The organism is Flavobacterium subsaxonicum WB 4.1-42 = DSM 21790 (assembly GCF_000422725.1).
GTDB lineage: Bacteria > Bacteroidota > Bacteroidia > Flavobacteriales > Flavobacteriaceae > Flavobacterium > Flavobacterium subsaxonicum.
Genome location: NZ_KE383909.1, coordinates 600,849 through 1,062,221, shown reverse-complemented (window position 1 = coordinate 1,062,221; position 461,373 = coordinate 600,849). Strand labels below are relative to the sequence as shown.

The 461,373-nt window shown below is 40.8% G+C and carries 407 protein-coding genes, 2 tRNA genes, 1 other RNA gene and 2 pseudogenes (2 of these 412 running past the window's edge); 206 read left to right on the top strand and 206 right to left on the bottom strand.

What is annotated here, in order from left to right:
- From G509_RS0115200 to G509_RS0115180, 5 genes are all read left to right on the top strand, one after another.
- Positions 1 to 1,372 carry the 3' portion of a carbohydrate porin gene (locus tag G509_RS0115200; protein WP_026992324.1) on the top strand. The gene continues 32 nt to the left of window position 1, outside the view, so 1,372 of the gene's 1,404 nt are visible here — the last part of the coding sequence; its start codon lies off the left edge, out of view; its stop codon occupies positions 1,370 to 1,372.
- A gap of 19 nt (positions 1,373 to 1,391) precedes the next feature.
- The gene (locus tag G509_RS0115195) at positions 1,392 to 2,231 is read left to right on the top strand and encodes a sugar phosphate isomerase/epimerase family protein (RefSeq protein WP_026992323.1); all 840 of its coding nucleotides are present in this window, start codon (positions 1,392 to 1,394) and stop codon (positions 2,229 to 2,231) included.
- A gap of 323 nt (positions 2,232 to 2,554) precedes the next feature.
- The gene (locus G509_RS0115190) at positions 2,555 to 3,394 is read left to right on the top strand and encodes an alpha/beta fold hydrolase (RefSeq protein WP_026992322.1); all 840 of its coding nucleotides are present in this window, start codon (positions 2,555 to 2,557) and stop codon (positions 3,392 to 3,394) included.
- A 7-nt stretch (positions 3,395 to 3,401) separates the two neighbouring features.
- Positions 3,402 to 3,863, top strand: coding sequence for a peroxiredoxin (locus G509_RS0115185; protein WP_035739014.1), 462 nt, complete (start codon positions 3,402 to 3,404; stop codon positions 3,861 to 3,863).
- 54 nt (positions 3,864 to 3,917) lie between these two features.
- Entirely contained in the window at positions 3,918 to 4,499 is a 582-nt protein-coding gene (locus G509_RS0115180) for a Crp/Fnr family transcriptional regulator (RefSeq protein WP_026992320.1), read from the top strand.
- A 2-nt stretch (positions 4,500 to 4,501) separates the two neighbouring features.
- On the opposite strand, the gene G509_RS0115175 is transcribed toward G509_RS0115180, so the two are convergent.
- Positions 4,502 to 6,745, bottom strand: coding sequence for a patatin-like phospholipase family protein (locus G509_RS0115175; RefSeq protein ID WP_026992319.1), 2,244 nt, complete (start codon positions 6,743 to 6,745; stop codon positions 4,502 to 4,504).
- Between the two features lie 81 nt (positions 6,746 to 6,826).
- Entirely contained in the window at positions 6,827 to 7,807 is a 981-nt protein-coding gene (locus G509_RS0115170) for a DUF6268 family outer membrane beta-barrel protein (protein WP_026992318.1), read from the bottom strand.
- Positions 7,808 to 8,078: 271 nt separating this feature from the next.
- On the opposite strand from G509_RS0115170, the gene G509_RS0115165 reads away from it, so the two are divergent.
- Together G509_RS0115165 and G509_RS0115160 are read left to right on the top strand one after the other, a co-directional pair.
- Positions 8,079 to 8,465 (top strand): hypothetical protein, encoded by a 387-nt coding sequence (locus G509_RS0115165; RefSeq protein WP_131450689.1) that lies wholly within the window; start codon positions 8,079 to 8,081, stop codon positions 8,463 to 8,465.
- 77 nt (positions 8,466 to 8,542) lie between these two features.
- Positions 8,543 to 9,685 carry a methionine aminotransferase gene (locus G509_RS0115160; protein WP_026992316.1) on the top strand — a complete coding sequence of 381 codons (1,143 nt, stop codon included), beginning with the start codon at positions 8,543 to 8,545 and terminating at the stop codon, positions 9,683 to 9,685.
- A gap of 119 nt (positions 9,686 to 9,804) precedes the next feature.
- Here the strand turns inward: G509_RS0115160 and G509_RS0115155 are convergent, their stop codons facing one another.
- The 5 genes from G509_RS0115155 to G509_RS22215 form a co-directional block, all read right to left on the bottom strand.
- Positions 9,805 to 10,422 carry a trimeric intracellular cation channel family protein gene (locus G509_RS0115155; protein WP_026992315.1) on the bottom strand — a complete coding sequence of 206 codons (618 nt, stop codon included), beginning with the start codon at positions 10,420 to 10,422 and terminating at the stop codon, positions 9,805 to 9,807.
- Between the two features lie 14 nt (positions 10,423 to 10,436).
- On the bottom strand, positions 10,437 to 11,441 hold the full coding sequence (locus G509_RS22220) for an EamA family transporter (RefSeq protein WP_051200247.1): 1,005 nt from the start codon (positions 11,439 to 11,441) through the stop codon (positions 10,437 to 10,439).
- A 175-nt stretch (positions 11,442 to 11,616) separates the two neighbouring features.
- Positions 11,617 to 12,360, bottom strand: a complete 744-nt coding sequence (locus G509_RS0115145) for an alpha/beta fold hydrolase (protein WP_026992314.1) — start codon at positions 12,358 to 12,360, stop codon at positions 11,617 to 11,619.
- 291 nt (positions 12,361 to 12,651) lie between these two features.
- A complete protein-coding gene (locus G509_RS0115140; protein WP_026992313.1) occupies positions 12,652 to 14,244 on the bottom strand; it encodes a RagB/SusD family nutrient uptake outer membrane protein in 1,593 nt (530 codons plus the stop codon).
- Positions 14,245 to 14,262: 18 nt separating this feature from the next.
- The gene (locus G509_RS22215) at positions 14,263 to 17,277 is read right to left on the bottom strand and encodes a SusC/RagA family TonB-linked outer membrane protein (protein ID WP_207382683.1); all 3,015 of its coding nucleotides are present in this window, start codon (positions 17,275 to 17,277) and stop codon (positions 14,263 to 14,265) included.
- A gap of 599 nt (positions 17,278 to 17,876) precedes the next feature.
- Between G509_RS22215 and G509_RS0115130 the strand changes: the two genes are divergently transcribed.
- Entirely contained in the window at positions 17,877 to 21,845 is a 3,969-nt protein-coding gene (locus G509_RS0115130; protein ID WP_131450688.1) for an ATP-binding protein, read from the top strand.
- A 221-nt stretch (positions 21,846 to 22,066) separates the two neighbouring features.
- Positions 22,067 to 24,466 carry a glycoside hydrolase family 31 protein gene (locus tag G509_RS0115125; RefSeq protein ID WP_026992311.1) on the top strand — a complete coding sequence of 800 codons (2,400 nt, stop codon included), beginning with the start codon at positions 22,067 to 22,069 and terminating at the stop codon, positions 24,464 to 24,466.
- 229 nt (positions 24,467 to 24,695) lie between these two features.
- Here G509_RS0115125 and G509_RS0115120 read toward each other — a convergent pair whose 3' ends face one another.
- Together G509_RS0115120 and G509_RS0115115 are read right to left on the bottom strand one after the other, a co-directional pair.
- Positions 24,696 to 25,373, bottom strand: a complete 678-nt coding sequence (locus G509_RS0115120) for a YceI family protein (protein WP_026992310.1) — start codon at positions 25,371 to 25,373, stop codon at positions 24,696 to 24,698.
- 296 nt (positions 25,374 to 25,669) lie between these two features.
- Positions 25,670 to 27,070 (bottom strand): FAD-binding oxidoreductase, encoded by a 1,401-nt coding sequence (locus G509_RS0115115; RefSeq protein ID WP_026992309.1) that lies wholly within the window; start codon positions 27,068 to 27,070, stop codon positions 25,670 to 25,672.
- 271 nt (positions 27,071 to 27,341) lie between these two features.
- On the opposite strand from G509_RS0115115, the gene G509_RS0115110 reads away from it, so the two are divergent.
- From G509_RS0115110 to G509_RS0115075, 7 genes are all read left to right on the top strand, one after another.
- Positions 27,342 to 27,743 (top strand): hypothetical protein, encoded by a 402-nt coding sequence (locus G509_RS0115110; RefSeq protein ID WP_026992308.1) that lies wholly within the window; start codon positions 27,342 to 27,344, stop codon positions 27,741 to 27,743.
- A 113-nt stretch (positions 27,744 to 27,856) separates the two neighbouring features.
- Complete coding sequence (locus tag G509_RS0115105; protein WP_026992307.1) at positions 27,857 to 29,512, top strand: peptidase domain-containing ABC transporter; 1,656 nt, start codon at positions 27,857 to 27,859, stop codon at positions 29,510 to 29,512.
- A 4-nt stretch (positions 29,513 to 29,516) separates the two neighbouring features.
- On the top strand, positions 29,517 to 30,869 hold the full coding sequence (locus G509_RS0115100; RefSeq protein WP_026992306.1) for an HlyD family secretion protein: 1,353 nt from the start codon (positions 29,517 to 29,519) through the stop codon (positions 30,867 to 30,869).
- Positions 30,870 to 30,871: 2 nt separating this feature from the next.
- Complete coding sequence (locus tag G509_RS0115095; protein ID WP_394363562.1) at positions 30,872 to 32,266, top strand: TolC family protein; 1,395 nt, start codon at positions 30,872 to 30,874, stop codon at positions 32,264 to 32,266.
- Positions 32,267 to 32,725: 459 nt separating this feature from the next.
- The gene (locus G509_RS0115085) at positions 32,726 to 33,622 is read left to right on the top strand and encodes an aldo/keto reductase (RefSeq protein ID WP_026992304.1); all 897 of its coding nucleotides are present in this window, start codon (positions 32,726 to 32,728) and stop codon (positions 33,620 to 33,622) included.
- Between the two features lie 31 nt (positions 33,623 to 33,653).
- Positions 33,654 to 34,898, top strand: coding sequence for an NAD(P)/FAD-dependent oxidoreductase (locus G509_RS0115080; RefSeq protein ID WP_026992303.1), 1,245 nt, complete (start codon positions 33,654 to 33,656; stop codon positions 34,896 to 34,898).
- A 17-nt stretch (positions 34,899 to 34,915) separates the two neighbouring features.
- Positions 34,916 to 35,188 (top strand): UBP-type zinc finger domain-containing protein, encoded by a 273-nt coding sequence (locus G509_RS0115075; protein ID WP_026992302.1) that lies wholly within the window; start codon positions 34,916 to 34,918, stop codon positions 35,186 to 35,188.
- A gap of 56 nt (positions 35,189 to 35,244) precedes the next feature.
- Here G509_RS0115075 and G509_RS22960 read toward each other — a convergent pair whose 3' ends face one another.
- Together G509_RS22960 and G509_RS0115060 are read right to left on the bottom strand one after the other, a co-directional pair.
- Complete coding sequence (locus tag G509_RS22960; RefSeq protein WP_081663320.1) at positions 35,245 to 37,320, bottom strand: CotH kinase family protein; 2,076 nt, start codon at positions 37,318 to 37,320, stop codon at positions 35,245 to 35,247.
- Positions 37,321 to 37,447: 127 nt separating this feature from the next.
- On the bottom strand, positions 37,448 to 38,467 hold the full coding sequence (locus G509_RS0115060) for an LLM class flavin-dependent oxidoreductase (RefSeq protein WP_026992301.1): 1,020 nt from the start codon (positions 38,465 to 38,467) through the stop codon (positions 37,448 to 37,450).
- Between the two features lie 204 nt (positions 38,468 to 38,671).
- Between G509_RS0115060 and kduI the strand changes: the two genes are divergently transcribed.
- From kduI to G509_RS0115035, 5 genes are all read left to right on the top strand, one after another.
- Positions 38,672 to 39,508 carry a 5-dehydro-4-deoxy-D-glucuronate isomerase gene (gene kduI, locus G509_RS0115055; protein WP_026992300.1) on the top strand — a complete coding sequence of 279 codons (837 nt, stop codon included), beginning with the start codon at positions 38,672 to 38,674 and terminating at the stop codon, positions 39,506 to 39,508.
- 57 nt (positions 39,509 to 39,565) lie between these two features.
- Entirely contained in the window at positions 39,566 to 40,348 is a 783-nt protein-coding gene (locus G509_RS0115050; protein WP_026992299.1) for a gluconate 5-dehydrogenase, read from the top strand.
- A gap of 27 nt (positions 40,349 to 40,375) precedes the next feature.
- The gene (locus G509_RS0115045; RefSeq protein ID WP_026992298.1) at positions 40,376 to 41,380 is read left to right on the top strand and encodes a sugar kinase; all 1,005 of its coding nucleotides are present in this window, start codon (positions 40,376 to 40,378) and stop codon (positions 41,378 to 41,380) included.
- Positions 41,381 to 41,390: 10 nt separating this feature from the next.
- Positions 41,391 to 42,068, top strand: coding sequence for a bifunctional 4-hydroxy-2-oxoglutarate aldolase/2-dehydro-3-deoxy-phosphogluconate aldolase (locus G509_RS0115040; RefSeq protein WP_026992297.1), 678 nt, complete (start codon positions 41,391 to 41,393; stop codon positions 42,066 to 42,068).
- 136 nt (positions 42,069 to 42,204) lie between these two features.
- Positions 42,205 to 43,047 (top strand): aldo/keto reductase, encoded by an 843-nt coding sequence (locus tag G509_RS0115035; protein ID WP_026992296.1) that lies wholly within the window; start codon positions 42,205 to 42,207, stop codon positions 43,045 to 43,047.
- 144 nt (positions 43,048 to 43,191) lie between these two features.
- On the opposite strand, the gene G509_RS0115030 is transcribed toward G509_RS0115035, so the two are convergent.
- Positions 43,192 to 45,489 carry a GH92 family glycosyl hydrolase gene (locus tag G509_RS0115030; RefSeq protein ID WP_026992295.1) on the bottom strand — a complete coding sequence of 766 codons (2,298 nt, stop codon included), beginning with the start codon at positions 45,487 to 45,489 and terminating at the stop codon, positions 43,192 to 43,194.
- Between the two features lie 147 nt (positions 45,490 to 45,636).
- On the opposite strand from G509_RS0115030, the gene G509_RS0115020 reads away from it, so the two are divergent.
- The gene (locus G509_RS0115020; protein ID WP_026992294.1) at positions 45,637 to 46,173 is read left to right on the top strand and encodes a pyridoxamine 5'-phosphate oxidase family protein; all 537 of its coding nucleotides are present in this window, start codon (positions 45,637 to 45,639) and stop codon (positions 46,171 to 46,173) included.
- A gap of 71 nt (positions 46,174 to 46,244) precedes the next feature.
- On the opposite strand, the gene G509_RS0115015 is transcribed toward G509_RS0115020, so the two are convergent.
- The 4 genes from G509_RS0115015 to G509_RS0115000 form a co-directional block, all read right to left on the bottom strand.
- Complete coding sequence (locus G509_RS0115015; protein ID WP_026992293.1) at positions 46,245 to 47,471, bottom strand: multidrug effflux MFS transporter; 1,227 nt, start codon at positions 47,469 to 47,471, stop codon at positions 46,245 to 46,247.
- 38 nt (positions 47,472 to 47,509) lie between these two features.
- Positions 47,510 to 48,454, bottom strand: coding sequence for an alpha/beta fold hydrolase (locus G509_RS0115010; protein ID WP_026992292.1), 945 nt, complete (start codon positions 48,452 to 48,454; stop codon positions 47,510 to 47,512).
- A gap of 240 nt (positions 48,455 to 48,694) precedes the next feature.
- Entirely contained in the window at positions 48,695 to 50,827 is a 2,133-nt protein-coding gene (locus G509_RS0115005) for a glycoside hydrolase family 97 protein (protein ID WP_035739009.1), read from the bottom strand.
- A 235-nt stretch (positions 50,828 to 51,062) separates the two neighbouring features.
- Positions 51,063 to 54,467 carry a T9SS C-terminal target domain-containing protein gene (locus G509_RS0115000; RefSeq protein WP_026992290.1) on the bottom strand — a complete coding sequence of 1,135 codons (3,405 nt, stop codon included), beginning with the start codon at positions 54,465 to 54,467 and terminating at the stop codon, positions 51,063 to 51,065.
- A 543-nt stretch (positions 54,468 to 55,010) separates the two neighbouring features.
- Between G509_RS0115000 and G509_RS0114995 the strand changes: the two genes are divergently transcribed.
- From G509_RS0114995 to G509_RS0114985, 3 genes are all read left to right on the top strand, one after another.
- Positions 55,011 to 55,439 carry a response regulator gene (locus G509_RS0114995; protein WP_026992289.1) on the top strand — a complete coding sequence of 143 codons (429 nt, stop codon included), beginning with the start codon at positions 55,011 to 55,013 and terminating at the stop codon, positions 55,437 to 55,439.
- Positions 55,440 to 55,639: 200 nt separating this feature from the next.
- On the top strand, positions 55,640 to 55,921 hold the full coding sequence (locus tag G509_RS0114990) for a hypothetical protein (protein ID WP_026992288.1): 282 nt from the start codon (positions 55,640 to 55,642) through the stop codon (positions 55,919 to 55,921).
- 169 nt (positions 55,922 to 56,090) lie between these two features.
- Positions 56,091 to 56,408 (top strand): hypothetical protein, encoded by a 318-nt coding sequence (locus G509_RS0114985; protein ID WP_026992287.1) that lies wholly within the window; start codon positions 56,091 to 56,093, stop codon positions 56,406 to 56,408.
- On the opposite strand, the gene G509_RS0114980 is transcribed toward G509_RS0114985, so the two are convergent.
- The 5 genes from G509_RS0114980 to nudK form a co-directional block, all read right to left on the bottom strand.
- The gene (locus G509_RS0114980; protein WP_026992286.1) at positions 56,400 to 56,855 is read right to left on the bottom strand and encodes a hypothetical protein; all 456 of its coding nucleotides are present in this window, start codon (positions 56,853 to 56,855) and stop codon (positions 56,400 to 56,402) included. The genes G509_RS0114985 and G509_RS0114980 overlap by 9 nt on opposite strands.
- A 148-nt stretch (positions 56,856 to 57,003) precedes the next feature.
- On the bottom strand, positions 57,004 to 58,875 hold the full coding sequence (locus G509_RS0114975) for a WG repeat-containing protein (protein WP_026992285.1): 1,872 nt from the start codon (positions 58,873 to 58,875) through the stop codon (positions 57,004 to 57,006).
- A gap of 483 nt (positions 58,876 to 59,358) precedes the next feature.
- The gene (locus tag G509_RS0114970) at positions 59,359 to 60,366 is read right to left on the bottom strand and encodes an LLM class flavin-dependent oxidoreductase (protein ID WP_026992284.1); all 1,008 of its coding nucleotides are present in this window, start codon (positions 60,364 to 60,366) and stop codon (positions 59,359 to 59,361) included.
- Positions 60,367 to 60,427: 61 nt separating this feature from the next.
- Positions 60,428 to 62,734, bottom strand: a complete 2,307-nt coding sequence (locus tag G509_RS0114965; protein ID WP_026992283.1) for an acyl-CoA dehydrogenase family protein — start codon at positions 62,732 to 62,734, stop codon at positions 60,428 to 60,430.
- A 240-nt stretch (positions 62,735 to 62,974) separates the two neighbouring features.
- Positions 62,975 to 63,556 carry a GDP-mannose pyrophosphatase NudK gene (gene nudK / locus G509_RS0114960; RefSeq protein ID WP_026992282.1) on the bottom strand — a complete coding sequence of 194 codons (582 nt, stop codon included), beginning with the start codon at positions 63,554 to 63,556 and terminating at the stop codon, positions 62,975 to 62,977.
- A gap of 138 nt (positions 63,557 to 63,694) precedes the next feature.
- Between nudK and G509_RS0114955 the strand changes: the two genes are divergently transcribed.
- The gene (locus G509_RS0114955) at positions 63,695 to 65,473 is read left to right on the top strand and encodes a T9SS type A sorting domain-containing protein (protein ID WP_161627182.1); all 1,779 of its coding nucleotides are present in this window, start codon (positions 63,695 to 63,697) and stop codon (positions 65,471 to 65,473) included.
- A gap of 171 nt (positions 65,474 to 65,644) precedes the next feature.
- The gene (locus G509_RS0114950; protein ID WP_026992280.1) at positions 65,645 to 66,055 is read left to right on the top strand and encodes a hypothetical protein; all 411 of its coding nucleotides are present in this window, start codon (positions 65,645 to 65,647) and stop codon (positions 66,053 to 66,055) included.
- A 59-nt stretch (positions 66,056 to 66,114) separates the two neighbouring features.
- Here the strand turns inward: G509_RS0114950 and G509_RS0114945 are convergent, their stop codons facing one another.
- The gene (locus G509_RS0114945) at positions 66,115 to 67,161 is read right to left on the bottom strand and encodes a glycoside hydrolase family 130 protein (protein WP_026992279.1); all 1,047 of its coding nucleotides are present in this window, start codon (positions 67,159 to 67,161) and stop codon (positions 66,115 to 66,117) included.
- A 142-nt stretch (positions 67,162 to 67,303) separates the two neighbouring features.
- Entirely contained in the window at positions 67,304 to 69,076 is a 1,773-nt protein-coding gene (locus tag G509_RS0114940; RefSeq protein WP_026992278.1) for a mechanosensitive ion channel family protein, read from the bottom strand.
- A gap of 156 nt (positions 69,077 to 69,232) precedes the next feature.
- Here G509_RS0114940 and G509_RS0114935 point away from each other — a divergent pair, with 156 nt between their 5' ends.
- On the top strand, positions 69,233 to 71,320 hold the full coding sequence (locus tag G509_RS0114935; RefSeq protein WP_026992277.1) for a M1 family metallopeptidase: 2,088 nt from the start codon (positions 69,233 to 69,235) through the stop codon (positions 71,318 to 71,320).
- 52 nt (positions 71,321 to 71,372) lie between these two features.
- Positions 71,373 to 72,050 carry an acyltransferase gene (locus tag G509_RS0114930; RefSeq protein WP_051200241.1) on the top strand — a complete coding sequence of 226 codons (678 nt, stop codon included), beginning with the start codon at positions 71,373 to 71,375 and terminating at the stop codon, positions 72,048 to 72,050.
- Here the strand turns inward: G509_RS0114930 and G509_RS0114925 are convergent, their stop codons facing one another.
- The 5 genes from G509_RS0114925 to G509_RS0114910 all read right to left on the bottom strand — a co-directional run bounded on the left by G509_RS0114925 (position 72,051) and on the right by G509_RS0114910 (position 75,302).
- Entirely contained in the window at positions 72,051 to 72,791 is a 741-nt protein-coding gene (locus tag G509_RS0114925; protein ID WP_026992275.1) for a lipocalin family protein, read from the bottom strand.
- Between the two features lie 119 nt (positions 72,792 to 72,910).
- Positions 72,911 to 73,081: a phosphodiester glycosidase family protein gene (locus tag G509_RS23785; RefSeq protein WP_242604841.1), complete on the bottom strand. Its 171-nt coding sequence runs from the start codon at positions 73,079 to 73,081 to the stop codon at positions 72,911 to 72,913.
- Entirely contained in the window at positions 73,078 to 73,632 is a 555-nt protein-coding gene (locus G509_RS22205) for a phosphodiester glycosidase family protein (RefSeq protein ID WP_242604840.1), read from the bottom strand. Before G509_RS22205 ends, G509_RS23785 begins: the two co-directional genes overlap by 4 nt.
- 41 nt (positions 73,633 to 73,673) lie before the next feature.
- Positions 73,674 to 74,663, bottom strand: coding sequence for an acyltransferase family protein (locus G509_RS0114915; RefSeq protein WP_026992274.1), 990 nt, complete (start codon positions 74,661 to 74,663; stop codon positions 73,674 to 73,676).
- Between the two features lie 111 nt (positions 74,664 to 74,774).
- Positions 74,775 to 75,302 carry a DUF7935 family protein gene (locus tag G509_RS0114910; RefSeq protein ID WP_026992273.1) on the bottom strand — a complete coding sequence of 176 codons (528 nt, stop codon included), beginning with the start codon at positions 75,300 to 75,302 and terminating at the stop codon, positions 74,775 to 74,777.
- A 139-nt stretch (positions 75,303 to 75,441) separates the two neighbouring features.
- On the opposite strand from G509_RS0114910, the gene G509_RS0114905 reads away from it, so the two are divergent.
- Positions 75,442 to 75,837 (top strand): ribosomal maturation YjgA family protein, encoded by a 396-nt coding sequence (locus G509_RS0114905; RefSeq protein WP_035739005.1) that lies wholly within the window; start codon positions 75,442 to 75,444, stop codon positions 75,835 to 75,837.
- Between the two features lie 48 nt (positions 75,838 to 75,885).
- Positions 75,886 to 78,219, top strand: a complete 2,334-nt coding sequence (locus G509_RS0114900) for an ATP-dependent helicase (protein WP_026992271.1) — start codon at positions 75,886 to 75,888, stop codon at positions 78,217 to 78,219.
- Positions 78,220 to 78,284: 65 nt separating this feature from the next.
- On the opposite strand, the gene G509_RS0114895 is transcribed toward G509_RS0114900, so the two are convergent.
- From G509_RS0114895 to nfi, 3 genes are all read right to left on the bottom strand, one after another.
- On the bottom strand, positions 78,285 to 78,632 hold the full coding sequence (locus G509_RS0114895; RefSeq protein WP_026992270.1) for an iron chaperone: 348 nt from the start codon (positions 78,630 to 78,632) through the stop codon (positions 78,285 to 78,287).
- Between the two features lie 152 nt (positions 78,633 to 78,784).
- Positions 78,785 to 79,084, bottom strand: coding sequence for a GIY-YIG nuclease family protein (locus tag G509_RS0114890; protein WP_026992269.1), 300 nt, complete (start codon positions 79,082 to 79,084; stop codon positions 78,785 to 78,787).
- A gap of 316 nt (positions 79,085 to 79,400) precedes the next feature.
- On the bottom strand, positions 79,401 to 80,120 hold the full coding sequence (gene nfi / locus G509_RS0114885; RefSeq protein ID WP_026992268.1) for a deoxyribonuclease V: 720 nt from the start codon (positions 80,118 to 80,120) through the stop codon (positions 79,401 to 79,403).
- A 163-nt stretch (positions 80,121 to 80,283) separates the two neighbouring features.
- Between nfi and G509_RS0114880 the strand changes: the two genes are divergently transcribed.
- Positions 80,284 to 81,837 (top strand): DEAD/DEAH box helicase, encoded by a 1,554-nt coding sequence (locus G509_RS0114880; protein WP_026992267.1) that lies wholly within the window; start codon positions 80,284 to 80,286, stop codon positions 81,835 to 81,837.
- Here the strand turns inward: G509_RS0114880 and G509_RS0114875 are convergent.
- The 4 genes from G509_RS0114875 to G509_RS0114860 all read right to left on the bottom strand — a co-directional run bounded on the left by G509_RS0114875 (position 81,823) and on the right by G509_RS0114860 (position 84,670).
- The gene (locus G509_RS0114875; protein ID WP_026992266.1) at positions 81,823 to 83,040 is read right to left on the bottom strand and encodes a DUF763 domain-containing protein; all 1,218 of its coding nucleotides are present in this window, start codon (positions 83,038 to 83,040) and stop codon (positions 81,823 to 81,825) included. The genes G509_RS0114880 and G509_RS0114875 overlap by 15 nt on opposite strands.
- Positions 83,041 to 83,238: 198 nt before the next feature.
- Positions 83,239 to 83,685: a hypothetical protein gene (locus G509_RS0114870; protein ID WP_026992265.1), complete on the bottom strand. Its 447-nt coding sequence runs from the start codon at positions 83,683 to 83,685 to the stop codon at positions 83,239 to 83,241.
- 4 nt (positions 83,686 to 83,689) lie between these two features.
- Entirely contained in the window at positions 83,690 to 84,097 is a 408-nt protein-coding gene (locus G509_RS0114865; protein ID WP_026992264.1) for a hypothetical protein, read from the bottom strand.
- A 30-nt stretch (positions 84,098 to 84,127) separates the two neighbouring features.
- The gene (locus tag G509_RS0114860; RefSeq protein ID WP_026992263.1) at positions 84,128 to 84,670 is read right to left on the bottom strand and encodes an RNA polymerase sigma factor; all 543 of its coding nucleotides are present in this window, start codon (positions 84,668 to 84,670) and stop codon (positions 84,128 to 84,130) included.
- A gap of 174 nt (positions 84,671 to 84,844) precedes the next feature.
- Here G509_RS0114860 and G509_RS0114855 point away from each other — a divergent pair, with 174 nt between their 5' ends.
- From G509_RS0114855 to G509_RS0114845, 3 genes are all read left to right on the top strand, one after another.
- Positions 84,845 to 85,501 (top strand): HAD family hydrolase, encoded by a 657-nt coding sequence (locus G509_RS0114855; RefSeq protein ID WP_026992262.1) that lies wholly within the window; start codon positions 84,845 to 84,847, stop codon positions 85,499 to 85,501.
- Positions 85,502 to 85,576: 75 nt separating this feature from the next.
- The gene (locus G509_RS0114850; RefSeq protein ID WP_026992261.1) at positions 85,577 to 86,233 is read left to right on the top strand and encodes an HAD family hydrolase; all 657 of its coding nucleotides are present in this window, start codon (positions 85,577 to 85,579) and stop codon (positions 86,231 to 86,233) included.
- A 119-nt stretch (positions 86,234 to 86,352) separates the two neighbouring features.
- Positions 86,353 to 87,009, top strand: a complete 657-nt coding sequence (locus G509_RS0114845; RefSeq protein WP_026992260.1) for an HAD family hydrolase — start codon at positions 86,353 to 86,355, stop codon at positions 87,007 to 87,009.
- 71 nt (positions 87,010 to 87,080) lie between these two features.
- Here the strand turns inward: G509_RS0114845 and G509_RS0114840 are convergent, their stop codons facing one another.
- Both G509_RS0114840 and G509_RS0114835 read right to left on the bottom strand, forming a co-directional pair.
- Positions 87,081 to 88,364: a cryptochrome/photolyase family protein gene (locus tag G509_RS0114840; RefSeq protein ID WP_026992259.1), complete on the bottom strand. Its 1,284-nt coding sequence runs from the start codon at positions 88,362 to 88,364 to the stop codon at positions 87,081 to 87,083.
- Positions 88,361 to 88,834 (bottom strand): SRPBCC family protein, encoded by a 474-nt coding sequence (locus G509_RS0114835; RefSeq protein WP_026992258.1) that lies wholly within the window; start codon positions 88,832 to 88,834, stop codon positions 88,361 to 88,363. The genes G509_RS0114840 and G509_RS0114835 overlap by 4 nt, the downstream gene beginning before the upstream one ends.
- A 140-nt stretch (positions 88,835 to 88,974) precedes the next feature.
- Between G509_RS0114835 and G509_RS0114830 the strand changes: the two genes are divergently transcribed.
- Entirely contained in the window at positions 88,975 to 89,832 is an 858-nt protein-coding gene (locus G509_RS0114830; RefSeq protein ID WP_026992257.1) for a DUF2911 domain-containing protein, read from the top strand.
- A gap of 66 nt (positions 89,833 to 89,898) precedes the next feature.
- Here the strand turns inward: G509_RS0114830 and G509_RS0114825 are convergent, their stop codons facing one another.
- From G509_RS0114825 to G509_RS0114785, 9 genes are all read right to left on the bottom strand, one after another.
- Positions 89,899 to 91,599 carry a sodium:solute symporter family protein gene (locus G509_RS0114825; RefSeq protein WP_026992256.1) on the bottom strand — a complete coding sequence of 567 codons (1,701 nt, stop codon included), beginning with the start codon at positions 91,597 to 91,599 and terminating at the stop codon, positions 89,899 to 89,901.
- 264 nt (positions 91,600 to 91,863) lie between these two features.
- On the bottom strand, positions 91,864 to 94,350 hold the full coding sequence (locus tag G509_RS0114820; protein ID WP_026992255.1) for a PIG-L family deacetylase: 2,487 nt from the start codon (positions 94,348 to 94,350) through the stop codon (positions 91,864 to 91,866).
- Positions 94,351 to 94,376: 26 nt separating this feature from the next.
- On the bottom strand, positions 94,377 to 94,904 hold the full coding sequence (locus tag G509_RS0114815) for a mechanosensitive ion channel domain-containing protein (RefSeq protein WP_026992254.1): 528 nt from the start codon (positions 94,902 to 94,904) through the stop codon (positions 94,377 to 94,379).
- Between the two features lie 10 nt (positions 94,905 to 94,914).
- On the bottom strand, positions 94,915 to 95,499 hold the full coding sequence (locus tag G509_RS0114810; RefSeq protein ID WP_026992581.1) for a Maf-like protein: 585 nt from the start codon (positions 95,497 to 95,499) through the stop codon (positions 94,915 to 94,917).
- Positions 95,486 to 96,388, bottom strand: coding sequence for a UbiA family prenyltransferase (locus G509_RS23150; RefSeq protein ID WP_026992253.1), 903 nt, complete (start codon positions 96,386 to 96,388; stop codon positions 95,486 to 95,488). Before G509_RS23150 ends, G509_RS0114810 begins: the two co-directional genes overlap by 14 nt.
- A 52-nt stretch (positions 96,389 to 96,440) precedes the next feature.
- Positions 96,441 to 96,968, bottom strand: coding sequence for a KdsC family phosphatase (locus G509_RS0114800; RefSeq protein WP_026992252.1), 528 nt, complete (start codon positions 96,966 to 96,968; stop codon positions 96,441 to 96,443).
- Positions 96,952 to 97,716 (bottom strand): Rossmann-like and DUF2520 domain-containing protein, encoded by a 765-nt coding sequence (locus G509_RS0114795; RefSeq protein WP_026992251.1) that lies wholly within the window; start codon positions 97,714 to 97,716, stop codon positions 96,952 to 96,954. Before G509_RS0114795 ends, G509_RS0114800 begins: the two co-directional genes overlap by 17 nt.
- A 112-nt stretch (positions 97,717 to 97,828) precedes the next feature.
- A complete protein-coding gene (locus G509_RS0114790; protein WP_026992250.1) occupies positions 97,829 to 99,748 on the bottom strand; it encodes a M1 family metallopeptidase in 1,920 nt (639 codons plus the stop codon).
- Positions 99,749 to 99,760: 12 nt separating this feature from the next.
- The gene (locus G509_RS0114785; protein WP_026992249.1) at positions 99,761 to 100,357 is read right to left on the bottom strand and encodes a hypothetical protein; all 597 of its coding nucleotides are present in this window, start codon (positions 100,355 to 100,357) and stop codon (positions 99,761 to 99,763) included.
- Between the two features lie 248 nt (positions 100,358 to 100,605).
- Between G509_RS0114785 and G509_RS0114780 the strand changes: the two genes are divergently transcribed.
- The 4 genes from G509_RS0114780 (at position 100,606) to menD (ending at position 106,918) form a co-directional block, all read left to right on the top strand.
- Positions 100,606 to 103,833, top strand: coding sequence for a cytochrome c biogenesis protein (locus G509_RS0114780; RefSeq protein WP_026992248.1), 3,228 nt, complete (start codon positions 100,606 to 100,608; stop codon positions 103,831 to 103,833).
- Positions 103,834 to 103,860: 27 nt separating this feature from the next.
- Entirely contained in the window at positions 103,861 to 104,451 is a 591-nt protein-coding gene (locus G509_RS0114775) for a glutathione peroxidase (RefSeq protein ID WP_026992247.1), read from the top strand.
- A gap of 85 nt (positions 104,452 to 104,536) precedes the next feature.
- Positions 104,537 to 105,118: an LOG family protein gene (locus tag G509_RS0114770; RefSeq protein ID WP_026992246.1), complete on the top strand. Its 582-nt coding sequence runs from the start codon at positions 104,537 to 104,539 to the stop codon at positions 105,116 to 105,118.
- Positions 105,119 to 105,259: 141 nt separating this feature from the next.
- Positions 105,260 to 106,918 carry a 2-succinyl-5-enolpyruvyl-6-hydroxy-3-cyclohexene-1-carboxylic-acid synthase gene (gene menD, locus G509_RS0114765; RefSeq protein WP_026992245.1) on the top strand — a complete coding sequence of 553 codons (1,659 nt, stop codon included), beginning with the start codon at positions 105,260 to 105,262 and terminating at the stop codon, positions 106,916 to 106,918.
- A gap of 8 nt (positions 106,919 to 106,926) precedes the next feature.
- Here the strand turns inward: menD and G509_RS22955 are convergent, their stop codons facing one another.
- The gene (locus tag G509_RS22955) at positions 106,927 to 108,414 is read right to left on the bottom strand and encodes a rhomboid family intramembrane serine protease (protein WP_051200239.1); all 1,488 of its coding nucleotides are present in this window, start codon (positions 108,412 to 108,414) and stop codon (positions 106,927 to 106,929) included.
- Positions 108,415 to 108,529: 115 nt separating this feature from the next.
- On the opposite strand from G509_RS22955, the gene G509_RS0114755 reads away from it, so the two are divergent.
- The 3 genes from G509_RS0114755 (at position 108,530) to ettA (ending at position 111,338) form a co-directional block, all read left to right on the top strand.
- Positions 108,530 to 109,363 carry a CvfB family protein gene (locus tag G509_RS0114755; protein WP_026992244.1) on the top strand — a complete coding sequence of 278 codons (834 nt, stop codon included), beginning with the start codon at positions 108,530 to 108,532 and terminating at the stop codon, positions 109,361 to 109,363.
- A 66-nt stretch (positions 109,364 to 109,429) separates the two neighbouring features.
- Entirely contained in the window at positions 109,430 to 109,606 is a 177-nt protein-coding gene (locus tag G509_RS23570; RefSeq protein ID WP_242604850.1) for a CAL67264 family membrane protein, read from the top strand.
- Between the two features lie 37 nt (positions 109,607 to 109,643).
- Complete coding sequence (gene ettA / locus G509_RS0114745) at positions 109,644 to 111,338, top strand: energy-dependent translational throttle protein EttA (protein ID WP_026992243.1); 1,695 nt, start codon at positions 109,644 to 109,646, stop codon at positions 111,336 to 111,338.
- A gap of 40 nt (positions 111,339 to 111,378) precedes the next feature.
- Here the strand turns inward: ettA and G509_RS0114740 are convergent, their stop codons facing one another.
- From G509_RS0114740 to G509_RS0114725, 4 genes are all read right to left on the bottom strand, one after another.
- Positions 111,379 to 111,792 carry a hypothetical protein gene (locus G509_RS0114740; protein WP_026992242.1) on the bottom strand — a complete coding sequence of 138 codons (414 nt, stop codon included), beginning with the start codon at positions 111,790 to 111,792 and terminating at the stop codon, positions 111,379 to 111,381.
- 81 nt (positions 111,793 to 111,873) lie between these two features.
- Entirely contained in the window at positions 111,874 to 112,380 is a 507-nt protein-coding gene (locus G509_RS0114735) for a hypothetical protein (protein ID WP_026992241.1), read from the bottom strand.
- A 101-nt stretch (positions 112,381 to 112,481) separates the two neighbouring features.
- Complete coding sequence (locus tag G509_RS0114730; protein ID WP_026992240.1) at positions 112,482 to 113,264, bottom strand: hypothetical protein; 783 nt, start codon at positions 113,262 to 113,264, stop codon at positions 112,482 to 112,484.
- Positions 113,265 to 113,315: 51 nt separating this feature from the next.
- Positions 113,316 to 114,149: a UDP-2,3-diacylglucosamine diphosphatase gene (locus tag G509_RS0114725; RefSeq protein ID WP_026992239.1), complete on the bottom strand. Its 834-nt coding sequence runs from the start codon at positions 114,147 to 114,149 to the stop codon at positions 113,316 to 113,318.
- Between the two features lie 153 nt (positions 114,150 to 114,302).
- Here G509_RS0114725 and aroC point away from each other — a divergent pair, with 153 nt between their 5' ends.
- The 4 genes from aroC to G509_RS0114700 all read left to right on the top strand — a co-directional run bounded on the left by aroC (position 114,303) and on the right by G509_RS0114700 (position 118,542).
- A complete protein-coding gene (gene aroC / locus G509_RS0114720) occupies positions 114,303 to 115,364 on the top strand; it encodes a chorismate synthase (protein WP_026992238.1) in 1,062 nt (353 codons plus the stop codon).
- Between the two features lie 168 nt (positions 115,365 to 115,532).
- A complete protein-coding gene (locus tag G509_RS0114715; RefSeq protein WP_026992237.1) occupies positions 115,533 to 116,324 on the top strand; it encodes a T9SS type A sorting domain-containing protein in 792 nt (263 codons plus the stop codon).
- A gap of 112 nt (positions 116,325 to 116,436) precedes the next feature.
- Entirely contained in the window at positions 116,437 to 117,351 is a 915-nt protein-coding gene (locus G509_RS0114710) for a T9SS-dependent choice-of-anchor J family protein (RefSeq protein ID WP_026992236.1), read from the top strand.
- Positions 117,352 to 117,462: 111 nt separating this feature from the next.
- Positions 117,463 to 118,542: a T9SS type A sorting domain-containing protein gene (locus tag G509_RS0114700; RefSeq protein WP_026992235.1), complete on the top strand. Its 1,080-nt coding sequence runs from the start codon at positions 117,463 to 117,465 to the stop codon at positions 118,540 to 118,542.
- 84 nt (positions 118,543 to 118,626) lie between these two features.
- Here G509_RS0114700 and G509_RS0114695 read toward each other — a convergent pair whose 3' ends face one another.
- On the bottom strand, positions 118,627 to 119,040 hold the full coding sequence (locus G509_RS0114695) for a thiol-disulfide oxidoreductase DCC family protein (protein WP_026992234.1): 414 nt from the start codon (positions 119,038 to 119,040) through the stop codon (positions 118,627 to 118,629).
- A gap of 34 nt (positions 119,041 to 119,074) precedes the next feature.
- Entirely contained in the window at positions 119,075 to 121,243 is a 2,169-nt protein-coding gene (locus tag G509_RS0114690) for an endonuclease MutS2 (RefSeq protein ID WP_026992233.1), read from the bottom strand.
- 132 nt (positions 121,244 to 121,375) lie between these two features.
- Between G509_RS0114690 and ung the strand changes: the two genes are divergently transcribed.
- Positions 121,376 to 122,041 carry a uracil-DNA glycosylase gene (gene ung / locus G509_RS0114685; RefSeq protein WP_026992232.1) on the top strand — a complete coding sequence of 222 codons (666 nt, stop codon included), beginning with the start codon at positions 121,376 to 121,378 and terminating at the stop codon, positions 122,039 to 122,041.
- A 137-nt stretch (positions 122,042 to 122,178) separates the two neighbouring features.
- On the opposite strand, the gene G509_RS0114680 is transcribed toward ung, so the two are convergent.
- The 9 genes from G509_RS0114680 to G509_RS0114640 form a co-directional block, all read right to left on the bottom strand.
- Positions 122,179 to 123,111: a transglutaminase domain-containing protein gene (locus tag G509_RS0114680; protein ID WP_026992231.1), complete on the bottom strand. Its 933-nt coding sequence runs from the start codon at positions 123,109 to 123,111 to the stop codon at positions 122,179 to 122,181.
- A 16-nt stretch (positions 123,112 to 123,127) separates the two neighbouring features.
- Entirely contained in the window at positions 123,128 to 123,973 is an 846-nt protein-coding gene (locus G509_RS0114675) for a substrate-binding domain-containing protein (RefSeq protein ID WP_026992230.1), read from the bottom strand.
- Positions 123,974 to 123,984: 11 nt separating this feature from the next.
- Positions 123,985 to 124,335 carry a translation initiation factor gene (locus G509_RS0114670; protein ID WP_026992229.1) on the bottom strand — a complete coding sequence of 117 codons (351 nt, stop codon included), beginning with the start codon at positions 124,333 to 124,335 and terminating at the stop codon, positions 123,985 to 123,987.
- 55 nt (positions 124,336 to 124,390) lie between these two features.
- Positions 124,391 to 124,765: a GxxExxY protein gene (locus G509_RS0114665; RefSeq protein ID WP_026992228.1), complete on the bottom strand. Its 375-nt coding sequence runs from the start codon at positions 124,763 to 124,765 to the stop codon at positions 124,391 to 124,393.
- Positions 124,766 to 124,837: 72 nt separating this feature from the next.
- On the bottom strand, positions 124,838 to 125,788 hold the full coding sequence (locus G509_RS0114660; protein ID WP_026992227.1) for an isopenicillin N synthase family dioxygenase: 951 nt from the start codon (positions 125,786 to 125,788) through the stop codon (positions 124,838 to 124,840).
- Positions 125,789 to 125,989: 201 nt separating this feature from the next.
- Positions 125,990 to 126,571, bottom strand: coding sequence for a PhnA domain-containing protein (locus G509_RS0114655; protein WP_026992226.1), 582 nt, complete (start codon positions 126,569 to 126,571; stop codon positions 125,990 to 125,992).
- A 30-nt stretch (positions 126,572 to 126,601) separates the two neighbouring features.
- Entirely contained in the window at positions 126,602 to 126,943 is a 342-nt protein-coding gene (locus G509_RS0114650; protein ID WP_035739001.1) for a nuclear transport factor 2 family protein, read from the bottom strand.
- Between the two features lie 69 nt (positions 126,944 to 127,012).
- Positions 127,013 to 127,738 carry a hypothetical protein gene (locus G509_RS0114645; RefSeq protein ID WP_026992224.1) on the bottom strand — a complete coding sequence of 242 codons (726 nt, stop codon included), beginning with the start codon at positions 127,736 to 127,738 and terminating at the stop codon, positions 127,013 to 127,015.
- Positions 127,735 to 129,327 (bottom strand): RNA-directed DNA polymerase, encoded by a 1,593-nt coding sequence (locus G509_RS0114640; protein ID WP_035738998.1) that lies wholly within the window; start codon positions 129,325 to 129,327, stop codon positions 127,735 to 127,737. Before G509_RS0114640 ends, G509_RS0114645 begins: the two co-directional genes overlap by 4 nt.
- A gap of 141 nt (positions 129,328 to 129,468) precedes the next feature.
- Between G509_RS0114640 and G509_RS0114635 the strand changes: the two genes are divergently transcribed.
- Complete coding sequence (locus tag G509_RS0114635) at positions 129,469 to 131,445, top strand: alpha-ketoacid dehydrogenase subunit alpha/beta (protein ID WP_026992222.1); 1,977 nt, start codon at positions 129,469 to 129,471, stop codon at positions 131,443 to 131,445.
- A 331-nt stretch (positions 131,446 to 131,776) separates the two neighbouring features.
- Entirely contained in the window at positions 131,777 to 132,607 is an 831-nt protein-coding gene (gene ygiD, locus G509_RS0114625; RefSeq protein ID WP_026992221.1) for a 4,5-DOPA-extradiol-dioxygenase, read from the top strand.
- A gap of 12 nt (positions 132,608 to 132,619) precedes the next feature.
- Here ygiD and G509_RS0114620 read toward each other — a convergent pair whose 3' ends face one another.
- From G509_RS0114620 to G509_RS0114610, 3 genes are all read right to left on the bottom strand, one after another.
- Complete coding sequence (locus G509_RS0114620) at positions 132,620 to 132,922, bottom strand: hypothetical protein (protein WP_026992220.1); 303 nt, start codon at positions 132,920 to 132,922, stop codon at positions 132,620 to 132,622.
- A 21-nt stretch (positions 132,923 to 132,943) separates the two neighbouring features.
- Positions 132,944 to 134,158: a sterol desaturase family protein gene (locus G509_RS0114615; protein WP_026992219.1), complete on the bottom strand. Its 1,215-nt coding sequence runs from the start codon at positions 134,156 to 134,158 to the stop codon at positions 132,944 to 132,946.
- Positions 134,159 to 134,295: 137 nt separating this feature from the next.
- On the bottom strand, positions 134,296 to 135,492 hold the full coding sequence (locus G509_RS0114610) for a serine hydrolase domain-containing protein (protein WP_026992218.1): 1,197 nt from the start codon (positions 135,490 to 135,492) through the stop codon (positions 134,296 to 134,298).
- A gap of 205 nt (positions 135,493 to 135,697) precedes the next feature.
- On the opposite strand from G509_RS0114610, the gene G509_RS0114605 reads away from it, so the two are divergent.
- The 7 genes from G509_RS0114605 to G509_RS0114575 all read left to right on the top strand — a co-directional run bounded on the left by G509_RS0114605 (position 135,698) and on the right by G509_RS0114575 (position 141,755).
- The gene (locus tag G509_RS0114605) at positions 135,698 to 136,540 is read left to right on the top strand and encodes a 1,4-dihydroxy-2-naphthoyl-CoA synthase (RefSeq protein ID WP_026992217.1); all 843 of its coding nucleotides are present in this window, start codon (positions 135,698 to 135,700) and stop codon (positions 136,538 to 136,540) included.
- 69 nt (positions 136,541 to 136,609) lie between these two features.
- Positions 136,610 to 137,137: a PH domain-containing protein gene (locus G509_RS0114600; RefSeq protein WP_026992216.1), complete on the top strand. Its 528-nt coding sequence runs from the start codon at positions 136,610 to 136,612 to the stop codon at positions 137,135 to 137,137.
- Positions 137,121 to 138,635, top strand: a complete 1,515-nt coding sequence (locus tag G509_RS0114595; protein WP_026992215.1) for a PH domain-containing protein — start codon at positions 137,121 to 137,123, stop codon at positions 138,633 to 138,635. The genes G509_RS0114600 and G509_RS0114595 overlap by 17 nt, the downstream gene beginning before the upstream one ends.
- A gap of 64 nt (positions 138,636 to 138,699) precedes the next feature.
- A complete protein-coding gene (gene menA / locus G509_RS0114590) occupies positions 138,700 to 139,599 on the top strand; it encodes a 1,4-dihydroxy-2-naphthoate octaprenyltransferase (protein WP_026992214.1) in 900 nt (299 codons plus the stop codon).
- 38 nt (positions 139,600 to 139,637) lie between these two features.
- The gene (locus G509_RS0114585; protein ID WP_026992213.1) at positions 139,638 to 140,312 is read left to right on the top strand and encodes a metal-dependent hydrolase; all 675 of its coding nucleotides are present in this window, start codon (positions 139,638 to 139,640) and stop codon (positions 140,310 to 140,312) included.
- A gap of 35 nt (positions 140,313 to 140,347) precedes the next feature.
- Positions 140,348 to 140,701 (top strand): four helix bundle protein, encoded by a 354-nt coding sequence (locus tag G509_RS0114580; protein WP_026992212.1) that lies wholly within the window; start codon positions 140,348 to 140,350, stop codon positions 140,699 to 140,701.
- A gap of 19 nt (positions 140,702 to 140,720) precedes the next feature.
- Positions 140,721 to 141,755, top strand: coding sequence for an o-succinylbenzoate synthase (locus G509_RS0114575; protein WP_026992211.1), 1,035 nt, complete (start codon positions 140,721 to 140,723; stop codon positions 141,753 to 141,755).
- 3 nt (positions 141,756 to 141,758) lie between these two features.
- Here the strand turns inward: G509_RS0114575 and G509_RS0114570 are convergent, their stop codons facing one another.
- Together G509_RS0114570 and G509_RS22195 are read right to left on the bottom strand one after the other, a co-directional pair.
- Positions 141,759 to 142,415: a DUF6766 family protein gene (locus tag G509_RS0114570; RefSeq protein ID WP_026992210.1), complete on the bottom strand. Its 657-nt coding sequence runs from the start codon at positions 142,413 to 142,415 to the stop codon at positions 141,759 to 141,761.
- Positions 142,416 to 142,499: 84 nt separating this feature from the next.
- Entirely contained in the window at positions 142,500 to 143,165 is a 666-nt protein-coding gene (locus G509_RS22195) for a YciE/YciF ferroxidase family protein (RefSeq protein ID WP_026992209.1), read from the bottom strand.
- Between the two features lie 202 nt (positions 143,166 to 143,367).
- Between G509_RS22195 and G509_RS0114560 the strand changes: the two genes are divergently transcribed.
- A complete protein-coding gene (locus G509_RS0114560) occupies positions 143,368 to 143,856 on the top strand; it encodes a DNA-deoxyinosine glycosylase (protein ID WP_026992208.1) in 489 nt (162 codons plus the stop codon).
- A 140-nt stretch (positions 143,857 to 143,996) separates the two neighbouring features.
- Positions 143,997 to 144,488: a hypothetical protein gene (locus G509_RS0114555; RefSeq protein WP_026992207.1), complete on the top strand. Its 492-nt coding sequence runs from the start codon at positions 143,997 to 143,999 to the stop codon at positions 144,486 to 144,488.
- Between the two features lie 476 nt (positions 144,489 to 144,964).
- On the opposite strand, the gene G509_RS0114545 is transcribed toward G509_RS0114555, so the two are convergent.
- From G509_RS0114545 to G509_RS0114535, 3 genes are all read right to left on the bottom strand, one after another.
- Positions 144,965 to 145,807: an OmpA/MotB family protein gene (locus G509_RS0114545; protein WP_026992205.1), complete on the bottom strand. Its 843-nt coding sequence runs from the start codon at positions 145,805 to 145,807 to the stop codon at positions 144,965 to 144,967.
- 62 nt (positions 145,808 to 145,869) lie between these two features.
- On the bottom strand, positions 145,870 to 146,877 hold the full coding sequence (locus G509_RS0114540) for a glycosyltransferase family 2 protein (RefSeq protein WP_026992204.1): 1,008 nt from the start codon (positions 146,875 to 146,877) through the stop codon (positions 145,870 to 145,872).
- Positions 146,874 to 147,326, bottom strand: a complete 453-nt coding sequence (locus G509_RS0114535) for a type I restriction enzyme HsdR N-terminal domain-containing protein (protein ID WP_026992203.1) — start codon at positions 147,324 to 147,326, stop codon at positions 146,874 to 146,876. The genes G509_RS0114540 and G509_RS0114535 overlap by 4 nt, the downstream gene beginning before the upstream one ends.
- A gap of 136 nt (positions 147,327 to 147,462) precedes the next feature.
- Between G509_RS0114535 and holA the strand changes: the two genes are divergently transcribed.
- The 3 genes from holA to G509_RS0114520 are packed head-to-tail and all read left to right on the top strand — an operon-like array spanning position 147,463 to position 149,282.
- Positions 147,463 to 148,467, top strand: coding sequence for a DNA polymerase III subunit delta (gene holA / locus G509_RS0114530; protein WP_026992202.1), 1,005 nt, complete (start codon positions 147,463 to 147,465; stop codon positions 148,465 to 148,467).
- Positions 148,468 to 148,473: 6 nt separating this feature from the next.
- Positions 148,474 to 148,893, top strand: coding sequence for an NUDIX domain-containing protein (locus G509_RS0114525; protein ID WP_026992201.1), 420 nt, complete (start codon positions 148,474 to 148,476; stop codon positions 148,891 to 148,893).
- Positions 148,890 to 149,282 (top strand): acyl-CoA thioesterase, encoded by a 393-nt coding sequence (locus tag G509_RS0114520; RefSeq protein WP_026992200.1) that lies wholly within the window; start codon positions 148,890 to 148,892, stop codon positions 149,280 to 149,282. Before G509_RS0114525 ends, G509_RS0114520 begins: the two co-directional genes overlap by 4 nt.
- Here the strand turns inward: G509_RS0114520 and G509_RS0114515 are convergent.
- The 3 genes from G509_RS0114515 to G509_RS0114505 all read right to left on the bottom strand — a co-directional run bounded on the left by G509_RS0114515 (position 149,279) and on the right by G509_RS0114505 (position 151,317).
- Positions 149,279 to 150,529, bottom strand: a complete 1,251-nt coding sequence (locus tag G509_RS0114515; protein ID WP_026992199.1) for a mechanosensitive ion channel family protein — start codon at positions 150,527 to 150,529, stop codon at positions 149,279 to 149,281. The two genes, G509_RS0114520 and G509_RS0114515, sit on opposite strands and share 4 nt — an antisense overlap.
- The gene (locus G509_RS0114510) at positions 150,530 to 150,817 is read right to left on the bottom strand and encodes a DUF3817 domain-containing protein (RefSeq protein WP_026992198.1); all 288 of its coding nucleotides are present in this window, start codon (positions 150,815 to 150,817) and stop codon (positions 150,530 to 150,532) included. It lies immediately after the preceding gene.
- A gap of 131 nt (positions 150,818 to 150,948) precedes the next feature.
- Positions 150,949 to 151,317 carry a hypothetical protein gene (locus G509_RS0114505; RefSeq protein WP_026992197.1) on the bottom strand — a complete coding sequence of 123 codons (369 nt, stop codon included), beginning with the start codon at positions 151,315 to 151,317 and terminating at the stop codon, positions 150,949 to 150,951.
- A gap of 129 nt (positions 151,318 to 151,446) precedes the next feature.
- Here G509_RS0114505 and G509_RS0114500 point away from each other — a divergent pair, with 129 nt between their 5' ends.
- Together G509_RS0114500 and G509_RS0114495 are read left to right on the top strand one after the other, a co-directional pair.
- Positions 151,447 to 151,959, top strand: a complete 513-nt coding sequence (locus tag G509_RS0114500; RefSeq protein WP_026992196.1) for a DUF6155 family protein — start codon at positions 151,447 to 151,449, stop codon at positions 151,957 to 151,959.
- 129 nt (positions 151,960 to 152,088) lie between these two features.
- On the top strand, positions 152,089 to 152,709 hold the full coding sequence (locus tag G509_RS0114495) for an L-threonylcarbamoyladenylate synthase (protein WP_026992195.1): 621 nt from the start codon (positions 152,089 to 152,091) through the stop codon (positions 152,707 to 152,709).
- Positions 152,710 to 152,918: 209 nt separating this feature from the next.
- Here the strand turns inward: G509_RS0114495 and G509_RS0114490 are convergent, their stop codons facing one another.
- The 4 genes from G509_RS0114490 to G509_RS0114475 all read right to left on the bottom strand — a co-directional run bounded on the left by G509_RS0114490 (position 152,919) and on the right by G509_RS0114475 (position 156,812).
- Positions 152,919 to 153,461 (bottom strand): hypothetical protein, encoded by a 543-nt coding sequence (locus G509_RS0114490; protein ID WP_131450686.1) that lies wholly within the window; start codon positions 153,459 to 153,461, stop codon positions 152,919 to 152,921.
- 61 nt (positions 153,462 to 153,522) lie between these two features.
- Complete coding sequence (locus G509_RS0114485) at positions 153,523 to 154,485, bottom strand: D-2-hydroxyacid dehydrogenase (RefSeq protein WP_026992193.1); 963 nt, start codon at positions 154,483 to 154,485, stop codon at positions 153,523 to 153,525.
- Positions 154,486 to 154,596: 111 nt separating this feature from the next.
- A complete protein-coding gene (serC, locus tag G509_RS0114480) occupies positions 154,597 to 155,670 on the bottom strand; it encodes a 3-phosphoserine/phosphohydroxythreonine transaminase (RefSeq protein WP_026992192.1) in 1,074 nt (357 codons plus the stop codon).
- Between the two features lie 83 nt (positions 155,671 to 155,753).
- The gene (locus G509_RS0114475) at positions 155,754 to 156,812 is read right to left on the bottom strand and encodes an acyl-CoA reductase (RefSeq protein ID WP_026992191.1); all 1,059 of its coding nucleotides are present in this window, start codon (positions 156,810 to 156,812) and stop codon (positions 155,754 to 155,756) included.
- Positions 156,813 to 156,883: 71 nt separating this feature from the next.
- Here G509_RS0114475 and G509_RS0114470 point away from each other — a divergent pair, with 71 nt between their 5' ends.
- Entirely contained in the window at positions 156,884 to 157,237 is a 354-nt protein-coding gene (locus G509_RS0114470) for a 4Fe-4S dicluster domain-containing protein (RefSeq protein WP_026992190.1), read from the top strand.
- Positions 157,238 to 157,343: 106 nt separating this feature from the next.
- Here G509_RS0114470 and G509_RS0114465 read toward each other — a convergent pair whose 3' ends face one another.
- A complete protein-coding gene (locus G509_RS0114465) occupies positions 157,344 to 157,880 on the bottom strand; it encodes a hypothetical protein (protein ID WP_026992189.1) in 537 nt (178 codons plus the stop codon).
- A gap of 272 nt (positions 157,881 to 158,152) precedes the next feature.
- On the opposite strand from G509_RS0114465, the gene ychF reads away from it, so the two are divergent.
- Positions 158,153 to 159,247 (top strand): redox-regulated ATPase YchF, encoded by a 1,095-nt coding sequence (gene ychF, locus G509_RS0114460; protein ID WP_026992188.1) that lies wholly within the window; start codon positions 158,153 to 158,155, stop codon positions 159,245 to 159,247.
- A 73-nt stretch (positions 159,248 to 159,320) separates the two neighbouring features.
- On the opposite strand, the gene G509_RS0114455 is transcribed toward ychF, so the two are convergent.
- Genes G509_RS0114455 through G509_RS0114440 form a run of 4 tightly spaced genes read right to left on the bottom strand, consistent with a single transcriptional unit; the run spans position 159,321 to position 160,749 of the window.
- Complete coding sequence (locus G509_RS0114455) at positions 159,321 to 159,605, bottom strand: hypothetical protein (RefSeq protein ID WP_026992187.1); 285 nt, start codon at positions 159,603 to 159,605, stop codon at positions 159,321 to 159,323.
- A 2-nt stretch (positions 159,606 to 159,607) separates the two neighbouring features.
- Positions 159,608 to 159,946: a HepT-like ribonuclease domain-containing protein gene (locus G509_RS0114450; RefSeq protein ID WP_026992186.1), complete on the bottom strand. Its 339-nt coding sequence runs from the start codon at positions 159,944 to 159,946 to the stop codon at positions 159,608 to 159,610.
- On the bottom strand, positions 159,927 to 160,250 hold the full coding sequence (locus tag G509_RS0114445) for a nucleotidyltransferase family protein (protein ID WP_026992185.1): 324 nt from the start codon (positions 160,248 to 160,250) through the stop codon (positions 159,927 to 159,929). Before G509_RS0114445 ends, G509_RS0114450 begins: the two co-directional genes overlap by 20 nt.
- 52 nt (positions 160,251 to 160,302) lie before the next feature.
- On the bottom strand, positions 160,303 to 160,749 hold the full coding sequence (locus G509_RS0114440; RefSeq protein WP_026992184.1) for a GNAT family N-acetyltransferase: 447 nt from the start codon (positions 160,747 to 160,749) through the stop codon (positions 160,303 to 160,305).
- A gap of 127 nt (positions 160,750 to 160,876) precedes the next feature.
- Here G509_RS0114440 and G509_RS0114435 point away from each other — a divergent pair, with 127 nt between their 5' ends.
- From G509_RS0114435 to G509_RS0114410, 5 genes are all read left to right on the top strand, one after another.
- The gene (locus G509_RS0114435) at positions 160,877 to 161,416 is read left to right on the top strand and encodes an NADPH-dependent FMN reductase (RefSeq protein ID WP_026992183.1); all 540 of its coding nucleotides are present in this window, start codon (positions 160,877 to 160,879) and stop codon (positions 161,414 to 161,416) included.
- Complete coding sequence (locus G509_RS0114430) at positions 161,400 to 162,083, top strand: TIGR02117 family protein (RefSeq protein WP_026992182.1); 684 nt, start codon at positions 161,400 to 161,402, stop codon at positions 162,081 to 162,083. Before G509_RS0114435 ends, G509_RS0114430 begins: the two co-directional genes overlap by 17 nt.
- Before the next feature lie 352 nt (positions 162,084 to 162,435).
- Positions 162,436 to 163,407 carry a transglutaminase domain-containing protein gene (locus G509_RS0114420; RefSeq protein ID WP_026992180.1) on the top strand — a complete coding sequence of 324 codons (972 nt, stop codon included), beginning with the start codon at positions 162,436 to 162,438 and terminating at the stop codon, positions 163,405 to 163,407.
- 116 nt (positions 163,408 to 163,523) lie between these two features.
- Positions 163,524 to 165,377: a DNA topoisomerase IV subunit B gene (locus tag G509_RS0114415; RefSeq protein WP_026992179.1), complete on the top strand. Its 1,854-nt coding sequence runs from the start codon at positions 163,524 to 163,526 to the stop codon at positions 165,375 to 165,377.
- Between the two features lie 193 nt (positions 165,378 to 165,570).
- The gene (locus G509_RS0114410) at positions 165,571 to 168,210 is read left to right on the top strand and encodes a DNA gyrase/topoisomerase IV subunit A (RefSeq protein WP_026992178.1); all 2,640 of its coding nucleotides are present in this window, start codon (positions 165,571 to 165,573) and stop codon (positions 168,208 to 168,210) included.
- Between the two features lie 41 nt (positions 168,211 to 168,251).
- Here G509_RS0114410 and G509_RS0114405 read toward each other — a convergent pair whose 3' ends face one another.
- The 7 genes from G509_RS0114405 to G509_RS0114375 form a co-directional block, all read right to left on the bottom strand.
- Positions 168,252 to 168,884: a hypothetical protein gene (locus G509_RS0114405; protein WP_026992177.1), complete on the bottom strand. Its 633-nt coding sequence runs from the start codon at positions 168,882 to 168,884 to the stop codon at positions 168,252 to 168,254.
- Positions 168,885 to 168,966: 82 nt separating this feature from the next.
- Entirely contained in the window at positions 168,967 to 169,746 is a 780-nt protein-coding gene (locus G509_RS0114400) for a TerC family protein (RefSeq protein ID WP_035738993.1), read from the bottom strand.
- A gap of 13 nt (positions 169,747 to 169,759) precedes the next feature.
- Positions 169,760 to 170,134 carry a hypothetical protein gene (locus G509_RS0114395; RefSeq protein WP_026992175.1) on the bottom strand — a complete coding sequence of 125 codons (375 nt, stop codon included), beginning with the start codon at positions 170,132 to 170,134 and terminating at the stop codon, positions 169,760 to 169,762.
- Between the two features lie 52 nt (positions 170,135 to 170,186).
- A complete protein-coding gene (locus G509_RS0114390; protein WP_026992174.1) occupies positions 170,187 to 170,402 on the bottom strand; it encodes a DUF6095 family protein in 216 nt (71 codons plus the stop codon).
- Positions 170,389 to 171,204, bottom strand: a complete 816-nt coding sequence (gene murQ / locus G509_RS0114385) for an N-acetylmuramic acid 6-phosphate etherase (protein WP_026992173.1) — start codon at positions 171,202 to 171,204, stop codon at positions 170,389 to 170,391. Before murQ ends, G509_RS0114390 begins: the two co-directional genes overlap by 14 nt.
- A 21-nt stretch (positions 171,205 to 171,225) precedes the next feature.
- Entirely contained in the window at positions 171,226 to 171,948 is a 723-nt protein-coding gene (locus tag G509_RS0114380) for a ZIP family metal transporter (protein WP_026992172.1), read from the bottom strand.
- Between the two features lies 1 nt (position 171,949).
- The gene (locus G509_RS0114375) at positions 171,950 to 172,681 is read right to left on the bottom strand and encodes an SAM-dependent methyltransferase (protein ID WP_026992171.1); all 732 of its coding nucleotides are present in this window, start codon (positions 172,679 to 172,681) and stop codon (positions 171,950 to 171,952) included.
- Between the two features lie 58 nt (positions 172,682 to 172,739).
- Here G509_RS0114375 and G509_RS0114370 point away from each other — a divergent pair, with 58 nt between their 5' ends.
- Together G509_RS0114370 and G509_RS0114365 are read left to right on the top strand one after the other, a co-directional pair.
- Entirely contained in the window at positions 172,740 to 173,933 is a 1,194-nt protein-coding gene (locus tag G509_RS0114370) for a THUMP domain-containing class I SAM-dependent RNA methyltransferase (RefSeq protein WP_026992170.1), read from the top strand.
- 10 nt (positions 173,934 to 173,943) lie between these two features.
- A complete protein-coding gene (locus G509_RS0114365; protein ID WP_026992169.1) occupies positions 173,944 to 174,177 on the top strand; it encodes a hypothetical protein in 234 nt (77 codons plus the stop codon).
- 31 nt (positions 174,178 to 174,208) lie between these two features.
- Here G509_RS0114365 and G509_RS0114360 read toward each other — a convergent pair whose 3' ends face one another.
- Positions 174,209 to 174,619 carry a hypothetical protein gene (locus G509_RS0114360; protein WP_026992168.1) on the bottom strand — a complete coding sequence of 137 codons (411 nt, stop codon included), beginning with the start codon at positions 174,617 to 174,619 and terminating at the stop codon, positions 174,209 to 174,211.
- 706 nt (positions 174,620 to 175,325) lie between these two features.
- Positions 175,326 to 177,500 carry a S9 family peptidase gene (locus G509_RS0114350; RefSeq protein WP_026992166.1) on the bottom strand — a complete coding sequence of 725 codons (2,175 nt, stop codon included), beginning with the start codon at positions 177,498 to 177,500 and terminating at the stop codon, positions 175,326 to 175,328.
- A gap of 154 nt (positions 177,501 to 177,654) precedes the next feature.
- On the opposite strand from G509_RS0114350, the gene G509_RS0114345 reads away from it, so the two are divergent.
- From G509_RS0114345 to G509_RS0114335, 3 genes are all read left to right on the top strand, one after another.
- Positions 177,655 to 179,100 (top strand): circularly permuted type 2 ATP-grasp protein, encoded by a 1,446-nt coding sequence (locus G509_RS0114345; protein ID WP_026992165.1) that lies wholly within the window; start codon positions 177,655 to 177,657, stop codon positions 179,098 to 179,100.
- Between the two features lie 20 nt (positions 179,101 to 179,120).
- The gene (locus G509_RS0114340; RefSeq protein ID WP_081663318.1) at positions 179,121 to 180,047 is read left to right on the top strand and encodes an alpha-E domain-containing protein; all 927 of its coding nucleotides are present in this window, start codon (positions 179,121 to 179,123) and stop codon (positions 180,045 to 180,047) included.
- A gap of 71 nt (positions 180,048 to 180,118) precedes the next feature.
- A complete protein-coding gene (locus G509_RS0114335; RefSeq protein ID WP_026992163.1) occupies positions 180,119 to 181,087 on the top strand; it encodes a transglutaminase family protein in 969 nt (322 codons plus the stop codon).
- Positions 181,088 to 181,173: 86 nt separating this feature from the next.
- Here G509_RS0114335 and G509_RS0114330 read toward each other — a convergent pair whose 3' ends face one another.
- The gene (locus tag G509_RS0114330; RefSeq protein ID WP_026992162.1) at positions 181,174 to 182,397 is read right to left on the bottom strand and encodes an aminotransferase class I/II-fold pyridoxal phosphate-dependent enzyme; all 1,224 of its coding nucleotides are present in this window, start codon (positions 182,395 to 182,397) and stop codon (positions 181,174 to 181,176) included.
- A gap of 162 nt (positions 182,398 to 182,559) precedes the next feature.
- Here G509_RS0114330 and G509_RS0114325 point away from each other — a divergent pair, with 162 nt between their 5' ends.
- The 7 genes from G509_RS0114325 (at position 182,560) to G509_RS0114295 (ending at position 191,447) form a co-directional block, all read left to right on the top strand.
- The gene (locus G509_RS0114325; RefSeq protein WP_026992161.1) at positions 182,560 to 183,018 is read left to right on the top strand and encodes an Lrp/AsnC family transcriptional regulator; all 459 of its coding nucleotides are present in this window, start codon (positions 182,560 to 182,562) and stop codon (positions 183,016 to 183,018) included.
- 60 nt (positions 183,019 to 183,078) lie between these two features.
- Positions 183,079 to 184,716: a carboxylesterase/lipase family protein gene (locus G509_RS0114320; RefSeq protein WP_026992160.1), complete on the top strand. Its 1,638-nt coding sequence runs from the start codon at positions 183,079 to 183,081 to the stop codon at positions 184,714 to 184,716.
- 217 nt (positions 184,717 to 184,933) lie between these two features.
- Positions 184,934 to 186,340 carry a dihydrolipoyl dehydrogenase gene (gene lpdA / locus G509_RS0114315; RefSeq protein ID WP_026992159.1) on the top strand — a complete coding sequence of 469 codons (1,407 nt, stop codon included), beginning with the start codon at positions 184,934 to 184,936 and terminating at the stop codon, positions 186,338 to 186,340.
- 158 nt (positions 186,341 to 186,498) lie between these two features.
- Positions 186,499 to 186,657 (top strand): hypothetical protein, encoded by a 159-nt coding sequence (locus tag G509_RS23405; RefSeq protein ID WP_154657777.1) that lies wholly within the window; start codon positions 186,499 to 186,501, stop codon positions 186,655 to 186,657.
- Between the two features lie 54 nt (positions 186,658 to 186,711).
- Positions 186,712 to 188,016 (top strand): anthranilate synthase component I family protein, encoded by a 1,305-nt coding sequence (locus G509_RS0114305; protein WP_026992158.1) that lies wholly within the window; start codon positions 186,712 to 186,714, stop codon positions 188,014 to 188,016.
- A gap of 28 nt (positions 188,017 to 188,044) precedes the next feature.
- Entirely contained in the window at positions 188,045 to 189,370 is a 1,326-nt protein-coding gene (tilS, locus tag G509_RS0114300) for a tRNA lysidine(34) synthetase TilS (RefSeq protein WP_026992157.1), read from the top strand.
- Positions 189,357 to 191,447, top strand: coding sequence for a protein-disulfide reductase DsbD family protein (locus G509_RS0114295; protein ID WP_026992156.1), 2,091 nt, complete (start codon positions 189,357 to 189,359; stop codon positions 191,445 to 191,447). Before tilS ends, G509_RS0114295 begins: the two co-directional genes overlap by 14 nt.
- A 245-nt stretch (positions 191,448 to 191,692) precedes the next feature.
- Here G509_RS0114295 and G509_RS0114290 read toward each other — a convergent pair whose 3' ends face one another.
- Positions 191,693 to 192,103 carry a hypothetical protein gene (locus G509_RS0114290; RefSeq protein ID WP_026992155.1) on the bottom strand — a complete coding sequence of 137 codons (411 nt, stop codon included), beginning with the start codon at positions 192,101 to 192,103 and terminating at the stop codon, positions 191,693 to 191,695.
- Between the two features lie 365 nt (positions 192,104 to 192,468).
- Here G509_RS0114290 and G509_RS0114285 point away from each other — a divergent pair, with 365 nt between their 5' ends.
- From G509_RS0114285 to G509_RS0114235, 11 genes are all read left to right on the top strand, one after another.
- Positions 192,469 to 193,080: a flavin reductase family protein gene (locus G509_RS0114285; protein WP_026992154.1), complete on the top strand. Its 612-nt coding sequence runs from the start codon at positions 192,469 to 192,471 to the stop codon at positions 193,078 to 193,080.
- A gap of 5 nt (positions 193,081 to 193,085) precedes the next feature.
- Positions 193,086 to 195,386, top strand: a complete 2,301-nt coding sequence (locus tag G509_RS0114280; protein WP_026992153.1) for an oxidoreductase — start codon at positions 193,086 to 193,088, stop codon at positions 195,384 to 195,386.
- A gap of 14 nt (positions 195,387 to 195,400) precedes the next feature.
- Positions 195,401 to 197,017, top strand: coding sequence for an AMP-binding protein (locus G509_RS0114275; RefSeq protein WP_026992152.1), 1,617 nt, complete (start codon positions 195,401 to 195,403; stop codon positions 197,015 to 197,017).
- Entirely contained in the window at positions 197,017 to 197,439 is a 423-nt protein-coding gene (locus G509_RS22950) for an acyl-CoA thioesterase (protein ID WP_051200236.1), read from the top strand. The genes G509_RS0114275 and G509_RS22950 overlap by 1 nt, the downstream gene beginning before the upstream one ends.
- A gap of 86 nt (positions 197,440 to 197,525) precedes the next feature.
- Positions 197,526 to 198,512, top strand: coding sequence for a carbon-nitrogen hydrolase family protein (locus G509_RS0114265; protein WP_026992151.1), 987 nt, complete (start codon positions 197,526 to 197,528; stop codon positions 198,510 to 198,512).
- Positions 198,513 to 198,529: 17 nt separating this feature from the next.
- Positions 198,530 to 199,633: a cupin domain-containing protein gene (locus tag G509_RS0114260; RefSeq protein WP_035738989.1), complete on the top strand. Its 1,104-nt coding sequence runs from the start codon at positions 198,530 to 198,532 to the stop codon at positions 199,631 to 199,633.
- A gap of 25 nt (positions 199,634 to 199,658) precedes the next feature.
- Positions 199,659 to 200,582 (top strand): fumarylacetoacetate hydrolase family protein, encoded by a 924-nt coding sequence (locus G509_RS0114255; RefSeq protein ID WP_026992149.1) that lies wholly within the window; start codon positions 199,659 to 199,661, stop codon positions 200,580 to 200,582.
- 85 nt (positions 200,583 to 200,667) lie between these two features.
- Positions 200,668 to 201,420 (top strand): maleate cis-trans isomerase family protein, encoded by a 753-nt coding sequence (locus tag G509_RS0114250; protein ID WP_026992148.1) that lies wholly within the window; start codon positions 200,668 to 200,670, stop codon positions 201,418 to 201,420.
- A gap of 71 nt (positions 201,421 to 201,491) precedes the next feature.
- Positions 201,492 to 202,562: a tyrosine-protein phosphatase gene (locus tag G509_RS0114245; RefSeq protein WP_026992147.1), complete on the top strand. Its 1,071-nt coding sequence runs from the start codon at positions 201,492 to 201,494 to the stop codon at positions 202,560 to 202,562.
- Positions 202,563 to 202,609: 47 nt separating this feature from the next.
- Entirely contained in the window at positions 202,610 to 203,521 is a 912-nt protein-coding gene (locus G509_RS0114240) for a UbiA prenyltransferase family protein (protein ID WP_026992146.1), read from the top strand.
- Positions 203,522 to 203,524: 3 nt separating this feature from the next.
- Positions 203,525 to 204,148 (top strand): class I SAM-dependent methyltransferase, encoded by a 624-nt coding sequence (locus tag G509_RS0114235; protein WP_026992145.1) that lies wholly within the window; start codon positions 203,525 to 203,527, stop codon positions 204,146 to 204,148.
- 50 nt (positions 204,149 to 204,198) lie between these two features.
- Here the strand turns inward: G509_RS0114235 and G509_RS0114230 are convergent, their stop codons facing one another.
- The gene (locus G509_RS0114230) at positions 204,199 to 205,371 is read right to left on the bottom strand and encodes a proline dehydrogenase family protein (protein WP_026992144.1); all 1,173 of its coding nucleotides are present in this window, start codon (positions 205,369 to 205,371) and stop codon (positions 204,199 to 204,201) included.
- Between the two features lie 90 nt (positions 205,372 to 205,461).
- Here G509_RS0114230 and aroB point away from each other — a divergent pair, with 90 nt between their 5' ends.
- The 5 genes from aroB (at position 205,462) to G509_RS0114205 (ending at position 210,229) form a co-directional block, all read left to right on the top strand.
- Complete coding sequence (aroB, locus tag G509_RS0114225) at positions 205,462 to 206,529, top strand: 3-dehydroquinate synthase (protein ID WP_026992143.1); 1,068 nt, start codon at positions 205,462 to 205,464, stop codon at positions 206,527 to 206,529.
- A 292-nt stretch (positions 206,530 to 206,821) separates the two neighbouring features.
- Positions 206,822 to 208,240: an arginine decarboxylase gene (locus G509_RS0114220; RefSeq protein ID WP_026992142.1), complete on the top strand. Its 1,419-nt coding sequence runs from the start codon at positions 206,822 to 206,824 to the stop codon at positions 208,238 to 208,240.
- Between the two features lie 45 nt (positions 208,241 to 208,285).
- Positions 208,286 to 209,257, top strand: a complete 972-nt coding sequence (locus G509_RS0114215) for a deoxyhypusine synthase family protein (protein ID WP_026992141.1) — start codon at positions 208,286 to 208,288, stop codon at positions 209,255 to 209,257.
- A 7-nt stretch (positions 209,258 to 209,264) separates the two neighbouring features.
- Positions 209,265 to 209,678, top strand: coding sequence for a hypothetical protein (locus tag G509_RS0114210; RefSeq protein ID WP_026992140.1), 414 nt, complete (start codon positions 209,265 to 209,267; stop codon positions 209,676 to 209,678).
- 89 nt (positions 209,679 to 209,767) lie between these two features.
- Positions 209,768 to 210,229, top strand: a complete 462-nt coding sequence (locus tag G509_RS0114205; RefSeq protein ID WP_026992139.1) for a hypothetical protein — start codon at positions 209,768 to 209,770, stop codon at positions 210,227 to 210,229.
- An 86-nt stretch (positions 210,230 to 210,315) separates the two neighbouring features.
- Here the strand turns inward: G509_RS0114205 and G509_RS0114200 are convergent, their stop codons facing one another.
- From G509_RS0114200 to G509_RS0114185, 4 genes are all read right to left on the bottom strand, one after another.
- Positions 210,316 to 210,837, bottom strand: a complete 522-nt coding sequence (locus G509_RS0114200) for a DinB family protein (RefSeq protein ID WP_026992138.1) — start codon at positions 210,835 to 210,837, stop codon at positions 210,316 to 210,318.
- A gap of 3 nt (positions 210,838 to 210,840) precedes the next feature.
- Positions 210,841 to 213,417, bottom strand: coding sequence for a phosphoenolpyruvate carboxylase (locus G509_RS0114195; protein ID WP_026992137.1), 2,577 nt, complete (start codon positions 213,415 to 213,417; stop codon positions 210,841 to 210,843).
- Positions 213,418 to 213,496: 79 nt separating this feature from the next.
- Entirely contained in the window at positions 213,497 to 213,976 is a 480-nt protein-coding gene (locus tag G509_RS0114190) for an Lrp/AsnC family transcriptional regulator (RefSeq protein ID WP_026300077.1), read from the bottom strand.
- A gap of 71 nt (positions 213,977 to 214,047) precedes the next feature.
- Positions 214,048 to 215,205 carry a M14 family metallopeptidase gene (locus G509_RS0114185; protein ID WP_026992136.1) on the bottom strand — a complete coding sequence of 386 codons (1,158 nt, stop codon included), beginning with the start codon at positions 215,203 to 215,205 and terminating at the stop codon, positions 214,048 to 214,050.
- 279 nt (positions 215,206 to 215,484) lie between these two features.
- Here G509_RS0114185 and G509_RS0114180 point away from each other — a divergent pair, with 279 nt between their 5' ends.
- The 3 genes from G509_RS0114180 to G509_RS0114170 all read left to right on the top strand — a co-directional run bounded on the left by G509_RS0114180 (position 215,485) and on the right by G509_RS0114170 (position 217,663).
- The gene (locus tag G509_RS0114180) at positions 215,485 to 215,946 is read left to right on the top strand and encodes a helix-turn-helix domain-containing protein (protein WP_026992135.1); all 462 of its coding nucleotides are present in this window, start codon (positions 215,485 to 215,487) and stop codon (positions 215,944 to 215,946) included.
- Positions 215,947 to 216,273: 327 nt separating this feature from the next.
- Complete coding sequence (locus G509_RS0114175) at positions 216,274 to 216,936, top strand: spermidine synthase (RefSeq protein ID WP_026992134.1); 663 nt, start codon at positions 216,274 to 216,276, stop codon at positions 216,934 to 216,936.
- A gap of 10 nt (positions 216,937 to 216,946) precedes the next feature.
- On the top strand, positions 216,947 to 217,663 hold the full coding sequence (locus tag G509_RS0114170) for a phytanoyl-CoA dioxygenase family protein (protein WP_026992133.1): 717 nt from the start codon (positions 216,947 to 216,949) through the stop codon (positions 217,661 to 217,663).
- Between the two features lie 2 nt (positions 217,664 to 217,665).
- Here the strand turns inward: G509_RS0114170 and kdsB are convergent, their stop codons facing one another.
- Positions 217,666 to 218,397 carry a 3-deoxy-manno-octulosonate cytidylyltransferase gene (gene kdsB, locus G509_RS0114165; RefSeq protein ID WP_026992132.1) on the bottom strand — a complete coding sequence of 244 codons (732 nt, stop codon included), beginning with the start codon at positions 218,395 to 218,397 and terminating at the stop codon, positions 217,666 to 217,668.
- A 138-nt stretch (positions 218,398 to 218,535) separates the two neighbouring features.
- On the bottom strand, positions 218,536 to 219,957 hold the full coding sequence (locus G509_RS0114160; RefSeq protein WP_026992131.1) for an ATP-dependent DNA helicase: 1,422 nt from the start codon (positions 219,955 to 219,957) through the stop codon (positions 218,536 to 218,538).
- A gap of 273 nt (positions 219,958 to 220,230) precedes the next feature.
- Here G509_RS0114160 and G509_RS0114155 point away from each other — a divergent pair, with 273 nt between their 5' ends.
- The 3 genes from G509_RS0114155 to G509_RS0114145 are packed head-to-tail and all read left to right on the top strand — an operon-like array spanning position 220,231 to position 222,375.
- Positions 220,231 to 221,037: a DUF3822 family protein gene (locus tag G509_RS0114155; protein ID WP_026992130.1), complete on the top strand. Its 807-nt coding sequence runs from the start codon at positions 220,231 to 220,233 to the stop codon at positions 221,035 to 221,037.
- On the top strand, positions 221,034 to 221,612 hold the full coding sequence (rsmD, locus tag G509_RS0114150) for a 16S rRNA (guanine(966)-N(2))-methyltransferase RsmD (protein WP_026992129.1): 579 nt from the start codon (positions 221,034 to 221,036) through the stop codon (positions 221,610 to 221,612). Before G509_RS0114155 ends, rsmD begins: the two co-directional genes overlap by 4 nt.
- 22 nt (positions 221,613 to 221,634) lie before the next feature.
- The gene (locus G509_RS0114145; RefSeq protein WP_026992128.1) at positions 221,635 to 222,375 is read left to right on the top strand and encodes a CPBP family intramembrane glutamic endopeptidase; all 741 of its coding nucleotides are present in this window, start codon (positions 221,635 to 221,637) and stop codon (positions 222,373 to 222,375) included.
- 40 nt (positions 222,376 to 222,415) lie between these two features.
- Here G509_RS0114145 and G509_RS0114140 read toward each other — a convergent pair whose 3' ends face one another.
- Positions 222,416 to 224,734, bottom strand: coding sequence for an outer membrane beta-barrel family protein (locus G509_RS0114140; protein WP_242604838.1), 2,319 nt, complete (start codon positions 224,732 to 224,734; stop codon positions 222,416 to 222,418).
- Between the two features lie 127 nt (positions 224,735 to 224,861).
- Here G509_RS0114140 and G509_RS0114135 point away from each other — a divergent pair, with 127 nt between their 5' ends.
- Complete coding sequence (locus tag G509_RS0114135; protein WP_026992126.1) at positions 224,862 to 226,223, top strand: sensor histidine kinase; 1,362 nt, start codon at positions 224,862 to 224,864, stop codon at positions 226,221 to 226,223.
- On the top strand, positions 226,223 to 226,918 hold the full coding sequence (locus tag G509_RS0114130) for a response regulator transcription factor (protein WP_026992125.1): 696 nt from the start codon (positions 226,223 to 226,225) through the stop codon (positions 226,916 to 226,918). Before G509_RS0114135 ends, G509_RS0114130 begins: the two co-directional genes overlap by 1 nt.
- A 22-nt stretch (positions 226,919 to 226,940) precedes the next feature.
- Here the strand turns inward: G509_RS0114130 and rnpB are convergent.
- Both rnpB and G509_RS0114125 read right to left on the bottom strand, forming a co-directional pair.
- Positions 226,941 to 227,256: RNase P RNA component class A (gene rnpB / locus G509_RS22990), an RNA gene on the bottom strand.
- A gap of 151 nt (positions 227,257 to 227,407) precedes the next feature.
- On the bottom strand, positions 227,408 to 227,848 hold the full coding sequence (locus tag G509_RS0114125) for a 3-methyl-2-oxobutanoate hydroxymethyltransferase (protein WP_026992124.1): 441 nt from the start codon (positions 227,846 to 227,848) through the stop codon (positions 227,408 to 227,410).
- A gap of 126 nt (positions 227,849 to 227,974) precedes the next feature.
- On the opposite strand from G509_RS0114125, the gene panB reads away from it, so the two are divergent.
- From panB to ypfJ, 6 genes are all read left to right on the top strand, one after another.
- Positions 227,975 to 228,793, top strand: a complete 819-nt coding sequence (gene panB, locus G509_RS0114120) for a 3-methyl-2-oxobutanoate hydroxymethyltransferase (protein WP_026992123.1) — start codon at positions 227,975 to 227,977, stop codon at positions 228,791 to 228,793.
- Positions 228,794 to 228,865: 72 nt separating this feature from the next.
- A complete protein-coding gene (locus G509_RS23145) occupies positions 228,866 to 229,216 on the top strand; it encodes a four helix bundle protein (RefSeq protein WP_081663317.1) in 351 nt (116 codons plus the stop codon).
- Between the two features lie 55 nt (positions 229,217 to 229,271).
- Positions 229,272 to 229,961: an RluA family pseudouridine synthase gene (locus tag G509_RS0114115; protein ID WP_026992122.1), complete on the top strand. Its 690-nt coding sequence runs from the start codon at positions 229,272 to 229,274 to the stop codon at positions 229,959 to 229,961.
- Positions 229,962 to 230,078: 117 nt separating this feature from the next.
- Positions 230,079 to 231,422, top strand: coding sequence for a hypothetical protein (locus tag G509_RS0114110; protein ID WP_026992121.1), 1,344 nt, complete (start codon positions 230,079 to 230,081; stop codon positions 231,420 to 231,422).
- A gap of 24 nt (positions 231,423 to 231,446) precedes the next feature.
- On the top strand, positions 231,447 to 232,334 hold the full coding sequence (locus tag G509_RS0114105) for a hypothetical protein (protein ID WP_026992120.1): 888 nt from the start codon (positions 231,447 to 231,449) through the stop codon (positions 232,332 to 232,334).
- A 78-nt stretch (positions 232,335 to 232,412) separates the two neighbouring features.
- Positions 232,413 to 233,270, top strand: coding sequence for a KPN_02809 family neutral zinc metallopeptidase (gene ypfJ, locus G509_RS0114100; protein ID WP_026992119.1), 858 nt, complete (start codon positions 232,413 to 232,415; stop codon positions 233,268 to 233,270).
- A gap of 389 nt (positions 233,271 to 233,659) precedes the next feature.
- Here ypfJ and G509_RS0114090 read toward each other — a convergent pair whose 3' ends face one another.
- The 5 genes from G509_RS0114090 to G509_RS0114070 form a co-directional block, all read right to left on the bottom strand.
- The gene (locus tag G509_RS0114090) at positions 233,660 to 234,118 is read right to left on the bottom strand and encodes a hypothetical protein (RefSeq protein WP_026992117.1); all 459 of its coding nucleotides are present in this window, start codon (positions 234,116 to 234,118) and stop codon (positions 233,660 to 233,662) included.
- 43 nt (positions 234,119 to 234,161) lie between these two features.
- Positions 234,162 to 234,728, bottom strand: a complete 567-nt coding sequence (locus G509_RS0114085) for a hypothetical protein (protein ID WP_026992116.1) — start codon at positions 234,726 to 234,728, stop codon at positions 234,162 to 234,164.
- A 57-nt stretch (positions 234,729 to 234,785) separates the two neighbouring features.
- Positions 234,786 to 235,016 (bottom strand): hypothetical protein, encoded by a 231-nt coding sequence (locus G509_RS0114080; protein WP_026992115.1) that lies wholly within the window; start codon positions 235,014 to 235,016, stop codon positions 234,786 to 234,788.
- 271 nt (positions 235,017 to 235,287) lie between these two features.
- Positions 235,288 to 236,823, bottom strand: coding sequence for a YifB family Mg chelatase-like AAA ATPase (locus tag G509_RS0114075; RefSeq protein ID WP_026992114.1), 1,536 nt, complete (start codon positions 236,821 to 236,823; stop codon positions 235,288 to 235,290).
- Positions 236,824 to 236,874: 51 nt separating this feature from the next.
- Entirely contained in the window at positions 236,875 to 237,354 is a 480-nt protein-coding gene (locus G509_RS0114070) for a hypothetical protein (RefSeq protein ID WP_026992113.1), read from the bottom strand.
- Positions 237,355 to 237,526: 172 nt separating this feature from the next.
- On the opposite strand from G509_RS0114070, the gene G509_RS0114065 reads away from it, so the two are divergent.
- From G509_RS0114065 to G509_RS0114050, 4 genes are all read left to right on the top strand, one after another.
- Positions 237,527 to 238,051: a hypothetical protein gene (locus G509_RS0114065; protein ID WP_026992112.1), complete on the top strand. Its 525-nt coding sequence runs from the start codon at positions 237,527 to 237,529 to the stop codon at positions 238,049 to 238,051.
- A 109-nt stretch (positions 238,052 to 238,160) separates the two neighbouring features.
- On the top strand, positions 238,161 to 238,535 hold the full coding sequence (locus G509_RS0114060) for a PH domain-containing protein (protein ID WP_026992111.1): 375 nt from the start codon (positions 238,161 to 238,163) through the stop codon (positions 238,533 to 238,535).
- A gap of 72 nt (positions 238,536 to 238,607) precedes the next feature.
- On the top strand, positions 238,608 to 239,861 hold the full coding sequence (locus tag G509_RS22185; RefSeq protein WP_051200234.1) for a cation:proton antiporter: 1,254 nt from the start codon (positions 238,608 to 238,610) through the stop codon (positions 239,859 to 239,861).
- Between the two features lie 5 nt (positions 239,862 to 239,866).
- Positions 239,867 to 241,225, top strand: coding sequence for an FAD-dependent oxidoreductase (locus G509_RS0114050; RefSeq protein ID WP_026992110.1), 1,359 nt, complete (start codon positions 239,867 to 239,869; stop codon positions 241,223 to 241,225).
- Positions 241,226 to 241,357: 132 nt separating this feature from the next.
- Here G509_RS0114050 and G509_RS0114045 read toward each other — a convergent pair whose 3' ends face one another.
- Complete coding sequence (locus G509_RS0114045; RefSeq protein ID WP_026992109.1) at positions 241,358 to 241,870, bottom strand: DUF2911 domain-containing protein; 513 nt, start codon at positions 241,868 to 241,870, stop codon at positions 241,358 to 241,360.
- Positions 241,871 to 242,012: 142 nt separating this feature from the next.
- Here G509_RS0114045 and G509_RS0114040 point away from each other — a divergent pair, with 142 nt between their 5' ends.
- Positions 242,013 to 243,932 (top strand): DUF294 nucleotidyltransferase-like domain-containing protein, encoded by a 1,920-nt coding sequence (locus G509_RS0114040; protein WP_026992108.1) that lies wholly within the window; start codon positions 242,013 to 242,015, stop codon positions 243,930 to 243,932.
- A gap of 2 nt (positions 243,933 to 243,934) precedes the next feature.
- Positions 243,935 to 244,537: a 3'-5' exonuclease gene (locus G509_RS0114035; protein ID WP_026992107.1), complete on the top strand. Its 603-nt coding sequence runs from the start codon at positions 243,935 to 243,937 to the stop codon at positions 244,535 to 244,537.
- Here G509_RS0114035 and G509_RS0114030 read toward each other — a convergent pair whose 3' ends face one another.
- The 20 genes from G509_RS0114030 to G509_RS0113935 form a co-directional block, all read right to left on the bottom strand.
- Entirely contained in the window at positions 244,538 to 245,095 is a 558-nt protein-coding gene (locus G509_RS0114030; protein WP_026992106.1) for a hypothetical protein, read from the bottom strand.
- Positions 245,096 to 245,165: 70 nt separating this feature from the next.
- Entirely contained in the window at positions 245,166 to 247,883 is a 2,718-nt protein-coding gene (locus G509_RS22180; RefSeq protein WP_051200232.1) for a PAS domain S-box protein, read from the bottom strand.
- A 95-nt stretch (positions 247,884 to 247,978) separates the two neighbouring features.
- Complete coding sequence (locus tag G509_RS0114020) at positions 247,979 to 248,650, bottom strand: hypothetical protein (RefSeq protein WP_026992105.1); 672 nt, start codon at positions 248,648 to 248,650, stop codon at positions 247,979 to 247,981.
- Between the two features lies 1 nt (position 248,651).
- Complete coding sequence (locus G509_RS0114015) at positions 248,652 to 249,152, bottom strand: 4'-phosphopantetheinyl transferase family protein (RefSeq protein WP_026992104.1); 501 nt, start codon at positions 249,150 to 249,152, stop codon at positions 248,652 to 248,654.
- Entirely contained in the window at positions 249,149 to 249,403 is a 255-nt protein-coding gene (locus tag G509_RS0114010) for an acyl carrier protein (RefSeq protein WP_026992103.1), read from the bottom strand. The genes G509_RS0114015 and G509_RS0114010 overlap by 4 nt, the downstream gene beginning before the upstream one ends.
- 4 nt (positions 249,404 to 249,407) lie before the next feature.
- Positions 249,408 to 250,682, bottom strand: coding sequence for a beta-ketoacyl-[acyl-carrier-protein] synthase family protein (locus tag G509_RS0114005; protein WP_026992102.1), 1,275 nt, complete (start codon positions 250,680 to 250,682; stop codon positions 249,408 to 249,410).
- Positions 250,679 to 251,116 carry a 3-hydroxyacyl-ACP dehydratase FabZ family protein gene (locus G509_RS0114000; RefSeq protein WP_026992101.1) on the bottom strand — a complete coding sequence of 146 codons (438 nt, stop codon included), beginning with the start codon at positions 251,114 to 251,116 and terminating at the stop codon, positions 250,679 to 250,681. The genes G509_RS0114005 and G509_RS0114000 overlap by 4 nt, the downstream gene beginning before the upstream one ends.
- 106 nt (positions 251,117 to 251,222) lie before the next feature.
- Positions 251,223 to 252,275, bottom strand: coding sequence for a type III polyketide synthase (locus G509_RS0113995; protein ID WP_026992100.1), 1,053 nt, complete (start codon positions 252,273 to 252,275; stop codon positions 251,223 to 251,225).
- Complete coding sequence (locus tag G509_RS0113990; protein WP_026992099.1) at positions 252,272 to 252,985, bottom strand: methyltransferase domain-containing protein; 714 nt, start codon at positions 252,983 to 252,985, stop codon at positions 252,272 to 252,274. Before G509_RS0113990 ends, G509_RS0113995 begins: the two co-directional genes overlap by 4 nt.
- Entirely contained in the window at positions 252,985 to 254,112 is a 1,128-nt protein-coding gene (locus G509_RS0113985) for an NAD(P)/FAD-dependent oxidoreductase (RefSeq protein ID WP_026992098.1), read from the bottom strand. Before G509_RS0113985 ends, G509_RS0113990 begins: the two co-directional genes overlap by 1 nt.
- 105 nt (positions 254,113 to 254,217) lie before the next feature.
- Positions 254,218 to 255,453 carry a tetratricopeptide repeat protein gene (locus G509_RS0113980; RefSeq protein ID WP_026992097.1) on the bottom strand — a complete coding sequence of 412 codons (1,236 nt, stop codon included), beginning with the start codon at positions 255,451 to 255,453 and terminating at the stop codon, positions 254,218 to 254,220.
- The gene (locus G509_RS0113975; protein WP_026992096.1) at positions 255,453 to 256,760 is read right to left on the bottom strand and encodes an ATP-binding protein; all 1,308 of its coding nucleotides are present in this window, start codon (positions 256,758 to 256,760) and stop codon (positions 255,453 to 255,455) included. Before G509_RS0113975 ends, G509_RS0113980 begins: the two co-directional genes overlap by 1 nt.
- A gap of 103 nt (positions 256,761 to 256,863) precedes the next feature.
- Entirely contained in the window at positions 256,864 to 258,771 is a 1,908-nt protein-coding gene (acs, locus tag G509_RS0113970) for an acetate--CoA ligase (protein ID WP_026992095.1), read from the bottom strand.
- Between the two features lie 191 nt (positions 258,772 to 258,962).
- Positions 258,963 to 259,328, bottom strand: a complete 366-nt coding sequence (locus G509_RS0113965; protein WP_026992094.1) for a response regulator transcription factor — start codon at positions 259,326 to 259,328, stop codon at positions 258,963 to 258,965.
- Positions 259,329 to 259,360: 32 nt separating this feature from the next.
- The gene (locus tag G509_RS0113960; RefSeq protein WP_026992093.1) at positions 259,361 to 262,045 is read right to left on the bottom strand and encodes a sensor histidine kinase; all 2,685 of its coding nucleotides are present in this window, start codon (positions 262,043 to 262,045) and stop codon (positions 259,361 to 259,363) included.
- Positions 262,038 to 262,232, bottom strand: coding sequence for a hypothetical protein (locus tag G509_RS0113955; protein ID WP_026992092.1), 195 nt, complete (start codon positions 262,230 to 262,232; stop codon positions 262,038 to 262,040). The genes G509_RS0113960 and G509_RS0113955 overlap by 8 nt, the downstream gene beginning before the upstream one ends.
- Before the next feature lie 67 nt (positions 262,233 to 262,299).
- The gene (locus G509_RS0113950) at positions 262,300 to 262,521 is read right to left on the bottom strand and encodes a DUF6814 family protein (protein WP_026992091.1); all 222 of its coding nucleotides are present in this window, start codon (positions 262,519 to 262,521) and stop codon (positions 262,300 to 262,302) included.
- A gap of 10 nt (positions 262,522 to 262,531) precedes the next feature.
- Positions 262,532 to 264,070, bottom strand: coding sequence for an MFS transporter (locus tag G509_RS0113945; protein ID WP_026992090.1), 1,539 nt, complete (start codon positions 264,068 to 264,070; stop codon positions 262,532 to 262,534).
- 19 nt (positions 264,071 to 264,089) lie between these two features.
- Positions 264,090 to 265,460: a hypothetical protein gene (locus G509_RS0113940; RefSeq protein WP_026992089.1), complete on the bottom strand. Its 1,371-nt coding sequence runs from the start codon at positions 265,458 to 265,460 to the stop codon at positions 264,090 to 264,092.
- 102 nt (positions 265,461 to 265,562) lie between these two features.
- Positions 265,563 to 265,982: an IS1/IS1595 family N-terminal zinc-binding domain-containing protein gene (locus tag G509_RS0113935; protein ID WP_026992088.1), complete on the bottom strand. Its 420-nt coding sequence runs from the start codon at positions 265,980 to 265,982 to the stop codon at positions 265,563 to 265,565.
- A 345-nt stretch (positions 265,983 to 266,327) separates the two neighbouring features.
- Between G509_RS0113935 and ku the strand changes: the two genes are divergently transcribed.
- Genes ku through G509_RS0113920 form a run of 3 tightly spaced genes read left to right on the top strand, consistent with a single transcriptional unit; the run spans position 266,328 to position 271,062 of the window.
- Positions 266,328 to 267,116 carry a non-homologous end joining protein Ku gene (ku, locus tag G509_RS0113930; protein ID WP_026992087.1) on the top strand — a complete coding sequence of 263 codons (789 nt, stop codon included), beginning with the start codon at positions 266,328 to 266,330 and terminating at the stop codon, positions 267,114 to 267,116.
- A gap of 5 nt (positions 267,117 to 267,121) precedes the next feature.
- Positions 267,122 to 269,821 carry a DNA ligase D gene (gene ligD / locus G509_RS0113925; protein WP_035738979.1) on the top strand — a complete coding sequence of 900 codons (2,700 nt, stop codon included), beginning with the start codon at positions 267,122 to 267,124 and terminating at the stop codon, positions 269,819 to 269,821.
- 41 nt (positions 269,822 to 269,862) lie between these two features.
- Positions 269,863 to 271,062 (top strand): S41 family peptidase, encoded by a 1,200-nt coding sequence (locus G509_RS0113920; protein WP_051200230.1) that lies wholly within the window; start codon positions 269,863 to 269,865, stop codon positions 271,060 to 271,062.
- Between the two features lie 44 nt (positions 271,063 to 271,106).
- Here G509_RS0113920 and sucD read toward each other — a convergent pair whose 3' ends face one another.
- The 8 genes from sucD to G509_RS0113880 all read right to left on the bottom strand — a co-directional run bounded on the left by sucD (position 271,107) and on the right by G509_RS0113880 (position 278,629).
- On the bottom strand, positions 271,107 to 271,979 hold the full coding sequence (gene sucD, locus G509_RS0113915; RefSeq protein ID WP_026992084.1) for a succinate--CoA ligase subunit alpha: 873 nt from the start codon (positions 271,977 to 271,979) through the stop codon (positions 271,107 to 271,109).
- Positions 271,980 to 272,105: 126 nt separating this feature from the next.
- On the bottom strand, positions 272,106 to 272,468 hold the full coding sequence (locus G509_RS0113910) for a nuclear transport factor 2 family protein (RefSeq protein WP_026992083.1): 363 nt from the start codon (positions 272,466 to 272,468) through the stop codon (positions 272,106 to 272,108).
- Positions 272,469 to 272,474: 6 nt separating this feature from the next.
- Positions 272,475 to 273,404 (bottom strand): UDP-3-O-(3-hydroxymyristoyl)glucosamine N-acyltransferase, encoded by a 930-nt coding sequence (locus G509_RS0113905; protein WP_026992082.1) that lies wholly within the window; start codon positions 273,402 to 273,404, stop codon positions 272,475 to 272,477.
- A gap of 118 nt (positions 273,405 to 273,522) precedes the next feature.
- On the bottom strand, positions 273,523 to 274,089 hold the full coding sequence (gene efp / locus G509_RS0113900) for an elongation factor P (protein WP_026992081.1): 567 nt from the start codon (positions 274,087 to 274,089) through the stop codon (positions 273,523 to 273,525).
- A 44-nt stretch (positions 274,090 to 274,133) separates the two neighbouring features.
- Complete coding sequence (lpxA, locus tag G509_RS0113895; RefSeq protein ID WP_026992080.1) at positions 274,134 to 274,916, bottom strand: acyl-ACP--UDP-N-acetylglucosamine O-acyltransferase; 783 nt, start codon at positions 274,914 to 274,916, stop codon at positions 274,134 to 274,136.
- Positions 274,917 to 274,929: 13 nt separating this feature from the next.
- Positions 274,930 to 276,315 carry a bifunctional UDP-3-O-[3-hydroxymyristoyl] N-acetylglucosamine deacetylase/3-hydroxyacyl-ACP dehydratase gene (locus tag G509_RS0113890; RefSeq protein ID WP_026992079.1) on the bottom strand — a complete coding sequence of 462 codons (1,386 nt, stop codon included), beginning with the start codon at positions 276,313 to 276,315 and terminating at the stop codon, positions 274,930 to 274,932.
- Between the two features lie 11 nt (positions 276,316 to 276,326).
- Entirely contained in the window at positions 276,327 to 277,361 is a 1,035-nt protein-coding gene (gene lpxD, locus G509_RS0113885) for a UDP-3-O-(3-hydroxymyristoyl)glucosamine N-acyltransferase (protein ID WP_026992078.1), read from the bottom strand.
- A gap of 23 nt (positions 277,362 to 277,384) precedes the next feature.
- The gene (locus tag G509_RS0113880; protein ID WP_026992077.1) at positions 277,385 to 278,629 is read right to left on the bottom strand and encodes an HD domain-containing protein; all 1,245 of its coding nucleotides are present in this window, start codon (positions 278,627 to 278,629) and stop codon (positions 277,385 to 277,387) included.
- Positions 278,630 to 278,819: 190 nt separating this feature from the next.
- Here G509_RS0113880 and G509_RS0113870 point away from each other — a divergent pair, with 190 nt between their 5' ends.
- Positions 278,820 to 279,095: a hypothetical protein gene (locus G509_RS0113870; RefSeq protein ID WP_026992076.1), complete on the top strand. Its 276-nt coding sequence runs from the start codon at positions 278,820 to 278,822 to the stop codon at positions 279,093 to 279,095.
- A gap of 72 nt (positions 279,096 to 279,167) precedes the next feature.
- Here G509_RS0113870 and G509_RS22945 read toward each other — a convergent pair whose 3' ends face one another.
- Positions 279,168 to 279,629 carry a hypothetical protein gene (locus G509_RS22945; protein ID WP_026992075.1) on the bottom strand — a complete coding sequence of 154 codons (462 nt, stop codon included), beginning with the start codon at positions 279,627 to 279,629 and terminating at the stop codon, positions 279,168 to 279,170.
- 129 nt (positions 279,630 to 279,758) lie between these two features.
- On the opposite strand from G509_RS22945, the gene porX reads away from it, so the two are divergent.
- The 7 genes from porX to G509_RS0113830 all read left to right on the top strand — a co-directional run bounded on the left by porX (position 279,759) and on the right by G509_RS0113830 (position 285,079).
- Positions 279,759 to 281,312 carry a T9SS response regulator signal transducer PorX gene (porX, locus tag G509_RS0113860; protein ID WP_026992074.1) on the top strand — a complete coding sequence of 518 codons (1,554 nt, stop codon included), beginning with the start codon at positions 279,759 to 279,761 and terminating at the stop codon, positions 281,310 to 281,312.
- 15 nt (positions 281,313 to 281,327) lie between these two features.
- Entirely contained in the window at positions 281,328 to 281,735 is a 408-nt protein-coding gene (tsaE, locus tag G509_RS0113855) for a tRNA (adenosine(37)-N6)-threonylcarbamoyltransferase complex ATPase subunit type 1 TsaE (RefSeq protein ID WP_026992073.1), read from the top strand.
- Between the two features lie 52 nt (positions 281,736 to 281,787).
- Positions 281,788 to 282,981: an alanine dehydrogenase gene (locus tag G509_RS0113850; RefSeq protein WP_026992072.1), complete on the top strand. Its 1,194-nt coding sequence runs from the start codon at positions 281,788 to 281,790 to the stop codon at positions 282,979 to 282,981.
- A gap of 30 nt (positions 282,982 to 283,011) precedes the next feature.
- Positions 283,012 to 283,485, top strand: a complete 474-nt coding sequence (locus G509_RS0113845; protein ID WP_026992071.1) for a DinB family protein — start codon at positions 283,012 to 283,014, stop codon at positions 283,483 to 283,485.
- A gap of 169 nt (positions 283,486 to 283,654) precedes the next feature.
- Positions 283,655 to 284,482: a sulfite exporter TauE/SafE family protein gene (locus G509_RS0113840; RefSeq protein ID WP_026992070.1), complete on the top strand. Its 828-nt coding sequence runs from the start codon at positions 283,655 to 283,657 to the stop codon at positions 284,480 to 284,482.
- Between the two features lie 61 nt (positions 284,483 to 284,543).
- On the top strand, positions 284,544 to 284,921 hold the full coding sequence (locus G509_RS0113835; protein WP_026992069.1) for a DUF4258 domain-containing protein: 378 nt from the start codon (positions 284,544 to 284,546) through the stop codon (positions 284,919 to 284,921).
- Positions 284,922 to 285,004: 83 nt separating this feature from the next.
- Positions 285,005 to 285,079, top strand: a tRNA-Val gene (locus G509_RS0113830).
- On the opposite strand, the gene G509_RS23140 is transcribed toward G509_RS0113830, so the two are convergent.
- The 3 genes from G509_RS23140 to G509_RS23395 all read right to left on the bottom strand — a co-directional run bounded on the left by G509_RS23140 (position 285,070) and on the right by G509_RS23395 (position 287,294).
- Positions 285,070 to 286,593, bottom strand: a complete 1,524-nt coding sequence (locus tag G509_RS23140) for a recombinase family protein (RefSeq protein WP_026992068.1) — start codon at positions 286,591 to 286,593, stop codon at positions 285,070 to 285,072. The genes G509_RS0113830 and G509_RS23140 overlap by 10 nt on opposite strands.
- The gene (locus G509_RS23400; protein WP_154657776.1) at positions 286,577 to 286,732 is read right to left on the bottom strand and encodes a hypothetical protein; all 156 of its coding nucleotides are present in this window, start codon (positions 286,730 to 286,732) and stop codon (positions 286,577 to 286,579) included. The genes G509_RS23140 and G509_RS23400 overlap by 17 nt, the downstream gene beginning before the upstream one ends.
- Before the next feature lie 397 nt (positions 286,733 to 287,129).
- Positions 287,130 to 287,294: a hypothetical protein gene (locus tag G509_RS23395; protein ID WP_154657775.1), complete on the bottom strand. Its 165-nt coding sequence runs from the start codon at positions 287,292 to 287,294 to the stop codon at positions 287,130 to 287,132.
- A gap of 22 nt (positions 287,295 to 287,316) precedes the next feature.
- On the opposite strand from G509_RS23395, the gene G509_RS22170 reads away from it, so the two are divergent.
- The 8 genes from G509_RS22170 (at position 287,317) to G509_RS23870 (ending at position 298,869) form a co-directional block, all read left to right on the top strand.
- On the top strand, positions 287,317 to 288,162 hold the full coding sequence (locus tag G509_RS22170) for a TraM recognition domain-containing protein (protein WP_081663334.1): 846 nt from the start codon (positions 287,317 to 287,319) through the stop codon (positions 288,160 to 288,162).
- 56 nt (positions 288,163 to 288,218) lie between these two features.
- Positions 288,219 to 289,226: a PDDEXK nuclease domain-containing protein gene (locus tag G509_RS0113805; protein ID WP_035738974.1), complete on the top strand. Its 1,008-nt coding sequence runs from the start codon at positions 288,219 to 288,221 to the stop codon at positions 289,224 to 289,226.
- 612 nt (positions 289,227 to 289,838) lie between these two features.
- Complete coding sequence (gene hsdR, locus G509_RS0113795; RefSeq protein WP_035738972.1) at positions 289,839 to 292,187, top strand: EcoAI/FtnUII family type I restriction enzme subunit R; 2,349 nt, start codon at positions 289,839 to 289,841, stop codon at positions 292,185 to 292,187.
- Positions 292,184 to 293,653, top strand: a complete 1,470-nt coding sequence (locus tag G509_RS0113790) for a type I restriction-modification system subunit M (protein WP_026992065.1) — start codon at positions 292,184 to 292,186, stop codon at positions 293,651 to 293,653. Before hsdR ends, G509_RS0113790 begins: the two co-directional genes overlap by 4 nt.
- A 10-nt stretch (positions 293,654 to 293,663) precedes the next feature.
- Positions 293,664 to 295,421: a restriction endonuclease subunit S gene (locus G509_RS0113785; RefSeq protein ID WP_035738970.1), complete on the top strand. Its 1,758-nt coding sequence runs from the start codon at positions 293,664 to 293,666 to the stop codon at positions 295,419 to 295,421.
- Entirely contained in the window at positions 295,418 to 296,704 is a 1,287-nt protein-coding gene (locus tag G509_RS22165; protein ID WP_051200228.1) for an SIR2 family protein, read from the top strand. Before G509_RS0113785 ends, G509_RS22165 begins: the two co-directional genes overlap by 4 nt.
- A 24-nt stretch (positions 296,705 to 296,728) precedes the next feature.
- Positions 296,729 to 298,060 (top strand): phospholipase D-like domain-containing protein, encoded by a 1,332-nt coding sequence (locus G509_RS0113775; protein ID WP_026992063.1) that lies wholly within the window; start codon positions 296,729 to 296,731, stop codon positions 298,058 to 298,060.
- Positions 298,061 to 298,374: 314 nt separating this feature from the next.
- Positions 298,375 to 298,869, top strand: coding sequence for a YobI family P-loop NTPase (locus tag G509_RS23870; RefSeq protein ID WP_026992062.1), 495 nt, complete (start codon positions 298,375 to 298,377; stop codon positions 298,867 to 298,869).
- 89 nt (positions 298,870 to 298,958) lie between these two features.
- On the opposite strand, the gene G509_RS0113765 is transcribed toward G509_RS23870, so the two are convergent.
- The 4 genes from G509_RS0113765 to G509_RS0113750 are packed head-to-tail and all read right to left on the bottom strand — an operon-like array spanning position 298,959 to position 302,414.
- Positions 298,959 to 299,885, bottom strand: a complete 927-nt coding sequence (locus G509_RS0113765; RefSeq protein WP_026992061.1) for a DNA/RNA non-specific endonuclease — start codon at positions 299,883 to 299,885, stop codon at positions 298,959 to 298,961.
- Positions 299,886 to 299,889: 4 nt separating this feature from the next.
- Positions 299,890 to 300,921, bottom strand: a complete 1,032-nt coding sequence (locus G509_RS0113760) for a S1 family peptidase (protein ID WP_026992060.1) — start codon at positions 300,919 to 300,921, stop codon at positions 299,890 to 299,892.
- A gap of 2 nt (positions 300,922 to 300,923) precedes the next feature.
- On the bottom strand, positions 300,924 to 302,069 hold the full coding sequence (locus G509_RS0113755) for a hypothetical protein (protein ID WP_026992059.1): 1,146 nt from the start codon (positions 302,067 to 302,069) through the stop codon (positions 300,924 to 300,926).
- Positions 302,070 to 302,075: 6 nt separating this feature from the next.
- On the bottom strand, positions 302,076 to 302,414 hold the full coding sequence (locus G509_RS0113750) for an effector-associated domain EAD1-containing protein (protein ID WP_026992058.1): 339 nt from the start codon (positions 302,412 to 302,414) through the stop codon (positions 302,076 to 302,078).
- A gap of 847 nt (positions 302,415 to 303,261) precedes the next feature.
- Here G509_RS0113750 and G509_RS0113745 point away from each other — a divergent pair.
- Both G509_RS0113745 and G509_RS0113740 read left to right on the top strand, forming a co-directional pair.
- Entirely contained in the window at positions 303,262 to 304,119 is an 858-nt protein-coding gene (locus G509_RS0113745) for an AraC family transcriptional regulator (RefSeq protein WP_026992057.1), read from the top strand.
- 78 nt (positions 304,120 to 304,197) lie between these two features.
- A complete protein-coding gene (locus G509_RS0113740) occupies positions 304,198 to 305,382 on the top strand; it encodes an FAD-dependent oxidoreductase (RefSeq protein ID WP_035738968.1) in 1,185 nt (394 codons plus the stop codon).
- 560 nt (positions 305,383 to 305,942) lie between these two features.
- Here G509_RS0113740 and G509_RS0113735 read toward each other — a convergent pair.
- Positions 305,943 to 308,327, bottom strand: coding sequence for an outer membrane beta-barrel protein (locus G509_RS0113735; protein WP_026992055.1), 2,385 nt, complete (start codon positions 308,325 to 308,327; stop codon positions 305,943 to 305,945).
- A 434-nt stretch (positions 308,328 to 308,761) separates the two neighbouring features.
- On the opposite strand from G509_RS0113735, the gene G509_RS0113730 reads away from it, so the two are divergent.
- The 3 genes and pseudogenes from G509_RS0113730 to G509_RS23775 all read left to right on the top strand — a co-directional run bounded on the left by G509_RS0113730 (position 308,762) and on the right by G509_RS23775 (position 311,508).
- Positions 308,762 to 309,562 (top strand): sensor histidine kinase, encoded by an 801-nt coding sequence (locus tag G509_RS0113730; RefSeq protein WP_161627181.1) that lies wholly within the window; start codon positions 308,762 to 308,764, stop codon positions 309,560 to 309,562.
- Positions 309,559 to 310,284 carry a LytR/AlgR family response regulator transcription factor gene (locus G509_RS0113725; RefSeq protein ID WP_026992053.1) on the top strand — a complete coding sequence of 242 codons (726 nt, stop codon included), beginning with the start codon at positions 309,559 to 309,561 and terminating at the stop codon, positions 310,282 to 310,284. The genes G509_RS0113730 and G509_RS0113725 overlap by 4 nt, the downstream gene beginning before the upstream one ends.
- Before the next feature lie 778 nt (positions 310,285 to 311,062).
- Positions 311,063 to 311,508, top strand: a pseudogene (locus tag G509_RS23775) (ISAs1 family transposase).
- 311 nt (positions 311,509 to 311,819) lie between these two features.
- On the opposite strand, the gene G509_RS23125 reads toward G509_RS23775, so the two are convergent.
- The 7 genes and pseudogenes from G509_RS23125 to G509_RS0113690 form a co-directional block, all read right to left on the bottom strand.
- Positions 311,820 to 312,113 carry an SDR family oxidoreductase gene (locus G509_RS23125; protein WP_242604849.1) on the bottom strand — a complete coding sequence of 98 codons (294 nt, stop codon included), beginning with the start codon at positions 312,111 to 312,113 and terminating at the stop codon, positions 311,820 to 311,822.
- Positions 312,114 to 312,182: 69 nt separating this feature from the next.
- Positions 312,183 to 313,012, bottom strand: a pseudogene (locus tag G509_RS23865) (IS982 family transposase).
- Between the two features lie 70 nt (positions 313,013 to 313,082).
- Positions 313,083 to 313,517, bottom strand: a complete 435-nt coding sequence (locus tag G509_RS22150; RefSeq protein WP_051200226.1) for an SDR family NAD(P)-dependent oxidoreductase — start codon at positions 313,515 to 313,517, stop codon at positions 313,083 to 313,085.
- Positions 313,518 to 313,575: 58 nt separating this feature from the next.
- Positions 313,576 to 314,595: a hypothetical protein gene (locus G509_RS0113705; RefSeq protein ID WP_026992051.1), complete on the bottom strand. Its 1,020-nt coding sequence runs from the start codon at positions 314,593 to 314,595 to the stop codon at positions 313,576 to 313,578.
- 4 nt (positions 314,596 to 314,599) lie between these two features.
- Positions 314,600 to 315,298, bottom strand: a complete 699-nt coding sequence (locus G509_RS22145; protein ID WP_051200224.1) for a peroxiredoxin-like family protein — start codon at positions 315,296 to 315,298, stop codon at positions 314,600 to 314,602.
- A gap of 70 nt (positions 315,299 to 315,368) precedes the next feature.
- Positions 315,369 to 315,917, bottom strand: a complete 549-nt coding sequence (locus G509_RS0113695) for a carboxymuconolactone decarboxylase family protein (RefSeq protein ID WP_026992050.1) — start codon at positions 315,915 to 315,917, stop codon at positions 315,369 to 315,371.
- 107 nt (positions 315,918 to 316,024) lie between these two features.
- Complete coding sequence (locus G509_RS0113690) at positions 316,025 to 316,615, bottom strand: Crp/Fnr family transcriptional regulator (protein WP_026992049.1); 591 nt, start codon at positions 316,613 to 316,615, stop codon at positions 316,025 to 316,027.
- A gap of 1,031 nt (positions 316,616 to 317,646) precedes the next feature.
- Between G509_RS0113690 and G509_RS22140 the strand changes: the two genes are divergently transcribed.
- From G509_RS22140 to G509_RS0113670, 3 genes are all read left to right on the top strand, one after another.
- Positions 317,647 to 318,999 carry a site-specific integrase gene (locus G509_RS22140; RefSeq protein ID WP_035738965.1) on the top strand — a complete coding sequence of 451 codons (1,353 nt, stop codon included), beginning with the start codon at positions 317,647 to 317,649 and terminating at the stop codon, positions 318,997 to 318,999.
- Positions 319,000 to 319,102: 103 nt separating this feature from the next.
- Complete coding sequence (locus G509_RS0113675; RefSeq protein WP_026992048.1) at positions 319,103 to 319,420, top strand: type II toxin-antitoxin system HigB family toxin; 318 nt, start codon at positions 319,103 to 319,105, stop codon at positions 319,418 to 319,420.
- The gene (locus G509_RS0113670; RefSeq protein WP_026992047.1) at positions 319,398 to 319,757 is read left to right on the top strand and encodes a helix-turn-helix domain-containing protein; all 360 of its coding nucleotides are present in this window, start codon (positions 319,398 to 319,400) and stop codon (positions 319,755 to 319,757) included. The genes G509_RS0113675 and G509_RS0113670 overlap by 23 nt, the downstream gene beginning before the upstream one ends.
- Positions 319,758 to 319,901: 144 nt before the next feature.
- Here the strand turns inward: G509_RS0113670 and G509_RS0113665 are convergent, their stop codons facing one another.
- The 5 genes from G509_RS0113665 to G509_RS0113645 form a co-directional block, all read right to left on the bottom strand.
- Complete coding sequence (locus G509_RS0113665; protein ID WP_026992046.1) at positions 319,902 to 321,380, bottom strand: serine hydrolase domain-containing protein; 1,479 nt, start codon at positions 321,378 to 321,380, stop codon at positions 319,902 to 319,904.
- Between the two features lie 86 nt (positions 321,381 to 321,466).
- The gene (locus G509_RS0113660; RefSeq protein ID WP_026992045.1) at positions 321,467 to 322,039 is read right to left on the bottom strand and encodes a helix-turn-helix domain-containing protein; all 573 of its coding nucleotides are present in this window, start codon (positions 322,037 to 322,039) and stop codon (positions 321,467 to 321,469) included.
- A gap of 452 nt (positions 322,040 to 322,491) precedes the next feature.
- The gene (locus G509_RS0113655) at positions 322,492 to 324,057 is read right to left on the bottom strand and encodes a T9SS type A sorting domain-containing protein (RefSeq protein ID WP_081663313.1); all 1,566 of its coding nucleotides are present in this window, start codon (positions 324,055 to 324,057) and stop codon (positions 322,492 to 322,494) included.
- Between the two features lie 185 nt (positions 324,058 to 324,242).
- Positions 324,243 to 324,494 (bottom strand): hypothetical protein, encoded by a 252-nt coding sequence (locus G509_RS0113650; protein ID WP_026992043.1) that lies wholly within the window; start codon positions 324,492 to 324,494, stop codon positions 324,243 to 324,245.
- Positions 324,495 to 324,602: 108 nt separating this feature from the next.
- A complete protein-coding gene (locus G509_RS0113645) occupies positions 324,603 to 325,490 on the bottom strand; it encodes a CPBP family intramembrane glutamic endopeptidase (RefSeq protein ID WP_207382682.1) in 888 nt (295 codons plus the stop codon).
- A 54-nt stretch (positions 325,491 to 325,544) separates the two neighbouring features.
- Between G509_RS0113645 and G509_RS22135 the strand changes: the two genes are divergently transcribed.
- Together G509_RS22135 and G509_RS0113635 are read left to right on the top strand one after the other, a co-directional pair.
- The gene (locus G509_RS22135) at positions 325,545 to 326,939 is read left to right on the top strand and encodes a hypothetical protein (RefSeq protein ID WP_051200221.1); all 1,395 of its coding nucleotides are present in this window, start codon (positions 325,545 to 325,547) and stop codon (positions 326,937 to 326,939) included.
- An 80-nt stretch (positions 326,940 to 327,019) separates the two neighbouring features.
- The gene (locus G509_RS0113635) at positions 327,020 to 328,306 is read left to right on the top strand and encodes a T9SS type A sorting domain-containing protein (protein ID WP_161627180.1); all 1,287 of its coding nucleotides are present in this window, start codon (positions 327,020 to 327,022) and stop codon (positions 328,304 to 328,306) included.
- A gap of 47 nt (positions 328,307 to 328,353) precedes the next feature.
- On the opposite strand, the gene G509_RS0113630 is transcribed toward G509_RS0113635, so the two are convergent.
- The 4 genes from G509_RS0113630 to G509_RS0113615 all read right to left on the bottom strand — a co-directional run bounded on the left by G509_RS0113630 (position 328,354) and on the right by G509_RS0113615 (position 330,664).
- Complete coding sequence (locus G509_RS0113630; protein ID WP_026992040.1) at positions 328,354 to 328,983, bottom strand: TetR/AcrR family transcriptional regulator; 630 nt, start codon at positions 328,981 to 328,983, stop codon at positions 328,354 to 328,356.
- Positions 328,984 to 329,211: 228 nt separating this feature from the next.
- Positions 329,212 to 329,649 (bottom strand): outer membrane beta-barrel protein, encoded by a 438-nt coding sequence (locus G509_RS0113625; protein WP_026992039.1) that lies wholly within the window; start codon positions 329,647 to 329,649, stop codon positions 329,212 to 329,214.
- A complete protein-coding gene (locus tag G509_RS0113620) occupies positions 329,639 to 330,160 on the bottom strand; it encodes a hypothetical protein (RefSeq protein WP_026992038.1) in 522 nt (173 codons plus the stop codon). The genes G509_RS0113625 and G509_RS0113620 overlap by 11 nt, the downstream gene beginning before the upstream one ends.
- Positions 330,161 to 330,576: 416 nt before the next feature.
- Positions 330,577 to 330,664 (bottom strand) — tRNA-Ser (locus G509_RS0113615).
- A 372-nt stretch (positions 330,665 to 331,036) separates the two neighbouring features.
- Here G509_RS0113615 and G509_RS0113605 point away from each other — a divergent pair.
- The 10 genes from G509_RS0113605 (at position 331,037) to G509_RS0113560 (ending at position 345,967) form a co-directional block, all read left to right on the top strand.
- Positions 331,037 to 333,388 (top strand): mechanosensitive ion channel family protein, encoded by a 2,352-nt coding sequence (locus tag G509_RS0113605; protein WP_026992037.1) that lies wholly within the window; start codon positions 331,037 to 331,039, stop codon positions 333,386 to 333,388.
- Between the two features lie 111 nt (positions 333,389 to 333,499).
- On the top strand, positions 333,500 to 334,855 hold the full coding sequence (locus G509_RS0113600; protein WP_026992036.1) for a sigma-54-dependent transcriptional regulator: 1,356 nt from the start codon (positions 333,500 to 333,502) through the stop codon (positions 334,853 to 334,855).
- A gap of 222 nt (positions 334,856 to 335,077) precedes the next feature.
- Positions 335,078 to 335,359, top strand: coding sequence for a DUF7674 family protein (locus tag G509_RS0113595; protein WP_026992035.1), 282 nt, complete (start codon positions 335,078 to 335,080; stop codon positions 335,357 to 335,359).
- A 265-nt stretch (positions 335,360 to 335,624) separates the two neighbouring features.
- On the top strand, positions 335,625 to 337,316 hold the full coding sequence (kdpA, locus tag G509_RS0113590) for a potassium-transporting ATPase subunit KdpA (protein WP_026992034.1): 1,692 nt from the start codon (positions 335,625 to 335,627) through the stop codon (positions 337,314 to 337,316).
- Between the two features lie 9 nt (positions 337,317 to 337,325).
- The gene (gene kdpB / locus G509_RS0113585; RefSeq protein WP_026992033.1) at positions 337,326 to 339,365 is read left to right on the top strand and encodes a potassium-transporting ATPase subunit KdpB; all 2,040 of its coding nucleotides are present in this window, start codon (positions 337,326 to 337,328) and stop codon (positions 339,363 to 339,365) included.
- A 12-nt stretch (positions 339,366 to 339,377) separates the two neighbouring features.
- Complete coding sequence (locus G509_RS0113580) at positions 339,378 to 339,938, top strand: K(+)-transporting ATPase subunit C (RefSeq protein WP_026992032.1); 561 nt, start codon at positions 339,378 to 339,380, stop codon at positions 339,936 to 339,938.
- Positions 339,939 to 340,349: 411 nt separating this feature from the next.
- Entirely contained in the window at positions 340,350 to 341,729 is a 1,380-nt protein-coding gene (locus G509_RS0113575) for an outer membrane beta-barrel protein (RefSeq protein WP_131450685.1), read from the top strand.
- A 3-nt stretch (positions 341,730 to 341,732) separates the two neighbouring features.
- Positions 341,733 to 342,860, top strand: a complete 1,128-nt coding sequence (locus G509_RS0113570) for a histidine kinase (protein WP_026992030.1) — start codon at positions 341,733 to 341,735, stop codon at positions 342,858 to 342,860.
- A 3-nt stretch (positions 342,861 to 342,863) separates the two neighbouring features.
- On the top strand, positions 342,864 to 344,588 hold the full coding sequence (locus tag G509_RS0113565; RefSeq protein ID WP_026992029.1) for a sensor histidine kinase: 1,725 nt from the start codon (positions 342,864 to 342,866) through the stop codon (positions 344,586 to 344,588).
- Positions 344,589 to 344,698: 110 nt separating this feature from the next.
- Complete coding sequence (locus G509_RS0113560) at positions 344,699 to 345,967, top strand: Glu/Leu/Phe/Val family dehydrogenase (protein ID WP_026992028.1); 1,269 nt, start codon at positions 344,699 to 344,701, stop codon at positions 345,965 to 345,967.
- Between the two features lie 87 nt (positions 345,968 to 346,054).
- Here the strand turns inward: G509_RS0113560 and lodB are convergent, their stop codons facing one another.
- Together lodB and lodA are read right to left on the bottom strand one after the other, a co-directional pair.
- On the bottom strand, positions 346,055 to 347,194 hold the full coding sequence (gene lodB / locus G509_RS22130) for a lysine-epsilon-oxidase maturase LodB (protein ID WP_035738961.1): 1,140 nt from the start codon (positions 347,192 to 347,194) through the stop codon (positions 346,055 to 346,057).
- 2 nt (positions 347,195 to 347,196) lie between these two features.
- The gene (lodA, locus tag G509_RS0113550; RefSeq protein WP_026992027.1) at positions 347,197 to 349,236 is read right to left on the bottom strand and encodes a CTQ-dependent lysine 6-oxidase LodA; all 2,040 of its coding nucleotides are present in this window, start codon (positions 349,234 to 349,236) and stop codon (positions 347,197 to 347,199) included.
- A gap of 322 nt (positions 349,237 to 349,558) precedes the next feature.
- Between lodA and acnA the strand changes: the two genes are divergently transcribed.
- The 4 genes from acnA (at position 349,559) to G509_RS23115 (ending at position 355,233) form a co-directional block, all read left to right on the top strand.
- Positions 349,559 to 352,336 (top strand): aconitate hydratase AcnA, encoded by a 2,778-nt coding sequence (acnA, locus tag G509_RS0113545; protein WP_026992026.1) that lies wholly within the window; start codon positions 349,559 to 349,561, stop codon positions 352,334 to 352,336.
- A 204-nt stretch (positions 352,337 to 352,540) separates the two neighbouring features.
- Entirely contained in the window at positions 352,541 to 353,917 is a 1,377-nt protein-coding gene (locus tag G509_RS0113540) for a DUF2252 domain-containing protein (RefSeq protein ID WP_026992025.1), read from the top strand.
- A 32-nt stretch (positions 353,918 to 353,949) separates the two neighbouring features.
- Complete coding sequence (locus G509_RS0113535; protein WP_026992024.1) at positions 353,950 to 354,786, top strand: alpha/beta hydrolase; 837 nt, start codon at positions 353,950 to 353,952, stop codon at positions 354,784 to 354,786.
- Between the two features lie 135 nt (positions 354,787 to 354,921).
- Entirely contained in the window at positions 354,922 to 355,233 is a 312-nt protein-coding gene (locus G509_RS23115) for a SemiSWEET family sugar transporter (protein ID WP_081663312.1), read from the top strand.
- 343 nt (positions 355,234 to 355,576) lie between these two features.
- Here the strand turns inward: G509_RS23115 and G509_RS0113525 are convergent, their stop codons facing one another.
- Positions 355,577 to 357,307, bottom strand: coding sequence for an FAD/NAD(P)-binding protein (locus G509_RS0113525; protein WP_026992022.1), 1,731 nt, complete (start codon positions 357,305 to 357,307; stop codon positions 355,577 to 355,579).
- A 200-nt stretch (positions 357,308 to 357,507) separates the two neighbouring features.
- On the opposite strand from G509_RS0113525, the gene G509_RS0113520 reads away from it, so the two are divergent.
- A complete protein-coding gene (locus G509_RS0113520) occupies positions 357,508 to 357,987 on the top strand; it encodes an ankyrin repeat domain-containing protein (protein WP_026992021.1) in 480 nt (159 codons plus the stop codon).
- A 73-nt stretch (positions 357,988 to 358,060) separates the two neighbouring features.
- On the opposite strand, the gene G509_RS0113515 is transcribed toward G509_RS0113520, so the two are convergent.
- The 8 genes from G509_RS0113515 to G509_RS22125 all read right to left on the bottom strand — a co-directional run bounded on the left by G509_RS0113515 (position 358,061) and on the right by G509_RS22125 (position 371,731).
- The gene (locus G509_RS0113515; protein WP_242604835.1) at positions 358,061 to 359,164 is read right to left on the bottom strand and encodes a DUF4861 family protein; all 1,104 of its coding nucleotides are present in this window, start codon (positions 359,162 to 359,164) and stop codon (positions 358,061 to 358,063) included.
- Positions 359,165 to 359,287: 123 nt separating this feature from the next.
- Positions 359,288 to 361,225 carry a glycoside hydrolase family 43 protein gene (locus G509_RS0113510; RefSeq protein ID WP_026992019.1) on the bottom strand — a complete coding sequence of 646 codons (1,938 nt, stop codon included), beginning with the start codon at positions 361,223 to 361,225 and terminating at the stop codon, positions 359,288 to 359,290.
- Between the two features lie 7 nt (positions 361,226 to 361,232).
- Entirely contained in the window at positions 361,233 to 363,806 is a 2,574-nt protein-coding gene (locus G509_RS0113505) for an alpha-L-arabinofuranosidase C-terminal domain-containing protein (protein WP_026992018.1), read from the bottom strand.
- 1 nt (position 363,807) lies between these two features.
- Positions 363,808 to 365,175: a glycoside hydrolase family 27 protein gene (locus tag G509_RS0113500; RefSeq protein ID WP_026992017.1), complete on the bottom strand. Its 1,368-nt coding sequence runs from the start codon at positions 365,173 to 365,175 to the stop codon at positions 363,808 to 363,810.
- 66 nt (positions 365,176 to 365,241) lie between these two features.
- The gene (locus G509_RS0113495; RefSeq protein WP_026992016.1) at positions 365,242 to 367,107 is read right to left on the bottom strand and encodes a glycoside hydrolase family 2 protein; all 1,866 of its coding nucleotides are present in this window, start codon (positions 367,105 to 367,107) and stop codon (positions 365,242 to 365,244) included.
- Between the two features lie 55 nt (positions 367,108 to 367,162).
- Positions 367,163 to 368,374: a glycoside hydrolase family 88 protein gene (locus G509_RS0113490; RefSeq protein WP_026992015.1), complete on the bottom strand. Its 1,212-nt coding sequence runs from the start codon at positions 368,372 to 368,374 to the stop codon at positions 367,163 to 367,165.
- Between the two features lie 34 nt (positions 368,375 to 368,408).
- Positions 368,409 to 369,713 carry a BNR repeat-containing protein gene (locus G509_RS0113485; RefSeq protein WP_026992014.1) on the bottom strand — a complete coding sequence of 435 codons (1,305 nt, stop codon included), beginning with the start codon at positions 369,711 to 369,713 and terminating at the stop codon, positions 368,409 to 368,411.
- Complete coding sequence (locus G509_RS22125) at positions 369,710 to 371,731, bottom strand: DUF2264 domain-containing protein (protein ID WP_081663310.1); 2,022 nt, start codon at positions 371,729 to 371,731, stop codon at positions 369,710 to 369,712. Before G509_RS22125 ends, G509_RS0113485 begins: the two co-directional genes overlap by 4 nt.
- Before the next feature lie 244 nt (positions 371,732 to 371,975).
- On the opposite strand from G509_RS22125, the gene G509_RS0113475 reads away from it, so the two are divergent.
- Both G509_RS0113475 and G509_RS0113470 read left to right on the top strand, forming a co-directional pair.
- On the top strand, positions 371,976 to 372,974 hold the full coding sequence (locus tag G509_RS0113475; protein ID WP_026992013.1) for a substrate-binding domain-containing protein: 999 nt from the start codon (positions 371,976 to 371,978) through the stop codon (positions 372,972 to 372,974).
- A gap of 122 nt (positions 372,975 to 373,096) precedes the next feature.
- Entirely contained in the window at positions 373,097 to 374,671 is a 1,575-nt protein-coding gene (locus G509_RS0113470) for a T9SS type A sorting domain-containing protein (protein ID WP_026992012.1), read from the top strand.
- A 97-nt stretch (positions 374,672 to 374,768) separates the two neighbouring features.
- Here G509_RS0113470 and msrA read toward each other — a convergent pair whose 3' ends face one another.
- Positions 374,769 to 375,260, bottom strand: a complete 492-nt coding sequence (gene msrA, locus G509_RS0113465) for a peptide-methionine (S)-S-oxide reductase MsrA (protein WP_026992011.1) — start codon at positions 375,258 to 375,260, stop codon at positions 374,769 to 374,771.
- Positions 375,261 to 375,533: 273 nt separating this feature from the next.
- On the opposite strand from msrA, the gene G509_RS0113460 reads away from it, so the two are divergent.
- Positions 375,534 to 377,087: an SDR family oxidoreductase gene (locus tag G509_RS0113460; protein WP_117590862.1), complete on the top strand. Its 1,554-nt coding sequence runs from the start codon at positions 375,534 to 375,536 to the stop codon at positions 377,085 to 377,087.
- Between the two features lie 18 nt (positions 377,088 to 377,105).
- Here the strand turns inward: G509_RS0113460 and G509_RS0113455 are convergent, their stop codons facing one another.
- Positions 377,106 to 378,482 carry an exonuclease domain-containing protein gene (locus G509_RS0113455; protein WP_026992009.1) on the bottom strand — a complete coding sequence of 459 codons (1,377 nt, stop codon included), beginning with the start codon at positions 378,480 to 378,482 and terminating at the stop codon, positions 377,106 to 377,108.
- A gap of 464 nt (positions 378,483 to 378,946) precedes the next feature.
- On the opposite strand from G509_RS0113455, the gene G509_RS0113450 reads away from it, so the two are divergent.
- The 6 genes from G509_RS0113450 to pgl all read left to right on the top strand — a co-directional run bounded on the left by G509_RS0113450 (position 378,947) and on the right by pgl (position 385,019).
- Positions 378,947 to 379,834, top strand: a complete 888-nt coding sequence (locus G509_RS0113450) for an AraC family transcriptional regulator (RefSeq protein ID WP_026992008.1) — start codon at positions 378,947 to 378,949, stop codon at positions 379,832 to 379,834.
- A 200-nt stretch (positions 379,835 to 380,034) separates the two neighbouring features.
- Positions 380,035 to 380,601, top strand: a complete 567-nt coding sequence (gene hxlB / locus G509_RS0113445; RefSeq protein WP_026992007.1) for a 6-phospho-3-hexuloisomerase — start codon at positions 380,035 to 380,037, stop codon at positions 380,599 to 380,601.
- Positions 380,602 to 380,634: 33 nt separating this feature from the next.
- Complete coding sequence (gene hxlA / locus G509_RS0113440) at positions 380,635 to 381,276, top strand: 3-hexulose-6-phosphate synthase (protein ID WP_026992006.1); 642 nt, start codon at positions 380,635 to 380,637, stop codon at positions 381,274 to 381,276.
- Positions 381,277 to 381,356: 80 nt separating this feature from the next.
- A complete protein-coding gene (gene gndA / locus G509_RS0113435) occupies positions 381,357 to 382,763 on the top strand; it encodes an NADP-dependent phosphogluconate dehydrogenase (protein WP_026992005.1) in 1,407 nt (468 codons plus the stop codon).
- Positions 382,764 to 382,780: 17 nt separating this feature from the next.
- A complete protein-coding gene (gene zwf, locus G509_RS0113430; protein WP_026992004.1) occupies positions 382,781 to 384,316 on the top strand; it encodes a glucose-6-phosphate dehydrogenase in 1,536 nt (511 codons plus the stop codon).
- Positions 384,300 to 385,019 (top strand): 6-phosphogluconolactonase, encoded by a 720-nt coding sequence (pgl, locus tag G509_RS0113425; RefSeq protein ID WP_026992003.1) that lies wholly within the window; start codon positions 384,300 to 384,302, stop codon positions 385,017 to 385,019. Before zwf ends, pgl begins: the two co-directional genes overlap by 17 nt.
- A 483-nt stretch (positions 385,020 to 385,502) precedes the next feature.
- Here pgl and mnmE read toward each other — a convergent pair whose 3' ends face one another.
- Positions 385,503 to 386,891 carry a tRNA uridine-5-carboxymethylaminomethyl(34) synthesis GTPase MnmE gene (gene mnmE / locus G509_RS0113420; RefSeq protein WP_026992002.1) on the bottom strand — a complete coding sequence of 463 codons (1,389 nt, stop codon included), beginning with the start codon at positions 386,889 to 386,891 and terminating at the stop codon, positions 385,503 to 385,505.
- 178 nt (positions 386,892 to 387,069) lie between these two features.
- Between mnmE and G509_RS0113415 the strand changes: the two genes are divergently transcribed.
- From G509_RS0113415 to G509_RS0113405, 3 genes are all read left to right on the top strand, one after another.
- On the top strand, positions 387,070 to 387,951 hold the full coding sequence (locus G509_RS0113415) for a universal stress protein (RefSeq protein WP_051200219.1): 882 nt from the start codon (positions 387,070 to 387,072) through the stop codon (positions 387,949 to 387,951).
- 81 nt (positions 387,952 to 388,032) lie between these two features.
- Positions 388,033 to 389,805, top strand: a complete 1,773-nt coding sequence (locus G509_RS0113410) for a MutS-related protein (protein ID WP_026992000.1) — start codon at positions 388,033 to 388,035, stop codon at positions 389,803 to 389,805.
- Positions 389,806 to 390,054: 249 nt separating this feature from the next.
- Positions 390,055 to 390,903 (top strand): alpha/beta fold hydrolase, encoded by an 849-nt coding sequence (locus G509_RS0113405; protein WP_026991999.1) that lies wholly within the window; start codon positions 390,055 to 390,057, stop codon positions 390,901 to 390,903.
- A gap of 76 nt (positions 390,904 to 390,979) precedes the next feature.
- Here the strand turns inward: G509_RS0113405 and lacZ are convergent, their stop codons facing one another.
- Together lacZ and G509_RS0113395 are read right to left on the bottom strand one after the other, a co-directional pair.
- The gene (gene lacZ, locus G509_RS0113400) at positions 390,980 to 394,102 is read right to left on the bottom strand and encodes a beta-galactosidase, LacZ type (RefSeq protein WP_035738958.1); all 3,123 of its coding nucleotides are present in this window, start codon (positions 394,100 to 394,102) and stop codon (positions 390,980 to 390,982) included.
- Positions 394,103 to 394,150: 48 nt separating this feature from the next.
- Positions 394,151 to 396,481, bottom strand: a complete 2,331-nt coding sequence (locus G509_RS0113395) for a glycoside hydrolase family 2 TIM barrel-domain containing protein (RefSeq protein WP_026991997.1) — start codon at positions 396,479 to 396,481, stop codon at positions 394,151 to 394,153.
- 768 nt (positions 396,482 to 397,249) lie between these two features.
- Between G509_RS0113395 and G509_RS22120 the strand changes: the two genes are divergently transcribed.
- The 6 genes from G509_RS22120 (at position 397,250) to G509_RS22935 (ending at position 404,839) form a co-directional block, all read left to right on the top strand.
- Positions 397,250 to 400,354 (top strand): SusC/RagA family TonB-linked outer membrane protein, encoded by a 3,105-nt coding sequence (locus tag G509_RS22120; protein ID WP_051200216.1) that lies wholly within the window; start codon positions 397,250 to 397,252, stop codon positions 400,352 to 400,354.
- 19 nt (positions 400,355 to 400,373) lie between these two features.
- On the top strand, positions 400,374 to 401,885 hold the full coding sequence (locus G509_RS0113380; protein ID WP_026991995.1) for a RagB/SusD family nutrient uptake outer membrane protein: 1,512 nt from the start codon (positions 400,374 to 400,376) through the stop codon (positions 401,883 to 401,885).
- A gap of 219 nt (positions 401,886 to 402,104) precedes the next feature.
- A complete protein-coding gene (locus tag G509_RS0113375) occupies positions 402,105 to 402,479 on the top strand; it encodes a hypothetical protein (protein WP_026991994.1) in 375 nt (124 codons plus the stop codon).
- 58 nt (positions 402,480 to 402,537) lie between these two features.
- Positions 402,538 to 403,425 (top strand): RHS repeat domain-containing protein, encoded by an 888-nt coding sequence (locus tag G509_RS0113370; RefSeq protein WP_262486776.1) that lies wholly within the window; start codon positions 402,538 to 402,540, stop codon positions 403,423 to 403,425.
- 153 nt (positions 403,426 to 403,578) lie between these two features.
- Positions 403,579 to 403,890: a hypothetical protein gene (locus G509_RS0113365; RefSeq protein WP_026991992.1), complete on the top strand. Its 312-nt coding sequence runs from the start codon at positions 403,579 to 403,581 to the stop codon at positions 403,888 to 403,890.
- Positions 403,891 to 404,101: 211 nt separating this feature from the next.
- Complete coding sequence (locus G509_RS22935; RefSeq protein ID WP_052111481.1) at positions 404,102 to 404,839, top strand: RHS repeat-associated core domain-containing protein; 738 nt, start codon at positions 404,102 to 404,104, stop codon at positions 404,837 to 404,839.
- 855 nt (positions 404,840 to 405,694) lie between these two features.
- On the opposite strand, the gene G509_RS23385 is transcribed toward G509_RS22935, so the two are convergent.
- Positions 405,695 to 405,871, bottom strand: coding sequence for a hypothetical protein (locus tag G509_RS23385; protein ID WP_154657774.1), 177 nt, complete (start codon positions 405,869 to 405,871; stop codon positions 405,695 to 405,697).
- Between the two features lie 76 nt (positions 405,872 to 405,947).
- Here G509_RS23385 and G509_RS0113340 point away from each other — a divergent pair, with 76 nt between their 5' ends.
- Positions 405,948 to 406,208: an RHS repeat-associated core domain-containing protein gene (locus G509_RS0113340; protein ID WP_026991990.1), complete on the top strand. Its 261-nt coding sequence runs from the start codon at positions 405,948 to 405,950 to the stop codon at positions 406,206 to 406,208.
- A gap of 285 nt (positions 406,209 to 406,493) precedes the next feature.
- On the opposite strand, the gene G509_RS23380 is transcribed toward G509_RS0113340, so the two are convergent.
- The 3 genes from G509_RS23380 to G509_RS0113330 form a co-directional block, all read right to left on the bottom strand.
- Complete coding sequence (locus G509_RS23380; protein ID WP_131450684.1) at positions 406,494 to 406,703, bottom strand: hypothetical protein; 210 nt, start codon at positions 406,701 to 406,703, stop codon at positions 406,494 to 406,496.
- 144 nt (positions 406,704 to 406,847) lie between these two features.
- Complete coding sequence (locus G509_RS0113335) at positions 406,848 to 410,279, bottom strand: methylmalonyl-CoA mutase family protein (protein ID WP_026991989.1); 3,432 nt, start codon at positions 410,277 to 410,279, stop codon at positions 406,848 to 406,850.
- Between the two features lie 89 nt (positions 410,280 to 410,368).
- Positions 410,369 to 411,019: a VOC family protein gene (locus G509_RS0113330; RefSeq protein WP_026991988.1), complete on the bottom strand. Its 651-nt coding sequence runs from the start codon at positions 411,017 to 411,019 to the stop codon at positions 410,369 to 410,371.
- Between the two features lie 257 nt (positions 411,020 to 411,276).
- Between G509_RS0113330 and G509_RS0113325 the strand changes: the two genes are divergently transcribed.
- A complete protein-coding gene (locus G509_RS0113325; RefSeq protein ID WP_026991987.1) occupies positions 411,277 to 412,179 on the top strand; it encodes an EamA family transporter in 903 nt (300 codons plus the stop codon).
- Positions 412,180 to 412,318: 139 nt separating this feature from the next.
- On the opposite strand, the gene G509_RS0113320 is transcribed toward G509_RS0113325, so the two are convergent.
- The 3 genes from G509_RS0113320 to G509_RS0113310 all read right to left on the bottom strand — a co-directional run bounded on the left by G509_RS0113320 (position 412,319) and on the right by G509_RS0113310 (position 418,318).
- Positions 412,319 to 413,497, bottom strand: coding sequence for an AIR synthase related protein (locus G509_RS0113320; protein WP_026991986.1), 1,179 nt, complete (start codon positions 413,495 to 413,497; stop codon positions 412,319 to 412,321).
- A gap of 227 nt (positions 413,498 to 413,724) precedes the next feature.
- Positions 413,725 to 414,330, bottom strand: a complete 606-nt coding sequence (locus tag G509_RS0113315) for an FMN-dependent NADH-azoreductase (RefSeq protein WP_051200214.1) — start codon at positions 414,328 to 414,330, stop codon at positions 413,725 to 413,727.
- A 169-nt stretch (positions 414,331 to 414,499) separates the two neighbouring features.
- Positions 414,500 to 418,318: a glycosyl hydrolase gene (locus tag G509_RS0113310; RefSeq protein WP_026991984.1), complete on the bottom strand. Its 3,819-nt coding sequence runs from the start codon at positions 418,316 to 418,318 to the stop codon at positions 414,500 to 414,502.
- Positions 418,319 to 418,891: 573 nt separating this feature from the next.
- Between G509_RS0113310 and G509_RS0113305 the strand changes: the two genes are divergently transcribed.
- Complete coding sequence (locus tag G509_RS0113305; protein WP_026991983.1) at positions 418,892 to 420,190, top strand: GAF domain-containing sensor histidine kinase; 1,299 nt, start codon at positions 418,892 to 418,894, stop codon at positions 420,188 to 420,190.
- Here the strand turns inward: G509_RS0113305 and G509_RS0113300 are convergent.
- The 3 genes from G509_RS0113300 to G509_RS0113290 all read right to left on the bottom strand — a co-directional run bounded on the left by G509_RS0113300 (position 420,187) and on the right by G509_RS0113290 (position 421,868).
- On the bottom strand, positions 420,187 to 421,128 hold the full coding sequence (locus G509_RS0113300) for a cation diffusion facilitator family transporter (RefSeq protein WP_026991982.1): 942 nt from the start codon (positions 421,126 to 421,128) through the stop codon (positions 420,187 to 420,189). The two genes, G509_RS0113305 and G509_RS0113300, sit on opposite strands and share 4 nt — an antisense overlap.
- A gap of 70 nt (positions 421,129 to 421,198) precedes the next feature.
- Positions 421,199 to 421,618, bottom strand: coding sequence for a hypothetical protein (locus G509_RS0113295; RefSeq protein ID WP_026991981.1), 420 nt, complete (start codon positions 421,616 to 421,618; stop codon positions 421,199 to 421,201).
- A gap of 46 nt (positions 421,619 to 421,664) precedes the next feature.
- Positions 421,665 to 421,868 carry a hypothetical protein gene (locus G509_RS0113290; protein WP_026991980.1) on the bottom strand — a complete coding sequence of 68 codons (204 nt, stop codon included), beginning with the start codon at positions 421,866 to 421,868 and terminating at the stop codon, positions 421,665 to 421,667.
- 292 nt (positions 421,869 to 422,160) lie between these two features.
- Between G509_RS0113290 and G509_RS0113285 the strand changes: the two genes are divergently transcribed.
- Complete coding sequence (locus tag G509_RS0113285) at positions 422,161 to 422,679, top strand: PPC domain-containing DNA-binding protein (RefSeq protein ID WP_026991979.1); 519 nt, start codon at positions 422,161 to 422,163, stop codon at positions 422,677 to 422,679.
- Between the two features lie 95 nt (positions 422,680 to 422,774).
- Here G509_RS0113285 and G509_RS0113280 read toward each other — a convergent pair whose 3' ends face one another.
- Complete coding sequence (locus tag G509_RS0113280; RefSeq protein ID WP_026991978.1) at positions 422,775 to 423,830, bottom strand: beta propeller repeat protein; 1,056 nt, start codon at positions 423,828 to 423,830, stop codon at positions 422,775 to 422,777.
- Between the two features lie 93 nt (positions 423,831 to 423,923).
- On the opposite strand from G509_RS0113280, the gene G509_RS0113275 reads away from it, so the two are divergent.
- Positions 423,924 to 424,544, top strand: coding sequence for an NUDIX hydrolase (locus tag G509_RS0113275; protein ID WP_026991977.1), 621 nt, complete (start codon positions 423,924 to 423,926; stop codon positions 424,542 to 424,544).
- Between the two features lie 48 nt (positions 424,545 to 424,592).
- Here G509_RS0113275 and G509_RS0113270 read toward each other — a convergent pair whose 3' ends face one another.
- Positions 424,593 to 424,952, bottom strand: a complete 360-nt coding sequence (locus tag G509_RS0113270) for a DUF983 domain-containing protein (protein WP_026991976.1) — start codon at positions 424,950 to 424,952, stop codon at positions 424,593 to 424,595.
- A gap of 191 nt (positions 424,953 to 425,143) precedes the next feature.
- On the opposite strand from G509_RS0113270, the gene G509_RS0113260 reads away from it, so the two are divergent.
- The 10 genes from G509_RS0113260 (at position 425,144) to G509_RS23560 (ending at position 435,771) form a co-directional block, all read left to right on the top strand.
- Positions 425,144 to 426,022, top strand: coding sequence for an AraC family transcriptional regulator (locus tag G509_RS0113260; protein WP_026991974.1), 879 nt, complete (start codon positions 425,144 to 425,146; stop codon positions 426,020 to 426,022).
- Positions 426,023 to 426,133: 111 nt separating this feature from the next.
- Positions 426,134 to 427,351, top strand: coding sequence for an RsmB/NOP family class I SAM-dependent RNA methyltransferase (locus tag G509_RS0113250; protein WP_026991973.1), 1,218 nt, complete (start codon positions 426,134 to 426,136; stop codon positions 427,349 to 427,351).
- A gap of 111 nt (positions 427,352 to 427,462) precedes the next feature.
- On the top strand, positions 427,463 to 428,095 hold the full coding sequence (locus tag G509_RS0113245; protein ID WP_026991972.1) for a GldM family protein: 633 nt from the start codon (positions 427,463 to 427,465) through the stop codon (positions 428,093 to 428,095).
- Positions 428,096 to 428,235: 140 nt separating this feature from the next.
- On the top strand, positions 428,236 to 429,660 hold the full coding sequence (locus tag G509_RS0113240; protein ID WP_026991971.1) for an L-serine ammonia-lyase: 1,425 nt from the start codon (positions 428,236 to 428,238) through the stop codon (positions 429,658 to 429,660).
- A 225-nt stretch (positions 429,661 to 429,885) separates the two neighbouring features.
- Positions 429,886 to 430,191, top strand: a complete 306-nt coding sequence (locus G509_RS0113235) for a hypothetical protein (RefSeq protein ID WP_026991970.1) — start codon at positions 429,886 to 429,888, stop codon at positions 430,189 to 430,191.
- A 3-nt stretch (positions 430,192 to 430,194) separates the two neighbouring features.
- The gene (locus tag G509_RS0113230; RefSeq protein WP_026991969.1) at positions 430,195 to 431,277 is read left to right on the top strand and encodes a DNA topoisomerase IB; all 1,083 of its coding nucleotides are present in this window, start codon (positions 430,195 to 430,197) and stop codon (positions 431,275 to 431,277) included.
- Positions 431,278 to 431,375: 98 nt separating this feature from the next.
- The gene (locus G509_RS0113225) at positions 431,376 to 432,629 is read left to right on the top strand and encodes a Na+/H+ antiporter (protein WP_026991968.1); all 1,254 of its coding nucleotides are present in this window, start codon (positions 431,376 to 431,378) and stop codon (positions 432,627 to 432,629) included.
- A gap of 46 nt (positions 432,630 to 432,675) precedes the next feature.
- On the top strand, positions 432,676 to 433,947 hold the full coding sequence (locus G509_RS22110; protein ID WP_051200212.1) for a T9SS type A sorting domain-containing protein: 1,272 nt from the start codon (positions 432,676 to 432,678) through the stop codon (positions 433,945 to 433,947).
- Positions 433,948 to 434,002: 55 nt separating this feature from the next.
- Positions 434,003 to 435,088 (top strand): DNA polymerase III subunit gamma/tau, encoded by a 1,086-nt coding sequence (gene dnaX, locus G509_RS0113215; protein WP_026991967.1) that lies wholly within the window; start codon positions 434,003 to 434,005, stop codon positions 435,086 to 435,088.
- Between the two features lie 56 nt (positions 435,089 to 435,144).
- A complete protein-coding gene (locus tag G509_RS23560; protein ID WP_242604833.1) occupies positions 435,145 to 435,771 on the top strand; it encodes a DNA polymerase III subunit gamma/tau in 627 nt (208 codons plus the stop codon).
- Here G509_RS23560 and G509_RS22105 read toward each other — a convergent pair whose 3' ends face one another.
- The 3 genes from G509_RS22105 to G509_RS0113195 form a co-directional block, all read right to left on the bottom strand.
- Positions 435,772 to 436,197: a MepB family protein gene (locus G509_RS22105; protein ID WP_242604832.1), complete on the bottom strand. Its 426-nt coding sequence runs from the start codon at positions 436,195 to 436,197 to the stop codon at positions 435,772 to 435,774.
- Positions 436,198 to 436,286: 89 nt separating this feature from the next.
- Positions 436,287 to 437,567: a glycosyltransferase family 4 protein gene (locus G509_RS0113200; protein WP_026991965.1), complete on the bottom strand. Its 1,281-nt coding sequence runs from the start codon at positions 437,565 to 437,567 to the stop codon at positions 436,287 to 436,289.
- A 60-nt stretch (positions 437,568 to 437,627) separates the two neighbouring features.
- Entirely contained in the window at positions 437,628 to 440,120 is a 2,493-nt protein-coding gene (locus tag G509_RS0113195; RefSeq protein ID WP_026991964.1) for a YfhO family protein, read from the bottom strand.
- Between the two features lie 179 nt (positions 440,121 to 440,299).
- Between G509_RS0113195 and G509_RS0113190 the strand changes: the two genes are divergently transcribed.
- Entirely contained in the window at positions 440,300 to 440,797 is a 498-nt protein-coding gene (locus tag G509_RS0113190; protein ID WP_026991963.1) for a GNAT family N-acetyltransferase, read from the top strand.
- Positions 440,798 to 440,839: 42 nt separating this feature from the next.
- On the opposite strand, the gene G509_RS0113185 is transcribed toward G509_RS0113190, so the two are convergent.
- Entirely contained in the window at positions 440,840 to 441,538 is a 699-nt protein-coding gene (locus G509_RS0113185) for a DUF1003 domain-containing protein (protein WP_026991962.1), read from the bottom strand.
- Positions 441,539 to 441,558: 20 nt separating this feature from the next.
- Positions 441,559 to 442,641, bottom strand: a complete 1,083-nt coding sequence (corA, locus tag G509_RS0113180) for a magnesium/cobalt transporter CorA (protein ID WP_026991961.1) — start codon at positions 442,639 to 442,641, stop codon at positions 441,559 to 441,561.
- A 75-nt stretch (positions 442,642 to 442,716) separates the two neighbouring features.
- Between corA and hutI the strand changes: the two genes are divergently transcribed.
- Complete coding sequence (gene hutI, locus G509_RS0113175; protein ID WP_026991960.1) at positions 442,717 to 443,952, top strand: imidazolonepropionase; 1,236 nt, start codon at positions 442,717 to 442,719, stop codon at positions 443,950 to 443,952.
- A 46-nt stretch (positions 443,953 to 443,998) separates the two neighbouring features.
- Here hutI and G509_RS0113170 read toward each other — a convergent pair whose 3' ends face one another.
- A complete protein-coding gene (locus G509_RS0113170; RefSeq protein WP_316931073.1) occupies positions 443,999 to 444,784 on the bottom strand; it encodes a hypothetical protein in 786 nt (261 codons plus the stop codon).
- 192 nt (positions 444,785 to 444,976) lie between these two features.
- Between G509_RS0113170 and G509_RS0113165 the strand changes: the two genes are divergently transcribed.
- The 7 genes from G509_RS0113165 to G509_RS0113135 all read left to right on the top strand — a co-directional run bounded on the left by G509_RS0113165 (position 444,977) and on the right by G509_RS0113135 (position 449,904).
- Complete coding sequence (locus tag G509_RS0113165; RefSeq protein WP_026991958.1) at positions 444,977 to 446,017, top strand: formimidoylglutamase; 1,041 nt, start codon at positions 444,977 to 444,979, stop codon at positions 446,015 to 446,017.
- Positions 446,018 to 446,114: 97 nt separating this feature from the next.
- The gene (locus G509_RS0113160; RefSeq protein WP_026991957.1) at positions 446,115 to 447,392 is read left to right on the top strand and encodes a DEAD/DEAH box helicase; all 1,278 of its coding nucleotides are present in this window, start codon (positions 446,115 to 446,117) and stop codon (positions 447,390 to 447,392) included.
- A 49-nt stretch (positions 447,393 to 447,441) separates the two neighbouring features.
- Positions 447,442 to 447,756 (top strand): hypothetical protein, encoded by a 315-nt coding sequence (locus G509_RS0113155; RefSeq protein WP_026991956.1) that lies wholly within the window; start codon positions 447,442 to 447,444, stop codon positions 447,754 to 447,756.
- Positions 447,757 to 447,759: 3 nt separating this feature from the next.
- A complete protein-coding gene (locus tag G509_RS0113150; RefSeq protein WP_026991955.1) occupies positions 447,760 to 448,032 on the top strand; it encodes a hypothetical protein in 273 nt (90 codons plus the stop codon).
- The gene (locus G509_RS0113145) at positions 448,029 to 448,703 is read left to right on the top strand and encodes an ATP-binding cassette domain-containing protein (protein ID WP_026991954.1); all 675 of its coding nucleotides are present in this window, start codon (positions 448,029 to 448,031) and stop codon (positions 448,701 to 448,703) included. Before G509_RS0113150 ends, G509_RS0113145 begins: the two co-directional genes overlap by 4 nt.
- Positions 448,704 to 449,540 carry an endonuclease/exonuclease/phosphatase family protein gene (locus G509_RS0113140; RefSeq protein ID WP_026991953.1) on the top strand — a complete coding sequence of 279 codons (837 nt, stop codon included), beginning with the start codon at positions 448,704 to 448,706 and terminating at the stop codon, positions 449,538 to 449,540. It abuts the gene before it with no gap.
- A gap of 4 nt (positions 449,541 to 449,544) precedes the next feature.
- Complete coding sequence (locus tag G509_RS0113135; RefSeq protein ID WP_026991952.1) at positions 449,545 to 449,904, top strand: hypothetical protein; 360 nt, start codon at positions 449,545 to 449,547, stop codon at positions 449,902 to 449,904.
- Positions 449,905 to 449,954: 50 nt separating this feature from the next.
- On the opposite strand, the gene G509_RS0113130 is transcribed toward G509_RS0113135, so the two are convergent.
- The 10 genes from G509_RS0113130 to G509_RS0113085 form a co-directional block, all read right to left on the bottom strand.
- Complete coding sequence (locus G509_RS0113130) at positions 449,955 to 450,389, bottom strand: protease complex subunit PrcB family protein (protein ID WP_026991951.1); 435 nt, start codon at positions 450,387 to 450,389, stop codon at positions 449,955 to 449,957.
- Positions 450,386 to 451,519, bottom strand: a complete 1,134-nt coding sequence (gene bshA / locus G509_RS0113125; RefSeq protein WP_026991950.1) for an N-acetyl-alpha-D-glucosaminyl L-malate synthase BshA — start codon at positions 451,517 to 451,519, stop codon at positions 450,386 to 450,388. Before bshA ends, G509_RS0113130 begins: the two co-directional genes overlap by 4 nt.
- 94 nt (positions 451,520 to 451,613) lie before the next feature.
- The gene (locus G509_RS0113120; protein WP_026991949.1) at positions 451,614 to 452,072 is read right to left on the bottom strand and encodes a DUF1801 domain-containing protein; all 459 of its coding nucleotides are present in this window, start codon (positions 452,070 to 452,072) and stop codon (positions 451,614 to 451,616) included.
- Positions 452,073 to 452,159: 87 nt separating this feature from the next.
- Positions 452,160 to 455,063: a serine hydrolase domain-containing protein gene (locus G509_RS0113115; protein WP_026991948.1), complete on the bottom strand. Its 2,904-nt coding sequence runs from the start codon at positions 455,061 to 455,063 to the stop codon at positions 452,160 to 452,162.
- An 85-nt stretch (positions 455,064 to 455,148) separates the two neighbouring features.
- Positions 455,149 to 455,631, bottom strand: coding sequence for a hypothetical protein (locus G509_RS0113110; protein ID WP_026991947.1), 483 nt, complete (start codon positions 455,629 to 455,631; stop codon positions 455,149 to 455,151).
- An 11-nt stretch (positions 455,632 to 455,642) separates the two neighbouring features.
- The gene (locus G509_RS0113105) at positions 455,643 to 456,437 is read right to left on the bottom strand and encodes a (Fe-S)-binding protein (protein WP_026991946.1); all 795 of its coding nucleotides are present in this window, start codon (positions 456,435 to 456,437) and stop codon (positions 455,643 to 455,645) included.
- Between the two features lie 3 nt (positions 456,438 to 456,440).
- Positions 456,441 to 456,893, bottom strand: coding sequence for an LNS2 domain-containing protein (locus G509_RS0113100; protein WP_026991945.1), 453 nt, complete (start codon positions 456,891 to 456,893; stop codon positions 456,441 to 456,443).
- Positions 456,894 to 456,921: 28 nt separating this feature from the next.
- Entirely contained in the window at positions 456,922 to 458,253 is a 1,332-nt protein-coding gene (locus G509_RS0113095) for a 4Fe-4S dicluster domain-containing protein (protein WP_026991944.1), read from the bottom strand.
- A 49-nt stretch (positions 458,254 to 458,302) separates the two neighbouring features.
- The gene (locus G509_RS0113090) at positions 458,303 to 459,295 is read right to left on the bottom strand and encodes an MlaD family protein (RefSeq protein ID WP_026991943.1); all 993 of its coding nucleotides are present in this window, start codon (positions 459,293 to 459,295) and stop codon (positions 458,303 to 458,305) included.
- Between the two features lie 59 nt (positions 459,296 to 459,354).
- Positions 459,355 to 460,533: an N-acetylmuramoyl-L-alanine amidase gene (locus G509_RS0113085; RefSeq protein WP_026991942.1), complete on the bottom strand. Its 1,179-nt coding sequence runs from the start codon at positions 460,531 to 460,533 to the stop codon at positions 459,355 to 459,357.
- A 123-nt stretch (positions 460,534 to 460,656) separates the two neighbouring features.
- On the opposite strand from G509_RS0113085, the gene G509_RS0113080 reads away from it, so the two are divergent.
- Positions 460,657 to 461,373, top strand: the start of a protein-coding gene (locus tag G509_RS0113080; protein ID WP_035739168.1) for a putative LPS assembly protein LptD. Its footprint extends 1,983 nt past the window's final position; 717 of the gene's 2,700 nt are visible here — the first part of the coding sequence; the start codon lies at positions 460,657 to 460,659; its stop codon lies beyond the right edge, outside the window.

The following is a 461,373-nucleotide window of genomic DNA, read 5'->3' as shown; positions in this document are numbered from 1 at the left end:
TATAAGTGTTTTATTAATTGGTACATCGGGCAAGAGCCAGATAGTCATCACAAACAAAAATTTTTCCTTTGGCACTACCGGGCGAATTGGGTTTGGGTATTCGCCGGATATTGAGGGGCACACGGGCCGCCAGCTTAACCTCTTGGGACAGGGATCGTTGGGCGGACGGATGGATCAGGGCGATTATGTAGACCTGCTTCCGGCCTTTCATTTCATGCCGGTACATGCCAATAAGGATAGCACTGCAATAGATTTTCAGGTGCGGCTGGCTTTTTATTCGTCTAATGGTACATTTTTGGGTAATGTACATTCGGGTTCGATAAATGGCATGATTGTAAGCCTGCCTGAAGCTTTTGTAGAAGCGCGCAATATAGTAGGGAGCCCCTGGACGGTTTGGGCAGGGGCCCGCTACATGCGTTATGATGATGTACACATTGCCGATTACTTTTATTTTGACGACCACTCATCTCAGGGTTTTGGGGTAAAATATAATAAAACATCATTTTCGATGTTCTTTCCGGCGGCTATAGATACTACGTCATCTAACGTAACGCCGTATTCGTATGCCAATATAATATCGGGTAGCAAAGTACTGGCGTACAGGCAGCGCGAGGTTATGGTGGCCGAACACAGCTTTACTATTACAAAACAGCATTCGGTTAAGCTTTTAGCCGAATACCATTACGTATCGGCAGTGCGCAAAAATGCCGACCCTACCTATCCGTCCGATTACGGATTTGTAGCAGGGGCTAAACTAAGCTCGCAGCTCAACACTAAAAAAACAGGGTCGTTTAACCAGTTTGCCGTGCGCTACGGTACCGGCATTGCCAATGGTGGCGATAGCGGCAGCACGCAAACCTGGCGCACCTTTGGTGCCCCTAATGTAGAGGGTAAATACAAAGGGGCGTACTCTTTTACGGCGGTTGAGCATTTAATGCTGAATTTGTCTGACAGGATAAGCCTTAATCCCTATGCGGTGTACACCCAAAGCAGGGGAGGTGCCGCCACTAACGGCAAGGCCATAGATTTTTACGACAGGGAAATTTACAATAAGAAAACAGACCTTGCCGTGGGCGGGCGCTTAATTTATTATGTTACCAATTGGTTCCACATGATAACAGAACTGCATTATACAAGCAGAAAAGAGGGGTATAACCCGGAGGCACAAATGGTAAAACTGGCATTGGCACCCACTATTGTACCTACCGCCGAACGCAGCCCCTGGGCACGCCCGCACCTGCGTTTTATTGCCGAAGTTGCCCGCTATAACAATTATGCTAAAAATGCCATGTACTCGCCATTTTTAGAACAGGCCGGCCACAAAAGGCTGGGAACTTATTTTGGTATCCGGTCAGAATGGTGGGTATTTTAAACTTAATACTATAACAAAAATGAAAATAAAATTTGGGGCTTCGTTACTATCCTGGATCACACCCTTATGGACCGCCGAAGCAGGGCACTACGCCATACAAAAAACAGCACAAGCCGGTTTTGATATGATAGAAATACTGTTACCCAACAGTATGGATTTTGATGCCGCTGCGGTTAAAAAACAACTCAGAGAAAACAATTTGGATGTTGCCTGTTCGCTTAATCTGCCAAAGGAAGCGCACATACCTTTTTATCCTAAAGAGGCATTAGCGCTTATGCAGAAGGGTTTAGATAAAGCAGCGGGTGTAGAGGCTACCTTTTTAGGGGGTGTACTGCATGGGGGCATCGGTGTGTTTAGCGGCAACCCGCTTACCGATGCCGAGAAAGGTATTATTACAGATGTATGGGGTCAGGCTGCTGCTTACGCCGATAAGCTGGGCATAACCATTGGCATAGAACCCATAAACCGGTACGAAAGCTATGTATGCAACACTGCTGCCAATGTTATAGAGCTGATAGCCAAAACGGGCGCAGCCAACCTTGCGGTGCATTTAGATACCTTCCACATGAATATTGAGGAGAACAATTTTTACGACCCTGTTATACAGTCGGGGGCATTGCTAAAGCACATCCACATTACCGAAAGCAATCGCGGCATGCCCGGCGAAGGCACCGTTAACTGGGATGAACTTTTCAGGGGACTTGAAGCCATCAATTTTGAAGGCAATTTGGTGCTGGAAAACTTCTCGTCATCCGTACCGGGAATGCAGCAGGCGGTTTCGTTATGGCAAACATCGCCGCACAACGCGCAGGATCTGGCTGTTGGCAGCCTGAATTTCTTAAAACAAAAGTTAGCGTAATAGTTTACATATAACACACAATGGCAAAGCCTGTAGATATTCTGCAGGCTTTTTTATTTAAGTAGGTTGCTTGCCACTTTTTTTCCGAATGGAATTCTTAAAAAACGATTGCGTACTGCATATTCTAAGTTATACCTGCCGAATTCTAAATAAAGCTACCCGCCACTATAGTTTACTATACTTTTACGATCTTGAAAGTGTCAGGCTATATAACTATCAGATTTACAATGTATTTTAATTGTAATTTTTTAGCATTAATTAACCTAAGTTAATTTGGACAACTTTTTTTCGGATGAAATTTGCACTATAAAATTATATATATCATGAAATCAATTAAAGAAACGTTGAAACAAAACTTTTTAAAAGTTTTAGTACTTAGCCTGGTGTTTACATCGGCTTTTGCCCGCAACAATTTTAACAACGATGCACCAAAACACAAAACCTTTGTCTTAGTACACGGTGCCTGGCAGGCCGCCTTTGTTTGGGATGAGGTTAAGGCACAATTAGAAAAACAGGGCCACCATGTAATTGCCGTAGAGTTGCAGGGGCATGGCAAAGACCAGTCGGCGCTGGCAGATGCTACCCTCGATAACTACGTAGCAAAAGTAACAGCAGCCATAAATAGTGTAGACGGAAAAGTTATCCTGGTGGGGCATAGCCTTGGTGGTGCCATTATTACGCAAACTGCTACAAAAGTGCCCGGCAAAATAGAAAAACTGGTGTATATTGCCGGTTTTGTACCGCCAACAGGCAAATCGCTTAACGACCTTGCAAAACAAGACCCAAACCCGGGCATTACGCCAGAACTGCTTGTTCTTCCTCCGGATTATTCGACTGTAACTTTTGCTAACCCCGAGGTTAATATTCCTGAACTATTTTTAAAAGACGGGTCTAAACAGCAAAAAGAATTAATGGTCAAAAACTTAAAGCCTGAACCAACCGCACCTATGGGCACCCCGTTACAGTACGACCCTAAAGTTTTTGCCGGCCTGGATAAATACTATGTTTACACCACGCAAGACCGCGCCATAAGCTACACTGCCCAGCAGCAAATGGTTAAAGCGGCAGGCATAACCAAAACCTTTACTATAGAGGCAAGCCACAGTCCATTTGTTTCTAAGCCAGCCGAAGTTGTTACCATTTTACTTAACCTTACTAAATAAAAACATCATGTCTAAAACATTGGAAATAGGCGATAAAGTACCATTTTTTGTGTTACGCGACCAGGACGGAAAAAATTTTAATAGCGAAACTGATTTAAGAGGCAAAACCACCGTAGTGTACTTTTATCCTAAAGACGAAAGCGCTGTTTGTACTAAAGAGGCTTGTGCTTTTCGGGATAGTTACCAGGAATTTACAGATGCCGGTATACAGGTTGTTGGTATTAACAATGCCGATGTAGAGAGCCACAGGCGTTTTGCCGAAAAAAACAGATTGCCGTTTAAGCTGCTAAGCGACCCGGGCAACAAAGTCATCAAACAGTTTGGCGTTAAAAATGCCCTGTTCTTAACCGGCAGGGAAACGTTTATAATTGACGATAAGGGCATTGTAGTATACAAATTTAGGGATTTCTTTAAAGGGGCTGCCCATGCTAAAGAGGTATTGCAGTTTTTAAGCCCTGTAAATCAGTAATCAATTAGTTAAATTTGAGCCCGGTGCTACTGCCGGGCTTTATTATGTAATAGTATGGACGATAAAAAAAAATTATTTGATTTTTTACATAATTTCTCAAAGCTTTCTGAACCTGATTTCGATAAAGGCAGCCAGCACTGGTATACAAAGACCATTAAAAAAGGGGAGTTTTTTAATATGCAGAATTTTGTATGTTCCGATCTTGGTTTTATTCGCAGCGGGCTTTTCAGGATCTATTATTTTGATGAAGAAGCTATGGAAGACCGCAATATGTTCTTTTTTTCCGAAGGGCAGTTTATAGTGTCTTTTAAAAGTTTTATCTACCAATATCCATGCATTTATTTTATTGAGGCGTTGGAAGATACAGAGCTTTATGCTATTAAATATAAAGACCTCCAGAATTTGTATAGCGTTAACACAGGTTGGTCTAACACGGGCAGGCTTTTAGCCGAATTGTTTTTTACCTACGCCCAGTCGCGCATGGAAACCCTGCTGTTTAATACCGTAGAGCAACGCTATTTAAAAATTCAGAACGAAGAACCCGAAATGCTAAAGCGCATACCGCTTTACCACATAGCATCTTATCTGGGTATTACAAGCCAGTCGTTAAGCAGGATTAGAAAAAGGCTGGGTTAATTCTATATGTTTAATATATAGCCAATATTAAAATAGGGCAGTATTTTTTTGTTCAGGTCGCTGTACATAAGGCTGGCCTCTATAGGGCCTAAAAAGGTTTTGTAGCCAGCACTAAACGCGCAGCCTAAGCCTCTGGAGTCGGCACTAAACCTAAAGTTGCTTTTTATAAAATCGTACCATAGCCCGTTTACTTTTGTGGTTAAAAATAAGTTATTGGTAAGCGAATACTGGTAGCCAACTTCGGCAGTAACAACACTGGCCGTAAATATGGATGCTTCGGGCAAACCCGCAAAAGTAACTTGGTTGCGTATAACGTTATTAAGGCCTCCCACCACAAAATCGTTTACAAGGGCCTGCTTGTAATTAAAGTTTAAACCCGATTGTACTTTAAAAAATATGGCATTGCTGCGCTGCGGTATGTATTGCTCTAACGCTACTTTTATCTGGGTGTACGCACGCGAATTAAAAAACGGCGAATCTTCGGTGGCTATAATATCTTCGTCCTGGTAAATTTTAAAGTCGGTTATCTGGCTGTGTATCATACCACCTTTAAGGTATATATAGCGGCCTTTGTTAGGGTACAGAGGTGTATTTAGTGTGTTGTGCTGTAAAAGTAAAAACGAATTTACATAAGCCACATTACCCTCTACCTGAAGGTTCGATGTAATTTTAGGATCGTACGCCACGTTAGACAGTGTTGTGCCAATACCTAACGTCCAGTTGTTTTTAGGTTGCCATAGCAATTGCAGGTCGCAATTTTGGCTGGCCTGGTTGTAAAGCCCGCTTTCTAAAAAATCCTGGTCGTATGTGGTAATGTCCACGGTTTCAAAACTGGTTTCGGCTTGTAGTATCAGCTTTCTGTCTTTGGTAAAATAGTACATAATTGTTCCTTTTCCCCTTGGGTTTTCTCCAAGAGACAACATTACAGAGGCCGCAGAGAACGGATTTAAAAACCCCCTCATCAACAGGCCCGTTTTTAAGGCAATACCTGTGGTTGTGTTGTAATGAAACCCAATTTGCAAAACGGTAGATGGCGGCTTTTCTACATCAAAAATTATTTTTGCATTGCCCAGTTTATCCGGAACCAGAGAGTAATTTATCTTACTGTAAACTCGTGTTGCAAAGGCTTTTCGTACCGATGCACTCAGGTCTTTAGCAGTATAATCTGCATTGGGCGAGAACTTTACCAAATCTAAAAAAAAAGGAATTTCTTCTTTAGGTACGCCGTTTACCTGGTATTCGGATATATAAACGTTATCGCGTTTTTTTACAATACGCTCTGTTTTTTCTTCGCCATAAATATTGTCCAGCGAATCTTTAAGCCGCTTAAGGGTAGGGTAGAGTAGTTTGCCCCGTTCCAGTCCAATTTGCATAATTTGTTCTGCCGATGCAAAACTCGCAGTGCCGTAGTTATCCAACGGATAGTCTATATATACATCTACCAGTTTTTTTTGCTCTTCAAGGTCAGATACCGCATTAAAAAAAGGCAGGCGGCTAATAATATCCAAAGGCGATTTAACCTGGTCTATAGGGTTCAGGCTGCCCGAAACATCGCTGCCAATAACAATATCAGCGCCCATTTCTCTAACATTAGAAACCGGAAAATTACGTACAATACCGCCATCAACAAGTACTTTACCATCAATTTCCATAGGTGTAAAAACCGATGGTATGGCCATACTGGCGCGTATTGCCTTAACAATATTGCCCTTTTTTAAAACCACCATCTTACCAGTGCCCACATCGGTAGCAATGCACTGAAAGCCTTTATCAAAATTGCTAAAATCGGTAATTTCGTAATAAGGATAGAACAATTCGGCAAGGGCCAGCCACAGCTCGTTAGATTCTATAAAACCACGCTTAAGCGATATTTTGCCCTTTGCTAACGGCAACTCAATATAATGGTTTAAGTCTTCCTTTTCTTTTAGGTTAAAAGTGTTTAAGGGCGGATCGTTAGACAGTAAAACGCTCCAGTCTAAAGTTTTGGCAATAGCATATAAATCGTTACCGGAATAACCGGCTGCATACAGGCCACCTACTACGCTACCCATGCTGGTACCGGTAACATAGTCTACCTTAAGCCCAACCGAATCTATTGCTTTAAGCAGGCCAATGTGGGCTATGCCCTTAGCACCGCCACCACTTAGGGTAATGCCTATTTTTGGGCGTTTGCCCTGTGCCGATGCATTATGAATAAGTAGATTAGCTAAAATTATAACCTTTATTATAATAAGGGCTTTGCGCATTAGTAGTTTTTTTATCAAATATACACGCTATTAAAATAGCCTATGTAAAGTAAGCTTAAAAAATATCTCAGAAAGTTTATCCTAAAACGGATTGTATGATACCCCTAAATTAAAATAAAATTGGGCATCCTGTTTACTCTCAATTACATATTTGCTTGTTTTTTTGCCCCTTTCGGTCACGCGCGATGTTATTACCGTGTCTACGCCGGTTTTTAGTGTGCCAATGAAATTTTTAAAGAAACTGTACTCATACGTTAACCCCGATTTTAATTCAAGCTGGTTAAGCTCGTACATGCCGTTAAGGTTTTTGGTATCAAAATCGATATAAAAATTTTCGCTGTTTAATTCGGTACCTAACGATAAGCGGCCGTTTTCGAGCAATTTACGCTTAATGAGTATGCGCTGCGGAATTATAATATCCAGTTTCCAGGGCGAATCTTTAAACTGGTGTTCATACGTAAATACCGGTGCAAACGGAATTATAGACGATGGGTCTAATAGCGCCACAGCACCCAGCGTCATGGTGGTGCTGGCCGTTCTTTTTAATACCAGTGTTGCCGAGAATAGCCCTTTTACACGCTGTGGTGCTTTCTCGTTACCATCTACGGTTACAGAGGCATTATAAATAACAGGCTTTTTAAAAAGCTGCGAAAAATAGGTAGCGCTAACCGTTTCGCCCAGATAATGAAATTCCTGATTGGGCCTGCTGTAGTTGGCGTTGGCTGTTACATTGTATACATTTCCAAAATCGTACCCTTCACGTTTATAGCGTAACGAATTGGTTATAAAAAACCGCTGCGATTTTGCCCTGTACAAAGGTATGTTGGCGGCTATTTTTAAGCGCGAATGGCTCTTTACAGTAGCTTTTTCTACATCGTCGCCAAAAACCTCGGTATCATAATTTGCAGATCCTAACTGTTCGTACTGCACATCAAAGACCCGTGTGGTAGGGAATTTATCTGTAATACTTTCGCCGGCTTTTTTGGACTCCGGTTCATTTTCCTGAGACAGGGCAGGCAGAGTTACGAACAGTAATAAATACGAGATTTTTCTGATTTTCATAAATAGCATATTATGGTCCGAAAGCAATTATTTCCGGCTTTCAAACAAAGATACATTTGTACCATCACTGTAGTTATAATTTTTATACAAATGCTACATAAATTACACCAATGGCGTTTGTATAAATATATAAATTTGGGCAGCACAGAAAGTGGAGAATTTTCACGAAACTTTAACAAACCCAGTGTTTATGCCTGTTCCCGACTTATATTTTTGTTAAATATAATTTCTTAATTGGATGATATGCTTACTTTTATTCAAAATAGCTGCTATGTATACCTACACAATGACATTTGTTTCATGCGATAATATTGGCCTTCCGGCCGATGATATTTTTTCGGGAAACATAGTTTCGGGTATTGTAACCGAGAAACTTAATAAGCACGAACTGGAACTGGCCGATTTTAACTGGTCGGGCGCTTATAGTTATGATAACAGCCTTTCGTATTTAATGTCGCCCTATAAATTTAATTTTGTGGTAGAAGTACGCGTAAAATTAGATGTTACAACAATACAAAACAGGCAGGCCATTTACGACCGTTGCCTCGAAGCTCTTAAAAAAGACGAAGTATTGTTAAAGCGTGTAGAATGCCTGCGAGACGATGATAGCCACAAAGAGCAGTGCGTTTTATGTTTTGATATTAAATCAGCCGCATAATAGCTACGTTTAAATGCCTGTAAATTTTTAATTATCCCGAAATTTTTTCGGTTTTTTGTGTACTTAAAAATTTCAGTATGCAGTTTAAATCCAAGCTACCTTATATACATTCCCACATATTTTCGTACATGACGGGCCTTGCCAATCAGTACAATGCCATAAATTTGTCTCAGGGTTTCCCTAATTTTGAGCCGGCACAGCAGTTAAAAGATCTGGTTGCCCAATGCCTTAACCAAAATACCAGCCAGTATGCACCTATGGCCGGTTTGCCTGCGTTGCGCAATCAGGTAGCCATCAAGATACAAAAGTGCATGAATGTTGGTGTTGATGCCGATACCGAAGTTACCATTGGCTGTGGTGCTACCGAAATGATTTTTAATACTATTGCCGCTTTTGTTTGGCCCGGCGATGAGGTTATTATAATAGAACCCGGTTACGATTGCTACCGCCCGGCTATAGATGTAGTAGGGGGCAAGCCGATAGTTTATAAAATGCAGGCACCCGATTTTAAAATTGACTGGGTAAAATTTGCCACCTATATTACCCCAAAAACACGCATGATAATTACTAGCACCCCCAATAACCCAACGGGTGTATTAATGACTAATAACGATATGCTGCAACTTGCCCAACTGGTTAAAGGCACCGATATTATTATACTGAGTGATGAAGTGTACGAGCACATGGTTTTTGATGGTGCAGCCCACCATAGCCCGTTGCAATATCCTGAGCTTAGGGAGCGAACTGTTGCCGTATTTTCGTTCGGGAAGACACTGCACATTACCGGATGGCGCATAGGCTATGCCATTGCCTCGCCTGACCTGACAATCGAACTTAGAAAAGTACACCAAAATACGGTATTTAGTGCCAGCCATCCGCTGCAAAAAGCTATTGCGCTTTATTTAGCTGAAACTGATGAGTACTTAAACTTGCCTGCTTTTTACCAACAAAAGAGGGATATATTTCTTAACGCTATGTCAGGCACCAGGTTTAAGCCGTTGCATTGCCAGGGATCTTACTTTCAGTTGTTTGATTATTCGGATATTTCTAACGAAGGCGACTTGGCTTTTTGCGAACGCCTGATAAAAGACTACGGTGTGGCTGCAATACCGGTATCGCGAATGTACTCAGATAATCACGATGATAAGCTATTACGCTTTTGCTTTGCCAAAACAGACGACCTGCTTATTGCTGCCGGTAGTAAATTGACTGCCTTATAAGTTTAGATGAGTAGTAATGAAAGAAGCAGGCTTTTGCCTGCTTCCAATTTTATTATTGTTGCTAAAATCTTTAGCTGCACTATGAGAAGCAGAATTATTGGTAATATATGATTACAGAATTAAACAGTTTGCCTCCTGAATTTTGGGAGGCTTAAATTGTAGCGCACCGCCAGTATCCTGATAGCCACTATGAGGCTGCCCGATAACCAAAAATTAATATTTCGGCTTATGCCAAAATAATGCAGCATTAGGTAAAGCAGGGCACCGGCAAGGCATGCCGTGGCATATATCTCTTTATGAAAAATAATCGGCACTTCCTGCGTAAGCATGTCTCTTAAAACACCACCCATTACTGCGCTAAACATGCCCATCATAGCGGCGGTTTCGGGTCCCGCGCCAAGGCTAAGTGCCTTTTCTGTACCTACTATAGTAAAGAGGGCAATACCCAGGGTGTCGAATAAAAAAAGGGTTTTGCGCAGCTTGTGCAGTGTTTTGTAAAAAATACTGGCAAGTACGGTACCCACCAGTATAGCATAAATAAAATAAACGTCTTTAACCCAAACAATAGGGTAAGAGCCTAATAACACATCGCGCAGGCTACCGCCGCCAATGGCCGTTATAAACCCAATAAACGTAACCCCAAACCAGTCGGGTGTTGATTTTTTATTTGCGGCCAGCGCCCCTGAAATCGCAAAAAAAGCTGTGCCCAAAACTTCGAACAGATATTGAACTGTCATTATTGTTTCAAAAATTAATAGTGTGTAATATGGCGGTAGGGGCTAAACACCCTGTTTAACACCCTGAGTATAGGCCTAAAGCGCACTTTTGTACGCTTACTAACGCTATAGCTTGTACTGTTGGTTAAAATTACACCAAAAAGTATTATGGCCAAACCCCAGGATTGCGTGGCAGAGATTTTTTCATTCGCAATAAGCCATCCAAAAAGCACAGCCACTACAGGGTTAACATAGGTGTGCGTACTTACCAGTGCCGGCGGCCTTACTGATAACAGCCAGATAAATGATAAGTAGGCAGCAATTGACCCAAAAATAATAAGGTACAACAGCCCGCCCCACGCTTTAGTTGGTATGGCTGTCCATTGTAAAGTAGTCCATTCTCCGGCAGCGGTGGCAATGCCAAAACTTAGTATGCCGCCCACAATAAGCTGCTGTGCCACATTCATAAAAATAGAGTGCGATGACGCCCTGTTTTTAGAAAAAAGCGACCCAACTACCCATATTACAGAGCTTATAAAAAGTACACCAATAGCGGTAAACCTCAGCCCGCCATAATTGTTGTGCGCTCCGTTAAAAAGGCTGTCTTTTACAAATAACAACAGCCCGCCAATACCTATTAGCAATCCGGAAACTACTAACGGACTCGAAAAATATTTCGACCAATTTTTGCGGTCCAGTAGTATAAACCAAAAAGGCTCTGTAGCCATTATAATGGCAGCCTCTGTAGAGGTTACATATTGCTCTCCCCAAGCCACCAGGCCCACGCCGGCGGCAAGTATAAACAAGCCGGGTATAAAGTTTTTATACCAGTTGGTTAGCGAGTTGGGTTTTTCGCCCCTGGCACAAAGCCACCCCAGTATTATAGAACCCGCGATTAAAAAGCGCAGGCCCGAGAGTATAAAAGGAGGGAAGCCTTTTAGCCCATAAGTTATGGCAAGGTAGGTAGTACCCCAAATAATATAGATACCGGCAAAGGCCAATATAAGCCTGAATTTAAAGTTATTGATAATAGAATTCATGATAATTAAAATTGATTGATGAACAAAAAAAAGCCCTTTTACATGGTTGTAAAAGGGCTTAGGCAGTATTATAATTTCTGGTATAATTAAGCATAAGTACATTTACAACATCGCCGGTTTGGCATGCAGCAGCACATCATAATAAAATGGGTGGTAGTGTGTAAAGTAGTCATGACTAAGTATTTAAAAATTCTTCTAATTTTCTATTAAACTCTTCCGGATGCTCCATCATAGGGGCATGCCCGCATTGGTTAATAAGGTGCAGGTGCGCATTAGGCAGCAGGAAAAAGAATTCTTCGGCCACGCTAATCGGCGTTACAATATCCTGCATGCCCCATATAAGCAAAACGGGCAGTGTAATGGTATACAAAGTGTCTTTAAGGTTTTGGCTACGGGCAGCCTTGGCGGTGCGCACTACAGAGAGCGCCTTTTCCCTATCCTGTATGGTGGCGTATACATTTTCTATAAGCGCATCAGAAATAGCTTCCTGGTTATAAAAAACTTCTTTAACCTTATCCGATATAAATTCAAAATCGTTAATACGCGGAAAAGAAATATCCAGAGAACTTTCGTAAAGCCCGGAGCTGCCTGTAAGCACAAGCTTATCAACTTCTGTAGGATATTCCAACGCATAGAGTAGTGCTATATGCCCACCCAGTGAGTTACCTATTAATATAGGATTATCAATATTGTTAATTTGAATGTAATCTCTTAAAAATGCCACATAATGATTAAGGTTGGCTTCTTTAGAGTTCTTTTTATAGAGGGGTAATTCGGGAATATAAACGTTGTGTATGTCTTCAAACTTTTCCTTTACAGCCTGCCAGTTACTAAGGTTTCCAAAAAGGCCATGTAAAAATATAAGGTCTTTTTTTTGCGTTTTTACCTTATGCTGCGCTGTTAATACTGTGTTACTCATAATTGGTCTGGTTTGATAATTATGCCACAAATGTAATATAACTTTATTAGTCTACCAATTTAGTAGGATAATAAAATTGTATTAATTTTTTTACCTGATGTATTTACAATCATACAACAGTTTCAATTAGATAACACACTACTTTAAGCAATAATAAATAACTCGAGATAGAGGATATAGTAAAATAAAAAAGTGTGAGAACTATGTCCTCACACTTTTAATTGACCCAAATATAAAACTAACCCAAATTTTATTATAATGGAATTGTACTTAATGGCATTTTATTAGCCATTAATAACCCGGATTTTGCACAAGGTTTGAATTTGTTAGCATTGCATCGTTAGGGATAGGGAAGATGTTGCGGCTGGCATTATTATTAGCATCATGCGAGAACCACGATTTTGTAGTAAATACACCAAACCTAATAAGATCCTGACGACGGCGCCCCTCTTGTGTAAACTCCCAGCCTAACTCGTCCAGAAACCTGCCCATTGCAATATCGCTTCCGCCCTCAAAAGTTTGAGAATTGGTATCGCGGCGGCCATAGTCGTAGCTACTGCCTAACATCAATTCGGCATCGGTTACCGTAGCTAATGCAGGGTTGGCTGCAAACGCCCTTGTACGCACTTGTGTTACCAATGCACCTGCACCTGCCTGCCCAGACCTTAATAAAGCTTCAGCTTTCATAAGAAGTATATCGGCATACCTAAACATTGGCCAGTCGTTACTTAAACGGTTGGTGGCACCAATAGCATATTCAAATTTACCCCAACGAAGACCATCATCTTTATCAGACTCGTCTATAGATGGTACAGCATTTTCGTAATTAAGCGATAATGCTTCGCCTGTAAGAGCGTACTGCTGACCCGCAATAAAGTTTTCTTTTAAACGCACGTCTGCCGCGTTGTACGAGTTAATAAACTGCGGCGTAGCGCAAACGCCACCCCACGGCGAGTTAGTAAACTGGTATGTTCTTTGGTTATCGCTTGCCAGGGTATACATGTGGAAATCGAAAGCATTCCAGTCTTTTACATATTTTTCGTCAAAAGGCAGTGCAAAAATTATTTCGTTAGAATTTTCATTCTCTGTAATAAATACATTTTTTTGATTGGCCTCTAAAGAGTAGTTTCCGGATGCTATTACATTATCGCAAGCGGTAATACATTCTGCCCACATAGGCTGGCCGCGCCACACCTGGGCGTTAAGGTACATTTTAGCCAGTATGGTATTGGCAACCCATTTGTTCATACGGCCGTAATAAAGGCCTCTTGGCGCTTCAGATAATGAGCCTATATTATCGTTGATTTCTTTAACTATAAAATCAAATACCTCGGCTCTTGTAGCTTGTTGCGGCAGGCTTGCATCGCTAAAATCGGTAACAATTGGCACATTACCAAACAGGTCTACAAGCAGGTAATAGTAAGAGGCGCGAAGTACTTTAAGTTCAGCTAACAGCTCGATTTTTCTTTCATCACTAACCGTAATTACACCACTTTCAATCTGGTATATAATTCGGTTGCAGGTATTAATACCTTCATAGGTACGGCTCCAGGGCTGTAAAACGCCATCATCGCTCGATGTCCAGGTGTGTTCGTGCATTCTTTTATACACGTAACCGTCTACCCAGCCAATACCGGTACGTGCCGGCAGCACATCCTGATCGGCCGGCAGTTCCTGCGCCCTTACAACGCCGTTCCATAAAAGCATGGTTTTTCTCCACGGTATGTAAGCAGCGTTTACTAAGGCACTAATATCTGTCTCGGTACTTGGTGTATAATTTTCTGATATAACAGATCCGTAGCTGTCATCGGCCAGTTCGGTACACGAAATGGTACTGAATAGCATGATAATGCCTGTTGCTAAAAATATTTTATTTGTTTTCATTGTAATTTTATTTTGAAATTAGAATTGAGCCTGCACTCCAAAAGTAAATGATGTTATGGTTGGATACCTGTTCCTGCTGTCTACACCAGGGTTTAGGCCAGATGTATTAACCTCAGGGTCTATACCATTGTAACCTGTAATTGTTAATACATTCATTACAGTACCATAAAGCCTTATTGATTTAAAGTAAGACGATTTAATTTTTTTGAACGAGTAGCCAAGTGTAATGTTATCTATCTTAACATAATCTCCATCTTCCACATAGTAGCTGTTAAACTCAGGCGCTATTGATGTGTTTAGTAATGTTTTTCCAAAAACCGGGTCTTTTACAGAGGCAAGGCGGTTATCGGCATAACCGTTCTGGGTACCTTCATAATTCATACGCGCTTCGTTAACAACCTGGAAACCAAAAGCACCACGAACGTTAATGCTTAAATCGAAATTTTTATACCTAACCGTATTAATCCAGCTGGCATACCATTTTGGCAAACCATTGCCTAATACCTGCCTGTCGGTAGGGTCGTGTGTAAAATCGTCATAGTTTACACGCTCTCCGTTTTTATTAAGGTATACCCATTTACCATCAGCATCTACATCTACCACTTTAAAGCCGTAAAAGTTACCAACCGGCTGGCCTACCTGAACCCTGTGCGATGACGTTGTCATACCTTCGTAATAAACATTACCGGTATCAAAATAATCGTACTGCGTCTGGAAAGCGCCATCTAAGCTTTTAAGCTTGTTTCTGTTAGTAGAGTAGGTACCCGTGGTAGTCCACTCAAAATCGTCAGTCTGCACCGGTACACCCGATACTAATACCTCAAGACCCCTGTTTTGCATGGTACCACCATTAGCAACTATTGTAGGGTACAAGTTTGGAGGTGTAGGTACGCTATAAGAATATAACAAACCATCTACGTTACGGTTGTACACATCTATAGATCCTGAAAGGCGGCCTTTTAACATGGCAAAATCAACACCTATATTGGTTTCTTTCTTTTCTTCCCACCTTAAGTTAGGGTTAGGGTTAGAGGCAGGGGTAATGGTTCTTACCCACTGGCCGTTAACAAGGGCAAAGTCGCCATATTGCAATAACGCTACACCCAGGAATGAGCCCGATGGCTGCGAACCTGTAACACCGTAACCGGCACGAAGTTTAATTTCTTCAAACAACGTTTGGTTTTTCATAAAGTTCTCGTTGGTAATTTTCCAACCCACAGACACCGCCGGGAAAGTACCCCATGCATTGTTTGTGCCATACAGCTGGCTTGCACCCTCGTGGCGCAAACTTGCCATCAAAAGGTATTTATCATCATAAGCATACGTTAAACGGCCAAAGAAACTTATTAAGTTAGCGTGGTTTTTAGAGCTGCCCATAGTGGCAAGGCCCAATGGAAGTGCCGAACCTGCGCCTATGTTATGCCATCCGCCAAAATAATCGTCCTGAAAGCCGTAGTTAGACATGTTAGACCTTTCTATATCCGATTCTATGTAGCTGTAACCACCCAGTACGCTAAACTTATTTTTATCGATAGTTTTATCGTATTTAGCGGTAAGCTCTGTTTGTTTTTCCATACGGTTAAATCCTGAAATAGACGAATATCCAGGAAAACCGTATACTGTTGCCGATGAGTGCTGCAGTGTTTCTGAGTACCCTGTGGCGCGGTTTTCTTTTACATACGAGAAAAGTGCATTAAGGGTAAGGTCTTTTATAGGATTATAGGTTAAGGTACTGTTGTAACGCACCTCAGATGTTTTAACATTACCATCGGCTTCATTTAAAAGTGCAATTGGACTAACATAATCCAGCTTATCTTTGTTTTGGTAGTAGGTGCCGTCGGCATTATAAATTGGATCCGTTGGGTTTCTTCTTAGTGCCTGCCAGTAAGCTCCAGAATTAAAGCTGCCTGCATCTGTGGTTGAGGTATATTTATTCTCTCTGCCTAAAACAGAGAATTTTACCATTAACTTATCATCAAACATACGGTGGTTAACCTCTACGCGGCCCCTAAAAGTAACATTGTCTGATTTTAGCATAATACCCTGCTGGCTGTTGTAGTTAATGTTAGCTGCATAGCTTGTTTTACTGCTACCGCCTCTTAACGAAAGGTTGTGTACGTGCGTAACCGGTTTACGGCTAATTTCTTTAAGCCAGTCTACATTATTGCCGTTATCGTACTGTGGATATAACTCCCTAAATTCCTGGCTCGAAAGCATATCCAGCTTGCTTGCAATGCGCGATGTACTTACATAGCCAGTATACTGCACATCATCAATTTCGCCACCTTTGGCTTTTTTGGTTGTAATTAAAACTACACCATTGGTACCACGTGTACCGTAAATTGCCGCAGCCGATCCGTCTTTAAGTACATCGATACTTTCAATATCCTCTGGTGCAACGGTATTAAGTGACCCGGGAATACCATCGATAAGTACTAACGGGTCTGAATATGCGCCGTTAAGCGTATTATTACCCCTAAGTTTAATAGAAGTTACGGCAGTAGGGTCGCCACTGGTGTTGGTTATGGCAAGACCTGCTACTTTACCCTGTATAAGCTGGCCGGCATCTTTTACCTGTCCCTGGTTAAAGTTTTCGGCCTTAACGGTAGCTACTGCACTGGTAACGTCGCCTTTTCGCTGCGTACCGTAGCCCACAACAACAACTTCGTCAAGCTGTGCCACATCTTCTTCAAGCGTAATACTAATGTCGGTTTGTCCGGCAACAGGTATCTCCTGTGTTTTAAAGCCCATAAAGCTAATAACCAGTACAGCATTAGGATCTGATACAGTTATGGAAAACTTACCATCTATATCTGTAGTTGTATTTTGTTGTGTGCCTTTTACCATAATGGTTGCACCGGGTAGGCCGAGGCCATCTGATTTAGAAGTAATTGTACCCGTAATAGGCGACTGAAAAGCTGCTGCTTTATTACTGCCAGCAGCGAATGTTGTACAGGAAAAGAATAATACACAAAACCAAAAGAGCATAGTACTTTTGGCTTCAGGCAATTTTAAATTGTAAATGTTTGTCATAAATGGTTTAATTAAGGATTTGGTTACGAAAACGATTTAGTGAAACATGCATAGTTTTCTATCAACAAATAGTTTTGGAAAACATTTTAAATGTTAAAAATACACTTAATCGTTGTAGTTCACAAAGTAATGGGCAAGTAAAAAAACAGAAGGGGGGTAAAATCGTAAAAAAAGAGGGGTAAAATGGTAAATTAGTATTTTTATTCCACTAAAAATATCTAATTTATAAATTTATAAGAATACGATGTCATTTTAAGGTTGCGCTTGTCCACAGTTTAGTAAAGAGCGGTACACAGTAATGCAATGATAAATTATTAGGATGCTGATACAATTTTGTCGCTGTAATTATATGGTGAAATTGCTAAAATAATACAATTATAAATAGTTGTCTATTTTAGATAATCTCAAATTTCATTACCGACTGCAAATTTATAATTCACACCATTATTTCACAACCTATTTTGTTTTTTATTAACGTCTTTTTTATTTGATAATATACCATATTACTATCAAATCTTTATTTATCATTGGTAAAATACATCGTTATAGTTATTATTGTTATTTTTACACTTAAAGTTATTTCTATCAAACAAAACAACGTGAAATTTTTTTTCTTCAGTTTGGCCATTCTTTGCCATAATATAGGTTTTGCCCAGCAATTTAACGCCTTTACGCCGGTAGAAAGTAAAAATACGCTTTCGGAAAACGCCGTACGTGGTATTAACCAGCTGCCGGATGGCCGCATGGTAATTGTAACTGACGGTATGGTTAATATTTATAATGGTGCTTCCTTTCAGTACGTACATTTAGATGCCCAAAAAATTTACCCTTTGTCTGGTTATTCTGGATTTACGCATACGTATGTAGAAAGCAATGGCCGTTTCTGGATAAAGAATAATGGAAAGCTAATGCTTATAAATATGTTTACAGAGCAATTTGAAGAGCATACCGATAGCGTTTTTGCAAGCATGGGTGTAAGCGAGCCGCTATCTGATTTTTTTATGGACTCAGATAAGAATTTGTGGATGCTAACCCGCAGCGGTAGGTTGCTTTATCGTAATAATAAGCAAAAAACAACAAGAACTTTTCTGAAAGGCGTTGCCACTACCACTGGCTCTAATCTGCTTTATGATATTGCGGTACTTAACAACCAGGTATTTTTATTTTATAAATCAGGTTTAATGGTTTGTTATAATTTGCAATCGGGTAAAGAGGTATACAGAGATAATTCGTTAGCGGGGCAGCTGCCCAGTGCCTACAGCCGTACTTTATTTGTTTTGCCTGTAAACAATAACATATATATGTTGCGTAATGGTAGTAAGGGGCTTATGCTTGCCTATAACACCAAATCGCGCCCGTGGAGTACCATACTTAAAACAGATTATTGGCTTAATTATCTTTCTATAGATACAAAAGGAAACATTCTTTTAAGTTGCAAAATGGGTTTGTGGGTTTTTAGTCCCGATTTGCAAAAGCGGCAGTTTATACCAACCCTGCGTATGGCAGATGGCAGGTCTATAGATACAGAGGTTAGTACTATTTATAACGACCTACAGGGTGGGCTGTGGGTGGGCACGCTAAATCGCGGCCTGCTGTATTATCACCCGGATCGTTTTAGGTTTAAAAATATCGGGAAAACTTTTTTTTCTGCCTTGCCTAACCAGGATTTAGCAGTTACCTGCTTTGTGCAGGACGGCAGCGGTAAAATTTTAACAGGCACCACAAAAGGACTTTTTTACAGTTTGCCCGGGATAGAAAAATTGGTGCCGTTTTCAGGCCAATTTTCTAAAATACAATGCAACGCCCTATTAAAAGACAGTGCGAAACACCTATGGCTTTGTACACCAAATGGCTTGTATTTTATTGAAGGAGATAAGATTAAACATTATCCTGTAGGTAATGTTACCTCTATAACACAGGCATCTAAAAATATTTTTTACTTGTGTACAGCTAATGGCCTTCTGCAATTTAATTCGGCTACAGGAGGCACACAAAAAATTAATGTTACTTCAATTAAAGGGCAGCAGATAAGCTCGGCATCGCAGGTTATTGTATGGAAAGACAACCTTTTAGGTATTTCAGACAAAGGGTTGTTTATATATAATGTTATTGACGAAACATCTGTTTTATCTAAAGCGGGAGATGATACCGCCGCTATGTTAAGGCATAATAACCAGCAATACAATTGCTTGTTTACTGATAGCAGGGGGCTACTATGGTTTGGCACACAAGATGGCTTAAATGTTTGGAATGAGGGTACAAAACAACTGCAAAGCTTTCATAATGCGGAGGGATTGGTTAATAACACCATAAAATCGGTTATAGAAGATCCGGATAATACTATGTGGGTTACAACAGCAAATGGCGTTTCTCATGTAAAAGTTAAACAACAGGAGGGTAAATACAGCTATGAGTTTAATAACTTTAATACGTATGATGGCGTTATTGGTAACGAATTTATAGAAAGGTCATCTTATATTACTCAAAATGGGCATTTGCTATTAGGGGGTATAGATGGTTATAATGAACTCGATCTTACCCATAGCCCTATCAACTCAAAAAAATTAAAACCTGTTTTTACAAGCTTTCAGCTTTTTGGTAAAGAGATTACTCAAAACGAAGTGCACCAGGGTAACCGTATACTAACCAATGCTATTGCCGTTACCAATAAAATTACGCTTAAGCACAACCAAAACTTTTTTAGCATAGGGTTTTCGGCGCTTAATTTTGTTAACCCCTCTCAAACCTATTACCAGTATTTTCTTGATGGGGTAGATAGCCGCTGGCAAAATACCAATGCAGCAGATGGTATTGCACGTGCTACATATACCAATCTTTCTCCCGGCACTTATACTTTTAAAGTTAGGGCTGCAGATAGTAACAGGCAGTGGATCGGCCCAATAACTACGCTGCAAATTACCATAAATGCCCCCTGGTTTAAAACACCTTTTGCGTTAGTATTGTACGTGGCTCTATTTTTTGGATTGGTGTTTATAGCCTTCAGAACATATTACAGCAGGTTAAAAAATAAACAACTAAGAGCCCAGCAGGAAGAGCTTAACCAGCTTAAGATGAGCTTTGTTACTAATATGAGCCATGAGCTGCGCACACCATTAACTTTAATACTGACACCTTTAGATGTGTTATTAAAAAAAGTTGACGATACCCAACTTAAACCCCAGCTTACCGGCATTTATCATAATGCCTTAAATTTATTAGGCCTTGTTAACCAGCTACTGGATTTTAGGAGGTTGGAGTCCGGTGAAGAAAACCTGCATTTAAGTTATTGCGATATTGGAGATTACATTGGGCAATTGTGCCAGCCCTTTACAGAGGCCGCAAATAGTAAAGAAATAGCGTTTAACTGTCAGTTTAAGTTTGAGAACCTCTGGCTGTATGTAGATAAAGATAAACTGGCCAAAATTATTAATAACCTTCTGTCCAATGCATTTAAATTTACCCCTAAAGGAGGCACTATAAATCTTACAGCCGAAAATATTTTTTTTGCTGAAAATGGCGAACCTGCAATTGCAATAACTGTGGCCGATACCGGTTATGGCATTGCTAAAAAAGATATTTCCCAAATTTTTAACCGTTTTTATCAGGCCGATAACCAGGTGCAGGGCAATACCGGCAGCGGCATTGGCCTGCATCTTGTAAAAGAATATATGCAAGTACATAAAGGCTATGTAGAGGTAGAGAGCGAAGTAGGTAAGGGGTCGGTATTCTCTTTATACCTGCCTGCCAATTTACAACCCGAAGGGTTCAAAGATGAGACACCTGCCTACACGACTAATAAACCAGGCCAGTTAAAAATTTTAATAGTAGAGGATAACCGCGAGTTTCGTGAGTTTATGGCTAACCATCTTAGCAGCCTGTATACTATAATTACAGCCGTAAATGGCAAAGAAGGTTTAGATAAGGTATTTAAAGAAATGCCCGACATTATTATAAGCGATATTATGATGCCCGAAATGAGCGGTGTAGAGATGTGCCTTGAATTAAAGAAAGATATCCGCATATCGCACATACCGGTTTTGTTGTTAACGGCGCGCTCATCTGATGAGGCCGAGCTGGAGGGTTACAAAGCGGGTGCCGATGCCTATATTGCGAAACCTTTTAACATGGATATTTTGCTGCTTAGGGTACACAATCTTATAGAGCAGCAGGAACTCCGAAAAACCCTGTTTAAAAAGGCTATAGTTGTGCAGCCCGAAACAGTAACTGTAACGGATATTGATGAAAAGCTTATTCAGAAAGCACTGCTTTGTGTAGAAAAAAATATATCAGACACCACTTATTCTGTAGAGCAGTTTAGCAAAGATATGAACATGGACCGTACCGGCCTGTACCGTAAACTGGTTGCTACAGTTGGGCAAACACCATCAGATTTTATAAGATCCATCCGATTAAAAAATGCTGCCCGCCTTTTATTACAGCGCGAGCATACCATTACCGAAATTGCAACGCTTGTAGGGTTTAATAACGCCGCCTATTTTAGCAAATGCTTTCAGGATGAGTACGGTACAAAACCATCTCAGTATTATAAGTGGGTAAACACTAAGTAAACAGTTGCTCTAAACTACCTGTATTTTTCAACCAGATTGGTATTCTTTTCAACATACGTATAGGCATTTTTTGCGCATAGCAAACTATATTTGACTTTTACTAAAACGTAATAGTTGTATTGTAGTTTAAACAAATATCAATCTATTAATTTATAACCAATAATTAAAATCCAATCGGCACGCAAGCAGTCTACTTACTCGCGTTGCCTAAAAGTACAATTATGAAGAATTTTATTTTCTCTTTACTATTTCTCTTTACGGTTTTCCAGGCCTTTGCGCAAAACCATCAAAAGACCAATCTTGGGGTTAAAGTCCATGCACAAAACATCGATCTGGAAGTTCAGTTCTACAGTCCCGAAACGGTTCGTATTATAAAATCACCACAAGGAAAAACATTCAAAAAAGAAAGCCTTACCATAATAAAAAAGCCGGCAAAAGCAGCCTTTACAGTTACAGAGGCTAATAATACTGTTACTGTAAAGAGTAGTGCAATACAGGTGGCAGTTAATACACTAACCGGAAAAATTTCTTATTCAGATACTGCAGGAAAACAACTGCTTACCGAAAAAGATTATGGTGCCCAGTTTACCCCAACCACAGATGCCGGCGAAAAAACATTTATTATACGCCAGGCCTTTATGCTGGAGCCGGAAGAAGCCGTATATGGCCTTGGTATCTATCAAAGGGGTAAGATGTCGCAGCGTGGGCAAAAGCTGCTGCTTAGGCAGGATAACCTCGAAGATACGTCACCTGTATTACAATCTGTAAAAGGGTATGGCATTTATTGGGATAATTATTCGCCAACTTATTACACGGATAATTTAGCGGAAACTTCTTTTGAAAGCGAAGTAGGCGATGGCATAGATTATTATTTTATGTATGGCAAAAATGCCGATGGTGTTATTGCTCAAATGCGCGATTTGAGCGGGCAGGCACCAATGTTTCCGTTATGGACTTTTGGTTACTGGCAAAGTAAAGAACGTTACGAAAGCCAGGCAGAATTGGTAGATGTGGTAAAAAAATACCGCGACTTAAAGGTTCCCCTGGATGGTATTATACAAGACTGGCAGTACTGGGGCGATAATTATCAGTGGAACTCGATGGAATTTTTAAACCCGGAGTTTCCTAACCCAAAAAAAATGGTAGATGATGTGCATGGTATGAATGCACACATGATAATTTCTATATGGGCATCTTTTGGGCCGCAAACAAAACCCTTCGGCATTATGAAAGATAAAGGTATGCTTATGGATTTTGTTACCTGGCCACCGCGTGCCGTTAATACCTGGCCGGCTAAACCTACAGACCCGCCATCGGGTGTAAAGGTGTACGACCCTTACAATCCGGAAGCGCGTAAAATTTACTGGGATTACCTAAATAAAGGTATCTTTTCGTTAGGTATGGACGGCTGGTGGATGGATTCTACCGATCCTGACCACCTGGATATTAAAGACTCCGACTTTGATAATAAAACGTACCTGGGTTCTTTTAGAAAAGTGCGAAATGCTTTCCCTTTAATGACGGTTGGTGGTGTGTATGATAACCAACGTAAAACATCGTCAGACAAGCGTGTGTTTATCCTTACGCGTTCGGCATTTGCAGGGCAGCAGCGTTACGGTGCAAATACCTGGAGCGGCGATATTACATCGAGCTGGGAGACGTTGGCAAAGCAGATACCGGCAGGGGTTAATTTTTCTTTAACAGGTATACCGTACTGGAACAGCGATATAGGCGGATTCTTTTCGGGTAAGTACCAAGGCGGGCACGATAACCCCGAGTTTAAAGAATTGTACCTGCGTTGGTTAGAGTTTGGTACGTTTTGCCCAATGATGCGTTCTCACGGTACCGATACTGCCCGCGAAATTTACCGGTTTGGCGCTAAAGGCAGCTGGGCTTATGATGGTATAGAAAAGTATATCAACTTAAGATATAGCCTGTTACCCTACATTTACTCAACCGCGTGGGATGTAACATCATCGTCAGGATCTATGATGCGTGGCCTTGTAATGGATTTTCCTGAAGATAAAAATGTGTACGACCTAAATAGCGAATACCTGTTTGGTAAATCGATCTTAGTTGCCCCGGTTACAACATCTATGTATTATGACAACAATAAAAAGGCAAACACTTTTGATAAAACAGGGTCGCAAAAGGTTTACCTGCCAAAAGGTACAAAATGGGTTGATTTCTGGACTGGGCAAACTTTTGAGGGCGGACAGACTGTAGATAAAGAAGTTCCGGTAGATATTATCCCGCTATATGTAAAGACAGGTACAATACTTCCGCTTGGCCCTAAAGTACAATATGCTACAGAGAAAAAATGGGATGAACTGGAAGTAAGGATCTACGCCGGTGCCGATGGAGAGTTTACCCTGTATGAAGATGAAAACGACAATTATAATTACGAAAAAGGCGCATTTTCTACCATAAAATTTAATTGGAATGATAAAGCTAAAGTACTTACCATAGGTGCTGCAACCGGCAAATTTACAGGCATGCTAAAATCACGTAAGTTTAATGTTGTGTTGGTAACGCCTCAAAATGGTACAGGTGCCAATAAATCTAACAAAACAGATAAAACTGTAGCCTACAAAGGCATGATGCAAACCATTAAGTTTTAATTTTTAAAAGCTTGCCTTTATAAACAATTGTTTGGATAGGCTAAGCTATAAAAAATAAGTTTGGAGTTCAATTATTGTTCGTTTTGTGTTTTTACACAAGTATGCCGGGGTGGTTCCCGGCATATTTTTTTGTATTAGATATGTCTACTGTAATTTGTGCATTACATTAATTTATGCCCTTACTCAGGCAGCAAAAAGCTACTACGTAAGGGCATAATTTTAACGTATCTTATTTTTTTGCAGCATTTACATCAATACCAATTTCAATGTCTTTGCTTATCATCCATTCTGCAGGGTCAGATTCTGTAGTTCCAAATTTAATATCCCAATCAGAGCGGTTAACAGTAAATTTAGCCTGTATGGTTACAGCGCCATTTACTACCGTAACTTTTGCCGGAAAAGTAACATTTAGGGCTTTGCCTTTAAGTGTTAAGTTACCGCTTACAGTTTTATTAGCACCCGTAGCATCATCTTTTGCCGGGGCGTCTAAATTAGCCACTTTAGTTATTTTAAAATCGGCCGTAGGATTTTTTTCAACATCAAAAAAGTCAGCACTTTTTAGGTGGCCTTCCAATTCAGAATATTTTTTATCTTTTTCGGTTACCGATGCAGGATCTACCTTAAGAGCTTGCATATCTATTATAAAATCGCCGGCGGTAAGCTCACCACTTTCTAAGGATACTTCTCCAGACTTAATAGCAAGCGTGCCCCAACGTGGCGCAAAACCCCCTTTATGAAATGCTTTCCACTCTACTTTAGATGATTCTACGTTTACGGTATAAACTTCTCCCTGTTTTTCTGCAACTTGTTGTTCTTCAACAGTTGTGGTTTCCTCAGAAGATTTTCCGCCACATGCCGTTAAAAATAAAGTAACTGCCGCCAATGTTAGTACATTAAATTTTTTCATTGTTAAATAATTTTAATTTATAAGTTGTTGTTAATTGTGTATTGTGCACACCAACTTTTTTTAATAAAAATAAAATTACAAAAAAATATTAAATTACTCTTGCAAGAAAAAGCTTTAAGACAACCCAAATACAAGTACATAACAGAACTCTTTTGCATAACAACAAAATAAAAGCCTTTAAATCTTTTAATTAGATAAACAACACCATTTACTTTAAAATACCTTGTAACCCTTAAAACAAATTACTTTTATGGAGTTAGTAGTTTAATGAACATAAAATGTAGCTTTAAATAATGCTAAGGGTAATACTTATCCCATAGCTTATTGGTAAACTTGTTTGTGGGGTCGAGTTTCTTTTTCAGTTCAAAAAACAAAGGGCTATCCGGGTATGCTTGTGCAAACTGCACTTGTGTAGCGTGCAATTGGTAGGGCAGGTAGTAGGTGCCGCCACAGGAAATTGAAGCATCTATAAGTTGTTGTGTCCACTTAGCTACAGCATCCTTATCTTTTTGTTCAGTGCCTTGTTTGTAATACAATACAAATGCAAAAACCTCTGTTTTTGCCCAGGCCAGTAAAGAGCCCGGGTCTTTATTGGCATGGCGTATAGAAATGTTTATAACGTTTACATTATTGTTTTTAAGTATGGTAGCCATTAAAGGATAAAACGAATCAAACTGCCCAACAGGTACAAAATATTCCTGCAACACATAAGTTGATTTTATTCTGGATTCCGGTTCCAGTTCTAACACATCGTAACTGGCTTCATAATTGCGCCACTCTACAGGGTTACCGGCATATAGGGCAGGGTCTAATAAATATTGCCGCATCCATTTGCCAAAAGAACTTGCCGAAATTACCTTAAAAGCATATTTATTTACATTGTATTTTTCGTCCAGCGGTTTAAGCCTGTCGGTTATTGTAACCTCTTTAGATGTTTGCCTGTACGATACCTCGCGTACTTTGTTGTAATTATTAGGGTAGATATTGGCGTTATGAAAAATTACAGTGGAATCGTTTTTAATGTTATCAAAAAAATACTCTTTATAGTCTTTAATGGCAAGCAGCTTATCGGTACGCTCCACCTTTACGTTATCGGCCAATTGCAATGTAACCTCTGTAATTACACCCAGGCCGCCATATCCGCCAATGGCGCCATAAAACACCTCCTTATTTTGTAGTGGGGTAGCGGTTACAATAGTACCGTTGGCCAACACAACCTCTATTTTTTTTACCGATAGTATAACAGGCCCCTTACCAATGTATCGCCCATGTACATTAACGCTTAACGACCCGCCTACGGTAAAGTTGGCGTAGCTTTGCATAATGCTAACAGATAGGTTATACGGGTCTATAAATTCCTGTATTTTTCGCCAGGTAATGCCTGCCTGTACGGTAATTTCTTTATCAGTCTCAGAAAAGTGAACAATGCTGTCAAAGCTTCGCATATCTATATGCAGAGCGCGTTCGGTAGCCGTTTGGCCTCCCATACTATAACGACCGCCACCAATACTAATAGGGCCATCGTGTGTTTTTACAGCACTAACTATTTGTTTTGTAGTGGTAGGCGCAATTATCTGGCTTACCGTAATGGGGTTTAGCTGGGTAACATCGTTAACAATGTTTAAGGAGTCCTGCGCTATGGCAGGGCCAAAGCAAAACAGTGCCAGCATTACTATTAAAATGTACGATTTATGCATAGAGTTAATCATTTTATATAGTAATTTTTTTTGGCTGAGTTGCTAATAATCAAATGTATACTATTTTTTGACTCTTACACATAAATTCTATAATCAGATTGCTGAAATTCAATCTATAGCAGTAGTTAGTATTTATCTTAAATATTTACTAACTAACTCAATATCAATATTAGAAATTCTAATATTGCACATTAAATGCTCTAATTTTCTTTGTTATTGCTACTAAAATTACGTTATTTGGCACAATCGTTGTTTTGTATCAATAAAAGTTATGTTAGAAAGTGTTAGAAATAGTGTGTTTGGTAAGTGCCTTCAGGTGCTGCTAATCGGCTATTTTTTAATCAGCAGCCTTAATGCATCCAATACGGTTACAGAGCTGCTAACGCAAAACACGCACATAACATCTGCTAAAGGTATTATATCCAACATCTTAAAAAAGATTTTTAAGTGCGATGGCTGTACCGAAGAATACGAAGAACTCGACGCCAAAAACAAGGCCGAAAAAGCCAACAAGGCTGCCGTAATCTTAGATTACTTACTACCAGATAACGCTTGTATTGCTGCTAATTACCTGCAAGCCACTATAAAAGATAAAGCTTTTATAGCCAACCCGGTATTTATATTTGGCTTTTACAGCAAAATATACCTGCCTCCTCCAGAATTTATAGCATAAGTATATCCCTCAAAATTTTTGTTCAGGATTTATAGAAATTACGTTCTATAGTCTTGTGCATGGGCATTTTGCCTATCTGCCTTATCTATTAATTTTCTGTACTATTACTATATATGACGCCTTTACAACGTTTTTATAATTTACTGCGCCTTGATAAGCGCGATGTATATCAAATACTATTTTATGCAGCGTTTGCCGGTTTGGTAAACCTGTCGTTGCCCCTGGGAGTCCAGGCAATTATTAACTTTATACAAAGTGGGCAGTTTAGCGTATCGTGGATTATACTTGTAATCCTGGTTACCCTGGCTGTAGGCTTTGGTGGGGTGCTAAATATAATGCAGCTGCGTATAGTAGAGAACCTGCAACAGCGCATTTTTGTGCGTTCGTCTTTTGAGTTTGCCTATCGCATGCCCTTAATTAAGTTTAAAGAAATGCACCTTAACTACGCCCCCGAAAAAGCCAACCGCTTTTTTGATACGCTTATGGTGCAAAAAGGCACGGCCAAGCTACTGCTGGATTTTTCTACAGCCTTTTTGCAAATTAGTTTTGGTATTATATTGCTATCCTTATACCATTCCTTCTTTATGGTTATAGGCCTGCTTTTTATTGCTATTTTGTACATCATCTTTAAATTTTCGTATAAAGATGGTCTGGAAACCAGCCTTAAAGAATCGAAATTTAAATACAAGGTAGCGGCATGGCTGCAGGAAATTGCCCGTAACCGCGACAGTTTCAGAAAAAAAAGGGAGTTTGAATATGCCCTTGACCGAAACGACAAGTATGTTAGCGAGTATGTAAGCTTTCGCGAAAAGCACTTTGGTGTTATGAAAAAACAGTACATACAGCTTGTTGTTTTTAAGGTTATTGTTACGGCAGCCCTATTATCTATTGGTGGGTTTCTGGTAATGAACCATCAAATGAATATTGGCCAGTTTGTGGCCGCAGAAATTGTAATTGTATTGCTTATCAACTCGGTAGAAAAAGTAATTTTTGGGCTGGAGTCGTTTTATGATGTGCTTACCTCGGTAGAAAAAATTGGCCAGGTTACCGATATGGAAACCCACGGCATACCTACCACCCACGATGTTAACAAGGGGGGCATTACTATTGAGACCGAAAGCATGGGGTATTTTTATCCGGGTGCCGAAAAGAAATCACTTAAAAATATCGACCTTAAAATTTCTCAGGGAGAAAAAATCCTGGTAACAGGGGCAAACGGAGCGGGTAAGAGTACCCTGCTGCGCCTGCTATCGGGCATACTGGAGCCCGAGAGCGGTGCCATGTATGTTACCGATGATTACATGAACAGGATGGACGAAGATACCTACAGGGCACAAAGTGGCACACTGTTGCAGGGCGAAACCCTTTTTGACGGTACCATTCGCAACAACATTTTGTTTGGCAACAACGCCATTGATAATGATGATTTAAAATGGGCACTGGATAAGGTAGAGCTCTCTCCGTATATTAAAACTTTTCCTAATGGGTTGGAAACTCACATTCACCCCAGTGGCAGCGAACTTTCGGCATCAGATATCCAAAAAATATTGCTGGCGCGCAGCATTGTGCACAAGCCTAACATTTTGTTTTTAGAAGAGCCTACCAGTATGATGGACGAGGCAACTTCGGATAAAATTATAGATTTCCTGTTATCTGCCGAAAATAAATGGACCGTTATTGTGGCTTCTAAAAACAACATTTATAAAGATAAATGTAACCGTATGATAGCTATTGGCGATGGTAAAATTATTAACGACATAAAGCTATAACATTATGCTCAACATATCTAAAGATAACAATATACTTATTACCCCGGGCAAATATGCCTCTATTACCAGCGTTGCCAGGAGGCCGCATTACAAACTGCTTAACAGGATTATTGTTGGTTTCCTGGTGTTTTTAGTGGCCTGCCTGTTTTTACCGTGGACACAGAATATAGATGGCCGTGGTGCCGTTACTACCCTTAAGCCCGACCACAGGCCGCAAACCGTGCATAACGCAATTGCAGGCCGAATTGAAAAATGGTTTGTGCAGGAGGGCGATTATGTAAACAAAGGCGATACCATACTATTTATATCGGAAATTAAAGAAGATTATTTTGACCCTAACCTTATATCCAATACCAAGCAGCAGGTAGATGCCAAGAAAATGGCGTACGATTCGTATGGCGAAAAGGTGGGTTCGCTGGAGGTTCAGGCAAAATCGTTACTTACAGAGCGTCAGCTTAAACTGGAGCAGGGCCGCAACAAAATTAAACAGGCACTGCTAAAAATAAAAAGCGACAGTATGGATCTGGAGGCGGTTAAAACGCAACTGCGCATTGCCAACACCCAGTTTGACCGTTCTACCGCGCTTAATAAAGAGGGCTTAAAACCTCTTACCGATGTAGAGCAAAAAAGGCTAAAGCTACAGGAAGCCCAGGCTTACATTATTACGCAGGAAAATAAATTGCTAAGCAGCAAGAACGAGCTTATTAACGCCCGTGTAGAGATTAACCGTATTACGGCAGAGTATGCCGAAAAGATATCTAAATCGCACAGCGATAAGTTTACGGCACTAAGCACCCAGTACGATACCGGTGCGCAGGTAAACAAGTTAGAAAACCAGTTTGTAAACTACAGTGTTAGAAACGGCCTGTATTACATTACCGCCCCACAAAGCGGCTATGTAAACCGTGCCTTGCTGGCCGGTATTGGCGAAACCATTAAAGAAGGTACCGGCATTGTTAGCATTATGCCTGCCGGTTACGATATTGCTGTAGAAACGTATGTAGACCCTATAGATTTGCCCCTGGTGCACCGTGGTGCCAAGGTAAGGGTTTGGTTTGACGGCTGGCCGCGCATAGTATTTTCGGGTTGGCCGGGCCTTTCTTACGGTACGTTTGGCGGCCGTGTGGTGGCTATAGAAAATTTTATTAGCACTAACGGCAAATACAGGATACTTGTATCGCCGGATAAAGACGAAGAAAAATGGCCTAAACAGTTGAGTATAGGTGCCGGTGCCGAGAGTATTGCCCTGTTGGATACCGTGCCTATATGGTACGAAATATGGCGTAACCTTAATGGTTTCCCACCAAATTTTTATAAGCCGGATGGGCAGGATAGTAATAGTAAGGATAAAAAATAATGATGCATTTTGTAAAGATATATCTCCTGCTGCTGGTATTTTGTTTACCCAATGTACACGCGCAGGAGTTTGATAAAGAACAGTTAAGCTATACCGAATTTTTGGGGTATGTAAAAAAATACCACCCTATGGTTAAACAGGCTAACTTAGAAATTAGCAACGCCCAGGCCGCGCTTATGGCTGCCCGTGGTGGTTTCGACCCCAAAATAGAGGTAGACTATAATAATAAAGAATTTAAGGGTACCGAGTATTATTCGCTATTAAACAGCAGCTTTAAGATACCTACCTGGTATGGTATAGAAATTAAGGCCGGTTTTGATGATACATCGGGCCAGTATTTTAACCCCCAAAACCGCACGCCCGAGGCAGGGCTTACATCGTTAGGCATAAGCGTGCCGTTAGGGCAGGGGCTGTTTATAAACCAGCGCATGGCCGATGTTAGAGAGGGCAGGCTGCAAATACAGCTTAGCGAGGCACAGCGTAAGCTAAGGGCTATAGAGGTGTTGTACAGCGCAAGCGCCGCTTATTTTGAGTGGAAACAAACCTATGCCGAAGCAGAGCTTTACAAGAGTTACCTGGGCTTTGCCAGTACCCGTTTTAAGGGGGTAAAGCAACTTATAGAGTATGGCGATTCGCCTGCTATAGATAGTGTAGAGGCGGGCATAACCGTGCGCAACAGGCAGCTTAATTTAGAGAGCGCCAGCCTAAAGCTGGCTAAGGCAAGGCTAAAATTGTCTAACTATTTATGGATTGAAGATGTGCCTGTAGAGCTTGATACCACTGTTGTTCCTGAAAGTAACCTGATGGAAACGTTGCAGGAAACACTGCGTACCGATGTTGCCTTTGTAAACGTAAACGAGCTCGAAGGCCACCCTAAAATACAGTCGTTGCAAACCAAACTATCTATATTAGAAGTTAACAGGCAGCTTAAGGCCAATTTGCTGCTGCCCAAAGTTAATGTGGGTTACAATTACATATCTGAACCCGCTTATTTTGACAGTTTTAATACCGATGATTATAAGTTTAACGTGCAGTTTAGTATGCCTATTTTTTTAAGGAAGGAACGTGGTAACCTAAAACTGGCCAAGAATAAAATTCAGGATGCGCAGTACAAGCTTGGTCAGCAAAGGCTGGAACTTAAAAACAAGATAACGGCGCAGCAAACCGAAATTGAGTCGCTTAAAAGGCAAAAAGCGGTAATAGACAACCTTGTAAGAGATTATACTACAATGCTTAATTCTGAAGAAAAATTGTTTTCGTTTGGCGAGAGTTCGATATTCCTGATCAACTCCCGCGAAAATAACCTTGTTAATGCAAAGCTTTCGCAAATAAGCATCGAGAACCAATATTATAACTCGAATGCCGAACTGTACCGAACTTTTGCCAACCCTGATTAAATAGCAACAATCAATAAAACAAAAACCTTTATGTCGCCCCGATGTAAAGGTTTTTTGCTTTACGGGATTCTTAAAGATAACCTCCCCACCGGTTAACGTTTTCTCCCTCTATTATGGCGGTACAAAATTACAACGCATATCTCATTCATGTACTGAAGTGGTTCTTTCAGTAAACTGAAAAGGGCATTTTGAGAGGTAAAATTATAGGACTGTAAAGTATATACATGGCTGTTTTTACACAATTTAAAAAAAATGCAAAAAAAAGGCACATTCCAAAATCCGAAAGTGAAATATCAAAAATTAAAATATTGATAATCAGTTAAAATTAGTTTTGAGTTTCACACAAAATCTGAAATTAATTTTAGCTGCTAAATTTGTATATATTGTAAGTTTTTACATCAATTTATTTGTTTTTTGCTGTTGCATAAATGCCTATATTTGTTATTTACACCTACAATTATGCAATACAATATACTAAAAAAATCGGGCTTAAAGGTTAGCCAGGTAAGCTTCGGATGCATGTCTCTTAAAGCGGATAGTGTTGATAATGATGTTATTATAAGCAAAGCTATAGAGGGCGGCATCAACCTTTTTGATACGGCCGACCTGTACGAAAAAGGCGCTAACGAAGCCCTTTTGGGAGCCGCTTTAAAGGGCAGGAGAAATGATGTTTTGATCTCAACTAAAGTTGGAAACCGTTGGAAACCAGATGGTTCAGGTTGGGACTGGTGCCCTACAAAGAAGCACATCCTGACTGCCGTTGATGATAGCCTGAGGCGTTTGCAGACCGATCATATCGACCTGTATTTGCTGCACGGCGGCACCATAGAAGACCCTGTAGATGAGGCTATTGAAGCTTTTGAACGCCTCGCAGACCTCGGAAAGATAAGGAGTTATGGGTTGTCGTCCATCCGCCCCAACGTAATTAGGGAGTACGTAAGCCGGTCGAACATCTCGGCTGTAATGACGCAGTACAGCCTCCTGGACCGCCGCCCTGAAGAAGCTACCATTAAACTACTGTCAAATAACGAGATAGGAGTACTGGCGCGTGGTGCAGTAGCTTCAGGATTGCTGGTTGATAAGCCTGCAAAAGAGTACCTTGATATGACTAAAGAGCAGGTAACCAGTATTTTAAAAGACTTTAGCAACGCATTGCCGGAAGGTAAATCGCAGGCTGAAACTGCTCTACGCTATGTTGTTGATAACCAAGCTATAACTTCAGCAGTTGTAGGCATCAGGACACTGCAACAATTGCAGGATGCATTGGCGGGAGCTAACACAACACCTTTAAATACAGCACAATGGCAGGCGTTACAGGAGCTTTGGGAGGGCAATTTTTACAAAGAACACAGGTAATTTAGTATTGATAATTTGCTATCTTTAAGATATGGACAAGCTTAAACTTTTTGGCAGGCGCGATTCGGCGGTGGTATACCCTATACGCGAGTTTTTAAGGCGCAGTGTAGTTGATTTTGAGTGGATTGAGGTAAATAACGATAACCGGATTGTTGATGATGGGATGGTTTCGCCATTGCTGTCTAAAGATGCCTGTGCTATACAATTCCCTGATGATGAACTGGTTGTAAACCCAACCGTAGAACAGATAGCACGACACCTTGGCTGGATAAACAAGCCTACCCAGGCCGTGTATGACCTCTCTATTTACGGGGCAGGCCCGGCAGGGCTAAGTGCTGCGGTATATGCTGCCTCTGAAGGACTTAAGACCATATTGGTAGAGAAAGTAGCCATGGGCGGCCAGGCGGGAACAAGCTCGCTGATAGAGAATTACATGGGCTTCCCAAAAGGTATTTCGGGTGCAGAACTCGCCGAACGTGCTCGGCAACAGGCTCTTAAGTTTGGTGTAGAGATACTGCTTTTAGGCGAGGGCATTAAAGGCGACTTTAGCAACAACCGCATTAATGTAGACCTTGCCAGCGGCGATAAACTGGTGGCTAAGGCCAATATATGCGCCACCGGCGTTGAGTATGCGTCGCTTAACCTGCACAACGAGAGGGACTTCTTTAACAAAGGTGTGTACTATGGCGCAGGTGCAGGGGAGGCCTGTTTTTGCACAGGTGAAGATGTATTTATTGTTGGCGGTGGCAACTCGGCGGGGCAGGCGGCATCGTATTTTTCGGGGTTTGCCAAAACGGTTTATATGGTTATCAGAAAGAGTAACCTTGCCGAAACCCTTAGCGATTATCTTGTAAAACGTGTTACCCATAATCCTAATATTGTAATTTTATATAATTCTGAAGTTAAGGAGCTTGAAGGCGATAACCTGTTGCAACGCATTAAGATATTTAATTCTGAAACAGGAGAGGAAACATGGCACGAAACCGGTAAACTGTTTATATGCATTGGCGGAAAACCCAATACCCATTGGGCCGATGCAACCCCTATTATACAAGACCGCAATGGATACCTGATTACGGGCAGCGACCTTTTGAGCCATACGGATTTTAAGGGTTGCTGGACTAAAGACCGGCTGCCTTATCATCTGGAAACCAGCGTTCCCGGGTCTTTTGCGGCGGGCGATGTAAGGTTTAATTCGGTTAAGCGGGTAGCGTCTGCCGTAGGCGAAGGTGCTATGGCGGTTACTATGGTACATAAATATTTAGCTGAATTATAATTGTAAATCAATTACTTATGGAAGAAAACGGATTTTGCAGCCACTTAAATGCCATTACGAGCGTTACCATTGGCGATGGTGGCGTTTGCGAAGAATGCATTAAAACCAACGATACCTGGGTGCACCTGCGCACCTGCCAGCAATGTGGCGTAACACTGTGTTGCGATGCGTCGCCTAACCAGCACGCTACCAAGCACTACCATGCTGTTGGGCATCCGGTTATAGCTTCAGCAGAGCCTGAAGAACGTTGGCTTTGGTGCTATCCTCACGGACAGATCATGGAGTTTTAAAACACAAAAAGGCCCGATCGTCAGACCGGGCCTCTCTAAGTATAAGTATCAGACTATTAATGTAGTACTGCTATTTTTATGGTTTGAGATGCACCATTGCCTGTGGTTATTTTGCACATATAGATGCCATTGGCTAAGGCAGATACGTTTATTGTGCCACCGTTTGCAACCGTAGTTGTAAGCACTGATTTTCCTGCAACATCAAACAATTCGGCTTGCTGTGGTTTATCGTTATTAGAGGTGGTAATATGCAACAGGCTGTTTGCCGGGTTAGGGTATGCCAACAGCTTGTTTATCTGGTTTTTATCTACACCGGCGGTTTGTTCGCAATTTTCTGCAACACCCGGAATGTTGGCATCCAGCCACTCTAAGCGCAGGGCTATCCAGTTTTTAAACTGGGCAATCTGTCCGGCAAATGTGGCAGGATCTTGCTCCACTTCGGGCGTTCCGGTATTAATGCCAAGGTTGCCCCACTTATCAAAATGGCGTGCCTGCGCTTCATTAAGTTGTGCTGCAACACCATCAATATATTGGTTAAGAGCAGCTTCGCTCATAAAAGTGCTTCGGTAGGTTTCCCAACGGCAGCGCAGCCTTTTGGTAAATGCAGGGTCTTGCAAAAGCTTAATGTACCAGCCCGGCGAGTTAACATCGGGGTTGCAATCGTTAATAAGGTGTGCCCATCCGGAACCATCGGTAGCCTCAAAAATAGAACAGCTCCAGATGTCTTTCCACGCCCAGTCAAAATCCCAGACAGGTCCTGCCTTTAGCTTAGATATTTCTGTCGCGCTAACATCTTTATCCTTATTAAAAAAGTAGCTTTTCCTAAAGCCATCGATATTTCTTGATAGCTCATTTACAATAAAATAGTCCACAAATGAGTCCGTATCAAGGTACTTATTATAACCCGTTACAGGGTTGGTAAAATCATCGCTGTAAAGGGCGGTTTCCATTTGGTTGATAAAACCCTGAATGTACTGCTTCTGGTCGTATGTAATGTCTTCAGGTTTAGGGTATTCGTACACCAAACGCACATCAAGATCAGGATGATCTATAGGGCTATATTCCAGTTCCCAGCTGTCTTCCCAAGTCCAGTAATCGCACTTTAAAATATAGCCGCCGGTAACGTCAAGACCCTCATTTTCATCATCTTCCAGTTTGGCAATATCCACACGGTCGTTATCGCGCTTAATTTTTTCCATAAGCAGGTACACGCCCTGGTAGTTGCCATTAAGCACCACCTCGCAATACTGGCTGCGGGCGGCATAATTACCCATTTGGGTAAACAAGCTGTAAGCCAGCTTGTTTCGCATAAAAACCTTGTCGTTATAATTGGCTATCAGGCACCAGTCGTGCTCTTCGGGCATGCCCAAAAGCGATACGTTAACGTCTTCGCCATCGGCATCGCGGGTTTCAAAATTATACGGCTTTTGCGGAAGCCCCTGCGAGTAGTTGCCGCGCAGCTCTATGCCCACATTGCCATCATATTCGGTAGGAGTATCGGTAACATAGTTTATCTGGCCCTCACCATTATTGATGATGCTCATAATGGCATCAATCTTAGGCTCATCGGGTATGGCAACACCGTTGGTATTGATAAGCACAATGGGTAGGTTAGATGACGTAAACACAAACGGAACCGCAGCACCTTGACCAAACTCCAGGCTCCAGCTGTTTACAGTGCCGGTATCGGCAGCGGGGTAGGTATCAACTATTTGCAGGGTCCAGGTGCCGTTGCCAGCCTGGCTATTATTCAGGTTGCCAAGTGTTTCCTGAGGTTTATAAGTACCGGTAAAAGGCGCGGCAACAGCATTAATAGTAATAGTGGCGCTCTGGCTAAGGCAGGTGCCGGTAAAATTATCTTCGCCGCCGCCAAGGGCAGAGAATAGATTAATAGTTATGCCTGTGGGCGATATAAGGTGCACATTTAGGTCGGAATCATACGTATGCGAAATGTCCACACACACCGTTATCAGCCCGTACTCCGCGCCAAGCGGAGCCGTTAAGCCCGACACGCTTGCGGTGTAATTATTAATAGCACCGTCGTCGGTAATGGCACCGGTGGTTCCGTTAAAAGTTTGCGACCACAATGCCGCTGTAAACAGTAAACAGGCCAATAATGTAATTTTTTTCATAAATATGGGAGTTAATGGTGCGGTAACCTAATAATAACCAAATGTTAATATTTTCCCAAATATATGTAAAAAACCATTGCATTATTTTTAAAATGCAACGGCTTAGTTATAAAATTACACGGTGTTTTTATTGGTTTACAAGCGGGATAACCTTACTGCCAATCAGCTCTATAGCATTCATTAACTGGCTGTGCGAAAGGCCCGCGTTATCCATCTGGAACGTAAGGCGCGATATGCCTCCTAAAGCCTCGCTGTGGCGCAGTATTTTCTCTGCAATCTCCTCTGGGCCGCCAACAAGCAGCGCACCACGTAGCCCGGCCTGGGCATCAAAATGCTGGCGTGTAACAGGCGGCCAGCCACGCTCGCGACCAATTTTTGTAAAGGTTTCGGCATAACCGGGGTAAAACTCGTTAACTGCCTCCTGGCTGTTGCGGCCCACATAGCCTAACGAGTGCAGGCCAACAGTAAGCTTTTCGGGCGCATGCCCCGCTTCTTTACCGGCCTCGCGATATAGGTCGACTAACGGCCTGAAACGGTGGGTTTCGCCACCAATAACAGCCACCATAAGCGGCAGCCCCAGCACACCGGCACGCACAAACGATTCGGGCGTGCCGCCAACGCCAATCCATATAGGCAGTTGCTCCCGGTAGGGCCTTGGGTAAACGGCCTGGTTGTTAAGCGCCGGCCTAAACTTGCCCTGCCAGTTAACCACCTCGTTTTTATTGATGTTTAAAAGCAGGTCGAGTTTTTCGGTAAATAACTCATTGTAATCCTGAAGGTTAAATCCAAAAAGGGGAAAGGATTCTGTAAACGACCCGCGGCCTACCACCATCTCTGCACGGCCGCGGCTAATAAGGTCGAGTGTGGCCGCGTTTTGATATACACGAACCGGATCGGCAGCACTTAGCACCGTTACGGCGCTTGTAAGCTTAATATTTTTGGTGCGTGCCGCAGCAGCAGCCAGTATTACGGCAGGTGCCGAATCTAAAAACTCTTTACGGTGGTGCTCGCCAATGCCAAAAACGTGCAGCCCGCAGCGGTCGGCCTGCTCAATGCGTTCTAAAAGCTGTGCAAGGGCATCGGCACTATTAACTGCGCCATTGGCCTGGTTATGGGCGGCGGCAAAACTATCTATTCCTATTTCCATGTGTTGTATTGTTGTTGTTACGAAGATACGGAAATTAGGGCTGGATTTTTAGCCAGCTATACTACGGAGTAGCGTGCTTGCGTAATAGTTTCGATAACGTTATCGTTTTATATCATTCAAATCCTGACACATTCTCCTTTTATTTTTTTAGTTTTGATAATCCAAAGATTACAGAAGCCATACATATAGAAATCACGACTTATAATGACAAAATCAGAATTTAGGTACGCACACCATCCGGATGATGCTAAACGATACACTACCAAAGAATTAAGAGAACATTTTTTGATTCCGAACCTTTTTGAAGATGATACTATTAAGCTTACCTACACCATGTACGACCGTTATATTGTTGGTGGCGTACTACCCGTAAACAAACCCCTGAAATTGGAAACAATTGACGAGTTGAAGTCGGAGCATTTTTTGGATAGAAGGGAGCTGGGCATTATAAACGTTGGAGGTAAAGGCAAGGTTACGGTAGATGGTACTGTGTATGAGCTTAATAAAAAAGAAGCCCTGTACATAGGCAAAGGGAATAAAGAGGTTGTTTTTGAAAGGATTGGCGATGAGCAACCGTATTTTTATATTAATTCGGCACCGGCACACCATGCGTATCCTACTAAAAAAGTGGGCAAGGAGGATGCCGAAGTTATCGAACTGGGCGATACCAAATATGCTAACAGGCGCACCCTTAATAAGTTAATCGTAAATAGTATTGTGGAAACCTGTCAACTGCAAATGGGGCTTACCGAACTGCATGAAGGCAACGTTTGGAACACCATGCCGGCACACACCCACACCCGCCGTATGGAGGCTTATTTTTATTTTGACCTGGAAGCAGGCCAAACCATTAGCCACTTTATGGGCCAGCCCGATGAAACCCGCCATATATTTATGCAGAGCCACCAGGCAGTTATATCGCCCGAGTGGTCGATACACTCAGGTGCAGGTACTTCAAACTATTCGTTTATATGGGGAATGGCCGGCGAGAATTTAGATTATAGCGATATGGATGGAGTAACACCGGATGGTTTAAGGTAAATTTTCAAAAACCAATAACCAAATCAAAAATCAAAAATTTCAATCTAGCAACCAAAAATGAATCTATTCAGCTTACAAGGTAAAACAGCGCTTATAACCGGCGGTACGCACGGACTGGGAATGGCTATGGCCGAAGGGCTTGCGCAAGCAGGTGCAGCGCTGCTAATAACCAGCACTACGCCCTCTAAATTAGATGAAGCTATACAACGCTACCAAAGTCAGGGTTTTACTGCTACAGGCTATATTTTTGATGTTACCGATGAACACGAAGCCGAAAAGCAGGTGGCCGCAATGGAGGCCTGGCATGGCAAAATAGATATCCTTGTCAATAATGCGGGCATTATAAAACGTGTAATGGCAGTGGATATGTCGGTGGAAGATTTCAGGAAGGTTATCGATGTAGACCTTGTTGGCGCATTTATTATGTCTAAACTGGTTGCCAGGAGCATGATAGCCCGAAAATCAGGCAAGATAATCAACATCTGCTCGATGATGAGCGAACTGGGCAGAGATAATGTTAGCGCCTATGCATCGGCAAAGGGCGGACTTAAAATGCTTACTAAAAACCTTGCTACCGAGTGGGCCAGGCACAACATACAGGTTAACGGCATTGGGCCCGGCTATTTTGCCACCACTCAAACGGAACCCATCCGCGTAGACGGAAACCCCTTTAACGAATTTATTATAAGCCGCACACCCGCAGGCCATTGGGGCGACCCTAAAGACCTGGCAGGCACGGCGATATTTTTAGCTTCAGATGCCAGTAAATTCATAAACGGGCAAATTATATATGTAGATGGCGGCATCCTGGCTACCATTGGCAAACCGGCAAACGAATAAGCAAACTACCAAATTGTATATTTAACCATGAATAAAATAGTAACATTTGGCGAAGTCTTAATGCGGTTATCGCCACCGGGTTATCGTAAAATACAACAGTCCAGTCAACTGGATTTTTATTTTGGCGGTACCGAGATGAATGTGGGCGCATCGCTTTCGCAATTTGGGCTGGTGGTGCAGCACATCAGTACGGTTTCTAACGATATTGTGGGCGAAGCAGCCCTTGCATCGTTACGGCAATATGGTATAGATGTGTCTCACATCAAAAAAGTAAACCACCCGTTAGGGCTTTATTTTATGGAAGTTGGGGCGTCTATGCGGTCGAGCCAAATAGCTTACAATAGGCTGCAGGGGTCTTTTGCGCACATTAGTCCCGATCTGGTGGATTGGGATGCTGTTTTAGACGGCTGCACCTGGCTGCACTGGACGGGTATTTCTCCGGCAATATCCGAAGGTGCCTATCAGACCCTTAAAGCCGGTTTGCAAAAAGCTATGGCAAAAGGCATAACCATTACTGCCGACCCTGCCTACCGCAGCAACCTGTGGCAATACGGCAGGAACGGGCACGAAGTACTGGCCGAACTGATAGGTTTATCCACCATTTTTATTGGCGGCGTTAACGAGATAAACGAAATTTTAAAGGTAGATTTTACTTTAGATAAAGAGGGCTTTATAGCTGCTTCACAAAAACTTAGGGAGGTTTATCCGCAAATAACAAAGGTGTTTGATAAAGTGCGAACGGGGCTTAGTGCCTCGCACCAAAAAATATACGGCAGGGCATGGGTAAATAACCAATATATAGAAACCCCAGAGATTGAAATTACCGATGTGGCAGACCGTATTGGTACCGGCGATGCTTATGCGGCAGGGCTGATTTACGGTTTACATAATTACAACGACCAGGAGGCGCTTAACTTTGCCAATGCAGCATGCGGCTTAAAGCATACGGTTTTAGGCGATGTTAATTTAGTATCGGTGGCAGAGGTGCTGGAAGTGGCTAACGGTAATGTAAGCGGAAGGCTAAAACGATAAAACACATACAATGGCAAAATATACAAGAATAGAGGTAGTGCAACAAATGTACACAACGGGTATAGTTCCGGTTTTTTACCATAGCGATATTGAGGTATGCAAAGCACTGCTAAAAGCGTGTTACGATGCAGGTGTACGGGTATTTGAGTTTACCAACAGGGGAGACTATGCCCACGAGGTTTTTGCATCACTCAACAAATATCTGCAGGAAAATTTACCGGGCATGATACTGGGTATAGGCTCTGTTATAGATGCCGGTACCGCATCGTTATACCTGCAATTGGGCGCTAATTTTATAGTGGCACCCATTGTAAATGCTGAAACGGCTAAAGTCTGCAACCGCCGCAAGGTAGCCTGGATGCCGGGCTGCGGGTCGGTTACAGAGATATCGTATGCCGAAGAGCTGGGGGCAGAGGTGGTTAAGATTTTTCCTGCCACACAGGTGGGTGGGCCGGAGTTTATTAAGGCGGTAAAAGGCCCGTTACCGTGGAGCAGCATTATGCCAACAGGGGGCGTAGAGCCTACAGAGCAAAGCTTAACGGACTGGTTTACTGCCGGTTCGCATTGCGTAGGGCTGGGCTCTCAGGTATTTGTAAAGTCGGCTGATGGTGGTTATGATTATGCTGCAATTACAGGTAAACTGGCCGATGCCCTTGGTATTGTACAAAAAATAAGGGGCACCGTTTAATTATAAATTTGCCAAAAAAGCAGAGTGCTGAATGTGGATAGTTAATTTATTTGTAGTATTTTTAAGAAGTGTAACAAAGCACAAAGGCTTTAGTACACGTTACAAATTATAACTAACCTTTATACATTGTAGTACTATGAGTGAATATAAAAAAGAATTTAGTATAGGCGGAGACCTTACCGTTAACAGATTAGGATACGGCGCCATGCGCATTACCGGCGAAGGCATCTGGGGGCCGCCAAACGACAGGGCCGAGGCACTAAGGGTTTTATCGCGTGCGGTAGAGCTTGGCGTAAACTTTATAGATACGGCCGATAGTTATGGCCCCAATGTATCGGAAGAATTAATTGCCGAGGCCTTGCACCCTTATAAAGATAAGCTTGTAATTGCTACCAAGGGCGGTTTGCTGCGCACAGGGCCTAATCAGTGGCCGGTAGACGCAAGCCCTGCCCACCTTAAAGAAGCGCTGGAAGGCAGCCTTAAAAGGCTTAAAACCGATGTTATAGATGTGTACCAGCTGCACCGCATTGACCCCAAGGTGGAGGCTTCTAAAACTTTTGAGTTTTTACAGAAGGCCCAGCAGGAGGGTAAGATAAAGCACATTGGCTTATCTGAAGTTAGTGTGGATGATATTAAAAAGGCACAGGACTATTTTGAGGTGGTATCTGTACAAAATATGTACAGTGTAGACAGCCGCAAGTGGGAGGCTGTGCTGCAATACACCGCTAAGAATAATATTGCGTTTATACCGTGGTTTCCGCTAAATGCGGGTAACGTTGCGGCTGTAAATGCATTGCAGGTTGTGGCCAATAAACATAACGCTACCGTGCATCAGGTGGCGCTGGCCTGGCTCCTGTACCATTCCGATAATATACTGCTTATCCCAGGCACGTCTAAAGTGTCTCACTTAGAACAGAATATGAAAACTGCCGATGTACAACTTACTGACGATGACATCCAGGCTTTGAGTAATTTGTAATAGGTAATAAGCGATAAGCAATTGACAACAAGCAATAAGCAATATGCGATAGGCAATTGACAATAAGCAATAGGCAATATGCGATAGACAAAATGACAATAAGCAATAGACAAAAAATCCTGCCGTTATCACGGCAGGATTTTTTTATTTAGCGGGTTTGCTGCTCATATAAAACAATAGTGTGCCACCCTTCATAATTTCGTCGTGGGTAAGGTACAGCCTGTCTAACACTTTGCCGTTTAATTCGGCTTTAGCCACATATACATTTTTTGCCGACTGGTTTTTAGCCGTTATGGTAAACGTTTTGCCGTTTTCCAGGCTCAGGGTTGCTTCTTTAACTTTAGGGCTTCCCAGAGCATAATGATCGCTTCCCGGGGCAACCGGATAAAAGCCCAGCGCCGTAAAAATGTACCAGGCACTCATCTGGCCGGTATCATCGTTTCCGCCAAGGCCATCGGGGGTAGGTTTGTACATGGCATCAATAATCATGCGCACGCGCTGTTGGGTCTTGTACGGTTGGCCGGTCCAGTTATATAAATATGCCACATGGTGCGATGGCTCGTTGCCATGCACATAGTTGCCAATTATACCGTCTCGGGTAATGTCTTCCGTCTGTTCAAAATACTTATCAGGCAGTGTCATTGTAAAAAGTGAGTCCAAATGCGTCGCAAATTTTTCCTTACCACCGTTCAGGGCAATCAGCGCTTCAGGGTCTTGCGGTACGTACAGGCTGTAGTTCCATGCATTACCCTCTATAAAGCCCTGCCCGTGGGTATCAAGCGCATCAAACTCTTTCTTAAAAGTGCCATCGCTTAATTTGGGGCGCATAAAACCTACCGATGCATCAAACACATTTTTGTAATTCTGTGCGCGTTTGGTGTATTCGGCATACACATCATCTCGGCCTAATTTTTTAGCCATTTGGGCAATGCACCAGTCATCATAAGCATATTCTAATGTTTTGGATACCGATGAGCCGTTCTTATCCTCTGGTACATAACCGTATTTAAGGTAGGAGTCTATCCCATCGTAATAGCGCAGGTTAGACGAGTTAATGCAGGCCTCCAAAGCCAGTTTGGTATCAAAATCAGCGTTGTCTTTTATAACGGCATCGGCAATAACCGAAACCGAATGGTAGCCTATCATGCACCAGTTTTCGTTAGCCGAATTAGACCATACGGGCAACGCTTTGTGCACACTCTGGCTGTAATGCGCCAGCATACTTTGTACCATATCGCGGTTGCGCTTGGGCTGCACTATATTAAACAACGGATGCAGCGCCCTGTAAGTATCCCACAACGAAAAGGTGGTATAGTTGGTAAAGCCATCGACCTTGTGTAAGTTCTGATCCAGGCCTTTATAGCTGCCATCGGCATCCATATAAACGGTTGGGTTAATAAACGCGTGGTAGAGTGCGGTATAAAAATTGACCTTATCACTCTCGGTCAGGGTTTCTACTTTTACCTTGTTCAGTTCGTTTTCCCACAGCTGCTGTCCGTCGGCTTTAGCCTTTTCAAAGTCCCAGTGGGGTATCTCAATTTTCATGTTAACCAATGCCCCGGCAGTGCTTACGGGCGAAAGCGCAAACTTAATTTTAATCTTCTCATTCTGTTCGGTATCAAAATTAAAATACATGCGCAGGTTTCTGCCTGCCGCTTCGGGAAAGTTCTTCGTCTGGTCGAATTTGCGCCAAAAGCCATTGTAAATATTGCCTTCGTCGTACTTTTTAACGCCGTATTCTTTAATAGGTTTAGAAAAAGCCATGGCAAAATATACGGTGCGCGTTCTTGCCCAGCCCTGCGTTTGCATGTATCCGGTTACAAGGGTGTCGTTCTCAATGCGTATAAACGTGTATACATTCTTTTCTTTATGATTATAGATGCCGCTCATTAAATCGAGGATAATGTGGGCATCGGTAGTTTTTGGGAAGGTATACTGGTGGAACCCCACGCGCTGGCTGGTGGTAAGTTCGGCAGTAATGTTGCTTTCATCAAGTTTTACTTTGTAGTAATTGGCCTGGGCCACCTCGTTAGCATGCGAGTAAGCCGACCTGTACCCACTTTGCGGATTGGCCGCCGTACCGGGGTTAAGCTGCAATGCACCGGTGGTGGGCATAATTAAGAAATCGCCCAGGTCAGAATGCCCGGTACCGCTAAAGTGGGTGTGGCTAAAGCCTACAATGGTTTTATCGTCGTACTGGTAACCCGCACAGTATTTGTATACCTCGCCGTTGTATTTTTTGTTGAGTTCGTAGGCAATGGTATCGGTCTCCGGACTTAGCTGTACCGACCCAAAGGGCACCGTAGCCCCCGGAAAGGTGTGTCCCATGCGCTGCGTGCCTATAATGGGGTTTATGTATTGGTAGTTTTTTTTAGATGGTTTCTGAGAATAGGCACTAACCGCGGTAAGCATTAGGGCAAAGGCAAGCAGCTGTTTTTTCATGTGTAAATGTTGGCGCATAAATTTAGAAAATTAAGGCTAAACAATTACTAAAATGCATACTTAAAATTTGGCAATACTATGGCAATGCTATAACGTTTTTGGTTGGTTAAGTACACTAACTTTATATAAATCAAAAACATATAAACTATGGACTCTATAAACCAAAACCAACCCGAAGACAATTTTAAAGACCTGATAGGGCAGGAAGCCCTTAATAAAATTAAAGAACTTACCAAGGCCGCAGGCTCGGGCTTTTTTTGTACTAAAATAGCTACCGGCGAACCCGTTGCCACGAGGCCAATGGCTGCCGAGAAAATTGACGACAGCGGTAACTTCTGGTTCCTGAGTGCATCTGACAGTCACAAGAATGCCGAGATAAGCCGCGACCCATCGGTACAGATGTTTTTTCAGGGGTCTTCTTACAGCGAATTTTTAACCCTTTACGGCAAGGCTACCATTAGCACCGATAAGCAAAAGATAGACGAACTTTGGGATGCCACCATGAAAACATGGTTTACCGAAGGTAAAGACGACCCAAGGATTACCGTTATTAAATTTACTCCAACACAGGGTTACTATTGGGATATTAAAACCAATATGGCCGTTGCCCTTGTAAAAAGAGCCTACGGTTCTATTGTTGGCGAAACTTATGATGATTCGATTGAAGGATCGATACTGCCATAATATGATTGTTTCTTTTATAATGCAAAAACGCAGCCATTTGGCTGCGTTTTTTATTGGTACAATGTTGTGTATTAGTGAATCATAGCGGCATCGGCATCGGTGTTTTCGGCCAATTCGGTAATGTTCCTTCTGCCAATAAGCAGTATTAAAAGGGCTATAATGGTGCTGCCGGCCATAATGGCTACCATAGGTACCATAGAGTCTTTTAGAAATTCGCCCACCACCATAGACGCCAGTGCGCCAATGCCTAACTGCATGGCACCCAAAAGGGCAGAAGCACTACCCGCATTTTTAGAGAACGGCGCTAATGATAGTCCCGCTGTATTAGGGTTGGTTAACCCAAGGCATCCTAAATATAAAAACAGCATGCCAATGGTTTCGTACAGGCCTAACCAGTTATTTAGGGCTAAGAACAGGAATGCAATGCTTATTATTGCCTGTAATGCAAGGCCAAAATAAACCAGCTGCCCGCTTTTGTATTTGCGAAGCAGGAGCGAGTTTAACTGGCTGGTGCCGATAAAACTAACCGACATAAGGGCAAAGATCCATCCGTATACTTCGCCGGAAACTTTAAATATCTCCATAAAAAGTATGGGCGATCCGGCTACGTAGGTAAACAATCCGGAGAAGGCCACGCCACCCGACAGGGCATACGTGTAAAACTGCGGGTTGCTAAAAACTTCTTTAAAACCCAGTAAAATTGGGCGTGGTTTAAGCGATATGGTAGGATCTGGCTTGCGGGTGTGGGGCAACCCAAACCTTGATGCTAACAGTACAGCAAAGCCCATAACGGCCAGTATTATAAAAATAGTGTGCCACCCAAAACTTGCAATTACGTAGCCGCCAATGGTTGGTGCCAGCATGGGCGATAATCCCACAACCAGCATAAGCAGCGAGAAAACTTTAGGGCTGTCCTGCACCGGGAAAAGGTCGCGCACCATGGCCATAGAGGCTACTGCTGCGGCACAGCTGCCCACTGCCTGTATAAAGCGCAGGCCTATAAATACGTCTATATTAGTGGTAACGGCGCAACTTAACGATGCTATAATATAAACCGCAAGGCCAATATAAAGGGGTATCCTGCGGCCGTAGCGATCCAGTAGCGGACCGTATAGTAGCTGTCCTGCCGAAATGCCTATAAAATAACTGGATAACGATAAAGAGACCTTATTTGCGGTGGTATGCAAATCTTTAGCAATGGCGGTAAAGCCGGGCAAATACATATCGATAGTAAATGGCCCCAATGCGGTTAACGATCCTAAAATAAGGATAAGCGAAATGTATTTTTGTCTGGTCAAAGCGTAAAATTAGTTTTTGCAAAGGTAAGGCGTAAAGCCTACTTTTCCTGTAAAAACTCCATTATCCTTTTGTCAACCTCTTCGCGCTGGTCTATGGTTAAAAAGTGGCCGGCATCCTCTATAACTGCTGCATTTACATTAGGTAGTATTGCGCCTGCGGTGGCAACAATATCGGGCTGGTTTAAAATATCATGGTCGCCTACCAGTACCATTACGGGCAGGGTCAGCATTTTAAGCTCATCGTCGCTAAACGGCTTCATTTGCAGAAGGTCGAAATTAGATTTGGAGTTTTTAGTGCCCAGGTACATTTGCTCTTTAAACTCGTCGCACACCGTGCCGGGTTTCCTCGAAAAAGAGTTGACTACTTTTTTAAGGCGCTTTCTATTAGGGAAGAATTTAAAGCTGGCCGCCGTCATAGTCTCCGATTGCATATTGATGCCGCTAAATGTTTGTACCGGTGCAAGCAATACCAGTTTTTTAATCCTGTCCTGAGAGTCTATGGTGTAGTGCGTAGCCACCCAACCCCCACGCGATGTACCTACAAGGTTAATGTTGGTAAGCTTAAGCTCGTCAAAAATCTGGTTGTACCATGCTGTAATATCGTCGCCTGTAAACTTTTCTTCGTTGGCTATAGATTTGCCCGGCTCTACAAGGTAATCTATGGCATAGATACGGTATTTTTTGGCAAAGTCTTTAATGTTGGGGTACCACATGGTAGAGCTGGCATCCATGCCGTGCAGCAAAACCATAGGCTCGCCATCGGCAGGGCCGCTGATAATAACGTGTGCCAGGCCAAACGTAGTGGGTATATCTCTTTCTACATAGGGAATAGGCCACAATTTCATGGTGTTGTTGTAGGCCTCTATGTATTTTTGTTCGGCTTTCTTGTTAAGAAACAGGCTGTTATTACTTTTGTTTTTAGCTGCGGTACAGCTTAAAAGCAAAAACAACGATAGCACGGTTAAAAAAAGTTTCCTTATCATAAAAATAGTAGTGTGATGATTGTGTACTCTTCAATTCCTTAACAGTTGTTGAAGTATGTAGTTGCAAATTTCGGTTTAATTTGCCGGTTTGGTTTTGCAATTTTTAAAATTTTAACAAAAATAGGTACGGTGATTTTTAAAAGGATATTCTTACTAATATGTAGCGTATTCTAAATCATAGTGTAAGCAAAAAAAAGCTATATGTTTCCATATAGCTTTCGTATTTGTAGTAGTGTATTTTTAAAGGCTCTTAAGTCCTTTAAGCTCTTCAGTTGTACCTTCTTTAACGCTTATGGCAAAACCACCACCCGGGGCAATGTATTGCTTTAAAACACTTTTAGAGGTAACCACAACTTTAGTAATTACATAGTTTTGTGGCTTCTCTTTCCAGTTGGCATCTTTAGCATCGGCATAAATGGTAGCAACGTATTTTTTGCCTTTTGGCAGATAATCAAACGCTACGGTAGCCGTTCTTGAATTTTCGTCGGTAATACCGCCTGTAAACCATTCGTTTTTACCCTTAGCTTTACGGGCAATGGTAACGTAGTCTCCCGGCTCGGCTTCAAGCACATAGGTATTATCCCAATCTACGGCTACATCTTTTATAAACTGGAACGCATCCGGAAAACGGTTGTAATTCTCCGGTAAATCGGCAGCCATTTGCAGCGGACTGTACATGGTTACATAGTAAGCCAGCTGTTTGGCAAGCGTAGTGTTTACGCGCTGGTTGCCACCGGTTTTGTAATAAGTAAGGTCGGTTTGGAAAATACCCGGGGTATAATCCATAGGGCCTCCCATAAGGCGCGTAAATGGCAGTATGGTTGTATGTTCTGGGGCAAGGCCACCCATAGCTTCAAACTCGGTACCACGGGCAGATTCCTGTGCTATCCAGTTAGGGTATGTTCTGTTTAAGCCTGTTGGGCGCACCGCTTCGTGGCTGTTAACCATAATTTTATAATCGGCAGCCCTCTCCGCAACGTGAATGTAGTGGTTAACCATCCATTGGCCATCGTGGTGCTCGCCACGCGGAATAATAGAACCCACATAGCCCGTTTTAACGGCATTATAGCCATTATCGTTCATAAACTCAAAGGCCCTGTCTAAGCGGCGCTCGTAGTTAGTAGCCGACCCCGATGTTTCGTGGTGCATGATAATCTTAACACCTTTAGAAGCCGCATAAGCCTGTAGTTTTTTTACATCAAAATCGGGGTAGGGAGTCACGAAGTCAAAAACCTCTTCTTTCCAGTTGCCAATCCAGTCTTCCCAACCCACGTTCCAGCCTTCAACCAAAACAGCATCAAAGCCGTTTTTTGCTGCAAAATCTATGTACTCCATAACGTGCGCAGTAGTAGCACCATGCTTGCCGTTTGGTGTAAGCTTTGTAAAATCGTCAGTCAGCTTAACGTTATTTTCTTTACCATAAGCCCAGGTGCTTTTGCCGGCCACAAAATATTCCCACCAAACGCCAATGTATTTTACGGGCTTAATCCACGATACATCTTTGTATTTGGTAGGCTCGTTAAGGTTTAAGATAAGTTTAGATGCCAGTATATCAGTCGCTTTATCGCTAACCACAATGGTTCTCCACGGGGTTTGTGCATCGGTTTGCATATAGCCGTTGTTGCCTACAGCATCGGGCGTTAGGTGCGAGCTGAATTTAAAGCCGGCATCTACATTAAGCGACATTGCCGGGTAGTTGATAAGCGCAGCCTCATGAATGTTGATGTACAACCCGTCGGCCGATTTCATCATGCTTGGGGTTTGCACCGATGGGTTTTCTATAGGCCTTTGCGCATTGATCTCGATAGTAGCCTTTTTTTGCAACGCCGGGATTTCGGATATTTTAGATGTAGTGTAAGCATACTCATTCGTATCATAATCGCCCGGAATCCAGAAAATTTTGTGGTCTCCGGCAAGGTTAAACTGTGTATGCTCTTCTTTTACAATAAAGTAGCTTAATCCGTCCTGTTTCGGGAATTCGTACCTAAAACCAAGTCCGTCGTTAAACAACCTGAAGCGCAGGCGTATGTACCTGTTGTTGTTGGCAGGCTGCGAAAGGGTAACCAGTAACTCTGTATAATTATTGCGAATGGTTTTTTGTTCGCCCATAACAGGCTCCCAGTTGGTGTCTACCGTTTGTTGTTTGGTATCGGTAATTTTAAAACCGTTTATAAAAGAAGCTCCGTTTTTAACTTCAATTCCCAGTGTGCTGGATTTAATAACGGGTTTCTTTTTGTAGGCAAGTTCGTAGGTTGGCTCGCCGTTAGCGCTAAGCTTAAAGGTAAGAACCACGTTCTTATCGGGCGAAGTAACCTGCTGGGCATGTAGTACCGCACCGGCAAGAAGTAGGAAAGCCCATAATAATTTTTTCATGGAGTTTGTTTGAATGATTAATCTAATTCTGAATCGATAAAATTACCCAAATAAACCACACAATTATATACTATAACAATTTCGGACGTACGCAAACCTTTGCGTGTTGAAAACTTTTAAGTTTTACGATTGTAATTTTGAGGATGTTGCGGTTTTGTAGTTTAATTTTGATGATATATGAATAACGCAAAAAGCCCCGCAGGTTAGTGCGGGGCTTAGGCATTTATGAGTGTGATTAATTTTGTCGGTTAATATAGATCCAGCCCGTTTTGCTTGGGGCATCGCTAAAATTTATAACATAGTAATAGGTACCGGTAGGCAACTCATCGCCACCATCGGTCTGGCCGTACCACTCGTTACTGTAGTGTGTTTTGCTGTAGACTTCCTTTCCGTAGCGGTTAAAAATTTCAAGATTATTTATCTGGAAACCACTAAGATCGAAACTATCATTCAATCCATCGTTATTAGGAGATATACCGCGCTGAATGGTGCAGTTGCCACTTTCAAGATTAAGTGGGGCAACCGTATAGCAACCCGCTGTGTTTTGAGCGTGTATATAAACCACACCGCTGTTAGTAGCTAAAGCATAAACAGCCGGGGTTGCAATAGCATTGGTACCGGCAAGGGCATCGGACTGGGTAGGGTAATAGCTTAGTGTTAAACCGCCCGTAAGCTGTGCCGCAACATCGGTAAGGTTAAAAGGCGAGCAGCCTTCTAATACAAGATCGTTGTTTATTTGCGGGGCATCTAAAACATCAATGGTAAAAGATGTTGTAGCATAGCACGTTGCGTTGCTAACCCTTACATAAATAGTTTGCGGGGCAGCTGTATTTACAAAAGCGGTGGCGTTTGCAATAGCATTGCTGTTAGCATCGGCATCGGCCTGGCTTGTAAAATAGGCAATGGTTACGCCTGTTTGACCCGCCAGCAATGCAGCATCCTGCTGGGTTAAGTTAAAGGTAGCTTTACCATCGGCAACATCGCCATCGCAAATTTCGATTGAAGGTAAAGCTACAACCGCTGGCGCCGCAAATACATTAACGGTAAACGTAGTATAGCTTTGGCAACCCGCAGCCGTAGTTACGGCAACATATATAGTTTGCGGGTTAACGGTGTTAGTAAAAGCCGATGGAGTTACAATCGGGCTTGTACCTGCTTCGGCATTAGCCTGGCTGGTGTAGTAGGCTACTGTAGCGCCGGTTTGGCCTGCAAGCAACGCAGCATCGTACTGGGCAAGGTTAAAGGAGGTAAAGCCGTCGGCCGCGCCGGTATCGCAGGTTTGTAAATTGGCTACTTGTGGCAGTTGCAGCACAGGTGTAACTTCTAAGTTAAATGTGGCAATAGAAAAACAATCCGCCGCATTAGTTACCACAGCATAAATAGTTTGCGGATTTGTTGTATTAGTAAAAGCGGACGGTGTTACAATTGGGTTTGCACCTGCCTCGGCATTGGCCTGGCCGGTGTAATAGGCAACAGTAGCACCCGTTTGGCCTGCAAGCAATGCAGCACTCTGTTGGGTAAGGTTAAAGGCAGCAAAGCCATCGGTAGGGGCGACATCGCAGCTTTGCAGGTTGGGCAAAGCAGGCAACACAGGGGCGGCCGTAACACTAACGGTAAACAATGTGTACGCTTTGCATCCGGCCGTATTGGTTAACGCCACATATATAGTTTGTGGATTTGTTGTATTAGTAAAAGTCGATTGTGTTACAATCGGACTTGTACCGGCTTCGGCATTGGCCTGGCTGGTGTAATACGCCACGGTAAGCCCGGTTTGCCCGCCAAGCAATGTACTTTCCTGCTGTGTAAGGTTAAAGGCTGTAAAGCCATCTATAGCGCCTGTATCGCATAAAGTAAGTGGTCCCACCGGGTTTGCTACAGGCTGTGGCGCAATTATAAGCTGAAAGCTTGTAGTGCTGTAACATACGCTGCCAGCGTTTTTAATTACACGCACATAAATGGTCTGGCCAGTTGAACTGTATGCAGATAAATCTCCCGTAAGGGCATTGGTACCGGCATCGGCGTCAGCCTGTGTGGTATGGTAGGTTACGGTGTAATCAGCAGGAAGCTGCGTGCCTAAAATCACGGCAGTCTGCGCCGTTAGGTTAAACAACGCCGAAGCCTGGTTTTGGCAAACGGTTAAGTTAGGGGCAGTGTTGGCTACCGGTGCCGGTGCTATAATTACAGTATCGGTTATTTGCAGGCTCTGTCCGCCGAAGCTTACAAAATCTACGGTTACGGTATAGGTGCCACCCTGGCTATAGGTATGGCTCGGCATAACATTGGTTGAAGTATTGGCAGTGCCCGAAGTTGGGTCGCCAAAATTCCAGGTGGCGCTTTGTATATTGCTGTAAGGTGATACATTAAACATGGTAGGGCTGCCGGCGCAAACGCCGTTAAATTCTATTTCTTCGGCAAATAAAGAGGTAAGAAAATTAGGCAGGCCGTTGTAGCATGAGGCCGATCCTAATGGCACGGCGCTACCCTGAAAATCGCACGCGCCTCCCAAAACATTGGGTTTGTTAATTACGTGCAGTGCACTACCGCCCATTAACTTAGCACCATACAATTTGCCATCTATACCTAATTGTAATGTGCCAATGCCTGCCTGAGTAGTTATTAATGTTTGCGATGCCTGTATGGCGGCCGTTGTGGCCAGAGTTACATCGTACTGGTAAATTTGATTAGGGTTTAACGATGTAGTACTACTGGCATAAAGCACCTGGCTATTGGGCGAAAATTCTACCCCGTAGCTTTTTAGTGTACTTATCATTTGTGCGTTACTAACCACACCGGTTGCGGCATCAAAATCAAGCAATTCCAATCCTTTAGTAAGTAAAGGAGTTGTTACAAACATACTCGAATTGTAGCCAATGGCCGATGCCAGTTTTGTGCCATCCGGCGATGCTTTTAGACATCCCGTAAGGTTATTTTCTTCCAAAAGGCCCACAGGAATAAAATAATTATCGTAAACAGTACCAACAGAGCTTATTACAGGTGTAGTACTAACCCCGGTAGAAGAAATAAGATAAGCCACAAAATCCTGGCTGTTATCTGCACCGTGGGTTATAACCCATACTTTTTCGCCATCGGCATGTTTAACCGCTGTAATTTTTTCGGCTACGGGGGTGTATATAGGGGCGGGGTTGGGTTGGCCTGCCGGTACCCAGTTTTTTGCCACCATTTGCCCAAGGCCGTTGTTGAGCGACATATCTACCTCGTAAAAATTTAAGCCTAACGGCATATAGCCATCAAAAGACTGGGTGGTAAATATGTAATAAATATCTGCCGCCAATGGCTTTTTTACTATAATGGCAGCCTGAGAAGAGCTAATGCTACCCTGTAGGTCGCCACCATTGGCCATAACCTGGTGGTTTTTATTGTAAATTTTTACACCGTTGGTATAAAACAAAAGGTTTCCGTTAGCATCAGAAATGGTAGAGCAGCCTTCGCCGGTGCTTAATGCATTATCTGTTAATACAGCAGGCGCGCCTGAATTAAAGTCCAATCCGGCAAATCCTCCAAAATACCAGATGGCTCCTTGTTTTTGGGCAAAACCCGCAAAGGAGCAGAGCAACACTGCAATGCAGCTAAGTTTTTTAATTAAGGTTAAGAAGCGGGGCTTCTTAGTGGTGTGTTTCATGGGTTTAAACAGTTTTGTTAGTTATTGTGAATAAGAAAATAGCCGTGTATTTAAGTTTTTGATAAGTAGCAGGGGTACTATTGTTCGAATTTGTGCTTACATTAACAACCAGTACATTATAACAGATTGTTATGTTTTAGTTATAAAATTTATTGTGCGCTACAAACATAACAGGCTCTTTACATAAACCCTATATTTCAGGATGGTTAAAATGGCGACAGAGGCAGATAAAAATGGCGACATTTAGTTGTAAATTCCTAACAATTTCTTGATTTATAGTGTATTACATTATTTTATTAATCTGGATTAAGCCCAAATTAATAATTGTATTAAATTAGTAAGCCAGATGGTTATATTTAACGTTTAACTGTTTCTTTATTAAATAGTTAATCGGTAAAATGCAGAATAATGATGGTTAAGTGAAATTTGCAAAATTGTATAACAAATTTGTAATAATTTCATAACTCACTTATTATATATATGTTTACTTTTGAGAAAGTTCTTAATTTTATCCTATTAATTCATACCACACCTTACGCACACATGAAGACAAAAGGAGATATTATAATAGTAGAAGACGACCCGGATGACTGGGAGGTGCTTCTGGATGTTTTTGACCAGGTAATGGACGAGCACAAATACGAAAACAGGGTAATTATCTTTGAAGATAGTACCATGGTAGTAGATTACCTTAATGAGTGTAAGGCCGATCCGTTTATTATTATTTCTGACATTAATATGCCATTTATGAATGGCTACGAACTACAGGAAAAAATACATAAAGACCCTTTATTAGGTAATAAGGGTACTCCTTATATTTTAATGAGTACCGATAACAGTACAACTAACTTTTTTGATAACGCAGCAAAATCGGTTCAGGGTTATTTTAATAAGCCTGTAGATATAGACGATTATAAAGTGCTTATTACAAATTTATTATCTTACTGGAAAAAAAACCTCTTACCATCTTAATAATCGTTATTACATTGTTTTTTCAGGCTTTTGCCCTCTAAATAAGAGGGCTCTTTTATGCGAATAAAAATCTGAATAGCATTAAATTTACGCTTTTATTAACAATTTAACTCAATTATCCTTGGTAAATTTATAGTGCATCCAACTGTTAAATTGCATGATTGTAAATATTTAATAATCTGTATTTTAATAGTTTTACTATGGCCAATTTTAATAAGTCAGCCTTAAAATATAACTACCAGTGGGCTTTACCTTTTAAATCTAAAAGGTATATTTACATTACTGATGACGATGTTATAGACCGCCGCAACGGCTACCATGTATTAGAGTTTATAAACCACTTTTTGGCAACGCATGGTCTTTTTAGTTTTGAGTTTTTTAGAAAACTCGAAATAATGATTTGTCGCTACCTGCCCGAATCTTTAATTACCCGACGTGAAATTTGCGACTGGCTTCGTAAAAACTGGAATACCCGGTTTTAAAATAATGTAACAATTGACTAATGTAGCATTGCATAATTTTAAATTATTTAATTTTTCAATCTTAAAATAGGGCCTGCGTAAAACTACGCACAAAAAAATTCAGGTAATTATACGTGTAGTAGTGTTAAAAAAATTAACAATATTTACGATGTAATTTATTATTTATATTATGACTGCATCTCAACCTACTACGCCAAAATTTGCCGAAAATTCGTTGCAATATAATTATATCTGGACAACAGTAAAGCAGACGCAAAATAATGCAGATAACAATTATATAGATGTTACCAACGGTTATGATGTATTGCGGTTTATAAATAATTTTTTTGAGACCCATGCCCTTAGCAGTGCGCAAACCTTTAACAGGATAGAAATGTTACTGCACCATTTACCACTAACAGTTAACAACCAAAAAGACATTACCAACTGGGTTAGAAAAAACTGGACACGCAATTTTACCGGCACAAACAGGCTTAGGCTATTTTAATTTAACAATTGTGCTAATTGTAAGGTCTTTGGTAACTTCTCCGGGTTCTAAAAGGGCAGTAAAATTAGCGTGTTTGCCATTATCCAGGCTAAAATCTTCCCAATGCGAATCGTTAAGCCAGTCCCAGCGCTTATAGATTTTAGTGTTATAGAAATCTTTAAAAATATGCGTTTCAAAACTCATTAGTTTTTCGGCAGCCTCGCGGGTGGGGCGTACCTTTTCGTAAAACAATCGTTTATAGGGTTTAGATTTATCATCAGTAATGTATATTACTGCCGAATAGCCCGTTGTAACATTATCCTTAACTGTTTCGTAGATTATTTTAGTAATGTAAAAATCTTTACGCAAAATAGCCGTTTTTATTACCTCTACATCGTCTACAATGTAGGTTTGTGCACTTACGGTAAGCGCAGGCGACAACAAAAGGGCTAAAATTTTAAATTTCATAGCGTATCAATTTAAACACTAGCAACTTGGCTAATTGTAAATATAAACTATCGAAAAATAATTTACTAACCCTAAATGTTAAGTTAGTTTAAACTTATAAATTTATCGATGAAATGAACGTGCCATAAAAATGTAAGACTAATTAAAATTAATTATTATAGGGATCCATTAGTCCGTTGGGGGTATATGCTTCTTCTATGTAAAATTGCGCCGGATTAACAGATCCGTCTATAGTGTTACTATAAACTACCTTGCTATTTTTGCCATCCTCGCAGCTTACCTTTGCCCTTATTTTTGTTTTTAAAGCGCCTTCATATTTTGGTATTGTAAACGCCCAATATTCTTTAGGCTCAAGAATTACTGTATGGTAACTGTTGCCGCACCAGCTATTGGGTAAATATTCTATATCGTTCCAGTTGCCGTTACTGTCAAGAGCTTGAAGGGTTACATTTAAACGGCTGTCCTGGGCATTAAACACGGTGTTACTTTTAGTAGTGTTGGCTATATACATCTTATAACCTAAATAGTTTTCCGCAAAAATTGTATCTTGTTTTGTATCTATAATTACCGATAGTTGATTTTTAGTGAATGGCTGTTTTCTTATTTTTTTAGGCAAATTTTCTGACTCTGCCCAGCCATTGTAATCTTTTTTATCGGAGCTTTGATAGGCATAAAAATAACCTCTCATTTTATGATCGATATTTACGGGAATATTTTTTTGTACAGTGCTGATTTTTTCCTGCCAAACAATATTACCATTAGTATCAATATAGGTTAAACGATTGTTTACAAGTGCCTTTAATAAACCGTTATGAAAACCGGTCCTGTCAAAATCCTGCATTATAGGTTTTAAAATTATTTTGTCGTCAAGATTTCCTACGCCATAAAAATATTCATCATCACTATCATACCTGTAAAAAAAGTAATTACCTATAATCCCGGTTTCAGCAATTTCTTTAAAGCGGGGCTTTACCTTAAAATATCCGGTTGTATCTATAATTCCCCATGAATCGTTTACCTCTACAATTGCGTAACCATCTTTAAATTTCTTATTTAGAATATTATTATATAATGGATTTCCAATTGGTTTAAAATTAGTATCGATCATCATATAATCACCTTCTTTCTTTTTTATAAAGGCCCTGTTATTGGAAAACTCATTAACATAAGGAAATAAAGTATCGTTAAAAACAACATTACCTTTTAAGTCTATGTAGCCTTCATAAGCTTTTTCGCTTGTACTAATAACGCCTTTTTTTTCAGGTATCCAGTATTTGTAAAGGTGTATAACTGCTAAGCCATTGGTAAAACCGCTACTAATATAAGAATGGTTCTTGTTATCATACGTAAAAAGCAATTTTCCTTTTGTATCTATAGCACCATAGGTATATTTCCCCTCAGAGTTTTTAATAGTCACTTTTGCCACACAATTGTAAAATGGCTCTATGTTATATTTTCCAGATGCTATAATTGTTTTACCATTGATGTCTAACAATGATGAGGAGAATGTAGGTTCTTCTTTAGAGGATTTATCAGCAATAGCAACGCCATCTATAAAATCGCCTATATTATCATAAATGGTATCAATTACATATTTTTGAGTCGAAGTATTGTAGACACCCCATTTTTCGGATTTGGTTTTAACCTTAAATAAATCTTTATCTATGTTATGTGTAAAAAGAAACTGGTCATCAAAAACTTTTTCATTTTTAGTATTTATAATTTGAACTTTACCATTTAACCTTACTTCTGCCATGCCATTACCAAATTCAGATACATAATCGTATTTGGGCTGTACTACATAATTGCCTAAAGTATCTATAAGGCCAAACAAACCATCTTGCCTTACCGCAGCTATGCCGTTAGCAAAATCTGTCCCGCTCCTGTAAATGGGCTTAATAACCACAGTGCCCTTCTGGTTAATATAGCCAACCCGGTTATTTTCTGTAATTTTAAATAACTGTTGTGCCGATAACTGGAATGACGCAAGTAGAATTATTAAACGTAAAATGAATTTCATTTGAAAGGGTTTACTTCAAAAATAGAAATATTAAATTTATTATGGCAGATACGCGCAGCCAAAAATTTTAAATCAAAAAATTTAATCCCATTTCCCGCTGCAAAGTTACAACGCAAAAAAACAGATAGTACTGAAGTGGTTGTTTCAGTACTATCTGTTATAAAATTAGTATGGAGATTTTAAATTTAGAAATGAGTATTTAGATCTTAGTATTGAGATTTTTTAGAGTGCGATTTGCATCTCAATTCTCAATACTAAAATCTCAATTTTTCACTCTTGCTAAATTATTATATATGTCTTTTTTTGGTTGTGAGCAAAATGTTGAAAAAACACGCTAACTCAAAGTCCGAAAGTGAAATATCAAAAATTATAATGTTGATTATCAATTACGGACTGTTGAATAAATACCTAAAATTTGATGAAACTGTGAAGACGTAATTTTTGTGTAAAATTTATATACATATGTAGCAGAAAGATTACAAATTAAGCTGTGTGATACATCTCGGCAATAAGCTCGTAGGAGTGTTTTCTGTCGGCAAAATCTTCGGCCCAGGTGGCTATCATAATCTCATCTACATTATATTCATCGGCCAGGGCATCTATTTTTTTCTTGACTGTTGCAGGCGTACCGGCAATAAAACGGCCTCTGTTCCAGGCAATTCGGGCACGCTGGTGCATAGAATATTCCATGTTTTTAATCTCATCGGCAGATGGTAGATCGCCGGTAGCACCCATTTCTATATGCAGCATGCGGTAGTCAAATTCAGCCACCCAGCGGTCTACATTATCCTGATCTTCATTACAGTAGGCAAAAATACCCACGTTAACTTTGGGTTCGGCAAGCTCCGGGCTTGGCTTAAAACTGTCACGGTAAATGGCCACCACCTCGGGCCCGCCCACCGGATTTATAAAGTGGGCAAACGATAGCGCCATGCCAAAATGTGCCGCAAACTGGGCACTACCGCCGCTTGAGGTAAGTATCCAGAACTCAGGCAAAATCTCGGGGATAGGGTAGGCCTTAACCTTTTCGTGTACGGTATCGGGCAGTTCGTCATCACGTAAATAGGCCTGAACGTCAACCAGTTGTTCGTAAAATTGCTTCTCGCTAAACGTATTGGCAGGGTTTAATAATTGTGCCGAAAGCCTGTCGCCGCCAGGTGCCCTGCCAATGCCAAAGTCGATCCGGTTGGGGAATAATGAGGCTAACATGCCAAAGTTCTCGCTGACTTTTAGCGATGTATGGTTGGGCAGCATGATACCGCCCGACCCCACACGTATACGTTCTGACTTGGCTGCGAGGTAGGGTATGAGCACCTCTGGAGTAGTACCTGCCACCAGTTTAAAGTTGTGGTGTTCGCTTACCCAGTAGCGTTCAAAACCCAGTTTATCAGCCAGTTGTACTAACTCTCCGGACTCTTTTAATGCTTGTTGTGCGTTGCTGTCCCTGCCAATTTGCGACTGGTCGAGCACGCTTATTTTAATATTTTTCATTGAAGTAGAATGCTAAATTGTAATATACAAAGTTACAGATAATATTGATAACCTGTATGCACTACGCCTCTGCAGCTTTGGTTGTGGCAACGGCACCAAGGCAACTTGCGGGTATGTTAAAGGCATCAACCAACGGCACGGCATCCTGCCTAATTTCCCAACACAGTTGACTTACCAGTTTTCTAACTGCCTTTGTTTTAACACCTTCCATGTATCCCTGCTCAAGGTACCAGGCTTTATGCTCTCCTATTTTGTTAAGGGCAAAAAGGTTGTAAAGACGGGTTAGTACCTCTTTAAGGGCTTCATCTTTAGTGTCTTGCAGTTTTATTTGAAATTGCTCCAGCACCACCCTGTCTAAATAGCTATCGGCAATTTGCAGCATGTGCGGATGCATAATATTGGCGGCATCAAAAGCGTCGAGGCCATCATCCACAAGCTTTTTAAAACGCCTTGCTGCCGAGCTAACAATTTCTTTTTCACGGTATTGAAACGCCTGTAAATGAAACGCAGGGTCTTTTAAATGCGCCTCATCGGTATTGCGGGTAGCAATGGGGTTTTTCTCTGTAATACTGGTTTTGGCCTTGTCTACCACATAGTTAAAGATAGTAGAAACATTCATCTCACCAAATTGTTTACGAAACTCGCCCAGCCTGTTCTTGGCCGTAAGTTGCATAAGCACAGTGTTGTCGCCCTCAAAAGTGGTGTAAATTTCGGTGTCGTTCTTAAGGTCGTCTATACGGTTTTCGCTCAGGTAGCCTTTGCCGCCACAAGCCTCGCGGCACTCCTGCAGGGTATTACGGGCATTCCACGTAGTATAGGCTTTTAGGCCGGCTGCCAGTGCCTCAATTTCCTGCATTTCATCTTCTTTACGGTTGATGAAACGCTTGGTAAGATATTGTAAGCCAAAGGTTAGTGCGTACGAGTTTGCCAGGTAGGGCATAAGCCTGCGCTGGTGCATGCGGTAGTTTAAGATGGGTACCTCGTTACCGCCCTCGGGGCCAAACTGCCTGCGCTTGTCGCTATACTTTATGGTAGTGGCTAACCCGGTTTTTGATGCCGCGAGTGCCGATCTTGGTATGCCTATCCTTCCGCCAACAAGGGTACCAAGCATGGTAAAGAACCTGCGGTTATCGCTTGGTATGGGGCTTTCAAACTCTCCGGCCTCATTAACGCTGGCAAACTTATCAAGCATGTCTTCGTGCGGTATTACAATATTTTTAAACGTAATGATGCCGTTATCTACGCCGTTTAAGCCCATTTTATGGCCGCAATCTTCGATGGTTATGCCGGGCAATACTTCTTTATTTTTGTTACGTATGGGCACTACAAAAGCGTTAACGCCATAGTCTTTACCCTCTATAATAAGCTTGGCAAAAACGGTAGCCATTTCGCCGTGGTTGGCGGCATTGCCAATATATTCTTTACGGTCGTATTTCTCGGGTGTGTTGATTATAAATGTACGGTCCGCGTGGTTGTAAGTAGCCGTGGTATGGATGCCTTTTACGTTAGAGCCGTGGTGGGTTTCGGTCATTGCAAAACAGCCCGGTAACTCCAGCGTTCCGGCACCTTTAAGGTATTTATTAAAGTGCTTATTGGTACCCAGAAACATAACGCTCATGCCCCAAAGGCCAAACTGCACGCCAAACTTTATAACAAGGCTAAGGTCATGGTAGCTAAGGGTTTCCATAATGGCAAAATAGCCCTCAATATCATCTTTACCGCCCTGTGCTTTAGGGTAGGCGTATGATCCTAAACCTTCATCGGCCAGTAATTTGCACCATTGCAAGACCTTCTCCCTAAACTCGGCTACATCGGTAGGAATGTCCAACTTAAAAGCCTCGCTGCCAATAATAGATTTTACTTTATTGATGATATCTGCCTGGTTGCCATCCAGCAAATCAGTCATTTTCTGAACGTTAAAGCTCTCAACCGTGTTGTGCTCCTGCGTAAGCGTTTTCTCCCTTCGGCGAAAGCCCGAAATTACTTCGGGCCCCATAATGCCTAACCCACTTTCGAGCTTGGCAAAGGCAGGGGCAATTTTAGTAATATCCTCATTGCTAAAGGCAGGCCGCTCGGCGTTGGCAATCAGGAGGCCAAGATCGGTAAGGCCGCCAATTTTGGGATTGCTGTCTATGGCCTGGTTTATCTTTTCTTTCCAATGAAAAAGTTCTGACCGTGAGGGTGGTTCGCTTAGCGTTATCTTCGATTTTAAGAAGGCTTTTTCGGCTTTGGTAAGCCAGTCCTGCCCGTTTATAAAATCGGATATGGTGGTAAATTCGGTATTGGTTAGTACATCATCCTGCCAGGCATAATATATAACCGGCAGTAATATAGAGAGTTTGGGGTCGTTATTAAAAGTAATGTCCATTTTTATGAATTTAATCCTTAAAAATAAGCAATTACTTACAGACGTGTATTTAAATTGATGTTAAAGGTGAGTTGCAAAGTCTCTGAGTTGCAAAGTCTCTGAGTTGCAAAGTAGCAAAGTAGCAAAGTAGCTGAGTTGCAAAGTTGCAAAGTAACAGAGTGCTAAAATTAAATGTGGCAGGGTTACAAAGTTGCAAAGACTTTGCTACTTTGCAACTCAGCTACTCAGCTACTCTGAGACTTAGAGCAAAAAAACATTCAACGCGGCGTACTGCAACAGCATAATGGTTTTGGCATCTTTAATTTCGCCATTGGCAATCATTCCCAGTGCATCCTTAAAGCTAAGTTCCAGTACCTCAATATTTTCCTGCTCTTTTTCGAGTCCGCCGCCTTCGCCGGTTTTCATGGCGGCAGAGTAAGCCGCTACAAAAAAGTACAGTATTTCGGTTACAGATCCCGGCGACATATACACCTCCATTACCTTTTTAACCTCGGTTAACGTGTAGCCGGTTTCTTCTTCGGTTTCGCGCCTTATGCACTCTTCGGGGTCGCTTTCGTCCAGCAGCCCGGCGCAGGTTTCAATCATCATGCCCGTGGCATTTCCGTTAAACCAGGTAGGCAGCCTAAACTGCCGTGTAAGCACAACTGTCTGCTTCTCTTTGTTATACAGCAAAATAGTAGCACCATTGCCGCGGTCGTACACTTCGCGTTCCTGAATTTGCACTGTGCCATTAGGCAGTGTATGTTCATACTTTACTTTATTGAGCTTGCCCCAGTTATCAGATAATACAGTTGTAGAAAGTATAGTTGTCTTAGGTTCCATGGTTGTTTTTAAGAGTAGTTAACGCAAAATAACAGGAATTATTTCACAAAATGTAGTGCCGAATGTTATATTAATCAATAGAGAATGCGCAGTATTTTAGGTATATTTGAGAACTTAATAACTACAAATTACGCTACAATGATGAAAATTACATTTTCTGTTAACAAATTTTTTAAACTTTTTGCATTTGCTGTGCTTACAGGTGGGGGTATGTATGCACAGTCTTGCCCGGCTAACATTTCTGTGCCAAGCGCTACAGACCAATGTGGTGCCGCAGTTAGTTATGTTGTTGCCGGTGGGGGAGCCGCACAATCGGCTAATGGGGTTGTAAATCCAAGTGGGGCCGATGGCCTAACAGGCTGGACAGCCACTACCGCTGTGGGTACTACATGGGTAGCTAACGGCAGTGCCTTTATATCTTCTTACAATGTAAGTACCATGTCTCAGGTTATCGACCTTACTACTATGGGCATGAGCGATGCTTACATGGATACTTTGCCCGCAATTACTGTATCTGAAAATTATATGGGTAGCGGTGGTAATTTTAGCGATACCTATAAACTTACTGTGGAACTTCGTGGTGAGACAGATAATGTAATTGCTACGTATACTACAGGCAACTTAACCTGTACAACTGCATGGCAAACAGCATCGCACGTGTTTACAGGTTATGCCACAGGGGTGCGTAAAGTATATATTCAGCATACCGGAGATGATGCCGAATTTTGGGCAGGTAACTACGGTGCTGCTGTAACTGCTGCAAGCTTAACTATAGCTGTGCCAACAAGTACTGTAGTACAAACAGCCGGCCTTGCAAGTGGGGCGGTTTTCCCGATAGGTACTACCACCAACACTTTTACTATAACAAGCGAAGACGATGTGGTTACCAATTGTACTTTTGATGTTACGGTTACCGATGGCCAGGCTCCGGTTGCTGTAGCTCAGAATTTTACAGCGGTGTTAGGCGCAAACGGTACTGCTACCGTTACCGCTGCTGATATTGATAATGGCTCTACCGATAACTGTACTAATTTTACGATGTCTTTGGATGTAACCGCGTTTACCTGCGAAGACCTTGGCGAAAACACTGTAACCCTTAGCGTTACCGATGGTACCAATACTACAACAGCTACTGCCATTGTTACGGTAGAAGACAACACTGCTCCTGTAATTGTTGTTACTGCTGTAACCGCTGAGATTGATGCCGATGGTGTTGTAACATTATCTGCCGAAGAAATTGGCGCTGCTGCTACAGATAATTGTGGTATTGCAACTTATAGCTTAAACACCTATGCTTTAGATTGTGGCGACCTTGGTGCTAACACCGTTGCCCTTACAGTAACCGATAATGCGGGTAACAGCACTACAGCCGATGTTGTTGTAACGGTTACAGACGCAACTGCTCCAACAGTTGTTACACAAAATATTACAGTTACATTACCGGAAGTTACCATTGCTACAATATCTGCTTTAGATATAGATAATGGCTCTACCGATAATTGCGGTATAGCAGGCTTAACGTTAGACACTTATTCTTTTACCTGCGAAAACCTGGGCGAGAACACCGTTACTCTTACTATTACAGATAATAATGGCAACGTATCTACAGGTACGGCTGTTGTTACTGTTGTAGATACTAATAACTACTGTGCTACTGCGGCTTTGGCTAACTTTAGCGTTGATACTGTTAGCGTATATCCTAACCCTACAAACGGAATATTTTCTATTGAGGCAGGAGATATTGCCATTGACAAAATTGAATTGTATGATATGAGCGCCAGGCTGGTTAAAAACCTTGATGTTACTAATGCATCGGGTATTTTTAATGCCGACCTAAGCAGCGTTACAGCCGGAATTTATTTTGTAAAACTATACAGTGCAGAGGCATCTGTGGTTAAAAGAATTGTAAAACAATAATTTTAATAATTGAGTTAGTTTAGATTGAAGGGGAACCGGCTTTATGCCGGTTTTCCTGTTTATATAAAGTTGGTAATGCCTTTACAATTTAACATTTTTGCGGTACTTTGCCCTTGTGCAGTACACTGAATTTATACTATATTTACACCTTAATGCTAAAACTTTCAAAGAATGAAAAAATTATTGTTAGGCGCTCTAATGGTTTTGAGTTTAAGTTTATCGGCTCAGACATCTGAGAAAAATGTACCGCTATCCCGTAAGGATTATGACACATTTATGAAGATTAAGGGAATTAGTTTTTTCAAGAATTTTGAAGATGTGCCGGAAGAAGTTACACAGGTTACTGCTGGTACTACCGTTACTAAAACTACTGCAAAAACAGCTCAATACCAACTAACTATTACACCCGATGGTGAGTGGCAATTTGCTATGACAGCTAAAAAACAAACGTATTACCTGCGCTTTATAAGTGGCAACTTAATTGGATATTCTTTATTTACCCAGCCAAATGGCGAAACAGCTTTGGTTTATTACGATAACTCTAAAGTGGTTTTTCAGGAAAATTTAAAAGTGGTTAAATAGTAGTTAACCTACTGATACATAAACAAGAAATCCATTGAGCAATCAATGGATTTTTTGTTTTATTGCAACAGCGATAAGATCTGTTTTATCGAGAAATGTGCGCCGCAAACAAACTCATCGGCGGCACCGTAATATATAGTTAGCTGGTCGCCATTAACAACATGCCCGTTAGTAAAAACCACACAGCCAAAAAAGCCGCTCAGCTCATAATCTTCGGTGGGCACCATAATGGGTTCGACGGTACGTGATAATACTTTAGACGGGTCGTTAATGTCCAACAGAAAGGCACCCAGGCAATACTGGTGCTGCGCGTTGGCCCCGTGATAAATTTCGAGCCAACCCTGTTCGGTTTTTATGGGTGCGGCACCTGCGCCAACGCGTGCGCTATCCCAATGATCGCTACGCGTTTTAACAATGCACTGATGATTGCCCCAATGTACACCATCGGGCGATTCGGCCAGCCATATAAAGTTGCCGCCAATTTCTACACTACTGGGGCGGTGCAGGGCATAGTATTTACCATTTATTACTTCTTCAAAAATAGCGCAGTCCTTATTATGCGGGGGGATAATCATTCCTTTATGCTCAAAACTCTTCCAGTCTGTAGTAGTGCGCATGCCAACGCCCACGCCATTTGCCGATACCGCTGTATAGGTTAAATAATAGGTGCTGTCTATTTGGGTAACACGGCAGTCTTCTATGCCAAATTGCTCGAGGTATCCATCGCCATGTAAAAGTGGGTAGCCTTCGGGTTCGTAAAAATCGACACCGTTATCGCTACAAAGTAACCGCAGGTGCGATAGTGTGGTAAGGTAATCAAGGCCCTTGTATTTAATAACCCGCGCATCGTTGGCAATAAGGTCGGGGTCGTTAAGGGGTACCTCTATAATTTCGGTATTGCCATCGGCATTAAGTGCCGGAAAAAAAATAACCCCATGCTTTTGTTCAATGCTTTCGGCAACCCGTACTATAAGCCAGGTTTTACCTTCAAAAACAAAAACACCGGGATTTAAAAGGCTTATAACCTGCAACCCGGGGGTGCTGGGTGGCAAATGTTTAGGCAGTAGCAAAGGGTTTTCGGGAAACCTGCGGGCAATATCGCTCATTAATCAACCTGATTTAAATTGATTATGAATTTCCGAAATTTAAAATTGCGGACTGACTCTTTTAACAATTAATTACCAGACGCTTAGTGGCCAAAGTTTTTAGATTTGATGGTTACTACTGTTATTGTACTACAGCACTACTTTACTTAGGCTTTACCACGCTACCTTCCATAGGATATTTAATAGTGCCTTTTAGTTTTTCTATATGGGCCGGGTCAAACGATGGTATTTGCAATTCGCTGTCTTCAATCCATTTAGTAACAGTATCGTTGGCAAGTTGTGTTTTTTCGGGGTCGGTACCTTTATCGCGTGCCATATATAAAGTCTGAGAAGGGTAGGCAAAGTCGGTACCGCTTTCGGCTACAATATCCAGTATGCGCAGGTACAGGTCTTCTTCCACCTCTTCGGCTGCATCCACGTTTGCGGCGTTAATATAAGCCGTAAGCTCAACTCTGTAGCCATTCGCCGTAAGGCCGCCAAAGCGCACCTTAGCAGGGTCTGGGTTTATACTTGGGTGCGAATAAAACAAGGTGCGAATTTGCACCAAAAGGTAACGCAGCTGTGCAGGCGTGGTCTCCATTCTGAACTCCAGTATGGGATTGAACAAAAAGCGGTCGCGGTGTGCGTAATTCTCAATATTGTTGCTGCTAAACTGCCCGTTAGGTATGGTAACCACGGTACGTGCCGGCGTGCGCAGGCGGGTGCTTCGCATACCAATAGACTCAACAGTTCCGGTAATGTCGCCCACTTTACAAAAATCACCCACTCTTATGGGCTGATCGGCTATAAGGGTAACACTGCCTACAAAATTTTCCATGGTTTTTTGGGCACCAAGCGCCAGGGCAATACCACCAATACCAAGGGCTGCCACCCACGTGGTAACATCAAAACCTACGGCGCCCAGTATGGCAATAATACCTATAACCACAATGGCCATCTTGGCCATACGCCTTAAAAACAGTATTACAGATATGGCCGATATACGCTTGCGCAGCGTCATCCTGTTTTTGGTGTATTCGCTAATAATATCGGCAAGGTTCCATAGCAATATTAAAAATGCTACAATGCCAATGGTTACCGTAATGGCGCTAAAACGCTGCCTTACCACGATGGATATACCTACATATTGCGAAAACATTACAAAAAGCAACACCGCTATATACAGCCTAAATGGCAGGCCAAGAGCTTTAATTACAAGCCAGGTTTCTTCTACACGGGCTTTTTTCCAGAGTTTTTTTATTAAAAAGCCCACCATGCCCACTAATAGCCATGCCAATAGGTAGGATACTAAAATTATAACCACCACAGCCACCCAGTGCCCCACGGGTACGCCACCCAGTTTGCGTAATTTAAGTTGTTCGGGCAAAAGGGTATCCAGCAGGGTGGCGTCTTCAATAGTTACAGCGGCTATGGCATTAACTGTTTCGGTAGAAAATTGCCACAGCGGCGGCTGGCCTTCGGGTGCGGTATTTAGCACGTACAGAGTAATTTCTTCGCCATTAGCTTCAACCGTGCCCACTAAATCAGTGTTAGCGGCAAGATCGTCGTCAATGCGGCCGGTGTTTTTATTGCTTATCAGTGCGGTTGGTATTACATCGCCACTCTGGTCGAGCAATCTCTGAAAGTTAGTTACAATACGTTTACGCTGCGATGTTTTTCTGTAGCTACGCTTAAGCTGTAAATACTGGCTGGCGCGAATGTAATTCTGGTCTGCCACCGCCTGTATAAAGCCATTGACAGTACCTCGCGGCGTACGCCTGTCCAGCGAATCTGCCGGTACTTCCGGAGCTGCCTCTTTGGTTTCTTCGGTACCGGTGGGCAACAGCTGTGCAAATGTACTTGCAGGTAAGCCCAATACTAAAAACAGTATAAGGGTTGTATATAATTTTTTAAAAGGTGTGCCGGTGTAAAACATAGTCGCCTTGATTTTAGTGTACAGATAAGACTACTAAAATTATAAAATTAACCGTACAAACAAACAGTATTTAACGTTATGTACTGAAAACATTTGGCACAGCCTTTATACTATTTTATGGTTGCATTTATGTAGTTTTGTAAAAAACGCATTTAAATGAAAGCCTGTTTACAAGCCTGTATACTTTTTTTTACAACCCTAACTTTTGCACAGCAAAGCCAGCAGTTAAAAAATGTTGACTTTAAAACCCTTGATGCTCAACTTAGTTTTAATGTGGGCCAGAAAAAGGTTATTGGCGCGGTTACTTATACTTTCGAGGTGCTTAACAAACCCGATACCATTTACATAGATGCCCAAAATATGCAGTTTAGCAATGTTAGCATTAACGGTAAAAAAAAGTCGGGATGGGTAGCATCGGGCAAAGCCTTAAAGTTGTTTAAAGGCTACAAAAAAGGCAAGAACACCATTACGTTTAACTATACTGCACAGCCAAAACAAACCATGTATTTTGTTAAAGATGGCGAGAGCGACCAGATCTGGACTCAGGGCCAGGGCAAATACACCAGCCATTGGCTACCAAGTTTTGATGATGTTAACGAAAAGGTTGTGTTTAATCTTTCGGTATCATTCGAAAAAGATTACGAGGTAATGGCAAACGGTGTTTTAAAGGCCAAAACCAATCAGGGAGAACTCCAAACGTGGCAGTACCAGATGCAAAAGCCCATGAGCAGCTATCTTGCCATGCTGGCCATTGGGCGTTTTGTTAAACAGATCGAAACCGCGGCCAGCGGCACACCCTTGGAGTTTTACCTGCGCCCCGAAGATAAAGCAAATTTTGAGCCTACCTACCGCGACAGCAAGCGTATTTTCGATTTCTTTGAGCGCGAAATTGGAGTTAATTATCCGTGGGGAATTTACAGGCAAATACCGGTGCTCGACTTTTTGTATGCCGGTATGGAGAATACTACAAGCACTATATTTTCGCAGGATTTTGTGGTTGATGAAATTGGTTTTAACGATCGTACTTATATTAACGTTAACGCCCACGAACTTGCCCACCAGTGGTTTGGCGACCTTATAACTGCCCAAAGCGGCACGCATCATTGGCTTCAGGAAGGCTTTGCAACCTATTATGCCCTGCTTGCCGAACAGGAGTTGTATGGCGACGACCATTTTAATTACGAAATGTACGAGATTGCCGAAAGGCTGCAGCAGGCGGCTAAAACTGACACCATTCCGGTTATGAACGAGAAGGCCAGTACGCTCTCATTTTACCAAAAAGGTGCCTGGGCACTGCATGTGCTTAGAGAAGGGGTAGGGCACGATGCCTTTAGAAAGGCGGTAAAAAACTACCTCGAAAAATATGCTTTTAAAAATGTAAACACCGATGAATTTCTGGCCGAGATAAATAAAGTGTCGACTTATGATACCGCTGCCTTTAAAAAGCGCTGGTTGGAAAGCGCTGGTTTTGAGGTTGACGAAGCGTTAGGGATTCTTAGCAAAAACAAATTTATGCAGCAGTATTTTGCCATCGGCGAAAGCCAGGGTAAACCTTTTGCAGAAAAGAAAGAACAATACATGCAGTTATTGCAATCGGAAATTTTTTATCCCGTTAAGGAGGAGATTGTTTTTCAGACCGCCGATCTGCCTTTTGCCGAGAAAGCCGACCTGGTTCGCCTTGCCATGAAAACCGGTAATTTAAAGGTGCGCCAGGCTGTGGCACGTACAGTTACTACCATTCCCCCTGATTTTTTTGAAGAATATAAGACACTGCTTAAAGATAAGTCTTACATTACCAGAGAGGTGGCCCTTAATATATTGTGTGCCAAATTTAAAGACAGGCAGGCTGAATTTTTAGATGCTTCGCACACCTGGGTGGGTTTTAACGATAAGAATTTAAGAATACTGTGGCTGTCTTTAGCCTACATATCTAAAGGTTATCGTGAAGCTGATAAACCCGAATTTTACGCCGAATTGCAGGGCTATGCGTCGCCACGATATGAGAGCTCCATCCGCCAGAATGCGCTGGCAAACCTTATTTATATAGGTAAACCCGACCCTATAGTTTGGGAGAACCTTGTTAATGCAACGCTGCACCACAAATGGCAGTTTGTAAAATTTGGTAAGGATAATATTAGGAAATTGCTTAAAAAATCAGGTTACCGCGTGTTTTTTGAAGGTATTTTACCGGGACTGCCCAATACCGAAAAGAATAAATTACAGCAGTTGCTGGATGAAAAGTAAGCGTACTTTATTTAAAAAACTATTGTAATTTTGTGCCCTAACCATTTTGTTGATGATAAAGAATCTTTTCCAGAAGTTGCTGTACAGATCGGGTAAATCTTATACTATAGACCCTGAGCTACCAAGCGGATTAATTGTTTACACGCTTTACAGCAGGCTTATAATGCTTGTGCGCGGTTTTATTGCCACGGGTAACAAAGTATATTTAGGGAGGCGTTGCACCATACTCAACAAAAAAAATATTTTCTTTGGTAAAAATGCTACAATAGAGCATGATACTAAAGTAGATGGTTATGCCCGAGAACAAATTTACCTGGGACATGGCTCTAAAATAGGAGCGTACTCTATGGTTACCTGCACCAGCCATTTTTCTAAATACGGCAAAGGCTTAAAATTAGGCGATAACAGCGCAATTGGCCGTTATGCCGAATTTGGTGCTGCAGGCGGAATAGAAATTGGTAATGATGTTATTATGGGTGCTTACATAAGCTTTCATTCAGAGAACCATAACTTTGCCGATACAACAAAGTTAATCCGCGAGCAGGGGGTAACCTCTAAAGGTATTAAAATTGGCAATAATGTATGGGTAGGTGCCAAAGCTACCTTTTTAGATGGCAGTGTGGTTGGCAGCCATTGCGTGGTAGCAGCGGGTGCTGTTGTTAACGGTGTGTTTCCAGATTACAGTGTAATTGGCGGTGTGCCGGCCAAGGTTATCAAGACAATAGAGTAGTTACTCTTCGGTACTAAAGGTCCATTCTTCATCAGTATTACCTAACACCAGTACCAATTGTGTCGGGGCAATTTTTACAATGTGCCATAGCTTAGAATCGGTACCTTTTCTGGTAATTATAGCAGTATTGTTTTCTGCCAGTTTCCAGGTGCCAGTTTCTGTTATTCCGCTAATTTCTACTGTATAAGTGCCATTTACTTTAAGCTGCGTATAACTGCCGGAAAGCAATTCGCCTAAGGCATCTTTTTGTTTTTGCGTAAGGTTATCGGGGGCGGTTTTGCTGGTTAAAAACCATTTTTTACTTACTTGCGCCTTGGTAGCACTAACATAACCAACAGCTTTGTTAGTAGGTGCTACCGGCAGCGCTGCCTGAGACCCCGCCCTGGCCATTACAAACTGCATACTCTTTAATTTAAGCGTTATAAGGTCTTTCTTATAATCCAGTATCTCGATAGTATATCCGGAACCTTTATCGTTTTGCAATTCTATACTTTTACCCTTAAGCAGCCATGTACCATTTTCGGCAATGCCCAAAATACTGGCTGTAAATTTATTATCAGATGTAAAATTAAAAGTAAGCCCTTGTAAAAGAGAACTTACAGTGGCCTTTTTAGAATCGTCCAGTTTAGCACTTTCGGCAATAGCACTAAATTGCCAGTTGCCTACAATATCGTTGGCAGTTTGTGAATAAGCTGTAGATGTAAAATAAAAAAGAATCAGGATAGATAATAAGTTTTTCATTTTAAGGGTAAAGCATTATTTTATTTGTCTTCCGTTTTTAGAAATATTGAATAGTATTGCCGCAACTTATACTATAGATAAGTACCCGGTATCTTTCTCAAACAAATGTAAATATATTATTATTTAGAAGTCACACCAATTATAACCCCAAAGTTGCCATCGGCCTGTATCCAGTTTTGTTCGGGCAGATATGTTCTGGATACATATCCGTCCAGATACAATGCGTTATTGCAGCCCATATCTTTAAAGTATTGGGCAAAATCGTAAAAGTTAATAGGTTCTTTGCTCATAGCAAAATAACTTTATTTCCGGGTAATATTCCTACACCGTTACGAATTTGAAGGTTGGCAGAACCTTGCTTAAAAACCTTGTGTATTTTGCCATTTATAAGTAGCATTGGCCCTGATTGCGTGGCGTATTTAATATTCTTACTACTAAAAGCAGGGGTAGTAACTATAGCAGGTTTTTTATTGGTGTCTAAATAAAAAACACCATTGGGTTTTAGGTGAAAATTACCACTGCCAGATGCCGTATCTAATACAGATAGGGTTTTATCCTCCTGAATATAAAGACCCTGTGGCGATGTGTCTTTTTTGTACATGCCCCCGTTCATTGCAAATTGGAGCTTAAGGCGCTTTTTTTCGAGCCACTTTTTAAGATTGCCAAGACTGCCAAAGTTTTGCTGCAAATCGTTTTTGTAATATAATTTCAGGTCCTGCGCTGTAGGATCAACTATATAAGTTACAAAGCGATTACTTATATGGCTACTTGCTTTAAAAGCATACAGGCCTGATACAAGAGCAAGTAGAAACGTAATAATATATAAGCGAAAGTTTTTCAATGATTTGAAATTTTTGCGAGCCCTATTATATGCCGTTAAATTTAATTTACAATACCGTTAATACGTAGTTTTTTAAATAGTTCAACAAATAACAGACAGATACATACTATAACAATTGATGATATAAATGGCATTATTATTTTACCGGCAATTGTTTCGCAAAATAATAATTTTTTTGGAAGCAAAACTTTTAAAATTATAATCACCAATGGGTTAGTAACAAAAATTGTCATTGTGTTTTTACCAATATAACTTATGGTATTGTAAAGCCATGTTTTATTTACAATTATCTGGTTTTGCAATAACGATACACAAAATATAATTGAGGCTATTAATATACCGGGCAATATGTAGCTTGTAGAATTGTTACTACTAACTATAAAATTATATTCTACAGGAATTATTAATAAGATAACCCAAAAGTAAACACTTAGTTTTACTGTTTGCCTACGAGCTAATTCTATGCCAACAAATACATAGGGCAACCAGAAAACAAACAACTTATAACCAATTTTCTGGAGTATGCCAGGCATATTGTTGTGGTATACCATATAGGCGTAAGCTATGTATATAATAAAAAGGCCCAACCACATTATATATTTTAAAACCTTTTTGCCGTATAGCCAGCGTATAACCGGATATAGAGGTAGCAACTGAAAAAGTATGGTTAAAAAATAGCGCCCCGGCCAGCCATAATCTGTAAATTTTGTAGTGGTTATATTTGATAGGGTTATTTTAGGCCAGTCTATTGATAATAAAAAATAAAGTGCGGTCCATATAACAAATACAATTAATAAATGGATAAGCCTTTTTTTAATGTATTGAAATTGTTCTCTGCCGTTTTTTTTTGACATGGATTTTTCGAAATAAAAAGCCCATAGCAAAATAAAGCAGGGTACACCAAACCTAAAGAGCGCAATAAAATTATCTGTAACTACAGATTTGCAGGTCATTATTGTAGACCCGTGAATAAATACTACTCCAAATATGGATAACGTTTTAATTATATCGGCATTAAGAGATCGTTCCATATTTGTAGGTATTTATTGCTTAAATGTATGCTACAAACATAAACAATAAAAGCATCTTTACAGATGCTTTTATATATATAAATCTAATAATCAATAAATTTAATAACCTCTTTACTCTGTCCACATACCCGAAACCTCATTTTTAAGGTAGGCAATGGCAACGCTGCTTGGGCTTTGTTTGTCGAACAGGTCGGTTAATATAACTTCACGCAGTTTATTGGCCGTATCTACACGCTCGCTCATGTTGGTTTTACGAATTGTTTGTATTGTGGCGTTTTTAGCGGTAGTTATAATATCCCAGCTTTCGGCAGATACATAAATTTGCTGTGTAAGGTTATGCTCAAATTCCTGTTCAATTTGCGCAATAACATACTCTTCATAATCAAACTTGTTAGATGATTGCGGCGTTATGCGTATAAGCAGCTTGGCAGGGTTAATACGCTCCAGGAAAAGTACCAACCTTTCATAAGCCTGCAGCCTAAGCGGCATAGCAACACTTTGTGCCTGTTTGTGTATGGTGTAGCGGCGGCGGCCTTCCTCATTATCAGTATGCATTTTAAAAAAGTAGTATGCAACAAGGCCGGTAATAATGGCGGGTACGGTATAAAGAATAAGTTCTATAATTCGGGTAGCATCCATAAATAAGGTAAATAGTTAAGTTAGTAGTTAGTAACGTAAAATGTGTAAAATTAATTGTGAAAAGCGAAAATAACGAAATAAGTTATAATTTGTAGTTTTGACTTAAAATAAATTAAGCACCACCGCGGGTAGTATAGTTATGAAACACCAAAGAATTACCTATTTAATTATAATACCTCTAACCATTGCTACTGGCCTGCTGGCCAGGCTTAAAAAACAATGGTTTCCAGATACTGTTAACCTGTATTTAGGAGATGCGCTGTATGCATTTATGATGTATTATATAATAAGCTTCCTCTTCCCGGATAAGAAAAGTGGCTATAGGGCAATTGCTGCTTTGGTTGTTTGCTATTGTGTTGAAGCCTTACAGCTGTACAATGCTCCTTGGATTAACGCTATAAGAGCTACGCTGTTGGGCAGGCTGGTGTTAGGGCAGGGCTTTTTATATTCAGATCTTGTAGCGTATTTCGCAGGGGTTTTAGCCGCGTTTATGGTTGATAGGTTATGGCTTTGTAAACGTAAAATGCGTGACTGATTTCTCGGTTAAAATAGTTATTTTTGCAGTTAAAGCTAAACGATGGATATTCATAAATATATAAGCCAGTTAAACGATGCCCAGCAGGCGCCAACCCTGCAAAAAGATGGCCCCATGATTATTATTGCCGGTGCAGGATCTGGCAAAACAAGGGTGCTTACTATACGTATTGCCTACCTTATGAGCCTTGGCGTAGATGCCTTTAACATTTTGGCGCTTACCTTTACCAATAAGGCCGCCAAGGAAATGAAAAAGCGTATAGCCGATATTGTTGGTAACTCCGAAGCTAAAAACCTTTGGATGGGTACGTTTCACTCCATTTTTGCCAAGATACTTCGTTTTGAGGCCGATAAGATAGGCTTTCCTTCTAACTTTAGCATTTACGACAGCCAGGACAGCGTGCGCCTTATAAGCTCTATTATTAAAGAAATGCAGCTCGATAGGGATGTTTATAAGCCCAAGCAGGTACTCGGCCGTATATCATCATACAAAAACAGCCTTATTACCGTTAAGGCGTATTTTAATAACCCCGAACTGCAGGAGGCCGATGCGATGTCTAAAAAACCGCGTTTAGGCGAAATTTACCAGCAATATGTAGACCGCTGCTTTAAGGCAGGGGCAATGGACTTTGACGACCTTTTGCTTCGTACCAACGAGTTGCTGAACCTTTTTCCGGATGTGCTTGCCAAGTACCAGGACCGTTTTAGGTACATAATGGTAGATGAGTACCAGGATACCAACCACTCGCAGTACCTTATTGTACGTGCACTGTCGGACAAATTCCAGAATATTTGCGTGGTGGGCGATGATGCCCAGAGTATCTATGCCTTTAGGGGGGCTAACATTAACAACATCTTAAACTTTCAGAAAGATTATGATGGCGTACAAATGTACCGCCTGGAGCAAAACTACCGTTCAACAAAAAACATTGTGGAGGCGGCTAATGCCATTATAGATAAAAACAAGGTTAAGCTTGATAAGGTGGTTTGGACGGCTAATGATGATGGCCCGCCCATTCGCGTGCACCGCAGCCTTACCGATGGTGAGGAAGGCCGCTTTGTTGCCAGCACCATTTTTGAACAAAAAATGCAAAACCAGCTTAAAAACGGCAGTTTTGCAATACTATACCGTACCAACGCCCAGTCGCGTGCTATGGAGGATGCGCTGCGCAAGCGCGATATTCCGTACCGAATTTATGGTGGATTATCGTTTTACCAGCGTAAAGAAATTAAAGACGTGCTTGGTTATTTAAGGCTGGTTATAAACCCTAAAGATGAAGAGGCGCTAATGCGCGTTATTAACTATCCTGCCCGTGGTATTGGCGATAGTACTTTAGAAAAACTTACGGTGGCGGCCAACCATTATGGCAGGTCGGTTTTTGAGGTTATGGAACATATTGATAAGATAGACCTTAAGCTTAACAGCGGTACTAAGGCCAAGCTTCACGATTTTGTTACGATGATCAAGAGTTTCCAGATCATTAATGAGAACCATGATGCGTTTTACTTATCGGAACACGTTGCCAAAAAAACCGGACTTATACAGGAGCTTAAAAAAGATGCCACGCCAGAGGGTATTGCCCGTATAGAAAATATTGAGGAGCTGTTAAACGGTATCCGCGATTTTATTGAAGGCCAGCGCGAAGTTGACGGCGCCAGGGGGGCATTATCTGAATTTTTAGAGGATGTAGCCCTTGCAACCGACCTTGATAAGGATACCGGCGATGACGACCGTGTGGCGTTAATGACCATTCACCTTGCTAAGGGGCTGGAGTTTCCGTATGTGTTTATTGTTGGGATGGAAGAAGACCTCTTCCCCAGTGCTATGAGTCTTAATACCCGTAGCGAACTGGAAGAAGAGCGCCGCCTGTTTTACGTTGCCCTTACCCGTGCCGAGCATCAGGCGTATTTAACCTATGCCCAGTCGCGTTACCGTTGGGGTAAGCTTGTAGACAGCGAGCCATCGCGATTTATTGAGGAGATTACCGATAAGTTCCTGGATTACCTTACGCCAACCGAGACCAATTACCGCTATAAGCCAATGATTGATACCGATATTTTTGGCGATGTAGATAAGTCGAAATTCAGGCAAAATAAACCGGTAAGCACCACACCGCCTAAGTGGGTTACCGATAACGACCCTAAACCCAATATGGATATCAGGAGGCTTAAGCCTATGGCTACCAAAGCCCCTGGCAGTGCTGCCTCTGCACCAGATAGTAAACTGGCACCCGGCAACGTGGTAATGCACGAACGTTTTGGCAAGGGTAAAGTACTTAATTTAGAAGGTGTTGGCGCCGATAAAAAAGCCGAGATACATTTTGAGGTAGGGGGTATTAAAAAACTACTGCTTCGCTTTGCAAAGCTTGATATATTAGAATAACATTCCGGGTTTTGAGTTACGGGTTAGGTGTTAAGGGTTTAAACTCTGAACCCGTAACCCATAACTCACAACCTTAAATTGTTTTCTTTCGCTCTAAACACTACAATACGTTTAATAAGATCTACAGGTAAAGGCTCGGTTACAGGAAATTGCACCGACCCTTTACCTTGTTTGTAGTTACTCAGTTCGGCTTCAAATGCCTTGTGCCCGGTGGGGGTGGCATAAAAACCTATATGGTTTTTATAGCCTGCAAAATACACCAAAGGCTTGCCATTTAATTTATAAGCCGGCATACCATAACTAATGCTTTCTTGCGCATTAGGGGCGGCATTTAATATGGTTTCCCTCATTTGTTGCAACAGTTTTTGTGTTGTAGCAGGGAAGGTGGCTATGTAGTTGTCTATGGGATTCATATATTACATAATTTTTTAGATACAGATTTTACAGATTGCTTCGTCGTGCCTCCTCGCAAAGACGTAATCGGGTATAGTATATAAAATTTTTTACGTGCTTCTCTTTACGCAAGTCTTTGCGAGGAGGCACGACGAAGCAATCTATTTTAATGTTATAAATAATTATCTATCTCATAATACAAATCGTTCCATTCAGGATTAATGGTTTCAATTAATTGTATCTTTTTGGCTCTCGAACCTCCTTTTATCTGCTTTTCGCGGGTAATAGCATCTTCAATCATCTGAAAGGATTCAAAATAAACCAGCTTGTTCATATTATACCGTGCAGAAAAAGAATCAGGATGCTGCTTGTTTTTGTGCTGTTTAATACGCAGGTGTAAATCAGACGTTACACCTACGTATAAAGTGGTGTTAGTATAATTTGCTACAATGTATATAAACCCGGGTTTCATGTTATGAAATTATACTGCAAGATAAAAATTTTGCGGCTACTTTTAAGAGGGTTGCATTATTGTAATGTAAGTGTTGTGTAACAGATTGCTTCGTCGTGCCTCCTCGCAAAGACTTGCGTGAAGAAAGGCAGGTTAAGATTGGAACATACAATACCCGATTACGTATTTGCGAGCGAAATGCAATGGAGCGCGGCAATCTATCTTTTCTCTAATCTTCTATATTGTAATATGTGTGGATCGCTACTTTTAAAAGGATTGCTTCGTCGTGCCTCCTCGCAAAGATTACACCTGAAGAGTAGTTCGTAAAGCACTATCATCAAAAATCAAACAACCCCATTTGAGTATCGGCAATATGAAAGCCGGGCTGTACCCTTCCAACGCGGAGCAGGTTTACTTTTTCGTGGGCAAGTCGGGTAGGTTCGGGTATGCGGTGTTTCAGGGTGCAGTTTTTCATGATGGCCAGGCTATCGCTTACTGTAACTTTATGCCCCGGCGATACATATACGGGTGTAACGCCCGCTTTGGTGCGCAGGGCATAACCTAAAAGTTCGTTACTGTTACTACCTATTATTGGGCTGCTGCTAAATTTATCGGTACTCAGTGCGAGGAATTTGCCAAACAGCATGCTCTTAGCACAGCCAATAGCAGGAGTATTAGCCAGCAGGCCAAAGTGCGATGCAATGCCCATGCGGCGCGGGTGGGTAATACCCTGTCCGTCCAGTAACATCATATCGGGTTTGTTGGGTATCTGCTCCCAGGCCTGCAAGAGTGATGGCACTTCGCGAAAGCCTAAAAATCCGGGTACGTACGGAAATTTAGTTTCGGCAATAACCAGCGAATACGATAGCAATATCATTTGTGGGTAACTTAAAATAACAATGCCCGCATACACGGTATCTTCGTTTTTATTGTGCGATATATCGCCACCTGCAATAGTGATTATGGTATCATAGCCCTTATGCAGCGAGAGTTGTTGCCGCATCTGGTTTTGCATTTCGGTTGCCTGGTTAAGCGAAACCCCATCATAATTAAGCATATAATGTCTCCTTCGTAACCTGTAAATTTAATAATTTAATTTGTGCTCAAATGGTTAGTAATTGCTAATGTTTCGCTAAATTTACACCCCCTAAAAAATTATGATTTTATATTACTTAATAATCTAAGTAAATCTATATTTTTGGGTTTTATCACACCACCATATGCAAGCCGAAGAAGAAGGAGAAAGAAAAGAACTGTATAATTATCAGCAGGAAGACATAGATGCCATATTTGAAAAGTTTGAGGGTAAGCCCGATAACTATCATTTGTTGTACCAATTACCCACTGGTGGTGGCAAGACAGTTATTTTCTCGGAAATAGCCCGCCGTTACGTAGAAAAATACAACCGTAAAGTACTTGTGCTTACGCACAGGATAGAGTTAAGCAAGCAAACATCGCAAATGCTAACCGGCTTTGGGGTTAAAAACACCGTTATAGACAGCGCCGTTAAAGAGCTGCCGTATGACAACGATTTTTCGTGCTATGTAGCTATGGTAGAAACGCTTAACAACCGCCTTAAGGATAAAAAATTCCACATGGATTATGTGGGCCTTGTTATTGTAGATGAGGCACATTACAACAGTTTCCGCAAGCTGTTTACCTACTTTAAAAATTCTATTTTTCTTGGGGTAACCGCTACGCCGTTAAGCTCTAACATAGAGCTGCCAATGCACGAAACGTATGACGAGCTTATTGTGGGCGAACCTATTAAGGCTTTAATAAACAGGGGCTACCTTGCCAACGCGGTTATGTATGGTTATGATGTAGAGCTAACATCGCTTAAGCTGGGTATTAACGGCGATTATACCGTGGCATCGTCAGATGAGCTGTATTCGCGCTCCATAATGCAGGATTTGCTGTTGCAAACCTATATGCTGCGTTCTAAAGGCAAAAAAACCCTTATTTTTAATAACGGTATCAACACATCGTTATACGTGTACGAAACCTTTAGGGCCGCCGGGCTGCCTATAAAGCACCTGGATAACCGCACGCCCGATGCCGAGCGTAAAAAGATATTGAGCTGGTTTAAAAAAACACCCGATGCTATATTAACATCGGTTTCTATTTTAACCACCGGGTTTGATGAGCCTACTGTAGAGACTATTGTGCTTAACCGTGCTACACGATCGCTTACGCTGTACTACCAGATGATTGGCCGTGGATCGCGTAAGCTGCCTAATAAAGACTTTTTTACGGTAATAGACTTGGGTAACAACGCACAGCGTTTTGGCCTGTGGAGCGAACCGGTTGACTGGCAGTACATTTTTAAGAACCCTGAACAGTTTTTAGAGAATATACGTACCGATGCCGAGATAGAAAGCCATCATGTATATATTATGCCTGATGACCTTAGGGAAAAATTCTCTAAAACGATGCATATTGCATTTGATGTTGAGGAAGAATTTAAAATTTCTACCGATAACAGGGAGAAACCTAAGGCCGTTATAGACAGGTCCATTCGCCAGCATGCCTTTATGTGTATAGAAAATAGCGAAACAATATCTGAAGCCCGTAAACTGGCTAAAGAACTGGAGCCGGATATAGAATACCGCGTTAAACAGTATTCTAAGCTGCTATCTAAAACTACAAAGAACTACCGTGAGTGGCTTATTGAAGATTATAAAAACCGACTAAGCATTTTTATAGGAAGGATATTTCAGCGTTATAAAGATGCCGAAACCGAAGAAGAAGTACTGGAGCTAAAAAAGCTCTAACTGATTACTATCGCCACCCTTTTTTTTAGGAGGCTGGGCTTTACCAAAAACAGTGCGGCCGCCGTATTTATACGACTCGTCGCGCTCTTTTTGTATTAGGGCGTTAAAGTTGGTGTTGGGTGTAAAGTCTTTCTCGGCATTGCGCGATATTTCTGATAGCTTTTGTATGGCGTGCATCTTATCGCTGTTGCCAATTTTAGCCCGCTGAATGGCACTCTGCAATGTATCTATAGTTTCATCAAACACATTTACCGGCACCGGGAAGGGATGCCCGTCTTTACCGCCATGCGCGAAAGAGAACCGTGCAGGGTCGTCAAACCGGGTAGGGGTGCCGTAAATTACTTCGCTTACCAAAGCCAGCGATTGTATGGTTCTTGGCCCCATGCCTTTTAGCATCAGCAAGCCTTCAAAATCTTCGGGTTTGTTTTCGTGCGCCATCCATAGCATAGCACCCAATCGCTTCATGTTTACATCTTTCATCCTAACATCATGGTGGTTAGGCATAATAAGGTGATTCATCTCTTTAATTATCTTGTCAGGATGCTCGTTAACAATCAGCAACGATTTTTCGCGGGTTTCGGCAGCCGTACTGGCGGTAAGGTTAAGAATCTTGCCCTGGTTTTCGCCATAAATAAAAGTATGCGGCTCGTTTACAAACGACTTTAGGTCGTGGCTGTGCCAGTGGTACCTGCGGGCCGTGCCGGTATGGTTGTTCATGCCCTGTTGTATAACGCACCAGTCGCCTTTGGCGTTTACTATAAAGTTATGCTGATAGAGCTGAAAACCGTCTTGTATAGCGGTGTTGTCTACCTTGGCGGTAAGTTTGCTTAGCCCTGCCAGTTCGAGTCCGTTAAGGCCGGTTCTGTGGCCTACGGCAATAAGCTCTTCGGGGGTTTTCATGGAGTGCTTGCCCTTGCCGCCGCATATATAAATGCCCAGCTCTTTAGCGTGTGGGTTAACCGACCTTTTTAGCGCACCCAACACCGATGTGGTTATGCCAGACGAATGCCAGTCCATACCCATAACCGCCCCAAAACTCTGGAACCAGAACGGGTTGGCAAGCTTGCTGATGACCTCGGCGGTAGAAAACTCCATGGCAATGGTTTCTACAATGGCCAGGCCCAGCTTTGCCATACGCTCAGAAAGCCATAAGGGCACATGCCCATTATGCAACGGTAAATCGGCAGAGCCAGATCGTTTCATTTGGATTAGTTTTTAAAGTCGGAAGTCATAAAGTCATCAAGTCGAATGTCATCAAGTCGTAAAGTCGAAAGTCAAAATAAAATTTATCAGGTCGAAAATCAAAAGTAGTAAAATGAAATTTCTAAGTCGAATGTCAGAGTCCGAAAGTGAAATATTAAGCCAAAAAGCAAAGGAAGCTGTAAGGCTTCCTTTATAAATTTAATCTTTTTTTTTATCCTTAAACTTGTCGAGCAGTTTGCGTTTAAAATCTTCTTCGGCCCATTTAAGTTTCAGTATTTTTTTTGCGCCGATAATAGGCCTTAAGTCGGCTAACAATTTTTCGCGAAGCTGAAACAGCTCTTTATCAGCCGCCTGTAGCTTATCAAGGTGCGGTTGTGCCTCTTTATCGGTCATTTTGTCAAGGGCACCATCGCCCAGTTTCTTGTATATGGGGCGCATTTTATCGTGCCTTATCTGGTATACTTTATCCTCATAGGCATTGTAAACCGGCCAGAATTTCTCCGATTCGGCTGTGGTAAGGCTGAGTTCGGTGGTAAGGTACGATACCTTTAAGGCCTTGATCTGGTCTTTTTTATCCTCATGCCCCTGGCTAAACATACTTAAAGTAAAAAGTAAAAGTAACGGGAGTAATAACTTTATTTTCATGGTTTTAGTAAGTGTTGTAAATATCTTCCTGATTTAAATAATCTTCTACTGCTTCATCATTTAAGGTAATCGAAGCTTCAAGTTCCTGTATGTCCTGTGTGTCCAGATGGTCTATCATATCATACTGCGTTACATTGGTCTGGTACACAAGGTAGTTCTCTATGGCGGTGGTATCGGGCTGTGTTGCAGGTGCCGTATTGTTAACTAAAAAGTACCCGCCTGTAAACATAACTACAAACGCTGCCGCTGCCGAAAGCCATACTGGTTTCCTTTTATACAACGGTACCACTTTAACTTCAGGTTCAGGTAGTTGCTGCATCATCCTGTCGGTAAAGCTGTCAAAATAAGCATCGGGCGGACTGGTAAATCCCGTTGTTATTTTTTGTTCTTCGTTTAACTTAAAATCGTTCATAGCAGTAAGACTTAATTTATGGCAAAAGGTTTAATGGGTAGTTACGTAATCTTCAATTTTCTTAACAGCATGGTGGTACGATGCCTTTAGTGCCCCCACCGATGTGCCAAGAATTTCTGACATCTCTTCATATTTAATCTCTTCAAAATAACGCATCTTAAACACAAGTTGTTGTTTTTCAGGTAATGAAGCCACTGCTTGCTGAAGCTTTAGCTGTATGGCATCGCCTTCAAAATACTCATCGGCAACCAAATTCTGGACCGCTCTTTCGTTAACCTCCTCGTTGGTAATGCCTCCTTTTTTAGCTCTTTGACTTATAAGTGTAAGCGCCTCGTTAGTGGCAATGCGGTATATCCACGAAAAAAGCTTGCTCTCTCCCTTAAAATTTTTAAGGTTCTGAAATATCTTTATAAAGGTATTTTGCAGTACATCGTCAGTATCATCATGGTTAAGCACTATATTACGTATATGGCTGTACAGCGGCCTGTTGTAGCGCGCTACAAGCTGCCTGAACGCGTTATTTTGCGTTTTAGGGTTAAGCAGGGCTGCAATAAATTCCTTTTCGTCGTCCAAAGTTAATAACCATTTTTAAGTAAGACTAAAGTTAGCGCAAAAGGTTTAATACAGGGTGCATTTTATCTCTATCTTAGCATTAGCATGGCTTTTAGCATTAATTTTAGAACATCTTAACCACTTTAGCTTTTTACTTAAAAGGCTAAGTTGTATTTTTGAGGTTTAAACACAACTATGGTTAATACAGTTATTTTTGATATGGACGGCGTTATTGTAGATACAGAACCCGTGCACTACTTTGCCTACCACCAGCATTTTAAGCATCTAAATATAGATATACCCGATGAGATGTACCACACCTTTACGGGTTTTTCGACCAAAAATACCTACCAGAAAATTAAAGACCACTTTAATTTAGAGGAAGAGATTGAGGCATTGGTGCGTAGCAAGCGCGATTTTTTTAATGATGCCTTTGATATTAAAGAAGACCTGGAATTGCTGCCTGGTGTTTTAGATCTTATTAAAAACCTGCACACCAATGGTTTACAGTTGGTTTTGGCGTCATCTGCCAGTAACGAAACCATTGCGAGGGTGTTTAAACGCTTTAACCTGCACCAGTATTTTACGCATATTGTTAGCGGAGAAGACTTTCCGCAATCTAAACCCCACCCGGCCATTTTTTTAAAAGCAGCCGAACTTTCTGGCAATCCGGTAGAGCAATGTATTGTTATTGAGGATAGTACAAACGGAATTAAAGCCGCTAATGCTGCAGGTATTTACTGTGTTGCTTATAAAAGTGCCAATACCAAATTGCAGGAACTGTCTATAGCACAAATGATTATCGACGATTTTAGCGAGTTAAATGCAGATATAATACGTTCTATTAATTAGTTTTAAGTTTCAGGTTTCAAGTTTAGCGATGCCGAACATGAAACCTAAAACTTTTAAACTTTAAACAAATTTTTAATGATAAAAGCCGTAATTTTTGATATGGATGGGGTAGTGGTTGATACCGAACCTCTTAGCCATCGCGCCAATAAAAAGTTTTACGAATCGCTTAATATAGATGTGACAGACGATGTATACTCCACATTTATAGGTAATTCGGATAAAAATATAATTCAGAAAATAAAAGATATCTATAGCATTGATACTGATAGCGATGTGCTTGTAGAGCAGGGACTGACGTACTACTGCGATGCTTTTGATGCTGATGAAACTTTGGAATTAATGCCCGGTGTTAAAAACCTGATTATGGATTTGCATGCTAACGGCATGGTTATTTTATTGGCATCGTCATCATCTAAAATAAAGATAGAGAGGGTGTTTAACCGTTTTGGGCTTAACCCATATTTTAGTTATAAGATTAGCGGTCAGGATTTTGAATTCTCTAAACCACACCCGGCTATTTTTCTTGAAGCCGTAGCAAAATCAGGCTTTACAGCCGACGAATGCATTGTTATAGAAGACAGTACCAACGGCATTAAAGCCGCCAAAGCTGCCGGCGTGTATTGTATTGGCTATAAAAATGATGAACACTCGCTACAGGATACATCGTTGGCGGATACGGTTATTACCGATTTTAGCCAGCTGAGCTACGAGAAGATAAGGGATATTAAATAATAGTTTCAGGTTTAAAGTTAAAAGTTAAAAGTTTAAAGTTGAGCTACACTCAAATGTCATTAATGTCTGCTACTCAAAACTTTGAAGCAACTTTAAACCTGAAACTTTAAACTTTTTTAATGAAGAAAGCCGTGATTTTTGATATGGATGGGGTGTTGGTTGATACCGAACCTATTGGCTACAAGGCCAGTACTGCGATGTATAAATCGCTTAATATTACGGTGCCCGATGATGTGTATGCTACTTTTATAGGCAGTTCTGACAGGAACAATATGCAAAGGCTTAAAGAGCTATATAACCTTGAACATACGCGCGAGCAACTGCTGGACGAAAGGTACAAACACTATTATGAGGTGTTTGATAAGGCTGATGATCTGGAGCTTATGCCAGGCGCAAAAGCACTTATTGAAGATTTGCACAGCAATGGCATGAAGCTGATACTGGCATCATCTGCTACTAAGCGTAAAATAGGAAAGGTGTTTACCCGTTTTGGCCTGCACCACTATTTTGATGCAATTATAAGCGGCGAAGACTTTGAATATTCTAAGCCAAACCCTGCTATTTTTCTTGAAGCTGTAGCGAAATCAGGCTTTACAAAAGAAGAATGTGTTATTATAGAAGACAGCACCAACGGTATTAAAGCTGCAAAAGCTGCCGGTGTGTATTGTATTGGCTATAAAAACAATGGGCATTCTACACAAGATACATCTGAAGCTGATATAGTTATAACCAATTTTGCATCATTAAGTTATAGCAAAATAAGAGATATTATTTAGTTTTCAGTCGCAGTCTCAGTCTCAGTTGGCAGTACCAATTGGACTGGAAACTGTGACTGTGACTGAAAACTTTATAAAAGCCCTTCTTTATAAACCCTTAATGCCCTTTCGCGTGCTTCTTTGTGCTCAACCATAGGCTTATAATTCAGGTCCTGGAATTCAGGTACCCATTTGCGTATGTATTTCAGGTCTTTATCAAATTTTTTAGCTTGTTCGGTAGGGTTAAAAACCCTAAAGTAAGGTGCTGCATCTACACCGCTGCCCGCTGCCCATTGCCAGTTACCTACGTTGCTGGATTGCTCGTAATCCAATAGCTTCTCGGCAAAATAGGCTTCGCCCTTGCGCCAGTCTAATAGCAAGTGTTTGCATAAAAAACTGGCTACCACCATGCGTACACGGTTGTGCATATTGCCCGTAGCATTAAGTTGGCGCATGCCGGCATCTACCATAGGGTAGCCCGTTTTACCTTCGCACCAAGCCTTAAAATCATCATCGTTATAGCGCCATTTAATGTTGTCGTATTTGGGTCGGAATGCTTTAGTAACGGTATGGGGGTAATGCCATAGTATCTGCATAAAAAACTCCCGCCAAATCAACTCCTTAAAAAAGGTCTCGTTTTTACTTTGTATAGCTTTTGCAGCGATCTTGCGAATGCTTACCGCTCCAAATCTCAGGTAAGCGCTAAGGTGCGATGTACCGTCTATAGCCGGAAAGTTGCGCGTATCTTCGTAATTATCAATTAACGGGGCAGATATATCATAAGGCTCCGGATTAATATCCGATTCGGTAAAGCCAATATCCTTTAAGCCTAAAAAAGGGTAGGAGTGGGTAGCAAAATCTTCTGCTTTTATAGCCGGATGATGTTGAGTAAGATTGGCTTTATTAAAAAGTTCTTTCCAGCGTTTACTGTATGGAGTATAAACTACATAGGGAGTACCGTCGCCTTTTAAAACCTCGTCTTTTTCAAAAATAACCTGGTCTTTAAAGGTTTTAAAGGTAACATCATTTTCGGCCAGCATATTGTTTATAGCCGTATCGCGCTTACGGGCATACGGTTCATAATCGTGGTTAGTATATACGGCGGTAATGTCGTGGTCTTTCAGCAGCTTTTTAAATACAGCTTCGGGCTCATCGTAAAATACGGCAAGCGATCGGCTGTGTGCTCTAAATCCGGAGTTTACATCTTCTAAAAGCTTTGCTATAAAGGTAACACGAGCATCATCTTTAGGTAGCTCGTCTAATATATTCTTATCAAAAATAAAAATAGGTAACACCTTTTCTCCCGTTGCTATTGCGGCGGCAAGCCCTGTGTTGTCATCTAACCTAAGGTCGCGCCTAAACCAAAAAACTATCATGCAGGGTTAGGTTTAAATTCGCCAAACAGTTCAATCAGTTTCTTTTGCCTGTAGGCGAAGATCTCGTCCAGCTTTGGCTTTACCAAAAATGGGTGCACCAACCGGCCAAGAAAGCCCATGGGCACTTTATAATGCACAATATCTTCCATCTCCACACCGCCGTCAATTTCCTTTAAAAAGTGCTTGTGGTGCCAAAATGCATACGGCCCAAAACGTTGTTCGTCTACAAAAAAATGCTTGTCTACCAAATGGGTAATTTCGGTAACCCATTGCAATTTTAAACCAAACAATGGCGTTATGGTGTAAATAATTATCTGGCCGGCAAACATTTTACGGTCGTCTCCGGATAGGGTATTAAACCCCATCGAATCGGGCGTTATAACGGCAAGGTTTTTAGGGTCGCCCATAAAATCCCACGCTTGTTGCAGCGATATAGGCAGTTTTTGGAACTTACGTACAGTGTATATCATTTGTAGGAAAATAATTCGTGAAGTTACTAAATACCCGTCATACTTTACAGAAGCGGTTAAGTAATTTCGGATTTTTTTAACAAGCGTAAAGGGTTTAATTGTTAATTTCGCAGAAGCAAACTTTAATAAATAAAACAAACATGAAAAAGATATTTTTTACCGCAGCCTTAGTATTAGGCCTTATGGTAAATTCATCGGCACAAATTCAAACACCACAGGCCAGCCCCAAGGCTGTAATTGAGCAAACTGTAGGGCTTACAACTGTTAAAATAGACTATTCGCGCCCAAGCTCAAGAGGGAGGTCAGTTTACGGAGAGTTGGTTCCGTTTGGCAGGTTGTGGAGAACAGGTGCCAACGCAAACACAATTATTACATTTAGCGACGATGTTATTATTGGCGGCAAAACGGTAAAAGCAGGCCATTATGCGCTTTACACCCAACCAAAAGCAGATAGCTGGGATGTAATTATTTATGATGACACCAACAACTGGGGTTTACCTGAAAAGTGGGATGAGAAAAAAGAGGTAGTTAGAACATCGGTTAAGCCGGAATTTTTAACCCGCTCTGTAGAAACACTTACCATTGGCGTTAACGCCCTTGAGAACGATTATGGTTTTCTTGAAATTGCCTGGGAAAAAACAATGGTTGCCGTTAAAATAGAGGTACCTACCAAAGCTACTGCCCTTAAAAGCATAGAAGAGGCAATGTCTGGCCCAACAGCGGGTTCGTATTTTGCAGCAGCACAATACTACTACCAGTCTAATGCTGATTTAACCAAAGCGCTTAGCTGGATCAATTCTGCCATCGAAAAAACACCTAAAGGCGAAGAAACACCGTTTTACATCCTTAGGCAAAAATCGCTTATACAGGCTAAAATGGGCGACAAAAAAGGTGCTGTAGAAACGGCTAAATTATCGTTAGCCGGTGCAGAGAAAGCCAAAAATGCTGACTACGTTAAGATGAATAAAGACTCTATACAGGAGTGGAGCAAGAAATAGTCTAAACCTGTTTATAAATACAAAAGCTGCCTTACGGGCAGCTTTTTGTTTTGTATTGATTAGCTTTTAAACTTTTTCTGCTTTAGAAGAAGCGTTATTTAAAAATATTTGTATGATTGCAGATAATGTAATTGTAAGTACAGCACCAATAACATTGAGCCACAAGAAACTTACTATATCTATTTTCCAGATATAAACTACAGTTGCCTGACATATAAGTGCTCCCCAAAAAATGGCCTCAGCCCTTATGTATTTAATATAAAAGGCCACTAAAAAGATACCTAATACCGTACCGTAAAATATAGAGCCAATTATGTTTACTAACTGTATAAGGTTTTCGAACATAGTGCCAATACAGGCAAATAATATGGCTATGATGCCCCAAAACAGGGTAAATATCTTGGCCGCGTTTACAAAATGTTTTTCTGACTTTTCGCCTTTTACGTTACGCTTGTAAATGTCTATAGCCGTGGTAGATGCCAGTGCATTTAACCCCGATGCCGAAGACGACATTGCTGCCGAAATTATTACTGCCAATAGCAGGCCTATCATACCTTTAGGTAAAAAGTTAAGTATAAAGTACAAAAACACATAATCTTTATCGTTGGTTTCGGCACTTTTATCTACTTTGCTTATCAGGTCTTTAGCCTGGTCGCGCAGGTCTTTTTCGCGGGTATTAAGCGCTATCATGCGGTTGTGCAGTTCCTTATTATCGTAATCCTGATTTAGCTGGTTTACGTAAAGCATGCTTATTTCTTCTTTTTCAACAGCCAGTACTTCCAGTTTTTTCTCTAACTCATTATAATCGCTTTTGTATTGCGAGCTGTTAATTATCTGGGTGTTGTTCGGGTTAAAATGCAATGGAGCCGAGTGAAACTGGAAAAATACAAACACCATAACCCCTATAAGCAGTATAAAAAATTGCATGGGTACTTTTAAAAGGCCATTCATTATCAATCCCATCTGGCTTTCGCGGATAGATTTACCCGATAAGTAGCGCTGTACCTGGCTTTGGTCAGTTCCAAAATAGGATAGGAAAAGGAACAAACCACCGGCAAGACCACTCCAGATGGTATATCGTTTTTCTGGATCTAACGAGAATTCCAGTACATTAAGCTTATCATTAGCACCTGCAATGTGCAGGGCATTGTTAAAGCTAAGTTCATCGGGCAGGTAACTTAGTATTATAAAAAATGTAATTATCATACCACCCATAATAACAAACATTTGCTGCTTTTGGGTCACGTTTACGGCGCGCGTTCCGCCCGAAACCGTATAAATTATAACCATTATGCCTATTACAAGGTTCATAATGTTAAGGTTCCATCCCAAAAGCGAGGATAGTATAATGGCAGGTGCATATATGGTAAGGCCGGTGCCCAGACCGCGCTGAATCATAAATAAAATAGAAGCCAGTGTACGGGTTTTAACATCAAAACGCTGCTCTAAAAATTCGTAGGCAGTAAACACTTTAAGCCTGTGGTATATAGGTATAAAGGTTATACAAATAACCACCATTGCCAGCGGCATACCAAAGTAAAACTGCACGAAGCCCATACCGTCGTGGTAGGCCTGCCCGGGGGTAGACAGAAATGTAATGGCGCTGGCCTGTGTAGCCATAACCGATAGGCCCACCGTCCACCAGGGGGTTTCGTTGCTGCCCAGTATGTATTCTTCAACGTTTTTGCTGCCGCGTGTTTTTAGCGCGCCATAGGCAACAATAAAAATAAGCGTTACAGAAAGTATTATCCAGTCTATTAACTGCATGCTAAGAATATATTTGCATTAAAAAATAGAACAGCACTATGTATATAATGTTGAGCAGCAGCACCAGCGAGTAGCTTTTTTTCCATGTAGTTGGATTGTCTTTCATACGTGTTTGCTATATCTCTTTATAAGACTCTTAATTATTGTTTTTGTTACAGATTTGTTTTGTGTATCTGTTAATGTATTAATTCGGTTATTTGTGGCTTATTATTCTATAATTTGATAAACAAATCCTCAAATTAACTGATAAACTCGTTGCACTCTTTACTGTCCCACAGCTATCATATTCGCCATAAGCCTGTAAGCTCCGGAAACGCCTTCGGGCAGCTCCCTAAAAAAGCTTAGGCCGGTATAAATGTAATACCCTTTGCCGTATTTGGCTAACAACAGACCTCCTTTTTTATCATCTTCGCCCTTATCATGCGATGAGATGATCGGGGTAAATTCCTTGCTCCACTCATCGGCATAATGCAAACCTTGTTCCTGTACCCAACCTTTAAAGTCGTTCTCTGTTATTTTATTAGGATAATTTAAAACCTTATTGGTTGCGTCTAAAAACTTAATTTTTGCATCTTCCTCGGTTACACGCTCGCGCGAAATCCGTAACGGGTAAGGTGCAATATCTTTAACGGTAAGCGTGCCTGTAGTATTGTACTGCACTATCATGGTACCGCCGTTGTTTACGTAATCAAATAATAGCTGCTGTTTAAAAGCCAGCGGCTCCAGTACATTATAGGCACGTATACCCATTATAACAGCATCGTATTGAGTAAGGTTTTCTGCCGTAATAGCATCAGGAGTTAGCAGCGTAACCTCGTAACCCATTTGTTTAAGGCTTTCGGGTATATTATCGCCTGCACCCATTATATACGCAATTTTTTCGCCTTTGGTCTTTAGGTCTACCTTGCTGAATTTAGCCGTAGAGGGCAACAGAACGTTTTGAGCATCGATGTGTGGGTAGGCTATTATGGTTTGCTCACGGTCAAAATCTTCGCCGTTAATAGTGGCTATGCTTTTGCCGGTAACTTCAGAGGGTGTATCGGGCGGACTCACCTCAAAACTTACAATGGTCTCGCTGCCTTTGGTTTTTAAATCGAATGGGATGGTAGCCGGGCTAACCTGCCAGCCCTGTGGCAACTCAAAACGAAGATTGCCCTTGGCATTGTCTTTACCTGCTTTTATTTTAATGCTGATTGTTTGCGATTTACTGTTGGTAAACAGTTGCACTTTATTTAGTATCCGGGTGGTTACAGCGGGAATAATGTCCAATGGCTGATATACCTCGCCACGAACCGGGTCGTTAAATTTGTAAACAATCAATCGTTCAAACGGAATTGCTACTCCGCCAAAATCTACCGTAAAGGCAATGGCCATTTCTCGAATAATATCGGCTTTGCCAATTTTTTGCAGGTCGTTTACGGTGTACATTCCCGCCGATCCTTTCTCTGTAAGCCAGTACGGCGAGGTGTAAGCCAGTGTTTTTGGTAGCTGCACATCTATAGTCGTACCCTGACCTACATTGTTTTCTAACTGTAGGTTTTGTGCAATAGTTGTATTGTCCGGTATAACCGAAAGCGACTTTAGCGTCATGGGCACGGTGCAGCGGTTAATGGCTTCCCATTTAACTTTAAGGGTGCTGCCCGGTGTAACCGATTGCTGTTCGGCCACGGCCTCAAGATACAGCCCGGCACAGGTTGCAATAACTTCTTTTATCTCTTTAAGCTTCTGGTTTTTCCAGTAACCATTATCTAACTTATTTATTTGCGAATACACTTTTACTAATGCAGGAACTGATGCCGAAGGATTTTTAAAATCGAAATTTTTAAGGATAACAGCAATGGCATCACCAATGGGTTTGCCACCTTTAACGCGGTTCCAGCTTGTGTCTATGCCTTCAAACAGGTTTTGTTTGTTGTTAAGCTTTTCTCCTTTAATAAGTTCCAGGTATTCCATATCATCACCACGTTCGCCGGTAGAGCCAAACCCCTGAGATTTGTGCCTGCTGCGGCTAAGTGCTGCAATTTCCTGGTTCGATTTGCCTAAAAGCGGGTAATACGTGCCTGTTTGCAGGTTAATGTATTTGGATTTATCTGCTTTTTCAAATTTGTCTCTGCCTCCAAAAAACCACCACGATACGTTAAAGAAAACGCGTTTTGGCTGCCATGCCGAATTGAATTTAAGCTGTTCCGGCTCGTAATCAGGGCTAATGGCAAGGTCGTAAGCTTCCTGCGTTAGCATGGCCGATGATGTATGGTGGCCGTGGGTAGTGCCGGGAGAGCGGTGGTCGAAACGGGTAATAACAACATCGGGCTGAAACTGCCTGATTACCCAAACCATATCCTGTAGTACTTCTTTTTTATTCCAGATCTGCAGGGTTTCATCGGGCATTTTAGAAAATCCAAAATCGTTAGCACGGCTAAAAAACTGTTCGCCGCCATCTATACGTCGCGCCTCTATAAGTTCCTGCGTACGGATAACACCCAACAGTTCCCTTAATTCAAGGCCAATAAGGTTCTGTCCGCCATCGCCACGTGTAAGCGAAAGATAGCCCGTACGCGCCATTGTATTGTTGGCAAGATGCGAGATAAGGCGGTTGTTTTCATCGTCGGGATGGGCCGCTATGTACAACACCGACCCTAAAAAGTTAAGTTTTTCGAGCTTATGGTAAATCTCTGCCGATGTTGGCTTTTCGGGCTGTGCCTGGCAAAGGGTATAGCAGCAAAGTAAGAGGTATATAAATGTTTTTTGCATTGTAATTGGGGAGTGTTTACAGCACTTTAATCGTAAAATTCTTTGTCTTCCTGTTTTATAGGTACTATGCTTACGCCTTTTTGCAGCAGCAGGCTGTTGGGGTAGGTAATAAGTTCGCCTTCGCGGGTACGCAAAAGAGTATGGAATGCTTTAATATCTTCAATCTGAGCTTCTATAGGAAAATCTTTATCGTGCACCCTGATAACATCGCCAATGCGGAAAGGGAATGTAAAAAACAATATAATGCCCGATGTTATGTTGCTTAAAATAGACCACTGGGCAAAAAAAGCAACACCAATAATGGTTAGGGCAGTGCCTATAAACGTAAAAATATCTTCGGATTTTGAACCCCATACCGCTATCATAGCCACACAAAAAAGCGCGAACATTAAAAAGTCAATGTACTTGGAAATAAGATTGGTACGGTGCTCTGATAAATGCGATGCTTTAGCATAGCGCTTAGTAAGCTTGGTGATAATAAAGTTAAGAATTACAAACACAACCAGTACAATACCGGTGCGCCATAACTCTTTAGAATATTCAAAATTTTCCATTGAAAATGCTTTACGCGAATTTACTCAAATACTGGTACACTTTGTCTACCGGCATGCCTACCACATTGGCATACGACCCATCTATACGGGCAATGGCAACAAGGCCAATCCACTCCTGTATACCGTACGATCCGGCTTTGTCAAAAGGTTTGTAGTTATCAAGATAGTACTTTATTTCTTCGTCAGACAACGTATTAAACGTTACCCTTGTAGTTTCGTTAAATACATCGGCTTTGCCGGCATTTTTTATACATACCGATGTTATAACCTCGTGCGTTTTACCCGAAAGTTTTTGCAGCATGGCAAAGGCATCATCATAATCTGTCGGCTTGCCAAGTGCCTTATTTTCGTGCCACACAATAGTATCGCTGGTTATCGCAATCTCGTTATCGGTAAGGCTGTCTTCTAAGGCATCGGCTTTAAGCTTTGCCAGGAAATCGGTAATTTCTGCTCCCTGTAAATTAGGCGGATAGATCTCGGCCACATCTTTAAGGCGAATTTCGAAATCTACATCAAGCTCGCGTAAAAACTGTTGCCTGCGCGGCGATCCTGATGCTAATATTAGCCGGTAGTTTTTTAGTTTATCCTTTAACATTGTAATTGATATTGAAGGTTATAACAGCAACAGAAACTGCTGTAAAAAATAAAACGATCTTTAATACGGTTTCCAGGTGCCTGAATTCTTTTGCAGTGGCGGCGCCCCATAATTTTATAATAAAATATACGAGTGGACCAAGTATAAACAACAGCCCGAAGCCCAATGCATAAACTAACTCTATAATATAGGTTTGCCCATAGTACAGTAGCATTGCCACCGGAACCAATGTTAGCCCAAGAATAATTTTAATGGTTCTTGCCCTGCCAATTGTTATAGGCAATGTGGTTACGCCATTGTTATAATCAGCGTCGTTATTAGCCAGGTCGTTTACAAAAGTAAGTATCAGGCTTATAATAAAGATAAAGATGGCATAGTCTAACAGCAACTCGAACAATAACTTAACCAGCCTGTAGTTATCATCGCTAATAATAGGGTACAGGTTAAAAACGCCAATAGCTACTATAGGCAGTGTCATTATAATAGCAATAACAATATTGCTTATTGCAACAGTGGCTTTAAGGCTCGTGGCGTAGATGTACAGCAATGCTGCACCAATTATAAAAATACCTGTAAATAAAGGTTTGCCAACGTGGCTGGCAATATAGTAGCCAAGGCCCACGCCAATTAGCGTTAACGCTGCATAGATATTATAGCCTTTAGCCTCGGTTATGGTTGGATGCTCGTCTTTACCAAAGCCAAATACATTGTTGATAAAAAAGCCGCCCGCAGCAATGCAAACGCAGGCAAACACTAAAGCTGCATAATGGAAATGGTCTAACGCTGGTAAAAAACTGCCCTGACGGTCTAATAAGCCGTATTTAAAAATAAACATGGCAACGGCCAGCAATAGTAAATTAGGTAAGCCTGTTAGTTTAAGTACTTTCATTTTAAAATGAATCGTTTATCTTGTTTGATTATTGTTTATTGTAAATCGTCTGTTAGTCGTAGCGTGCATTAAAGTGCTCCATCCATTTACCCTGCACCTTCATAACCTGCTCTATAACATCGCGTACGCTACCCGTACCACCGTTTTTATGCGATATGTATTTGCTTATTTCCTTAATTTCCGGTGCTGCATCCTGTGGGCAGGTAGGCAGGCCAACCAGTTGCATAACATGATAGTCCGGAATATCATCGCCCATATACAATACCTGCTGGGGATTAATGTTGTAAATATCTATAAATTCGTCAAAAGTTTCAACCTTATTAGGTACACCCAAATAAATATCGGTAATGCCGAGGTTTCTAAGGCGTATGCGAACGCCCTCGTTTAATCCACCAGATATAATGCACACGGTATAGCCGTTTTCTACAGCGGCTTTCATGGCATAACCATCGCGAATGTTCATGTTACGAAGCATTTCGCCATTAGGGGCAATGTGTATCGTTCCGTCGGTAAGTACGCCATCCACATCAAAAATAAATGTGGTAATATCGTTCATCAGCTCTTTATAGCTCTTGCTCATTGGTTTGTTGTATCGATTGTGTTAATAACTTATATATAGCCTTTTGGTTTTCATCGGTAAGAAAATCCAGGTGCTTTTGTATTGTTTTCCGGTCGTTTCTAACGGCGGGGCCTGTCTGTGCCTTTACCGGCGATAACGACTTAATTTTACCGGCTGTTTCTTCAATAAGCGGATTTAATATGCCAAACGGTATATTATTTTGTTGGCAAATCTGGCTGCTTAACGCATACATGTGATTGCTAAAATTACTGGCAAATACCGCAGCCACATGCAACGATTGCCTTTGCTCTGAACTTATCCTGTAAACACTGTTAGATAAGGCTTTCGCCAGAAGTTCTAAAACAGCATAATTCTCCTCAAACTCGCTTTCTAAACAAAGCGGAACGGTTGTAAAATCTACCGTCTTATTTTTAGAGAAGGTTTGTAGTGGATAAAACACCCCACGGCGGTTTTTATTGTCTATCTGCCCCAAATCCATACTGCCCGATGTATGTACTACCAGTTTACCTTTAAACGGTAGTTGCGATGATACATCAGTAATGGCATCATCTTTAACCGCTATTATGTAAACATCAGCTTCGGCAAGGTTGTTTAAGGAGTTGGTTATTTTTTCGGGTGGGAGCAAGGTAGCCAACTGATCCGGATGGCGTGCAAATGCCTGCACCAGTTGTGCTTGCGCTATAGTGCCAAACGCCTTTATAAGGTGTTGCGCCACATTGCCGGAACCTATAATAACTACTTGTAACATGGCTGCTAAATTATAAAAATAAAACGGGAGTTTTTAGCCGCTTGCCCTACGAATTTAGGGCAGGGCTATTTCTAAATACAAAGGGCGGCCTTTTACAGCCGCCCTTACACTATTATTCTTTAATCCAGGAGTTATCCTGGCTGTTAATATCCGGTAAAAAACGCCCCGGATCTATATCAATAGCTTTAAGAGCTTTATCGGTTTTTAAGAGGTAATCCCACTCGTTGCCGCGCTGCCAAACTTCTACCGGAAGGGTTTTAATTTCGCTGCTGTTATCATCATATACCACTTTAAACACTACAGGAGCAGGCATATCGCCTTTGTTGGTAAACGTTATAATTGCCGAGCCTTTACTCTCGGTAACTTTGCTAATTCCTACATCTATATTGGCATTGCCCATAAACCAGCCTTTCCAGAACCAGTTAAGGTTTTCTCCGGCGCCGTTATCCATAGCATTAAAAAAGTCAGATGGCTGCGGGTGCTTGTACGACCAGTTTTTAATGTAAGCCTTAAAAGCATAATCAAAACGCTCGTGGCCAAGTATGTATTCGCGCAGCATAATAAGGCCTGTAGCAGGCTTATAATAAGCGGTGTAAGCAAGGTTCATAGGGCGGGCAACATCGGGGTAAGTAGCAATACTTTCCCTGTATTTAGATTTAAACCATGCCACCCTGTTACGGCTTTTTGCAATATCGCTTTTGTACTCGCCGTTATTAAATTTAACGGTGCTGTAGTAGTTTATAAAGGTGTTAAAGCCCTCATCCATCCATGCATAGCGGCGCTCGTTAGAGCCTACTATCATCGGGAACCAGTTATGGCCAAATTCATGGTCGGTAACATCCCAAAGGTCGGCGCCCACGCTGTTGCCGCTGCAAAAAGACATACCCGGGTATTCCATACCACCGGCATTACTGGCAACGTTAACGGCATTAGGGTAAGGATATTCAAACCACATGTTAGAGTAGTTTTCAATAGATCCCTTAGTATACTCAGTTGAACGTCCCCAGGCATCTTTACCATCGCTATCTGACGTATAAACCGACTGTGCCATAGCTTTTTTACCGCTTGGCAGGTTTATTCTTGCGGCATCCCAAATAAAATTTTTGGCGGTTGCAAAAGCCACATCTCGGGTGTTGGTCATTTTAAAATGCCATGTAACCTTGCCACTTTGTACCGGCCTTGTAATAGTAGTATTGCCAGCTTCGGCAGGAGTAATAAGGTATACTGTTTTATCGCTGTTTTTAGCCTGTTCCCAACGTTTAAGCTGGTCTTTAGTAAGTACCTCTTTAGCATTAACCAATTCGCCAGAACCTACCACTATGTGGTTATAAGGCACGGTAACTTTATAATCGAAATTGCCATACTCAACATAAAATTCGCCTGCCCCAAGGTAGGGTTCGGTATTCCAGCCCACCACATCGTCAAACACTGCCACACGCGGGTACCACTGTGCCATAGAGTAGGTTGTACCTTTATCTGTAGGCAGCTGGCCCATACGGTCCATACCAGACTGCGGAATTTTAAATTCAAAATTCATGCTTATTGTAGCAATACCGCCCTTGCCTTTTAAGGGCTTATCTAAAAGCACCTGCATGCGGGTATCGTTAATAATAAACTTACTTACATCGCTACCTGTAACTTTAAGGTTGGTAATTGCTATGCCGCCATCGGTATCGCCGCTGTAGCGGTTGCCCTGTATTGGGGTAGTTAGCGTACCGCGCGAAGTCTCGGTAAAACGGTTTTGCTCAACATACATCCAAATGTAATTAAGGTCTTCGGGGCTGTTGTTGTGGTAGGTAAGGGTAAGCTTACCTTTTAGTATGTTGGTTTTGTCATCAAGCTCTGCTTCAATAACATAATCAGCTCCGTTTTGCCAGTACTGCGGGCCGGGAACCCCTGATGCCGACCTGTATTCGTTACCTCTGCGGTACATTACATCGTCAAATTTAGACTGGTTGGTAGGCTGTGCCTCCTGCGCAAAAGCGGTTAGCCCGGTAAGGCTTAATAGCAATAATAATTTGGGTATTCTCATTAATTAATTATATTACGAATTAGTAAGGCATTTAATAATTTTATTTATCTTCTCTGTCTGATCGGCTGACAATGTATATTCTTTAGTAAACTTTTTTACGTTACCATTTTCAGTATCAGTATATTCTATAGATACTTTTTTAATCTTTTTTGTTTTTAAAATTTCAAGTTCTTTATCGGTACCTACCTGTTCGCCTAAAAAGCAAGAAAAATTGCCGTTACAATTAAGATCTCCCATATGTTTAACAGCAAGTTTTGTACCATCTGTAAACTCAATGCTCATTGGAGCATTTTTGCTAACACAAAAAATTTCGCGTTCTATTCTTCCCAAATTTAATATCAAAGCTCCTGTGCCTTTAACTATATTTATGGTAATGCCGGTTTTACCTGCATCTGAGGATACACTGATAACTTCTTTAGCCGAGGACATTACTTTACCACCTGCATAGGTTTTAGTTTCGGTTAAAGTATTGCAGTCGCCATCGGCATAAGCCCAGGTTCCGTTACTATTTAAAAGTACTTTCTTTCCTTCTTTAGTAGTTGCTTCAGTTTGAGAATAGCCAGAAATTGATACTGCAAACAATGCAGTACACAACAAAATTTTTTTCATGTTTAGTTTAATTATAGTCACAAATATAAAATACTTTATAAATAAAAAGCATTTATAAGTTAATTTACCTGCATTATAATTGATATATGTTTAGTTATTAACCCAATTGATTAATTATAATTCTATTTTTATATACATGTTTAGGGTGCAAATGCTATTAGCCCTTTAAATTTAGCCTATAAAAACTATATTAAAACTTAAGTTTTAAGTACTTTTGCAGGAATTTAATTGAACTTTTCCGTATACCCATGGATAAAATAATTTCCTTCTTTTCCTCTACACGTTTAATGGCCGTTCTTTTTCTTTTATTTGCCCTGGCTATGGGCGTTGGCACATTTATAGAAGACGCTTATAATACCGAAACTGCCCGTGTTTACATTTACAATGCTAAATGGTTTGAGACCATAATGATACTATTTGTTTTCAACTTTTTTGGCAATATAAAGCGTTACCAGCTTAACAAAAAAGAAAAATGGGCCACGCTTTTATTACACCTTTCTTTTATACTGATTATTGCCGGAGCTTTTGTTACCCGCTACATTAGTTTTGAGGGTATGATGCCCATTAGGGAAGGCGAGGCGCAAACCCATTTTTACAGCGACAAACCGTATTTAACCGTTTTTATTGATGGTGAATACCAGGGCGAAGTGCGCCGCCGTACTTTCGAAAAACAATTGTTGCTGTCATCGGCAACAATGCCAATTCTTGCCAGTAACGATTTTAGCATCTCTGATAAATTTAGCGATATTCCGTTTGAAATTGAATATAAAGATTTTAAGCTTGGAGCTAAAGAGGTTATAAAAGAAGACCCCAACGGTGTGCAATACATTAAAATGGTAGAGCAAAGCGGTGGGCAACGCCACGACCATTATTTAAAAGAAGGCGAAGTACAAAGCATAAACAATTTACTATTTGCCTTTAATAAACCTACCGATGGTGCTATTAACGTTGTTAAAACAGGCGACACTTATACTATTACCACCCCGTTTGAAGGTACCTTTATGCGAATGGCCGATAAGATGCAGGGTGGCGTTGTTAAAGATGCTCCACAGCCGCTAATGTTCCGTTCGTTGTATAACCTGCAGGGTGCCATGTTTGTTTTTCCTGAGCGTGCTATTAAAGGTAAGGTAGCTTACGAGGGTAGCAAAGACTTTAAAACTAAAGAAGATGCTGCACTTACGGTTACCGTAAAATCTGAAGGTTTAGAAAAAGAAGTAACCTTGTTGGGCGGATGGCAAAAAATGGGCGTACCGGTATCGTTTAAACAGGGTAAACTGGAATACACAATTATGTACGGCAGCAAAACGTATGAGTTGCCTTTTGCAATTAGGCTTAACGATTTTATTGCCGAGAAATATCCGGGTACAGAATCAAGTTACGCCTCTTTTGAAAGTAAAGTTACTGTAGAAGATAAAGAAGAAAAAAACACTATAAATACCCGCATTTACATGAACCATGTGTTAGATTACAGGGGTTACCGCTTTTTTCAGTCGGGGTTTGACCCGGATGAAAAGGGCACCAAACTATCTGTAAACCACGATTTTTGGGGTACATGGATATCGTACAGCGGATATTTTTTACTATACTTTGGATTAATGGCAATTTTGTTTGATAAGAATACCCGTTTTGGCGACCTAAAAGTAAAACTTGATAAGATTAAAGCAAAGAAAGCTTCGCTTACAGCCGTTTTGCTATTGATGTTTAGCCTGAGTGGTTTTTCTCAAACCGATGGCCACCAACACCATGACCACGAACACGATCATGACCATGAGGCAGCTACAGAGCACAACTATGTTCGCCAAAAACCTACCCAAAAACAACTGGATAGCGTTATTCAGGCCTTTAAAGTTAGTCCGGAGCATGCAGCTAAATTTAGCCGTATTGTAATTCAGGATTTTGGAGGAAGGATGAAACCTGTTAACACCTTTGCATCAGAATTGCTTAGAAAAGTAAGTAAGAGCGATGTGTATGGCGATATGAATGCCGATCAGACTTTCTTATCTATGGCCATGCTGGGCGAAATTTGGTATGATGTGCCCATTATTGCCTTAGAGAGAGGTAACGACAGCATACGTAAAATTGCCGGCTTAGAGAAAGGCGTTAAGTTTGCCGCCATGTCAGACTTTTTTGATAACGTGGGTAACTACAAATTGGGGCATTTGCTGGAAGATGCTTATAGAGAAAAAGTGCCTAACAAGTTCCAAACCGATTTTATAAACCTTGATAAACGCATTAACCTGCTTAACTGGGCCATATCCGGACAAATACTAAAAGTACTGCCTATACCTAATGACGAAGGCAACAAATGGGTTTCTTTCCCTGAGGCTGCTGAGGGCAATTACAAAGGGCTTGATACCATAAGAAACATTGTTCCGTATTATTTTGGTGCACTTAGCAAGGCTACACACACGAAAGACTATAACACGGCAGATAGTATTTTAGAAGGTTTATCTAAATATCAGCAAAAAGCCGGGGCAGCAGTTATGCCAAGCCAGGATAAGATAGATGCAGAGTTGTTGTACAATAAATACGACATCTTTAAAAAGCTATATTCTTGGTACTTATATGCCGGTTTATTAATGTTCTTATTTACCATAATAAAAATATTTAAAGAAAATAAAGGTATTACGCTAACGGTTAAGTTTTTTCACGGTGTTGTATTCCTGCTGTTTATACTGCACACCTTAGGGCTCGCAACCCGATGGTATATATCAGGCCATGCTCCGTGGAGTAATGCTTACGAGTCGGTAATTTACGTTGCATGGGCTACGATGTTCTTTGGTTTGGCTTTTGGCCGAAAATCAGAACTTACCGTTGCATCTACAGCCTTTGTAGTATTTATGGTACTAATGGTTGCACACTGGAGCTGGACCGATGCCGAAATAGCCAACCTTGTACCGGTGCTAAATTCGTATTGGCTAATGATTCACGTTGCGGTAATTGTGGGTTGCTACGGGCCGTTTACATTGGGTATGATATTGGGGTTGGTGTCGTTAATACTAATGCTGTTTACCAATAAAAATAATAAAGTAAAGCTTGATCTTAATATTAAAGAACTTACTTATATTAACGAGATGGCGCTTACCGTGGGTCTTGTAATGCTTTCTATAGGTAACTTTTTAGGTGGCCAGTGGGCTAATGAAAGCTGGGGCCGCTATTGGGGCTGGGACCCTAAAGAAACATGGGCACTGGTAAGTATTATGGTGTATGCGTTTGTTATACACATGCGTTTTGTACCGGCTTTACGTGGCACCTGGATTTTCAATTTCTTTAGTGTATTGGCGTTTGCCGCTATATTAATGACGTATTTTGGTGTTAACTTTTACCTAACCGGTTTGCACTCGTATGCGAGCGGAGAGGTACGCACGCCAATGTATTTCTTTTACATGGCAATTGGTGTAGCTATATTGGGTGTCTTTTCCAACATACAGTATCGCAAGCATTTTAAAAAACAAGCACTGCCTTCTAAAAAGTAATTTGTATATTTATATTAAAATAACACAATGAAAAAATTAGCATTATTAGCCTGTGGGCTGCTGTTTATGGTTAGCTGCCAGCAAAAAAAGCAGGAGCTAACTATGGCATCTAATATAGAAACTACCAATAACATGGCTAAAGAAACAATATACCAGTTTAAAGTAAAAGACCTTTATGGCGAGCAGTTTGACTTTGCATCGCTTAAGGGTAAAAAAGTGATTGTGGTTAACACAGCATCTAAATGCGGATTGACACCTCAATACAAAGACCTTGAGGCACTTTACAAAGAGTATAAAGATAAAGGCCTGGTAATTGTTGGCTTTCCTGCAAACAACTTTGCAGAGCAAGAGCCGGGCACTAACGAGGAGATTGCTACATTTTGCCAGCAAAACTATGGTGTATCTTTCCCTATGATGGATAAGGTATCGGTTAAAGGGGCAGATATGTCGCCTGTTTATAAATTCCTTACCCAGAAAAGTAAAAATGGCTTAGAGGATAGCGAAGTGCAATGGAATTTCCAGAAGTACCTTATTAACGAGAAAGGCGAACTTGTAAAGGTTATATCGCCAAAAACTTTGGTTACAGATCCGGAGGTTATTAACTGGGTTAAATCGTAAATTAAAATAATAACTACATACAAAACTGCTGTTGTTACGTTGGTAATAGCAGCAGTTTTTTTGATTAATACCGAATGTCATTTAAATGAAAAGAATAACAATTTTTTGCGGGTCGAGTTTTGGTACCGATAAAGTATACGAAGAGCAGGCTTATTTGTTAGGAAAAACATTAGCCGAAAGAAACACTGCTATAGTTTATGGTGGTGCCAATGTTGGCCTGATGGGTGCCGTAGCCGATGGTGCCCTGCAAAACGGTGGCGAAGTAATTGGCGTGCTGCCACATTTTCTGCAGAGCAAAGAAATTGCCCATAGCGGGTTAACCGAATTAATTTTAGTAGATACCATGCACGAGCGCAAAACCAAAATGAACGACCTGTGCGATGGTGTAATTGCGCTGCCGGGTGGCTTTGGCACGTTGGAAGAGTTTTTTGAAATGCTAACGTGGGGTCAGCTCGGGCTTCATAAAAAGCCTATGGCGGTGCTTAATATCAATGGTTTTTATGATGCACTTTTAACTATGATGGATACCATGGTTAGTAAAGGCTTCCTGAAAGAGATTAATCGTGAGAAGCTACTGTCGGGCAATACAATTGATGAAGTATTACAAAAAATGGATAGTTATACCGCACCAGATGGCGGCAAATGGATAACGAAAGAAGAGGTGTAGAACAATCCTGAACTGAATTAACTTAGTAGCTATTTAGTAAAATTTTATCGGCTTTTATTATGCTTATTCTTACGGTAGTGGTAAATTTGTAGTGCCATTTGTTATGGCACTTTTACACACATAATTATAAGATACATTTTAATGATCTACCCCAAAATACCTTTAGCGCAAAGCATAATACAAATATGCCTTGCTAAAGGAATTACCGATATTGTAATTTCTCCCGGATCGCGCAATGCGCCCTTAACCATAGGCTTTGCCAACAACACTAATTTTAATTGCTACAGTATTGCCGATGAGCGCTGCGCTGCATTTTTTGCAACGGGTATGGCGCAGCAATGGCAACGCCCTGTGGCAATTGTATGCACATCGGGGTCGGCATTGCTAAATTACTATCCGGCTGTAGCCGAGGCATTTTACAGCCAGATTCCGCTAATTGTTATTTCTGCCGACAGGCCGCATGATAAGATAGACATTGGCGATGGGCAAACCATCCGCCAGGAAAATGTGTTTGCAAACCATATTTTGTATAGCGCTAATTTATTGGAAGATGCCTCGCCGGAAAATGATATGCTTATTAACAATGCTATCGCAATTTCTAAAATACAAAAAGGCCCGGTACATATTAATGCCCCTTTTGAAGAGCCACTGTATGAAACCGTTACAGAGCCTTCGGTTGGTATTGAGGTGCATTATTCGCCTATTGAAGAAACAATTTTTGATGGCGATATTAGCCAGTATGTAAGGCATTGGAATAAAGCCACAAAAAAAATGGTACTGGTAGGGGTAAATCAGCCTAAAGCCATAGACGAAGCCATAATTGCGCAACTGGCGGCAGATCCGTCGGTTATTGTAATGACCGAGACTACATCTAACCTGCACCACAGCAGTTTTTTAAACAACATAGATACAATTATTACCCCATTTACCGAAGAGGATTTTGAGGCGTATAAGCCCGAGATATTACTAACCTTTGGCGGTATGGTGGTTTCTAAACGTGTCAAGGCATTTTTAAGAAAATACAAGCCCAGGAAGCACTGGCACATAGATCCGTTACGTGCTTATGATACTTTTGGTGCTTTGAGCAGGCACATTGAGGCCGAGCCCAATACATTTTTAAACGAATTTTTACCTCAAACAATTAGTCCTGAAAGCAATTACAACAAAATGGCTCAGGACCTTAAAGAATTAAGGAAAGTTAAGCACAACGAGTATTTGTCTAAAATACCATTTTCTGACTTTAAAGCTTTTGAGCTGATACTGCCGGCATTGCCCGATGGTTCTCAATTGCAGATAAGCAACAGTTCGGCTATTAGGTATGCACAGTTGTTTGATATTAAGCCTACTGTAGAGGTGTTTTGCAACCGCGGTACCAGTGGTATAGACGGTTGTACATCTACCGCTATTGGGGCGGCTCTTGCCAGCGAAAAAGAAACCGTGCTTATTACCGGCGATGTTAGCTTTTTGTACGACAGCAATGCGTTGTGGAACAGCTACATTCCTAAAAATTTTAAAATAATACTTATTAATAACGGCGGGGGGGGGATCTTTAGGATCTTGCCGGGCCATGCCGAAACACCTGTGTTCAATACCTTTTTTGAAACTACCCACAAACTAACGGCAGAACACCTGGCTAAAATGTATGGTTTTGAATACACCACAGCACAGGATGAAGCTGAGTTAAAGTCGGCATTAGATGGCTTTATGCAGCAATCTGACAGCCCTAAAATATTAGAGGTATTTACACCTATGCTGGAAAACGATAAGATATTACTGCAGTATTTTAAAGAGTTGGTTTAAAGCTATAGTTATTGAGATGGGGGAGGATCTTGTTTTGTCTTCCCAAAATTCTCATCCAATAATGCGTTTATTTCTTTATTCAGTTCAGATAGCCTGTAAACGTATGCCTGTGTATCTTCGGTAATATTCTTAGAGGCTAAAGTGTAAATTTCTATTCTTAAATCGCAGTATTTTATAAGCTTTTTATTCTGAGTGTGTAACGATTCTGGTAAATCTAACATATCGGCATCTGCTATAAGTTTGCGGTTTTGCTTCCAGTATTGTAATCCGGTTTTTAAACCTTCAAGTAGTTGCTGTTTAGTAGCGCTATCATCAAGATTATAAACCTGTAATGCTTTGGTTTCGTTAATCCCAAACTGCTTAATTGCAGTATCATATTTAGCAATATCGTTACTGGTGTAATTACAGGCTGCAAAAATTATACCCGCACATACAACAGCTGCTGCAACGATACCTGCAAATTTCGGCCCGGCAGATGACGGTTTCCGTAGGCTTGGTATAAATATATAGCCAATTACAAAACCACCTAAAAGCCCACCAACGTGGGCTGCATTATCTATACCGCTAACGGCCATTCCGCTAAAAATGTTAAATACCACAAATACACCTATGCTTGCCATTAAGGGCTTACGTACAGATTTTTCTATTGCATTGGTTGTAAGCAAAGCTAAAAAAAGGCCATACATGCCAAAGATAGCACCAGACGCCCCGCCGCTAACAACAAAATCATTCCACCATAAGCTCGTAGCGCTTGCCACTAAACCCGCCAGTAAGTAACCCGCCAAAAACCTGCTTTTGCCAAGGCGAGGCTCCAGTAATAAGCCAATATAAGACAAGGCATACATATTCATTACTAAATGTAATAGGCCAAAATGTATAAAACAGCAGGTAAAAAGCCTGTACCATTGGCCATCTAATGTTACGGGTTTAAAGTTAGCGCCCCAGCTAAGCATACTTTCGGCGCTTGGCTCCATAAAATTAATACCGTTGCACACCATTATTATAAAAATGGCAATGTTAACTAAAATTAAAATGGGTGTAATAAAGTAGCCCTTTACAGGTGTAAATAAAGCCAAAAAGCTTTTAATGCCACTAACAGGCGGGGCAAGCAAATAGTCTTCCTCATCTTGCGGAGGAAAATTTTGTTTTAATTGGTTATATTCATGGACAGATTCTTCAGTACTCCCTGCTTCCAGTAGTTTAGTATAGGTGTCTATAAATTGTTCTACAAATTTTTTATTTTTTCCAAGATCTACCATTTCGCTACCGGTAGAACTGCTTGTAATAGTAATGGTAGTATCTGTAACAATAATCCTGATTTCGGCATTAGTGGTAAATATGCCTTTATTAGTATAGGCAATTAACCCATTAGGGCTTATATAGACTGTTTTCCATCCTAAATTATCAAATGTTTTAAAGGCGGTAACAATGCAATGCTCGCGGCCGGTATTTAACGCAATATCCCGGGTAAATTTTGGTGTAAATCCTACAGCCATTATAAAGTAAGTTTGTTTATATTTTGCCAAATATAAACAAACACTATTATACTTTACCTAATGATTACCGCTTACTGCTTAATCTTTGTACCTTTGTGGCTTCAACAATTATAGAATGATCGAATTAGGAAAATACAATACCCTAAGTATTGCGAGGGATACCCAGGTTGGGCTTTATTTAACCGATGGCAAAGATGATATACTTTTGCCTAACAAATACGTGCCCGAAGATTTTGAAATAGGCGATGAGCTTACCGTATTTGTATACCTTGACCAGGAAGAGCGCCCCGTGGCAACTACTTTAGAGCCCTACATATACCTTAATGAGTTTGCATTGCTTCGCGTAAGCTATATAAACAAGTTTGGCGCCTTTATGAATTGGGGCCTTGAAAAAGACCTATTTGTACCTTTTAGGGAGCAGGCGCGCCCTATGGAAGCTACTAAGCGCTACTTGATACACATGTTTTTAGACGAAAAGTCGAACAGGCTTGTAGGATCAAGTAAGCTTAACCAGTTTTTAAGTAACGAAGAGCTAACCGTAGAAGAGGGCGAAGAAGTAGACCTTATTGTTACCCATATTACAGAGCTTGGCATTAACGTTATTATTAACGAGCAGCATAAAGGCCTTATGTACCTTAATGAGGTGTATGATGATTTGCGTACGGGAGACAGGGTTAAAGGGTATATTAAAACTATTCGCCCTGATAATAAGATTGATGTAACCCTACAAAAAACCGGCTTTGATGGTATTGAGCCTAATGCCGAGAAAATACTGGACGAACTTAGGGCAAGCCGTGGTTTTTTGCGTTTAAACGACAACAGCCACCCCGAAGATATTAAGACCGTGCTTAAAATGAGCAAAAAGACTTTTAAGAAAGCTATTGGCACGTTGTATAAGCAAAAGCTTATAGAGATAAAAGAAGACGGTATTTACCTTATAAATTCGTAACTTCATTATTTTACAAATAAGTAAAAGTTACCGATATTTGCTTTTTAAACACTACTATAAACAATGATGAATAAAAATACGGTACTTGGCTGGGCTACCCTTATTATGATACTTATGGGGCTGTTGCTTATAGGCTTAGGTGCATTTAAGTATAATGATATTGCCGGCTATGGCTTTGCTGCTGTGGGACTTGGCTTTTTTGCCATTGCATGGGTTTTTAATGCGCTTAAAGGCAGGGTGTAAGCATCAAACAATAAACTAAAAACTACAAACATAAATTATGTCAGACGATAAGAAAGTAATATTTTCCATGTCTAAGCTGGGTAAAACCTATCCCGGCGCTAATAAACCGGTGCTTAAAGATATTTACCTTAGTTTTTTCTATGGTGCCAAAATTGGTATTCTTGGTTTAAACGGTTCGGGTAAATCATCATTACTAAAAATTATTGCCGGCCAGGATAAAAACTACCAGGGCGATGTTGTTTTTGCTCCGGGCTATACCGTGGGCTACCTTGAGCAGGAACCTATTTTAGATGAGACTAAAACAGTTATAGAAATTGTTCGCGAGGGTGTGGCCGAAACGGTTGCCCTTTTAGACGAGTTTAATAAAATTAATGACAGCTTTGGCGATCCTGAAGTATATGAGGATGCCGATAAGATGCAAAAGCTTATGGACCGCCAGGCCGAGCTACAGGACAGGATAGATGCATCGGGCGCATGGGAGCTGGATACCAAGCTGGAAATAGCTATGGATGCCCTGCGTACCCCAGAGCCGGACACCCCGATAAATGTGCTTTCGGGTGGAGAGAAAAGACGTGTAGCACTTTGCCGCCTGCTTTTACAACAGCCGGATGTATTGCTTTTGGATGAGCCTACCAACCACCTTGATGCCGAGAGTGTACTTTGGTTAGAGCAGCATTTACAGCACTATGCGGGTACTGTTATTGCCGTAACCCACGACCGTTATTTTCTTGATAACGTGGCAGGCTGGATTCTGGAATTAGACAGGGGAGAAGGTATACCGTGGAAGGGTAACTACTCTTCTTGGCTTGACCAAAAATCTAAGCGTATGGAGCAGGAAGAAAAAACAGCTTCTAAACGCCGTAAAACTTTAGAGCGAGAGCTCGACTGGGTTAGGCAGGGTGCTAAAGGACGCCAGACCAAGCAAAAAGCTCGTTTACAAAATTACGACAGGCTATTAAACGAAGACCAGAAAGAGCTTGACGAAAAACTGGAAATTTACATACCTAACGGGCCAAGGCTTGGTACTAATGTAATTGAGGCTAAAGGTGTTGCTAAGGCTTTTGGCGATAAATTATTGTACGAAGACCTAAACTTTACACTGCCACAAGCAGGTATTGTTGGTATTATTGGGCCAAACGGTGCCGGTAAAACCACCATCTTTAAAATGATAATGGGCGAGCAAACACCCGATAAAGGCGAATTTGCTGTAGGCGAAACCGTTAAGATTGCTTATGTAGACCAGAGCCACTCTAACATAGATCCTGAAAAAACTATCTGGGAGAATTTTTGCGATGGCCAGGAGCTTATTATGATGGGTGGCAGGCAGGTAAACTCCCGCGCTTACCTTAGCCGTTTTAACTTTAGTGGTAGCGACCAGAATAAAAAGGTGGCAACACTATCTGGTGGAGAGCGTAACAGGCTTCACCTGGCTATAACACTTAAAGAAGAAGGTAACGTTTTGCTACTGGATGAGCCTACCAACGACTTGGATATTAATACACTACGTGCGCTTGAAGAAGGTTTGGATAACTTTGCAGGTTGTGCAGTGGTAATATCTCACGACAGGTGGTTTTTAGACAGGGTTTGTACCCACATTCTTGCTTTTGAAGGCAACTCTGAAGTGTACTTTTTTGAAGGAAGCTTCTCTGAATATGAAGAGAACAAGAAAAAACGCCTTGGCGGCGACTTAACGCCTAAGCGTATTAAGTATAAAAAACTTATAAGAAACTAAATATAACAAAGCCCTTCTGAAAAGAAGGGCTTTTTTTATGCTATGGCTTCCATTTTATAAGGCTGTCGTTAGCCAGGTCGTATTCGTATAGTTGTTTGGATATGGTATCTATACGTACCCATTGGTCGGTTACAAAGCGGGGGTTAGTACCTCCCTCATCGGTAACATCATGGCCAATCTGATAAACCAGATAACTGGCGGTATCAGTAACTATTTCCTGGTCAAAAAGCCATTCTTCGTTTAACTTTTGTTTGTTGGCAGATTGTATCAAATCATTATCGGATTGCGATACGTACTTAGCCAGCAAATCATCCTTCCAGTTAAGCGGCTGTTGCTTATCGGCTACTTTTATAGTGTCGGCTTCAATACTATTTATTAGAGCTACTTCTTCTTTATGATTTTTACAGCTTAAGAAAATTGTAAGCAGGGTGGCGAATAGAAGAGTTTTTTTCATAATCGAAACTATAAGTATATACAATAAACCCCTGCTTATTGGGCAGGGGTTTATTATTTTTTGTTCTTAGGTTTTATGTTTTTAGAAACGGAAACGTGCACCAAGTGCAATATCCGGACCAAAATTATCTCCACCGTAATCATCATTAAAGTAAAGCTCTGGCCTAAAGTCTAACGATAGTTGTAACGGAAAATCAAAGTTATATTCTATACCTATATCTCCTGCTACAAATAAAAACGTACCATCATCTTCATAATCATCGTTAAATGGGCCATTGCCCGGGCCATCATAATCATAACTCCAGGTACCAACACCACCACCAACACCGGCATACCAGTTAAAGCCGCCTTCAATATTCCAAACCCATTGGTAAAGAGCTGCAAGTTTAAAAGCATCATAATGGTTAGAGTTACGTATACCTAAATCAAGTTCTAACCTGTTGTCAGATCCTAATTTACGTTGGTAAGATACCTCACCACCAAAGCCATCGTTATCGCCAATACGTATACCAATCGCATTTTTTTCCTGTGCCTGCGCGCTAAATGCCAATCCTGCCAGCATAAAAGCCGATAAAAGAAGTTTTTTCATAATAATTCCCAATTAGTTGTTTTATTAAGGCAAATATAAAAGCAACTTTTTTGTAGGAATAGGTTTATGTTAAACTTTTAACAGTTATCGTTTTGTTAAAATTATTCTACACTATACGTGTCCAAAATTTCTTTTTGAGTTTCGGTACGCGTTGCCGGAATGCCAAATGTGGCAGCTATTTCAGCGTTAATATTATATTGTAAAGTTGTATCTACATAAACTACACCAATGCCCTTTGCGTAATACTGGTATGATGTAACAATATCCTGAGGCTTTAAAATTTCAGCAGTAAACCCTAATAACTCAGTTTCTATTTTTAGGTTAAGTTTAGTTTCTACCCTTTTTACATCAGTATAAACATCTGTGCCTACGCTATAATTTGGTAAATCTTCTTTAGCTGTGGTTGTAAGGGTGTAGGTAAACGTAAGCGGATAACCATCATAAGTTTGTTCTATAGTACCTGTAACAGCACCAAGGGCATCGTTTACGGTAGCATCTTCATTAAAAATAATAAGGTCTGTAACACCTATATTTATAGGAAATTCTTCGGTAAAGTTAACCGATGCACTCCCGGTAAGCAGTAACTTGTTACCCTCTTTTTTTACACCGTTATTAGCTAAAGCTCCGGTAAAGAAACCAAAAGCCAGTTCGCGGGTTTTAAATTTACTATAAGCAGACCCTGCAATAACAGTATCGTTTGCAACATAAAGCGAATCTCTCCCGGATTCTACAGACCCTGGCACATCATACACCCAGTAATTACCGGCGGTAAGCGGCAAATAATCATTTTCTGATGGTGTAGTTGTAGCCGCGCTATCATCGTCAGACGAGCAGGAAACCGTAAAAATGCTTAGTGCAAGCAAAAGGTAAATAGTTTTTTTCATGTGAGTTTATCGAGTTAGGTGGCTAATATAACTCAACATTTTTAAAGTACCTTATTTTGCACTAAAAATAAGCGATGCAACAAGTTGCTGGCCAGTAAGGCTGGGGCTAATATCAAAATAATCGTCTTCCTGCTCTACTTTAACTGTGTTTTCGTGGCGGTACATTTTCCAGCGCTTTTTGTTATATTCCAGTGCCGTTAGGTTTTCTATCCAGTCGCCGGAGTTTAAGTACATAACACTGCCTTTTTTATTTTCCATCTTTGTCATTTTTGGCTCGTGTATATGGCCACAAACCACAAAGTCGTAATTGTTTTCTATAGCCAGGTCGGCAGCGGTAGATTCAAAATCAGATATAAACTTTACAGCCTTTTTTACGCCCGATTTAATTTTTTTGGATAGCGAGTAAGGCTCTTTACCCATGCGCATTAGCAGGTAATTAATAAAGCGGTTTAAGAGTATAAGATAATCATAGCCAATACCGCCAAGTTTGGCAATCCATTTGGCGTGATGTACAGAGTTATCAAAAATATCGCCATGAAAAAACCATGCTTTCTTTCCGTCCAGCTCCAGCACCACCTTATCTACAATGCTAAAATTGCCCATGGTAGTATCGCTAAACTTACGAAGCATCTCATCATGATTACCGGTAATGTAGTACACTTTAGTGCCTTTAGAGGCAAAATCTAACAGCTTTTTAACCACCTTTAAGTGCGATTTTGGAAAGTAGGATTTCCTGAACTGCCATATATCTATAATATCGCCGTTTAGCACCAGTGTTTTAGGCTTAATGCTTTGTAGGTAGTTATACAGTTCTTTGGCGTGGCAGCCATAGGTACCCAAATGAACATCAGATAGTACTACAAGGTCTACAATCCTTTTTTTCATAAAGATGTTTTCTGCAAAATACACCTATATATATAACCTGTAATTTATGGCAGGGTTACTAAAAGGTTTACAAATGGCAATGTATATTAAATTTGATGTAACATGCCTTTAATAATAATTTGTAACGAAGTATATTTGTTAAAAATCATACTAATGGCAGGAAATACATTTGGGCGCATATTTACCCTAACTACATTTGGAGAATCTCACGGGCCGGCAATAGGCGGTATTATAGATGGGTGCCCCCCGGGTATAGAGGTTAATTTTGATGCCATACAGAACGAGCTAAACAGGCGCAGGCCAGGGCAGTCGGCTATTGTAACACAACGCAAAGAGCCGGATGAAGTGCAGTTTCTTTCGGGAATTTTTGAAGGAAAAACCACAGGCGCACCAATTGGTTTTATGGTGCCTAATACCAACCAGAAATCTGATGATTACTCTCATATAAAAGATGTTTACCGCCCATCGCACGCTGATTATACGTACGATAAAAAGTACGGCATACGCGATTACAGGGGCGGGGGGCGCAGCTCTGCACGCGAAACTATTAGCCGCGTAGTAGGTGGGGCAATAGCCAAACAGGTGCTGCCGCAGGTTACCATTAATGCATTTACATCGTCTGTGGGTGATATTTTTATAGACAAGCCGTATCAGGATCTTGATTTTTCTTTAACCGAAACCAATGCAGTGCGTTGCCCGGATGAAGCATCTGCCGCAAGGATGGAAGACTATATTAAAGAGATACGCAAACAGGGCGATACCATTGGTGGAACCGTTACCTGTGTTATTAAAAACGTGCCGGCAGGCTTGGGCGAACCGGTTTTTGATAAGCTGCATGCCGAACTGGGCAAAGCAATGCTGTCTATTAACGCTGTAAAAGGTTTTGAATATGGCAGCGGTTTTTGCGGTGCAAAAATGAAAGGCAGCGAGCATAACGACCTGTTTAATGCCGATGGCACCACTAAAACCAATTTATCTGGTGGTATACAGGGAGGTATAAGCAACGGTATGGATATTTACTTTAGGGTTGCCTTTAAGCCGGTAGCTACAATAATGCAAACACAGCAAACTATAGATAGCAATGGCAACACGGTAGAGATGCAGGGCAGGGGCAGGCACGACCCTTGTGTGGTGCCACGCGCGGTGCCTATTGTAGAGGCAATGGCTGCGTTGGTTTTAGCCGATTTTTATGTATTAGAATATAAGAGTAAGTAAAAATAAGGTTTGTTAATTGGGTTTATTTCTTAATTAATCTCAGCAATAACTCACAAAGGCTTGTTTTTAATTTATTTTTTTGTTAAAAGTTTTTTAAATATTTATTAAAATTTATTGTTGCGTTAAAATTTTAATTTATTTTTGAGTATAACTAAAAAACTTATACCAATGAAAAGAAATTTACTTTTATTAAGTATGCTTGCTATGTCAACCTTTACTTATGCCCAGTTAACTGAAGATTTTGAAGGAGATTTTCCGCCTACAGGGTGGAGCATTGAAACCACTAACGAAGATTATACATGGGAAGTTTATACTGATGGCCCTATAAACGGAGATCAATCTGCAAATGTGCAGTATGATCCTGCACTTGTAGATCAGGACGAATCTTTGGTTAGCCCGGAGTTTACAGTACCATCCGGAGATGATGCTACATTAGTTTTTACAACTTCGTTAAGCTACTACTGGTCTGTAGATCCTAACAATAACTACGACTTTATAGTTTCGATCTCCACAGACGGAGGTACTACATGGACGTCTATATGGAACGAAGATGATGCTGATGAATTTGAAACCTATGTACCATTTGATGTATCTGTAAATCTTTCTGAGTATGCAGGAGACACTGCGCAACTTAAATTTCAGTACGCAGGCAGCGATGGTGCACAGCTTGTAATTGATGATATATCAGTTCAGTCTACTGCAAGCCGCAACGAGGCACTGGCATCACAATTTTCTGTATCTCCTAACCCGGCTACCAATGTTATCAACGTTTCTAACTCGGGCAATACAGTGCTAAACAATGTTAGTGTGGCAGATATTAATGGACGTATAGTTAAATCAGTTAAATTTGATGGCGTTGCTAATGCTCAGTTAAACATTTCTGACCTTACATCTGGCGTTTACATGATGACAATATCATCTGACAAAGGAACTACTACTAAAAAAATTATCAAGAACTAATTTAAGTTCAGTACATTAAGTAAAACAGGCACATAGTGCCTGTTTTTTTTATGTTAAAATTTATTATAAAGCCCTATTTTACCATACTTTTGGAAAAATTATATACTTTATCATGAAAAAAAATTTACTATTGGCCGCATTTTTAATGGGGTCTTTTTTAACAGCCAAAGCACAAACTACCACTTTATTCTCTGATAACTTTGATAGTTATGAAGATTTTATTATTGAAGCTATTGGCCCATGGTCTCAAATAGATGAAGATGGATCTGCAACTTACGGTATAGAAGATGCAGATAATGTACCTTACGTTTTCGACAATTCTGGTTATACAGGTACTGCAATTGTTTTTAATTCTACAACAACACAGCCTGCACTTGAAGAAAACTGGGCTGCACATTCTGGAGAAAAAACACTTGCCTTTTTCGCGGCTTCAACTCCTACCAATAATGATTGGTTTATAACGCCTCAAATTACATTAGGTTCATCTGGTAACACTGTTACATTTTGGGCTAAATCTATTACAGATACATGGGGTATGGAAAGAATTAATGTAGCTGTATCAACTACAGGCAATACTGATTCTTCTGATTTCGCAATTATATCTGGTGATGATTTTATTGAAGTTCCTGCAGGAGAATATACACAATATACTTTTACTCTTGACGAGTTTGATACTCAATCTGTTTATATAGCAATAAACTATGTAACTGATGATGCATTTGCACTATTAGTAGATGATTTTGCTGTTACAACTACAGGTACTGTTGCAAGTGTTAAAGATGTATTAGCTTCTCAGTTATCAGTATCTCCAAACCCTGCTACTAATGTTGTAAATATTACTAACACATCTAACATTCTTGTTGATGGCGCATCTATTGCTGACCTTAACGGTAGAGTTGTTAAATCGGTTAAATTTAACGGTGTTGCAGATGCTCAGGTAAATATTTCAGATCTTGCATCTGGTGTTTATATGATGACAATTACTTCTGACAAAGGAACTACAACCAAAAAAGTTATTAAGAACTAATTTTAAGTTCTATTATATTAAAAACAGGCATTTATTGCCTGTTTTTTTTTGCCCAAAACATCTATAATTGCATATTTAGTCATATATTTGGCAAAATTATACACTATTATTATGAAAAAACAATTACTATTAGCCGCATTCTTAATGGGGTCTTTTTTTACTGTAAAAGCTCAGACTTTTCAATCTGATGATTTTAATGCACTTATTGTTGGTAACTTGGTTGAAGACTTTACAGGAGTAACAGCAGGCCAGGGCGACTGGTATGCAGGTGGAACTAATAACGGAGCTGCAGGAACAACAACAACAACTACAAACATGACAGATGCTTCTGTTATCCAGGTTGTTGATGGTGGTGAAGGACATGGAAATGTTTTACAAATTGAAGGACCAAACGGTAACTATGGTGCTGCGTATGCATGGAAAACAGGTCTTGCAGATTTTTGGGATGCGAGAACAGAAGGTAATGATTTACTTGAGGTTGAATTTGATTACTATACAGGTGCACCTGGAGCAAGCTTAAACAATATGCGAGTTGCTATTTTTAACGAAGATAGTTCTAAACTATTATCGGGTATTAACTTAGCTACTTCTACAGGTATTATTTCAGGATTAGGCTATTATACTTCTACACCGGGTACAGGAACATATATTTTTGGTTTAAATCCTGAAAATACTACATCAGCAAATGTAATATTACCAGAAAACACTTGGATAAGAGCTGGGTTTAGCTATAATGTTACCACAGGAGAAATTATATTTAAATATGGCGAATATTCTGTTAGCATAGAAGGTGCTGCACCAGGCGAAATTCCAGGTGAAATTGATTTTTATGCTGCAGCAGGATCTACTACATCTGCAACTAATACAGAATCTGCTACAGGATGGTTTGATAACATTGCTGTTAAAACCAGCGCTTCTGATTCTTTACTTGCTGTTAAAGATGTTGTTGCTGCTACACAATTCTCTATTTTCCCTAACCCTGCAACTAACGTAATTAACGTTACTAATGCTGATAACACTCTTGTTAACAATGTTGCTATTGTAGATGTTAACGGCCGTACAGTAAAATCAGTTAAATTTAATGGTGCTGCAGAGACTCAGGTAAATATTTCAGATCTTGCATCTGGTGTTTACATGGTAACAATTGCATCAGAAAATGGTACAACTACCAAAAAGATCGTTAAAAACTAATTATTAGTTTTTGCATATAATAAGTGAGCCCCGAAATGCGGGGCTTTTTTATTTTGTCTTGGCACCAAGTGGCTAACCGTATATTTATAAAAACTTAGCCTTCATTTCTGGGGTAGGTATCATGCAATCATTTTTTTTGCCATACCATTTGTAGCGGTTGCGCGCAATATAATCATATACTGCATTAGACAAACCTTTGGGTAAAATAGTAAAAATTGCCATGCCCGAATATATCCCACCAAGGGCAGTTGCAATTTTTAGTGCTGCTTCGGCTTTATAATAGTAGGCATGCCCAGGTTCGTACAATATTATAGAATCGGTTTTAGAAGTATCTATGCCAATATGCTGTATAATCGATTGACCTAAATCGCTCTGTATAGGCACAAACCTAAAGACATCCTTTTTATCGTGCTTAATTATAAATTGTACGGTGGCATCGCAAAGGTTGCAAACACCATCAAACAATATAATTTTTTTATTTTGTGGTAAATCTTCCATTATTGTTACATTAAAACATTAATGCATTGTTACACTATTTCTTCATTGCCTCTACAAGTTCCAACGATTCTAAATCTACCTTCGAGGTAAAAGTACCATAGTTTACCGTAGCTTTTTTACGTTCTATAGCATCAAGCGTACCAACGGCCTTACCATCAATCATGCGCACGCGGTCGCCAATTTTAAGGATGGCTTTGGGTTTTTCTACACTCTTTTCTTTTATCTTTTTCTCTTTCTTTTCCTGGCGAATTTCCTCAACTATAACCTGTACCTCGGCAATAACCTCTTTTTGCTTAACCTCAATTACTTTCTTTTCTTTTGGAGTAACCTTCTTACGCTTAGAATTTTCTATCTCTACCATTTTAAGAAATTCGCCAATAAGGTCTTTCTTGTTCTTGCTGTTAAAGTACTTCTCGCTTATGTCATCCAGTTTCTGACCCATATAAATAAGGCGTTGGTTAGCATCATAAAGTTCCTGGTAGCTTTCCAGCTTTTGCTGAATGCGGGTATTAATGTTCTCCATCTTTTTACCCTCTTCGCGAGCGCGAACCTCTTCCTCTTTTAGATTTTGCGATGTTTTTTCCAGCTTGGAGCGCTCTTTTTGCAGGGTGGCAATTGTTTTATCAAAACGTACTTTGCTGCCTTCAATTTTTTTCTTGGCACGGTTTATAAGTCCGTACGGTATGCCGTTTTTTTGTGCCACCTCAAAAGTAAACGAACTACCCGCCTGACCCAAGATAAGCTTGTACATAGGTTCCAACGATTTCTCGTCGAAAAGCATGTTGGCATTGGTGGCATAAGGCAGCTCGTTAGCCAATATCTTTAAATTGGTATAGTGCGTGGTTATAATACCAAAGGCTTCGCGATGGTAAAATTCTTCCAGAAATATTTCGGCCAGGGCGCCACCCAGTTCAGGATCAGACCCTGTACCAAATTCGTCAATCAAAAACAGCGTCTTATCATTACACTTCTTTAAAAAGTAGTTCATGTTTTTAAGACGGTAACTGTACGTACTTAAATGATTTTCAATCGACTGGTTATCGCCAATATCGGTCATTATCCTGTCAAACAAAAATGTTTCGCTGCGTTCGTGTACCGGTATCAGTAAGCCACATTGCAGCATTAATTGCAACAGGCCAATAGTTTTAAGGGTAATACTTTTACCGCCGGCATTTGGGCCGGATATTACTATAATACGGTTCTCGGGCGTAAGCTCTATAGTTTGCGGAAACGTGGGCTTATTTTTTTGCCTGTTGCTGGAGTATAAAATAGGGTGGTAGGCCTCGCGGAAATACAGCCTTCTCTCCTCATTAATGCCCGGCAGTATACCATTTATCCTTTTGGCATATTTTGCCTTTCCGGAAATCACGTCAATATCGGTCAAAAATTCCTGATAATCGTAAAGCAGCGGCACATAAGGGCGAACCAAATTAGAGAGCTGCAATAAAATGCGCTTTACTTCTTCTTTTTCTTCGTACTCAAAATTGTTGAGCTCGCGCGAAAAGCGCAACGTAGCCTCGGGTTCTATGTAGGCAATGCTGCCCGTTTTAGAGCTGCCAAGTATAGACCCTTTAACTTTGCGACGGTACATGGCAGATACGGCCAGTACGCGGCGGTTCTCTACCACGCTTTCCTTAATATCATCAAGATAGCCAAGGCCGTTGTACTGGCTTAGCGCCGCCGTAAAACTTTGGTTTATCTTAATTTTTACAAGGTTCATCTCACGGCGAATTTCCTGCAATTGGGGCGATGCATCGTCTTTAACTTCGCCGTATTTGTCTACTATCTTATCGATGTATTTTAGGATGTCCTTAGTATATTCTACCTGTAGTGCCCTGTTGTTTAGGGTAGGATAGTAGTCGTTAAACTTATCAAGAAATTTTACCAGTGTGTTTACAGTTTCTGACACCACAGCAATTTTCCTGAAAGCGGGTGCATCCAGGTAACTGTCTTCTATAGCCAGAAATTTAACCTCTTTGGTTATGGGCTCAAACCCGTGATTGGGCAGTGCGTTATTATTATCAAAAGACGATACAAACTCAGATGTTTGCTTAAGCGCTTCCATCAGTGTCTCTTTATCTTTAAGTGGCGTTATTAAAAGAGCCTTTTCCATGCCCGGCTCTGTGGTGCAGCTACCGGCAACGGCTTCCAGTACGGTGCCAAATTCAAGGTCTTTTAGCGTTTTATCTGTTATGCTTATCATTATATTTATACAGCAAATTTTATGCAAAAATACTACATATTAAGCCAGACTGCACATTTGTCAGTCAACTTTAAGACGCCTTTATAAATGCAATGCCCTACAATTTTTATATTTGTACAAAATCAGCAAATAATGAACGTAGCTATACACGAATCGTGGAAAAAAGCTCTGGCCAGCGAGTTTGATAAACCGTATTTTGATAGCCTGATTGGCTTTGTAAAGGATGAATATGCAGCCCATACCTGCTACCCTCCCGGCAAGCAAATATTTTCGGCTTTTGACCATTGCCCTTTTGATAAGGTAGAAGTGGTGATATTGGGGCAGGACCCTTACCACGGGCCTGGGCAGGCAAACGGACTCTGTTTTTCGGTTAAGGATGGTGTACCTAACCCGCCGTCGCTGCAAAATATTTTCAGGGAAATTCAGGCCGACCTTGATAAGCCTTTTCCGCCAACGGGCAATTTAGAGCGCTGGGCTAATCAGGGTGTGCTGCTGCTAAATGCGGTGCTAACGGTTAGGCAGGCTGAAGCCAACAGCCACCAAGGCAAGGGTTGGGAGGCGTTTACTGATGCTGTTATCCAGAAAATATCTGACGAAAAGAAAGATGTTGTTTTCCTGCTTTGGGGAGGATCGGCTAAAAAGAAAGGTGCGCGCGTTGATAAGAACAAGCATCTGGTGTTAGAATCAGGCCACCCATCGCCGCTTAGCGCGAATAAAGGGCACTGGTTTGGCAATAAGCATTTTAGTAAAACCAATGCGTTTTTAAAGGAAAAAGGTAAGAAGGAGATTGAGTGGTAAATTTTAAAGTCGAAAGTCATAAAGTCGAAAGCCGTCAAGTCTCGAAGACTATCAAATTATCAGGCCGAACTCTGTTAATATCCATAAAGGACATTTGACTTTATGACTTTCGACTTTATGACTTTACGATTATAATATTAATTAAACGTCAATGCCCCAAGTATCTCTTCGCTCATAAAAGGGCCGCCCGGAAAACGTGCGGTGTAGTCAAGGTTTAGCCATACCTGGCCGTATTCGTCTACGTGGTAATGCACTTCTTTACCGCGGCTTTCTTCTATAAAAAGCTGCTCTTTAATAAGGTAGTTAGCAATCTCTAAGTCGGCTTTGGTACCCACCAGCATTTCGGGGTACAGGTGCCCACCGGTATGTATAACACGCGGTGTGCCGCCAACTGCCCGTATGCAGGCTGCCATTAGTATTGCATGGTCATCGCAATCGCCGGAGAAATGCAGTATTGTTTCGCTTGCCGATGCTATGTACTCGGCATTACGCGGGTCGTTTACGTAATTCCACTGGTTACGGATATCTTTAAATACCGAGAAGCACTGTATCATGAGCCTGTGCTCGTGGTAGCCCTTAACATCTTTAAAATATTTGGTGGCAGCGCCCACAGCATAATTACGCACCTGCGGATTGTTATAATCTACCGCATCGATAATCTTCGACTTATTAGGAAACGGCAATAGCTTAGAGATGATAAGATCCTGCGGGTTAGGGTCGTATGCCATAGTATACACCATAGCCTCATACTCTTCGTAAACAGCATTAAACCCGTAATTGCCAAAAACCGACCCATACAACAGTACTATTAGATAGACCGCAATGCAAAAGATAAGAAAGTGCTTAAGCAGCCTTAATATAAGCTGGATAGCCGTTACCATTGTTATGAAAATAAGGATACGGTCTATATGCAGCGGCCACTCTGGGTCGACAATATTCTGGTGAATAATGATAAAAAGCGGGATGGCAATAAGCACATTGAGCACAAAAATGATAATGGAATCCCACGGCTTCTTTACCTGAAGCTTTTTTATGAAGGCTTTTATTTTGGGAATATCCGGTTTTATCATTACAGTAAGCAGGCAGTTAGCCCACTACGTTTTCGAAAGCAGTTTTGTTGTTGATGATGTTTAGCTCAAGCAGCTGATTTTCTATCTTTTCAAACGTATTTTTATCCAGTTTCTTTTGAGACCATTGGGTTAATTGTAACCATTCGGCAATATCCCCGGTTTTTTGTCCGTAACGTTCGGCTAATGTCCTGTCTATACTGGGTATCTCCTTAAAATCGGCCGTGGTTTGGTTTATAATATCCAAAACCGTTCCAATAGCATCGGTATTGTTTTCTAACACCTCATTTCGTACCGCAATAACAAAACTTGGCCAGGGGGTAGGGCAGTCTGCCACGCGCCTAAAAATACCTTTATCTACAATGGGTTTGGTCATAAAACGTTCCCACATAAAATAATCGGCAGTACCATCGGTTAGGGCTTCAACAGCGCCATCGAGGGTATTTATGATCTCGAACTGCAGTTGCGACGGGTCCCAGCCCTCATTTTGCGCATTTACAAACGCCATTAAGTGCGACCCCGACCCATAGCGGCTAATAGCCACTTTACCATTTTTAAGGTCGGCCAACGTTTTAAAACCGGAAGCAGCACCAACGTGGATGCCCCAGATTAAAGGCGACTGCACGTATATCTGAACTATTTTGCTCGGGTTGCCGGCAGCAATATCTTTAACAATACCTTCGGTTAAAATCACGGCAACATCAGTCTCGCCATCGCGAAGCATCTGGCATAATTTGCCGGTACCTTCGGGCACATCAGTCCATTCTACGTTAACTCCGGCATTTTCGAACTCGCCATTTTCTATGCACAGGTGCCACGGCAGGTTAAAATGCTCGGGTACGCCTGCTATTTTTATAGTTTTCATAATCTAAATCTTTATCCGCCAACGCGTTTTACTCTGTAGCCGTCTTTAGCTAAAAAATCCATTATTTTAGTCCTGAAGTCGCCCTGAATGATAATCTCGCCATCTTTAGCCGAACCGCCCACACCGCAAAGTGTTTTTAGTTTTTTAGCCAGTGCCTTAAAATCATCATCGGTACCCTCAAAGCCTTTTATAATGGTAGCCACCTTCCCACCACGGTTTTTTTTATCCAGATGGGCCTCCAGCTTTTGTTGGTTGTTAGGCAGTGTTTGTTGCTGCTCATCGTTATTTTCAAATTCAAAATCTTTATTGGTGGAAAATACAAATCCGCCAAGATCGTCTAAACTGGTTAATTTCTTTGCCATTTTTGTGATGCTAATGGAACGCGGATGACGCGGATTAGGCGGATTCACGCGAATTTTATTTATTTATGTTTTCAAAAACTTTTCTTATAAACTCTGGCTTTTTGCCAAAATTAAGTAGAAGTCCCACTTCACAATGTGTACTTCTTAAATAATTAATTAATTGAGCTTCAAATTCTTCAACTAAGCGCTCACATGCTTTTAATTCTAAAATAACCGTATCATTAACAATAATGTCTGCTATGTAATCTCCAACAGGTATATCTTTATAATAAACAACAATTCTTTTTTGAGCTTCAACAGTAAATCCCCTTGTCTTTAACTCAAAAAATAATGCATTTTGATATACCCGTTCTAAAAAGCCATACCCTAATTCATTATAAACATCATAAAATGCTTTTAATATTTCGCCCGTTAATTCCTTGTGAAGCATAAATCTATTTATAAATTTATCTGCGAAAATCCGCTCAATCCGCGTTATCCGCGTTCTAAAATACACGCAACGCTAAGCTTTTATCAATCCCAACTCCACCAGCCTTTCATATAAAAACGCACCGGCGGTGGTATCATCATATAATTTAGGGTTAGCGTCATCAACGCAATTATCAAGGCAGTTAAGCTTCATTTCGCTAACGGGGTGCATAAAGAAGGGTATCGAGTAACGCGACGTGCCCCACAACTCCCGTGGGGGGTTAGCCACCTGGTGAATAGTACTCTTAAGCCTGTTATTGGTGTGTCGCGAAAGCATATCGCCTACGTTTATAACTAACTCGTCGGGTTCGGCTATGGCGTCTATCCATTCGCCATTATGGTTTTGCACCTGCAGGCCACGGCCCTGGGCGCCCATAAGCAGGGTTATAAGGTTAATGTCCCCATGTGCAGCTGCGCGAACGGCAGTTGCAGGCTCTGATGTTATTGGCGGGTAATGGATGGGGCGCAATATGCTGTTGCCCTCACCAACGTATTTGTCGAAATAAAACTCGTCCAAACCTAAATACAAGGCCAGGGCACGCAACACATAAACGCCGGTTTTTTCCAGCATTTTGTAAGCCTGCTCGCCGGTTTGGTTAAATTCAGGAAGCTCCTTAACATCTACGTTAGGTGGGTATTTGGTGGCGTAAGCCGAACCATCTGCAAGGTACTGGCCAAAGTGCCAGAACTCTTTTAAATCGCCTTCTTTACGGCCTTTGGCGTGTTCTTTGCCAAAGGCAACATAGCCACGCTGGCCGCCAATACCGGGAATTTCGTACTGCTCTTTAACATCTACCGGAAGGCTAAAAAAGTTTTTAACCTGGGCATATAAATTGTCTACCAGTGCATCGTCCAGAAAATGCCCTTTTAATGCTACGAAACCTATGTCTTCATAGGCTTTACCGATTTCATTTACAAATTTTTGCTTGCGTTCCGGGTTGTCCGAAAGGAAATCACGCAAATCCACACTGGGAATGTTTTGCATAAAAAAAGTGCTTTTTTAAATAAGTATACGGCCACAAAACGGGCTTGTTACAAATGTAGAAATATTTCCAGTTTTTGTTTCTATTTTTAACCGTTTACTATGAAGATATGTCGAAATAAACTTAAACACAGCCAACCCCCTTAAAATACAAAATTCCGCACCAACGGCACGGAATTTTGTATATAAATGGTATTGGGTAACTTACTGTTTTTTTACGTATTTGGTAAGGATAACAATAGTTTGCCCATCTATTTTGCCTTCAATTTGCTCGATATTGTCGTGAACCAGCCTTATGTTGCGCACAGCAGTACCAACTTTGGCGTTTAGGGTAGAACCCTTAACATCAAGGTCTTTAATAAGGGTAACGCTATCGCCGGTGGCCAGGATGTTGCCGTTACTGTCTTTATGAAACTCCACACCCGCATCGCCCGTATGGTCTCCGGTAGCTTTGGCCCATTCTAACAGCTCGTCGTCAAGGTACATCATGTCTATGGCATCGGCAGCCCAGCTCTCGTTCCTATAACGGTTAAGCATGCGCCACGCCACTACCTGAACCGCAGGTACTTCGCTCCACATGGCCGAAGGTAGTATGCCTTCCCAAAAAGCCATATCCGGCTCTTCCTTTTTCTCAATCTGGTTAAGGCACTTTTCGGTAATCAGTATATAGCCATCCGCACCGCGGTTAACGGCCGGTGGCACCTCATACTGTACAAGGTTATCTGTAGCACCGCTTAATTCGCAAAGGTTACCGCTTCGTTGGCTTAACAGCTCTTCTAATTTCATTGTATTGGTTTTGGGCGCAAATATAGGGTTTTACTGCGCTATTTCCATAGCGGCAATGCGGTTATCTGCAAGGGTAAAAATATGTTTAACGGTACCATCAAAAACTATGGCGCCGCTTAAATCTTTTACCAGCTGGTGCACCGTAACCTCTATACGGCCATCGGGTAGTGGGGTACTATTTACGGGGGCTACATGAGGGTTAATTTCTGCCCACTGGCGTGTCCAGTAGTCGCGAATTTGCTCGTAGCCCGTTACATAGTCGCCTTCCCAGGCTTTTGGCCAGCGCACCGTGGGCGTCATGGTGGCAAGGGCAGCATCGATATCTCGGGCGTTAAAAGCATTGTATGCGGTGGTTATGAGTGTGTCTGGCATGGTTTGGGTTGTTTGTAGAGCTAGGTTAAAGTAGGAGAAAGATTATATTTTGTGAAGGATTACAATAATCTAAAACCTACTATCAAAATTTACATCTCTCGTGAAACTATCTAAAATATTTTTAAAAACTTCCGTTGTTGACTTTCCACCAGATATATCATAAATAATATTACGCACATTAAATTTGTGATATAGTCCTTTTCTTGGGTTATATAAACCAGCATTTTTCCATTTAATATCTCCTGTCATTTGTTGCAGTGCTAAATATATAAATAGCTGTTTTAAATCTGAAGAACGAAAGTTTCTTTTGACAGTCTTTATTTCAATTAACGTATCATCAATATATAAATCACCTTCTAAATCTGGAATTAATCCATAACCTTTAAATTGAGGCTTGAATAAAGATTCTTTTCCATTAATAGTCTTAATAAAATCTAATATATTTTTACAAACTTTTTTTGTGTCAAAATATTCGTCCTTAGATAGTTTAAGATGACTCTCATCAAATTTGTTATTCCATATTTCTTTAGCAGTTTTTAAAATATAAATGGATAACTTTTCTTCTTTAAAAACTTCTTCAAAAGATAACTTCTTATCATGTATTAAGTTGGCGCAGTTAAATGCTAATTGTGATACCATGTCGTAACGAATTTCATTATCACCTTCATAAATTGCCTCATTAACTTTCATGGTGTTAATTTCATTAAAAAATCTAATATAACTTGGAGTCAAAAGCGGCAAATTTTCTTTCCAAATAGCAGAAAATTTCTCTGCTAGATCACGCTCATTTATCATACAAGAATTTTTTTATTTGTTAAAAATCGTTTTGAACACCAATCTTTTATTAATTTTTCTTCTGGAGAAAATAATTTTATATAATGCTCACGCCAGTGCTTCCCTTCATCTCCTAAAAAATAAGATGCATAAATAAATGCTCGTCGCTCCCACATTGACAGTGTTTGAAAATTATTTTTCACATCAACAAGCCAGTAATGACAGTTCCAGTGAGCCATTGTAATTATTATTTGCCTCCTTAATAAGTGATTGGGTTCTGTATCGTAGAGATGGGTTAGTAAGGATTCTTTTTCATCTGTATATTTAATTGACAATATTTGTATTATGAAATTCAGATTCAATTCTATTTTTATCAGATAATTATCTTTAGAAAATAGTTCCAGTAAAGAGGAATCAATTAAAACTTGTACAGAATTATGTAAATCTTCGTAAATACTTCGAACCAATCTTAATATCGTAGTAAATACAGGGGATAAAGTGGTTAGATTATTATGATCTAACAAGATTTTTATGGCTGATATCTGATCTTCAACAGATAACACTTTGATTGCGTTAATAGCTTGTTTAGTAACAGTTTGATCGATAGATGTTTTATTAACCTCTCTCGATAATATTCCAATAATGTCAATTTCTTGAACGGCTTGTTTTAGCTGTTCATAGTCTTCCACTGCAGTAGGTGAATAGGGATCAAATCTAATTGAAATATTCAATAATTTTTGCTCATCATCAATATCTGGAGAATTAATCTCTTGAGGATCTAAAAATTGATGTATATCTCTAAACTCCGTTGATGATAATATTTTAGTTTTCCCCTTCTGTAGACTGAGTTGATCATTAGCTAATTTTTCTGATAAAAGTATTAGTGTTTTGTATCCTTCCGATTCGGATTTACAGAATATCGTATAGTCATCTGCATAACGACAAAACATTATTCCTTTTACCTTTAAATGTTTATCAGCATGATTTAATGACAATTCTGCTAAAATTCTGGCAGCTGGTCCTCCAACAGGTAATCCATAAGAAATTGTTCCTGAAAAAAGACTAAGCAAGTTGAGTATTTTAATGGTTGTATTTGAACTATTTAATCTATCAAGTTCATTCTCAAGTTTATGATGATTTATCCGAGGATAAAAATTTGAAATATCGGTTTGTAAAACATATGGATAATCTTTCGAAAGTTCAACACATTTTCTCTTGTAATCTAGCCAAGTAGTATCTTGAAACAAAGTATTTTTCGCCTTGTCCCAACAAAATCTATAAGAAAATATCTTTTCATCCTTAATAGGTAATCTAACTTCTTCAATTTTTTTCGCGATGGAAATAACTAAGCCTAAGAAGTAAGCGTTCCAAAAAGGTTCGATTAATGTAACACGCCTAAAGCCATAATATCCAACTTGGCTCGCCTTTACAATCGTTTGAGGAGGAGAAATATTAATATGATCATCAAAATTTTTATGAATATTTTCTAGAATATCAAGTGTTTCTTCCAGACTATCTTCAAATAAATGTCTTTCAAAAGGAAATGGAAACACATCGGTGTCGCCATGTGATATTATATTTTTTAGAGCCTTTTTAAAATTTTCTCTCATTGTACCTATATTAAATTAATGTAATATACAAATAAATAAAAAATGCCTTACAAAAAGAGGAAAAATAAATTTTTATAACACTACACCAACATTATGTTATTTTATTACTTTTGAATAACTAAAGATTATTTAAAAATAGCCATGGATTTCGAAAGAAAACAATTAACCAATCAGGAATTACTCGATTTATATAAGAAATTATTAAAACCAAGGCTTATTGAGGAGAAGATGCTCATCTTAATTCGGCAGGGTAAAGTTTCTAAATGGTTTAGCGGCATTGGGCAGGAGGCCATATCTGTAGGGGTAACGGCGGTGCTGCAGCCCGACGAATATATTTTGCCCATGCACCGCAACCTTGGGGTGTTTACAGGGCGCAATATACCGCTGTACCGCCTGTTTAGCCAATGGCAGGGCAAGGCCAATGGCTTTACCAAGGGGCGGGACAGGTCGTTTCATTTTGGTACACAGGAGTTTAAAATTATAGGCATGATATCGCACCTGGGTCCGCAATTGGGCGTGGCCGATGGTATTGCCCTGGCCAATAAACTGCGCCACGAGGGCAAGGTTACCGCCGTTTTTACGGGCGAGGGTGCTACGAGCGAGGGCGATTTTCATGAGGCGCTTAACATTGCCGCCGTTTGGGAGCTGCCGGTGCTGTTTATTGTAGAAAATAACGGCTACGGGCTAAGCACCCCCACCAACGAGCAATACCGCTGCGAAAACATTGCCGATAAGGGCATTGGCTACGGTATGGAGGCGCATATTATAGACGGTAACAATATTTTGGAGGTGTACACCAGGCTGACCGATATTGTGGCCAGCATGCGCGAGAACCCGAGGCCGGTGCTGCTGGAGTTTAAAACCTTTAGGATGCGCGGGCATGAGGAGGCGAGCGGTACAAAATACGTTCCGCAGGAGCTGATGGACCTTTGGGCGGTTAAAGACCCGGTAGATAATTACCGCAGTTTTTTAAAGCAGGAGGGGGTACTGACGGAAGAATATGATGCCGAGCTTCGCGCCGAATTAAAGCGCGAAATAGACGAGCATTACCAGCAGGCCAGTGCCGAACCGGCTATTGAAGCCATTTTAAGCGAAGAATTAAATGATGTTTACAAACCTTATGCATTTGAGGAAGTTAAACCGAATAGCGATACTGATAATGTAAGGATGATCGATGCGATTTCGCAGGGGCTAAAACAGTCGATGCAGCGCCATGACAACCTTGTTATTATGGGTCAGGATATTGCCGAATATGGCGGTGCCTTTAAAATTACCGATGGCTTTGTGGCCGAGTTTGGCCGCGACAGGGTTAGGAACACCCCAATATGCGAATCGGCCATTGTGTCGGCCGGTATGGGGCTGTCTATCAACGGATATAAGTCGGTTATCGAAATGCAGTTTGCCGATTTTGTGTCAACGGGCTTTAACCCGATTGTAAACTACCTGGCCAAAGTGCATTACCGCTGGCAGGAAAACGCCGATGTAGTGGTGCGCATGCCTTGCGGGGCAGGGGTGCAGGCAGGGCCTTTCCACAGCCAGACCAACGAGGCGTGGTTTACCAAGACCCCCGGGCTTAAGGTGGTGTACCCGGCGTTTCCGTATGATGCCAAGGGCCTGATGGCTACTGCTATAAACGACCCTAACCCGGTTATGTTTTTTGAGCATAAGGCCTTGTACCGAAGTATTTACCAGAATGTACCTAAAGATTATTATACGTTGCCGTTTGGTAAGGCATCTGTACTTAAAGAGGGTAACGATGTTACCATTATTACCTTTGGTGCCGGTGTGCACTGGGCGCTGGAAACGCTTGCTAACAACCCTGACATTAAAGCCGACCTGCTGGACCTGCGCACGCTACAGCCGCTTGATACCGAAGCAATTTACGCATCGGTATGTAAAACGGGTAAGGCTATCATTTTACAGGAGGATACCTTGTTTGGAGGTATTGCCAGCGATGTTGCCGCGATGATAATGGAGGAGTGCTTTGAGTACCTCGATGCTCCGGTTAAGCGCGTTGGCAGCCTTGAAAGTGCAATTCCGTTTACCAAGGCACTCGAAGACCAGTACCTTGCCAAAGGGCGGTTTGAAAATGCGCTGAAGGAGCTTTTAGCTTATTAGTTTTTAGTTGACAGTTGACAGATTAAAATATAGGCGGACTTTTTAGTCCGCTTTTTTTGTTTTTTGGGAAGGGTAAGAATGACGTGAAAATATTTTGAAAAATGAACAATTTTAGTAAAGTTTCAACCCAAAACTCCAAACGCAAAATTTTTTTGGTTATCTCAAAGTCCAAAAGTGAAATATCAAGGTATTCGTAAGTTTAATCGGTAATAATTTGCCTTAAAAAGCCGGTAAAATAGGCGACTCAAAATCCAAAAGTGAAATATTAAGCTGTTTTTTGCCTTCTGAAGGGGAAATTTCATACATTTGTATATACAAATATTAGGATAGTATGTCTTTACATAGCTTTAAAAACTGGACCGACGGATTGGGTGAAACGGATGAAAAACTGCCTGTGCTTTTTATAGGGCATGGGTCGCCCATGAATGGTATCGAGGATAATGAATTTTCTCAAACGTGGGCTGCAATGGGTAAGCAAATAGCACGCCCTAAGGCAGTTATAGTAATTTCAGCACACTGGTTAACACGCGGAACGCACATTACAGCTATGGAAGAACCTAAGACAATACACGATTTTGGGGGCTTTCCGCAGGCATTATTTGATGTACAATACCCTGCAAAAGGCGACCCTGAGCTGGCTGAGGCGGCTTCGAAGCTAATAACCACTACCCATGTGGGTTTAGACCACGATTGGGGCCTTGATCATGGCACCTGGACGGTGGTTAGGCACATGTATCCGGATGCGGATATACCTGTTCTTCAGCTAAGTATAGATTATGGCAAGCCACCGCAGTACCATTACGACCTGGCGAAACAGTTGGCAGCATTACGTAAAAAAGGCGTGCTGATAATTGGCAGTGGCAACATGGTACACAACCTGCGAATGGTTGACTGGCAGCGACTTAACGATCCAAACTACGGGTTTGACTGGGCTGTGGAGATGAACAGTATCTTTAAACAAAAGATTAATGATGGCAATCACGCCGACCTTATTAACTACGAAAAGCTGAACAAGGCGGCAACGCTGGCCATACCAACACCGGATCATTACTATCCGCTACTTTACACGCTTGGTTTACAGGATGATACAGATGGTATTGGTTTTTTTAACGATAAGCTGGTAGGCGGATCTTTGAATATGACATCGGTTAAAATAGGATAATAAAGCACTGATTTACAGCCATAATATCCCTTTCAAACGGGTTTTAACCTTGCAATGTGTTGCCGGAGCAGAGCCTTTGCAGGTATCATCTATAATTTCTAATATCTCGGTCTTAAGGTCTTTGATGGTAAGTGCTTGTCCGTCTGCTTTATAAGCTATAATTTGGTTTGAATTGTAAGGTTCAGGTTCCTTTGTTTCTGGTTCTTTCTCAGGATAATACTGGCTTAATATATTCTGAATCTTATTGTTAAGGCCTTCTTCGTCGGTTTCCATGATCTTTTTAATGATCTCAAATTTTAGTTCGGTAGTACTCATAACTTGCTTATTTATAGTTGTTTATTTGGTTTGTAAAATGTAATCGCGGTACCATTTGCCTAACGAAAAGGCTTTTTCGGCAAAAATCATTACCGCAATTGGGATAAAAAGGTACTCCACATACCCTTGATTGTAAAGCAAATAGGCAGACAATAGCAATAAGCGGCCGTATTCGAGGTAATAAATCCATTTGCGCTGTTCTAACAAGGCACCGCAGTTAATTAGAGTAATTAGTATAAAAGTGGCTGTAAAGAGTTTATCTGCAATATCCTGATACGCAATAAAGTAGGTAAACCACATGAGCATTAATGTACATAATGCTATTTGAAACGCAAGGTATCCTTTGAATTTCAGTTCGTTAAGTTTAAGGCTGCGGTCTTGCAGGAACTTCTTTTCCAGTTCGGGCCTGATGTCCTGATCCATATCGGCGGGGCTGCCAAATACTGCTTTCCATTTGTTTTTGAGGCCGTTAGCGCGCCTGTAGCTCTCGTAAATTTCAAAATAGTAATGAAAGTGCTGCCACAAAAAGCTGTAACTCTTTAAAGGGTGGGTAAGGCCATACTTTGGTTTTTCTTCCTCAACCTGAAAAGTGCCGAACATTTTATCCCAAAACACAAACATATCGCCGTAGTTCTTGTCAAGGTATTTTTCGTCGGATGCATGATGAACCCCATGTAATGAGGGAGTTATAAATACATATTCCAACCATTCTATGCGGCCAACAATTTGCGTATGCGTAAAAAAAGAGTAGGCTCCATGCACCAACAGCATGGTTATAACCATTGTAGGATGAAATCCAAACAACGGCAGCAGGCACCAAAATGCCGTGCGTATAACTGCCTGAATAGTAGTTATTCTTGCGGCAGCCGTAAAGTTAAATTCTTCGCTATGGTGGTGCACAATGTGTGCCGCCCAAAAGACATTTACCTCGTGGCCAAGCCTATGGTACCAGTACCAGACAAAATCGGTTGCCAGGATAAGCCCAATCCAGATGATCCAGTTGGCAGGGATGTCGAAAATTTTGTAGTTATCGTAAACAAAATAATACAGCTGATAAAAGCTGGCGGCAACAAAAAGGTTTAGTAAACGTTCTGCTATACCAATACTTACGTTAGATATAGAACTCTCATATTTAAATAGTTCGGGCTTTTTTTTGCGTTGCGCAGCCTTGTATTCCAAGAAAACAAAGAGAAAAAATGCAGGCATAGCAAAGGCCAGATAGTTGTGTTTTTCCATTACGGTAGTGTTTGCTCCGCAACAAAAATAACAATACTCTACTAAATTAGTAGACTAAAAAGTCATAAAATTAATAACTATGCCCGGTTAATAAACTTAACGGGCTGAAAATCCAATAAATAAAGGGAGAAATTAGATTATTCGGCGCCGTCTTCCTTATCCTGTTTAATAGGATATTTACCAAATAGGGTAGAGAGTTTCCATATTTTGTAAGGCTTGTACGAAAATTTGTTAGACAGTGCTATCATGGCAACGGTATCGCCTTTTAAGGTAACGTAAGACGATGTATTGCCATGCCACCAGCCGTTGTGGTAAAACAGCTTTTCGCCGGTTTTCCACTCATGCATGCGTATGCCAAGGCCATAGTTACGTTCGCCTTTGTGCTCGTAGCTATACCCTTGGAACACTTGCTTTACGAGCTTAGGATTCAGGAACTTTTTAGAATAAGTAGCTAAGTCAAACTTAAGCATATCGCGTGGTGTAGAGTAGATGTTCTTATCACCATAGATATTATCCAGAAAATCATAGTCGTAAAGAACATTATTGCCTTTGTATGACTGCGATGCTGTTTCTTTATCCTTGTAATAATCAAACACATAGGTGTTTTTCATGCCCAGCGGATCAAAGATTATCTTTTTCATGGCATCGCGGTAATTCATCTTTGTAACCTTCTCAATTACAAGGGCCAGGATGGCATAATTGGTATTACAGTAGCCGAACTTTTTATCAGGTTTAAAGTATAACCCAAATTTATGCAAGGCCAGCAAATCCAGTATGTCCTGGTTTTTCATCATACTACGGTCCCATATTGCACGGTCATCCCCAAAATAAGCATAATTGGGCAGGCCACTACGGTGGTTTAAGAGCATTTTGATAGATATATCTTCGTACGGAAATTCCGGCAATATGCTGTTTACTTTAGCGTCGATATCCAGTTTTTCAAGGTCGATGAGCTTTAAAACAACGGCAGCCGTAAGCACCTTACTAACAGATGCCAGGTGAATAGGAGTGTTAGCATCAATCTCGGTCTTATTTTTCCTGTTGGCATAACCGCCATAGGTTTCAAATAATATCTGTCCGTTTTTAGCCACAAGAAAGCCTCCGCTTAAATCGTCTTTAGGCCAGGTTTTGTTATAAAACTGCTTTACACTGTTGGCCTTAGCATTTTTCCAGTTGGCAGTAAGCTTGTTTAGCTTAACGTCAAGCGGGGTAATATGCAGCACTGTATCCTTCGCATTTTGGTCGGTATCAGTGGTTTCGGCAGTATTTTTATCTTTTTGGCACGAAGCTAAAAGCAATATAAATATATAGGGAGTAAATTGTAGAAATCTCATTTTTTGGAAATACGTAAAACCGCAAATATAACCAAACCAAACTTTTTATAAAGGTTTTTTTAGTAAGGTTAACAGTTAAAATTTAGATTTATTATTCTTGTAAAACTTAATATTTTGAAATGCAGCGGGTTCTAATTTTAAGCTTTTTTTTTATTTTATGCCTAAAGCAAAATTGCCTATTTTTACGGTAAATTATTATAGCAATATGGATAAAATACAATGGCAAACCGTAAAGGAATTTACAGATATAACCTATAAAAAATGCAATGGCGTAGCACGTATAGCCTTTAACAGGCCCGATGTAAGAAACGCTTTTAGGCCTAAAACTACAGCCGAACTTTTTGAAGCCTTTTTAGATGCACGCGAAGATACCTCAATAGGGGTAGTGTTACTTTCGGCCGAAGGGCCATCATCTAAAGATGGTATTTACTCGTTTTGCAGTGGTGGCGACCAAAAGGCGCGTGGCCAGCAAGGTTATGTGGGCGACGACGGTATGCACCGATTGAATATCTTAGAGGTGCAACGTCTTATTCGCTTTATGCCTAAAGTAGTTATAGCTGTGGTACCCGGTTGGGCCGTTGGCGGCGGGCATAGCCTACACGTAGTGTGCGACCTTACCCTTGCCAGTAAAGAACACGCCATATTTAAACAAACCGATGCCGATGTTACCAGTTTTGATGGTGGTTATGGATCGGCCTACCTTGCTAAAATGGTTGGTCAAAAACGTGCCCGCGAGATTTTCTTTTTAGGAAGAAACTACTCGGCGCAGGATGCGTATGAAATGGGAATGGTAAACGCCGTTATCCCTCACGATGAATTAGAAGATACTGCTTATGAGTGGGCTCAGGAAATACTTGGTAAATCGCCAACATCTATAAAGATGCTAAAATTTGCCTTTAACGCTACCGACGATGGTATGGTTGGGCAGCAAATTTTTGCCGGAGAAGCTACACGCCTTACCTATATGACCGAAGAGGCCAAAGAGGGACGTGATGCTTTCCTGGAAAAAAGAAAACCTGACTTTAGGAATATTAAATGGATTCCGTAACAGTTTAACGTTCCGGGTTTTGTGTTTAGAGTTCAACCCGCAACCCATAACTCATAACCCACAACAAAAATGGAGTTCATAAACGAAACTATAGATACCGCCCAACTGCCTAAATACGAAGATGTGGTGCTTACGCCGCTGCATCCGTCTTATTTTAAGATCATCATGTTTAACATAGGGTTGGTGTTTGGCTTACTTGCTATAGCGTCAGGTGCCGGTTTTTATTACATAAAAGAACTGGAACCTTACTGGTTAACCATAACTATTGTGTATATAGTTGTTTTGCTGTTTACTATTTTAATGTGCGTAATTAGTTTTAAAAACAGGGGTTTTGCATTTAGAGCGCACGATGTAATTTATCGTAGTGGTGCCATTGCAACTACCACAACTATAATTCCGTATAACCGGGTGCAGCACGTGGCGGTTCACGAAGGGCTGTTATCGCGCAAGCTCGGCCTTGCTGCTGTAGAGGTTTTTACAGCCGGCGGTAACAACAGCGATATACAGGTGCCGGGCATAGATAAAGACCAGGCCGAAAAGATAAAGTATTTGCTTATGGGCAAAATTAACCCACAGCAGGATGAACAGCAATTTTAGCCAGCCGCAACGCCAGTCGCTTATTGGGGTGGTGGTAATGTTTGCCGATACCTTTCAGGGTACGGCGCGTGCTTTGTGGCCTTTTTTAATTGTATGGATCTGGAAGATAGACCAATATAATAAACTGTACATTGCCTTGGTAGTACTAAGTGTAATTTTACTGATTGCTATTGTGGCCTATCTTAAATACCTGAATTTTACCTTTTTTTTAGATGAAAAAAATGAGGAATTTGTGGTGCGTAAAGGTATCCTGAACAAGAGCCGCATTGCAATTCCGTTAGATAAAATACAGCAGGTAAACATTAACCAGTCGTTTATACAGCGCCTTATTGGTGTACACGCATTAGAGGTTGATACGGCAGGCAGTAATGGTAAAGAAGTGTCTATACGCGCCATTAAAGAGAGCCTTGCGGTTTCGCTCAAAGAGCGCCTATTGGAAGGGGCACAGGAAGCTATTGCTGATGATAATGAGTTTGCGGGCGAATCTTCGCAGGCAAAACAAGCTAACAGGCCTTTTATCCAAATCAGTCTTTTAAGCCTTGTTAAGACAGGTATTACCTCTAACTATATCAGGAGTTTCGCAGTATTATTAGCATTTATGATAACCATCTTTCAGAATTTGGAAGAGTTTATAAATGCTTCAGGCTATGATGATAACCCGCTGGATAATTATATTAATGCCGATGTACTACTGCAATTTATAAGTTTTATAGTAGCAGCTATTATCTTTTTAACGCTTGTAGTTAATCTGGTACGCACCATTGTTAGGTATTATAACTTCAGGATCACCAAACAGCAAAATGGCTTGTTGCTAAGCTATGGGCTTCTCAATACTAAAAATACCATAATAAGGCCAGAGAAAGTACAGGTAGTAACAGTTGGGCGCAATTATTTTCAGAAAAAATTTAACCTTAACGACCTTAAGATCCGGCAGGCATCGGGCATGGAGGCAAATGACAGGGACCAAAGCAAATCGGCCATTGAAATTCCCGGTTGTAACGAAACCGAAAAGAATGTGCTGCTACAATTTCTGTTAGAAAAAATCCCCGAAAGGGGTGTTATGCTAAAGCCCAACTTCAGGAAAATAATTTTCGAAACGTTTAAGTTTTTAATTATACCCATAGGTATATTTTTCCTGTTCGCATTTAAGTTTACGCCTTTTATTAAGGAATATATAGTGTTCGTGCCTATTTACGGAGTGTTTGCGGCAATACTGATTTATTTTGCCTTTAGAAACAGCAGGCTTTTTGTTACCGATGATTTTATTATAAAACAAAGCGGTGCCTGGGATATTGATAACGATTATATTGCGCCGCACAAAATACAGACCATATCGCTTAAGCAGTTTTTTTGGCAAAAAGGATCTGATGTTGGTATTGTTACATTGCATACCGCAGGAGGTACCATTTCGTTTGGATTAGCAAATTTCACAAAGCTTAACCAACTGGTTAATTACTGGCTATGGCAGGTAGAGACTACTGATAAGCATTGGATGTAGGTAGAAATTATAGAATTAAGATTTAAGATTCAATAAATAAAGATTTAAGATTTAGAATATACAAATGTCAAATACAAAAGAGTGGTTTAAGGCCGCACGTTTACGCACACTGCCATTATCAGTATCAGGAATACTGGTAGGTAGTTTTTATGCATTTTCTCAAGGATATACTAATTGGCTAATACTGGCTTTTGCATTGGTAACCACATTGGGTTTACAGGTGCTTTCTAACTTTGCCAACGACTATGGCGACGGTGTTAAAGGCACCGATAACGAACATAGAATTGGTCCGCAACGGGCTATACAGAGCGGTGCTATTACAATACAGGCCATGAAAAAGGGCATTATAATTACATCTGTTTTAACCATGATAGCAGCCATTGTGCTTATTTATGTATCTTTTGGAAGAGAAAATTTTGGTTACTCAGTATTCTTTTTTCTATTAGGATTGGCTGCCGTTGCTGCAGCCATAAAATATACTGTGGGTAGCTCGGCTTACGGTTACAGGGGCTTAGGTGATATATTTGTTTTTATCTTTTTCGGACTGGTAAGTGTTTTGGGTTGCTACTTTTTATTCGCTAAACAAATCGACGTACTTATTATACTACCGGCAATATCGGTAGGGTTACTAAGCGTAGCGGTATTAAACCTTAACAACATGCGCGATCAGGTTAGTGATGCTATGAGCGGAAAAAACACGATTGTAGTAAAAATGGGACCGAAACGCGCTAAAATATACCACTATACGGTAATTGTTACTGCGCTTGTTTTAATACTTGCATTCGCTGTTTTAAGCCATTTTGGGCCGGGTCAGTACTTATTCCTGCCGGCATTTATTCCGTTTATAATACACCTTAAAACGGTGGCCAAAAACACTATACCCCGCGAACTGGACCCCGAACTTAAAAAAGTGGCATTGGGTACGTTCTTTTTATCTGTATTGCTTTGTATTGCAATGCAGTAGCTAAATAAACAACTTAGAATACATTAAATATTTATATTATGAAGATTACTTTTTACGGCCACGCAAGCCTTGGCATTGAGGTTGCTGGCAAACACATTATTGTAGACCCTTACATTACGGCTAACGAGTTAGCTAAGCACATAGATATCAACACCCTAAAAGCTGATTACATTTTAATTACGCACGCCCACGGCGACCATATTTTAGATGTTGAAGCTATTGCTAAAAACACCGGTGCCACTATAGTTTCAAATGCAGAAATTGCAGGTTTTTATGCCGGTAAAGGCTTTACGGCTCATGGTATGAACCACGGTGGCAGCTGGAATTTTGATTTTGGTAAAGTAAAATACGTTAACGCGATACACTCAAGCTCGTTCCCGGACGGTAGTTATGGTGGCAACCAGGGTGGTTTTGTTATTGAAGCTGATAAGAATATTTACATTGCCGGAGATACTGCCCTTACTTATGATATGAAGCTTATTCCGCTTCGAACTAAGTTAGACCTTGCAATCCTGCCAATTGGTAATAACTATACTATGGATGCAGAAGATGCAGTTATAGCCTCTGATTTTGTGGAATGTAATAATGTGCTTGGTTATCATTATGACACCTTTGGATATATTAAAATAGACCACGAGGCTACTAAAAAATTATTTGCTGATAAAGGTAAAAACCTGACGCTTTTAGAGATAGGGTCTTCTATAGAGCTATAAATAATTAGGAATTTTGAATTACGAATTACGATCTAATGAAAGCCGATAATGTTATCCAAGCAAAAAGTTATGCTTTTGCTATACGTGTTGTAAATGCTTATAAATATTTAATAAGCGAGCATAAAGAGTATGTTTTATCTAAACAGCTATTACGGTGTGGAACATCTATTGGAGCTAATGTTGAAGAAGCTATAGGGGCACAGAGTCCAAAAGACTTTTTTGCCAAACTTTCAATTTCATATAAAGAAGCAAGAGAGACACATTATTGGCTTAGGATTTTAAAAGATACTGAATATCTTACCGCAGAACAAAGCTCAAGTCTTTTGGCTGATGCGGAAGAATTGCTGAGAATTATTGGCACTATTCAGAAAACCCTTCGTAATTCGTAATTTTAAATTCGTAATTAATATGAAAGCTTCCTACCAAAAATACATTCTCAATTTCAAGCGCCCCAGTGGTACATCGCGTGGTGTGATGACGGAGAAAGAAACCTGGTTTATCATCCTCGAAAAAGATGGTAAAACAGGAATAGGAGAGTGTGGTATATTGCGATCGCTTAGCGCGGATGACCGTCCGGATTACGAGGAGAAACTTAAATGGACGTGTGAAAACATCCATTTAGGTGAACAAAAATTATGGGAGGATTTGATGGAATTCCCATCAATACAGTTTGGGTTAGAAACCGCTTTCAGGTCGTTGGAAGGCAATACGCCTTATGAATTATTTCCTTCTGCCTTTACAAAAGGTGAAGCTAACATCTCTATAAACGGACTCGTTTGGATGGGTGATGAAGCCTACATGAAAGAGCAGATTGAAGACAAGCTACAGCAAGGTTTTAATTGCATAAAACTTAAAATTGGAGCCATAGATTTTGATACAGAATTAGGATTGCTGCGTTTTATAAGAGCCAACTTTAGCCCGCAACAAATAGAAATCCGTGTAGATGCCAATGGTGCTTTTAGTTTAGATACAGCTTTAGATAAGCTACATCAGTTATCTGAATTTAAACTACATAGCATAGAACAGCCTATCTTTAAAAATCAGACTGACAGCATGGCAGACTTGTGTAAAACTACTCCGCTGCCTATTGCTTTGGACGAAGAGCTTATAGGTGTTTTTGAGTTAGCAGATAAAGAGACTTTGCTTAAAAAAATCCAGCCTCAGTACATTATTTTAAAACCAAGTTTGGTAGGAGGTTTTAGGGGGTGTGCCGAATGGATTGCCCTTGCCGAAAAGTACGATATTGATTGGTGGGTAACATCGGCTTTAGAAAGTAATATTGGCCTTAACGCCATTGCGCAATGGACATTTTTACAAAATAATCCAATGCCACAAGGGTTAGGTACCGGTGCTTTATACACTAATAATTTCGAGAGCCCGCTCCAGGTTAAAAACGGAGAATTATGTTACAATCCTAAAATTGAGTGGGAGGTAAGCTTATAGCAATTATTCTCCCGTTTCGTAATGTGGCGCATCTACAGGTTTAGATTGCGGAGATCCCTGCTGCCTTAAATATATAGACAGGGCAACTATAGCAAATACCGAAAGGAACTCACTCTGCCAGTTCTGGAACGACTCAAACCAAAAGCGGGAATCGGCAATGTAATTGGCCGTGGTTTCTAAAGCTTTACCTTTAAGTTTATTTTCTACATTCTGGTCGGCAAGGCTGCCATAAAAATGCAATATAAAAGATATTGCGAACAATAGCAATAAGGCTATGGTTAGCGAATTTTGATACAGTTTTAAAATAAAGCCGCCTTTTTTAACAGGCCACGGTACATCCTTCTTATTAGGGTTGGGTTTGCAATCTACATCATCGGTACCATCAAACTTTTTGGATTCAGACGATCCTTTCTGTTTCAAAAAAATGGTAAGCACTACAAATAAAGCCATTTGCAGAAATTCGCTTTCCCAATTCTCAAAAGTGGACTCTACAAAATGCCCAGACGTAAGGTACTGCTGAACATTTACAGCCGTTCCGCCATTCTCAACCAATTCTTTATTATATTCCTGATGGCCAAATACCGTCTGAGCAACAAGGGTTGCAGCAAACAAAATTAAAAATACTATAGATAAACTATTGTTTTTAATGAATTCTTTCATGGTTAGGTATGTAGGGTTAAAGAAAACATTATTACATAAAAAATGGGGTTTAAATAAACCCCATCTTCTAACAATGCTGCTGTTTTACTCCATCTCACTATCATCTGCATCAGCAGCATCAAAATTAATGGTGTTGTAGGCGGCCTCTGTTAACGTTATATCAGCTTGCTTTTCTTCTTCAAGCGTTGTGTGAAGAATATCGGCAACATCATCCATACCTAAAGTTTTTGCAAAAGCGCAAAGTGTACCATAGGTAGCAATTTCGTAATGTTCAATTTTTTGCGATGCAGCAATAATGCCGGCATCACGCACAGCTCCGGGCTCAGTGCTTTCCATAATGTCCTGGCCTTCTTTAAGTAAGCCATCCATAGCTTCACATTTTTTAGCAACAGCTTTTTTACCAATAATAGTAAATACCTGCTCTAAACGTGCAATTTGCTCCTCGGTCTCGGTGGTGTGGTTGTTTAAACCATCAATAAGATTAGGTGTAGAGGCATTTTTAGCCATTTTAGGCAATGCTTTAACCAAAGCTTTCTCTGCCCAGTAAATGTCTTTAAGGCTGTCTATAAACAGTTCTTTTAATCCTTCGGCAGCGGTAGATTTAGCTTTTACAACACCTCTTGAATTGGTTGTTTTAGCAGTTGAAGCTTTAGAAGCCGTTACCGATTTTGAAGAAGTTGTTTTTGCTGCTGTAGTTCTTTTAGCTGCAGTACTTTTTGTACTTTTAGCAGTAGTTTTGGTGGTTGCCATAATGTTTAGTTTATTTTTGATTAATAGTTTTTCAGAATGTGTTTCCTGGTTGTTACATATCAAATTTAGATAATGGCTAAAGCACTCAATATTAATATAATCATAAAATAAAAAGCTGTAACAATACTTTAACTCGCTGTGTTATAGAATACTTAAAACAAGTATAAGAAATTACAGAATACTACATTTAAATTATAACTTAATGATAAAAGCCTTTGAGCCTATAGTTAGCAACACATCTGAAATATTAATTTTAGGTACCATGCCGGGAGAAAAATCTTTAGTGTTGCAGGAATATTATGGTAACAGGGGTAACCAGTTTTGGCGTTTGTTGTTTACGCTTTTTGGTAAAGAAATTACCCATGATTATAGCGAAAAGATCCAATTGCTAAAAGATAATAATATAGCCCTTTGGGATGTGCTGCAATATTGCGAACGGGAAGGTAGCCTTGACAGTAATATTAAAAACGAATTGCCTAATAATTTTGAAGCATTTTACAAACGTTACCCTAATATAAAAAGGGTATTATTTTCGAGTAAAAATGCTGCTGCTTATTATGATAAATATGTTGGCCGAAAGGAAACTATAGAATATGATGTATTACCATCGCCAAGTGGCGCTAACGCTACCAAATCTTTTGCAGAAAAACTTGAGATATGGCAGCTAAAGCTATTATTTTCGACAAAATAATGGGATTGACTGATTATTGCTAAAAAGACAAATTTTGTAATGAAAACGACATTTAATTGTAAGCAAAATGTTGCTTGCAGCTTAAAAAAATATATATCTTTGGAAAGCTATTTCGCTATGAAAATTTACTACTAAAACGAATGAAAAAACTGATTTTGCTTATCCTGATGTTTGTTTCGCTTTCTGGCATGTGCCAGGTAAACAGCTTTATGATAAGCAATGATAAGCTTATTTGGGAAAACGTATTTATTAGCAGCGAGGCAAATATACCTAGTACTATTTCCAGGCATGTAAGGCTTAAAATAACATCGTCTGACGGTACTATTTATAAAGGAACAGGTACCGATATTAAAAATACCTGCCCGGGCACATCAGACTTTATGAAGGACGGCTTTAGTTTTAGCTTTAATTTTGAAATTGAGCTTAGCGAAGGTAAATACAGGGTAACTATTAGCAATCTTGTATTTTCTAAAAATACCAAAAAAGCAAAAACTTCTACAGGAGCTGAAAAGTACTTTATAGAAAACGGCCTCCTTAAAAAAGATGGCAAGATTGAGGCCGATTTAACCTGCCTTGATAATTACTTCAATAAGATTTTTACAATGACTACTGTCTACAAAAATCGTTTATAATTTAAGTTCAATTACTTAACATTACATTATTACTTTTTTCTTACCTTTATAAAAATTAAAGCGCTAAGGGTCAGTCCCTTTATATTTTATCTTTATAAAAACATATTTTATTTACGATTAAAATACAGGCAACAGAGAGAGCTTAAATCTCTTTATTTAGTATCAATTTCCTGCAACGCAAACACAAAAGGATCATGAAATTTTTTAGCCTTATTTTATCTGTGATAACATTCACTACCACTTTGTATTTTCTTATTTCACAGTTTCCAGACCTGGAAACATTTGATGGATTTCTTTATTTTGTACTGCTGTTACTTTTAATGCTTATATGTATTACGGGCATTATTATTAACCGACCGGTGATAACTAGGGTGCACAATAAATTTAAGACCAAGCTATAAATTGTTAGTTGTATATAATAAGCCAAAAAGGCTGCCAGTAAAACTGACAGCCTTTTTTATAATGGTTTAAACTAATTACTTAGTCTGGTTTTTCATTTCTTTTTCAATCATGTCGTAAAACTGATCGATTTTAGGAAGTACCAAAATTCTTGTTCTTCTGTTTTTAGCCCTACCTTCAGGAGAAGTATTGCTGTCTAACGGAATGTACTCGCCACGGCCCGATGCTACTAAACGCTTAGGATCGATACCAAAATCTTTTTGAAGTATCCTTACAATAGATGTAGCACGTTTAACGCTCAAATCCCAGTTGTCTACAAGTACAGCATTTTTAATAGGCACATTATCTGTGTGGCCTTCTACCATGCATTCAAAGTCTGGCTTATCCTGAACGATCTTAGCAACTTTACCTAAAATTTCTTTAGCCCTGTCAGTCACATCATAGCTACCGCTTTTAAATAAAAGTTTATCGGCAATAGATATGTAAACCACACCTTTTTCTACGTTAACCTCGATATCCGGGTCGTTTACGCCAACAGCTCTCTTAATGCTGCTTACAAGTGCAATAGTTACAGAGTCTTTACGGGTTAATGCATCCTGAAGCCTGTTGATCTTAAGATCTTTTTCTTTAAGGCTTTCTAACGATTTTTCTAAGTTGGCTGCACCTTTAGATGATAATGTTGTAATCTGATCTCTTGTATTGATAAGGTCAGAGTTATTTTTCTTAAGATCTTCAATGCGGTTGGCCATTCCATCTTTTTCTGCCAAGCAAGTATTAAGCTTAATTGTTGCAGAATTTAAAAGATCCTGAATCTCTTTGTTTTTAGCTTCCAGCTCGGCTATCTTTTTCTTAGACCCGCACGACGTTGTCGATGTCAGCGTTATCATCGCTAACGAAAGTATTAAAATGCTTCTTCTCATAAGTTACTGATTTAAAATTTTAACAAAATTACTATTAATCACAAAATTACTAACGCGTTTATCTATAAACTATTGTTAAAATGTAAATCAAACACCTTGCCGCTTTTAACAAAATATTTGTAAGTAATGCTATTTATTTTGTAGTAATTACTGTATTGTTTTGATTCTCTTTTGTTTAAGAAGTATCTAATTTTAACAAAAAAATAAAAGTGTGCTCTTACTACTGCCCAAAAATTTGCCGGTTGGCGGTGTAATAAAAATCGCATACCTGCCAAACCGTCCATGAGCAGCCTGATGAACAATACCGGCAATAACTGGCCTGTAGGTACATTTTTAAGCAGCATCCACAACGAATTCCTAAAGTTTAAAAATGTTTTATGCGGATTACTGGCGCTAAGTGTAGCTCCGCCAACATGATAGATGACTGATTGAGCACAAAACCGTACTTTATAATTCTTGTTAAATGCTCTCCAGCATAAATCGATCTCCTCCTGATGGGCAAAAAAGTCTTCATCAAAACCTTTTAATTCGCGGTATACTTCTTTCCTAATAAAAAAACAAGCGCCAGATGCCCAAAAAAGTTGAGCATCGGTATCATATTGGCCTTTATCTTCTTCTATGGTGTCAAAAATACGGCCACGGCAAAAAGCAAAGCCATACTTATCTATATAGCCACCTGCGGCACCGGCATACTCAAAATGGGTCTTATTTTTATAGTCCAGTATTTTTGGCTGAATGATGGCAGTCTCTAAATCGGCTTCAAAAATATCTATTACGGGTTGCAGCCAGCCTTCGGTAACTTCTACATCGCTGTTTACAAGGGCGTAAATATCCTCTTCAACATTCTGTAAGGCCTCATTATATCCCTTTGCAAAGCCATAGTTGCCATTATTCTTTATTATTTTTATCTCAGGATAGGCCTGCTGTACAAACGCAATAGAATCATCGGTAGAGGCATTGTCTGCTACATATATTTCAGCTTCAGGAGAATGGGCAACAACAGAGGGTAAAAACTGTTCGAGCAGCTTTTTACCATTCCAGTTTAAAATAACTACGGCAACACTTTTCATAAAGCGGGGGTGTAAGGGGGTACATCGGGCAGAAAAACATATTGTTCTGCCTCGTGGTCCATCTGGCAAAAATAATGATTAAGCCCGTTAGTAACCATAAGGTGTACCGAATTTAATGTCATATTATAACGTGCAATCTGATCGAACGTACCCTGCGATATTTTAACCTCGGGCGCTTTGCATTCTACAATTAAAAATATTTTCCCATCAGGCTGAAATACAACTATATCGTAGCGTTTATTTAAACCATTTATCTTTACAATTTTCTCTACATTTAAGTGCGATTTTGGGAAGTTTTTTTCTTCTAAAAGAAAATGCACTACGTGTTGGCGTACCCATTCTTCGGGTGTTAGCAGGATAAATTTCCGGCGTATCTCATCAAAAACCGAGATTTTATTATCGCTATTTTTAAAGCGGAATTTGTAATCGGGAAAATTAAGCTTTTGCATGCGGCAAAGAAACAAATTATAAAGGTATATGTCAAATGCTGAAGGGCAGGTATCTAAAAATTCAGGATTAATTAGGGCTTATTTCTTTTAAGATTGACATGCAAATGTGTTATTTTTGAAGTATAAATAAAGAGTTGTGGACGAAGTTGTAAAAATTGTTAACGAGATAAAGCAGGGCAACATTAAGCCTATTTATTTTTTAATGGGCGAGGAGCCTTATTATATAGATAAGCTTACTGATTATATAGAGCACAATATTTTAACCGAAGAAGAAAAGGGCTTTAACCAGATGGTGTTGTACGGAAAAGATGTAACTATAGAAGATGTTATATCTAACGCCAAACGCTACCCTATGATGGCCGACAGGCAGGTGGTTATTGTTAAAGAGGCCCAGGAACTGTCGCGCACCATAGAAAAACTGGAGAGTTATGCCGAAAATCCGCAGCCTACTACCGTATTAGTTTTTGCTTACAAATATAAAACACTGGATAAGCGTAAAAAAATCACTAAGATTTTAGATAAGGCAGGCGTTGTTTTTGAAAGCAAAAAAATGTACGACAACCAGGTAGGCGACTGGATTAAACGTGTGCTTGCCGGTAAAAATTATGGTATAGAGCCTAAAGCTACGGCCATGCTGGTAGAATTTTTAGGTAACGACCTGGGCAAAATTAGCAACGAGCTGGATAAATTGGCTATTATTCTGCCGGAAGGCAGCACTATTACCCCAAAACTTATTGAAGACAACATTGGCATAAGCAAGGATTATAATGTGTTTGAGCTGCGCAAGGCTATTGGCGAAAAAAATCAGCTTAAAGCTTATAAAATTGCCGATTATTTTGCTAACAACCCTAAAGATAATCCGTTGGTTATGACGGTAGGTCTTGTATTTGGTTTTTTCTCGCAGCTCTTGCAGTACCACGGCCTTAAAGATAAAAACCCCAGCAATGTGGCTAAGATGCTAAAGGTTAATCCGTATTTTGTGAAGGATTATGATATTGCGTTGCGCAACTACCCCATGAAAAAAGTAAGTGCTATTGTAGGCACACTAAGAGATATTGATGTTAAAAGCAAAGGGGTAGGGGCCAATGCTATACCGCAAGGCGACCTGATGAAAGAAATGCTGGTTAAAATTTTTAATTAATTGTTTATGAGGACTTCTAAAATATTTGTTACGGTTGATGCTGTTGTTTTCAGGAAGGTAAAAGAAGCGTATGAGATACTGCTTATACAGCGCAAAAACGAACCGTTTAAGGGCCAGTGGGCTTTGCCCGGTGGTTTTGTAGATGAAGGTGAAGACCTGCCTGTTGCCGCCGCTCGTGAACTTTTAGAAGAAACCGGATTGCATGTTAAAGATTTGCAACAACTTGGTGCTTTTGGCACACCGGGACGCGACCCAAGGCAGCATACTGTATCTGTTGCATATATCGGTTTTGCCGATGAAAATGCTGTTGCCGTGGCGGCCGATGATGCTGCCGAAGCGCAATGGTTTTCGGTTAAAGTCTTACCACAACTGGCTTTTGACCATTTAGATATTGTAACTTTAGGGCTACAAAAGCACAACTTATGAGATTTCATACCCGAAAATGGGTTAAGCCTGAAGACCTGAACCCCAATGGCACTTTGTTTGGAGGAAAATTACTGGCTTGGATAGACGAAGAGGCTGCATTATATGCCATTATTCAGATAGAAAACCAGCGAGTGGTTACCAAGCACATGAGCGAGATAAATTTTATGTCATCTGCCAAACAGGGCGATATTATTGAGATTGGCATCGATGTTGTAAAATTCGGCATTACATCAATTGTCTTAAAATCAGAAGTCCGCAATAAAATGACCCAGGAAAAAATTATTACCGTAGATAATATTACAATGGTAAACCTGGATGGTTTCGGCAAGCCACTGCCGCATGGCAAAACCAAAATTGAGTATGTAAAAGACAGGATTCTTAAAGCCTAAGCATCTATATAGCCCTTGCCTGTAGGCAATTCGAATATCTCAAGATCAAAATAAGCAACAGAGGCAATAATATGGTCAAAAATATCGGCCATAATATACTCGTGGTTTATCCAGCGCTTGTCAGATGTAAATACATAAATTTCTATAGGGATGCCTTTTTCCGTTGGCTGAAGATGGCGGCACATAATAGTCATATCCTTGTTAACTCCCGGATGCGTTTCTATATAACTGTTTATGTACTTCCTGAAAATACCCAGATTAGTAAGGTTACGTCCGTTTATAGACAGCGATTTATCTATATTATTCTGCTCGTTATACTTATCAATATCTAACTTACGGCCATCAAGATAGGAGGCTATAAGCTGTATTTTTTTTAGTTCTTCCAGTTCATTTTCGTGTACAAACCTTACACTATTGGCTTTTATTAAAATATGCCTTTTAATACGCCTTCCGCCGGAATTAAGCATACCCCGCCAGTTTTTAAATGAGTCGGATATTAAGCTGTAGGTGGGTACGGTAGTAGTGGTATTATCAAAATTACGCACCTTAACGGTTGCCAGGTTAATTTCGATAACATCGCCATCGGCACCAAATTTTTCGATGGTAATCCAGTCGCCAATACGCACAATATCATTAATAGTAACCTGAATGCTGGCCACAAGCCCCAGTATGGTATCTTTAAAGATCAATATAACAAGGGCCGATATAGCACCAAAAGTACTAAGGAGCACCTTTACAGATGTATTAAACAACTCCAGTACAATGCCGGTAATGGCAAATATCCAGAGCATTATCATAACTACCTGTACGTAGCTGTCAATTGGCTTGTCGTTATAGTCCGGTTGTAATTTTAAGTAGTCTTTAATCGAGTTAAATATACTTCGGATGATCCAGAGGCTCAGTAAGATAATAAAGGCTGTAATGCCCTTAGAAAAGAGATATTCCCAATAGGTAAAAGAAGTTAAGGCTACCGGCACAACTTTGTAGATGTATAGCACCGGAATTAAATGGGCAATATATTGTGGCGTTTTGTTTTGAACCACAAAATCATCAAACGATGTTTTGGTGCGCTTGGCAATAATATTCATTACAAAAACCAGCACTTTAGTCGCAATCCTGTCTATTATAAAAGCAATTACAGCAATTATAATAAGATTGACTACAAGATTGCCATACAATGCGGTTGTACGGCTAAAGTGCAGGTCTCTAAGCACATCGTATGCCCAGTTATATTCTTTATCCTTCATTTAGCTTTGTTGCTGTTTGCTAAAGTATTTGTACTCAATGTAAAAAGTACCAAACGGAATAATTGATGCTACCAGCACAAGCAATAATTTTTTAACAGGCCAGTTTTGTTCCATTTTTAGCATAAAAGCCAGCACAACATAGGCTATAAACAATATACCATGCGCCATACCAACAGGGCGAACATATTCCGGGGTTTCAAAATAATATTTTAGCGGCATGGCAATAAAAAACAAAGCCAGTAAAGATAAACCCTCCAGGGTAGCAACTATTTTAAAGATACGAACCATAATATTTGATTATAAATTTTTGCAAAGGTAGCAAAGAGGCGCTTTTTAAAATAGCTAAAAGCAGGAAATTACCTAAATAAAAAAGCCGCCTGACAAACAGGCGGCTAACTATATCTAAAACTTAGAAAGTACTAAAAAGCTAAAAACGCTTTGTTGTATTCTTTAAGGTCTAACAGGTTGTTTTTGTGGCTAAGATCGCTAAACAGCGAAATTAAATACTCAAGGCTATCAAGATCGTTCTCTGTAGCTGGCGCGCTTGCAGTAGCCTCTTCTCCTTCTTCTAAAGGCTCATCATCAGGAATAGGGATAAGTAACGCTCCGTTTGCTTCCAGGTGCTCATACGTTAAGCGAATGGCTTTGGTTAACACCGGATTTTGTTCTTCCAGAGAATATTCGCGTAATTTTTTAAGGTCGGCTATCAATACTTCCGCATCAAAACCTTTTTTAAACAGGTCAAGCTGTATTTTATTGATCAGTTTTTGTGCACTCGGATTTTCCACAGTAAAAAGTAGTTTAGTTTTTTGGACTTTGATTTAAGGAAATGCAAAAATAGTATTTTATATAATTTTTCAATATCTTTTTTTATAATTTATTGCAACACTAAAATTAACCCGTAATTTTGGGCTTGTATGAGTAAACGCGACCTAAAAAAATACCTGGCCTCTTTGCCTAAAGATGAGCTTGAAGAGCAGCTGCTGGCCCTTTATGAAAAATTTGCCGATGTTAAGGCCTACTACAACTTTGTGTTTAACCCAAAGGAAGACAAGCTGGAACAGGAGGCCAAGGTTAAAATTGCCAACGAGTATTTCCCAATAAAGGGCAAACGGCCCAAGCTGCGCCGGTCTGTGGCGCAAAAATATGTTAAGCATTTTCTCTCATTGGGGGTAGACCCCTATGTTTTGGCCGATGTTATGCTGTTTAATATAGAAACCGCCCAAAAATACTCCGCTAAGCGCGAAATGCGTTATGGCTCCTTTTACAAGAGCATGCTTAACTCGTATAAACAAGTGGTTGATTACGTGGTGGCTAACGGTATGTCGCCCAATTTTAAAGAGCGCATTGCTACGGTACAAAACGAGGCATTCCGTCAAAACTGGGAGAATATGAAGGAGTTTGAGCGCATTTATGATAATTTTGAGTAACCTGCTGTATTAAAATTTGTTAATACTTTTCGTACCTGCTTATTAAGCTGTAACTTTATGCTTCCCAAAAATAATAAGCATTGCTAACCCTTTCAGGCTACGGAACCTGGAACTCTAAACCCCAAACAAATGGCCCAATTTATAAAAATATACCCGCAAAACCCTAACGATAAGGAAGTTGCGCGCGTGGTTAAGATACTTCAGGATGGCGGTATAATTATTTATCCTACTGATACTGTGTACGGTCTTGGCTGCGATATTACCAACAATAAAGCGCTCGAACGCATTGCCCGCATTAAAGGTATTAAGCTGGAAAAGGCTAACTTCTCTTTTGTTTGCAGCGATTTGAGCAACCTGTCTGACTACGTGAAACAGATTGATACTGCGACCTTTAAGATACTTAAACGGTCGTTACCGGGGCCTTATACCTTTATTTTGCCCGGTAACAACAACCTGCCAAAGGCCTTTAAAAACAAGACTACCGTGGGTATACGTGTGCCCGACAACAATATAGCCATAGAAATTGTAAAACTGCTGGGCAACCCCATAGTTTCTACCTCTATATATGATGATGATCAGGTAGTTGAGTACTCAACCGACCCGGAATTGATCTTCGAAAAATGGCAACATCTTGTAGATGCCGTGATTGATGGTGGCTATGGCGACAACGTGGCATCGACCATTATCGACCTTTCGGGAGATGAACCGGTTGTAGTTAGGGAGGGTAAAGGAGACCCTGATATTTTTTAATTTTACTGTATTTTCTTACACTGAATAGCGAATTTTAACAGTGATATTTCACTTTCGGACATTGAGATTCGCTTAAAATCGGCTTAAATTCGTTATTCTGAACAAAAAATAAAATGCATAAAAAAAGGCATCCAATTTTTTTGGATGCCTTTTCATTTATAAATAAAATTCTTGAATCAGAATTCGAGTTTTATTTTGGCCAGTACTAATTACTCTGTAATGATGCTTTCTAAAAACTCAGTGAATTTTGTAAAGTTTTTGTCATAGGTTTCGGGGGTTGCACAAAAGTTTATAAATAAAAATGCATTAGATGTTTCCAGCAACACAAACTGGTTATGATAGATTTTGTTCTTGTAAAAAGTAAATACCCTTGATGATACGCCATGTGGTATTTTTTTTAAATCATACTCATTTCTACCGTACCAAATATGCTCTTTACTAAATAATGCTGGCTTTCCAAAAGTATTACCGGTAATATAAATTCTTGTAAAATCTTCAAACGAGGTAAAGTCGGTTTTTTTGAAACCGGTAATGATTACAGCATTTTCTATCTGATCTATAGCGGGAAACGTTCCTCCGTAAATATTATCCTGTGATATTTTTTCTTTAAACCAAACAGGTGGTTTAATTGAATATCCAAATTCTTTGTGGCTACTTATCTTAAGAGTATCTGCAGATGATGTATTGACTAACTTATTCTGTGCAAAACCACAACCTGTTATAAATAATAAAATCAATAGAATTCTACACATAATTGCGAATAATTAAATCACTAATATAAATAATAACTGCCAGACAAGCCGGCAGTTTATTTTATTTTTCAGTTTTAAGCAAACTCGAAATCTGCTCTGCAAGCTCTGTACCAATACGGTCCTGCGCCTCAAGGGTGGCAGCACCAATGTGGGGCGTAAGCGAAATTTTTGGGTGCATAAGTACCTGTATGGCCGGTTTAGGCTCTTCTTCAAATACGTCAAGGCCTGCAAAGGCAACCTTGCCAGAGTCCAGTGCCTCTATAAGGGCAACCTCGTCTATAACACCACCACGCGATGCATTAACTATGCCCACACCGTCTTTAAGTGCCTCAAGCTGTTCTTTACCAATTACATAACCGCCATCTTGTGCCGGCACGTGCAGGGTAATAAAATCAGAATGTTTAAAAATATCTTCAAGAGGCTCAGTAACAATGTCTACATTAATAAACTGGCCGTTATAAAAATCAACACGAATTTCGGCATTGCCCACAAATTTATCGGCAGCAATAACGCGCATGCCCAAACCTAAGGCAACACGGGCCACAGAGCGGCCAATTCGGCCAAAGCCAATAATACCAAGGGTCTTGCCTCTAAGTTCAATACCGTTAGCATACGCCTTTTTAAGGCCTTCAAAGTTAGTATCGCCTTCAAGGGGCATATTACGGTTAGAGTCGTATAGAAAACGCACACCGCTAAATAAATGTGCAAATACCAGCTCTGCAACAGAATCTGATGACGAAGCAGGGGTGTTTATAACGTGAATGCCTTTTTCGCGGGCATACTCCACATCAATATTATCCATACCCACACCGCCACGGCCAATAATTTTAAGGCCCGGGCAGGCATCTATAATATCTTTGCGCACTTTGGTGGCACTACGCACCAAAATAACGGCAACATTGTTTGTATTTATATAGTTAGCCACCTGTTCCTGGGCTACTTTTGTTGTAATAACTTCAAAACCGGCATCTTCCAGGGCAATAACCCCACTTTTAGAGATACCATCGTTTGCTAATATTTTCATTCTTTATTATTTAAAGATTTAATAATTGAAAGATTTAAAATTTTGCCTCTGCGGCTAAGAACCTGAAACCTTAAACTTGAAACAAATTTTTAAACTGGCTACTGCGACTGCTTACTGAATACTTTTCTCCAACTCCTGCATAGCATCTACAAGCACCTGCACGCTCTCTATAGGCATGGCGTTGTAAATAGAGGCACGGTATCCGCCAACAGAACGGTGGCCCGGCAGGCCGCTTATTCCGGCTGCTTTCCACAATTTATCAAATTGCTCAGTGTGGGCTTCGTCTTTAAGTAAAAAGCACACATTCATTTTAGAGCGGTCTTCGGTTTTGGCAGTACCCACAAACAATGGGTTACGGTCAATTTCGTTATAAAGCAATTCGGCCTTAGCATTGTTTTTAGCCTCGGCAGCAGCAATACCACCATTGTTTTTAAGCCATTGCAGGGTAAGGTATGATGTATAGACCGCAAAAACCGGCGGTGTGTTGTACATGCTCTCTTTATCTATGTGCTGTTTGTAATCCAGCATAGACGGTATAGCCCTGCCTGTTTTGCCAAGCAGCTCTTCTTTAATTACAAGAAGGGTAGCACCTGCAGGGCCCATGTTTTTTTGAGCACCGGCATAAATGATCCCGAATTTTGAGAAATCTAACTGGCGCGAAAAAATATCAGAGCTCATATCGCAAACCAAAGGCACATCTGTATCAGGAAACTGTTGCATTTGTGTACCAAATATGGTGTTGTTGCTGGTGTAGTGAAAATAATCAGCATCGGCAGGAATGGTATAACCTTTAGGAATGTACGAGTAGTTATCGGCTTTAGAAGAGGCTATAACTTCGGTCTGGCCGAAAAATTTAGCTTCTTTAATAGCCGCTGCTGCCCACGTACCGGTATCAAGGTAAGCGGCTTTACCGCCTTCTTTTAATAAATTGTACGGCACTCTTGCAAACTCAAGGCTTGCACCGCCACCCAAAAATATAGCGTGGTAGCCTTTGCCGGTTAAGCCCATAAGCTCCAGTACAAGAGCCCTGGCTTCGTCCATTACGGCAACAAAATCTTTACTGCGGTGCGAAATTTCCAAAATTGAAAGTCCCGAACCGTTAAAGTCTAAAATTGCCTGGGCAGATTTTTCGAATACTTCCTGTGGCAGGATAGATGGGCCTGCACTAAAGTTATGTTTTTTCATTGTGTTGTGTTGTTGCTTAAAAAGTGACGCAAATTTCTAAATTATAGAACGAATAACCGCAATTTATTTTATAAAAAAATCGACTAAATTTTTGATAAAAAGGAAATTGTATCCACATTATCTGCATAATCTAACAAACCCGGCTGCTGTGTTATACCAAAGGGTATGCTGTTGTTAATAGCTTTGCCACCTACAATGCACTGAATTTGTTCACGTTCGGCGTCCAAACGTTCGTCTAAAACCTCCAGGCTATCATAATATTCATAAAACACGCTCGAAATAGGCGAGGCGTAGCTTTTATCTTCTTTAATGGTAAGAAACTCGTTATCCAGCAGTTTAAAATCGCTCATTAAAAATACGGCTTTGTTATAGTCGTAGTTGTTGGCGTATTTTTCGTAAAAAATAACATCTTTATAGGTGTACATGGCCTCAAAAAAGGCTTTAAAGTCGTAACCGGCAGGCACAAACAGTTTAGATACATTGCGGCATCCAAGGCCAAAGTACCTAAAGATGTCTTCGCCAAGGCCCACCAGCTCTTCATGGGTTTCGTTACCGGTAAGCACCGCTACAGAGTTTCGGTTTTTACGTATTATATGGGGCTTGTTTTTAAAGTAATATTCAAAATAACGGGCGGTGTTGTTGCTGCCTGTGGCAATAACGGCATCAAAAGCTTCCAGTTTTTCTTCGGTAAAAGTAATCCTGCCGGCAAACCCGGGCTCTACGGCAATAAGGTATTTGGCTAAAAAGGGCAGGAGGTACTTATCGTTAGACGACAATTTAACCAGCGCTTTATGACCTGTTACCAGTACCGATAAAAAATCGTGGAAACCCACCAGCGGTATATTGCCCGCCAAAATAAGAGCTACCGTTTTGGGCTCTGTAGCTTCCAGATTGTACTGGCTTAGCCAGTTATCTAAGTTTTGTGGGGTTAGTGCCTGTGCCCATTGTGTTATGGCGTGGTGTACCTGCTCTGGCGTAAACCAGCCGTTGTGCGACTGGCATAATTGTATTAATTCTATAAAATCGTTATAAAACGTTTCGTTGTGCAGTACGCTGTTATCTTTAGTGTTATTGTCTAAAGAAAATTGCGAAAGAAATTGGCCAAGCGTTATTAACGCTTTTTTTGTTTCTGTTAACGTCATTATGTTTGCTTATGAATGGATTTGGACGTAATTTTGCTGCAAATTTACGTTATTAAATACTAAAATTAGCCATGGCAATCATTATAACAGACGAATGTATAAACTGTGGGGCCTGCGAACCGGAGTGCCCTAACACCGCTATATACGAAGGTGCAGATGACTGGAGGTATAAAGATGGTACTAAACTGCGCGGAAAAATTGTTTTGCCAAGCGGCGAAGAAGTAGATGCCGATGCTCCTTTTAACCCGATATCTGACGATATATACTACATAGTACCCGATAAGTGTACCGAATGTAAAGGTTTTCATGATGAGCCGCAATGCGCTGCCGTTTGCCCGGTAGACTGCTGTGTGCCCGATGACAGCCATGTAGAAAGCGACGAAACGCTACTTAACCGCCAGGCATTTTTGCACGGGGATGAGTAATGTTTATTTAAAGATTTAAAATTTAAAAATTTAAAGAACATAAAAAAATCCTGAAGCAATACGCTTCAGGATTTTTTAGTAGTGAACTTAACTAATTAACTCAAATTTATTTTATAACCTTGGTGTAGGTTTCTACTGTAACACCGTCGGCTTTATCATCATAGGTTTCTACCGTAAAATTTCCGGCAGCATCAAAATGCCCTACAGAGGTGCCTGTTTTTGTTCTGTAAATATACTGGCCGTTAGAGGTCCTTCTTAATTTACCGTATTCAACATTATCAGGGGTAGTAATTCTGTAGCCACCTTTATCGGTAACAAAAACATAATCTTTTCCACCCATCTGGTAGTTAGATATCTGCCCGATTCTTGCATTAAAACCCTCATCACGCACTACCGAAGTAGACGATGTTACCTGAGGGGCAGTTTCGTAAGCCTCTTTATTCAGCTTTTTAGAATTAGCGTCTTTAAGTTCTAATTCGCTGGTAGCCTCGGTATTTTTTGTCTTAACCAATTTTTTTGGAGTGCCTGTACCATCGTTAACCGTTACTGTAGTAGTGGTAGACTCTTTAGTAACATTCTGGTTAACCTGTGCCGAAGCCGATAGGCCTACAGCCAACAATATAGTGATTGCGAAATTTTTCATTGTGTTGTTATTTAAACATTTATACTGCAAAGGTAGCCGCACAATGTTAAATAACTTCTTACAAAAACATAAAGTAATGGTAAAGTATTTATTGTCGAAAGTCTGTCAGGTCTTAAAGTAGAAAGTCAAAGTACCGCATGTTAATTTGCAACGATATTTGACATTGTGACTGTTGACTACATTACATTTGACTTTAAGACCTTACGACTTTACAAACTTTATGACTTTACCGACTTAATTACTATATTTGCACCCTCAAAAAACAGTATATAATGAAAGCAGGTATAGTAGGATTGCCTAACGTGGGTAAATCGACACTTTTTAATTGTTTGTCTAATGCTAAGGCGCAGAGTGCCAACTTTCCGTTTTGTACCATAGAGCCTAATATAGGTGTTGTAAACGTGCCTGACCCAAGGTTAGAAAAACTGGAAGAGCTTGTAAACCCGGAGCGTGTACAGCCTGCAACCGTAGATATTGTAGATATTGCCGGCCTTGTAAAAGGTGCCAGCAAAGGCGAGGGCCTTGGTAACCAGTTTTTGGGCAATATTAGAGAGTGTAACGCTATAATACACGTGCTGCGTTGTTTTGATAACGATAATATTATTCACGTAGATGGTAATGTAAACCCAATACGCGATAAAGAAACTATAGATATTGAGCTTCAGCTAAAAGACCTTGAAACCGTAGAAAAACGCCTTGAAAAAGTGCGCCGCGCTGCTAAAACAGGCAATAAAGAGGCCCAGGCCGAAGAAGCCCTGCTTGACAGGATTCGCGAAACATTGCTACAGGCAAAATCGGCACGTACGGTTATACCTCAAAATGCTGACGAAGTGGAGCTGTTGGAGAGCTTTCAGCTTATAACCACCAAACCGGTTCTTTATGTATGTAATGTAGATGAAGGTGCTGCTGCAACCGGCAACGCATATGTAGAGCAGGTACGCGAACTGGTTAAGGATGAAAATGCAGAGGTAATGTTCCTGGCTGTTGGTACAGAAGCTGATATTACTGAGTTAGAAACCTATGAGGAGCGCCAGATGTTTTTAGAAGACCTTGGCCTTAAAGAGCCGGGATCATCTGCCCTTATTCGTGCGGCCTACAAACTATTAAACTTACAAACGTACTTTACCGCGGGTGTTAAAGAGGTAAGGGCGTGGACTATAAATATTGGCGATACCGGGCCGCAGGCTGCTGGTGTTATCCATACCGATTTTGAAAAAGGCTTTATCCGTGCCGAAGTTATAGCGTATGAAGACTACGTTACTTACGGTACCGAAGCTAAAGTTAAAGAAGCCGGTAAACTTAAAGTTGAAGGTAAAGAGTACATTGTTAAAGATGGTGATGTTATGCACTTTAGGTTTAACGTGTAATTAGTATTAATTACTAATATTTTAGTATTGAGATTAGCCTGTTGGAGAATATCCGGCAGGCTTTTTTGTTAAGTTAGGCTTCATCATCTTTACCTATAGCTTCAATAAGCTGTGCTTTTTGATTATTTTTCATTTCTTTCTTAACACTACGAGACCATATATAGAATCCGATAGCTATATATAAAGAAAAATTAAAACCAATATAGTAACCAATTCTTTCGCTGGAGCTCATATAAGTTTCTACTACAGTCATACTATTTACATAGCCTATTAACTGAAAAACTAAAAATATCACTGCAAGGGTTTGTAGTACAGTTACTTTAGTCCTGCCTTTTTGTTTAATTACTGTTTTGCTCATATTTAGTTTAGTTTAGAGATTTTCTCGATCTCGGCTTTAAGTAATGGCAAATGATTTGTTTTAATAGCCCACACAACAGAATCATCTATACTATCGTAGGCGTGTATCAGCCTGTTTCTAAAATTAACTATTTCTCTGGAATATGATAGCGGATAGCCTGTTTGTTCTTTCTCAAACTTATTTACAGCTTCACCAATTATGCCTAATTGTCGTTCTACAGCGCTTTTAGTTTTGAGATCATTTTCGTATAAAAAAAAAGTTGGGGTAGATTCAAGAAAATTTTCTACCATCTCTATTGCAAATAATATATCAAACAAATATTTACGAGCTCGTTCTGTCATAAATAAGTTGTTTAGTAGTGTCAATTTGTTTTTGCAGATATGGATTATGCATTTTAGAAGACGTAAGTAAATCGACCTTCCTGGAAAATAATTTTTCCAGATCTGCCCATAGCATCATGATATTTTCTCCCTTTTTTACCGGATTTTCTTCGTCTAATTCCGCCAAAATATCCACATCGCTTTTCTCCGGATTAAAATTACCGTTAGACAAAGAGCCAAATACAAACAGCCTGATTACTTTGTATTTTTCACAAAGCTCAGTAAGTTTATATCTGTTACTCTCTATTTCTATTGGTAATGCCATTCTTCAAATTTATAAAGTTTAGCCGAATATCAAATATATTTTATAATTATTCTTACAGCATTGAACTATTTATCCAATTGTCAAAGGTCATTTCAAACTTTGTTTCGCCTTTGCCGTGTGTGCCTATCTCTTTCCAGCCCGATTTTCTGTAAAAAAGTTCGGCTCTTGTATTGGGCGATGTTCCAAGCCAGACCTTCTCTTTTGTTTGGGCAAAATACCAGTTTAACATTACATCGTGCAATTTGCGGCCAATGCCCTGCTTATCAAATCCGGGCTGTACAAACAGTGCCCAGATGTTGTTCTCTTTAAGGTCTGCAATAGAAAACCCGACAATTTGCCCGTCGATATCGCAAACCCAGCCTTTTCCCCTTATTAAGATAAACTCCTCACAATCTTTATCCGTTACAAGATCAGGATTTGAGAGCACGTTTTCTGTAACAGAATTTCGCACTTTCTGTATTTGTTTTATGTCGCTTATCTGCGCTTCGCGAATTATCATATCTTTTCCTTCTTAAGATTATAAGCTTCACGAAGATAATAAATTTAACATTTACTACTAAGTAAAGTTATTTGCTGTAATTACTCGCTTTTTCTTACATTAGTCCCAATATAAAAACCAACATTTCATGAAACTATTAGCCTTTGGTGCAAGCAGCAGCAAGCACTCTATAAATAAGCAACTGGCAACCTATGCCGCAAGCCTTTTTGAAAACGTAGAAACCGAAATTATCGACCTTAACGATTTCGAGCTTCCGCTTTTTAGCGTAGACAGAGAAAAACTTATTGGCCAGCCGCCTGTTGCCAGAACGTTCTTAGACAAGATAGAAGGGGCCGATATTTTGGTAATATCTGTTGCAGAGCATAATGCCGGACTAACCAGTGCCTTTAAAAATATTTACGATTGGGCATCGCGCCAAAAAAAGTTGGTGTACGATAATAAGCCGTTGCTGCTTATGTCTACTTCTCCCGGTAAGCATGGTGGCAAAAATGCACTCGAAGCTGCTAAAATTAGCCTTGCGTGGTATGGCGGTAACATACGTGCCACATTTTCGCTTCCAGGCTTCGAAGAAAATTTTGATAAAACTGCCGGTAAAATATCCAATAAAGAGTATGATGATGCGTTAAAGCAAATAATAGCAAACTTTGATTATGGGCAAAAAGCTTAAGAGTGCTTTCAAATTTGTTGGCCGGTTTGTACTGGCCATCATAGCGTTTATTGCGGTGTATTTATTAATGGTAGTTATACTATCGCACATTACCGTAAATTCTGAACCCGAAAAAGGCGGAGATGTAGCCATTTACATTAACTCCAACGGCGTACATACCGATATTTTAGTGCCTATTAAAAACGATGTAAAAGACTGGACTAAAGACATACTGTACACCCAAACTAAAGCGCAGGACAGCGTAGCCACGTACATGGCGTTTGGCTGGGGCGATAAAGGCTTTTACCTCGATACGCCCGAGTGGAGCGACTTAAAGGCAAGCACGGCGTTTAAAGCGGCGTTTTACCTGGGTACATCGGCTATGCATACAAAATTTTATAAGTCGGTTAAAGAAGATAATGAGTGCGTTAAGATCATGATCACCCAAAAAGACTATCAGGACCTTGTAAAATACATTAGCGAAAGCTTTCAGTATGATGAGGGTAAGAAAGTGCTTTGGATTGCCGACCAAAGCTATGGCAAATACGATGCTTTTTACGAAGCCAACCGCAAATACAGCCTGTTCTACACCTGCAACACCTGGGCCAACAATGCTCTTAAAGCGGCACACCAAAGGGCTGCATTATGGACACCCTATGAGGGGGGAATATTTACGCATTATAAATGATTTACAGCAAAAATTTTTTGAAGTCACAAATTATTAGTAGCGCTATTGCTCCGCTGTTATTTGTTGTTGCTATTATATTGATTAAAGCCAGAAATTTTTTCAGATTTATTCCTGAATATCATTTTCTATTTGTAATCTTTAGTATGTTGGCACTTGGGGCAGAGGCATCATCGGTGGTATATTCAATTATCAATTCAATAAACGTTATTAAAAAACTACATGCGTTAAATAAATATTTCCCATATGTTTTGCTATTAAGTTGTTCTCCAATTTTATATATTATTTTTAGAATATGTAATTGGTAGTAAATTCTATTAACAATTAATGGCATTATTATTGAATATCTGTGAGCATGAAAAACATATCAAAACTCTTTTATATAGTGCTTTTGCTTGTTACGGGTATTGTAAATGCCCAGGATTTTGCAAAGGTAGACAACACGGTTAAAGCATACCCTAAAGCATTTTCTGATACCAATAAATTCGCTAATCAGGTTAAAGCCGACTTTAAAACGGATGCCGATAAAGCGCGCGCCATTTTTACCTGGATAGCCTTAAACGTAAGGTACGATCTTGCGGCTTATGGCGTTAACCAGCGTCCGGTGGCATACAGCTTTACAACTCAGGAAGAAAAGCTTGCACAACAAAAAAAGTTTCGCGAGGAGCTTGCTACCAAAACCCTTAAATCTAAAAAAGGCGTTTGCGAGGGCTATGCAACATTATTTGCCGTTGTGGCAGATAAGGTAGGGCTGGAGGCTGTTGTGGTTCCCGGCACATCTAAATCGCATCCTATGCATATTGGCAAAGCCCCGGGCGCTAATGACCACGCGTGGAATGCCGTTAAGGTTGATGGCGAATGGAAACTTTTAGATGCTACCTGGGCTGCCGGTGTGGTTACAGGCGACAAACCTGCTTTTGCCTTTAAGTTTAACGATGGCTACTTTTTTGCCGAACCGGATGTGTTTTTCCTTAACCACTTTCCGGATGATAAAAAATGGCTGCTTACCACTAAAACTGAGGCCGATTTTGCCAATTTACCGCTGTATTACGGTAATTATTTAATGGAAGGCTACAATTTTATAAGTCCCGGTTTTGGTACGTTTACAAACAAGGCTGGCGCTGTGGTTCCGTTCAAAATTAAAAACCTTAAAGCAGGCGATACTGTGCATTATGCTTTTAGTAAAACCCGTAAAATTGAAGAAGTGACCTATACCAAAAATGGCGATGTAGCCGAGTTTGAAGTTCCGCTAAACGCCAATTCTGTAGGTACGTTAACCATTTACATCAACCAGAAATCGGTTGCGGGGTATAAGGTAAACAGGTAACTGTTCTTATTTAAAATGTTTGGCCGGATGTTAAGATAAACTTAAAAAGTTTTCTTGCTTCCGGCTTTCATTTTTTCTGCAATTGCGCTATATTAGCAGAAAATCCACAATATTTTATGGCCGAGGAAAATCAGTATACCGAAGACAACATACGTTCACTCGACTGGAAGGAACATATACGTATGCGCCCCGGTATGTACATTGGTAAGCTGGGCGATGGGTCTTCTCCGGACGACGGTATATACATTCTAATTAAAGAGGTGATAGACAACTCTATAGATGAGTTTGTTATGGGCACCGGTAAAACAATAGAGGTTACGCTTAAAGATAAAACCGTTAGTGTACGCGATTTTGGCCGTGGTATTCCGCTGGGCAAAGTTATCGATGTGGTTTCTAAAATGAATACGGGTGGTAAATACGACTCTAAGGCATTTAAAAAATCAGTAGGCCTAAACGGTGTAGGTACCAAGGCGGTTAATGCCTTGTCTAACTATTTCAGGGTAGAGTCGGTTAGAGATAACCAGCTTAAGGCGGCCGAATTTTCTGCCGGTAACCTTACCATAGAGGAAGCCGTTGTAGAAACTACCAAGCGCAAGGGTACCAAAGTTACCTTTACTGCCGATGAAACCATTTTTAAAAACTACAAGTACCGTAACGAGTACATTATAAAAATGCTGAAAAATTATTGTTACCTCAATACGGGGCTGACAATACTTTATAACGGCGAAAAATATTTTAGCGAAAACGGGCTAAAAGACCTTCTTGGCGAAACCATTGCCGAAGACGACCGTATTTATGATATTATTCACCTTAAGGATGATGATATTGAAATTGCCATGACGCACAGTAAGACCCAGTACAGCGAAGAATATTATTCGTTTGTAAACGGGCAAAACACCACACAGGGTGGTACGCACTTAGGTGCTTTTAGAGAGGCCATTGTGCGCACCATTAAAGAGTTTTACAACAAGAGTTTTGAGGCATCAGACATTCGTAAATCTATAGTGAGTGCCATTAGCGTTAAGGTAGAAGAGCCGGTGTTTGAGTCGCAGACTAAAACCAAGCTGGGCTCTACCGATATGGGTCCCGAAGCGCCATCGGTACGTACCTTTGTAAATGATTTTGTAAAGAACAAGCTCGATAACTTTTTGCACCGCAACCCCGAGGTTGCCGATGCACTGCTTAAAAAAATATTACAGGCCGAACGCGAGCGTAAAGAGCTTAGCGGCATTAGAAAACTGGCTAAAGACAGGGCCAAGAAAGCCAGCCTGCACAATAAAAAGCTGCGCGATTGCCGTGTGCACTTAACCGACTCTAAAAATCCGCGCAGTTTAGAGAGTACCATGTTTATTACCGAGGGAGATTCGGCTTCCGGGTCCATTACCAAATCCCGAGATGTTAACACACAGGCGGTATTCAGTTTAAGGGGTAAACCACTAAACTCGTACGGTATGACCAAAAAGATAGTGTACGAAAACGAGGAGTTTAACCTCCTGCAGGCAGCATTGGATATTGAAGAGGAGATGGAAAACCTGCGCTACAACAACATTGTAATAGCTACCGATGCCGACGTTGATGGTATGCACATTCGCCTGCTGTTGATTACCTTCTTTTTGCAGTTCTTTCCGGAGCTGATAAAAGAAAACCACCTGTACATCCTGCAGACACCGCTTTTCCGTGTCCGCAATAAAAAAGAAACCATTTACTGTTATAGCGACGAAGAGCGCCGTAATGCCATAGAAAAACTAAAAGGCAAACCCGAGATAACCCGATTTAAAGGTTTGGGAGAAATTAGCCCCGATGAGTTTAAGCACTTTATAGGCCAGGATATCCGCCTGGACCCGGTGTTGCTGGATAATGCCACATCCATCCAGACCCTATTAGAGTTTTATATGGGCAAAAACACACCCGACAGGCAGGAATTTATCATTAACAACCTTAAAGTAGAGCTTGATGTGGTGGGCGAGTAGAGCACAGTGAGCAGTATTCAGTTTTCAGTCGCAGTGGGCAGTAGACACGTATTGAATGCGTCTAAAATTATGAGAGATCTCTCCAATCGTCGAAATGACAGCAACAGTATGTCATTCTGAGCGCAGCGCAGCGGAGTCGAAGAATCTATATCAAAAGAATAAAATATTTCAACTATCGTTTGAAAGAATATAAATGAGCGAAGATAATTTAGAGCCTTTAAAAGAAGGCGAACATTTTTACAACAAAGCCGATACTAATTCAGAGTCAGGAGATGTTATTACCAAGGTTACCGGTATGTACAAAGAATGGTTTTTGGATTACGCATCTTACGTTATCCTGGAGCGTGCCGTACCCGCTATAGAAGATGGGTTTAAACCCGTACAGCGCAGGATTATGCACGCACTTAAAGAGTTGGATGATGGCCGTTACAACAAGGTAGCCAACGTAGTAGGGCATACCATGCAGTACCACCCCCACGGTGATGCCAGTATTGGCGATGCTATGGTGCAAATTGGGCAGAAAGAACTACTTATAGATACCCAGGGTAACTGGGGTAACATACTTACCGGCGATGGCGCTGCGGCTTCGCGTTATATAGAGGCACGCCTTTCTAAATTTGCGTTAGAGGTGCTTTACAGCCCCAAAATTACACCGTGGCAATCGTCTTACGATGGCCGTAGAAACGAGCCTATAAACCTGCCGGTAAAGTTCCCGCTATTGTTAGCGCAGGGAGCCGAGGGTATTGCGGTGGGGCTTTCTACCAAGGTGCTTCCGCATAACTTTAACGAGCTTATAGATGCTTCCATAAAAATATTAAAAGGCAAGCCGTTTACCATTTACCCTGATTTTCCTACTGCCGGTATTGCCGATGTTAGTAATTATAACGATGGTGCCCGTGGTGGGCGTGTACGTGTGCGTGCCAAAATTGCACAACTGGATAAAAGTACGCTTGTAATAACGCAAATACCATTTAGTACCAACACTACTACGCTTATAGATAGTATACTTAAGGCGAATGAAAAGGGTAAGATTAAGGTTAAAAAAATTGAAGATAATACCGCTGCCGAGGTTGAAATATTAATTCACCTGCCGCCGGGGGTATCGCCAGATAAAACCATAGATGCGTTGTTTGCCTTTACGGCCTGCGAAACATCCGTAGCCCCTTTAGGCTGCGTTATCGAAGATCATAAGCCGCTGTTTGTAGGGGTATCGCACATGCTGAATATCTCTACCCACCGCACGGTTGATTTGCTTAAGCGTGAGCTTGAAATCCAGTTGGATGAGCTTGAAGAAAGCTGGCATTTCCAGTCGCTTGAGCGTATATTTATAGAAAACCGTGTTTACCGCGCCATTGAGGAGGAAGAAACCTGGGAAGGTGTAATTAAGGCTATAGACCTGGGCCTTAAGCCTTTTACAGGCCACTTAAAAAGGGCGGTTACCGAAGACGATATTGTTCGCCTTACCGAAATACGTATTAAGCGTATCTCTAAATTTGACATTGATAAAGCACAGGAAAAGATCGAAGCGCTGGAAGGCGAAATCGAGCAGGTTAAACACCACCTGGAACACATAATCGACTTTGCTGTTGCTTATTTTCAGGGGCTTAAAGACCGTTACGGCAAAGGCCGCGAACGTAAGACTGAACTTAGAAGTTTCGACACCATCGAGGCTACTAAGGTGGTGCTTCGTAACACCAAGCTCTACGTAAATAAAGAAGAAGGCTTTGTGGGTACCGGACTTAAAAAAGACGAGTATGTAGCCGACTGTAGCGATATTGATGATGTTATTGTGTTTCTTCGCAACGGCAGCATGATGATTACCAAGGTAGACGTAAAAACCTTTGTGGGTAAAGACATTATACACGTTGCTGTTTTTGATAAGAACGATAAGCGTACTATTTATAACATGATTTACCGTGATGGCAAATCGGGGCCATCATACGTTAAACGATTTAATGTATCGGGGGTAACCCGCGATAAAGTGTACGACCTTTCTGCAGGTACAGCCAACTCTATGGTGCTGTATTTTTCGGATAACCCTAATGGAGAGGCCGAAGTAGTTACGGTACTGTTGCGCCAGGTGGGCAGCGTTAAGAAACTTAAATTCGACCTTGATTTTTCGAGTATTGCCATTAAGGGGCGTGCCTCCAGGGGTAATACGGTTAGTAAATATCCTATCAAAAAAATCGACCTTAAAGAAAAAGGTATCTCTACGCTTAAACCGCGCAGGATTTGGTTTGACGATACCGTGCACCGCCTTAATGTAGATGGCAGGGGAGAGCTGTTGGGCGAATTCAGGCCTAACGACCGATTGCTTATTATTAACCAGAATGGCAGGCTTAAAACCATTATACCCGAACTTACCACGCATTTTGATGAAGGCATGATAGTGCTGGAAAAATGGGTGCCTAAAAAACCGGTGTCGGCTATTTATTTTGATGGCGAAAAAGAACGTTATTTTGTTAAGCGCTTTTTGGTGGAGAATGAAAATAAAGAGGAGATATTTATTAGCGAACACGCCAAATCGCAACTGGAAATAGTTTCGACTGATTACCGTCCGGTAGCCGAAGTTGTATTTGCTAAGGTAAAAGGCATTCAGAAAGAAACACTTACGGTAGACCTGGAAAATTTTATTGCTGTAAAAGGCATTAAAGCCATAGGTAATGTATTAACTGCCGATAAACTAAAACAGATAAGCCTTTTGGAGCCATTGCCTTATGACCCTCCTGTAGAAGAAATTCCGGAAGAGATAGAGGTAAGAGGCGAAGATATAATCGACGATTCTAACATCAGCCTTGATGATGATGGGCAGATAACACTTAGTTTAGAGTAAATAATACACATATAGAATTTTAAAGGCTGCTTAGGCAGCCTTTATTTTTTTGCAAAATCAGGTACTACATTGCTGTTCATATAGTAATCGGCCAACTCACGAGACATGCCTGTAAGAGCCAGCAAGGCCTCAATATCTTTCGGGGTATTAGTTAGCACAAACGAATCCTGGCCGCTGTTATTAATATGTTCATTGTTCCAGTCAAGCTCCCAAAGTTCGCCGGTTTCTTCGCGGTACGTACATTCAAACAAATATTTTTCGGGGTTTTCTTCCCTATTATAATAATACTTACGTGTGTGGTAATAATCAGGCACGCCATCATATAAAGACTGATGCCCTATAAGTTCGCCTTCCGGATTATAAAGATCAAGATTAGTAACATACAGTCCATCTTCGTTATATCCAAAAGTGGTTGTAAGCTTATAACCATTAGTATATGGCGTATATTCTACAATACCAACATCTTTATAGTCTTGTAAATAAGTATCAAGAATGCTTTTGTGGTCCTGGTTGTCAAAGTTATAGTAGTCCATGCCGGCTAATCTCGTATTATAATAATACTCTTCAAGTATTAAAACGTCATTTTTGTAAAATGCCTTATAATATTCGTTTATGCCAATAGCATGTTCTTCACTTATAATGTTCTTACCTTTATCTTTAAATATTATATCCATTATTTACCTTTATATATACCTTCAAATATAAATAATAAAGACAGCCCTAAAGCTGTCCTTATTATTGTAATATATTGTAAGTCTATTCTTTAGCTTTCCTCATTTTCATGTTTAAAAATTCTACAGCTAACGAGAAGGCTATAGCAAAATACAGGTAGCCTTTTGGTACGGCACCAACGTGCTGCCCGGCAAGCTGAGCGCCTGATAAGTGCATGCTTTCGGTTATCAGCATAAAGCCAATAAGTATTAAAAATGCAAGGCCAAGTATCTGTATCGATGGGTTGGAGTTTACAAAATTACCAACAGGCACGGCGAACAGCATCATAATACCCACCGATATTACTACAGCAGTAATCATAACATATAACGCGCCCTCAAGACCGTTTGTCATACCTACCGCGGTAAGTATAGAGTCGATAGAAAATATAAGGTCGATTAACAAGATCTGGGCGATAGTGCCGGCAAACGATTTCTTAGGGCCCTTGCCGAGGTTGGATTCATGTTCGCCTTTAACATCTACTTTTTCATGTATCTCTTTCGTACTCTTATAAATTAAGAAAAGTCCACCGGCGAATAAAATAAGCGCCTGACCCGTAAAATCGGCACTAAACCAGCCAAAATCTAATGAGAAGAAAGGCTTCTTCATTCGCGTAAGCAGCGTAATACCAAACAGTAAGCCTATACGTAAAAACATAGCCAGAAACAAACCAATACGCGTGGCTTTTTTACGGTCTTCAGGTGGCAGTTTGCCTGTAACAATAGAGATAAAGATGATATTGTCTATACCCAGTACAATTTCCAAAAAGGTAAGGGTTAGCAGGGCAATCCAGGCATCAGGGTTAGATAAAAAACTAAGATCCATCAGGGTTATGTATTTAATTAAGTTTGGTTACGGTTCCTTTTTGCTTGTGGGTATCGCCAACTATCGAGTATTCTACCGTAGCGGCATTATCTTTAGTGGTTAGGATTTTCATGTGTATCGATTCCTTTTCCTCTTTACTTGTAGCCTCAAGATCTTTAAGCACAAATTCACAATCGTTTAGCCATCTTACAGAAGCCTGCGTGGTTTTACCATTATAGGTTTCGGTTTGCAGGCTATCGGTACGGGTAAGTTCGGTTATCTGGGTTTTGCCATCAATGGTTGTCTCAAATCTAAATTTACCGGTTTTAAAGTCGGCGCAATTGCGTTCCTGGCTATAGCAGGCAACTAATAAAAATGCGGGCAAAATTATATAAAGTAGTTTCTTCATTAGTTTAAGTTGATTGAGATATGCCTCTGTAAATCAAATATAATTTGATTAATTAAGTAAGGCTTTTCATTATGGTGCGCAACCCAAAAAACACAAGGGCTATAGCAGCAATGCATAAAATAATACCCACGCCCAACACCGGTATAAAAAACGGGTGGTTCTGGTTTTTAAAAGAGCTGTGTATAACAACCGGCCCAATAAAAAACAAGGGCAGGGCGCCGCTAAGGTATTTAAGCCCCTTCATTAAAATTTTCTTATCGGTTGCCATAAGCTTGTATTGCTTTACGTACGTTTTTATGTTCTTCTAAAAGGGCAGCAGCTTCGTCCTGAGGTATGCTTAATTCATCAACAATCATTTGTACACCACGGCCAACAAGTTTATGATTGCTCAATTGCATATCCACCATCTTGTTACCTTTTACATGTCCAAGCTGAATCATTGCTGCGGTAGATATCATGTTAAGTACCAATTTTTGGGCGGTACCGGCTTTCATACGAGAGCTGCCGGTAACAAATTCCGGCCCAACCACAACTTCTATAGGGTATTGCGCTGTAGCCGCAAGCGGACTGCCCTGGTTGCAGGTAATGCAGCCTGTGATTATGTTGTTAGCATTACACTGCTCTAAACCGCCAATAACATAAGGCGTAGTGCCCGATGCCGCAATGCCAATAACCACGTCTTTATCGTTAATAGTATATTCAGATAGGTCTTTCCAGGCCTGTTCGCGGTCGTCTTCGGCAAACTCTACGGCACGTCTAATGGCAGCATCGCCACCGGCAATAAGGCCAATAACGAGGTCAAAAGGTACTCCAAAAGTAGGGGGGCACTCTGATGCATCAACCACGCCCAAACGCCCGCTGGTGCCTGCGCCAATGTAAAACAGGCGGCCACCTTCCTTCAATCGCCCCACAATTTTAGTTACCAGTGCTTCTATCTGCGGAAGCGCCCTTTCGACAGCAAAAGGTACCGATTTATCTTCGTTATTTATGTTTTCAAGCAATTGCGCAACCGACATCTGTTCCAGGTGTTCGTATTTAGAAGATTGCTCTGTAGTTCGTGTAAAAGACATTAGTATAGCTTTTAAGTAAAGTTATAGAAAATAGGCCATTATAACCCCAAGTATAATAACCAAAAGTTTGGCAAGGTTAAATTTGTGATTTTCGCCACTCTCAAATATAATGGTAGACGATATGTGGAATAAGATACCTACCACAACCGCAGATATTTGCGTATGATAATTTGCTACACACTCTAACTGGCCCGATAGTAATGTGCCCAGTGGTGTCATGGCTGCAAAAGCCAGCATAAACAGCATAATTGCCATTTTATTTAACCCTGAATTGATGAAAAATGCCGTTAAGATGATAGCGATGGGAAAGTGGTGTATTGCAATGCCCCATGCCATATCGTGGTGCTGGCTAACCGGCATACCTTCTAATAATGCATGTATGCAAAGGCTTATAAATAGTAGCCAGGGCATGCTGTGGGCGTGTTCATCGCTATGGGCGTGTACGTGGCCGTGCTCGGCACCTTTAGAAAAATATTCGAGTATGATCTGGAAAATAATACCCGCCATTATAAAGATACCTATAGCTGCATTTGCACCGTGCGCATGGCCTTCATGATCGTGGTCATGTTCGGCACCGGCGCTGCCGGCATAAACTTCGGGTAATAAATGTAAAACCGTAAGCGATAATAAAAAAGATCCGCTAAATGCAAGTAATAATTTAAGGTTTTTTTTGTTGGTTGGCTTTAATATAAGCGCCATAACATAGCCAAAAATAACCGATAGTAAGGGTATTAAATATATCATACTATTTAAAGATCATTATTAAACGCTCCGACTCGTTTTTATAAAATTTTCTAAGCTTGTAATCGCCAAAAGTATCCAGCAAATAAATGCTGGCTTCTTCCATCATTACCTCAAAATCCTGAAGCGTAAGGGCTTTTACCTTTTCTACAAAGTGGTATTTTTCGCCTTTATCTTCAAAATCTATTTCCTTAATTATATGATCATCAATATAAAACCTTTTTATATGAAAGTCGATACCATCTACCGTTTTAACCTCGTGCGGAACAAGGTTATCTATGGTGTGCTTAACATTCATAAAATCGATAACACCAAAACCATATTCGCTAAGGCTTTCGCAGATAGCTTTTAGGGTTACCACATTATCAGAATCCTGTTCAAAATAGCCAAAGCTGGTAAACAGGTTAAAAATAGCATCAAACTTTTGCTCAAAAGGCACGCGCATGTCGTGCACTTCAAAATGCAGGGTGTCGTTAGCGTGCTTAGAGGCTGCGGCAATACTGTTTTCAGAGAGGTCGGCGCCCGTAACATCATAACCAAGCTGGTTAAGATAGATAGAATGGCGGCCTTTGCCACAGGCAAGGTCTAATATTTTGGCATCTTCGGGCAGGTTTAGATAATTGGTTAGATTATCCATAAAAAGCTGGGCTTCCTCGTAGTCGCGGTCCTTGTAAAGTATATGGTAATACGGAGTGTCGAACCAGGATGCAAACCAGTTATTTGTTTCTTTTTGCATATTCATAGAATGTACCCGCAAATTTAGCTTATTTTTGCCGTGAAATTGAAACCGATTGATGGAAAATAATTTTAAAATGATTGCCAAAACCTTTTTTGGTTTTGAAGAGATACTGGCCAAAGAGCTGCAAATGCTGGGTGCACAGGATGTTGAACAAGGCGTAAGGATGGTTAGCTTTAAAGGCGATAAGGGTTTTATGTACAAAGCCAATCTTGCCCTGCGTACTGCCCTTAAGATACTTAAGCCAATTTATGGGTTTAGGGCCGCTAACGACAACGCCCTGTACAAAGGCATTATGGGTATAGACTGGAGCCAGTACTTAAATTCTAACCAGAGTTTTGTGGTAGATGTTACCCTGCACTCAGACTATTTTAACCACTCGCAGTTTGTGGCGCTAAAAACTAAGGATGCTATTGTAGACCAGTTTCGCGACCGTTTTGGCAAACGCCCTGATGTGGATAAAGATTTTCCGGATCTTAGGGTAAACATACATATTTATGATGACCAGGTGTCTGTAGCGCTCGATACGTCGGGTAACTCGCTGCACCAGCGTGGTTATAAAACGGCTACCAATATAGCGCCTATTAACGAGGTGCTTGCTGCCGGTATGCTATTATTATCGGGCTGGGATGGCCAGGGCGATTTCCTGGACCCAATGTGTGGTAGTGGTACCATTGTGGCCGAAGCTGCCATGATTGCCTGCAACATACCCGCCAACCTTAACCGTAAGGAGTTTGCTTTTGAAAAGTGGAACGACTGGGATAACGACCTGTTTGACACCATAATGGAGTCGCTGCTTAAAAAGGTGCGTGAGTTTCATTACACCATAAAAGGGTATGACAAAGCGCCATCGGCTGTAATGAAGGCTAAAGACAATATTAAAAACGCCAATCTGGACGAGTACGTAACCATACAGCAGGAAGACTTTTTTACTACCGAGAAGGAAACCCGCGGCCCACTGCACATGGTATTTAACCCGCCATACGGCGAAAGGTTAGATGTTGATTTAGAGCGCTTTTACCGCGAAATTGGCGACACCCTTAAACAAGGCTACCCGGGTACAAACGCCTGGTTTATAACGGCTAATTTAGATGCGTTAAAGTATGTTGGCTTAAAGCCATCGCGTAAAATAAAGTTGTTTAACGGTAAGCTGGAGGCACGTTTGGTTAAGTACGAAATGTATGAAGGCAGTAAACGTACTAAATTTCAGACGGGAGAGGGAGACCCTGATAAATACCCGGATAATTACTAAGTATCACAAAATGAGCAAGTCTACTAAAGCATTATTATATAATTTTCTTGGTTTTGCACCAATATACCTGTTGCTGTATTTTTTAATAGGCAAATTTACTAACCTTACCGGCTGGTGGATACCCGTTACCGCAGCAGTAGCCACAACTATATTAGCACCTAAATTTCAGGCAGCTAAGTATTTAGGCGAAGAAAAAATATTTATGAAATGGCTTTTTATTAAAGGCCCCAGAGAGATAAAATAACATATTTCAAATAAAATTGATCGGGTAAGGTTTAGATCTTATCCGATTTTTTATGCCCTGTATTTTTCTCAATATCAAGGGGTTCTGAGCTAATTTTGCTTTCGGGTACCGGTTTTGGGCGAAGCTTTTTACCAAACAAAACCCTTACAATAGCAAACAATACTACCAGCGGAAGCACACCCAATAGCAGAACTGTCATAAAATCAGTGCTTAACGTCATTGCGGTATCGGTCATTGCGGTTTCTTTAGCCTCAAGGTATACGTAGGTTTCCAGGTAGGCTATTAAAAATGCAAAACCCAGTGCAAAAAACAGGTAAACTACTGTAGCCCTGTTTATTGCCTTAATAAATTTAAGCAATGTAAAGCCACTAAAAGCGCCCTGAGTTTTAAGGAACAATAACAGGGGCAGGGCAAATAAGAGTATCAGGAGCAGGTAGGCCATGTATGCAGATTTATTGCATCAAATGTAATAAAAAAATAGGGTAGGATGCTCAAACCTTAACTAACCCATAACGTGTTTTGTGCTGTAAATTGACGCAAAAACACCTTAATATTTCACTTTCGGACTTTGGTTTCAATGTTATTTGAAGTAATAACGGCTTGCGTAGGCTGCAAATACTATTGCTAAAATAAAAGGCCCCAAAAGTAAAATTATCTGATAGATCTTATCCTGAAAACGCGTACGCTTTTCAATAAAAGGTTCTCTTTTTAGTAGCAGTATAAATACAGACCTTAATATTTTTTGAAGCACAAGGAATAAGAAAGGTACGCTGGCACCAAATAGCAACGATGCAAAATTGCCTGGATTGTTAAATTTAGTGTGCAACAAAAAAGCCTGTGCAAGAATAGCAACCGACATAAGTAAACTTTGCAGGTACAAGTTATTTATTTGCAGTAGCCTGTAATCTATATATAAACATAAAAATAAAATGCCTCCAATAGCTGTATTGTAATTAGCAAAAAGGTGCGGATGTTTTATGTAAATCAGGTAGTTACAAACATACAGCACAATTGCAATATACATATACAGGTTCAGCCTTTTGCTTAAAGCTACTGTGCGTTTTTTTAAGTTTTTCGCTTCTTTTTTAGTTATTGTATCCAATGGTATGTTTATAAAAACAGCGCCCTGAGGCGCTGTTACAAATGTATTATTTCTTTAAATAGGTATCAAAATATTCGGCAATTTTTTGGTTCAGGTGAATCCTGTCTTTACCTCTCACGTTGTGCTCGTGCGTAGGGTATAAAAAGTAGTCTACCTGCTTGCCGGCTGTAATGCATGAGTTAATAAACTCCATACTGTGCTGTTGCACTACCACGTTATCCTGCGCACCATGTATTACTAAAAGCCTGCCCTGTAATTTAGCTGCCTTTTTAATAACATTGTTCTTATCATAGCCTTCAGGGTTTTCCTGCGGGGTATCCATATAGCGTTCGCCATACATAACTTCGTAGTATTTCCAGTCGCATACCGGGCCGCCGGCAACGCCAACTTTAAAAGTATCGGCCTGGTCTAACATTAACGATGTTGCCATAAAACCACCAAAGCTCCAGCCGCTTACACCAATTTTATTAGCATCTACAAAAGGTTTAGCTTTCAGGAACTCGACACCCTTCATCTGGTCGGCCATTTCGTTAACGCCCAGGTTGCGGTGTATTACGTGTTCAAAATCGCGTCCACGGGCATCGCTGCCGCGGTTATCCATCGTATATACCACATAGCCCTGTTGTGCCAGGTAATAATCGAACAAATTGGCACCGCCCAGCCATTTATTAGTAACTAACTGTGCATGCGGACCTCCATATACATACACAATTACAGGATATTTCTTTGCAGCATCAAAGTTAGCCGGATAGATAATCCTGCCGTTAAGCGGGGTTTTGCCATCGGCACTTGTAAGGGTAACCAGCTCCATTTTAGGCAGGTCTGTTTTACCGGTGTATGGGTTTTCTGCCTTAAAAAGGTTAGTGGCCTTATTGTTCTTCAGGTTAATAATATTTACATCATTAGGCGTTGAAGTATTGCTAAAGCTATCTAAAACCAAAGCACCATCGGTACTAACAACAGCGTTATGCGTGCCCGATGTTGTTGTTACCTGCACCGTTTTACCCGATTTCAGGTCGGTTTTATACAACTGTCGGTCCAGACCATTGTTGGCCGTACCCATATAAAACACATTTTTAGCGGCAGTATCAAAACCAAGCAATTCGGTTACAACCACATCTTTAAAACCCAGTTTTTTAAGCTCTTTACCATCGGTATTATAAAGGTATAGCTGCTCGTAACCCTCTTTTTCGGTACGGTATAAAAACTGGCTGTTGTTACCCGGAATAAAAGTTAATACATGCAGCGGCTCTACATAGGTCGCGGCTTTCTCTTCAAACAACGTCTTTATAAGGCTGCCCGTAGCAGCATCATACTTGTTTAGTTTTAAATGGTTCTGCTCTCGGTTAAGCACACCAACATAAATTTGCTTACCATCGGGCGACCATGTAACGCAGGTTAAAAACTGCTCTTTAGGGCCATCGGTTTTTAAGGTTGTTTTATTGCCGGTAGCCACATCATACACCAAAAGCGTAACCTCTTCGCTTTTCATACCGGCCATTGGGTACTTAATATCTTTGGCGGCAGCAATGCGCTCTCCCCACTGTATAAGCGGAAAATCGGCCACCATAGTCTCATCTTTACGGTAGTAAAGCAGTTTATCGCTGTTAGGGCTCCACCACATACCTTTATCAATACCAAACTCCTGGCGGTGGGTGTAATCGCTGCCGTTTACAATACCTTTATCGGTATCGGTTGTAACATTAGTGTCTTTACCATCTTTAGAAATAACAATGTTGTTTTCCTTAAGCCATGCAGCTGCATTTCCGTTAGCCGAAAGCACTTGGTTAGCAGCATCCGCGCTTATTTTTACGGCACTTTTTACAGTTTTAGTAGCGGCATCAAATTCAACAAGATAAGTACCATTAGCACCCGCAACTTCTAACAATAAGGTGTTTTTATCTTTCCACGAATAACCTGCAGGGAACATTCTAAGGGCAAAGGTATCGCCCGAAAATTTGCTTTTTAAAGCCGATGCCAGTTCTTCTTTAGTGAGTAATACCGATTCTGCCCACTGCCCATCTTCACTGCGCGCCATAAGATTTTGGTAGGTAGCGTCAAGATAGGTTAAGACGTGGGTATCTGGCCTCCATTGTGGTGCGGCAAGGCTTTTTACAGCAAAATTTTGGTACTGTCCAAAGGTAGCTTCTTGTATTGTAAGGTTTTTTTGTGCCGTTGCAGCCGCCCCGGTTAAGAGGAACAGCCATAAAAGTTTTCTCATTATGTGTTTGTTTAAAGGGCGAATTTAATTAAAAGTATTGAAAGTAAACCGTTTAAAAAATAATAGCTTTTTAATGTAAAACACATTAATATATTTAAGTAAAACCCTATATTTACAAAAATAGCACAACACAAATGTTAATTAGCCTCAGTATATGAAACAAAAATCCATTTTAGGCGATTATAATATGTTACAGGGAGTTTTTGATGAGATGATGGCTCCCGGCAAAGTACGCGACCACTATGCCAAGTTTATCTCGTCGTTTACCGGGCTTAAAGATGCCGAAGTGGACTCTAAGAACGAACTGGCCCAAAAACTGTTTATGACACAAGGTATTACCTTTACCGTTTACAGCAGCGGCGAGGGTATCGAGAAGATATTTCCGTTTGATATGATTCCGCGTATTATTGAGGCATCCGAATGGGATTATATCGAAAAAGGCATCAAGCAGCGCCTTAAAGCCCTTAATATCTTTTTAAAAGATGTGTACCACCAGCAATTTATTATTAAAGACGGTATTATACCGGCATCGTTAATTTACTCGTGCCCCAACTATTTGCGCGAAATGGTTAATGTAGATGTGCCTTTTGATATTTACTCGCATATTAGCGGTATCGACCTTATTCGCGATCACGATGGTTCGTATTATGTGTTGGAAGACAACCTTCGCACTCCATCGGGCGTAAGCTATATGCTCGAAAACAGGAACATGAGCTATCGTATCTTCCCTAACATACTGCCGGAAAATAAGGTACGCCAGGTTAAAGAGTATCCCGAACTGCTTGTTAAGAACCTGTTAGCCCTGGGTAACGAAAAGAGCAGCCGCCCAACCGTGGTCCTGCTTACCCCCGGCATATACAACTCCGCTTATTTTGAGCATACTACACTGGCCCGCCTTATGGGTATTGAGCTGGTAGAGGGCAGGGACCTTGTGGTGCAAAACCATAAAGTGTACATGAAAACCACCAAAGGCCTTAAAAAGGTAGACGTTATATACAGAAGGGTGGATGACGAATTTATAGACCCGCTTGTGTTTAGGCCCGATAGTGTTTTGGGTGTACCCGGAATTTATCATGCGTACCGCAAAGGCAACGTGGCCATTGTAAACGCAATGGGCAATGGCGTGGCCGATGATAAGGCGGTGTATTCTTATGTGCCCGATATGATTCGCTATTACCTTAACGAAGAGCCTATTCTTAAAAGCGTGCCTACCTATAAAATGGAAAACCAGGACGAGCGCAAATATGCTATAGAAAATATTCGCGATATGGTTATTAAGCGTACCAACGAGAGCGGCGGCTACGGCATGCTTATTGGCGATTGCGCTACCGACGAAGAAATTGCCACTTTTATAGACGAGATTAATAAAGAGCCGCGCCAGTTTATTGCACAGCCTATTATTAAGCTTTCTACTGCACCTTGTTATATAGATGGCAAGCTGCAACCCCGCCGGGTCGACCTCCGCCCGTATGCGCTCTATGGCCCTGATGGGATAGATATTGTACCGGGCGGACTTACACGCGTGGCCCTTAAAGAAGGCTCTATTGTAGTAAACTCATCGCAGGGTGGGGGCAGTAAAGACACCTGGATTATAGATTAATACCAAACACACTAAACTAAATGCTGAGTAGAGTAGCCGAGAATATTTTTTGGATGAGCCGTTATATGGAGCGCACCAACATCCACCTCCGGAATTTACAAACCCTGTACATAGCCTCGCAGGATGGCGTGCCCGTTATTAGCTGGGAAACTATTTATAAAGAGTACAACCCGGGGCAAAAGTCGGCGGCATGTACCGGCGACAGCGAGATACTGCAAAACATATTTTTTGATAATAATTTAGAATATTCGCTTAGCAATAATATTTTGCGTGCCCGCGAAAATGCCCGTAGCGCGCAAGACCATATTACCAAAGAGCTGTGGCAGTCGCTTAACGACTTTTACCACCAAATGCGCAACCCGGCGCTTAAGGCACAGATTGCCAACCACGACCCCATAACGGTTTTTGACCAGTTTATAAAGCAGTGCATGCACTACTACGGCACGGTAGACAATTCTATGTTTAGGGGCGAGGGTTTTTACTTTTTGCGCATTGGCGGCTTTATAGAGCGTGCCCTGCAATGTATTTTGCTGCTTAAAAGGCAGTTGATGATATCTGACATTTCGCGCCCTGAGCAGGCCGACCCGGTTAGCTGGCGGTACCTGCTTATTTCGCTTAGCGGCTATGAGTATTACCTTCGGGCTAATGCCGGTTCTTTTAACGTAGAGTCTATGTACAACCAGATTTTGTACGAAGACCATTTTCCTAACTCGGTGGCTTACTCATTGTACCAGACGGCATCGTTTACAAAAAGCTTAAAAAAGAGCAATCTGGAAGAGCAAAAAGACAGTATTGAATTTTTGCTGGGCAAAACAATTGCTTATTTAAAATACAACAAGCCGGAACCCGATACCAATTCGCGTTTAGAATTCTTAACCCAGCTGGAAAGCGGCATACACGAAATTGTACAGGCTTTTGACCGCCATTATTTTAAGGTAGCTTATTAAATTGTTATCAAATAAAGTAATTATGAGCCGTAAAAGTATGATATTTGACCCGCATAAAACTAATAGATAACATGCCGTTATATCACGTAAAACACGTTACCCGCTACCAGTATCCTACGCCTGTTACCGACAGCGCGAACCAGATCGTCCTTAAACCGGAAAGCTCTGAATACCAAGAAATACGCGATATTAAGATTACTATTAATCCTAATGTACCCATAGATTATTTTACAGATTACCTGGGCAATGCCACGGGTGTTTTTACTATTGTAGAACCCCACAGCGAGCTCGAAATCGTGGCCGAACTGGAGGTGGTAACGCACCCGGTAAACTTTCCGCAGCCTACGGCTTTTCCTGCCGAAGAATGGCAGGTTATAAACGATATTAAAGATACCTTTGAGTACCTTGATTTCTCTAAACCCGATAATTATAAGTACCGTAACGAGGTTGAAGCGGCTGTTAAAGCAGTAGCGGCAGATGCATCGGTTTTTGAAACCGTATCTAAATTAGCCGAATATATTTACACCAATTTTACCTATAAACAAGGGGTTACTAACGTAGAAACTAAAATTGACGAGGTTTGGGAACTTAAAGCCGGTGTTTGCCAGGATTTTGCCCACCTGTTGTTAGAAATGCTCCGCACGGTTAACGTACCGTCGCGCTACATTAGCGGCTACATTTGCCCGGTTAACCACGAGCTGCGCGGCGAAGGCGCTACCCATGCCTGGGTAGAGGCTTTTATCCCTGATTATGGGTGGTTTGGCATAGACCCAACCAATAATTGCTGGGTTAGCGACCGCCATATTAAAATTGCGTACGGCCGTAATTTTTCCGATTGTACTCCGGTAAAGGGTACGTATAAAGGCACATCCAACCATAAGTTAACGGTATCGGTAACCATAAGCAACGAAAAAGGTGTTTTTGAAGATGCCGAACCCATTGAGCCTGCCTATGTTGCCGAAGCCCCCACAGAGGTTACAACTCCTTTAAACTCCTACCAAAGGTTTCTGGATATGCAACAACAGCAGCAGCAGCAGTAGTTTTAGTCGCAGTCGCAGTTTTTCAGAAAATAAAAAAATCCGCTCATGGCTAATGCTTAGAGCGGATTTCAACATATAATCAAATTCTAAAACTCAGACATTACTTCCTTAAAAATTCCCAGTTCTGTCATGCAGGCTTTCATCATCTGGTAAGTACGCTCTATATCATTATCCAAACCTATAGAAAAACGTATCAGTCCATCAGTAAGGCCCATTGCCTTTTGTTCATCTAAAGGTATCTCACTCGATGTTGATGTTCCCGGGGCACTAAACAGTGTTTTATAAAAACCAAGGCTCACGGCCAGGTAACCCAAATTGCGGTGCTGCATTAATTCCATTAGCTCATTAGCTTTATCAAGGCTGCCCACATCAATAGTCATCATTCCGCCAAAACCATATTCTGGGTTTATCATATTTTTATACAATTCATGGCTTGGGTGGCTTGCAAGCCCGGGGTAAACCGTTATAAGTCCGTCCCTTTCAAAACGTTCTGCCAGATACAACGCGTTGGCACTGTGCTGTTTCATACGAATATGCAGCGTACGCAGGTTTTTCATAACGCTGGCCGCGCGAAGGCTATCCATAGTAGGGCCCAATAGCATAGCGGCACCATTATTTACATTTTTAGTAGCATCTATAAACTCGCGCGTACTGCAGGTAACACCGCCAACGGTATCGCTGCTGCCGTTAATATATTTGGTTAAGCTGTGTATAACCACATCGGCACCCAGTTTTGCCGGCGCGACAGACAGCGGAGAGAACGTATTATCTACCACCAGCTTCAGGTTATGTTTTTTAGCAATTTTAGCAAGCGCGGCAATATCGGTCACCTCTAACAACGGATTACTAACTGTTTCGCAATATAGTACTTTGGTATTGGGGGTAATGGCGGCCTTAATCAGTTCGTGTTTGGTGCTGTCTATAAAAGAAGTGGTGATGCCAAGGTTGGGCAAAAAGTTCTTCATAAAAGCATAAGTTCCTCCGTAAATCGTTCTGCTCGATACTATATGGTCGCCTGCCTTACACAATTGTAAAAGGGTAGTGGTAATAGCCCCCATACCCGATGCCGCCACGTTGGCAGCCTCGGTACCTTCCATAGCGGCAAGTGCCTGGCTAAGGTATAAGTTACTGGGCGACGAATGGCGCGAATACAAATAGCAGCCTTCGGCATTGCCCTCAAAAGTATCGAACATTGTTTTGGCAGAAAGAAAGGTATAAGTAGACGAATCGGATATTGACGGATTTACACCTCCAAATTCGCCAAAATATTGCAGGTCTTGTATATTATCGGCAGGGTTAAAAATTTTCATATAGTTTGTTGTGTGATTAATTACAAGTCAAATTGACGGTTTACTAAATAAAAAATCAAGCATAAACTAATTATTAAGATTTTAAATCTATAAATTTGAATTATGGTAGATTTAAATTTTAAAACTAACCTCTAAATTTTACGATAAAAGAAAATTTTTCAGATGATACCCGATATAACCGACAGAAAACTGCTTTATCTTTTACAGGAAGACAGCACCAGGACCACTAAAGAACTTTCGGTAAAACTTAACCTTTCGGTTACGGCCGTGTACGAGCGCGTTAAAAAACTGGAACGCGAAGGCATAGTGAGCAAGTATGTTGCCCTGGTAGACCGCAATAAAGTAAATAAGGGCTTTGTGGTGTTTTGCCACCTAAAGCTTATTCAGCATACTAAAGAATACCTTACCAAATTTGAGCAACAGGTTGTAAAGCTCGACGAGGTTTTAGAGTGCTACCACGTAAGCGGCGATTACGATTATATCTTAAAAATATATGTAGCCAATATGGAAGAGTACCGCGAATTTATGGTAACCAAGCTTACTACGTTGCAACATATTGGCAGTACGCACAGTACCTTTATGATTGGCGAGGTTAAAAACACCAACATCATTGTACTGTAATTAAGCAATGAGAAATGTTTTTCTTTCTTATATTTGATACAATCTAAAAAACGATATAGTATGACTAAAAAATATTTAGTGCTGGCATTACTGCTGCAATTAGCACTGCCGGTACCGGCACAAAAAGCCCCGCAAATAAAAGTGGAGCAGGGAACGTTAGAAGGTACTGCCGAAAAATCAGGGGTGCAAAGTTTTAAAGGCATTCCGTTTGCACAGCCACCGGTAGGGGAGTTACGATGGACTGCCCCGCAACCACCCAAAAACTGGACAGGTGTGCGCAAGGCAACTTCTTTTGGCAATAACGGTATGCAAAAGCCGGTGTTTGGCGATATGATGTTTCGTTCGCCAAAAATGAGCGAAGACTGCCTGTACCTTAATGTATGGACACCCGCTAAAAAACCTTCAGAAAAACTGCCGGTACTGGTCTATTTTTATGGAGGAGGCTATGTTGCCGGAGATGGCAGCGAGCGCCGTTATGATGGCGAAAGCCTTGCCGAAAAAGGCATTGTAACTGTTACGCTAAACTATAGGTTAGGCATTTTTGGGTTCTTTTCGCACCCGGAGCTTACCAAAGAGTCTCCCAACCATGCATCGGGCAATTATGGTTTGTTAGACCAGTATGCCGCCCTGCTTTGGGTTAAGAAAAATATTGCTGCCTTTGGCGGCGACCCAGATAAGATTACCATAGCCGGAGAGTCGGCCGGATCTATATCGGTATCGGCACAGATGGCATCGCCATTGTCTAAAAATTTAATTGCAGGTGCCATTGGCGAGAGTGGTGCTATGATAAACCCAACATTAGATGCAATTCCGCTTGCGGAAAACGAAAAACAGGGTGCGGCCTTTACCGAAAAAGTAAAAGCAGGATCGCTGGCGGCATTGCGAGCCATTCCTGCAGAACAGTTGTTGGAAGAAGCCGCCAAACCGGGAGCTTTTAACACAAAAGCGGTGGTAGATGGCTACTTTTTAACTAAACTTCCGTCAGAAACTTTTGCGGCAGGCGAGCAGGCTAAAGTGCCGCTACTGGCGGGGTGGACGTCGACCGAAATTCCGTACCAGGCATTTATGCATGGGCAGTTTCCAAGTCCGGAAAATTACGCCAAGCGTGTAAAAGAAACGTATAATGATAAAGCCGATGAAGTTTTAAAGTTATATCCGGGCACTACGCAGGATGAAGTTATAAAATCGGCCACAGCCTTAGCCAGCGATAATTTTATAGTGTACAGCACCTGGAAATGGGTTGATTTATACCGTAAAACAGCCAAACAGCCTGTTTATGTGTATCAGTTTTCAAGGGCAAGGCCGGCTATGAAAAGCGAAATGGGCGATGCCAAACCGGGCCTTGCCGGCGGTATTGTTAAAGGCGATGGTGCTAAGAAAGACGAAAATGCTATGCCGGAGGCTCTAACAGGGGCATCGCACGCATCGGACATTGAGTATGCTTTGGGCAACCTTGCAAGCAACACTGCTTTTGGTTGGACGGCTGATGATTATAAGGTATCTGAACTTAACGAAGATTATTTTGCCAACTTTATAAAAACCGGCAACCCTAATGGTAAAAAACTGCCTGACTGGCCGGTAAGCAAAGCAGATGGCGATATGACTGTTATGGATATCAACGTGCAAAGCAAAGCGGCAAAAGAGCAGTACAGGGCACGTTATTTGTTTTTAGATAAGATCTATATGGCTAAAAAATAAATTAGCTGTTTTTATTGCCACGAATTATACAATTTGCACAAAATTTAGATTGGTGTAAATTGTATAATTCGTGGCATTTTATTTTATAAAAACCGTGATACTCTTTGCGGTAAGAGTGACTGAATACTGCTACAAAAAACTCTTTTAATTTGGCTTCATATAAATGATATTGCCTAAATTTGCGTTACAAAATTTAAACCATACAAATACAAATACTATGAGTTCATTTGACGTAGTCGTTATAGGTTCTGGCCCGGGCGGATATGTGGCAGCCATCAGGGCGTCGCAATTGGGTTTTAACACCGCAATTATAGAAAAATATCCAACCCTTGGCGGTACCTGCCTTAACGTAGGCTGTATACCAAGTAAAGCATTGCTGGATTCGTCTCACCATTACCATGATGCCCACTCAAACTTTAAAACACACGGTATTGATATTGAAGGCGAGATCAAATTAAATTTTGAGCAAATGATTGCCCGCAAACAAGGTGTGGTAGACCAAAATGTTAGCGGTATTAAATACCTTATGGACAAAAACAAAATTACTGTTTTTGAAGGTGTTGGCTCATTTGAAGATGCTACCCATATTGTGGTTACAAAAAATGATGGTACTACCGAAACCATAGAAGCTAAAAATACCATTATAGCAACAGGTTCTAAACCATCGTCGCTGCCTTTTATAAAAATAGACAAAGAAAAAATAATCACTTCTACAGAGGCGCTTAAACTTAAAGAAGTTCCTAAGCACCTTATAGTTATTGGTGGTGGTGTAATAGGCTTAGAGTTGGGCCAGGTTTACCTTCGCCTTGGTGCACAGGTATCTGTGGTTGAGTACTTAGACCGTATTATTCCGGGTATGGATGCAGGCCTTAGTAAAGAGCTTACCAAAGTTCTTAAAAAACAGGGCATGAAATTCTACACGTCTCACAAAGTAAAATCGGTTGAGCGTAATGGTGCCGATGTTCAGGTGCAGGCAGAAAACGCTAAAGGCGAAACTATTACGCTTGATGGCGATTATGCATTGGTATCGGTAGGGCGCAGGCCATTTACCGAAGGCCTTAATGCTGATAAAGCCGGCGTTAAAATATCTGAAAGAGGTATTATTGAGGTTAACGAGCATTTACAAACAAGCGTTCCAAACATTTACGCTATCGGCGATGTGGTTCGTGGTGCTATGCTTGCCCACAAAGCTGAAGAAGAAGGTGTTTTTGCTGCCGAAACTATTGCAGGTCAAAAACCACATATAGATTACAACCTTATACCGGGTGTTGTTTATACATGGCCTGAGGTTGCTGCTGTTGGTAAAACAGAGGAGCAGCTTAAAGAAGCGGGTGTTGAGTATAAAACCGGTAGCTTTCCTTTCAAAGCGCTTGGCCGTAGCCGTGCAAGTATGGATACCGATGGTTTTGTGAAAATTCTTGCCGATGCCAAGACCGACGAGGTTTTAGGTATCCACATGATTGGTGCCCGTACTGCCGACCTTATTGCTGAGGCTGTTATTGCAATGGAATTTAAAGCCAGCGCCGAAGATATTGCAAGATCGTCTCACGCACACCCAACCTATGCCGAGGCTGTTAAAGAAGCTGCCCTTGCCGCTACCGAAAACAGGTCGATACATATTTAATAGAATATTTGTTATCCACATACAGGCAAAACCCATTCTGAAAAGAGTGGGTTTTGTTGTATTACAACGGTATAGTTTATTAATTATTCATTTTGAAGCAATAAAATCAGTAATGCCGCTATATAATACCTATATTTGTGATAAACACAAAATTAACTATGAGTATTTCTGACACAAAGAATGAATTTCCTGATTTTGGAAATTCTAATGCCGACCAGGGATTTTATGATACGTTGAAAAAATATGTAAATAAAGCAGAAAGCGAAAAAGCTGCTTTAGATAAAAAAACCGAAGACACCCCTAAAAAGGAAAAGTAAATTGTTTTAAAGACACTATATTCTTAGTATTTTTGGTCTTTCAAATTATTTTGCTTGAGAACTTCTGCAATTCATACAATACAAGATCCCGCTCAATTTAAACGCCAGTTGCTGCAATGGGCGCAACAGTTTAGAGAGGTGGTATTTTTAGACAGCAATAACTACCATCAAAATTACACGTCGTACGATGCTGTACTGGCTGTAGATGCGCTAACATCTATCCAAACAGATTATCACAACGCTTTTGATGAGCTTAATACCTATCAGCAAACTACTAAAGACTGGTTGTTTGGGTATTTATCTTACGATCTAAAAAACGATACCGAAGCCATTCAGTCATCTAATTTTGATGGTTTGGGCTTTCCTGATTTGTTTTTCTTTCAGCCAAAAAAGATTTTTTTCCTTAAAGATAATCAGCTTGAATTGCGCTATTTAAATATGTGCGATGACGAGTTAGATTCAGACTTTATCGAAATCAACCAACAACCAGCAACCAATAACCATCAACCAATAACCAGCAACCAGCAACCAGTAACCATACAGCAAAGAATCTCTAAAGAAAGCTATTTAGAAAAAGCCGGTAAAATGCTGGAGCATATTTATCGCGGCGATATTTATGAAGCCAATTTTTGCATGGAATTTTATGCTGAGGATGCTGCTATAGACCCGCTTGAAAAATTCGAAAAGCTGAATGCCATATCTGAGCCTCCTTTTGCTACTTATTTAAAAAATAACAAGCAGTATTTATTGTCGGCTTCGCCAGAGCGTTATTTAAAAAAGGAGGGAAGCAAAGTTATATCGCAGCCTATTAAAGGTACAGCAAGACGCAGTGCCGACGAGGCGGAAGACCTGGCTCTAAAGCAAGAGTTATTAGTCAACGACAAAGAACGATCTGAAAATATAATGATTGTAGACCTTGTACGTAACGATTTATCGCGTACTGCTGAAAAGAATTCGGTTCACGTAGACGAACTTTGTGCGGCTTATAGCTTTAAGCAGGTACATCATTTGATTTCAACAGTTGTATCTACTGTAAATCCAGAATATAGCCCTGTTGATATTATCAGGACAACCTTCCCGATGGGGAGCATGACGGGCGCGCCAAAAATATCGGCTATGCAAATTATCGAAAATCTGGAAGAAACCCGCCGTGGCCTTTACAGTGGGGCAGTAGGTTATTTTACCCCTGATGGCGATTTCGACTTTAATGTTGTTATTCGCAGTATACTTTACAATCAGGATAAAAATTATGTGTCTTTTTCTGTGGGCAGTGCCATAACCGCGCAGGCAATCCCGGAAAAAGAATATGACGAATGCCTGCTAAAAGCACGCGCCATGCGCAGCGTATTGGAGGGGTAACGTATCTTAAAAATTCTTACCTTTGCAAATGCTTTCGAAATTACAAAATCATTTATCTCAAAACCTTGCTCTTTTAAAAGATAAAAAGCTACTGCTTGCAGTAAGCGGAGGCATAGATAGTGTGGTTTTAGTCTACTTGTTAAAGCAGCTTCAGCTTGATATTTATATAGCTCACTGCAACTTTAATTTAAGGGGAGAAGAGAGTGATGGCGATGAAGCCTTTATAAGGGATTTTGCTAAGAAAAACAATATCCATATTTTTGTAACTAACTTTAATACAAAGGCTTTTGCTACTGATAATAAAGTATCCATTCAAATAGCAGCAAGGCAATTACGCTACCTTTGGTTTAATGAGCTACTTGAGCAAAACCAATTAGATTACCTATTAACGGCACATCATTTAGATGATTCTATAGAAACTTTCCTTATTAATTTTACACGGGGTACAGGGCTGGAAGGCCTAACCGGTATACCACAACAAAACGATAAGGTAGTGCGCCCGCTACTGCCTTTTACACGCAACGAGATTGAAGCATACGCCAAAGAAAATAACATAACCTGGCGCGAAGACAGCAGCAATGCATCAGATAAATACCTGCGCAACAAACTGCGCCATGATGTAGTGCCCATTTTAAAATCGCTTAACCCGGCTTTTACCGATTCTTTTACTCAAACTATAAATTACCTGCAACAGGCACAGTCTTTGATTCAGGATGCTGCAATACTGGTTTACAAAGAAGTGGTAGCAGAAAGGGAAGGGCAGAAGCACATCAACATTGCCCAGTTAAAAAGGTTACCCAATTACAAAGCATATTTGTATCAGTGGCTAAGTCCGTTTGGATTTACAGCCTGGGATGATATTTACAACCTTACAGAAGCACAGCCGGGTAAATATGTGCTTTCCGCAGGTTTCAGGTTGCTGAAAGATAGGGAAGTGCTAATACTGGAACCACTTTTTAAGGGTAACAAGGAAGTTTACGAAATTGCACAAAATATGCAACAAACTACTAATCCGATAGGGTTAAAGTTACAAATAGTTGAAGCAATTGACGAAATTTCAACAAAAAATGTAATTTTTGTTAATAATGAGTTAATAAAATTTCCGTTATTTGTTCGTAAATGGCAGGAAGGTGATTATTTTTACCCCCTTGGAATGAACGGGCTTAAAAAAAAGGTTTCAAAGTACTTTAAAGACGAGAAAATGTCGTTAAGCGAAAAAGAAAATACCTGGCTTTTATGTTCGGAAAATCAAATTATTTGGGTTATTGGCCGCAGGGCTGATAATCGTTTTAAAACCAACGAAAACACAACACAAATTTTAAAAATAGAGTTTTATAACAATGAAAAAGCTTAGCACACTATTCTTTTTACTATTCGCTTTTTTTGTTGCCCAGGCACAGGTTAAAGAACCTGTAAAATGGACATCTAAAATAGAAAAGAAATCGGCCACCGAATATATACTGGTTTTTAATGCAACCATAGAAGATAACTGGCACATGTATTCGCAATTTAGCGATGAGAACGGTGCCATACCTCTAGAAGTTATTTTCAATAACAATAAAGGCAATTATACACCGGTAGGTAAAGCTGCCGAAAGCAAGACCGAGAAAGCTTTTAACGATACATTTGGCGTTACCGAAACCTTTTGGAGCCACAACGCGCAGTTAAGGCAAACTATAAAAATAACCAATGCCGCTAACGAGGTTATTCAGGTCGAATTAGCCTACCAGGTTTGTAAAGAGGTTTGTATACAGGGCAGTAACCTGTTCGAATTCAACACTAAAACCCTTAAATCTAAAGAGGTTAAAAATTTTGAAGCTGTGGCTGTTGCCGCAGCTCCTAAAAAAGATGCTGTGAGTGCTGTTCCGGCAGTAAGCGATACTGTTACTGTACAAGCTACAGAACAAGCAACCGAATTACCTACACAATCTGCCGATACTACTAAAGTAGCTGATACCACTACAAAATCTGCTAAAAGCGATAAAGATGATGAAAGTGAAACCAGCCCATTTAACATATTTTTAGGTACATTATTAGCCGGTATTTTTGTTACGTTTACACCATGTGTGTTCCCTATGATACCCATGACTGTTAGTTTCTTTATCAAACAGAACACAAGTAAAGCTAAGGGTAAATTTAACGCTGTATTCTACGGTATCTGTATCATTGCTATATATGTATTGTTATCGCTGCCATTCCATATTTTTGAGGGGGTAGATGGTAATATTTTTGCCGATATATCTACCAATGTTTATCTAAATGTCTTTTTCTTTTTAGTGTTTGTAATATTTGCTGTATCATTCTTTGGTGCTTTCGAAATCACGATACCAAGCAGCCTTGCTAATAAAGCCGATAATGCTTCAAATCTTGGTGGTTTAGCGGGTATATTTTTTATGGCGCTTACGCTTATAATTGTATCATTTTCTTGTACAGGCCCGGCTTTAGGGTTAGTGTTTGGTACCGTATTATCGTCAGACGGTGGAGCAACTTTGGTTAGCCTTGCCATGTTTGGCTTTGGTTTAGGCCTTGCAATGCCATTTATGGTATTTGCATTATTCCCAAGTTTAATGGCTAACCTGCCAAAATCGGGTGGGTGGTTAAACACGGTTAAGGTTGTATTTGGTTTTATAGAATTAGCCCTGGCTTTCAAATTTTTATCGAACGCCGACTTAGTTTTGCAACTGCATTATCTTGAAAGAGAAGTATTTTTAGGTATCTGGATCGCTATTTTTGCAGTACTGGCTTTGTATTTATTTGGTAAATTCTCTATGCCTCACGATTCGCCTGTGCCGTTTTTATCAGTAGGAAGGATGCTGCTTGGCGTATTGGCATTTGCTTTTACAGTATACTTAGTTCCCGGATTATGGGGTGCTCCATTAAAATTATTAAGCGGAATTACACCACCGTTAAACTATAGCGAGTCGCCATTTGGTTTTGGAGGATCGGGCGGTGCACCGGTAGCATCTACTGAAAAACTACCTGATGGCGCAGAAGTAGCTGTGCATGGCATAATAGCCTTTGAAGATTACGATAAAGGTTTGGCTTATGCAAAAACGGTTAATAAACCTGTATTGCTTGATTTTACAGGCCGTGCCTGCGTTAATTGCCGTAAAATGGAAGAAGGCGTTTGGATAGATCCGGAGGTATTAACAATACTTAAAAATGATGTTGTTTTAATTTCACTATATGGAGATGAGCAAATAGACTTGCCTGAAAACGAGCAGTTTATTTCTAAATATTCCGGTAGAAAAATTACAACTGTAGGTAAAAAATGGAGCGATTTCCAGTTAGGCAAATATAACTCTAACGCCAGGCCATATTATGTATTAATGGGCTTAGACGAAAAAAACCTGAACGATCCTGTAGCATATACACCAGATATTAAGGAGTACCTAAAATGGCTTCAGGATGGCGTTGCTAATTTTAAATAGTATTTCAGAATAAATTATATAGTAGCACATTGTTTAGCAGTGTGCTTTTTTTGTTTATTGGTCTTGATAAGTTTCAAGGTAATGTTATATAAGAATCTAATTACCATTTTTCATTAAACAATTATAAGAGGTAGTAAAATATATACCTCCGAAATAATACAATCTATTTTACATAATATATATTATAGTTCAATTGTAGATATAAATAAACTGCATCGAATTAAATGCAGTTTATCTAATTATAGCTATTTAGCCGGCTTAGCAAGATCTTCGTGCACCAATCTTGTATTTTTAAACATGTGCATTTTTATAGAGCCATCTTTTTCGTAAACAAATTCGTAACCAACAAGCATACCGTTTGGAAACCTAAAATAAAATTCGCGCTTTTCAGATTTAAAAACAAATTGCCATTCGCCATCGGCCATTATCTTTAAAATGTACTGCGGGGTTTCTGCGCGTGTATACAATAAAGTTTCACCCATATAAACTTCAGTAACATTCTCGGTTATGTCATTAAAATCCTTAAATGAATTGATAGATTTTATCTGCTTAAAGATATCATATTTAGCTAACGGGATATGAACTTCTTTTTCTGTAGTTTGAGCGGTAATAGAAAAACTGATTGCCAGTAAAGCACCAAGTAGTAATTTTTTCATTTTTAGTTTAATTATTTAAAATGTAAATATAAGATAATTCTTAATTATTTTAAAATCAATTTTGTAGCAAAATTCTTAGATAAAATTGATTATATATATTCGCATTATAGATAGTATTTCAAAAACCGTCTATAATTTTAGTAGAAAGCAACTTTTAAAAATAAATGGTTTTAATTATTAATTTGATAATAATTATTCATATTTTTCGAGTAATTAATACTTATATAATTATTGAATGTTTAATAGAATAGATTTATTATTGATATTTATAACATTAAAATTATAGTGTAAACTTTTTTTTAATGTTGATTAACTAACAATTCTATCATTATTTTTCATTTATTTGTAAGATATATTATTGCTATATGCAAATTGACCCAAAGGTTACCAGCCAGAAAGATATTTACAAAATTTTAACCGGTACGGTTATACCACGGCCTATTGGCTGGATATCTACTATCAGCAATACCGGTGTGCCAAACCTGGCCCCATTCTCTTTTTTTAATGCAGTTGGCGAAGACCCGCCCCATGTAATGTTCTCTACTGTAAGAACGGGCAACAAAAATAAAGACACCTTAAATAATGTATTGGCAAATGGGCAGTTTGTGGTTAATCTTGCTACTGAGGAACTGGTTGATGCTATGAATGCAACATCAGTAAACCTCCCTCCTGACGGTAATGAATTTGACTATGCCGGGCTTACGGCAATACTATCTGTTTTAGTTAAGCCCTTCAGGGTAAAAGAAAGTCCTGTACATTTTGAATGCGAAATGGTACATCATTACAACCTTGAAGATCATAAAGATGGCGGCGCTACCATAATTATTGGCAGGATCGTTATGTTCCATTTAAGCGATGATATATTGCTGGATAATAGCTACATAAATCTTAAAACCTATAAGCCTATGGCACGTTTGGCGGGTAATAACTACGCCAAATTGGGAGAAATTTTTTCAATCAAAAGACCTTTTATATAATATAAATGAAAGTAACAGTAATAGGCGGCGGCCCGGGAGGTTTGTATTTCTCCATCCTTTTAAAAAAGGCAATGCCTGATTGTAATGTAGCAGTTTACGAGCGCAATAAAGCCGATGACTCCTTTGGTTTTGGAGTGGTTTTTTCTGATGAAACCTTATCGGAATTTTTAAGTCGCGACCCTGAATCTTATGATTTAATAAGGACCAAGTTTGCCTATTGGGATGAACTGGATGTGGCGCGGGATGGAGAAGTTGTCCGGATTTCAGGCAACGGATTTTGTGGTTGTTCCAGAAAAACATTGCTACAGTTACTACAACAGCGCTGTCGCGAAGAAGGTGTCGAACTTAATTTTGAAGCCAATGTAGGCGATCTGAGCCAGTTTAGCGACTCAGATATTATAGTGGCTGCCGACGGTATAAACAGCAGCATGCGCGATAAATTCGCATCAGATTTTGGTACAAATATACAACTGCAAAGCAACCGCTTTGTATGGTTGGGGTCTACCAGGCCGTTGGATTCGTTTACCTACTTTTTCAGGACTACCCCTTTTGGAACTTTCGTAGCACATAGCTATCAGTACGAAAAAGGCATGAGTACCTGGATATTTGAAACTACCGATGAGACCTGGCATAAAGCAGGATTTAGCACTACTGATGAGCAGGATACCATCCAAAAATTATCTGAAATTTTTAAAGAGGAGCTTGATGGACATGGCCTGATTTCTAACCGTTCGCACTGGAGGCAGTTTCCTACCATAACCAATAAAACCTGGCATAAAGATAATATAGTATTGTTAGGCGATGCCAAGGCTACCGCCCACTACTCCATCGGTTCGGGTACAAAATTGGCTATGGAATGTGCTATTGCACTGGCCGATTCGGTTATAAAATACCAAACTGACACTAAAGCTGTTTTTGACAATTACGAAAAACTGCGCCGCAACCGCGTAGAAATGATACAACACGCCGCCAATGTATCACGCGAATGGTTTGAGCACATGGATAGGCATATTCAGCACGATTTTATGGCGTTTGCTTTTAGTGTAATGACGCGTTCTAAAAAAGTAACGTTAGAGAACCTTGCCCTTCGCGACCCATCGTTTACCAAAAAAGTAGTTGCAGGATTTAATCAGATTGGCACCACAACGTCACCGGCATTTACACCGTTTACCTTACGGGAAATGACCGTTGATAACCGCATAGTTATGAGCCCCATGGAGCAATATTCGGCTCAGGATGCTGTGGTTACCGATTGGCACCTTATGCATTATGGCTCTCGTGCTACAAACGGCATCGGGTTAATTTTAACCGAAGCCACCGCTATATCGCCTACAGGCAGAATAACTTTAGGCTGCCCGGGTATATGGTCTAAAGATCAGGTTATTGCCTGGAAACGAATAACTGAATTTATACATGCAAACAGCACTTCAAAAATAGGATTGCAGATAGGGCATTCCGGCCGAAAGGGTGCTGTACAATTGCCCTGGCAAAGCAGCAATACCCCTATAGAAAATGCCTGGCCGCTGCTGTCGGCATCTCCCCTCCCGTTCAATTCTAAAATGGGTATTCCCAAAGAAATGACTTTGGAAGATATGGATATGATAACATCGCAATTTGAAAAAGCCACTAAAAATGCCCACGATGCCGGATTTGATATGATTGAATTACAGGCGCACCATGGATTTTTACTGGCATCGTTCCTCTCCCCGCTTACCAACATCCGTACAGATGAATTTGGCGGAAGCATAAAAAACAGGCTAAAATTCCCCATAAGGGTATTTAAAGCCATGCGTGGCGTATTTCCGCAGGAAAAACCAATGAGTGTGCGTATATCAGCATCGGACTGGGCAGAAAATGGCATAACCGACAATGATGTACTTAACATAGCCGAAGCTTTTAAACAAGCCGGAGCCGATATTATAAATGTTTCTACAGGGTTAACGGTAGAAAATCAAAAACCCCATGTAGGCAGGATGTGGCAAACACCATTTAGCGATATGGTGCGAAATACCGTTCACATACCTACCATAACGGCAGGCTACATTCAGGATATCGACCAGATTAATACCATATTACTCAACGGCCGAGCCGATCTGGTAGCCTTGGGCAAAACTTTATTATTAGACCCTGCGTTTGTAAGAAACGCTCAGGCTTACGAGCAATACAACGCCCAAAATCTTGATTCGTTGGGCATACCAAAACCCTACACATCGGCGGTATCACACTTGTATCCGTACATAGGCGGGCAGCGCAAAGCTATGGAAGGTATGAAAAAAGCATTAAAACCGGTAACGCATAAAAAGTAATACGCATTAGGGCAATGAAACATTACGACGATAATTTTGCACACGACCATTTACCACATCCGTCTTTACAGGCTGAATGCTTTACGGGGCATCCTGATTTTGAGTTTGATGGCGCGCTTAATTGTGTAGATAAATTGTTGGACGACCATATTAAAGAAGGTCGCGGCGACAGTGTTGCTATCAGGACATTTACCGAAACCTGGACGTTTAACGACCTTTACCAAAAAGCCAACCAAATAGCCCACACTTTAGTGGAAAATTTAGATTTTGTGCCCGGCAACAGGGTGCTTATCCGCTCGGCCAACAACCCTATGTATGTAGCATGTTGGTTCGGCATTTTAAAGGCCGGAGGTATTGTTGTGGCTACCATGCCCCTGCTTCGTGAAAAAGAATTGACCGTAATGATAGAAAGCGCCCAAATATCGCATGTTTTTTGCGATTACAGGCTCGAAGAAGAAATGCTATTGGTTACGTCGCCTTACCTTAAGCACGTTATAACTTATGATGGATCAGGATCAGGAGTATCTAAATTGGAAACGTTAATGGGCAACAAGCCAAAAGTGTTTAAAAATTATCATACTCTTGCCAATTCAATTGCTATTATAGGGTTTACATCGGGTACAACCGGTAAGCCTAAAATGACAGCACACTATCATAAAGATATTTTATTGATATGTGAGGCGTTCCCAAAATATTCTTTGCAGCCAACACCTAACGATGTATTTACAGGCAGTCCGCCACTCGGTTTTACCTTCGGTTTAGGCGGTATGGTGCTGTTCCCATTTTACTACGGGGCATCCACTTTCCTGATCGAAAAACCATCACCGGAACTGTTGCTTAAGGCAATTGAAGAATACAAGATAAGTATATGCTTTACAGCCCCTACAGCATGGCGGGTGCTTACAACTAAAGTAAATGAGTTTGATATATCCTCCCTTCGCAAATGCATTTCAGCCGGAGAAACCCTTCCTGTAAAGGTCTGGGAAGACTGGTACGAAGCCACTGGCTTAAAGATAATTGACGGCATCGGGTCGACCGAAATACTTCATATATTTATTTCGTCTACCGAAGATAATATGCGTAAAGGTGCCACCGGTTTGCCAATACGTGGCTACGAAGCAAAAATTGTAGATAAAAAAGGCAACGAAGTACCCGATGGCACCGCAGGCAGGCTGGCCGTTCGGGGCATTACTGGCTGCAAATACCTAAACAGCAAAGACAAACAGAAAGAATACGTACAGCAAGGCTGGAATATTACCGGAGATATTTTTCGCAGGGATGCTGATGGCTACTTTTGGTTTGTGGCGCGTGGTGATGATATGATAATTTCATCGGGCTATAATATTGCCGCTATTGAGGTGGAGAGCGTGTTACTGACCCATACTGATGTTGCCGAGTGCGCTGTTGTAGGCCTGCCTGATGAAAACCGTGGCATGCTGGTGTGCGCGTACCTGGTATTAAAAGATAAAAACAAAGCCTGTCCGGAGTTTACCAAATCGCTTCAGGATTGGTTTAAAGAGGTGGCAGCACCTTATAAATACCCTCGCGAAATTAAATACCTTGATGCCCTTCCAAAAACAGAAACAGGTAAAATTCAACGTTTTAAATTAAAAAATATAGTACAAGCCTAATGGAGAATGCATTTATAAAAAAAGAAAAAGTACGTTTTCAGCATGTAGACTATGCGGGTATAGTTTTCTATCCCCGTTTTTTGGAAATGCTTAACTGCCTGGTAGAAGATTTTTATGAAGAAGCACTGAACATGCCGTTTAAAAACCTGCACGAAACCGGCGGTATACCCACGGTAGACCTTAAAATACAATTTAAAAAAGCGGCACGCCTGGGCGATGAGCTTACCAAATACCTGTGGATTAACACTCTTGGTAGCGCATCGATGGTTTGCGGATTTAAATTCGAATACCCTGACGGTTCTGTTTGCCTAGAAGGCGAAGTAACACTGGTTCGCGTTGATTTTTTAAACGACAGAAAGGAAATTAAGGCAAGTGCCTTTCCGCCTGCAATGCGGACTATTTTAGAGAAGTATGTAATATAACAATATAAACAATTTTTTAATGTACTAATTACCCACTCAGGCTTTCCATTGGTACATTTAAAAATCGATCCATTAAATAACTAACTATGTTGGATTTACCAAAATTTAAAGCGGCAGCAGTACAAGCATCGCCGGTATTTTTAAATGTAGACGCCACGGTAGATAAGGCCTGCGCTATAATTGCCGAAGCAGCTACAAATGGCGCATCTTTAGTGGCTTTCCCGGAGGTTTTTATTGCCGGTTACCCCTACTGGAACTGGATTATGACACCCGTACAGGGTAGCCCGTGGTACGAAAAATTGTATCGCAATTCGATTACCGTTCCCGGCCCTGAAACCGAAAAAATCTGCCAGGCAGCCCGCGAAAACAATTGCCATATAGTTATAGGCGTTAACGAGCGCGGACAGAGTTTTGGCGAGTTGTACAACACCAACCTAATTATAGATAATAAGGGCAACCTGATAGGTAAGCACCGTAAATTAGTGCCTACCTGGGCCGAAAAGTTAACCTGGACAGGTGGTGATGGCTCATCGCTAAAAGTATATAATACAGAGGTTGGCCCGATAGGTACCTTAGCCTGTGGCGAAAATACTAACACACTGGCGCGTTTTACGTTACTCTCTCAGGGAGAACTGATTCACATTGCCAACTATATCTCCCTGCCCGTTGCCCCACCCGATTATAATATGGCAGAGGCTATTAAGATAAGGGCAGCAGCACATTCGTTTGAGGGTAAGCTGTTTACCATAGTGTCGTGTTCTACTATCACTAAAGAAATTATTGATATTATGAAAGAAGACGTGCCTAATGCCGAAGAGCTGCTTACACGCAAAAACAGCGCCTTTTCAGGAATTATTGGTCCTAACGGAGCTGTAATAGGCGAACCGCTTATTGATGATGAAGGTATAGTGTATGCCGATATCGACCTTGCTAAATGCATACAGCCCAAGCAAATGCACGATATATTAGGGCATTACAATCGCTTTGATATTTTTGATCTGAGGGTTAATACATCGCCCAGAAAAAATATAACGTTTACAGATGGCAGTGATGATTTTGCTGCTAAACTTTAAAATATATAGCCACAATTATGGATACAAAACATGATGACAGCGTTCTGGGCCGTGCCCGCGTTCAGGACACTCCAGAACTGGAAGCTTACTATAAAGAGTTAAAAGACCTTGGTGCAGGCGCTTTATGGACCGTAGCCAACGACATTGAGCCCTGGGAACCCCGGTCGTCATCGGTGCCCATGCTCTGGAGGTACGAAGACCTGCGTGGTTTAGTACTAAAATCGTCAGACCTTGTTACACCCGAGCAGGCCGGCAGGCGCGTTGTTTATCTTGTTAACGATAAACGCCGCGATGTTAGTGCTGCCGTGGGCTGGCTATACACCGGCATACAGGTTACCCGCCCGGGCGAGAGCACATCTGCCCACAGGCACCGCGCTTCTGCCCTGCGCTTTATTATGGAGGGCGAACTGGGTTATACTGTAGTAGATGGCAACAAGATAATGCTGGAGGTTAACGATTTTGTTATTACCCCAAACAGCACCTGGCACGAGCACGGTGTAGAAGAAGGCGGTAAAACCTGTATATGGCAGGACGGGTTGGATATACCCCTTGTAAATGCTTTGGAAGCTAACGATTATGCAGTTTACGATGGCAAGCAACCTTTAATAAAACCACTGAACCACTCTCCGCTAAGTTATAGTGGTGCTGGACTGATTCCCGCTGATAACGAATGGAATAAACCCTACTCGCCTCTCTTTAAATATTCATGGAAACAGGTATACCCTGCCCTTTTGGAGGCTGCAAAAGTTAACGAAGGGTCAGAATATGATGGTGTGCTTATGCATTACACCAACCCGCTTACAGGTGGCCATGTAATGCAAACTATGGGTGCCAGCATGCAGCTGCTAAGGCCGGGACAGCATACTAAAGCCCATAAGCATACAGGTTCTTTTGTGTACCAGTGTGCCAAGGGCAAAGGCTACTCTATTATAGATGGCCAGCGTTTCGACTGGAAAGAGCGCGATATTTTCTGCGTACCGTCATGGGCGTACCACGAGCATGTAAACCTAAGCGATACCGAGGATGCATGCCTTTTCTCGTTTAACGATCTGCCGGTAATTACATCGCTTGGATTGTATCAGGAAAAAGTACATCCGGACGGCTATCAGCAAATTAAATAAACCAACAACAAACTATTTAACATACATGAAATTAGTTACTTATAAAATAAATCATACCGCTGCACGCCTTGGCTTTGTAGAAGAAAATATGATTATCGATGCCGAGAAACTGGGGCAGATTAAAGACAGCCAACTGCCCGATAACATGCTGGATTTTATAGATTTAGGTATCGACGGTATTAATCATGCCATTAACCTGATAAATACGGCAACTGCTGAGCAATTGGAAGAATGCTCTATACCCCTTGCCAATGCTACGCTACTGGCCCCGATACCGAGACCATGTAAGAATATTTTTGGTATTGGCCTTAACTATACAGAACACGTAGCCGAATCGGCCAGAACGCTCGATACTTCTAAAGATTTGCCACAGCAACCCGTAATTTTTTCAAAGCCACCTTCGGCAGTTATTGGTACAGAGGCAGATATCATTCATAATCAAAAAATAACCCAGCAGCTTGATTATGAAGTAGAACTTGCTGTTATTATTGGTAAAAGAGGTAAAAACGTACCCAAAGAAAACGCCATGGATTATGTGTATGGCTACACTGTAATTAATGACATTAGTGCGCGCGACTGCCGCCGTGCCGGGCAATGGATTGTTTCTAAAGGGCAGGATACGTTTGCCCCTATGGGCCCGGTATTGGTTACAACGCATGATATTCCAGATCCGCATAACCTAAATCTTTCGCTTAAAGTAAATGGTGTCGAGAAGCAGAATTCGAATACTAAATTCATGCTTTTTAACATAAACGACCTGATACACGATCTAAGCACTGTTTTTACCCTTGATGTGGGCGACATTATAGCTACTGGTACCCCCGCCGGTGTTGGCGCAGGCCGCAGCCCACAGGAATTTATGTGGCCGGGCGATGTGGTAGAAGCCACTGTAGAAGGTATTGGTACACTGAGGAATACCATTGTAGATTCGGAAACATTAAATAATTAAAGCATCAAATAACAAATTATAAATTCCAAACACAGAGCTGCTACAAGGTTTGTTATTGTGATTTGGAAATTGGAATTTATCATATATGAAGAAAACTTACCGTATTGGGCAAATTGTGCCCAGTTCTAACGTAACGATGGAAACTGAGATTCCGGCGTTGCTGCGTTCTCGTGAAACCATTGCACCAGAACGTTTTACTTTTCATTCGAGCCGTATGCGAATGAAAAAAGTTACCAAAGAAGAGCTCGAAGCTATGGATGCCATGAGCCTTAAATGTGCGCAGGAACTATCTGATGCACAGGTAGATGTTATGGGCTACGCCTGCCTTGTTGCCATAATGAGCATGGGACGGGGCTATCATTGTGTATCGGAAACCAACCTGCACGATGAAACGGTCCAGAACGGGTATCCTACACCAATTGTTACCAGTGCCGGTGCGCTTATAAACGGACTTAAAGTATTGGGCGCTAAAAAGGTAGCGGTTATTACCCCTTATATGAAACCATTAACCGAAATGGTGGTAGATTACATTCAGCACCAGGGGTTTGAGGTTGTAGATTATATTGCGTTGGAAATTCCTGATAACCTGGAAGTTGCCGCACAAAACCCTATGAACCTGCTGGATATTTACAAACGCCTTAATTTAGAAGGTGCCGATGTTTTGGTGGTATCTGCCTGTGTGCAAATGCCTTCGCTTGAGGCTATTGACGCTATTGAGAGAGAGATTGGCATTCCGGTAACATCGGCGGCGGTTTGCACTACTTATGAGATGCTTAAGAAATTAGGACTCGATACCAAAGTGCCTATAGGTGGTGCGTTACTAAGCGGTAAATATTAGCAGTAACGTAATTTTATAACCGAAACCTCCTTATTTTAGGGAGGTTTTTGTATTATTACTATCTTTAGCTTATGAAATGTTTACTACTTCTGGCCGCTTTTGCGGTGCTAACATCCTGCGGTGCAAACCTGCCGCAGAGTTTTTATAAAAAATCGCTTACCGAAGAAAATTATGTAGAGAACAGCAAGAACAACTATAGCCTGTATTTCAATGCTAATACAACTGATGCACAAGTACATATACAGTTGGTTCCAGATGCTATTACATGGCAGCCAACGGCTGATGGCTATGGCAATACTGCCCTACTTGCCAAACAATTACACCGTCCTTATTTTACAATAACCTCAGGTACCGATACCCTTACGGTAGCAAACAGGCACATCTATTTTAAAGAGGTTGTTAACTTTAGGGATATTGGCGGCCTTAAAACTACTGAGGGTAAGACGGTTAAGTGGGGTAAAATTTTCAGGTCTGATAACCTGTCGAACCTAAAGGCATCTGAATTTTCTAAATTTAATGACCTGAATATCAAAACAGTATTCGACCTGCGTACAAACCACGAAATAAAAGGTAAGGAGGATAACCTGCCAACAGCTACCGAGTACATTCACTTCCCAACCCTTGAAGATAACGAAGACCTGCTTTCTAAAATGCGGGCAAGGGTTATAAATGGCGAAGTATCAGACGAACAGTCACTTAACTTAATGCTCGACCTGTACCGGAGTGTCATTTCAGACAATATACCATCACTTAAAAAGCTAATTCACCAAATTGTAGATTCTAACGATGCCGTGCTGTACCATTGTTCTGCCGGTAAAGACCGCACCGGTGTTGTTACTGCACTGCTGCTGTCTATTTTAAAGGTTGACAGAGAGACTATTACCCAGGAATACCTGCTCTCTAACTATTACCGCAGGGCAAAGCTTGAAAAAATTATAAGCAAAGTAAAAATAGCCAAATTGGTTAAAACGCGCATCGAACTACAAGCTATTCAGAACTTTATGAGTGTAGATGAACGTTACCTTAATGCTGCCTTTACAGAAATTGATGCCAAATACGGTGGTATAGACCTGTTTATACAAAATCAGTTAGGCATAGATGATGTGCAGCGGGCACTTATAATTAAGAAGCTTACTTACTAAAATGCCGCAATATTGAGTAAATTTGTTGGTATCATAGCTAAATTTTGATGGGTAAAAAAATCCTCCGATTTATATTTTTCGGCAACTACTTTGTTGGTTTACTTGCTGTTGCGCTTTCGCTGGAAGCTACCATACAGCAAAAACTGCCGTTTAATTCGGTTAATTATTACCTGTTGCTGTTTTTGGCACCGACTATTTATTACACCTACGCCTACAATAAGGCCGTAACCAAACCATCGGGCAATAACCCTCGTAATCAGTGGTATTACAATAATAAAAGCTTTATAACCAAAAGCCAGGCAGTGCTTTTTACCGTCTGTATACTGTTAGCGACGAGGCTTATCTACCTGAACTACAGCAACTTTTTACGCTTACCTGCATTGTATTGGCTCGCTATAGCCATTATTGTGCTTGCAGGGGCTTTGTATTATGGCCTGCTACCCAAATCGTTCATCAGGTTTAACCTTCGCAATACCGGTTGGCTAAAGGCCTTTATCATTGGGTTTGTGTGGGCATGCTGTGCTAATGTGCTGCCGCTGATTATGTTAAAGATAGAAACCGGCGTTAGCTACCACGATTCAGTGTTCTGGACATGGCTGTTTGTAAAGAACTGGATGTTCTGTACCGTTAATGCCATCATATTCGACATAAAAGACTACCCTACCGATGCCAATAAACACCTTCAAACTGTGGTAGTTAGGTTGGGCTTACGGCGTACCATCTTCTATATTTTGTTTCCATTGCTAATAGCGGGCGGCATCTCGTTTATTATATTCGCTCTGTATAAAGGCTTTGGGCCTTATACCATGATTATGAATGCTATACCCTTCATTTTAACCCTGTTAGCGGCCTATTCTATGCGTAAACGCCAAAATATACTGTACTATCTGGTTATTATCGACGGAATTGTCTTAATTAAAGCCATTTGCGGCATAGTTGGCGCCGCCTTTGTAACGTAACCAATGGAAAACCAGTACGATAAAATTGCCCGCCATTACGACTTTTTAAGTCGGCTTGTATTTTTTAAATCGCAGGTAAATGCTCAGGTACAGCAACTTAAGCACCTACCTACTGGCAGCACCATACTAATTGTAGGGGGCGGTACAGGATGGATTTTGGAGGAAATTGCAAAAGTACATCCCACAGGTTTGCACATTGTTTATGTGGAGGCTTCGGCTAAAATGACGGCCATTTCCAAAACCAGAAATTTCGGACAAAACACTATCGAGTTTCATACAAAAAGTGTTCAATATTTCACTTTCGGATTTCGTTTTCACGCTATTTTCACCCCTTTTCTGTTCGATAATTTTACAGAGCAAATTGCCGATGTGGTTTTTCAAAAATTGCACTCAATTTTAAAAAATGACGGACTTTGGTTTTTTACCGATTTTAATACAGACGGAAAAAATTCGTGGTGGAAACGTGCCCTCTTAAAATTGACCTATAAATTTTTTACCACCTTAAAAATTATACAAACCAACAAGCTTGTTAATATGGCACCGTATTTTAAAAAATACCACTATAAAAAAATACAGCACCAATTTTACTACGGTACTTTTATTGAAGCCACGGTGTATCAAAAATAAAAATTCCGCCCCATTTGCAGGCGGAATTCTAATATCTCTATCGGTCAAGATTACTCTTCCAGTTTACGCCTTTTACGTTCGGCAGAAAGCAAATTAAGCTCACGGCTGGTTTGCCCTGCAACCGATGTGTTTTCTTCGGCGCGCCTTATAAGGTACGGCATAACATCGCGTACGGGGCCAAACGGCAGGTATTTAGCCACATTGTAGCCATGTGCGGCCAGGTTAAAGCTAATATTATCGCTCATGCCATACAGCTGGCCAAACCAAACCCTTTGGTCGTTTTTAGCAATGCCTTTTTGCTCCATAAGTTTAATAAGCCTGTACGAGCTGTCTTCGTTATGGGTGCCGGCAAAAATAGCCATACTGTCTATATGCTCTGCCATATAATCTATAGCATCGTTATAATTAATATCGGTAGCCTCTTTAGAAATGCAAATTGGCGATACATAGCCCATTTCGGCAGCACGCTTGTTCTCCTTTTCCATATAAGCACCGCGAACAATCTTCATACCAATAAAAAAGCCTTCCTGTTTAGCCCTTTCGTGCAGTTTTTTAAGATAATCCAGCCTGTCCCAACGGTACATTTGCAGGGTATTAAAAACAATAGCCCTTTGTTTGTTGTATTTAGCCATCATTTCGGCAACCAGGTCATCGGCGGCATCCTGCATCCAGCTTTCCTCGGCATCAATAAGCAGGGCCACATCATTATCATAAGCCGCTTTACAAACCGTTTCAAAGCGGTCGGTAACACGTTTCCACTCCGCAGCCTCCTCAATAGTAAACGCCTTGCCCTCGCCTATTTTTTGCAGCAGCTCAAACCTTCCAAAACCGGTAGGCTTAAAAACCGCAAAAGGTATGGCCTTAATTTCTTTAGCAAACGTAATGGTCTTTAAGGTTTTCTCTAACGCCTTATCAAATTCAGACTCATCCTCCTTAGCTTCAACAGAATAATCCAAAACCGATGATACCCCTTTGGTAAACATCTTGTCTACCACCGGCAGGCAATCTTCTTCGGTAGTGCCACCACAAAAATGGTCAAACACCGTAGCGCGAATAAGCCCCTCTACAGGCAGGTGCGCCTTAAGGGCAAAATTAGTAACTGCGGTACCAATACGAACCAAAGGCTCAGAGGCTATCATTTTAAACAAAAAATAAGCCCTGTCCAGCTGGGTGTCGCTTTTAAGCACAAAGGCATCGGCCGTGTTATCGAAAATCTTTTCCATTGTTTTAAAAAAATTTGTGCAAATATAAAAACTGTGCAAGTATTAATGGCATAAAATACTTTATTTTGCTTTTTCTTTAATACTTATACCATGCAGCACATACAAAGCACCGGCTACAACATCTATTTTAACGATGATTGCTACACATACCTGCAGCAATTACTACAGCCGGGGGCATACAGCACCATATTTATATTGAGCGATGAAAACACATCGCAGCACTGCCTGCCCACTTTTTTATCAATGGTGGCTACAGAGATACCTATGGAAATTATAGAGTTTGATGCCGGCGAGGTTAACAAAACCATAGAAACCTGCGTGCAGGTGTGGCATGCGCTGACCGATCTTGGTGCAGACCGCAAAAGCCTTGTTATTAATGTAGGCGGCGGCGTGGTTACAGACCTTGGGGGTTTTGCTGCCTCTACCTTTAAGCGTGGTATGGATTTTATTAATGTGCCTACCTCTTTACTGGCCATGGTAGATGCATCGGTTGGGGGTAAAACGGGTGTAGATCTTGGTGCACTTAAAAACCAGGTGGGCGTTATAAACAACCCCATTGCCGTTTTGGTAGACAGCCAGTTTTTAGAAACCCTGCCTGCCGAAGAAATGCGCTCTGGCCTTGCCGAAATGCTTAAGCACGGCCTTATTGCCGATGCCGGTTACTGGAATAGTTTTTTAGACCTAAATGATTTATCTACAACCGATTTAGATGCTTTAATTCACCGGTCGGTTCAATTAAAAAACGAGGTGGTTATGCAGGACCCTACCGAGAAAAACTTGCGCAAGATACTTAACTTTGGTCATACTATAGGGCATGCGGTAGAGTCGTATTTTCTTGAAAACCCCAATAAAACCACGCTGCTGCACGGCGAAGCCATTGCGGTAGGCATGATACTGGAAGCCTATTTTTCGGCAGCATATAAATTATTAACCGAAGGCGAGTATATCGAAATTAAAGAGGTGGTGCTTTCTATTTTCCCGAAGGTAGAATTTACGGCAGATGATATTACAGCCATCATAGAATTGTTAATTCACGATAAAAAAAATGAGTCCGGAAAGGTGCAATTTGTGCTGCTGGAAACCATTGGTAGCGCAGTAATTGATAAACTTGTAGAAAACTCCCTGATTATCAAAGCGTTTGAAGACTATCAAAACTAACATTTTTTTAAGACATTTGTTTTTAAATACGAACTATTTATTTTTACATTTGCCCTGATGAAATTAACACAAGACATGTTTTCCCTCTTTGGGATGGTTAGAAAATATGAGGCATTGGCCTCAATATTACTGCCTGCATTGTGTTTGAGGAACATACATGCCGCAGAGGCATTATATACAGGCAATAACTGCCGCGAAAAGCTGCAGATACGGTATGCCACTTTAAGGGTTTGAAATGCAATATAACTTAGGATATTTCTTATTTTTTTAATTGCTTACTCAAACTTATAAAATGAACACAAAATATTTCGACCTAATAAACCAAACGTTTTACTTTCCGCAGGAAGAGTTTACACTTAGTAAAGATAACACACTGCAGTTCCACAACATCGATTTGATGAAACTGGTAGAGCAGTACGGTACGCCACTTAAGTTTACGTACCTTCCTCAAATCTCTTCTAACATCCGCAAAGCGAAAAGCTGGTTTAGGAATGCGATGGAAAAAAACAAGTACGATGGTAAATACTACTATTGCTACTGCACCAAAAGCTCTCACTTTGAATATATAATGAATGAGGCTTTTAAAAACAATATCCATATTGAAACTTCGGCTGCTTTCGATGTTAATATTGTCGAGAAGCTGTTAGAATCAGGCAAAATAAACAAGAATACCTATGTAATTTGCAACGGTTTTAAAAGAGACCAGTACATTACAAACATTGCAAGGCTAATGAATAACGGCCACAAGCAAACTATTCCGATCATTGACAACTACGAAGAGCTTGACCTGTTGCAGGAGCAAATAAACGGTAAGTTTAAAATTGGTATACGTATTGCGGCTGAGGAAGAGCCTAAGTTTGAGTTTTATACCTCGCGCCTTGGCATTGGCTACAAAAACATACTACCATTTTACCGCAAGCAAATACACGAAAATAAAAATGTAGAGCTAAAAATGCTTCACTTTTTTATCAATACCGGGATAAGGGATACGTCTTACTACTGGAACGAGCTTTCTAAATGTTTAAAGGTGTATGTTAACCTTAAAAAAGAATGCCCATCGTTAGACAGCCTTAACATTGGCGGCGGTTTCCCTATCAAGAACTCGCTTGCTTTTGAATACGACTATCAGTACATGATAGACGAAATTACCAACCAGATAAAAATTGCGTGCGACGAAGCCGAGGTAGATGTACCTAACATTTTTACCGAATTCGGGTCGTTTACCGTGGGCGAAAGTGCCGGTGCCATTTACCAGGTGCTTTACCAAAAACAACAGAACGACAGGGAAAAATGGAACATGATCGACTCGTCTTTCATTACTACCCTACCCGATACATGGGCCATAAACAAGCGTTTTATTATGCTTGCCATTAACCGCTGGAACGACCAGTACGAGCGTGTGCTTTTGGGCGGAATGACGTGCGACAGCGACGATTATTACAACTCTGAGCAAAACTTAAATGCCATTTACCTGCCTAAATACAACCGCGATAAGCCTTTGTATATTGGGTTCTTTAACACGGGCGCCTACCAGGAAACCATTGGTGGCTACGGTGGCCTGCACCACTGCCTTATACCGCAGCCTAAGCACATACTTATAGACCGCGACGAGAATGGTTTTCTTGCCACAGAGGTTTTCTCTGAGCAGCAAAAAGCCGAAGACGTACTTAGGATTTTAGGGTATGCCGAGGATAAGGTTGAAACGAAATAAGAAGAAAGAAGAAAAACGAATATTACACCACAAAAAGGAATTAAGATGAATAAAGGACCAATTAGCCAGTTTATCGAAAAGTACTACCTGCATTTTAATGCGGCGGCGCTTGTAGATGCTGCAAAGGCTTATGAAAAGCAATTGCAGGACGGTGCCAAAATGATGGTTACCCTTGCCGGTGCCATGAGTACCGCTGAGCTGGGTAAAATTTTTGCCGAGATGATTCGCAAAGATAAAGTACAGATTATATCTTGTACCGGCGCGAACCTTGAGGAAGATATTATGAACCTTGTAGCGCATTCTCATTACGAAAGGGTACCTAACTACCGCGACCTTACACCGCAACAGGAGTGGGATTTGCTGGAGCGTGGCCTTAACCGTGTTACCGATACATGTATCCCGGAGCATGAAGCTTTCCGTCGCCTTCAAAAGCATATTTACAAAATATGGAAAGATGCCGATGATAAAGGCGAGCGTTACTTTCCGCACGAATTTATGTACAAAATGCTGCTAAGCGGTGTTTTAGAAGAATATTACGAAATAGACCTTAAAGACAGCTGGATGTATGCCGCTGCCGAAGCCAACCTGCCTATTATTGTACCGGGATGGGAAGACAGCACCATGGGTAACATTTTTGCATCCTATGTAATTAAAGGCGAGCTTAAGGCGTCTACCATGAAATCGGGTATCGAGTACATGGCGTACCTGGCCGACTGGTATCCTAAAAACAGCAGTAATGGTGTTGGTTTCTTCCAGATTGGTGGTGGTATAGCAGGCGATTTCCCTATTTGTGTGGTGCCAATGTTGTACCAGGATATGGAAATGCACGATGTGCCATTCTGGAGCTATTTCTGTCAGATCTCAGATTCTACAACAAGTTACGGCTCTTATTCGGGTGCCGTGCCTAACGAGAAGATAACCTGGGGTAAATTAGACATAAATACACCAAAATTTATTATAGAATCTGATGCAACTATCGTTGCACCGCTTATATTTGCTTACTTATTAGATTTATAATTGACTTATGAAAAGAGTTATTGTTGATTACGCTAAACTGACTAACGAGATCCTGACCCTTTTGGTTGAGAGGTTTCCGGATGGATATGATGATTCGCACATCATCCGTTTTAAAAACGCTAAGAACGAAACAATTGAGGCGGTTGAAGTTAAAACCGAGGATACTATTTACCTGGTGAAAGTAAGCACCAAATTAGCCGACAGGATCGAGAATTTTGACGATGATGATATAGACGAGCCTGCAGACGATATGGATGCATTAAAAGAGCTTGAAATCGAAGATGATGAGGATGACGAGCCTGCAGCCGAAGTTATTGAAACAGATCCGGATGACGACGACGATGAAGACGAGGATGGCGTAAGCCGCCGCCGTAGCCGCGACATTGCCGATGACGAGGATGAAGATGAGGACGAAGACTAACGTTTTTCAAAATATTTATACTACTAAAGAACTCTTAACAGGGTTCTTTTTTTATGCGTAAAAGTGTAATTTTATAAAAAACAAACAAGATGAAAAATAAAATTATGCTCCTGGCTGCCGGATTATTGCTTTTTAGCTGCCAGAAAAAAGAAGAAAAAGTAGTGGAAGAAACTACCGTTGAAGCTGAAGCTCCCGCAACTGCCACACCAGAAGAACAAACCTGCTATCTAAGTGTAATATCTAAAGACAGTATTGTACTAAACGTTACCAAAAAAGGCGACAGCGTTAGCGGTACTTTTAAATGGCTGCCGGCAGAAAAAGACAAAAAAATAACCGAATTTAAAGGTGTGCTTAACGACAATACCGTTACTGCTATTGGCAGCGCTTCAGCGGAAGGTACCAGCAATAAAGAAGAACTGATTTTTACCTTAGATGGCGGGCAGGCCAAAGTGAAATTTGGAGAAATGACCGAGGGTAAAGATGGTGTATGGATGTACAAAGATAAAAATGCAACATCAGAACAGGTACTTAATAAAGTAGACTGCCTATAGTTTAAAATAATTAGCCACGAATTACACCAATTTCACTAATTTAAGATTTGTGATAATTGGTGAAATTCATGGCTAAAAAAATATCCTTATTCTAAATACCGCTCTTTAAAAATCTTCATGTGGTGGTTTTGGTGGCCAATAATTATAAAGCCCACCGCCCTTACTGATAAAGTATAGCCAGAAGCCACTCCCCTTCTTAAAAGGTCTTCCTCAGTAAACGATTTAAACAAGGCAATGGTACACTGGCGTACTAAAGCCAGTTCAACCAGCATGTCCTGCAACTTACGGTCGGCGCCGTGTGCGACTGCGGCATAAGCGTTTTCTTCAAAACCGGCCAATGCGGTGCTGTCGTTCCGCGCAAAGCGCAAAGCCCTGTAAGCAAATATACGCTCGGTATCTATTAAATGCTGAATGATGTCTTTAATTGTCCACTTGCCTTTGGCGTAGCGGTAATCGTACTTATCCATAGGTATATCCTGCACAAACTTTATAAAAGCATGCACACTTACCTCAAGCTCTTCGATAAGGCTCCAGGCATCATCTACCAAAGATATATATGCCTGTTGGTACTCAGCATATTCATCGGGTTGTATATCGGTTATCCTCATAATTTATGCCGAGTTACGGCTTGCGTTAATATTACCAAATAATGAGCGGGTAACAATTTTTTCGTAAACCTCCTGCAACTTATCGTCGCGCTTGCCATTTTTCATTTGCCTTATAGCATTCAGCGCATATTGCTGAATGGTTAGCAACGGCAGCACAATATGTTCGCGCATTTTAATAGATGCACGGCCATCAGGATAGTTTTCCATCAAAACATCATAACCCGAAATTTTTAACAACAGGCGTTTTGTTTCCAAAAACTCATTGTAAATAATTTCCCAGAAAGGCCCAAATTCAGGGTCGTCTTTTAGGTAAGCCGTTAGCGGGAAAAACGATTTGGTTAATGCCATCATACTGTTTTCCAAGAGTGTCCTGAAGAAAAGTGAATCGTGGTACAAATTCTGCACTTCCTGCCACCTGCCCTCTTTTTCGTAATGGCTTAATGCGTGCCCAAGTCCAAAAAACCCGGGAACATTCATCTTCATCTGGCTCCATGAACCAACAAAAGGTATCGCCCTTAAGTCGTTAAAATCAAGCTCAGACCCTTTATTTCTCTTAGAAGGTCGGCTTCCAATGTTGGTCTTAGCATAATAATTAAGCGTACTTACTTTTTCCAGGTAAGGCAAAAACTGCGGGTGCGCCTTAAAGGCCATGTATTTTTCGTAGCTAAGTTTGGCCATGTGGTTAAACAGGGCGCGCTCTTCGTTACTAAAAGCCTTATCATTTTTGTTGAAAACACCGTTGGTAATACCGGCGCTAATAAGGTTTTCGAGGTTATAACGGCACGCATCCAGCGTTCCAAAATTAGAGCTGATAGTTTGCCCCTGTATTGTTATCTGTATTTCGTTATTTTCTATAGTTGGCCCAAGCGACGCATAAAATTTATGGGTTTTGCCACCACCACGTGCCGGCGGGCCGCCACGGCCATCAAAAAACACCACTTTTACATCGTGCTCGCGCGCCATAAGCGTTAGGTTTTCTTTAGCTTTATAAATACTCCAGTTGGCCATCAGGTAGCCACCATCTTTAGTTCCATCGCTAAAGCCCAGCATTATAGTCTGGCGGTTGCCCCTGCTTTTTAGGTGCGCGGCATATTTTTCGTTTTCATACAGCAATTTCATCACCTGCCCTGCATCTTCAAGGTCGTCAACCGTTTCAAAAAGCGGCACAATATCTACGTTAGGCGATTTAAACCCTAAAAAGTCGAACATCGACAGCAGCTCCAGTACATTTAGCGCACTTTCGTTATTACTGATGATGTAGCGGTTACAGCCTTTTTCGCCATTTTTTTCCTGAATGGTTTTTATGGCTAAAATAGACTCTAAAGTACCGCGCGTATTCTCTTCGGTAAAATCTTCGGGTTTAATAGTGGCCTTAATCTTAGCTAAAGCCTCTAATTTTGCCTTCTCGTCGAGTTTCTCGTAATCGGCAACGTGTTTGTTGTCTTTTTCGAGATATTGCAGCACATCGGCAAAAACAGCGTTATGTATCTTGCTGTTCTGCCTAATATCTAACGATGCAAAGTGGAAACCAAATAAATTGACCTTATTGATAAAGCAATCAATTTCGTCTAAGTAAAGCGACTGGTGATTATCTATAATAAACTTCTTGATCTCGGCCAGAGCATCTTTAAGTTCGTCCAGCGTTATAAAAATTTCGCCTTTAGAATAAAATACCGATCGGTATAGCTTATCCTCCAAATCGGCAATTTTATCCTGTACGCTATTAAACGTAAGCTTGCGCTTAAGATTCCTTATATCTAAATAATAGCATTTTAGGACAGACGTTCTCAGCCTGTCGGCTACGTTAAGGGTAATCTCTGTAGTTACAAACGGATTACCATCGCGGTCGCCACCCGGCCAGAAGCCGAAAGACATTACCGGGTGCGGCAAATCTTCCCCCTTATATATAGAGTCCTGCAGGTACGATGATATATCGCCCGCAGCTTTATAAAATACATTTTCAAGGTACCACACCAGGCTTACAGCTTCGTCAAATGGCGTAGGCTTCTCCTTTTTAATAAAAGGTGTTTTGCCCAGCTGCGCCAGCAACGTTTTAATCTCGCCAAGGCTGTTGCGTTTAATGGCCTCGGTAAGGTCGGTTATTATACCGAGTACCGATCCCGGATAAAATTGTGTTGGGTGTGCGGTAAGCACCGGGCGAACACTAAAGTCCTCCAAAAACTCCCTTAGTTCCTGCATCTGGCCCTGGTTCTCAGCACGCTCGCGGCTCTCTCTAAGCGACCCGCTGCCCTCGAGGTTATTAAGGGTAGAAAAAGCAGCATCTTCTATAGCATCAAAAAGCACTACCTGGCGCTCTACATACTGTATAAAGCGAAACATAAGGCTTATCTTATCTTCTTCGGATACGTCCTGAAGGTATTTATCGGCAAATTCGTTAAAAATCTGTTCCGGACTCTTATTATTTTTAAAACCCTCGTCGCAAATTTCAGAAAATAAAGGTAGTAATACGCCCGTATTATCTATAGCCCTGAAAGGCAGGGTAATAAAAATGCTGTTAAAGAGTTGGTATTTAAGCTGAACATCTTCGTAAAAGCGTTCTATTCTGGTGGCAGGATACATGCGTTAAAATTTTTGATGAATTTAATAAAAAAACCCCCATGAAGCTATCATGAGGGTCTTAATATTTTTATAAAAAATCTTACAGATCTTTAAATATGGTGTGCATCAGCCTTTTCTTGTCGTTAATGCTTTCTTCTAACGATATCATGGTTTCGGTACGGTAAACACCTTCTATATCGTCTATCATAAAGATAACTTCTTTAGCGTGTTTAGTATCTTTAGCCCTTATTTTGCAGAAGATGTTAAATTTACCGGTTGTAACATGTGCAACGGTTACAAATGGTATCTCGTTAATTCTTTCTAACACAAACTTAGTTTGAGATGTGTTATGAAGAAATACACCTACATAGGCAATAAAAGAATATCCCAGTTTTTCGTAGTCTAACGTTAGCGATGAGCCCATGATGATACCTGCATCTTCCATCTTTTTTACCCTTACATGGACAGTACCCGCAGAGATTAAAAGTTTTTTTGCAATATCAGTAAACGGCACCCTCGTGTTGTCAATCAGCATGTCTAATATTTGGTGATCAACTTCATCTAAACGAAACTTGCTCATAAATGTGTGTTTTTAGGTTATGTATCAGGTCTTTGTTTTAATAATATTCACATTTATAAGAAAAATGCTGTCTAAACCTCCAGTCCATTAACAAATTTTCTGTCAGTTCCTATCAAAAAGTCTGCTTTTTCGTCTATTATCGGTAATTTGCTGTTGTCAATTCCTACAAATTCTTCTCCTCGGCAGTCAAATTCTTCGTGTGCATGATAACCATCTAAATTGCCTATTTCTCTAATAATAGCTTGAAATTTTACAGATTTTTCAAATAACACTTCCTTATATTGTGAGGCAAAATTCGTGATTTTTTCTGTATTTTCATAATTTATTTTGACTTTTTTGTACATCACGTCATAAAATATTATCTTATTTTGAGGAATATTAAAATATTCCTGTTTTTTATCTAATACTATAACGTTTTCGTTAATCGCATGAAATCCTGATAATAATGCAAAAAATATAAATTTACGTGTTTTTTCTCTTTCGTAGTCCTTTTGGTAGTGCCCGGCCTCAAAAAGCACGGTTGGCACGTTTAACGACTGAAACATATCGCCTATGCAATTGATGTTGAAAGAATCATCAAAACGCCCCACCTGCCCTGGTATAAATTGCTGTAACGTATCGTTCATTGCCGCAATAACATTGATGGCCTTTTGGCGCACATTGTTAATATCGCGCGCATCATTATAGGAAGGCGCTAAAAAAGATACCGTTGCCGGCTTAGGGGCATCATCGCCCACGCCAAATATGGTGCGCTGGTCGTGCATATTATAGGCATAATCGGGAGCAAACTCTTCAAAGGCCCTTCTTAATACAATACTCTCCGGCTGGGTAAGGTTTACCGAATCGCGGTTTAAGTCAACTTTATTGCCGTTCTCGCGGGTGTATAGCTCGGCTCCATCCGGGTTAACTATAGGGAGTATTAAAAAGGTAAAATTGTTTTTAAGGGTAACAGCAAAAGCATTATCAGAAGTTAGGAAGTTCAGGAAATCGAAAATAGCTTTTGTAGTTGTGGCTTCGTTGCCGTGCATTTGCGACCACATAAATATCTTGGTGGGTCCGTTGCCCACAACAATATCATATATAGGTTTACCGAAAGCAGAATTGCCTCTGACAGATATTTTAAAATGCTGTTTAAGGTTATCCAGCAGTGGCTCTATATGGGTGTTGGTAAGATACCTGCCGTGCAGTGTATTTTGTTTCGATGCGGAGTATATGGCTTCTAAATTCATGCTTTAAAATTAGATTACAAAAGTAAACATGATATATTTTACAACTGTAAACAGGTTATTTTATCTAATAGATTACAATTGTAAACAAGATACTCGTGTGTGAATAATATCTTCTTACAAAATAAAATTTAAACATAATAATTCTCTGTATTTCAATTGTTAATACTTAATTACTTATTGTGTTTGTTTATACATATCGGCTTATATACACTGATGTTAGGAAATGATAAACTAATTGTTTACATTTGTAACAGTTACAATATTTTATAATATGTTACAATGGTAAACGCTGAAGACTTTATAAAACGCCTGGAAATACTACTGGATTATTACAGTTTATCTGCTTCTTTATTTGCCGATAAATTGGGTGTGCAGCGATCTGGGCTATCGCATTTAATGTCTGGCCGTAACAAACCCAGCTTGGATTTTGTAATGAAAATTGTAGAGAATTTCCCCGAAGTAGACCTCTATTGGCTGCTTGCCGGTGTGGGGGAATTTCCTAAAACAGAAAACCAGCCGCATTTCTTTACCCGGCCTACCCCTGCTGTTAATACTAATGATGTGATTAAGGGAACTGATGCGCCTGATTTATTTTCTGTCGGTAAAGAGGTTACAGAGAGTAAGTCAAATGCCGTTGACGCTAATTTAAATAGTGTTTTAGCTGCTGATAATAAAGATATAGAGCGTATTGTGATTTTTTACAGCAACGGCAGCTTTAAAAGCTACACATCGGGGCATTAAAAAACCCCGACTGCTTTATAGAAAGCATCCGGGGCCATTAACCAATAAAACAAACACAAATTATCTTTAACCCTTCTAAAAGTATAGTGTATTATGTATACTATTTTATCGGCTAAGTATTTTGCTGATATAAAATTACAACGGTTAATTGTTAATAAATCAAAACAAATAGTTAATCTGTTCTTAATTATTCAATCTTATTGCAATTTTCAGCAAAAAATGCTGATGTTTTTAATTATAGTATTAAGTTAATAAATTATGCTGTGCTATCAAAATTCTCATTGTAATTTTGGCATATATTTACCACTTCTAATCCAACTACTATAAATGCTGAAGAAATTCCTAAGCTATTTTATACCGGTAAACATCGTTAAAAAGCACTCTGAAATTAGCCAGAACCTTGAGGTTACGTGGAATAACGGCCAGCTGGTACTCGACTCTAAAAACACCAATTACTCTTACGGCAGCCTGCAGCGCATTCTTAGAAAAGGGCTTAACTATATAGGTTTTGAACGTATACGCGGCTTTAAAAGCATTCTTGTGCTTGGCGTTGCCGGTGGCAGCGTAATTAAAACCCTGACCGACGAAATTAAATACAAGGGTAAAATCACCGGCGTTGAGATTGACCCTAAAGTAATTGAAATTGCCAATACTTATTTTGGTCTTGACCAGATTATCAACCTTGAAATTATTATTTGCGATGCCTTCGAATTTGTTTTAAAAACCAAAGAAAAGTACGACCTTATAATAATCGACATCTTTAAAGATACTGTTATGCCTAACTTTTTGTTTGAAGATTATTTTATAAACCGAATTAACTACTTGCTTAAAGTAAATGGTTTTATATTATTTAATACCATGACATTAACAAGACAAGATAAAGAACGAAATGCACTTTACAAATTGCATTTTAATGACGATTATTCTGTTAGGATGTACCCCAAAGTAGAAGACCATAATGAGTTGTACACCATTAAAAAAATGAGATAATTAAATGATTATGGATTTAGCAGACTATAAATTAGATGTAGAAAATAACGGCTTTACGGTTATCGACAACATTTATAACGAAACAGAGATCGAAGCGATTCTTGACGTTATAGAAAATGTCGATACTACTAACGATACCTTTAGAAAGTCCGCCGACTTATTTGCTATACGTCAATTTTTAAAGGAAGTACCTAATGTTCTTCCGCTCCTGTTAAACCATAAACTGAAAGAAATTATTGCCACTATTTTTGGAGAGAACTATTTTATAGTTAAATCTATTTATTTTGATAAGCCCGGGGCATCCAACTGGTTTGTAGCCTACCATCAGGATTTGACTATTTCGGTTGATCAAAAAGCTAATATAGAAAATTTTGGGCCCTGGACAGTTAAGCAAGAGCAATTTGCAGTACAGCCTCCGTTACCTACTTTAGAAAATATTTATACCATTCGTATTCACTTAGATGCAACCGATGAAAACAACGGTGCATTAAAAGTTATTCCGCAATCGCATAGTAAACAAATTTACAGGCCGGAAACCATTAACTGGAATGTAGAAACAGAAGTAAGCTGCAATGTTGGCCAGGGCGGATTAATGATAATGAAGCCTTTACTACTACACAGTTCTGGCCGCACAACAAATAACAACCGCCGGAGGGTGCTGCATATAGAATTTAGCAGCGCAGTTTTACCTGCACCGCTGCAATGGGCCGAAAAAATGGAAATTTGATGTTACTCCCCTAACATTTTTTTTGCCTTCTCTAAATCTTCGGGCGTGTCTATACCAATACCCGCATGGCTGGTAAGTACCATCTTAATTTTTTTGCCATACTCAAGGTAACGCAGCTGCTCCAATTTTTCTGATGCTTCCAGGCTTTGCATAGGCAATTTGTAAAAATCAAGCAGGGCATGTTTTCTAAAGGCATAAATACCTATATGGCGGTAGTAGTTTACCCCTGCCTCTTTATCGCGCGGATATGGTATTACCGACCGCGAAAAATACAATGCAAAATTTTTCTGGTCTACAATAACCTTAACATTGTTGGGGTTTTCTATATCCTCCCAATCGGTTATGTGCATCATAACCGATGCTAAGTCTATTTCGCGGGCAATGTCGCTTTTAAAAACCTCCAGTACATCGGCCAACGGTTCTTTATTAATAAAAGGCTCATCACCCTGAACATTAACCACAATATCTACATCAAGGTTTTCTATAGCTTCGGCAATACGGTCGCTGCCACTTTCGTGCTCCTTAATACTCATAATGGCCTTGCCGCCATTGGCAACAATTTCGTTATAAATAAGGTCGGAATCGGTTACTACAAAAACATCGTCAAACAGGCCGGTGCCCAGCGCTGCATGATAGGTTCTGGTAATTACGGTTTTTCCGCCAAGGTCCTGCATTAATTTGGCAGGAAAACGGGTACTGGCATATCGTGCGGGTATAACTGCTATTATTTTCATAGTTGTATCTTTTGTCCTCACCCCCAACCCCTCTCCAAAAAAGAGGGGAGCAGCTTCACTCACGTAAAGCTACAGGTCGAGTTATTTAATTTATCTTAGTGTGCCTTCGCGGCTTCTTTGTGAATCTTTGTGAAATAATCACTCCTCAAAATTATCATCTTTAAAACCAATAAGATAGAGCCTGTCTTTAGCGCGGGTAACGGCCGTGTAAAGCCATCTGATATAATCTTTATCGATACCCTCGGGCAAATACGGCTGCTCTATAAAAACGGTATTCCACTGGCCACCCTGGCTTTTATGGCAGGTAATAGCGTATGAGAATTTAACCTGCAAGGCATTAAAATGCGGGTTGTTCTTTATTTTTAAAAACCTGCGGTACTGCGGCTCATCTTCAAAATCTTTTTGCACTTCCTGATACAGGCGGTTCGACTCATCATAGGTTAACGATGGCGATTCGCTTGTTAGGGTATCCAGCAACAGGTAGGTTTCCAACGGCGGATGGTTGGGGTAATCAATCATCCGTACCTTAACCCGTGCAAATTTAAAGCCATACAGTTCCTCTATCCTAAAAATTTCGAGCACCTCTATAATATCGCCATTGGCAATAAAACCTGCTTCGCTTTTTTCGTCTAACCAAAAATAGTTATTCTTAACCACCATAAGGTAATCGCCAGACGATAATTCGCTTTCACGATCTAAAATCCGCGTACGTATCTGTTGGTTATAGGCGTTGGCGCGTTTGTTAGAGCGCACTATAAAAGCGGTATCTTCTATACTGTAATTGCTGTAGGCCTGGTTTATGGCATCCTGAATATCGTAACCATCGGTAAGCCGAACGATATCTTTAAAGCCGCGCAGCTTAAATTTAAAGGTATCGACAAAAGCCGACTTAAGCAAATCGCGCATCTCGGTAGCATTGTACAGTATGCCGGAGTCAAATTCCTGACGCATTACCTCGTCCAGCTCAATTTGCTGTACTTCTTTAAAATAATTGCGCGCAAGGCCTTCTGCATCGAGCGCGGGGCTCAAATCTGAGTTTATTGGCGGTAGCTGGGCCGTATCGCCCACCATGATCATTTTGCAGTTGGTGCCTGAATAGACGTACGACATAAGGTCGTCCAGCAGCGAACCCATTTCGTACATTTTAGAATCGTAAGCCGAATCGGATATCATCGAGGCTTCATCAACTATAAAAACCGTATCTTTAAATTTATTGGGTTGCAGGGTAAAACCCAACGTGCCGCCACTACCCTTTTTAGGGAAATAAATACGCTTGTGGATGGTAAAAGCAGGCTTTTGAGAATAGCCCGATATTACCTTTGCCGCACGGCCCGTAGGCGCCAGCAGCACATATTTTTTATTGGCTTCGCGAAGGTTGTTTACCAGCGTAGATATTATGGTGGTTTTACCGGTACCGGCGTAACCTTTTAGCACAAACAGATCCTGCCTGCCGCCACTTACAACAAATTCGGCTATTTTTTGTAGAAAAATATCCTGCTTTAAGGTGGGGCTAAACGGAAAGTTTTGCCTTAATACTTTGTAAAATACTGCAGGGGTCATTTATTAAGCCGGGTATTAAAAATTGTAGGCCAAAGATAGCACATCATGTAGAATTACCCACGGATTATTATTAAATAGCAACCTTTTTTCGACACGAATTACACTAATTTGCACAAATTTTTAGCTTCAAAATACTTGTACTCATCTATTATTTAACATTAGTGAAAATTCGTGTCAAAAAAAATCCGCAATAAAAAATTGGCGTAATTCGTAGCTAAAAATCTATAAGCCCAAAAAAGAATGTAAATTTGTAACCCAATCTACACCTATTTAATGAACGACGCTATTACCGCCAAAAATTACAAAAAGCTTTCGCTGCAAATTGCGGCAAACGGTATGTCGTTCGCAGGTTTTGATACGCTTAACAGAGAAGTTACCACCCAGGGCCAGGTAAGTTTTTCTAAAACTACCCCTCTGGAAGACGAGCTTTGGAAGGTTTTTGTACAGCATCCCGAATTAAAATTACAGTATGACGAGGTTGTGGTATTGCACGACAATAATTTTAACTCGTTTGTGCCCAATGCTTTGCTCGACGAAAATTACCCCGGCAGCTACCTGCAATACAACACCCGAGTTTTTGAAGCCGACTTTTTTGCATGGGATACCCTTGGTCGTTATGATATTACCAATGTGTATGTACCGTTAATGAACGTTAACAATTTTTTGATCGAACGGTTAGGTGCTTTTGAATATAAAAATACCAACAGCATTTTGGTGGAGAAACTGCTTGATGCATCGATTAACATAGACGAGAAACAGGTTTTTGTACACGTACAAGATTCTCATTTTGAGATTGTTGTGGTTAAAAGTCAAAAACTGCTGCTGTACAACTCTTTTGAATACAGTTCTGCCGAGGATTTTTTATATTACCTGCTGTTTACCCTGGAGCAACTTTTGCTTAACCCCGAAACGGTTACTGTTTGGCTGCTGGGCAAAGTGAGCCAAAACAGCCCTATATTTACACTGGCCTACACTTATATTAGAAATGTAGCCCTTTATAACCCCGCCGCATTGGCGCAAAAATGGCATTTAGACACGCAGGATGATGCACTGCACAATTTTATTTTATTCAACACATGAGAATTATTTCAGGAAAATATAAAGGCCGCAGGATAAGCCCACCCAGAAACCTGCCGGTACGCCCAACGACCGACATGTCTAAAGAGTCGCTTTTTAATATACTAAATAACCGCATTAACTTTGCCGGCCTTAAGGTACTGGACCTTTTTAGCGGCACCGGTAACCTTAGCTACGAATTTGGTTCGCGTGGTGCCGACAGCATTACTGCCGTAGATGCCGATATGGGCTGTATTAAGTTTATTAAGCAAACCGCCGGCGAGTTCGATTTTAATATATCGGCCATTAAAAGCGATGTATTTAAGTTTTTAAAAGGCCATAAATCTAACTACGATATTATTGTGGCCGACCCTCCGTACAACATGGAGCAAAAGAATTTTGAAGAACTGGTTACCCTAATTTTTGAAGCCGAACTGCTTCGCGAAGACGGCATTATGATTATCGAACACTCCAAATACACCAAAATGGAGCACATGATGAATTTTTCGTTCAACAAAAAATACGGTGGCTCTATCTTTACTTTCTTTGAATTTGAAGGTGTTGAAGGTGCCGATGATGATAGTGGCGAGGAGGAATAGGATAATTTAATCATCGATTAATATGCAAGAACTTAGACCCATTTGGAGAAAATTTTTCTGTTTTAATTGGGTATTTGCTCTCACTCTTATGCTTGTAGTTTGCATACCTCGATTTTTACTGGTGCTGGATGCTAATATGTCGGCTAATTACAGCTTGATTGGCTTAATTATGATTTTATCGGCATTATTACCATTTATTTTTCTTACTAAAGATGGCCGAAAAGCAATTGGTATTATCCGGCCAAAAAAATATGCGCCATTACTATTAGCTTTTATTTCCGGATTAGCTTTTAGCCTGATACTTTATTATTTTGGATCTAGTATTTATGGCAATACTATCCAAAATTGGTACACATATATAGGCAAATCATATAATATACCTGCAAATCTGTATACGGGCGATAAGTTGGTTCTGTTTTCTATTATGGCTTTTACAGGAATGATCTTTAGCCCGATAGGTGAAGAATTTTTCTTTAGGGGTATTGTTCATGGTGCATTTTCAGCTTCAATAGGTAATAAAAAAGCATCAATTGCCGATGGTCTTGCTTTTGCATTGACTCATATTGCACATTTTGGCCTCGTTTACAATAGCTATAGATGGGATTTTCTTCCGTTTGCCACGCTACTATGGGTAGTAGCCATGTTTTTAGTAAGTCTGTTATTTTTTATATTTAAAAAACAGTCAGGGTCAATATGGGGTGCTGTAATCTGTCATTCAGGTTTTAACTTTGGGATGACATATTCCATATTTTATCTCTTATAGTATTAAAATATAATGCTTGTTGCCTGTTGCTGAGCAATCACTACCTCACCCTATTAGCATCATCAATACTCTTTTCTTTATAGGCTGAGTTTTTAAAACTCCCAAACCTGTATTTTACAGCCAGTGCTATTTCGCGAACATCTGTAAAATAGCGGCCCTGTGTAGCAATGTTGTTAACGGTAAAATTTTCATCGAAATTAAAATTGCCAAACAGGTTGTTATAGCTTAAGGTACAGTCTACTACATTAAAAAATGTTTTTGATACGGCAGCATCAGCAGTAACAATGGCATTGTGCGTGAAAACACCTTCGTTACGCTTTGTAATGCCCCAAAGGTTAAGCATAATCGTATAGTTTTTAGGAAGTTTAAACGTGTTGCTACTGTAATAATACAGATATGGCTTGGACTGATTTAAAACGGCCGAGGGGTCTTCAATTTTATTCAGCACTACGCTAAGCACATTGGTACACGACCAGAATTTATAACTAAATGGCACTACGGCATCAAGGTTAAACCCCGACTCCTTACTGTAATTTATGGTATTAAAGTAGATAAGCTCCTGGTTAGCATCATAATTAAAAGCGGTATATGACGGATTACTACTTCTGTAATAGCGCAACGTAACCGATTTGCTCTTGTACTGAAACCCGGCATAAACCTCGTTAGTAATGGTGGGGTTTAAATTGAGGTTGTTAGAAAATACCAGCACCGGGCTGCCGTAAACCGTAACCTGGCTGGTAGACGAATAATTAGGCCGCGCAATGCTCCTGGCGTAATTCAAATTAAGTGTCATGGTGCTGTCTATGGCATATTCCAATTGCGCTTTTGGGAATAGGTTAGTGTAATGCTTATCTATGGTTAAAGTTGCGCTGTCATTATATTTGCCTTCAATATCAGTAACTTCGGCGCGTAACCCACCGGAGTAGGTAAGCTTATTCAACTTGCCCGAAACCTGCGCGTAAGCCGCGCTGTTCTTTTCATCAAAATTATAAACCGACTGGCTTTTTTCTGCCGTGAGGTAGTCATTTACCCTAAAGTTTGTTTTGGCTGTAGCCGATAAATACAGGGCGCCTGCCTCCCACTTTATAAAGTTCTTAAAGGTTTTCTCAATATCTGCCCTACCGGAAAAGGCGTTAACCGTAAACATCTGGTCGCGGTTTTGGGCAGGTGTAAAATTGGTGTTGTTGTAGTTATTCTCAACATTGCTATAACTCGTTTGGTTAAAGTTAGAATATTGCAAACCGGTAAACAGCTTAGCATCAATAATTTTTAGCTTTTTACTATAGTTAATAAATGAGTTTACAAAATTGCGATGGTCATCGTTTCGGGTTAGTGTAGTAATGTTGTTCTCTGCACCATCCTGCAAAATGTAGGTCAGCGTACGGTTTTTATCGTCATCGCCTTGCAGCTTACTATTTATGTTGAAGGATATATAATCATCCTCATTAAGCTGATGAAATACCCCGGCACCAAAAATGTATTGCGGCCGTTTAGAAAGCGATAATATATGATAATCAGTAGCTATACCGGCATCGCTGATATTCAAATTGTTAGCATGAGACTCCCAATGGTATAACTGATTGTAGTTAAAATTAGCCTTAAACTCAGTTTTGCCCTTTTTAAAATTGGTGTTACCGCCTAAAAAATTATTGTAACCCCTTTTAATAGATGCAGTTTCAGAAGCTACCACCTCAAAACCCTCTTTCTTGCTCAGCTTTCTTGTTATCAGCACCACTGCCCTGCCCTCGGCCTCATATTTAGAAGACGGATTTTTAATGATCTCTATGGTTTTAATATCCTCTACCGAAAGTGCATTTAAATCGTTCACACCAACCTTTTGGTTATCAATATAAATAAGCGGCTGTCCACGACCGATAACACTTAGGGTTTCCCTGTCGGCGCTAATTTGTATAGTTGGCAATTTTCCTAAAAGATCTAACGGATTGGTTGCTGCCTTAAAAACGGAGTTGGCCACATCTACCTTAATGTTTCCGTTGGTATTGGTAAAGGTTTTTGTTGGCGCTGTTATGGCTACTTCGTCTAAAATCAAAGCCTTTGTAATAAGCACTACTTTAATAGTCTGGTTGTTATGCAATGCTATTTCCAAAAGCGAATCATCATAACCCAAAGCCGATATTTGTACGGTATAATTCCCCTCGGCCACAGCCTCGAATATAAACTTGCCATTGGTTATTAAACCCGATTTCACAATGGCTTGATTATCGGCGTTGAGCAGTACTACAGTTCCGTCAACAATAACCTCGTTATCAGCATTTAAAACCTGTCCATTAAGCATATAGGTCTCTTGTGCATGGGCTATAGATACTAAGAATAATAAAATCGGGAGTAGGAATTTCATTTAAATAGCATTGATTGTTCTGCAAAAATGCAGAAAATAGGCGCTGCGAGGGTTAATTGGAGGTTAATGCGCGGTTAAAAGCAAATTGATGCAATAAATGGATTATTTTTGAGCAGCCATTACCGTTATGAAAAACAAAATAAATTTACTCATTGCCTTTTCTGCCACAATGCTGGTCGTGCTTTGCGCCATGCAATATTATTTGGTACAAACAGCTTATAACTATAAGGTTGAAGAATTCAGGAGCGAGTTTAAAGATAAAATTGCCACCATAGCCAATAGCCAGAACAGTGTCGATTCGGCGTTTTTTTATAAGAAAGATATACTGTACAAACAGGTTATGGCCGATTATGTTATTGGTAAAAAACCGCACGCCCGGCTAAACGATGCCACTTTTGAAACAGAGTTTAAAGATGTACTTACCCGCAGGTTGCAGCAGGAACTAAAACACGAACTGCCCAACCTTAAAATAGATTATGCCATTGTGCTTAATAAAATGGTGGTGTATAATTCGGTCAAGATGCCCGATACGCTTTTTGCCCAAAAGCCTAAAATAAGCAACAGTATTGTAGGCAATTTAACTACCTTAAAAGAGGCCTTTGCCGTACGCAATTATGCTGCTACAACCAACGTTACCGAGAACCAGACAGATATAAGGCTTTTAACCGAAGATACCCTTTACATTTATGTACACGACTGGAAACAGGTTATATACAGCCGTATGCGGCTTATATTTATATTCTCGGTTTTTGTTATTTTAACGCTTGTTGCCCTTTTTGTAATTGCCATCCGGGCACTCATCAAACAGAAAAAAGTAAGCGATGTAAAGACCGATTTTATAAACAACATTACCCACGAGCTTAAAACACCGCTTACCACACTTGCAGTTTCAACAAAAATACTGCAGCGCAAAGAGACTAAAGACGATGCCGAACTGCACAGCACTATTGTAGATACCATTAACAGGCAGAATATCAGGCTCCAAAACCTTATTGACCAGGTGCTGGTTAATTCTTTAGGCTATGAAGATATTGAGCTTAACAGTCAAAAAGTGGCAATGCACGAATTCCTGACCTGCATTTGTAATGATTTCAGGCTGGCTAATCCGGGTATAAGCCTGATAACCAATTTTAACGATCAGGAAACCGAACTGGTGCTGGATGCTTTTTACCTTACCACAGCCATAACCAATATGCTGGAAAATGCTGTTAAATATGGTTGCAGAACCATAACGATAAAGACCGGTCTTCATTATAATAAATTTACCTTAAGTATTGAAGATGATGGTATTGGAATTGCAAAAGATAAGCACTCGTTATTATTTGATAAGTTTTATCGTGTAGAGCAGGGTAACCTGCATAATAGTAAAGGCTTGGGCCTGGGGCTGTATTACACCAGCCAGGTTATAAAGGCGCATAAAGGCACTATAAACGTTATAAGCCAGTTTGGCAAAGGTGCCCTGTTTAGCATTAATATACCGGCTGTATAATGGATCGATACAAAGTTTTACTGGCCGAAGACGATGCCGATTTTGCGGGTGTGCTAACTAAATACCTCGAAATTTACGGGTATGATGTGTGTTATTGTAAAGATGGAGAAGAAGCACTGCAACTATTTAAAAAACAAACCTTTGATATTTGTATTTTAGATGTTATGATGCCTAAAATAGACGGCTTTACACTTGCCGAAAAAATGGATAGCACTACCCCATTTATTTTTTTAACAGCCCGCAAATTAAAAGAGGATAAGATTAAAGGTTTAAAGCTTGGTGCGGATGATTACATTGTAAAACCTTTTGAGGTAGACGAATTGGTTTTAAGGCTCAGCAACATTTTAAAACGCGCAAATAAGGGAATTACCTCTGTTAAAGAAGATTCCACAGTTTCAATGGGTTTATATACGTTTGATACACAGCGATTAGAGCTTCGTATTAATGACGCCATACAGCAACTTACGGTAAAAGAAGCTGCCTTAATAGCCTACCTGCATAAAAACAGCAACCGGATTTTAAAGCGGGATGAAATACTGAAAGCCATCTGGCAAAACGATGATTTTTTCTCTGGCCGAAGTATGGATGTCTATATTAGCCGTTTACGAAAATATTTTAACCAGGACCCGGATATCCGCATAGAGAGTACGCGCTATGTTGGGCTGGAATTTAAAATTCCGGTTAACCGGAATTAAAGAATTTGTAGTATCAAAAATTAAAAAAAGCAGGCCTGTAAGCCGGATTCTGTATCCCCGAGGGACCCTTATCATTTATCTGGATGCAACATTACTGTTACGCTCAATCTGCCTACCCCCCGGCATCGGGCGAGCAGCCCTACATATAGCCGGTATACATGGCATTTCACCGCATAGAGTTTACCTGGTTTCACTACAGCATTACCTGTACATACTTTCTGTTGCACTTGTCCTCCCGCGGTTCTGCATACCACGGTGACGGGCGTTACCCGCTATGCTGCCCTCTGGTGTCCGGACTTTCCTCCCTTTTTGCAAAGAGCGATAAGGCGGCCTGCTGGCGGCAAAGATAGGTTTTTATTTAGGAAAGTAGCAAAGTTACAGAGTCGCAGAGTTACAAAGTTTTAAAACTGTATTAATGAGTTAAATAGTATTTCTTTTAGCCCTCTAACTCTGCTACTTTGGCACTTTGATACTCTGCAACTTTAAAACTCACTTCTTCGCACTCCTGCGCGTATCAATAATATAAACAATCTTCCAGGCGCCTCTGTCGTTAAAAAGCTGGAACGAATTTACACCGGCGTGGCTCAGCTTTCCGTTAATATAAAATTCGTAAGGTGCCCAAACGTGCGCCATTGTGCCGTCTATCTGTATGTTGTAGCTCAGCAGCCGCTCCTCAATTTCATTATCCTGCGGTATGCGGGCTATTTGTTTATAAAAGTCAGAGGCCGCCTCAAAATCAAGGTTGCCCTGCCCTCTGTGCTCCTCGATAGACTCTAAAATAAGGTGCTTGTAACAAACCGACTGCATTTTCATGGTGTCTCGGGTTTGCAAGCCTTCAAAAAAGGTTTTAATAGTCTTTTTAACGTCAGCTTCCTGAGCGTAATTAGCTTGTATAGTTAGCAATAACAGCAATATGAGTAGTTTTTTCATGTCAGTTTCAATTTAATTATCATGCAGAAACGGGTGTGTTGCAGGGTTAAAGTTGGTAATAAAATAGCAATCGGCACCCTTATCTTATTGCAATTTACTACATTTACCCCCTAAATTTTAATAATTATGTCTGTTGCTAAAAAAGATTATAAAAGGATAACCACAAAATCGCTTATAGAAATGAAAGCCCACGGAGAAAAGATCTCTATGTTAACGGCTTACGATTATACTATGGCCAAAATAGTAGACACCGCCGGTGTAGACGTTATTTTGGTAGGCGATTCGGCTTCTAATGTAATGGCCGGCCATGAAACTACATTGCCAATTACCCTGGACCAAATGATATACCACGCCTCATCTGTAGTGCGTGCCATAAGCCGCTCGCTTGTAGTGGTCGATTTACCTTTCGGAAGCTATCAGTCAGACCCTAAAGAGGCATTGCGTTCTGCTATCAGGATCATGAAAGAAAGCGGCGCACACGCCCTTAAACTGGAGGGTGGCAGCGAAATTAAAGAGTCGGTTAAAAGAATACTGCATGCCGGAATACCTGTTATGGGGCATTTGGGGCTTACACCGCAGTCTATATACAAATTTGGTAGCTATACCGTTCGTGCTAAGGAAGATGAAGAAGCGGAAAAGCTAATGGAAGACGCCAAATTGCTTGAAAAAATTGGCTGTTTTGGTATTGTGTTGGAAAAAATTCCGGCCGACCTGGCACAGCGCGTTGCCGAAAGTGTTTCGATACCAATTATTGGCATTGGTGCCGGCGGTGGTGTAGACGGCCAGGTACTTGTAATACACGATATGCTGGGTATGAACAACGAGTTTAGTCCGCGATTTTTACGCCGCTATATGAATCTGTACGAAGGTATGACAACCGCTATAGGCCAGTACGTTACCGATGTTAAGTCTAAGGATTTCCCTAATGCGAACGAGCAGTATTAATTAGATTTTAGATTGTTGGATGATTTGATTGTTAGAAATTGAAAAATACTATAGACTATAATTTATTAATGAATGCATAGGTTTAAGGACTTAGAGATTTGGAAACTCAGCAGAAAGTTTTGTACCGATATTTATACGGTTACCTCAGTGTTTCCTGATTCTGAAAAATTTGGAATAACAAATCAATTGCGAAGAGTATCAGTTTCAATACCTTCAAATATTGCAGAAGGATGCTCAAGAAGTTTTAATAAGGAATTTGCCCGATTTTTAGAAATTGCAATCGGTTCGGCTTATGAAATTGAGACACGATTACTTATTTCATGCGATTTAGGCTTCATAAATCAAGAAACTTTAGACATGCTTTGTTTTAAATTAGAAGCGATCATAAAAATGACTTCAAGATTTAGATCTACGCTATCATAAGCCATACAGTCTAACAATCTAACAATCAAATAATCTAACAATCTAATAATCTACCTTGAAAATAGTTTCAGATAAAAATAACCTTAATGTTCTTTACGAAGACAATCACATAATTGTGGTTAACAAGCGCGTAGGCGATATTGTACAGGGCGATAAAACTGGCGATAAGCCACTTAGCGATGTTGTTAAGGAGTATATAAAAGACAAATACAACAAGCCCGGAGAGGTATTTTTAGGCGTGGTACACCGGTTAGACAGGCCTACAACAGGCATTGTGGCTTTCGCCCGAACCACCAAGGCCCTGACCCGTTTAAACGAATTGTTTAAAAACCGTGAAACCCAAAAAACATACTGGGCCATTGTAAAGAAACGCCCTGAAAAAGAGCACGATACGCTTGTACATTACCTTAAGCGTAACGAAAAAAACAACACATCTAAAGCCCATAATAAAGAGGTACCCGAAAGTAAAGTTGCCAGCCTTGATTACAAGATAATCAGGCAATTAGATAACTATACAGTGTTGGAAATAGACCTGCATACCGGCAGGCACCATCAGATAAGGGCACAACTATCGGCAATCGGCTCTCCTATAAAAGGCGACCTTAAATACGGCGCCGACCGCAGTAACCCCGATGGTGGCATTAGCCTGCATGCCCGCAAGCTGGTGCTTACACATCCGGTTAGTAAAGAGCAATTAAGCATAACGGCACCCGTGCCCGATGAGTCGGTCTGGAAATCAGTCTAAAAATATATTATTATATTTTTAAGCTTCTGATTAATACATTAGCAATTTATAGGTTAATTTACACGTTATTTAATTAAAATTTCGTATTTTAGATAGCACCAACAATTAACCCATACTATGAAAAAGCCATTATTAATCGTCAGCCTGCTACTATGTGGCGGACTGTTTGCACAGGAGCATTATTCCGGTATAAGTACCTCTAAACGAACCGGTTTGCTAAACGCTAACCTTAACCCCGCCGAACTTACCAACCTGCAAACTACTTTTGAGGTTAACATCCTGAACGTTAGCGCCGGTATTGCCAACAATAAAGTTAGCTTTGGCGATCTTGTAGGTGGCAATAACGATTTTGAAGACATGCTTTTCTCCGGCAGAGAGCCGGTTAACCTTCGTGCCGATGTTAAGATTCTTGGCCCTGCCTTTGCTTATAAAGTAAACAAGTGGGCATTTGCCATATCCTCTTCGGCCAACGTAAAAGCTAATATAGTAGACCTCAATACCGATTTGGGTAGCGCTGTAACCTTCTCAGGCTTAAATGCTATACTGGGTTCATCGCAACTAAATATCAGCGAGAACCAGAGGGTTTCGGCTACTACCTGGGGCGAGATAGGCTTCTCTGTAGCGCGCGACCTATATGAAGATGACACCCATAAATTCTCTGCCGGGGTTAACTTCAACCTCCTATTCCCGGGGTCTTACGCCAATATGAGCGCCAAAAACCTCGATGGTGTTGTTACCAACGTTGTGGGCGATGTAGACCTTACCAATGCTACTGCCGAACTAAATTTTGCCTACTCCGGCTCGCTGGCCGAAGGCTTTACCAATAGCGATAACTTTAACGAGTTCTTTGCCGGTGGCCTTAACGGTTTTTCTACTGATATTGGAGCCAATTATCAGCTTAAGGATGCCCAGAACGATGGCGGATACCTTATCAATGCAGGTGTTTCGGTTAAAAACCTGGGCAGCATGACGTTTAAGGATGAGAACAATGTATCTAACAGTTACCTACTTGATACCGGCAACGGCAGCCTCGATCTTAACCAGTTTGAAGACGTTGATAATATTGAAGAGATTGAAGACCTGCTACTTGCCAGTGGCTATGTAACGCTAAACCAAACCAGCAGGGATTTTAAGGTTAAGCTCCCATCCTACCTGGCTCTGTACGCCGATTTTAAAATTCATAACAACTGGTATGCAACGGGTTACATTCAGCAAAAGCTTAAAAAAGATGATGGTAACGACCAGATAGCAGTGCAAAACATCGTTACCGTAACCCCCCGATATTCGGCCAGTAAATTTGAAGCTTTTATTCCGCTATCAATCAACGAGATATCCGATTTTACAGCGGGTATTGGCTTTAGGTACAGCGGCTTTTTTATCGGGTCGGGGTCCATACTATCGGCAGCTATTACCGACACCAATCAGGCCGATGCTTATCTTGGTTATCGCATAGGGTTTTAGTACCTTCGCAGCAAAACCAATACCATGAAAAATTGCTTACTGTTTGCCCTATTACTCCTGCCCTTTTGTGCTCATAGCCAGATAAATGTGGCCGATTCTACCGTTCAGGTTATTGGCTATTGGGATAAGAACGAGAAGCATACCTATGATATTGAATACCAAAAATTGCGTGTAAAAGGCAAAGATACTACCGTTACCCAAACCATTGCCTACAAAGTAGATATTACTGTAGTAGATTCAACAGCAAAGAGTTATACTATAGAATGGAAGTACCGCGACTATAAAATAACCGGTAAAAGTGCCCTGTCAGATAAGATATCTAAATTAGGCGAGGGCCTTACCGTTAGGTTTAAAACTGATGAGATGGGTTCTTTTGCCGAACTGCTTAACTGGAAGGATATTAAAAAGCATAACGATGCTGCTTTAAAAGTCCTTCAGAAAGAGACAAAATTGCCGCCGGAACTTTTTAAAGCCATAAACAAACTATCTACAAAAGAGGCAATTGAGGCCAATTCCATAAAGGATATTTTACAATTCCATACCTTTTTTGGGGTAGCTTTAAAATACGGAGAGCCCATAGAAAATACATCTGAAGATGCCAGCAGGCTGGGTAATACCGCCGTAAAATCAGAGTACACGCTGGAGCTTTCTGAAATTAATAACGAAGATGCCAACTACCTTGTTAAGTTTTGGCAAACCTTTAATCCTGATGACGTTAACGCAGTAATTGGGTCGGTTTTAGGAGAGTACATAGGCAATGAAATTAACGGAACAGTAATAGCAACCGCTATGGAAGACTATTGCGGCGGCATGATGCACGACTCCGGGTGGCCTATTGATATGTTTTACCAAAGAACCCTCGAAATCGAGGCTGAAACCTTTCTGGAAACCCGCTCTATTACCTTAGAATAAGCCAATTGCTAAATTGGTTATAAAGTTTGCTACATAACAAATTATAGTGTTAACTTCATTACATAAAACAAGCAAATTATGAAATGGTTAGGAAGAAGGCAAAGTGATAATATGGAAGACCGCCGTGGCGTATCGGGTGGGCAGGTGGCTGTTGGTGGTGGTATAATTGGTGTTATTATACTGGTTATTAACATGTTTATGGGCGGCGACAACTCTGCCGTGCTCAACACCATCCAGGATCAGCTACAAAACGGCCAGACTGAACAAGCTCCTGTAGAACTTAGTGCCCGCGACAAAGAAATGGGCGAATTTGTAGCCACCGTTCTTGCTGATACCGAGGACGTTTGGACCAAAATTTTTCAGGAAAACGGCATGACGTATGAGAAACCAAAGCTGGTTCTTTTTCGTGATGGCGTCCAAACAGCCTGCGGTGGAGCATCATCGGCATCGGGGCCATTTTACTGCCCTGAAGACCGTAAAGTGTACATGGACCTTGCCTTTTTCGACGAGCTGCAGTCGCGCTTTGGTGCCAAGGGCGGCGACTTTGCCATTGCCTATGTTATTGCCCACGAAATAGGCCATCACGTTCAGACACTGATGGGTACGTCTGCCAAAATGAGGCAGGCACAGCAGCAAACCAACGAGGCCGGTGCTAATAAACTAAGCGTGGCACTGGAGCTTCAGGCCGACTTTTACGCCGGTTTGTGGGCGCATTATAATCAGGAAATGAACAATGTGCTGGAGGATGGCGATATTGAAGAAGCCCTGTCGGCGGCCAATGCCGTGGGTGACGATGCCATTCAGAAGAAAACCCAGGGCAGCGTAGTACCCGATTCATTCACGCACGGATCATCGCAACAGCGTATGTACTGGTTTAAAAAAGGCTTTGAAAGTGGCGATATTAAACAGGGCGATACCTTTGCAGAAATACAATAATTTCTTACAGAAATTGCGTTATGTATATAAATTTTACATCAATTTTGACATGATGCCTCCGTGTGAAATTTGAAAAGCAACTTATGTTGATTTTCAATATCTTATATTTTGATATTTCACTTTCTGACTTTGGATTCGCGCTTTTTTCTGCAAAATTTCACTTTTTAGAAATATAAGCAAAATGCCTGCTATAATAATTTAGCAGGCATTTTGTTTATAGAGAATCGAGGGTTCAAATTTAAGTTTTACCCGGAAAATTTACTGCAAGAACCGCTTCAGTACTTTGTTGCAAAACCCGTTGTAACTTTGCAACGGGTAAAAGGTAAAATTTTGATGAGGGATATTGCACAAGAATTCGCAAAGAAGAAACAAAGGTTTGAAGTCAAAAATTATTTATTGTAAAATTGTTCTCTGTTATAATAAAACACATCAAATTCTTCGGTCGACATATCCAACAGGCAGGCCGACTTAGCGCGCCAGTTTGCTTTGTCAACTTTTTTAAAGTAGTGAATTATTTCGTCGGCAGCCGTTAAACCGCGGCAATCGTTGTTAGAGATTATCAAGCTATAATTAGCTTCAGGATACTGTATCCTCCACCGGCTATACATATACGTAAAGTAAAATGTTATATTAAGGCTGATGTGCTCTATATCGTTGGCAGTTACAACATCGGTAATGTAAGGTCTGAAAATATCGTAAAGTATATGGAAATTTTTTAAAATCACTTTTTCTGCTCCCGCCAAAGATTGGCCCGCCAATAAAATAGCGTTATCATCGGCAACAGCTCTAATGTCATCCCCTTGCTCAGTAAGGGTAATACGTAGCGATCCGGCTTCGATTATTTTCATTTACAGAATAATTGCTAAATTAATCAATTAACCAATTGATACATTATAACCGGGCCTGGCGCCATTTGTAGAGCATCAGCCTTTTTCGGCTCTCAATATCATTAATACGTACGGCACTTACATCATCTAATTTATAAATGGCTTTGGCTTCCGGCTCTCCCAGGCTGCCAATACACCGCAGTAAAAAATCCGACTCGGTTACATTTTCTATAAAGCCCGAAAAGTGTTCTCCGCCATTAATTTCGACTTTAGCAATAAGGTTGGCATTGTTTTCAACCTGCTTTAAAACAGCAAATTGCCACATATTATTATCGGGCAATGTGGTTTCAAATTTTTCTTCTTTATCCAGCTCCGCCGAATAATCGATAACGCATTGCATGGCCTTAGAATAATCATCGTCAAAATCAACGGTTTTAATATCGGTCATCCTTACTATAATGGTACCATCGGGCTTGCCATACTTTGTAAAGTGTTGTATAGAAACCATATCATCATTAAAATCTTTAACGTAGCCCGACCAAAAGCCATCGTCGTCATTATAATTCCAAATACTTATTATCTCGTTATTATCTTTAGAACGTTGCAGTGCGTTAAACAAATTCCCTGTCATAGTCAGACTTTCTTTAATTGCGTAATTGCTACATTAAACAATTAATATAGTATTACATTAGTTATTCTTTTTGGCATTAATAAGCTGCCACTGGTCGTTAAGGTATTTTACCTTATGTACCTCTTTCATTATCAATTCGCGTTCTTCGTTATAGTAATCAGGGTCAGATGCCGCGTGCTCATCATGTTCAGAGGCACGCTCTAACAAATCGTCCATTACCGGTTGCAGTTTATCTTTAACCATTTGAGGCATAGCATCAAACAGCTCTTTTAATTCTTGTTGTAGCATGGCTTATATATTTTTTAAATCTCTTTAGCAGAGTTATGTATAGTAGTTTAAAGATAGGCAATTTTAAGGAAATAGACAATGGGCAATAGGCAATGGGCAATAAGCAATAGGCAATGAGCAATGAGCAATGGGCAATGAGCAATGGGCAATGAGCAATGGGCAATGAGCAATGAGCAATGGGCAATGAGTAAGAGTGTAGTTTAATCTGAATTCTGAAATCGCTCCGTCTATCATCTATTATCTATTATCGATCATCTATCATCTTAAATAGCTACCCCAACCACCCTTCCCTATCAAGGCTCCTGTATTGTATGGCCTCGCTAATGTGTTGCGGGCCCACGTTGGGCGAAGCATCAAGGTCGGCAATGGTGCGGCTCACTTTCAGGATACGGTCGTAAGCACGCGCCGAAAGGTTAAGGCGTTCCATAGCTGTTTTAAGCAACAGTAGAGAGGCCTCGTCTAACTGGCAGTACTCCCTAATTTGCTTGCTGCTCATCTGGGCGTTGTAGTGTACGTTTTCAAATTGCTCAAAGCGTGCCGTTTGCACCTCTCGGGCGCGGGTAACACGTTCGCGGATTTCGACACTGCTTTCGGATTTTTGGTTGTCGGACAGTTTTTCAAAAGGCACGGGCGTAACCTCTATATGTATGTCGATACGGTCCAGTAGCGGACCCGATATTTTGCTCAGGTAGCGTTGCATTTCGTGTGGCGACGAGCTAACCGGCGCATCGGGGTCGTTAAAATAACCGCCCGGGCTGGGGTTCATACTCGCCACCAGCATAAAGCTCGATGGATAGGTAATGGTAAACTTGGCTCGGCTAATGGTAACCTCGCGGTCTTCGAGCGGCTGGCGCATAACCTCCAGCACATCGCGTTTAAATTCGGGCAGTTCATCTAAAAATAAAACGCCGTTGTGCGCCATAGATATTTCGCCGGGCTGTGGGTAGCTCCCCCCACCTACAAGTGCTACATTGCTAATTGTGTGGTGCGGACTCCTAAACGGCCGTTGGTTCATTAGCCCAACATTCTTTAGCTTACCGGCAACACTGTGTATCTTGGTGGTTTCCAGTGCTTCGCGTAACGTCATGGGTGGTAGTATGCTGGGCAAACGCTTGGCTAACATGGTTTTACCGGCACCGGGTGGGCCAATTAAAATAATGTTGTGCCCGCCTGCAGCAGCAATTTCCATACAACGTTTAATACTCTCCTGGCCTTTAACATCGCTAAAGTCGAATTCCGGAAAATCGAGGGTTTTATAAAACTCCTCACGCGTATTTATAATGGTAGGCTCCAGGGTGCTGCGACCTTCAAAAAAATCGATAATCTCCTTAACATTCTCCAGTCCGTAGCAATCAAGGCCGGCCACAATAGCGGCTTCCTTAACATTTTGCTTCGGTAAAAAGAAGCCTTTAAAGCCCTCCTCCTTCGCCTTAATGGCAATAGGCAGCACGCCTTTAATGGGTTGCAGGCTGCCATCTAACGACAGTTCGCCCATAATAATGTACTTATCCGCCTCGTCTGCCTTAATTTGTCCCGATGCCACAAGAATGCCCATAGCAAGGGTAAGGTCGTACGCGGCGCCTTCTTTGCGCAAATCGGCCGGAGCCATGTTAATGGTAATTTTTTTTCCGGGCAGCTGGTAGCCGTTGTTTTTAAGGGCAGCCGCAATACGGTAGCTGCTCTCTTTAATGGCACTGTCGGGCAGGCCCACAAGGTGGTAGCCCACACCCTTATCTATATTAACTTCTACGGTAATGGTAGTGGCCTCTACCCCAAACACGGCGCTCCCGAAAACTTTGATCAGCATATAGTAATTTTGAGGAATCGAAAATACTAAAATTTATCGCATTCGCGTAAATTATTTTGTAGGGATTATTTTAGCAATATCCGTGTACGCCGCATCGCCAATGTAGGTAACCTTATCGTTCTTATCCAGGCACAGGGTTAAAAAATCAGCCTCATCAATTTTAAGCAATTTGCAAAGCTGCCTGCAAAAGGTTTGGCGCCGCTCGTAGAGGTCGGCATCAACCGACGGATTAACAATATACAAATCGTTTTTATAGCCGTTAGCATCAATAGCTATGTTAACCAGCTCGACTTTACTGGTAATGGCAATAAAATAAAAGTCGACATCAGGGTTAGATGTTACGGCAGCTTTATACTCCTTAATAATATCGGCTACCTCGGCACAATTGGGGTTCCAGAATTGTATTACCGTAGCATTGCCCTGCATTTTTTGTATATCGGTAAAAAGTTGCTGCGGCGTTATATGTACGGCATGCTGGGCATGGAGCACTATGGATAAGATTAGGAATAAGGTGGTGAGGAGTGGTTTCATAAGTTGGCTATATATAATCTAAAGTAGCAAAAGTTTGCTTATAAGGATAAATTAATTTTAAGACTGTGGATTTAACCTAATTATTGTACTCGCATAATTATTTTGTAAGGATTATTTTGTCTTATAAATCGTATATTAGTTTTTACTTAAACGTAATATAACTTAAAATATAATGGCGGCTAATTATCTAATAATAGATTACAGATTTGAAAGTTTATCTCATATTATCAACGGATTAAAAAAATCAATCGAGAACTTAGAGCTAAAATTAAACACATTAGATTGGTACGACGGTCTTTGGTTGAGAGAGGAGTCTGAACCTGTCTATGGATTAGCTTTTATAGCTTTTCAAAATTACATCAATTCAACCATCAAAGATATAACTGGCTTTACAAAAGATAAAACTAACTTTTATAAAATCAATGGTAATATAAATGGCTTCAAAAATTCACAAATAGAATTAATAATTGGTTTGGCTAATTATATCAAACATAAAGATGATGATGGACTATTTCATGTTGGTACTAAGTCGTTACTTAAAAATTTTAATTTAAATTCTAACAAAGACAATGATATAGATAATTCTGCAATATTTGGCGGCTTAAGTATTTTAGATGATAAATGGAATTTGGATAAAATCTTAACAATCGTAATATTATGGAGAAAGCAATTATACGATATTCACTCTTCAGCATAATTAATAGATTAATTAAAATCATAAATTACCCTTAAAAATAAAACGTAAATTTGAGAACCAAAAAATAACGTTTTACTTTTAATAAACCTTAAATCACCTAATAACAATTATGGGACTATTTAATGCCATTATGGGGCACGCATCTGAAGTGTCTGTAGAAAAAATCTCTGAAGAATACAAGCCAATACTGGTTAACGGCGAAAACATAGAAAAGGCATTTAAGCTTATTCGAGATATGTTTGTGTTTACCAACAAAAGGCTTATTTTAGTAGATAAACAAGGCCTTACAGGCAGCAAAGTAGAGTATGTTTCTATACCTTACGCCAGCATTATAAAATTCAGCAAAGAAAGCGCCGGCCTTTTAGACCTTGATGCCGAATTAAAAATCTGGGTGCGCGGCGAGGCGTTGCCTATTAAAAAACAATTTGGCAAAGACAACAACATAAACGAGGTGTACCAAATATTAGGTCAGCACATTTTATAGGCTAAAACCAACAACAATTATATTTCTTTAGCCAAAGCAGTAATTTGCTTTGGCTATTTTATTTTACACACTATGCAAAACCACGGATATTTAGAAATTGAGCCCTTTACCCTGTTACTCTTATTTGGCGGTGCCATAGCCTTACTGGCGGCCGTAGTACCGGTTATACTGCAAAAAAAATACATATCGGCGCCCATAGTGTATTTAATTATTGGCTGCGGCGGCTTTTTTATATGCAGCCAATGCCACATACAACCGCTCGATCATCTTGAAACCATTAAGCATATTACCGAGTTTGTTATACTTATAGCCCTGGTAAACACCGGCCTTCGTATAAAAGACCCGTTTAAATGGGGCACCTGGAAAAAGGCCGTCCGGCTGCTTGCCATTGCCATGCCGCTAACCATTGTAGCCGCCACATTTTTAGGCTGGTGGATAATGGGCCTTGCCCCTGCTACCGCATTGCTTTTCGGTGCGCTTATATCGCCAACCGACCCGGTTTTAGCATCAGAATTGCAAACGTCAGAACCCGGACAGGAAGACCGCTCGCAAAGCAAACTGGGCCTTACAGCAGAAGCCGGTATTAACGACGGGCTGGCATTCCCTTTTACCTTTTTCGCCATATTTGCTGCGCAAAAAGGCCTGGATTACGAGAACTGGATAGGCGAATGGTTCCTTCACGAATTTGTAATTAAAATTACTATCGGAGTTGTTGTAGGCCTATTTATAGGCTGGGGATTGTACAAACTTATCTTCTCCATCAGTAAAAATGATAAAACGCTCGACAGGATAAGCCGCGGGATACTTTCTGTTGCCTTAATCCTGCTACCCTATACCATTACCGAATATTTTGGCGGCTATGGCTTTCTTGCCGTGTTTTTTGCAGCTTGTATGTTTAGTAATTATGAGCAGCACCAGCACCATATGATCGACCTGCACGATTTTAACGAAGAGCTGGAGAGTTTTGCCGTGGCCGTAATATTTATTACCATTGGCTTTTTTATAGCACTGCACTACCAAATATTTTTTGAGGCCGATATTTTGGCCGTAGCTTTACTTATGGTTTTGGTGGTAAGGCCGTTGGCAGGATATATCTCGCTAATAAAATCGGGGTTAAACCCATTCCAAAAATTCGTACTTTCGTTTTATGGTATGCGCGGCATCGGGTCGCTGTACTATCTGGCATATGCCCTGACCGTTGCCACGTTTGCCGACCCTAAAAAGCTTATTGCCATAACCACGGCTACCATATTCTTTTCCGTTTTAATACACGGAATTTCGGCCCGGTTTGTGCAAAAACGCATCAAAAAATATGACTTTAAATAATCAATATGCCCAATAATACACTGGTTATAATTGGCGGAGATGCCGCCGGTATGTCGGCTACCTCAAAAGTGCGCCGCGTACACCCCGATAAAGAAATTATCGTATTCGAAAAATCCAACTATACCTCCTACTCTGCCTGTGGCATACCGTATTACATTTCGGGAACCGTAGAAAACGTAGAAGAGCTTATCCGCCGCAGCCCAGACGAATTCAGGAAACGCTATAACATCGATGTCCGCACCATGAACCTTGTTCTTGCTGTAGATACCGATGGCAAACGCATTAAGGTGCTGGACAAAGAAAAAGGTACCGAATTTTGGCAGAAATACGATCAGCTGCTTATAGCAACCGGAGGCAAACCCTATTGCCCTGAACACATTAGCGGCCACGATGCCGAGAATGTATTTGGCGTTTCTACCCTAAAAAGCGGTATTAATATTGAGAATTATATTAAAGATACCAAGCCCAAATCGGCTGTTATTATTGGTGGAGGGTATATAGGGCTCGAAATGGCTGAAGCGCTGCTTATACGTGGCTTAAAGGTTAGTCTGGTTAACCGCGCGCCGCAGGTTATGAACACCCTTGACCCCGATATGGGTGCTATGGTATCAGAAGCCATCAAAAACCTGGGCGTTACCCTGTACCTTGATGAAGAGCTAAAAAGCTTTGATTGTACCGATAATAAAGTGACCAAAATAATTACCGACAAGCGCACCATTGAGGCCGATATGGTGGTATTTGGCATGGGGTCATCGCCTAATACTCATTTTTTGGAAGGCTCTAAAATAGCTTTGGGTATTAAGGGTGCCATAAAAGTTAACGCCCAGATGCAAACCAATATTCCGGATGTTTGGGCCGCCGGAGATTGTACCGAAACCCTTAACCTTGTTAGCAAACAGCACATGTACATTGCTTTGGGCACCGTTGCCAACAAAACTGGACTTGTAGCCGGCAGCGGCATTGCAGGCGAAAAGGCGGTATTTCCGGGGGCGGTGGGCACAGCGGTTTGCAAAGTGTGCAGTTATGAAGTAGCCCGCACAGGGCTTCAGGAAAAAGAACTTAAAAAACTGGGTATAGAATATGTTACCGCCACTATTGACAGTAAAACCCGCGCCGACTATTATCCCGGTGCTAAAAAAATTACGGTTAAGCTTTTAGCCGAGAAAAACAGCGGCAGGCTATTGGGCGGCCAGATTATTGGCGAAGAAGGTGCTGCAAAACGTATCGATGTGTTGGCAACCGCCGTAACGCACAACCTTACGCTTCAGAACATAATCGACCTCGATCTATCCTACGCCCCGCCGTTCTCCCCAGTTTGGGATCCGGTGCAAACTGCCGCAAGAAAGTTAATTAAAGATGTTTAGTTGATATAAAAAATATTCGCATATAAAAGCAAAAAGCCGAATCTACATCTGTAAATTCGGCTTTTCAAGTATTGTCAAGAATCTATTATCTCAGGTCTATCATCTAAAATCTCAATTCTGATATCTAAGAATCTACTTAATCGCTACCGGAATATCTAAATTCTCCCAGCTAAGCGTAACATCGCTTTTGTTAACTTTATAAACAAGGCTCTCGGTTAACGAAGCTGATTTTTTAGTTTTAACCTTAACGCGCAAAGCATCTTCGGCCTCTTTATAATCGTAAGCACCCCATTGCTTGGCTTCTTTGTTAAAGATAACCGTTGCAGTACCATCTTTTTCAGGTATTACAAAAAAGGCATATTTACCGGCAGGCAATTCTTTACCTTCAACTTTAATAGCTTTAGACGTTTCAAAAGTAGTAGCGTCATCGGCACCTGCACGCCAAACTTTTCCGTAAGGCACAAGTTTGCCATAAATAGTCCTTCCCTTTACAAAAGGGCTGTTGTAGTTTATAGTAATGGTAGCGCCGCCAATAGTTCCTGTAGCGGTTGCTTTAGGGCTTTTTGGGGTTTTTTCCTGTGCGTTTACCATACCTGTTGTAAGTACTGCCATAAACAAAATGGCAATTTTAGATGCTAATTTCATTGTTATAGTTATTTGTTATTAGCGTAAAAGTACTAAGACCTTTTGATAAATTTTAATTTTAACAAACCTTTATGGTTTTGTTGTAAGCATTTCTTTTTAGTGAACAATAAAAATAGTATTTTTAGCAATAAATTGCCCGGTAATGAATAATCCTGTAGCCCAGGGTATTGCCGATTTCCTAAAGCAATATCCGCCCTTTAGCAGCCTGGCCCCTGCCGATTTATTTTACATTGCAACGCAGTCTAAAGTTGTGTACCTCGAAAAGAACCAGGTTCTTTTTAGGGGTGGCGATGCTACACACCCTGATTTTTACATAGTTAAAGACGGTGCTGTGGGGCTTTCGCTTACCTCTGATGCCGAGGAAACACTTATAGACAAATGCGACGAAGGCGATATCCTGGGCCTGCGCCCGTTTTTTGCCAAGAACGACTATTTAATGACGGCACGCGCACGCGAAGAGTCTATTATCTACGGCGTTCCCATTGCGGCGTTTCAAACCTATGTAACCCAGAACCCAAAGGTTCTGGAGTTTTTATTGGAGAGCTTCGCATCACAAACGCGTAACCCATACGATAAAGAACGCAGCGGAAAGCTACTGGCCGAAAACACTGTTTTTAGCGAGCAGGTTGCCGATATACAGTACTTTCAGCCCATTAAATATACACGTAACCCCATAACGGCTAACCCCGAAGATGTGCTTATGTTTATTGCCAAAACCATGGCAAACAGCGCTGTAGGCAGCGTTATCATCCAGCAGGACCAGTTGCCTATTGGCATTATTACCGATAAAGATTTGCGTTCTAAAATTGCCACCGGCCTCTTCCCTATTACTGTTGAAGCCCGCGAGGTAATGACAACGCCTGTAATTACGGTTCCGGAAAATATATCGGTTGCCGAAGCACAAATGATAATGCTTAAGCACAATGTGGGCCACCTCTGCGTTACCCGCGATGGTACCGATAATACACCAGTAACCGGAATAATATCTGAGCACGATGTGGTTGCCGCACAGGCAAATACCCCAGGTGTGTTGCTTAAACAAACCCGCAGGGCCACCAATAATAAAGAGCTTAAGTACGTTCGCGAAAAGCTGACCGACCTTATTCAGAATTCCATCGATAAAAATATCCCTATCTCGCACATTTCTAACATTGTAGCCGAGATTAATATTGCCCTTACCCGCCGCGCTATAGAGCTGGCGGTAGAGAAAATTGGCAGCCTGCCCCCCGTTCGTTTTGTATGGGTAAATATTGGCAGCCAGGGCCGTAAGGAACAGTTGCTGCTTACCGACCAGGACAATGCACTGGTGTTTGAAGATGTAGAGGCCGCACAATACGACACCGTAAAACGCTATTTTGTAGAACTGGCAGGATTGGTTACAGAGTCGCTTAACAAAGTAGGTTACGAGTTTTCTCCGCACAATATTATGGCGCGCAACCCGCAGTGGTGCAAATCGTTAACCGACTGGATCAAGCAATACCATACCTGGATTAATACCCCGGCTGAAAAGGGTATTGAGATAAGCACCCTATTTTTTGATTTCGACTTTATTTATGGTTTCCCGGCTATTGAAGATGCCCTTACGGAAACCATTAAGCAAAATATAGAACGCAATAAGAAGTTTTTTGCCTTTTTAGCGAATGACACACTTAAAAACCCGCCACCATTAGGCTTTTTCAGGCAGTTTTTGGTAGAAGGCGATGGCGAACATAAAGATAGCTTTGATATTAAGGCACGCGCCTTAGAGCCGCTTATAGACGCTGCAAGGCTGTTGGCACTTAACCAGGGCATTACCGAGGTTACCAACACCTACCATCGCTTTAAAAAGCTGGCAGAGATAGAGCCACAGCACACCGACCTGTACGATGAATGTGCCGAGGCGTTTAACGTGCTGCAACATTTCCGTACCGAAGAAGGGCTTATAAACAGCTCTAATGGCAGGTACCTTAATTTAAACGAACTGTCTAAAACCGATAAGGTAAAGCTTAAAAACTGTTTTCAGCCAATAAGCGATGTGCAGGACCTTATAAAAAATCGCTTTTCTTTAACCTATGTTAGTTAATTATGGCTTTTGAATGGCTTACCGGCAGTAACCTGCCCCAATTCTGGAAAAATTACGTTGCCCTTTTTGATGATGATAAAGAGGGCCAGAAACGCTATGTTATTTTTGATATGGAAACCACCGGCCTGGACTGGAAAGAAGATGTGGTGCTTTCTATTGGCGCCATTGGCGTAGCGGGCAATGCCATAGAGGTGGGCGATTTTCTGGAAGTGCAAATTAAGCAGGACAGGTTTACATCGCAATCGATCGCTATGAGCGGTATTATAAAAGACGAGCAGGAAAAGGTTGTGGAAGCCGAGGGTATGATACAGTTTCTTAATTTTATTAAAGATTCTATACTGGTTGGCCACAACGTAAACCTTGATATAGAAATGGTTAACCAGGCTTTAAAGCGCCTGGACCTGGGCAGGGTTAAAAACCCGCTTATGGACACCAATGTGCTCTATAACAAATGGAAAGGCTTTGCCGACGACTCTCAGGCACCATTAGATGAGCTTTGCGAAGCCTTAAAAATTGAAAAAAGCGACAGGCACACTGCCTGGGGCAATGCCTATACAACGGCCCTTGTTTTTTTAAAGCTGAAAAGAAAATTGAGGATTGCTTAATTATTGCCGGCCTAAAATAGGATTGATCCTGTTTCTTAACTGCCTTTCAAATTCAGTGGCTATAATATCATAGTTTATCACATCTAAAACTATAGTGCTAATTCTAAAAGAGTTGCCATGAAATTCTTCTCTATTAGTAAGTTTAAGGCCTGTTGTTCTTTGCTCCAGTCTTAGATGCAAATGTTCCAAAACTCTTTTTTGTATATTTTTAGATTTGCCAATGTACAAAGGGAACCATTCTCCTAATTTTACTGTTCGATGGCTCTTACAACGCAACTTTTTTAAACTGGGAACATTAGACTTACTGTAACGTTCATGGTTTAGGATTTTTTCAAAACCGGCAAGCCATTCATCAAAAGTGGCATCAGTATCAACTATCTTAATTTCAATAAGATATACACCTTTGTTTGCTGGTATGGTTGTCGTAATACTTTCTTTGTCAACCTCCTTATTAGCTATAAACGTAACAGGAGAGTCAAATCCATAAGAATTTATTTGACCGAATAGGTTATTTAAACTTTCAGAAAACTGATTATCAACATCTTTTATCGAACCCATATTATTCTTTTTATAAATATATAGTTAAAAAAAGAATAATACAGCTAAATGCAAATTATTTTGTAAGAATTTAATTCTGAAGCAATTGCACTTCGGGCAAAATAATGTAAAACGTAGTGCCTTTACCCAGTTCCGACTTTATATAAATGGTTCCGTTATGGTTGTTGGCAATACGCCTGCAAATAGCCAGCCCAATCCCCGACCCGGAATATTCGGTACGGGCATGCAGCCTTTTAAATACCTCAAAAATTTGTTTTTGGTATTGCTCTTCAATACCAATTCCGTTATCGGTAACGCTAAATCTATAATATATAACATCTGCCGGATGGCTAATGTATTGCTTTACTTCACTTACTTTAAGTCTCTTACAATCAATACTTACAATGGGCTGTTTACTTGTTGGAACAAATTTTAGAGCATTGCCTATAAGATTATAAAACAACTGATTCATTTGCAATGGCACTGCTTCTATAACCGGTAAGTTGCCAATTAATATCTGGGCGTCTTTCTCTTCTATAAGCAACTCAAAATCGCTCCTCACAGCCTTAACAATATCCTGTAAATTTGTACGCACAAAACGCGTGTCGGGGTTTAGTAATCGCGAAAACTCCAACAGGTCTTTTATAAGCATCGACATCCTTTCAGACGATCGTATAATTTTATCAATGGTACCTTTATGTACACCTTCTTTATCCTTCTCACGAAGCAAATTAGAGAACATACTTATTTTGCGAAGCGGTTCCTGCAAATCGTGGCTGGCAACATAGGCATACTGGGCAAGCTCTTCGTTAGAATTTATCAGCTTTAAATTCATTTCTTCAAGGTCCTGGTTGGCTTTTTGCAACTCTTCGGTACGTATATTAACTTCGTTTTGCAGCTCCATCTGAATCCGCTTCTGGGCAGTAATATCCTGCGCTGTACCGCCAATCATGTACGGTTTACCATGCACATCAAAAAAAGCTTTTCCCTGTGCATGCAAAAAACGCTGCCTCCCGGTAAGGCGGTTTATAATGGTATATTCTTCATCATATACACCATCAGAATCAGGCTCTAAAGCCCTGCTTATAGCCTGTTCTATACGCTTTCTGTCGTCTTTATGTATAATTTCGTACACATCTTTTACGTCTTCGGGCTTACCGCTAAAGCCATACCATTCCAGCATCCTGTCAGAATAGGTAACAATACCAGTTTGGGGGTCAAGGCTCCATGTACCCAGTTCGGCCAATTCTATCGCACCGCGCAACGATGCTTCTGCCTCAACAATAGCCTGTTGAGTCTTAATAGTTTCAGTAACATCTATGGCAATATCTAAAACAGCATACACCTCTCCGTTAGCATCAAAAAGCGGTGTGTAACTTACATTATAAAAATTGGTTGCAAGAACACCATCACGCATAATATTTACCTGCCTGCCATAATGGTGGGTTTTAATACCCTTATCAAATACCTCATGCATAAGGTCTATCGAAGCCTGGCCCAGCAATTCGGGCATCGATTCCAGCAAAGGCCTGCCTATAAATTCTTCTTCAGTGCGGGCAACAAATTTTAAAAATTCTTCATTCGCAATATCAGTTACAAGTTCATCCCTACCTTTAAAAACAGCCATTGCCGCCTGTGCCGAGTATATAACCGCCTTAAATTTAGCCTCGCTTTCGGCAATTTGCCTGGTGTTGTGCACACGTGATGTAACATCTATAGCAAGCACCAGCACGCCGGTAATTATACCCTCTTTATCTTTTTGTGCCGAATAGGTAAAATCAACGTAAACATCGGTTAAAACGCCATTATGCTCAAGCTTAACAAGGGTTTCGTAGCCGTGGTGTGGCATACCGGTTGTATAAACGCCATCCAGTAGTTCTAAAAACCCCTGGCCTTCAATCTCCGGAATAGCCTCAATAAGTGGCTTATACATTATAGAGGCATCTTTGCCCCAAATTGCCAAGATGCCTTTGTTGGCAATTTCAACAACCATCTCTTTGCCTTTAAGCAGGCCAATAGCCATAGGGCTTTGCTCTGTAACCGACCTAAAACGCGATTCGCTTTCCTGCATTTTACGCTTGGTAAAAACACGGTCGGTAACCTCAATAGCGGTATTTAATATGGCATATACCCTGTTTTGATTGTCAAACAGCGGCTTGTACATAAAATCAAAATAATACGTAGCCAAAACACCATTGGTAGCCAAATCTACAGGGGCTTCGGTAACCTGATATATCTGTCCTGTTGTAAAAACATCATCCAATATTTGTAAAAAGGGCTGCCCTTCAAGCTCCGGTAATGCGTCTGCCAACTTTTGACCCACTACATTGCCTTTGCCCCAAAAGTTTAAAAGCACACCGTTAGCAACCCCAATAACCAGCTCCCTGCCCATATAAAGACCAATGCCGGTATTAGATTCGTTTATTATTGCCTGTAGTATATCGGCATCTATATTAGCACCATCAGGTTGGCTTTCGCCGAATACCTGCTGCACGGTACCGTAAAAAATATCGCCATGTTTTTTACCTTTAAGCCGTAGTAAATCGCCATTTGGGTTATGATACTTTGTATCTATAACACCAAGCGCCAAAGCTGTTTGCAGTGCAATAGCAGCAAGCGTGGCATCGGCCTCGCTGGTTAATGTAAATATATGATTGTAGGTAGATTCAGCCTCTTGAAAACCAAAAATTTGCTGTGCAGTACCATCCAGAAACATTTGCCCGGTTGCAGCGTTAAAATGCCATGTGCCTATTCCGGAAGCCTCTAAGGCCTTTTGAATGTGTTCGGCTGCCGAACCGTTGTGTTGCATGGATAGTAGTGTGATAGTTGAAACACAAATATATCGAATTAGTAATTAATCCGGTAACAGATTAGATTTATTATAACACGAATATTTGATTGCCTTTATTTGCAATCCAGGTCGATTATAACTATCTTTTTTATAGGAAGCAGTTGTACTAAATGCATCTCTAAAATTGTATTGCCCAAGGCATTAATATTATAACTTTCTTTTATTACACCACTGGGCGTTTTACCGTTATACTTCCAAAACCTGTAGGCCAGGCTTTGCGGTTTAAGCATGGGCAGCTGTAAGTACAGGCTGTTATCTATTATATAATGTTGGGTACTGATTTCCAGCCGCTCAATTTTTTTCTTATTGGCAGGTTGCAGTACAAAATACTTAAAGGGCTGGGTGTTTATAACCGTATCGGCTTTGGTAATAAAATCATAATCTTTCATCCGGATGTTATCCGAAGGCAACGTCATGGCATAGGGGCATTTTATGCTGATACCTTCAACAAAAAAATCTTCGGTAGACAGGTTGCTCCTAAAATACTTTCCGCTCTCTAACAGCAGTTCCAGATAGGTAGTGCCTTTAGCTTCGTGCACTGTAAGGCAATAGCTGTTGTCTTTAGAATTTATAAAGCGGTAATCGGTATACGTTTTTGCTATTTTAGTTATGGTATCGGTCCTGTCTGTATGGCTGTACTCCAGCATATAATCAAAAATGTAATTCTGGCTTTTAGCCGAAGCCGCAACCAATAGTACTATTAATAGCAGGTAATTTTTAAGCATACTAAAGCAATTTTACAACTTTATGGCACCGCCCATGATGGCTGACTGATACCGGCTCTAAAGTTTTGTTTTGATGCCCATAAATATAAGGAAAACCTGATATATCTTTTACTACTGCGGCATTTTTTACCTCTGTTATTTTATTAAACAACCCCTTGCTGCAAAGTGCTTTAGTGTGGATTATATCTTCCAGAATTTCAGACTCTGTATAAAATATAAATCGTTTGCAATGCACCTCTCCCGTAAAACCCTTATCGTTTTGCGATATTTTACAACATTCCAATTGTAGTGGAATAAAAGCCCTAATGCCCGTTTGGCGGTTATAGATTTTATAAGCCGACTCTTTCATGCTCCATAGCAGCCATACCATTGTTTCAGGGTCAGGATGGTGATTTATGAGCTGTTGTTCTGATATTGTAAACAGCTTATCCAGAAAGCCACGGCGCTGCCAGTTGCTCTCTTTGCGCGATTGGATAATATCTACAACATCGTTACCAATCATTTGGCAGCCAGTTTGGTTTCTATAATTTCTACGGCTGTTTTTACATCAAGCATGCGCTCCATGTCGGCATTTTCAATAACAATATCAAAGGCCTCCTCTATATCTAAAACAATATCTACCAGATTGGCCGAGTTGATGTTAAGGTCGTTTATAAAATCGGTGTTTTCATTCAGGTTATCGTAAGCCACTGTATTTGTGGTATAGGGCTTAACAATTACTTTTAATTTAGCAATAAGATCTTCTTTATTCATGGGGTTATTGTTCAAATTTTTTAAAGATTATACAGGCATTTACATCGCCAAAACCAAAACTGGCCTTGGCTATAATATTCAGGTTTTTATGAATGATTTTTGTAGGCACTTTACCCGGATCGATAAGTGCCGCAATATCCGTATGCAGGTCGTCGCAGTTTATGTTAGGGAAGATAAACCCTTCGTGCAATTGCAGTACCGTGGCAACGCTCTCTATACTGCCAGCTGCGCTAAGGCAATGCCCCGTCATTGATTTTAAGGAATTGATGTACGGAAAATCATTCCCGCCCCTGCCCAAAGCCTTTGTCCAGTTCTCTATCTCAAGGCTGTCTTTAGTGGTGGCGGTAAGGTGGCCGTTTATAGCATCGATATCATTGGCAGAAATTCCCGCATTCATTACAGCATCAATTATACAACGTTGCACAGCAGTGCTGTTAGGCGCCGTCATGCTGCCGCTGCCGCGTTGCCCGCCAGAGTTTACACTACCACCCAGCACCTCGGCATAAATAGTTGCACCGCGCTCTAAGGCACTATCTAAATCTTCAACAACCAATGCACCTGCCCCACTGCCCGGCACAAAGCCTGCCGCTGTGGCACTCATTGGTCGCGACCCATGTGTTGGATCATCATTATGTTTTGAATCGCATACACGCAGCGCATCAAAGCCTGCCCAGATGTAAGGGCCGCTATCTCCGGTGCTGCCTGCCAGTATTCGCTTAGCCTTACCGGCCTGTATACGGTCGTACGCCATTAAAATAGCCTCGGCACCCGTGGCGCAGGCCGACGAGTTGGTTGTAACCTGATTGCCCAACCCTAACTTACCCCCCAGGTAGGCACTAACGCCGCTGTTCATGGTTTGGGCTACAACGGTACTGCCCAGGCGGCGGGTTTGTAAATCGTCTATCTTATAAATGCTTTCGCGAAATTTATCAATGCCCGATGTACCCGATCCAAATATGGTACCGCTATGCCAGTCGGGTTCTTCGTTATTTTCTATGGGCAGGCCGGCATTGCTCCAGGCTTCTATACCTGCAATAACGCCATATAATATACCCGTACTGTTAAAGCCACGCAATTCTAATTCGGTAAAATACTGTGTTTTTAGCTCGTCTGATATTTGTGGCTGACCCGCAATCTGGCAGGAAAACTGCAATTGCTGCAACTTCGCATCATGCCGTATGCCCGATACTCCGTTTTTTATGGCATGGGTAAACGCAGGCAGTCCAACCCCGTTGGGGGCAGCAACACCAAGGCCTGTTATAACTACCCTTTTGCTCATAGTTTAGTAGTTATCATACCGGCAACAATACCTTTACAAACGTCTATACCAGCTTCGTTTTTCATAACTACATTGCATTTTAACTTGCCAAACCTAAAGAATGTTTTTTCTGATATTACCGTTACTTTTTCGTTTGGATATACAGGTTTTAAAAACTGTATATCAGCTGATGTAAAAGCTATTACCGTATCTTTCTTTAAGTCGTTGTTTAACAAATAAATTCCCAGGCAAACCATGCCTATCTGCGCCATGGTTTCGGTTAAGATAACTCCGGGCGTTACCGGATTATCTTTAAAATGCCCTTTGTAAAAATCAAGGTTTTCATCAAAAGTATAGGTGCCCGTAATACCGTTTTCGTCGGCATGCAATAGCTCATCTACAAACAAAAAAGGTTTGGTGTAAGGCAGTTGGGCAATAATTGTATTAAGATCCATAGTTGATATTGTTAGTTTTGTTAGCCACGAATTGCGCTATTTCGAGAATTATTTGTTAAGTCGTGTGTATTAGTATACTCGTAAAATTAATGGCAAAATCACTTTTTTACCATTGTAACAGTACACGTTGTGCCGAGAACCCCGGCCCAAAGCTTAGCATTACGCCTTTTTCTCCCGCTTGCGGATTCCCATCCATAATTTGCTCTAAAACATAGAGTACCGTTGCACTCGACATATTTCCGTAGCTTCTTAGCACCTCTTTAGTCGCATCTATATTTTTACCGAGGCCGGAAAACAACGCCTCTACTGTCTGAACTATCTTCTTTCCTCCCGGATGAAATATAAGATGGTCTATATCTTCAATTTTTAAATTGTTACGCTCCAAAAACGGATGGATAATATCGCCAAAATGTGCTGCTATAGTGTCGGGCACTTCAATATCTAATACCATTTGCAGGCCGCTGTTAGTCAGTTTAAAGCCCATCATGTGCTCGGCATCATAAAAATGATACATTTGCTCGTCCAGTATTTCGGGGCCCTTATCTTCTTCGTAAGACGACAGCAAACAACAGGCAGCACCATCGCCAAAAATAGCGGCGCTTACAATGTTGGGCATCGAAAAATCGTTAAGCTGAAACGTTGCCGTAGGCGATTCTACCGCTATTACTGCCGCCCGTTTACCCGGATTTGCTTTTAAAAAGTTCTTGGCATATATAATGCCCGAAATTCCGGCTGCACAGCCCATTTCCGTTACCGGAAGGCGCACAATATCCTGCCGCAATTTCATTTTATTTATAAGGTAAGCATCCAATGACGGTATCATAATACCCGTACAGCTTACTGTTATAATATAATCCAAGGTATGAGGATCCCAGCCTGCTTTATTTAAGGCTTTGTCCAGTACCTGTTCGCCTAAAATAATGGCTTCACGTGTGTAAATATCATTTTTTTCTTCGAAAGATGTAGCTGTAAACACCTCCAGCGGATCCATTACAGAGTAGCGCCTGTCTACCGCTGCACCCTCAAATATCTTTTTTACTTTTTTTATAAAGCGTTCGTCCTGGCCCTCAAGCCAGCCATCCAATAACGGAATGATATCTTTAGTATCGCGCGAGTACCGTGGTAATTGCTTGGTGGCGGTTATAATTTTTACACTCATACTTTATAAATTATCCATTGGTACCTAAACGCCCATTTCCATTGGATGCTGTAGTTTTTTAAATTCAGTTTTTTAGAGAAAAGCTCTAACTCATTCTTCTTAAATCCGCGTAATATAGACACCAACCCATCTTCGCGAGACATACGGTTAAGGCTAAAAACACTGCAAATAAGGCCAAAAAGCTTGTACGCGATCTTGCTGCGGTGCAAATCGTTTATAACAATACCCAACGTAGCATTGCTATTAAAGGTAGCCATAATATTGGTAATCTGACTATCTTCAAAATGATGCAGCGTTAGCGTGCATAATACTATATCATAGTGTAGTTTTTCGAATTCCTCAGTAAAAATATCAATACACAAATATTCTATATCAGGATGATTTTCAGATAACTTACGTGCATAATTAACCGTATAAGCGTTTGCATCTATGCCAATTAATCGCAGCCTGATATTGTTTTTAGCACCATAATCAGCCAGCGTGCGCAGCATGTCGCCATTGCCGCAGCCAACATCGGCAATGGTAATCAGTTGTGTGGTATCTGCTTTATCGAGCAATTGTTTTACACCATTTAGCGTAAGGCTGTTACCTCCTAATAATTTATTTATATGGGCAATTTTATCTAAGGCAAGGCGCAATTCTTCACCGTGCAGCAAAAAATTATCCATAATCTCTGGCTCCTCTGTCCTGTATTCTGTGCTTATAGCCATTAGTTTATTACTATGGGTTTACCATGTGTTTGTTTTATAATTTTTGGCAACAACGCCGGAAATTGTATCATCATTTTCAACAGCTGATTAGCCATTATCTTGCTCCGTAATAATTTAGCGAGCAGCCTGCCCATTAGCATCCTTCTTCTAAAATTACTGTTCCAAGCTTTGGTATAGCTTTTTTCGAGTTGCTGCCTGCTGGCAATGCTCCCCTCAAAATACTCCAGTACCAATTCTGACGCTATTTTTGCGCTGTGCAATGCCATTGCCATGCCGTTACCGCACAACGGATGAATAAGCCCTGCGGTATCGCCCATCATAAGTATATGATTTTCCACCGGGGCCTTTTTGTCGAATGATATCTGGCTTATGGTTAAAGGTTTATCAAACAATAAAGTGCTGTTCTCAAAAATAGCTTTCAGGTTTTTGTTTTTGTAAAGTACCTGCTGCTGGTACTCTTCGATATTTTTGTATTGTTTAAACGTAGCATAATCAGCCAGGTAACAAATGTTGATGCGGTTGTCTTCTACTTTAGAGACCCCACAATAACCTCCGCTAAAATTATGAAGCGCCACAACATTATCGGGAAATTTACCCGAATAATGTGCCTTTACTGCCAGCCACGGCGATTTCTTCTGGATAAAATCACGTGATAAAAGCTGGTCGATATTGGAACGTTTGCCGTAAGCACCCAAAACTATTTTTGCAGCATAAGTTCGCGAAGAGGTTGTAACAGTAAACAGATCGGCTGTAAACTGTACATCAGTCACCGTTGCTTGTACTACCTTGCAGCCGTTTGCTATAGCTTTTTGGTACAAGAAATTATCTAATACATAACGGCTTACACCAAAGCCCCCTAAAGGCAGTTGTGCCGAAGTTGTTATTCCTGTTGCGGTAGAAAATTCGAACTTATCGATATGTGCAGGATGCAGTTGCGACACATCGGCGCCAAGCCAGTTTAGGTACTGCAGTATTTCGTTAGAAATGTATTCGCCACACACTTTATGGCGCGGGTACGATGATTTTTCGATTACCGTGACAGATAATCCTTTAAGGGATAAATGTATAGCACCGGCCAGTCCGGCCAGTCCGCCACCAATAATAATAACATCTGGATTTGTTGCCATAGCTGTGCTAATTTAACAAAATCAGCTTGCTAAAATGTTATTATTTGCATAAAAAAAGCGGCATCATTTAAATGATGCCGCTCTATGCAATAGTCTATACTTATATTAGTCTCTTATCACAAAATAATTGGCAAGGAACTGAAAAGCTAACAATCCGAACAGATATACGGTAGCCAGTGTGCCAATTTCGCCCATTGTAAAAGCTGTAACAGTTGCAATAGCACCCACTACAAACATTGCACTAACATAGCTTATAAATATGCCCGGCGGTTTTGCAAACAACCTGCTTACCGGTATTAGCATGGTAAATGTAAAAAAAGCTGCTACAAGCCAGGGCTCGTTTGCCGTTAGCAGGTAGGTTATGCCGCTTAATACTGAAAGCAGCACGCAAACACCTGTTAGCGTAGACGTTATTTTTTCTTCTTTATCAAGCAAATGCTTACCATATTTGTTGAGCCTCAAAAACAAATTGCCTAATGGGTTGATGATCCATGTTGAAAAGGCAAACACAAAAAGCAAAATTATTAGCGGAAGTAAAAATGGCCTGAGCGTTGGGCTGCTATCGGCAAGGCGCTGAAGTGCCTTGGTGCCAAAGTAAAAACCTGCAATAAAGGCCCATTGGTACTTAGCTGCCATGTTAGACATCCAAAACGAGTATTGCAGAAACCAACGGTACACCATAAAACGCGCCTTAAGCGCTTCTATCATACCTGCTTTTGCATGCATAGAGTTAGGATCGTTACGAAGTGCCTCTGTAAAATGCACTAACGATTTTTTTACATCGCCTTTTTCCAGCAGGCCCCAACCATAGTTAGAGTGCGTATAGGCATCATTAGGGTCTTCGTGCAAGGCCTCGGCAATGGTACTAAAGGATTCTTCTTTCCTGTTTAATTTTAAAAGTGCCGTACTACGCACATTGAGCCCCAGTAAGTGGTTGGCATCTAATGCCAGTGCCTCGTTAGCGGTATTTAACGCCGCCTCGTAGTCTTTTTTAATCAGTAATATATGCGCCAATAACGAAAAATAATCGGCGTTGTAGGGGTCCATTCCAATAGCCTGCCTTATATACTTTTCTGCATCTGCCTTTTTTTCCCTGAAAAGGTATAGTCTCGACTTTAAAAAAAAGTAACGCGACTCCTGTGGGTACAGGGCAATGGCACTATCTATATACTCTTCGGCCTTATTTAAATTTTCTTTCTGAAGGTTTACTTCGGCAAGCAAATACAACACATAATCGTTTGTAGGGTCGGCACTAATTACTTCGCCCAGCAATTTTTCGGCATCGTCATACCTTTGCTGGCTCATTAGTATACCGGCTTTTTCTAATAGACCTTCCTGCATTATTTTTTAATTTTTAGGTATGATAGTACATCATTATAAAGGCCGGATTCGTTGGCGTATAATGCAAAATTTTTAGCCGACACAAACCATTCTTTTGTACTGGCATTGTGCTTTTTAACGGCATTGGCAAGGTCTTTTTCTTCAATAGGCTCGGGTATGCCGCTTTTAAACGATGCTTCCAGTTTATCTTCTATGGCAATATCTATAATGGCCTCTATATCGGCACCGGAATAATCAGCGGTTAGCTTTGCCAGCTTGTTGTAATTTATGTTGCCTACCGGCTTTCCGTTCAGTTTTAGCTTAAAAATAGCCTCACGCGCCTCATCATCCGGCGGCGGAATAAAGATGATCCTGTCAAACCTGCCCGGCCTTCTAAAGGCGGTATCTAAATGCCAGGGGGCATTGGTAGCACCCAGCACCAGGATTCCATCGTTATCTGAATCTATACCGTCTAACTCCTGTAAAAACTGGTTGATAAGATGACGCGAACCGGAGTTTTTCATATCGCTGCGGCTGGCACCAAGGGCATCTATTTCATCAAAAAATAAAACACAGGGCTTGTTTCTACGCGCAGTTTCAAACATTTCATGCAGGTTTTTTTCGCTGTTGCCAATCCACATGTCAAGTATGTCGTTAAGGCCAACGCTTATAAAGTTAGCGTTTATTTGCCCGGCAGTAGCTTTGGCAATAAATGTTTTACCACATCCAGGAGGGCCATACAGCAATATACCCCCACCCGTTTTTTTGCCATAAGCTTTGTAAAGGTCGGCATGGGTTAGCGGATGAATAATCTTTAACTCAATCTCCTTCTTTATCTTATCCATACCCCCCACATCGCCAAAATTAATTTTCGGTTTTGTAAATAATGCATGGTGAGGCTCTTCCTCCACTATTTGTTGTTGCGGAATCATACCAATTCGAAGTTCGGCGTCAAGCTCTTCGTCTTTATACCCGGGAATCATTTCCAGCACCTTTTTATAGTTCTCAACCGCCTGTGCATGCAGGTTCTCTTTTAAAAGGGTTTTTGAGTAAAGAATAAGAAAGTTGATGTTATCAGGGTCTGACCTGAGTGAATCTTCTAAAATTACGCTACAGGTTGCATACTGCCCTTGTTTAAAATAGGTTTGTGCCAGCCCGTATCGGGCTAAAGGATTGTCCTGCAGGGCAAGTACTTCTTTATATTCGGTTTCTGCCTCTGCAAGCCTGTTAAGGTTTAAAAGGCTTTCGGCCAGGTGCAGTTTTAAAGGTATGTTGTTAGGAGAAAATTTTAGGGCCTCCCTTAGGTTGTCTATTGCGTTGTTATCCATAGTAGTATTAACTGTAGGCTAATTTAAAGAAATATTTAATAAGGCGGTATAAAAAAAACAGTCCCCTTTCGGGGACTGCTCTCTCAATTTAAATTTGGGTTAGTTAAAGCTTTCCCTCTTTAATTTCCTCAACAATTTCAGGATTAAGCAGGGTGCTTGTATCTCCAAAATTACTAAAATCGCCCTCGGCTATTTTACGGAGAATCCTCCTCATAATTTTGCCCGAACGCGTTTTAGGCAATCCGGATACAAACTGTATTTTATCAAGCTTGGCAATCGGGCCAATGTGGCTTGATATGTGCTCGTTGATTTCTTTTTCAAGGTTTTCTTTCATACGGCCGGCACCCGATTCTTTAAGGATGATAAAGCCATACAGTGCATTACCCTTAACATCGTGCGGAAAGCCTACAATAGCCGATTCTGCCACCGCAGGATGCTCATTAATAGCATCTTCTATGGGTGCAGTACCCAGGTTATGACCCGATACAATAACAACATCGTCTACGCGGCCTGTAATACGGTAGTAGCCTACCTCGTCTCGCAGGGCGCCGTCTCCGGTAAAATATTTACCCGGGAAGGTTGAGAAATACGTATCCTTAAACCTTTGGTGGTCGCCCCAGATGGTGCGCGCCATACCCGGCCAAGGGAATTTTATACAAAGGCTACCCACAACCTGGTTGCCTTCTATTTCGTTGCGTTTTTCGTCCATCAGCACCGGCTGTACGCCCGGTAATGGTAACGTAGCATAGGTTGGCTTGGTTGGTGTTACAAACGGTAGCGGAGATATCATGATACCGCCCGTTTCTGTCTGCCACCAGGTATCTACAATAGGCGATTTCTTTTTGCCTACGTGGTCGTTATACCAGTGCCATGCCTCTTCGTTAATTGGCTCTCCAACCGACCCTATCACTTTTAATGTAGAAAGGTCGTGCTTGTCTACCCAGCTCCAGTTTTCTTTCGCTAACGAGCGTATTGCCGTTGGCGCAGTGTAAAACTGGGTTACTTTATGCTTGTCGATAACTTCCCAGAAACGGCCAAAATCAGGATATGATGGTACACCTTCAAAAAGAACAGTGGTAGCACCGTTTAATAACGGCCCGTACAATATGTAAGAGTGACCGGTTATCCAGCCAATATCGGCAGTACACCAATAGATGTCGTTCTCTTCGTAAGCAAAAATATTTTTAAATGTATAGGCAGCATACACCATGTAGCCTGCGGTAGTGTGCAGCATACCTTTAGGTTTTCCGGTAGAACCCGATGTGTACAATATAAATAACGGATCTTCTGCATCCATTATTTCAGCCACATTGTTCGCTACAGCTTCGTCAAGCAATGGCTGTAACCACTGGTCGCGGCCTTCTTTCATGCTTACTTCGCTGCCTGTTCTTTTAGCTACCAAAACAGTAGTTACCGTAGGGCAGGTTTTAAGGGCTTCGTCTACAATGCTTTTAAGCTCAATAGTTTTGTTGCCACGGAAACCACCATCAGACGTGATTACCATTTTACAACCCGAATCTGTAACCCTTGCGGCAATTGCCGAAGCAGAGAACCCCGCAAATATTACCGAGTGTACTGCACCAATCCTGGCACAGGCCAGTACAGCAATAGCAAGTTCAGGAATCATGGGCAGGTAAATACATACCCTATCGCCTTTTTTAACACCCTGATCGCGCAATACGTTTGCCATTTTGGCTACGCGGTCGTACAATTCGTTATAAGATATATGTTGTGCCTCTTCCTTAGGGTCATTCGGTTCAAAAAGTATAGCGGTCTTCTCGCCTCTTTTTGCCAAATGGCGGTCGATACAGTTTTTTGTAATATTTACTTTAGCGTTAACAAACCACTTAACATCGGCTTCCTGCATATCAAACTCTACAACCTTGTCCCATTTTTGGTACCAGGTAAAGTTCTCATCGGCAATTTTATCCCAAAATTTTCTGGGTTCGCGAATGGATTTATTATAATGCTTGAAATATTGTTCCAGATTTTTTACCTGATAGTAACTCATTTGCGTTAGTTTTGGTTTGTTTTTAAAGACTTTGTAAATATATTAAGGTTTAATTTTATTTCCTATATATTTTTGCAAAAATAATATATATACCATATTTTTTTGGTATACTTAAATGGTATTTTGTGTGTATAATTTTACTTAAAGAAACTTTGCAACTCCGGTACTCTGACACTTTGCAACATCTCTGCTTAAAGCCCAACCAACCCATTAACCTGTTCTACCAGTTTTTTGATAGAAAAAGGTTTGGTCATGTAAAGGTCGGCGCCCAGCGATAGGCCTTTTTCTATATCGCTTTCCTTATTTTTAGCCGACAGAAAAATTACCTTGCAGTCCTTTAAGCGGTCGTCTTTTTTTATCTGTTCTATAGTGGCAAAGCCGTCGACCATAGGCATCATTACATCTAATATGATAACATCGGGGCTTTCAGTTTTAAGCAAATCCAGGGCTTCCTGGCCATCGCGGGCAATAAAAACCTCAAAATTATTTTTCTTGAACGTATATTCCAGCGACATAACTATGTTGGGCTCATCGTCTACAATTAAAATCTTTTTCATGGCAATATCAATGTTTCTCTTTCTTAGTATTGTTAGCTTTTTGGCAGTGTAAAAATAAGGTTTGCGCCACCTTCTTTACTGTTTGCGGCCCAAATTTTGCCACCGTGGTATTCAATTATCTGGCGGCTAATAGCTAAGCCCAACCCGCTACCTACCGGCTTTTTAATATTTTGGTTGTTAGACTGGTAAAATTTGTCGAAAATAGTATCTATATCTTCGGGGTTAATACCCTTGCCGTTGTCTTTAATTATGGTAGTTATCTCGGTATCATCATCATTAACGGTAATGTAAATGTTACCATTTTGCTCAGGGCAGAATTTAATGGCATTCGATATCAAATTAGTAATAACCTGCACGATACGGTCTTCATCATAAAAAGCATCGGTAATGCCGCACTGCACCTGATGGATGCTGATACCCTTATTACGGATAAGTTGCTGCAGTGGCTCTAAAGCCTTTTCTATAGTATGGTCAAGGTTATTATACGCCGCATTAATTTTTTGCTTACCGGTCTCAAATTTTTCGAGGTCGAGTATCTTGTCTATCAGTCGGTTAAGCCTGTCCGACTCCGAGATAATATTCTGTAAAAACTGTTTGCGTATTTCTTCCGGAACATCGTCATCATCGTGCAAAATTTCGCTGGCAGCCTTAATCGCGGTTATAGGCGTACGCAGCTCGTGCGTTACGGTATCTAAAAATTCATCCTTTTGCTTGTCCTTTCGTATAAGCTTTTCGTTAGCCTCTTTAAGCTCGCCGGTAATGGCTTTCAGTTCGTTAGACGTCTCGGTAAGCTTTTTATTGATGATGATATTCTCATGCGATTCCTCCAATATTTTAAGTACTTCCGGCAGGGTTATTTTCTCTTCTTTAACCACACTGGCAATTAATATTTTGGCAGATGCCGTACCAATATGTCCTGTAAGCAAGTTCTCTGCAAATTTAATAAGGCGGGCATCGGCCAGATCCTGGTTATTGTCTACCCCATATTTGGTATGAAAAATACTCATAGCACGTTTGGTGCGTTCTTCTCCTAAAAAGCGCTTTAATACTTTGTTAATATCGCTGGTATAAGCTGTACCCTTCCATATAAAAGCACTCTCGTGCATAGTAATGTACTTGTCTATATCTACAAACATCTCGGCATAATTGCGTTCGCGATAGTTGCCCCTAAAGGTTACAGATACACTCATAAAAACAAAAATATTAGCAAACATACTCCAGAACAGCGCATGCGGAATAGGCGTTAAATAATCCAGACCAAAAAGTGCAAAGGGCTTGAGCAATGCTATACCAAAAAGGCCATCGCTTATAAAGCTGCTGCCAATGTGCGATGCTCCGGTGGCATACGGTATAAGCAGTGTATAAGTACACACTGCAAAGCCCGCTATAATGCCTGTAATGGCTCCCCTGCGCGAGCCCCTGCGCCAGGTTATTGCCCCAAAAAACGAAGGTGCCAGCTGCGCTATTACCACAAACGATACCAACCCAATAGATACCAGGTTATAATCCAGCACCACTACTCTGTATATAAAATAGGCCAGTATTATAAGGCTAAAAATGCCTACTTTACGGATGTTTACTATACGTCTTGTGTTCTGTTCCGGGCTTCCGGAGGTTAACGTACCTAAAAACCCATAAGGTATCAATACGTTGTTACTCAGCATGGTTGATAAGCCTATACACGATACCACGATCATGGATATAGCTGCCGAAAACCCTCCTAAAAACACCAGCACCGTAATGGTTTTATTACCCATTAATTGCGGTATGAGCAGCGAATAGGTATCGGCGTTTACGTTGCTGCCCTCAAACAAAATATTGCCGCCCCAGGCTATGGGGTACACAAATATGTTGATGAGCAGTAAGTACAACGGAAACAGCCAAACCGCCGTTTTTACATGGCTTTCGCGGTTGTTTTCTATCACACTCATCTGGAATTGCCTTGGCAGTAAAAAAATAGCGAATAACGACACCACACACAACAAAAACCAGTTGATGGCCTGTGGTATACCGCCTATGGTATTTTTTTGCGCAAAGTCTTTCATTACACTGGCTTTTTGGTAGATGTCTTCAAAGCCATCAAAAACAAAAAAGGTTACATACATGCCCACCAGTAAAAAGAAAAACAGCTTTAACAGCGATTCCATTGCTACCGCGGTTACAATACCTTTTCTTTTTTCGGAGGCATCTACATAGCGCGTACCGTAGTAGGATGCGAACAGTGCTAATGCGATAGCTACATACGTAGTGGTATCATTTAAAAAATTAGAACTTAACGATGTCTTGGTAACTACATGAAAAGTCTCGGCTATAGCCTTAAGCTGCAATGCTATATAGGGCAATATGCCAAACAGGCACACTAACGATACCAGTGCCCCTAAAAACCGGCTGTTACCATACCGGAGCGATATAAAATCGGCTATGCTGGATATTTTATTTACCCGCGATATCCTGATAATTTTTCTTAAAACTACCATCCAGGCCGGTATAATAATAATCGGGCCAATATACGTGGGCAAATAATTTAACCCTGAATTTGCCGCTACGCCTATACTGCCATAGTACGTCCACGCTGAGCAATACACCGCTAATGATAGCGAGTATACATACGGATTGTTTGTCCACTTGCTTTTAGCTTTTTTCTCGGCCCAGTGGGCTACAAAAAACAGCAACGCAAGATAGACTGAAAGTATTACCAATAGTGCTGCGCTACTCATAATATATTTTAATTACAAAAAGCGATACCAATATAGAGAGCATGCACAACGAGAAAAAATAGACATACACCAAGGGTATGCCACCTATATCGCTGGCGCTGTCAAAAAGCAGCAGCAAGGGCATATTAAACGCCATTAGCAGAAATATGGAAAGTATAATGAGCTTTTGTTCGTGCCTTCTTTTCATTAATAATCTATAAAAGCCATAGCCCCCGTGTTGTGGGAGCTATGTAAAATTCTAATAACTAAACTATCTAAACATTATCATATTCGCCTTTAATGGCATAATAACCAAAGGTTCCAAGCCCTAAAACAATAAGGGGTGTTAGTATAAACAGGATGATAATTCCAAATACCAAATCGTCTTGTTTACCGGTGCCAAATTTAGGCAAGCCGAAGATAAAGATACAAAAATATGCTGCGGCGAGTGCAAGTGCTAACCATAGCACGCCTAATATTCTTTTTAATGCTTTCATATTGATTTTTTTAGTCGTGTTCTACGTTATTTTTATACTTTAAGTACACCATACCTATAAGGAAGCTTATAGACGCAATTACAATAGGATACCATAGCCCCTGGAGGTAAAACTGCGGGTCGCCATCATCTTTTGCCGTGGTTACAAAGTAGGTTGATATTGCCGGAAGCAGTCCGCCAAAAATACCATTACCCACGTGATACGGCAACGACATAGAGGTGTATCGTATCTTAACCGGGAACATTTCTACCAAAAATGCTGCAATTGGCCCGTATACCATGGTTACAAATATTACCTGTATAAACACCAGGAAAATAAGCATCCATCTATCATCATTATTAATGGTTACAACCGTTTTGGTATCGGCTTTAGCCTTGCCATCTACAAGTACCGGCTGTCCGTTCTCTAAATGTACACTTTTAATCTGTGTCCATTTTGTGCCATCGGTAAATTCTTTATTAGCTGTATAAACCGAATCCATTTTACCTTCCTTAACCTCTTTAAGAATAACCTCGTTTTTGGCGTTTGCTGCTATCTCGGTTTTATTTACAATATCTGTAGTTTTGTACATCTTATCATAAATTGGCCTGTATAGCAGTATTGCAAGCAGCATACCTAACATCATAATAGGCTTACGCCCTAATTTGTCGCTCAGCCATCCAAAGAAAATAAAGAACGGGGTTGCCAATAACAAGGCGATACCTAACAAGGCATCTACCTGGCTTGACTCTACAAACATTACTGTTTTAAGGAAACTCATGGCATAAAACTGACCCGTATACCACACCACACCCTGCCCCATTGCAGCACCAAATAAGGCAAGCAATACAAATTTAAGGTTCAGTTTGTTACCAAAACTTTCTTTAAGCGGATTAGTAGTTGTTTTACCCTCGGCTTTAGCTTTGGCAAATACCGGAGATTCGTGCATTTTTCTGCGGATAACATACGATACTACTACCATTATGATAGAGATCCAGAATGGTACTCTCCATCCCCATGCATCAAATTCTTCAGGAGATAAAATAGCCCTTGTACCCAAAATAACCATTAAGGATATAAACAATCCAAAGGTTGCCATTGTTTGAATCCACGATGTCCAGTAACCACGCTGGTTAGCAGGCGAATGCTCGGCTACGTACGTTGCAGCCCCGCCATATTCGCCACCCAGTGCAAGGCCTTGTAACAGTCTAAGGATTAAAACTGCCAACGGCGCCCAGAACCCGATACTCTCATAACTGGGTATACAGCCTATTAAAAAGGTGGCGCCACCCATTAACAGCAACGTTACCATAAAGGTGTATTTACGGCCTATAATATCACCTAAACGGCCAAAGAACAGTGCCCCGAACGGACGCACCACAAAACCAGCGGCAAACGTAGCAAGGGTAGACAGAAATGCTGCTGTTGGATTATCTGAAGGGAAGAACTTGGTGGAGATTACCACCGCAAGGCTCCCGAAAATGTAAAAATCGTACCACTCTATGAGTGTTCCAAGGGACGATGCGGTAATTACCTTCCAAATCCCTTTTGTTGATGTTGTTTCGCTCATTGTTTATGAATAGTTAAGGTTATAGATATATTTGAAGTTGAACCAGGAATTCGCCTTTAAGGCTCGAATCGTTAAGTGCTGTATACACCGGCCTTGTAGAATATTGTGTGGTTATTTTAGCATGGTGGCCGTCTATAAAAAAGTTGGCACCAATATCAAACTGCGAACTGGCTTTGTCTAAAGCATCAAAGTTTTTATGCGTAAACGCCCCAAATGGCTGGAACCTTACAATGGGCTTGGCCGACGAATCGGGTATTAAAAAACCTGCCTGTGTGTACCAGATAGTACCGCTACCCATAGTCGGCTGCAAGTTACCGGCTCCTGCAAGGGCTGCCTGCCCCACATAATCAGGGTTGGCAACACCAACATTCATAATACCTAAATTACGCAGGTAATTGGGTCCAAAATCGTAATCATAAAATACACTGTAGGCTGTAATTGCGCCTTTTTTACTGCCAATTGGCATATCTAAAAAGGCATCGGCAGCAAGTAATGTTATATCATGTTTTCTAATTTGAGTATTAACTGATGATTGTGTGGCATCGGGTGCATTGTAAAAACCTGCACCTATGTTAAATACTTTTTTTGTACCCAGGTAACTACCCACCTTGTAAGGCAACAGGTTAGATTCTATATCAAAAAATTGGTATTCAAAATAACCGGCCCTGCTCCATTTAGTATTGCCGCTGTTATCTACCGCTACCTCTTTGCCGCCAGTTGGTACATCTACCGGTACAAGGTTGGTGGCAAAAGGTTTGTTGTAGCTTACGCGATATTCGAAATGGCCGTATTTACCTTTAGCAAAAAGCCCCATTTGGCGTGCAAACTGGTCGGAGTTTTCAATTAACGGCCAGTTAAATATAGGCGCATCTGCTGTTAAAAAATTTAATGTAGATGCCATTGTAGATCTCGAAAGCCCCATATAATAGTGCAAACCACCACCTAAAGACAGGCTGAACTTTTTACCTTCCTGAGGTAAAACCACTGCATACTCGTTCCAGGCATCATGAAAAAACATACCCGGTTTTTTGCCCTGCCCGTACCCGCCTGTACCTGTTGTTCCTGCCGCACCGCCATTTGTAAACGTTTGGTTGTTAATACCAAAGTGCGTTAGTATCATGTAGCGTTTAGATATTTGCGCATAAAGCAATATCCTAAGGCGCCTGTTGCCAATATCGGTACTACTGGATGCCTCTTCGCCATTTATCATAGTACCGGGGTTCATTTCGGTAGACCGAAACCAGATCTGGTCCCAGATAATGGCCCGCATGTATTTGTTGCCTGTTGAGTCCAGGTTAAACTTGAGCCCGGAATTGTACTCGGTAGATCCCTGGGCAAAACCTGCTGCCGAAAACAGTAACAGGCCTGCAATGGTTAATAATCGTTTCATAGTTGTTAATTTGCTGTTGGAATATCGTTTTCGATACAGCCAAATTCCAAAAAACAACCGAATAGAAAAAATATTAGTATATATATTTGTAAAGACTATAGTTTAATCTTTAAAACGCTCCCATTTTATAAGCATAAACTTGTCGCCTAACTCCGTTATAATCATTCCCGCACCAGATAATTGCTGCTTGTTCTTAAGGTATTCCACAAGTTCTAAGTGGTTAAATATCTTGTAAGTAGGATGATAATCGCCATGAGCAGGCTTCTTAACCTTAAACTCTTTTACCCAGTTGCTAACCGTTACGTGAGATACCCCCAGTATGCGCTCAATCTCCCTGTAGCTAAGGCCTTCAAGGTACAATTGCAACGCTTTGGTTACATAATAGTTATCTATCTTTTTACCAATCTTATTTACCGTAAAATAATAGTTGCAGCTTTTGCATAAATACCTTTGTTTATCGTTAATCACGCCGCTTTTTACAATGTGGTTTCCCTGGCATTTTGGGCAGGCTAAAATCTCCATATATACTATTTTTGCATAAATATACTAATTTAGCAATTATATAATAACGAATAATAAAAAAATAATTCACTTTTTTTATTCAGTATATAATTTTAAAGTAAATAACCTGATTTTATACTACAATTTAGCGATAATTAACTTTTAAGATGTCTGTGTTTGATGATAACTTGTTGTAAGTATATATACCGCAATCATATTAAATTAAACATTGCTATCCCTCCATATTTCCGGCTTATGTGAAAGTAGTATTAAAACCTTAGCTACCTGCCCCTATTCTATTTAACTTTAATAATCGATAACCAACAGGCTATCAATATTCTTAGCTAAAAAACTAATAAAACAATTATGAAGGCAATCTGGAAAGGGAGCATCAGTTTTGGGTTGGTAAACATTCCCATAAAATTATACAGCGGTACAAATTCTCATAATATAAACCTGGATATGATTCGTCAAAAAGACAAGTGCGCCATACAATATGTGCGTGTTTGTAAAAAAGACGGACAGGAAGTGCCCTGGGATGAAATTGCCAAAGGTTACCGTAAAGAAAATGGCGATTATGTTGTTTTAGACAAAGACGATTTTGCTAAAATATCGCCCGAAAAAACACAGACTATAGATATTTTTGAGTTTATAAAGGAGGATGAAATTCCGTCTAAATACCTGGAAAAGCCTTATATAGTGGAGCCCTCTAAAGATGCTAAAAAAGTGTACGCACTTTTAAGAGAAGCACTTAAAAAATCAGAAAAAGTGGGCCTTTGCAAATTTGTAATGCGCACCACACAACACTTAGGCATCCTCAAGGTTGAGGATGATGCCATACTGCTTATCCAAATCAGGTTTAATGACGAACTGCGCGATCCGGAAGAGGCTACCCTTATCCCTACCGATATTAAAATATCTAAAAAAGAGCTGGACATGGCGCTTACCATTATAGACCAACTTACTGATTCTTTCGATCCGTCTAAATATAAAGACACTTATAAAGAAGAACTGATTAAGATGATCAAGAAAAAATCGGCTGCTAAAGGTGCCGAAAAACCGGCTGCCCCTGCACGTAAACGTAAAGCCAGCACCGGAGCCAAAGACGATTTGTTAGAACAGTTAAAAGCAAGTTTAGCCGCTATTAAAAATTAATTGCCATGCCTAAATTATCTGAATATAATAAAAAACGTGATTTTAAAAAAACTGCCGAACCTAAAGGAAAAGTAAAAAAAGGAGGCAAAGAGCTTCATTTTGTGGTACAAAAGCACGATGCATCGCGTCTGCACTACGATTTTAGGTTAGAGATAGATGGCGTGCTGGTAAGTTGGGCTGTGCCAAAAGGCCCTATTGCCGATACTTCGGTAAAGCGCCTGGCCATGCATGTTGAAGATCACCCAATGGATTATATCGATTTTGAAGGCACCATACCCAAAGGGCAATATGGGGGCGGTACTGTTATGGTTTGGGATACCGGTACGTATCTTGCCGAAGGCAGCGATGATGTTGAAGAAAGCGAAAAGATGCTGCGCAAAATGCACGAAGAAGGCAATATTAAGGTTGTTATGAAAGGCAAGAAGCTTAAAGGCTCGTATCATTTAGTGCACATGCATGGCAAGGACCAGGAATGGCTGCTGATGAAGGGTAAAGACGATTATGCCGACAAAAAAGATTTCGACCAGACCTCAGTTTTAACCGGCCGTACCCTTGAAGAGATTGAAGAGGATAAAAAATCGGACGTTTGGAACAGCAATAAAAACGATAAATCTAAAAGTAAAAGGGCTACTCCTAAAAAGGCTGGTACAGATGCAGATGTTGAATCAATAGATGCTCCAGTTGCTTTTACACCTGACGATGTTGCCAATGCCAAACAGTTAAAGGATTTCCCTATCGAATGGCTGCCGCAATTAGCTACCCTAACCGATGAGGTTTTTGACAGTAAAGAATGGGCTTACGAAATTAAATATGATGGCTACAGGGCCATTATCCAGGTTAACAAAGGCAAGGTTAATTTAGTATCACGTAACGGCATTTCCTTCAATAAAAAATACGCACCGTTAGTTAAGGCTTTTGAGGCCATAACCAACGATGTAGTTTTGGATGGAGAAATTGTTGTTGAAGACGAGAAAGGCATAAGCCATTTTCAGTGGCTCCAATATTTTGCCGAAAACCCAAACAGGGGAAAACTTAAGTGTTATGTTTTTGACATTTTGTATTTTAATGGTTTCGACCTTACTTCGTTGGGATTGGTTCAGCGTAAAAAGATATTAGAGGCATTATTACCACAATCTGACGAGATAATTTATTCCGGCCATACCATTGGCAACGGTAGCAAAGCTATTAAACAGGTGCAAAAAAATGGCGGCGAAGGCCTAATTGCAAAAAAACTTACGTCTAAATACTATGTAAATAAGCGAAGTAAAGACTGGCTTAAAATAAAAGTAAGCAAAGAGCAGGAAATGGTTATTGGCGGCTTTACAGATCCGCAGGGGTCGCGTACAGCCTTTGGTTCGCTACTGCTGGGATATTATGAGGATGGCAAACTTGTTTACTCCGGCAAAGTTGGTACCGGCTTTAACGAAGAGTCGCTTAAAGACATGCACGAAAAGTTACTTAAATTGGAGCAAAAAACATCACCGTTCTCGGTTAAACCTAAAGAACGCGGCATTCACTTTATAAAGCCTGAGTTGGTTGCCCAGATAAAATACAGCGAATGGACAGAAACAAACAGCCTTCGCCATCCAGTTTTTATTGCTTTAAGAAACGATAAAGATCCGAAAAAGGTTGTTAGAGAAGTTGCTTCATCAACTGAAAAAATCGTACCCGAAGAAAAAACAAAAAAAGCTGTGAAAAAAAACACTAAAGAAAAATCAGCAGTCGACACCACAGAAAAGCCAAAAGCCGAGCCCAAAAAGGCGGTTACGAAAAAACCTGCCACCAAAAAACCGGCATCTAAAGCTGTTGCAAAAAAAGGGTGGGATCATTCGAAGGCAGAAGTTACCCACCCTGACAAAATATTCTGGCCCAAAGAAGGCTACACCAAGGGCGATGTAATTAATTATTACGATGAAATGGCACAATGGATTATGCCATACATAAAAGACAGGCCACAATCGATGCGAAGAACGCCAAATGGTATTGACAAAGATGGCTTCTTTCAAAAAAATGTGGCTGGCTCTGCACCGGACTGGGCCCAGACAGAAAAAATACACTCTGATTCGACTAAAGAAGATATTGAGTACCTTATCTGTAACGATAAAGAAACACTTATTTATATGGCCAATCGTGGCTGTATAGAAATTAACCCTTGGAGCAGCCGCATTGGCACCCTGGATAACCCCGACTATATTATTTTTGACCTCGACCCCAACCAGGCTTCTATCAAAGACCTGGTTACAACCGCAAAAAAAGTAAAAGAAATTTTAGACAGCCTGGGTATTAATGGTTACCTTAAAACATCGGGTGGAAAAGGCCTGCACGTATTTATCCCCATCCTCCCAAAATATACGTATGACCAAAGTCGGGATTTTTCTCATATTATAAGTCAGGCCGTTAACAGTGCGCTGCCTAAAATAACAAGCCTGGAACGCATGCCCAAAAAGCGTATTGGCAAAGTATATCTGGACTTTCTGCAAAATGGTAAAGGCAAGACTATGGCCTGCGCCTACTCGCTTCGCCCGCGCGAAGGCGCTACAGCAAGCACCCCTTTAGAATGGGATGAACTGAACGATAAAAATTTCGACCTTAAAAACTATAACATTAAAACCCTGCCAGAGCGTGTTAAAGAAAAAGGCGACCTGTGGGCTAACTTTTTTAACGATGCTGTAGACCTAAAAGCATTGCTGGATAAACTGTCGTAACTATCGGTATAGAGATTTTTATATATTTGTAAGAAAAGAAAATGAATTTCTTACGCCTAAGCGCTATTGCATGTATAGCTCTACTTTGCAGCAGCAATGTACGTGCACAAAATATTTACAAAGAAGATTTTTTAGAATTTTGGGAAGATTATAATGCTAATTACGCCTATTTTGAAGGCAGCGGTATCGACTGGAATAAGGCCAAGGAAATCTACCTGCCAGCTATCGATACCATTAAAAACAACTACCAGTTTACCTGCCTTTTAGAACAAGTGGTAAATGAATTTCATAACGGGCATATTTCTTTAAACACAAACTATACCACCTCCAACAGGATCATTCCAAGCGGGGCTGATGTATTTGCTGAGAAAAAAGGAGATTTGTATTATATAACTGACGTCCGCATTGCTTCAAAAGCCGAAAAGAGTGGCCTGAAGCCGGGTATGGAAATTGTACTTTTCAACGGTAAGCCTATTGATATACAATTACAGAAGTTCCTTCCAAAATCTGCCATTTCCTATACACCTGTAATGTACGAGTACGCTTTAAATATGTTGTTGGCCGGCACTTATGATAAAAAGAGGGAATTTACCATTAAAGAAAATGGAGCCCTAAAAACAATTTATCCTGATGATTTTGAAGTAAGTGCTACGACTGATTTATTAGAATACAAAATTTTAGATGGCAATATTGGGTACATAAAGATCAATAATACTTTAGGAGACAATAATTTAATAACAGCGTTTGATAAAGCTTTCGATATCTTAATGCAAACAAAGGGGATTATTTTAGACCTAACCGAAACTCCGGGTGGTGGCAATACAACGGTAGCACGAGGTATTATGGGCAGGTTTACAGATAAAGAACTACCGTACCAAAAACATGTAATTAACGAAAAAGAATTTGGCACTGTACGATCGTGGGTAGAATATGTAACACCCAGAAAAACAACCTACAAAAATAAAGTAGTGATTATGGTAGGCCACTGGACAGGCAGCATGGGCGAAGGCATGGCTATTGGATTTGATGCCATGAAACGCGCAAAAATTACAGGCACAAAAATGGCAGGATTAATTGGTGCTATACACACTTTTAGCATGAAAAATATTAAGATAGGCTACCAAATACCCATTGAGAAAATGTACCATGTAAATGGTACTCCGCGTGAAGATTATTTACCACAATACTTTACTAAAAATAGCACCGAAACATTTACAAAAGCATTAGAGCTAATAAAATAAAAATGCCCCATAAAGGGGCATTTAACTATATAGCAATTAAAGGATTAACCTAAAATTTCTTTAACTTTCAATCCAATTTCTGCAGGAGAATCTACCACGTGAATACCGTTCTCTCTCATAATGCGTTTTTTAGCTTCGGCAGTATCATCCGCGCCACCAACAATTGCACCAGCATGACCCATTGTACGGCCTTTAGGAGCAGTTTCGCCGGCAATAAAGCCAACAACCGGTTTCCTGTTACCATCAGCTTTAACCCATTTAGCAGCGTCAGCTTCAAGCTGGCCACCAATTTCACCAATCATTATAATGATTTCGGTTTCAGGATCATTCATAAGCAATTCAACAGCCTCTTTAGTGGTAGTACCAATAATTGGGTCGCCACCAATACCAATAGCCGTTGTAATACCTAAACCTTGTTTAACAACCTGGTCGGCAGCTTCATAAGTAAGCGTACCAGATTTAGATACAATACCAACAGTACCTTTTTTAAATACAAAGCCCGGCATAATACCAACTTTAGCCTCTCCGGGAGTAATAACACCAGGGCAGTTAGGGCCTATAAGGCGGCAATCTTTATCTTGAATGTAATCAAAAGCTTTAATCATGTCTGCCACAGGAATACCTTCTGTAATTGTAATAATTACTTTGATGCCTGCTTCGGCAGCTTCCATAATTGCATCAGCAGCAAACGCCGGCGGAACGAAAATGATTGTAGTATCTGCACCTGCAATTTCTACTGCATCTCTTACAGTATTAAAAACGGGGCGGTCTAAATGGGTTGTACCACCTTTACCCGGTGTAACACCACCAACTACATTAGTACCATATTCGATCATTTGGGTTGCGTGAAAAGTACCTTCACTACCTGTAAACCCCTGTACAATTATTTTGGAATCTTTATTAACTAAAACACTCATGATATATATTTTATTAATTTTCGTATTAGCGGTACAAAAATAGGTTTTTAACTAATACCTATAAAGGTTTTTTTATTATTTGTATATCAAATTTGCAGAATTTTCTGCTTAATCAGCTTAATGCGTTTAATCAAGCTGGCTCATTAAATAGCCCCTGTATAGCTTATCATCTTTAATTTCCCATACCACCATAAAATGGGCAAGTATCATATCTTCGGTAGGGTTTTCTATAGTGGTAACATGGTGGGTATAGCGAACAGAAACCTGATTACCCTCGGCAATTATATGGCTAATTTCTATGTGCGAGCTTGCATACGACTTGTTTAATTCGCCGGCAAGTGCCAGTATATCGCTCCTGTCGGCTTCAAAATAACCTTTAGAGCTGTACCACTGCAAATTAAAATCGTTGTGTATAAAACGTTCCATTACCTGCGGGTTACGCAAAGCATCAGACCTATAATATTCCTGAACAAGTTCTTTTGCAGCCATATAGTATTACTTTAATTTTTCTAATATCTCAGGTATGCGCTTAACATTCGCCATTTGCTTCAGTTTCTCGCGGGCTTCTTCGGCAGGGCTGCCAAAATACACTTTACCACCTTCTAACGACTTAGAAACACCTGTCTGAGCCTGTATAACTGCTTTAGTACCAATAGTAATGGCACTTGTTACACCTACCTGACCCCAAATAGTAACTTCGTCTTCGATTATAACGCAGCCGGCAATACCGGTTTGCGATGCGATAAGGCATTTTTTGCCGATAATGGTATCATGCCCAATATGTACCTGGTTGTCTATTTTAGTGCCCTCGCCTATTGTGGTATCTCCGGTAACGCCTTTATCTATAGTACAGGCGGCACCAATACCAACATTGTCTTTAATAACAACTCGGCCGCCAGATATTAATTGATCAAAACCTTCTGGGCGTTTTTTATAATAAAAAGCATCGCCACCTAAAACGGTACCGGCATGTATAATTACGTTATTGCCAATAATGGTATTATCGTAAATAGCTACATTAGAGTGTATAAGGCAATTGGTGCCAATGGTTACGTTGTTGCCTACAAAAGTATTGGGCTGTATAACAGTACCCTCGCCTATTTGTGCGCTTGGCGCAATAGATACGTTAGAAGATATAAACGGCCTGAAATGGCGTGTAAGCACATTAAAGTCCCTGAAAGGGTCGTCTGATATCAGCAGTGCCTTACCCTCAGGGCAATCTACCTGTTTATTTATTAAGATAATTGTGGCAGAAGATTGCAGAGCTTTATCATAATATTTAGGATGATCTACAAAAACAATATCGCCCGGTTCTACCACATGAATTTCGTTCATGCCATGTACAGGGTAATTATCATCGCCAACATATTCGCTGCCAATAATGGCTGCAATTTCCTTTAAAGGATAAACATTAGGGAATTTCATGCTTTATAAAGTATAAGCTAACTTACTATAATTTTTTTGAAAACAGATGCAACCGAAATATTTATTATACCCGACTGACTGCCGTAAAATAACAAAGTCGGCTTTCGCCGACTTTAAATTATTGTTTAACACGCTCCAGGTAAGAACCTGTAGCTGTGTCTATTTTAATTTTATCGCCTTCGTTAATAAACAACGGTACGTTTATAGAAGCACCTGTCTCTAACTTAGCAGGTTTAGTAGCATTTGTTGCAGTATTACCTTTAACACCCGGCTCTGCATAAGTAACTTCAAGAACTACAGATGATGGCATATCTACAGATAGCGGCGCATCAGTCTCAGCATTGATAATAACCATAACCGTTTCGCCTTCTTTAAGCAAATCAGGAGCATCAAGGATATCCCTGTGTAATGATATTTGCTCGTAAGTTTCGGTATGCATAAAGTGGTACTGGTCGCCTTCAGGATATAAAAACTGGAATTTGTGCGTCTCTACCCTTACATCGTCAATTTTATGACCTGCAGAGAAAGTATTATCAAGCACTTTACCATTGGTAAGGCTTTTAAGTTTAGTTCTTACGAAAGCTGGGCCTTTACCCGGTTTAACATGAAGAAATTCGATTATTTTATATATGTCGTGGTTAAATTTAATACATAACCCGTTCCTGATATCTGATGTACTTGCCATTATTATATTGTTTGTTATTTTATAATTTGTTTGATTCTAATTTACTAAAAGCCTGTGTAGCCTTTCATTACACCTCTTGATGAATTCCTGATGAAAAGTATGATTTCATCACGCTCCGGAGTAGCTTCCATTTCAGCCTCTATAATGCTAAGCGCTTGTGTAGTATTGTAATTTTTTTGGTATAATATCCTGTAAATATCCTGTATCTCCCTGATCTTCTCAGTTGTAAAGCCCCTTCTTCTAAGGCCTACAGAGTTAATGCCCACATACGATAAAGGCTCTTTAGCCGCTTTAGTAAATGGAGGAACATCTTTTCTTAACAGCGATCCGCCAGATATCATAGCGTGGTCTCCCACGCTAATAAATTGGTGCACTGCCGAAAGACCGCCAATAATAGCGTAGTTGCCTATAGTAACGTGGCCACCCAATAAAACGCCATTTACAATAATTGCATTATCGCCAACAATACAATCGTGGGCAACGTGGGCAGCAGCCATAATAAGACAGTTTTTACCTATCCTTGTAACGCCCGATGCTACGGTACCTCTATTAATAGTAACACATTCGCGCACAGTAGAGTTATCACCTATTATTGCAAGTGAATCTTCACCTCCAAATTTAAGATCCTGCGGTACTGCAGATATTACTGCACCCGGAAAAATATTACAGTTCTTGCCTATTCTGGCACCTTCCATTATGGTAACGTTAGAGCCAATCCAGGTTCCTTCGCCAATTTCCACATTATTATGAATTGTGGTAAAAGGCTCAATAACCACGTTTTTGGCTATCTTGGCGCCCGGGTGAACATATGCTAAGGGTTGATTCATAAGTTTCTTATTACTATTTTTTGGCTATTTGTGCCATTAGTTCGGCTTCGGCAACAAGTTTGCCATTGGCATAAGCGCCCGCATGCATGTGGCAAATGCCCCTGCGTATAGGCGATATAAGGTTACAGTTAAATACAAGGGTATCGCCCGGTAGCACTTTATGTTTAAACTTAACGTTATCTATTTTCATAAAATACGTAAGGTAATTTTCCGGATCCGGTACCGTGCTAAGTATAAGTATACCGCCCGTCTGGGCCATAGCCTCTACAATTAGTACGCCCGGCATAACCGGCGCACCCGGAAAGTGGCCTATAAAAAAGCTCTCGTTCATGGTAACGTTTTTAAGCCCTACCACGTGATTTTCGCTCATTTCAAGTATTTTGTCTACCAACAAAAATGGCGGCCTGTGCGGCAACATGCTCATTATTTTGTGGATATCCATTAACGGCTCCTTGTGTAGGTCGTAAACCGGCACTTGGTTGCGCTGTTCTGCCTTGATTATCTTAGATATTTTTTTAGCAAACTGGGTGTTTACAAAATGACCAGGTTTGTTGGCAATAACTTTACCCCTAATGCGTGTACCAATAAGAGCAAGATCGCCAATAACGTCAAGCAATTTGTGGCGTGCCGCCTCGTTAGGATAATGCAGTGTAAGGTTATCTAAAATACCGTTTGGCTTAACGGTTATGCTTTCTTTACCAAAGGCAACCTTAAGGCTTTCCATGGTTTCAGGCGATATTTCCTTATCAACATACACAATTGCATTGTTAAGGTCGCCCCCTTTTATAAGTCCGTTTTGCAATAACGCTTCAAGCTCGTGTAAAAAGCTAAAGGTTCTTGAATCGGCAATTTCAGATTTAAAATCTTTAATATTTTTAAGTGTAGCATTTTGGGTGCCTAATACTTTAGTGCCAAAATCTACCATGGTAGTAACCTGGTAGTCATCTGCCGGCATTAAAATAATTTCGCTACCGGTAGCTTCATCAGTATAAGAAATAACTTCTTTAACTATGTAAACCTTGCGTTCGGCATCCTGCTCTTCTACACCAACAGTTTCTATGGCTTCTACAAAAAATTTAGAAGACCCATCCATAATTGGAGGCTCAGGAGCATCAAGCTCTATAATTACGTTATCTACATCGCATCCAACAAATGCAGCAAGCACATGTTCTGATGTTTGTATTTTAACACCCTTTTTCTCCAGGTTGGTACCTCTTTGTGTATTTACTACATAATTGGCATCAGCTTCTACAACAGGCTGGCCCTCTAAATCTACCCTTACAAAAGTATATCCGTTGTTAACAGGCGCAGGTTTAAAAGTCATTGTTACCTCTTTACCTGTATGCAGGCCCACGCCCTTTAATGAAATTTCACTCTTGATTGTGGTTTGTTTAACCATTATATGTTATTTTAATTTACTTCTTTATTAAGATTTGATTTTTTAAGATCTTCTATATCAGCTACAATTTTAGGAAGATTCCTAAAATGTACATACGATTTGCTAAAATCAGAATACCCCATTGATGGCGAGCCTTGTATCATCTCTCCGTCAGGGATACTTTTTGCGACACCGGCCTGCGCCTGTATGCGTACGTTGTTGCCTATTGTTATATGGCCAACAATGCCAACCTGACCACCAATAATACAATTACTGCCTATTTTAGTAGAACCCGCCACACCGGTTTGCGATGCTATAACGGTATTTTCGCCAATAACAACATTATGAGCAATTTGTATCTGGTTATCCAGCTTTACGCCTTTTTTAATTATTGTAGAGCCCATTGTAGCCCTGTCTATCGTAGTACACGAGCCTATATCTACATTATCTTCGATAACAACGTTGCCAATTTGAGGTATTTTGCTGTAGATACCCTCTTCGTTAGGTACAAAACCAAAACCATCAGACCCGATAATAGAACCAGAATGTATAGTACAGCCATTGCCTATCTCTGTTTCAGAATAGACGCGTACACCGGCAAATAAAATAGTATTATTGCCAATAGAAACGTTATCGCCCACAAAAGTATTTGGATATATTTTTACGTTGTTACCAATTTTTACATTCTTGCCAACATAGCAAAAGCTGCCCAGATAAAGGTTATCGCCGTAGGTAACATTATCAGATAATACCGATGGCTGCTCAATACCCGATTTCATTAATTTAACCTCGTTGTAATACTCCAATAACTTAGAAAATGCCTTATAAGCATCATCTACCTTAATAAGGGTAGTTAAAATTTCGTTTTCCGGCTCAAAAGTACGGTTAACAATTGTAATAGATGCCTGTGTGGTATATATGTAAGGAAGGTACTTTGGATTAGCCAAAAAGGTTATAGAACCAGCCTCACCCTCCTCTATTTTAGATAGCTTATGCACTTCGGCCTGTGGGTTGCCCACAATGTCGCCTTCAAGTATGCCCGCTATTTGTTCTGCTGTAAATTTCATCGCGACAAAAATATAAAATTAAATTAAAAAGCGGCTTTTTCCAAAAGCACTTTTGGAAAACAGAGGTAATACTTAGTTACCGGTTTAGATAATGCCTTTAAATTCAACTGGTCAGAGGCTTCAATAACATCCTCTACCGTGCGGTCTTTCTTTAATATATGTATAGGTTCGCCTGTTTTTGTATAGGCCTGGTTTTTAATTTTACCCTTAAACACAAAATATTCGGCTTCTTTTTCGGTTAAGTCATATTTTTCCATCACTTCGCCACGCAATTGCAGCACCTCTTCTTTTGCCACTTTTTCACTCTGAAGCCTGATTTTTGGCAAATCGCGGTTAATTATCATTTTGCTAAGTTCGCTCAACACAAAATCGTCGTTAAACTGCCATGCTTTAATAGCACTAATAATATCAAAATCATCAAGGTACGAAAATTTTGTAAGCACGTCGGCATTAAAATCTTCCAGCGATATTTTATTTTGAAGGAAAAACTGCAACGGGTCGCTTGCCGGAAGCACTTTACCATGATGCGTAAGCTCTTTAGCGCGCTTAAGTATTTTGGTAAGCACCAGCTCTGCCGCTACACTTGTTTTATGCAGGTAAGCCTGCCAGTACATTAGCCTGCGGGCCACAAGGAATTTTTCAACCGAATAGATTCCCTTTTCCTCTATAACCAGCATATCATCCTGAACATTAAACATTTGTATTAAACGTTCGGAGTTAATATTGCCCTCGGCCACGCCGCTATAAAAGCTGTCGCGCTTAAGGTAGTCCATACGGTCCATATCGAGCTGGCTCGATATAAGCTGCAGCATAAATTTACGATGATAATCGCCTTTAAATATCTGTATGGCAAGGGTTAACTTTCCATCAAAAGCAGCGTTAAGGCTATCCATAAACAAAATGGAAATAGCTTCGTGGTTAACATTTTCTACAATACTATGCTCCATAGCGTGCGAAAAGGGTCCGTGACCAATATCGTGCAATAATATGGCAATGCACAGGGCATTTTCTTCTTCATCACTAATATCGGTGCCTTTAAAGCGAAGCACACCTATGGTTTTTTGCATTATGTGCATACAACCTAAGGCATGATGAAAACGCGTATGGTGCGCACCAGGGTAAACAAGGTACGACATACCCATTTGAGAAATACGCCTAAGCCTCTGGAAGTAAGGATGCTGGATAAGGTCGTACACCAGCGGATTAGTTATAGATATAAACCCATAAATAGGGTCGTTTAGAATTTTAAGCTTGTTGATTTGGCTCACAGTACCGCAAATTTTTAACAAAGATACTAAAAGCCTTGCTTATATAAGCCTTACCCTATTTTTTAACGCGTTATGTAAGGGTTTTAACGAAAATTAATAATTAGCGTTAAACATAGGTTAATCATGTAGTTACGTGCAATTTTATACAACTTATTAATTAATTTTACTACAGTAAAAATAGCACCTTGCCATGAAAAAGTTAACTGTAACCCTATTAGCCTTTTTTGCCTTTACAGCATTGGCAATGGCACAGCAAACACAGGAGCGGCAAGACCAGCAACCGCCTACGGTTACTGAGCAGCAGGTGGCTAAAGATGCTTTGGTAGCACAACAGGCCAAACTAAATAAAGAAAAGGCAATGAAGGAGCAGGCAGAAAAGCAAAAGAAGGAAGAAGATAATCGTGTAACAACCGGTACAAATAATACTGTTACTAAAAAAGCTTCAACTAAGCCTGGAAAACAATAATAACGTTATTTTTTGTTACTTAGGTTATTGAAGGAGAAGGCTTGCAAAGATTTTTGCAGGCCTTTTTTGATTTTATTCCTCATAATTTTTCAGGACATTAATTGCCATATCTGCATCCGGCCATATTTCAATTTTATAATAGTCATCTCCTTCATCGTCCTCTACGCTTCTAAGATTTGAAGAATATATCCTGACTTTATAGATACCCGCATCTACCTTTATTTCCAATTCTAAGCTACTATTAGGACAATCTGAAATTTGTAATACCCCTGAATTTACTTCAAGTCCTCCTTCAACAATATGGTCAAATTCCGAAAGGTCAAATTCTGAGTTAGCTTTTTCCAAAACAATCAATTCTCCCTTAACAGGTCCATAGCACTGAGTCCTCAATCCTATAATGCCATTTCCTGTTGCAAATCTGTCTACAAAAGCTTCGTCAGACCAAAAATTATCAGCTCCCGTATCTCCATCTGTGTCTTTATCTGCAATGTAAAATTGGTTGTGAGAAGTATAAAAATCCAATTTGTATACCATAAATTAAAATGATTTTAAACAACAATATTAGTAATTTAGAGTTAATGATTTTATAAAAAATTTAGGAATAAATTTGTTAAATAAACATAACTTGCAGGATTAATTTACGAACGAAAATACACTCATAAAATGAATGAGATTAAGATACTCTGGGTTGATGATGAGATAGACATGCTTAAACCCCACATTATGTTTTTAGAGAAAAAAAACTATAATGTTACTACTGCCAACAACGGCCAGGATGCACTGGTACTTTTTGATAAAGAGAGTTTTGACATTGTTTTTCTTGATGAAAACATGCCCGGACTAAGTGGCCTTGAGGTTTTAGCCGAAATGAAGGAGAAAAAAACGCAGGTGCCGATTATAATGATCACTAAAAGCGAAGAGGAAATGATTATGGAAGAGGCTATTGGCTCTAAAATTGCCGATTACCTTATTAAACCAGTAAATCCAAACCAGATACTGCTTTCGTTAAAGAAAAACCTGGACCACTCTCGCCTAATATCATCAAAAACAACTTTAGATTACCAAAAAGAATTCCGCAAGATATCTATGGATATGGGCATGGTAAATTCTTTTGAAGAATGGGCCGATATGTATAAGCGCCTTATTTTTTGGGAAATGGAACTCGAAAATATCGAAGACCAGAGTATGGTAGAGATATTAGAGTCGCAAAAGGTAGAGGCTAACTCGCAATTTGGTAAATTTATTGAGCGCAATTACGAAGATTGGTTTGACCCTAAAGGCGATAAACCGGTGCTTTCTCACAACCTGTTTAAAGAAATGGTTGTACCCGAAATTAAGAAAAAAGAACCTATACTTTTTGTAGTTATAGATAACCTGCGCTACGACCAGTGGAAAGCGTTTGAAAGCGTTATTGGTAACCACTACAAATTGGAAAAAGAGGCATCATATTATTCTATACTACCAACAGCTACACAGTATGCCCGTAATGCTATATTCTCGGGGCTTACCCCGTTAGAAATGGAAAAGAAATATCCGCAGTACTGGAAAAATGATGTTGATGATGGCGGTAAAAACCTGTATGAAGGCGAATTTTTAACAGAGCAGTTGCGCCGATTAGGCCTTAGCGGACTTAAACAGGAATACTACAAAATTACCAACTTTAAAGATGGTAAAAAGCTTGTAGAGAACTTTAAAGGCCTTAAAAACAACGACCTTACTACTATTGTTTACAACTTTGTAGATATGCTTAGCCATGCTAAAACAGAGATGGACGTGGTTAAAGAGTTGGCATCTAACGATAAAGCCTACAGGTCTTTAACATTAAGCTGGTTCCGTAACTCTCCCCTACTGGAAATTATCCAGCAGGCACAGCAAATGGGCTTTAAATTAATTATTACTACAGACCACGGTACTATAAACGTTAAGAACCCAAGCAAGGTTATCGGCGATAGAAATACAAGCCTTAACCTGCGTTACAAAACAGGTCGTAGCCTTACGTATGAAGACCGCGACGTATACCATGTTAAAGACCCTAAAGCCATACAGCTGCCAACCATAAACATGAGCAGCTCGTACATATTTGCCAAAAACGATTACTTTTTGGCTTACGTAAACAATTACAACCATTATGTAAGCTATTACCGTAACAGCTACCAGCATGGCGGTATATCGTTAGAGGAAATGATTATTCCGTTCCTGGTATTTAACCCTAAATAAGAGGCACTAACTATTATGGAAATTACTTTTTCCCTGGCGGAAATAGACCATGCAGCACAACAGGTGCTTGCAAAAGACCTTAAAAATATAATACTGTTACACGGCACTATGGGTGCGGGTAAAACAACATTTATTAAAGCATTAGCGCGGCAGCTTGGGGTTAAAGAAATGACCTCAAGCCCCACGTTTTCGCTTGTAAATGAGTATGAGACCGAGGATGGCCGAACGCTCTATCATTTTGACCTTTACCGCCTTAATAGCGAGGAAGAGGCCTATGACATGGGCATAGACGAATATTTTTATTCTGGCTCGCTTTGCCTTATAGAATGGCCCGAAAAAACGCCCAACCTTATACCGTTAGATCATACCACAATAACCCTAAAAACGCTGCCCGACGGCAGGAGGCATCTTACTGTAAAATAGTTGCTTATATTTGCCATTTTTTTGTAAATTGTCTTCCATTATTATACCTACCATGTCATTAACACCTTTTACAAGGCAGCAATTGCTTCCACAGGAAGAAACCTTAGAAGTAGCCAAACAGCGCAGCGAACTTTTTATTGGCTTACCTAAAGAAACATCGTACCAGGAGCGCCGTATATGCCTAACGCCAGATGCTGTTAGCTCGCTTGTTGCTCATGGCCACCGCGTGCTTATGGAGTGCGGAGCGGGCCTTAATGCCAGCTATACCGATAAAGAATATAGCGATGCCGGTGCCGAAGTTACCCACGATACTAAAAAGGTTTTTAGCTGCCCGGTTATACTTAAAGTTGAGCCGCCAAGTGTAAAAGAGATCGAGATGATGAATCCGGAAACGCTTATCATATCGGCCATACAGTTAAAGACGCAGAAAAAAGAATATTTTGAGGCGCTTAAAACCAAGAAAATAACAGGCCTTGCCTTTGAGTTTATAAAAGATGAAGATGGCTCCTACCCTGCTGTAAAATCGCTTAGCGAAATTGCAGGCACTGCCTCAATACTAATTGCAGCCGAACTTATGATCAGCCAGAAATTAGGCAAAGGCCTTCTTTTTGGAAATATCACAGGAGTACCTCCTACCGAAGTGGTTATTTTAGGTGCCGGTACTGCTGCCGAATTTGCCGCAAAAACAGCCATGGGCCTTGGTGCCAGCGTTAAAGTTTTTGATAATTCTATCAACAAACTGCGCCGACTTCAAAACAATTTAAACCAACGTATCTTTACCTCTACAATACAGGAAAAATCGGTACTTAAAGCACTTATGCGCTGCGATGTAGCCATTGGTGCCATGCGTGGCAAAGACCGTAGCCCTGTTGTAGTAAGCGAAACTATGGTAGAGCGCATGAAAAAAGGTGCTGTTATTATAGATATTTCTATCGATACAGGCGGTTGCTTTGAAACATCTGAAGTTACCACTCACGAAAAACCAACGTTTGTAAAGCACAATGTAACGCACTATTGTGTGCCAAACATACCGTCTCGCTATAGCAAGACGGCTTCATTATCCATCAGTAATATCATTAGCCCGTTCTTGTTGCAAATGGCCGATGATGGTGGTATAGAAAGTGCTATACGTTGTAATGCAGGCTTAAAACACGGTATTTATTTTTATCATGGCAGGCTTACAAACCGCAGCATAGGCGAATGGTTTACTATAGATTATACCGATATTAACCTTATAGTGTTTTAGAAAGTTGTACTAACCTAAATCACATTAGCTATGTATATAAAAGAACTTATAGCACAGCATATACTTGATGTGCATGAAGGCGATAACTGGACTGAAAGTAATCTTAAAAATGCTTTAGCAGATATTACAATTGATGAGGCTATAACTGTAACAGCAGGTAGCATCAACACAATAGCAAGCCTGCTGCATCATTTAACGTATTGGAACAGAGTAATGGTACAACGCATTAATGGTATTGCAGTTACAATTCCTGAAAGTAATGGTTTTGAAATGAATCCTTTGCAAAATGAAGAGGATTGGCAAAATTTAAAAGCCGATAATATAAGATCAGCTCACGAATTGGCGGAGGCCGTAAAAGGTTTTGACGAAGCTTTGTTGCATGACCCTATCCTGCCCGGATATTCTTCAGCCTACAAAAATTTACAAGGCAGTTCAGAGCATATTCATTACCATTTAGGGCAAATTGTAATCCTTAAAAATTTGGTTAGATCTGCAAAAAATTGATTTTTCACTCCTACTCTACCCAATTAAATTTATTACTCTACTAAATCCATATTCTTACCATATTATTATGGTTCAACGAATTAAATTACACAATCTGAAAAAAAAATTATAAAATTAGATATTTTATTGCGATGTTTGTAATCAATAAAACAAACACAACCTACCCGATTTGGAAAGTGCAATACTTGTAATAGCCGGTTTTATAATAGGCACATTTGGAACCCTGATTGGTGCCGGGGGCGGTTTTATACTTGTACCACTTTTATTAATATTTTATCCGCAATTAGGTCCGGAACTTACTACTGCAATCTCAATAGCAGTAGTATCGGTTAATGCCATATCGGGCACAGCAGCCTATGCAAGGTCTGGCCGGATAGATTACAAAGCCGGACTTGTGTTTGCAGCTTACACTATTCCAGGTTCTATCTTAGGTGTACTTACTGTTCAATATATTCCAAAACAGCTTTTTAATATTGTGTTCGGCATATTACTACTGGCCCTATCTATATATCTTTTTTTAAAGAACAAAAAAATGAAGGTTGGCTTCGAGATGCCCTCTCCTACCCACGGACGTAAACAACACAACATAACGGATAAGGAAGGCATTACTTATAAATATTGTTATAACCAGACCTACGGTAATATTATTAGCGTTGTGGTTGGATATATCTCTCCGCTATTAGGTATTGGAGGAGGCATTATACACGTGCCAGCCATGGTTAACTGGCTCAAATTCCCAGTTCGCATAGCAACAGCAACATCCCACTTTATACTCGCTGTAATGGCCACAGTAAGCGTAATCACTCATGCAGTTAACGGAACATACGAAAATCAGGAAACTGTGCACATGATCTTATTTTTAGCGATAGGCGTTGTACCTGGTGCACAGCTTGGGGCTATGTTGTCTCACAAAATAAAAAGCCATGTTATTTTACAGGTACTTGCCGGCTGTTTGGTTATAGTGGGTATACGTATACTAATTTGCAGCTTTTACTAATAAAATATAGTACTGCCCCTTCCCTGCTACATATTTTAGTTACTTTTGCAAAAAAAATTAGATGAAATTTACATATAGATTGGCGTATTACCTTTTTGGACTTTTGCTTGGTGGCATGCTTGTAGTTTTTATATTTAATAAAAGAGGCCAGGATTTTTGTTACCTGCCAAACTGCAGGGCTCTAAAAAATATACGTGATAAAGGACTTGTAATTAGCAAAGAGGCAAATACTGCTTTTAATGCTACCGGCATTACTCAGGAAGACGTTATGAAATCTTTAGAATACGGCGACATAGATTTTTCTAAAAGTAACAAACCACAAAAAGGTGGTGGTAAGCTTTATACAATAGAAGGCCGGACAGCTGGCAATGAGCCTATTATAATAGAGGTTACCAATTTTGATGATCGTGCTGTGTTAGTCAACGTAAAAAAAGTGTAATTTTTAAGTAAAATCCTTGCAAATATAAATACAATGCTTATATTTGCACTCGCAATACGGGCTTAGGCACAACAATGCAAATAGGGCGATTAGCTCAGTTGGTTCAGAGCATCTCGTTTACACCGAGAGGGTCGGGGGTTCGAATCCCTCATCGCCCACTGTGAGGGATAGTCGAAAGATTATCCCTCTTTTTTTGATATATAAGATACCCCTTTTCCTCCATTTTACTGGCATTGTGCGATAAAAGATCAAGCATCGTAGGTGTTCGATAGATACCCTTTTCGTAGTATAAATTGCTGTCGAACACCAGGTTTACAAATGCGCGTTTCTGCAGAGTATCTGACTTTGTGTACATGTATCCAATATCACTCAACAAATCCAGCTTACTGTCTAAAATTTCGAATGCTTTTCCATGGTTTGTGCTAAGCCTTTCAATTACCCCTGTAAGGGTCAGAATATGGGTACTGTAGGTAGAATACCATCTGTCATAAGTATCTTTGCTTATTTCGTTCTTAAACCACTTTTCTTCGACTGCATTTAGCCTTTGCTGTACTTCGTCCAGTTCATGCTGTTTCTCAAAAACCCTTACCTTATTGGTTTTCATCTCATCTTCAAGAGAAGAATAACAACCGTTCCTGATTTCTTTAATTTTTCTTTCAGGTATACTCATTAACTCACACGCCTTTAAAAACTGCTCATGTGCTTTAATAGCACTAATGTTATTGTGTTTTGAATGCTTGCACTTATAATAGTAAAAGTACCTACCGGATTTCCCACGTGAAGGCGCACCTGTTAGCGGGGCTCCACAATGGCATTTTACAACACCACGTAATGGAATTTCATCATCAACAGTTATTTTTACTTTGTCAGCTTTCTTCATTTTGCTTTGCACCATCTGCCATGTAGTTTTGTCAATAATGGCTTCATGTATTGCAGGGAATAGCCCGCCCGGCAAGTCCTTAAAAGCTTCAACCCTTACAAGCCCAGCATAAACAGGATTTGCAAGTACACGGTCAATAGCCATGTTCCCCTTTCTGTCAAAACCGGACTGGTACGCTATTTCCTTAATTTTATTTAATGGCACATCACGCAGGAACATATCATAGATGGTACGGACAATTTTAGCTTCGCTTTCATTCACCTCAAGGTGCCGCTGTTTACCTTCGCCAACCTTTATATAGCCAAAAGGCTTTTCCCTTGTGAGGAAACGGCCTTCTTTTGCCCTTGCAGTATACAGTCCACCACGCACTTTAATACTCCTGTTAATATTATCCTCTTCAGCAAGCAATAATTGCAGCCCAGCACGGAAAAAGCTACCAGGCGTATCGTAGTCAAACATTATCCCTTCAGTCACACTTACGATCTGGATGGCATATTTTCGTTGGAACTGCTTTACCATATTCATAGCTTCGCCGGCATCACGGCTAAAACGGTCAAGCTGGTCAACGAGCAGGTAATCTACCGATTTATAATGTTTGGCTATAAATGCCTGTAATTTTATAAAATCCGGCCTGTCAAAAGTTTTGGCACTTTTTCCTCTGTCAATGAAAGTATCCACTAACTGTATATTATTAAATTGCAGGTATTGGTCAGTATACAACTCCTGCCTTTCAATAGAGCCGTTGCTTTGCCCCAGCTGACTAAACCTTAAATATCTAATCGCCCTCTTCATAACACTCTTTTAATGTGATTGATACAATAATCTCAATCATTAAATTAACGAATTTTTCTTCTTTTTCTTGCTCAGTTTCATCATAAGTTTTCAAAATTTTTCCATCAATACTGGCGGCTTCTCTTTCATATTTCATCACACACCTCCATTCCTTATAATAAAAAGCCCTTCCGGGCTTTAATTAATTAAACTCTCATAAATTATTATTTCTCAGACAAGTTGTGTTTACTGTTGTCTGGTTTAACTTTCTAAATCACAAAATATATGCTGCTTGCCTCGTTATTCCTAACAGAAGGCTCATATATAATGTATCCGTATTCATGCAATTCCTTGACCCGCTTATGGTACGTAGTATCAGAAATATTAGCAATTCGCATAATTTCATAGCTAAAGACATGTATAGGGTTAATAAATCCCTTAGCTGCCCTATAAATCAGTAAAGCTGAGTAAATACCCAGATGAGTAATACTGATTCTGTAATCTTTTCTGATAGCGGCTGAGAAATCCGTTAAGGGTTTTAAAATCTCCACGACACATTACATTGAATTTGACTGCCTGTTTTTTTTCTTCTGTCCCTCCTTTGGGGCTTCAGCACCTTCTTCAGTTGCACCCTGGCTTTCTTTTTTAGTTTGCTTAGCAGACTGTTCCTGTACTTCGCCCTGTTTTTCCCCTTTGGCCTGTCTCTGGTCAAGGCGTTGCATGTATGCATATCTAAACGACGTTATGGAGCAATTGGAGGGACAAATAGCATCAGCAAAGGTGGCAATGGCAAGGCTTTCCTCCCCACAGTTGTATTATGTGTTATCAGGGAACGATTTTACCCTAGATATAAATAATCCGGACGACCCTAAGATTGTTTGCATGGGTAACAACCCGCAGAAAATACAGATATATGGTGCTGTACTATCCCTTTATGTAACCCGACTGGTAAAACAGGTGAACAAAAAAGGCAAGCAAAAAAGCAGCCTCATATTCGATGAATTCCCTACTATCTATCTTAATAACATGGACAGCCTTATAGCTACAGCCCGAAGTAATGAAGTGGCCACTTGTCTTGGTATACAGGATTTCAGCCAATTAAGGAAAGATTACGGGCGAGAACAGGCCGATGTGATTATGAATATTACTGGCAATATTGTAAGCGGTCAGGTTACCGGCGATACGGCCAAACAACTGTCCGAACGTTTTGGTAAGATTATGCAGGACAGGGAAAGTCTGTCAATAAATAGCGGCGACACATCTATCAGCCGTTCTAAGCAGTTGGAATCGGCCATTCCACCATCAAAGATATCAGCATTAAGTTCAGGTGAATTTGTGGGAATGGTAGCAGATGACCCTGAGAATAAAATTGAACTAAAGGCTTTTCACTGTGAGATACTTAATGACCATGCTGCGCTGAAAATTGAAGCGGATGGCTATAAAGACATAGAGGTAATTCGCAAGCTGGATAATACTATGGTACAGCGAAATTATCTACAGGTAAAACAGGACATTCAGGAAATTATTCAGTCGGAGATGGAGCGATTGTTGAATGACCCGGGCTTATCTTACCTGGTCATAAAAAAGTAGCTACAAGGATACTATTAATCAATTTCATTTATTTTTACAATTGTATATTAGATAACATGGCAGATATAAATACTCTCGATAATAAGCTTTTAAAAGAGCTTTCCCAATTAATTGAGCAGAGTCAGAAGCAATTGGTTTCTCAAGCTAACAGCACCCTTACTATGCTTTTTTGGCATATTGGTAGGCGTATTAATCAAGAAGTTCTTCAAAACAAGCGAGCTGAATACTCAAAACAAATTGTGTCGACACTGTCTACACAATTGAAACATCAGTATGGAAGAAATTTCGAATTGAGAAATTTAAGACGCATGATGCAGTTCGCGGATCAATTTACGGATATAGATACAGTAAAAACATTGTCGGGTAAGTTGAGCTGGTCACATTTTGTAGAGTTACTGCCGCTGAAAAAACAGGAAGCGAAATTATTCTATGCACAGGAGTCGGCAAATAAAGGATTAGGAGTGCGAGAATTACGAAAACAAATTTCAACCAAAACCTTTGAGCGGACAGATATTGCAAACCTACAGAATTCTAGTAATCATCCAGCGATCCAAAATAATTTTAAAGACCCGTATTTCTTAGATTTTTTGGGATTGCAGGATACCTTTCTTGAAAAAGATTTAGAACAGGCAATCCTGAGGGAGCTGGAAGCATTTATATTAGAGTTAGGGAAAGGTTTTGCTTTTGTTGAGCGACAAAAGAGAATGATTATTGATGGTGAAGATTTTCATCTTGATCTTTTATTTTATCATCGTAATTTAAGACGACTTGTTGCCGTAGAATTAAAACTGGGTAAATTTGAAGCCAGGCATAAAGGACAGATGGAATTATACCTGAAATGGCTGGATCGATACGAAAAAGCCGAAGGGGAACTTCCCCCAGTAGGTTTAATACTCTGTGCTGAAAGTAGCAGGGAACAAATAGAATTATTGGAAATGCACAAAGATGGGATAATGGTAGCCGAATATTGGACTGAACTACCTTCCAGAAAAGAACTGGAAAATAAGATACACAGTATTTTGATTGAGGCCAGAGAAAGGATGGAAAGAAAAAAGTTGTTATAAGTAAAATACATCTCTTAAAAATTCCCGATTAATTATAGCTTGTTCAACAATTAGCATGTCTATAATATAATTTTTGGTTACTTATATAAAAGTGATCATTTAAATTACAACGTTCTTTAGAATTAAGAGGTCCTTGCAAGAGTTTTAAGGCATATTTTGAGAAAAGTTAATTATTAACTTGTTGATAGTTTAAGTTGTTGTGGCACATTCGTTGGTATTGATCATCATTGACTATACTAGTTTTTTGTTACCATCTATTCTTTCTAACCCCATTTATTACGATAGTCATACTTAGTAAGTATACATAAGTGTCACTGCAATATATATCTGTTAGTAAGCAATTTATAAAATTGAAATTTACAAATTCTTTTAAGCATCTTAAAATTCAGTAATGGTTTTCATATTTAAAATAAAAAAAATCTCTATCCAGCTCTAATTCCTTTACTACCTCTAAAATTTTATCGTAATTTGCTGTTAAGTTATGCATTGTAATTGTTTGCGTAGTAACTAGATTTACTGCTTTTAGCAGGGTGTACAACTTTTATTTATTCTAATCCAAGTGCACTACTGGTTTAAGTATTATTTTTATTTAAGGATGTGCTAATTAAATTTATGGTAAATAAAAAAGAATTAAGTGAAAGGGATATAGAAAATATATTCATCACACCGGCAATTATAAATGCTGGTTGGGATTTACACAAGCAAATTAGACAAAATGTAACACTAACTCCAGGGCCAGTTATTGTTCGCGGTGAAATGTCAGCTAGAAATAAAAAAAAGAAAAAATTTGCTGATTACGTACTTTCCTGGTCACCCGGGACTCGAATTGCAGTAATTGAATCAAAAGACAATAATTGCACTGTCAGCCACGGAATACAACAAGCGTTGGGATATGCTGAGATTTTAGGTGTGCCTAGTGCATTTAGTTCAAATGGAGATGCCTTTGCGTCCCATAATAAAGTGCCAAAAGCAGGTGAAGATATTGAATTAGAATTTCCACTGGAAAATTTCCCAAGTCCTGTGGAATTGTGGGAACGTTACAAAAAACTACATAATATAAAGGACAAAGATGAAGATTTAATTTTACAACCATATTATTCAGATGGTTCAAATAAAGAACCAAGATATTATCAAGTAGAAGCCATAAATAGAACTATTGAAGCCGTTGCTAATGGGCAAAAAAGAATTCTGTTAGTAATGGCTACCGGAACTGGAAAAACTTATACCACTTTTCAAATAATTTGGAGATTATGGAAAGCAAAAGCGGTAAAACGAATTTTATTCCTAGTTGATAGAAACATATTAGCTGACCAAACATTAGTTAATGATTTCAAGCCATTTGGTTCTGTAATGACTAAAATTAAGAATCGAAAAATTGATCCATCCTATGAAATACATTTAGGTTTATATCAGGCGTTAACTGGACCTGATGAATTTGATAAGATTTACAAAAGCGTATCCGCAGATTTTTTTGATTTAATTATAATTGATGAGTGTCATAGAGGAAGTGCCGCAGAAGACTCTTCTTGGCGTGAAATACTTGACTATTTTTCTAATGCCGTGCAAATAGGCCTTACTGCAACACCAAAAGAAACTGAGTACGCTTCAAACATAACCTACTTTGGTGAACCAGTTTATACTTATAGTTTAAAACAAGGCATTCAAGATGGTTTTCTTGCTCCTTATAAAGTTGTTAGAATTGATATTGACAAAGACATTGATGGTTGGATACCTCCAAAAGGCATGGTTGATGATCTAGGTCAGGAAATTCAAAACCGCACCTTCAATCAAGCCGATTTTGATCGTAATTTAATTCTCAATCAACGTACAAAATTAGTTGCCAATAGAGTGATGAAATTACTTAATGCAACTAACCCTTATTCAAAAACTATTATTTTTTGCGAAAATATTGATCATGCAGAAAGAATGCGAAAAGCTATCGTAAATGCTGCAGGGAAGTTAGCAACTGACAATCCAAAATATGTAATGCGAATTACTGGAGACAGTGTTGAAGGAAAAGCAGAACTTGACAATTTTATTGACCCAGAAAGTAAATTTCCAGTAATAGCGACCACCTCTGATTTGATGACTACAGGAGTTGATGCCAAAACATGTAAATTAATTGTCCTAGATAAAACAATTAATTCAATGACCATTTTCAAACAAATAATTGGTCGTGGTACTCGTATTGACGAAGAAAACAATAAGTTCTTTTTTACAATAATGGATTTTAAAAAAGCTACATTACATTTTAAAGATCCCGATTTTGACGGTGAACCTGTAGTTATATATAATCCTGGGCCAGATGATGACCCAGTACCTCCGGACCCGGAAGATCAAGATGATGACCCTGATGATAAGGATGACAATACTGGACAAACAGGAAGTAAAAAGATTGTTGTAAGCGGAGTTCCAGCGACAATTATAAGTGAACGTATAGAATATCTTGGTGATGATGGTCAATTGATTACAGAATCTTATAAAGACTTTTCTAGAAAACAAGTACAGCAAGAATTTACATCTCTTGATGACTTCTTAATGAAATGGAATGATGCAAATAAAAAACAAGTTATAATTGACTTGCTAGAAGAACATGGAGTAGTATTAGAAAATCTTGCAGATTTGGTAGGTAAAGAATTTGGTGATTTTGATTTGATTTGTCATGTTGCATTTGGACAACCACCACTAACAAGAAAAGAAAGAGCTAACAATGTAAAAAAGCGTGATTATTTTACAAAATATGGAGAACAAGCAAAAGCTGTTTTACATGGATTATTAGAGATGTATGCTGACAAAGGGGTTACTAGTATTGAAAATGCTAAGGTTTTAAAATTAAAACCTTTTAGTGACATTGGGACACCAATGGAAATTATAAAAAATATTTTTGGCGGTAAAGAGAACTATGAAAATGCCGTACATGAATTAGAAGATGAATTATTTAAAAAAGATATAACTGCATGAGTAATGTTTCAGGAATTATAAAATCCATACAGGATATAATGCGTAAGGATGTTGGTGTTGACGGAGATGCTCAAAGAATTAGCCAGTTAGTTTGGCTATTTTTTTTAAAAATTGTTGATGATCGTGAAGATGAGTTAGAACTATTAGTAGACAATTTCAAATCACCATTACCAGAAAATTTACGTTGGCGTAATTGGGCAAAAGATTCTGAAGGTATAACAGGAGATGATTTACTCGATTTTGTGAACATTAAACTGTTTCCTGCCCTAAAAAATAAATTAAATATTGATGGTGAAGATGGCCAAAGGGCATTGGTTATAAAAAATGTTTTTGAAGATGCTTACAACTACATGAAATCGGGTACTTTACTTCGACAGGTGGTTAATAAAATCTGCGAAATAGATTTCAATGCTTCGGGTGACCGCCACACTTTTGGCGGAATTTATGAGCAAATTCTAAAAGATTTACAAAGCGCTGGGAACGCAGGTGAGTTTTACACTCCAAGAGCAGTAACAACCTTTATTGTTGACAGAATTGCTCCAAAATTAGAGGAAACTGTTCTTGATCCAGCGTGCGGCACTGGTGGTTTTTTAACAAATGTCATAGAGTACAAAAGGAACTATTTTGTAAAATCCCCAGCTGATGAAATAGTCTTGGTAAATTCAATTCACGGTGTAGAAAAGAAATCTCTACCGCATCTATTATGTACAACTAATATGATTTTGCATGGTATTGATGTTCCAATAAATATTAGACATGACAATACGCTTGCCCGACCATTGAGAGATTACTCTAATACTGACAGAGTAAATGTAATCGTCACTAACCCTCCTTTTGGAGGTATGGAAGAAGATGGAATTGAAAACAATTTTCCTTCAGCTTTTAAAACAAGAGAAACTGCCAACCTCTTTATAACTCTTATTATCCATATTTTAAAAAATGAAGGAAGAGCCGCTGTAGTCTTGCCTGATGGTTTTCTATTTGGAGAAGGAATTCAAACCCGTATTAAAGAAAAACTATTAACTGAATGTAATCTGCATACTATTGTGCGTTTACCTAACGGAGTTTTTAATCCATATACAGGCATTAAAACCAATATATTATTTTTCACAAAAGGCAAACCAACTGAACAAGTTTGGTATTATGAACATCCCTATCCCGAAGGTGTAGTAAATTATAATAAAACCAAACCCATGCGTTTTGAAGAATTTCAAAGCGAAATTGATTGGTGGGGTAATGAAGAAGATGGTTTTAAAACAAGAGTTGAAAATGAACAAGCATGGAAAGTATCTGTTAAAGATATAATTGCTAGTCATTACAATCTTGACATAAAAAACCCGCATGTTGGCGAACAAATAAGCCATGATCCTGACGAGCTACTTTTACAATATAATCAGGAACAAAAAGACATTTCAAACTTACGTAACCAATTAAAAGCCATATTAACTGAGGCATTATCAAAATAAATCGAGGCAGATGATAGAAAGTATAATAAAAAGCTTTGATATTTGGACTGACGCCCAAGGTGTAAAATCAAGAGCTAGAGTTAAAAGCATTAACAATATAAGCTTAGAAGGTATAGCAAAATTAAGAGCCCTCATTCTAGATTTTGCTATACGTGGAAAGTTAGTTCCTCAAGACTTAAATGAAGAATCTGCAAATGTATTACTCAAAAAAATTGAAATTGAAAATAAACAGCTGATAAAAGAAGGAAAGATAAAGGAACCTAATAAATTACCCGTAATAACTGAGAAGGAAAAAACATTCGAATTGCCAAATGGATGGGCATGGGAAAGATTTGGAAATATTTCAATTATTGAACGAGGAGGTTCACCTAGACCAATTGATTCTTATTTAACAAATGACCCCAATGGTCTTAATTGGATAAAGATTGGAGATACAGATATCGGCGGTAAATATATTACTTCAACAAGAGAAAAAATCCGAAGAGATGGTTTGATTAAAACTAGGATGGTATACCCTGGCGATTTTTTACTAACAAACTCGATGAGTTTTGGTCGCCCATATATTACTAAAATTGAAGGATGTATCCATGACGGATGGTTGCGCATTCAACCACCTAGATCACTTGATAAGGATTATTTATATAACCTATTGTCATCTTCATTTGTATTTCAATCTTTTAAAACTGCAGCAGCTGGTGCTGTAGTTCTAAATCTTAATGCAGAGAAAGTTCGTGAATTACCCATACCTGTTCCTCCTATTGCTGAACAAATACGAATTGTTGCCAAGATTGATGAATTAATGTCATTATGTGATGAATTAGAAAATCAACAAACAAGTAATTTATCAACCCATCAAACATTAGTAAAAACATTACTTGAAACACTCACAAATGCAAGTGATGCCGATGTACCTCAAACTTCATGGGAGCGTCTATCTCTTCACTTTGACACACTCTTTTGCACTGAAGATAGTGTTGAACAATTGAAGCAAACAATACTTCAGTTAGGAATTATGGGTAAGTTAGTAAAGCAAAACCCGAGTGATGAATCTGCAATTGAATTGACAAAAAAAATAAATACCGAAAAGATCAAATTAATTAAAGCGGGAAAACTAAAAGCTGAAAAGGAATTACCTACAATTTCTGAAGAAGAAAAGCCTTTTCAAATACCAAATACTTGGCAATGGGTTAGATTAGGAAATATCACTAATAAAATTGGTTCAGGAAGTACACCTAGAGGAGGTAAAGAAGCATATGTTAATTCTGGCATTCCATTTCTTCGTTCACAGAATATAAGAAATGAGGGATTATATTTAGATGATATTGTGTATATAGATGAAAAAACTAATAATAAAATGTCAAATAGTATTGTTAAACCAAACGATATACTTCTAAATATTACAGGAGGCTCTTTAGGAAGAACTACCATCTTTACAGAAAACGATGGAATAGCTAATGTAAGCCAACATGTAACAATTATTCGTCCATCAATAATTGAATCATGTATCTATTTACACCTTTGTATTTTATCTCCATACATTCAAAATTTGATATGGGGAAGACAAGTTGGTGCAAATCGTGAAGGTTTAAGTAAAAAAGTACTCGAGCAATTTGAAATTCCATATCCTCCACTTTTAGAACAAAAAAGAATTATTTCAAAAATTAATGAATTGTTTATCATTTGTGATTTACTTAAAGAAAAGATTAACAAAACGCAAGATTTAAAAACTTCATTATCTAAAACAGTAATTCAAAATGCTTTTGTATGAGTGTATTAGATAAAATATATTCTGGTGAAAACTTAAGTCTAATACCGAAACTTCAGCATAAAACTTGGTGTGAAAATGATAAGCATATTTTATATGATTTTTTTCCTGATTTTAATGAATGGATCGATGGGGACGAAGGAGTAAACGTAAGACAGCGCTATAGTATCGATGGGTTGTCAAATCCTAGTAAAGCATTTTTTGCCAGTGATCTAGAAGGTTATTACCAAGCTTTTAATACTTTTCGTAAGGAACAAATAAATGCTATTCTAAGTGAAGAATATATAATAGATAAATTTGGAGATCGTCGTTGGTTTGAAAGAAATCAAGAACGATTCGAGCAACTTGAAAAATGTTTAATCGACGGAGCTATTGTTCCATTTGTTGGCGCAGGTTTATCTGTAGAAAGCGGTTTTCCATCATGGAAAAATCATTTAATTGAACAAGGTAAAACATCAGGTCTCAATGCAGATCACGTTATAGAATTATTAGAGAATGGTGATTACGAAACTGTCATTGAAGAAATTGAAGCCAAAGGATACAAAGATGCTTTTATTCAGGAAATTAGAGATGCGTTCGCCAAAACTGGCGAAATTACACAGACAACGCTACGATTGACAGAGCTATTTACAGATACTATAATAACAACTAACTATGATCATATCATTGAATTAGCATTTGATACTGGAGCTAAAGACAACATTCAGTTAATTGACAGTTCAAATATTCTAGAACAGCCTAATTCTGATAAAACTACCATCATCAAATTACATGGTGATATTAAACAGCCTACAAAATGTATTATAAGTAAAAATCAATACGATGAAGCTTATGGTAATGGTGTTTTAGATATTGAAAAAACAATCCCAAAATTTTTAAGTTATTACTATCGAACAAGCAGTTTGTTGTTCTTAGGTAGTAGCCTCAACCGCGATAGAACTATGGAGGTTTTTCAAGCTGTAAAAAACGAAATTGGGGATACAGACAAGCCCCAACATTTTTGTCTTGAATCAATGCCTGATACAGAAGAAGAATTAATATCACGCAATGGTTATTTATTAAGTTTTGGTATTACCCCTATTTGGTTTCCTACAGGAAGCTATTACTATATCGAACAAATTCTTCGATTGGCAAAAAATGAAATGCGATATAGGGGTTTTATTCCTGGGTTTAAAAAGGTAATCAATACTCCTGTTGAAGTTGTGACTGAACAAGTAAAAGATATAAGCACTCCTTTAGTAATAACTAAGGGAGGCTTTTGGTCAACGATATTTAATTGGTTTTAGAAATGATAAAATAAGATTTATTTTATGATTGTATCAAATTTAAAATCAAGTTTTGAAGATTCCATAGCTGACGCAGAAGAAATATGGTTTGCAGTTGCTCTAATTAAAAAGGAAACTTACGATTATATTCAAGAGAATATTAATAAAAAGTGTAAACAGCATATTCTCGTAGGAATTGATTTGCCAACTAATCCTGTTGTTTTACGTAAAATGCAAGCTAAACTTGAAAAACAAATATTTGAAGCCTGTATCTATAAAACAGATAATAATTATCATCCAAAGGTTTATTTATTTAAAGTAAATAATAATTATACGGCCTTTGTTGGTTCTTCAAATTTAACTGACGGAGGCCTTGAAGATAATGTTGAGTTAAATTATAAAGTAACTGATCAAAATGATTGCATATCAATTCTAGATTGGTTTAATGATTTGTATAATAATGCCTACCCTTTAACTGATGAAAATATTATAGAATATGAAGAACAATTTAATATTATTTCAGATTTAGAAAGTCAGTTAAAAAAAAGGAGAAAATTTATAAAATTAAAAAAGACAACGAAAATTACGGCCCACGATTATTCATTAGATCAAATTGACTTTTCAGACAGGTATTTTAAGAAAGAGCATCATATGGCTTTTCGTCAAGAACTATGGACTGATACATCTCGAAGTGCTAACAATGAAAGGATTAAAGTTCAAGATAAATTTCTAGAATTAAACAATTTAATTTTTCCGAAATTCACAAAATATGGGATTGGTGAATTAGCGCATAACACAAAGAACCATATTGTTTCAATGTATCAACATATTACTGGAGCAACTTCACAAAAATTGGGAGCTATGTGGTTGAGTTATGGTAAAAGTCAAGACGAAATAAAGAAATATAAATTTTTTTTTCCAAAATTACCGAATAAAAAAATTAATGATGAAGATGATAAAATGAGTTTCATAAATCATGCTAGGTTGCAAATTCGTATTGATTTAGACTCTATTGGAATTTGGTTGTTGTTCGGTAAAAACAATGGTGGTAGTATTTTTGATAGAGATGCTTTTAGAAAAAAAATGGCAACAATAAAATTCAGGGATGATTTTTATTCTATGATTAAATTATTACCTACTGATTATTTTATTTACTTAAACAAAAATAAAAAGTTTTGTAATGAGTTTAAATCTTCTGATGAACTTAATGACTTTTGTAAGAATGATAATGAACGGGAGTATTTTTATATCGGTAGGAATTATAAAATTTTAGACGTAGAAATGTCAGAAAAAAATTTACCTGAAGAAACTTTAAAAGTTTTTAAACTTTTATTCCCATTGTATGACATAATGATAGATAAAATAGATAATAGATGACCTTATTTGTCCCAGATAAAAATGAACTAACTCAATTAAAGGAAAAACCTTTTAAACTAGATATTTGAATTACTTTTTAGGACGCATCAGACTTAATTTTTGAGTAGAATAAAATAATGTTTAGAGTATTGTTTATAAAACACTTAGGAAATTAAGGGAGTATTTGTTAATTTCTTACTAATTTAGCTTTATTACCCCAAAGCTACTTAATAGGCAATCCTCAAAATGCTCTTAATCTATAGTCATATTTATACATTATTGCATCGCCTACTTTAAAAAAAAGACCCCTGAAATCTCTTTACGAATTACATCACTTGCGCCCAAGGTGCTTACTTCTGAAAAGGATTTGGAAAGGGGTACGCCCTTATCTCAATAGCCTTAAAAGCGCCATTGATGACCCTGATATTACCAATATTGCCCTGACAGGTACATACGGTTCCGATAAAAGTACCATAATAAAGACATTCCAGGGTCAATATCCACAGTTTGAATATCTGAATATTTCGTTAGCATCCTTTAAGGATATAAAAGAAGCAGAAGCACCTGGTAAATCTGCAAGTGGAGGTGCACTTGAAAGACAACTTGAGATAAGTATCCTCCAGCAGATATTTTACCATGTGCGGCCTTCTGAAATTCCTGATTCCCGCTTTAAAAGGATTGTGAATATAACCGCGGGGAAAATATGGGGATTCGCGATAGGGCTTATAATGTGGGTAGCCAGTATCCTGATTCTTTTTAAGGCGAATTACGTCAATCATTTAAATCCGGCTGGCTACCTTCTATTGCTTTTGATATTTAGCCAATTCTAGCCGTTTTGGCGAGCCTCAAAGCTGACCTAGCTTTGACCTAGTTAATCTCATTATAACTTTAAATTAATTTTTATGTTTTGTCATACAAACTATAATAAGATATTTTCAATATTAAAACCTAATTCATATCCGATTGAATCACTTTCTAAATCAGGATCAATGTCTATTTCTTTTAAAACCAATTTAGTAGCTCTTTTATCTGTATATGAGTCAATTGCTTCTGGTATTTCTAAACCCGATACTTCTTCAATGAGTGATACATTTACTTGATATGTATCTGCATCATTAAACTGCATAAAAATTTGGTCATCAGATTCTAACTGCTCAATTATATTATCATTTATTAACAACTTGTTTTGACTCATCATAAATCCAACTCTATAAAGCTTTCCATCTTCTTTCTCAAAAACAACTACTTTCCAAAATAATGAAGGAATTTGTATCTGAGCGTTATTTATAGGTGTTACAAAATATGGATTGGCATTTGATAGAACAGGACCCGTGAAAACACAGATTCGCAACTGATTTCGTTTGGCTTCTGTATGAAGAATATAATCTTCTAAACTTCTCCAAATATCTCTATTTAGATCTTTATGCTGCGGAACTGCATTTGTATAATAGAAAGTTGAATCTGCGGCATTTAATGCAATTCCAATAGTCTCTCCCCATTGAACATCTTCCCTCTTAGTCATGTGGCCTCTATCAAAGTTACTTTTATCAGCATTATAAAGTTCCGTTCCCCACTGATTATCTTTCGCTACTCTATCATCTTTTCGCCAATTGTCTTTTCTAGGTACCTTTTTGAATTTTAGGCCATCAATGTTAGTTGCCGTGTAAAAGGGGAATTTATGGGATGATGATAATTGTAAACTATAGTTGATATACGTTATTACATCACTACCATCTTCGTCGATAACTACATCTGCAGTTTGGTCATGATTTAATTTTGGTAAGGAAACTTTTTTAGTCAATATAAACTCATCATCGTATCCTTGAAATAACATTTTGCTTTTCATATAGTTAGTTTTTGTGATTATCTTTTAAAAATTGAATAATTTTATTTATAAAAATTCCTTCATTTCTTATTTTGATTCCCTCCTTAAGATCAGGTTCATCAGGTTTACTTCCACCTCCGCTATGGTGCAAGGCAACCACTTCCCATTCAGAATTAAAGACAGGAGATCCTGAAGACCCTTTAAGGGTATCGGTAAGGTACTGAACAATTCTGTCATTTGTATGAGTTACAATATTATGGTATAATGAAATCTGTTTCATCTCTCCCTTCGGATGTTGAATAATATTAACGAAATCATTTATAAAAATTTCAATCTCTTTTAACTCAATAAAACCATATTCTGCTAATGTATTATTATCATCACTTAATTTAAAAATAGTTGCGTCACAGTCTTTTACTTCTGAACAATACCAAGGTCCATCGACATCAATCATGAAACTCCTAGAAGGAATAGTATTGCCATTAACATCAAGTTCATAATCAAATATTACCCTTGTTTTTTCTATATCTTTTTGATTATTGATTACGTGATAATTAGTAATAAAAAAGACATCTTCAATATCTTTTACTTTGAACAAAAAACCTGTACCAACATTATATCTATTATTCCCAATTTTAATCTCAACTTTTCCCACAGATTTACTTTTCTGCACCCCTTTAGCTAAAAAATTAACTGGCAGTAAAGTACTTTGATCCATTGTTAGTACTTCTAATGTCTCATCGGAAACATCCTGCCAATCAGAAGCGTCATCAATGTCAGGGCTTTCCGAAAAATCAATTTCTTTAGAAATTAATGCGGATTTTAGAAATTGGTTATCTGGATAAGTATGTAACACGGATTTCACCAATTCACTTACCTTACTATTTTTATCTGCTTCACTAAGCACATTACTCCAAACGTCCATGGGGCTACCGCTAGTGTCAATATACTGCTGTTTTAACCCTGATGCTTTTACATACTTTGTTATACTATCCTTATTGGGTACTAAGTCGCTTAATACATCATTTAATTGTGTGAGTTTTTTTGTCCAAGCCATAATTAATTAAAGATTTGTGGGTATTCCATTGCCACTCGGTCAATAAGACTTTCAATCATTTCTTTTTCAATACATTTGTTTATTAGCTGAGAAGACATGGATACGGCAGAGTCTTCAACGAATAAAGAAACATTAAAACCAATATTTTTTGCTAATGTTTTGACAGATATACTGGATTGGTAGAATTGTGGTAATTTAATAATTAACTGTTCTATAGATATTCCTTTAAAATGTACTCCCCGAATCCTTTCATAGAGCAAATTAAGCTTGGCTTTTTCGGAAGCATGTGTTAGCTCCAGAGGGGAAGAATAACGAGAATCGAAAATTGGATTGACTATGTTTGGGTTTAATAGATATTCTCCATAACGTCCATCTTTTTTTGCATAATTTTTAAAGAAACTTTGAATTTTTGAATCAACATCTGCAACCTTACTATCAGCTGTAACATAGACAAAATCGTAAAAAAGACTATCTTGATATTCATATTCCATTAAAGAAAAAGGATGATAAACAATAGGACAATCTTTTTCAAACACTTCAATTTTATCAATAGAATCAATTAATAAATAGCCTCTCGGTATACCTTGGGTGGAAGCGAATTTTGAAGCCCAGCTCGTATCCATTGGTTGCCACTTCGCTTCCCTTATTACCACACAGTCTCCTTGTTTAATTTTTAATTGATCAATTACTTCTGGAAAACATAAAATAGGAATACCGACTGAAGCATTACAGCCAGCACTTATAGACATTAATGTTTTGCCATCCTCAGTAGGAGGAAGCAATAAAGTCCCAACACCACCCATTACTTTTTTTGATTTTCCAGGAGGATAGAATTCAAGCCAGTGCTCGCTTTGTATAGCAATGTCTTCTTGTTCATGTTGTCGTACTACTTCAGATGTACTAGACCAATAAAGACCGGGAACGCGAGCAATCCAATTTGAAACAACAAATTTGTACAAATTTATTTTTTGACCCCAATACTTTGTTGGTTCAGCAATAACATTTTTCCAAAATTCTTCATCAGTATAAAACCAGTATAATTTACTGGAATCAGTTTCCTGAATCTGAAATGATGAATCTTCCGCTAACGCATAATTTTCAATTGTCTCAATAATTTTAGCTCCTTTGTATAGCTCCTGTAAACTCATAACTGGTTATGTTTTTATGTAATTCTTCCGTAAATCATAAATAATTTTAAACTTTTGGTTATCTCCATATTGCTTTTCAATCTCTTTTAATAATTTATTCATAGTCATATTTTTTGGTTGATTTTTGCGCATTTTATAAAGTGCGTCGCTCCAAATTTCATTCGCTGTGCTCTTAGTAAGCAAATCTGATTCCTTTCCCCCAGCTTTCTTCCAAATTGTTGTTAAAGAAGTACCATTAGGATACAATTCAACTATTAAATCTTCTGTACTTTGCCACCATTGATCTGTTGTAATATTAACGGAATTTAAAATTCCTGATAATGCTAAAATCCCTTTTGTAAACATATCTAGAAGGTAGCCATTTGGCAAAAAATAAAAAAATGCTAGTGTTCTATTGCTTATCCTTTCTTGGAAGCTGGTATAGTTGGATAAATTAACTACGTTGACCCCTTTCCGCCAATTTTAATTAGGCTGCTAATTAATTGTAGACCAGGAGAAATAGTGGTCAATTCTAAATCGGCGAAAGGGTTCAATCGCGTCTGGTTTTTGCACACCACTACAGGCATTGCAGTAAACTTATAATGAGAGCTAATGCTTTCTGAAGTTTAAGCTAAACCACAATAATTTTAAGTACATTTCTTAAAATCAGCAGCCGCAATAAATGGCTTTCAGCAGATTTCGGTTTACATTGAGCATAAAAGCCAACGAGAGCCGTTTTACCATTGCATAGTAAAAACAGTAACGTTAACACAACTACTTGTGATCATCCGAATGCTTATTCTTAATAATACTTTAAATAACACAATTATGAAAGACATTGTGTTCGACAGCCCCTCACACATTTAATTGGTGAAATTTTTGAATCTAATTTTTTGGTAAATAAAAATGAATCGTATAAAAAGTGAACAATAAAACTTTTAAGGTACAATAATTCGAAAACTTAATTTACACACTTAATATATTGAAAATAAATATATTAATTACTTTAAATTTCATTAAAGAAGGTTAAAATTGGCGCAAGGTGTTCGACTGTGATCCCTGACAGCCCACATACCCCTAAAACCTCAGTATTTACTGGGGTTTTATTTTTATAGTTTGAGGGATAATCGAACTTTAACAGGTTTCATCTAAATAAAGAGTGATGGTTATAATTGACTAAAGACTAACTTTGTTATTATTAGCCAAAAAGATAATGCCTAAAAAAACAAAATCCATTCCTGTAAATACATTGCCTTTAGGTGTTAGAGAAGGAATAATCATTGGGCGGAGATCGTTTAACGGCTCACCTAATTTTGAAGAAGTGGAACGTTCGCATCGTGATGGCGGATACTCGTTTATAATACAGGAAAAAGGGGCCACTCGAATTGAAATTGACTTTCAAACACATGCTATTGAAGCGCCATCTCTTATTTATATTCACCCTAATCAGGTACACCGAGTTATAGCCTTTAAAAATGCTACAATAACCAGTTGGATAATTACACTTGAAAACCTTCGGCCTGAGTACCTGAAATTATTAGATGATCTCGCACCTGCGAATGTACTGCCCTTAACTATAGAAACATTTTTAATTCTTTCTGAGATGGCATCAGTATGCATGAAACTTTGTGAAAGAAGCCACGAGAAACTATATGATGCTATACTTCGAGAGAGTTGTAATACGTTGGTGGCATTGGTTGCCTCACAATATTTAGCATTCACTAAACCTACTGGCAACTATTCCCGGTTTGATGTTATTAGTAAAGCCTTTAAATCAATGCTTGAACATAATTTCAGGACGGTTAAAAGCCCAACGGCGTTTGCCGGCTTGCTTAATATTTCGGTTCCTTACTTAAATGAGTGCATCAAAGCCACTACAGGTAATTCTGTTTCATACCATATTCAGCACCGTATTGTTTTAGAAGCAAAACGCTTAATTTATCATTCGGACAAATCTATAAAAGAAATTGCCATCGAACTGGGCTACGATGATTACTCTTATTTTACACGGCTATTTAATAGGATTAGCGGAATGACCCCAACCGCCTTTCGTAATAGAAACCTCGATTAGTGCTATACTTACCTCTTATCGACATTGTTTGACGTATAAATGTAATGTTCCTTTGTACCAACAAAAAACAGGTGTGAAATGGAAACATTAAAGGAAATAAATTTACTACAAAATAAAAAAATCGCTATTATAGGTGGTGGTCCCGGCGGATTGACCTTAGCAAGGCTTTTACAGCTTAAAGGAGCGGATGTAAAAGTGTATGAAAGGGATGTTAACCGGGAGGCGCGTGTGCAGGGTGCAATAGTTGACTTGCATTTTGATTCGGGCTTAAAAGTAATCGAGGCCGCAGGCCTGATGGATGCTTTTAAAGCAAGTTATATGGCTGGCGCTGATAAATACCGAATGGTTGACAAAGATGCTAATATTTGCCTTGACGAGACTAATACCGATGTCGAGGATGACTTTGGAAGTGAATACTTTAGGCCCGAAATTGACAGAGGAGAATTACGAAATTTATTGATTGAGTCTTTGCTGCCGGATACTGTAGTTTGGAATAGCCAGTTAGAAAACATGGAATTGGCAGATACTACTTGGATTCTAAAGTTTAAAAACGGTACTGCAGCTAATGCAGATATTGTTATAGGTTCAGATGGTTATCGCTCAAAAGTTCGGCCTTATGTTACTGATGTTAAAGCTTTGTATTCTGGTGCAACTATCATACAGGGCGAGATAGACCATCCTGAGACAAATTGCCCCGAAATGTATAACCTTGTTAATAAAGCAAATCTTATCGCAATGGATACAGGAAAAACCATTGCAGCCCAACCACGTGGCGATGGTGGGTTAACTTTTTATGCGGCGGCGCTTTATCCTGAAAATTGGGTACAGGCCAGTGGTGTCGACTTTAACAAAAGCGACGAAGTATACACTTATTTAGTTAACTATTACAAAGGATGGAATCCGATATTTTATACGCTTTTTAAAGCATGTCTTAATTTTATTCCACGCCCTCTAAACTATTTTCCTATTGACCAAAATTGGAAAGCTAAAGCAAATATAACTCTAATAGGAGATGCAGCTCATCTGATGCCACCATCCGGCGAAGGGGTTAATACGGCTATGCTTGATGCGTTAGATCTAAGTGAGAGTCTTACCGGCAAATACCCGAATTTGGAGGCAGCCATTGCTGCTTATGAACAACAAATGCGCTCCCGCGCCGCAATTTTGGGGAAAGAAGCACTTGAAAGTATTAAAGATTTTGCCTCACCTTCTGAAGAGTCAATTAACAAACTTGTACAACAGTTCAATACAATAAAATCTTAAATGATAATCTAACTTTTGTATCCTTTAGTAACTTAATAGAACAACATTTCTAATATTTTACGGATGTTTGGAATCGTTGAAAAATGCCAAAACAGGCACGAGGTGTTCGACTGTGATCCCTGATAGCCCACCACAACAAAAATCATTGAGGAATCAATGATTTTTTTGATTTAAAATGATTATTATTCAAATAATTCAAGCGTAACTTAATATTAGGGCGATATTAGTGTTCTATAGCCTCCATTAAAATAATGGAAATAAGCGTTCAATTTAAATGATTTTGCTAACTGGGTGTAAATGTCTAAATGATTATCCTACTAAATTGCTGTAATCGAATCTTTGTATATGAAGTTAATAATTCAAAATATTTATATCTGTAATAACGCTAACTAAATTTTTGCTTTAATAAGATTTTGATCAAATTTTGCCATATGTTATAGGGATTGGGAGGGTTATAATTTTTAATATGCTTAAATACATACGCATGCAGCTCTTTAATTGTCACACTCTTGTTGTTATCAGTATTATGGCCTTAAGTATGTTTTTGCTACAAATTGTATTTAATTGGTAATACGTGTTTTTTCCTCATCATTAGCGGAGTTTCTTTTGCCTATCTCCTTAATTTCTTTATTTCCAAAATTGTAGCTTAGGTTAATTTTAAACTGCCTGCTTTCATACCCTCCATTACCACTAATGTATAATGCGCCATATCGTGTATCTCCAGACCAGTTACTTGTGTACAAAATATCTGTGGCAGCAATCCTGACAGATAACCGATTATCTGCAAACTGTTTTTGCAAAGCTACATCAAGAGAACCCATACTATGGGTTTTATATGTTCCGCCCCACACATTTGGCGTATTAAACCAACCTGAAATTTCCATCTTAAAATTTTTAGGTAACGTAATAGAATTTTGTCCGTAAAGGCTAAAAGTGTTTTTTGTTACCGGGTTAAATTTTTCATTATTAGAGTTATAGGTGCTTCGGTAACCATTCGCACTTGCAAAAAGATTCCACCAATCGTTAAATTTAAAAGGATAGCTTATCCCAAGATTTAGTATTTGTACATTGGCAATGTTTTGAGGTGACATTATATTGCGGTTATTGTCTGCAACATCAGTAATCTGGGCCATAAAATTTGTAATATAACTATAACTCAGTGAGGTGTTCAATATGTATTTATAGGTATGAGTCAATTTTATATTGTGTGTGTATTGTGGTTGCAGTAGCGGATTCCCTTTCGTAGTTGAGAGTTCATCAGTATTAACCTCAAACGGATTGAGCGAGCGATAATTGGGACGCTCTACCCGGCGGCTGTAAAGTAAGCCGAATTTATTATTTTCAGTAGCGTTATATGTAATGCCACCGCTTGGAAAAAGATCAAGATAATTACGCTTGACTTTACTGTCTGCTAAATCCTGTGTACTGTCCAAGTCTCCTTCAGAAATTGTTTGCTCGGCCCTAAGCCCCAACTGTAGAGAGAATTTACCAAAGGTTTGAGAATAGTTAATATATCCTGCATTTATGTTTTCTTGGTAACTAAAAAAATTGCTTCGGTCAGCATTGAATTGCTCATCGTCACCATCTACATCATAAAAGCGAAATGTATTATTTGTTTTAACAAAGGAGCTTTTTAAGCCATAAGCCAGCTTACCTTTTCCTATAGGCTGTGCAAGATCTGTTTTTAGCGAAAAAAGGTAAATGTCAACCGGGGTAGCCATACGGAAACCCGACTGGCTTATAATTTGTGTTTCACCTGCATTATAGTATGTGTTAGGCTGCAGTTCGTTTCGTCCGGCTGTATAATGTGCCGCATCGCCATCAATATTAAATTCGCGCCCAATAGAATCTGCAAAACGGTAATTAATGTTACCGCTTAGGTTTCGGTTGCTGCTTGCCGCCTGTCCTGTGGCCAGCAGCACCTCCTGCCTTTGCCCGTCGGTAAGGGTACTTATCGGTGTGCGCGTAATAGTACTGATGTCGTAATCGCTCCAGGAACCGTTTACAACTACGCCAAGCGTTTTATTTTTACTGATAAAATAATCAAGGCCAAGCCTCGCATTGTTATTTTGGTCATCGCTGACGCTCTTTGACCGGGAATCATATATCATGTCTGACTGAACACGATACCGATTAATAAAACGACGGTTTTTACCCGTCAGGTTACTGTAATTAGCATATAAATTTGTTTTTTCACTACGGTTATTAAGGCTTAAAGATGAGTTGGATTTGGCATAAAAACCTTGTGCATAACCTGTAGACAAGGAACCATTTGTGCCAAAATCCTTGCTTTTCTTTAGTTTTAAATTAATAATCCCGGCATTACCGGCCGCGTCATATTTAGAAGAAGGTTGTGTTATAACTTCCACCGTTTCTATATCGGCCGCCTGCAAACCTTTCAGGTAATTAACCAAATCAGTATCACTTAATAGCGACTTTCGCCCATCAATATAAATACTAACCCCTGTTTTACCTTCTACAATAACGTTATCCTGGTTATCAATCATTACACCGGGTGCTTTGCGTAACAAATCAAAACCATTGCTGCCGGATGCACCTATACTGCTTTCTACGTTTAAAACGGTTTTGTCTGCCCTTACTTCAACCATTTGTTTAGCAGCAGTTATGGTTACCGCCTGAAGTTCTGTAACATCAGGAATCAGTTCTATTAATGCCAGGCTGGTGTCTTTATTTATATCCATCCATTCAGATTGATATTCTTTATAGCCAAGCGAACGAACAGTTAAACGATAGAATCCGATTTTAGAAATACTCAAAGTAAATGAACCATCGGTTTGTGCAGCAGCTATTTTAACAACAGTAGAATCTTGTCTGCTGGTTAGCATTACTGTAGCATCAGGAACAGATATCTTGCCCTTTACAGTAATATTTTGAGCCTGAACGCCGATGGTTAGGAGTAAAAAAATATAAATTAGATTTTTCATAATGCCTGCAAATAATTATTTATAATGCCTGCAAATCTACCGTGCTGAAACTGGTTAGGAGAACGTAAATCGCTGAAACACCAAATAGACAGATAAACGAAAGTTTATAGTATTGACCGACGTATATGGCAATTGGACGGAAATTTGTTGTATTATCATGCGAGTATCTGTAATTTCGGAATATGAAAATAAAAAACTTACAACGCCCGGTTAAAACCAAAGAAATAGCCTTTTTTAGCGTGGCTTATTTTTGCTTTGTAGTTTTACATTATATTACCTTGTGGATTTACCTTGGGGCTAATAAACATAGTTTAGAATTAAAAGAGTTTCTAAACTGGGGCGGTGTAGACCATTTGCTTAAATTTTTACTTGGCTTACCAATTTGGTGGTTAATTTTTAGAGTTATGTGGAATTTTCCCTTATATCAAAGGTTAATGGTTCATTTTTTAACCTTGCCATTGTTTGTTTTTTGCTGGCAACAACTCTACTACCCTATTACAGATCTGCTTAAAATGTATCACCATGTAGGCTCGGCGCAAATATGGCATGTTTATATTTGTGCACTGTTTTATATGCTGCAATTTGGCCTTTTGCACGCTTACGGTTATTTTAGGGATAACCAGGAAAATATAGAACGCCAGGCCGTATTGCAACAATCTGTACTGCGCAGCGAACTATCTGCATTAAAGGCACAGCTTAATCCCCATTTTTTGTATAATGTTTTTAATACAATAAATGCTTCTATACCTCTTGAGCTAGAGCAGACACGGCAAATGATTGCCGAATTATCTGATTTGTTTCGCTATCAGTTAAGGGTTTCTAATTTTGAAACCGTACCACTTAGCGAAGAACTCGATTTTACAAGTAAATACCTGGATTTAGAAAAGGCACGTTTTGAAGAACGTTTAACCATAGAAATTTTTGCTGATGAAGCATTGTTAAACGAACCTGTGCCTCCGCTTATTTTACAGCCAATTGTAGAAAACGCTGTTAAGCATGGTATCTCTCCACAAATTATAGGTGGCAAGATTACTATTCGTGTTAGTAAAGGAGCCAAAGGCTTAGAATTTTCTGTAACAGATACTGGCATCGGAGTTATAGACAAAAGCCGGCTTTTAAATATAGGCATTGGCCTTACTAATACCGAAATGAGACTGAATAAAATGTTTGGTACCTCGTTAATATTCACAGACAATAAGCCACATGGCTTGTGTGTACAATTTACATTAACATGAAAAAAGTAATAATTGTTGATGATGAGGCGGCGGGCCGTAAATTAATCAGGGAATATATGAGCGATTTTCCTGAACTGGTATTAGTGGGCGAAGCTAATAATGGCGTTGATGCCGTAAAAATGATTAACGAGTTTAAACCGGATCTGATTTTTTTAGATATAAACATGCCCGGTATGAACGGGTTTGAAATGCTTGCACATTTAGAGGAATTACCACAAATCATCTTTTCCACTGCTTATGACCAGTATGCGCTTAAGGCCTTTGATGTGCATGCCATAGATTATTTGTTAAAACCCTACACCCGGGAGCGGTTTAAACAGGCATTAGAGCATGTTCGTATTGAAAAGACAGATGTTTTACTTCCTCTTGCCGAACAGGTTATACTGGAGCAGGCAAAATATCCTAAACGGATTATAGTACAGTCGGGCAAAAAGTATATTACTATAGCTACCGAAAACATACAACGTATTGAGGCTTGGGGCGATTATTGCCGTATGCACACTCTCGATCAGGTCTATATCAGTAATTTTGGTATTAGCCAACTTGTAGAAAAGCTTAACCCCGACACTTTTATACGGGTCCACAGATCTACCGTCATTAATATTCATTCTATTAAAGAAATTAATAAATTTCCCGGTGGTTATGACGTGGTTATGCTAAATAAGGATATTGTTAATGTTAGCCGCAGCTATATAGACAACTTAAGAAAATTGATGTTTTAATGTAAACTATTAAATGTTTTAAAGACATATAAGTGATGACAAATTTAAACAAGATTATTCAAGGGACAAATTTTATAGCATTCGCTATATTTTTAGTTTCCAGCAACGTATCAGCTCAAAGGATATTAAAATATTCTGACCATGAACCTTTCGTTGGAATGCGCACAAAATTTCTTAATGATGTATTTTTTCCGGCCATTGAAAAAGAGTCTAATGGGCGATTAAAATTGAAGCGCATTAGAATGGTGAGCTTGCCGGTGCTTACAAGGCATTAGAAATCGTAAGTAAAGGTGATACAGTAGATATTGCAACCATTGTGCCTGAATACACAGCCTAAGAACTCCCGTTACATCAAATTTTTAAAAGCTTTCCCGTGGGGTCTTCAGGCAGTAAGCAAGTTTTATTTTTCCGTAAAGTGTATAAAGATATACCGGATTTTTCAGCTGAGCGGGGTTACAACAATTTGGCGAAACGCTTGTTGATGAGCACCTGAATTCAAACAACTCGCCGTTTAAGTTTAACGATAAAGAATTGGACGAAGAAACCGAAAATTATTACTATAGCGCGCAGGGCAAACGCATCATTTTAATCTTATATACAGAGTGATAAAAGTTTGATTTACATCTGTTTGTTTCTTTATATTTGAGCGGTAAATTATTAAGCATTTTTAAGCGGATAGAAGACAATAGGCGTGATTTAAGCAAACTTCACGATTTAAACGACATCCTTGTCATGGCAATAATTGCAGTGATTTTGTGAGGCAGATACATGGAACAACATTGAAGAATATTGTGAAGCAAAGTCCGATTGGCTCTCTAGGTTTCTGAATTTGAAAAATGCGATTCCCTCCCATGATACCTTTAACAGGGTAATTAGTGCTATTGACAGCGATTGTTTCGAGCGTTGTTTTATTGAATGGGTTAGTGAATTGATAAAGGTTACCGATGTAAAGGAAATCGTAAGCATTGATGGAAAAACCATACGTGGAGCAAAGAACATGGAAAAAAATCACCTATCCATATGGTTAGTGCATGGGCTCACCATAATAATTTAGTGTTGGGTCAGGTTAGAGTAAATGGAAAAAGCAATGAGATCACGGCAATACCTGAATTACTGAAAGTCTTAAGCTTTAAAAACAGTATTGTCACTATTGATGCAATGGGTTGCCAAAAAAGTATAGCGTCAAAAATTATAGAAAGGAAGCAGATTACGTTTTGGCGGTAAAAAACAATCAGGAACAGCGTATTAATTTAAGAATTGAGTTAATAACGTAAAATATTAATTTATAGTAGATTAAATCTCTTAAATATTGCTAATAAAGTCAAAACAGGCATAAGGTGTTCGACTGTGATCCCTGACAGCCCACACATCCCTAAAACCTCAGTATTTACTGGGGTTTTATTTTTATAGTTTGAGGGAGAATCGAACTTTAACAGGATTACATTGGGTTTAATTATAACTCTTTTAAATTTCAAAGCTTTCTTTTCACGTAGTATTTCTGAAATTCAAACATCAACATCTACGCCGATTATAAATTAATACAAAGCATTGGCGCTCATTCCCCCATCGACAACTATATTTTGCCCCGTTATGTAAGACGCTGCCGGCATCGCTAAAAATGCAATGACAGTAGCCATTTCTTGTGGGCTTGCAACCCTTTTAAGTGGTGTACGGGCAAGTACTTTCGCAATTTTACTTTCATCCCTGAGTAAATTTTCTGTAAGAGGCGTTTCTGTAAACCAGGGAGAGACCGCATTTACCCTAATTCCATCGGATGCCCATTCTACAGCCAGGCTCCGGGTTAGCTGTAAAAGTCCTGCTTTAGATATTCCGTATGGCGACCCTGTTTGAACATCCAGGAAACCGGCAATAGAAGCTATATTAATTAATTCAAGTTGCTAGTTTAGTGCTTTGCTTAATTGCAATCCAAAAACAAATAGTGTTAGCTTTATTAGGAAGCCCTCCAATGTTACGGCATGTATTGTTCTTGGAAATAGTTTCTTAATATCGCTGATAGTTGTTTCTACTATTTTTCGCATTTTTAATTTTTCAAGTTTTTGTTCCAGTGTATCTATTCTTTTAGAGTTTGACTTCCTTTGGATTTTCAACAAAATTGCTTTTCTTTCCAAAGCACTATCTTCCAGTCCATAATCCAAATAAGCGCTATCTCCATATATTGAAGATTCTGCGGGTAATTTATCTATCATCTTGCCTAATGCTTTTGCATCGGCTGTCTTGCCAGGTGTAAAGTGAAAAGCTATTGGTATACCGTCTTTTGTCGTAAGCAATTGCACCTTTACACCATAAAAATAACTCCTCATACTGGCTGTGTACCCTCTCCACTTATATCCTTAAGTATTTTACAATTTGCAATCCTCATATTATTACACACTGCCACTGGGAAAGAATCAATAATGTAATGAAGCTCACAACAGATATCTTTAAAATAGGCACTTACACTTTCAAATAAATCATAAAGCAATCTGCCAACTTTATGCAGCCTCCGGTTGAACCTGCTTTTGTCAAGCATATTGGGTATAAAACCATATTGCTTCATAAACTCAATAGCAGAGCAATGGTTTCCATAAAAACTCGTGGAGGAAACAATAGCGGTTAGTATAATTTCGCTATCACTTACTTGCCGCCTTATATCTTCTTGGTGTCCAATTCCTTTTAAAATATCATCAATTAAATAAAAAATAGAAATAATTTTGTCTCTTGTAAGCATCATACTTGTGAGTGTTTAGTTGTGGTAAACCAAATTTCTCACTTTTGGTGCTTACTTTTTTGTTTTCTAACTAGCAACTTGAATTAATTATAGAGGTATTTGTACCTTTTTTTAGTAAAGGGTACATGGCATTGTTTAATCGGAATACCGAGGTAATATTTGTATCGATAACTTGTTGGTACTCTGTTTCGGTGTAATCTACTGTTGGTTTTCTAATATTTGTTCCCGCATTATTAACCAAAACATCAAGTTGACCCCATTTTTCTTCAATAAGCGATTTCAACCGTACAACATCTTCCACAACTGTTACATCGGCGGCGATTCCTTCAATATTGGAGAAATCCTTTTGCAGTTCAGTAACCACTTCCTCAATAAGTTTCTCATTCCTGGCAGTAAACAGTACATTCGCGTCTAATTTTAAAAACAATTCTACAGTTGCTTTTCCAATCCCTTTGCTACCCCCGGTAATAAGGGCGTTACGGTTTTTTAAAATAAATTGTTCCATTTTATAATTCGAGTTATATTAGGGTGTTGTGTAATATCACGCAACACCCAGAATACTATTATTCAGTTAAGAGTTTATTTAAAGGTACACTAACTACTTTAAAAGGCAAACTAGGCGGTGTATTAAGTTTACCATCGGCATCATCAATAATATGGTTTAACTGGCTATTTACGGTATATAATCTTCCGTCTTTTATAGCTGAGGCAGTTGGACGATTGTAAACAGTATTAAATTTATCCCTTATTGTAAGCTTGGCTTCAGAATAGTCTTTGTTAAAGTCGGCAGTAATAATGGCACCGGCTTTAGAATATACATTAACCATAAAAAGGGTATTGTTATTAAAGAACATGCCATCAGAACCTGCAAATGCTTTAATAGCTTTTTCTCCATTTAATTTTATTGGGCTAACTGCTTTTGTTTTTAAATTAATCCGCACCAGTCTTCCGTCACCGGCATCAAGCCGATCCATAACTGAAGCAATTAAATATTTATGGCCGGGTGTTATAGACAATCCGTTTAAATCAAAAGGCTGGTTTGGAGCAGGATTTGATAATAGATCATTTTCTACAAAAACTGATGGAGTCGTTGCATTGGCATTGGCCGTGTAGATTTGAGGCCCGAAAGTATTGGTTACATAAATAGTACCCTTATCATCAATTGCTATTTCATTAAAAAACACACCTTCAATATAATTTTCAGGAATTGTTTTTATAAGTTTTCCTGACTTTAAATCGAACATTTTTAAATTGCTCCCAGGTTTACCACTGGCAGTCTTAAAATTAAAATTTGCTACCCAAAGGTAATTGTTTTTAGTGTCTACCGCCATACCTACCGTAAGAGCCATTCCGTTTTCTCCGGGTTTGCTAAAGTAGGATGACTCATTTTTTGTGTTTATTTTCTGGATGGTACCATCTCCAAATCCACCTATCAAAAATCCACCATCAGGCAGGGCAAGGATGCCTTCTGGATATAATGCTTCTCCTTTTAAGTCTATATAAGTTGCTTCTGTTGCCTGAGAAAAAACGTATACTGTACTTAATAGCAGAGAAGCGGTAATAAAATATTTTAAGGTTTTCATTGTATTAATTGTTGTGTTTTTTTAAAAAATTAATTGTCTCGATAGGTTCTGGCCTGAAGCGATAGTCAGGGTCAGCTTTGACATCCTGAATAATACCGCCCTGCCCGACTACAAAACGTGCAGGAATAGGCAACTCCCAGGCAGTACCTTCATTTATATCCTGTATGTTATTTCCAAAAGTACCCTGATACAGATCTTTTAGGTACTGGGGAAATTCATAAACCAAACCAAATGCTTTTCCAACCGTATTATCGGCGTCTACAAGCATACTGTATTGTAGTTTTATCTCGCTGGCCTGCTTTTCGGTTCTTGAAAAACTTTGCGGTGAAATAACTACAAGGTTGGCTCCGGCATCTTTAATTTCCGTATAGTATTTATTTAAATATTTTACTTCTTCCACACAATAAGGGCACCAGCTTCCTCTGTAGAAACTTACCACAAGCGGGCCATTTTTTAGTAATTCTGTAGAATCAATGATAGTATTGTGCTGATTTTTTAATTTGAAAACCGGAGCGGTATCACCTACTTTTAAAATGTGGTCTACAGCACCCGATTTGCGAAGAAAATCAATGTGCCGTTCCATTTTTTCATTATCTCCTTCAGAAAGTTTTGAACTGTAAAATTCCCGAAGCTTTTTTAAGCGTGTTTCAAGAAGATCTTTTGCACTTACAGGCGTACCGCTTTTATTTTCAGTAATATTCATATGAATTAATTTAGATGTTATGTAATGGCCTTATCGCCTGAAATTGATATTAAAATAAAATAGCTAATTATTATAGTGTATCGGCTAACGGAAAATCAATTTCAAGGTGGGTAAGGTTATGTAAATAGTTGCTGATGATTTTGTCTCCTACAACCATTACAACATCGATCATATTGGCTTCGTTATAGCCTGCATCAAAAAAGGCGTTAAGAGCTTCTGTAGTTGCTTTACCTTTGTTAGCGACAACCGATGATGTAAATTTTGCAAGGGCATCAAGCTTACTGTCAAAGGGTGCTTTGCCCGCTCTGATTTCCAGAATTTGCTCGTCTGTAAATCCGTTCATTTTACCCAATGCGGTATGGGCTGACTGGCAGTAAAGGCAATCGTTAATCTGGCTGGTTACAAGATTAATTACCTCGCGTTCTTTAGCCTTAAGGGTGCTTGTACGATTTTGCAGGGTTAGATAATCGCCAAGTGCGGTTTCGTTTTTACCAAAATAGGCATACAGGTTAGGAATAAAGCCAAGCCCTTTTTGAAGGTTATCAAAGATGGCCTGATTGCCCGCAGAAACTTCTGTTCTTGTAGGTACGGTAAAAATTTGTTTAGACTGAGTGTTCATATTTTTTTGTATTTAAATTATTATTTTGTCGTTATTGACAATACAAAGTTGCGATGAACACCACTGTTTTCTTGATGAAGTAGATTAGGAAAAAAGGTTGAACTGGTTCAACTCTTTTTCCTGACTTTATTATTGCGGATTTTAGATAAAAATTCGGTTGTCATCCCTAAATAAGAGGCCAAAGCATATTGAGGCATGTGCTGAACGATATCAGGATATTTTGAAATAAACTGATCGTAACGCTCTTCGGCAGAAAGCGTGAGGTTGGCAACCATCCTCCGCTGTTGAAAGGCTAGGCCCTTTTCAGCCATAATCCTGAAAATAGTTTCAAATTTATGATTAGCTTTCTTTAAGGCAGTTTCTTTATCAAATTCTATCTGTAGAACAACAGCATCTTCTAAAGCCATCACAAACATAGTTGCCGGCTGCTGATATATGTAGCTGTTGTAATCTGTAATCCACCAATCTTTAATACCGAACGAGATGGTATGGTCTGTACCGCTATCACCAATTACATACGAACGGAAAGCACCCTCTATAATGAAATTCCTGTATTTTGCGGTAAAGTCCGGCTGAACGATAAATTGACGTTTTTTAATTTTTGCTTCTTTAAAAGCATCGGTAAAAGCATTAATTTCATCATGGTCTAAAGGAAGTATTTTTTCGATATAGCGGGCTAGCTGTTCTTTTGCAGTCATTCTTAATAATATATAGTTCAAAAGTATAAATTTTTTTATTGACAATGCTTTTGTGTAAAAAACGGTGTTAGTGGGTTCACTATCAACACTTTTGGCACCTTTACAAAACGTGCTTTGTATTCTCAAAAAATGTCAAAAATAGGAATTAAGTGTTCAATTGCTGTCCCTGACAGCCCACACATCATTAAAACCTCAGTATTTACTGGGGTTTTATTTTTATAGTTTGAGGGATAATCGAACTTTAACTGGATCTCATCAGTTTTGTAGTACTACTAATAAATTTTGATACCTACCATTTGAATTAATACTTTAAAAATGTATTTTATAAGTTAACTGCATACACTGAAAGCAATTGACCCTTTTCGCCGACTCGAAATTGACCACTATTTCTATTGGTTTACAAATAATTAGTATCGTCATCAAAATTGGTGGAGAGGGATCAGCGTAATTAATTTATCCAATTACCTCTTAAATTTTTGATAGTAATATTTTACAGTTAAGCTTGAAACTAAACATGCTAAACAATTTGTGTTCGATAAACCCTCATACATTAAAAATAGGTGTTTTCACTCCTGATTTTGATGCTAACAATTGATAAATGTTACAATAAAATAATAAATTCAGTATTGCAAAGTAAAATATTATTTTTAATTAATTTAAATTAATACACTAATAGTCAGTTTATTAAATTTTTTAAAACTCTTTAAATAGAGTCAAAATAGGCACAAGGTGTTCGACTGTGATCCCTGACAGCCCACCACAATTCAGCTTTATATCATTATAAAGTACATTAAAACAATGAAAACCTGCAAGTTACGGCTTTGCAGGTTTTTTATTTTTACCCCTGCACCATCAAAATTTTCAAAAATACACAAAGTTTTTGTGGCAAATCTGTGGCAATTTCAAATTGCAAAAAAATTTGCCCCGAATATTGTTTTAGTTTTTTGTTTTTCACCATGTAAAGCTGCTTAACGACTTGATTTGAAAGCACTATAATTCGACCTTTATTAATTTTTTAAAACGTTGAATTTATGTTAGAGAACAGTTTCGGAATAACCTTCTTTTTGAAGAGTTCCACAAAAGGCACAAAAGAAAGGTATATTTACCTTAGAATCACAGTTGATGGAATCCCAAAGGAAACATCCACCAAACGGAAATGGGAAATTGCCCGGTGGGATCAAAAAACCGAGCGGGCTACGGGCGGGAAAGAGGATGCTAAAATTTTAAACTTTTTTCTGGATGCCATGCACATGAAAATCCAGCAGTACAAAAGTGAACTCATGCTCGCCGGACAGCCTATCACCACTCAAAGGCTAATAGATTTTGTATTGGGCAAGAACACTTCAAAGGCAACGATCGTTCAGGAGTTCCAAAAGCACAATGATGAATTATTGGCTTTAGTTGAAAAGGGCGAGTACGCAATAGGTACGCATGTACGCTTTGAAATTGCCAAAAAGCACCTTAAGGAATACCTGCGATACAAGTATAATGTGGAAGACATGGATTTCCGTGAACTTAACTTTGAGTTTGTAAAGGATTATGAATTTTACCTGAAAACGGTTAAAAACATCAGCCACAATACAGCGGTGAAGTACATTACCAATTTCAAGAAGATTGTATTACTCGCCATTGACAAGGAGATTATAGCAACTGATCCCTTCAAGCGGTTTAAGGCGAAGAAAATCAAAATTCATAAAAAGCCGCTTAGTTCCTATGAACTTGCACTATTGGAAAACCATACTTTTTCTACCCCACGCCTTGCCACGGTACGGGATATTTTTGTTTTCCAGTGCTATACAGGGTTAGCCTACATCGATGCCTTTAACCTTAAGAAATCGGATATAAAGTCAGGCATAGATGGAGAGATGTGGATTATTACCGAAAGGCAAAAAACCGGTAGTAATATCAATGTACCACTTTTGCCGAAAGCGAAAGCCGTCATGGAATGCTACAAAGACCACCCGCTATGCTTACAGAGAAATTCTGTGCTGCCGGTAACCTCTAACCAAAAGATGAATGCCTATCTGAAAGAAATAGCTGACCTCTGCGGCATAGAAAGCATCCTGAACACCCACAAGGCCAGGCGCACCTTCGGAAGCACTGTAACGCTTAATAATGATGTGCCGATCCATGTAGTAAAAGAATTGCTGGGGCATCAATCGGTAAAACAAACTGAAGAGTATGCTATAACTGAACAGCAATCTGTTGGAAGGGAAATGAAGCAGTTGCAGCAGAGATTGCATCAAAAAGCTGAATTGCCGGATGCCCCGCTGCCACCGGATGTTTTAAGGATGCAGGAAGAGATTGTTTCTCTGAGGAAACAATTGAAAATGGTAAATGAGGATAAGCCGGAAATTATAAGCGTTCTGCGTATTTGTAAATAAAGTTTATGGGTGTCATCACTGATGACGCAATTTCCACATGAAATCTTTAAAATAAAAACAAACAACAATGTAACCAAATTGGTAACGATTTAATATATTTGCAATGAGGATAATCGCTGTAAAAACAATAAGGGAATACTGGGAGCAATTTCCGGATTCGGAGAGGCCGCTGCAATACTGGTATAAAGATGTGACCGCTGCTGAGTGGAATAGCCCGAACGACTTAAAAGTTCAGTTTGGGAATGCGTCGATATTAACTAGCAGAAGGGTCGTATTTAATATACATGGTAATACCTATCGCCTAATTGTAGATATTGAATACCGCTTAAAAATAGTATTTATAGTCTGGCTAGGGACACACAAGGAGTACGATAAGTTTAACGCAAAAGAGATTAGCTATGTTAAGACTGATAAAAAATGATTCGCAACACGAAGATACCCTTGCCCGTATCTACAAACTAATGCAACTCGACTTGCAGCCAGACACCGAAGAATCCGACGAACTGGAAATCCTTTCGATGCTGGTTAAGAAATATGAGGACGAACATTATCCCATTCCTGAGCCTACACCGGTAGAAGCGATAAAGTACAGGATGGAGCAAATGAATTTAACCGATGCTGAACTTTCAGAAATTTTAGGTGCTCGATCACGTAAATCTGAAATCCTATCCGGCAAAAGAAAACTTAGCCTTACGATGATACGTGCCTTAAAGGAGAGATTAAATATATCTGCGGATATATTGATTCAGCTTTATTAATTATAAAGGTATATTGTAGAATAATGATTACTTGTAAATAATTGAATATGATTTAATTACAATTGTTGCCTCAGTGAGGCAACAATTGTAATTTTCTAATTGTGCCATCAGTGATGGCACAATTATGATTATTAGTTTATAAGATTAATTCCTATTTTCTATATCAATCAATTTCTTTCCGTTTTCTCCTAGGTAGTACACGAGTAATTCATTGTAGAGCTTATAACCTACATCGGAATTAGTAAAGATTAATATCCCTTGTTTGGTCTTTGGTAACAGGAACGTTAGGCACTGCGTTCCATTATCTGAGCCTCCGTGAGAAATTGCATATTCGTTATTCCCTAAATCGTATAATTCGAATCCCAACCCAAAGTATTTATTTTCTTTGGTTTTTACCTGTTGCTTTATCATTTCATGGTATACGTTTTCACTCAGATTCCCACCTTTTAAAATACTAACCAAAAAATTCCCATAGTCCGCAATTGTCGTGTGCAAGTCATCTGCCGCATTGACTTTTTTATTTTTAACGGTATCGTAAGGTTTCCCGGCGCTATCGTAACCAATAGCAAATCTTGATGTATAAGAATTATCATTCCATAAGTAGGACGTGTCCTCCATCTTTAAGGGGTGGAAAATAAACTCCCTGGCTAATTGCTCAATGGACTTTTTAAATTTACTTTCCAACGCATTTCGTAAATATTCAAAACCTTCACCCGAATATTGATATTGAGTTCCAGGGTCAAATTCAAAGTTCAGCTTATTGCCCTTATTTAGATATCGCCAGTTTGGAAAACCGGTTTGATGACTTAAAATTATTCTCGTTGTTAGTTTTTTACTCCTTGCGTCATTTTTAATATCAGGATCTACCCAATAGTTAGAGATGGGTTCATCAAGTTTCCATTTCCCCAGGCTTACTAATCGCAATGCAACTACTGATGTAATTGGTTTTGCCAGCGAAGCAACATTAAATATAGTATTGTATGGAGCAGACACACCTTCTTTAATTTCTCCAAAAACTTTAACCTGCTTTAGTTCTCCGCCTTCTATAATTCCAAGGCCCAACGTTTTGACATTGTTTTCTTTCAGCCAGCTTTCAATCTGGGCATCATTTTCAAAAGTGGGATGCTGGCTATGTTTTGAGTAAGGCTGATGATCATAACTCAAAGAAGTCGTCAATTTCCATGTTCCGTCTTCGAGTTGCCAGACATGGGAAAATTTCGCAACACCGGGTGTGATTTCAGTTTTATCGTAAAACAGGTGGATACCATTTTGAACTGCAGCGTAAATAATTCCGTCTTTATACAGCGGATATATTTCAGTACTTTCCTTTTGCAGAATTCTTTTTACCTGTCGAACCGAAGGATCCTTGCACAGGCCATTTTTTAAATCACTTAAAAATTTCTGTTTGTTTGAAATTCCGTCTTTATCATGAAAAAAAATCAGGTTATCACTCATTAAATTTTCAAATTGGGAAATGTCACAGTTGTTGAAACCTACAGAAAAGAGCAGGCTGTCTTTCTCTATAATAGTCTTGTAAAGTACATCTGAACTTTTAAGTTGTGCGTAACAAACCTTTGTGGAAAGAAGTAAAAAGAAGAATAGAAGTTGAATATCTTTTGCCATAGTTTAGTTTTTGGCAAAGGTTATGATTGTAGCATTTGCGCACAAAAAAAATACCCGCCAATAACACGACAATCACCTGTCAGCAGTTATACAATGCTGAATTTCAGTCTAAAGCGTAATTTCTTATTCCGGTCTATTTCTGCAAGATTTAATAGGATTAAAGACACGTTGGATAGTAAGATTGCAGCGATAAGCACGATTGTAAAGGAGCGGCCTAATTTTAATAATATCCCCAAGATAAAGACTATTGGAGCAAGGATAGTCCATAGAATCTGAAGCGAGATAATTTGTTTTGAAATAATGTTATCTTGTTTGAATAAACGAGATAGTATTAATGGGACTATAATATTTAATGGTGGTAGTATGACAAACATAACCGACGACAGATTGATTAACTTCATTTTTTGGAAATCGATAGCGTTTGATGAATCTTCGGCCTTAACAGTATTTGTAGCGACCGTCATAGTTTCGGCCTTAAAATCTGCAAGCAGTTCATTTTTTTGAAGGTTAAGTGCTTTTGCGAGTGCTTTAAGCGTATGCCCTTTGGGTAATACCCCCGATTCGATTCTCTGGATTGTCCTGACAGAAATTCCCGAATTTGCTGCAAGTTCTTCCTGCGTCAGATGCTGCTGCTCCCTTATTCTCTTTAATTTTGACATATATCTAATACTTACAGACTACCTGTGCGACCATTTATTTTTCAAACGCTATCATGAACACACAAATGTAATAAAGATAAGCCGTCCACTCCAAGTGATTGTTCCAATCACGAACAGTAATCAAGTTAAAACATGTAACACTGGGGTACTGATTTACAGTATTGATCTATAGTAAGGTAAAATTGTCGCCTCGGTGAGGCGACAATTGGAAATTTGGTTTAAAAAAATAGTAATTCCACTTCACTTCTATATCCGGGATGATAATGGGTCGTGTAACGGATATACCCCATAACCTGAAGTTCTTTAAAATACTTATGATAGGTTGGTAAAGTTTTGATATGCGAAAGCGCCATGATTTTGCTACGGCTAAACCTGATAAACTTTGAATGTTATATAGTAAAACCAACCCGAAGGTTGGTTCTACTATATAATTTTTTTTGCTGTCGCACAATCTAATAGTCTGTCTTCACTATATTTTTAAATACCGTGCCCGCATCTGTTGATAAGCGCAGGATATAATTGCCTGTGGCCAGCCCCTCCAACGAAATGCTGCCCGTAAAAGCATCGCGCGGCTGGCTCAATACCAGCTGACCCTGCATGTTATAAAACAGGGCATCGCAACTGCCCTGGGGTAATGCTATATTTAAAACGCCTGTTGCCGGATTAGGATATATGGCAAAATCCGTGGTCTTGGTGTCTTCAATGCCCATTGTATCGTCATTTGTAAAACGGCATACAATCATTTGCATCCCTTCGGTATTGCTGTAGCCTGTAAAACCGGTAGTAACAATCCGGCCATCGGTCATCTGATGTATGTCCTGAAGGTAGTTTAAATAATCGCCGTTTGAGCCGGTAAAGTCAAAGAGCAGCTTGCCTTCTGTGCCAAAACTAGTGTCTACCGCCCCTGTAGCGGTAAAGCGGGTTAAATAAAACTCGCTGCGCATATATGGGTACGGATAGCTCGCGCTGCCGCCTGCCAGTATTTTGCCGTCGCTTTGCAGGTGCAGGGCATTAAACTGGTCGTTAGCATTAAATATGGTAGGTAGTATAACTTTTCCGTTTGTGCCAAAAGCAGTATCAATGCTGCCATTGGCATTTAGCCTTGCCACCGCCGGGCTGGTAGAGTTATAGCCCCCTGTACCATAAAGGCCCAAGGCATATCCTGCCGCTATTATTTTCCCGTCAGGCTGAAGTGCCAACCTTTCAAAAGTGCCGTTACCTGCATCAGGCGAAAGCGCTACAACAGCAACCCCATTGTCGGCAAAGCCGGTATCGAAGCTGCCATCTTGGTTAAAGCGGCATACTACGGCATTTTCAAGGGTAAGATAAGACTTGCCTGCCACAACAATTTTATAATCGGGCTGTACTGCTACATCAAGGGCAAGGTCAAATTTGTAGGAGGTAACATCAGCATGTACCACGCCATTATTGCCAAAGGTGGTATCTGCAGAGCCATCGGCATTATAACGGTGCAATTCGTACACATTAATTTCGCCGTTCCAATATTGCCCGATCACAACAATTTTACCGTCAGGTGCCAGAGCCATACAGCCTACGTAATTCAAACCTATAGATACAATGCCGTTTGTACCGAAAGTGGTATCGGGAGAGCCGTCGGTATGTAAGCGCCTTACTTCGGCCTGTCCGCTTATGCCGCCACTTAGTACAATTTTTCCATCAGGCTGAACCTTAAGGGCGCTGATAAGGGAATTGGCTGCTGCATAGTTATTATAATAAACGGTACCGTTATTGCCAAAAGAAGTATCGGCATCACCATTTTCAAGGTGTTTGTTAATAAAAACACCCGAGAAAGCTCCTCCTCCATAATCTTGGGAATAGCTGTATCCGGCAGTAAGGATAGAACCATCTGGCAGTGCAACAATCCGGTTGGAACGGGTCATCTCTTCCTGCACATATATTGTTTTTTTGCCCGTCAGGGCAAATGAAGTATCAAAACTACCTGCTTGTGCCATTGTCAGCAATGGGACGCAGAGTAAGGATAGTAATGTTTTTTTCATAAAATTAGTATTGATTGAATGATTTAGTTAATTAGATATAGGTATGTAAAAAGGTTGCGTCTATAATAGTAAAATTTTAAATTATTGGATTATTCGATACTAAGTGCTCCAAAATAGAGTCAATCGTATTGATGTAAAATCGGGGCAGCGCAATTTAAACAATCTTAAAACATTAAGTAAAGTGATTATTGATTAGGTCGGTTTTTAATTTCGCTATTTACTCTTTGCAGGTTGATAAATATTGGTAAAAAGGTTGTTGGGCAGCAAACGGCTATAACGAGTAACGCCGGTTGTTTAGCGATGATGGCAACGTATATTGAAATAATACATGCAACTACCATCACAATACCCAGCCCTATTGTTGCACCCAGCACTACTTTTTTCTTTTGCTGTAATTCATCCATGCTTAACTCGTTTAATGGTCTTGTTTTTTTCATATTGTTTATTGTTTTAGTTACTAAATACACCAAAATCAAGTGCTTTGTCCAACATGTTACTACATCATAGTTTTACTTCTTATGAATATTTATGAACGTACAGAAAGATTAATATTGGGAAACCGATGCATCATTGTGTTTGTATTGGTTTTTCTTTAATTGTTTTTTTCTGTAAATCGAAGAAATTACCCAGATGGTTACCAATGTTGCAAGGATCGTAATTTTAAGGGTGTCCGTCTCTGTGAAAAAATTATTTACAGAATGAAACGCAGAGGCTGCAAGCAGTGAATGTGTAGTATCTGCAACCTTTCCAATCCCCCAGGTCCCTACGATTAAAATTCCAAAAAACAGCGCATTTGAAGTCGTGACTTCAAAATTTAAGTGCCAGGTAAACCATAGTGTTGCAACAAGTAAGATGTTCAAAAACTCTGGTAAGGGCTTAAGTTCCTGTTGTAAAAATCCCCTCCAGCCTATTTCTTCTAAGAGGCCATATACTAAGACGGCTAAAATCGCGACAAATGAGAAAGTCCCCTTAACAGCATATTCAACGCCCAATATTAAGGTGATGGGAAGTCCCCAATAGAGCAGCAAAGGGCTGCTTATTGTATTGTAGTTACCTCTTAATGATGGTTTATGTTTTATTTTAAATAACAAAAATACTACCCATGCACCTATAGCAGGGCCGGCACCCTGTAAGATTATTTTTAAAAACCCGTTGGTAAATCCTTCTAAAAGCGACGTCTTGTTCGTCAGGTAACGCAGCGCTATTGCAATGATGTAAAACAACCCTATTGCGGGATAATTAACCTTAGTTTTCAAAGGCTCGATTTGGATTCCCTTCATTTCTACATTCAGTATTTGTGCAAATATATAAAAACTCACCACATGGTGACATATAATTTTGTTGGATTTAAAAAAAGATATATATTTATCACCGATTGGTGATTTATAATGTTTGTTTTGGTCAGGAGTTCCCTGACAGGGTACTACAATCATTTGTATAGATAGCAAAGCCATTCATGCGTAACCCCATTATATTTTATAAATTTTATGAAACGAATACTCTCAATATTCCTTACCGTTGTAATTGCCTGTAGCCTTTTCGCGCAGGGTGACATCCGGTTTAACTTCCATACGTCGGCGCTGTATGCTACCTATGACTTTGTAATAAAGCTCTCTGACAGCTATCCGGATAATGAACTAAAAGCATTATTTCGGGCATCGGATTACAATACAGACCACTACCGTAAGCTGATTACTGATTTTGACCAGCTGAAGATTGATTATAGTTATGCGTTCAGGCAATACCCTGCCACGTTAAAGGCGGGGGTAATGTCGCGCGACCTCTTAGAACGTAATCTTGCTGTAAGTAAAACTATTGATGAGTTCAGGGACCGGTCTATGGGCATACTGCCTAATGAACAACTATCAAAGTTGGCAGCTATACTTGAGTGTTTCCTACCTGTTTATCAAACCCTGGCCTATGAGCCAAACCGGGCAGCGTTAGATGTGCAGAAGGAACATTTTTTAAAGTTTGTCGATAACAATAGTTTCTCTGATTATTTCCAAACCGGCCTGTCCTTTTATGGTACCCAATGGGACAGTATTATACCCATAGAGCTCAACCTCCTGCTGTCTCCCGGCAAGGGAAACCTGGGGGCAAGGGCATTTAATAATACAGCTATTTGTGAGGTGCCGCCAGACTTTAAAGACCACATTACCTTTTTTGTGGTTGCCATGCACGAGATCAACCACATTATCTATGACAACCAGGGCCTGGAGATGAAAGATAACATCCAGAAGTGGTTTGATGCCTCCGGCTCTCCCAACAGCCAGTATGCCCTGCTCCTTATGAATGAGGTATTGGCTACTGCCCTCAGTAGCGGATATGCTATGGAACAACAAACCGGTAAAGCTGATGAACAGGAATGGTATGCAAACAAGTACATCTCAGAAATGGCACGGGCTATATACCCCGTGGTAAAGCAATACATACAAGCTGGAAAGCCAATGGATGAGGCGTTTATAAAAGCTTACGTAACCACTTACGATACCCAATTTCCGCAGTGGGGTAAAGAGCTGGCGCACCTTTTTACCTACCGTTATATTGTTACCGGCAGTGAGGAAGACTGGCGCTACTTTAGGAGGACATACCGGTATAATTCCTATAGCCGCTTTAGCGCGCCGATTACAGCGGCAGAAATTGAGAAAGCAAAAGAAGCCCCGGTAACTAAAGTTTTTATTATTTCTAAGGACCATAAACAGATCCTGGATATGCTAAAGGCTAATTTCCCTGAGCTGGGCAGTAAGAACCCAAATCATAAGAAAGAATTTATAATGGCTCTGGCGCTTGAAGATAAAACTAAGCTTTTCATCATTAATCGTCACCGGTCCTCCACAGAGGAAATGATGAAGAAATATTTCCCTAAAAATTTAATTGAATAATAACCGTACCTACTGCTGGTTGATTGCGGTGCAGTATGGCCCTAACCTCAGTTGCATTTAAAAACCATAAAATAATCGCTATGAAAAAGAATTTCTTATTTACAATTTTATGTACGACAATTACATTCGGCTGTTATGCACAGTTAAACTACCTGGGGCTTAAGGAGGAGCTTACACCGCCACCCGGCCAATATGCTGGCGGCTTAAAGCCAAAGATACAGGTGCTGGATGATTACCTCTACGTGCCAACATATTCCGGCATTTACAGAAAACAGCTAAGTGGAGCAACAGCCAACTGGGAACTTTTTGCTTTTGGAGGACAGCCGGTAAGCGACTTCGTAAAGAACGGGGACCACATTCTGGCCATTACCAATAAAACCAGCGATAGCCTCATGCTTTCCTCGGTTGATAATGGTAGCACCTTCACCGATTTTACGCCTGAACATTTTTTTTCAATGGAGAATTTTAACCGCTTGTATCGCATATCGCAAAATAAGCAAAATCCTAATTCTATTATCGTTCTCCACCTTTCCTACGGCCTTTCAAAATCTACTGATTTTGGAGAGACCTGGACCAATCTAAATGACTTTACAGGAGGATTCCAGGACAGGTATGCCGATTTTCATCCGTCCGATAGCCTGACGATATACTATGGTGGTGAGACCGAAATTTTTTCCTCCTACATCCAGCATACTTCTGACGGAGGGCTGACATGGAATCGTACCGACAATACCGATAACAACTGTGTTCATTTTATTGCGGCCGACCCTGACAATCCTGATTTAGTGCTATCGGCCAGCGAGGGGCGCATTACAAGGTCATTAGACAGGGGGCTGACATGGGAGGAACCCTATTGGGTAGATGAATATTTTTATATTTATAAAATACTTTTTGAAGCCGATGGGTCGGGTGTTATATATGCCGGCGGTACCATTAATAGTACAAACAACGCTATCGTCGTATTTCGCTCTGTCGATGAAGGTGTAAGCTGGCAGATAGCCTATGAAGAAGATCTGGAGGACAACGGCGGCATAAGGGATATGCTGCAATATGAAGGCCAGCTTATATTCTTAACCGGCAATGAAGGGATTTATACGCTGGATATTAATTTGCTGAATACGTATATACCTGCTTACAAAAACTTTGCAGTTTACCCTAATCCCGCAAGCAGCTTTTTAGAATATGATGGAGACAGTGCGGTAACTACCATTATAATTACAGATATGCATGGCAGGACGGTTAGGACTGAGACAGGTAATAACCAAAAGCAACATAAAATTGATATATCGGGGCTGTCGCAGGGAACCTATCTGGTGACATTTCATTTTGAAAAAGGGCAAATTACCAAAAAGATCGTTATTGATTAACAATTTGCATAAGAAGTATTTACTCTTTCTTCGTACGGAAGCAACGTTTACAGGCCATTGTAGGTTTTATCAACTAAAAATGAAAATGCCTCCTGAATTTTGCCCCGTCCTGAATCAGTATTTAAATCGATCCCGCAAAAAACACTTCCGTTTACTGATGAATACAAGTTTAAATAGTAAGCGCCCGCAACCAGTATGGCCATTATAGCCCGGTAATCCAAGGCCTTTTCCTTAAAGTGGGGGTCGAATATGGATTGAAATAATTGCTCGCCTACTTTCTCCTGGTTTTCGGTCAATTGCTGTAAGAAGGGCTGCGGTTCAGACAGGCGCCATAAAAGCACCTTCTGCAACTCTGCATTGTCCCGGACAAAGTCAAATTGTTGAAGTAGCATTGCGGTTGACAAATGTTTGCCACTATCAGGAACTAGTACAGGCACACTGTCCTGCTTTACATTACTCCAAAAATCCTGAGAGTGTATGTACTCGCTCAGGAGGTTATCCTTACTGCCAAAATAGTTGTAGATAAGCTTTTTATCAAGCCCCGCAGTCGCGGCAATCTGGTTTACCTTTAGTTCGGAATACCCTTTTGTCCTTAAAATTTCTCCAACCGCATCAAGTAACTGTTGCTTACTTTGCTCTTTATTCCTGCTTTTTTTACTAGCTGTTTCCTTTTTCATTTTTATGGCTTATGCAGATATCTTAAATGCAAATGTAAACCATTTTAAAAGATTGCCATTATCTGTTATCTTACCGTTACTACTGCAACTTACAATATCTTATGTGAGTTGGTTATCCAGCCCGCAGAAATTTACTCTGAATCATTTATTTATAATACATTAATCACCGAATGGTGAAAGGAAAAACTCAATATTTCAGCGGATATATTAATTCAGCTGTATTTAAATCTACATTCTGTTTGTTTCTTCATCAAGAGAAGTAGCTTTTACCTCTTTGCCTTTACCAGAACCGAAGTAGTAAGTTAGCTGGACAAAAAAACGGCGTGTTTCCCAACGGTTGGTCCAGTCGGTCGATACATTGTTAACCTGGGTCGTATGATTGTAGAGGCTTTTTTTCAGGATATTGCTGCAGCCACTAGCTATCAGTAATTTTTTATTTAACAGGCTCTTTTTGGCCGAAAGGCTTAAATCATAGGTAGCTATAGAAAAACCATTTGGAGAAGTAGAACGCCCGGTGTAAAAACCATTCATGCTAAACTTCCAGTCGCCCTTTAATTCTACATTTTGGTAAAAGTTAATATCGTAGCCCCAGCCGGTCCCGTTATAGGCGAAATTTTCAATATGAGATTTTTCATTGCTAAGATAGGTGTCCAAGCTAAACTGCATTGTCCACCATTTTACCGGCTGATATAGCTTCAATATCGTCCAGGTTATATTGCTTTTTCATAAAGTTGACCAACAACTCTTTTGCCCGGGCATATTTTTGAAAAGAAGCGGCTGCACGCTCACCGCTTTCCACTTTACGTTTAAAAAAGTCGGCGTGTTTGCCCATTACCTCCAATATGGTAATCGACTTGGGCTTCTCGTTAGCCTTTGTTTTTCCCTTGATTTCGTGCCTCAGGAATTCAAGAGAGATGTCAGTATCAATTTTCGATAGCTCATAGAATTTCTTTTCAAGGTTTAACTGAAAAACTTCCAGGGCTTCTTTGATGACTTTTTCCTTGTCCATCTTAAGGACATTCCTGAGATTGTTGGTGAATAGCCAACGCTCTTTTGTGATTGACTTACCTGTGGCCATGGTAATGAATTTGTCTCTTAGAGAAATTCGTGCAAAAATGGGTGCTAAACCATCTTTACCGGCCTTCTGTGACTTGATGTAGAAGATTACTTTTAACATAATTTCCGGTTTTTAAATTAATTTTAAATTGACTTAAAAACTTTGCAAGTTGCCAGTATTTACAGGGAATTCCCGAGGAAACATTTCATTTTAGTGTACCTAATTTGCCCCAAAAGTGAAAATTTTCATAGGTACACTAATAGGGCAACTAACTTATGATATGATATGTGTGTTTTGACACCCGATTCTGAAGTTGTAAATGTCTTGGGTAGTGTGGCAATTGACACATAAATGCACAAAGCCAAACCGGGTGTAGAAACCTGAAATTCTTTAAACTTCCAGTAAATACGGGCGTTCCAAAGGATGTCTTACCCAAAAGGCACTCAAATTTCAATAAGGCATAAAACAAAAAAACCTTCAAATACTGATGTATTCAAAGGTTTTTAATTCTTAGAAGTTATCTTTCAAACTCCGGGTGGCGGAGAAAGAGGGATTCGAACCCCCGGACCTGTTACAGTCAACAGTTTTCAAGACTGCCGCAATCGACCACTCTGCCATTTCTCCAGTAAGATGCAAATCACTTCCTCATTGCGGTTGCAAATATAGCAACCTTTTTTGTTTCTGCAAATACATTTTGCCTAAAAACTGTAAAAATTTAAAAGCTTTTTTTTAACCTTTTCATTACATGAAACTTATAACTGTAAAAAAATTAAAAAAATTTTCAGTCAACGGTAAAATCAGTAATAATTTGATGAGGCAGGCAGCTATTTTAAGTAACCTCATCGGTAAATCCGCACATAATAAAGCATGGCAACGGTGTTACTGCTATAAGTTTTTAAAATTTCTTTAAAAGTATATGTAATTTCCGTCTAATTTTGAAGCTTAAACTATCAATAAAAACCTAACCCCTGCGGTTAACTCTATTTAAATATCATAATGCCTAAAAAAATAACTGCGGGTTTATTTACCCTGTTCCTATTACTGTCTGTACAATTATGTTTTTCGCAGGCTACACCCGACAAAAAACACATGCACCGCGGCAAACTGTTTGATGACGAAGCGGTGTCTGACAGCGATTACTTAATGTCTATAGAAAATGCCAGCGAGGTATTAGAGCTGGCGCATACCGATGCCGAATTTGGTGGTGGCACTTACCGCCTGTTTGGCGAGATGGAAAGCACAAAAGATAAACTGGACCTTATACTGGCCAACCTTAAAGAGGCAAGCCCCAACGTGCGCAACCAGCAAATGTACCGCACCGTTTTACAGGAAATAGAAGTTGAGCTGGAACAGCAAAACCAAACCATAGATACCAAGAATGCTAACTTTGATAAGATTAAAGATCGCATTGCCGGCATTCGTAAAGACACGCTTTTTACAAGCCTTGTAAGAGATACTGTTCAGCGGAAGCGCTTTAAAACCGAACTACTAAGCCTGCGCGCAAAATACCAGAGTACTGATAGCCTTATGCACGTAAATATGGCATTGCTTAGTACTAAAAAGCGGCTTACCGTTCAGCGCAAGATGGCGGTATCTAAAGCGTTGCAAACGGTAGAGAGCCGGTTAGAAACATCGGGGGTTAGTATTTTTGGCGACGAGTACCCCTACTTATGGCATACCGAAACGGCTATCCAGAAAAAAGAACTATCGGCAAACATTAAGGGAAAGTTTGATGTAGAAAAAGGGGTTGTAACCTATTACAGCCGCTATAGTTTTACCAGCCTTATAACCCTTGCCTTTTTTATGGGTCTTGTTGCCTGGTGGATATTGCGCAACATTAAGTACCTAAAAAACCACGGCCATTTTGATAACCTTAAAACCTTTGGCTTTAAATACCTTAATAAAGGTGTTTTACTGCCCATATTGGTTATAGGCCTAAACATTGCCGTAGTAAGCAACCTGTATGCCCCTGCCCTGTTTATAGAATTCCTTCAGCTTATATTGCTACTTATACTGTCGCTGTTGTTTAAAGGGCAATGGAAACAAAAATCGATGCGCAACTGGCTGCTGCTTATAGCCCTGTTTTTTGTGCTGTGCTTTATGGACCTTTTTGTAAAGATCAGCTTTTTAGAGCGAACCATTTTTATAGTTATTAACGTATTCGCCATACGCTACGGATTAGTTCAGTTAAATAGCATAAAAGACCAGTTATATATTAAAGGCTTTTTTAAATGGGCCAGCTTTATATTTATAGGCTTTAATGCCCTTGCGCTTATCTTTAACTTATTTGGGCGGGTATCGTTATCGCACACGCTTAGCCTTGCTGCTATTATTGCGCTTACGCAAATTATAGCCCTTAGCGTGCTGTTAAAGGTTATATTGGAAGTTATCTTGTTGCAGATATACACCACCCGCATTAAGCGTGGCATAAACAAGTTATTCGATCACGAGAGCCTGTCGCAAAACCTTAAAAAACCATTTGTACTTATAATAAGCTATATGTGGATTGTAGTTATAGCGTCTAACCTTAATATCTGGGAAAGCCTTCACGACGCTTTTAGCAGGCTGCTAAGCCACCCCAATACTATTGGCAGCGTTACCTTTACACTGGGCAGTGTACTGCTGTTCTGCATCCTTATCTGGATTGCGCACCTGCTGCAAAAATACGTAGCTTACTTTTTTGGCGAAGTGGATGATGAAGACGAAGAGAACATTAACAAACGCCAGCATTCTAAACTTTTAGTTACCCGCCTTGTGGTGCTTATTGTGGGTTATCTGCTGGCTATTGCTGCATCGGGCATGCCGTTAGATAAGCTTAGTATTCTATTGGGCGCATTAGGTGTTGGTGTAGGTCTTGGCCTCCAGAACATTGTAAGCAACTTTGTATCGGGTGTTATACTTATTTTTGATAAGCCCATACAGGTAGGCGACGTGATTGATGTAAGCTCGCAATCGGGCAGGGTAAAATCTATGGGGCTGCGCACCACTAAACTCGATTCGTCTAACGGTGCCGAGGTTATTATTCCTAACGGTAACATACTATCACAAAACATTACCAACTGGACGTATACCGATAATTTAAAACAGGTGGAGATAGCCTTTACCCTACAGGGTGATATGTCTACCGAACGTATTAACGAAATTGTAAAAGAAGCGCTGGATGCCACGCCTGTTGTTAGTACCGCAAAAATTCCGCAAATTTATTACAATTCAATTTCCGATGATAACTACAAGTTGCTCATAAAATTCTGGTGCAGTATTTACCGTACCGAAGAAGCCATAAGCACCACCAAGCAAAGCCTGCATCTTAATTTTAAGAATCAGGGCATCGCATTTTCTACCACATAACTTAAATTAAAGCCACCTCAGGGTGGCTTTTTTATGTTTACCAACCTTTTAATTTGATAACTTTACTGCCTGCAAACCACCTTTACTAATTATTCAACTTATAACCTTACGGTGAAAAAAATCCTGATAATAGACGACGAAGAAAAACTGCGTACCCTTATGGCGCGCATTATAAGCCTTGAAGGTTTTGATGTGGTACAGGCGGGCGACTGCAAATCAGGATTAAAAAAGCTGGAGCAAAACAGCATAGATGTTGTTTTGTGCGATGTTAAGCTGCCCGATGGCAACGGTGTAGACCTTACAGCCATCATCAAACAAAAAGCACCCCAGGCCGAAGTAATACTATTAACCGCCTATGGAAACATTCCTGATGGTGTGCAGGCCATTAAAAATGGTGCGTTTGATTATATAGTAAAAGGCGACGACAACAATAAGATTATTCCGCTAATACACCGCGCTATAGAAAAAAGCAGCCTTACACAGCGCATTATACAACTGGAGGCCCAGTTGGAAACCAAATTTTCTTTTGAGGGGATAATTGGCACCTCCAAATCGATACTACAAGCTATAGAGCTGGCTAAAAAAGTGGCACCTATAGACACTACCGTGCTGCTTACCGGCGAAACCGGTACCGGTAAAGAGGTATTTGCCAACGCCATACACCAGTCGGGCACCCGAAAAAACAAAAGCTTTGTTGCTATTAACTGCTCGGCATTTAGCCATGATTTATTGGAAAGCGAAATGTTTGGCCATGCCGCCGGCGCTTTTACCGGTGCTTTAAAAGATAAAAAAGGCTTATTTGAAGAAGCCAACAATGGCACCATATTTTTAGATGAAGTAGGCGAAATGCCCATAGACCTGCAGGCCAAACTACTGCGCGTTATAGAAAATGGCGAATATATAAAGGTGGGCGAAAGCAAGGTAACTAAAGTCAATGTGCGTATTATAGCCGCCACCAACCGTAACCTGGCCCGCGAAATACAAGCCGGGCACTTTAGGCAGGATTTGTATTACCGCTTATCCATCTTTCAGATAGAGTTGCCGTCGTTAAGGCAGCGCATACCTGATATTGAGCCTTTGGCAAAGCACTTTCTAACCGCTTTTAACCTAAAGACCAACAAAAAGATAACATCACTTTCGGTGGAGTTTGTGCAATTACTTAAACTGCACAACTGGCCCGGCAACATACGCGAACTTAAAAATGTAATAGAGCGCAGCGTAATTTTAGAGAATGGCGCTGCTTTGACCCCGGCAAGCCTTCCGTTTGAAATGCAGCAGCTCACAGAGCCGGATACCGCTACAGGCGAGACAAAAGTGCTATCGGCATTTTCGCTGGCTTCCGCCGAAAAGATCCACATACAGAAAGTAATGAACCATACCAATGGCAATAAAACCGAAACGGCACGCCTGCTCAATATTGCCCTTACCACGCTTTACCGAAAGCTCGACGAATATAAGATACAGTAAAATAAAGTGGCAAAGTGGCTGAGTAACATAGTTACAAAGCTGAGTTTGACATGCATAACCCTATCGTTTTAAAAGTACCAACCCTATCAAAATGATAGGGTTTTTTATTTGTCATAAAGCCGAAAATCATTCAACCTTCAATCCTTCAATAGATTAGGCCATCCTAATTATTACAGGCATGTTAATTGGCATTAGGTGTACGAACACAAAATGTATCGTAACATGAAAAACAAGGCTTTAAATGTTTATGCCAAAGCGCAAAAATTTGCCGATCTAACCACCGCCCTAATTATTAAAGGCAACATCATCAGGGCTAAAAAATGCCTGGCTGTTGCCGAGAAACTCCTGCTTAACGGCACTACCGAAACCAAGAGCGCCATTAGCAATGTGTATGTGTTTTCGGTTTCCACCTTTATGGAAGTACACCATTGCAGCATTGCCAACCTTTTTCCGGCCACATTAAGGGCAGAATATATTAAACAGGTAAATACATCGGGCGTGTAACCCCCACAATAGACAATAGACAATAGACAATAGACAATAGATAATAGATAATAGACAATAGATAATGATACTTACAATAATCTTAACGGCAACCGGCATAGTGCTGTTTGCTTTCTGCTTTAAAGCAATCGACTTTTTTGATAAAATCTAACCATTATGGCAGCACTTTTTATTATAGCACTTTTTGTTTTTGGGTACATATGTTATGTGCTTATAAAACCCGAGAAATTTTAGCCGCACTACGCACAACCTCTAACTTTTACTTATGAATACCGAAATTTTAGGCATTGTACTGGTCTTTGTACTTACCGTTGCCTTTGCCATACCGTTGGGCAGGTACATAGCGCGGGTTTACAACGGCGACAGCACTTTTACCGATGGGATTTTTAATCCATTCGAAAAATTATTATACCGTTTTTGCGGCATTAGCCCTAACGAAGAAATGGGCTGGAAACAGCACTTAAAAATACTGCTAACCATAAATTTTGTGTGGTTTCTGCTAAGCATGTTCGTACTAATGTGTCAGGGGTGGCTACCCCTAAACCCGGACAACAACCCCGGCATGAGTGCCGATCTGGCTTTTAACACTGCCATATCGTTCGTAGTTAACTGCAACCTGCAGCACTACAGCGGCGAAACGGGGCTGAGCTATTTTGGGCAGCTGTTTTTAATGTTTTTGCAGTTTGTATCGGCCGCTACGGGGCTAACAACCGCCGCAATATTGTTTAATGCGCTTAAAGAACGCACTACCGATAAACTGGGCAATTTTTATGTGTATCTTATAAAATCGTGTACCCGTATTTTATTGCCATTATCTGTAATAACAGCCATTATACTGGTGTTTAACGGCACCCCCATGACGTTTGATGGCAAACAACAAATGACAACCCTACAGGGCGAAACCGTTAATGTATCTACCGGGCCGGTAGCCGCTTTTACAGCCATAAAACATATAGGCACCAACGGTGGCGGCTTTTTTGGGGCTAACTCGGCACACCCGCTGGAAAATCCCACCTACCTGACCAATATGGTAGAACTGGGAGCCCAGATGCTGGTTCCCTTTGCCATGATATTTGCCTTAGGCTTTTACCTCAACCGTAAAAAACTGGCACTAATGATCTTTGGGGTAATGACAGTCGGCTTTTTACTATTAGCTATCCCAACTGTAATTGCGGAGATGAACGGCAACCCTGCCCTAACCAAAATGGGTATTAATACCGGCATGGGCGCTACCGAGGGTAAAGAAGTACGCTTTGGGGCAGCAGCATCGGGTTTTTGGAGCATTGCCACAACGGTAATCTCAACCGGGTCGGTTAACTCCATGCACGACAGTGCCATGCCGTTATCAGGATTAATGCAATTGCTTGCCATGATGGTTAACTGCTTTTACGGCGGCTGCGGCGTGGGCCTGCTTAACTTTTACATTTTTATAATATTGGCTGTATTTATAAGCGGACTAATGGTTGGCCGTACACCCGAATTTTTAGGCAAAAAGATAGAAGCCCGCGAAATGAAGATTGCCATGATAATCGCGTTGCTTCATACGCTGCTTATCTTAAGCGGAACGGCGTTATCTACCGCTTTTGCAGAATATGGAGCAAGCACGCTTAACAATCCCGGCTACCACGGTTTTAGCGAGATATTGTATGAGTTTACCTCAGCGTCGGCTAATAACGGCAGCGGTATGGAAGGCCTTGGCGACAACAACCCGTGGTGGAATATTACAACCGGTGTAGTGCTGCTGTTATCGCGCTTTTTGCCCATAATTGGCCCTATTGCCATAGCAGGTATACTGGCAGCCAAAAAACACGTGCCGGAGAGTTCGGGTACGCTAAAAACCGACACATCCACCTTTGGGTTAATGGTTTTTGCCGTGATATTTATTATCGCAGCGCTATCCTTCTTCCCCGCCCTGGCACTTGGCCCCATAGCCGAATATTTCTCACTGCTTAATTAATCACAACAAATGAAAACCCAAAATAAATCGCTGTTTCAAAAAGAGCTGGTGCTCGAAGCCTTGAAACAGTCTGTTATAAAACTGAGTCCGAAAAGCCTCATACGCAACCCCATAATGTTTACAGTAGAAATTGGTACGGCGGTAATGCTTGCCGTTTGCATCTGGATACTTACCGGAGAGCAAAGCCAGGGCAGTTTTGCCTACAACTTTGTAATATTCCTGGTGCTGTTGTTTACTCTTTTGTTTGCCAATTTTGCCGAAGCCATAGCCGAGGCACGCGGCAAGGCACAAGCCGACAGCCTGCGCAAAACCCGCGAAGAAACCCCCGCTAAAAAAATAGTGCCTGTAGGCGATATCTACCTGGATGAAGTTACGGTTGTGCCCTCATCATCATTAGCTAAAGGCGATGTATTTGTTTGCGAAGAGGGAGACACCATACCTACCGATGGCGAAATAATTGAGGGTATTGCTACCATTGATGAAAGTGCCATTACCGGCGAGAGTGCCCCTGTTATACGCGAATCGGGTGGTGATAAGAGTTCGGTTACGGGGGGTACTAAGGTATTATCGGATAAAATAAAAGTAAGGGTAACCACCGAGCCGGGCGAGAGCTTTTTAGATAAGATGATTGCTTTGGTAGAGGGTGCATCAAGACAAAAAACACCTAACGAAATTGCACTTACCATACTGCTTGCCGGTTTTACGCTCATCTTTATTATTGTATGTGTAACCCTAAAACCCTTTGCCGATTTTAGCAACGCACCCATAACTATTGCGGCTTTTATTGCACTCTTTGTATGCCTAATACCTACTACTATTGGTGGGTTGCTATCGGCCATTGGTATTGCGGGTATGGACAGGGCACTGCGCGCCAATGTTATTACAAAAAGCGGCAAAGCGGTAGAAACTGCCGGCGATATTGATGTCTTGCTTTTGGATAAAACCGGAACCATTACCATTGGTAACCGTAAGGCCACGCACTTTTATCCGGCTGAAGGCATCGACGAAAAAGACTTTATAAAAGCTGCGGTTTTAAGTTCTTTTTCGGATGAAACGCCCGAGGGTAAGTCGATAATAGAACTGGCAGGCATTAACCCATCGAGCTTTAATGTTGCTAATCCCATCTTTATAAAATTTACTGCCGAGACCCGTAGTTCGGGGATTGATCTCGAAGGCATTAGGATACGCAAAGGCGCATCCGATTCGATTAAAACCATTGTAGAAAAAAGCGGTAATACCTACCCTGAAAGCGTAGCCAATAAGGTTGCCGAAATAGCCGGTAACGGTGGTACCCCGCTTGTGGTTAGCCAGAATGAGAAGGTATTGGGCGTTATAGAGCTACAGGATATTATAAAAACCGGTATACAGGAGCGTTTTGAAAGGCTTAGAAAAATGGGGGTAAAAACCGTAATGGTTACGGGCGATAACCCACTTACAGCCCGTTTTATTGCCGAAAAGGCCGGTGTGGATGATTTTATTGCCGAAGCCAAGCCCGAAGATAAAATGAATTACATAAAAGCCGAACAGCAAAAAGGCAAACTGGTAGCCATGATGGGCGATGGCACTAACGATGCCCCCGCCCTTGCCCAGGCCGATGTAGGTGTTGCCATGAACAGTGGTACACAGGCTGCTAAAGAGGCCGGTAACATGGTAGATTTGGATAACGACCCTACCAAACTTATTGAAATTGTAGAGATTGGCAAACAATTGTTAATGACGCGTGGTACGCTAACCACCTTTAGCATTGCTAACGATGTTGCCAAGTATTTTGCCATAATCCCTGCGCTGTTTATTACAGCCATACCGGCCTTACAGGGTTTAAACATTATGAACCTGCACAGCCCTGAAAGTGCCATACTATCGGCGGTTATTTTTAACGCTGTGGTTATTCCGTTCCTTATTCCGCTTGCATTAAAAGGCGTTGCTTACAAGCCCATTGGGGCATCGGCACTGCTTAGGCGCAACCTGCTTATTTACGGGCTGGGCGGTATTATAGTGCCTTTTATAGGTATAAAAGTTATCGATGTTGTGGTTGCCTTATTCATCTAAAAACAAAACGTTATGAAAAATATATTCTTCCAAACCATAAAGCTAACCGTAGCATTCCTGGTTTTCTTTTCGGTTTTCTATACCCTTTTAATATTTGGCGTGGCACAGGCAGCGCCCAACCGTGGCCGCGGTAAACTAATTACCGATAATGGCAAAACGTATTATAAGAACATTGGCCAGTCGTTCACTAAAAAGGGCTATTTTAATTCGAGGCCATCGGCGGTGGCATACAATGCAGCGGGTTCGGGCGGTAGTAACAAAGGGCCTTCCAACCCTGAATACCTTGCCGAAGTTCAACAACGTATCGATACCCTGCTTATCCTTAACCCTGGCATTAAACGCAGCGATATTTCCGCCGACCTGGTTACGGCAAGCGGCAGCGGGCTCGATCCGCATATATCGGTACTCGCGGCTAAAATGCAGATCAATCGTATCGCCAAAGAAAGAAACCTTGACCCGGCACAGCTTAATACTTTGATCGAACAACATACCGATAAGCCGCTATTGGGCTTGTTTGGCCCTCATAAAATTAATGTACTGGAATTGAATATTGCGCTTGATAAAGTGAAATAGGTTTTATGCGTAATGTTCCTGCAAGGTCTTTGAGACCTTGTAGGTATAAAATCACATTAAGACTAAAGCATACCATAAGACCTCTCCCCCAACCCCTCTCCACACGAGCGCAGCGAACTGGCGAAGCAAAGGTGAGGGGAGCCAACGGACGGGTACTGTTTGAATACTACATGAAAATGTAATAAAACATAATAGTCCTCTCCCCCAACCCCTCTCCGAAGGAGAGGGGGGTCAACGGACGGGTACAGTAACTAACATTGCCAAATTGATAGCAATTTAAACATCTGTGTAGCTGCCCACCTCTCCTTCGGAGAGGGGTTGGGGGTGAGGCCGAATTAAACCTGCAAGGTTTTAAAAACCTTGCAGGTTAGTAAACAAAAACAAAACACTTTAAACAACTTAAATAAAAAAATGAAAACGTTAAGCACTGTATTACTGCTTTTTATTACTGCCATTGGCTTGCACGCACAAACTGATACTATTACTAAAAAAGCGCCTTTTGAGGGCATGGACCTTACCTGGGTAAACGGACAAAACAGGCAGAAAAACTTTCCGCTAACCCTTAAGGATAAGGATGACCAAACCGTACTAACGGGGGTATTGTATGCCGATACCTATTACAATTATAACTTTGCCAATCCGGCTGATAATACGCAGACCATATCAGCCACTATGGGGCGCCATAACGAGTTTACGGTTAACCTGGCAAGCATTGGGTTCGAAACCAATTACAAGAACATACTGGGCCGCGTGTGGCTGCAATACGGGCAAATGGCATCGATAGTTAACGATGTGGATGGGTCGGTTTACAGAGGCCGCAATACGAGTATCAACAACTTAAAATACATTCGCGAGGCTGCTGCCGGCTACCATTTTGATGTATGGCACGGCATTAATATAGAAATGGGTATTTTTATGAGCTACATTGGCCTGGAAAGCTATATAACACAGGAGAACTGGAACTACCAAAGGAGCATGCTGTGCGATTTTACACCCTTTTACTTTAGTGGGGCACGTATACAGATGTTTCCGTCAGAAAAATTAAAAACCGAGATTTGGCTGCTTAACGGATGGCAAAGCTACAACAGCTTTAGCGATGGCCCGGGTCTTGGCAGCTCTACCTACTACCGCCTTAACGAAAACCTGCAACTGGTAGCTAACTTTTATTTAGGCCGCGACACCCAGAACCCCGATATAGAGGGTAACCAATCGCAAAGGCTGCGTTTTCATCACGATAACAGCGTTGTAGCGCGTTATTTTAAAGATGCCGAATCTACGGGTATCTCTCAGGCTGCATTCAGCTTAAACACGCACTACGGCTTTCAGAGCAATAACAACGAGGGCGATATTGTAAAGGCAAAAGACAACTTTATGGCGGGTACATCTTTAGCTAACCGTATCTGGTTCAACAAAAATAAGCTGGCGTTTACGCTAAGGGCTGATTATATGACCAACCAATCGGTTGTAAACGGTGTAAACACCTCGCCTTACCTTGCCTTTACCCCTGCCGTTGCCGGCGATGTGCCTAATAATTATGACGAGGCAATTGCTAATGGCGATAAGCTAAAGATATTCCAGTTTACATCTACCTTTGATATTATGCCAAGCGATTACGTAACCTTTAGGCTGGAGTACGGCTACAGAAACTCTAACATGCCTTATTTTACAGGCGCCGGTGGTACAACATCGGCCAGCGGATGGACAAACGGCCCCACAGGCGAAACCCCCTGGGCTGCCGAATTAAAAAAAGACGAACACAGGATTACACTTGCCGTTAATTTTAGGCTATAAAAGTTGGACACAGAAAAAGAAAATAACGTTAAGCACTTTCTGGACCTTATACAGCGGTCCAGGAAAGGTAAGTTTAAAGTCTACATCGGTATGAGTGCCGGTGTAGGCAAAACCTACCGTATGCTCCAGGAGGCGCACACCCTGTTGCGCAACGGCATAGATATTAAAATTGGCTTTATAGAAACCCACAACCGCAAAGAAACCCACGATTTGCTGGATGGCCTGCCTGTGGTGCCCCGCCGCTCGTTATTTTACAAGGGCAAGCATTTAGAAGAGATGGATTTGCAGGCCATTATTAACCTGCGGCCCGAAGTGGTTATTGTAGATGAGCTTGCCCACACCAATATAGAGGGCAGCAAGAACGAAAAACGCTGGCAGGATGTTATGGAAATTTTAGATGCCGGCATTAACGTTATTAGTGCGCTAAACATTCAGCATATTGAGAGCCTTAATGATGATGTGCGCGAAATTACAGGCGTTGAGGTTAAAGAGCGCATACCCGATAGTGTTCTTAAAGCTGCCGATGAGGTGGTTAATATAGACCTTACGGCCGATGAGCTTATTACCCGCCTTAAAGAGGGTAAAATTTACACCGAGGATAAAATTGCCGCAGCACTTAAAAACTTTTTTAAAGGCGACCATATTTTACAGCTTAGAGAGCTTGCCCTTAAAGAGGTAGCCAGCCAGGTAGAGCGCAAGGTAGAATTAGAGGTTGCAGGCAATACCGTTTTTAAGCACGAGCGTTTTATGGCCTGTATTAGCAGCAACCACCAAACAGCCAAAAAAGTTATAAGGAAAACCGCCCGCCTTGCCAATTACTACCACAGCAAATGGTACGTGCTGTATGTAGAGCTGCCACACGAAAGCAGCGATAAAATTGCCCTTGATAAGCAACGCCATCTTATAAATAACTTTAAACTGGCTACAGAGCTGGGTGCCGAGGTTATAAAAGTAAAGAGCACTACCATTGCCAAAACCATAACAACGCAGGCCGATGCGCTTAAAATCACTACTATATGTGTGGGTAAGCCGCACCTCTCGTTGTTTAAGGTTATTTTGTCTACAAACATTTTTAATGATTTATTAAATAAGCTATCTTCGAGTGATATAGACCTCATCATTCTATCCTAAACCATGAAAATTAAAACCAAACTAATACTTGCCCTGGGGCTGCTGTTTGTAATTATAACATTGCTGTCGGCACTGGCTATACGGCAGGTAAATTTGCTGGCTCAGGACACTAAGAACATCCTGGTTGCCAACTACCAGTCGTTAGAGTATTCGCGCAATATGTACAAGCTTCTGGACGATGCCGGGCAGGAAAAAACCGCACTCGAAAAATTTCAGCTGTATTTAGACAGGCAAAAAAACAACACTACCGAGGTGGGCGAACAGGAGCTTACCGCCGACCTGCAGGAAGATTTTACTGCACTTTTAAACAATACTACCAACAGTCAGCTTATTAATAAAGTGCGCGGCGACCTTAACAGTATTATGAAGCTTAATATGGATGCCATTCGCCGTAAGAGCAATACGGCAGAGAACACCGCCGAAGATTCTATTTTATGGATATCGCTTACCAGTTCGTTTTGCCTCATCATTGGGTTTACCCTTATTGTAAATTTACCCGGTTACATTGCCAACCCTATTCGCGACCTTACCGAGAGCATCCGCCAGATAGCGGCAAAAAACTACTCGCGCAGGGTTAAGGTTAACGGTAACGATGAGTTCTCGGGGCTGGCAAGGTCGTTTAACACCATGGCCGAGAAAATACAGGAATACAGCGACAGCAACCTCGCCAAGCTTATGATGGCTAAAGAGCGCATAGAAACGCTTATCAATAACCTGCACGACCCGGTAATCGGGCTCGACGAGAACAATAAAATATTGTTTATAAACCAGGAAGCCCTTAAAATATCAGGCTTAAAAAGAGAGGTTGCCATAGGTAAACAATCGCAGGAAATAGCCTTGCATAACGACTTGGTTAGGTCGCTTTTACAGCACCTTGCCACCGGCGAAATACCCAAGCAGGAAACCCTTAAAATTTACGCCAATAATAAAGAAAGCTATTTTGAAAAACAGGTGGTTACCATAGATATTATCCCTACGGGAGAAACACAATCCAAACAAATTGGGTCGTTTATTATATTAAAAAATGTAACCCCTTATAAAGAACTGGACTTTGCCAAGACCAATTTTATAGCAACTGTGTCGCATGAGTTTAAGACGCCCATAGCCTCTATGAAAATGAGCCTTCAACTGTTAAACAACCAGCAAACAGGCAACCTTAACGAGGAGCAGCAAAGCCTTGTAGACAGCATTAAAGACGATACCGAACGCCTGTTGCGCACCACAGGAGAGCTTCTTAATATTACCCAGGTAGAAACCGGCAAAACCAGCGTTACCATTACCTCCTGCGATCTGGACACCCTTACGGCAGAAGCCGTAGAGGGTAACAAACTACAGGCGGCGGCAAAACACATTACCATTCAGGAATCGATACCCGCAGGCCTGCCCGATATTTTGGCCGATGCCCAAAAAACAACCTGGATAATATCCAACCTTATCTCTAATGCGGTGCGGTATTCGTACGAAAACTCTGTTATACAAATTACCGCCAAAGAGCATAAAGGCAGTATAGAACTGAGTGTAAAAGATACCGGCGCAGGCATCCACGAAAATTACCTGCCTAAAATATTCGATAAGTACTTTCGCGTTCCCGGCACCCAGAAAGAAGGCACCGGCCTGGGTCTTGCCATCAGCAAAGAATTTATGGAAGCGCAGGGAGCTACCATTACCGTTTTTAGTGCCCCCGGCGAGGGCAGTGTTTTTACCCTGATCTTTAAACGTGCCTTTTAGGTAAGCCTACCCCTACAGTTTTATTTCTCATCTTAAATTTTTACCGGCATTTAGCGGGGCTGCCTGCTGTGCCTTCTACTCAAATTTTAAAACTTTAAAACCGTATTATAATGAATACCGAAGTTATCCCCCACAACCCGTTCCAGTCGATGATAGACCGCTTTAATGCAGCGGCAGATATTTTAAACCTTAGCTACTCTAAACGCGATAAGCTACAGCACCTTGAAAAACAGATAGTGGTAAATTTTACTGTTACGATGGACGACGGTACCGAACAAAATTTTGATGGCTACCGCGTAATCCACTCCACGGCATTGGGCCCATCTAAGGGTGGTATACGGTATGATATGGGCGTAAACCTCGAAGAGGTTAAAGCACTTGCTGCCTGGATGACCTGGAAAACAGCCGTAGTGGGCATTCCGTTTGGGGGTGCTAAGGGCGGCGTTATCTGCGACCCGCGCAGCCTATCCAAATCGGAATTAGAAAAAATAACCCGCGCCTACACCCGTACCCTTGCCGATACTTTTGGCCCGGATAAAGATGTGCCTGCACCCGATATGGGTACCGGCCCCGATGAGATGGGCTGGCTAATGGACGAATTTTCTAAACTTCATGGCCACGGTAAGGCCATACCCGCGGTGGTTACCGGCAAACACCTAAACGCCGGCGGCAGCATAGGCCGTACCGAAGCTACCGGCAAAGGTGTTAGCATTATTACCCTGCTCGCCCTTAAAAACAGGCACATAGACCACAACAATGCTACCGTTGCCGTGCAGGGCTTTGGCAATGTAGGGCTGCATTCTGCCCTATATTTATATGAAAAAGGCTTAAGAATTACCGCTGTAAGCGATGTGTATACGGCTTTGTATAATGAGGACGGACTTAATATCCCGGAACTAATTTTATACTACAACCTTAACAACAAAAAGATTGCGGGCTACACCAACGCTATTGTAATTAGTCACGATGCTTTGTTGCTGCTACCGGTAGATGTGCTTATTCCTGCGGCTAAAGAAGATGTTATTACCTGCGATAATGCCCATGCAGTAAAAGCCCGGATTATTATAGAAGGCGCCAACGGCCCGGTAGCGTCTGACGCGGATGAAATTTTAAACCAACATAACGTTTTGGTGGTACCCGATATTCTTGCCAATGCGGGTGGCGTTACGGTTTCGTACTTTGAGTGGCTGCAAAACACGTTGCACCAAACCTGGGAAATTGAAGAGGTAAACTTTAGGCTTACCGAAATTTTAGAAGAAAGCTTTGAGAAGGTTTTTGCAACAGCATCGCTATACAACATTACCCCACGGCTGGCAGCTTATGTTATAGGCATTAAAAAGGTTACCAAAACTATGGAGGGTAAATGTGCTGTTAAATAATCAGGTTATATATGTGTTTTTAAACAGTAAAATCCATTTTGAATGTTCAAAATGGATTTTCCTTATTTAAAATAGTACACCAACACATTATAAAACCGTTTCAGGCGTCAATTTATCAACTATAGCCTCTACGCGCCTGCTCCAAAATGGGGCATCGGCCCAGCGTTGCTCTTTACTGTAATACTGCGTTTTAATATTCGTAAAATCGCGGTATGCCGTAGCCAGGTCATTTTGATAGGTGGTTATAGACGAGGCAACACCCAGATTAAAATCCATTATAGCCTTGGCACCCTGGCAGCCCGATGTTAGTGCAAAACCTATCCCCATAGACGATATTGGGTCGAAGGCCACAGCAGCATCGCCAACCCCTAAAAAATTAGGTTTACTGTAGGTACCGGTAATTTGCGAGAAAGCATTGCGCGTCCACAACCGCTCATCCGACTGCGAGCCTTGTATAAGCTTCTTTATAAACTTTGTTTCAGCCAGCAGTGCATTCCAGTTTTCTATTTTATGCAGCTGCATTTGCTTAACAATATCGGCATCGGTAAAAAAGGTTATGTTCATTTTATCATCGGGCAGTGCGCTACAATACCACCATCCGTAGGGTACCGATTCAAGATAAATTTCCTGCATCAGCTTCCTGCCGGCTTCAAAATGTACAAACGCCCCTACCCCAACAAGCTGGTCGGTTTTAGTGGCTTCCAAACCCAACTGCCTGCAAATAGCGCTTTGCCGCCCGGTAGCATCTATAAGGTATTTAGATGTTATAAGCATATTGCCCTTAACCTCGTGGGTAACCTTAGCCTCCCAATGGTTATCCTGGGTTTGATGTAGTGCAGTGCAACGGCTCCTGGGCAGAATGACCGCACCCATTTTTACCGCTTTTTCTACCAGGTGCATATCAAATTTTTCGCGGTTTAGCTGATAGCTTTCGCCATAGGCCGACGTTATAGAATACCTTGAACTAAGATTATCGTTACCCCAGGCGGCCAACGCGCCATAACCGGGTAAAAAGCAGCCGGCTTCAAAATCATCCTTTTTAATATCGATGTAATTCAGGATATCAAAAATGCTGCTGCTAACCTGCTCGCCTACCTTAACCGACTCAAATGCCGAATTTTCTATAATTACAACACTCAGTTTAGAGTACCGTAAAATACTTATTGCTGCCGCAGTGCCCGCAGGCCCTGCGCCAACAATAAGCACATCTGTAGTTAGGGTTGCCATGCTTAGATCCTGTTTCTGGTACCGGCCCTTGGTTTAAGCAAGCCAACAGTCTCAATACGTTTAAAGGCTTTGTCTTCAAGGTGGTCTACCAGCCTGGAAGCTTTTGCACTCCTTTTTCTTACCTTATCTTTATCAGGCTCAATAAAAAACACCGGTATGGTAGTTTCGTTATCGTTTGGGTTGTTGCTTATATTGCCCACATGCCAGTTTTTATAGGTAAACAGGTCGTTGTTACGTTCTGTTTCTACAAGGTAAGGGTACGATTTGTTGCCCCCATTTTTATCTCTGATAAACCCAAGCGAATACCAAAACTCAACCATTTGCGTAAAGCTGTTTATGCCGCGGGCATAGTTTATTTGCTGGCCGGCAGGTATATTGGTTTTAGCCTGGCCTTCGGCGGTAAACTCGCCCACAATTACATCCCACGGGCTTTGTGGCGGCCACCAGTAACTGTAGTAGGTTGGAGGCAGCGGTGCCGTAACCCCATCTATGGTAGCTTTGTTTACAGCCGGATCGCTAAAGTTAATGGTTTGTATAGTACACTCAAAAAAGTCGGCCTGCCAAGGGCACGCCATTCTTTTAGTTAGGTCGCCGGGTTCGCAGCCGCCACCCTCGCACTCATCGCGGGTTGGGGTTAAGCCGTTTTGCTGGTAGTACGCTTCGTCCTGGTAGTGTTTAATAACGTAAGCAGACTCGTACACCGCGGGGTTTTGCATGCTCCACGTAACCTCTATGCCGGGGCACATGGGCAGGCCAACGCAGTTGCCCACACTGGCAGTATCGTCCAGGCTTACGGGGTACGGCTGGTAATTTTTATCGTTAGTAAAAGCACCGTTTGCCCACTGCTGCATTAAAAACAGCTGCGTGTTGTTAAGAGCCATAAACTTCATAATATTAATGTTGCTTACCGAGTTGCTGCCCGAATTTAGCGGCATCATAGGAAACCTCGCATCGCCATCCATTTTAAACAGCTGCTCTTGTGGCAGGTAGCTGGGGTCGGACGGTTGTGCATCGGGCTGCCTGAAATACGAATAATACCCCTGCCTGTTGGCCAGGTTATCTTCAGACGGGTCGGAAAAATCAAAAATATTACTTGCAAAAGCCATCATAGACTGTACATTGGCCACCCATTGGTACCTGCTAATACGGTTTATAATAGGCAGAATATCACGCTGAAAATTAGCGGTATATGACGGGTTATAAATGCCGCCTTTGCACATCTCGGGCAGAAGGTCAAAATTTCTAACCGCTACATCAAACATGGTATCGCTAAGGTTAGAGATGTTTACTATCTCCGGCGCAAAATCAGGAGAGCCCACCACAACCCAGGCTTTTAGGCTAATCGTACTGCCATCGGTAAAAGTAACAGTACAATATACCGGCCCATCTGAAATATCATCGTGCCAGGTACTCGACCCGCCATAGCTGGTAAGCGGTTCATTGCCGCCCGCGTTGCCGTAGCCACCCAACACTACCAACCTGCCCGAAGCATCGGTAAGCAAATTGCCAAGTGTTGTTACCGGCACACCATACTGCACCTGGCTGCTTGGGTACTGCGCCGGGTAGCCCGCAGGAGTGTTATCTTTATCAAAACCTATAGACTGCTGCCTGCCCCCTATGCTTCTTGGCCCCGGGTCTACAAATAAGGTTTGCCTTTTGGCACCAAAAACATCAGGGTTTCTTAATGGTATGTCCTGGTTTTGATAACTGTTGGCGCTGCCATACAACAAATTTCCCTGAAGCTCTGAGTATTGGTACCATTCTGCCTTTTTACTGGCCAAATGCACAGTCCATTCTATATTGGCAACATCGGGCGAATCTAATGTTATTTCTTCGCCGCTATCGGCATAGATCTTAAACGGCTGCCCCTGCCTTTTAATAAGGCCGGATGCATCTTTAAACTGAGATATCGTACCCTGTGCATTGCCGTAGCTATCGGCATCATAAGGCAGCCCCCCTATCTCTGTTGGAGAGAGGCAAATCGCGGTGGTACTGTTGCCCAAACGGGCAATTCCTACCGAAGGATGTAGTGATAAGTTCATAATAGTTGGTCCTACTCGTAAGGCTTTTCGGTTGCGCCTCAATCAAAGCGATTGAAATTTTAGTAAATTTTTAGTCGGAAGGCCGAATATCAGTAGTAAGGCTGATAGTACTGTAAAAGTAAAGCAGGCCACGGGATTAGAATCAGGTGTTTTTACCTGATTTTGTAAGGCAAGAGTTAAAATTTTAACAATACCAGGAAGGTGCTTTAGCCAATAAAAAACCCTTATTAAGAATGAGACTATATAAGCGCAACGTATTGGCTATATGAACGATTAGCCCTACATTTAGGTAACACATTTTACAATTAAATACCCCGTTATTATGTCGAACGATATTTATCAGATAAAGAAGTTACTTAATACAAAAAATGGCACTTTTACTTACTACAGCCTAACCGAAATGCAGGCACAGGGATTCGATATTGAGAGGATGCCTTTTTCCATCAGAATTTTGTTAGAAAACGTTTTGCGAAATTTTGATGATTTTGCCATTACTAAAGAAAACATAGAAACCATACTGAACTGGCAGCCGGAAGCATCGGATAAGGATATTCCGTTTAAGCCGGCCCGTGTTTTAATGCAGGATTTTACCGGTGTGCCGGCAGTGGTAGATATAGCATCGCTGCGTGCAGAGGTGGCCCGAAGAGGCAAAAACCCCGATGCCATTAACCCGCTTATACCCGTAGACCTGGTTATAGACCACTCGGTACAGGTAGATTATTTTGGTACGGGTTACGCCTACCAGCGCAATATGGATGAGGAATACCAGCGTAACCAGGAGCGTTACCAATTCCTTAAATGGGCGCAAAAATCGTTCAGTAACTTTAGCGTGGTGCCACCGGGCATGGGCATTTGCCACCAGGTTAACCTGGAGTACCTGTCTAAAGGGGTTATAGAACGCAACGGAGAGATTTTTCCGGATACGCTTGTGGGTACCGATAGCCATACCCCTATGGTTAACGGCATTGGCGTTATTGCCTGGGGTGTGGGCGGTATAGAGGCCGAAGCCGCCATTTTGGGCCAGCCCATTTACTTTATTATGCCAGAGGTTATTGGCCTTAGGCTAACGGGTAAAATTCCGTTGGGGTCTACCGCTACAGATATGGTGCTTACCATTGCAGAGTTGCTTAGAAAATACGGCGTTGTAGGCAAATTTGTAGAGGTTTTTGGCGATGGGTTAGATAACCTTACCGTGCCCGACAGGGCTACCATAGGTAATATGTCGCCGGAGTTTGGGTGTACCGTTACGTACTTCCCAATAGACGATAAAACGCTGGAGTACATGCGCACCACCAACCGATCTGAAGATCAGGTAAAACTGGTAGAAGATTACTGCAAGGCCAACATGCTGTGGCGTACCGGTAACGAAACCATTACCTATACCGATATTTTAGAACTGGATCTGTCTACCATAGAGCCAACCGTATCGGGTCCTAAAAGGCCGCAGGACAAGATATTGCTTAAAAACTTTCAATCTAAATTTATAGACTTATTGCATACATCGTTTGGGCGTAAGTACGTTAAACCTCAAAACCAGCTTACGCGCTGGTATGCCGAAGGCGGCAGTGCCCTGCCCATTACTACCGAAACCCCAATGCCACCCGAAACCAAAATTGAGGAAAAAATGGAAGACGGTATGAAGGTGGTTGCCGTAACCGTTGGCCAGGAGCAGTTTATGCTGTCAGACGGGTCGGTGGTTATTGCAGCAATAACATCGTGTACCAACACTTCTAACCCGTATGTTATGATAGGTGCCGGCCTTGTGGCGCGTAAAGCACGCGAGCACGGGCTCGATGTTAAACCCTGGGTTAAAACATCGTTGGCGCCGGGATCTAAAGTGGTGACAGACTATCTTGTTAAAGCCGATTTGCTGGACGACCTTGAGGCCATGAAATTCCACATTGTGGGTTATGGCTGTACATCGTGTATTGGTAACTCGGGGCCGCTGCCGGCACACATCGCCAAAGCAATAGACGAACACGACCTGGTTGCGGCATCGGTGCTTTCGGGTAACCGAAATTTTGAGGCAAGGATACATCCGCAAATAAAAATGAACTTTTTAATGTCGCCCATGCTTGTAGTGGCCTATGCCATTGCCGGCCGTGTAGATATCGACCTGCTTAACGAGCCTATTAGCTACGACCCTAACCAGCAGCCGGTTTTCTTAAAAGACATCTGGCCAAGCGACGAGGAGATTAATACCATTATGCACGATGTGCTTTCTCCTACGCAGTTTGCCAACAGCTACGGTACCATTTTTGAAGGCAACGAGATATGGCAGAACCTGCAGGTGCCCGACGAAAAAATTTATGTTTGGGATGAGGCTTCTACCTATATTAAAGAGGCGCCGTTTTTTAAAGACCTGCCCGAAGAGCCACAGCCATTAAAAGATATTGAAGGTGCAAATGTGCTTTTAGCTCTTGGCGATAGTATTACTACCGACCATATTTCGCCGGCAGGCTCGTATGGAGAGGCATCGGCAGCGGGTAAATACCTGTTGAGCCGAGGTGTGCAAAAAGCCGACTTTAACTCGTACGGTTCGCGCCGTGGGCACGATGAGGTTATGATTCGCGGTACGTTTGCCAACGTTCGTATAAAAAATAAACTGGCCGACCGCGAAGGCGGTTACACCAAATTTTTGCCTACCGGCGAAGAGATGAGCGTGTACGATGCGTCGGTTAAATATAAGGAGTCTAAAATTCCGTTGGTTATACTTGCCGGTAAAGAGTACGGCAGCGGATCATCGCGCGACTGGGCTGCTAAAGGCACTTTCCTGCTGGGCGTTAAAGCCGTACTGGCCGAAAGCTACGAGCGTATTCACCGTAGTAACCTTGTGGGCATGGGCGTGTTGCCTATGCAATACCTGCCGGGCCAAAATGCCGAAAGCCTTGGCCTTACCGGCCAGGAACAATTTAGTATTTATGGCATTGCTAACGACATAAGGCCGTTAAAAGAGGTTGAGGTTGTAGCTAAAAAAAACGATGGCAGCGAGATTAAATTCCGCGCTATTGCAAGGCTCGATTCTAAAATAGAAATAGAATACTACCGTAACGAGGGTATTTTACAGTATGTGCTTAGGCAGTTTTTAAATAAGGCATAGCACACATATCATAAAAATAAAAAACAGGATTAATTAGCAATAGTTAGTCCTGTTTTGGTTTTAATAAAAGGCTGCATTATGTAATATCTGTGCATAATTTCCTAAATAACTTTACCTTTTTATTAGCAGTAACGCAAAACGGTTATGTTTACATTAGTATAGCTATTTATCCCCAATTGTACTTAAAACCCGTTGTTATTTGCCATGAAAACTACCTCTAAAAACACACTTACCAAGCATTTTGCGGCCAGTGCATCTAAGCTAAAACGCTATGAATATGGCAGGCTGCAAACCAAACGTTGCCCTATAGAGCTGCACGGCCTGCACAATACGACAGACAGGCCCGACCCTATTGCCATACTGGCCCAAAACAGCGCCGGGCGTATAGAAAGCCTGCTGCCCATAAGGTACCAACGCATGGCCGAATCTCCACTGGCGTTTTACCGAGGCAGTGCGGCCATTATGGCGTCAGACCTCGGGCGAATGCCATCAACCCGAATGAATTTACAGGCCTGCGGCGATTGCCACCTTCAAAATTTTGGCGGCTTTGCCACCCCCGAGCGCAGGCTGGTTTTTGATATTGATGACTTTGATGAAACCGCCCCCGCCCCTTGGGAGTGGGATGTTAAACGCCTTGCCGCCAGTTTTATGATTGCCGGAAAAACACTGGGCTTTAGCGATATTGAGAGCCAGGAAGCTGCCTGGCGCGCTGCCAACAGCTACCGCATACACATGGCGGAATATGCTAAGATGTCGGCACTGCAAATATGGTACGCCCAGATTAGCCTTAAGGAGCTTACCAAAGATGGCTACGAACGCGAAAAAATGGTAAGCCTTAAAAAGGTGCGCAAGGCAGCCAGCCTGTTACCGCACGAAAGGGAGTTTGAAAAACTTACCTACACTAAAGGTGGGCGCCACCGTATAAAAGATAACCCTCCGCTAATTTATCATGTAAGCCCAGATAGGGAGGCTGAGTTTTTTGGCCGTGCCGAGCGTGCTTTTTATAGTTACCTAAAAACCCTATCGCCGGATAAGCGCATTTTGCTAAACCGCTACACCATACAAGATGTTGCCATTAAGGTAGTTGGCGTGGGCAGCGTGGGTACCTGGTGCGGGGTTATATTACTTATGTCGGCCACCGGCGACCCCTTATTTCTTCAATTTAAAGAGGCACACAATAGCATACTGGAGCAATTTACAGGCATCCGAAGGTTTAAAAACCACGGGCAAAGGGTGGTACAGGGGCAAAAGCTTATGCAGTCGGCGTCGGATATGTTTTTAGGATTTACTACTGATGATGAAGGCAGGTCGTTTTATATTCGGCAAATGCGCGATGCCAAGGTAAAACCCGTAATAGAAAAAATGGGCAACGCTACCTTTTTAGCCTATGCCCGATCCTGCGGATGGGCGTTGGCACGTGCGCATGCCCGCACCGGCGATGCCGCTATTTTAGAGGGCTACATGGGAAGCACCGAGATGTTTGAAGATGCTATTGCCAAATATGCCGTGGCCTACAACGAGCAAAATAATAAAGATTACGACTTACTTTTAAATGCCCTAAAAAATGGCACCCTGAGCTAAGTTACTACGTACATATACATAAACCCCTTTACATGCGAATTTTAAAATACCTGTTAGTATTTACAATATGCACCCTATTTGCTAACTGCGGCGCCAAAAAAATTAAAGATGTAGCCTATTTAGAGTCGGCCATTAATGCCAACGCGGCAGTGCCCAAGCTAAATGTGTTTGTTAAGCGCAGAGCCAAACAGCAAAAAATGCCGGTGCTTATTTTTGTGCATGGCGGCAACTGGAATACGGGCAACAAAAATACCTACGGCTTTTTAGGCCGCAACTTTGCCAAAAAGGGCGTGGTTACCATAATACCCGACTATACGCTGAGCCCCAACGCCAGCTATGATGGGATGGCGAAAGAAATTGCCGCCGTTATACAATGGGCCAAACTGCACAGTGCTGAGTACGGCGGCGACCCTAACCGCATATTTGTTACAGGGCATTCTGCAGGCGGGCATTTGGTGGCGTTGGCGGTTATGAATCCTAAATATGGCATTGACCCAAAGAGCATATCTGGCATTATACTTAACGATGCTGCCGGGCTCGACATGAAACATTACCTGGAAGGCAACCCACCTACTACCGATAGCGACTATCTTACTACGTGGACAAATAGCCCCGAAGTGTGGCGCGATGCATCGCCCATTTATTTTTTGAACAAAAATACCCCGTCGTTTTTAATTTATGTAGGAGATAAAACGTATAGCTCGATTAAAACAGGCAACGATCGTTTTTTAACAGCACTGCACCCCCTGCAACCCAACGTAAAACCCATACACATTAATAAAAGCCACGTGCCTATGGTGCTGCAATATTTTTGGCCGTGGAACGACCGTTATGATGAAATACTGGATTTTATGAAAGCTCACAAATAATTTTTTTGCCACGAACCTGCCTGCCGGCAGGCAGGTTTGTGGCTTATACATTCAATCCACTACTACGTTTGCTTTCTTAATTATATTACAAACAGTGCAACAAAGTTGGTCTGCAAGGCTTAAAAAATGTAACTTATGCTTTTAAACATATTTATAAACACTAAAAAAGCAAATAAACGTATGGATATCGAACTTATAATTGGCTTTGTTGGCGCAGTATTATCATCAGTATCATTTTTGCCACAGGTAGTCAAAATAATAAAAACCAAATCGGCCGATGACCTCTCTATGCCCACCATTTTATTACTGGCCGGTAACGCCGCCGCATGGTTATTGTATGGAATTTTAAAAGACGCCCTGCCCCTGTCTGTCACCAATGCCATAATGTTAAGCATGCTGCTGCTTATTGTTTTCTTTAAAATAAAATTCAGGCCCAAAACTTTGTAATTTGTACTACCTATTTCCCCGATGCAAAGTTACAACCGTTAGCTTAACAAAGTACTGAAGTGGTTCTTGCAGTAAACTGAAATAGCAATTTTTGATTTTGAATTCTGAAATTTAAAATCAAAAATTCAACCTCTGCTAAATGACTATACATAGCATACATGCCAACTACTCAAAAAAAGCAAAAAAAAGCCCTAACTCAAAGTCCGAAAGTGAAATATCAAAATTAGATACTTGAATTTCAGACACATAATTTTGAGATTTTTCAGACTAAATTTGAAACTAATTTTACTGTAAAAACATATACATTTGTAAGATTTTACGGTAATTATTTTGGATAAAAATTTTATAAATACGCTGTTTTAAACTCCTCCTGAACGGTTGCTGCAATACGCTCTGAAGCCTCTTCGCTAAAATCAAGCCCCGAATAATCAGGATTATAGCCCCCAATATACGGCACCGCCATTATGGAGATACGGCTGTTAAAAGCACCATATTGGTCAACCACCTGGAAGTTATCGTTAATGGTAATTCCGGGTACGTTAAGGTAAAAATGGCCGTCGGCATCATGCTCCATCCTTTTGTCGCCTTTTTCTTTCAATTTTTTACCCTCAGCATCCGACTTGAATTGCAGTCGCGCCGGGCTCACAACCCTGTGTTCTGTAAGATTTTTAAACGGAAAATCGTCAAACTGCAAATGGGGCTGCCCAACGCAGTCAACAAAGGTTTTGTAGAAGACTGATTGCTCGTTACCATCCTCATCCTTAAACACATAAGTAGCACCACCTGTAGGGTTTACTTCAATTTCGCTGTCCTGCCCTACGGCAGTAATATTAAGCAGGCCGGCATCATGCAGGGCGAGCATTTCTTCGCACGAACGCTGCGGAATAAAGGCTATAACTATTGATATTAAAGGCATTAGCGTTTTTTGAAGGCGCAGCATATCCTCTGCAGAGAGGTATTTTGCAGGGTAGTTCATAGCAAAACTAAGTACAGCAAGCATCTCTTTCCAGTAAACCGACTCATGCCTTTTTATAGATTTTTCGGCCTCAACATATTCTGCCCTAAGCAGTTGGAATGGGTCGAGGCGCTCCCTTAACTCCATCATGGCTTCCACAAACTGCTCTATGGTCATGTTTTTAATGCGTGCATAGAAATCGGGGTCCTTATCTTTAAATAGGTCTTTAAAATCCTTCTCAAAAAGAAAATCTAACGATAAAAACCCACCGTTCCGGGCAATATTTTCCGCTATATCTTCCTCTTTAAGCAGCTTATTATTAGACAGATGCGAATCATCTAAATGAAAACGCACCGCTGGCAACAGGCCGCTGCGGGAGTGCATCATCATGCTAAAACCGGCGCTGTCTTCGGCCAGCTGATAGGCTATTTTACCGTGCTTATCCTCTGTAAATGAGCCATTATTGCGGGCAAGCGTGCGAATGGCATCGATGGCCGTAAGCGACGATCCCTTAATAGCCACCGGGTGGTTGAGCTTTAACGCCAGCTTGGCCGGAGGGTATGGGCTGTCGAAGTATCCGGGCACTTTGCCCTCGTAACGTGCTGGCCAGTTGTGACCTGTGCAAATTATTACCTTATCAAACCGAATTTTTTCGCCGTTTGCCAACTCCACATATACCTCATTTTGAGAGGGTTGGTCTATAACATCAGTTACTGTTACGCCCAGGTGAATTTTCGTAGTTATGCCTGCCTCTCTGGCCTTATCCTGCAGCAGGTCAAACTGCGCCGAAAGGTACTGTCCAAACAGTAGCCTCGGCAGCACTTTATAATCGTTAAACCTTTCAGGAACAATGCCGTAACTATCCAATGTTTCTTTTGGCACGGTAAACACCCACTCGTGTATGGAGGTTACTATCTGGGGTATCTCGTTACCGGATACATTGGTAATATGCTCAGCGTTAGCACCTTCGTAACTATAAGGCATACCGGCACCAAGCTGTTGTTTTTTCTCAAAAATATCAATCTCTATATTGTTGTTTTCCAGCTCTATAAGACGTTTATACATAAACAATCCGCTGGGGCCGCCACCAAGTATGGCAATACGTTTTTTTGTTTCCATTGTAAGGTTTAAAGGGCATTTTTGACTATTAAATACTCTGCCTAAATTTAACGAATAGGTTTCGAATTTATCCCTAAACTATCTTAAATACAAGCTAATATAATCATAATCCTGCACCGAAAACAGCCATTTATTTATGATTATTTTACAACATGTTCATTATTTCATTTTGTAATTTACAGCTACAAAATACAAACACTATGGACGTTATTACTACGGCTTTATTTTCGGCAGCCCGCCAGGGCAACGTGCCCGTTTTACAGGAGATATTTGCCCAGATGGAAAACCTTGATGTTCAGGACGAACGCGGCTATACCCCCCTTATAATTGCATCTTACAACGGACAATTAGAGGCTACCGAAGCATTACTAAATGCAGGTGCCAACATTAATGCCGCCGACCTTAGTGGAAACACCGCCCTTATGGGGGCCAGTTTTAAAGGCTATCCTGATATTGCCCAGCTACTTATACAACGCGGCGCCAACCTAAATACCCAGCACGGCAATGGTGGCACTGCCCTTATGTTTGCCGCCATGTTTGGCCGTAACGACCTGGTTAAGTTACTATTAGACAACGGAGCCGACACCACAGTACAAGATACCCGAGGCCTTACGGCCTTAGACCTTTCCTATCAACAGCGCAACGATGCCGCCGTAGACCTTTTACAGGTTGCACAGTAATAAGAAATTGTAACATATAAAAGAGCCTCAACATCATAAGATATTGAGGCTCTTTTGTTTATTTAATACTAAATTATTTAACCGTGACTTTAAGCGGATTGGCTACTATTTGTGCCTGCTTTATAAGCATTGCTTCCCAATCGGCAACGTTGGCTACCTGGCCACTTTTTTGCCATGCAAAACCGGCATAATAGGTTATTTTATTGCCTGTTGGATGACTGACTACCAACAGGTTACTTTGGTCGGGCGTTTTAGATTTGTTTACAAAAGCGCGGTCTATAACTGCCGGATCTATTATGATGCCTTCGCAAATAAAAGAGCCATCAATAAGCTCCTGGTGCATAAACCATCCCTGCCCCTCATTAAGCTTAGCCTCGCCCTGATTGTTGTGCAGGGTAATACCTACCGTATAGTTGGGCACAGGCTTATCGGCCACAATATCAATCTCGAATTTAGAAAAATTAGAGCCAAGATCTAACGATATCCTTTTGGTTTCGTGTACATTATAATTACTCCACGGTGCATACGTAAGTTCAAACACCGTTCTAAGCGGGCCTTCGGCAATGGTTTTATGGGTTACAAAGTTTTTGGAAACCAGCAGGCTGTCGTTCTCCCAAACACCGGTACCGCCTGTGCCACGGCTTGCACCAACGTGATATGGATCGTAACCCTCACCGTGGTCTTTGTGGTAAAAATTAGGGTCGGTTTTATAACCTGCATACCAGTTGTTAATAACCGGTTTATCAGTACGTTTCAGCCAAAGGTCAATTCCGCTGGAAAGTGTACCATTCTCCCGTTTTTGTTCTGTTTTTTGCTGAGCATCAGGACCATACGTTCTAAAAGCAACCTTATCATTCTCCCAGGTATAATCGTCGGTACGTTCGGGCACAAAGCGCGAATAGGTAGTTGTTTTACTCTCCGGCAAAGCAACAGTACTATCTGCTACAATGCTAAATTTAGCTACCGCATTAGCCGCCACTTCAGCCTGAAACAACAACTCATCGCCCATCCCATCATTCTCATAATCAATCCATTGAATAGGCAAATACGTGTCTGAACTTTGACTTTTAACTCTTATTGAATTCTCTTTATTAGCCTTTAAAATAACCCCTAACTGATTGCGCTTAAGTGTTACAATTTCCTTGCGGGAAAAATCCAACAGGTTATTAACTTCCACATTTACAATACTTTTAGCAGAACTGCATGCTGTTAGTAAAGCAAAGGTAGCTAAGCATATGGGTACATTGAATTTGTAGGAGATATTAGTTAGTAACATATTGATTTTTAATTAAATGCTGTATTAAAAATAGCGCTTTTTAGATGTAAGCGGCTGTATACCCTCTAAAGTTGGCTTAACGGTTATGATGCTACCCTTGTCATCAAACTGCAATTTATCGATGCATACCTCTCGGTTGTAGCCTGCGGCATCGCCCATGGTAATCCCATCGGGGATAGAAAAACGGTGGTACACAATATACCATTCGTCTTTGCCCGGCACCTGTATAACCGAGTTGTGCCCCGTGCCGTAAATGCCTTTGGCAGTGTATTTTGCTATTACCAGGTTGTCTTTAGCAATGGTTAACGGCCCAAGCGGACTCGTAGCTGTGGCGTAACGAACGCGGTAATTCTCGCTGCGGGTATCGTCTTCAGACCATAAAAAGTAGTATTTGCCATCCCTAAAAAACACCTCGGTACCTTCCCTAAAGCTATCGTTAGGCGTTAGTATTTTCAGGGTACTTTCTTTAATCGAAATCATATCGTCATTCAGCTCGGCAGCAGCCATATAGCCGTTACCCCAATACAGGTAGCTCTTGCCGGTTTTTGGGTCGGTAAACACATCCGGGTCAATTACCTGCCCGCCCAACCCTTCCGGATTTGCCGATAGCAATGCCTTGCCGCTGTCTTTAAACGGACCCGCAGGATCATCAGCTACAGCTACGCCAATTTTTTGAGCAGCAGTAAAATAGTAAAAATACTTGTACTTGCCTTTAATCTTTTTCTCTACAATAGTGGGAGCCCAGGCGTTACGGGTGGCCCAGGTAACGTCTTTTTTAAGGTCGATAATAATGCCTTCATCCTTCCAGTCTACGAGGTTGTCCGACGAGAACGTCTTAAAATAATAACCGCTCCAGCCATCAAAACCATCGCTGGTAGGATAAAGGTAGTACTTGCCTGTTTTGTTGGAATATAGAATCTCCGGATCGGCATAAAAGCCCTCTAACGCCGGGTTATTTTGTATTGAAGATAAGCCTTTTGGCGTACCCCACTTAGCTAAAAGCGCTTTCAGTTCGCCTCTTGTAATGGGCATAACCGTACCGTGGCGCGGCTTAAAGTCCATTTTTACATCGCTGTCTATTACCGTAAAGTGCTCAAGGTCTTTACTTTTAGTAAACTGGTATTTGCCTTTTTTGTATACATCGTACATAAGGATGTACTCGTCTGAATTATTCAGCTTAAACACCCCTGCCCCCTCAACACTCTCAGGCGTTTGCTGCAGGTAGTTGTCGTTCTCAATCCAGTTACCCGACGTAAGGTTCTTGGTAGTAGCCACTTTAATGCCGGCGTGTTCGGTTTCAGTTTTATAGAACAGGTGGTACACACCATCTTTTATAATAATATCGCCATCAATGCACGCTTTGCCCGATTTAGGAACAAACAACAATTTAGGGGCGGCTTCAAGGCCTGTAAAATCTTTATTTGCATAGGCGTAATAAATTTTATCAGGGTCGTTGCCGTACTGTAACGAAAAGTAAATCATGTATTTACCGGCAACAGCATCATAAATAGTTTGTGGTGCCCACACGCGTTTTAAATTCTCGTTGTTAGGATATTGCTTCTGGATATTTACAATGGTAGACGACCAGTTAACAAGGTCGGTCGATTTTAACAGCACCATAGCCCTGTTAGAATCCCACCCCTTGGCCGAAGTCATATCGGTGGCAACCATATAAAAGGTTTTGCCATCCTGCCCCCTTAAAATATGCGGGTCGCGAACGCCTCCTGTAGAACTTATTTTCTTAGAGTCTAAAACAGGGACGTTGCCATTCAGTGCTTTATAATCGTAGCCATCGGTGCTCACGGCAAAACGTATTGATTCTTCGGCGCCATCGTTACCCGTAAAATAGGTAAACAGGTAGGCCGTATAATCTTTCTTAGCAGGCGTTACAGGTGCCTGTGCATTGGCTTTAGGAAGTGCAAATGCAACTAAAAATGCAAATGCGGTAAATGTATTTTTCATTGATCTATTACTTTGTTTTTATGCGTATTACGGTAAACGAATAAGGTGCCAGCTCTTTTGAAACAGCCTCGCTAAGCGAAACAGCTGCCGTTACCGGAAGCACGTTTGACTTGGCGTTAGCGTTACCCTTAAATGTGGTGTAGCTAACCGGGCCTTTGGGTGTTATATCCTGAAGTTCCATTTGCGGCGTTACGGCAACCGGTAGCATGTTTACCAGTTTTACAATTACATCGCCTGATTTACTGTCTTTTACAACCGATATACCGATGCGTTTTTGCACCTCGGCACTATTGTCTGAAAGTTCTGTAAAACTCTGTATGTAGCTGTCGCCGGGATTTTGGCCATAAAGCTGCTGTACATAATAATTTACCGTAGGCTTAACCTCGGTATTATTAAAGTACACCAGGTCAGGGTTCCATTGCGTATGGTTTTCTTTAGCCAAAAGCGGCGCGTAAGATGCCATGCTAACTACATCGCCATTGCGTTCTAAAGCTGTAAGGTACAGTGCTTCGGCAAGGGCATTATAAACACTGCTGCCCCACGATGCGTATTCGCCAAGGTAAACTTTAGATTTAGAACGGTCGTAACTATCATAAAAATCCTGGTTGTTTACAAACCAGCCCGGCGTTTGGTAATAATGCTCGTCTACCATTGGCAGTTGCAGCTTATCAGCTATTTTCCAGCCTTCTACATAATCGGCACCTTCAAAAAACGGACCCACCGTACCAATAATGGTGATGTTTGGATATTTTTTCTTTACGGCGTTGACAATCATAGTGTAGCGCTCCTCAAAAACATCGGTAATAAGGTCTTCGTTACCTATACCTATGTATTTGAGGTTGAAGGGTTTTGAATGCCCTGCTTCAGCACGTTTTTTACCCCATGTAGTGGTAACTGCACCGTTGGCATACTCAATCAGGTCGAGTACATCCTGCACATACTCATCCATGTGTTCCATAGGGATGCCAAACTGCTGCCCCGCCCCGCCTACCGCCGAGTTTTGGCACGGAACACCCGCCGCCAGTACCGGTACGGGTTCAGACTGCATGTCTTCGCAATATTGAAAGTATTCAAAATAGCCTAAGCCAACGGTTTGATGGTAGCCCCAAAGGTTGCGTTGCGGCACGCGCGATTCGAGCGGGCCAATGGTATTTTTCCAACGGTAAATGTTGCCAATACCATCGCCATGCGCCACACAGCCACCCGGAAAGCGCATAAAGCGGGGATGAAGCCCCGCTACGGTCTGCGCAAGGTCTTCGCGCAGGCCATTACTGCGACCTTTATATGTTTTTTGCGGAAAAAGCGATACCATATCTACAGCCGTTTCTCCCATAGTGCTGATTTCCAGAACTGCATTGGCAACCGTTTTAGATGGTTTTAAAACTGCTGTGTATTTTTTCCAATAGCCATTAGGCGATATGGTAGTTTGCGCCACAACAGTGCCTGTTGCATCTTTAAGCTTTACCGTACATTTTGCACCCTTGGCAAACAGGCTAAAGTTGTATTTATCGGCAGCTTTTACGGCAATGCCATCAAAGCCGCTATTGGTAATGGTACTGTTAATAAGCACTGCATAATGCGCATTATTTTTATGGATGGCATTAACGCTATCCAGCCTGAAAGTGCCACTCCATGCCGTAGTGTGGTTCCACTTGGCATCTTTGCCCTCTTTATCGCTAAGGGCATATTCAAAATCGCGGTTTTGTATTAGTTCAGCATATAAGCCACCATCGGCAGCATAGTTAATGTCTTCAAAAAAGACCCCCATAAGCATATTGCTTATTTTTTTACTTTGCGATGCATCTATAACTATATTGGCTGTAAGAGGTTTAAGTTTGGCAAACAATACACTATCGGTCTTTGCCGATGCCTGGTTGCTTTCTCTCTTATAATTGGCGGCATCTACCGTTTTTTTAAGGTTATCTACAACACTCCAGTCAACTTCGGTTATCGTGCCCTGCTGCATTTCTCCGGCAACCCTTACATCTTTTCGAATATCTAACCTGTTGTTTACCAAGCCTCCCTGTGTTTCGGTATATTTCTTAAAGTCGTTGGTGGTATTGGTAAACACCGTGCCACCCATACCGCCACTTAGCCACGTTAGCGTGTATGTACCGTTTTTAGAAGTTACTTCCAGATCCTGAACGCTGCCCAAAGATTTGTCTTCAAAAGTAGCTTTATCCATAAGCAGCGGATAGCTTTGCGGCTGCCAGTTAACCAGGTCTTTAGAGGCCGCATGGGCCAGTACGCCATCGGCCTCATTAACGCTCCAAAGGCAATGCCATAAGCCGTTTTGGTCTTTAAACAAAAACGGGTCCAACATTCTTTTTTGGGTGCTCCAGCTGCCATAATCGCATTTAAGAAAACTGTACTCATTACCAATGGCATACCAGTTTAGCTTGTCGTTGCTCCATGCAAAATGCAGGCCATTTTTACCTGAATTCTTCTCGGTAGCATACGCAAAAAGGTACACCTTATCAGGGCTTTTGCTTTTTGGCTTTACGCCGAAAGCAGAAAACACAAACGCCACTGCCAGCAAAAGGCTAAGGGACAGCAGCGTATGTATACTAAATTTCTTCATATTACTTGGCACTTAATTTGTATAGTACTGAGGCATGAGGTTTTAAGGTTGCCGATACGATCTCCCCCTTTTTAGAAACGCCGCTGCCGTTCCACATATCTGTAATGGTAGCTTTGCCGGTAAGGCCAAGATCGGCCAACGGAACAGCAACTTCCTGAGAAGCAGTATCAGATACATTGATTAGCGCCAGGTAAACACTGCCATCTTTTGCGTTTTTAGAAGTTACCGCTATTTTGCCGTCTTTCTGGAACAGCTGCTTTACATCTGTACCTTCGCGGTGCATAGTAAGTACTTCATCATTAGTTAATAACGATAGCGTAAAGGCATCGTTGCTTGGCAAATCGCCTCCAAAGAACAATGGCGATTTAAAAATGGTAAAGAAGCTCATAAGGGTGTACTGCTCATCTTTGGTAAGGCGCGTCATGCGGTCGTTACCACGCTCTCCCCTAACTGATATGCGCCCAAGCGGAATCATATCGCAATCAGGCCATGTGCCCGGCGCAATGTACGGGTACCATTTCTGGCTAACTTCCATAAGGTGCGTAATGTGCGGCCAGGTATCCCAAACATCATCTACCATACGCCACATATTGGCATTGTTGCTAACGTGTGCGGCGGCGGCTATCGGGGTTTCTCCCGGCGATGTGCTCAGTACTATCTTCCTGCCGCAGTTGTCTATTGCCTTGCGGATAAGGTTTATTTCGCCCTCGTGGTACGGGGCAGAAAGGTCGTCTATCTTAATAAAATCGACACCCCAAGAGGCATACATTTCTATAATAGAGTTGTAATATTCCTGTGCACCTGGTTTATCGGCTACAATAGTATAGTTGTCTTTCAGCCATTTACACTGTAGTTCTGTACTATAGATCATATCGGCAGTAATGCCGTTAGTACCTTTAATGGGCATTTTTTCCTGCACCGCCTTTTTAGGGATGCCACGCATTATGTGGATGCCGTATTTTAGCCCCTTGCTGTGCACATAATCGGCAAGGCCTTTAAAGCCATTGCCATTTGCAGCAGAAGGGAAACGGTTTACCGCAGGCTGGTAACGCCCGTACTGGTCAATAACATAACGCGGATCAGTCTCATTATAACCGCCTGCCTTATCATTCTCTACATACCAACGAATATCGGTAACAACATACTCCCAGCCGTGTTTTTTAAGGTTGGCAGCCATATAATCGGCGTTAGCTTTTACTTCTGCCTCGGTTACGGTTGGGCCGTAGCAATCCCAGCTGTTCCAACCCATTGGCGGGGTTTGCGCCCAGGTTTTAAATTCGCCCGTAGCGGCTGCTTTTTTTGTTGATGAACACCCCGTAATAACAAGGCATGCCGTGGCAAATAATACTGTTGTTTGTCTTAAATTCATTGTGTGGTAACTATTATAAATTATTTATTGTCAATTGTTTATTGCTTATTGTTTATTGCATATTGTTTATTGCTTATTTATTGCTAACTCCTTCTCCATTATCTTTTTGTAATAGGCCTGTAGCACATAAAATGCTTTTTTCTTTTCGCCGTTTTTGCTGATAAGCCCCTTGGTATTCCAACCTTCCTGATAGGTAGGGTTGTTACGTCGAGGCGAACGGAAATCGGCTAATATCCAGGGAGATAAGCCACTGTAACTATCAGGAAAGCGTTCTTCGAACATCTTTATCTGTTCCTGGTAGTACCACTCCTGGTATTCTTCGCTAAAGCGGGCCGTTTTATCGGCATGAAAGCCAAAGTTGCCCTCGGCACCGGTCTCGCTAACAAAAAATGGCTTATCATAACCAACCGTCCATTTTGCATCGCGGCAGGCATCGGGCGTAGACCCATACCACCCCAGGTATTCGTTAAGCGAAACAATATCAGTATACTGCCCCAACGGATCATCTACATGGTGTACGCCGTTTTGATAATTTACCTCTAACGCTGCCGAAATAAGCCTTGAACCATCCAGCTTTTTAGCTGTTTTTACAAGCGTGCTCATAAAGGTGGTGCGTATTGGGCTAACGGGCGTCTCGTTACCTACCGACCAGATAATGATACTCGCCCTGTTACGGTCGCGGGCAATCATCTCGGTTAGCTGTTTTTTGGCTTTTACCAATACTTCCGGGTTACCGAATTCGATAGTCCAGTACACCGGTATTTCGCTCCACACCATAAGGCCCAAAGAGTCGGCTACGCGGGTCATATTTTCGTTATGTGGATAATGTGCCAAACGCACCATATTGCAATTCAAATCTTTAGCCCAGCCTAATAACTGGCTGGCATCTTTGTTAGAATGCGCACGGCGAATTTGCTGCGGAATTTCTTCGTGGATGCTGATGCCCCTTAAAAATACCTGTTTGCCATTTAGGATGATTTTTTTACCCGAAACCTCAATTTTCCTGAAGCCTACTTTCTCTGAAACCGACTCGCCGCCCAACGCAAATTTTACGTTGTAGAGCTTCGGGCTTTCCGGCGACCATAGCCCTATCTTACCGGCCTCGAAATTAAAGGCAACGCTGTCGCCCTGTACTGCAAACTCTTTTTTAAGTTTAAGCTCGGGTATCTCTACCGTAACCTTGCCTCCTTTTAACGGGGTATTTATTTTTGCCCAGCCACTTAGTTTGTATTTGTTTTTCTTTTTGGCAGCCACAATATCCTGAGATGGGTCTAATTGCAGGTTGTACTGCTGTATAAAGTTTTGGGGCACTATAACCAGCTCTACATCGCGGGTAATACCGCCGTAGTTAAACCAGTCGGTATTAACGGTAGGTATCTCATCGGCGTGGCGCCTGTTGTCTACACGTACCACCAAAAAATTGTCTTTATCTTTTAGCAGTTCCTTCGGTATTTTAAAGTTAAAAGCCGTAAAACCACCTTTGTGTGTGCCCAGTTTTTTACCGTTAAGGTATACGTGTGCCTCATAATTTACCGCGCCAAAATACAGGTAAACATCTTTACCGGCGGTGGCGGCAGGCTTATCAAAATTACGTTGGTACCAAACAGAGCCTTCGTAATACAAAAACTGTTTGTCCTGGCTGTTCCAGTCGCCCGGTACCTGTATGTTGTAGGGTGCTTTATAGCCATGCTCCGTCCACTGGGTGGGGTCTTTTGGTTCGCTGTTATTCCAGTAGGCACCGGCATCTTTTTCTGGGCGTTCTTTAAAGCGGTAATCGTAAAAACCGGTATCGTAAGGGTCTATAATATAATGCCATGTACCGTTTAACGATACATGCTGCCTGCCCTGTGTGTTAACAATAAGGGCATCTTGGGCATTAGCACCAAAGAGGCTGCCCAAAAGGGCTATGGCCGATAAAAGTAGGTTCTTCATAATTGTAATAGTTTGTTGGATAGATGTTTGGATAAATATGGAAAAGTAACTTGGATTAATAATTTTTATGGCGAAGCATGGCCTCAACTAAATAATAATCTCCATAGCTAAGCGGGGTGTCAACCTCTGTTTTGTTAGGCATATTGCCCACACCATGCATTAAAATAAAGCCTCCGTTGGTTTTAGGTTTGGCTATATATTGCGGGGTAAGCAGGTTGCCTAAAATGGTTTCGGCATCATTTTTTAATCTGGAAGCCAGAGGTTTACCTGAATATTTACTCAGCTCGAACAACGCCGAAGAAATTATGGCTGCCGCGGAAGAATCACGCAAGGCGTTGGGTATGCCCGGGGCATTAAAATCCCAATACGGTATCATGTCTTTTGGAAGGTTAGGATGGTTAAGGATGTAGTTGGCAATATTCTCTGCCTCATTAAGGTATTTGGCGTCTTTGGTTTCGCGATACATAACCACATAGCCGTACAGACCCCATGCCTGTCCGCGTGCCCAGGATGAGTCATCAGCCGCGCCCTGATTGGTTATCTGTTTGGTAACTGCACCCGTATTTATGTTGTACACCACCTCGTGGAACGAGCTAAAATCGGTACGGAAGTGGTTTTTCATGGTAGTGTTGGCATGGTTTACCGCTATTTTGTAATAGGTGCTGTCGCCACTGTGTTTTGTAGCCCAAAATAACAATTCAAGGTTCATCATATTATCTATAATAACCGGCATTTCTTCGGCAGAAGCATGGTTCCAGGGAGCACTGTCCCACGATTTTATACATTTAGCCTTATCATTATAGCGGGTAATCAGCGATTTGGCACTATTCATAAGCACCTCTTCATACTCTTTTTTAGGCGTAAGGCGCTCGGCATTCCCAAAGCTGCAATACATCATAAAACCAAGATCGTGGGTAGATTTGTTAAACTGTTCGCGTTTTAAATCGTCTAAAACCGGTTCGAGCTGTTTTTTAAAAACGTTGTTTTTATTGGCTTCATCTAAATACAGTAACGTGCCCGGATAAAAGCCACTGCACCACCAGCCTGAATCGCTGGTTTCAAGGGAATCTTTTTGGGCGTGGTAGGTTTTAGGATAGCGGCTCTTTGGCGTAATGCTGCCCAGGTATTTATATTGCTCTGTAGCGGTTTGCAGTGTAGCTTCAATTTTTTGATCAAGATTCTCTTTTTCAGGCTCCTGTTGTTTTTCTTTTTGGCCGCACGATGCTAAAGCAAATAAGGTAAAAATGGATAATAGATGTTTTTTCATTGTTGGATTTAATTGGTTGTTGTATGCTCTTAAATTACGGCAGGTTTTTAACCTCTATTACATTTACCGGCTGTGGCGCAACTTGTTGTAAGCCCTCGCCATCTACCTGTGTTACCTTTTGCGAAAAAATGTGAAGCTGCTTTTTGGCACTCCACAATTCCTGGTCGTAATTAGGCTCCCAATCCCCTACAGATTGCTCTGTAAGGTTTTTTACCTGCCATTGTTTCTTATCCAGATCTGCGTAAGTAAGGGTAATTTTAGACCCCCGTTCGGCATCCCTGAAAAGGAGATACAAGATAGCCTTATTTATTAAAACTTTTGGCCGCGAAATCGTTATATTTTTCGTTCCGCCGCCACCTAATGTAAAAGTATTCTTATGAAAATTAGTATTTAGCAACTGCCATTTTCCATCCGTTTTATACACCACTTTGTACTGTGGTATGCCATCATTATCCCAATACGTAGCAATGTACGGGTTGCCGTTAGCATCGGCAGTCATCGATGTCTGGTTGATAAGGCTGCTGTTTTGAGGAACCGGCCATGCAACCTCGGCACTGGCAACAGTAATAGGTAACACATAGGCCTCTCCCGTTGATTTTTGCCAGGTTACACCGCCATCTTTACTCACCGTATAACATATATCGTGGTTGGTAGACACATCCCAGCTCTCTCTCCAAACCCATGATACATGGATATAACCCATATTATCTACACAAATTTGCCAGTAGGCACTGCGCAGCTCTTCGCCATTTAGCAGGTTATTTTGAAGTTGTGTCCACTTGTCGGTAGCAGCATTATAACTGTTTATAACCATATTACCACGACCCGACGCTCCCGACCTGTAACAAAATATAAGCTTACCATTGGGCAGGTTATGAAACTCCGGATACGTAACTTTTAATTCCTGGCTTCCCGTCATACTTTGTTCTGCACCCAACGCTAAACCAAACGGTTCTTTGCTTTTGGCGTAGCGCAGGCGGGTATCATGATGGTCGAAACTTACATGCACGTAGCCTTTGGCGTCTACCGCAAGGCTAATGGTGTTGTGGGCATCTTTTACATTACCTTTATACTCCGACTTTACCACTTGCCAATTACTGCTGCCAAGTTTGCGTTTGCCTAAAACCATGTACCCATCGTTATCATAATAAGCCGTAAACTGGTAATTTTTAAGGCTTGTTAAAGCACTGTTTCTAAACACAACGGTATTAACGGAGTTACTGCTCCACCCCAACCCCACAGTAGTTTGCGTTGTTTTTAGAGATACACAACTACTTGATAGCACCCCCAACAAACAGGCAATTAAAGTCCTCACTATATATTGTTTATACTGCATCATTGGGCTTTTATTCTTTTAATGCTTACGTTTTTGGCGTAGAAATTAGTCTCTGCATCAGGCCCTTTCTCGCCCGATGAACCCTCCATTTGCAGGTTTATAATAAGCCACAAAGGCTTGTTGGTAAAGTTGGTATAATGCTCGCCTTTTTTCTCATCATCAATATAATAGGTAATAGAAGTATGCTCATCATCAATTCTTTTTAAGATGGCCGTGTAGGTATGCCATTGCTCTAAAGCATCGTCCAAAGTGGTTTTAATTGTAGTGCAGTTTTGGGGCGTTATAAAGGTATTTTGCCAGTTTGTGGCATCGCCTTTAAATTCTAAGATATCCGTTTCCGGAGGCCACCCGTTAACCGCAGTAAGCCAGAAGGCAGGCCATGTCCCGGCTGCTGTGGGTGCTTTAAATTCTCCCGATATTTTATAAACAGGATACTCATTACTAACCGTAACCTGGTGTTTGGCATGCACAGCACCCGATTGATATTTTATATCCAGATGCGGATCTAATTTGCTCTTTCCCTCTGCCTTTTTAACCTTAGTGGCCTTTAATTGCAGCACATTATCTTTTAAAATAATTTGGCTTTTGTACATGCGCGCCGACCCGTTATGGTCGGTACCCCAAGGGTAAAAGTTATTCCATTGCTTCTTAAATAGCTTATCGCTGCCAAACGATGTACTATCTGTAACCGTTTGCCAAACCGGGTTATGTTTAGCATTGTCAGGATAAAAAGCATGGTCTATTGGTGCTTTTTTGTCACCCCATATTTGTTGTTGTGTATAAGGCACCGATGGAGCTGCCCAAAAAGCAGTTTGCTGCGGCAGCCCCAAGGCCAGAAAAGCGGTGGTACATAAATAAAGACTACCTGTAGAAATGTAGCCCTCGGCAATTTCAGGCTGATGCCCGTAAAAACCAAGCGTTAACCAGCCATTAGCATCAAAAGTGCCGGGAGCCTCCATTTGTTTTTTTATGATGGCATACAATGCACAGCGCACCTGAGCCGGGTTTACATCCTGCGGAAGCTCCTGCAACAGCGCCATTTGAGATAGTGCCTGAAATGCGCCTACCCTGTACGCTAACGACCGCCCAACGGCAGGATAAGTGCCTTCCGGCGAAATTAACCGCTCCTGTATGCCCGCATAACGGCGAGAACGCTCTAAAAACTTGCTATAGCCATCTATATAATCGCTTTTATAACGCCACCCTTTAAGAGCTTGCTTTTTATCTTTAAGAACCAATAAAATATCCAGTATCATGGGCTGGATTACAAAACTGTTGTAATAATCATAATGAAAATCAGCACCATCGCCGTAAACACCATCGCCCAAATACCATTCATTATGCTTATTAAGGGCATATTCCAGGCGTACCATATCGGCCTGGCCAGCAGCGTCAAACTTTAAAATAGCGGCTTCTATCATACCGGTAAACAACAGCCAGTTCATATACGCCGGAGAAATGCTTCGCGTTGATTTTAAGGCTGTAAGCACATTTTGCTTTACCCTTGGCTCTAATGGATCCCACAATTGGCGCGGGGCTCTAATTAAAGCTTCGGCAAAAAACGCAGCATCTACAAGAGGCTGGCCGCCATTGGTAAAATTCATATAATCAGCAGCCTGTGGGTTGGTAGCGTTGTCAATACATTTTAATGCCATTTGTATGTACTGCTCCCTCAGCTTACCTTCTTCAGTGGCGTCAGCACCCAGTTCCAGCCACGGAGCCATCCCACTAAGGGTTCGTCCAAAAGCCTCTAAATACGTTACTTTATCCCTGTCGCCATAAGCATTGGGCGCGGTTTCTACAGGCATATCCAGTTTTAAGCGGTTGTTGCTAAGAGCATTTAAAACCGGATGGGCAATTTTAGTAAGCGTGCTTACAAAGTAGGCTCTTGCCTCTGCCCCATTACTATCTATACTGCTAACTTGTTGTGCGTTAACTATTGCACTAAGCAGTAACACCGCAAAGTATGACAGGTATTTTGTATGGCTTATATAAGTTGTACGGTATAAAACCTGTAACATACTTTTGTTTATTTTGGTTTGGTATTTTTTATTATTGTTATAAATTACACTGATTTTAGAGCATCCTTAAAATGAAGAATGTATTTTTTTATTCCGATAATTTTAAAAATTACTCTTAAAAAGATATAATATATTTCAAATATAAAAATTTATAACGTTATAGTATACCAGTACCTACCAGTTTTGTATATTAGCCACCAGTTAAATGTATTTTTTACATTTATTATTTAAAATGTATTTTAGGATGAAGATAATAGAAATAGATTCGCGCAAAAGCCTTCCGAAATATAAGCAGATAGTACTTTCTATAGAAACCGCTATTGCAGAGAAACGACTTAAGCGCGGCGATAAGCTACCCTCTGTAAACAAGGTGGCGCTTGAGTTTTCGCTTTCGCGCGATACGGTACTGCTGGCTTATGAGGAGCTTAAAAAACGCGGTATTATCTACTCCCGCCTCGGCAAGGGCTATTACATTAAAAGCGAAGAGTTTACCCTGCAACAGCGCATCTTTTTATTGTTTGATGAGTTTAACTCCTTTAAAGAAGATCTTTACAACTCGTTTATTGCAACTATGGGCAGCAACGCGCAGATAGACATTTTCTTTCATTATTTTAGTATAGACGTTTTTAAAAAACTAGTGAACGAGAACAGCGGCGATTATTCTAAATACGTAATAATGCCCACTACCCTAAAGGGTGCCGCTGCCATTATTAACACCCTGCCCAAGAATGATGTTTACATTTTAGACCAGACCAACGATGAGCTGCGCGACTACCCCTCTATACATCAAAACTTTGTGAATGACATGTATAATGCGCTTACAACGGGCTACGATAAGCTACACAAATACAACAAGCTAATACTGATTTTCCCGGCATTTAAGCAGCCACCCGGCATGCAGATTGGCTTTGTAAAATTTTGCGAAGAGCACGGCCTTAACTACGAAATAATTCCGGATTTTGATAACCACGGTATCGATGTGGGCGATGTTTACATTATACCCAACGACCGTCATTTGGTTAATGTTATAGAGCAGGCAAAAGCCCAGAAACTAAAAATTGGCAGAGATGTTGGTGTAATATCTTATAACGACACACCCCTAAAAAAGGTGGTAGAAAACGGTATTACTACCATATCTACCGACTTTAACCAGATGGGTAAAATTTTAGGCGAAATGATACTCGACCAAAACCGTGGGCAGATAGAAAATAAGAGCAAGCTTATTGTGCGTGGGTCGTTGTAAGTAATGGGTACTATCAAATTCTCAATCAGGTTGTTCAAATTCTAAATTGCTGTTATCAAATACTTTATTTTTGATAATCAATTGGTTTGAAATACTACTTTTGTTTTGTAAAAGCAGAGAACATGAAAAAAATTATCTACTTATTGTTACTGTTAATCGCAGGCATCACAGCAAACGCACAAACTTTTGAGTGGCTTAAAACACCCCAAACGCTTATGCCCTATAACCCGGATATGGTGGGCTACTCTACAGCATTAGACCAGGATGGCAATGTGTTTTTTAGCGGTTTTAAATCCAATCCGTTTATATATAACTCGATTATGGGTTCTATGTATTTAAATAAATACGACATCAACGGCACCCTTTTATTTTCTAAAACTATAAGCGGCAACGCACAGAGCCACAGTATGGTAGCCGACCATGATGGCAATGTTATATTGGCACTTAGCTTTGTTGCCACCATAACTATAGAAGATGTTACCTTAACCACTATAAACCAGGACGAGCAATGGCTCGTGGCTAAATTTGATACCAATGGCAACCTATTGTGGCACCATCAACTAACCATTGATGAACCCGAAGGCTCGGGTCTCAACATTATATCTGAAGCTAAACCTTTGGCAATAGATGCTACCGGAAACATTTATACAGGATATGGCAATTTTTCAAGCACGTATATTACTAAGCTATCGGCAAGTGGTACGGTGTTATCTACTATTGAACAATCAGGCGTAAGCCGCATAACATCGTTAAGCATAGATACCGAGGGTAATATCTATTCGGCGGGTGGCTGTGCCAATTGGAATGCTACTTTTGCAGGTGTGCTCAATGCTCCCCCTCAGGAGTTGTTGTACAATATATACCTCACAAAATATTCTGCAACAGGTACGTTTCAATGGGTTAAATATGTAGAAGACATTACCTGCAGCGAACCACATGTTGTAACCCGCCACCCTAATGAGGTCTATTTTTGCTCTTACCTGTTTGGCGCTTTTAATTTTGATGATATAACGTCGGAAGGGTCAGCTGCTTTTGAAGATTTCTTTTTAACCAAACTCAATGCGGATGGCCAATACCTGTGGCTGCGCGAAGTGCCCGGCAGCGGCGGCATTGCACTGGGCAACCGCAATTTTTTAAACCTTGATGCCAATGGCAATATTTATATTGCAGGCAAAACATCGGGCACCATTAACTGGGGCAACGGAATTACAACCGGTGTAGCCGGTTTTGGCAGCAATGCCCTGATATTAAAGTACAGTCCGGGAGGTACAGTAGTAATGGCAAAAACAGGCGGTGCCGGCGGCTATACCCGTTTTGATGGTTTATGCATTAATGCAGACAGCGAAGTTTTTGCTGCCGGTATGGGCTTTGATGCCTGCTCTTTTGATAGCATTACTTACAACCCGCAACAGCAAACCGATTACTACCCTTACCTGGCAAAACTGAATAATGAAGTTTTAGGAAATGCATCATCACAATTAAAAACAACGGTGCTCTACCCTAACCCGGCTACCGATCTGGTTTACATTTCAGGAACAGACCAAAATGTTAATGGTAGTATAGTAAACACATTAGGTCAGAAATTACAAAGTTTCACTATAGGTATAAATACCCCTCTAAACGTGGCACCTCTGCCAAAAGGCACTTACTTTGTACAGCTTGATGGCTATATAGCCACAAAACTGATTAAAAACTAAGTACGTCTATTTTTACTTTGAATGGAAAACACCTTTAGCACTGGAAACTAAAGGGGTTTTAGAATTTATAATTACGTTCTAAGAGTAGTGTACATGCCTACAAAAAAGTACCAAACCTTTCGAAATGGCAGGTGTACCCGTTAGGATTTTTAACAAGATAGTCCTGGTGGTAACCTTCGGCTGTCCAGAATTTTGTAAATGGCTCTAAAGTTGTAACCACTGTACCGGGCCATCTTTTAGATGCATCAACAATATCAATAACTTCTTTAGCTGTCTGCTCTTCCTCCTCATTCTGGATAAAAAGGGCCGAACGATAACTGGCTCCCCTGTCGTTGCCCTGCCTGTCTACCGTTGTTGGGTCGTGCACTCTGTAAAAGTAATCTAACAGTTCTTTATAGGTTATTACCTGCGGATCGTAAGTTATTTCCAGCCCTTCAGCATGGCCTGGATGATCCTGATACGTAGGGTTTTCGTTTTGTCCGCCCAAATAGCCTACTTCGGTATCTTTTACACCGGGCAATACCCTGAAAAGGTCTTCCATGCCCCAGAAACAACCGCCCGCTATGTATGCTTTTTTTAAATTCTCCATTATATTTTTCTCTTTTTAATTTCCTTCGAAACTTATATTTTCAAAGGGTTTTATCCGATAATAAAATTACAAAATGGCACGCTTATTTTTGTAATGTACCGGTATTATTTAATACAAATTTATAGTATTAAGAGCACATATTATTAGACGCTTGTAAATGCCTGCACCCAAAGTTATTTAGATGTATTAGTACCGCTAAAAAGCAATTGCACCACAGATTATTAGCATTATATTTGCAGCCCGGCAGCTTAGCCATAATTGAACCTGATGTATATGATAACCAAGGACGAACTTGTAACTCCAAATGCCATAAGCTTTGAAGAAATAGAGAAATGCATTGCTTTACTTACCGAATTAAATACCGATACCGATAAGATATTTGATATACCGAAAGAGCAGCGCACAGCCCTGATTAAAGCTGCAGGACAGTTTTCGAGGCCCGATCGTGATGAGCTTGCCCGTAGAAAAAAAGATGGAAAATTGGCCGCCAAGCGAAAAATGGAGAAGCGAGACCGCACCGCCCGTAAGGTTACCGGTATACGAGAGGCGCGCGAAGCCAGCATTTTTATAGCCCCTAAATTATTAGAAATTAATGATCTGTCTGCTAAAGAGCAATTGGAGCTGCAAACGCCCAGAAATTGCTATGTATGCAAAACACAGTTTACCAAACTGCATCATTTTTACGATACAATGTGCACCGATTGTGGCGATTTTAATTACGCAAAACGTTTTCAGACAGCTAATGTAAAAGGGCAAATTGCCGTTGTAACAGGTTCTCGTTTAAAAATAGGCTACCATATTACCCTTATGCTTTTGCGTGGCGGTGCTACAGTTGTAGCTACTACCCGCTTTCCTGTAGATTCGGCAATTCGTTTTGCCAAGGAAAATGATTTTATGGAATGGGGCCACCGTTTAAAAATTCACGGGTTAGATTTAAGGCACATACCAAGTGTAGAGATCTTCTGCAATTTTATAGAGCAAACCTATGGCCGCCTGGATATCCTAATTAATAATGCTGCGCAAACCGTAAGGCGCCCGGCAGGATTTTACGCCCATTTAATGGCGAATGAAGAGTGTCCAATTAATTCTTTACCTAAGCAGGTACAGGATTTATTATCAGACCATACCAATTGCCTGCAAGAACTTAAAGTATTAACTACCGGGGCATCGCCTAACCAAAATATGCCGGTAACATGGCACGGGCCAGAGCCGGGTATAGGGTTACGGGCTTCGGCAAAATTATCGCAAATACCTTATTCTTTTGATACTACGCTGGTGGCAAATGAGGTTTTTCCGGATGGCGAACTGGATGCCGACCTGCAACAGGTTGATTTACGAAAAACAAACAGCTGGCGCTTAAAATTAGGCCAGATAGAAACTACCGAAATGATCGAGGTGCAATTGGTAAATTCTGTTGCGCCCTTTGTATTGTGCAACCGTTTGGCAGAAGTAATGAAAAAAGATGCTACGGGGCAAAAACATATTATAAATGTTTCTGCCATGGAAGGTAAGTTTTATTACGGCTTTAAAGACGACAGGCACCCCCATACCAACATGGCAAAAGCAGCGTTAAATATGCTAACGCATACGGCAGCAGGTTCTTTAGCCAAAGAAGGTATTTACATGAATGCGGTTGATACCGGTTGGGTTACCGATGAAGACCCTGCCGAAATGGCTAAAAGAAAACAGGAGGAAGAAGATTTTCAGCCGCCGTTAGACATTGTTGATGGCGCTGCCCGCGTAATGGACCCCTTATTTGACGGCATTAATACCGGAAAGCACTGGTGCGGAAAATTCCTTAAAGATTACGTGCCAATTGCATGGTAATATTATTGCTAAAACAATTTAATCTTTGGTTTGCAATGTAATAACCTTAGCCGGATATTTATTGGTATGGGTATAGATTAATTGCATAATGTATTGGTTACTCCTGTAGGGCGTTACATATTCTTTTATTTCTAAAGGTTCAGTAAACCCAACATCTGTGGGCATGTAGCCCATACCGTAACAGTGGCCATTTTCTACCCATATACAACTGTACTCATCGGCATGCCGGCCTTTATCTATAATAGCAAAGCTCGGCTTGTTTTTAGATACAAAATCAATAGCATTTTCTATTTTGGTATTATGTTGCATAACATCGGGTAAAATTGCAACATCTGCTTTTTGGATACCTTCTGCTTCGGCAAGGCTACAATATTTACAAAACCTGTTATCAATTTCAAACTGCGCGGCCAGTTTTTGCAGCACATTTATGGCATCATGTAAATTACTAAAACTCTCTATACAGGGCTGAAACTTATTTACCTTACCCACCGCAATGTACCTATATCCGTTACGGGCTTCATATTCGTATAGCCCAAATTTAGGTTCAAAGCGTTTTAATGCCCTGTTATACATAGGCCATAACTTTTTAATCTCGGCATATTCAAGCAATAACGCCATTAGCTCTGTAGCACAAACTTCGAAAGAGATACTGTAAATATCACGCAAAAAATGCTGCCGCTGCGGCGTAATTTTATGTCCGCTGAAATGAGATGCTACCCGCTTTTTTAAATTGACGGCCTTGCCTACATAAACTACCTTTTTTACCTGGTTGTAAAAATAATACACGCCCGGCTTTTCCGGTAATTGATTAAAATCTTCAGGAGGTAAATTTGGAGGCAGGCGTTGGTCCTGAGCCGTTTTTTTAAGCATTTTTTCAATTTCTCCATCGGTATCCCATTCCAGTAATCGCAAAAACAGTATGGCAGTAGCATTGGCATCGCCACCGGCACGGTGCCTGTGCTGTAATGGTATATCTAATGCCTGGCACAGGTTGCCCAAACTGTATGAATGCAACCCGGGCCGTACCTTTCTTGCAGCCCGCACAGTGCACAATTTTCTGGCAGTCCATTTAAACCCGGACTCCTCCAGCTGGTGCCTTACAAAAGAATAATCAAAGTTAACGTTATGCGCCACAAAAATGCGGCCGGTTAGCATTTGGGCTATTTTTGGGGCAACGTCATCAAAAACAGGTGCATAATGTACCATCTCGTTATTAATGCCGGTTAGCGCAAAAATAGGTAGTGGTATTTCTTTTTGTGGGTTTATTAGGGTTTCCCAACGGTCAATAACATTGGTACCATTATGTATAATTATGGCAATTTCTGTAATGCGGCTGCCACTGGCATTACCCCCTGTTGTTTCAATATCTACAATAGCATACTCCATCCTTTTCATCAATCATATAACGTAGCAATTATGTCAATATTTTTTATTTGGCATAAATTGTTATTTCTCTATACAAAAACATTTCTCTTATTATCTCAAATTCTAAATTAGGTAAGGTTAAAAAAGCAAAAATTGGTTTACCACAACTAAACTCACTTATGTATAATGCTTACCAACAACAAAATTATATAAATTTTGTTTCATAAATTATTTATTACAAGGTGTAAATTGTTAATAATCAAGCTTAACTAAACTAACAATTTAATTAATGATTACGGCAAAAACAAGCCGTATATTTGCTGCTTAACAGTTAGCAATGTTAGCTGTTGAATTAGCATTGCTTAGTTTTATTAAAAATAGAAATGGAATATATCCTTAACTCAAACTGTTTTTGATATCGAAATTTCATCTGTCTCTTAAAAACAAATCCTTGATCGAGACAGCGGCCAACTACATAATAATACAAATCTCCTATGGATGTAAAGCGTTTAGAGATCAAAAAAAACATAAAAAAAGTTGAAGATAAGTATTTATCATTCCGCGTTTTTAATTTAGATTTAAAAAATAGTAAGGCCTATTTAAATCCTCATAAAAAAGATCATTTTTGCATTATTATAGTCGAAGCCGGAAAAATAGAAATGCATATTGAAGACAAAATACATTATCTGAAAGCCGGAAAAATATCCATTATTTTTCCTGACCAAATACACTTCGTATCAAACCTGAGTGATGATCTTGCCGGAAAGATTATTTTGTTTGAAGAAGTACTTTTTTGCTCGGATATTTTAAAGAACGAACTAAGTGCCTATAATGTTAACCTTGCTGCGCATCTTAATTGCACTGCTCTTTCTAACCACGAATTCGAGCAGGTTATACCTATTATAACCAATATATACGATATTTATACTACTCCAAGCCTTGTAAAAAAAGAACAGGCGCGTTTTTATATCAAAATTTTCCTGCTTGGGCTAATAGAATCCATTCATGGCCAGCATCCTGTACTGCATCATGATGTACAAGACACTAATCAACATGTTTATATTGGTTTTAAAAAATTGCTAAACGAGCAGTATAAAAGCCAACGTACCGTTCAGTATTATGCTTCAAAACTCGCCATTAGCCCCAAAAAGCTTAACGAAATAACAAAAAAGCATTGCGGCGAAACCGCCATAAATGCTATCCATAACCGTATACTTACCGAGATTAAAAGGCAATTATTATTTTCTGACTTGTCTCATAAAGAAATCGCATTCGACTTAGGCTTTAGTTCGCCATCGGCGCTAAATAAATTTGTAAGGGCAAAACTTCAAGAAACGCCCACCGAACTTCAAAACGAACTGGCGCAAATTTATACCGCGTAGTCTTGTTTGTATAACATCTTCCCTTTACCCCGCCCCTACCTTTGCATCAGTAAATAATACATTTATTGATGCAAAGCATTCATTGCATAAAACTTTTCAGGCTTAGCCACAGCATCATTTAATCTATTAAAGTAGAATAAATGAAAATTTTCACAAGCAATATTCTGTACATACTACACCTATAAGCAAACAACAACTTTATGATTACCAATAATTTGATCACCCAAAATTTAAATACAATTTTAGAAGAAAACCTAAAATTGGCAAAAGAGATAAACCCACAGGAGGTTAATGTGTTGATACACGAAATTAAAGCCGCCAACCGAATTTTTGTTATGGCAGCCGGCAGGAGTGCCCTTGCTTTAAAAATGGCCGCTATGCGCTTTATGCATTTAGGCTATACCGTATATGTTGTGGGAGAAGTTGTTACACCTGCCATTCTTGAAGGCGACCTGTTACTTGTAGCATCGGGCTCAGGAACAACATCTACAGTAGTCTCAGCTGCAGAAAAAGCTAAGAAACAAAAAGCCACGGTTATTGCTATTACTGCCGATGCAGAGAGCAAACTTGCCGAAATAGCCAACCATTTGGTACTTATAAACGCTGCTACCAAAACAGATTTTGGTACAGCTGTCTCTATCCAATACGCAGGCAGCCTGTTCGAACAGTTTACATTGTTTTTATTAGAAAGCGTTTTTATGACGCTGTGGCAAGAATCCGGATTAACAAAAGAAGACCTGTGGCCTAAACACGCCAACCTCGAATAATATTAATAATTAATTTTTTAAACATTTTTAGACATGACAAAATTACAAGTCGCAATTGATTTACTTACTACCGAAGCAGCATTAGAACTGGCACATAAAGTAGCGCCTTACGTAGATATTATAGAATTAGGCACACCACTTATTAAAGCAGAAGGCCTAAGGGTTGTTACAGCTATGAAAGAAGCTTTTCCTGATAAATTAGTTTTTGCCGACATGAAAACAGCCGATACTGGTGCTTTAGAAGCAGAAATGGCATTTAAAGCGGGCGCCGATTTAGTAACCGTAATGGGGTCTGTAGATGATGCTACCATTAAAGGTGCTGTAGAAGCTGCAAAAAAATACGGCAGAAAAGTAGTGGTAGATACTATCGGCGTTAAAAACAGGGTACAAAGAGCGCAAGAGGTAACTGCTTTTGGTGTTGCTTTTGTAGAGCTACACGCAGGCTTAGATGAGCAGGCTTTAGCAGGCTATTCTGTACAAACGCTTATTACTGAGGGTATAGAAGCTAAAGTACCCTTCTCTGTAGCAGGTGGTGTAAATATCGATACTATTAAAGATGTAGTTGCTGCCGGTGCAACTGTAGCTGTTGCTGGTGGTGCTATATATGGCGCTGCAGATCCTGCTGCTGCTGCTAAAGCATTAAAAGAGGCGATTGCCAGTGTTAGTGTAAAGTAATTTACTAATTTTATGGGCTGAAAATTATAGCAATTTTTAGCCCATAATTTTTAGCAATTATAAATTTTAGATACTACATTATGAATACATTCGATTTTGGTATTGTTGGCCTGGGTGTAATGGGCCGTAACCTGCTGTTAAACATGGCCGACCAAAAATTTGCCGTAGCAGGTTTGGATTTGGATACCGAAAAAGCCAGTTCGCTACAGCAGGAAGCCAATGCTGAACATACTATAAAAGCAACTACAGATGTAGAAGAATTTGTACAACTTATTAAGCAGCCAAGGGCAATAATGCTGTTGGTGCCTGCCGGAAAACCGGTAGATAGTGCCATCCAGAGCTTATTACCTTACCTTGATAAAGGCGATATTATTATCGATGGCGGTAACACTTATTTTACCGATACCGACCGCAGGTTTACTGAACTATCTGCCCTGGGTATTCACTTTTTTGGGATGGGAATTTCCGGAGGCGAAAAAGGTGCCCGATTTGGCCCAAGCCTTATGCCGGGTGGCGACAAACAGGCTTATGAAAGGCTACGCCCTATTTTTGAAGCTATATCAGCAAAAGTAGATGGAGAGCCTTGTGTTGAGTACTTAGGTAACGGAGCTGCCGGTAACTATGTAAAGATGGCCCACAATGGTATCGAATACGGTATTATGCAGCTTATATCTGAAGTTTATGACCTGATGAAACGCGGTTATAACCTGGATGATAACACAATTCAAACAATATTTAACGATTGGAATGGTACCGAACTTCAATCGTACCTGATTGAAATTACAGGCCAGATCCTCAAAAAAAATGACACTGATGGGCAGAAGCTTATCAATGTAATATCAGACTGGGCAAAATCTAAAGGTACCGGTAAATGGACTTCTCAAAACGCTATGGACCTACAGGTACCCCTGCCTACTATAGATGCCGCCGTAACAATGAGGGATATGTCTAAAAACAAACCCCAACGAATTGAAGCCGCTACCAAATTAGTCTGGAACACTGAAGATACAGATGTTAATATAGTAGAAGCTGTAGCATCGCTTAAAGACGCTTTGTATTTTTCTATACTTATTACCTACGCACAAGGGTTAGCCTTGCTAACCACAGCATCTGAAGTATATAATTACGACCTTAACTTAGAAACCGTAACAAAAATATGGCGCGGTGGCTGTATTATACGTGCCGTAGTGCTCGAAGATTTTAGAAAAGCATACGCTAAAAATCAAGATCTTAAAAACATATTATTAGACGATACTATTGCTGCCCAATTAAACAGCAGCCAGGCCGGTATACGTACAACTGTACAATTTGCAGTACAAAAAGGGCTGCCCGTAGCAGGCCTTATGAACGCCTTAGCTTATTTTGATGCTTACAGGTCGCAAAATTTGCCTACTAACCTTATACAGGCACAACGCGATTATTTTGGTGCACATACTTACGAACGTACAGATGCAACCGGCATATTTCACACAGAGTGGAATGATTAAATTTTAAATGGAATAAAATGAGTAACGTCAAAAATATAAAGCCATCCATTATCCTTATTTTCGGGGCTACCGGCGACTTAGCAAAAAGAAAGCTTTTCCCGGCGTTTTATAATCTTTACCTGGACGGCCGCATGCCCGAAAAGTTTAAGATAATGGCATTAGGCAGGGCGGAAAACAGCGATGAAAAATTTAGAGCCTACGTTGCTGAGAACCTTAACGAATTTTCGAGAAATAAAATACCTTCTCAGGAGAGTTTTGAGCAATTTGCTTCTCATATAACATATTTGCAAAATAATATAGACGAAGAAGCATCGTATCAAAACCTAAAAGTACAGTTAGATACAACAGATATTGCTTTTGGCGAGCGTGCCAACAGGCTTTTTTACCTGTCTATAGCGCCATCATTCATATCGACACTATCAAACAATATTAAGAAACTGGGCCTGGCAGCCAATCCGGACCAGGACCGTATAATTATTGAAAAACCATTTGGCTACAATAAAAGTTCGGCCATTTTACTAAACCAGCTATTATCTCAAACCTTCAGGGAAGAACAGATATATCGTATAGACCATTATCTTGGTAAAGAAACCGTACAAAATATACTTGCTTTCCGTTTTGGTAACTCCATGTTTGAACCTTTATGGAACCGTAACTTTATCGACTCTGTACAAATTACAGTGGCCGAAGAAGTTGGCGTAGAAAATCGCGGCGCTTTTTATGAAGATACCGGAGCATTAAAAGATATGGTTCAGAACCATATAATGCAAATATTAACCATGGTTGCTATGGAAGCCCCAACATCGTTACAGGCCGATGAGATACGCAACCGCAAGGCCGATGTACTAAAAGCCATACGCCGTATAACACCTCAGGAAGCAGAACATTATACCGTAAGGGGCCAGTACGACCACGGCACTGTAAAAGAAAAACCCGTTTCCGGATACCTTCAGGAAAAGGGAGTGGCAGAAAATTCTACTACCGAAACGTTTGTTGCCATGAAATTTTACCTTGATAACTGGAGGTGGCAGGGAGTGCCGTTTTATGTTCGTACCGGTAAAAGAATGCAGGAAAAACAATCGTCTATAGTTATATCGTTCAGGCCTGTGCCACATTCTACTTTTTCTTTTGGAAAAGAAGGTATGATGCCCAACCGACTGATTATTAACATTCAGCCCGCAATGGATATCAGGCTACAGTTTATGACTAAAAAGCCTGGCTTATCGCTTTCGTTACGACCGGCAGAGATGGTTTTTGATTATTTTTCATGCTCTACCAAATCGCCCGAAGCTTACGAAACATTAATACTGGATGCACTGTTGGGAGACCCTACCCTGTTTATGCGCTCAGATCAGGTAGAAGAAGCCTGGGATGTGGTAACTACCATTCAGGAAGCCTGGGAAAATGATAAATTTTTAAATTTACATAAATACGAAGCCGGAAGCTGGGGGCCAGAAGCTTCGGATGCATTACTTGCCCGCCAGGGTCATACCTGGATATCTAACACCTATAATGAAGTAAAAGAACAAGCAACAAATGGTAACTATATTTAATACTAAAGAAGAAATAGCAAATAATGCAGTCGATATTTTTGTATCGGCTGCACAAAATGCAATACAAGACCACGGCAGGTTTGTGGTGGCGCTTACAGGCGGGTCTTCTCCGGTGGCATTATATAAGCTTTTAGCTACGCCAGAGTATCAGGCAAAAGTAGACTGGAGCAAGGTTTTTGTTTTTTGGGGTGATGAACGTTGGGTTGCCCTTGACCATGACCTGAGTAACGCAAAAATGTCGGCTGAAAGCTTTTTAAACCATGTGCCAATACCAAAGGGTAATATATACCCAATGTACAAGGATGGTACAACACCCGAAGAATATGCAGTTGAATATGAGCAACATATTAAAAGTGTTGCCGGCGAGGATGGAAAATTCGACTTGATTTTATTGGGCATGGGCGATGATGGCCACACTGCCTCGCTATTTCCTGGCGAAGCCGTACTAAAAGAAGAAGATAAATGGGTAGCAGCCTATTATTTGGCTCCTCAAAACATGTATCGTATTACGCTAACCGCACCACTTATAAACAAGGCTAAGCAAATTGTGGTTATTACTTTTGGAGAGAATAAAGCGCATGCGTTACACGAAGTATTGCACGGCGAATATAACCCCGAAAAATATCCTACGCAATTACTAAAACCTGTTGACGGAAAATTGCTTTTTTTAACCGATGAGGCTGCATCAAATACAAAGCAATAGTGGTTATTGCATACTAACAAGATTTTTATACCTCCGCTGATCTAAATATTCAAGCTCATCTATATTTTTGTTAGCCATTCAAAAAAATCTTTTAGTCTCTACAAAAAAAGTAATGATTTTTATCTCAGCCTTAACACATTTTGAACCAATAGTGTTAATTGAAATATATATCGGGTAGATCGTTTACAATTAAAGTAAAACCCATTGGGTTTTACTTTAATTGTAATATTATCTTCAAAAAACTGAAATTTTTATCTATATCTTTCCATTTAAAACAAAATCGTTGGATATAAAAACCGCACAGATACCTGTATGTCATTTTTTGATAAAGTACGATATATTAATAGAAGCAAGAACTTAAAGTAATGCATAGCATAATAATCCCATAAATATGTCTGAACGAATAAGGAATGTTTATTTGCAACATTATCTTCTCCATATTCCATAAAGGCCTACCCATTATATTTGCGTTGTTTTGCGCCCTTACTTTCCGATACAGAAATTAGCAAAAATATTGCCCAGTAATTCGTCGTTGCTAACACTACCGGTAATTTCACCAAAGTGGTATAACGCCTGGCGAATATCTATGGCCAGCAAATCGGCGGGAATGCCGCTGTGCATGCCAAACTGTACTTTTTGTATTTCTTCAAGGGCTTTAATAAGCGAATCGTAATGGCGGGTGTTGGTAACAATAGTTTCGTTATTGCGCAATGCTCCGGTATTAACAAACGACATCAGCTTGTCTTTTAGCGTTTCTACCCCACTGTTTTCTTTAGCAGAGATAAGCAGCAGTTCAGGGATATCTGTAACCGCTTCCAGCTTTTGGGCATCGGTAAGTTTATCAGCCTTGTTACCAATAATCAATAGCGGCTTAAGCGGAAACTGGTTCTTAATCTTCTCGATCTCTACCCTTATGCCAGATCCTGCAATGCCAAATTGTGTAGCATCAAACAAATAAACAACCACCTGTGCCTGCTCTATTTTCTCGAAGGTTTTGCGTATACCAATACTCTCTACAACATCTTCGGTTTCGCGAATACCTGCCGTATCTATAAACCTAAAACCAATACCGTTTATAACCAACTCGTCTTCAATAGTATCGCGGGTTGTGCCGGCAATATCGCTAACAATGGCGCGTTCTTCGTTTAACAATGCATTAAGCAAGGTAGACTTACCCACGTTAGGCTCGCCCACAATGGCCACAGGTATACCGTTTTTAATAACGTTACCTACAGCAAAAGAGTCAATTAGCCTTTTAAGCACAAACTCTATTCGCGATAGCAGTTCATAAAACTGGCTACGATCGGCAAACTCTACATCTTCCTCGGCAAAATCCAGTTCAAGTTCAATTAACGATGCAAAATTAAGCAGCTCTTCGCGCAGTTTGGCAATCTCATTACTAAAACCGCCACGCATTTGCTGCATGGCAATTTGATGCGATGCCTCATTATCGCTGGCAATAAGGTCGGCCACCGCCTCTGCCTGGCTTAGGTCCAGCTTGCCATTTAAAAAGGCACGCAGGGTAAACTCGCCCGCGTTTGCCATACGGCAGCCTTTTCTTAGCAGCAGCTGTATAATTTGCTGTTGTATATAAACCGAGCCGTGGCACGAAATTTCAACGGTATTTTCGCCGGTGTACGAGTTGGTGCCTTTAAATAAAGACAGTAGCACCTGGTCGTATATTTTGGTATCTTCCTGTATGTGCCCTAAGTGCAGGGTATGGGTTTTTTGGCGGGTAATATCTTTGCCGGAAACCGACTGGAATACGCTTGCCGCGATGGTAATGGCATCGGCACCCGAAATTCTTATAATAGCTATAGCCCCGGAGCCCGAAGCGGTAGCCAGCGCCACTATGGTATCTTGTGGAATCATTTTGTTTAATCCTTTCTTTGCTGCAAAGATAGTGTTTTACTTGCAGTTTTAGTTTTCAGTCGCAGTCGCAGTTTTCAGTTGTACTTTGTTATATCCGGGAGAAAACTGCTTACTGCGACTGCGACTGAATACTGGATTACTATTGTGTTAAGCAATGCATAAAAAGTAGGAAATTACTATGTTTTTATATATCTTTAACCTGATAACCAATGCTACAACCGCCATGAAAAGAATACTTTTTCCTACCGATTTTTCTGAGGCTGCGCGCAATGCCTTTATATATGCCCTTAATTTTGCCGATTCGTTTGGGGCAGAGCTGGTACTGCTGCACGTGTACGACCTGCCCATTGTAGAAACCCCGCCATTGCCCGAAACTACTACCGAAATTTTTGACATTGTAGAGATGCACCAGTTTGAAAGTTTTAGGGAAGAGTTGCCTGCATTGCATAAACTTGCCGAAGACAACAATTTTGGACACATAAAGTTTAAAAATGTATTAATGTACGGCGACCTGATTTACAACATTAATAAGGTTAGCGAAGACGAGGGTGTAGACTTTGTAATTATGGGTACCAAAGGTGCCAGCGGCCTTAAAGAAACGTTTTTGGGCTCTACCACAGCATCGGTTATAAGTAATGTAAAGATGCCCGTATTGGGTATTCCGGCAGAGGCGCAGTACCGTGCCATTAAAAACATTGCCTTTACAACCCAATATAAAGATAAAGATAACGATGCCCTTCGCAATGCCCTTACTATTGGCAGCGCCTTTAACGCCAGGCTGCAATGCCTGTATATTAAAAACGACGACGACCCCGAAGATATTGAAGAGCGCATTAACGAGTGGAAAATTTACTACCGCGATGAGCACATTGACTTTTTTAATATTGATGGCGACCATATAGAACAAACCATATTAGATTTTATAGAAAACCAGCATGTAGACCTTTTGGTAATGCGCACCCACAAACGTGGTTTTTTTGAGAGCTTGTTTCACCGTAGCCTTACCAAAAAAATGGCCTACCACAGTAAAGTGCCTTTGCTGGTATTTCATGAAGAATAGTACAACATCCCGCTCCGGCGGGATTTTTTATTGCAACTCGTGGTGAGTTCTTCCTATATTTGCCTTTTAGCACATAAAAACATGGAATTTTACTCTACCCGAAAGGCCGCTTTTGTAACCGAACTCAATACCCACAAATCTAAATACAACACCATAAGCGCTGCAAGGCTGGTGGTTGCCATAGCCTTTTTAATTTTAGGATTTTACAGTATTAAGTCGGAAGACAGTTCCGGTTATGTGTATGGAATGCTGGTGTGTGCCATAGCATTTTTTGTGCTTATGAGGCTGCATACGGCGGTATCTCAAAAAAAAGAAAGGGCAGCTGCTTTAGTAAAAGTTAACGAGCAGGAGATAGCTTATTTATCGGGTACTGGGATGGCGTTTGCTAACGGTGCCGAATTTACCGATTATACCCACCCCTACTCGCACGACCTTGATATTTTTGGCGAGCGGTCGCTTTTCCAAAACCTTAACCGTACCGAAACCTTTAAAGGCAAGCAAAAACTGGCCGACTTATTACTGAATGTTTTACCGCAAACCGAGATACTTAAAAACCAATTGGCTATTAAAGAACTGGCCGCTAAGCCGGAATGGCGCCAGGAGGTTATGGCTTTGGGCAAAACCAATAAAGATGGTGCTACGGTTTACAACAAGCTTATGGGTTGGGTAAACAATGGGGCTACCCCCATATCTAACCTTGCTGGCAAAATTGCCATTATTGCTCCTGTAGCGCTTGTTTTGAGCCTTATTGCTTATGTATTTACCGATAACGATACTTACTTAAACGCAGTGGGTTATCTTATTGGTTTTAACCTGATCTTTATTTTGGGCTATGTTAAATTCATTAAAAATGAAATTAACGATACTACCGAAATTCACACCATAATACACAATTACAGCCAGGTTATAAGTCAGCTTGAAAACGAAGAGTTTGAGAGCGAAAAACTACAATCGCTACAGGCACAGTTAATTTCAGGCGGGCAAAAAGCCAGTACTCAAATTAAAAAACTGGCAGTATTGTTCTCTCAAATGGATACCGTGAGCAATGTAATTGGCGCAGCATTTTTTAACGGGCTCTTTTTGTACCACTTTCATATTTTAAAGGCATTGCTTAACTGGAAAAAAGACCATGCCCAAAACGTAAACCTGTGGCTGGATACCATTGCCGAGGCCGAGGCTCTTAGTAGCTTTGCCAACCTCTACTACAACAATCCTGATTTTACCTTCCCTACCCTCAACACAAATAATGTAATTGCGTTTAAAGACCTTGCACACCCGCTTATTAAAAAGCAGGTACGCGTTGGCAACACCATTAACTTTAATCCGGGTTTTACCATACTAACAGGTTCTAATATGTCGGGCAAAAGTACGTTTTTGCGCAGCCTTGGCATTAATATGGTACTGGCGGGTGCCGGTGCGCCTGTTTGTGCATCAGCGGCCGTTGTACACCCTTTACCGGTGTTGGTATCGATGCGACTATCAGATTCGTTATCCGACTCTGAATCGTACTTTTTTGCCGAGATTAAACGCCTGCGCCAGATAATGGATGCCCTGCAAAACCAAAGGGCTTTTGTATTATTGGATGAAATTTTAAGGGGGACCAACTCCGACGATAAACAGATGGGAACCATAAAAGTAATTAAGCGAATGATGGGCTTTAATGCCGTTGGCGCCATTGCCACCCATGATATTGAGGTTTGCGATACCACACTGCAATATCCTGAAAGCCTTGTTAACCGCTGTTTTGAAGTGCAGATTATAGATAACGAGCTTTATTTTGACTACCAACTTAGAGATGGCATTTGTAAAAATAAAAGCGCCACATTTATTATGGAGAAAATGGGGGTGGTTTAGTTAATTACAAATTTCAAATTAGGAATGATGAACTGAAATTCAAAATGCAAACTTAAATTTCCAACTACCCTGTCTATCATCTATTATCTATTATCTTTAAGTCATCTCTAAAAATCTAACCATCCGATAATCTGATAATCTAAATCTTAATTATCCTTTTATTAACAGCCAATAATTTCTTAATCATAGGCATGCTGTTTTATGCAGTTAGTAATTTTATGTAATTATTAATTCAAAAAATACCAATTTATGCCTTTTATCACCACAAATTCCGTTAGTTTATCAGGTAGTTCAGAAGAAGTAAATATTTTTTACCAGGACATTGGCAGGGGCAGGCCCGTAGTTTTAATACACGGCTGGCCGCTAAACTACCAAATGTGGGAATACCAGTTAAACGAGTTACCAAAACACAATATTCGCGTAATAGCTTACGACCGAAGGGGTTTCGGACTATCATCCCGCCCCTGGGAAGGCTATGATTACGATACCTTTGCGCAGGACCTTAATCTTGTTTTAGAAGAGCTAAACCTTACCGATGTTACCCTTGTAGGCTTTTCTATGGGTGGCGGCGAGGTTGCCCGCTACCTTGCTAAATACAACACTGCCGGCCGCGTTACCAAAGCTGCCCTTATAAGTGCCGTTACCCCATTTTTACTAAAAACCGACGACAACCCAACCGGGCTGCCGCAGGAAATGTTTGATGCTATGCAGGAGCAGATTGAAGACGACAGGCCTAAATTTTTGGCAGCGTTTGGCAAAATGTTTTATGGTGTGCATTTGTTTAGCAAGCCTGCCAGCCAGGAAATTTTAGACCATGATGCTGCCTTGGCATTAAATTCGGCTGGGTATTCTACAATTAAGGCTATGAAGGCATGGTCTACGACCGACTTTAGGGCCGATCTGGATAGTATTAAAATCCCTACCCTTGTAATTCATGGTAAGGCTGATGAAACTGTGCCTATTGATGCATCTGCAGAAGAAACAGTAAAACATATTCCGCATGCCGAGTACCTTGTGTACGACGATGCACCGCACGGGCTGTACTACACCCACAAAAACAGGTTTAACGAAGATATTATACGATTTATAAATACTTAAGAGGGTTCGAAATCTCAAACTAAAAAGGCCTCCCGGAAATTTCCTGAGAGGCCTTTTTTATATCATAAATTGAAAACTATAATTGCATTACAAAGCTAAAATCATACAAGCCCGGATAGATCTGGTACTCATCATGAGGTTTTGCTCCCCAACTGTTATCGCCACCAATACCCATTTGTTTCATATCAAAATGCCATTCGGTATACGGCTGAATTTTTAGGTCTTTTGCATGCCTTTGGTCTTTTTGTTCGCCATCGTCAAAATCTTCGCGGCTGTATGGCAGGGCACTTGTGCCCAGCATTTTATCAGAGCTTACCGTTATGGCAGCACCTTTACCGTTAGATAGTTTTGCCCAGCGAACATCGGTCTTATAACCGTTTTCCTGCGGACGCTCGTAAGCAAAATACTGCTCTTTAACATTGCTTTGGTACAGGCCAACCAGTGCCGCCGTGTTACGGTCGATGTAATTTTCCTGCGGGCCACGGCCAAAATATTCAAAAGTATTGTACTCAGCCTTAACCCTTGTACGGAAACCAATTCTTGGTATTTCGGGCAGCTTGGTATCATTAAGGTCAAAGTGGCTGTCAACCGCTACCTGTCCATCACCATAAATAGTGTAATGTACTTTGGCTTTCCTGCCTTTAAGGTCTTTAATTTCGTACTCGGCAGTAATTTCAAGCTTGCCGGGCAACGACTGGTGCGTAACAAATCGCTTTAGCTCGAAACTGTTAACCACGTCTTTCCATATTTTGCAACGCATTTGCATGCCATTACCAAAATCGTTATCGGTTGGTGCCCTCCAAAAATCAGGCTGTAGCGGCATGGCCAACACTTCCTGGTTTTGTTTTTTGATGGATTCTATCCAACCTGATTTTTTGTTGAAAGCAATGGAGAAACCATCGCCATCCAGTTGTAGCTTATCGGCCGTATCTGTTTTTTTAATAGCTTTAGCTGTGCTAAATTTAGTCGTTGCCGCCATAGAGGCCGGCAGTTTAAACTGCTCGTAAGCCACAATATGGCCGGCAGGTACCAGGCCCCTCGCCTCTTTAGATTTCATGTACACCGTAAGGTAATACTCTGTACCCGGCATTGGGTTTATCTGCGGAAGCGCAAGCTGTATTACCTTTTTATCGGCGGCAGTAACCTGTACGGCACCATGTGTGCCCTTTTTATATTCTTTACCGTTAGCTTCAACCGTCCAGAATAATTCCAGGTTGCTAAGGTCGTCAAACGCATAATGGTTAATAACCTCTATGCTGCCGTTGGTTAAATCGGCAGCTTTAAAATATACCGGCTGGTATACTTTTTTAAGTTCAGATAATCCCGGGTGCGGAGTACGGTCGGGGTTTACAATACCATCAATACAAAAGTTATTATCGTTGTGTACGCCCTTAGGCTCAAAATCGCCGCCGTAACCCCAATACTCGGTGCCGTTGGCGTCTTTTTTCTTAATACCCTCGTCCAGCCATTCCCAGATAAAGCCACCCTGCATAATATCGTAGCTATAGATCAAATCCCAGTAATCCTGAAAGTTACCCAGGCTGTTACCCATAGCATGCGAATATTCGCAAAGAATAAGCGGCCTGTCGTGGTATTTTTGAGCATACTTTTCCATCTCGGGCATGGTAAAGTACATGTAGGCAACAATATCGGTATTAAACTCCATACCTGCGCGCTCGTAATGCACCGGCCTCGATTTTTCGTTGTCTTTAATCCAGTTGTAAGTAGCATAAAAATTGGTACCGTTACCGGCCTCGTTACCCAGCGACCAGATAATAATACACGGCTGATTTTTATCGCGCTCCACCATATTTTGGGTACGGTACAGGTGTGCTGCCTGCCAGTTAGGCTTGTTAGCCAGGGTTTTATCCATATCATAACCAATACCATGCGACTCTATATTGGTTTCGTCCAGCACGTAAATGCCATATTCGTTACACAACTGGTAAAATGCCGGGTCCTGCGGATAATGGCATGTTCTGATGGCGTTTATATTGTGCAGTTTCATAACCTCGATGTCTTTACGCCTTGTGGCAAGGTCTACCACGTGGCCCGTAGTGCCGTGGTGTTCGTGCAGGTTGGCGCCACGAATGGTTATGGCCTTACCGTTTACCTGAAGGATACCGTTATTAATGGCAATGGTCCTGAAGCCTATATTTTGCGTAATGGCCTGCAATACCTGGCTGCCATCTTTAAGCTCAATTTCCAGCCTGTACAGGTTAGGAAACTCTGCCGACCACGGCCTAACCGATGCTATAGACGAAGCAAAGCCTACCGTAGTACCTGCAACGGGTTTGGTCTCTTCGAAAATGGCGCGGGTACCATCCATAACGCGGGTGGTAACAGTAAGAGAACCTGCGCTCTCTGTGTGTTTTTTAATGTCGAGGTTTAAGGCGAAATCGCCGTTTTTAAAGCTGCTGTCCAGGCCTTCTTTTACGGCATAATCTTCGATGCGTGCGTTGGGTGTGGCCACTAAAAACACATCGCGCTCAATGCCTGATAGCCTCCACATATCCTGGTCTTCAAGGTACGATGCATCGCTCCATTTAATTACCTGAAGCGCCAACAGGTTTTTACCCTCTTTAAGATATTTTGTAATGTTAAATTCGGCCGGGGTTTTGCTGTCTTCGCTATAGCCAACCTTCTCGCCGTTTACATAGATGTAGAATGCCGAGTTTACGCCACCAAAGTGGGCAAAAACCTGCTTGTCTTTCCAGTCGGCCTGAATGGTGAATTCTTTTCTGTACAGCCCCGTAGGGTTGTGGTCTATAGGTACTTTTGGCGGCGACTGAACCAGGGCATCAAACGCAAAAGGATATTCGATATTGGTGTAATTGGCATAATCATAACCGTGCATTTGCCAGTCGGCAGGCACAGGAATGTTATCCCACTTGCTGTCTTTAAGTGTTGGGCTTTGGAAATCAGAGGGAGTTTCGCCGGGGTTTTTAAGGTATTTAAACTTCCAGGTACCGTTAAGCGACTGGTAGTATTTAGATTCTGCCGGGTTGTTTTTTCGGGCTGCCTCTATAGACTGATACGGTATAAACCAGGCGTGGGCGTTTTCTTTATTGACCTTAAAAACGGTCTCGTCCTGCCACTCCGGAATGTTTTTTTGGGCGTATGCCGTAAAAGAAAGCCCCAGTAAACACGCCCCCAGTAAGAGGGGCCGCTGAACAATGCTGTTAATTTTATTGTGCATAATTATTGGTTGTTTGCTATTTTATTGAATGCATTAAATGGTGTAAGCTTATTTAATTTGAAGTACCGCCGTAGTTAAACCCGCTGCGGTGGCGGTAATGGTAACGGGCTGTTTAAGTTCTTCGGTACGTAATACTATGGTTGCAATACCGGCTTCGGCAGGCATTGGGTTTTTCCCAACCAGTTGTGCTGCCTTTCCGTTAATGGTAAACGTAACCTGGTTAGCCGCGTTGTTAATTACGGTGCCGTTAGCATCGGTAATTTTGGCGTACACAAAAACCACGTCGGGTTTGTTGGTGTTTATCTGTTTGCCCGAAACATCATAACTCAACTCCAGTTTTGCTGCCTTGCCGGGAGTGGCAACGCTATGCTCCGTTACTTTTTGTCCTTTTATGAAACCTTCCGCCCTTAGCGTGCCGGGTTTGAATTCTTTAAGGTTGAAAACGATAGACGGATGCGCTAACAGTACGGCTTTACCTTTAGCGGCCTGTTTCTTTTCAACAAGCACATCGTTAAGGTATAAGGCAACTTCATCGCAATTAGAAAATACGGTTACGTTGGGCGAAGAAGCGGCATCCCAATACGATGCAATTTGCACCATTGGTCCCGAATTTAATACCGGTGCCAATTGTTGTTGCGGGTCGCGCTGGCTCTGGTAAAAGTAATTGGCAAATTTTGGGATCCTAAAAATATCGCTAATGCCCGAGCTTTCCAGATCTGGGCTATAGCCGCGGTTATAATCGAACATTAGCCAGTTGGCATGGCCAATGGTGTTTTTTCCCATAAGGTTAGAGTTGTAGGCTTCTTCAAAGTTATAGGCCTGCTGCAACAGGCGTTTTTCGCCGCTATTGCGCAGCTGCCTGCTGGTGCGCTCTTCTTCTTTAAGATTACCGAATTGCGTTTGATTAAAGCCCGCATTTTGGGCATAGTACTCCCAATCGCCATACTCGGCAACTAAAATCTTGCGGTCGCCTTTGCTGTAGTTGTTCCAGTATTCGGGCGCTTTACCGTGCTGGCGGGCCGGTATAAACAGGTCGTAATTGGCGTTATCCATCCACCCGGCGGTGTAAATATCGTTGTAAGGCAGCTCTTCGCGCAGTATTTTGTTGGCTTCCTTCATGTAGGCCTCGCTCATGTTGCTTTCGTTAAGCGACACCTCCCAAATAATAACACTGGGGTGGTTGCGGTCGCGCCTTGCCAGGTCGCGTATTTCCTGGTAGGAGTTGGTTAGGAACTCACCCTCTCCAAAAAATTGCCAGCCCGAAATACAGTCCATTACCAAAATACCCAGCTCATCGCACGCATTTAAAAACGCTTCCGACTGCGGGTAATGCGACAGGCGCACAAAATCGAACCCGGCGTTTTTAATTTTAACGGCATCGCGGTACTGCGCCTCATCAGAAATTGCATAACCTACGTACGGATATTCCTGGTGGCGGTTGGTGCCGTTTATAAACAGTTTTTCGTTGTTTAAAAAGAACCCATCGGCCGTAATGGCTATTTTCCTAATGCCGGTTTTAGTAGTATAACGGTCAACCTCTACCCCGTTAGAAAATAAGCTAACATCTAATGTATACAGTTGGGGGTTAGCTATACCCCATAGTTTTGGAGATTCCACATCAATATCTATAGTTGCGGTAACGTCAGCGTTTTTAGCTACGTCTATAGCGGCTGCCGACCTAAATTCCTGCTTGTTGCCATCGCTGTCGGTTAACACCGCTTTTACAGTAATTTGCCGGTTGGCATCGCTATCATTTTTAACATGCACTTTTAATTTTCCGATGGCTTTGGAGGCATCAACTTCATCAAAATGAAGTGCCACCCCACCCCCTGCTGTTTTGTTGGCAGCAATGGCATCGGTAATATAAAGCGGGTTGGTGGTTATAAGGTAAACATTGCGGTACATGCCGCCGTAGTAGTTAAAATCCAGCTCTTTAATGGGTTTGCCCGGAGGTATAACCGCATTATCATGATTGTTGACCTTAAGCGATACTGTATTATTGCCTGTGGTAACATACGGCGTAACATCTACCGTAAAGGGTGTGTAGCCCCCTTTATGCTTAAAAACCGGTTTGTTGTTTATAAAAACTTCGGTTTCGTGCATAACGCCCTCGAAGTACAAAAACGACTTTTTATCTTTTGTGGCAATGCTAAAGTCTTTTTTATACCAGCAATCGCCCTGCCATTGGTTAACCACAATTAGCTTTTCTACCTGTGCGGTGTGCGGCACATTAACGGTTTGCCAGTTGGTAGCGGTGCTGTCTTTAGTAAACTGCCAGTTGCGGCCAAAATCTACCCGGCTGCGGCTGCTTATGCCGGCCTGTTTATGGCAGCTGATAATACTAATACAACAAACAATTATGGCAACTATTTTTTTCATGAATCAAATTTTAAGGATGTAGGAATTTGAAGCGGCATCCTAATTTTTATCAAACTTAATCGTTTTAGTAAATTAATCCTACTAGTACCACACAGTTTGTAAAATGTCCTACCAGTTTGTTAACACTAAAAATTTTACCCGAAGATCCTTTTAAGAAAAAAATCCGAAAAAACATCTTTACAACAAACTGAATTACAGACTTATATGTAAATAAATATCAAATAAACATAGTGTAAATAATTAAACTGGTGGTTAATGTACTGAAACTGGTAGGTACTGGTATTGACAATTGAATTTAATTTCTACTTTTGATTAATCAATAAAAAATAATGTTAAAAAAAACGCATACCATATTTTTTATATAAATGTTTTAAGAATACAATACATTAAAAAATTTAATACTTTACAAATACGCACCAATAACCCGTTACAGCTAACAGAACTAAAAATGATTAAAAAGATTAATATAAATCTTACATTTTCTGCCAAAATTTTAAAAGGCGGTTTTTTGGTGTGCGCTAATACTTTTTTTTTACATTTTTCACGCAATCGTTTTCTTAATTCCGTAATTTTATTCCGTAAAATAGCTTTTACCACAAAAGAAGCCTCTTATTTAAGCAAGGCAAACGGGTCGCGGGGACGTCCTGTTTTTTGCCCCGTTATAAGTTAACAACTCCAACATATTTTAAATAATTACCTGCTTTTATAAGTGGGCCAGTTGCCCTTTTGCCTAAAATTTAAACCAAATCACTCCAAATCAAATTTTTTATGACCAAAAATTACATTGTACATTTAAACAAAGTAAAGTGGGGCACACTCGTTGCCCTGGGTTTACTTTCTGCCGGGCCGTTGTTGGCAAATAATGCCACGGCCGTAAACAAAATGGTTTTCCAGGCGCCTATTACCGGTAAAATTATTGCTAAAGACGGTATGCCCCTGCCGGGTGCATCGGTAATGATAAAGGGTACCAGCATATCTGCCGCTACCGATGCCGATGGTAACTACTCGCTAAACGCTACCGATACCAATGTTACGCTGGTAATATCGTACATGGGCTACAAAACCCAGGAAGTTAGCGTTAACGGGCAAACAACGGTTGATGTTACGTTGGAAGAAGACCTAACCCAGCTTGAAGAAGTGGTGGTTGTGGGCTACGGTACCGTTAAAAAGAAGGACCTTACCGGCGCTGTGGGCCGTATTAAGGGCACCGAATTACGCCAGCAGGGCGTTAGCGACGTTACCCGTACACTACAGGGCAGGATGGCCGGTGTAACGGTAGAATCGGCCGGTGGTAACCCGGGTTCGGGCACCAGGATACTTATAAGGGGTGTAAGCTCTTTAAACAATGCTGCACCTTTATATATAGTAGACGGTGTGCAGGTGGCAAATATCAATAACCTTTCGGCCAGCGATATAGAATCTATAGACGTATTAAAAGATGCATCGGCGGCAGCCATATATGGGTCAAGGGCAGCCAATGGCGTAGTGTTGGTTACTACAAAATCGGGCAAGGCAGGCGAACCTGTTTTTAGCCTGAATGCCAATACGGGTATGCAAAGGGTGGCCAATAAGCTAAGCGTTTTAAATGCCGAACAGTGGGCTAACACCAGCAATGCTGCTATGGATGCCGCAGGCCTGCAAAGGCTGGAACTGGCGCAAAACCCCGAATCGTTAGGTGCGGGTACCAACTACCAGAACGCCATTTTTAGAGATGCACCCATACAGCAGTACGACCTAAGCGTAAGCGGCGGTACCGATAACGGTAAATACAGCGTAAGCGGCGGTTATACCACACAAGACGGTATTGTTAGAGAAACCGGGTTTAACCGTTACAACATACGTGTAAAATCAGAGACCAAGAAAGGTATTTTTAAGTTTGGCGAAACCATATTTTTATCGCGCGATAAGCAGCAGCAAATGGCCGGTGGCTGGGGTGGCCAGGGTGGCGGGCCGGTAGGTTCGGCAGTAAAAATGATTCCCGTTTTTGATATTTACGATCCCGAAGCTATTGGCGGATACGGCGGTGCCTACGGCCCCGTGGTAAACATTGCCAATCCACTGGCGCAGTTAAATTTAGAAGACATAACGTATGAGCAGACCAATATTTTAGTGAATGCTTTTGCGGAGGTTGATATACTTTCCGGACTAAAATACAAGATGAATTTGGGTTATACCAACAATTTTGCTACCGCTAACGACTATTATAAAAGGTATGAGGTTGGTGCGCTTTTTACCCACCCTACCAACGATATTACACAGTCTAAAAACCAAACTGTTTTAATGCTTTTAGAGAACACGCTAAACTATACCAAAGATTTTGGCAAGCACAGCGTTCAGGCTCTTGCAGGTTATACCTATCAGACTAATAACTACACGTATAACGCGTTTAGCAAGACAGATCTGCCCGATGGAATATCTGTAATAGATGCCGGTGCCGGTACTGCTAACGTGGGCGGTAACAGGACAGAGAGTAAACTGGCTTCGGTATTAGGGCGTGTTATTTATTCGTATGATAGCCGTTACCTGTTTACAGCCAGTATAAGGCGCGACGGATCGTCGAGGTTTGGCAACAGCAACCGTTACGGTACATTCCCGTCGGTAGCCGTGGGCTGGAATATTTCTAACGAGGGGTTCTTCGAAAAAGCACAAAAAGCAGTTTCTGCCTTAAAACTTAGGCTGAGCTATGGCGAGCTGGGTAACCAGGAAATTGGCGACTACCAGTACAGTGCCGCTGTGGCTTCTAACATCAACTCGGTTATTGGCGACGAGCAAATTAAATGGTTTGGTGCCACACAAACAGCATTTGCATCGCCAAACATTAAATGGGAAACTACCAAGACTACCAACGTTGGTTTAGACTTTGGTTTCTTAGACAATAAACTGGGCGGTACGGTAGATTATTTCTACAAAAAAACCACCGATGTATTGCTGAATGTACCAATACCCGGATCGGCAGGTTCTACAAGCAACCCGGTTGTAAATGCTGGTACGCTTTCTAATCACGGTTTAGAGCTTGGCTTAAACTACAGCAATGTAGTTGGCAAACTAAACTACAGTGTTTTTGGTACGCTAACATCCATCAAAAATAAGGTAGACAAACTGGGCACGGGTACGCAGCAAATTTTCGGCGGACAGCCAACCCACCACGGTGCTACCACTACGGTTACCGAGGCTGGCGGCCCTGTAAGTGCTTTTTACCTTATACAGGATATTGGTATCTTCCAGAACCAGGCAGAAGTAGATGCGTATGTAGGCCCGGACGGGTCGCCTATACAGCCTAACGCACAACCGGGCGATATTAAATTTTTAGATAACAATGGCGATGGTACTATAGACAATAAAGATAAGGTGTACAACGGCAGCCCTTTTCCTAAATTCGAATACGGTTTTGGTGTTAATGCATCGATGGTAAATTTCGATGTTAGCTTGTTCTTTCAGGGTACCAGCGGCAATAAAATTTACAACGGTATGCGTCAGGATTTAGAAAATACCAGCCTTAACTACAACTACTCTACTGCAGTACTTGATGCCTGGACTCCGGAAAATACTGATACCAACATACCAAGGCTTATAGCGTCTGACCCTAACCTTAATGCCAGGACGTCGAGCCGATTTTTAGAGAACGGATCGTACATGCGTATCAAGACCATTCAAATTGGCTACACCCTGCCTGATAATTTAAAAACACAGTTAGGATTGGCTTCTTGCCGTTTTTACCTGAGCGGAGACAACCTTGTAACCTTTACTAAATACACGGGCTATAACCCCGACCTTGGTAGGACAGGTACCGTGTTTGACCGTGGTGTAGATTTCGGACACGTATCGTACCCGCTTGCAAAAACCGTTTCTGCCGGTGTGCAGTTATCATTCTAATTAATAAAATTGTAATATCATGAAAAACATATATCTATTAACCAGCCTGCTTTTTGTACTGGCATCGTGCACCGACGAAGAGCTTCAACTTAATAACCCCAACGGTATTACCACTACTACCTTCTGGCAGACCGAAAATGATGTAAATGGTGCTTTTGCGGCCACGTATGGCCTGCTTAAAAACGTAAACGGCGGCTATTGGGGCGTTAGGGGAACCGAACTTACCAACGGCCGCGGCGACGATTTTGTTATCCGTAACGACGTTGCCTCGTTGTACCAGCTTTCTACCTTTACCAATACAGCCGATAACGAAACGGCAAGCACCATGTGGAATATTGCCTACCAGGACATCTTCCGCGCTAACCAGATCATTGAAAATGTGCCGTTAGTGCCCGGCCTTGATGCCGAAAAGCAAACCATGTATGTTGCCGAGGCTAAATTTTTACGAGCCTTAAATTACTTTAACCTTGTTATTAATTTTGGCGATGTGCCGCTTAAGCTGGCCACCCCGCTTACTACCGAAGATTATTTTACGGCTAAATCGCCGGAGGCCGATGTTTGGGCACAAATTATACAAGACCTTACCGATGCTGCTGCCGGCCTGCCTACAGAGTGGCCATCTGCCTGGAGGGGCCGTGCCACCAAAGGTGCTGCACTGGGTTACCTGGGTAAAGCCTACCTGTACACCAGCAACTGGTCTAACGCGCAAAATACACTGCAACAGTTAACTATGGCGCCTTTTAGCTACGCGCTTATGCCAAACTACGGCGATAACTTTATTATGGCGTTCGAAAACAACCAGGAGTCGGTTTTTGAGATACAACTTGCCGATGTGGGCGGTACCAACCCGTGGGCAGGCGAAAATGCCAACGAAGCCCTTGGTGTTACCACCGCGCAGGAGTTTGCCCCTACCGAGGTTTCGGGCTGGTTTGAGGTAAGCCCTACCGATAAATTGTTTAACGAATTTCAGATTGAAAAAACCACCACCAATGATTTCGACCCAAGGATGTATGCCACACTGGTGTGGAACTACCCTGGCGCTACGTTTTACAACAAGCCTTTCAGCGATTTTACCTTGGTGTTTGGCTACCAATCGATGATTAAAAAATACCAGAACTACATGCAGGATAACGAGATGGTGGGTACCAGCGGTGCTGCCGACAATACATCCAGCAACAACGAGCGTGCCATGCGCTATGCCGATGTTATTTTAATGCTTGCCGAAGCACTTACCCAACAGGGCAATGTTACCGAGGCGTACCAGTATGTAAACATGATTCGCGAGCGTGCACACCTTGCTACCCTGGATCCCGGCTTTAACCAAACGCAAATGATGGCCGAAATAAGGCACCAGCGTATGATTGAGTTTGCCCGCGAAGGCTTCAGGTTTTACGACCTTAAACGTTGGGGTTTGCTACAATCTGAAATTACAAACAGCGACAAACAAGGCAAGGATAATTTTATAGCCGGTAAGCATGAGTACTTTCCTACGCCACAGGCCGAAGTAGACAGTAACCCTAATATCAATTAATTCCACTATTCCGGATTAGACCGGAATTTCAAAAATTCGTTTTATGTTAAGTTAGTTTAGTTTTGGCCTGCTTGCAGAATTGTGTTCTGCAGGCAGGCTTAACTTTTTTAGGGTGGCCCTTGTATTTATTGCGTTTATTTTAACTTATCATAAAGTTAATGTGTATTTGTAAAATGGCTTTTAGCAGTACCTTCGCCATCCAAAATAAAAAGGATTACCGTGAATGCCCCCCTACTAACCACAACATTATTGCTACTGCCCGGCGGTGTCGAACTGGCTTTACCCGAAAATTCGGTTAAGTTTAAAACTGCTTTATCGCACGCCATACGCAATAAAAAAGCCAAAATACTTATGCTGGCCGATACGGCTTTAGTGCCCGAAGATGTTGTACAGCAAACCTACCCGTACAAAAATGTATTGCTCATAGAGTCAGAAAACATCACAACTGCCGATGATGCCTGGGCTGCCGCTGCCCAAATGCTGGACAACCACCTGCCCACCGTTTCTACTGCCGGTTTTGATTTTCAGGTGGTAAAAATGGAATACATAGCCGCCAAATACGAAGATTTTGAGAGGCTGGCGAAGTTTATGTAATAACCTGAATCAAGGCCAGAGAAATTGATTCTTAACGTGAAAAGCATATCTTAATCAAATTTGTGTACCACCAAAATATAATCCCTTCGGGATGCTTGTACCTAACCGCCATGCTAACACTCCAGAATACCGTTATGGTTTCCAAGGTCAGGAAATGGATGATGAGCTAAAAGGCGAAGGTAATAGCCTTAATTACACCTTCAGGATGCACGACCCAAGGGTGGGTAGGTTTTTTGCAGTTGATCCGTTAGCGCCGAATTACGCATATAATTCACCTTATGCTTTTAGTGAAAATAATGTAATTGCATACATTGAATTAGAAGGTTTAGAAAAAATCCATTATCAAGCAAAACGCATAGGTGAAACTAATGATTTTGAATTGGATGATAGTGAGGAAGTTTCTATTGAACCTATACGCATCGATCCATTAGGAGGTGTTGAAATATATGCTAAGCCAATTTTCACATTACATCGAGAAGGTCGGGTTAAGAATTTTAGTAGTTATCAAGAAATGTTAGATAATCTTTCCACGTGGTGGTGGTGGGAGAGTGATGAGACACAAGGGACAACAGAAATTGGAACATTTTTAAGTGATGGGCAATTATTTTTTGCAGGGAAAGTAGCGCGTCTTAATAGATCAAGTAGAATAAAGCTTAAAAAAGTTAATGTTAAAAAAGTTAAAACAAAGATTGCCGTTGCTACAATTTATAAATTTGGAAAAGTAATTCCAAAAAAATTTATTGGTAATTTTAACGGAATTAATACCCGCAGGTTTGTAAATGTTCTCCAAAGAATACCAGTTACAGCAACTTACAAAACAATGTATCGTAATGGAAAACAATTTGGTTTTAAGTATGAATGGGATTTGGAAGGCTATAGTATGAAGTTAGAGCCCACAGTTGGGATGGGAATCCAAAATCTAAGAAAGTGTGGATTTATAGAGTAAGTAAACGTAATTACTTACTTCCGAAGATAAGACCAATAATGTTCAGGGAAAAGGAGAAGAATGTATGGACGGAAATGGGAAATTTCATTTAGAAAAAGATATTAAAAGTGATGAATTAAAAAACAACGCTACATTTACTGAAATACAAAATTAATGACTGATTTTAAAGAGAAATTGATTGAAGTAAAAAAATTATACTTAAAACTATTGTCACAATATATAGATAACTGGTATTTTGAAAATTACTCTCATGAAATTAGTGCTATGGAAATATCAATTGCGCTGATGGAGCTTGCGGTTTATAAGAATAGAGCAATAAACAGGAATGAAGAGATTTGGTTTACAAACGGATATCATTTATCATACATTTTACTTGACGAATGGGAAGTACTATTAAATGCCTATAAAGACCTTATCAACGAAGTTAAAAGAGTAAACTTTTTTAGAGTAATTCCTGAAAGCTAATCCCTCTGCTAGCACGAGCCTCTTGGCTCGTGTCTGTAAAGATTTGTATTGAATCTATAGTTTTTAGTTTATCATTCCCAGATAGCTCGGATTTGCAATCCGTTCCCTCTACACTATAATACAAATCCTAACTGTTATGGTTAGGATTTTGTTTGTTTAAAAGCGTATTTTTACAATACGTTCTTAGAAATATGTGTTATATCCTTTCGGTATGCTTGTGCCTAACCGCCATACTGACACACCCGATTATAGGTATGGTTTCCAAGGGCAGGAAATGGATGACGAGGTAAAAGGAGAAGGAAATAGCCTGAATTATACCTTTAGGATGCATGACCCAAGGGTGGGTAGATTTTTTGCGGTAGATCCACTTGAAAGAATTTACCCCCATTATAGTCCTTACTCATTTAGTGGTAATAAGGTGATTTCGCATAAAGAATTAGAAGGTGGAGAGGAGTTTGCTAGTTATATAGCATATAAATTGCATACTGGAGATGCTGCTTTAAATGGTAATTTATTAGATGGTTCCGATGGAGTGTGGTTTACGCAAGACAGAATTCATCGAAGTAATCGCTGGCAAAATGCTATGGCTTATATAACTAGAAATAAAGATGTGGATAAATTGACTACAGGCACAATTGGTTCATATATGCAGGATTCATATTCTTTCAGTCATGTAAGGGATTACTATATTTGGACTCAAAATGCGATGGATAAAAAAGGTTATGGTAGTAGGTGGGCAAAAGGGGCTATGTATCTAGTTGATGAATTAGCTGACACATTTGAATATACAAAAGAAAATTTTGCTTCAATAAAGACAGGAGTCTTCTTGCCAAGCACAGGACAGCTTATGAAGGATTTAAACATAGGTATAGCTGAATATGCTATTGGCAAATTTAATGCTGTTTTATACGGAGGTGAAGGCGAATGTGTCGTAGATTTGTATGAATAGGACAAGGAATTCATACTTGATGAACAAGTATATCTTGTTGCTCCTAATGTTTATACAAAATATAATGGAACTAGCGCACTTAACAATGCAAATAATCTTGCTCGTAAAGAGGGTGTTTTGGGCACTTTGGGTATATCAAAACATTTTTTTCCAAGTTTTCAATTGTTCAATGTGGACTTAACTGATGATGATTCGGGTACTATGGGAAGATTCAATGTGCCGATGTATATGTTGTGGCCGAATGAGCATCAGTTCACTAGTGGTAAATTAGTACCAAAACCTGCAGCAGAGATAGAAAGAGCTAACGACGAAATAAATTGCTATTATGAGGAAAATAAATTGTAAGATGAATTTAAGTTGGACTTTTATATCATTTTTTCTTTTAAATATTGCTTTATTAGTAATCACATCTTTTTTAGAGAATAGTATATTCCACAGATCGTTAATAGGAACATTTACAATCTATTGTAGTTATTTATCAGTTCTGAAAATGTATTTTTCTAATTACAGATATAGTTTTTTTTTTAGTTCACTTATTATACTATTCATAGTCAGTATTTTCTTATGTGTTGTTTTTTTTCTTTTGATTGAGATATTACCTAACCCTATTTTTCAAGATGTCGCTTTATTTCTAATTTATATTTGTCTCTCAGCCCTTGTTCTTAGCAAACATTTTAAAGTTGATATAAATATAATATCAATAATTAAATTAGTTGTTTTAACAATTATTTCATGGGTTATAATGAATTCGATTAGTAATATTACACGATTTGACTATGGCTATTCCATAATGTGCTCTTTATGGAGTTTGTCATTTACCATAATAATCTTTGAAAAAAGACAACTTTAAGTATCTTACACATTATAAACCTCCAACTTACTATGCACTTTTTCAATTTCTTTATAGGCTTGGGCATAATGTACGTAACGGTTAAAAAAGCCGCTTACGGTGCTATGCCCGCTTATTTTGCGTACTAAATGCTCTGGCATACCCAGTATTAAAAGAGTGGTTATGGCTGTGCGGCGCATCATTTGTGAAGTTTATTTTATCATCTTTAAATTGTTATATTTGATTATATTTTAATTACATAATGTGCCTTCTTTTGGTATGCTCGTACCCAACCGCCATGCTAACACACCCGATTACAGGTATGGTTTCCAAGGGCAGGAAATGGATGACGAGGTAAAAGGGGAGGGAAACAACTATGACTTTGGAGCTAGGATGTATGACCCAAGAGTGGGTAGATGGTTTAGTCCTGACCCTTTTACAGCTAAATCAGCTGATTGGACACCATATAGATTTGCATTTAATAATCCTTTGAGATTTATTGATAAGGATGGTAATTACGAAACAGATGGACTGACTTAAAATTCCGGCGGATCCAACCGGATAATGAGTCGCACACCAACACAGGTTAACTTTAATTATGTACCTGCTTGTAAATAAGCTTGCTATCTTTTTCAAAACTATAAATTAACGGTCATGCAAAATCAGATATAAGTACCTGATTTTTAAATATTTACAGGTATTAATTAAAAATAAGAAATTAGATATTTTATTGATTTTAAAAAAAGTAGATGGATGTGTTGCACACACGGCGCTATAGTTATAGCCTTGTGCCCCCCTCCATCTTTAAAATTAATTACACCCTTTCTAACTAAAATCTGCCGCTTTAAAATTCTGATAATTTAAAATTTTCATGATGCTTTTTGTGTGAAGAAATCCTGGTGCAAAATTACAACATAAAAGCAAAAGAGTTACTGAAGGCATTTCTTCAGTAACTCTTTTACATTTTTTATTTGCTGCATTTCCAAAAAATGGAAAAGTGCGAATCTCGAAGTCCAAAAGTGAAATATCAAGCACTTTTTTGACTTTTTGAAGGATTTTCAGGAATCAAAAATTTTAACTCCTGAAACTTGTCAATCTCGAAGTCCGAAAGTGAAATATTAAGCACTTTTTTGGCTTTGCAGGCCCATCTTAATTTTTAAATATTAAATCTTAAATAATCTACATATTCCTTCGGTACTGCCCCCCTACTTCAAACAGTGCCGATGTTATTTGCCCCAACGAGCATACTTTGGTGGCCTCCATAAGCTCTTCGAAGATGTTTTTATTCTGGATGGCGGCCTCCTGAACGGCGGCTAAACTTTTAGCAACTGCCTCTTTATTAGACGAATGCAGGTTTTTAAGCGTTTGTATCTGGAACTGTTTCTCTTCTTCGGTTGCCCTGATAACCTCTGCCGGAACCACCGTTGGCGACCCTTTAGAGCTCAAAAACGTATTTACACCAATGATTGGGAACTCGCCTGTATGCTTAAGTGTCTCATAATAAAGGCTTTCCTCCTGAATTTTAGAGCGTTGATACATGGTTTCCATAGCACCAAGTACACCGCCACGCTCTGTAATACGGTCAAATTCAGCCAATACGGCTTCTTCAACAAGGTCGGTTAGCTCCTCTATAATAAACGACCCCTGTATAGGGTTCTCGTTCTTGGCAAGACCCAGTTCTTTATTGATAATCAACTGTATAGCCATTGCACGGCGAACGGATTCTTCCGTTGGCGTGGTTATAGCTTCATCGTAAGCATTGGTATGCAACGAGTTACAGTTATCGTAAATGGCATATAGTGCCTGCAATGTGGTACGGATATCGTTAAAATCAATCTCCTGCGCATGCAACGACCGCCCTGATGTTTGTATATGATACTTAAGCATTTGGGCACGCTCGTTGGCGCCGTACTTGTTTTTCAGGGCTTTAGCCCATATTTTACGCGCCACACGGCCTATAACGGCATACTCAGGGTCTACCCCGTTGCTAAAAAAGAACGATAGGTTAGGGCCAAAGTCGTTAATGCTCATGCCACGGCTCAGGTAGTACTCTACATAGGTAAAACCGTTACTTAACGTAAAGGCTAACTGCGTAATAGGGTTGGCACCGGCCTCGGCAATATGGTAACCCGATATAGAAACCGAGTAGAAATTTCGTACATTTTTTGTAATAAAGTACTCCTGCACGTCGCCCATCAGGCGCAAAGCGAACTCGGTTGAGAAGATGCAGGTATTCTGTGCCTGGTCTTCCTTTAAAATATCGGCCTGAACAGTACCACGAACCTGCGATAACGTTCTGACTTTAATATCGTTATAAACATCATGCGGTAAAACCTGGTCGCCCGTAACCCCTAAAAGCATAAGGCCTAAACCATTGTTGCCAGCAGGTAGGTCGCCGTTGTAACGTGGTCGTTCTAAGCCCTTTTGCTTGTATATCTGGTTAATTTTATGGTCAATCTCTTCTTCAATGCACTGTTCTTTAATGTACAGCTCGCATTGCTGGTCTATGGCGGCATTCATAAAAAAGCCCAACAGCATGGGCGCCGGCCCGTTAATCGTCATACTTACAGACGTTAACGCATGCGACAGGTTAAACCCGGAGTACAATTTCTTGGCATCATCCAGGCAACAGATAGATACGCCGGCATTACCAATCTTGCCGTAAATATCGGGGCGCAAATCAGGGTCGTTACCATACAGCGTAACGCTGTCAAACGCTGTAGATAAGCGCTTTGCAGGCAAACCGGCACTTACATAGTGGAAACGTTTGTTGGTACGCTCCGGCCCACCTTCTCCGGCAAACATACGCGATGGGTCTTCGCCCTCACGCTTAAACGGATACAATCCGGATGCGAACGGGAACTCTCCCGGTACGTTTTCCTGCAGGCACCAGCGCAAAATATCGCCCCAGGCCTGGTATTTAGGCAGCGATACTTTAGGTATTTGGCTGTGCGACAGCGACTCCGTATGTGTGGCTATCTTAATTTCTTTATCGCGTACCTTGAATGAGTACACCGGATTTTTGTATTTATTAACCTTATCATCCCAGGTTAATATGATCTCCCAGTTGTAAGGATCGAGGTTCATCTTGACACGGTCAAATTCGGCTACAAGCATTTTAAGGAAATCCTTATTGCTATCATTTTCAACCTGTTGAAGGCTCTCTGTTTCGAGCCCGAATTTCGTCAGCGCAAGCTTAGTACCTGATACAGATTCTATTGTCTTAAAAATACCGTACAGCTTTTGGGCAACCTCCTGCTGGCTTAGTGCCGTAGCATCGTACTTGCGGTTATTCTCGGCAATTTCGCTAAGGTAACGCGTTCTGTGTGGGGGTATTACAAATATTTTCTCGCTCATTTCGCGGGTAATGGCAAAGGTAGAATCTAACGGCGCACCGGTACGTTCTACCACCTTATCCATTATTTTTTTGTATAAGGTGTTCATACCCGGGTCGTTAAACTGCGAGGCAATGGTACCAAACACCGGCAGGCTATCGGGGTTGGCATCCCACAGGTTGTGGTTGCGCTGGTACTGCTTTTTAACGTCGCGCAGGGCATCAAGAGAGCCACGCTTATCGAACTTGTTAATAGCAACCAGGTCGGCAAAATCAAGCATGTCGATCTTCTCCAACTGAGTGGCGGCACCAAACTCAGGCGTCATTACATATAACGATACATCGCTGTGTTCCAGTATCTCGGTATCGCTCTGTCCAATGCCCGATGTTTCCAGAATGATCAAATCGTATTTGGCCGCCTTAAGCACCTGTATGGCCTCGGCAACATATTTGGAGAGCGCCAGGTTGCTTTGCCTTGTGGCAAGCGAACGCATGTACACCCTTGGGTTGTTAATGGCATTCATTCGGATACGGTCGCCCAGTAAGGCGCCGCCCGTTTTACGCTTGGACGGGTCTACCGATATAAGCCCCAGTGTTTTATCAGGGAAATCGACCAAAAAGCGGCGCACCAGCTCATCTACTAACGACGATTTACCTGCACCACCCGTACCGGTAATACCCAAAACAGGTATTTTGCTGGTTTCGTTTTGTTTATGGATGATATCCATAGCAGCTTTAGCCACATCAGGGAAATTCTCTGCCGACGATATAACCCTTGCAATTGCCGTAGGGTTCTTATCTTCAAGGTGTTTAACCTCGCCGTTAAGCACATCGCCAATGGCAAAGTCAGATTTTTGAACCAAGTCGTTTATCATTCCCTGAAGCCCAAGTTCGCGGCCGTCATCGGGTGCATAAATACGCGTAATGCCGTACTCGTGCAAGGCTGCAATTTCTTCGGGAAGGATAACCCCGCCCCCGCCGCCAAATATCTTAATATGCCCGGCACCTTTTTCTTTTAGCAGGTCGTGCATGTACTTAAAGTACTCATTATGACCACCCTGGTAGGATGTTAGCGCTATGGCGTTGGCATCTTCCTGAATGGCAGTATTTACAACTTCTTCCACACTACGGTCGTGCCCAAGGTGAATTACCTCTACACCAGTAGCCTGGATTATGCGGCGCATTATATTTATGGCAGCATCATGCCCATCAAAAAGCGATGCCGCGGTTACAATTCTAACTTTATTTTTAGGAATATAAGGTACTACTGGCTCCATATTGAATTATATGCAATTTTAAGTACGCAATTTACATATTTATTAAGAAATCAAAACATTTATGCCCGATAAAATTAAGTAGGTATAATTTATCTCACAATATAGCCCACATTTCCGTTATCCATATATAAAACACGGGTGGTAAAAGAGCGCGCTTTTACAGTGGTTGGATACCAGTCTCGGTTTTTTTCGACAATAATAAACAGGCCACAATCATCTCCGGAAACGGTAAACTTCTTGCCCCGCGGCTGCCTGTGGAAAATGGGTATACCATACTCATTCTTAAGCGTATCAGCCAATTCGGGTACGTTGCTGGTTACCAGGCCAATCTCGCTAATGGCAACAAAAGCCTTGCTGCTGTATGCTTCGTTATAATAAGCTTTGTTTGGGTATCGGGTAATTATCTCTATTACATTGCCGTTGTTATCGTTAAAGTAAAACGATTTGGCATCCCAGTTGGTAAAATTGGCAATATCATCGCCCTCAACAGGCAGTATAGCTGTGTTTTGCTTAATTGAATTATGCGAATCGAAAAAACGGTTGCTGGGCATGTCTATTGCAAAATGGTAAACAGGGTGGATATTATCTGACTTTCGAAAGATAAGCCGCGTGCTGCCCACATTGAAAAACAGTATGGACCGGTCTTCTTTTAAATACGGTTCCAGGCCCAAAACCTTCTTGTAAAATTTTTCGGTTTCGGCAAGGTCGTCACTTAGTAATTCGAGTTCTATAATATTCATGCACGGCAGGTAAGAGAATTGCTAAGTTAGTGATTTATAGAACGTTTTTTAATTTTTTAAAATTATTATTACTATGGAATATTTTAGATGGAACGCGGATGGCACGGATGCTTCGCAATCGCGGATTTAACGGATTTCTCTTATTATCATACGGTTGCTAAAATTATTGATTTAGGTATGTAAATCTGGGTACGAAGCATCCGTTTCATCCGCATTCCATATCATATAATTGATTAAATTTGCCGAAAATTTGTTAAATGAAATTCCCGAAATACTACCTTGCCGCTATTACCGCATTTATAATTTGGGGATTTTTTAGCTTTGTGCTCAAGCCGTTACAGGCCTACCCATCGCCGGATATATTGTTTTACCGCATCTTTTTTTGTGTGGTGCTTATGTGGCTTACCAACTTACTTTTCAGGCGAAAGAATATTGCCGAAAGCAGGGCCAGCTTTATGCTGCTTGAACCCAAAAAACGTAAAAACCTACTTATTATCACCGTAATAAGTTCGTTATTGCTTTGTGCCAACTGGTTCTTTTTTATTTTTGTAATGAATCACATTAGCGTAAAGGCGGCATCCTTCTCGTACCTGCTGTGCCCAATACTTACTACGGTTTGTGCCTTTTTAATATTAAAAGAACAGCTAAGCAGGCTGCAATGGAGTGCAGTGGGGCTAAGCTTTATTGGATGCATTATGTTGTCTTACAACAGCTTTAACGATGTGTTTTACAGCTTTATAGTAGCTATTAGCTATGCGTTGTATTTAGTGTTGCAAAAAAAGTTTGAAGGCATTGATAAATTTCTGTTGCTGTCGGTTCAGTTGCTTATAACATCTATAATACTACTGCCGTTTTACCCGGTGTATAGTGGCCCATTACCTACCGAAGCGGTATTTTACAGCTACATACTTATAATTGCCATATTTTTTACCATTACCCCTATGCTGCTTAACCTGTTTGCATTAAAGGGCATCAGTTCGTCTACACTGGGTATTATGCTGTATATTAACCCGCTTATAGGGTTCTTTTTAGCCGCCTTTTACTATGGCGAAGAAATATCTGCTATGCAAATAGCGGCCTACTCGCTTATAGTGGTTTCTATTGCGGTGTTTAACATAGGAAGCTACTTGAAGATGAAGGCTGTTAGTGCTTCTGTGTAAGTATGTTACACTTCGCTTAAAATGACACAGCATACTTAAAACAACAAAACAGCCATCCGTAAAGATGGCTGTTTGTTATATAATATAAAGAAATCCGTGTGAATCTGCTTAAATCCGCGTCATCCGCGTTCCATTAATGTTAGTATTCAAAAGTACCGTATTCGCTGGTAATGGTCAGTTTTTTAGCGTCTGAAGCCTCAACCCTGCCCACAATTTGCGCGTCTACGTTAAACGACTTAGAAATATCGATTATATCCTGAGCCAATGCTTCCGGAACATAAACCTCCATACGGTGGCCACAGTTAAATACCTGGTACATTTCTTTCCAGTCGGTACCACTTTGCTCCTGAATCAGCTTGAATAATGGCGGAACGGGGAATAAATTATCCTTAACCACGTGTACGTTGTCTACAAAGTGCAGCACCTTGGTTTGTGCACCACCACTGCAATGTACCATACCATGAATATCCTGCGGAGTATATTTCTCCAATATTTTTTTGATGATGGGTGCATAGGTACGCGTTGGCGAAAGTACCAGTTTACCCGCATCTATAGGGCTGTTGGCTACCTCATCGGTCAGTTTTACGTTACCTGAGTACACAAGGTCTGACGGAACTGCCGCATCAAAACTTTCCGGGTATTTAGCTGCCAGGTAGTTGTTAAACACATCATGGCGTGCCGATGTTAACCCGTTGCTGCCCATACCGCCGTTATAGCCTTTTTCGTAGCTTGCCTGCCCAAAAGAGGCAAGGCCTACAATAACATCCCCCGGCTGTATGTTGGCGTTATCTATAACGTTGCTGCGCTTAATACGCGCTGTAACAGTACTATCTACAATAATGGTACGCACTAAATCGCCCACATCGGCGGTTTCGCCACCGGTAGAATGTATGGTAACACCAAAAGTTTTAAGCTCTTCTATAAGTTCTTCGGTACCATTAATAATGGCCGAAAGCACCTCGCCCGGAATAACATTTTTATTACGGCCAATAGTGCTGCTAAGCATTATATTATCTGCAGCACCTACGCAAAGCAGGTCGTCTATATTCATAATCAGGGCATCCTGTGCTATACCTTTCCAAACCGATATATCGCCGGTTTCTTTCCAGTACATATAGGCAAGGGACGATTTTGTACCCGCGCCATCGGCATGCATAATAAGGCAATAATTGTTATCTCCCGTAAGGTAATCGGGCACAATTTTGCAAAAAGCTTTAGGAAACAGGCCTTTATCTATGTTTTTTATGGCGTTGTGCACATCTTCTTTAGAAGCCGAAACTCCCCTTTGGCTATAGCGTTTGCTGGTATCAGAACTCATTATGTAACGGTTTGTGTTGCTGCGGGCAAAGATAATTTTAATTTATCAATGGCGCAATTTATTAATGTAGCAATTGGGGTGCTGTAACAATGGGCTAAATTATTTTAATGTAGCGGTTAGCAGAGATAGCCATTAAAATGTTTTTAACGACATGTCCACTCTGCCTTAAACAAAAAAAAACCGGAGCACTACACCCCGGCCTTTCCTATATAAAACAGAACAATTATTTAGAAATCAAATGCCTCTACCAGCCCGAACGCTTTGGCAACGGCAGCATCGGTATTATCTGGGTAGTTAACACCTTCTAACCTAAAGGTGGTAACATCGGTCATGCCTAAAAAGCCTAATGTTGTGCGCAGGTACGGTTCGGCAAAGTCATAGCCCGTCATATGGCCTTCCGAATATATACCACCCGAAGCAACCGCTAAAAATACTTTTTTACCGGTTACAAGGCCTTTAGGGGTTCCGTCAGCATAGCTAAAGGTAATACCTGCCCTGCAAATATGGTCTATCCACGATTTTAGGGTAGATGGTATGCCGAAATTGTAAAACGGCACGCCAATTACAATCACATCCGTATCAAAAAGTTCGGCGACAGCGATGTTAGAGTGCTTAATGGCTGCCTTATGCGCTTCGGTATGGTTTTCGGCCGGGGTAAAGAACGACTGTATGTGCGTCTCCTCTAAATGCGGAAAAGGGTTGTGCGCCAAATCGCGGGTTAGCACGGTGGTATCGGGGTGTACTTTTTTTATGCTTTCTATAATGGCATTAGATAGTTGTATGCTATACGATGCATCTCCTTTAATGCTGCTTACAATATTAAGTAGTTTCATAATTTAAAATTCGTTAATAGATTTTAAAACAAAACTATGTCTAATACTAAGCGGTATTTAACTACTATCGTAGCTGATAGTCCTATCATTAAGGGAAGCAACTACATTATAAACGCAAACAACCCCACTTTTTAGGTGGGGTTGCTTAACAAAATTGGTCTATATAAAGTTACTCGACAGCAAGCTTAAAGGTTTCCTGGCCTACGCGAACAAAATAAACACCGCTGGCAAAGCCTTCTATGTTTATCTGGCTTTCGCCCTGCTTAACAGCCTGTTGCTTAATCAGGGCGCCGTTTACGTTATATATGGCTACATCGGCATCTTTATCTGTTACCACATTGATTAAGTTGTGTGCCGGATTAGGATAGATCTGGGTAACACTGGTAAATGAGCCCGAAACCTCATCGGTTTCCTTCTCTCCCGTGCCTAAATTACCAAAACGCAGCCCGCTACCTACATTGCCCACATTAAACCAGTTAAGGTTAAAACCGCCCACGTTAGCTTTTACACGTAGCGTTTGGTTACCTGCCGGTAATGTTACCGTACCGTTTACGGTTTGCCATGTTTGCCAGCCGCCGGTATTGGTTAGCGTGTAAGTGCCCACTGCATTGCCGTTACTAAGTAGCTGAATACTTGTACCGGTATACGGACTCGATATCCTGAACTGTACCGGATAGCTGCCTGCCGTAGGTGCATACACCTGGTAGTCCATATAATCGTTGGTATCTATGTAGCCCACATTTTGCCCTGCACCGGTATCTGAAGTAGTTTCTAACTGAACGCCGCTTTGTGCAGTATACGATTCGGCCTGAATTTGTGCCGGTAACGTTACAAAATTGGTAGTTGGCGTAGAGGCCGCGCTACCGCACACTTCGAATTCGTAAATAGAATAACCGTAAGGTATGGTGCGTGCTGTGCCTATCATGCGCAGGTATCGGTAGTTGGCATTTACGTTAGTTATCACATCGGTACGTGCTCCGGCTGCCATATTGGTTTTTGTTGCAACGGGGGCCCATGTATTTCCGTCTACAGATCCGCTAAGGGTGTAGTCTTTAGCGTTGGCGGCCTCCCAGCTAAGGGTAATGGCGTCTACGTGCGATGACACACCAAGGTCTACCGTAAGGGTTTGAGGGTCGGCAAAGGCACTTTCCCAACGTGAGCCAAGATTACCGTCTATAGCCGCAGCGATGCTGTTGCCGCCCGATGTTGCTGTTGCCGCAACGGGAGCCAGGCCATAGCATCCGGTTGGCTGCTGCCCTGTTGTTGGCAGCGACGGATATGTTACCATAGTGTAAGCCGGTACCGTAAAGCTACCCACTACCCCATTGCTCGAATTATAAATAGTACAGGTTTTTGCGGTAGCTGTTGGGTTATACGCCACGGCATGGCTAAAGGTGCCGTTAACCTCGAACGTGCTGCTTGTAGGGAAGTTGGTCCTGTAGTTAAACGAGAAATCGCCCAGGTTTTGGTTGGCATGGGTGTAATAGTACGTCATTCCCGCAGCCTCATAATCCATAATATAATCGGGGCTTGTTGGCGCAAGGGCAAGGTTATCTTCCATAAATCCGGCCACATATTCCGGGTCGTACAACTGGCGGAAACCAAGGGCTACATGCGCCCAGTCGTCGCCAAAATCAAGTTCATTCTGGTGGCCGTCTATAGCGGCCGATTCGGTCATCATATCAGCGTACTCCCCTGCCGCCCATTGCTTATCTCGGGCAAGGTATTTAAACCCTGGGTTAACAGGCAGGTATTGTATACCATGAATGTGTACAGGGCTGGCGCTAAAGTACGTACCATACGCAAAGCCCTGGTTAGAGAGTATCCCCACTACATCGTGCGGGTAAGCCGCCGGGAGGTTGCGGTTTTTCCAGTCGAACCAATATTCAAGCGTAGCAAAAGATTCGGTGGTGTAACCAAAAGCACCAACATCTCTAATAGACTCATCGTTAAGCATATCGCCCAATAAAAACAAGCCTGTCCACGATTGCATGGCTTCAGATGTCGACTCCTGGTTATTACCTGTAGAAGAGCTGGTGCCACCTGCATAGCTGTGGCCTATCCAAGGGTCGAACGTTCTTAGGTACGGCAAAAAAGTATCGTTACGGTTCCAGTTGGCGTATTGTTGGGCCACGAGTTTAATCATAGGTCCGTAATCGGTTAAAAACTGCGGGTCTACCATACCATACATGGCACATGCCTGTATTAAATAGCCGTAGTGAAAATGGTTGTCTGTAAATTGCGATGACCCGTACGACTCGTTAAAGCCCACAATGGCTTTCCAACGGTCGTAGCGTGCAAAGAATTTCTCCGTTTCGCCCGGGGTGTAGGTTAGCCAGTTAATCAACGACTCTTTGGTTTTTGCCTTTAGCGATTCATACGCCTGATGGTTAACCTCTTTAGCCATAAGCATGTATTTAGCATAATTTACAAGGTCTTTACCACCCCAGTAGGTATCGCCGCCATAACCTTGCTTTTTAGAAAAATTGGTAAGCAGGTTAAACATAACATCGGCGTCATACGGGTGCGCATCGGCACTGTTGCTGTAAGGCGAATTGTATGAGGGGATGATTCCGTTAAAATCGTACGTAAACGTAAAGCTCTTGCCGTTGGCGGTTTTTAACGTACCACGAGGGCTAACATACGTTGGCGTATTAAAGTTTACGGTATTGGCTGCATTGTAATACAAATGCGGAAGGAAACCCTGCACGGTATTGCCGTTAGCCTGCCCTTTTAGGTTGGCGGTGGTAATATTCCATGTGGTGGCTACCTTACCGGTAGCTGCTGTATAATCATAAAGCACCTGTGTATTGGTAACGCGGTTAAAAGCATAGGTCTCATACGTAGTAAGCTCGGCAGGATTGTGCAAAGCCGATACCACAAAATAGCTGCCGCCGTTACCTGTGTTGATTACTAATTTTTCGAACTGCGATGCATCCGATGCCCAGCGCGTGCCGGTATTGCCATCGGTAAGGCTGGTGGCAAAATAATTAGCCTCTGTAGAGGCTGCCGTTGCCGTTTTATTTAAAGACAGCAGTGTGGCACCGTTAAATATCGATACCTCCCAAAGCGAATACGCATAGATGGTTCCCCGTTCGTTAAACACTACCCTAACGTAGCGGCCCGATGTGTTAAGGGTAATATCATCAATACCTCCGTTACCATTGGTTTCGGTAGCTACAGATGTCCATGTACTGCCGTTGGTTGAAACCTGTATGCCATAGCCTTTGGCAAAGGCAGCCTCCCAATTTAGGCTTACTTTGGTAATGGGCTGCGTGCTGCCCAGGTCTATTTGCACATACTGCTGGTTTTGTATCTCTGCCGATGCATTGCCCGGCAGGTGTACGCCCATATAGCGCCCATCGGTTTGCACCACAAAAGAGCTTGTGGTAGGAAACTGCACCGCAGTGCCCGCCGCCGTAAGGTACGATGCCCCTGCATCAAAAGAAAGCTCCGGGTTAACGCCCTGGGTTTGCAGCCATACAAACGGTATGCCGTGTGCCATGGTAACATCTATGTTTTTGTTGTGGGCTGCATCGGGTATGCCCATTACCACGCCCCAGTCGCTCCAGTCTTTAGCAATGGCTTTCTCCGGCGTGTAACCCGTGGCTTTAATCATCATACTGCCACCGTAAACAATGTTGCTGCCATCGGCACTAAAACTGTTGGGGAAAAAGATACGCGGCCCGTAGCTCTCGGCATCTACCATTAACGGATAGGCCCACAACAGGCCGCTATACTGCTCTACCAAAAGGCTCGTCCACCAGTCGTTAGTGGGTATTGGGCGGGTTTCGCCGGGTTGTACATAAATGGTCTGGGTATTGATGAAGGGGAAGATGTCTCCCACGCCATCTTCATTCCAGTCGATGTCTTCAGCTGCGGGTACAGCACTGGCATAACTGCCCGAACCTACCGCCACCGGTGTTTGCGCATTGGCCTGCCATAAACCTAAAGCAAGCGCAGCGGCACACAAATAAATGTGTTTCATAATAGTAAATTTTAAATGTTAATAATTGGATGGTCTAAAAATATTCAAATTCTGAATTCGATATTCAATTGCTAAATGCGCTGACGAATTGATATTTACAGCAAGGTTGAATTACGAATTTATCAAACAATGCAATGCATTTTGCTAACGTAATGTTAAAGAAATCTAAATGTGTAGCGTTGTATAGGTAGCAGCAGCGTAAGTAATTAGCTATAAAATACAGCAATTTAGCTGCCTAACTGTGTTTGCGGAGGTATTAGATAAAGCACTGGTTGTGTATACATCAACCGGAATTTTAAATTTTACATCGGTGTAGTGAGATGTGTTGTATAGGTGCGGATGCATTTCGTCGGGATATTTTGGTTTTTGATAGAAATACACGTGTGGTAAGAAAGAGTGCGGAGAGCGATTTTTGCCTGAAAATGCTATTTGCCGGTTAAAATTTTATAATTCTTAACTTTTATTGGTATTTATTTAGGGCAATACTATAACATCACTTCTTAATTATATAAGTGTATGCGTGTACAATTAAAAAATAAATAGTAATTTTAAGCATTGATTTTATCTACAAGAATGGCCGACGAAAATTTTCAGGAAGATATAGATAACATAGGGCAGATTCCTATAATTACCCAATTATTAGATGTTATATGCCAGACCACAGGCATGGGCTTTGCTGCAGTTGCAAGGGTAACCGAAGAGCGCTGGATTACCTGCACCGCCCGCGATGACATTGGTTTTGGACTTAAACCCGGCGACGAGCTGGAAATTAAAACTACTATTTGCAACGAAATAAGGGAAAATAACAAACCTGTTATTATAGACCACGTTGCTAAAGACCCTTTGTTTTTTAATCATCATACCCCTTTGCAATACGGTTTTGAAAGTTATATTTCTATGCCTATTATGCGTAAAGACGGTACTTTTTTTGGGACGTTGTGCGCCATAGACCCTGCCCCTCATTTTGTGAGTTCGCCGCAGGTTACGGGGATGTTTACGCTTTTTGCCGATCTTATTTCGTTTCACTTAAGTGCAGTTGAATCGGGTAAAAAGACGGAGACATTGTTGCAGGAAGAAAAAGCATTTAATGCCGAACTCGAAAAACAGGTACAGCTACGCACCCTGGAGCTTGAAGAGAACAACACTGCCCTGGAAAAAATGAATAAGGAACTACAGGCTTTTGCCTACATTTCCAGTCACGATTTGCAGGAACCCCTTAGAAAGATACAAACTTTTGCCGCTGTTATAAGCGAGCGCGAAAGTAAAAATTTAAGCGAAACCGGTAAAGATTACTTTAAGCGCATGCAAAATGCTGCAGCGCGTATGCAAACGCTTATTAACGACCTGCTGGCCTATTCTCGCACTAATACAACCGACCTTAATTTTGAGGATACCCACCTTAACGATATTTTAAAAGAGGTAAAACTGGACCTTAAAGAAGAGTTGCACCATAAGAATGCGGTTATAGAATCGGACAAAATGTGCAGGGCAACTATTATTCCGTTCCAGTTCAGGCAACTGCTTTATAATATACTGGGCAATTCGCTTAAATTTTCGAGTCCTGAGAGGCCTTTAGTCATTAAAATACACAGCGTGATCGACTTCGGAGAAAACCTGGACAACCCTAAATTGATACCCAACAAACAATACTGCCACATACGTATTGAAGACAACGGCATTGGCTTTGACCAAAAGTACAGCACCCGCATTTTCGAACTCTTTCAGCGCCTGCAGGACAGGCAGCAGTTTAAGGGTACAGGTATTGGTTTAGCCATTGTAAAACGTATTGTAGAAAACCACAACGGCCTTATTACCGCACATGGAGAAATAGATAAAGGCGCACGCTTTGATATTTACCTGCCCGTTAATTAATCCACAGCATCTACCATCCAGGGGCGTTCGCGGCCATCAAAGTTCTTGGCCTCAATGTATATTTTCTTTACGTTAGGAAAAGCCTCCTTTATCTGGTCTTCCAGCTTTTTTATGGTGCCAAACAGCTCGTTAACCGTCATAACCTTATCAAATTCTACATCTAAAGCCAGTAAAATTTCGTTGGGTGCCAGGTGCATGGTTAACGGAAAATACAGCGTTTTTACCTTGGGTTCTTTATTAACCAGATCGTAAATACCGGTAACAATAGCCCTGTCGGCGCTTTCGCCTACAAGTAAGCCCTTGCTTTCTTTAACCATAGTAATGGCTACAATAATAAGCACTACACCAATAAGCATCGATGCCAGTGCATCGAACAACGGGTTGTTAAAGTAGTGCCCCAAGAACACACCGGTTAACGCTATAAGCAGGCCGGCAATAGCGGCGCTTTCTTCGTAAATAACAGCAAATAAGGCGGGGTCTTTGCTCATGCCAACCTCTTCCCAAAAGCCAAGCTTGCCTCGGCCTTTGTTAAACTCGCGCACCGCATATATTAACGATGCCCCTTCAAAACACATAGAGGCTACAAGCACAATGTAGTTCCAAAACGGGTCTTTTAATTCTTCAGGGTGCTGTATGTGGCTGATACCTTCGTAAACCGACATACCCCCACCCAGCGAAAACACCAGTATGGCAACAATAAGCGACCAGAAGTAAATTTCTTTACCGTGCCCAAAAGGGTGACCCCTGTCGGGTGGGCGCTGGCTGCGTTTCATTCCCAAGAGTAATAGTAGCGAGTTACCGCTGTCTACCGTGCTGTGTATCCCTTCAGATATCATAGCCGAACTACCTGTAATAGAGGCTGCCACAAATTTTACAACGGCAATGCCCAGGTTAGCGGCCAGTGCGCCATATATAGCTATTTTAGAATTTCCGGTCATAGGTGTGCTTTAAGAAAAAATCCCCAATACCTTGCATGATACCGGGGATGGAAATATATTTAGTAATACATTAATTGGTGTAACGTTCGTTGCTTTCTTCAAAATCTTCATCGTCTGTAGAGATCGACTGGTTTTGGTCTTCATCCAGGTCTACGTTATCTTCTAAAATATAATCGTCCTGGTTAAAAGCATCGGAGTTTTTGCTGTTGCCGCCGTCTTCGCTCCACTCGCCATCGCTGCCTTCAGAATCGTAATTCCTTTGGTCAGAATTAACAGTTGGGTCAGTCTCATCAGTGTATTGCACGCCCGGCTGCTCCATAGCAAGATACTTATCAGTATCGTCTATATCATCGGTGTCGTCTGTATCTTCAGCATCCTGATTTACATCATCGGCAGAATCGGCATTAAATGCGCTTTTACCTGATGCGTTATCCTGTCTGTAAGCACTGCCAGATTGCTCGTCTTCGGCATTTTTAGGTTGATTGTTCATAGCTTTTTTATTTTTTAGTTTGTGTGGAGTTTGTTTGTGTGGAGTTTTAGAACATAAGCAAAGAGCCAATTTCGTTAAGCCTTAGCAGCTTTACGTTGGTTAGTAATAAGTTTTTTAATAAAAGGCTGCACGAGGTTTCTTCGGCTTCTTTAACTTCTCTGGCTTCATTTTCAAATTCGGCGGCTGCCATATTGTAGTGAATGGCATTAATTGCGTCGCCATTTTCCTGTGTTGTTGCTATGTGTTGCATAGTGATAAGTATAAAAGGTTATAAGGCGTTTTCCGTTCTCCTAAATTACTTATTAATCTTATAATTATACCATAACACAGTATTAAATTAATGCCAATTTACAGAGAAAGGCGCTGAGAGGCTAAGGTTCTTAGTACCTTAAAACTGCTTATTGCTTCATTTGGAACAAATTAAAAAAAACCTCAGCACCTTAGTACCTAAACCCCTCAGCAACTCTCTCCTTAATTAACATAGCTTTAGCGTGCTCCTATACGCTTGTTTTTTAATTTAGGGCTATCAAAACCAACTGATTATGAAATTTCTTAAACTACGCTATGCCCTACTTCTTATATTTATGGCTGTAACTATTGCCCACGCACAAAAAACACAGCCTAACATTGCACGGTACACCAAAGTGCCGGCAGGGTATTTAATGGTGTTGCGCCAGGGCGACGATATACTTAAAGAAATAGAAGCTTTGGCTGTTGCCGAAAATATACCGTCGGCCACCTTTACGGGAATGGGATTTGTGAATATTACTTTTGGCTTTTTTGATTTTAAGACCAAAAAATACGATCCGAAGGATTTTAAAGACATGGAACTTGCAAGCCTTACCGGCAGTATTGCCTGGCAAAATGGCAAACCCAGCATACATGCGCACGGCTTAGTTACCGGCAAAGATTTTATGGCTTATGGCGGCCATATTTTAAACGGAACCGTTTCTACCGGATCTGTAGAGATTATGTTTACCGTACACGACAAAAAACTGGAACGCATTATGGAGCAGCCCCTTGGCGCCAATGTGCTTTGTGTAGGCAACTGCGAACATTAGATTTGTTTCAGGTTTAAAGTTTCAGGTTGCCACTCAAGCCTTTAACTGTATAGCAGACCCGCTAAGGAACTTGAAACTTTAAACCTGAAACAAATCTATTTCAACCTCACTCTGATTATTTTCTCCTGCCCTGCGGCTATAATAGTCCTGGCATCTTTAAAGGTAAAGGTGTTAAGCGTGGTATCGTCCAGTATTTTTTTCCAGGTAGTGCCACGGTCAAAACTGTACCAAACTCCTGTTTTGCCAACGGTAACCAGCTCGTTACCGTTGCTGTTAGGTACAAACTGCACGCACGACGCATAGCCGAAACCCACCTTTTCGCCCACCAGCTTCCATGTTTTGCCACCATCTTCGGTAAGTATTTTGTTGCCGGAGTTTTGTTCCGCTTTTTCATAATCGCCGCCCACCGCAAAACCAATTTTATCATCGTAAAAGTCGGCGCCAAAAATACCTGTCATCTCTTTACCCTGAACAATTGGGGTATCAAAAACCTCCCAGTTTTTGCCCTTATCTTCTGAGTAATAAATACGCGATTTCTTGCCGCCCGATGCTATCCAGGTTTTATCGCCCTTAATTACAATGTTGGTATTACTGGCCGCAAAGGCATTTTCGCCATCGGCAGCCTTGGGCATATTTCTGGCTGGTTGTTTGGTCCATGTTTCGCCGCCATCTTTGGTGGTTAGTACAGATAGTGCACCATCCATAGCATCGCCCATGGCAATACCCTCTTTATCGTTATAAAACTTTAGGCAATCGTAAAAAACCTTCTCGCCACTCTCGGTATATACCAGGTTATTGCGCTTGCCATCTTTAGAAATTTTGTACAGCAGCGCCGGTGTGCCCACACTCAGTATAAAAACACCGTTTGGCGTTTGTGCCAGGCTCCTGAATTCGGGTAACAACGTGTCTTTAGCAATAACACCGCTAAAATCTTTGCCGCCGTTTAACGATACCCAGCCATATTTGCCATTGTTGCCGGCATACCAGGCAAGGTCGTTATCTATTGCCAGTGCACGAATGCTAATATTGTCCTGCAGCAGCGTATCGGCCGTTGCGGTTGTAAAAGAGGCTTTGTAGTCTTTTTTCTCCTCTTTATTACAAGATATAAACAAGGCAGTAGCAAATAGCACAAGCAGCAGGCGGTTTTTCATGGTTTGGATGGGTTTAAAAAGCTAAGATAATAATTTTAGTATTGATGCGCAGTTTAAAGGTTTTTATATATTTACAAAACCAATACCTTATACATGCACACCATACTGGACCAGATAAAGAGACTAAAAGCCCTTGCCGATACCGGCTTTTTATACTGCACTAACGATTACGACCGCGAGCGCTATACCGAACTGCACGAAATTAGCATTGACCTGATGAGCCAAATTAGCGGTAATACTACCGAGACGCTTAACGCGATGTTTGCACCGGTTACCGATTACCCCACCGTTAAGACCGATGTTAGGGCATTGGTGCTTTCGCCCGATAAAAAGCAGGTGCTGCTTGCCCGTGAAAGCGCCGACGGCAAATGGTCGTTACCTGGCGGCTGGGCCGATGTAGGGCAGACTCCCCGTGAGGTTGCCGCCAAAGAAGTGAAGGAAGAAACCGGCATTGACGTTGTGCCTAAAGCACTCCTGGCTGTGTTTGATAAACGCATGCACCCCCACCCACCGCAGCCTTTTTATGTATACAAAATGGTTATTTTGTGCGAGGCTACGTCTACACAACTAACTAAAGGTTTTGATGTGCTTGATGCCCAATATTTCGGCATTGATGCCTTGCCGGAACTATCGGAAGACCGCATACTTAAAAGCCAGATTGACCTTGTGTATCAAAAAGCGATTACTAACGATTTTGAGGCGTATTTTGATTAGCCTCCAAAAATATAACGGTCTAACCATCTAAAAATCCAATGATCCAACTTATACCTGCCTGTTCTTACCATCGAGCAGATATATCCATATCATGCGCGACAGCCTGAAGTTAAAAGTGCTAAGCAACACGGCAAGTGTGGCAATTATAGCCATCATACCCCCAAAGCTTTTTACAAAAAACTGGGCAACCAGAAATACGCTTATCATTTCGGCAACGGTAAGGCCATAACTAACGTACATGGATCCAAAAAAGTAGCCGGTTTCTTTTTCAAACTTATGTCCGCAGCACGGGCAGTTGGCATTCATGGCTGGCATCCTGAAAAGCAGCGGGTTACCTTTTTTAGCAAATACCTGTCCTTCTCCACATTTAGGACATTTTTCTTCTAATATATCTTTAAATTGCGACATGATGTTTTTTATTCAAATGTACGATACATAAGAGGGTAAAGTCAATGGCATAAGTGCGCAAAAATTTGTACTTTTCGGACATCAAAAACATAACACAAAGATTCACAAAGAAGGCACAAAGATTCGCCAAGACTAAAACTATGGCTTTGTGTGCCTTTGCGCCTTCTTTGCGAATCTTTGCGAAATAACTCATGAAAAAAGTTAACGTATTAGATATAGCCCAGTTTCACGATCACGACAGTGCCGAAGATTTTTATGCCAATACTTTAGAAGATCATTTGGTAACGCGCCATAAAGACATTGCGCTGCCGCATTCGCATAACTTTTACCTTGCTGTGTTATTTACGCACGGCAGCGGCATACACGAGGTAGATTTTACAAGCTACACCGTACAACCCGGCGCGCTGTTTTTTCTCAACCCCGGGCAAACCCACCATTGGGAGTTGTCTGATGATGCTCGCGGCTACATATTTTTCCATACCCGGGCATTTTACGAGCTACATTACACCCAAAGTAAGTTAGGGCAATTTCCGTTTTACTATAGCATGCACAATACGCCCTGCATTTACTTAAACCAAAGTCCAAAAGTGAAAATTCAAGGGTTATTTGAGTCGGTTTTGCAGGAAAATACATCGGTCCAAAATCTAAAAACACATGCCCTTGTAAGCCTTATAGACCTTATTTACATACACAGCACCCGCCTGTATCAGGAGCAAAATCCGGCAGCGGTAGACAGCCACAACGGTTACTATTCCAAGTTCAGGCAACTGGAGGCATTGGTAGAGCAGCATTATAAGGAGGAGAAATCGCCATCGGCATATGCCTCTATGATGGCCATGACTGCCAAGCACTTAAACCGTATAACGCAGCAGGTATCGGGCAAAACGGCTACCGATGTTATTTTAGACAGGGTACTTTTAGAGGCTAAAAAAGAACTGGTACTGCAACGTGGTAGCTTTGCCGAAATTGCCCATGCCCTTGGTTACGAGGATTATGCCTATTTTTCGCGCCTTTTTAAAAACAAAACTGCCGAAACACCCTCAGGGTTTTTGAGCAGGTACGGCAAGTAATTTAATGATTAATCATTTAATATTTAAAGATTTAGGCCTTATAAATACCTTCAAAAATTACATTAAAAACATACGTCAAAAAATAGTACCTTTGCAGCTCAATTTTTTACAATGAGATTACACAGAAATTTATGTTTTACGGTTATAGATTCGTTAGGATTTGTTTTTAACGATGGCGAATATGCCGATAAGGTTGTGGCCCGCGCCTTAAAAAAGGATAAACGCTGGGGCAGCGCCGACCGTAAGTTTGTGGCTGAAACTATATATGAAATTGTTCGTTGGAAGCGTTTATATACTGAAATTGCAGAGGTTAGAGAGCCTTACGACCGCGATAACCTATGGCGCATTTTTGCTGTCTGGGCTGTACTTCGCGGCGTAACCCTACCCGACTGGAAATACTTTGAAGAAACTCCTGTGCGCCGTATAAAAGGCCGTTACGATGAGCTTTCTAAGATAAGAAAATACCGTGAGTCTATTCCGGATTGGATGGATGAGCTTGGTGTTAAAGAACTTGGCGAAGAAAAATGGGAGAAAGAACTGGCTGCTCAAAACGAGCAGGCCAAGGTTATACTGCGTGTAAACACCCTTAAAACTACCCGCGAAAAGCTACGTGCCATACTGATGGACAGCAACATAGATACCGAAATTTATAAAGAATACCCGGATGCGCTGGTACTTAAAGAACGCGCCAATGTGTTTTTAACCGATGCATTTAAAGAAGGCTTTTTTGAGGTTCAGGATGCATCATCGCAACTTGTGGCCCGCTTTCTTGAGGTTGAGCCCGGTATGCGCGTGGTAGATACCTGTGCCGGTGCCGGCGGTAAAACGCTGCATATGGCATCGCTTATGGAAAACAAGGGCCAGCTAATAGCTATGGACCTTTACGAAAGCAAGCTTAAGCAGCTTAAAATTCGTGCTAAACGCGATGGCGCATTTAATATAGAGTACCGTATTATAGACAGCACCAAGGTTATTAAAAAACTGCACGAAAAAGCCGACCGTGTGCTTATAGATGCCCCTTGCAGCGGTTTGGGCGTACTTAAACGTAACCCTGACAGTAAGTGGAAACTTCAGCCGGAATTTATAGACAACATCAGGAAAGTTCAGGCCGAAGTGCTGGAAAGCTATTCTAAAATTGTTAAACCGGGTGGCAAGTTGGTATACGCAACATGCTCTGTATTACCATCTGAAAATCAGGAGCAGGTTAAAAAATTCCTTGCTACCGAAATTGGCCAGGAATTTACCTTTGTAAAAGAAAACAAAGTACTGGCATCGGACAGTGGCTTTGATGGATTTTATATGGCCTTAATGGAAAGAAAAAACAAGTAATCAGTCTTGACCTATTTATACAAAACCTCCCAAAACGGGAGGTTTTTTGTGGGTGTATGTGTAATAATACTACTATAATTTTAGTTATGTTTGTAAGATAACTTCCTCCTTATGAAATTATTGACCTTTATTATATTGCTATTCATTAATTTTTCGGCCACAGCCCAACCTGATACTAATCTATCTGTAATTTCTGTAGAAAAAGTAAGTACTGTTTATAGGGGTATAAATAATTTAATAAAAATCGCTGTACCGGGTTCTAAATCATTTACTGCGACAGCCTTTGGTAATTTAACGAAAAAAGATAGCATTGGTAATTATACCTGGAATGTATCAACAGTAGCAGGAACAAAAGCAGTAATTAAAATTGATGCACAAATGGTAGATGGTAGCAATCTTCATGAAGAGAAAGAATATATTCTTCTTTCATTAAATAAAATAAAAACAATATTAGATGGCAAAAATTATATAGATTATAATCTTGAACTTACAAAACAGGAATTGATTGATGCCACGGTTGGAATGAAGATTGATGATTGTTATATTGATAATGGGATTATACCCACAACGGGGTTTTTTATTGAGTTATCAAATAAAGAGTTTTTAATTGTTGAAGGAAACAAAATGAATAGCGAAGCTATCAAAAAAATAAAAACCTTACGAAAAGGTAAAACTATTACAATATATGCAGATAATGATTATGAGTTAAGGCCTCTGCCTGTTAAAATAACCCTCACAGATTAACCCAAAACCCCTAAACCCCAACCCTAACTCTCCAAATTATCATATCAATAAATTTTATTCTATATCGTTATAGTATTGGTAATTTATTTACTTTTGCGGGCAGCAAATAAACTATCTTTGCAACAAATTGCGCTATTGCTATGACCGAATGTATTTCTGTATTTGATATGCTTAAGATTGGCGTTGGCCCATCGAGCTCGCACACTCTTGGCCCATGGCGTGGTGCCGAACGCTTTTTAAAAGAACTTCGTGAAGAAGGTATTTTTGAGGCTGTAAACCGCGTTCGTGTAGACCTTTACGGCTCGCTTTCGCTTACCGGTAAAGGCCACGCTACAGATCTTGCCGTGATGCTTGGCCTTAGCGGCGCCGACCCGGAGTATGTGCCTATTGAGAGTATTTCGGGCATTATAGACGATATCAATCTGCAAAATAAACTCAACCTGGGTAACGAGAGGGTAATCGACTTTACCATTTTTACCGATATTATTTTCAACAAAAATTTCCTGCCTTTTCACGCTAACGGCTTTACGTTTACTGCCTATACTAACAAGGGCGAATATACATCGACCTTCTATTCTATTGGTGGTGGTTTTGTGGTTAAAGAAGAGCGCATTATAGCCAAAGAAAAACAACTTTTAAAGGGAGCTTTCCCCTTCCCTATAGATAAGGCAGATGAGCTGCTTAACTATACCATTTCAGAAAATAAAAAGATATCTGAAATTGTATATGAGAACGAAAAATCCATCCGCACCGAAGCCCAGATAGACCACGAGCTAATGCGCGTTTGGAACACAATGCTGGAGTGTATGTACACGGGTGCCCATACCGAAGGGATACTGCCCGGAGGGTTAAATGTGCGCCGCCGTGCTTTTGATATGCACAAAAACCTTATTGGCGACAAACCCTACAATTCTCCGCAGGAATGGCTGGAGGTTATTCGTAATACCGAGGTAAAATTCAGGCAGATCTTAAAATGGGTTAGCTGTTTTGCCCTTGCGGTTAACGAGGTTAACGCGGCTCTTGGCCGTGTGGTTACTGCCCCTACCAATGGCAGTGCAGGTGTTATACCGGCCGTTTTAATGTATTATTTAGTTATAGAAAACCACGATGCCGATGAGCGCCACATTAAACAATTTTTGATGGTTGCCGGAGAAATTGGCAGTATCTTTAAAAAAGGTGCAACCATATCGGCCGCTATGGGCGGTTGCCAGGCCGAAATTGGTGTATCGTCTGCAATGGCGGCGGCTGCTTTGTGCGAAGTTATGGGTGGCACACCGGGGCAATGCCTTATGGCTGCCGAAATTGCTATGGAACACCACCTTGGCATGACGTGCGACCCTATTGGCGGCCTGGTGCAAATACCTTGCATTGAGCGCAATACCATGGGTGCAATTAAAGCTATTAACGCTGCAGAATTGGCTATGGAGACTGATCCGCGTAATGCCAAAGTACCTTTAGATAAGGTGGTTAATACCATGTGGCAAACGGCTAAAGATATGAATAACAAATACAAAGAAACATCTGAAGGTGGCTTGGCCGTTGCTGTTAACAATGCCGATTGTTAGTTTTCAAATAGGCAGTGGCAGTAGTCTGTTTACAGTACCTAACACTTCAAATAAATATAATTTTAGCCTGCTTTTTAAGCGGGCTTTTTTGTTTTATGCTCTTACCCAGACTATAAACTTATGTGTAAAATTGTAGTATAATGTTTAACATTTCGTTGGCTGCGTTCAAGTTATGAAATCTCTAATTTTAAGTAACTAAAACAAACTAACATAAAACACAAGATCATGGACAGACAGATGTATCATTATGCAACGGTTTCTAAAGCCTTGCAAGAACTGGCAGAAAAGGGTTATACCACCGATTTTAACCTTGAAGAAGACCGTATTAAAGCAAATTATAAAGACTTTGAAATTATGGAGATTTATCGTTACGAGGGCGAAAGCGATCCGGGCGATGAGGCTACCGTATATGGCATTAAATCTAAAGACGGACAAAAAGGTGTTTTTGTTGCCGGCTACGGTGCTTTTTCTGAAAACAGTGCCGCTAAATTGCTTGATACAATGAGTATTCAGGGAAGGTCTCAGGGGTAACCTATGAACAGGCTGCAAAAAAAACTGGAAAAAATAGGGAGCGACCCTAAAACAACTGCTAAAGCCGTTGGACTTCGCTATTCTCTAAAAGCCGATAAAGGTTTTTACAGAAAACGCAAGGCCAGTGGCTTTACTTATATAGATGAAGCCGGTAAAACGGTTAAAGATAAAGATGCGCTGGAACGTATTAAAAAACTGGTTATCCCTCCCGCCTGGGAAAATGTATGGATATCCCCCTTCGAAAATGGTCACTTGCAGGTTACAGGTAACGATGTTAAGGGCCGCAAGCAGTACCGCTACCACCCTAACTGGAACAAAATACGCAACCAAAGTAAATTCTTTCGCTTGCGCAGGTTTGCCCTGGCTTTACCAGGCATAAGAGAGCAGGTAGACAGAGACCTAAACCGTAAGGGCCTGCCGTACGAAAAGGTTGTGGCACTGGTGGTAAAGCTTATAGAGCTCACCAATATTCGTATTGGCAACGATGCCTATAAAAAATTATACGGATCATTTGGATTAACTACCCTTCGCGATAAGCACGTTAAGTTTGACGGCGCAACTGTATTGTTCGATTTTGTGGGTAAAAAAGGCGTTAAGCATAAAATAAAACTGCAAAGCCGCAAAATGGCCAATCTGGTTAAAAAATGCCAGGACATACCGGGCCAGGAATTGTTTCAGTATTACGATGATGATGGCGGCCACCATACTATTGGGTCGGCAGACGTTAATGGGTATCTTAAAGAAATTACCGGCGAAGACTTTACCGCAAAAGACTTTAGGGCATGGGCAGGCAGCCTTAATGCGCTGTGTGCCTTTCAGGAAGTTGGCGAGCATACCAACATAACCGATTTTAAACATAAAGTTGTTGAAGTACTGGATGTTGTTGCAGGCAAATTAGGTAATACACGTACCGTATGCAAAAAATATTATGTACACCCTACCGTTATTGCCGCCTACGAAAAAGGTACTATCTGGAATTACAATATAACGGTAACTGAGAAAGACAACGCCGGAGAACTGAACCCGCAGGAAAAAACACTGCTGGAATTGCTATCTACCGAAGATATAGCCGAAGTGATTGGCTAATTACTTAAGATCTAAAAAATTGAAGATTGAAAAACACTTTTGGTTTTGTACTTTTACATTAATCACTAAAATTTCAATCTTCATTTTTTAAATCTAATATGGAAAATTACACGGTAGTTTTATTTATACTCGCCATAATGATAGGCCTTTCGGCTCTTGCCGATAAACTAAAACTCCCCTACCCCATATTGCTTATTATTGCAGGTATTGCCATTGGCTTTGCCCCATCAGTACCTAAAATTGAGATAAACCCCGAGATTATTTTTCTTATTTTTCTGCCGCCTTTGCTGTACGACGCTGCTTTTAATATTTCCTTTAAAGATTTTAAAACGCATATAAACACCATTGGTACCCTTGCCATATCGCTGGTATTTTTAACCACCGTAGGCATTGCAGCCGTTGCTTATTACCTTATCCCGGGCATGACCTGGCCACTGGCTTTTGTGCTGGGTGCTATACTATCTGCTACCGATGCCGTTGCTGCCATAAGCATAACCAAGGGCCTGGGGCTATCGCATAAAACTAATACCATATTAGAGGGAGAAAGCCTTATTAACGATGCATCGGCACTGGTAGCTTACCGTTTTGCCGTAGCTGCCGTTACTGGTACTGCTTTTGTATTATGGAGAGCAACTTTAGAATTTGTACTGCTCCTTGGCGGCGGTTTTCTGGTGGGTTTTGTAATGGCGCGGCTTGCCTTTTTGTTAAAGTTTATAAAGGGTAACACCATCGTAATCATCAGCTTTTTGCTGCTGCTGCCATTTGTAACCTATCTTGTAGCTGAAGAATTCCACGTATCAGGAGTAATAGCGGTGGTAACATTGGGGCTGTCTATAGCGTTTGTAAGCAACAAGGTTTTTCCGGAACACCTTAAAAACCAGTCAAAAAACATTTGGGACATCATAATATTTATGCTTAACGGACTCATTTTTATACTGATAGGGCTGCAGTTTCCGTATGTATTAAGCAACATTCCACGTCAAAGCGTGGGGCCTTATTTAATATATGCGTTGCTAATTACCGTGGTAACACTACTAATACGCATGCTTAGGGTCTTTATGCAAAAAATGAACCTGCAAAAAGCTTTTTCTATGAAAAAGAGAAAAATATCCGAAGAAGCCCTGCTGGACTTTCGCAACAGCTTAATTATTAGCTGGAGTGGCATGCGCGGCATAGTATCACTTGCCATTGCCATCGGTTTACCAAAAACACTGGAAGATGGCACACCCTTCCCGCTTCGTAACGAAATCATATTTATATCGGTAGCGGTGGTATTGTTCACGCTTATCGGCCAAGGACTTACATTACCCTTGATCGTGAAAAAACTTACTTCAAGAAAAAAAATTAAATGATATTGTATAACTTCGTGAAAATTTCCTACAGTAAATACATCCAATCATGAAAAAATACTTACTCTTAGCAATTTTACTATCTGCAAAGGTTACAGCCCAATATGCCGACCCTAATTTTCCTAAACCAACATCGGGTTACGGTGCAGATGGCAGCCACTCTATAGCCACTACAACATTCAATAACCCTTATTTTGACGGGCATAATATTGTAATTTATTATCCAGCAGATGTAACAACACCGGTACCCACAATATTTTACAGCCATGCTTATGGTGGCAACGATCCAGACAATATAAGCGGCGTGTTAGAATTTATTGCCAAAAAAGGATACGCCGTAGTCTTTGTGCCTTATCAAACGGCAAACACTACAACTACGCCACAACGTTATGCCAATTTAATATCCGGTTTCAGGCAGGCTGCTTTTGATTATCCTGATATTATAGACACTACCAAAGTGGGCTTTTTAGGGCATTCGTTTGGTGGTGGTGCTTCTTTCGCAATAGAAACAGAACTTTCTCAAATTGATGGCTGGGGCAGCAACGGCCGTTTTATTTATGCTTTGGCACAATGGTATTCGTATAATTTAGCCGATTCCCTCAATATAAGTTTACCAACCGATACCAAAGTGCTTATCGAAATTTTTAATGATGATGAAACTAACGATCATCGTATGGCAATTGATGCGTTTAACAACATAAATATTGCTGCTTCAGAAAAAGATTTTCTGTTAGTATCGTCTTCAATTGTAAATGGCTATGATTATGAGGCCGTCCATAATTTGCCAAGTACATCGAGCACAACGGCAGCTTTTGATGCGCTCGATTATTATGCCTATTACCGCCTGTTGGCTGCTCTTTGCGATTATACGTTTAACGGAAGCCTGGTTGGCAAAAATGTAGCACTTGGCCACGGTAGCCTTGCTCAGGTTACCATGCCAACCGGTATGGGTAATTTACAACAATATAGCAGCCCTACCGTAGTTTATCCTGAGGAAAATTATGAGTTTCCATGCTCTAATGACGAATTAAACCCCCGCCACGAATACTGCCCTGAAAGTACCGAACTTGGATTAGTTATGGATACTGCAGACCATAGTAAAAGTGCAGTAACCTTATATCCAAATCCTGCCGATACCGCTTTATTTATCCAAACTCAGCAACAAAATGGCTTGCAGGTGGCATTGTATAACAATCTGGGCCAGCAAATAAATGCATACACATCTGCTACAAATAATCTTACAATAAACGTAAGCAATTTACAGCGTGGCGTTTATTTTATTTTGGTAAACGGGACACAACAAAAGTTTATCAAGATATAGTAGTTGCGCCCTTAAATAACCACTAAATGCTTTATATTTGCAGCAAGCAAAATTTATGGAACAGTTTATAGTATCGGCCCGCAAATACCGCCCGCAAACATTTAAAGATGTTGTGGGGCAGCAGGCTATTACCAATACGCTGCTAAACGCCATAGAAAGCAACCACCTGGCACAGGCATTGCTGTTTACGGGTCCGCGTGGTGTAGGTAAAACTACCTGTGCACGTATATTAGCCCGCAAAATTAACCAGGAGGGTTATGATGACCCTTACGAAGATTTTGCTTTTAACGTGTTTGAGCTCGATGCTGCCAGTAATAACTCGGTAGACGATATCCGTAGCCTTATAGACCAGGTACGCATACCGCCACAAACCGGCAAGTACAAGGTTTATATTATAGATGAGGTGCACATGCTCTCTCAGGCTGCTTTTAACGCGTTCTTAAAAACGCTGGAAGAGCCGCCAAGGCATGCCATTTTTATTCTTGCTACCACAGAGAAGCATAAAATTATACCTACCATATTATCGCGTTGCCAGATATTCGATTTTAAACGAATAACGGTTAAAGATGCTAAAGAGCACCTTGCCGAAGTGGCACGCAGCCAGGGTATTACTTTTGAAGATGATGCACTGCACATTATTGCCCAAAAGGCAGACGGTGCCATGCGCGATGCCCTATCTATTTTCGATAGGGTTGTTAGCTATTGCGGTACCAACCTTACCCGCCAGGCCGTTACCGAAAACCTGAACGTGCTTGATTATGAGTACTATGTTAAGGTAACCGACCTGATACTGGCTAACCGTATTCCGGATTTGCTGCTTGCTTATAACGATATTTTAGCTAAAGGGTTCGATGGGCACCACTTTGTGGCTGGCCTTGCCTCGCACTTTAGAGATTTGTTAGTTTGCCAAAACCCCGCAACACTGGTGCTTTTAGAAGCCGGCGAAGTTGCGCAGCAATTGTATGCTATACAGACCCAAAAAGCCAGTCAGGACTTTTTATTAAAGGGTATTGACCTTGCTAACGAATGCGACCTGAAATATAAGGTAAGCCAAAACCAGCGACTGCTTGTAGAGCTTTGCCTTATGCAGCTTGCCTCCATCACTTTTGATGGAGAAAAAAAAAAGTTGACGGGTTTATAATCCCACCCCACTATTTTAAGAATGTCACTACTGTTGCTCCACAGCCCACCGCTGAAGTGAGCCAGCCTGTTGCCGTTGTTTCTGAACCCTCCGTTACCAATACTCCTGAACCTGAAAAACCTGTTGGCCTTAGCCCATTACCCGTTAAAGAGCTTGAAGTAGACGAGCCCGAGGTAGTTAAACCTACTGTGGTTAGAGTTGAAGATAATGATGGCGAGGTTAAGGTATCGGCATTTTCGCTGGCCAGCATCCGTAAGAAAAAAGAGATGGAGCAAACGCAAAGGGCGCACTTAAACAACCCCGATGCACTGCCCCGTAATAGCTTTAACGAGACCGACATGCGCCTGCAATGGAACAAGTTTGCGCAACGCCTTAGCGATACCGGCCAGAAAATTATGGCTACTTATATGCAGATCAATGATCCGCACCTGCATACTGATGGGTTTACCATTAGGCTCGAACTACCTAACGAGGGTTCTAAAGTAGATTTTGATAACAATAAGCATGAGCTGCTGGGCTATCTTCGTGGCAAGTTGCACAACCATGATATTGTTGTAGAAACCCATGTTAATGAGATAGTTTCTACCAAGTATGCTTTTACCCCCGAAGAAAAATACGAAAAGCTAAAGGCCATGAACCCAGCTGTAGAGATATTGCGAAAAATGTTCGACCTGGATATATAATTATAAGTTATATAACAGCATAGCTTTTTCAACATCAAAAGCACCATCTTTAATTTCCAGAAAATAATCCAGTTGCCATTTTTGGGTACGAATAGCCTGCGTATTCTGGGTAATATCCCACGGTGGGTACACGCGTAAGGCACGCTTACCATCTTTACAATTGGTAGTAAACACGCCCTTTTTGGCAAGCACCTCTTTAGGAAATACAAATTGCCCGTAATGGCTGCCTTTCTGCACACTAATCACCACCCTGTCTATCGGGTCGGTAGCATCAAAAGGCATAATGGGGCCACTGCCAAGGCGTTTCCAAAGTGTTACAAACTGGCCTGTTTTTGTTGGTGTAATTTTAGCCGATCTAAACACTATACGCTTTCCGTTAAGGGTAAAAGTGTAGGCATTATAGTCTAAACTTTCCTTTTCGGGCACTGCATTATCAAATGTAAAAACTGCATTTATCGTAGAGTAATGCTTTAGTAATAAGGGGTTCAGAGTTTTGTGGCATAATAATAAATATATTACTGGCGCTTTAGTACTTCCGCAAGCCGGCCGGTAAGGCTCTTGCGCGAATACTGCTGCAAACCAATAGCATACGATTGCAAACTACCTTTTTGATACTGATCAAAATAGCCTAAAAGTGATTGCTTCAGCTTTTCTTTCTCTGAATAATTTAAAGCAATACCGGTGTTTGTTTGTTTTATGATCTCAGCATAATCTGCTCCCTGCGGACCAATAGCCACAATAGGCCTTTCGGACACCATATATTCAAACAACTTACCGGGTATAATGCATTTAGTCTCTTCGCTATCAATCTCTATCAACAGCAATACCTGCGATTTTCGTTGCTGGATTACCGCCTCGCTGTGCGAAACATAACCCAGGTTATTTACATAAGGGTTAAGCCCGAATTTATTAATACTATCTAAAACCTCACGGCTTACAGCACCTATTAGTTTTAATTGGAAATGAGCTTTAAAGTCGGCATTATCTGAAACCAGTTCGGCTAACGACTCCCATAAAATCTGTGGGTTACGCTCAGATAAAAACGACCCTATATGAGCAATGCTAAACTTCTCGTCTAAAGGCTGCTTGGCAATCTTTTCTACATCATAACCATTGGTTATAACCTCAATGGGTTTGCTGGTAAGTGCCTCAAATTCCTTTTTTGTAGTAGGGCTTGTTACCAAAATAGTATCGGCAGTGGTAAGCACCTCTTTTTCGAGCGCCTTATGTTTTGCTTCGGCAGAAGCCGATAACTTTAATTCTTTATGATAGCCAATGGTAGTCCACGGATCTCTAAAATCGGCCAGCCAGGTAACACCCAGTCGCTTTTTAAGCCCTAAACCAATAAGGTGCAGGCTGTGCGGCGGGCCGGTAGTAATAATGGTATCTATATTATTTTGTTTAATATAAGCCGACAAATACGCTATAGAGGGCTTAACCCACAACACGCGGGCATCAGGAATAAACAGGTTACCCCTAACCCACAGCATTAGGCGCTGTAAAACCGACTGCCTTTTTTTGTTTGGAATAATACCCGAACTTATCTTTTTGGTGTTGCCCTTAGAAAATGCCGCTGCCCAGGCATAAGGCTCCATTATCTTATGCTTTATAATAGTAGTATCGGGATTTACCTCATCCAAAAGGCCGTTATCTAATAATGGATAGGTAGGATTCTCGGGTATGTATACCACAGGCTCTATACCATAACCGGGCAGGTACTTAACAAACTTAAGCCAGCGTTGCACACCGGGGCCTCCCGCAGGCGGCCAGTAATAAGTTATTATAAGTACTTTCATTCTAAATTGTTAGACGGTTAGATTGTATCTGAAAACTGCGACTGCGACTGTAAACTAAATTTAAGCTTTTTGAGGCTGCTCTTTACTTTTCTTATTTTCAAAGTAAATACCTGCACCCAAAAGTAACAGCATAGCGATAAAGCTTACAAGCGCAATTGTACTGCCCGTTTTAACCACCTGAGGCTCAAATTTAAATTCAACAATATGTTTACCCGCAGGTATTTTTAAGCCTCGCAACAAATAATCGGCCTCAAAATGCGGTGTTAGTTTACCATCTATATAAGCGTTCCATCCGCTGGCGTAATAAATTTCAGAGAATACAGCAAGGCCGTTATTCTTATTATTAGATGTATACTTAAGATGATTAGGCTTGTATGAGTTAAGTTGTATAGTAGCCGTACTATCAACTGTAAACGTTGCCGGTGCTGCATCCTGAGCAAAATTGGTTTTATTGATAATAGCCTCGTTCTTAGAGTCGAGTGTGCCAAGGGCTTTCATCTCTTCATCGGCAGTACTAACCGCTTTTACTTTGCTTACAAACCACGCATTGCCATTAACATACGGGTTGGTAACCGGTACATCCTGGCCGTCTTGCGCCTGAACCAATATGTATTTTACATTAAGCATATCTAAGGCCGCAACGCTTTTGCCCAAACTCATGGTTTCGTGATTAAGGCCCTTTATAATATCCTGAAATTTAGGCTCTACCTGGTATAAAAATAACTGGTCGGCTTTACGTGGCCTCACAGCACTGTAACCACCAACGGCTTTATGAAAGTACGACGTTCTGCCCGCAAGCCTCCCCTGCAGCTCATACACTCTGTAGTTAGATGTATCCCTAAGTATAAACTCATCTGCCTGAGTGGGTTTAAACGGAGAATCAGCCTCACGTGCACTTACAAAGTTTTTGGTGTTAACGTAGTTCCTGTCAATTATTGCCAAATCGGCAACAAGGGCGATACCTATAATAATAACGGCTGTATTAACCGAAAGCTTATTTTTATTAGCACCCCACAGGGCACCTGCAGCAATAAGAATAAACAATGCCGAACGCCAAAGGTCTGCCGAGTACATTTCCATACGCTGCTCTCTAAGTGCCTCAACAAACACGGGGCCTACTTCGCCATAGGCCTGTAGGTAGCTGGCATCCCTGCCACCTGCAAAGCTAAAGCTGCCTTTAAATACAAATAGCAATACTATTAATCCTAACGCTATTGCGGCAGTTTTCCATAAGGCTTTAAACTGTTCGCCAGCTTCTAATTTAAAGAACGACTGCAAGCCCATAAACGCCAGTGCCGGCATACACAATTCTAAAATTACCTGAATGGACGATACAGCTCTGAATTTATCGTAAAGCGGCACGTAATCAATAAATATATTAGTTAGCGCCGGGAAGTTTTTACCCCACGACAGCAGTAACGATAGTAATGCACCTGCTAAAAATGCGTATTTAATTTTTCTGTTATCGGTAAAGAAAACTAAAACAGCCAGGAAGAAAACGATGGCACCAATGTAAGCCGGGGCCTCTACAATAGGCTGGTCTCCCCAGTAGGTTGGCACGTTAGATACAAATTGTTCGGCTTCCTGTGGCGATGCCCCCTGAGCCAGGATAAACTCGTACATAGCCGAATTTGTACCTACATTTTCTCTGTTACCACCACCAAACATACGTGGTATAATAAGGTCAAGGCTCTCTGTAACACCATAACTATATTCAGTAATATAGTCGTATTCCATAGATGATTCTGTAGTATTGGCAGATCCATCGGCATTATAGGTAAGGTCGCTTTTATTCCTGATACTCGCCTTAGTGTATTCTGATGTTGCCATAAGGCTCGTGGCATTTAACCCTAAAGCTACCAGCCCGGATATGGCAAATGTAGCAACGGCAAGCCCCAAATGCCTGTATTCTTTATTCTTAACAATTTCTATAATAAAATAAGCGCCTATTACTAAGACTAATAATAGCAGATAATACGTCATCTGGAAGTGGTTGGCGTTAATTTCCAACGCGGCGGCAAGGAGCGTTAGCAGCCCCCCAACAACGTATTTTCGCCTAAAAACCAATATTACACCTGCCACTACCAAAGGCATATACGCAATGGCATGAGCTTTAGCATTGTGCCCAACCCCCAAGATTATTACAAGATAGGTAGAAAAGCCAAACGCCAATGCCCCAAAAAAGGCTTTAAGCGGGTCTATTTTTAATACCCTAAGCAATACAAAAAAGCCTATAAAATATAGAAAAAGATAATCGGCAGGGCGCGGTAAAAAGCGCAGCACGCCATCTATTTTTTTAATGTAGTTGTGTGGGTAATTGGCTCCTAACTGGTAGGTTGGCATACCGCCAAAGGCACTGTTTGTCCAATAGGGTTCATCGCCGCCGGTGGCTTTTCTAAAATCATTTTGCTCTTTGGCCATACCGGTGTATTGCACAATGTCGCTCTGGTATATTTTTTTACCCTGTAGCACCGGGTAAAAGTAAATAAGTGATACGATTACAAATCCTATAACTGCAAGGAAATAAGGGTAAAGCTTATTGATATTTTTCATTTAAATGTTTTAATTAGCCTTTATAAAAAACGCCGTGAAGATACTCAATTTCTGCCAAATGCCTAAATACTGCCCGCATTTACTGAGCAAAAAATTGATGTGCGGTTTGCAAAAACTTTTAAAACATAGCAATGGTTGCAGTAATGCAAAATCATTTTAGAAATAATTACCTTTGCTGTATGGATATCATTATTAAGCCCGCCACTACCCAACACCTGCCTGCTATATTAGAAATTATGAATTATAATATTCTAAACAGCACAGCAATATACGATTACAGCGCAAAAACATTGCCCGACATGGAGCAATGGTTTGCCGATAAGCAGGCTGCCAACTGGCCGGTAATTATTGCCGAACAGGATGGCGCTCTTGTAGGCTATGCCAGCTATGGTACATTCAGGGTTAAGGAAGGCTATAAATATACGGTAGAACATTCGGTATATGTAGAGCCGGGCCATACAGGTAAGGGCATTGGCAATATATTACTGGCCAATCTAATAGAACTTGCCAAACAGCAAAACCTGCACTGTATGGTGGGTTGCATTGATGCTGATAATGCTGGTAGCATCGCCTTCCACAAAAAGTTTGGCTTTACCGATGGGGGAATTTTACGCCAGTCGGGTTACAAATTCGACCGTTGGCTGGATTTGCAATTTATGCAGCTTATACTGAAGTAAGCTAATTAAATATTTAAGCCCTGAAATCTTATAACGTTCAAATTATTTCTTTTCCATGCGCGATAGGATATCATTGATCATATCTACCTGCACTTTTTGTATCTCTATAAGCGATTGCTCCTGGTGTAGAATAAGGTGATCTATCTTTTCGTGCAGCATGCGTATTTCTAACTCTGATTTTAAGTTTACCATGTAGTCGTTCTGCGCTTTTTCGCGGTCTTTTTCGCCCTGGCGGTTCTGGCTCATCATAATAACCGGGGCCTGCAAAGCCGCCACACACGATAGTATAAGGTTAAGCAATATAAATGGATACGGATCCCAGCCTTTATTCGCTAATAAAAAAATATTGGCGGCTATCCAGCCTAATAGAAAAGTTACGAATATGATTATAAATGTCCAGCTTCCGCCGAAAGACGCCACTTTATCAGCTACGCGCTGCCCAAAAGTAGACGAAGCCGCATCGTCATCATCATCCGGATTATCAGATATAAGCGTCTTCTCTCTAAGCGATTGCATTACCTTGGTTTCCATCTCGTCCAGCTGGCCCAGTTCCTGCTGTAAAAAATCGGCAATGTATTTTTCGCGGTATTCGTTAAGCTCGGTCATTGCCAGGCTGCACGTATCGTCAAACTCAGGATGTTCTTTTTTAATGGCATCAATTATGGGCTTGCGCACCATATTGGCGGCTACTTTTTCTCTCTGCGGGAATTCTTTCCCGGAAATATCACTCGTAAATTTCATGTAACAATTTGTTGTAAAGACTAAAACCAGTCTTTCTTTTTAAAATAATATACCATACAAACAATGGTAATAAACATAACAGCCAACACCACATAGTAACCGTTTTGGGTATGCAGTTCGGGCATATTGTCAAAGTTCATACCGTACACCCCTACTATAAAGGTTAAGGGCATAAAGATAACCGAAAAGATGGTAAGGGTTTTCATTATCTGGTTCATACGCTGGCTTTGTGCTGCGTAATGAAAGTTAGAGGCACTGTCTAACGATGTAAGGTCGTAATCTACCTGATCCTGCAGCTCAAGGCATTTTTGGTGAAGCCTTGCAAAATACGTGTGTGTGCCTTTGTTTATATTTTCGTACTCCTCATCTTCCTTAACACTTTTAAGGTTGTAGAGCGCCTCTCGCAACGGAGTAATCGAGCGTTTTAAAAATATAAGGCTGTCTTTTGTTTTTTCAATTTCCGATATAAAATCAAAACGGGTGGTGCTTTTAGAGGCATCATTTAACGACTCTATTTTGCCCTCGTACTTTTCTATAGTTATAAAAAAGTTCTCCATAATGGCATCAAGCATCAGGTACAGCAGGTAGTCGTTTTTCTTTTTCCGAACAATGCCCGTACCGGTGCGGATGCGCCCCCGAATGTGCTCAAAATAATCGCTCTTTTTTTCCTGGAACGATACTATAACCCTGTCCTTAAGCAAAAAACTAACCTGCTCGGTCTTTACGCTGCCGCCCTCTTCTTCTGGTAAAATCGATTTTACGCTGAAAAACAATACGTCGCCCAGTTCTTCAATACGGGTGCGGCGGGCCACATTAAGTATATCGCCCACAACAAGGCTGTCTATTTTAAAAAGGTCGCCAATTTGCTTAATAAGCTCTATGTCGTGAAGCCCGTGTACGTTAAGCCATTTAGTATCATCGGCCTGCAACTCATCCTTGCATTCTTTAACTACGCGGTCTAACGATACGTTTTTGTATTCTTCATATCCTTCTTCATTAAAAACAAAAAGCTGCATTTCTACAGGTTCTGTTTTATACTCGCCGGTATATTCTAAATAGTTGGGCTGTACTTTGCGTACTTTTCTATATTCTATCCTTTTCACTAAAAAGCAAATTTGTATCCTATAAATATAGGAGTTTTTTAAAATGCATTCTTATTTTTACAAAAAGTTTAATTTATGGGTATCCTTATCATTAATATAAAAGAATTACTGCAGGTTCGAGAAAGCGGTTTAGACAAAGTTAGTGGTGCCGATATGGCGCAACTGCCTGTGCTGCAAAATGCATGGCTGCACTTAGAGAATAACACAATTGCCAATTTTGGCACTATGGATACCTGCCCCACCCTGCCCGATGCCCGGCTTATAGATGCTACAGGCAAAACGGTATTGCCCACCTGGTGCGACAGCCACACCCATATTGTGTATGCCGGCAACCGCGAACAGGAATTTGTTGACCGTATTAACGGCCTGAGCTATGAAGAAATTGCCAACCGTGGCGGCGGTATACTTAATTCGGCAAAAAAGCTAAATGAAACTACCGAAGACGAATTGTTTACCCAATCGCGCTTGCGATTAGAGGAAGTTATGCAGCAAGGCACGGGTGCCGTAGAGATTAAATCGGGTTACGGACTTACCGTTGATGGCGAACTTAAAATGCTGCGCGTTATTAAACGCCTTCGCGAGGCATATCCTATAGCTATTAAAGCTACCTTTTTAGGCGCGCATGCTTTTCCTAAAGAATATAAAGAAAACCATGCCGGTTACATAGATTTAATTGTAAATGAAATGCTTCCGGCTATAGCCGAAGAAAACCTGGCCGATTATATTGATGCTTTTTGCGAAACGGGCTACTTTTCGGTTGCCGAAACGGAGCGTATTATGGACGCCGGTAAAAGATACGGCATGAGGGCTAAAATTCACGTTAACCAGTTTACTGCCATAGATGGTATTGCAGCCTGTGTTAAGCATGATGCCGTGAGTGTAGACCACCTTGAAATTTTGACTGATGAAGATATTGAAGCCCTAAAAAACAGCAACACCATGCCGGTGGCATTACCCACATGCTCATTTTTTATAAGCATACCATATACCCCTGCCCGTAAAATGCTGGATGCCGGCCTTCCGCTTGCCCTTGCAACCGACTTTAACCCGGGTACAACGCCATCGGGCAATATGAATTTAGTTGTAGCAACTGCCTGCATTAAAATGAAAATGACCCCCGAAGAAGCCATTAATGCCGCCACCATAAACGGCGCTTATGCTATGGGCCTAAGCAGCAGCCACGGCAGTATTACCATTGGCAAAAGTGCCAGTGTTATTATTACCAAACCGCTTAGCTCGTACTATCAGTTACCTTATGCTTTTGGCAGCAACTTAATTGATACTGTTATTATTGAGGGAAATGTTATATAAACAAAAAGAGCCTCATAAGAGGCTCTTTAATATAGTTTAACAAGTACTATTTAAGTGTAAAAGTAGTGTTGCCTACTAATTGGTCTTTATCAAAAACGTTTACAGTGTAAAGGCCTTTTGCAAAATCTTTACCGGCAATAGTTTCGCTAACTTCCATAGTTTTACCTTCGTAAATAGCGTTGGTAATAAAGCTGTAAGTTAGTGTATACTCACCAAATACTTCGGTTTTCTTTTCGCCAACAACATTGTTTTTGCTGTCTATAACCTGAATGTAATACGTTTTGTTACCTGCTTTTGCTACTTCGTTAGCTGCAAGTGTAAAGCTGATTTTGAGTACATCTACACGTCTTGCTTTCTCTGTAGATACCAGTTTACCAGAACTTTTTTCTTTAAAAGACTGTGTTTTAAGGTTAAGCACCTGTACTTTGGCAGCTTTTTCAACTGTTCTGCTCAGGTTCTCGTTTTGAGACATAAGCGTATCGTTGTAACGCTTAGTTTCGCCAAGAGCGGTCATTGTACTGTCACGCTGCGTAGTAAGCGTACCATTTTCCTGCTTCAGCTTGTTGTTTTCGGCAATAAGGTTATCCATATCGCGCTTAAGCCTCCTGTAATCGTCTTTGTAACGTTGTAATGCCTTAACATCACCTTTAGATTTCTTTACTTCGGCAATTAAACTCTCAATTTTAGCGCGTTCGGCAATAAGCTCTTCGCTAAGTCCTGTGTTTTCTGCTATGGCAGCATCATAATTTGCCTTGGCAGCTTTAAGGTCGTTTAACAGGCCTTCTTTTTCAGATACTAAAGTTTTTTCGGTCTTCTCGCTATCTGTACTCATCTTGTACATATAAGCTAAACTTCCCACAAGTAAAATTGATAATACAATGATAATTGCCTTTAAACTTGAATTGCTTTTTTGGTTTTCCATCTTAAATTATTTTTTTCAAATTTATATATATTTTAATAGTCCGTTTCCTTTTTAACGAAAAATTAAAGAAAAATAGTATTTTTGACCACAACAATAACAGTCATGGAAAATATCATAAGGTTCACTCAGGCCGACCTAACTCGGTATACCTCACAGCGTAGCGGTGAAATTAAGTTTGGCGAACGCATACTTACACTTACTAACGATGCCACTGTTTTTGAAGACATAGCCGCATCTGAAGCCGAATTTGTACTTTTTGGCATACCCGAAGACATTGGGGTGCGTGCTAATTATGGCCGCCCGGGTACGTCTTTGGCATGGGAAACCACCCTAAAAAACATTGTAAACCTGCAGCACAATAAGTTTTGCAAGGGCGGCAGGCTATTAATTTTAGGTCAGCTAAACGTTACCGATGCCATGCATCAGGCAGCCCTGGCCGATGCCGCTACAAAAGAAGGTCGCAAGCAATTAAGCGGGCTTATAGAAAAGATAGATAAAGATGTATCTCATATTGTATGCCAGATAGTTAAGGCAGGCAAAACGCCAATTATTATTGGCGGTGGGCACAACAATGCGTATGGCAATATTAAGGGCACGGCACTGGCAAAAGGCAAGCCCATTAATGCTATTAATTTTGATGCGCTTACTGATTTTATGATGCTCGATGGCCGCCATAGCGGTAACGGTTTTTCGTATGCTTTTGAAGAGGGCTTTCTTAAAAACTATTTTGTTTTCGGGCTTCATGAAAATTATGCCTCTAAGGGTATAATGGAAAGCGTTAAAAAGCATACCGAAAGGATAAAATTCAACACTTACGAGCAAATTGCCATCCGTAAAGAGAAGAGTTTTTCTGAAGAAAAAGAAAAGGCCCTGGAGTTTATCCGCGAAGATTTTTTTGGTATAGAAATAGACCTTAATGCTGTGTTGAATACCGCAAGTAGCACCATGACCCCTAGTGGTTTTAGCGTAGAAAAAACAAGGCAGTTTGTACATTATTTCGGTAAGAATCATAACGCTGCTTACCTGCACATTTGCGAGGGTGCTCCTAATTTTGGCGATGAGCACAACCCGCAGCTTACCGGCAAGCTAATTGCCTGCCTGGTAACCGATTTTATAAAATCTAAAGAAATAAAGAGCCTCTAATTAAAAGGTAAACCCCATCTTACAGCACAAGACTGCCCAAAAAGGCGTATATTTGCGGCATATTAGCGCTAACTGCTAAGTACTTAATACGTTTTAAATGAAATTTGAAGATCTTAATTTACTAAGAAATATACAACAGGCCCTTACCGAAGAAGGTTACGAGAGCCCTACCCCTATACAAGAGCAGGCCATACCCATTATTATGGAGGGTACTGACCTTGTTGGCTGTGCGCAGACCGGTACCGGTAAAACCGCTGCCTTTGCAGTGCCTATTATACACAATTTACACCGCATTGTAGGCTCGGCCACAAAAGTAAAATATATTCGGGCGCTTATTGTTACACCAACGCGCGAGCTTGCCCTGCAAATTGGCGAAAGCTTTGACACCTACGGTAAATACACCAACATTCGCCAGCTTACCATTTTTGGCGGTGTTAACCAGGTATCGCAAACAGATCAGCTAAGAAAGGGTGTCGACATACTTATTGCTACGCCGGGAAGGCTTTTAGATCTGCACAAACAGGGCTTTATTAAGTTTGACCACCTGCACACCCTTGTATTGGATGAAGCCGACCAGATGCTGGATATGGGCTTTATTAACGATGTAAAGAAAATTATTAAGCTTACGCCCGATAACAGGCAAACCCTTTTATTCTCTGCAACCATGCCGGTAGCCATTCGTGAGCTGGCCGATACGTTTCTTACCAAGCCACAGTACGTTTCGGTTGCACCGATATCGTCAACAGCAGAAAAGGTTAAGCAACAGGTTTATTTTGTAGATAAAGGCGACAAGCGCAAGCTATTGTACCACCTTATACGCAACGAAAGCCTGGATAATGTGCTTGTGTTTACACGTACTAAACATGGTGCCGACAATGTAGTTAAAGCCCTTAAAAAGAATGGCGTTGAGTCGGGTGCCATACACGGCGATAAATCGCAAAACTCAAGGCAGCGCGTGCTTGAGGCTTTTAAAAATAAAGAAATACCTGTGCTTGTAGCTACCGATATTGCTGCCCGTGGTATTGATATTGAGAGCCTGCCGTTTGTTATAAACTTTGATTTACCTAATATTCCTGAAACCTACGTTCACCGTATTGGCCGTACAGGCCGTGCCGGTAACAGTGGTTTGGCAATATCGTTTTGCGCTAAAGATGAGAAACCGTATCTTAAAGATATCGAGAAGCTTATCCGTATGCAGATAAAGGTTATAGAAGGCCACCCTTACCCTTACGGGATGGGCGAAGATGCCGAAAAAGAAGGCCAAAAACCTGATTTAAGGAACAAGCAGCCTAAAACCGGACAGGGAGGCAATCAAAAGAAAAACAATTCTAGGAAGTCTGAAGCTTCTAAACAAAATAAAAAACGCTGGTACTAACCGGCGTTTTTTTTTATTAAATTTGGGTGTAACCAAATAATACAAACCAATGAGCATTGTTTACCACTACGCTACTGTTATAAAAGCAATTGACGAACTTAGAGAAAAAGGCTATACCGAAGATTTTAACATCCAGGAAAACTGGCTGGAATACCATTCGGGTAAGTTTAGCCATGAGGAGTTCGAAATTACCCACATTTATTTTTACGAAGGCGACAGCAACCCAGATGACGAGGCTACTGTATACGGTATCGAGTCTGCATCGGGTGTAAAAGGTGTGCTTGTAACAGGCAACGATGCATTTCCCGAAAAAGTTTCGGTAAAAATTGTAGACAAACTTTTGGTTCATAAAAAAGACAAGTAATAAGTGATTCCTAAAGCTTTCTGGAATTACTTCCTTACCATTAACCTGTTTAATTTTCCCGCTTCTGCCCTTGTGGCAATTTCGGGTTTACAATGGTTCCCCATTTCCTTTTGCACTTTTGGGCTGGGCATGGGGCTTTTGGCATACCATACATTTTATAAGCAGCAGTATTACTTTTATTATAACCTTGGCTATACCAGGACAAGGCTGGCTGTAATGGTTTTTATCTGCAACCTGGTAATTGCTATACCGCTCATAATACTATTAAGCTTATGAATACGCTAAAAGTTACAGAGCTTAGCAAAACGTTTGCAAGTAAGCGTGTGTTGGATTATATTGCTTTAGAATGCAGCACTGGCGATGTTTTAGGAATATTTGGCAGCAATGGCTGTGGTAAGTCTACACTGCTTAAAATACTTTTTGGCACCATTAAAGCCGATACTATACGTATGGAATTTAACGGTAAGCCTATAGCGGTTAAAGACGTAATTCCGCAACAAACCATAAGTTACCTGCCGCAGGACCCTTTTTTACCAAAAGGATTAAAAGTCAGGGATGTTATTCCGCTTTACTACAAAGGCGATTTACAGGACAAGATATTTTATGCGCCGGGAATATCGAAAATGGCTGCAACGCAGGTGGGCAAACTTTCTATGGGAGAACTGCGCTATCTTGAGTTGCTGTTGGTTGGCAATTTAAGCCATCCGTTCCTGATGCTCGACGAACCTTTTTCTATGGTTGAGCCGCTTTATAAAGAAAAGATCAGGGAGTTTTTAACGCAGCTATCGGCAACTAAGGGTATTATTGTAACCGACCATTATTATAAGGATGTGCTTTCTATAAGCAACAAAAACCTATTGGTAAAAAACGGGCGCATGGTTACCATTACTAACCAAAACGAACTTGCAGCACTGGGCTACCTGCCTGCCGCCAAAACTGTATTATAAATGAAAAAAATACTTACTATAGCTTTTAGCCTTTTGGCAACAACGCTAACAATGGCACAAAACATTAAAGTTATAACCTATAACCTTAGGTTAGAAACAACGACCGATGGCGATAACCAATGGAATAACCGTAAGGCATGGTTAGCGCAGCAGGTGCTGTTTTATGAGCCCGATTTTATGGGTGTGCAGGAAGCATTGCCACAACAGGTGCACTACCTGGACAGCACTTTTGTAAATTATAATTTTATAGGCGTAGGTCGAGACGATGGTAAAAACAAAGGCGAGCATTCTGCAATATTTTACAACAGCAAGAAATACAAGGTAGTGCAACAGTCAACCTTCTGGCTATCGCAAACACCGGATAAACCTTCTTTGGGTTGGGATGCCGCCTACAACAGGGTATGCAGTTATGGCTTGTTTGAAGATATAAAAACCAAACAGCGCCTATGGGTATTTAATACCCATTTTGACCATGTTGGAGATGTAGCACGTGTAGAAAGCGCGAAACTTATTCTTAAAAAAATAAAGGAACTTAATACCCAAAACCTGCCTTTTGTACTTACAGGAGACTTTAACCTGGAAGATATAAGCGAGAGCATAAAGCTCATAGCATCGGCAGTAAACGATAGTAAAACAGTTGCCAAACAGGTTTTTGGACCCGATGGTACATTTAACAATTTCGAGTTTAACAAACCGGTTACCACCCGTATAGATTACATTTTTACCGCTAAAAATAAAATTACTGTAAATAAATATGCTGTTTTAAGCGACTCTAAAAATTGCAAATACCCGTCAGATCATTTACCGGTATATGCAGAACTTTCTATAATAAAATAAACACATGGATACACAAACTCTAACCAGCCTTATTACAAATAAAGAATTTGATGCTTATAAAGACGGGCTTGCCGCACGCTGCGATACAGAAGGCATTGACTTTCATTACGAATATGCTAATGATAATTCATCTTTTACCATTTGGATGAATTTTGGGAACATACCCACCACAATCAAAATAAGTACCGATGGGTTAATGACTTTTACCTATTTTAAAGGTGGGTTAAAAAAACAGGAACAATTTAAAAACTTTACTGCTCAAGACTTCGAAAACCTGAACGAAAAGGCTTTTATATACTTACGTGATGGAGACCTTGACACCAATAACGAGTGGTATGCAAAACTGGAAAAGCTTGCTGAATAACAGCAAGCTTTTCTAATTTATTGACAATCGATATATTTTAGGAATATACCTTATTCCGGTTTAGCGTTTTTGGTAAACTCCACCTTACTGGTTTTAGGTATCAGGGCTATGCAATACGGCTGTGTTAGCATCATAGTAGCCATATCCTGTGGCTTTGTTTCTACTATTTCTACAAAAGCGGTATCGTTGTTTAGCATTACTTTATCTACTGCTGTACTATATCCACCCGTGCTTTTCTGTCCCATAAATATAGCCACTACGCTATTTTTAGTAAAGTCTACAGTGGGCACATCGGTCATTTCCAACTCTTTATACAAAGCTACTAATTTTTCCTGAGATTTAATCACTTCGTTAGACGCCTTTTCCCTGCTGCTATGGCTCTCCTGTTTTAAAATTTCGAAGGTACCCACCTCTGGTACAGATTGTGTGGTTTTGCACGATGTAACTACTACAAAAGCAACTATTAGAGTAAATAATTTTTTCATACAAATTGTTGTTTTAGCGCCCTGCGGTATATTTGTTCGTACATAGGCATTATTCGTTGAATATCAAATTCTTTAGCCACTTCCAAGGCATTGGCTTTAAATTGGGCAAGCTTAGCTTCGTTAGATAAAATAGATATGGCCTTTTCTGCCATCCCCATCACATCGCCAACATCGCTCAGATAGCCGGAGTAACCATCGCGGTTAACTTCGGGCAAACCGCCGCTGTTAGACGATATTACCGGTACACCCACCGCCATAGCTTCTAAGGCAGCAAGGCCAAAGCTTTCGGTTTGCGACGGTAACAGGAAAAGATCTGAAAAACAAAGTATCTCGTTAATCTCGTTGCTGTTTCCAAAAAATACCACTTTATCGGTCAGCCCAAGCTGTTCTACCAGTTTTTCGGCAGGTTCGCGCTCGGGTCCGTCGCCCACCAACATTAAGCGTGCAGGTATCGATTTCTGGATCTCGTTAAATATTTTAACCACGTCTGGAATACGTTTAACTTCCCTGAAGTTACTAATGTGCGTAACAATTTTTTCGCCACCGGGGGCCATCATAGCACGTTTGCACGGCACGTTGGCCGATTTCTCCTGGTTTACCTCAATAAAATTCGGAATAACATAAATTTCCCTCTTAATATCAAAAAGCCTGTAGGTTTCGTCTTTAAGGTCCTGTGATACCGATGTAACCACATCAGAGTGGTTAATACTGAAACTAACCGCCGGCTTATAGAACGGGTGGTTGCCCACAAGGGTGATATCTGTACCGTGAAGCGTAGTAACCATAGGTATTTTTATACCCTGCTCTTTAAGCATTTTCTTGGCCATATAGCCCGCATACGCGTGTGGTATGGCATAATGCACGTGCAGTAGTTCTATGCCGTAGAGTTTAACCATATCTACCAGTTTGCTCGATAAAGCAAGCTCGTACGGCTGGTAATGAAACAGAGGATATTCCGGTACGTGTACTTCGTGATAATGTAAGTTGGGGTTTAACAAGGCAAGGCGCACGGGCTGCCTGTAAGTAATAAAGTGTATTTCGTGACCCCTGCGGGCAAGTTCAAGGCCCAATTCGGTAGCCACAACACCGCTTCCGCCAAAGGTGGGGTAACATACTATTGCGATTTTCATAAAAAAGTATTCAAAATAAGTAACGAAATTAACTAAAAAAAACGGCCTAAACCGTTTTTATAGTATAATTAACGTAAAAATTGCCTTCCAAAAATCAGCCCTTCTTAAGTGTAGATTCGTAGCGTTCTATCCATTCCTGCATGGTCATTTTAGCTACCAGCTGGCCAATAAGCTCATACGGAATTAGCGACACATTTTTAAACCGAACGCAGCCTTTACCCATATCCAGTTTATTTTTTACATGTTTAGGATATTCGGCAACAAACCAGTCGTTTATAGCCTTATCAGCATACAGGCCCATGTGGTAAAGCGCTATAAAATTCTTTTGCGATGCAATGCTTAAAAATGGCAGTGGTGTTTTAGGGTCGCAATGGTAGCCTGCAGGATATACCGAATGCGGCACCGCCCAGCATAACATTCCGTAACCCATGCCCTCTTTAAAGCCTTCCGGCAGATGGGCAACAATTGTATCCCTAAGTTTTTGCATAGCGGCTTTCCTGTCTTCCGGCAGAGACGCTAAATACTCCTGTGGTGTAGCTGCGGTACTTTGCATTTTTTTATAGTTGTTGATTGATGGTTGTCGGTTGTTGGTCTAACTCAGAGTCGGTCCAGACAACTGACAACCATTAACTAACAACAATTATTCTATAATCGCGTCCTGTATTGCTTTTTGTATATCTTCCCTAATATTATTTTGAGACAGCCTATTCTCTGCTGCTTCCGGGTAGGTACGGTTAGAAAGAAACACGTATACGATTCCTGTTTCCGGGTCGGCCCAGGCCATAGTGCCGGTAAAGCCGGTATGCCCAAAGCTCGATTTAGAAACGCATCCGCAGGTTGGCCCCGATTTTTCAATCTGTGGCTTATCAAAACCTAAACCGCGCCTGTTGCCTTCTTTACAATCGTAGCAGGTATTAAAAGTATCAAATGTTTTGGCAGAAAAATACTGCTTACCGCCATAGCTGCCTTTTTGCAGGTACATTTGCATTATCTTGGCAACATCCATAGCATTAGAGAACAAGCCCGCATGGCCGGCAACCCCATCCTGCATGGCCGCAGCCATATCGTGCACGTAGCCCTGTATTACCTGGTAACGGAAATAATTATCTACCTCTGTTGGCGGTATAACGCTCATATCAAACTTGCGTAGCGGATTGTATGTAGTGTTAGAGGCACCAAGCGGTTTGTAAAAAGCCTGGTCGCTTAATACATCCAATGTTTTTTTGGTTTTGCCTTCAAGATATTCTTTCAACAGTATGAAAGAGAAATCGCTGTACTTATATTCTTTTTTAGGAAGCAGTTTGCTCTCTGCAATTTTTTCGATCATTATGGTAGGATAATCTTCTCTAAGGAAAAGGTTATCTGCTACCTGGTGCGGATATTCCGGACTGTACATTTTTCTGTAATACAACGAATCCGGATGCTTTAAGCTATCCAGTGTTTGCTGGTAGAACGGCAACCATGGCTGAAAACGTGCCTGGTGCAAAAGCATGTCTTTAAGCACAATATTTTTTTTATCGGTCTTGGCAAAAACAGGCAGCATGTCGCCCAGTTTCTCGTCAAGCTTTAGCTGGCCTTTATCGTACAGCTGCATAATATTTGGCAATGTAGACAGCATTTTGGTTAACGATGCCACATCATAAATGTCAGTATCTTTAACTTTAACATCATTATCATACGTATGGTAGCCAAACGACTTTTGGTAAATTACCTTACCGTGTCGGGCAACAAGTACCTGCAGGCCGGGTGTCATTTTTTCGCTAATGGCACGTTGGGCAATCAGGTCGATCTTACTTAACTTAGCCGAACTCAGCCCCACATTTTCGGGCGTGGTAAAGCCCAGCCTGTCGATCTTCTTAGTAAAAATGCCATCGTTAACCCTAAAGGCCGTACCTATAGAAACCGGCGATTTACCCTTTGAGCCTAACGCCCCAAAAATAATCTCGGCAGCAACGGTCTGGGCAATGGTATTGTTTTGATAAGCCAAAACAACGCTCTCTATATTTTTGTAATTCTTTATTTTAGATAATACGTACGGCTTGGCAAAAACAGTAAGTATTACCTTTTTGTTCTTGGCAATAGTATCCAGCCACTCCAGTTCTTTAGTGCTAAAATCGTGTTTTTTCCAGGCGCCGTCGGCTTTATGATAGCCCACAATAACCGTGGTGTAGTCTTTAAGCTTTTGGGTAAGTACTTTAAGGGTATCTTCTTTAACCTCGTCTATCCGCGTATATTTTTGAAGCGATTCCAGGAAACCGGCCCCATCATCATCGCCCATTTTTACATAGGCTATGTTTTCGTTTTCAAGTTGAGCAACCGGCACGGCCTCTTCATCATTCTTTAAAACGGTAACTGCATTTTCGTACAATTGGTAGTTAAGATCATCGTACTGGCTGCCGTTAAGTTCTGAATACAGATTGGTTAAATCTACAGGTTTATATTTGTTAAGCCCTATCCTGTATTTATAGGCCAGTATTTTTTTAACCGAATATTGCAGCCTTTCTTCGCTAAGTACGGTATCAGTGTATGCCTGACGGAATTTTTCAATCGCTAACGGAACGTTCTCTGCAAACAACAGCACATCGTTACCGGCAAGAAACGCCTCAAGGTCTATATCGCCGGGCTGCATGTAGCCACTGGCACCCTTCATATTAAGGGCATCGGTAAAAATAAGGCCTTTAAAGCCCATTTTTTTCTGAACCAGGTTGGTAACAACATTGTAGGATAACGATGTTGGCAAATTAGGCGTAGGCTCTAAGGCGGGCACGTTAAGGTGCGCCACCATAATGCTCGACATGCCTTCGTCAAACAGCCTTTTATACGGGTACAGCTCTATTTCTTCGAGCCTTTTTTTATCGTACGGAAGATAGGGCAATGCATAATGCGAATCGGATGCGGTATCGCCATGCCCCGGAAAGTGCTTGCCCGTTGCATACACGCCACCGTTTTGTATGCCCTGTACCAATGCCGAAGCGCGGTTGGTTACATTGTTTTTATCTTCTCCAAAAGAGCGGTTGCCAATTATAGGATTATCAGGGTTGGTGTTGATATCTACTACCGGTGCAAAATTAAAATGGATGCCCATGCGCTTTGCCTGCTGTGCCATCTGGTAGCCCTGCTTTTCTATAAGCGATACATCCTGCACCGCACCAAGTGTCATATTCCAGGGGTAACGATAGGTAGAATCCAGCCTCATGCTAAGGCCCCATTCTGCATCTATACCTACAAATAAAGGTAATTTGGATTCTTTTTGATAGCGGTTGGTAAGCTTAGCCTGCCTAACCGGGCCACCCTGAAAAAATATAAGGCCACCAATTTTATAATCGGTAATAAGTTTGTCTATGCCTTTTACGTGCGATGCATCTTTGTTAGAATAGGCTGCAACCATAAACAGCTGCCCCACCCTTTCGTCAAACGAAAAGGAATTGTAAACACTATCCGTCCATTTTTTTTCGGCGGGCGACTTATAGTCGTCAAAAACAAGTGCCTGCTGTGCCGATGCCGCCTGCATTGCGAATAAAAATACGATGACAAAAAGCCTCATTAATCCTACGGTATTATTAAATAATAAATCATCACTACTTTTGCATAGTGATGATTTTAAATTGTTCTCTATTAAAGATATATGCTTAAAAAAATCGGCTATGCCAGCTCTCTGATGCAGGCACTTCCCAAAATTCCTGGTACTCGCCTACCGTATTTACGAGATTATTAAACACAACGGTGTTAGCCGATACCGATTTATCTTTAGCCAGCTTTTTAAACTCTATTAACGGCTTGTGCGTAATATGCTCGCCCTGCTTAAAGGTAACGTTCATTTTATCTAAAAGGTCTACACCATACTTGCTTTCCAGCGATTGTATAAACTGCACAGATGCATCTATAGAACAGCCTGTTGCAGCCTGCGTTACCTGGTTAATAGCTATTACAATAAACCTGTTGTATTTTAACTGGTACGATGCCTCCAGACCCGAGCCGTGTGCCGCCCAGTTTTCAAGAAATTGTTTAAGCGATGTTTCTATCTCAGCAATTTCTTCGTCAGAAAATTTCCTGTTAGACTGGTAAATCCATATCCTGGATTCTTCGGGCAATGTATCAAATTCAACGTACATAATTATCTTTCTTATAAATCCTTTGCATTGGCAATTAATTCTGCCACATCCATTACTTTAATATCATGCTCCCTGTTTTTAGCTTTAACGCCATCAGTAAGCATTGTGTTGCAAAACGGGCAGCCCGCTGCAATAATTTCAGGCTGAGTTTCAAGGGCATCTTCTGTCCTCTCCACATTTACATCCTTATTTCCCGGTTCCGGCTCTTTAAACATCTGGGCACCACCGGCACCACAGCAAAGGCCGTTACGGCGGGATCGTTTCATTTCAACCAGCTCGGCATCCAGTTTTTCTATAAGATCGCGGGGCGCCTCATAAATATTGTTTGCCCTACCTAAATAACACGGATCGTGAAACGTAATTTTTTTGCCTTTAAACTGGCCACCTTCAACAGTTAGCCTGCCATCATCCAGCAACGATTTTAAAAACTGGGTATGGTGCACTACTTCATAAGTACCGCCAAGCCCCGGATATTCGTTTTTAATGGTATTAAAACAGTGCGGGCAAGCCGTTACTATTTTTTTTACATCGTAGGCATTTAAAACCTCTATGTTTGCCATAGCCTGCATTTGGAACAAAAACTCGTTACCGGCCCTTTTAGCGGGGTCTCCGGTGCAGCTTTCTTCTGTTCCTAATACGGCAAAAGGCACCTTGGCACTATGTAATATCTTTACAAATGCCTTGGTTATTTTTTTAGCGCGGTCATCAAAACTACCCGAACAGCCCACCCAGAATAAAACTTCCGGCTGCTGCCCTGTAGCCATCATATCGGCCATTGTAGGAACTGTAATATTTTCCTGAGTCATAATTTAATCTTCGTCGTGCTTACCATCATCAAAAACCTGAATGGTAACCTCTTTTTCAATTAAGTTTGTAAACCTGCCCCTGTAGCGTGTGGCTTTAACAAGGTGGTTATCTATCCAGTGGTAGTTACCCCCACGCGGTTTGCCCATTAGCATGCCGTGGTATTTAAAGCCGTGCTCTTTAAGCCACGCCTCTGTAACTTCGCGGTGTGCCTCTGTACGCGAGGTAAAGAAAAATATAATGTGCCCTTCGTCATACCAGCCATTCAGCGTTTCTAACGCATCAGGGTACACTTCGGCAGTAACCATTCTTTCGGGTTCCTCATTCGGAATATCGTCGCAAATTGTACCGTCTATATCTATCAGGTAGTTTTTAATGCCCGGAGGCAAAACAGGGCTTAAGTGTTCGCCATTTTCTGTAATTGGCTGAAGGTTCTTGTCGATATCCTCGTTTTTCATCGTTGTACAACTTTAATCTTTATTCTTCTTATAATTCTTCTTTCCAGTTAAGCCTGTCCATCTGGCTGTACTGCCATGGCGCACCGTTGTTTTCTATATTGGTCATCATGCCGTTAAGCTCTTTAGGCGCAGCACTTTGCTCCATAACAAGAAAACGCCTCATATCCATAATAATAGACAACGGATCTATATTTACCGGGCAGGCCTCTACGCAGCCGTTGCAGGTAGTGCACGCCCAAAGTTCTTCGGGGGTTATGTAGTCGTTTAATAACGATTTACCATCATCAACAAACGTGCCTTTATTTTTATCGATGTTCCGCCCTACCTCTTCAAGTCTGTCGCGGGTATCCATCATTATCTTTCTTGGCGAAAGTTTTTTACCGGTAAGGTTGGCCGGGCATGATGATGTACACCTGCCGCACTCGGTACATGTATAGGCATTTAGAAGTTGCACCCAGTTAAGGTCGTGCACATCGCTGGCGCCAAATTTAGCCGGTACTTCGCCTTCAGCCGGGGCAGGCTGCGCAGCAAACGGGTCGGCGTTAGGGTCCATCATTAACTTAACTTCGGCTGTAACCGAATCTAAATTTTCAAATTTACCTTTAGGGTCGAGCCTTGCAAAATAGGTGTTAGGAAAAGCCAGTAAAATGTGTAAATGTTTAGAGAAGTACAGGTAATTCATAAAAGCAAGAATACCCGTAATGTGAAGCCACCAGGCAATCCTTTCGATTACCATAACAGTACCAACAGACATGGTGCCAAATATTGGCGATATAAATCCGGAGATTGGGAAAGAGCCTGCTTTAATAAAATGCTCTGCGCCTGCTGTTTGTAAATGGAAGTCGGCGGCATTCATGGTAAGGAATAGTACCATTAATACAGTTTCAAAATAAAGAATGATGTTAGCATCGCTTTTTGGCCAGCCTTTAAGGTCGCCGTGGGCAAACCTCCAGAGCTTGATAACATTACGGCGTATCCAGAAGGTTACTACTGCGAATATTACCCCAAATGCCAGTATTTCGAAAAAGCCTATTAAGAAATTATAGAACCCGCCCATAAACGAGAAGATCCTGTGGGTACCAAAAATACCGTCTATTATAATTTCAAGAAGTTCTATGTTAATGATAACAAAGCCTACATATACTATGATATGCAACGCCCCAGATACCGGCCGGCGCACCATTTTAGACTGCCCAAGGGCAATCATGGCCATGTTGTTCCATCGGGCACCGGGATTATCAAACCGGTTAATACTCCTGCCCAGTTTAATGTTACGCCATAACTTTTTAACGTTAATGGCAAAGTAACCAAAACCAATGGCAAGTAAAATAACAAACAGGATGTTGTCTATGTAACTCATATAATAAAGGTAAATAAACCTTTGTAGCTAAATGATGCTGTTCTCTCTTTTATTCAAGCTTTTTTTCCTCTGCTTTTTGGTCTTCAGCTTTTTCTTCGGCAGGCTCTACATACGGAGTTCCTTTTTTACCAAAAACCGATAAATGTATGTAGCGTTTAGGGTTGTTCTTAACATCTGCAAGCAGTTGTTTAAGCTCTTTAGACGCACCGTTAAGGTTGTTGTACATGGCATCATCTTTAAGCAATTTGCCCAGTGTGCCTTTACCCGCCTCAACGTCATTCATTATCTTATCTACATTAGCCAGGGTTTTCTCCAGTTTTTTAACTGCTTCGCCCAAATTGGCATTATTAATAGAATCTGATATTTTGGCAAAATTAGCACTTGTTTTATTAAGATTTGCTAATGTAGCATCAATATTTTGTTTATTTCCTGCAATTACCCCATTTAAGCTGTGCGCAGCACTATTAAATTCTTTCATGGTATTGCTCATTTCGAGTATGGCAACACGCAGGTTTTGCTGGGTTTGCCTGTCAAAAACATTACTTAGGTTGTGCAATAGGCTATCGGCAGTTACAACGGTAGCCTCTACTTTAGTTTGAAGTGGCGACAGCTTATCTCCTACCACACTAAGCATACCCGGTTTAAGCACACTACGAAGGTAATCGCCATCGGCAGCAAGTTTAGGGTTTTTAGTATCGGGGGTAATGGCAATTTGCTTACCGCCTACAAGGCCAAGGCCGGGCTCATATAATGTAGCCGAACTTGTTGTAGATATAGGGAAATCGGTCTTTACCTGTAATTCTACCAAAAGGGTGCCTTGTACGGTATCTCTAAAAGTTATAGAATTTACCTTACCAATAGTAAGGCCGTTTAGGGTTACAGGTGCCGATGGCGCAAGGCCCTCTACATCATTATAAATTACGTAAAATGTTTTGTAGGAATTAAACAGGTCTCTTCCTTTTAAAAAGCTATAGCCCCAAATAAATAATAAAATAGATACTATAACTAATATTGCCGTCTTTGCTTCTCTTGTTACTTTCAAAACAGGTTGATTTTTTAACAAATGTAAATTAAATATATTACTAAAGTGTGAATATTATTCTAAAGCTTGTTTAAAGCTTCCTGCACCGTAATCTTTTTTCCGTCTTTAAAAGCAACCACAAAAGCCGATGTATAGCCTTTGGCTTTGGCTTCTTCTAAAAGCTCGCCACGTGCCGCAGCATAATCGTTGGTAGCGCCATAAAAATATTTAATTACAGATGTACTGCTGTCTTTAGTTATACTGGTTAACCCTTTAAAGTTAGAAGGCGTTAATGGAAGGTCTTTACTGCTTGCCGATATCTGTACCTTAAATACTATACCGGTAGCTGCACCCGCAGTTGGCTTGCTTTCGGCAGGTTTGGTTTCGGCAGGTTTTGGTTTCGTCTCAGCCGCTTTAGGTTTTTCGGCAGGCGTGTTTACCGCTGCAACGGGCTCTTTATTATCATCTTTATCATAATTAATGTTGCCGCCGGCCGTAAAATATTCCTTTTTGTACGACAGGATGCTCTTTGCAATAGCCTGCGCCATTTCGTTCTGGCCGCTTTCAGAGTTTAGGTACTCGCCTTCCGGCTGGTACGATACAAACCCTAACTCTATAAGTATACTTGGCATGGCTGTTTTATGCAGTACCCAAAAAGGTGCCTGCTTAACGCTCCTGTTCTTTCTTTTTAAACCGTTGGTAAAATTATCCTGAACCTTACTGGCAAGATCTATACTAAGGTTAATGTTTTCTTCCTGCTGTATGGCTATACCTATTATAGTCTCGGGAGCATTTGGGTCGAAACCAGAGTATTTTTGTTTATAATCATTCTCCAATATTATAACCGAGTTCTCCAATTTCGCAACTGCTAAGTTAGATGCATTTTTTGTCGGACCTATAACAAACGTCTCAGTACCAAAAGCCACTTTTTTAATTTCGCCGTTGCAATGTATCGACACAAATAAATTTGCATCGGCCTTGTTGGCAATATTAGGGCGCTCTGTAAGCTCTATAAAAACGTCGGTTTTGCGGGTGTAAACCACCTGTACGTTTTGGTCTTCTAATATCTTGCCTACTTTTAAAGCTACGTTAAGTGCAATGTTTTTTTCTATAAATCCATGATATATTGCACCGTAGTCTTTACCGCCGTGGCCTGCATCCAGCACCACTTTAAATTTAGGGTTGCCCTGGCCAAAAGATGTGCCGCAAAATATAATAAAAGTAAAAAAAGCCAGTTTTAAATTCATGTTTCCTGTCATTGCTGTTCTGTTATTTCGCTGCTTGTGTTATAATTGCAATTAGTGATTAATTTTGCCAAAAATATTGTAAGTTTGACAACTCAAAAAATAAGCCATACTGATACAAAAATAGTATTAAAACCATTGCGTACAAACTTATTTCATATCGTTTTACTATCATTTGTCCTAACTTTAGGGAGCATTCGGGTTTCGGCACAGGAAGTTCCTGCTAAAAAACCGGCAATACCCGCTGTACAACAGCCTGATAGTATACCCCCTGTTCCTGTAACCGCCGTTATAGCCGACACTACTAAAATTGTAACCGATACCATTAAGCCCGTTAAAAAAAACGGACTGGATGCCATTACTACGCGTAGTGCCGATGACTATGAGAAGCTGGACCAGAGAAAAAAAACGCTTACCTTATATAATAAAGCCGAGCTGCACTATAAAGATATAGAACTCAAAGCGGGCATTATTATTATGAATTACGAAAAAGACGAGGTTTTTGCCGGAAGGATAAAAGACTCTCTTGGCAACTATACGCAACAGCCCAACTTTAAGCAGGGAACCAATGTGGTTGAGGCCGACTCGATACATTTTAACACCAAAACTAAAAAGGCAAGGGTTTGGAATTCAAGGTCGGACCAGGGTGAGTTTACAGTTTTTGGCGAGGTTACCAAAAAGGAAAACGACTCGGTTTACTTTATGAAGAATGCGCGTTTTACCACTTCTAAAAATAAAACCAACCCCGAATATTATTTTAAGGCCCGAAAAATAAAACTCGTGCCCGGTAAAAAAGTGGTTGTAGGTGTAACCAATATGTACATTGCCGATGTGCCTACGCCTTTGGGTTTGCCA

Coding starts and splice junctions, on each gene's coding strand:
- G509_RS0115195 (WP_026992323.1), top strand. CDS start 1,392: ATGAAAATAAAATTTGGGGCTTCGTTACTATCCTGGATCACACCCTTA.
- G509_RS0115190 (WP_026992322.1), top strand. CDS start 2,555: ATGAAATCAATTAAAGAAACGTTGAAACAAAACTTTTTAAAAGTTTTA.
- G509_RS0115185 (WP_035739014.1), top strand. CDS start 3,402: ATGTCTAAAACATTGGAAATAGGCGATAAAGTACCATTTTTTGTGTTA.
- G509_RS0115180 (WP_026992320.1), top strand. CDS start 3,918: ATGGACGATAAAAAAAAATTATTTGATTTTTTACATAATTTCTCAAAG.
- G509_RS0115175 (WP_026992319.1), bottom strand. CDS start 6,745: ATGCGCAAAGCCCTTATTATAATAAAGGTTATAATTTTAGCTAATCTA.
- G509_RS0115170 (WP_026992318.1), bottom strand. CDS start 7,807: ATGAAAATCAGAAAAATCTCGTATTTATTACTGTTCGTAACTCTGCCT.
- G509_RS0115165 (WP_131450689.1), top strand. CDS start 8,079: ATGTATACCTACACAATGACATTTGTTTCATGCGATAATATTGGCCTT.
- G509_RS0115160 (WP_026992316.1), top strand. CDS start 8,543: ATGCAGTTTAAATCCAAGCTACCTTATATACATTCCCACATATTTTCG.
- G509_RS0115155 (WP_026992315.1), bottom strand. CDS start 10,422: ATGACAGTTCAATATCTGTTCGAAGTTTTGGGCACAGCTTTTTTTGCG.
- G509_RS22220 (WP_051200247.1), bottom strand. CDS start 11,441: ATGAATTCTATTATCAATAACTTTAAATTCAGGCTTATATTGGCCTTT.
- G509_RS0115145 (WP_026992314.1), bottom strand. CDS start 12,360: ATGAGTAACACAGTATTAACAGCGCAGCATAAGGTAAAAACGCAAAAA.
- G509_RS0115140 (WP_026992313.1), bottom strand. CDS start 14,244: ATGAAAACAAATAAAATATTTTTAGCAACAGGCATTATCATGCTATTC.
- G509_RS22215 (WP_207382683.1), bottom strand. CDS start 17,277: ATGACAAACATTTACAATTTAAAATTGCCTGAAGCCAAAAGTACTATG.
- G509_RS0115125 (WP_026992311.1), top strand. CDS start 22,067: ATGAAGAATTTTATTTTCTCTTTACTATTTCTCTTTACGGTTTTCCAG.
- G509_RS0115120 (WP_026992310.1), bottom strand. CDS start 25,373: ATGAAAAAATTTAATGTACTAACATTGGCGGCAGTTACTTTATTTTTA.
- G509_RS0115115 (WP_026992309.1), bottom strand. CDS start 27,070: ATGCATAAATCGTACATTTTAATAGTAATGCTGGCACTGTTTTGCTTT.
- G509_RS0115110 (WP_026992308.1), top strand. CDS start 27,342: ATGTTAGAAAGTGTTAGAAATAGTGTGTTTGGTAAGTGCCTTCAGGTG.
- G509_RS0115105 (WP_026992307.1), top strand. CDS start 27,857: ATGACGCCTTTACAACGTTTTTATAATTTACTGCGCCTTGATAAGCGC.
- G509_RS0115100 (WP_026992306.1), top strand. CDS start 29,517: ATGCTCAACATATCTAAAGATAACAATATACTTATTACCCCGGGCAAA.
- G509_RS0115095 (WP_394363562.1), top strand. CDS start 30,872: ATGCATTTTGTAAAGATATATCTCCTGCTGCTGGTATTTTGTTTACCC.
- G509_RS0115085 (WP_026992304.1), top strand. CDS start 32,726: ATGCAATACAATATACTAAAAAAATCGGGCTTAAAGGTTAGCCAGGTA.
- G509_RS0115080 (WP_026992303.1), top strand. CDS start 33,654: ATGGACAAGCTTAAACTTTTTGGCAGGCGCGATTCGGCGGTGGTATAC.
- G509_RS0115075 (WP_026992302.1), top strand. CDS start 34,916: ATGGAAGAAAACGGATTTTGCAGCCACTTAAATGCCATTACGAGCGTT.
- G509_RS22960 (WP_081663320.1), bottom strand. CDS start 37,320: ATGAAAAAAATTACATTATTGGCCTGTTTACTGTTTACAGCGGCATTG.
- G509_RS0115060 (WP_026992301.1), bottom strand. CDS start 38,467: ATGGAAATAGGAATAGATAGTTTTGCCGCCGCCCATAACCAGGCCAAT.
- kduI (WP_026992300.1), top strand. CDS start 38,672: ATGACAAAATCAGAATTTAGGTACGCACACCATCCGGATGATGCTAAA.
- G509_RS0115050 (WP_026992299.1), top strand. CDS start 39,566: ATGAATCTATTCAGCTTACAAGGTAAAACAGCGCTTATAACCGGCGGT.
- G509_RS0115045 (WP_026992298.1), top strand. CDS start 40,376: ATGAATAAAATAGTAACATTTGGCGAAGTCTTAATGCGGTTATCGCCA.
- G509_RS0115040 (WP_026992297.1), top strand. CDS start 41,391: ATGGCAAAATATACAAGAATAGAGGTAGTGCAACAAATGTACACAACG.
- G509_RS0115035 (WP_026992296.1), top strand. CDS start 42,205: ATGAGTGAATATAAAAAAGAATTTAGTATAGGCGGAGACCTTACCGTT.
- G509_RS0115030 (WP_026992295.1), bottom strand. CDS start 45,489: ATGAAAAAACAGCTGCTTGCCTTTGCCCTAATGCTTACCGCGGTTAGT.
- G509_RS0115020 (WP_026992294.1), top strand. CDS start 45,637: ATGGACTCTATAAACCAAAACCAACCCGAAGACAATTTTAAAGACCTG.
- G509_RS0115010 (WP_026992292.1), bottom strand. CDS start 48,454: ATGATAAGGAAACTTTTTTTAACCGTGCTATCGTTGTTTTTGCTTTTA.
- G509_RS0115005 (WP_035739009.1), bottom strand. CDS start 50,827: ATGAAAAAATTATTATGGGCTTTCCTACTTCTTGCCGGTGCGGTACTA.
- G509_RS0115000 (WP_026992290.1), bottom strand. CDS start 54,467: ATGAAACACACCACTAAGAAGCCCCGCTTCTTAACCTTAATTAAAAAA.
- G509_RS0114995 (WP_026992289.1), top strand. CDS start 55,011: ATGAAGACAAAAGGAGATATTATAATAGTAGAAGACGACCCGGATGAC.
- G509_RS0114990 (WP_026992288.1), top strand. CDS start 55,640: ATGGCCAATTTTAATAAGTCAGCCTTAAAATATAACTACCAGTGGGCT.
- G509_RS0114985 (WP_026992287.1), top strand. CDS start 56,091: ATGACTGCATCTCAACCTACTACGCCAAAATTTGCCGAAAATTCGTTG.
- G509_RS0114980 (WP_026992286.1), bottom strand. CDS start 56,855: ATGAAATTTAAAATTTTAGCCCTTTTGTTGTCGCCTGCGCTTACCGTA.
- G509_RS0114975 (WP_026992285.1), bottom strand. CDS start 58,875: ATGAAATTCATTTTACGTTTAATAATTCTACTTGCGTCATTCCAGTTA.
- G509_RS0114970 (WP_026992284.1), bottom strand. CDS start 60,366: ATGAAAAATATTAAAATAAGCGTGCTCGACCAGTCGCAAATTGGCAGG.
- G509_RS0114965 (WP_026992283.1), bottom strand. CDS start 62,734: ATGGACATTACTTTTAATAACGACCCCAAACTCTCTATATTACTGCCG.
- nudK (WP_026992282.1), bottom strand. CDS start 63,556: ATGGAACCTAAGACAACTATACTTTCTACAACTGTATTATCTGATAAC.
- G509_RS0114955 (WP_161627182.1), top strand. CDS start 63,695: ATGATGAAAATTACATTTTCTGTTAACAAATTTTTTAAACTTTTTGCA.
- G509_RS0114950 (WP_026992280.1), top strand. CDS start 65,645: ATGAAAAAATTATTGTTAGGCGCTCTAATGGTTTTGAGTTTAAGTTTA.
- G509_RS0114945 (WP_026992279.1), bottom strand. CDS start 67,161: ATGAGCGATATTGCCCGCAGGTTTCCCGAAAACCCTTTGCTACTGCCT.
- G509_RS0114940 (WP_026992278.1), bottom strand. CDS start 69,076: ATGTTTTACACCGGCACACCTTTTAAAAAATTATATACAACCCTTATA.
- G509_RS0114935 (WP_026992277.1), top strand. CDS start 69,233: ATGAAAGCCTGTTTACAAGCCTGTATACTTTTTTTTACAACCCTAACT.
- G509_RS0114930 (WP_051200241.1), top strand. CDS start 71,373: ATGATAAAGAATCTTTTCCAGAAGTTGCTGTACAGATCGGGTAAATCT.
- G509_RS0114925 (WP_026992275.1), bottom strand. CDS start 72,791: ATGAAAAACTTATTATCTATCCTGATTCTTTTTTATTTTACATCTACA.
- G509_RS23785 (WP_242604841.1), bottom strand. CDS start 73,081: ATGAGCAAAGAACCTATTAACTTTTACGATTTTGCCCAATACTTTAAA.
- G509_RS0114915 (WP_026992274.1), bottom strand. CDS start 74,663: ATGGAACGATCTCTTAATGCCGATATAATTAAAACGTTATCCATATTT.
- G509_RS0114910 (WP_026992273.1), bottom strand. CDS start 75,302: ATGGATGCTACCCGAATTATAGAACTTATTCTTTATACCGTACCCGCC.
- G509_RS0114905 (WP_035739005.1), top strand. CDS start 75,442: ATGAAACACCAAAGAATTACCTATTTAATTATAATACCTCTAACCATT.
- G509_RS0114895 (WP_026992270.1), bottom strand. CDS start 78,632: ATGAATCCCATAGACAACTACATAGCCACCTTCCCTGCTACAACACAA.
- G509_RS0114890 (WP_026992269.1), bottom strand. CDS start 79,084: ATGAAACCCGGGTTTATATACATTGTAGCAAATTATACTAACACCACT.
- nfi (WP_026992268.1), bottom strand. CDS start 80,120: ATGCTTAATTATGATGGGGTTTCGCTTAACCAGGCAACCGAAATGCAA.
- G509_RS0114880 (WP_026992267.1), top strand. CDS start 80,284: ATGCAAGCCGAAGAAGAAGGAGAAAGAAAAGAACTGTATAATTATCAG.
- G509_RS0114875 (WP_026992266.1), bottom strand. CDS start 83,040: ATGAAACGATCTGGCTCTGCCGATTTACCGTTGCATAATGGGCATGTG.
- G509_RS0114870 (WP_026992265.1), bottom strand. CDS start 83,685: ATGAAAATAAAGTTATTACTCCCGTTACTTTTACTTTTTACTTTAAGT.
- G509_RS0114865 (WP_026992264.1), bottom strand. CDS start 84,097: ATGAACGATTTTAAGTTAAACGAAGAACAAAAAATAACAACGGGATTT.
- G509_RS0114855 (WP_026992262.1), top strand. CDS start 84,845: ATGGTTAATACAGTTATTTTTGATATGGACGGCGTTATTGTAGATACA.
- G509_RS0114850 (WP_026992261.1), top strand. CDS start 85,577: ATGATAAAAGCCGTAATTTTTGATATGGATGGGGTAGTGGTTGATACC.
- G509_RS0114845 (WP_026992260.1), top strand. CDS start 86,353: ATGAAGAAAGCCGTGATTTTTGATATGGATGGGGTGTTGGTTGATACC.
- G509_RS0114840 (WP_026992259.1), bottom strand. CDS start 88,364: ATGATAGTTTTTTGGTTTAGGCGCGACCTTAGGTTAGATGACAACACA.
- G509_RS0114835 (WP_026992258.1), bottom strand. CDS start 88,834: ATGATATACACTGTACGTAAGTTCCAAAAACTGCCTATATCGCTGCAA.
- G509_RS0114830 (WP_026992257.1), top strand. CDS start 88,975: ATGAAAAAGATATTTTTTACCGCAGCCTTAGTATTAGGCCTTATGGTA.
- G509_RS0114825 (WP_026992256.1), bottom strand. CDS start 91,599: ATGCAGTTAATAGACTGGATAATACTTTCTGTAACGCTTATTTTTATT.
- G509_RS0114820 (WP_026992255.1), bottom strand. CDS start 94,350: ATGCAAAAAACATTTATATACCTCTTACTTTGCTGCTATACCCTTTGC.
- G509_RS0114815 (WP_026992254.1), bottom strand. CDS start 94,904: ATGGAAAATTTTGAATATTCTAAAGAGTTATGGCGCACCGGTATTGTA.
- G509_RS0114810 (WP_026992581.1), bottom strand. CDS start 95,499: ATGTTAAAGGATAAACTAAAAAACTACCGGCTAATATTAGCATCAGGA.
- G509_RS23150 (WP_026992253.1), bottom strand. CDS start 96,388: ATGAAAGTACTTAAACTAACAGGCTTACCTAATTTACTATTGCTGGCC.
- G509_RS0114800 (WP_026992252.1), bottom strand. CDS start 96,968: ATGAGCAAGAGCTATAAAGAGCTGATGAACGATATTACCACATTTATT.
- G509_RS0114795 (WP_026992251.1), bottom strand. CDS start 97,716: ATGTTACAAGTAGTTATTATAGGTTCCGGCAATGTGGCGCAACACCTT.
- G509_RS0114790 (WP_026992250.1), bottom strand. CDS start 99,748: ATGAGAATACCCAAATTATTATTGCTATTAAGCCTTACCGGGCTAACC.
- G509_RS0114785 (WP_026992249.1), bottom strand. CDS start 100,357: ATGAAAAAAATTTTGTTGTGTACTGCATTGTTTGCAGTATCAATTTCT.
- G509_RS0114780 (WP_026992248.1), top strand. CDS start 100,606: ATGGATAAAATAATTTCCTTCTTTTCCTCTACACGTTTAATGGCCGTT.
- G509_RS0114775 (WP_026992247.1), top strand. CDS start 103,861: ATGAAAAAATTAGCATTATTAGCCTGTGGGCTGCTGTTTATGGTTAGC.
- G509_RS0114770 (WP_026992246.1), top strand. CDS start 104,537: ATGAAAAGAATAACAATTTTTTGCGGGTCGAGTTTTGGTACCGATAAA.
- menD (WP_026992245.1), top strand. CDS start 105,260: ATGATCTACCCCAAAATACCTTTAGCGCAAAGCATAATACAAATATGC.
- G509_RS22955 (WP_051200239.1), bottom strand. CDS start 108,414: ATGGCTGTAGGATTTACACCAAAATTTACCCGGGATATTGCGTTAAAT.
- G509_RS0114755 (WP_026992244.1), top strand. CDS start 108,530: ATGATCGAATTAGGAAAATACAATACCCTAAGTATTGCGAGGGATACC.
- G509_RS23570 (WP_242604850.1), top strand. CDS start 109,430: ATGAATAAAAATACGGTACTTGGCTGGGCTACCCTTATTATGATACTT.
- ettA (WP_026992243.1), top strand. CDS start 109,644: ATGTCAGACGATAAGAAAGTAATATTTTCCATGTCTAAGCTGGGTAAA.
- G509_RS0114740 (WP_026992242.1), bottom strand. CDS start 111,792: ATGAAAAAAACTCTTCTATTCGCCACCCTGCTTACAATTTTCTTAAGC.
- G509_RS0114735 (WP_026992241.1), bottom strand. CDS start 112,380: ATGAAAAAACTTCTTTTATCGGCTTTTATGCTGGCAGGATTGGCATTT.
- G509_RS0114730 (WP_026992240.1), bottom strand. CDS start 113,264: ATGAAAAAAACTATTTACCTTTTGCTTGCACTAAGCATTTTTACGGTT.
- G509_RS0114725 (WP_026992239.1), bottom strand. CDS start 114,149: ATGAAAAAAAGGATTGTAGACCTTGTAGTACTATCTGATGTTCATTTG.
- aroC (WP_026992238.1), top strand. CDS start 114,303: ATGGCAGGAAATACATTTGGGCGCATATTTACCCTAACTACATTTGGA.
- G509_RS0114715 (WP_026992237.1), top strand. CDS start 115,533: ATGAAAAGAAATTTACTTTTATTAAGTATGCTTGCTATGTCAACCTTT.
- G509_RS0114710 (WP_026992236.1), top strand. CDS start 116,437: ATGAAAAAAAATTTACTATTGGCCGCATTTTTAATGGGGTCTTTTTTA.
- G509_RS0114700 (WP_026992235.1), top strand. CDS start 117,463: ATGAAAAAACAATTACTATTAGCCGCATTCTTAATGGGGTCTTTTTTT.
- G509_RS0114695 (WP_026992234.1), bottom strand. CDS start 119,040: ATGGAAGATTTACCACAAAATAAAAAAATTATATTGTTTGATGGTGTT.
- G509_RS0114690 (WP_026992233.1), bottom strand. CDS start 121,243: ATGATAAGCATAACAGATAAAACGCTAAAAGACCTTGAATTTGGCACC.
- ung (WP_026992232.1), top strand. CDS start 121,376: ATGAACGTAGCTATACACGAATCGTGGAAAAAAGCTCTGGCCAGCGAG.
- G509_RS0114680 (WP_026992231.1), bottom strand. CDS start 123,111: ATGATAAAACCGGATATTCCCAAAATAAAAGCCTTCATAAAAAAGCTT.
- G509_RS0114675 (WP_026992230.1), bottom strand. CDS start 123,973: ATGAAAACTATAAAAATAGCAGGCGTACCCGAGCATTTTAACCTGCCG.
- G509_RS0114670 (WP_026992229.1), bottom strand. CDS start 124,335: ATGGCAAAGAAATTAACCAGTTTAGACGATCTTGGCGGATTTGTATTT.
- G509_RS0114665 (WP_026992228.1), bottom strand. CDS start 124,765: ATGCTTCACAAGGAATTAACGGGCGAAATATTAAAAGCATTTTATGAT.
- G509_RS0114660 (WP_026992227.1), bottom strand. CDS start 125,788: ATGCAAAACATTCCCAGTGTGGATTTGCGTGATTTCCTTTCGGACAAC.
- G509_RS0114655 (WP_026992226.1), bottom strand. CDS start 126,571: ATGAAATTAGAAGAGCTGTTAAGCCAACGAAGCGGTAACCTTTGCGAA.
- G509_RS0114650 (WP_035739001.1), bottom strand. CDS start 126,943: ATGCCAGACACACTCATAACCACCGCATACAATGCTTTTAACGCCCGA.
- G509_RS0114645 (WP_026992224.1), bottom strand. CDS start 127,738: ATGATAAATGAGCGTGATCTAGCAGAGAAATTTTCTGCTATTTGGAAA.
- G509_RS0114640 (WP_035738998.1), bottom strand. CDS start 129,327: ATGAGAGAAAATTTTAAAAAGGCTCTAAAAAATATAATATCACATGGC.
- G509_RS0114635 (WP_026992222.1), top strand. CDS start 129,469: ATGGATTTCGAAAGAAAACAATTAACCAATCAGGAATTACTCGATTTA.
- ygiD (WP_026992221.1), top strand. CDS start 131,777: ATGTCTTTACATAGCTTTAAAAACTGGACCGACGGATTGGGTGAAACG.
- G509_RS0114620 (WP_026992220.1), bottom strand. CDS start 132,922: ATGAGTACTACCGAACTAAAATTTGAGATCATTAAAAAGATCATGGAA.
- G509_RS0114615 (WP_026992219.1), bottom strand. CDS start 134,158: ATGGAAAAACACAACTATCTGGCCTTTGCTATGCCTGCATTTTTTCTC.
- G509_RS0114610 (WP_026992218.1), bottom strand. CDS start 135,492: ATGAGATTTCTACAATTTACTCCCTATATATTTATATTGCTTTTAGCT.
- G509_RS0114605 (WP_026992217.1), top strand. CDS start 135,698: ATGGATAAAATACAATGGCAAACCGTAAAGGAATTTACAGATATAACC.
- G509_RS0114600 (WP_026992216.1), top strand. CDS start 136,610: ATGGAGTTCATAAACGAAACTATAGATACCGCCCAACTGCCTAAATAC.
- G509_RS0114595 (WP_026992215.1), top strand. CDS start 137,121: ATGAACAGCAATTTTAGCCAGCCGCAACGCCAGTCGCTTATTGGGGTG.
- menA (WP_026992214.1), top strand. CDS start 138,700: ATGTCAAATACAAAAGAGTGGTTTAAGGCCGCACGTTTACGCACACTG.
- G509_RS0114585 (WP_026992213.1), top strand. CDS start 139,638: ATGAAGATTACTTTTTACGGCCACGCAAGCCTTGGCATTGAGGTTGCT.
- G509_RS0114580 (WP_026992212.1), top strand. CDS start 140,348: ATGAAAGCCGATAATGTTATCCAAGCAAAAAGTTATGCTTTTGCTATA.
- G509_RS0114575 (WP_026992211.1), top strand. CDS start 140,721: ATGAAAGCTTCCTACCAAAAATACATTCTCAATTTCAAGCGCCCCAGT.
- G509_RS0114570 (WP_026992210.1), bottom strand. CDS start 142,415: ATGAAAGAATTCATTAAAAACAATAGTTTATCTATAGTATTTTTAATT.
- G509_RS22195 (WP_026992209.1), bottom strand. CDS start 143,165: ATGGCAACCACCAAAACTACTGCTAAAAGTACAAAAAGTACTGCAGCT.
- G509_RS0114560 (WP_026992208.1), top strand. CDS start 143,368: ATGATAAAAGCCTTTGAGCCTATAGTTAGCAACACATCTGAAATATTA.
- G509_RS0114555 (WP_026992207.1), top strand. CDS start 143,997: ATGAAAAAACTGATTTTGCTTATCCTGATGTTTGTTTCGCTTTCTGGC.
- G509_RS0114545 (WP_026992205.1), bottom strand. CDS start 145,807: ATGAGAAGAAGCATTTTAATACTTTCGTTAGCGATGATAACGCTGACA.
- G509_RS0114540 (WP_026992204.1), bottom strand. CDS start 146,877: ATGAAAAGTGTTGCCGTAGTTATTTTAAACTGGAATGGTAAAAAGCTG.
- G509_RS0114535 (WP_026992203.1), bottom strand. CDS start 147,326: ATGCAAAAGCTTAATTTTCCCGATTACAAATTCCGCTTTAAAAATAGC.
- G509_RS0114525 (WP_026992201.1), top strand. CDS start 148,474: ATGAGGACTTCTAAAATATTTGTTACGGTTGATGCTGTTGTTTTCAGG.
- G509_RS0114520 (WP_026992200.1), top strand. CDS start 148,890: ATGAGATTTCATACCCGAAAATGGGTTAAGCCTGAAGACCTGAACCCC.
- G509_RS0114515 (WP_026992199.1), bottom strand. CDS start 150,529: ATGAAGGATAAAGAATATAACTGGGCATACGATGTGCTTAGAGACCTG.
- G509_RS0114510 (WP_026992198.1), bottom strand. CDS start 150,817: ATGGTTCGTATCTTTAAAATAGTTGCTACCCTGGAGGGTTTATCTTTA.
- G509_RS0114500 (WP_026992196.1), top strand. CDS start 151,447: ATGAGTAAACGCGACCTAAAAAAATACCTGGCCTCTTTGCCTAAAGAT.
- G509_RS0114495 (WP_026992195.1), top strand. CDS start 152,089: ATGGCCCAATTTATAAAAATATACCCGCAAAACCCTAACGATAAGGAA.
- G509_RS0114490 (WP_131450686.1), bottom strand. CDS start 153,461: ATGTGTAGAATTCTATTGATTTTATTATTTATAACAGGTTGTGGTTTT.
- G509_RS0114485 (WP_026992193.1), bottom strand. CDS start 154,485: ATGAAAATATTAGCAAACGATGGTATCTCTAAAAGTGGGGTTATTGCC.
- serC (WP_026992192.1), bottom strand. CDS start 155,670: ATGAAAAAACATAACTTTAGTGCAGGCCCATCTATCCTGCCACAGGAA.
- G509_RS0114475 (WP_026992191.1), bottom strand. CDS start 156,812: ATGACGTTAACAGAAACAAAAAAAGCGTTAATAACGCTTGGCCAATTT.
- G509_RS0114470 (WP_026992190.1), top strand. CDS start 156,884: ATGGCAATCATTATAACAGACGAATGTATAAACTGTGGGGCCTGCGAA.
- G509_RS0114465 (WP_026992189.1), bottom strand. CDS start 157,880: ATGAAAAATTTCGCAATCACTATATTGTTGGCTGTAGGCCTATCGGCT.
- ychF (WP_026992188.1), top strand. CDS start 158,153: ATGAAAGCAGGTATAGTAGGATTGCCTAACGTGGGTAAATCGACACTT.
- G509_RS0114455 (WP_026992187.1), bottom strand. CDS start 159,605: ATGAGCAAAACAGTAATTAAACAAAAAGGCAGGACTAAAGTAACTGTA.
- G509_RS0114450 (WP_026992186.1), bottom strand. CDS start 159,946: ATGACAGAACGAGCTCGTAAATATTTGTTTGATATATTATTTGCAATA.
- G509_RS0114445 (WP_026992185.1), bottom strand. CDS start 160,250: ATGGCATTACCAATAGAAATAGAGAGTAACAGATATAAACTTACTGAG.
- G509_RS0114440 (WP_026992184.1), bottom strand. CDS start 160,749: ATGATAATTCGCGAAGCGCAGATAAGCGACATAAAACAAATACAGAAA.
- G509_RS0114435 (WP_026992183.1), top strand. CDS start 160,877: ATGAAACTATTAGCCTTTGGTGCAAGCAGCAGCAAGCACTCTATAAAT.
- G509_RS0114430 (WP_026992182.1), top strand. CDS start 161,400: ATGGGCAAAAAGCTTAAGAGTGCTTTCAAATTTGTTGGCCGGTTTGTA.
- G509_RS0114420 (WP_026992180.1), top strand. CDS start 162,436: ATGAAAAACATATCAAAACTCTTTTATATAGTGCTTTTGCTTGTTACG.
- G509_RS0114415 (WP_026992179.1), top strand. CDS start 163,524: ATGGCCGAGGAAAATCAGTATACCGAAGACAACATACGTTCACTCGAC.
- G509_RS0114410 (WP_026992178.1), top strand. CDS start 165,571: ATGAGCGAAGATAATTTAGAGCCTTTAAAAGAAGGCGAACATTTTTAC.
- G509_RS0114405 (WP_026992177.1), bottom strand. CDS start 168,884: ATGGATATAATATTTAAAGATAAAGGTAAGAACATTATAAGTGAAGAA.
- G509_RS0114400 (WP_035738993.1), bottom strand. CDS start 169,746: ATGGATCTTAGTTTTTTATCTAACCCTGATGCCTGGATTGCCCTGCTA.
- G509_RS0114395 (WP_026992175.1), bottom strand. CDS start 170,134: ATGAAGAAACTACTTTATATAATTTTGCCCGCATTTTTATTAGTTGCC.
- G509_RS0114390 (WP_026992174.1), bottom strand. CDS start 170,402: ATGGCAACCGATAAGAAAATTTTAATGAAGGGGCTTAAATACCTTAGC.
- murQ (WP_026992173.1), bottom strand. CDS start 171,204: ATGTCTTTTACACGAACTACAGAGCAATCTTCTAAATACGAACACCTG.
- G509_RS0114380 (WP_026992172.1), bottom strand. CDS start 171,948: ATGATATATTTAATACCCTTACTATCGGTTATTTTTGGCTATGTTATG.
- G509_RS0114375 (WP_026992171.1), bottom strand. CDS start 172,681: ATGCAAAAAGAAACAAATAACTGGTTTGCATCCTGGTTCGACACTCCG.
- G509_RS0114370 (WP_026992170.1), top strand. CDS start 172,740: ATGGAAAATAATTTTAAAATGATTGCCAAAACCTTTTTTGGTTTTGAA.
- G509_RS0114365 (WP_026992169.1), top strand. CDS start 173,944: ATGAGCAAGTCTACTAAAGCATTATTATATAATTTTCTTGGTTTTGCA.
- G509_RS0114360 (WP_026992168.1), bottom strand. CDS start 174,619: ATGGCCTACCTGCTCCTGATACTCTTATTTGCCCTGCCCCTGTTATTG.
- G509_RS0114350 (WP_026992166.1), bottom strand. CDS start 177,500: ATGAGAAAACTTTTATGGCTGTTCCTCTTAACCGGGGCGGCTGCAACG.
- G509_RS0114345 (WP_026992165.1), top strand. CDS start 177,655: ATGAAACAAAAATCCATTTTAGGCGATTATAATATGTTACAGGGAGTT.
- G509_RS0114340 (WP_081663318.1), top strand. CDS start 179,121: ATGCTGAGTAGAGTAGCCGAGAATATTTTTTGGATGAGCCGTTATATG.
- G509_RS0114335 (WP_026992163.1), top strand. CDS start 180,119: ATGCCGTTATATCACGTAAAACACGTTACCCGCTACCAGTATCCTACG.
- G509_RS0114330 (WP_026992162.1), bottom strand. CDS start 182,397: ATGAAAATTTTTAACCCTGCCGATAATATACAAGACCTGCAATATTTT.
- G509_RS0114325 (WP_026992161.1), top strand. CDS start 182,560: ATGATACCCGATATAACCGACAGAAAACTGCTTTATCTTTTACAGGAA.
- G509_RS0114320 (WP_026992160.1), top strand. CDS start 183,079: ATGACTAAAAAATATTTAGTGCTGGCATTACTGCTGCAATTAGCACTG.
- lpdA (WP_026992159.1), top strand. CDS start 184,934: ATGAGTTCATTTGACGTAGTCGTTATAGGTTCTGGCCCGGGCGGATAT.
- G509_RS23405 (WP_154657777.1), top strand. CDS start 186,499: ATGAGTATTTCTGACACAAAGAATGAATTTCCTGATTTTGGAAATTCT.
- tilS (WP_026992157.1), top strand. CDS start 188,045: ATGCTTTCGAAATTACAAAATCATTTATCTCAAAACCTTGCTCTTTTA.
- G509_RS0114295 (WP_026992156.1), top strand. CDS start 189,357: ATGAAAAAGCTTAGCACACTATTCTTTTTACTATTCGCTTTTTTTGTT.
- G509_RS0114290 (WP_026992155.1), bottom strand. CDS start 192,103: ATGAAAAAATTACTACTTGGTGCTTTACTGGCAATCAGTTTTTCTATT.
- G509_RS0114285 (WP_026992154.1), top strand. CDS start 192,469: ATGCAAATTGACCCAAAGGTTACCAGCCAGAAAGATATTTACAAAATT.
- G509_RS0114280 (WP_026992153.1), top strand. CDS start 193,086: ATGAAAGTAACAGTAATAGGCGGCGGCCCGGGAGGTTTGTATTTCTCC.
- G509_RS0114275 (WP_026992152.1), top strand. CDS start 195,401: ATGAAACATTACGACGATAATTTTGCACACGACCATTTACCACATCCG.
- G509_RS22950 (WP_051200236.1), top strand. CDS start 197,017: ATGGAGAATGCATTTATAAAAAAAGAAAAAGTACGTTTTCAGCATGTA.
- G509_RS0114265 (WP_026992151.1), top strand. CDS start 197,526: ATGTTGGATTTACCAAAATTTAAAGCGGCAGCAGTACAAGCATCGCCG.
- G509_RS0114260 (WP_035738989.1), top strand. CDS start 198,530: ATGGATACAAAACATGATGACAGCGTTCTGGGCCGTGCCCGCGTTCAG.
- G509_RS0114255 (WP_026992149.1), top strand. CDS start 199,659: ATGAAATTAGTTACTTATAAAATAAATCATACCGCTGCACGCCTTGGC.
- G509_RS0114250 (WP_026992148.1), top strand. CDS start 200,668: ATGAAGAAAACTTACCGTATTGGGCAAATTGTGCCCAGTTCTAACGTA.
- G509_RS0114245 (WP_026992147.1), top strand. CDS start 201,492: ATGAAATGTTTACTACTTCTGGCCGCTTTTGCGGTGCTAACATCCTGC.
- G509_RS0114240 (WP_026992146.1), top strand. CDS start 202,610: ATGGGTAAAAAAATCCTCCGATTTATATTTTTCGGCAACTACTTTGTT.
- G509_RS0114235 (WP_026992145.1), top strand. CDS start 203,525: ATGGAAAACCAGTACGATAAAATTGCCCGCCATTACGACTTTTTAAGT.
- G509_RS0114230 (WP_026992144.1), bottom strand. CDS start 205,371: ATGGAAAAGATTTTCGATAACACGGCCGATGCCTTTGTGCTTAAAAGC.
- aroB (WP_026992143.1), top strand. CDS start 205,462: ATGCAGCACATACAAAGCACCGGCTACAACATCTATTTTAACGATGAT.
- G509_RS0114220 (WP_026992142.1), top strand. CDS start 206,822: ATGAACACAAAATATTTCGACCTAATAAACCAAACGTTTTACTTTCCG.
- G509_RS0114215 (WP_026992141.1), top strand. CDS start 208,286: ATGAATAAAGGACCAATTAGCCAGTTTATCGAAAAGTACTACCTGCAT.
- G509_RS0114210 (WP_026992140.1), top strand. CDS start 209,265: ATGAAAAGAGTTATTGTTGATTACGCTAAACTGACTAACGAGATCCTG.
- G509_RS0114205 (WP_026992139.1), top strand. CDS start 209,768: ATGAAAAATAAAATTATGCTCCTGGCTGCCGGATTATTGCTTTTTAGC.
- G509_RS0114200 (WP_026992138.1), bottom strand. CDS start 210,837: ATGAGGATAACCGATATACAACCCGATGAATATGCTGAGTACCAACAG.
- G509_RS0114195 (WP_026992137.1), bottom strand. CDS start 213,417: ATGTATCCTGCCACCAGAATAGAACGCTTTTACGAAGATGTTCAGCTT.
- G509_RS0114190 (WP_026300077.1), bottom strand. CDS start 213,976: ATGAGCAAGTTTCGTTTAGATGAAGTTGATCACCAAATATTAGACATG.
- G509_RS0114185 (WP_026992136.1), bottom strand. CDS start 215,205: ATGAATTTAGAAGCCATATACTCCGCATCGAAACAAAATACACTGCAC.
- G509_RS0114180 (WP_026992135.1), top strand. CDS start 215,485: ATGGTAAACGCTGAAGACTTTATAAAACGCCTGGAAATACTACTGGAT.
- G509_RS0114175 (WP_026992134.1), top strand. CDS start 216,274: ATGCTGAAGAAATTCCTAAGCTATTTTATACCGGTAAACATCGTTAAA.
- G509_RS0114170 (WP_026992133.1), top strand. CDS start 216,947: ATGGATTTAGCAGACTATAAATTAGATGTAGAAAATAACGGCTTTACG.
- kdsB (WP_026992132.1), bottom strand. CDS start 218,397: ATGAAAATAATAGCAGTTATACCCGCACGATATGCCAGTACCCGTTTT.
- G509_RS0114160 (WP_026992131.1), bottom strand. CDS start 219,957: ATGACCCCTGCAGTATTTTACAAAGTATTAAGGCAAAACTTTCCGTTT.
- G509_RS0114155 (WP_026992130.1), top strand. CDS start 220,231: ATGAACGACGCTATTACCGCCAAAAATTACAAAAAGCTTTCGCTGCAA.
- rsmD (WP_026992129.1), top strand. CDS start 221,034: ATGAGAATTATTTCAGGAAAATATAAAGGCCGCAGGATAAGCCCACCC.
- G509_RS0114145 (WP_026992128.1), top strand. CDS start 221,635: ATGCAAGAACTTAGACCCATTTGGAGAAAATTTTTCTGTTTTAATTGG.
- G509_RS0114140 (WP_242604838.1), bottom strand. CDS start 224,734: ATGAAATTCCTACTCCCGATTTTATTATTCTTAGTATCTATAGCCCAT.
- G509_RS0114135 (WP_026992126.1), top strand. CDS start 224,862: ATGAAAAACAAAATAAATTTACTCATTGCCTTTTCTGCCACAATGCTG.
- G509_RS0114130 (WP_026992125.1), top strand. CDS start 226,223: ATGGATCGATACAAAGTTTTACTGGCCGAAGACGATGCCGATTTTGCG.
- G509_RS0114125 (WP_026992124.1), bottom strand. CDS start 227,848: ATGAAAAAACTACTCATATTGCTGTTATTGCTAACTATACAAGCTAAT.
- panB (WP_026992123.1), top strand. CDS start 227,975: ATGTCTGTTGCTAAAAAAGATTATAAAAGGATAACCACAAAATCGCTT.
- G509_RS23145 (WP_081663317.1), top strand. CDS start 228,866: ATGCATAGGTTTAAGGACTTAGAGATTTGGAAACTCAGCAGAAAGTTT.
- G509_RS0114110 (WP_026992121.1), top strand. CDS start 230,079: ATGAAAAAGCCATTATTAATCGTCAGCCTGCTACTATGTGGCGGACTG.
- G509_RS0114105 (WP_026992120.1), top strand. CDS start 231,447: ATGAAAAATTGCTTACTGTTTGCCCTATTACTCCTGCCCTTTTGTGCT.
- ypfJ (WP_026992119.1), top strand. CDS start 232,413: ATGAAATGGTTAGGAAGAAGGCAAAGTGATAATATGGAAGACCGCCGT.
- G509_RS0114090 (WP_026992117.1), bottom strand. CDS start 234,118: ATGAAAATAATCGAAGCCGGATCGCTACGTATTACCCTTACTGAGCAA.
- G509_RS0114085 (WP_026992116.1), bottom strand. CDS start 234,728: ATGACAGGGAATTTGTTTAACGCACTGCAACGTTCTAAAGATAATAAC.
- G509_RS0114080 (WP_026992115.1), bottom strand. CDS start 235,016: ATGCTACAACAAGAATTAAAAGAGCTGTTTGATGCTATGCCTCAAATG.
- G509_RS0114075 (WP_026992114.1), bottom strand. CDS start 236,823: ATGCTGATCAAAGTTTTCGGGAGCGCCGTGTTTGGGGTAGAGGCCACT.
- G509_RS0114070 (WP_026992113.1), bottom strand. CDS start 237,354: ATGAAACCACTCCTCACCACCTTATTCCTAATCTTATCCATAGTGCTC.
- G509_RS0114065 (WP_026992112.1), top strand. CDS start 237,527: ATGGCGGCTAATTATCTAATAATAGATTACAGATTTGAAAGTTTATCT.
- G509_RS0114060 (WP_026992111.1), top strand. CDS start 238,161: ATGGGACTATTTAATGCCATTATGGGGCACGCATCTGAAGTGTCTGTA.
- G509_RS22185 (WP_051200234.1), top strand. CDS start 238,608: ATGCAAAACCACGGATATTTAGAAATTGAGCCCTTTACCCTGTTACTC.
- G509_RS0114050 (WP_026992110.1), top strand. CDS start 239,867: ATGCCCAATAATACACTGGTTATAATTGGCGGAGATGCCGCCGGTATG.
- G509_RS0114045 (WP_026992109.1), bottom strand. CDS start 241,870: ATGAAATTAGCATCTAAAATTGCCATTTTGTTTATGGCAGTACTTACA.
- G509_RS0114040 (WP_026992108.1), top strand. CDS start 242,013: ATGAATAATCCTGTAGCCCAGGGTATTGCCGATTTCCTAAAGCAATAT.
- G509_RS0114035 (WP_026992107.1), top strand. CDS start 243,935: ATGGCTTTTGAATGGCTTACCGGCAGTAACCTGCCCCAATTCTGGAAA.
- G509_RS0114030 (WP_026992106.1), bottom strand. CDS start 245,095: ATGGGTTCGATAAAAGATGTTGATAATCAGTTTTCTGAAAGTTTAAAT.
- G509_RS22180 (WP_051200232.1), bottom strand. CDS start 247,883: ATGCAACACAACGGTTCGGCAGCCGAACACATTCAAAAGGCCTTAGAG.
- G509_RS0114020 (WP_026992105.1), bottom strand. CDS start 248,650: ATGCTTAAAAATTACCTGCTATTAATAGTACTATTGGTTGCGGCTTCG.
- G509_RS0114015 (WP_026992104.1), bottom strand. CDS start 249,152: ATGATTGGTAACGATGTTGTAGATATTATCCAATCGCGCAAAGAGAGC.
- G509_RS0114010 (WP_026992103.1), bottom strand. CDS start 249,403: ATGAATAAAGAAGATCTTATTGCTAAATTAAAAGTAATTGTTAAGCCC.
- G509_RS0114005 (WP_026992102.1), bottom strand. CDS start 250,682: ATGAGCAAAAGGGTAGTTATAACAGGCCTTGGTGTTGCTGCCCCCAAC.
- G509_RS0114000 (WP_026992101.1), bottom strand. CDS start 251,116: ATGGATCTTAATACAATTATTGCCCAACTGCCTTACACCAAACCTTTT.
- G509_RS0113995 (WP_026992100.1), bottom strand. CDS start 252,275: ATGAGTGTAAAAATTATAACCGCCACCAAGCAATTACCACGGTACTCG.
- G509_RS0113990 (WP_026992099.1), bottom strand. CDS start 252,985: ATGGCTATAAGCACAGAATACAGGACAGAGGAGCCAGAGATTATGGAT.
- G509_RS0113985 (WP_026992098.1), bottom strand. CDS start 254,112: ATGGCAACAAATCCAGATGTTATTATTATTGGTGGCGGACTGGCCGGA.
- G509_RS0113980 (WP_026992097.1), bottom strand. CDS start 255,453: ATGCAGGAAGGTCTATTAGAAAAAGCCGGTATACTAATGAGCCAGCAA.
- G509_RS0113975 (WP_026992096.1), bottom strand. CDS start 256,760: ATGGATAACAACGCAATAGACAACCTAAGGGAGGCCCTAAAATTTTCT.
- acs (WP_026992095.1), bottom strand. CDS start 258,771: ATGAGTTACTATCAGGTAAAAAATCTGGAACAATATTTCAAGCATTAT.
- G509_RS0113965 (WP_026992094.1), bottom strand. CDS start 259,328: ATGAAAAAGATTTTAATTGTAGACGATGAGCCCAACATAGTTATGTCG.
- G509_RS0113960 (WP_026992093.1), bottom strand. CDS start 262,045: ATGAGTAGCGCAGCACTATTGGTAATACTTTCAGTCTATCTTGCGTTG.
- G509_RS0113955 (WP_026992092.1), bottom strand. CDS start 262,232: ATGAAAAGAAGGCACGAACAAAAGCTCATTATACTTTCCATATTTCTG.
- G509_RS0113950 (WP_026992091.1), bottom strand. CDS start 262,521: ATGAAAGCATTAAAAAGAATATTAGGCGTGCTATGGTTAGCACTTGCA.
- G509_RS0113945 (WP_026992090.1), bottom strand. CDS start 264,070: ATGAGCGAAACAACATCAACAAAAGGGATTTGGAAGGTAATTACCGCA.
- G509_RS0113940 (WP_026992089.1), bottom strand. CDS start 265,460: ATGAAACGATTATTAACCATTGCAGGCCTGTTACTGTTTTCGGCAGCA.
- G509_RS0113935 (WP_026992088.1), bottom strand. CDS start 265,982: ATGGAGATTTTAGCCTGCCCAAAATGCCAGGGAAACCACATTGTAAAA.
- ku (WP_026992087.1), top strand. CDS start 266,328: ATGAAGGCAATCTGGAAAGGGAGCATCAGTTTTGGGTTGGTAAACATT.
- ligD (WP_035738979.1), top strand. CDS start 267,122: ATGCCTAAATTATCTGAATATAATAAAAAACGTGATTTTAAAAAAACT.
- G509_RS0113920 (WP_051200230.1), top strand. CDS start 269,863: ATGAATTTCTTACGCCTAAGCGCTATTGCATGTATAGCTCTACTTTGC.
- sucD (WP_026992084.1), bottom strand. CDS start 271,979: ATGAGTGTTTTAGTTAATAAAGATTCCAAAATAATTGTACAGGGGTTT.
- G509_RS0113910 (WP_026992083.1), bottom strand. CDS start 272,468: ATGGCTGCAAAAGAACTTGTTCAGGAATATTATAGGTCTGATGCTTTG.
- G509_RS0113905 (WP_026992082.1), bottom strand. CDS start 273,404: ATGAAATTCCCTAATGTTTATCCTTTAAAGGAAATTGCAGCCATTATT.
- efp (WP_026992081.1), bottom strand. CDS start 274,089: ATGGCAAGTACATCAGATATCAGGAACGGGTTATGTATTAAATTTAAC.
- lpxA (WP_026992080.1), bottom strand. CDS start 274,916: ATGAATCAACCCTTAGCATATGTTCACCCGGGCGCCAAGATAGCCAAA.
- G509_RS0113890 (WP_026992079.1), bottom strand. CDS start 276,315: ATGGTTAAACAAACCACAATCAAGAGTGAAATTTCATTAAAGGGCGTG.
- lpxD (WP_026992078.1), bottom strand. CDS start 277,361: ATGAAATTTACAGCAGAACAAATAGCGGGCATACTTGAAGGCGACATT.
- G509_RS0113870 (WP_026992076.1), top strand. CDS start 278,820: ATGAAAAAGTTAACTGTAACCCTATTAGCCTTTTTTGCCTTTACAGCA.
- G509_RS22945 (WP_026992075.1), bottom strand. CDS start 279,629: ATGGTATACAAATTGGATTTTTATACTTCTCACAACCAATTTTACATT.
- porX (WP_026992074.1), top strand. CDS start 279,759: ATGAATGAGATTAAGATACTCTGGGTTGATGATGAGATAGACATGCTT.
- tsaE (WP_026992073.1), top strand. CDS start 281,328: ATGGAAATTACTTTTTCCCTGGCGGAAATAGACCATGCAGCACAACAG.
- G509_RS0113850 (WP_026992072.1), top strand. CDS start 281,788: ATGTCATTAACACCTTTTACAAGGCAGCAATTGCTTCCACAGGAAGAA.
- G509_RS0113845 (WP_026992071.1), top strand. CDS start 283,012: ATGTATATAAAAGAACTTATAGCACAGCATATACTTGATGTGCATGAA.
- G509_RS0113835 (WP_026992069.1), top strand. CDS start 284,544: ATGAAATTTACATATAGATTGGCGTATTACCTTTTTGGACTTTTGCTT.
- G509_RS23140 (WP_026992068.1), bottom strand. CDS start 286,593: ATGAAGAGGGCGATTAGATATTTAAGGTTTAGTCAGCTGGGGCAAAGC.
- G509_RS23395 (WP_154657775.1), bottom strand. CDS start 287,294: ATGCAACGCCTTGACCAGAGACAGGCCAAAGGGGAAAAACAGGGCGAA.
- G509_RS22170 (WP_081663334.1), top strand. CDS start 287,317: ATGGAGCAATTGGAGGGACAAATAGCATCAGCAAAGGTGGCAATGGCA.
- G509_RS0113805 (WP_035738974.1), top strand. CDS start 288,219: ATGGCAGATATAAATACTCTCGATAATAAGCTTTTAAAAGAGCTTTCC.
- hsdR (WP_035738972.1), top strand. CDS start 289,839: ATGGTAAATAAAAAAGAATTAAGTGAAAGGGATATAGAAAATATATTC.
- G509_RS0113790 (WP_026992065.1), top strand. CDS start 292,184: ATGAGTAATGTTTCAGGAATTATAAAATCCATACAGGATATAATGCGT.
- G509_RS0113785 (WP_035738970.1), top strand. CDS start 293,664: ATGATAGAAAGTATAATAAAAAGCTTTGATATTTGGACTGACGCCCAA.
- G509_RS22165 (WP_051200228.1), top strand. CDS start 295,418: ATGAGTGTATTAGATAAAATATATTCTGGTGAAAACTTAAGTCTAATA.
- G509_RS0113775 (WP_026992063.1), top strand. CDS start 296,729: ATGATTGTATCAAATTTAAAATCAAGTTTTGAAGATTCCATAGCTGAC.
- G509_RS0113765 (WP_026992061.1), bottom strand. CDS start 299,885: ATGAAAAGCAAAATGTTATTTCAAGGATACGATGATGAGTTTATATTG.
- G509_RS0113760 (WP_026992060.1), bottom strand. CDS start 300,921: ATGGCTTGGACAAAAAAACTCACACAATTAAATGATGTATTAAGCGAC.
- G509_RS0113755 (WP_026992059.1), bottom strand. CDS start 302,069: ATGAGTTTACAGGAGCTATACAAAGGAGCTAAAATTATTGAGACAATT.
- G509_RS0113750 (WP_026992058.1), bottom strand. CDS start 302,414: ATGTTTACAAAAGGGATTTTAGCATTATCAGGAATTTTAAATTCCGTT.
- G509_RS0113745 (WP_026992057.1), top strand. CDS start 303,262: ATGCCTAAAAAAACAAAATCCATTCCTGTAAATACATTGCCTTTAGGT.
- G509_RS0113740 (WP_035738968.1), top strand. CDS start 304,198: ATGGAAACATTAAAGGAAATAAATTTACTACAAAATAAAAAAATCGCT.
- G509_RS0113735 (WP_026992055.1), bottom strand. CDS start 308,327: ATGAAAAATCTAATTTATATTTTTTTACTCCTAACCATCGGCGTTCAG.
- G509_RS0113730 (WP_161627181.1), top strand. CDS start 308,762: ATGGTTCATTTTTTAACCTTGCCATTGTTTGTTTTTTGCTGGCAACAA.
- G509_RS0113725 (WP_026992053.1), top strand. CDS start 309,559: ATGAAAAAAGTAATAATTGTTGATGATGAGGCGGCGGGCCGTAAATTA.
- G509_RS22150 (WP_051200226.1), bottom strand. CDS start 313,517: ATGGAACAATTTATTTTAAAAAACCGTAACGCCCTTATTACCGGGGGT.
- G509_RS0113705 (WP_026992051.1), bottom strand. CDS start 314,595: ATGAAAACCTTAAAATATTTTATTACCGCTTCTCTGCTATTAAGTACA.
- G509_RS22145 (WP_051200224.1), bottom strand. CDS start 315,298: ATGAATATTACTGAAAATAAAAGCGGTACGCCTGTAAGTGCAAAAGAT.
- G509_RS0113695 (WP_026992050.1), bottom strand. CDS start 315,917: ATGAACACTCAGTCTAAACAAATTTTTACCGTACCTACAAGAACAGAA.
- G509_RS0113690 (WP_026992049.1), bottom strand. CDS start 316,615: ATGACTGCAAAAGAACAGCTAGCCCGCTATATCGAAAAAATACTTCCT.
- G509_RS22140 (WP_035738965.1), top strand. CDS start 317,647: ATGTTAGAGAACAGTTTCGGAATAACCTTCTTTTTGAAGAGTTCCACA.
- G509_RS0113675 (WP_026992048.1), top strand. CDS start 319,103: ATGAGGATAATCGCTGTAAAAACAATAAGGGAATACTGGGAGCAATTT.
- G509_RS0113670 (WP_026992047.1), top strand. CDS start 319,398: ATGTTAAGACTGATAAAAAATGATTCGCAACACGAAGATACCCTTGCC.
- G509_RS0113665 (WP_026992046.1), bottom strand. CDS start 321,380: ATGGCAAAAGATATTCAACTTCTATTCTTCTTTTTACTTCTTTCCACA.
- G509_RS0113660 (WP_026992045.1), bottom strand. CDS start 322,039: ATGTCAAAATTAAAGAGAATAAGGGAGCAGCAGCATCTGACGCAGGAA.
- G509_RS0113655 (WP_081663313.1), bottom strand. CDS start 324,057: ATGAAAAAAACATTACTATCCTTACTCTGCGTCCCATTGCTGACAATG.
- G509_RS0113650 (WP_026992043.1), bottom strand. CDS start 324,494: ATGAAAAAAACAAGACCATTAAACGAGTTAAGCATGGATGAATTACAG.
- G509_RS0113645 (WP_207382682.1), bottom strand. CDS start 325,490: ATGATTGTAGTACCCTGTCAGGGAACTCCTGACCAAAACAAACATTAT.
- G509_RS22135 (WP_051200221.1), top strand. CDS start 325,545: ATGAAACGAATACTCTCAATATTCCTTACCGTTGTAATTGCCTGTAGC.
- G509_RS0113635 (WP_161627180.1), top strand. CDS start 327,020: ATGAAAAAGAATTTCTTATTTACAATTTTATGTACGACAATTACATTC.
- G509_RS0113630 (WP_026992040.1), bottom strand. CDS start 328,983: ATGAAAAAGGAAACAGCTAGTAAAAAAAGCAGGAATAAAGAGCAAAGT.
- G509_RS0113625 (WP_026992039.1), bottom strand. CDS start 329,649: ATGCAGTTTAGCTTGGACACCTATCTTAGCAATGAAAAATCTCATATT.
- G509_RS0113620 (WP_026992038.1), bottom strand. CDS start 330,160: ATGTTAAAAGTAATCTTCTACATCAAGTCACAGAAGGCCGGTAAAGAT.
- G509_RS0113605 (WP_026992037.1), top strand. CDS start 331,037: ATGCCTAAAAAAATAACTGCGGGTTTATTTACCCTGTTCCTATTACTG.
- G509_RS0113595 (WP_026992035.1), top strand. CDS start 335,078: ATGAAAAACAAGGCTTTAAATGTTTATGCCAAAGCGCAAAAATTTGCC.
- kdpA (WP_026992034.1), top strand. CDS start 335,625: ATGAATACCGAAATTTTAGGCATTGTACTGGTCTTTGTACTTACCGTT.
- kdpB (WP_026992033.1), top strand. CDS start 337,326: ATGAAAACCCAAAATAAATCGCTGTTTCAAAAAGAGCTGGTGCTCGAA.
- G509_RS0113580 (WP_026992032.1), top strand. CDS start 339,378: ATGAAAAATATATTCTTCCAAACCATAAAGCTAACCGTAGCATTCCTG.
- G509_RS0113575 (WP_131450685.1), top strand. CDS start 340,350: ATGAAAACGTTAAGCACTGTATTACTGCTTTTTATTACTGCCATTGGC.
- G509_RS0113565 (WP_026992029.1), top strand. CDS start 342,864: ATGAAAATTAAAACCAAACTAATACTTGCCCTGGGGCTGCTGTTTGTA.
- G509_RS0113560 (WP_026992028.1), top strand. CDS start 344,699: ATGAATACCGAAGTTATCCCCCACAACCCGTTCCAGTCGATGATAGAC.
- lodB (WP_035738961.1), bottom strand. CDS start 347,194: ATGGCAACCCTAACTACAGATGTGCTTATTGTTGGCGCAGGGCCTGCG.
- lodA (WP_026992027.1), bottom strand. CDS start 349,236: ATGAACTTATCACTACATCCTTCGGTAGGAATTGCCCGTTTGGGCAAC.
- acnA (WP_026992026.1), top strand. CDS start 349,559: ATGTCGAACGATATTTATCAGATAAAGAAGTTACTTAATACAAAAAAT.
- G509_RS0113540 (WP_026992025.1), top strand. CDS start 352,541: ATGAAAACTACCTCTAAAAACACACTTACCAAGCATTTTGCGGCCAGT.
- G509_RS0113535 (WP_026992024.1), top strand. CDS start 353,950: ATGCGAATTTTAAAATACCTGTTAGTATTTACAATATGCACCCTATTT.
- G509_RS23115 (WP_081663312.1), top strand. CDS start 354,922: ATGCTTTTAAACATATTTATAAACACTAAAAAAGCAAATAAACGTATG.
- G509_RS0113525 (WP_026992022.1), bottom strand. CDS start 357,307: ATGGAAACAAAAAAACGTATTGCCATACTTGGTGGCGGCCCCAGCGGA.
- G509_RS0113520 (WP_026992021.1), top strand. CDS start 357,508: ATGGACGTTATTACTACGGCTTTATTTTCGGCAGCCCGCCAGGGCAAC.
- G509_RS0113510 (WP_026992019.1), bottom strand. CDS start 361,225: ATGAAAAATACATTTACCGCATTTGCATTTTTAGTTGCATTTGCACTT.
- G509_RS0113505 (WP_026992018.1), bottom strand. CDS start 363,806: ATGAAGAAATTTAGTATACATACGCTGCTGTCCCTTAGCCTTTTGCTG.
- G509_RS0113500 (WP_026992017.1), bottom strand. CDS start 365,175: ATGAATTTAAGACAAACAACAGTATTATTTGCCACGGCATGCCTTGTT.
- G509_RS0113495 (WP_026992016.1), bottom strand. CDS start 367,107: ATGAAGAACCTACTTTTATCGGCCATAGCCCTTTTGGGCAGCCTCTTT.
- G509_RS0113490 (WP_026992015.1), bottom strand. CDS start 368,374: ATGAAAAAACATCTATTATCCATTTTTACCTTATTTGCTTTAGCATCG.
- G509_RS0113485 (WP_026992014.1), bottom strand. CDS start 369,713: ATGATGCAGTATAAACAATATATAGTGAGGACTTTAATTGCCTGTTTG.
- G509_RS22125 (WP_081663310.1), bottom strand. CDS start 371,731: ATGTTACAGGTTTTATACCGTACAACTTATATAAGCCATACAAAATAC.
- G509_RS0113475 (WP_026992013.1), top strand. CDS start 371,976: ATGAAGATAATAGAAATAGATTCGCGCAAAAGCCTTCCGAAATATAAG.
- G509_RS0113470 (WP_026992012.1), top strand. CDS start 373,097: ATGAAAAAAATTATCTACTTATTGTTACTGTTAATCGCAGGCATCACA.
- msrA (WP_026992011.1), bottom strand. CDS start 375,260: ATGGAGAATTTAAAAAAAGCATACATAGCGGGCGGTTGTTTCTGGGGC.
- G509_RS0113460 (WP_117590862.1), top strand. CDS start 375,534: ATGATAACCAAGGACGAACTTGTAACTCCAAATGCCATAAGCTTTGAA.
- G509_RS0113455 (WP_026992009.1), bottom strand. CDS start 378,482: ATGAAAAGGATGGAGTATGCTATTGTAGATATTGAAACAACAGGGGGT.
- G509_RS0113450 (WP_026992008.1), top strand. CDS start 378,947: ATGGATGTAAAGCGTTTAGAGATCAAAAAAAACATAAAAAAAGTTGAA.
- hxlB (WP_026992007.1), top strand. CDS start 380,035: ATGATTACCAATAATTTGATCACCCAAAATTTAAATACAATTTTAGAA.
- hxlA (WP_026992006.1), top strand. CDS start 380,635: ATGACAAAATTACAAGTCGCAATTGATTTACTTACTACCGAAGCAGCA.
- gndA (WP_026992005.1), top strand. CDS start 381,357: ATGAATACATTCGATTTTGGTATTGTTGGCCTGGGTGTAATGGGCCGT.
- zwf (WP_026992004.1), top strand. CDS start 382,781: ATGAGTAACGTCAAAAATATAAAGCCATCCATTATCCTTATTTTCGGG.
- pgl (WP_026992003.1), top strand. CDS start 384,300: ATGGTAACTATATTTAATACTAAAGAAGAAATAGCAAATAATGCAGTC.
- mnmE (WP_026992002.1), bottom strand. CDS start 386,891: ATGATTCCACAAGATACCATAGTGGCGCTGGCTACCGCTTCGGGCTCC.
- G509_RS0113415 (WP_051200219.1), top strand. CDS start 387,070: ATGTTTTTATATATCTTTAACCTGATAACCAATGCTACAACCGCCATG.
- G509_RS0113410 (WP_026992000.1), top strand. CDS start 388,033: ATGGAATTTTACTCTACCCGAAAGGCCGCTTTTGTAACCGAACTCAAT.
- G509_RS0113405 (WP_026991999.1), top strand. CDS start 390,055: ATGCCTTTTATCACCACAAATTCCGTTAGTTTATCAGGTAGTTCAGAA.
- lacZ (WP_035738958.1), bottom strand. CDS start 394,102: ATGCACAATAAAATTAACAGCATTGTTCAGCGGCCCCTCTTACTGGGG.
- G509_RS0113395 (WP_026991997.1), bottom strand. CDS start 396,481: ATGAAAAAAATAGTTGCCATAATTGTTTGTTGTATTAGTATTATCAGC.
- G509_RS22120 (WP_051200216.1), top strand. CDS start 397,250: ATGACCAAAAATTACATTGTACATTTAAACAAAGTAAAGTGGGGCACA.
- G509_RS0113380 (WP_026991995.1), top strand. CDS start 400,374: ATGAAAAACATATATCTATTAACCAGCCTGCTTTTTGTACTGGCATCG.
- G509_RS0113365 (WP_026991992.1), top strand. CDS start 403,579: ATGACTGATTTTAAAGAGAAATTGATTGAAGTAAAAAAATTATACTTA.
- G509_RS22935 (WP_052111481.1), top strand. CDS start 404,102: ATGCTTGTGCCTAACCGCCATACTGACACACCCGATTATAGGTATGGT.
- G509_RS23385 (WP_154657774.1), bottom strand. CDS start 405,871: ATGATGCGCCGCACAGCCATAACCACTCTTTTAATACTGGGTATGCCA.
- G509_RS0113340 (WP_026991990.1), top strand. CDS start 405,948: ATGCTCGTACCCAACCGCCATGCTAACACACCCGATTACAGGTATGGT.
- G509_RS0113335 (WP_026991989.1), bottom strand. CDS start 410,279: ATGGAGCCAGTAGTACCTTATATTCCTAAAAATAAAGTTAGAATTGTA.
- G509_RS0113330 (WP_026991988.1), bottom strand. CDS start 411,019: ATGAATATTATAGAACTCGAATTACTAAGTGACGACCTTGCCGAAACC.
- G509_RS0113325 (WP_026991987.1), top strand. CDS start 411,277: ATGAAATTCCCGAAATACTACCTTGCCGCTATTACCGCATTTATAATT.
- G509_RS0113320 (WP_026991986.1), bottom strand. CDS start 413,497: ATGAGTTCTGATACCAGCAAACGCTATAGCCAAAGGGGAGTTTCGGCT.
- G509_RS0113315 (WP_051200214.1), bottom strand. CDS start 414,330: ATGAAACTACTTAATATTGTAAGCAGCATTAAAGGAGATGCATCGTAT.
- G509_RS0113310 (WP_026991984.1), bottom strand. CDS start 418,318: ATGAAACACATTTATTTGTGTGCCGCTGCGCTTGCTTTAGGTTTATGG.
- G509_RS0113305 (WP_026991983.1), top strand. CDS start 418,892: ATGGCCGACGAAAATTTTCAGGAAGATATAGATAACATAGGGCAGATT.
- G509_RS0113300 (WP_026991982.1), bottom strand. CDS start 421,128: ATGACCGGAAATTCTAAAATAGCTATATATGGCGCACTGGCCGCTAAC.
- G509_RS0113295 (WP_026991981.1), bottom strand. CDS start 421,618: ATGAACAATCAACCTAAAAATGCCGAAGACGAGCAATCTGGCAGTGCT.
- G509_RS0113290 (WP_026991980.1), bottom strand. CDS start 421,868: ATGCAACACATAGCAACAACACAGGAAAATGGCGACGCAATTAATGCC.
- G509_RS0113285 (WP_026991979.1), top strand. CDS start 422,161: ATGAAATTTCTTAAACTACGCTATGCCCTACTTCTTATATTTATGGCT.
- G509_RS0113280 (WP_026991978.1), bottom strand. CDS start 423,830: ATGAAAAACCGCCTGCTGCTTGTGCTATTTGCTACTGCCTTGTTTATA.
- G509_RS0113275 (WP_026991977.1), top strand. CDS start 423,924: ATGCACACCATACTGGACCAGATAAAGAGACTAAAAGCCCTTGCCGAT.
- G509_RS0113270 (WP_026991976.1), bottom strand. CDS start 424,952: ATGTCGCAATTTAAAGATATATTAGAAGAAAAATGTCCTAAATGTGGA.
- G509_RS0113260 (WP_026991974.1), top strand. CDS start 425,144: ATGAAAAAAGTTAACGTATTAGATATAGCCCAGTTTCACGATCACGAC.
- G509_RS0113250 (WP_026991973.1), top strand. CDS start 426,134: ATGAGATTACACAGAAATTTATGTTTTACGGTTATAGATTCGTTAGGA.
- G509_RS0113245 (WP_026991972.1), top strand. CDS start 427,463: ATGAAATTATTGACCTTTATTATATTGCTATTCATTAATTTTTCGGCC.
- G509_RS0113240 (WP_026991971.1), top strand. CDS start 428,236: ATGACCGAATGTATTTCTGTATTTGATATGCTTAAGATTGGCGTTGGC.
- G509_RS0113235 (WP_026991970.1), top strand. CDS start 429,886: ATGGACAGACAGATGTATCATTATGCAACGGTTTCTAAAGCCTTGCAA.
- G509_RS0113230 (WP_026991969.1), top strand. CDS start 430,195: ATGAACAGGCTGCAAAAAAAACTGGAAAAAATAGGGAGCGACCCTAAA.
- G509_RS0113225 (WP_026991968.1), top strand. CDS start 431,376: ATGGAAAATTACACGGTAGTTTTATTTATACTCGCCATAATGATAGGC.
- G509_RS22110 (WP_051200212.1), top strand. CDS start 432,676: ATGAAAAAATACTTACTCTTAGCAATTTTACTATCTGCAAAGGTTACA.
- dnaX (WP_026991967.1), top strand. CDS start 434,003: ATGGAACAGTTTATAGTATCGGCCCGCAAATACCGCCCGCAAACATTT.
- G509_RS0113200 (WP_026991965.1), bottom strand. CDS start 437,567: ATGAAAGTACTTATAATAACTTATTACTGGCCGCCTGCGGGAGGCCCC.
- G509_RS0113195 (WP_026991964.1), bottom strand. CDS start 440,120: ATGAAAAATATCAATAAGCTTTACCCTTATTTCCTTGCAGTTATAGGA.
- G509_RS0113190 (WP_026991963.1), top strand. CDS start 440,300: ATGGATATCATTATTAAGCCCGCCACTACCCAACACCTGCCTGCTATA.
- G509_RS0113185 (WP_026991962.1), bottom strand. CDS start 441,538: ATGAAATTTACGAGTGATATTTCCGGGAAAGAATTCCCGCAGAGAGAA.
- hutI (WP_026991960.1), top strand. CDS start 442,717: ATGGGTATCCTTATCATTAATATAAAAGAATTACTGCAGGTTCGAGAA.
- G509_RS0113170 (WP_316931073.1), bottom strand. CDS start 444,784: ATGAGTACAGATAGCGAGAAGACCGAAAAAACTTTAGTATCTGAAAAA.
- G509_RS0113165 (WP_026991958.1), top strand. CDS start 444,977: ATGGAAAATATCATAAGGTTCACTCAGGCCGACCTAACTCGGTATACC.
- G509_RS0113160 (WP_026991957.1), top strand. CDS start 446,115: ATGAAATTTGAAGATCTTAATTTACTAAGAAATATACAACAGGCCCTT.
- G509_RS0113155 (WP_026991956.1), top strand. CDS start 447,442: ATGAGCATTGTTTACCACTACGCTACTGTTATAAAAGCAATTGACGAA.
- G509_RS0113145 (WP_026991954.1), top strand. CDS start 448,029: ATGAATACGCTAAAAGTTACAGAGCTTAGCAAAACGTTTGCAAGTAAG.
- G509_RS0113140 (WP_026991953.1), top strand. CDS start 448,704: ATGAAAAAAATACTTACTATAGCTTTTAGCCTTTTGGCAACAACGCTA.
- G509_RS0113135 (WP_026991952.1), top strand. CDS start 449,545: ATGGATACACAAACTCTAACCAGCCTTATTACAAATAAAGAATTTGAT.
- G509_RS0113130 (WP_026991951.1), bottom strand. CDS start 450,389: ATGAAAAAATTATTTACTCTAATAGTTGCTTTTGTAGTAGTTACATCG.
- bshA (WP_026991950.1), bottom strand. CDS start 451,519: ATGAAAATCGCAATAGTATGTTACCCCACCTTTGGCGGAAGCGGTGTT.
- G509_RS0113120 (WP_026991949.1), bottom strand. CDS start 452,072: ATGCAAAGTACCGCAGCTACACCACAGGAGTATTTAGCGTCTCTGCCG.
- G509_RS0113115 (WP_026991948.1), bottom strand. CDS start 455,063: ATGAGGCTTTTTGTCATCGTATTTTTATTCGCAATGCAGGCGGCATCG.
- G509_RS0113110 (WP_026991947.1), bottom strand. CDS start 455,631: ATGTACGTTGAATTTGATACATTGCCCGAAGAATCCAGGATATGGATT.
- G509_RS0113105 (WP_026991946.1), bottom strand. CDS start 456,437: ATGACTCAGGAAAATATTACAGTTCCTACAATGGCCGATATGATGGCT.
- G509_RS0113100 (WP_026991945.1), bottom strand. CDS start 456,893: ATGAAAAACGAGGATATCGACAAGAACCTTCAGCCAATTACAGAAAAT.
- G509_RS0113095 (WP_026991944.1), bottom strand. CDS start 458,253: ATGAGTTACATAGACAACATCCTGTTTGTTATTTTACTTGCCATTGGT.
- G509_RS0113085 (WP_026991942.1), bottom strand. CDS start 460,533: ATGACAGGAAACATGAATTTAAAACTGGCTTTTTTTACTTTTATTATA.